The following is a 461,373-nucleotide window of genomic DNA, read 5'->3' as shown; positions in this document are numbered from 1 at the left end:
TAGAACGTAATGACCAGCGTGGGGTTCAACTCTTTAAGTAGCGACATGATGGTATCTTCCAGTAACTGTGGGTCTTCGAACTCCAGCATTTTATCGTGGAAACCCAGCATTCTCAGGTCCTGAATACCAATCGCTTCAGAAGCTTCGATGAGTTCCTGTTTACGGATGCCAGGCAACGTCACTCGGTTGGCAAATGGAGGAATCCCCATATTGCGCCCCATCTCGCCAAGTGTTAGACAAGCATAGGTTACATGGGCACCGCCATCTATGTATTTGGCTAACGTTCCCGATACAGAGAAAGCTTCATCATCTGGATGTGGATACACCACCAAGATGCGCTCATGCTCGTTGTGTGTAGTATTCATGGTTATTCAATCCTCCGCTTTCATCAGAACATCTCTCGGCTTAATTGTAACGCCACAACTAGTTTACCCTGGCTGTCGTGACCGGCGAGAATCAGTCTTTCTTGTTCCTGCTCATCAATATGTGTAAGTCCTTCGGCGTAAAGCCATCCCTGCGTTGTTTTCAGACCAACACGGTATGGACCTGTACCTGAAATGGACCCCTGCGTATATCGTATGGCCGCATTAGTAATGAATGCCGATGCTGGATGTTTTGTACTGTCCATGTGTTGTGCGTAAGCACCTGACGTAAGTTCTAGATGTACGTATAAGTCCTGATCAGCAAGATTATTGATCCGGAGCTGAATGTCTTGAGGTTTAATCGGTTGCATAGCGGCCTCCTTATCTAATGTAATTGTACGAACTTCATTTTAACATAACCACACAAGAGAATATACATGGAGTGACCCTGTCGACCTCACATAGAGCCCTCTCATGATGATTCCAGTTTGAAAACAAGAACAGATTTGCGTGGTTTTTTCTCTTTTTATTCATGGATCATATCTATATTATGAAGTGTAGGCAAAAACGCCCGTGATGAAGAACCTTAAATTTTAAATGAATCTTGCTCCAACATGTTTGGAAAGGAGTTTAACTCGACTTGAAATCTCTAATACAACTACTTCATTTTGGCTATCATCAGGCAATGAGCTGCATATTTCCCGTAGCGATCTTTGGAACACTGGCACTGTCCAGCGTAATTCCTATTCCTTTCCTTCATCGATATGATGCCATTCTGCTCGTATTGCTTGCTGTGCAGTACCTAATGTATCGAAGCGGCTTGGAAACCAAGGATGAAATCAAGGTCATCTGTGTATTTCACATTATTGGCCTGGTGCTAGAAATCTATAAAGTATGGATGGGATCATGGTCATACCCTGAGCAAGCATACAGCAAAATCCTGGGTGTCCCTCTTTATAGTGGATTCATGTATGCAAGTGTAGCCAGTTTTATGTGTCAGGTGTGGCGAAGACTGCGGATGGACATGACCGGATGGCCTGGTTTTGCACCTTCGATGCTGCTCGGAGCAGCCATCTATATTAACTTTTTCACTCATCATTTTATGCCCGATTTTCGCTGGTGGCTGACGGCGCTTGTATTTATTGTCTTCTGGAAAACCTGGATTATTTACCGGGTAAGAGCAACGACCTATCGAATGCCCTTATCGCTTGCTTTTATCATCGTTGGTTTCTTCATTTGGACTGCTGAGAACATCGCTACATTTTTCAATGCCTGGAAATACCCTGATCAGCATGATGCCTGGCAACTGGTTAGCTTTAGCAAAATTAGTTCGTGGTTCCTGCTGGTCATCATCAGTGTCATCATCGTTGCGCAGCTCAAATATGTGAAGGCCAATCGAACCGCAGATGATCCAAAGTCCAGGTAACTATTTATTCTCTAACCGTAAAACAGCAACAATCTTAGACTCGTACCTAAAGTCTTCGAATGCCGCTGTTTTTTACTGGAGTTCTATTTGAGATTATTCAATAAATAATGAGCCAAAGCCATCTGCCTCTTCAATGTCTTTGTTGATTAAGAGGCTCTCCTTTTCATCATATGCTTTGATTGTATAAGGAGGAGTAGCTGATGAAGGCAGGAATGCATACCAGATTTGTTGGTTCTCACCTGCCTCAACCAGCTTCGCATCGAAAATTTCAGGCTTTCCATTTTGCTTGATTTCAACAGTTACACGTTTGATAGTGGAGTCTATGATGTCACCAAATAACATCGGTAACGGGGCCGAGACTTTTTCTAATTTCGGTATGCTCATATAATTCAACGCAAACTTGGATTCAACTGATTCATTAATGGAATATCCTCCACCCCATACCCATTTCCATCCGAAAATGTTCTTGCGGGTATACTCCATCTGAAGATTACTGTTATTTTCCCGACCCTTTTTTTGTGTAAACAAAATCATGCCCCCGTCCACAGCCTCCTGATGAATGAATTGGGAGGTATAAGATTCACCTCTAAATTCTTGAACGGCCCCTTGAGGACTGTTCGCTATAGGAATACGTATAGGTTCATTCAATCCCCAAACTTTGGATATCCGTTGATCGGCTAGCCCACCAGCTCGTTCATTCATATACATATATGCCAAGATTGACAGGGGCGATAGTAAAATTACCATTGCAGAGATTAGCAAAATTCTCCTGTTACGCTTGATTATCTCCATGTACACTCCTTATGATAACGATGAAATATTAAATACAATCACTCTGATATTACCATAATTAGCATATGAGTTCTTGTTTGAGTATAATTCATACAATCAAAAAAGGCCGCCATTGGCGACCTTTCAAGTCATTCATCAAAGCTATTCTCCCAGAAAGATTACTTCGGTTTCCAAGTCAACTTGGAACGTATCATATACTTTCTTCTGAATAAATTGGATCAGATCCATATAATCCTGGGCAGTAGCGTGATCCACATTTACGATGAAACCTGCATGCTTCATGGAGATTTCAGCGCCTCCGATGCGAGTGCCCTGCAAGTTACAATCCTGAATCAGTTTACCGGCAAAATGTCCTTCGGGTCGTTTAAATACACTTCCACAAGAGGGGAATTCAAGCGGCTGCTTGGATTCTCTTAGGAACGTTAATTCCTTCATTTTGCTTGCAATATCTTCCTTGTTTCCTTTTTTGAGCCCGAATTCGGCCTCCAGTATGATATAGTGATCCATCTTGAAGAGACTATTTCGATAACCAAACTTCATCTCTTCTCGCGGAATCTCCAACACTGCACCGTCTTTGGTGATCACAGTCGCACGTTCCACAACATCGGCGATCTGACCGCCATAAGCACCCGCATTCATGTAAAGTGCGCCCCCCGTGCTGCCAGGAATGCCACAAGCAAACTCCAAACCGGTCAAGCTATGCTCCAAAGCAAGTCTGGATACATCAATGATATCAACGCCGCTTTGAGCAATCATGCTGTCCTCATTCACTTTAATTTGATCGAAGTGGCTAAGAGAAATCGTTACTCCCCGGATGCCCCCGTCTTTAATAATGACGTTTGAGCCTTTTCCAATGACCGTCAGAGGTAACTGATGTAAGTTGGCAATTTCCACGATTTTAGTGATTTCGTCTATCGTTGTTGGATGGATGAGAATATCTGCGTTGCCACCTATTTTAATAAACGTGTGATTTTTTAGTGGTTCATTGAATTTCACTTTTTCCAAAGGTATCTGATGCTCAAAAATATTCATGATTTTCTCTCCCTGAATTCATAAAGAAATGATTGCACCATCGCGAAAATGAGATGCTCCTTCTTTATTATATGCTAAATAGGAGATTTTGTTTGAAATTATGTTGTTTTCATAATAATTAATGGTATTCTCTTTAGATTTTGAACTTTTCTGTGAGTTCCTGAAGACGTGATGCCATGCGGGCCAGATAAGAAGAAAATGAGTTGATCTCTTGCATGGAAGCAAGCTGTTGCTCTGTTGCGGCAGATACTGTTTGCGCTCCTTCGGCCGTTTCCCGCGAGACATGAGAAATGTCCTCGATTTTCGCCACCACATGGGAGGTTTCTTGAACGATATTATCGGCCATGGTGGACACTTCGCTGGCTTTGCTGTTCACCGTATCCACGGACAAGGTGATTTCGTCAAAGAGCTGGCCCGCCGTATTCATTACGTTCATCCCTTTGGAGACTTCACCAATTGCCTCAACCATGGATTGATCTGCATGCTGGATTCCTTCGTTAATGCTGCCAATTAGTGTGGTGACTTGCTTCGCTGAATCAGCAGCTTGCTCCGCGAGTGTACCTACTTCTCTGGCTACAACAGCAAAGCCTTTACCATGCTCACCTGCCCGTGCAGCTTCAATGGACGCATTCAAAGCCAGTAAATTGGTCTGACGGGAGATGTCCGAGATCACCTTGATAATTTGCCCGATCTCCAACGAAGTCTGAACCAGATGGTTAATGCCATCCGACACACGGTTGACAGAATGGTGGATAGTTCCCATTTGCGCCACAGCGCCATTGATAGCCTGCCCACCCTCCTTTGATTTCTCTGCAACATGTTCTGTAGCTAAAGCTGTTGCTGAGGCGTTATTTGCGATACGACCAATTTGTTCCGCCACATGATGAATAGTACGCAGACTTGCTTCAACCAGCGCGACCTGTCTGTCAGCGCCTTCCGCCATCTGTTCAATCGTTTCAGCGATATGCCCTGTTGCCGTTGCACTTTGTCCCGCATTAGCGGATAACTGTTCCGAAGCAGTGACCAGTTGATTAGATGAATTCTTCACCTCGGATACAATGGAATTCAGGGAACCGACCATAAGGTTGAAGGCATCCCCCAACTGACCGAGTTCATCATTTGAATGAATGGCTGCGCTTTGGGTCAAATCTCCCCGACTGACTTCCTCAGATACATCATTTAATGTTTTGAGCGGTTTGGTGATCGAACGCACGATCAGGATTGTCATCCCTATCCCTAGCAGGGCAAACACGGAGATGACCATTAATGTATTGTTCCAAATGGGTTTGGCTGCTTGCACGATCTCGATCGGCGAGCGATCCCCTGCGATTTTCCAGCCCGTAAGCTGATTGGTAATATAGACGAGCTGACGTGTCTCTCCTTCAGGAGAGCTTTGCGCAATTTGGCCGGAGTCGCCCTCAAACATCGTTGTCCCGGGTCCTCCATCACCTTGAGCGGTGTCTTGTTCTGCATCGGAAGAAGAGTTGAGCGGTGTTGCACTACCATTTGCCGCATCCTCACCCTGAGAACCTTCAGTTCCCCATGGCGGAGTTACGATCATAGAGCCATTCGCGCCAAAAATGACGACAAAGCCGTTATCTCCAATTTTGATCTGGCCTACAATCTCTTGCAGAGTGCTTAAATCAAGGGTTACGGCGACGACTGACTTGCTGTCAATAGACGCTTTCGCTAAGGTGACTACCGTGTTACCCGACTGTTCCGAAGTGAACGGCTCTGTCAGAACAACCTGTCCTGGATCAGCCATCGCCTTTGAATAGAATTCGCTCTCCAGAGATTTATCGTTGCCCGGCTTGCTCTGACTGGAAGAAGCGTACACATGCTGTCCGTCGTTGTTAACAAAAATAGCTGATTCGACCTCCGAATGGTTATTTGTATAGGCTTTTAATGCGGCTTCAGGAGTTGTAGATGTAATGGATTCGGCTAAGAGACCCACATCTGATTGTTTAGCTTGTATGTATTGGTTGACCATGCTGCTAACGAGCGATATGTCGGTGTTGGCCATGTTGGCTAGTTGTGTATCTACTTGCTGTTTAGCGGTAAAATAGGCGAATCCTCCGATAACCAGACTGGGAAGCAACAATACGATTAAAAATGATGCTACCAGACGGTTCCTGACCGTACCGATTTTTTTCTTGAATTTCATAGGCGTTTCTCCTTATGTATGATGTATCGTAGCTTATTCTCTATTAAGCATGAAATAGATGAGGGTACGATTAATTTCAACTTAAAGATATATGAAAGTTTTTCATGAAACTAAATGTTCTCTTTCGAAAATAAATAAAAAAACGCCTTGCGGAACCAGCATCTAGGCCGGATGAACACCGCAAGGCGTTTCTCATGCAATATCGTTATCTCGTGGACAAGAAAACTACATGATTATGAGAGTTCTATGTCTGTTTGAGTCAGCTTGGCCGATAGCTCCCATAAACGAATAGCTTGCTCGGGGTCGATAGCATACTTCTTGACCCCATAGAAACCTCCATCCTCAGGAGCCATTTCACTGATGTCACAATCCTCGCAGTAGACACCGCCTTTTTCCTCAAGCTGAGGAGAGGTTGCTGCCCAGACCTGCGTCGCTGCCCCCTGCTCAGGTGTTTTGAACGCAGGGTTGGCCACTTGTCCAGATTCATCAATCCAGCCCAGAGCAATCATTTCCTCTTTTGGCATATGACGCTGTAGTGGTGTCATAATTCCGCCTGGATGAACTGAGAAAGCCCGTACGCCGTGCTCTGCACCTCGACGATCCAGCTCAACACTGAATAAAATCGTTGCTGTTTTGGACTGTCCATAGGCAGGGAATTTCTCATAGCCATGTTCAAATTGGATGTCATCCCAACGAATAGGTGAGAAATGATGTCCCGCTGATGCCAAGGAAACAACACGTGCTCCCCCCTGACTTGCGAGTGCTGGCCATAACAGATTAGTCAGGGCAAAGTGTCCCAGATGATTTGTTGCAAATTGAGCTTCCCAGCCAGGACCAACCCGCGTCTCCGGGCAAGCCATGATGCCCGCATTAAGAATCAGCATGTCAATGTTCCGATCACTCGCCAGAAACCGCTCGGCAAAAGCACGAACGCTGGATAAATCAGCAAGGTCCAATGCATCTATTTCAACACCTTCCAGACCCGAAAGTGCTTCCTTCGCAACCGCTGGACGACGCGCAGTCACCACTACACGGGCTCCCGCATTAACAAGCGCACGTGTCGTCTCCAACCCGAGGCCGGAATATCCACCCGTTACAATAGCAAGCTGTCCTGACAAGTCCATATCTCTCAATACATCCTCCGCTGTACTGTTATGATTGAAGCCAGAGTCCATTTTATGTTGTAAAGTTCTAATATTATTTTCCTGTGTCATTCTGTTCATCTCCTTGGCAATATTTCTTCTTCTTCAAAGTCTACACCCTAGAGCGTACTCTAAGTCAAATGGAAGTGAATACATCACCTCGCAATTTTCTGTGCAATCTGTAAAGGTGAAAAAAGTCGCCAGTTGGCGACTCTCGTTGAAATGATTATAGTCATCTAATTTACGCATCACCCTGAACGGTGGATAACGAAACAAGGACCGGACTGGCGAAATCAGAGGCCTCTTCTCCTTTTGGATTATGAAGACGGAATAGAAATGCGTCCCCTTCTTCTGATTTCCAGACCATATAATCGCTAATACCTTCTTCACCAGAGGCCTGAAGATAGAGCTCGGCATAACCAAGCGGGTGTTCTACCAGTTCTCCACTATAATCGGATACCTTACCGGCTTTTACTAATTCTTCTTTACCCGCTGTCTCCAGTTCTGCCAGATTATAATCCGAAGGCAGTGGTTCAATATCCACATAATAGTCAGCGTTACTAGTCAGTGACAGACGGCCTTGAGTAGCATCAAATGTGAATTTCTCGAATACGTACAAGGAAAATCCTTCTCCTTGTTGCAAGGTCGCCTCTAGTGATTGATTGCCATCTGCGGTCAACATTTCAAAACTTGCGGTCTGTGGACGCTCCGTTTCATTTGCTTCTTCTGTTCCATCTGTTTCAGATGGTTGTTCATTTTCTGTTGAAGGTGCTGGAGCAGGTTCACCTACTGGCATTGATGGTTGAGGGTTAGGCAAAGGTTCATAACTACCAGAGCAAGCTACAAGTGTTAGAACTATAACGATTAACGAGATACTCATCATAATAGAACGTGGTTGAAACATCAGGTGCATTCCTCCCTGTCTATATTCTGCGCTTACATGTTATTACCCATGGCAGAGACTCGGAACCCATAGGTCCAACCTATGAGTTTATCCATAATCAGTATTTCCCTTGATGCCTTTAAGTTTGTAAAATATGGAGAAAACCTCAAGGAGTGATGAGCACATGGAATTCTCAGTAAAGCAGCTGTTTGATAAGGTAGCCCAAGATTATGATGTGCAGCGAAAGCAGCTTATCCCTTGTTTTGATGATTTTTATGGAATGGCTCTGGATCTAATGAAAAGCCCGCTCGATTCTCCACGTATTCTTGATCTGGGTGCAGGAACGGGACTGCTCTCCGGATTGGTCCTGCAAAAGTATCCCAACGCGCGATTAACCCTGATCGATATTAGTGATCAAATGCTCGAAGGAGCACGTCGAAGATTTGCTGATGCAAACCAAGTACAGTATGTGATCGGGGATTACTCCAAGTACGATTTCACCAGTTCCTACGATATGATTATTTCCTCCCTGTCTATTCACCATCTGCCCCACGCTGACAAGAAAAAGGTGTTTGACTCTGTACACAAGTTGTTAGAACCAGGTGGATGCTTCATCAACGCAGATCAAGTTCAGGGAAGAACCCCCGATACGGACACCTATTACCGCCAGCGCTGGTTAGAAGCGATTCATCAAAGTGGTTTGTCTGAGGAAGCCATCTCGGCTTCAATAGAAAGACGCAAGGTGGATATCAATGCCACGCTGGAGGATCAATTGGTGTGGTTGGAGGAAGCGGGGTTTCGCGTGGCAGATTGCATGTACAAATACTTGGACTTTGCAGTGTTTTATGCGCAAAAATAAAAAAAGACCGGATTATGGGCAGCTATGCCGTAATCCAGTCTTCTCACATGATTTTTGTTCAGCGGCAGATGCAGGTAAATCATTTATTTCAGCGACGCTGGCAGCTTAACGCCGAGAAGTTTGCCTTCGGCTTGGATGATGATCATTCCGTTTGTCTTCAACGTCGTGTTGTGCAGATCTCCACCGGTGGAGACGCGGAAGACCGACTGACCCGACATCATGTTGAGGACAAGCAGTGTGCCGTTACGTTGTGCTCGATACATCCCTTTGCCGTAAACATCAATCTGAGAAACGGGGGCATCACCATGCCACTGGACCTCTTGACTATTAGCCAGCTTGATGCCTGTAAGTTCTCCCGTGTTTCCGTTTTTGAAGATCAACCTTTCCTGTGTAACGCCAAGCCATACCATATTTTCGCCGTAAGGACGGTGAAAAGTTCGAAGTGGCGCGGTTCCTGGATTGCTTGAGGTCAACGAATACTCCGCTATCTTATCCCCTTGTAGAATGTATAGTTTGTCTTTATTGGAAAATATCCCTCCATACCCATTCACATACGGTGGATCCCCCGGCATGGTCCACTTATACTCCTGACTTCCTTTTAACACACCGGTCTTCAGATTGTACGCATTCACTTTCCATTTGCGTTCTGGTGAAGAATCGTCATTTTCCAACATCGAAGAATAGTAGTCCGCTGAGTATACAAGACCGTCTTTGATCTGAATAGCTTCCCCCTGACCAAAATGACCCCATAGCTTCTTGCCCGTTTTCTTGTCATATGCATTAAGCTGTAAGGATGTAAGTGCCCCTTGGACAAAAAAGGTTCTCAGCACCACACCATTAGATTCTCTCAGATACTCAGTACCATTACCTTCACCTAATGGTTCATCTGCTTCCCAGCGCAGTTTGCCTGACTGGATATCCAGTGCAAACGTTGTACTCCCCTTAATCACGTAGAGGGTATCCACCGTTGGAATCAGAGCTTCCGTACGGTTATACGTATCAATCCAGGTGGATGTGCCTGACTGCCATTTTGCTTTGCCTGTCTTCGCATTCAAGGCATATGGCTTGTGATCAATGGTCAGTCCGTAGAGAATCCCGCTTTGATAGGTAATATAAGGAGTCAGTTCTTTGCCGTAAGTCCACAGCCGTTTACCTGTTGTCGCATCGAGTGCAATCAGCTTCGATCCAGCAAACGTGAATACTTTGCCTTCTTCTGCGATGGCATTAACTCCAACATACGTCTCGTTCATATTCAGATAGTTATCTACTTTCGCTGTCCAAGAAGGTTTCAGTTCAGGTACAGTGATTCGTTGATACGAATACCAGTTACGGATGGATACATCCGATGCTTCAGCATGTGCCTGCGATGGCAACACGCCGATAACGCCGTGAACCATCAGCATTCCGACAGTAATGCCTGCAATGATGGGTCTTCTTGCTCTTCTTTTCCATTCCTTATTCATTTGACGTTTATGTATATTGAACATGGTAAATGAATTCCTCCTGTTATTAAAATCCTGAGATATAACTACATAAACATAACGTGTGATAGGTCCAAATAGTTACCGGATTGTTAAATTATTCAAAGAAAATATTAAAAAAGCCGCCACCAGGCGACTTCTTGATAACTGTATTTTTTCGGTGATAAGTTGCGAACGTGACTCATTAATGAAGTTTCTGCTTTACTTTAGTTGGATCTGGAAGACATCCCCCGCATCACCACCAAAAACGATAAAACCACTTTTCGGGAGTTTCGTCGATTCCTGATTGGTTGCTACAGAGAAGTCAACCATTTCCCCTTTATCATTATACACTGCATAACCTCCGGTCTTGGGAGAATCCACCGTGATGGATTTGTTACCCGATCGGGCGTCGATCGCATACCACCGGGCTTGACCGTTTGCCGGAATAGTCGTAATTCCTTTTTTCCCACCAAAGATTGGAGTAATCGCATCCTCGGCAATGTATTCTTGCCCATCCTGGAGCAAAATCTCGGCGCCATTCTTTGTGTAAAATTGCAGATCAAACGCGTCTCTTCCGTTCATTACAGGAATCTCGGCGATATTCTCTGCGTTGTTTGCATCCATGATTTGCGTGCCATTAGCATAGCCATTTTTGGCGTCAACAGACAGGTTCTTGATCAGCATCGATGGAAGCAGATAAAAGATCGATGTTATTTTTTCATCCAATGCGTAATATTTCGAGCCGTCACGAGCTGTCCATTTCTCTTTGGTTGCTGCGTCAAGCGCATTATGATCCAGTTTTTGATAATCATACGTGTTCATTACCGTTTGACCTATGCCGGGTAACGTTATCATGCCTTGAACTTTAACATACACCTTGTCATTACTTTCCTTCACAAAACTAGCTTTTACACTGCCATCCGCACTTGTAAAATGTTCGTCCCCTGTGTACACATATTTCTGCTCTGGAATAATTCCACCCAGCAAAGCAGGCAGTTGCATCTCACCATCCTTAATCGTTATATCCAATGTCTCTCCTACCGTACCATAGAGACCGGAGTACGCGCTTAATTCTGTTGGCATCTTCACTTTGTCGGGTGACGAGAAGGTCTGATCGGGTTTAACCTTGTCAATGATGCCTTGATCCGCCAGAACTTCCAGCAGCACTTTGCTGGCAAACATCTGATTGTAGATGGAAGATCCGCCAGATGATAGAACCGCCATTGAAATATCATGTTCAGGTATAGTGATTAACACGGCATGGTACAACATGGTATCCCCGCCTTTGGCAAGCGCGGTAACCCCATAATCGCTGAAAGGTGCAAGGTCAACCGAATCCCATCCCAAGCCATAATTGATCGTATTTTGCTCATCAGATACCCATATGCCCTTACGATATTCATGAGATTGCATGGCCTTCACAGCAGATTCGGACAGAATATCCGGTCTGTTCCCCATTAAAACCTCTCCGAATTGACTCAATTCTTCTGCGGTAGAATACACTCCGCCTGTGCCGATAATGTTTGCATTTTCGGTAGGCATCTTCATCTCAAGTGTAGGCCAATAGGTTTCGGATAATTGCGCTCTGTCAAAGGAATCTAGTGGTGTCTTCGTTGATTCCAACTCCAACGGCTCGCTGATATACTTGGCGATATATTCGCTGTAGCTTAATCCGCTCACCCGTTCAACCAGGATTTCAAGCAATTGAAAACCGTCATTGGCGTAGACGGAGTATGCGCCAGGTTTGGATTTCAGTTTTTCGGACTGAAGCTTGAGCAATAACTCATCATGATTGCGGGTATCATTATCGTCAAACAACATGCTGTTTCCATAATGTGTACCGTATAGACCGGATGAATGATTCATCAACATGCGCGGTGTGATTTGAGTATAGCGCGCATCTGCCATTTTAAAGTCCTTGATATACGAAGTAAGCGGCTCATCCAGATCTATTTTACCGGAATCGACCAGCTTCATGGCGGCTGCCGTAACAACCATTTTGCTAACCGAACCTATGCCATACATGCTATCCTTGTCTATTGGCTTCTTTGATGCCTTATCGTGCAATCCGACACTATCTGATAAAATATATTCCCCTTCATCCATGATCGCATATTGCACACTGGTGACACCGTAGTTTTGCACCATCTCCTTGGCGATCTGCTCCGCCCGTGCCTCAATCGTACCGCTGTTATTCGCCTCTGCTCTGACATCTGCCAGCGGTGTAATTACAAGCACCGCTGTACATAAAAGACTAATTAGTTTCTTCATCATATGTCCTCCCTCAAATGTTCTTATGAATGAATTCATCATATCCGGGAAGAGACTGATCAAACGCAAACGGACCCTGAATGGAAAAAAACAACCCCTGAACGGCATGTTCAGGGGTTGTCGGTGTGGAACGGAAGCACGACCATGTTGTTAAATTTCCGATGCTGATGCTCAATACTCATATGTCCACCATATTTCTCGCACATTCGCGATATATTGGTTAGACCGATCCCATGGTACTCCGGATTGGGCTTGTCACTTTTCAAGTCAACGATCGGTTGCTCCACATGATTCATAATTTGGATGACCAGTGTAGATGATGTGGAGTGAATGGCAATCAGGATGTATCGATCCTCGGCCTGTCTAACTTTCTTGGAGGCCTCAATTGCGTTATCGAGCATGTTACCCAGCACCACACACAGATCGTACCGATCGATCTGGATATGCTGCGAGTGGAGCTGGATTTTGGTGTCGATTTTGATCCCGTTTGCCTGCCCCATAGCCAAGGTATTTGTAACGAGTGCATCAATGACCAGATTGCCAGAGTTCACCCGCTGATACGCACCTTCAATGGTATTTAATGTAGACTTAATATGGTCACCTGCCGCTGCCAGTTCGTTACGTTGGATACATTCATCAATATACAGAAACTGCTGATTGATATCATGGATGATGGATTTAATGTTTTTGAAACTGTGAACGGTTTTCTCATAGTTGGCATCCTGGTAGTCCATCTGACGCTGTAACTGGGTATTTTCATGCGCAAGCTGTACCTTTTCCACCATGTTATCGAATACATATACAATGAACACGTTGAGAAATAGCGAGCCTAGTACAGAAAAGACGTAGAATATGTTTTTTTCACTATATATGGAGGCCACATTGATCTGATAGATCGTAATAATGGGTACGATAAGAAACAGCAAATAATAACGATAATGCACGGCAAAACTTCTGCGTTTAGCCACTAAACGTACAATTTGAATAACAATAAACATGATACTGCAACCAACCAGCATCACCTTGGAAAGAATCCAGTGGTCTTCTCCATTGAACTGTTCCCATGAAATGAAATCTGTGGATTCCAAAACTCCGAGAATATATACAGCTATCGTATTTGCCATAGTAATTAGAACCGCATACAGGATGGTAAAAACAAGCTTGATTTTGAACTCCACTTCATAGGACTGTGCCAGACTGAAGATTAACAGCAGAGCAACAGCAGTAGAAACGATGTCCGAGAAGGAAGAAACCAAATAAAAATAACAAAGCAGGATAAAAACGATGAAATAGATCGCTCTGCGCGGCTTTCGTCTGGACTTGCCCAACACAGAATCAAAATAAAAATTCGCTTGAAATGCCATAAGTAACGTCACAAAGATGATGGAAAAGATCATATAGGTATCCATATCATTGAATCCTCATGATCATATATTTGGTGTAGGCATCCTTGATTTCTTTGACCTTGGATCGACCTATGGGCAGTTCCGTTCCATTCAACATAATGACTTGGGTACCGGAAAACTTCTGAACATGCATCAGATTGATGATAATCGAGCGATGGATCTGCAAGAAACCATGGTCTTTCAAACCACTAGCGTAGCTGGATAAAATGCCTTTGGTTTCATGTACATTTTCCTGTGTCACAAAATTCAACTTGTTCTTGATCGTTAAACTTTTGACGACCTCAATCCAGAGAATATCATCATATTTCAGCAGCAGTTCATCATAGTCTGACTTGATTAGTACATACTTTTTGTCCAATGCCTGAAAATATTGACACAGCTTAATCATCTTTTCCTCGAAAACTTGTGGCTGGATTGGCTTGATCAGATATTGAAAGGTGATGACATCAAAGCTCTCCACCATATATTCCGGGTAACTGGTCAGAAACATAATCTGTACATCCAGAAACTTCATGTTCCTGATCTCTTTAGCGGTCTGAATCCCGTTCATTCCGCCCATCTCCACATCCAAGATGAGAATATTGAATGTATCCCCAACCTCTCTGTAGTGTGAGAGCAGTTGTTCACCAGATGTGAATAGGCTAATTTGAAAATCAAAATTGGTTTTTAGAGATAAGGAGACCAGCATGGATTTCACACGTTCTCGTTGCTGCTCCTCATCATCACAGATTGCAATATTGAACATGGGGGAACATCCACCTTTCATCGACATCGACTCTGAATTTCACTCTCGAATATACTATTTTAGCATAGGTTTCGGAGTCGAATTGGGATGAAATGCATTATTCCGACCCTAAAACGCAGATCAACAAAAAAAGTCGCCACATTGGCGACTCTTGAGCTTGTAACCTTCTCCAGCATTCTATGAAAAGTCCAGTCTGTTATTTTGTTTTTTTGGGGAAAGCATGGCGGTAATATCGTATTACCTTGCGATACATCGTCTTGTCCTTTAATTGATTGAATATATATGGGTCAGGTTTGACATTTACTTCAATAATCCAGGGTTTCAGACTGTGGTCAAGGCCGATATCCACACCAATTTGCTTAAGATGCGGGTACTTTTTTTTCATATGACGAGCTATGCGCAGGCTAAGCTCATTCATCTCTTGAATCAGTTCGTTTCTGCGTTTGGTGGATGCATGTGATTTTAGCAGCTTGTGAATATCCATCGGTGTACCACCACTATGATAATTGGTTACGATTTTCTTTGGATGACCCAGTCGCCCGATGATTCCGGTAGCTTCCCAATGTTTGGTCGGGCTTAGCTGTATCATGACACGGATGTCAAAACGTCTGTTATTGTGCTTAAGCAGATGGATTCCTCTCTGAATCAGATAACTTCTTTTATTCACCAGACGAGTCAGACTGTTATAAAACGATTCAAAACTGTCAAACGTCAGACGTTTTTGCTCGATCTGATAGACAAAATGTTGATGACTTTCCATCTCGGCCTTAATAACACCCATCCCGAAAGTACCTCTCTCGGGTTTGACATAGACCATTCCATATTTGCTGATCATGGATTTCAGATTCGTCTTGTTATATTTCTGTGTGTCGGGGATAAACGGTTTAATTAATTCATTATTAATGATCAATTTTGTTTTTAACCACTTGCTTCTTAACGGCTGCAACTTATCAACTCCCATGTCGTAAACTCTCCCTTCAGCAACCGCATCAAAGCCTGCTGTTTGATCAAGATCCTGCAAGCATTATATGTAATACCGATAAAGGAACCCTCAACAAAAGCCCCTATTCGTAAAAATGTATATTTGCACATGCCCTGACCAAAACACTTTTGCACACATACCATATAATGAGTCATCACGATTTGTGCAAGGAGTTGAGAAGATGTCCGTCCAGCCTGGAATCCGGTTGAATAATGCGCCTAAGATTGATGTTCTTATACCAGCGATCGAGAAAGATTTGGCTACCCTTCCCCTCGTCATCGATAACATTCGCCGTTATGTAAAACATCCCATTGGAAGCATATATATTGTTTCTCCGGTCAGCACCAAAATCAGAAAACTCTGTTCCCTTAAAAACTGCATTTTTGTTAATGAGCGATCCGTCCTGCCTATAACCAAAAACGACATACACTACCAGTCCTCCCGATGGAATCGGTCAGGCTGGTTATATCAGCAGTTGCTCAAAATGAACGGAGATTCCATTGTGAAGGCAAAGTACTTTCTAGTCATGGATGCAGATACCGTACTGATTAAACCTCATTCATTTCTTGTAGAAGGCAAAACAGTCTTTTACTGCCGTGACTGGAGCCAGCCGGAATATTTCAATACCTACCGCAAGTTGTTAGGCATGAAAGCTCCGCGTCCCCGCTCTTTTGTCACCCATTATATGCTGTTCGACAAATCGAAACTCGCTGCCTTAAAACAGAAAATTGAAGCGGTTCATAAGCTGCCATGGTACAAAGCGATCATATCTAATATCAATAAGAAGAAACAGTTTGGTTTCTCCGAGTATGAAACGTATGCCAATTTTATGTATACGAAAAACCCAGGCAGCATGATCCTTAGAAGTTCCAAGAATAAAAGTCTGAATGTGAACGCTTCTTCGTTAAAAGAGCAACAAATCCGCAATCTGGCTCTTAAATATCGTTCTCTTTCCTTTCATAAACGGAAAATCTATAGTAAAGCTCCCTGAGCTTAAGGAGGAAGCCCATGCATATCGTACTGCTGTGCGGCGGCTCTGGCAAAAGGCTCTGGCCGTTATCCAATGAGCTTCGCTCCAAGCTGTTCATAGATATACTTCCATCACCCGCTGGAGGTAGGGAATCCATGATCAGCAGAGTATGCCGCCAGCTTGACAGTTCATCCCTAACGGATTCAACGCTCATTATTTCACATCAGGACCAAGCTAATATTACGGCACGACATACTCGAGGCAAAATACCAGTCATCGGGGAACCTTATAAACGAGGCACTTTTACTGCGGCGGCCTTAGCGACGTTATATCTGCAATCCTTCCGAATGGCCAAAGATGACGATGTGATCTGTATCGCGCCAGCTGATGTGTTCGCAGGTGAAGATTTTTTCAGCAACTTCCAATTACTGCCGGACATATTGAAACATTCTCAAGCCGATATCGCTTTAATTGGGACAAGGCCTACACATGCTTCAGAACAGTATGGATACATCCTGCCGGGTGGGGAAGAACGTAATGCTTATGCGCCCATAACACAATTTATAGAAAAACCAGAAGCCACCATTGCTGAAACTCTGCTACAACGTGGGGCACTATGGAACTGTGGTGTGTACGCGTTCACCGTCGCGTTTATGATATCCCATATTAAAAAAATGGGGCTTCCGGTTCATTATGATCAATTGTTGTCCCTGTATGAAGCGTTGCCTGAACGAAGTTTTGACAAGCATGTTGCAGAAAAGGCGCAGCGGGCCGTAGTCCTGCCTTATAAGGGAGTATGGCAGGATATCGGAAGCTGGGATACGCTGTGCGCACAGTTAGATACCCATGTAATCGGACACGGTGAAATCTCGGGTTCTTCCTCCGATTCCTATATTATTAACGAGCTTCCCTACCCCATCCAAGTCATTGGCGTGCCAGGTATTATCGCTGCCGCAAGTCCGGATGGCATTCTCATTGCCAACAAAAATAATTCAAATGAAATTAAAGCGCAATTGGGTAACTTGCCATTAAAACCGATGTATGGTGAAGCAACCTGGGGCAATTATCGTGTCATTGAAAGTACGTTAGAAGATGAGAATAGAACAGTAACCACATTAAACATAACGGTTCTACCGGGCAAACATATCGGGTTGAACTGGCATAGAACTGGGTGTAGAGCATGGACCATGCTTGCAGGCAGTGGGCAAGTGCTTGTTAACGGAAAGGTCATGCAAGTGAGTATGGGCAATCAGTTTGCGATTACCAAGGAGAGTCTCTTTTCTATTCTGGCTGAAACCAGGATGGTGATCCTTGAGGTCCGGATCGGAGTAACAGAGGATAAAGACAACATACTTTTTGAAGAAGAAGATTGGAATGTAATCCTAAAAAGTGCAGGTTCATTTAACGCTTAATGGGAAAATGAACCGATTCAATCTGCGTGTCTTATAGCCCCTTCCATTCGCGGAAGGGGCTCATTGGCATAATTAAGGGAAACCTGACACTTCTTCTCCCTATATTTTAGTTAACAACTTGCGAAGTTCCTCTACTTCCAGACATGCAACTGGCTGGTAAGCGGAACTCTGTACATAACGCTGGAAGCTGTATAACAACTGTTTGCCCTCCAATGTAGTCATCAGACGCTCCAGATTCAGAGCTCCCATCAGCACTCTCCCCTTCCCGACCCGACACTCCATCAACAGGCCGAGCTTGTGGTTTCGCTCAAAATTGTCAATGGTCTGCACGATCGGATTCAAGTCTTTATCCAACTCATCCAAGATGATCGATGACGACTCGGACACGATGCTCCACCACGGATAAGTTGAGTGCTCCTCTGTGACAAAATGTTCGAAGGCCGGATGATCCTGTTGAATTAACAAGCCCATTGTGCTCACAGGAACTTCTCTTTTCATATTCTCCGAGATGGATCGAAACATAGGGTAAGACCAGAAATCGGTGCTATAGAAACCTTTAATCGCATGTTGAATCTGGTCGGGATTTGGGAAAAGCATAATATCCTCTCCCTGCTCTAGCAACACCAGCGCCGCTTCGGAGAGTTCGGTAAAGAGATTTAATCCGGTCAATTCCACGTCCAGTTGACTCGGATAGATCCACAGGTCGTAAGACTTATGGATATCCGTGCCTGGAATGGACAGTCTAAGCTCCACTTTGGTCATATTGGAGACTTCAGGAATGCGAATGCTGAGATCCGCGATATTCACATAATGTTCTCCATGGGTCGCTGGCAGGTCTGCTTTCCCTTCCGATAGGACGCTTCCTTCGATCTGCTCGCTTTGAATTTCCCACTTCAATTGAAGTCCATCCAATGCTTGTCTCCGGAAGTAATTTAGTTCAATGCGTGCTTCGAACAATTCACCCGCTTGATAATTATATTTGGGGAATCTCGCCAACAACACAGCGTCGGAACAAAACGTTCTCCACTCCTCAGGTGTAATCATGCCTTTGGAATCCATGAATGCGTCCAGTACACCCACAAGCGCTGTTCCCTGACCACTGAAATCCTGAAGATCCAGCAGCTGGAAACCGGCTAGTTGCTGCGAACGAAAAGCAGCTTCCAGTTCTTCCTTGTAACATGCGACCGCGAGTTTACCAGAGGCTCTGAAGTATGCTTCCGCCAGATGTCCCAGTCCTTTGGCATTCAGACGCTCTCGAAACACTTCGAAATTCTTGGCTTTGAGAGAACCCGTATACTTGTTGATCTCCTCGAAATTAGGAAACGTGGCGTACTGTCCAATTTCATGCGAAATAATTGGTACGTGTGAGACAAGTTGGTCACTTCCAGCTTCGGCCTGCACTGTTTTGGAACCTGTCCCATACTGAATCTGAATCTCTTTGTCCCCAGTCTGACCAGAAGGGTCAGCATCGCTGCCTTGCTCAGGTACAATGTTTGAATCGTAATCTTTCAATGTATTTGGCAAGTCGGTCTGCACGTGTCCAAGCGGAGCATCACACATTGCATACGAACCTCTGAACAGACGCTCTTTGGAGAACCGTACCCCGCAGAAGAATTCACTTTCCTCCAGAATGTCCGGCACAAACTGAAAGTTATTCGAACCTTCGGTGTATAGATGACGAGGATCATATGCTTTGTATGCCTTCAGGATCGAATTCAATCTGTCCTTGCTTCCCCATAGTTCATTCCCCATGGACATCATGACAAACGAAGGATGATTACCAAAAGCACGTAGCATCGCAAATCCTTCGCTAATCAAGTAATCCTGCTCGGCTTGATTATGCCCATCCGAAGATTCATCCGTAATGGTTCCCCAGAACGGAAGCTCAGGCTCCATGTAGATGCCGAGCAGATCCGCTGCAATAAAAGCAGCCTCCGGAGGACAACAGGTATGGAAACGGTAGTGATTGATACCGTAGGACTTGGAGATAGCGAGAATACGAACCCATTCATCCACATCTGTTGGCGCGTATCCGGCGAGCGGAAAGATCAGCCCGTCATGTTTGCCTCGAAGAAACGTTTTGCGACCATTAATGGTGAATTTGTCTCCGGCAGCCCGGAATTCCCGTAATCCCGTCCATACTTCGGTGGAATCCAGCACTTCGCCGTCCTGATCTTGCAGATGAATATGAAGTTGGTACAGGTTAGGTTCATCATCACTCCATAACATCGCATCTTCACCAATCTTGTACGTCAGCTGGATTTCCTGCGAATCCGGGGCGAAAATCTGTTCCTCGGTCGTATACACCGGATCTGCACTGACTGCAACAGCTGAAACCACGATTCGTACTTCTTGCAGGTCACCAACAAGTGCTGCCTTGATCTCGAAAGATCGAGTCGCAAGATCGGGATAGACCTGAACATTATCCAGGAAAACACGCTCGAAAAATTGAAGTTCCAATTTCCCGGTGATGCCGTTCCAATTCGTCTGTGTGTCTTCGGATGTAAGGTGACCACCTTTAGTTGGATAATTGGTATTGTCCACTCGAATGGTAATTGTATGAGTCCCAGCGGTTAGCCCTGCCTCAATCTCGTAACGGTGAGGTGTGTTCAGACTGTTTTGTGTTCCGCATTCCACCCCATCGATCCAAACTCTGGTTACTCGTGTTCGTTCCAGATGCAAGAAGCAACATTTTCCAGCCAAGTGTTCGGGAATTTCAATCTCTCGTGAAAACCAGGCATAACCCTCAAATAAGTACTCATCCGTCAGCGCACCGATTAACACATTCTCGTTTTTCTTGCCCTTGGCCGCATGAGATGTAGTATTTGGCAATGTAATAACATCTGAGAAATTCAGACCACGTTCCACCTTATGTTCATCAAGTTGGAGTTTCCATATGCCTTCCAGATTTATTGTAGCTATCATGATAGTGTCCCCTTTTAGATTCAACTAATCGATAAATGTAATCGCTTCCAATGAACAGAAATCGTTTTCGAAAATCATACCTGTATTATAAACTCGATTGACGCCCTCGCATAGATCATTTACAAATAAAAAAGTCGCCAATGCTGGCGACATCTTATGGATACCTATCCTGTATCCTGAACAATTTTAAAATATGGTGGGAACCATACCCCCGTCCATCCGGATGGGAGAGCCTCTGAAGGCTGAAGCATATGGGCTGCATACAAATGTAGCGAGTCTGCCTATTTCACTTGGCTTGATGAATCGCTGTAATTCGGACTGTGGCAGATTACTCTTCATAAAGTCTTTCTCTTTTTCCTCAAAAGTCAGTGCCTCATTAGGGTATATGCCCTCAATGATTTCTTGTACGTTTTCGGACAGTGTTGGACCTGGCAGGATCGTATTGATCGTAACCTCGGTTCCTGCTGTCAGCTTGGACAAACTTTTGGATAATGACAGCAGCATTGACTTGGTCATGCAATACTGAGGCATCTGGCCTGAAGGCATAAGGGCTTCTTCACTTGCAATGAAAATAATACGTCCGTCATTGTTCTTCACCATTTTAGGTAAATAAAATTGAGACAAGCCATTGGCAGCAAGTACATTAGTACGGAAATATTTCTCCCACACTTCATCATTTATGTCTTCATAACTCATGATTTCATATATCCCCATGTTATTGATTAATATATCAACTTCAGGAAATTTCTCAAATAAAGCTTGGCGTTGCGCCAGATCCACAAGATCAGCCGTAGCCTTTTGCGGAGAGGTCTCCGGAAAAGTGGACTTGATTTCACGAACGGTTTGTTCCACCTCTTCATCATTACGTCCATTAATCAGAACATGAACACCTTCTCGAGCGAGTTCTATAGCAATCGCTTTACCGATCCCTTTTGTTGATCCTGTAACTAAGGCTGTTTTCTCTTTTAGTCCCATATCCATCCTGCATTTCTCCTTCATGATTACAACTATCCGGCTGCTTCTTCTGGACATTGCCAATAGCTTCATGCACCGGATAGGTATAATATTACGCAGTCTGAAGGACCTAGTAACTAGCATTTTGCGCCAGAGTTATTGCCTTACACGCCAATTTGAAGGTGTATCCCCTTCCCAGGTCTTGAAAGCACGATAGAACGAATTCTGGTCTTCATATCCAACCAGAAATGCCACTTCTTTGATATCGAGCGAAGGATCTGCAAGGTACGCTCGGGCCTGCTCACGTCTGGCCTCGGTTAATAATTGCTTGAAGTTTGTGTTCTCCTCCGTCAGTCGCCGTTGCAAGGTACGATCGCTCATGCGAAGCTCTTTGGCGACCGTCTGGATGTCAGGGCGCTTTCCTGTGAGGCTGCGTTTCATAATCCATTTGACTACTTCAGTAATGGAACGATTGCTCTCTTGTTCGTCCAGCGACCGATCCAGAGCCGGGGTCAGAATCTCAAGTAACTCCTCGTTATACGATAGAAAGGGAAGACTCAGATCTTTCCGTTCCAGCGTCAGCCGATTATAGTTGGAATTCGCATCGACTCGGCAGCCGAAGTAATCCTCAAGGGTGGCTACGTCACCCATCGGTTGGGAGAACTCAGCCCGTTTTGCAATCAAAGGCTGTCCTGTGCCCCTCCGTCCAAGTTCGATCAGAAATGCCAGCGTAATACCGACCAGTAATGGCGGACCTTGTTGCTCCTTATGTAACCATCCTAGTTCAATGATACATTCCTCCCCTGCTTCGGTAATCTGCAAACTCTCGGGAGGACACATTTGCTTGTAACGCACCATGCGATTCAACGCATCACGATAATCACGAGCATGGTACATCGCCAGAACAGGTGGAGGATACTTCGATATTTCATATCCGGTTGCAAGTTTGATGATGCCCTCGGCGGTGTCCCCATTGAGATCAGAGTAGGCCTGCCAGATTGCGAAGTATTGAGATTGGGTCACTACAGGTTTATTTATTGTCTCAAGAGATAGTTGTGCTGTACGAGCGATGTCATCAGCACCAATCCCTAATTGATGTAATCCAGCCCAAAAGCCTGGATGAACTTTAATCCGATCATTCGGTTGAGGTTGCATGTATACAGACTCCTTTAACTTGTTCCATTTTTATTCTGATTTCTAATTATAGAATGGATGTACCTATTTTTGAAACTTACCTCAGCGAGCCATTTCCGGGTAATACGAAAACACGACTAACCATGAATGGTCAGTCGTGTTCAAGTCAATCATTCAGAATATTATGAAAGAATGCACATTTTGTATGTTCAGCTACTCATTCAACGCAGTTTTGATCAGGGCATTCACCCGCGAGTTAAACAGCAGACCGATATGGGATACGAGGGAAACCGAAACGTTGTTCGCCCCGTTCAAACGGGAAAGTACCGGGGACACAATCGTGTCACTGGTGGAATAGATCGAAGTCACCTTTATTCCACTCGGAGCTGTCGTTGTGGTCAATCGATTAGCCCCGCCAAGGGTAATCAACTTATCCACTTTGGAAGCGCCTCCACGGTTAAGTATGTAATAGAGACTATTAGCTCCACCCATGCTATGAGCTATAATATTGACTTTTGTATGACCCGTTTGGCGTAGAACATCATCTACGAATCGACTAATTGCTGCGGAGTTCAACAGCTGGTTTCCTTGTTTGCTAGGAAGGTCAATCGCGAATAATTCGTCTCTTGTCCACCCTTGGCTACGCAAATAACTCTCAATTGCTGTAAAATTGCTATCTGAACCGGTCAATCCATGTACCAATACAATGGGTGTACGTGCCGTAGCTGCAGAAGCCTTTGAACTCGATCCTATTCCAGTTATTGATAAGGCAAGGATCATACTCATGAATACAACAAGTATTAATTTGGTCTTTTTCACTTCATTACCCTCCTGTAAAATGTTTTATATTCCATATATTACAATCTAACATATGGAATATAAATGAATCTTTAGTCTCATTTTTACAGGGATGTCTAAAGTATACTACAACTAACATCATTACATTTTATTAAACTCTAGTTCTCTACTTCTTATCCTTCAACGATATCTGCACGTAGATCCGTTGCAATCTCAATCATTTTGGGTACAATAGCTTCGTTCGAAATAGCTACATACAGATCCCCCATGTACAAGCGAAAAGCTATCAGTGCACCCTCAAGGTCCCACATAAAAAAGTCCCCCTCGATGGTCATGGTGCTCTCAGCTCCTACAATGTTAAGAACCGGTGAATAGGTAAAATCGGGTTGAGATTCGAAGTAGAGTTTGCACTCTTCCAGCGAGATGGATTGCTCGGCATTACTATCTTGCATGGATCGGGTAATTCGAAAACGCTGATTCATTGATTTGCCTCCAAAACTTTATTAATATATACATGTTACACAGCATTATATTTTCTCATTTCCGTCTTCCACTGTCAAAACCATACATGATCGATTCTTCAAATTCATATATACTGAATACAGTGCACAACGAATTTCTACAATCAGGAGGAGTCAAATCAATATGTTAAAAACAGAATTCATTGATGTACTATCCCTTGTCTCACATAAATTATATGATTCGGCTGCTAATGTCATGGACACGGCAAGCAGGTTAATTCCTGCAAATACGTTTTGTATTGCCCAGTTGGATCATCTATCCACCAAAGTTCTGAACGTATATAATCGTGACAAACTAATTCTGGGTGAGGGGCTGGTCGTTGATAACGCCGAGTCATACTGTGCACTTGTGACTGAACATTCCCAAGGCCCGTTAGTAATCAATAATAATCTAACACATCCATTAACCAGACATATGGACGCAACCGAATTCGTAGGTGGGTGTTCATTTGTTGGTGTGCCTATACATAATGAGAACGGAGAAATCTACGGCTCCCTTTGCTCATTTGATCAGGATTTCTATTCCTATCAACAAAAGGACGTGGATCTGCTTCTCTCCTTGTCTTCCTTTTTCACGAGTCTTCTTGAGATGGAAACAACTCTGCAACAGTTAAAACAGGCGGAAGAGACCGCTGCAAAAGCGCTTGAAGAAAAGAAAAATTTGCTGGCCGTTCTCAGCCATGAAATCCGGACGCCAATGAATGGTGTTCTTGCAATGGCCAATCTGTTGCAATCGACCAGGCTGAGTGAGGATCAATCGTTATATGTTAATGTCATTGAGTCAAGTGGCGCCAGCCTTCTGTCGATGATGGATCAAATTCTGGACTACTCCAAAGCAGAAGCTGGTGCGATCTCTCTGGAGATCAAGCCCTATAGTGTCTCTGACACAGTTGAACATGTATTACAATTATTCTCTTCTGAAGCACAGAAAAAAGGAATTAGGTTGTACGCAGAATATAATATTAATGATCATCTGATGCTTATGGGCGATCAGCACAAAGTTCGTCAGATTTTAATCAATCTCGTTGGAAATGCGCTTAAGTTTACGGAGAAAGGTGAAGTATGCATCTCTACCGAGGTATCTGCTGATACAAAAGGTACTCTCCATGCATCCTACGAAATAAAGGATACGGGCATCGGCATCCCGCAGGATCGTCAGGATCTATTGTTCAAATCCTATTCCCAGATTCATGGTAATTCAGGAAAGTATGGCGGTGCAGGGCTGGGCCTGTCCATCTGTAAACAACTCGCTGAATTAATGGGTGGCATTGTATGGCTTAAAGAGTCCAGTCCTATGGGCAGTCGGTTTGTCTTTAATATTTCCAGCGCTTCACCCAACGTCCATACGAATATCTGAATGATGAATATATTATATTCTATGGTCTGAATGGTCTGCTTAACCCTGAAGTGATTGTCTTCTCTTCCACTGACTATAACCCACCGCTTATGCCTCAATTAACCTATACCGCATTTATCAGCACAAACCTGCTCGGTACTACTCGGGTGGGACCCGAGAGTTTCGACGGATTTGTCGTTTCAGATTGAACAAACACATACAACCCCATATCTCTAATCGTTTTCCCGTAGATTAGTGGTATGGGGTTGTTTTTACGATTAACATAACTTTTTTTTAGAGAGAGCTATTAATCAGACACCACAAATCCATCAAAATTCTCGGGACCAACACGGATTGTTCCCAGCAAGTTGGAGCTTACAAAAGCAGTGTAAGTTAATTGTGGTAAAATCGGTGGATTAAAATCATTTCCAGAGAATGTAATTACTTGTGGTGCCAATACACTTAAACCAAATGTGGACGTTGCGGAGTAAATAACCGGGTCCGTTGACAAGGTACCTCTTACAACGGTAATCGTTATGCCCACAAGAGCTAAAGGTAATTGTACAGAAACCGTCCCTTTAAATTGAACTCTGGGATTCGCTCCCGCTCCGGCAGTTTGCAGACCGATTTGGCCAAAGAGCTGTGGGGTGTTCAGGAATAATATTGGAATAGCTATTGAGTTGGCCAAACTGGCATTTTGTGATGTTCTTGCATCCAGAAATGTGCTCATCAATCTACCTCCTAATGTTGGGATAGGATAGTATATTCGTAGCGTACTATTGTGTTTGGACTTCTAACTCGGAAGAATCTATTAAACAGCGAAATGGTATATATGACTCTATTCCAGACTCTTATATTGGAACGATATGAAAATTTTGTTATGATACATATGCTAGATTACTAGATTTGGTTATAAAACATGATTCTATTATTATGTACAAAGTCGGAGGAGACATACGATGCTTATTAAACGTGTAGGAAAAATCGCCGCGGTTACTGTAATTGCTCTCTCTATCCTTGGAAGTACTCCCAATATCGGTGGAGCCTATGCTGCCCCGGCCATTTCAGTACACTTGGATGATGTTCCCCTGACATTTGATGCAGCTCCACGTATTGATAGAGGTGTCACTTACGTTCCGTTTCGGACAGTCGGTGAAGCCCTAGGTATTGATATTACCTGGAACAGCAAATCACAGACTGTAAAAGCAACGAACACTGTGAAAGGACAAACTACCGAGGTACTATTACAAGTTGGCAGCACCACAGCACCGTAAATGGAAAAAAAGTTACACTCGCAGCAGCACCCGTTCAGCGGGAGGGCCGCGTACTTATTCCACTAAGTTCGTTTAGTAACCAATTCGGTGTACAAGTAAGCTGGAATCAAGCAACCAAGACGGTCTCCCTTGTCTCCCCACAACGCGAGATGCACCTGAGAGCCTTCTATGCATTGCAATCCTTTCAAGAAAAGGACCTTATTACTTCCATGAATTCCGTAGCCTTTGGCTGGAGCCGCATTGATCGTGAAGGTCAGTTTACGCTCCAAGGAGATGAGTACCGCCTCCCTGCTGCTGCGGGTGATATTACACCGCAGTCCATCGTTGCTGACGCAGCAGATCAACAGATCCAACCACAGCTCATGGTGTATGCCTTGGATGGAAACGGAGAACTGACCAAAGTTCTGAGCGACAAGAGCCTGCGGCAGAAATCGATTGAAGGTATAACTGCTGCTGTCACAGAGCATGGTTTTGGCGGAGTTGTTCTGGATTTTGAAGGACTGGGCTTTAAACTGGATGCGGTAGAACAACAGAAGCTGCTCAATGCTTACGTGAAACAACTAAAGAGTTCCTTGCCCCAGGACACAGCTTTATCTCTGGCGGTACCACCGCTAAATAGTGCTTATAAAGGTTATGATTACAAAACACTTGCCTCTATTGCAGATGATCTTATTATTATGGCCTATCAGTATAATCCGGTTGGCACCAAATCTCAGGTACCTGAGCCAAATAGTCTTGTGGATCAAGCGATTCAATTAGCCATACAGGCCGGTGTCCCAAAGAACAAGCTTCTGCTTGGTATCAGTTTAAGCAGTGAAACACCTTCCTCTGTTGATGATAAGCTGGGTCTCGCCAAACGTTATGACCTCAAAGGAGCCGCATTCTGGCGTCTGGGTCTGTTCCGTTCCTACAATACAAAGATGGAAGATGCCGTGAACGCTTCTGTGATCAAAGAATAGACATCTTTAAGTGGATACAGCTCACTTAAATAAAAGAAGGACCACACCTCTGGTACGCAGAGACTTAGTCCTTCTTTTTCCCATCATCTCACTTCATAAATTTATCCACACTTCCAAATATAAGCTTCACAAACTGGGTAGGACCAGGCAAACGGGGCTGAAAGAGAAGAATGATCCCAATTACTGCCGCCACTGCAGTAATTCCCGCGCTCACTATTCTGGCTCGCTTCTCTTTGCTACTCTTCCACTCTGCATACACTATCGCAGTCGCCAGTATCAAAATCCCAAGGATTGAGCCTAGTTTCATGCAATCACCTCTCTTCTCAGGCTTGTAACAGGAGCCAATTGTGTTCAACTTTCGTCCTCATCAGGTATCCCCTGTGGTCCTGTTGATTTTCCGGTACGTTCTACATGTGCATCTACGTTGACTTGCACGTCCATATCAGGATAGATGGTCTCCCAGTTCTTCTCCTGCGCTTTCCATTGATGCGGATAATATCTGCGGAATTCAACTGCGAATTTGAAAAAATCGGAGCGCAGCTCCTTCTGCGACATGTCTAGAGCATCATGAGCCAAAGATGTGAGCTTAGCCGACCATTCCTGTTCCAGTTTAGTTAACACGGCGGGATCAGTCAGATTGGCATCCGTCGTATTTAACACCACTTCTCCCCTGGTTTGGATTTCGACTTTCATACTCCAGTGTTGGTTCACAATTCGCGGCTTCAAGGAGGTTTTATTTTCAATGAGTCTTATCGAGAAAGAACCTTTTAACGGCTTAGACTCAACAGGCATGATAATGTTGTTCAGTTCTTTTCCGAGTAGTAATACACCTACGCTTAGTGGTTCTTTGACCGTCTTGACATAGCGATCCTTCTTATACAAGCTCAGACCTTTCACATATGGTGTCGTTGTCAGTTTATCCTGATCGGGCTCCGGGGGTAAGATTAACATGCGAGACAAAATGGCGGAACTGCTCGGACCTTCAATAGATTTAGCCAGTTCAAGCGCAGTAACACGTGTACCTAACTTCAGATTGGCCATCTCACGCAACGATTCAGCAGAACTTCGCTCCAGTGGATCAAGTAACGCAAGGATATCTTTCGCAGCCTTTTCGCTTGAAAAGACATATGCATGCTCCCTGAACTGAGGGTAACGCAGGAAGAAATCGATATACTCGCGAATACCTCGTTTGCCGGCTTGCTCACTAATGATTATGACTTCGCAGTGTCCCCAGAACATATTCCGAGGAACTTTACGTTGCAATCGATTCAATGCCTCGGCAATTGTACTTCCTTCCGCTGTTCGAATCATTGTAACCCCGCTTGGACTGCCTCCAGTCCCACTGCTATCTCCTGCACTCGCCTTTCGAGGAATGAAAATCTGTGAAGTCAGTTGTACTTTTCCATCTTCATAATCTATACCAGTAGCCAGCACAATAGCCAGGTCGTTAATCTCGATGCGATCCCAGCATCCACTTAAAAGCACACAACACAATATTGGCATTAGTAGTACTCTATATATTCGCAAGTGTTTCTCCCCCATCAATCAGGTGTTCACTCAATTCTTTCTGAAATGTGCCCACCCTTTCTTCAGCCATGCGATGCCATAGATCATAGCCGGAAGGATTAATAAAATGCTGATGGTATACAAGTTAGCTGAAGCGCTAACCAGACTGGCAATACCGGATCCGCCGGACACAACCCAATAAGCAAATACCATGCACAGGAACGAAAGTGGACCAACTACAGGTTTGTAGTCCCGCAAACCGAACCATTCCGCTGTTGAAGTAGCAAAGATATATAGAAAAACGGAAATTTTAACGAAAATACCAAATATCCAGACTGCAATAATAAGAGACTCGATATGTTGCAGGAAGTCCGCAATGGTTATATATCTTGCTGCAATCATGACCGGAAAGACAAATGTATCCGTCAAATCACCAATTAAAAACAGGCAAAACAGATTGGTAACTGTCATTGCGCTTGTTGTCAATACAAGGGAACCCAGCATGACCCGGGTTATTCGTTTTTTTTCATTCACATAAGGTAGTAGAAAAGCCAACACGATATATTCACTAAACCATGCAGCAGGTGCAGCGGCCCCCGTAATAATGGGAATTGGACCCTTCTCCATAAAAGGAAACAGCTCCGCAGGATTCAGTTCATCAATCAACAATATGAAGATCAAAGCCAGCAGCACAATCAACAGGGTAACAAACACCTGGGAGGTTCGTCCAACAACTTCAATCCCGAGTCTGACATTAATCGCACATACAACAACCATCGTACCCATCACAACAAACAAAGGTGTACGTGGAAGTGCATTATTGACAATGAATTCACCGTATTCCCGAATAATCAAGCCCGTCAGGTGGGGCAAGAAAGCGATATATATCAGGCCGAATAACTTGCCCGGAATCCGACCAATAATCAATACACTGGATTGAATGAGCGTTTTTCCTGGGTACAGACGATCAAGTCCAACTGAAATACCAATGGCAGCCAATCCAACGATTGAACCTATAATTGGAGTCATCCACATGTCATGTCCTGCATAGTGCATTGTAATTCCAGGCACAGATAAGATAGCCGTCGCGAGAATGGCGGGAAAGACCATAAATGCCAATTGAGTCACCGATATTTTCCCTTTGTCAGTTAACATATGTAATCCCGCTCCCTTGTTTGCTCGAAATGTAGATTGTTCTAGTGTGGTTTGTTCCTTGGGGATGGACGCCACCATACATCCTTAAGTTCCTTAGCCATCGTAGGTGCTACCGGTGAGAGATAAGGTGTTCCAAATGAACGAAGACTGCTCAGATGAATGACAACCAAGATGACTCCCAGCATGACACCCGTGAGTCCCAACGTTCCTGCAAGAAACATCATAGGAAAACGTAGTAGCCGGGTCGCGATGCTGGCAGCATAGCGAGGGATCATGAAAGAAGCGATACCGGTTATCGCGACAATGATAATCATGGGAGCTGAGACAATTCCGGCACTCGTCGCCGCTTGCCCAATAATTAAGGCGCCCACGATACTGACCGCTGATCCGACCTGCTTGGGCAATCGGACGCCAGCCTCACGCAATGCTTCAAAGGCGATTTCCATAATGAGTGCTTCCACCAGGGCTGGAAAAGGGATCTCTTCTCTCGCTCGAGCAATACTGAGAAGCAATACGGTAGGAATCATCTCCTGATGAAACGTCGTAATCGCTACATAAGCCGATGGAAGCAGCATGGATAAAACAAAAAAACTGTATCGCAGCCAGCGTACAAAAACACTCATGAACACATTTTGATAATAATCTTCGGGAGATTGTAACATGGAAAAAATGGTTACTGGTGCGATAAGGGTAAACGGCGTTCCGTCAACGAGAATAGCAAACCGACCTTCCAGCAAGTTGGAAACAACGACATCCGGGCGCTCCGTCGCAATCATCTGTGGAAATGGTGAATATCGCTGGTCAACAATGCCTTCTTCAATGTACTGACTCTCCAGTACGTCTCGGAGCTTTAAATCGCCAAGTCGTGTCTTCACTTCCTTAACAAGTTTGGGATCAATAATCCCCTCCATGTATACAAGTGAAATACTGGTGTTTGTACGATCTCCCATATTACGTGTATGAAGTTTCAATGCAGGTGTCTTGAGACGTTTGCGCAGTAATGACATATTCATGGTCAACGATTCTGTGAACCCATCCCGTGCACCACGCACGGTCGATTCAGCTAACGGTTCTTCCGTTGAACGATTTGCAGCTAGGTATAGGGGGTATGTAGTTCCGCCTATTGAACCGTCCAGCAGTAACAGGGCTTCTCCTTCAAATATGGCCTGTACTGCCTGAGTGGTCGTTTCAACTTGCTTAACAGAAGCTAGTGGAACTTGCGCAGCTTTGATCCCCATTTCCTGAAGGGGGGTTAGTACCTGTCGTTCCAGCCGTTCCGTATCGCATACACCAACACAATATACGCATAATGCTGAAGTAAGACACGCGGTTTGGAATGTATGAAATACAACGTCCGAGCAACCCGCAAAAACGGAGCGTAACATTTCTTGATCAACAGCAAGATGTCCGGTTAATGGCAGGTCCTGTTGTGTTATCGCTGATGTGTCCATGACGCCTCCCCTTTCCGTGAATGCTCCGTCCAGATATTCTCAGTTAAAGGTATCCTTTACTTATCAGATGGGATATATACGCAAAATATAGAATGCCAAAAAAGCCGCCCTCATGAGCGACTCTGATGATATAGAACGCTATTCATTCCTATGAATCCGTTGATCTTGCGCTTTGAAATTCCCTATTTTCTATTGATCACTATCCTTTCACAGCACCCAAAGCAACACTCCCAATAATCTGTTTGGAAAATACAGAGAATACAATAATAATAGGCAGGATTGAGATCGCTACTCCCAAATACAAGAGCCCATAATCCATCCCATAGTACCCCTGCACTAGCGCAACCAATACCGGAAGCGGATATTTATCCAGGGAGAAAAATAGCACAAGCGGTGTCAGGAAATTATTCCATGATCCGATAAACGTGAATATGCCAAGGGCGGCGATTGCCGGCCCCAGAATAGGCAGTACAATCTGATTGAACGTCCGGAACTCACCGGCACTGTCCACCCGCGCAGATTCAATAATCTCATCCGGGATGCTGCTCTCCATGAACTGTTTGATAAAAAATACATTAAATGCGTTAGCCGCAGCCGGCAAAATAATTGCGGCATAACTATCCAGAAGTCCCATCATGCTGAATAGTCGATATACGCCAATCAAAGCCAGTTGACCTGGTACCATCATGGTTGCTAACAGAAACAGGAACAATCCGTTACGTCCTTTGAATTTAAATTTGGCAAATCCATACGCAGTTAAGGCCCCAATATACAGAGATAATACGGTCGATGTTCCGGCAATAAATATGCTGTTGGCAAACCCACGCCATATGTTGATTTTGGATACCATGTTCATATAGTTATCAACCAAGAATGATCCAGGGAGAAATGTAAAGGTCGAAGCAATCGTTGCATTATTATGTGTGGAATAGATGAGCATCAGATAGAACGGAATAATACAGAGTACGGCTAGACCAATCAGCAATAGATATATGATGATCTTACCCGCCGTTAGTTGCCTTGTGTTGGCATAATGTTGAATTGCTGCATTTGGTTGTTCCATTGATTTCGCAGTTTGCATGAAGAACTCCCCTCCCTATGAACGGCTCTTGCGCTTGGTCATGATGAAGGATGCAACAGACAACAATATGATAATGATGAACAGGCAAAATGCTATGGCAGCGCCGTAACCAAAACGCGTGCTCTGAAATGCTACATTATAGAGATACATAATACTGGTCATGGCTGCCCGGTCAGGACCGCCAGTTCCATTGGTCAGTGTAAATGGCTGATCGAAAATCTGGATGCCCCCAATAATGGATGTAATCATCTGAAACAGAATAATTGGTCGGAGCATCGGCACGATAATATGAATGAAAATATGTTTCTTTTTCGCGCCATCCATCTGGGCAGCCTCCAGGAGAGAAGGGTCAATGCCCTGAAGACCGGCTAAGTAGATGACCATGGAATAGCCAAAGTATTGAAAAAACAAAATGGATGATACAATCAGACGCATAAACCAGGGATCGTTTTTCCAGTTAATTGGATCTTGTATTATGCCGGTCTGCACCAAAAAATGATTCAGTCCGCCAGACTGCCAGTCAAAAATCAAACTGACAAGCAATCCAAGTGATGCCGCTGTCACGATGTTGGGAAAAAAGTATACGGCTCTGAAAAAGTCCCGTCCTTTGAGCAGCTTATCGTTCAGGATAAAAGCCAACACAAGTGAGATTGTGAGCTGTGGAACTACAGATACGCCCCAGATGAATAACGTATTAAACAAGGTTTTGTAGAACAACGGATCTTGTAATACGGCAACGTAGTTACCGATCCCTACAAAATCAGGTGTCGTGATTCCATCAAAGTTGGTGAAACTGATGTAGAGGGAATATAAAATGGGATACAGCCCAAAAGTGGTGAAAATAATAAAAAACGGAGCAATGAAGTAGTAGCCGTAATGGTCCTTGCGAATCGTTTTGGCAAACATGTTCTATCCCCCCAGTTATCATCGGATGTGTATATTCATTCGCTCGCTTATAAGCTAATCCACTTCCAGCTCCGGAAATCTCAAGGTAACATCACGTTTGATTCGCTTTACGACTTCTTCCTTGGTCTGAATGTCCTTATTGAGATATAACTGGAGTACAATCTTGTAGATATCATTGTTAATCGTGGCATCATATTTGGTGCGTTCGTATACAGGTACCCGTTTTGCAGCCTCCGAGAAAAACTCGAAATGCTTCTGTCCTCCCAAATAGGACGATGAGAGAGACGGGGCAAGTTCATCATTTACAACCATGTTACTGGTGAAATAATCCTGCTCTTTCGCTAACTCGGACAGAAAGTCGTGGTCAAAATTATAAAACTCAATAAACTTCCAGGCCAGATCCTTTTTGTCACTTTTACTATACATCGCTATATAAGTTCCGCCTGCACTAAACGCTGACGGTCCCTGAGCCAAGCCCCACATGCCTTCGGTATCCGGGGCGTTGGCCTTGAACGTATATTGCAGTGCCCAGGTTGCCCCGGGATAAAACATGACCTCACCTTTTTGCATGGATGCAGCATAACCTGCACTTCCATCTTCATACTCGGCAAGTACATTCCGCTCACGTGCTTCACGTACAAGATCGAGCACTTCCAAGTACGTTGGATCGATGACAAGCTTGCCATCCTTCACCCAAGGTATACCATCATATGAATTCGATATAGCATTCCAATTCGCCAATGCATGTACTTTATTCCCGCTAAGTTGCTGTACCTTCTCTCCAATCTCGAAGATCTTCTCCCATGTATCGATCTGTGAACCCACCTGCTCAGGATCATCGGTGCCCAGATATTTCTTCGCCAAATCCCGACGATAGTAGATGCCCCCTGGTGTTCCCTGATAACCTATCGCTCTGACATTTCCCTCACTGTCCTGTTCATTGGCCTGAACAAAAGCATATTGTTCCTGAATAAGTTCATTGGCGTTATACGGCGAAGCTGATAGATTCTCCAGATATGGAACGTCAATCAGTTCTCGAATATTTGCATTTTCAATCATAAATACATCTGGAGCCTTCGAGGTTGTCTGTAGCGCAGATTTCAGCTTGGTGATATAGAAATTACCGGGGATGTTGACAAAGTTCACTTTGATGTCAGGATATTTCTGTTCGAATTTCTCAATGGCGTACCCTGCTTCATCCGTAAAACTCCACACGGTAATCTCCTGTTGCTTGGTTTGATTCGATGGACTGAACTGACAACCAGCTAACAACATCGCTGCACATACCAATACAACAGTTGGCTTAAACCACTTCTTCATAGGCCCCCTCCTTCAAAAAGGAAACGCTTACAATTTATTAGAGTATATTGATTTTGGAGAGGGCTTTCTCCACAAATATTGTGCATTACCCTCCATATTTTGTGATATTCGTACGATGTTTCTTACGAAATTCGGAGGGTGTACAGTCATTATATTTTTTGAAAAGACGATTATAGGAGTTAACATTGTTAAAGCCATGTCCGATCGCAATCTCCAGAATCGTATCCTGACGGAACAATAAGGCCCACTCGGATTTGATAATTCGAAAATGATTCAAGTATTCCATCAGTGTTACTCCCTTGATCTCTTTGAACAGCTTGCAGACATGGAACTTGCTGAATTTAATATGTTCCGCCACCTGTTCCAGCTTAATGGGCTCAGCATAGTGCTCCTCCAGGTATTCACAGACCGATTCAAGGAATTCAAATTTTTTGGAGGAAGTACATGCCCATCCTGAAGATGAAGATTCATCGGTGGTAACCGGTACTTTGGTACGTAATAAAAGTATGATGAGATCATACAACCTGGATACCATTAACCATCGGTATCCCGGTTTCTGATTTTTCTTCTCGGTAATGATGTCATCTATATATTGAGTCAGATTGCTCTGACTTCCCGTATTCGAGGGAATAACTGTTGTTTTGTTGAAAAGTTGTCCGAGATCCTGAATTTCGGCTTCGGTCGTGAAACTCCCCGTTAACAATTCGAGTCGGAACAAGATAATGGTCAAATGTTCGGTCCCTGGCAAAAAGCAGTGCACATCCCCTGGTTTGATCAGCAGCACATCCCCTTTTTCCAACTCACACACGTGGTCGTTCACGCCAATTCTGGCGCTCTTTCCATTGACGAGAACCAGTTCAACCTCATCATGCCAGTGTGCAGCATAATTGAACTGATTTCCTGTATGAATTACCCGAATGGGAAAACCTTCTTGCATATGGCCTGTCTCCAAAAAAGTGGGTACGCCCATCGTATCAACCTCCATTTATTTCCAACAAAAAATACTCCTCGTCTTTATATTATGCATAAATGGCTACTCTCCTTTCTTTTTAAGTATTTAAAATTCTATAGAATGCAAAAAACTCCTCAACTCAGGTTGAGGAGCCGAACAGAATCACGTTCCACGCATTGGATGTCCAGTGTATATAACGTCTCTACGATCTCTCCGTTCAGCAGTTGGAAGAGAACATGACCTGCAAGCTGGCCTGCATCCCTCTTCGGCTGACGAAATGTGGTTAGAGGTGGATTCATATACTGAGATGCAGGTATATTGTCAAAGCCAATTACGGATAACTGCTCAGGTATTGAGATATCATGCTCCCTGAAGGCTTCCAAGCCGCCGATCGCCATTTCATCATTTGCAAAAAATACAGCGGATGGCAACTCTCCTTCAAGCAGTTTCTTGGCTGCATCGTACCCATCTTGCTTCATGTATTGTCCGCCAATTTTCCATTCGGGGTTCTCTTCGATGCCTGCCTCCTTTAAGGCTTTCAAATAACCTTGATAACGATGGAGATTACATTCCGATTGTGACGGGCCACTAATATAAGCTATTGTCCGATGCCCTTTATCGATCAGATAACGGGTAGCCAAGTAACCACCTTGCGTATCTCTCATCAAAACCTTTACAATATGTTGAGCATCCAGATCCCGATCCATGACAACAATTGGAAACCCTGCTTCAGATGCTTCAATCAGCAACTGATCTTGAATATTCTGAGCAATAACAATAGCTCCGTCAATTCTTCGTTCACGAATGTAACGATGGGCTGTCGACTTCTCTCCACCCAACGAACTACATACGATCATATCGTATCCATGACTCATAACGACGGTTTCTATTCCGTTCACCAGATCCGAGAAATACGGACTGGACATGTCATGGACAATAATACCAATAGTTTGTGTACTATTTCGTTTTAATTCCGATGCAGGACCATGCCTAACGTAATTGAGTTGACTCGCTGCTTCAAGTACTCGGAGTCTTGTCGGCTCACTTACATTCCCTTTATCGTTGAGTACGCAAGATACGGTCGAACTGGCTACACCAGCCATCTTGGCTACATCTTTAATCGTTGTCATCATATATACTCCTCAAAGACAGTTTCATCTGTTTAGTCCTTCATGGTAGTAACACAGCCATACACACGGGATAGTTCACTAGCATTTTAACACGTCAGTCCAGTCATGTCTCTTAGCAAAACATCAACTACGAAAAAACATATTTAAGAAACCGAGGTGCCTTCATGAGATTTAGCGAATATGTAATAGGTCAGCGTTACGAAACCACATCCTTGGCATTATCCAAGAGTGATATTATTGAGTTTGCCACAATTTATGATCCACAGTACATGCATTTGGATGAGGAAAAAGCCAAGCAAGGCCGATTCGGCAGTTTAATTGCTTCTGGCATGCAAACGATGAATATCTCCTTTAAATTATGGATTGAGGTTGGGGTCTATGGAGAGCATGTCGTGGCGGGCACTGGAATGAATAACATTCAATTCCTGAAACCGGTCTTTCCGGATGATGAACTTCATGTCATTGCAGAAGTCATTGGACTGACTCCCAGACGAAAAGGAAATGGGATTGTTACAGTGCTGCTGAGTACTTTCAATCAGAAGAATCAAAAGGTATTTCAGGCAGAATTAAGTGCATTAATCGATAATTAAGGGCGAGAAAAAGCCCAAAAAAAGCCGCCAATTGGCGGCTTTTCGTAAATATATCACATTGAAGCATTTTTAAGCGTTATACCCTTTCAATACCTGCCCCAAAATCTCTACGCCCTTGACAATCTGTTCGTCTGACGGGGTTGAGAAATTAAGTCTGATGGCATTACAAGGGTCTTGCTCGTTCACCAGGAATGCATTTCCCGGTACAACCGCAACCCCTTGAGCTGCCGCTGTCTTGGCATAATCAAGCATGGGCACATGTACTGGCAGATCACACCAGAGGAACAGTCCACCATCCGGTTGGGTATAGGTAATGGACTCACCCATATGCTCTTGCAGCTTGTCCATCATCAATGTTGCTTTTCTCCGATAGACCTCACGAATACTGTTAATGTGCCCCGCGTAGTCATACTCTGTCATGAACTTGTACGCCAGGATCTGTGGAAGCATGGCCGTATGTACGTCTTCTCCCTGTTTGGCAACAACCATCTTCTCCACGACTTCATGGGGCGCTTGTACAAAACCAACGCGCAGTCCCGCCGATAGAATTTTGGAGAATGATCCAACATAGATGACCAGACCCTCATCATCCATAGACTTGATGGTTGGCACATCGTCTCCATTGAATCGAAGCTCTCCGTACGGGTTATCTTCCAAAATCATAACGCCATACTTCTTAGCCAGCTCGTAAATGGCCTTCCGTTTCTCCAGGCTCGTCGTTACACCGGTCGGATTCTGAAAACTCGGGATCACGTAGATCAGTTTCACATTGGGCTCGGTTTGCAGCGCCTGTTCCAGCTTCTCGATATCCATACCGTCCATCTCCATCGGAACACCGGCAAGCTTTGCACCGGATGCCCGGAAGGAGTTCAGGGAACCAATAAAGCTTGGGCTCTCACAGATGATCGTGTCCCCTTCATTACAGAACACTTTACAGGCCAGTTCAATCCCCTGCTGCGCTCCAGATACAATGAACAATTGATCGGATGGTTTACCGGTATCAAAACCTGTCTTCAAATGTTGAGTCAATGCTTCCCTAAGGGGAACATATCCTTCCGTAATCCCATATTGCAGAGCTGTGACGGGGTCATGCTCCAGAATGGATTGAGTGAATGTGCGAATCGCCTCAATAGGAAAGGTTTCCGGAGCAGGATTTCCCGCGGAGAATGGAATCACATTTTGTCCCGAAGAAGCCTTCAGTATCTCACGAATAATGGATGGTTGCAGTGCTGCGATACGATTGGAAAATGAATAGTTCATCTTAAATAGTGCCTCCCGACATTTCATCTGAATTAACTCTCTATCATTACATTAGACTCTATTATACGAGCATTTCCCGAATTTCCAAACTGTCTCCACAAAATTAATGTTTGTACGCCAAAAAAGAGGCCGCCGTTAGCAACCTCTTTGCATAAGTATTGAGCAAATTTTCAGCCTATTAGCGCGCTGCGTTCATCTCGGAAAGCCTTGTGGCCTTCACAACATAAGCGGCTAGACCGGGGATCATCCGAGCCAGACCAGGATAGAATTTATTGGTTTTGGCAAAAGCCAGCTTTTGGATTCTTCTTGCGCGTCTGAGCAATTGAGTGAATTCACGGCTTGCTTCCAGCGTGTAATTACTCTGCCAATCGGCATGTTCAATGTCACCTTGCAGGTACTTGTCAGTCCACCTTGCACACAGGAGTGAGGAGCGAAGGGCAATGGACATTCCATCTCCACATAAGGGTGGTATCATCAGCATGGCATCCCCAATATGCGGATATTGAGACCATGGTTCAGGAACGTTGGACAGATGCAGCGGCGCAATCGACACTTGCGTTCCATCTACAGGTTTTCCTTCGGCTAAACGGGCTGCCAAACTCACGTTTGTCAGGGATGCCGCCTGTAAAATATCGTTTACAGACTTGCCACTTCCCTGGACGGTATCCAGTGTCAACAATGCGGCAACATTCACAATACCATCCTCAATCGGAGAAATGCCCACGTAACCACCCTCGCAAAAATATAACTCTACGCGTGCGGGAATCTCTATCCCGCTGAAGTGGGACTTAACGCCAACGTATACGGTTTGGTCCCGCAGATCAGGTGCGGAAGCCATCCCCCGCGGCTTTTTGGTCCCATGTGCCCCGATAACGGCTTTGGCTCTGTAACTGATCCGCTCATCTCCCTGTTTCACCTGAACCTCATAACTGGCATCCTCAAGCTGCTCGATGCTCGTTATGGTCGCTTTGGTCACAATCTGGGCTCCGGCCTCCAGAGCCTTCTGATGCAAAATCTGGTCCAGCTCATATCGACTTATGCCATATGCGAATCCCGGCAGCGGTGCTTCGATCACTCCGCCTTGTGGCATAACGATTTTGGCATGATCCATGGTGCTGGGTTTCTTCGAATGGTCCAGAAGGTGAATGTCCAGAACCTCTAACATCTCCTTGGTTTCGGGTGACATAAACTCACCGCAGGTTTTGTGTCGCGGGAACTCCTGGCGATCTAACAGAAGGGTCCCATGTCCTTTCCCTGCCAGTTGCATGGCACATGTACTGCCGGCAATTCCGGCTCCGATGACAATCACATCTATCGATTTCGACACGTAAGTTCACCTGCCTTTCGTGGGAATAACAACAGAGTAACGGAACAAAGGCTTCCATTCATAAGTCATCGTATCATGATTGAGCCGTTGTTTAAGTTCCTTCCAATCCCTCCCTGTAAAACCTTTGGCTACGGAAAGAGGCCCATCATGACGAATGTACCGATTGCGAGAGATCATCCGTGTAGTAATCCAGACCGCCTTATAGGATACGGGATGGCGGTGAATATCATTAATGACGACACCGTATCTGGATGCTCGCAGCATATGAGAAACCATATCAACCAGTTGATCTCCGTCAAAATGATGTACAAACTGGGAACCTGTCACGATATCTGCTGAAGCATCCGGCAGTTGTGTAAGATCAGCACGTTGTACCCGGACTCGGGGTTCGTCACGGAATAGTTGTCTCGCTTCCTCACACGCTTCTTCCGTCAGATCAACCAGCGTAATTTCCAGCTGAACACCCTGACGATCCGCCCATTGTAGTAGTTTTTGGTTCACATCCCCTGAACCTGCGCCCACATCCAGTAGGGTCAGTTTATCTGGCCTTCCGACTGAATTCCATAACTTCTCTACACCAGCCAGAGTTGGGCCAGGTGCTGCAAATATTTTGTTAAGACGTCTCAGATGTCTAAGCGCTTCACGCAGTTCCTCCCCTCCCAGAGAGAAGTCATCCATCAGTTCATCTTCCTTGGCCCGAATGGACAATGTTCTAAAAAAGGACATGATCGTGCTCCTCCATCACTGAAGATAATGAGGGGACATAAGTGAATTTCATCAACTCTGCGGTGAGTCCCGGTCCAAATGCCATGGCTACACCATCTGTGGAGGATTGACCCTGTGCCTTCATGTCCTCACGCATCGCATTCAGTACAAACAGAATGGTATTGGAAGATAAGTTACCATACGTTCTGAGGACATCCCTGCTATACTTTGTTTGCTCGTCTCGCAGCTTCATTACATTCTGCACAGAGTCCACAATCCCACGTCCTCCCGGATGAATGGCCCACAGTTCAGGAAGCTGTTCACTTTGCAATAAGAGACGCAGTTCCTCTTCCAGGTAAACACCTAACAGCTTCGGAATACGTGGGGATAGATACAGGTCATACCCCAGATTCCCCACCTCCCAGGTCATATCTTCAGTCGAATCCGGAAAAAGCACAGAATAACCCGTTCCCAGACTCAAAACATTCTTGTGCTGAGATTCTGGTGTGCCCACTACACAAGAAGAAGCAGCGTCTCCGAAGAATGAAGCTGCAAACAGCGCTTCCCGATCTTGTACGGGCTGAAAATGAATGGTGCACAACTCTACACAGACAACAAGGACCTGTGATCCGGGAGCTCCCTGCACGACATCTCGCGCCATCTGAATGGCTTTCAACCCTGCGGCACAACCCTGAAAGATCAGCGGCAGTCGATTAACTCGGGCAGACAAACCCAAATGGCGGATGAGCATAACATCAAGACCCGGCAGATATTGACCGGTGCAGCTGACCGTGATGATATGCGTGATGCTCTTTGGAGATACGCCTGAATCTTCCAGGGCTTTCTCTGCCGCCTCAATCCCGAGCGGAAGCGCCTCCCGCTTGTATGTATTCATTCGTTCTTCGGTTGTCGGGATGTCTGATTGCTCACCAGAGGGCAGATAACGGCATTCTTCCAGTGAACCCAGATAGCTCGGTTCCACGGTATATCGTGTTTCAATACCACAGGACTTGAATATTCGTCTGGCAAAACGGGCCAAATCTGGACGATCCTGAAGAGAAGAAGCGATCAGCTCTGCAATATCTGACTGCGCAACGGGATGGGCAGGTAGAGCCGTTCCCATGCCAAGAATCGCGATATCGGATGGACTGTTAGATTGGTTCATAATAAACCTCCTGGTAATGGTCATTATTTCCTCTAATTTAACAACTCTTACCCTTAACGATATCGTTATAATCTCAATAAGGCTTCTAATCCAGTTTATTAACACATCTGCAAGCTCAGAAGCCTGGTTTCACCAAGCCATTGAAGCAATTACACCAATGAACGAAAAAAAGCCGCCATTAGGCGACTTCAAGGTAACTATATTCCTTCTAAGCGTCATTCTGATACACGTTATTTGGAAAATGCTTCTCTGATCTTGTCACTCATCAGGTACCAGGCATCCTCAGCCATCTGGAGATCGCCAAAATGCGTAAATCCATGAGCGGCTCCCTCGTACTCCTTAAGTGTCACCTTCACACCGCTTGCTTCCAGCCTTGCTGCATATGTTCTTGCTTCTTGGGCCAGTGAATCTTTCTCCGCGGTAATGATCAATGCTTCTGGAAGTCCCTCTACTGATGTTGCAAGCACAGGTGAAGCCAACGGGTCTTGCGCATCTTCTGGCGTTCCAAGGTACATGGCGTTGAACGTTCTGGCGATATCAGCTGGAATCGCTTCTTCAAAACTCGGTTTCTCGGCCGGATCTGTAGCCACATCCAACACGGCATAATCCATAACTTGCAGAACAATCGGCAGCTCGCTACCACGTTGCTGATTCAGTAAACACACTGCTGCAGCAAGATTACCACCAGCACTATGCCCCCCAATAGCGAATAGAGACGGGTTAACCGATAAGGATTGCGGATTGGCGTGGACCCACTGTACAACGTCGTAACATTCATGGACCGCCGTTGGGAACTTGTGCTCTGGTGCAAGACTGTAATCGATATTAACGACCACACAATCAGATCGATCAGCGATCAAGCGACACCATGGGTCATCCATCTCTGCTTGTCCCAAGATGAAACCACCCCCGTGCATATTGAAGAAGACTGGCAGAGGAGCGTAATGGTCCCGATCCGGTGTATACACAAGTACACGTGTATCACCTTTGGTCGTAGGAATCATGACTTCTTTTACTGTGACCGCATACGTGGAACTGGGTTGAAGAGCTGCACCTGTACCGACGACATTTTGACGCATACGTTGTACCATTGCCAGTTGTTGTTGTTGATCCATAGATATCACTCCTTTAGTGGATTGCCAATACGCCTTCTTCCGTTGTCACTTAAGTATAGATGACACTCGTCTATTCCGTCATGTGTAATTCATTTGATATGTATTGATCAACATGCTGAAACGTCGACCAAAATTAGCTTCCCCTGCTCTTGATCTTCAATGTTAGTATTCAGTGCCAGGAGATCGATTTGGATCCGAGATTGTTTCCTTTTTTTTGTGGAACATCATCCAGACCCCCATCAAACAAAATAAAACGCTGCAACCCATGCCAAACAAGCTACTGGTTTTTAATGCAAGAGGTGAGCCTTGCATGGTAAGTAATGTCGCTTGGGTCACCACGATGGATACCATCGCATCGGTGAAGTTAATCATTTTCAATGTAGATATGATCGGGTTATGGAGATGACGGTTAGCCCAGGTACCATACACGGCAAAAACCAGCTTGGTAAAAGCGACTGTAGATACGATATACACGATGTTACCCTCATATATGAAGGCATCGCCGATTAGATACATTCGCAGGCAGACCATCGAATAGGACACGCCTAGTAAACACAGGAACAGACCTCCGCGCTTATATACCGTAAGCTCTAATCTATATCTTTCTTCGGGAGAGTCCATTCTCTTGGTAACTGTATATTTATGGAGCACTTGTCCTTTTGCCACACACAGAATCAGATAATATACAGCATTTATAATGAACCATCCCGAAAGCAGATATATGCCCAGGATTAACTTGCCTATCCCGGTTACAGCATTGATAACAAGGGATGCCACATTAAACAAGGCCGTTCGATCTTGTTTATTTCCAAGGTAATGGAACCAAATAGACTTCAAATATGTCTTCATTTTCATAGGATATTCATTCTGTTAGAGAAGCAGACCATTAGCCTTTTACCTACCTCTTAAATGTCAATAACATGATGAATGAGGTGTAGAGAAAGTGGTATACGTTCTCCTCATTCGGCCAAAGATTCCCGAACGCTTTTTGGAAGGGATTTAATAACCATATCATAAGAGTGATCGATCATGACGTAGACATCCTCATCGGACAAGGAACCATCCAGCGTAATGGTATTCCAGTGTTTTTTGTTCATATGATACCCCGGTTGAACCGCTTCATGCTGCTCTCTCAGGTTCTCTGCAATAATGGGATCACATTTTAAGTTCAAGCGACAGTTCTCTTTGTTTTCAAAAATAAGCGCAAACATCTTACCCGCAACCTTAATCGCGACTGGATCAGGCCCAAATGGATAATCCTTGGTCGCACCTTTCTTCTTCAAACTGTATTCAATCATCGTATCCTTCAAGTCAGTACCTCCCTTTCACCAATGGACGATATAATGATACCGAATGTAAGTTCGTATGTAAATAAGCTCGTTGCACATAAAAGCACATAATAAAACCTCCTCCAAATGAATGGAGAAGGTTTTATCTGGATTTATTTAGATCTTAATTGGCTCTATCATTCCTAGTTTTGCTGCTGCGGCTGAATGAGCCATGGTTAGATTTACTGCTACTGCTGTTTGATCTACTGCTATTGGGTCTACCGTCGTTTGAACGACTACTGTTTGATTTACCACTCTTGGCAAACCATTCGGATTTGGGCTTGCGTGCCGGGTTAGCTTTGGACTTCGCCGGTTTGCCTGCAGCCGATTTGTTGAACGAAGGTTTACTGCCTGATGCTTTGCTGGTTTTTTCAAACACAGGTACACCTGTCATTGGATACGGATGACCTTTCACTTCAGGAATCGTCTTTTTGATTACTTTCTCGATATCCTTCAGGAATGGAAGTTCATCCTTCTCGCAGAACGATATGGCCATCCCGCTTTTGCCAGCTCGCCCTGTACGTCCAATACGGTGAACATACGTTTCCGGAATGTTAGGCAGGTTAAAGTTAATGACATGTGAAAGTTCCTCTACGTCAATTCCTCTTGCCGCGATGTCCGTCGCAACTAATACACGTGTTGCACCACTCTTGAAGTTGTTCAGTGCCCGTTGTCTCTCGTTCTGAGACTTGTTGCCATGAATAGCCTGTGCCGTAACATTCGCTTTGGCCAAATCACGTGTAACCCGGTCAGCGCCGCGCTTCGTGCGTGTGAACACCAATGCCGTGACGATGGATTTATCCTCCAAAATTTGGTTTAACATATGTTGCTTCTTGCCGTTCTCCAGCAAATATATAGATTGTTCAATGCGGTCTACCGTTGAAGATACCGGTGTGATTTCTACTTTGACTGGATCAACCAGCAGGGTTTTAACCATTTTGGTGATTTCAGGAGGCATCGTAGCTGAGAAGAACAGCGTCTGCTTTTTGTTCGGCATTTTGGCAATGATTCTTTTCACGTCATGAATGAAGCCCATGTCTAACATCCGGTCTGCTTCATCCAGAACAAGAATCTCAACCATCTTCAGATCAATACGTTTCTGGTTAATCAGATCGTTCAATCTACCAGGTGTCGCGATAATAATATCTGCACCTTGATTCAGCGCACGCTCTTGCACTTTTTGCGAAACGCCGCCAACGATTGCCGTACAACGAATGTCCGTATACCGGCTATATACCTTGATGTTATCCGCGATCTGAATAGCCAATTCTCGTGTTGGTGTCAAAATTAATGAGCGAATATGTCGTGCGGACTTCGATCCTTGCCCTTTGGATCTTTCGCTTAATAATTGAATGATCGGCACCGAAAATGCTGCCGTCTTGCCTGTTCCTGTCTGTGCACATCCCAGCAGGTCTCTGCCAGCTAATACAGCTGGAATGGCCTGTTCCTGTATAGGGGTAGGATTAGTATAGTTTGCTTTGCTTAACCCTTCCATAATAGAGGGGATAATATTTAAGTCCTTAAATGTCATGTTGTCTCCTTCATTTACGCACATCTATCAATAAGACGCATCTTTTATTTCACACGTAACGTATAAGGATACCATTAAAAACGCAATCTGTAAATCATCTTTTTACTTTCAATTTTTCAACTGACCAATTTAAGACCAACTGCCGATCCGAGCACCATAGCGATAAACAGAATTCGTAGGGCATTTCGAGGTTCTCCATAAAACACCATGCCCAGAATGGCACCACCGGAGGCTCCGATTCCCGTCCATACGGCATATGCTGTCCCCATCGGAAGAGTTTCCATTGCAATGGACAGGAACAGGAAGCTTAAACCAAACCCTCCTACCAATAGAACCAGTGAAATGAGATTACGGTCTTTGTGCAACTTGTTTATCATAAGCACTCCGATCATCTCAAATATACCTGCCAAGATAAGAAATACCCAGTTCATTATAGCTGCACCTCCTTATTCTTCTCTTTGCTCAGCATTTTAAGACCAATTACGCCGAGTAAAAGTACACCAATGAGTACCATTTTTCCGGTTTGAACAGTCGCATTAAACAGAACAATCTCTGCAAGTACCGTACCAGCGGTACCCAGGCCAACAAATACTGCATACACGGTTCCCACAGGCAGTGTCCGCGAAGCTGCAATCATTAAGGAGAAACTAATGATAATTGCAACCAACGTAAACCCCCACTCCAGCAGACCACTGGCATGTTTCAATCCAATGACCCAACCCACTTCAAACAAAGCAGCAATCACAACCGACATCCACGTTTTATTCATCCCTGTAACACTCCTTCTCTACTACATTTTTTGTACAACCCGTAAGGTTCATTAGCGTAAAAACAAAAAAAGCCCGGGAAACAAACTGCATGTAGCAGTTCATCTCCCAGGCTTTTATCCCTCCGTGGCACAACCAACTGGTTGCGGGTTTTCTCTCGGACCAGACCGACATATCCATCGCGGAACCCTAGAAAACCTGTTTTTATTCTAATGTGACTCCAATTATACACACTTCCACTATCTTGGCAACCCCATAAATGTGATCATGCCCTTTATTTGATAATCAAACCCATTAATCCTACAAATGTAGCGGCTTGATGTGGTGAAATCACACAACCGTTGAGATCTTCCATGGTCAGCACCAAGGAGTCAAATTCGCAATCGCTAAGATCCAAATCCTTCATTTTGGTCCCCGTTAAGGAAGCTTGGTCGATGTTACATTGAATGAACTCCATTTTTTGCAGTGCCAGATAGGCAAAGTCCGCACCAATCAAGGTACTTTCCGAGAAGGAGACCTGTTTCAGATGGGCAAAACGGAAATTGCTGTAGTCGCCTAGACCATGAAGGAAACTGACATTTTGCAATCGGCTATTGGAAAAATCCGTTCCGACAAACTTGCAATTATGCCATTCGATCCGATGCATGAAGGCACTAGAGAGATTGACATTGGAGAAGTCACAGTGTTCGAACCGAACATCGGTGAATTCAAATTGTTCCAAGGCAGACTCCGAGATGGTCACATGTCTAAATACAACATTTTCAAAGGAAACCTTACTCGCTTCCTGTTGATCCAATGTAATGTTCTCGATCAGTTTGTGTTTGTACTCCACTTTGGATTCCAGGAATGCAATCGTTTCTGGTTCGAGCAACTGCTCCTGTATCTTGGGTTTGTCCATTTTCATATCGTATTCCCCGATTCCTTAATAGCTACAACTCGCAGTCGGCTTCTGTCCAGATACCACTGTCCATCCCGCATCAGTAGTGGCTGTACTTTTTTCTCAACTGCTTCCATAATAACATCCTGTTCCGCAGGTGTGATACCACTGAATAAATACTCCGCGAAGCTGGTCAACCACTTTCTGGCACCTGGCTTGAACGGGGTAAATTGATCAACGTGCTGGGTCAGACTAACTCGAAATCCGTGTTGCTCCAGAAGATTAGCATATTCTCCAATGGTCGGGTGATACCACGGATTCCGTCCTTCCCATTTGTATCCACGGGCATCCAATTCTTCCTGTACCGCTGTAATTAATATAGCCGTGTTACCATTTGCAGCAAACTCAGCCACGAATCGCCCGCCCGTCTTGAGCGCTAACTGTATTGATTGTACTACATCTGGAGCATCCTTTATCCAATGCAGAACGGCATGAGAGAAAACCGCATCAAACGGTTCTTCTGCTCGATAATGACAAGCATTTGCTACTTGAATATTCATATCAGGGTATTTCTGTTTAGCTTGCCTAATCGTCTCTTCTGAAAAATCTATACCTGTTGGCAGCGCTCCTGCGGCTGCAATTTTGGCTGTCAGATCCCCATTGCCACAACCCACATCAAGAATACGTTCACCTTGGGATGGCTGGAGCAAGGATAAGATAGGTGTTTCCTGAAACGTAGTAAAAGGAGTGGAATGACCACTCCACGATTCGTTCGTTTGACCGGATGAATGTCCGTTATTCATAGATTATAATCTCCTTTTTTAATTAAGGATCTAATATATCTATAATAACTTTAATGTAAGGGAACTGTCAATTCACTCATCAGATCACTATAAAAAAAGCCGCCGAATGGCGACTTTAACATTAAGAATTCGGATCAACTGAGATTGCCTGTTACTGGATGCGGTACATACGCTTCTTCGAGGAAACCGATCTCTTCCACAGTCAGCTTTACTGTAAGGGCTGCTATTGCATCCTCCAGATGGTGAATTTTGGTCGCGCCGATAATTGGTGCGGTTACTGCCTCTTGGTGCAACAACCAGGCCAGAGCGACCTGAGCACGCGGAATCTCCCGTTGCTCAGCTACTTTCAAGACTCGCTCCACCACTTGACGATCAGCATCAACCATTGCATTCTCATAGAATGCCTTCCCGGCAGGGTCAATTCCTGAACGCGCAGTCTGTTCATTCCAATCCCTTGTCAGACGTCCTTTGGCAAGAGGACTCCACGGAATAACGCCAACGCCTTCTTCCTGACATAATGGCAGCATTTCACGCTCTTCTTCGCGATACAACAGGTTATAATGGTTCTGCATGGAGATGAATTTTGTCCATCCATGACGCTCAGCTGTATATTGGGCTTTCATGAACTGCCAGGCGTACATCGAAGAAGCACCAATGTATCTGACCTTTCCGGCCTTAACTACATCATGAAGAGCTTCCATGGTTTCCTCAATAGGAGTTGTATTATCCCATCGATGGATCTGATACAGGTCTACGTAATCTGTGCCCAAACGCATAAGACTGTTGTCGATTTCGTTCATAATGGCTTTTCTGGACAGCCCCGCCCCGTTGGGTCCTTCATTCATGCGGAAAAACAATTTGGTCGCCAGCACAATCTCATCCCGACGGGCAAAATCCTTCAATGCACGTCCAACAATTTCCTCACTGGTTCCATCCGAATAGATATTGGCAGTATCGAAGAAATTAATACCAGCATCCAATGCTTTCTGGATGAACGGTCGACTCTGCTCTTCATTCAGGGACCATGGAGCCATTCCGCGTTCCGGTACACCGTAACTCATGCAACCTAGACATAATCTGGAGACATCCAGACCGGTACGTCCTAATTTCACATATTCCATATTTCACACTCTCCTTGAATTTGTTCTGTAAACTGATGTTGTCTCGACCTCTTCGGTAACTAGCTCTAACCAGCATTTGAAGTATATCTCTCGATGTACGGAATTTTCTTCGAACTTGATCTGTGATTCGAGCCTGTCAATCAAAATTTGCCTCACATGGTTTGATAACCACTTCATCACCTTGTTCACCCAACTTTTCAAATAAACTTTAATCGCTTGGCTCTGTTAACATACTCTTAGTATGCCGAGTCATGGACTGCAAGCGGTATATCAATCGTCTTAATTGATTGCCTGATCCTCTCAGGCCCCCTTTTGGTTCTGTACGGTAAGCTTTATAATGTATGTAGGTTAAATCCGTGAGGAGGATACGTATGACCGAAGAATTATTTCAACCAAAACAGGAATTGAGTGACCTGATTAAACGCCATTCCCACCATAACGGTGCAATGGAAACAGCGATTCCTTCCTTGTTTGTCTATCACCATTCCAAGATTAGTGAACCGGCATACAGAGTATATAAACCTTCATTTTGTGTGATTGTTCAAGGGTTGAAAGAAGTATTGCTCGCACAGGAGCGTTATGAATACGGACCTTCCAATTACCTGATTGCTTCCATGAATCTCCCGGTCATCGGGCAGATTATCAAGGCATCCGCCGATGCACCCTATTTAAGTCTCAAGCTCGAATTCACACCGAACCAAATTCTCGAAGTACTTAACGAATGCAATATCAAGGTAACATTCAACGAAAACGCCAGACGAGCCATGTTTGTAGGTCAGATGGAATCGTCCATTCAGGACGCTGTAGTCCGACTTGTTCGATTGCTGGATACGCCGGGAGAGATTCCGTTTCTGGCTCCGTTGTACGTTAAAGAAATCCTGTTCCGCCTCCTTCAAGGACCTTACGGAGGAGAACTGGCGCAGATTGCGGTTGAAGGTAGCAGCACTTATCGGATCAGAGAAGCGATTGAGTACATCGTTCATCATTGGGAACAGCCATTTCGCATTGAAGATCTGGCTGAGACCGCCAGCATGAGCGTCTCTTCATTCCATCGTCACTTCAAAGAGATCACAGCTATGAGCCCATTACAATTCCAGAAACAATTAAGATTACAGGAAGCCCGGCGACTTCTGATGGCCGAATCTGCTGACGCGGCAGATGTAGCGTTCCGGGTTGGTTACGAGAGTGCTTCTCAATTTAGCCGCGAATATGCACGCATGTTCGGTGCGCCGCCAAGAGCCGATATCCGACGGCTGAAAGAGAAATATGACATGGCCTTGAGTGAGTAACCGAGTATTCACTCTCTATCTCACAACTATTACACAAAAGGCAAAGCGAAAAAGGACAACCACAATGAGTTGTCCTTTTTTCAGTATCAGAATTCTGCGTAATTGCTTTTGGAATTTTTCTAAATACTCGTATTTATGAGAAGGAAATCTGAGCTGTTCTCCTTACTTTTTGAACAAGATTAGACCAATGCTTCGACCCGTTCTGGCACGTGGATTTCTTCGTGCAATAATTGAGTGATATCACGAGTCAGTGCATCCACATTCTCTTGACGAGTTGCCCAGCTGGTGCAGAACCGTACCGCACTGTGTGTACCGTCAACCTTTTCCCAGAAGGTGAACGTATAACCGCTGCGTAATTTCTCAAGCAAACGATCCGGCAGAATCGGAAACTGCTGGTTGGTTGGTGAATCGTACAGGAAGCGTACCCCCTGCTGTTCAAGTGAGTCATGAATTCTCAAGGCCATATCTACGGCATGGCGAGAAATATCGAGGTACAGACCATCTTCGAACAACGTTTCGAATTGGATACCCAGCAATCTGCCTTTGGCAAGCAAGCCACCTTTTTGTTTGATCATATAACGAAAATCCGGTTTCAGTGTATCATTCAGGATAACAACCGCCTCTCCCATCAATGCGCCAATCTTGGTTCCCCCGATGTAAAATACATCACACAAGCGTGCAAGGTCAGCAAGTGTCATATCGCAATCTCGGGAGGCAAGTGCATATCCAAGGCGTGCTCCATCCACGAAAAATGGAAGACCACATGCTCTGCTCACTGTATGCAATGCTTGCAGTTCTGCCTTGCTGTACATCGTTCCATTCTCCGTTGGTTGGGATATGTAGACCATTCCTGGTTGAACACAGTGTTCCGGCGACGACTCATTCATGTGCGCATCGTAGACGGCTCTAACCTGCTCAGGCGTGATCTTTCCGTCCTCGCTTGGAACTGTGAGTACCTTATGTCCCGTAGCTTCAATAGCTCCCGTCTCATGAACCGCAATGTGTCCCGATGTCGCTGCAATTACACCTTGATATGGACGCAAAATAGATGCAATCACCGTTGTATTTGTCTGTGTGCCACCAACCAGGAAATGAACATCAGCTTGCTCATTGTCACAGGCCTGACGAATAAGCATTCTCGCCCGTTCACAATGCTCATCCGTGCCATACCCGCTCGTCTGTTCCATATTGGTTTCCATCAATCTTTGTAAAATTCGTTCATGCGCACCTTCGTTATAATCACATTCAAATCGTATCATCGTGTGGTCTCTCCTGCCTTCTTGTTCAACTTCTCTTGTATGTTCATCATGGAGGTGTATACCTCTTGAATCTCTTCTTCATTCAATTCTTGCATCAACTTCAGGATCTGTTGATCGGATCGATCATTCAATTGGGCATACAGTTCCTCACCCTTGGCTGTCAGACGAATCAGACTGACCCGGCTGTCGGCAGCAGAATCCACTTTCACCAACAGTCCTTCCTTGGACAGCTTGTTTACAATTCGGCTCATATAACTGCGATCAATGGTCAGTGTATCTACCAGATTGTTCGCAATGCTCTCTCCCCGAATTCCAATCTCAATAATGACCCGTACTTCTGCAAACGAGTATCCTGTTCCAAGAATATGCTTATCAAGTACACCAAGAATGTTGGTATAAAAACGGTTAAAACGTCGCATGTCAGCGAGTATATCTGGATTTATGTATCGAGAGTCGATGTCAAACCCTCCTTTTTAGTGGACATTGTCAACATTATAATAATCACGTTAGTGGACGTTGTCAACATTATATTTTGCTTAGCATTTGATAACCTCATTATTAACATCCAAACAGAAAAAAGCCACGCATATGCGCGGCAAGGTTGTTCTGTCATCGGAGTGACGAGTGTAATTATTTTTTTGTTCAATTTACATGGATTAAGAGTGACTATACTGCACCTGATGAAGACGGCTGTATATCCCTCCAGCGGCGACCAATTCCTCATGGTTGCCCTGCTCAGCGATGCCATCTGTGTTCACTACGATAATTCGATCTGCATTCTTGATAGTTGTCAGTCTGTGTGCAATCACAAGTGTAGTTCTGCCCACCGACAATTCAGCGAGTGATTGTTGGATCAGTGCTTCCGTTTCCGTATCCAGCGCAGACGTTGCCTCATCCAGAATAAGAATGGGTGGATTTTTCAAGAACATACGAGCAATAGATAACCGTTGCTTCTGTCCTCCGGATAGCTTGACTCCACGCTCGCCAATGACAGTATCCATACCATCCGGCAACGTGAGAATCAATTCCTCCAATGAGGCACGACGGGCTGCATCCCAGATTTGTTCATCCGTTGCACTCAGATCACCATAAGCAATATTCTCCTTAATGGTACCCGAAAACAAAAATACATCCTGTTGAACGATTCCGATATGCTTGCGTAAGGATTGAAGCTTAACGTTACGAATGTCGACGCCATCTACAGTGATACGTCCCTCTTCTACCTCATAGAATCGTGGCAGCAGGCTACAGATCGTCGTCTTGCCTGCACCCGACGGACCAACAAAAGCAACCGTTTCCCCTGGTCGAACAGACAGACTGATATCACTTAGAATACGCCGACTGGATTCATATCCGAACGAGACGTTCTCGAAGCGAATATCACCTTTCACACTTTCGAATTCAACGGCGTTTTTGCTATCCGCAATCTCAGGTTCTGTATCAATGATCTCCAGATAACGCTTGAAACCAGCAATGCCCTTTGGATAACTTTCTATGACGGCATTGATTTTCTCAATCGGGCGGAAGAAGATATTAGACAGGAGCAGGAAGGCCATAAAGTCACCCATATTGATTCTGCCATCAATATAAAACCAAGCCCCGCTGATCATGACAAACACCGTAACCAGTCGCATCATCATATAACTCACCGAGATACTTTTCGCCATCGTTTTGTAGGCAAGCAGTTTGGTTTTACGAAAATTCTGATTGTCCACTGCAAAAAGTTCTTTCTCATGTTCTTCGTTGGCGAACGATTGCACAACACGCATACCACCGACGTTGTCTTCAATACGCGCATTGAAATTGCCGACGTCTCCGAAAAGTCGCCGATACGTCTTTGTCATGCGACCACCAAATACGATAATGACCCAAGCCATAATTGGGATAATGATAAAGGTAAGCAGCGCTAGCTCAAGATTAATGTTAGCCATCAGCCAGAACGATCCGATTAATGTCATCACTGCGATGAATACATCTTCAGGTCCATGGTGAGCAACCTCGCCGATATCATTCAGATCATTCGTAAGATGACCAATTAAGTGGCCTGTTTTACGATTATCGAAGAAACGGAAGGAAAGCTTCTGCAAGTGAGCGAACATCTTCTCACGCATGTTGGTCTCAATGTTAATGCCCAGCATATGTCCCCAATATGTAACTACATAGTTCAATACAGTATTAAGTGCATAGATGGATAACAGCACAACACAGGCAAGCATAATGAGAGGCCAATCCTGACCTGGCAACAATTCATTAATGAATTTGCTGACGGCAAGGGGGAAAGCCAACTCCAGAAGACCTGCGAGTACAGCGCATCCAAAATCAATCAAAAACAGTTTTTTATAGGGACGATAATACGAAAAAAACCGACGAATCATACTTATTCACTCTCCAGATCCTTATTGGGGTTTACATCTTCATTTTGCAGCTCGAAAAGATGGATATACTCGTCGATGACCTGATCAATAGCTTTTAACTCCCCACTGATCACCGGGCGAATATGTTCATACTCCTCCTGTCCAAGTTGTCGGACAAGCGTTGTTCTCCGATTCTGCATTTGTTCCAGAAATACAAGAATTCGGCCGCGACGGAATGTTTGCGCACCACGGCCCCGTTTTCCCTCATGTTCACCATGACCTCTTCCACGTCTGGAACGTTCTCCACGCTGCTCATTGTCACTCATATCACGACTCGGACGCTCACCCTGACGTACACTTCCATCCATCTCTTCGATACGACGATCTCTCATTTGTGCCACCCCCATTACGTGTATACATATGTATACAACATATTCATGTATACGATTGTATACGCGACAAAAAGAAGTGTCAACCTAAATTTTCCAATAGATAACGAAGTATGTATATTCACCATCTCCTCAACAGAAAAAAGCCGCGATTTCGCGACTTCTTTTGTTGGCGACACTATTTTATCTCACTCATAAACTTTCTATATTCTTGAACCATTTCTTTGGATCGGGTGTGATGCAAATAATGTTCTCCCTCAAATGTCATCACTTTTCCATGCACAGAATCTTTGACTTGCTCTTCATGCAAGGGTATCCACCCTTCCGTTTCGGTATCATTTGCTTGTAAGAAGAAAATCACAGGAAGATCTTTGGGGAAGGACAGGTGCTCAGCTACTTTGAAATTAGGACCAAAGTTTTCACCTTCATTCAGGTTGTTCGGATTAAACGTATTTTTGAGTGAAAGTATTCTAATTTGTTCTCTGGTCTCATCATCAACATCGGGTGCAATCAGTTGATCAGGGGCCAGTTTCATTAACAATCGGTAGAATCCTGATTTTTTAAGCAGTTTGTACGTTTCGGTTGGAAATGGATCATCATTACCTCCCTGCGTTGGGACACTGCTCTCAATTCCGACAAATGAACTTACTTCGTTTGGATATTTGTTCACATAATCCAGGCCGTATATCCCTGAAATGGAGTGAGCCATGAGCGTGTAATTATGAATACCAAGTTGCTGTAACGCTTCATGAATTTCACTAACCATATTTTCCGTAGTACGCTCTTTTTCAGTAATGTCACTTAATCCATAACCAAAAGGTTCAATGACAACAACTTTGTAAAATGGAGATAGCTCATCGATAAGCGGTTTGAAATCAAGGGCTGGGGCAGGTGTTCCGTATCCAGGAAGCAATACCACCGTTTCTTTGCCTTCTCCTTGAATCAACACATTCATGTTTTTCCCGTCAACTGCTACAAACTGACCATAGGGTTTTATTTTCCCTTCTTCCGATTTGTTGCTAAATACATTAACAATAAAAACAGTGGCAAGAAATAATGCAAAAGCGATAACGATGGCTCCGAATATTTTGAGCAAAATGATTAATATTTTTTTCATCATGATGTTTTTCTCCTGTTGAGTTCGATTGTTGTACAGCCGTTTAAGACTCTATTGATTTTACTTTCTTAATGAAATTTCAAATGAAGAACCAGCCTCACCTGCAAATACAATACGACCGTTTTCTGGTAAAACAACTTCATTTTTACCGCTGACCACACTATGATTAATACAAATTCCGGTCTGATCATAGACGGCAAAGGCTCCCTTTGCAGGCAACTTCACTGTCATGACTTTCCCTTTCGCAGTGGCTGGTACCGAAAACCATTTGGCATATCCATCTGCTTGAATGGTTGTTGCGGATCGTTTACCCGAATAGATTGGTTTCACCATTTCCTCACTAGCGTATACATAACCTGAAAATGTAAGATACTCTCCTCCGTTCTTTTTGGAGAAATGAATGTCCATCGTATCACGTCCGGCAGTACCCGGAATCTGCAATTGATTGGCTGCTTCGTTGGCTCCAATAATCTTATGATTGGACATATACCCTGGATTCTCTTTATTCAACTGAATAGGCAGGATCGATGTAGCATTAAGATAGAGCATTGATGTGTATTTCTCATTCACCAGATAATATTTTTTACCATCACGCTTTGCCCATGCGGCGTTAATCTCCTTGGATAATTTATTGGCTTCAAGCTTCTCTCCGTTATATTCTGAGAAAGCCAGCTGTCCGAGTCCTGGAACGGATATATAAGATCGTGACCACAAGTAGGTTTTCCCATTTTTCTCCACAACGAATTTCAACTTGTCTGTACCTTCGTTATTAACAAAAGTACCATCTGCTGTATAGGTGTATTCTTGAGCCGGATTACTCGGAGCAGTAAGTGAAGATACGGTCATTTGTCCAGCTTTATTTGTTTTGATCTTCATAACTGAATTATTGCCACCATATATACCTGCAAACTTGGAGACTTCCTTAGGCATATTGGCCTTCACAGGGACGCCAAATGATTTTTCTGGCTTCCGTTCTGTAATGATGTCCTTTTCCTCAAGTGCGCTGAGTAATAATTCATTCGCAATGAAATTATTGGTTAAGCTTGACCCGCCTGAAGAGATAACGGCTGCAGCCATATTGTGTTCCGGGAGTACCACTAATGAGGACTGATAAGATAAAGTATCTCCACCTTTCATAACGGCCTTAATGCCGTATTCGTTGAATGGGAACAAGTTCACACTATCCCACCCCAACCCGTAAGACATCAGCGTATCGCTAACCTCTGGCCACATGCCTCTTTTATACTCTTCTTGCGCCATAGCTTCTACAGACTTACTGGAAAGAATACCATCAACTTCTCCCGTGAAGATTCTTGAAAATTTGACCAGATCTTCAGCGGTGGAATACAGACCTCCAGTACCGATGATATTATAATTCTCTTTTGGAAGTGGTCCCTCATAAAAAGGGGAATAGATTGCCGCCATGTCTGACGGATTAACCACATCCTGTGGTGTTTTGGTGTGTTTCATATCCAAAGGCTCCGTGAAATACTTGTGTATAAATGCGGTATAACCGATGCCGCTCACTCTTTCGACCAGAATCTCGGCTAACGTAAAGCCATCGTTGCTGTAGACTGAGTATTCGCCGGGATCTGCTTTCAGGTTTTGATTCGCCAATTGCTCCAGAAACGTATCATATGAATACGTGTCATTATCTCCGTACAATGTGGCATTGCTGGTTGAGGTGCCCAGAAGACCGGAGGAATGATTCAGCAACATACGGGGTGTGATCTGTTTGTATCGGTTATCTTTCATTTTAAAGTCAAGCATATAGTTCACAACAGGCGCATCCAAATCAATCTTGCCTTCGTCAACCAGCTTCATTACAGCAGCTGTAAGCATCATTTTACTGGTCGAACCAATGCCATAGACGGTGTTCGAAGTAAGAGCTACCTTGTCGTTTATATCGTTTTTGCCCGTTTGACCGGACACCAGAATCTCTCCACCATCGATCAGTGCATATTGCAGACTCGTCGTACCGTACGTCTCGGTCAGTAATTTAGCTTTTTCGATCACAGCTTTCTTTGTTGTCTCATACGTATGGTTGCTGTTATTCATGGCAGCCGGTGCGGCCATTACAGATAGCGGGGCTAACATGGTTAACAGTAGCGTTAAAGCTACAATTGAAGTTCTTTTTTTGACTGTTCTCTTGACCACGTTTATTTTCTCTTGTTGTATCATTTGCATCTTCTCCATCTGTATCTCTTTATTAGAGTATCTTTTTTGGTGCTAAAATAAGCTTAACTAATGTAAATGGACTCTTCGTGACGTCTACATGAACCGAATATGAACAGGCAAAATAATTTAAGTACATGATGATATACGATCCGCGATCAATTTAGTGCGTATCGGAAAACTTGTTTAATAGAGATAATGCTTAGATTAGCGGCGTTGTTTTTCACTCAAATAAATATGATTGACACTAAAAAGAGGCAGAATTATAATGGTCACAGCAACTATAATCATGACGATTATTTAGGAGGAAAACCTTGGAATTAGAAAAATATATCGGTGTTAATGTACAGCGCGCGGCACTTAAACTGAATAATTACTATCAAAAGGTAGTCAATCCGTTTGACATCACAGTGGATCAGTGGGAAATACTAATCGTACTATGGGAAAAAGAAGGCATTACTCAAAAAGAACTTGCCGAGAGACTTCATAAGGACCAAACGAATGTTGCACGGATGCTGTTTAAGCTCGAAAAGAAAGAATTTATTTATCGTGTGATTCATGAAACGGATAGAAGATCTTTACGTGTTTATTTAACTCCTAAAGGACGAGATATGAAAGATGAAATTCTTGCTCCTTCCATGGATGCATATAATAAAACGATCCAGGGGTTATCCAAGGAGGAGGTTGAGATGTTTAGAAGGATTCTTACTGTAATGTATAACAACGTAAAAGATCTATAGTCCAAAGAGGAGTCCTCTCCACTTTAAAGGGGGGATAACTTTTTTTGTCATATACTTGCTGCAGCAACTATGGTCGAGACTATTAAAATTTATTCTAAAGGAGATTTTAAAGATGGAAATAACAGCAAAAGAAACAGGTGTTTTCGACGCCAAGTACAGAGCATTGACCATTGGGATCATTCTTGCTGTCACTACCGTCGCGTTTGAAGGTTTAGCAGTTGTTACGATTGCTCCAAGCCTGGCTCAAAAATTAAATGGGCTCCATTTGTACGGTTGGATATTCAGCTCTTTTCTTTTGGCACAAATCCTTGGAACAATGATCATTGGAGCGCGGATCAACAAAAACGGCGTATTTGCATCGTTTGGCATATCGATACTTTTTTTTGTGATCGGCATCGTAATTGCGGCTACTTCGGTGAACATGATTACTCTAATTATAGGGAGAGTATTTCAAGGGTTTGGTGGAGGCGGTATCATTACGTGTGTATATTACAGCATTACTTTAGGTTATCCTGATAAGCTGAGAACGAAAATACTTGCTTTGTTTTCCGGCGCATACATTCTACCTGCACTAATAGGCCCTTATATTGCTGGGCTTATAGCGGAGCATATCTCCTGGAGAGTTGTTTTTTGGCTCGTGCTTCCCTTCATTGGTTTGGCTGTCATGCTGACGCTTCCCGCTTTCCGCAAATTTACAGTTAGAGTGAATAAACCTTCCAAGAATAACCAAAAAGAAGGTTTTGCAGTATTACTGACTATCGGAACGGGAATGTTGCTGGCTGGGCTAGGCTATATAACCGATTGGAAAGGAATTGTGCTTTCCGTAGCAGGATTGCTTATCATGATTCAGCCTTTGCGAAAGCTGCTGCCCGAGGGCACCTTAAGTGCCAGAAGAGGTTTACCGGCCACAATTGCTTCAAGAGGATTCTTTGTTGCTAGTTATAATGCGACCGAGAGTTATGTTGTCCTCGCTTTGACAGATGTGAAAAAGCTTCCTGCGGATATGGCGGGATTAATTGTAGCCGCTGGTGCATTAAGCTGGTCAGCGGCTGCCTGGCTTCAGTCCAGGTTTGATGCTAAAGATCATGGGATGGGCCGAAAAAAACGGGTAATCATTGGTATTGGATTTATGATCATTGGTGTTGCTGCGGTCATTCTCGCTGTTGGCCTCCCCGAAGGAGGGATCGTATTTGCAGTGATTTCACAGCTTTTCACTGGATTCGGCATCGGTTTGGCACATCCTACGACTGGAGCGATTGCACTACAGAATACAAAAACAGGTGAAGAAGGTGAGATCTCCGCCAGCCTTCAGTTTACAGATGCATTTAGCCCAGGGGTAAGCATCGGCGTCGGAGGAGCCCTTATTGCCGTTAGTCAGTCACTAAATTTGGGGTTGTTGACGGGGATTATATTGGCTCTATCTCTTCAATTAATTCTCGTTCTCTTGAGCTTTACGATTTCCTTTCGCATCAAGCAGGCAAAAGCCTCGGCGGAGAACTGATACCGTCCTGAATTCGGAAAATTAAATATTCCCTACATTGACATACCAAAACCTTCCCCACGTCATGGAGAAGGCTTTGGTATGTTTTTTAAATACATTCATTTTACTTTTTCAATGAAATTTCAAATGTGGAATCCACGTCACCTGCAAATACAATGCGGCCGTTTTCTGGTAATACAACCTCATTCTGACCGCTGACTACGGTGTGATTAATACAAATACCCTTCTGATCATATACGGCAAAGGCGCCAGTTGCAGGCATTTTAACCGTCATGACTTTTCCTTTCACCGTTGATGGTAACGAAAACCATCTGGCATATCCGTCTGCTTGAATCGTTGCTAGAGATTGTTTACCCGAATAGAGCGGTTGTACCATTTCCTCACTGGCGTATATGCTACCAACGGCTGTAATGTAATCTACTCCGTTCTTTTTAGCAAAATAAATCTCCTTTGTATCACGTCCAGCCAGGCCAGGGATTTGCAGCTCAGTGACTGCTTCGTTTGCTCCAATAATCTTATTATTGGATATATACCCTGGGGTCTCTTTGTCCAAATGAATAGGGAGAATTGGTGCCGAATTGAGATAAACCGTTGATGTATATTTCTCATTCACCAGGTAATATTTTTTACCTTCACGCTGCTCCCATGAGGCCGTAATATCCTGGGATAATTCATTGACTTCCAGCTTCTCCATTTTATATTCGGAGAAAGCCAATTGTCCAAGTCCTGGCAAGGATATATAAGATCGATACCACAGATAAGTCCTTCCATTCTTCTCCTTAACAAATTTCAACTTTTCCGTGCCTTCATCGTTAACAAAAGTACCATCTGCTGTATAGGTGTATTTTTGAGCCGGATCACTTGGAGCTGCGGGTGTGGATACAGTCATTTGTCCAGCAGTATTCATTTCGATCTTTTTAACTGAATTACTGCCGCCATATATACCTGCATTCGTGGCTATTTCTTTAGGTATATCTGCCTTCACAGGCACACCAAACGATTTTTCCGGCTTCCGTTCTGTAATGATCCCCTTTTCCTCAAGTGCGCTGAGTAATAATTCACTCGCAATGAACTGATCTTTGGCACTTGTCCCACCTGATGAGGTAACGGCTGCAGCCAGATTATATTCCGGCAGTACGACTAATGATGAGTGATACGATATGGTATCTCCACCTTTTGTTACTGCCTTGATACCGTATTCACTGAATGGGTACAGATTTACACTATCCCACCCTAAACCGTAAGATATAGACGTATCGCCATCCTCTGGCCACATGCCTTTTTTGTACTCTTCTTGCGCCATGGCTTCTACAGACTTATCGGTAAGAATGCCTTGGACCTCTCCCGTGAAGATTTGTGAAAACTTCGCAAGATCTTCAGCGGTGGAATAAATGCCTCCAGTAGCGATGACATTATAATTCTCTTGTGGAAGCTGACCCTCAACCAAAGGAGAATAGATTCCCGCCATTGCTGCCGGGTCAACCACATCCTGTGGTGTTTTGGTATGTTTCATGTCCAAAGATTCCGTAAAATATTGGTGTATAAAAGCTGTAAAACTCATGCCGCTAACACGTTCAACCATAATCTCGGATAACGTAAAACCATCGTTACTATACACGGAGAATGCACCGGGATCTGCCTTCAGGTTTTGACTCGCCAATTGGTCCAGAAACGTATCATGTGAGTACGTATCATTATCCCCGTACAATGTGGCATTGCTGCCCGTGCTGCCCAGCAGACCGGAAGAATGATTCAACAGCATGCGTGGTGTGATGTGTTTGTAGCGATGATCTTTCATCTGAAAATCAGGTATATAGTTCACAACAGGCAGATCCAAATCCACCTTGCCTTCGTCAACTAACTTCATAACAGAAGCTGTGAGGAACATTTTACTCGTTGATCCTATGCCATAGATCGTATCCGGCGTCAGAGGCACCTTGTCCTTTAGATCGTTCTTGCCTGTCTGACCGGACACCACAATCTCGCCACCATCGATAAGGGCATATTGCAGACTTGTGATTCCATGTTTCTCGGTGAGTAACTTGGCTTTCTCCGCTACTATTTTCTCTGTTGGTTCATACTTCAGGTCGCTGCTGTTACCGGCAGTTGGTGCGGCCATGACTGACATTGGAGCCAACATCGTTAACACCAGAGTTAAGGCGGTGATTGAAGTTCGTTTTCCCTTTTGTCGTCCCATTCACATCATCTCCTGAATTTTATATGTTTTGGTATTAGAGTTCTTCTGGGTCTACAAATTTCACCTCAGGATACAAGTCGCTCGGCCCCTGAATCAGATCTCCACCCGTTTCTTTCAGTTGCTTGTTAAAGAAATCGAGTACATATTGATTTACGATGTTTGATCCTCTTTTACCATTGATATCTCCTGTGATCCCGGACAGTTTAACCAGCTCCGAATAGAATTGAAGATCCGTGAAATTGAAGTGCTGGGTTCCTTCTATATAAATCACATTTCCCCCATGATTGATAACATTTTTCATAATGTGCAGCTCATCTGAAAGAGATTTAGTTACTTCGTCATCCGAATTTCTATCCTTTTCAAAATTGGCTAACCAGTCTTCAAAACTTCCCGATCGGATGAACATAAACGGCTTGTTTATATCATCTCTATTTTCCACTTCATATAGTGACCCATCCATATTAACCCCGGCCTTGATTCTCTGATCTAAGTACGTTGTATTAAACGCGGTTGCACCCCCAAAAGAATGCCCCATCGCGCCGATGTTATCTAGATCGATTTTTCCTTTAAACTGACTTTCGATTGCACCTGAATTCAGCTTTTCGATTTGATCGATTACAAACTCCACGTCTTTCGTCCATATATCCCCTGTTCTTGTACGTTCATCTAGTGTAGTCGTACTTTTTTTATAATCCGTTACACGGCCATCTGGAAAAAGGGTAGCAAAGGTGCTATACGTATGATCGATGGTGACCACGATAAACCCATGACTGGCCAGATTCTCGGCCTGTGATGCATGTAGAACTCTACTGGTTCCCATACCATGAGATAGCAGTATCACGGGATAAGGACTTGTAGAAGACAATATTTCACTATTTTCATAAGAGTTGGTTTGACTATACTTCCAATAGTCGAGCACAAATTCAGGCAGTTTTAAAGAAGTAGAGAAGCTCTGAATATACTTTTTGAACCTCTCTTTATCTTTTGGAAACAGCGTGTCACGCTTAATATTATTCCTATTTTCAGTAGGGTACCAAACTTGAACCATTAGTTCCCTCTTATCGCTTTGATCTTCAGTGAAGCTTTCGTCTCTGTTCTGGTCCGTTAAATGAAATGTTTGAGTTCCCACTTTCTCTGGACCATCCGGCTTCGGCAAATTAAAAACAGGTAAGTATACAGACAAGGCAGTAGAAGCAACCAGCAGAATGACAATCAGGGAAGATAAACTATATTTCAAGAACTTCCCTATTTTTAGATTCATCATCTTTTCGGAATGTCTGAATAAAACGATGATTATGAATAGAGCCGTCATGATATATACCAAAAGCAACTGCCATCTGTATCCCTCAACAAAAAATTGAACTACGAGTATAACGCTACTTCCTATCCCCAAACCCAATCCTGTTTTCTTTGCACTTCTTTTAATAAATAGTAGGTCTACGAGTAAAGCGAAACAGGATAGAACTAACAGTATCTCAAATAATCTCATTTGAATTCCTCTCTCTCATCACGGACTTTTACAGAATTTTTACTTCGCTTCGTTCATGAATGCTCTAACATCTTCAGCTATTTCTTTGAATAACGTATGGTGCAAGTAATGTTCGCCATCCATTGTGATTACTTTCCCATGTACTGAATCTTTGATCTGCCCTTCATGCAGCGGTATCCATCCTTCTACACCTTCATTATTGGCTTGTACAAAGAGAAGAAGTGGAAGGTTTTTAGGGAAAGTTAAACCTTGAGCACCTTTAAAATTGGAAGAAATATGGTCCATTTCATTTAACATCGTGGAACTATTTGAGTTTTTACTCGACAGCATTTTCATCTGCTCCACGGTATGTTCATCAAATGGGAGTCCCGTATAAGGATCATCACCAAATTTGACCACTAATCTTTGGAGACCTGATTTTTTGAGAAATGCGAACATTTTTGTAGGTAATTTGGCATCCATACCCGGTTGTGTTGAAACACTGCTATCAATTCCGACAAATGCCGTGACCTCATCCGGATATTTGTTCACATAATCAATGCCGTAAATGCCTGCAATGGAGTGGCCCATCAGCATGTATTTGTTAATATCAAGTTGATGTAGAGCTTCATGAACTTCACTTACGATGTTCTCTGTGGTTCGTTCTTTTTCAGTTTCATCACTCAATCCATAACCAAAAGGTTCAACTGCAACAACTTTGTAATATGGAGATAATTCGTCGATAAGTAGCTTAAAATCAAGCGCCGGTGCAGCTGTTCCATATCCCGGAAGAAGCACAATGGTTTCCTTGCCTTCACCTTGAATGAGCACATTCATATTTTTCCCGTCTACAGATACATGCTGACCGTAGGGCTCTATCTTTTTCGTCTCAGAATTGCTACTGATCACATTTGTGATATAAACAATACCTAGAAAAAGAATAATGGCGATTCCGATTGCTCCTACTATTTTCAGTATCATGTTTCTCACTTTTTTGGCCCTCGATCTATTCTTTGTTTTCTTTTCCGCTGGCTGTGTCACGCTCATCTTCTCCTGTCTTGAACTGCTTGTTCGGTTGTCTTCTTTGTCGTTAATGCAATCTTATCCAATGAAAATGTACTGCCCGTGACGTCAATATGAACTGAATATGAACAAGCAAAAAAATGTCATCTGTAACATACAAGGAAGCTGCATGTTACAGATGACATGATAATTCGGTTTAGATAATCCGATGGATATTCTATTCATTGACCCTATCCTGTGAGCCTAACTATCCGTTGGTGGATGGATAGGCAACGTGATCATAAAGGTCGTGCCTTGACCAGGTTCGCTTTCCACTCGGATGTCACCCTGATGAAGGGACACGATCTGTTTAACGATAGCAAGTCCCATACCACTCCCTTCGTATTTACGACTGTGGGAACGATCAGCCTTGAAAAAGCGGTCGAATATACGCTTCTGGTCTTCCAAGGGAATTCCAATGCCCGTGTCGGATATTCGAACAGTCACATTTTTGAAGTCCTCTTCGATACTGACTTTAATCATACCGCCATCCTCGGAAAACTTGATGCTATTTCCGATGATGTTTGTCCATACCTGATTTAACTGATCGTGATCAGCCGTTACCTTCACGTTCTCCAAATCAAGCTCGAAATGAATGTTGCGCCCAGACCATTGCGGCTGAAGCGCCACGATGACCCGCCTGATCTGTTCATCAAGGCTTAAGGTGGTGAGCCGTAGTTGCTGTGACTGCGATTCAAGCAAACTCAGCTTCAGCAGGCTATCGCTCATTTTGGACATTCTTTTTGCTTCAGAGATGATAATATCCAGGTAACGGTTTCGTTCTTGTTCTGAGAGATTTACTTGCTTCAGTGCCGAAGCGTAACCGGATATCGAGGTGAGCGGAGACTGAACCTCATGCGAAACATTGGTAACGAATTCCCTGCGCATCTGCTCCAACTGCTGAAGATCATGCATCATTTCTTCAAAGCTGCGGGCCAATGTACCAATCTCCGTCGTTTGTTTAATGTTCAGCTTGACGTTGAAATCTCCAGCTGCAATCCGTTTGGTCGCTTTGGTCAATTTTTTGATCGGTCTAACCAGATATACAGAAGCAACCACAATCAACAAACTTCCTACAATCAAGGAACAGCTTGCAAAAATCAAGCCAAACTGGACCACAAAAGAGGCTGAGGGCGGTGAGAGTGTTTCTAGAAACATCGCTCTTGTACCCGTTTCCGTCTTGATCGGTAGCCCCAAAAGAACGGTAGCGATACCTTTAGGTGTGTCCTGCACAACCCCTCCGTTTAACACCTTCTTGAGTTGATCCGTCGATACGGGTGATGATTTATGTTCGTTAAGCTTCCCATAAGACTTGAACTTGCCCGTTTCATCATAAATTCGAATATGATACGAATCAAGTTGTTTCATTCTACTAACGAATGATTCTGCTTCATCAGCAGGCAGCGTCTTATAAATCTGCACAACGTCCTGGCCAAAGTTGCGTATGTTAATTTGAGCATTTTCATTCAATTGATCTTCGAATATCCAGGTTGACATAAAAAATGAAATAATCGTGCCTGTGATGACTGACACCAGAAAGGTCAGAACAACACGAATATATAAGGATCTGATCATTCATGGACCTCAAGTCTGTACCCTAGCCCACGCACCGTTTCAATCCGAAAATCAGGTGTAGTCGAGAATCGTTCGCGCAGGCGCTTAATATGTACGTCTATTGTTCGATCATCTCCCGCGTAATCAATACCCCATATCTGATCGATTAATTGCTCACGTGTATAGACTTGTCCTGGTGTTCCAGCAAGCTTATACAGCAATTCGAACTCCTTAAGTGGTAACGTAAGCGACTCCGTGCCTCTCATCACCTTATACGTCTGACGGTCCAGAATGACGTTGCCAAACTGGATTGTGTGTGTGGAGCCGATTTTGTATCGTTTCAATAATGCTCGGACACGAGCGGTCAGCTCTAATGGATCAAACGGTTTGGTCAAATAATCATCCGTACCCAGTTCGAATCCTTTCACCTTCTCCCAAGTCTCTCCTCTCGCCGTCAGCATGAGTAACGGGAGGTCGGGATTGGCTCTTCGGAGTTCTTTGCACAGTGCCCAGCCGTCCATGACAGGCATCATAATATCAAGGACGACCAGATCCACTGGAGTTTCGCCATATATAGTGAGAGCTTCCTTACCGTCCGCAGCTTCCACTGTTGTGAATCCATCGTTTTTGAGAAATAGACAGACGAGTTCACGAATGTTCGCATCGTCGTCTGCAACGAGTATAGTAGCCATATGTTTTTTCTGTCCTCTCCGTTACGTTTATATATATAGTCCAACTTGTATAGTAAATATTAAAACATCTTGCTTATAGTATATCCACAGCAAACATCGTATGTTCTTTCAACGTTCCCTGGATTGGCACAGGCTGTGACCCCTTCTCCTTGAATCCTGCCTTTTGAAGGACACGGATGGAACCTGTATTATCGGGTACAGCGCCAGCTTCGATTCGAGTAATTGCAGTTTCGTGTTTGGCAAATTCCAGTACACATTGCAGGGCTTCGCTCATATATCCTTTTCCTTGATGCAGAGTATCCGTCACATAACCAACGATCCATTTTGGGGTAGAATCCAGTATGATCTCGAACAAAGAAATTTCACCGACGAGTTCATCCGTAGTATGTAGAAAAATACCAAAAGAATAGCGAGTTCCTTCTTCTCTCTTCTTGTTCCAGCTCTCAATGCGTGACCTTTGCCCCTCCAAGCTGTAGAAAGACTCCTCCCGATCACTTGCTGATATGTTCTCGATTTCCGCACGATTGCGAACCTGTAGATCCAGAAGCAATGAGGCATCATCCACATTCCAAAATCTCATATAGATACGTTCTGCACTATATTTCATCACATTATTCCTCCTCTATTAACGTTAGGTGCAATTGTAGCAGGACTATATCAGGTCATTATAAGAGTACGAGCGAATCAACGAGAATTGTTTCGCCAGGAAATGAGGTGAATAAGGCATATCGTTGCGCAACCAGGAGACAATGGTACCAATCAGGGCGGAAGAACCGTACCAGATTGCAATCTCCTTGTGAATGCCGGATTCTTCGAGTTCATCCTCCATCTCTACCCGTTCAATTTTGGCTTTGACCAGCGTACTCAACAATTTGAGCAGTCGTTCGGTAAAAATCGGTGTGCGCTTCGTAGCAAGTACCACCTGATAGAACGAGGCGTTCTCTGCAAAATGCTCCAGTAACTTGACCAGAACAGGCCAAGCATCTTCCGTCCTTTGTTTCTCAAAATGAGGAGCGTATTCATCCACGATCCGTTCAATATTCTCAATCATCTCGTCGGCCATCTTCTCCATCATATCCGTAATATCTCGATAGTGCAGGTAAAAGGTTACCCGATTAATCGTCGCTCGTTCGGCAATTTTGTTCACTGACAATTTTTCAATATCCATTTCCTGCAGTAACTCAACAAATGCACTTCGAATTAACTGACGTGTTCGCAATATTCTTGGGTCCACGGCTGATTTCTTCTCGTCTTTCACCTGTATCCCTCCTTCAAATTTTAAACAATACAATTTTAAACGATAAGTCGTTTATTTTTGATTTACACAACAAATTCATTTTTTTTGTAAAATAAACGACGAAAACACGTCATAACGTAAATTGTAATCTGTCCGAATATGTATATAATTCAATAAATACAATGTAAACTATACAACACGTTGTAAATTTAGTCACGCGTGGATTGAAAGGATGAAAAGGATTGAGTCAGGTTAGAGTACAAGATGAATTATCGGTAAAGAAAGGCCCCATCCTGTTTATTATGATTTTGGGAGCCTTCCTTGCAACGTTGAATCAAACGATCATGAGTGTCGCTACACCGGAACTGATGGGTGATTTTAACATCTCCGCTGCAACAGCACAATGGTTAACAACAGGTTACATGCTGGTGAACGGGGTGCTGATCCCCATTACAGCCTACTTCATGCAACGCTTTTCAACCAAGCAATTATTCCAAGCATCAATGTTTATTTTCCTGATTGGTACCATCGTATCCGCTCTTGCAACCAACTTCGGCACATTGCTGACAGGACGCATGATTCAGGCAGCGGGCGCCGGCATTATCATGCCGCTCTTGATGAACGTTATTTTGACCTTGTTTGCTCCTGAAAAACGTGGATCTGCGATGGGTATGGTTGGCTTTGCCATCATTTTCGCCCCTGCAATCGGGCCTACCCTTGCCGGTTATGTTCTGGAAAACTACTCTTGGCAAACGATGTTCTACGGCATGATTCCATTAACCCTTATTGTCATTGCCTTTGCGTTTGTATACCTGAAGAATGTATCCGAACGGGTTAGTACGAAGTTCGACACGATCAGTGTGGTGCTGTCCACGATCGGATTTGGTGCATTGCTCTATGGTTTCAGCAGAGCAGGAAGTCTGGGATGGTCAAGTGCAGAAGTTCTTATCTGCATTGCGGCTGGAATTGTTGCTCTTGCGCTGTTCACATGGCGTCAGCTCGTATCTGAAACTCCCCTGCTTGATCTGCGGGCTTTCAAGTACAACATGTTCTCCCTGACCACGGTTATTAGTATCGCGATTACAATGATCATGTATGCTGACATGATGTTGCTTCCCTTGTATCTCCAGAACGCACGTGGTTACACTGCACTGGAGTCCGGATTATTACTGCTCCCGGGTGCTCTTGTCATGGGCTTCCTGATGCCTGTAGCCGGAAAATTGTTTGACCGATTTGGAGCGAAATGGCTCGCTGTTATCGGGATGGTGATCACCATCGTGACGACAATTGGTTTCATCGACTTAACGGATTCAACCAGTTATGGTTACCTGGTATTAATGTCTACCGGCCGCCGAATTGGTATGGCTCTGCTCATGATGCCGATTCAGACTGCGGGACTTAACCAACTGCCACCAAGACTTGGTGCACACGGTACAGCTATCTCCAACACCGTCAGACAAGTGGCTGGCGCTGTAGGTACTTCATTGCTCGTAAGTGTCATGACCTCCCGTACAACGGCACACGTACAGGATATGATGGCGACTGGTGCAGCCAATGGTCTCAGTCAACAACAGCTTGCTACAGAATCCATGATCCAGGGTATCAATGATGCTTATGTTGTTATCATCGGTATCGCTGTTGTGGGATTGGTCCTTTCCTTCTTTATCAAACGCACCAAACAAGCCAAAGAGGAAGAAATCAAACAGGTGGTAAGACAAAAAGTTTCCATGAATTCAAATTAAGGTGTCAAGCCTCATACTTGCTTGGATAACAAAGCGGCAGATCAAGACGTTTACGTCTGATCTGCCGCTTTTTAGGTTGTATCCCGTATGAACCTTTCCCTCTACCCAACGATCTTCACTGGAAGATGGGTCAACGACTGCCCAGGAGCTGAAGTGGCCAGATTATTCTCCAGATCAAAGGACTCCACCGGTTCAATCCGAGCAATCTTCTCCACAAATGCTGTCAAGGCAATGCTGAGTTCCATTCTTGCCAGCGGGGCACCTAGACAAAAGTGTGGGCCATTACCAAAGGTAAGATGTCTTTTGTTATTCCGACGATGAATATTCAGCTCAAAGGGGTTTTCAAACATCTGTTCATCCATATTGGCTGCACTCATCCAGGAGATGACAACATCTCCTTTTTTCAAATCCACTCCGAGCAGTTGATTATCCTGCTTTACTGTCCGATGCCGCTTGGCATTATGGAACCGATAACGAAGCATTTCTTCCACTGCGAGCGGAACCCATTCGGGGTTCTGCCTGAGTTGCCCATACAAGCTCGGGTCATCGTAGAGGAAGGAATAGAACGTATTTGAAACCATATGACTCGTTGTCTCTATACCGGCTCCAAGCAGAAGCATGGTCGTGCGAACAACCTCATCCTCCGTGAACTTCTCCCCCTCAACATCGACGTTCAACAGATCCGTAATGATATCCTCACCCGGATGAGTCCGTTTATAAACCACAATGGGGTACAGGAATTGATAGTACTCTTTCGCGGCAGTTTGCTTTTTCAGTTCACTCTCCTCAGCCGTCTTTGGATTGGTGGGTTGAAACAGAATATCTACCCAGTTCTTGAAGCGATGGCTGTCTGTGAGAGGGATGCCGAGCAGGTCCGCCATCACCATGGAAGGCAGCGGAGCAGCTAATGCTTGTACGATATCAATGGTCGTATTTGGCTCAATATCGGCTACCAATTGCTCTGCAATGTTGCGAATTCGTGGCTCCCAGTTTTTCAGACTACGCGGTGTAAAAGCAGCCGATAACAACGAACGACTTTTTTGATGACGGGGAGGATCGATACTTGATATGTTTAATTTGTCTGGAGGTGTGCCTTCATTGTTCTTTGCTCCAACGGCAATCGTTGTCCGGGTTCCTTCGGCTGAAAAATACTCATGATTACTGAGAACCTGCTTCACATCATCGTATCTGAACACATTCCAGGTGTCTGTATCTTCGTGATAGTACACAGGATGCTCGGACAGCATTTTTCGAAACCAGTGCAGTGGGAAAAACTCTTCAGATCTGGACTGGAAGCCTGTAATGTCCTCAACACGTATCACTTCTTTATACATTTGGAATCCACCTCTCAGCATAGTTTCGTGATTGGTTACATGGGTACCTGAATTGACAGTTCAGCACCTGATTCCATTTTATACCATGTGTTCATTTATTGATATAAACCATTTGAACTAAATCAGAAAAACCCCTTAATATAAGGGGTTTTCGTTTTATACGTATCGTATATTATTTCTGTCGATGTCTCAGAGAGATAAGCCATACGAGCCGATCAATCGCCTAGTTTCGCTAATGCTTCCTGTAGTTGCTCCAGTTGTTCAGACAGGGTTTCAATCAAGTTCTTCGTTTGGCTTGCCTTCTCCATTAAGATTTGCTCTTCAGAATTGTTTTCCGATGCATTCCTGATTGGTGATGACTTCAATTCCGACAATTCGCTTTTGTATGTTTCTTGTTTCTCAAAAGCTATGCGCAGTTTTTCTTTTGTCGTACCGATCTGATGTTCCAGATATATGATGTCAGACGAGTTCGCTCCATCGGATACACGTTGTGAATATGTCATGACCCACCTCTTTCAATTTCATCCATTGCTTTGCCAACAGTGTAGGGCTCAATATCGATATCCAGTTCCATACCGAGAGCTAGTTTCGCCAGTTGACTCCCGATAAAAGGACCCATGGTCAGTCCAGAGGCTCCAAGTCCATTCGCGGTAATCAGACCTTGCCAGCCTGGGACAGCCCCCATTACTGGTAGAAAGCCAGGTGTGAACGGACGGAACCCAACTCTTACCTCCTGGAATGTGCTATTGGCGAGCCCCGGCGCCAGTTCCAGGCCTTTATTCAAAACTTCCTGTATGCCCCCTGCAGTTACTTTTGTATCATAACCCTCCACATCATTTTCATGAGTGGCACCAATCACAATCTTCTGTTGATCAAAGGCCAGCAGATATTGATCAGAAGGTGGCATGATCACAGGCCAGCGGCCTGTATCCTCCCCATCCGTGACATGTAGATGCATAATTTGTGCCTTTTGATAATGCACTTTAAAGTGTACGCCTAGTGGCTTCAGCAGTTCTTTGGCCCATGCACCTGCACAGACAACGACTTCATCTGCAAGGAAACGCTGATCATTAACACTCACACCAATGACCCGATCCGCTTCGAATTGAAGCGTGGCGTCTCCATGGATCACTTCCGCTCCATTCCGCTGTGCAGATCGGATCAAGGCATCGCGCAGCGCCCTTCCATCTATACGTGCAGCACCACTGATATGTACCGATTGATAACGTTCATCCAGCAATGGAAAACGTTCACGGGTTTCTTTGTCATCAAGAGGTGTAATGTCGCCAATCTCCGGTGCATCCTCTTTGCGAAGATGGGCCCGCTCTTCCATCTTGTTGATTTTATCCTCGTCCGTATGAATACTAAGCGCGCCCACTTGAGCATAACCGGTTTCCGTTTCTCCTTCGCCTTCAAGCTCCGCTATGATGCCAGGATAGAACCGCGCACCAGCCTTGGCGAGCTGATACCAGTCCTGATTGCGACGCTGTGACAGCCATGGACAGATGATACCGGCAGCTGCATCCGTTGCCTGTCCTATATCTTTTCGATCTACGATGATGACCTCTGCGCCATGTTTGGCTAATTGATAGGCTGTTGATGCCCCCAGAATACCCGATCCGACTACGATGACTTTCTTCATGTTTGCATCCCTTTCTTTAATCACTCATTCCTTATAGCGTATACCGTTTCGCATTCTGTTGGCAAGGCGGGCGTACTTTTAGATCCATAAATAGAGGCTGATCAGACCAAAGTTCATACTCATTTATCCAATTAATAATTGTTGAAGCATTTATATGAAAACGTTTTATATATTGCTCGTCATTCAATTAAAATTATCCCATTTATGTAATATAATTCTTTCTAGGTTTCTTTTAACGCTGTAACCACGCCACTTACGCACATGATCCTTTAACGAAAAGAGGAATAACACGACGATGCCGAAACCTAGCATGGGGAATCCGCTGGATACCGATATGCCGCTCATGATTACAGGGCAAAACCAGTTGACCGTTGATGAATTGATGAATTGGAGCGACCATTCACGGGATTACAGCATTGTACAGTGCATCGGAGGAACAGGGCGAATCGCAGCAAAGAATCATGAATTTTCGATCAAAAAAGGGACCGCTCTCATTTTGTTCCCGGAGGTAACCTACCGTTACCACAATCTGAGTGATTCATTACGATTTGATTGTCTGTCTTTCAATGGCTATTTGTTGCCACGGTTCTTGCATACCTTGCAGATCGGGGAGCTGCGCGCCTTCAAGCCGGATGGAATGCTTCATATCCTGTTGCGTGAAATTACGTTGGCGCTGCAGTCCCGGCACAAGGATCAGATCTGGCACGTCTCCGCATTACTGTACATGCTTTTGGTCAGATTAACCATTGAAGGTGAACGCTATAGTGCTTACGAACGTTCTGATGCCCGATTAAGATTGGATGAACTCATTACTTTTATCAAACAAAATTATCATCAGGATATTTCTCTCCCCTTGTTGGCTGAGCAGATGGACGTTACCGAGCAGCACCTCAATCGGATATTCAAAAAAGAATTTCAAATGACTCCACTGGAGTATCTGATGCGATATCGGTTGTTGAAAGCCAAGGAAATGCTCATCGAAAATAACGCTACGACCGCTCATGAAATAGCCAAAGCCGTTGGTTTCAACAGTGCCAGTTACTTTGGATCAGTGTTCAAAAAATACGAAGGGATCTCCCCTATCGAGCTACGCAAGCAGTATCTGGATTAGAGCGCCTCCATATTGATCTCGGCCAGCGAGGATAACCGCAGTTCATGCATGGCGAATTCCAGACCACGCGTTACCTCGTTAGGTACGATGATACACCGAATACCTGCTGCATTGGCTGCCTTCAAGCCATTAGGTGAGTCTTCGAACACAATCGCTTCGGAAGCCTCGATCCCAAGACTCTGGAGAGCAAGAAGGTACAGTTCAGGGTCCGGTTTCACTCGTTTCACATCCTCGGATGTATGAACGACTGTGAAATAATCGAAAATGCCTAATTTCTGCAAGTAACCATGCACCCAGTCCCGTGTGGAGCTGGAAGCAACCGCAAGCTGAATCCCCTTTTCCCTCGCAGACTGAAGCAATTCATACACCCCTGGAAGAATGGCAGCCTGTCCCAAATAGACTTCGTATTTCTGTTCAGAGAGCAGTTTGATATGATCATGATCTATCTTTTTTTGGAGCGCTTGCTCCAGATACAGAAATGGATGAAATTCCTCAAAGGATGTCCCCACATTTTTCGACCAAAGCTCCAGACCAAGTTCCACTCCGTGCTCTTCATAAATATCGCGAAACGCATAATACCAAGGTGTCTCTGTATCAACAATGAGTCCATCAAAATCAAATATAAATGCTTTTACCATGAACCTGTTCTCCCTCCAATGATCGGCCGGGGGAGCGGATTAGAAACGTGCGGTCAAGTCCGGATGAGTAACGTTCACGGATAAAAAGTGACACGTACAGCCCGTTCCAGTCGGCGACTGAACAACTAATCCAGCTCGAAGTTCCCCTTTTATCGGCATGCCGAAATAACGAATTAGTTTCCACTCATCCCCATCGGGTGAATAAAAGAATGATATGCAGCCCTCTACTTTGCGTATACGCAGATAGGGATCAGGTACGGAGACTTCAACCGAATTACAATCATCGGATGAACCATCACGTGTCACCACCGACACGATGGTAGGCACTTTTCCATCATACTCAAAACAAATTTTGCACCAGTTAAGATCATCCGCCATCACCATCAGACATCCGGAATCATATTGATTTTTCATATCAACGGTTAATTGAGTTGTGATTTCGAAATCGCCAGGCACAGGCATCGACAAGAAAGGAGCAGTTGCACGAATGTGCTTCCCCGCTGGATCTTGGAAAAAGTCGGTGTCCGCCTTCGCTTCCACCAGCACACCTCCCTGATCGGTATAGGACCAGCTTTCGGGCTCGTTCATCCAACTCCATTGCTTCCGTGCTTCTGTTGTCATTACGTTAGTCATTTTTAGCAGCCTCCCAAGTTAAAATATGTTCTAGAGGTAGTTCAAAAAGTCCGCTTTTGATTACGAAGGATGCCTAGTGGCATCATCAGCATCGAATATGGCATTCAGCCGAAATGTCCGTTGCTCACGTAGTTTTCCTACGCTCCGCTACTCCATTTCTAGCTTCATCCCATCTTCTTGGTACTGAAAACCGCTCTTTTTGAACATGCATTTACTAGTTTTTTCTGTACTACATATTCGCTCCAGATACAGTAAACCCCTTTTTCTACATATTTTTGTAAGGTTCCAGCACTTGGGAGTGCTTTTGTGGATCTGGCAGGAAAAACATAATGACCATGAGTACGACATATAGACCAAGAATGACGCTGAATAACAGTGTTGGATTGTGATGGTAGAGCAGGCCCGTCAGGTAACCGGATGGAATGGCTGTAAGCGTCATGACGGTCTGCACGGCCGAGAACATATCGGCTTTCTCATGCGTACCCAATCGGTTCATCAGCAGGGAATCCCGGTACGTCTGCAAAATGAAGTTACCCGCAGCGAGCACGATTAGCGTGAGAAACAACATCCCTATATTCCCCACAGGGATCAACAGAAACAGAATGGCTCCGGCCGTGCTAAGCACGATGGAAAAACCAACATACTTTTCTTCCGAACGCCGTTTCAATCGCGGAATGATGACCAGATAGAGCAGCATGACGGTTACCGCAGTCACTACTGGGATAAACGAAATAACACGGTCATCAAATTTCAACTGTTCCTTGAAGAATATGACCTGGAAGAAATTCAGCTGCAAGATCAGATTGGATAACACCGTGATCAGAATGATCGGAAAAAGTCTTCGTTTGTAGAACGATTTGCCGAACAGGCGCAGACTTGAACCCAAGCTCTGAAGCACGCGGGTTTTACTATGCAATCCCATAAGTTCCTTGCCGACCTCGGTCTCATCCGTGTATCGGTTACGAATGAAAAACATGGCGGTCATGAGGATGCCTCCAACAAAGTAAATACTGGCGAGTGTAGGCACAATACCATAATCAGCAATGACCACCCCGGCAATAGGCGTGAGTACACCAGCCCCTGTAATAATCATGTTGAGAATGGCAAATACCTTGGATCGTTTGTGTTCCTCCACATCCTCTATGATCAGACAGTTAAAGGCAACCGTTACAAACTTGGATGTAGCATTCAGTAAATAAGCGATCAGGAACAGCCAGAAGTTCTGGGAGAAGGCCCAGATGAACATGGGAACACTCCAGGCAAGCAGATCAAAGATCAGTGTTGTTCGTTTTCGTCCCAGCTTATTCGTAATGGAACCCGCAAACAATTGAAAGATAAAGGCAAAATAAAGATTCACCGAATTGATTAAACCGATTTCTATGTCCGAAAGTCCGGCTTCCTTCATATATAAAGGAGCGTAAAAGAGAACGATCGTGCCCGGAATGGCCCATACCGGTTCGAGTAAAATGGAGTAGCGTGGATTCTTCGGCAAATCTTGAAGCAATTTCAATCGATATCCCTTCCTTCTGCGGTTTTCACCGCTGCGAATTCCAACTTATCGCAGCGGCAAACCCGCTAATGTCTACATGCTTATCGTACCTCTTATAGGATAAGAGCTGTTTTGACCGAGTTCATCGGCAATTTCTCTCCAGTGTGCATGTCATAACCAATCGTTCCGTTAAAGGCCTGTTCATAATCACTCAGCAGTTCCTTGGCTGTCACCATCTGTTCCAGTTCCGGGATGCTTTGGGCAAATTTCAGTGCCGTACTGATCATCGAGTGATTAGCAACTGCACCGATGATACTAATGCCATCATTAATCACGGCTGTTGATTTGAACGTCACCTCATAACTGTCGTCATATCCCATAGGAATAATTTTTCCGCCTTTGGCAATCAGCTCAAATCCTACATGAAGCTGGTTACCAACCGCGTCCACTACAATATCAAACTTTTTGTTATTATTGATCTCGTATACTTTATCCAGTGTCAGATCCTGAGGATAGAACACATGATCCGCGATCCCTGAAGCAAACTCTTTGCGGTATGGATCAACTTCCGTGCCTACGGTAAGCCTTGCCAATCGTTTGCTAACTAGCTGACACAGGGAACCGATTGCTCCAGAACCGAGGACCAGTACAGAGTCACTTGGCTTAGTCCCTGCTTTCATGAACGTCTGAAGCACACATCCCAGTGGTTCGATCATCATGGCCGTTTCCCAACTCATGGAATCCGGGATGGCATAGATATACTTTTCGTCCCCGACAAAATATTCAGCAAAGGTTCCGTGTGTCGTCATCCCTACTTGATAGTCATCAAAATTCTCGCAGTAGATGAATAGACCCTCACGGCAGTATGAGCAGGTACCGCAAGATTGCGTGGGATCTACCAATACCCGATCACCGATCTTGAAACCACGAACGTCGTCGCCCACCTCAACCACTGTGCCTACGCCTTCATGACCAATGATCGTTCCTTTATTCGCCGGCACTTTGCCTTTGACAATATTCAGATCTGTACCGCAGATGCCGGAACCATAGATTTTAATTTTCACCTGGTTTGGCTTTTGAATGGTTGGCTCCTCAATCTCCTGGTAAGTCACCTGTTTGAGATCCTGATATACGAGTGCTTTCATTGAATAATTCCTCCTAGTCGATTGTCGATTATGATCTATGGATTAAGCTTCAAACGTTTTCGAAAATTGCATCGCATGAAGATGTTCCTGCTTCTGAATCTCTTTCCAGTCTGACAGGATCTGTAACAGCCCTTCCTCGACCCACAGTAATTCTTCCCGTGTATGGGCATCAGAGAAAATAAAGTATCCTTTGGTGAAAATACCGAAGTGAGCCATTCTCTTCACCATGAACTCGCGGAAAGGATCGGTTTGGAAGTTATCTTCAGCCAAGGATTGAATGCAGAAGCTTGCATACGTCCCTCTCACTTCCAATTGATCCGTCAATCCGAGTAACACAAGTTCAGATTCCAGACGATCCATGATCCGGGTTGCCGGATCACGCCAAGTCGGCCATACTTTCGCATTTTTCATTAATCGTTCACAGGCAATGGCTGCCGCGAGCGCTGTCGTTTCACTGGAATGGGCATTACTGAATCTGACCTGTCCTGACAAAGACATTAAGTGCTCAGGCCCCATAACCGCTGCGAGCGGTAAACCGTTGGCCATACCTTTAGAGATACAGAGCAGATCAGGCCAGATGTCATATTCTCCTGCTGTAGCCTGCTTGCCCATTCGAATACCGGAAGTTACCTCATCGAATATGATAATGATGTCCAGAGACCGACATAGGTTTACGGCTTGCTCCAGCGCGTCCTTTTTCCACTCGTTGGGGCACAGAACAATACATGCGATATCCTCGGGAGATGCGGTAATCTGGGCCTCAATTCGCTCCGTAGTAGGCTTGTTGATCCAGATCGTTGAACGCTCGATATCCACCGGGATGCCACGTTCTTTCGTCTGGCCACCATAATAACCGTAGGCAGACCAGTCGTGCCACCCATGATACGCTGTTGCAATAACCTTGCTTTTGCCACTAGCGGCACGGGCCAGACGCACGGCCCCACTCACTGCATCGGCACCACTCTTGGTGAAGCGCAGCGATGGATAACGCCCCTCGAACCGCTCCAGAATCAACTCGGCACATTCAAGCTCGATGTCGGCAGGTAAAGAAAAGCTTGTCCCTTTTTTCAACTGGTGAATGACGGTTAATTGGACTTCATGTCTGGCATGGCCCCATGGCGCCGTACCCATGGCCATTTCGCAATCCAGCCATTCATTCCCGTCGATATCTGTAAATCGGGAGTTATAAGCCTCTGCACAACATACGGGTGTATGGCCCGGAAATAAACGTTCAGGTGCTTTGGCTAAAGTGCTGCATCCGCCCGGAATTACCTTTTCGACTTGTTCCAACCACTCCAGATTACGGGTAAACCGTACGGCACGATCGAGCGTGCTCTCTTTTTCTTTCACCTTAAGTACCTCCCTGTTTATTTTCGTTGTGAGTGTATTACCGAACTTTGGTTCCAGGCCAGCATCCATCGTATATGCGATCCATTGTGATCACATTGCCATACAGATCAATGATCAGATCCTTGGCTCGATGAGCATGTCTCATCTCAATCCAGTAGCGGTTCTCCAGCAAACGGGCGAAATTGTCCACCAAAAACAGTAACCGGTTCTCACTATGAATCAATTCCTTGCCCAGTACCTGTGGCAGCCAGATGGCCCCGTTGGAATTAAAGCGGTTTGAATAGTCCCGTACTTCGGCTACATTTGCAAATTCGGCTTCCTCCAGCTTGGTCCAGAATGTATCGGCATCACTTCGAACCTCGGCAAGGTCAATGCCGACAATCGGCAGTTGCTGGTTTTCCTCTTGGCTTTCCAGTTGTGCTTTCAGATGACTGAAAACGAAGGGCCACACATCAGCCTCGATTTGACCGCCCCACTTTTTCCAGAATCGTGCCAGATTGTTCTTCCGGTTGAAGTTGCGGTGAATGCCGCTGCTGCGTTCCCAGTGATATGCTTGAATATTCGGATTAATGACTGTATCGTATCCGGCAGCTCGTGCCCGCATCTGATAATCAAAGTCCTCGTATCCGTTAAAGAATTTCTCATCGAGGTTGCCGATGGTCTCATACACCTCCCGCTTCATGCCAAACATGGCAAACACCACCAGTTGAACAGAGAAGGTTTCTTTTGGGATATCATCAGGAGATGCGTTCAGGAACAGGTGTCGGCCGATGGTGTCCGCAAAAGCAATGCCGCAATGCTGCACGCCTCCTGTTTGCGGATACAACAGAACCCCTCCAATCATGCCAATCGTAATATCGCTATCCAGTGTCTCTTTCATCATCGGTTGCCAGTTCGGTTGAAGAATGGTGTCAGAATCCAGGAAGAAAATGTACTCTCCCTTGGCAAGACTCAGTGCGCTATTAATCGACACGGCGCAACCGAGTGGAAAATCATGCTGAAGAATCTCGATGGTCACACCTTCTCTTACTTCTTGCTTCAGTTTATCCAGATGTTGAAAGACTGCTGAGCCGGAACCATCGTTGATGAAAATAATCTGAGTGGATGGACTTACCGTCCGGAGTAGCGAATCTGTGAACAGGTTCAAAATGTTATAGTCCTGGTTGACTGGCACAATAATGGTGTAAAGCATGGAATCCCTCCTGATTTGGGTTGATGGAATGAGTACATAAGCTGACTTTGAACTGCACAATTGCTGGTGCTTCTGTCCGGCCCCCTTGCTTGAATATTTTGTCTTTATTTGGTAATGATTTGAATCTACTAGAAATTTATATCATTTTTTGTAAACTGGAAATCTTAAATTCTGAACTCTGTTAATATTTGAATATGTGAGAAAATCAAGTTTTTGCAGCTTGCGCACTGAGAAACGCTGTTGTGAACGCAAAAAAACACCCTCAAAGAGTCTGTGTATCTAACGATACAGTCGACTTTTTTGGGGTGCTTTCGTATTTAAATCTATTGTTTTTCGTTGGATAGGCCCTGACCTAACGCTGCTTAAATCCATGATAAAACGTATCCACCACAAGCGCGGGGGCTGCTTTTCTCGCGATATGACCACTTACAACCTGCTGCCACGTCAGGAACATGATGGAATACAGCACATCGACAATCCAGGTTTTATCGAGATCGGAGCGGAAATAACCTTTCTGTTGTAACAGACCGACCGCATGCAATACAGGTTCTCTCAGTTTCAGATCTGCTCCCTCAATCTCGGGATTATAGTTAATGGTGGTGTCATGAGCCAAAAAATAAATTTTGTCGCCTAATGGAATCAGCGCTTCAATCAGTTCGGGTATGTACTTTTCACAATGCTCCTCATCCAGTTGGATTTCTTTCATGGTCTCACTGACCACCTCGATTGCGCGTAATCCCAGATAGACCATAAGCTGTTCACGACTTTCCACATATCGATGTAACGTAGCGATCCCGATTTTTGCAGATTCTGCAATCTCATTCATGGAAGCATTCGGTTTTTCAATCAGCAACTTGGTGGCCTCGTCCAAAATGGAATGAAGCCTGGTTTGTTTGATTGTAGTCATTTCTTTTTTCATTGTATTACACCTCTTGGCGAATTAGTCTACAATTGATCTAGTCATCCATCAAATGATTGAATGAGATTATAAAATTATAGCATACTTCCTCACGAGTAATACTAAAAGCCGCCATTTGGCGGCTCTTAACATCGTTATTTTTCCCGTTACTTACAGTTCGATGATTCTCGTTGCAATATTTGTACAAAATTCACGATCATGCTCTACAAAAAGCAGGGTTGGCGAGTATTCCAGCAATAAGTCTTCAATCTGCATACGTGAAATGACATCTACAAAGTTGAGTGGTTCATCTCAAATATGCAGATGAGCTTTCTCACTAAGACTTTTAGCAATGAGCACTTTCTTTTTTTGACCTGCGCTAAACGTTGAGATATCTTTCTCCAATTGCAGTCTGGAAAAATCCAACTTTCGAAGTATCGATTTAAACAGGCTTTCATCAATCCCCTGTGTGGCCGCATACTCAGATAAATGCCCTCCGAGATCAGACGTGTCCTGCGACACATACGAGATTTTAAGCTGATGATCCTTACGGAAAAGACCTGTATAAGGGATATCTTCACCACAGATCAGTTTAAGAATGCTTGATTTGCCAGATCCATTTTTACCGTACAGGGCAATACGATCCCCTTGTTCAACCGTGATACTGACATCCTTACACACCGTATTGGAGCCGTATGAGATCGATACATGTTCCAATTCGACAAGTTCCTGCTTGTGAAAATCCAGCTGATGAATCTGTAAACGTTCTGCACTCTCGATATTTTTGAGAAGTTTGGATTTCTCTTGAATCGCAGATTGCTGCCTTTGTTCGATATTTTTGGAACGTTTCATCATTTTGGCAGCCTTGTGCCCAATATATCCTTTATCCACCTTGGAGCCGGAATTTCTCGTACCATTTTTGGTTTTTTCAACTTCATGCGACCATCCACCGGTCCGTTTGGCTGAATCGGATAAACGCTTGATATCCTTTATTAATTTCTCATTACTCGCAAGTTCAAACTGATCTTGCCTTCTTTTATTTTCCCACCAAGCGGAGAAATTGCCTTTCTGAATCTCTATGTTACTTCTATTGATGGAAAGGATATGGTCTACACTTTGATCCAGAAAGGATCGATCATGAGACACCAAAATAAATCCACTCTTGCTGCGGAGATAATCACCTACGATTTGTCTTGCATGAAGATCAAGATGATTGGTAGGTTCATCAATGAGCAGAAACCGATTATCCTTCAGGAACAAGGCAGCCAGCATCACCTTTGTTTGTTCTCCGTTGGATAACGTATCGAAAGGCCGATACAGCACATCTTCCGACACCTTCAACAGGTTAAACTCGCGCACAACTTGCCAGTGCAGATATTCAGGGTGAATCTCGCCGATGACATCGACGGTCATGGCTCCCTTATTCTCTACCTGGTACGGAAAGTATTCAAAGCTAACATTCGCAGAGATATGTCCGCTGTATTCATATTTGCCAAGCAACAGATTGAGGAATGTCGTTTTGCCTCTGCCGTTCCTTCCGGTAAAACCCAATTTCCAATCGGAGTCCAACTGAAAACTAACATTTTCAAATATATTATCGTAACTGCCTTCATAAGCAAAGGTCAGGTTGGTAACGTTGATTAAAGACATGCATATCATCCTTTTTATGTGAAATATAAAAGTAAACTGACGGGATTTCACCATCGAACATGGCATGGATTCCCTCACTTTAATATTTGAACATAATCAGAATTTAGATTCGCTTATACAATAAAGAACCTGGCGATAAATCATTTAGCGCCGAGTAGATCTATGCATAGGAGGACAAAGTGCCGGATTCTGATTAGTCATATTGTGAACCATGCCACTGTTCATGTTCGTTGACAGGTCCACATAAACATCCACAACCTCTAATTCCGTCATGACTCCATACCCCCTTTGAAAACTCACAATTTATTACAGAAAACTTAACATGGAATACGACATGGGTCAAGACAGTGTAGCCTCGATCTCATCTTCCATCCCCGTACCGTTAAACCATTGTGTTTTCTGGCTTACACACCTCTACGTAAATTTTGATGATGTACTCATCGGGGTTACTTTCTGCAAAATAAGTGAGCAGGTCCAGTGCATACACATGTCCACAGACTTGCAGTCCCTCTTTTTCTATCTCCTCTTTCATGAGGGAATACGTCTCCGGCATGCTTTCGTATGAACCTCGATGATTCATGACGGCATACATCCCTTTTGGCTTAATCCATATCGTTTCCCCTGGAATGGGAGCTTTTATTTTGTTGCCAAAGTAATCCGGATAGTATTCTCCTGCCTCATAGTGCTCCTGACGTAAGATCGTCCATACCGGAAATTCATAGTCGATCATCTGTTCATCACAATGGGTCCTGTATTCAATGAACTTACGGAAGAATTCCTTATCCCCATCCCCTTGCTCCAGTTGAACAGCAATAAAATACTCCAGCTCACATTGTTCAATATACAGACCTTCAGGAGAAGCATCCGTGGCTTGTTTCGTCATTTCAATGGCACCACTTAGCAGCTTTTGCATACGTTTGATTCGTTGTTGCTCCAACTCAAGTGCCTTTAATTTCTGTTCAAAAAGCTCAATTAACAATGGTGTATTCTGATTTTGAATAAATGACTTAATCTCTTGGAGTGAGCTTCCTGCCTTCTTCAGCACATGTATGACATCCAGCACATACGTTTGTTGCATACCATAATAGCGGTAGCCCTTGGCATTGGTAAATTCAGGCTTTAACAGCCCAATCTCGTCATAATGAAACAAGGTATGTTTGGTCACTCCGCAGATCTTGGCAAATTCACTGGTGGTAAAGTGTTGTGCGTGATGTCCAGCCATCTTAGGGCCCTCCGTGTACATATGTGGTCTAAGTTATAAAAGTATAAATGCATTATAGTGTGTAAATAAAGGTTTGACTATAGGGTTACCCGATAGTTTAGTCTAAAATTGTAAGTTATTCATATCGCCGGAGGGAAACATGTCAAAATTCAAACGTTGGATGATTCTTGTTATTGTCTCAAGTGCACTATTACTCATTGTGATGGATATGACCATCCTGTACACCGCTTTACCCAGCTTGACCCATGATCTCGGTGCATCTGCTTCGGAGAAATTATGGATTCTGAACGGTTACTCCCTTGTCATGGCGGGTCTTCTTCCTGCAATGGGAACACTCGGGGACCGTCTTGGTCATAAAAAAATATTTAACCTGGGCTTGGTCGTCTTTTCTGCTGCTTCTCTTGCTGCTGCCTTTTCTCCAGTATCGGCTATGCTAGTCATGAGCAGAATTCTTCTTGCTGTAGGTGCATCCATGATGATGCCAGCGACATTGTCGATTATCAGAGTTACGTTTACGAATGAGCGAGAACTCGCACTGGCAATCGGCATCTGGGGTTCCATTGCATCAGGCGGTGCTGGACTGGGACCGATTGTTGGTGGACTGCTTCTTCAACATTTCTGGTGGGGCTCTGTGTTTCTGATTAACCTGCCCATAGCCATTATCGCGTTTGTATTCGCCTTGAAAATGATCCCTAAACATCAAGGGGATGCCTCGAAAAAGTGGGACTTCACCAGTTCCATTCAGATCATGATTGCCATGGTCGGAATTATCTATTCCATTAAGGAATTCACAAGACGCGAAGGATCTCTCACACTCGCTATCATTGCTGCTGTTGTCGGTGTTCTGTCCCTGATCATCTTTATTCGCCGTCAGAATAACAGTACCAACCCACTGCTGGATCTGTCCTTATTCAAAATCCCAAGATTCAGTACCGGCTTTATTACCGCACTGGTTGGCTTGTTTGCACAAATGGGTGTGCAATATATGGTCACTCAGCGGCTTCAACTGGTGGAAGGCATGTCACCGCTTCAGGCTGGACTATTCACCGTATCCATACCTGTTGCAGCACTCATCGCCGGACCTGTTACGGGGGCCATTATGCACCGTGTGGATGTTGTATATATCAAAAGCTTCACTCTCTTCATCGCTGCCCTTGGCATGGGGACGTATCTGATGTATTTCAATGCTGGGTTCACCGGGCAGATTATCGGTTTGGCACTGCTTGGTGCAGGTCTTGGATCAGGCATGACCGCTGCATCACATTCCATTATGAGTTATGCCCCACCACACAAAGCGGGTATGGCCGCTTCCATTGAGGAAGTAGGTTATGAGCTGGGCGGAGCATCCGGTATTGCGATCATCGGCAGCATGTCGACCCTTTTCTACACACTCGCTATGAAGATTCCTGTGGGAATTAGTGTGCCAGCCAATGCGAAAGACAGTTTGGATGAAGCGCTTATCGCTGCCGAAAGCTTGCCTGCTGCGTCTGCTGAATCGCTCAAAAATGCCACCTTTGCTGCATTTGACCAATCCTTCTTTGTTGTCATTGCAGGTGTGACCGTATTTCTGTTCATTGCTGCTCTGATTATGAGTTGGGTTGCTGTGCGGTTGAAACGAGCCCCAAAGCACAGCGTTAAAACGTAATGAAATTCACTTCATGAAATAAAGCGAGGTATATACGAAATATGTCAAAAGAAGAGGATTAACTGCTGACTGTCGATAACTTAAACAGCTTGTTACCATTTTTAATTAAATTAACATCAAAAACCACTACCTGAGTTGTTTCAGGTAATGGTTTTTGATATGCCTGATAACCGAAGCTTACCACCATGTGGCACCTCACGGAAGGTAGGCATCCTCTACCTCAACTTTTCGTTCATTCCCCATCGCAATGTATCTTACGTTAATGACATTTCCTTTCTGAAAATGGGGAATAAGTGTGATTGGAATATAAGTCTCTACAATTGTTGGGAAGGTGCGGCCGTCAACTTGGGTTACAGTCAAATCCAATCGCACGCCAGGCCTTCCATCCCTACTGGATGATGTCTGTACAATATCATGAATTATTGCTTCTGTTGGAATTCCGTCCATCAGAATGCTCTTGCGAAGGTGATGTTTCTCTTTATTGTTACGTAACAGTTTAAATGCCATAATCGTAGTGATCGTGCCTGTTGTAAGCCCAAAGACAATAACAGCAACAAAAATAATTAATGTGACGGACATGATAACCTCCTTTTAGTTGAAACTTATGTTAACTACTTCTTGTTTAGATCTCTTTTTCCTGCCTATTCTCTCTGAATCGGAAAACCTCAAAGTCAAAAAAGCCGCCTTAAGGGCGGCTTCCTGCTGTGTATGTTCAACTCAATCTACTTTCGCACCATATGAGCGTACAAACAGAACAGCTTGTTCGCGATCCAAACGTACGCCTTTGATATCCAGTGATTTCAGATCGATGCCTTCCAGGTTAGCCCCTCTAAGATCGGCTCCTTGCAGCTTGGCTCTGCTTAATACAACTCTGGTAAGATCACAGTCTCTCAAATCCGCTTTGGTGAAATCCGTGTCCGTAAAGTCAGCCTCAAAGAAACGAATTCCTCGCAGATCCTGTTTCCCCAAACGTGTATGTCTCAGATTGGTATAGGACCAATCGCCGTGACTTAGTGTGATGCCATCCATTTGAGCACCTGAAAAGTCTGAGCCTGTCATCTTGCAGGAGCTGAATTTGGAAGCAAAGAGATTTGCACCACCGAAGGTGCAGTTTTCAAAAGCCGATTCCGTATGAATCGAACCATTCATGGAAGCCCCTTTGAAGTCACACTCGATAAAACGACAGTTACTTGTTTCGATTTCTTCCATAGAAGCGTTCATAAATGTACACTGCTTGAAAACACAACTTATGAGTTCTCCATAGCGCAGGTCACGTCCCTCAAAATGTACTGCTTCATATTCCTGATCCTTATATTGATACACTGGTTACACCCCACATTGTATATTTCTCCGTCTTTCTTCATTAAAAGAACTTTTTATACTATACCACACCCCTGTCAAGTACCTGCTTAAACACCCACAAAAGTCAAGTTACTTTTTTATGAGAAAAATCTGAAGAACTAAAAAAGGGACGCATAAAGCGCCCCTCCAGCTCACACTTTTAACTGTTCCAATGTGGGCTTATATATGAAACTCTCCAGTTAGCTGCTTGTTCTATTCCTATCAGAAAACATTACACCAGTTTTTTGGACATCCTGTACAGGGATAACGAAGGTTTATTGATTTCTCCTACTCTCTGGTATCCCAAACGCTCGTAGAGTTTAATAGCTAGTAGGTTTTCCTTTTTAACCGTAAGTGAGGATTTGGACAGACCTTGTGTTATAGCTTGCTCCTCAGCAAAATGAATGAGCTGTGTCCCTACACCAAGTCCTCTGCTTTCAGGCAACGTAGCCAATGTTCCGATGTGGTACTCGTCGTTCTCCGCTTCTTTTAATGTCACCATGGAGTAGAACTCTTTCCAGTGTTGGAGATTATACTTAATCAGGCTCCATTTCCGAAGTTCAAACAGTTTGGAGAACGTTGGCAAAGCAAGTTTGTTCATTATAGTGGTCGGAAAACACATGATCATGCCCAGCGTTTGGTTACCCATTTTAGCTTCATAAGCATATTTGTGACTGAATCGGTTCTGATTCGAACGCCATAACTTGTTAAATGTTTTTTCTATAATGCCTTTATCCTTGGTACCTGCAAGCGAATAGGCCATATATTCAAGTGCCATCTGATTTAGTTGCCCGCCGACTAATGATTGTGGACTGGCTTTTGTTATGGAAATCTTATTCATCGCTGTCACTCCTCTAGGTAGCTGAAATTGGATTAAAGCTTGGCAGCAGGTTGGTTGAATGATAACCCCTCAACGATCACATTCACCGTATCAATGGTTAATCCGGTCAGCTGTTCCACATGTAATCTCACATTGTTTTGCAATTCCCTGCAGACTTCATGCACTTTTGTTCCATAACAAACGACAATCTTTAAGTTTATCTCCAGTCTTGATTCTACCTTGCGGATATCTATGCCATTTTGCAGACTTTTCCCGCTCCACTTTTTGGTGATGCCTTCTATAAGTCCTGTCGACATGGAGGAAATCTCACTGGTAGTATTTGCGATCTTGCCGACAATTTTGGAGATCACATCATCCGATATTTGAATTTTTCCAAAAACATTTGAAATGGACATCCTAGGTCCCCCTCTTTATACCTGCATTTTTTGATAGATAATAATATCATTTAATATAAATATAAATCATGAAGAGGCCGATTTCAACTTTTGAATTCAGTCATCCTCATTTCTACCTGTACATAGCAAAAAAACCGCGATCATCGCGGCTTCTTCTAGTCATACTATGAGAACTTCAATTGAATACGGACAGGAATGTGAGAGGATGACTCGCTCTCTGTTCTGCCTTCTTCTGCTGCCTCTACTTCTTCTACTTGCACCAGCCATTGCCTACCAATCAACGATTGTAGCAGTTCAATCTCTTCTGCGGTCAGACAAATATGCTTCAGAGACAACTCATCTTGAACGTAATCCCGATCCACCTCACGGTCAAACCGGAAATCGAGCAATCGTTTCAACCCGTTAATATGCAAAAACTTGAACTCATAACCTTGACGTATCGCCTTTTCCCAATCGTCTCCGATATCAGCTGCTGTCTGTAGTCTTTCATCAAAATCCATCGCGGATTCCTTAACCAGAGGCAACAAACGGGAATAGTCTCGACGTTGTAAACAATCAATAATCACTTCTTTTGGTTCCCCACTTGTCAGAACATTCTCTACAAGAAGCCCTACAGGAATGGACAGCTGAGTTCGATTCATTGCTCGCCCTCCTCATTCCCGAGGTACTGATTGAACCAGGCATTCACCTGTTCGAAGCTATCGATACGTAATGAAGGTTTACCGCTTTTCAGCAAACTGTGGTTGGAGCCCGGATAACGAATCAGTTTGGTCTTTTTGCCGTAACGTTTTAGCGTAGTATATAATTCCTCCGCTTGTGCAATTGGTGTCCGATAGTCCTGCTCTCCGTGCATGATCAGAAGTGGCGTCTCAATGTGATGTGCATGAGCTAGTGGTGAGCGGGACCACAGGAATTCGGCGTTTTCGGCCGGATTACCACCGATGACTCCCTCAACATAAGAAATTCCGATATCACTCGTTCCATACATGGACAACCAGTTGGAGATGCATCGCTGAGTTACAGCCGCCTTGAATCGGTGGGTATGCGCTACAATCCAGTTGGTCATCACTCCTCCATAACTGCCACCTGCCACACCCAGACGTGAAGCATCAAGGAAATCGTATGTAGCCAGGGCATAATCAACAGCTTCCATCAGATCCCGGTAATCACCTCCGGCAAAGTCACCACGACAAGCTCTGGCAAACTCCTGACCGTATCCCATACTTCCGCGAGGATTGATCCACAGCACAGCGTAACCTTGCGCAACAAGTGTCTGCATCTCATGACTATATGTTCCCGTATACATTGCGTGGGGTCCACCATGAATCTGCAAAATCAGTGGCAGTTTCCCATTGGTGTCACGTATTGCCGGTGTGGCTAACCAACCTTGAAGCGGCCATCCATCGGAAGACTTAAACTCTACACGTAGAGGCACATTAACAGCTAATTCAGCCAAGAATTCATCATTTCTGCGGGTGAGTCTGAACATTTCACCACTGTCGATATCCACGCGATATAACTCTCCAGGGTGTTCATCCGTCAACGCAGCGATAACCAGCGACGTACCATCTGACGTTAAGGTATACTGATACACATCCTTTTCACCAGCGCCCGTAACGGATTGACACGCCCCATCTTCTTGAATACGGTACACGTCCACATTCCCGTTATGTGTTCCGAGAACATATACACTGCGTTCCGGATGATGGGCATCCGAGATAGGAGAAGGTGACGCACCTGCCGACTTCATATCTCCAAGCGCCGCATTACCAATCTGCATATCTAATTGAGGTGCGATTGGCCTGGGTATACCTCGATGAACGGGAACAGCGTATAAGCTGTTGTGGCTCCCGCTTCCATACTCACGATCACTGGCGATCAGGATCAGCTGCTGCCCGTCGGACGAATAGGAGAATTGGCTAATCGCCAGACTGGAATCCGTCATTTTGAACAGATCACTCTCTCCCAATCGAACGCTGTATATATCCGTAAAGTACAGCAGATCCGCATCAAGTTCCTCATCCTCTACTTGCTTCGAAATGAAAGAAAGCTGCTGACTATCTGGCGACCACGCCGGAGCACTGATATTCCATAGCCCGGAAGTCACCTGCGTGATTTCCCCGCTTTTGATCTCATATACAAACAACTGGCTGTATTGACCGTCCCACCAGCCAGCCCCTTCCGCCTTCGGCGTTGTACGCTCGAAGACTTTACCTCGCAGCACAGGTGCTGGCTCCTGTTGGACGTCTGCTTTCTTCTGTTGGTCCTCCGGTTGTACTTTGCTGGTAAACGCAATGTACTGCCCGTTCGGTGACCAGATATAACTCAATATTTTACGTGCGGGAGATATCAGCATGACCGGCTCTTTTTGATCCGAATGGAGCGTCCATAGTCCTTTGCCACCATCCACTGAGCGAATGAATGTGAGCTGTGTGCCATCCGGCGACCAAGCAGGTGAGGAATCTTTTGTTCCATCCGAAAGTGCAATATCTTCATCACCATCGAGCGAAATCCCTCGAATTTGCGTGTTATATTCGTTTTTATCCTGATCTATGGTCTGTTCCACATAAGCCACTCGTCCGTTCGGACTGATCACCGGCTGACTAATCCAACGATATTGACTCAGATCCTCCGGCATAATTGGTCTTTGATTCATAATGATGGCTCCCTTCTCCGTTTATTTATGGGTTGTCTCCGTACGTGGATCAAGCACATCACGCAGCCAATCTCCAAGGAAAATAACACCGAGTACGGTAAATGTAATGGCTAGTCCCGGGAATGTAGCGACCCACCAGCTTGTTGCAACGTATTGTCTGCCATCACTGAGCATCCCTCCCCAGGATACATCAGGTGGTTTGATACCTAGACCCAGGAAACTGAGTGAAGCTTCCATAATAATCGTTGTGCCGACATTCATACCGCAGATGACGATAAAGGATGAAAGGATATTCGGCAGAATGTGTTTCAGAATCAATCTTCCATTCTTCGCGCCAATCGATCTGGCCGCATGAACAAAATCCCGCTGTTTAATACTAAGAACCTCACTTCTTACCACACGGGTGAATGGAACCCAGTTCGTCACCCCGATGACAAAGATCAACGTTGTAATACCCGGGCCAACAATCGCCATCACAACAAGCATGAACAGAATGGTTGGAATCGCCATGAATGCATCACCTACACGCATGATGACAGCATCCAGCCATTTCCCATAGAATCCGGATACCAGCCCCAGAATCGCGCCAATGATTCCTGATACAATCACGGCACCCATCCCCACGATTAAGGAAACTCGGGCACCATATACAATTCGACTCCACATGTCTCTACCCAGATTATCTGTACCCAGCCAGTATTCGGCCGTTCCGCCCTCAAGCCATGCTGGTGGTTTAAGTCGGTTAAGCGGATTAACCGCTGCCGGATCATGACTCGTCAATAGAGGTGCACCTATGGCAATTAACACAACCAACAATACAAGCACAGCACCAAACATTCCGGTCTTGCTGATGATCAGTTGTTGCCAGATATAACGAAATCCCGTTGGTGCACGCCCATTGTCTTGTTCCTGTTCTGTACCCGGAATTGGCATTTCATTGCTGCCTGTCATATGATTGCACCTCCTTCTAGTCGTATTTGATGCGCGGATCGAGTAGCCTGTAAGCTACATCCGTCAAGATGTTGATTACCACAACGATAAAGGCAATGACAAACACCGCTGCCTGTACAATCGCCATATCATGTGTGTTGACTGCAACGACCAGCAACTGACCCAGTCCAGGCCAGGAGAATACCGTTTCCGTAATCAAAGTGCCCCCGATCAGACTTGTAAACTGCAAACTCATAATCGTTACGACCGGAATCAGTCCATTTCGAAACGCATGTTTCACAATGACAACCATCCGGCCAAGCCCCTTGCTACGAGCTGTTCGAATATAGTCCTGGTTGAGAATCTCCAGCATGCTGGAGCGAATCAGTCGGGTCATCTGCGCAGCCAGTCCAACGCCAAGCGTGAATGCAGGCAAGATCAGATGTGACAATCCTCCCCGACCGGATACCGGCAATACGCCCAGCATGACGGAGAACAAGAGGATAAGCATAATCCCCATCCAGAAGTTTGGCATCGCCTTACCAATGACGGATATTCCTGAAATAATGAGATCGGTAAACGTATTGCGTTTGACAGCTGAAATGACTCCAAGTGGCACAGCCATAAGTACAGCAAAAAACATGGCGGCTACCGCCAGTTCAAAGCTGGCAGGCAATCTCTCCAGCACAAGCTCTAACGCAGGCTGATTGTAGCGAAAAGATTGACCAAAGTCTCCCTGTATCGCACTGCCCAGAAACTTCACGTATTGCGTATATAAAGGCTGGTCCAAACCAAGTGCCTGCGTCAAGACAGCACGATCTTCAGCGGTAGCCGTTTCAGGCAACATTAGCGCAACCGGATCACCGGTGACTCGAACCAAAATGAACACAATTAATGAAACAATGAACAGCACCGGAATGATCTGCAGTAGTGACTTAAGTACGTATTTGCCCATTCCTTGTTCACCTCCCTTTTAAAAAAGAACGGCAGGAACATGGTTATCCAGTCCCTGCCGTTCACGGCCTATCTTTTCAATGACCGGTTGTTATACCCGATGTTACTGTGCAACAGGTGTAATCTCGTCAGCATAGAACATCTCGTCACTGCGCGGCGCGAAGCTCACTTTAGCATTTGTTCCGTAGACACCTTCCATTTGGTACAGATATACGGCTGGGCGCTCTTCAGAGAAAATTTGTTGTACTTGCTGATACTCTTTCTCACGAGCTGCAGGGTCCATGTTCACCAATGCCGATTGAAGCAGTTTTTCTACTTCAGGATTGTTATAATCCGACTCGCCTTTTGCTTCTTCCAACATATAACGATTGTAGTTATTCGAAGCGTCGAACAAGGAGTTACCAATACCAATCATGAAGATTTCTTTGAATGATTTGGAGCTGTAACGTTCACTGAATGCACTTGCTTCCAGGACATCCAGGTTGATTTTGAATCCGGCTTGTTCCAGCATCGCTGCAACAACTTCAGCCTGTTCTTTGTATTGTGCGGAAACGGAGATGGTCATCTCGGCTTCACCTTCCGCATAGCCAGCTTCTTGCAGCAACTGTTTCGCTTTTTCTTGATCATAAAGTGACGTTTTGTACAATGAAGGATCAGCACCGAAGTTGCCTGGTGTTACGGATGTGCGGGTTACGATACCTGCTCCGCCAGCAATGCTGTCCACGATTCCTTGTTTGTCGATAGCCAGGTCAATGGCTTCACGTACTTTCGGATCAGCCGTGATGCTGCCTTCTGTCTGACGGAAGATCAACTGAAGTACACGTTGGATTGGTGCTTTGACAATCTTTTTGTCTGCTTCGCCTTCGATCCGGGCAATGTCAGTGGACGGAATGGAAGACGCCACATCTACACCACCAGCAAGCAATTCGGATACCCGTGTGGAGGCTTCAGGAATAACGCGGAATACCACTTCATTCCATTTTGGTTCACCGTCAAAGTAGTTCTCGTTTTTCACCAGTTCCACACGATCATCTTTGGTCCATTTACTGAACTTGTAAGGTCCTGTGCCTACCGGTTGTTTCAGGAAAGCATCGAATCCTTTATCCGCAATATATTTTGCTGGCAGAATGCCTGCTCCCATTTTGGACAGACGATTCAGGAGCAATGGATCTGGACCATCCGTGATAATATCTACGGTATAGTCATCCACCGCTTTAACTTCTACGATATTTTTGAAATAACTGTTTTGTTTAAGTGTCTCGTCCTTGGCTACACGCTCCAGCGTGTATTTTACATCTGCTGAAGTGAATGGATCGCCATTGTGGAAGGTAACACCTTCACGCAGCTTGAATCTCCATGTTGTATCATCAACCTGATCCCATGATGTCGCAAGTCCCGCAACTTTTTTCTGTTCACTGTCATTTTTGATCAGATAATCAAAAACGTTGACCAGAACCGCCTCACTGGAGGTGTTGTTGTTGTTGTGCGGATCGAAACTCTCAATATCGGTTGCCGCAGCAACGGTCAGTGTTGTACTTGCGCTTCCACTGCCCGTTCCTTCTGTTGCGGAACTATCATTTGTGCTTGTCGATTTTCCTCCGCAAGCGCTGAGTACCATTACGACTGCCAGTAACGTGATCCACAAGCCTGTCCATTGTCTTTTTTTCATTGTGATTGCTCCCCCTCAGAAGTTGTATTCCGTGCCAAAAATTCAAGTGCTACTGCAGACAACATGCCCACACCATAAGGCATCGCTGTCTCATCGAGATCAAACATGGGATGGTGGAGTGGATAGCGAGTACGTTCCTCATCATTCCCAGATCCTAGTCTGAAAAACACACCCGGAACCTGTTCACAATAAAACGCGAAATCCTCGCCCCCTGTGGAGGGTTTGATATAAGTCCATCCCTTCTCCGCATTAACCTGATCACAAGTCTCTGTTAGCAGGTCAACCATACCGAGATCATTCACGACAACAGGGTATCCATCGCCGTAGACAACTTCGCATCCTGCTCCGAATGAATCACAGACCCCTTTAACAACCTGCTCGATCAAAGCTGGCATCCGCTCACGAATGGCAGGTGAGAGTGTACGAACCGTACCAATCATCTCCACTTCGGGGGCGATGGCTGTTCCCATATAACCTCCCGTGATTTTGCCAATCGTGACTACTGCCGGTTCAAGTGGATCAACCATCCGACTGACGATATTTTGCAATGCGGTGATGACCTGAGCGGATACCGCGATTGCATCAATACCCTCATGCGGACGAGCTGCGTGGCCACCCTTGCCAAACACCTTGATAATCAAGGGATCAGCTGATGCAAACGCCACGCCTTGACTCACACCCAAGGTTCCCGTGTTCTGTCCAGGTGTCATGTGTAATCCTGCGATGGCATCAACCTTTGGATTCTCCAGAACACCGTCCTGAATCATGGCTCTTGCACCTGCAAGTCCCTCTTCTGCTGGCTGGAAAATAAATTTGATGTTGCCTGATTTCGGTCTTCCAAGACCAGTAAGCAGTTGGGCGGCTCCCATCAGGATGGAGGTGTGAGCGTCATGTCCACACAGATGCGCTTTGCCATCCACTTGCGAGCGGTATTCCACCGCTTTCTGATCCTGGATCGGCAGAGCATCCATGTCTGCGCGCAAGGCAAAGGTTGGTCCATCGGTCTCTCCGCGAAGCAGGCCTGTAACCCCGGTCTGTCCGACATTGCGTGTAACTTCCAACCCCAGGCTTTCCAGATGCTCAGCTACGATAGCGGATGTGCGATGCTCCTCATAACCGATCTCCGGATGCTGATGTAAATCTCTGCGCCAAGCGCTTAACTGGGCTTGTAGTGGCTGAGCCAGCTGTATTAGTTCTGAACGATTCATTTGCTGTCATTCCCTTCATTTTTGTCCGATTCAGAAACCAAACGGGCATAGATTGCATCCGCTGAGAATTCGATATGCCTTTTCATCGTCTCCTTAGACTTGGTGCTATCATGGGCTTTCAATGCTTCAAGAATCTCCATATGTACACCGTGGTTGACGGTACGTATCCGGTCATCATAAGGCATCAGGTCGAGAGCCGGATTAATTTTCGTCCGGATCTGTCTGACGGCTCTCTCGCAGTACGGATTCCCCGAAGCCTTGGCGATGGTTAGATGAAATTTCACATCCAGCGCCCTGAACCATTCCCTTGTGCAGTCTGGCTCTATACTTTGTTCCACGTAACCCTCAAGCAGCTCCAGTTCGCCTGCGGTGATCCGCTCAGCAGCGAGAAAAGCTCCCTCTGGCTCGATGATGGTTCGATATTCAAACACCTTCAGCATCTGTAACCAATCCCGTTTAATTTCTTCTCTGGTCCGTTTATGCGAATTGGCTGTCAGAGGCAGTACAAATGTTCCGCCTTTGGCACCCACCCTTTTCTCTATCAAGCCTTTCTCTTCCAGTGAAGAGAGTGCCTCGCGAACGGTAATCCGGCTTACGTTAAAAATCTCTGCCAGATCTCGCTCGGCTGGAAGCTGTTCTTCACTCATTAATTCTTTCAAAATAATGGCTTCTTCCAGTTGTTCCCTAATGAATTCACTAACCTTTTTGGTAGATACTTTCTCAAAACGAAATGAAAACGTACTGGACATCTAAACACTCCGATCTGTATATGGTCTAGACCTTATACCATTAATATAATTCCGACTAAACTTATATGCAATACTTTTTTTTCAAGTAAATTCATATTTTTTTCTAACCACCCCCAAATTGAAGCATTTTGGCACAAAAAAAACGCATCTACACGCAGCAGATGCATCTTCCTTCTCGTTATTTTGCCCGTACACCAAAAACCCTCTGCCCCAAATAACAGGACAAAGGGTTTTGTAATTTATTGTTTTAAGCCTTTTCTATGCTTCGCTACCGTTATTCAAGTACACAGCCTTGCCCGTGCGAGCAGATTCATAGAGTGCTTCCAAGATTTGAGATACAACTAGTGCTTGTTTCGGTGTAACGACTGGCTCCTGATCGTTCTCAATCGCTTCAATCCACTTTCTCATCTCAACATCCGGTGCGCTCTCACTCTTACCATCGTAGAAAGCTACCCCGCCTGCACTCAGTTCAATCTCATTGGTGTATAAACGGCTAAATTTCTCGCCATTGATGCGCAGTCCGTTCTTCATGTCCGCACCCGCTTCGCTACCACTCAAGCTACATTTCGCCTCATCCACATCCAGTGAGTTCAGTGCCCAACTGGATTCCAGCATGATCGTTGCTCCATTCTCCATCACAATCATGCCAAAGGCCGAGTCCTCTACGGAGAATTGTTTTGGGTCCCAAGGGCCCCAGGCATTGGCCGCATTTTCACGTTGCGAAAGCTCATGATAAGTCGTACCCAGCACAACTTTTGGTTGATAGTTATCCATCATCCAGAGCGTCAGATCAAGTGCGTGCGTACCAATGTCAATCAATGGACCGCCACCTTGCTTCTCCTCATCCAGGAAAACACCCCATGTTGGTACTGCTCTACGTCTAATTGCATGTGCTTTGGCAAAATAAATATTCCCCAGGTCACCAGCTTCGCACACCTTCTTCAAATACTGACTGTCTTCTCTGAAACGGTTGTTGTATCCGATGGTCAGTTTCTTGCCGGTACGTTCTGCCGCTTCCAGCATGAGCTGTGCTTCAGCAGATGTCTTCGCCATTGGCTTCTCACACATGACATGTTTGCCTGCCTCCAGGGCAGCAATGGAAATCTCAGCATGAGAAATATTCGGTGTAAGCACATGCACAATGTCCAAAGACTCATCCTTGAGCAATTCCTGATAATCCGTGTAGACTTCGGCTTCAGTATTGCCATATTTCTGTTTGGCTTCATCCGCACGTTCCTGAACGATATCACAGAAAGCCACCAGTTCAACATTATCCAATTTACTCAGACTCGGCAGATGTTTGCCATTCGCGATTCCACCACAGCCAATAATTCCGATACGATATACTTTACTCATATATATTCACCCTCACTTAAGTATTGGTTGTTTCATTTTGCGAAAAGCCGACGGGGTCATCCCCAGACGTTTGCGAAATACAGCATGCAAATAGTTGGCATTATTGAATCCTGAAGCAAGTGCGATCTGTTCAATGGATACGTTACTTTCCTCCAGATTGCGGCACACGGCGCGCAAACGAATATCCTCCAGTACACGGCTGAACGGCATCTCCGGCTGTACTTGGTAGAAGATTCGCTGCAATTGTCTGCTGCTAATATGAAGTTTCTCAGCTACATGCTCCAGTGTGACCACTGAAGGGTGATTCGCCTCCATATACTGCACTGCATACTCATAGCGATACACCGACATATCCCGCACAGGGGCTTCCGGTCGATTCCCCCCGGTGTCGTATGCTCGCACGGTTTTAAGTAATATGCTGATGACCAGTTGCTTGATCGATGTATAATAACCTAACAATTTCTGATCACATGCTTCATAGGCTTCCAAAAAACAATGCATTGCCCGATGATAATCATTTACCGGAGTAAGCGGAAGCGTTCTCAGCTTTTCCATCGTTTCCTCGGATTCTGCTGCTTCCCAGGGATCGACATGTTCCCTTGGCTTGTGAACGATATCCACATGAAGACATAATTCATCCATGTCCTCTTTGGCATCAGCCTCCTGATAATGAACGACACCCGGTCCAGTCAAATACAGCATACCTTCCGAGAGTGCATGTGTCTGATCATCCAGAATAACTTTACCTTTACCTCTCGGGATAAAATGAAATTCAAACTCCGCATGATTATGGAAATCCACAACTCGGCCCGCTGGAAAAGAAGTCAGATGAAATCGCATCACGCGAATCTCATAATGTCCCCAAACCATTGAAATATCCAGTCTCTCCAGGAGATCCTGCCGTTCAAGCATTTTCTCATAAGGATACAGGCTCAAGATTGCACACCTCCTTAATAAAACCTAACCCTTCAACTCTTTCAGAGTAATTCTGCGCCCTTCCTTAGCTGAAAGATTCGCTGCTTCCATCAAACGGGTCAGCTCCATAGCGATCTGCACGTTTTCAGTTGCATCCGTATCATTCTGTATATGTGCAACCCATTGATTGAATGCGCTTTCTCTTTGATCTGCCAAAGGAAGTTCAGTCCACTCTTGATACTGTCCCTGTGCTGCTTTCGTGCGAATCAATAGCTTTTCTTCGGGTGTTCCGTACAGAAGCGTACCTTCCGTACCATGAACCTCAATCGTAAATGGAGAATGGCTGTTCACAAAACCAGCTTCAACAACGCCAACTGCTCCGGAATCCGTAAACAAGGTTGCAACTGCATTATCTTCCACTTCTTTGCCTGTAATATATCCAAAGTTCGCATTAACCGCTGTTACTTCCTGACCCAGAAACAGTTTGGCGAGATACATTGGATGGCAGCCCAGATCAATCAGCGCACCACCCTGACAATCCTTCAGATCATAGAAGTGTTCAGGCAACCAGTTGGAAATTGCTCCATCATGCGATAAACGCGCTCTAACATAAGTCACTTTACCAAGTAATCCCTGGTTAAGGACATCCTGAATCGTTAACGTATACCCTGCATTCAGTCGAGGTAAGGAGACTGTCATCTTGACGTTGTTTGCCTTTACCTCATTAAGGATTCTATTGGATTCCGCCTGTGTCGATGCAATAACCTTCTCTGTGAAGATGTGTTTACCTGCTTTTGCAGCAGCGGTGATCACCTCTTCATGAATGCGGGTTGGCGCATCTACAATAACGGCATCGATGTCATCCTTGGCCAGCATATCTTCGAGTGAAGCATAGAATGGTACGTTTAAACGTTCAGCCGCTTCCTGTCCGCGCTTGGCATCTTCATCCCAAACGGCTGCAATGACTGTATCCTCATGTTCCTGTGCCTGCTTGATGTAATCCCATGCATGAACATGCCACAAGCTAATTTTTCCAATTCGAATGCCCACTGTTGTCTTACCTCCATAGGATATAAGCTGAACCTGTAAAATTCACACTCAGCCACTCCGATTGCAGTACCATCTTCCGATCACTGTTATCCCCGTATTTTTTGAATCATTTCTTAATGGAGAAAATCCGGGTATAGCGTATGCTTCCGATGTAGCTTTCTTTCAGAAAGCTTTTAGGTGAACGCTTCGCTTCTACAGATTGGTTCTGCACTCTTCGTGTGCGCGTAAATGTTACATTCATCTTATATAATATTCTGACATTTATCTATAAGTTATCACAGACTTAATCTATTTTTAATAGAAACTCACGACAATAAATGTATAAAATCACGACACGTTCATCTTCTTTTAAAATCATTCAGTTCAATCTCTTATCGTATCTTCCGACTTATATGAGCTATACTCATCTGATCATGAGCACTTCTCTTCACCTTTTTATCGAAACGCAAAAAAAGCGAAACTCCGTAAAGGAATTTCACTTTAGCTATCAGTTAAGAAAAAAATACTATAAAATTACGAGCTACGGCGTACAGTTTCACCATTTAATAAATTAACTTTTTGATCATTAATTGAAATCGTGTGGTTATCGACCCATTCCAAGTCTACCTGATCCGTCTTTCCCTCATAATAAAATACTCTTTTAAACCAAAGTGGGCCTTTTAATTCCCCTATAACGCCAAACGATCCCATGGCTCCAGCGTTAGTTTTATAGAAACTAATTGTATAGTGCTTATCTGGTGAATGCGTAGTCGTAAGTAATTGTTTGTATCCAGAAAATATCGATGTAAATGACAGAGCACCCAAAAGGATGAAGATCAATACTAAGGATAGAACCGTTGAGATCCAACTTCTTACCTTCGTAGACTTGATCGATGTATCTTTAAAACCAAGTATGGCTATAGCTAATACTAAAATAGAAAGAATTAGAATTACATAGTTGGGAGGACTAACTAGCCATTTATTATTCATATGAGAATATAGTGAGTACATCGAAATAAAGTACAAAATGGAGCTAGAATAAAAAGTGGACACCCGTTAACGGACGGAAGGATAATAAGACTAACGGAGGTGTCCACATGGGAGAACAGCGGCAACGATATAACGAAGAATTCAAAAAACAAACGGTCAAATTCATTCAAGAGCAGACGAAGACACTTGGAGATTTGGCAGAAGAACTCAACATTCCAAAAAGTACGTTGCACCAATGGATGAGTAAGTACCGCGAACTAAAACATGAGCCTGTTGCCAGCGTAGATCGAGTGAAGGAACTGGAAGCAGAGCTTCAAGAGATGCGCCGGTTGCTTCAAGAGAAAGATCACACGCTTGCGGATACACAAGAAGAACTGGCGATTGTAAAAAAAGCAGTGCACATCTTCAGCAAACCAAAGAGCTAAGATTTCAGTTTGTGGAAGATCATCGCTCCGAGTTTTCTTTGGAGAAGATGTGCAGAACCTTTCAAGTATCACGGAGCGGATATTACAAATGGCGAATGGACCGAACCAGCATGCGGCAGAACCGTAAAGACGAGGTCATGAAGCGTATTCGGTATCATTTTTACGACCACCAGATGCGGTGTGGAAGCCCTAAAATTACGTATCTGCTCCATTTAGAAGGGTTGCGAATCTCTTCCCGTACCGTCAGTATATACATGCGTCAAATGAATCTACGTTCTGTGGTCATGCCCAAATATCGCGTTCAGACTACGGATTCCAAACACGACCATCCCCTTGCGCCAAATACGCTGAATCAGCAATTTAAAACGTCCAAACCGAATACGGTATGGGTTACCGACATCACCTACATTCCTTGCCGAGGAGGTCGTCTATATCTCGCCAGCGTTCTGGATCTGTGCACACGTGAAATTGTAGGCTGGCGTCTATATAATCATATGGAAACCAGTTTGGTGATGGGTGCACTGGAGGAAGCTTACAATGCCAAACGCCCCGCTCCGGGATTACTCCATCACTCGGATCGCGGCTCTCAATACACGTCAAAAGAATACGTGGAGCAACTAAAATCATACGGAATGGAATCAAGCATGAGCCGCCGAGGAAACTGTTATGATAACGCCTGTATTGAGTCATGGCACAGTATTTTAAAGAAGGAACTCATTTACTGCAACCCTCGTTTTAAGACACCGGAAGAGGCTTATACTGCCATCTACCAGTACATTGAGTTCTATTACAACCGCAAGCGAATGCATGGCGCGCTAGGGTATCTTTCCCCTGCTCGTTTTGCAATGAAATTTACGGACAAATCGGCAGCGTAGTGTCTACTTTTTTGACATAGGTCCAAAATTAGGACTATAAATAAAATAACCCAGCTTAATTTCCTCACTAAGATGAACCCCCTCTTCCCACTTAGGTTATGTATGAACAGTCAACGGAATCAATCATTTTTCTACTGAATACTATGCTATCTGTTTTCACTTACTCATCACTTTTTTTACATACTTTTCTGCCTTGTAATCTTTTCGAACCTCATGTAGCGTATTGCTATTCGCTTCCGACCAGGATTCAAGTATCATCCTCGGTTCCGCTTCAATGAAGTCACGCGCCTCAATCATATCACCGTCTCTAAAAGCCTCAATCACATGAATTAAGTCAGTTCGATCAATCAACTTTACAAAGTTAATACCAGCTAATGTCTCACACGACTCTGTGAAGTGGGATGAAGTAATTACGATTGCTTTCTTAGCCTTGTAATATCTCATGCAAGAAAACACCTCTTGTACAGCGCTGATGCCGACTGGATACTCTATTGAGTATCGCTTTGCTTGGATGACATTTCTAACACCTTCCCGATCAGTGAAAACTACGTCAGCACCAAAATCGCGACTTCCTAAAGTTTTATAAACCCCTGAATAGCCCAACTCAATTAACAATCTGTACAAGTACATCTCGAAACCAGAGCCATCCTCCATCTTGTCTATATCAGCGATAGTAATAGCTTTTAAGTCGTAATTTTCCTTAGTGAATCCCCCTGATCTCTTGTGTTTACGTGTTAAACTCAGAATCCAAAGGCTAAGTGCAATAATCACTACTACGATGAATACAAATAAAATATAAATCATTAGGTCTACCTCCATTACAACAAACTAGCACAATAATACCACATTTTTCTATATTGGGGATAAAACGAAATAGACATCCTCATTTTTAAAGAACGTGTTTTAACCCAAACTAAAAAAACGCCACAAATTGGTAAGTGACGTTTAGCTCTAAGGAAGTGTTTAAGGAGAATTTAATTTATTTTTATGGGATTCGTTAAAAGCATAAAATTATTAATGAAGCCCTCTTTTTGAAGAAATATGGCTTCCACTTGTTGCGTTTTCAAATCATAGAAATAAATCCCTCTTTCCTGATTTTCGTTTGCTTGTGTATTTTCTCCGAGGAAATAGAAACCCTGCCCGTCTTTGGACAAAAACAATTCACTACTGGCCTTAATGGGAAGGTCAATTTCGTTTCTTTCTCCTGTTTTAATATTAACCATACTATATTTAATTGGATACTTGTTGATATGCTTTGCAGTAGCAATAAGAATTTGGTCTCCCCTTGTTGATAAGGTTAGAATTTGTTCCTCCTCTAGTTCAATAACCTTGCGCGTCTGTTTAGAGATTGGATCTATCTCAATGATCGTATGGTTTGGAGGAACCATCGGAGTTTGCGTTTTATTGGACTCCTCCATATGATTATATTGCTCCTCTTCTGAATATTGGATGGCATAGGATTTTCTTGTTTCTGGATCATAAGAAATATCCCATGTTGTTGTATCCGAATCATTGTCATTCAATATGGTCATGTCTTGAGTTTCTTTATCAAAAAACATAACTTTGACAGGTCGTTCTCCGTTCTTAACAGCAGCCATAACTAATGTATGATCAACGGTATCCGGAATAATCGAATTGATTGCAAATAAGTCGGAGCTTAATTGCTGGGTGATCTGTGTTTTTATATCATAGGAAAACAATTCGTCACCCTTATCTTTTCCAGATCCCGAATAGTAGATGGTGTCTTCTGCTAATGAAGCCACTGTTAAGGGATATTGAGAGTTATAGGGTAAATCAGCTAATTTAGTTAGATTCTTAGTGTGGATATCATATGTGTATACTCTCATTACCATTCCATCATTGGTATCTTTTCCATTAACATACTCGGTGTTTGTAATTGAAAGATATTCATGGGTTTGTGGACCAATGGTTTGCATATCAGTCGGGTTCACTTTTTCAATTGCTTGTTTTTCGGAACTACATCCCCCAATGAAGAGAAGTAGGGTAATTATGACTGAAATAAATTTTATGATTGAAAATTTTTTTTTCATGATTCATCATCCTTTTCATTAAGAAGATACGATAAGGAGGCGAATATATCGCCCCCTTTATAAAAATCTTATAAATTAGAATGTATAGAAGTATCTTCCTTTAAACGATAGGGAGGAAGACCATTTTAGGTCGAAAAGTTCTACTCCAGTTTTCCAAATATCTAATGTCGCGTCTGGAAGCGCTCCATTATCTCTCTTAGTTACATTTGCAAATATATTATTATCCAAATTTCGCGCATCCAAAACTTGCTCATATTTAGGATTATCTATGTCTCCTCTTGTTGCTGCATCACCTTTTTTCAAAGTGTTACTGTTTTCGCCAGTTGTATCAGTAAAATTAGTGAATCGTCCCTCACCAAGAACAGTGCTCGTTGTAATTGTAATTTTATTATTGTTATCTCCATAAGTATAGGTTCCGGTTGCTTTTCTAGTGCCTCTTGGTAGGGCTTTATAAGCAGCTAATGCGAAGTCGTTCCCTTGAGGGAAAACAAACTCCTTTATGTAACCCTCGCCATCGTATATAACTTTCAAACCTGGCTGTGGAAGAGGGTTCTCAACTTTATATACAGGCAAATTTTTCGCTTCTTCTTTAATTTTTTCAATGAATTCTTCTTCAATTTTTAATTTATCAAGATCTATTTTTTGTGTGACACTCTTTGTTGTTTGACCTTGATAGACGGAAGGGATATTTACTGGTTCACCCTTTTCCAAAATAACCATCTGATTAGATCCGTCATACTCTAATATTGTTCCCGCCTGCATTCTGGTAGGAATTATACTAACTGACTCTTCTGAATAAGCGAAAGAAGCGACACTACCAACAAATAAGGATGCTGTAACTAATAAAGCTGAAACCACTTTTTTCATTTTTATATCTCCCTCTCAATTTTTAAATATATTTGAAAGCTGGCCAGCTATTCAAAACTCTATATTATGGTAAATAAGTATTTATATAGAATACAATATCCTCTTTTACAAATTAAGTCAATAAATAAAATGTTAATTATTTGATTGGACAAAAGAACTTATACCGAGTTAACAAGCCACTATATTAACGACCTTTAGTGGGTGATTATTTTGACTAACAAAAACCTCCTGTCCACTCTACCGTGAACAGAAGGTTTCTATAATTATGATGTTCAAAATCAACTCAACGTAACGCATACCCTTGTGTAACAATCTTGTACCCCGATACCGTCTGGCTGTGTCCCTCCAACGTGTCCTTAACCCGTTCCAGCACATCGCTCTCATAAACGGAGGCTGTTTCGAATCCAGTTTGCACGTTCAACTCAACGGGTTCGGAGTTTAGATTATACCAGCGAGCAATCAAATCTCCGGTTTCCTCTGCGATCTTAAGTGAGGAGAATGCCAGTGTCGAACCTTGTGTATTCCACGCCAACCAATGCTTCGACAGAGGTAGTTCCACCTTCTGCCCATTAGCTTCGACGTGACCTTCCCGCTCAAACGTACGCGCTAATGACCCTAGCTGTACAGTCGTCCACGGAATCGGATACGCATATGCGGATGCACATGCACCTGACTGTGCCGCATCGCCCGCAAATGGAATAATAGCATATTCCACACTCTGAGGTCCCAGACATTGGGCTTCTGATGTTTCAAACACACCCCAATCTCCCAGTTCCGAAGAGGCACGCAGCAGCGTAACCGCAATCGTACTGCCCTCTTCATGCTGTAAAATTTCGTATTCATTCAGCCCTTTGTTCGCAATCATCAAGCCATGATCACCATCGGTCACATGTACAAACGCTTGCTGATGCTGCGCATTACTCGGATTCACCCATTCTTTGGCCGGTGTATTGGAACGTTTGGCGATTTCAAAGATGGAATCTGCATAATGATCCTCTGTCACCAGTCCTGATGGAAAGAGTGCGCGCAGTCGATGATCCTTGGCCTGATTGTTAAAGTCAGATTTTACCTTGACCATATTACTGCCCGCTTCCAACGTATACGTTGTCGTAATCACCAACGGAACAGTGTTCTTGACTCGCTGTGCCTTCCGTTCTGTAAAAGGAACCATTTGGCGCTTCTCCAGCTCAAACAATTCGTCTGCTTCAGCAGGAATATCCCAGCGTAATACACTTTCCATAACTGCCCGATACGGAGACTGCTCCACAATCCGCAGGTCCGCCTTCAGATGCTCCGTTGTCAGCGTGGTCTCTCCCTCCGGTTGACGGTAGACATATTCATTGCCGATATCACCGGTATTTTCATATGAATTCAATCCCCTGTATACAGCACCGGAGACCTTATCTTCAATTGTAGCCGTACCATTCTCTTCAACTGTCACCCGCAAATGACCGTTCTCCATCATCATTCCCTGCACCTGGATGAGTTCGCTCGTATCGGGCACTTCAACAATCTCAACAATCTCTGCTTGCTTCTCTACTGGAATGAGAGCATATGTCTTATATCCCAGCGAAGGTACATCCACCGCCTGGAAAGTCACTCTTACTTTACGAGCCATATAAGGCTGTCGGAAGCGATCCTTCGGAAGTTCATAGCCGAAATGCGCACCCAGATCCTTGATTTCTGCCGAATACGTGCGTCCATCTGAATCGACCAGCTGATACGATGGTAACGCATCCTCTTCCAACTTTTGCGCAAGGGATTGAGGATTAGGACCTTCTGGGAAAAATGCTTTGTCCACAATCAGATCCATCTCAATGATTCCATTTCGATTCCACCCACTCGTGTTGAACACGGTGAACAGCACTGCTTCCTCTCCCCAAGCCTCAGCAGGTTGCACATGAATGGACTCAGCAATCGCCTGCGCGCTCTGGGAAACCAATTTCTCTGCAAGCTGTCTGCTCTTGGCGAAGCGGGTCACCATCTCACGGTGAACCTCATCGACACTGCATCCGCAGATGCTATCATGCGGGTGGTTCTGCATCAGCATCTTCCATGCATGTGTCAACAGATGGTGCGGATAATCCTTTACCCCAGCTATATGGGCCATGGCGGCGAGTGGTTCGGCTACTTTTTCAAGCAACATCTGCCCCTGCTGATTCAACTGTTTCAGATAAACCCTGGCAGATGCCGTATTCACCAGTGTTCCCCAACCATCCGTGTGCTGACTGCGAAGCTCGCCCTCAATGGTCGCCAGATGTTCAGGCACTTCCTTCGTAACCGCCTCAATGTAATCGTCAAAATTGGAGTGGATAAATTCTACATCAGGATACAACGCAGCCGCCGTACGTAAAGCCTCGGGCAGATCCGTCTGGATCGGCTGGTGATCACAACCATTCATGAACAACAGATGTGGAGTCGAGGCAAACTTCTCGGCATCCTCCAGATTTTTATCCCAATATACTCGGGCTTTCTCCGGATCAACCGGAACTTCCATCCCATTGCAGTACCAATTCGCGAACAAAATGCCGAGCACTTCCGAACCATCCGGCGAACGCCAGATCATCTCCGAATAGGGAGATTCATAACTGTCTGCATCAACCACCGCATTATTAAATCCCGTAGGCTTTACCCCGCGCCCGAAGATCGCGTTATGAATGTCCGCCTGTTGCAGAATCTGCGGTGCCTGTCCCATATTTCCAAACGAGTCTGGGAAGTATCCCGTCTTGGATATCACACCCAAAGGTCGAGCATCCCGATGACCGATGAGCAGATTACGCAAGTTGGCCTCACTGCTGGTCAGAAACTCATCCTGTAACACATACCATGGGCCAAAATGGATGCGTCCTTCACGAATATAACGGTCAAGTCTCTCCTGTTGTTCGGGCCGAACCTGCAAATAATCTTCACGAATAATCGTCTGCCCATCCAGATGGAAATAGCGATATTCCGGGTCCTGATCAAGCGTGTCCAGCAGTTTATCCATCAGCTCAATGAGCAGTACATGATGGTGTTCATAAGGCATATACCATTCGCGGTCCCAATGGGTATGCGAGATGAGATGTGCCGTCTTTTTGGTTGTCATGTTGCGTACCTCCTGTCATTAACCTTTGGTTGCCCCGCCCATGCTGAAGCCCTTGGACATGTAACGCTGGGAGAAAATATATAGCACAACCGAAGGCATTGTATAAAGTAGTGAAAATGCAGCCAATCTTCCGTATTCAACCATACCGTGGCTGCCGAAAAATTGATAAATCGTGACCGATGCCGGAAGTTTCTCCGGTGTCTGGAGCAGGATGTATGGCACGAAGAAGTTGCCCCAACTTCCCGAAAAAGTAAATATCGCTATCGTTGCGATACCGGGCAACATCAATGGCGCCACGATTCGTCTCAAACTACTCCACACGGACGCTCCGTCAATCCATGCCGATTCTTCCAAATCAATCGGCACCGAATCCATGAAGTTTTTCATCATCCAGATGCCGTAAGGAAGTGAGGATGCGGTCAGAAACAGCATCGTGGCAATGATGCTATTTTGCATTTTGAAGAACAGAAACATTTGAAATACCGGAACCATCACGGCAGTAATCGGAAGAGCTGTCATGAACAGAATGGATAACAAGAAGCTTTTTTTGAATCTCATTTCATAACGAGATAAAGGATAAGCAGCAAGAACAGATACCAGAACAACCAATATCGCTTGCCCTCCCGACAGAATCAGGCCTACACCGAATGAACGAAGATTGCTCGAATCCCCGAGTACATCCTTGAAATTTTGAATGGTCCAGGTACTGGGCATTTTGATGCCCTGTTGCGCGTTCGGGTCAAATGAAGCCAGAATGATCCAGAGCAGCGGCAATAAAAAACAGAGCCCTAGAAAAACTAGAATCCCGTACTGAATTTTGCGTTGAAGCCCATGTTTGACCATAGGGATCGAACCTCCTTCATGGTTACACTTTCACTTTCATAGATCGCATGTAGAACAGGCTGGCGATAATACCGATGAACAACAGAACCAGAGATATGGCTGTGCCGTATCCAAATTGATAGTTCACAAAGGCCTGGTTGTACATGAAGATCGGCAAGGTTTGTGTTGAAGTACCCGGGCCACCACCGGTCATCGTATAGATCAGCGTGAACACGCCCAGTGTCTGTAGGGTAACCAACATCATGTTAGTCACGATGGACCCTTTTACCATTGGAATCGTAATGTGTCTGACAATCTGGAACCCGGTAGCGCTGTCAATAATGGCAGCTTCTTCGACTTCCTTCGGGATATCATCCAGTGCCGACTGATAGACCATCATTGAAAAGGCTGTGCCGTGCCAGATATTTGCGATAATTACACTCACCATAGGGAAACTGAACAACCAGGAGACTGGATTCGCCCCAAACCAGCCGAGGATCTGATTCAATGAACCATTGTCACTGAAAAAGGCGACCATACAGAATGCCACGACAATCTCGGGTGTCACCCAACCGGCAATGACGATGATGCCGATGACCCGGCGGAAGGTCACATTTTTCTCCTTCATTAGAAGAGCCAGAATGAACCCAAGCAATACCTGACCAATCACTGCGGAGAAGATGAGAAAGACCAGCGTGCGCCAGACACTAATCCGGAAGTCCGGATCATGGAACATATTAATGAAATTCTGGAATCCGACAAACTCCAAACTCTTGGCTGCCGCCCCAGTCAGAGCCATATTCGTAAAGGCAAAACAGATCGTCAGAATGATGGGAACAATGAAAAACACAAGTAATAACAGTACGGAAGGCATTAGAAACAGAAATGAACCTGGTGCTTTCCTTTTCATAAGTCACTCTCCATTCGAACCGGAAAAAGGGGAGATTGTGCCTCCCCCTCCGAATATATCAATATCCTTATTTCTCTTCGATGCTGTCCGCGCCAAGGGAACGGGATACGTTGTCCTTTAATTGCGTAACTCCCTCTTCCGGCGTCAGCTTGCCAGAGGCAATGCTCTCAACAATGCTTTGCAATTGTGCGGATACCGCTGCATATTGATCGTTCGCAGGACGGAAGTGGGCCACATTCAAAAGTTCCTGTGCTTCTTTGGTATATGGACGATCCGTATAACCTTCCACTTCTGTGGAATCATTACGTGGGCTGAGGCTGCCTTCCGCCACTACGCGTGCAGTCGCATTTTCCTTATTCATGAGAAACTCGATAAATTTCCATGCTTCTTCCTTGTTCTTCGCTTGTGCAGGGACCGACCAAGCCCATCCTCCAGACATTGTAGTTGCTCCAGGTTCTTCCCCATTTTGTGTCGGGAATGGTGCAAAGCCTATTTTCTCTTCAACGTTGGCAATTGGAGCAGCACCGTTCTCGGCCCATGTCGAACCTGCCCAGCTACCATCTACAGCCATCGCCAGTTTGTCTTGTGGGAACTGTTGCTGGAAGGCAATACTGCCAGCTTGTCCATTCAAGGCAACCTGCATGGTTGGACCTGTTTTATCCGTGTTAAACACTTGATCTATGAATTTGAAAGAATCCAGCAGCCCCGGGCTGTTAACGACCCATTTTTTGCTCGTGTCGTTATACAGCGTATCCGCCGTACCATAGAGCAGCATTTCCAGCGTTTGCATGGTAACTCCTTCACCGTTCGCTTTGCCCACAATCATATTAAGTGGTGTCACACCCGGCAGTTTTTGCTTGATGGTACGTGCTGCTTCGAGTACTTCTGCCCAGCTTGCAGGTTTGAATGGAACTTCAAGACCCGCCTGTTGGAACAGTTCCTTGTTGTACCAGATCCCGCGTGTATCCGAAGTAGCCGGAACGCCATACACCTTGCCGTCTTCGCCGGTAACCCCTGCCTTCAGGTTGTCGATGATGTGTTCTTCCCAATCGGACCATCCCTGAACCTGTGTATCCAACGGCTCCAGATATCCCGCAGCAGCATCGGATTTGATGATGGATGTATCTTCGGCAATAACATCTGGCGCCGTGTCAGGCGATTTCATCTGTAAAACCATTTTGGACGTATAATCACCCTCACTTGCCAATACAGGCGCAATGTTGATTTTGATATCCGGGTTTTCTTTCTCAAATTGATCCACCAAGCCTGATTGGAAAAACTTCGTAAGTGTATCTTCAGATCCTGAAGAACGGAACGATACAGTTACTTCCTTCTTGCCATCACTGGTTGTGCCTGTGCTTGAGCTTCCGCCCGAACAGGCTGTAGTAAGAATGAGCAAGGATGTCATAACTGCTGCTACCGGCATTTTCAATGATATTTTTCTCATGATTCGCTCTCCTCTTGTCGGAATTCAACGAACTCCGAACGTTATGATGTACTCGCAGGTTATCTCTTGCATCCCTATCTATTTCTGTACGCGGAATCCGCAATAATCCATAATCAGTTCACTAAAGAGCATGTTGGACCATGAAAACCATGGACGTGTATATTCATGTGGATTGTTGGCCGAAAAACCTTCATGGGTCAGTCCGGTATCCGCATCCGTCTTATGGATGAGCTGAAGCAATCGTAGTTTTTCATTGCGATCCTCTGTAGTCAGCCCCTGCATCGATAAAGCGATATGCCAGATGTACCCTTCCGGTGTATGCGGACTACCGATTCCTGCTGCTGCTGTTCCCTCATAAAAATACGGGTTGTGCGAGGAAAGAATGAAACGGCGTGTATTCTGATACACCTCGTCGTTCTCCTCCACATATCCGAGATAAGGTAAAGACAGCAGGCTCGGCACATTGGCATCATCCATCAGATTGTGATTGCCTTTCCCATCCGTTTCGTACGCATATATGGTTCCATATTCCGGATGTTCAACGGTGCCATAATCCTGAATGCCTTTGTTGATCTGTTCCTCCAACTGCTTAGCATTCGTTGCCAGCGTTTCATCCTCGAACACCGCTTCAGCAATTTCCTGAAGATATCGAAGCGCCACAACAGCGAACATATTGGATGGAATCAGATAACCATATTCACAACGATCGTCGCTGGGACGGAATCCCGACCAGGTCATGCCTGTGTAGGCTGTTTCAGTACCTCGCCCCTCTCGGCTGAGCGTATCGGTCTCGGGAGCATCCAGACGTTGGAACGTGTAGGGTGATTTCGTCTCATGATGTTGCTCCACTTGCCATAACTGCATGATGATCTCGGCTGCTTTACGGAACGTATCATTGAATTGAGTTGTTCTTCCCGTGTTCTTCCACAAGAGATAACTGAGCTGAATTGGATAAGCCAGTGAGTCGATCTCATACTTCCGTTCCCAGATCCAATCATTCATCTGCGTCAGGTCTTCCTGATGTCCTTTTCCACTCTCCGTCTCATTAAAAGCGTTTGCATAAGGGTCCAGGAGAATATAATTCAGTTGACGTTCAACCAGTCCAGCGATCATGTCAGCGATATCTTCATCCTCTGAAGCGAGAACCAGATAAGGTCTGACCTGAGCAGCAGAATCACGTAACCACATGGCAGGGATATCTCCCGTAATTACAAAAGTCGTTCCATCTTCTTTGCGCTGAATTGTGGTCGCCATCGTATTGGTAAAACAATTTTTGAACATTTGGTTAAGTTCCGGATAATCCGGCATACGTTTGTTAACCTGATCAATCATGTCGTATATCGAGGGAGAAATTTCTTGATCATCTCTGGGTGTCAGCATGTTGTCCTCCTTATGTAATCCAGTTTGTTAACCGCTTTCATCATCCTAAAACGAATATAATGTTATGTCAATATATTTATTTGTATATTAGCATGTTATTTTAATTTAACATCACCAAATAATATACCATTTTAAGAAATTCTCCCCATTTTATCCACACAAAAAAGAGACCTCGTTTACACGAAGCCCCTGATTGAACACAATGAATATTAAGTTGTTATAATTAACCCTTTTGTTTCACCATACTCGTTGATTTACCCTTCACCAAGCGGGCAGGCAAAATAACTCTGTTCACTGCCATTTCATTGTTCTGCATACTTTGAAGCACCATCTCGAATGCCTGTTTTCCCATATCAAACTGGCTTTGTCTCATATGTGTTATACGGCTTCCTTCGGCAGCGTTTGGACTGTCAAAGCAAATGATGGACATATCTTCTGGAATTCTCAGACCAAGCCGATCCGCTGCCTGTTCTGCAAGTAAAGCAATATGATACTCCGCAGCAAAGAGTGCAGTAATCTGGGGGTATTTCTGTAAATGTTCCACCAATGTCTCCACATCACGGACCTCGACTTGAGGATCAAACACACTTGGCAGTGTCGAAAGAAAAGATTCTAACCACAGTTCCCTGTTCACCAGAACTCCTTGATCATTATGAGCCTCAATGATTCCTTCAATTCGTTCTTCAATCGGTGTAGTGTTCGCCGGAGGCTGCGTCAGAAAAGCGATGTGTCGGTGACCGAGGTTGAACAGATAATTCGTCCCTTCTCGCGCCGCGCCTACATTATCCGTACTGACAGATGAAGCCGGAATTCCTTTCAAGTACCGGTCAATCAGGACAAAGGGGAATTTGTTAACGACCAGTTTAAGAATCTCATCGCTGAAATATTCACCCTGTGCCGGGAAAATAATCAATCCATCCACACCCAGTTCCAGCAGTTCCTGAATGCTCTGTTCCTCCTGCTCGGGAATCCCGAAGGAGCGTCTAAGTACGAGAAAACAATCATGCTCTCGCGAAGCTTCTTCCATCCCATATAACAGTTCTGTACCATACATATCGCTGAAGTTAGTGATGACCAGCCCAATGAGCAGCTTCTTTTCTGGATCTTTGATCGTAGCACGCGGAGCAGGTCTGTTAGATCTTTCTTGTAACATTTCTGCTGTGTCGGCAACAAAAGAACCCCGTCCCGGCTGACGAACAATTAATTGTTCACTCGCCAGCATCTCAAGTGCTTTTTTAGTGGTAATCCGGCTAACTCCGAATTCATCACATAATTCCTTCTCCGAAGGTACACGCTCACCCACTTGGTATTGATGAAGCTGTATCCGTTCGCGCAAGGATTCAAAGATCTGTTCATACATCGGCTTGGATGCCGAGTCTTTCCCCAATACAAACACCTCCATAAATACCCATACTTCTCATGTTCTACATCCTAATATATCATGTTATATCATTAATGTGAAGAAAGGAGACAACTCACCTGCTGACATGTGAGAGCAAAATAAAAAGCATTCCAATGGATGCTTCATTTCCAAAAGTTTATTATTAAATTTATTTGGTGTAAATAACCATAGCCGAGTAATCTTAGGCGTCAGATGTGAATCAAGACAACAAAAAGCCGACAAGCCCTGATACCTTGGCTTATCGGCTTCTTGCTTAGATGGTCAAAATGCAGTTATCGTCCAAGTCATACTTTGCATAATTAAGGTTGCAGACTCTCAGCGGACGGTGGACCTACTTCTGTTTCAGTCTCTTCAGGGCTCGAATCTGGTTCTGGAACGGATTGTTCTTGTGCTGCGCTGACGAACAATCGTCCAGCTGCTTCAGCCTCTACTTTGTTGCCTGCTGCATCCTGAGCGCGAATCACAATGACTCCACCATCCAGAACAAGGGATGAAGGTGTTGTGTACGTACCCGTGTAACGACCAGGTTCAGTCTCCACCAATGGAATCTCTCCTGCCCCTTGGGCATTCAGATTCAAAGGTAACTGAATACGGAAAGATGCTTGCAGACCAGGTTTACTGTCAAATGAAACGGTAACACTCTCCCCTGATGTGATTCGAACATCTTCAGCCGGAGTAATATTCGTAAGTTCTGGCAACGCCGTTTCCACATAGACGGTGCGGGTTACGGTTGTTTTGTTACCAGCGATATCGGTTGCTGTAACGGTTATTGTGTTCTCGCCTTCATTGACCAATACACGGTGACTGAAACTTCTGTCTTTACCCACTTGTACGGTTTGTCCGTTAACGGTTACCTTATCGAGGAATTGTTCCACGACATTACCCGTTACGTGAACCACTTCTGCATTGATGCGATCCCCTTGAGCTGGCGTGAGAATCGTCAATTGTGGTTTGGTCTGATCCAGAATAATGACTACGGGGAGTGAACGGTCCGTTGTTTTACCGTCTACCACTGCCTCCGCAGTAATCGCATTAATGCCAGAACGGAGCTTCACACCGTATGAGAACTTCCCATTTGCCACCGTTGTGGTGCCAGCCAGATCCTTGCCGTTGTAGATCTTGATCTGAGCTCCAGATGCCGGAGACGTTCCCGACACAGTGAAGGTCGATTGATTCGTATACGTGTTTGCAGGTACTGTGAGCACAGGTGCATTTACCGGATATCTCACGACTGCACGAATCATGTAATTGCCTTCTTCTACCGGTGAAGTACTCCATGCTCCGCTTACACGCTGCCAGCTTCGACCAGCATTCGTACCATTCTCATCGGTAGCGAGTCCCGGAGCACTTGTTCCGGCTACGCTTTGTACATACACGATATAGAAGTCACCCGTTACAATGACCGGTTCTGGGAATTCAACGGTTGTCCATTGATCGTTACGAAGTGCAGTACCGTCGAATGGTCCAGCCAGCTGTCGTCCTGGAGCTCCACCCGCACCCGATGCATCATATACGGCATATTGGAACGTTGTACCTCCAGGCACAGGCCACTCGGTGTTCCAGAATCGGAACGATGCACCTGTCAGTTGAGCGGTCTCCAGCTCTGGTGTCATTCGAACTGCCCAAGCGTTATCCGCAGCGTTAAAAGCTCGTGCGTTCTCTGCTGATCCATCATCATAAGCAATTTCCCCAGGGAAACCGATGAACGGTTTCAAAGCAACATTTGCCTCAGCCGTACCATTACCAGGTACAGTCACAGTTACGGTTTTACTGTAATAATCAGCCGCCCGGATGGATAGAGTGTAGCTTCCTTCTAATACCTGAATAACGAAGCTGCCATCTGAACCTGTGCGAACTTCACCTACATTGGCATCTTCGACCACGAGAACGGAAGCATCAGCCAGTGGTTGACCTGTCCGCTCATCCGTTACTACACCTTCAATCTGTCCATGCGGGATTGCCTCCAGATTAAAGTTGGCTTTGGCTCCATTGCCATCGGTGATCGTTACCTGCTGAGTTCGAGGATAATAGCCATACGCCTCAGCTTTTAACGTGTAATCACCTGCTACATGTGTGAAGCTGTACTTGCCTGTAGCTGAATCTGTCTTCACCGAACGTCCGGTCTCCAGTACGGTAACCGTTGCACTTGCAGGCAAGCTTTGTGGATTAACCGAACCTGTTTCTGGTTTTTCGACTTCCGGTTGTTGCTGTTTCGTTTTGTTAAATTCCGCTTTGTCTGTCCGCGAAATTTTGTACCATGGATTATCATAGGACGGTTTTGGTTTGTCATTGTTAAGCACAACCGCACTGTCCTCCGTTACCGTCTCCGCAGCAACTCCCAGTACACGGAAATCATCAATAAACCACCCTGTCTTCACAACACTGTTATCTGAGGTCAGTCGGAACCGGAATTGAACTTCGTTACCGGTAAGTGCATCCAGATCATAAAATACAGGTGTCCATTGTTTACCGTTTGTACTATGTGAGAATTTGCCCAGTTCTGACCATGTGGTTCCACCATCCTTGGTGACTTCCACATACCCGTAGTCATATCCACTCTCAATCTCGTACCAATGATTAAACGTGAGTGTTCCTTCGGACACATCCGTCAAATCAATGACCGGAGATACGAGTGAATAGTTGGAACCACTCTCGTACGTATTGTCGAGATCAGTCGCCCAGACATTCGGTGGAGAAACCGCGCTGGCAGGTCCCGTTACCGGAATACCGCGTTCCCACTCATCTTTGGTTCCTGAATGAGTCCAGCCATTGTCATCACTGCCATCGAAATGATCAATGTAGATATCCTGAGGCACTTCTACTGTAATGGAGACCTCGTTCGATTTGTCACTTTCATTGCCACTATAATCAAGTGCGGCAACGGTATAGTAATACGTCGAATCTGTCACCGTAGCCGTATCTGTAAACGTTGTTCCTGTTGCAGTTCCAATGGATTCATAACCTGCACCTGCGGTTGTGGAGCGATATACCACATAGGATTCGAGATCCTCATCGCTCGGACCCGTCCAGCTCAAGGCTACATTACCAAGAATATCGGCCGTCGCAGACAATCCGGCAGGAGCGCCCGGAGCAATCTCATCCAGTTCTTCTACAGCGAAATCATCAATGTACCAGCCAGCCTTTTGCAATGAATTATCGCTCGTCAGATTGAATTTGATGAACACCTGCTGGCCCGCGTATTCGCGAAGATCCACATATTGTGTCTTCCAATTGCCACCTGTACCCGTGAAGGTTAACAGCTCTTCGAACACATAATCGCTATCCTCGGAAGCGATGTATACCTTGCCGAAGTCGATGTTATTCTCCAGGTCATACCAGTGCTTGAAGGATAATAATGCCCCTTCTGGACTCTCGGTTAGATCAATAGGCGGCGCAAGCAGATATGCATTGCTATTCGCCACATAAGTTCCTTGCAGATTGGTTGCAATCACCTTGTCACCGGAGTATGCACTTCCAGGACCACTACTTGGTGCTCCCCATACCCAGGTACTTCCGGTTCCACCAGTCGTGAAGCCCAGCTGATCTTCTTCAAAATCCTGAAGATATCCTGGCTGAACACCATTGGAGACAGCCACTTTATATACCTGACTTTCGAATCCGTTGTTACCGTAGTCATTCACGCGGATATAATACTCCACACCTTGTGGCTCAATGAGAAAAGCCGGAATGGTCGCTGTGTACGTACCATCTTTGTTATCTCCGGTAATCCGATTCATCGGCAGATAGACGTACTGATTGGTACCTGTCGTTTTGGCAAAAGCCTCAACGGAGACTACCGCGACGTTATCTGTCACATGAGCGGTTAATGGTATATCGATGCCAGTAAAGGCAGAATTAACAGGGGTATGTGCCAGTACCGGCTCTTCCAGATCATCTCCGGCCGTAACCACTCTGCCCGATACTGTGCCGATCCCTTCGAGTACAGAACCCACAGCATCAAGGGCATTAATAATGCCGTGACCGTAGCCGTTATTAGGAGATGTCGGATACTGACTATCCGTTCTCGGCGTGGCTGTATCTGTAATGATCTGCTCCAGCTGATCCACTGTAAGGGAATGATTCGCCTGAAGCAGCAGTGCAGCAAGCGCAGTTGTATGCGGGCCTGCCATGGACGTTCCGTTCCAGCCTCCCTCATATACTCCGCCCGGAACTGATGAACGGATATTCACACCCGGGGCAGATACTTCAGGTTTGATCTCACCATACGGGGATGGGCCCAGCAGGGAGAACGAAGCCAGATTTCCGTTGATATCGGTTGCTCCTGTAGCAAAACTTTCAGGATAGTTGGCCGGGTTAGCAACAGAACCAGGTCCGCCCGGGTTACCCAGTCTCACATTTCCTGCGGAGAATTCCGGGAAAATCTGAGCATCACGCCAGGCTTGCACCATCGGTCGGAACCATTCATCCAATCCTGCGCCTCCGCCCCATGAGTTGTTGACGACATCCGGTGCCAGTTCAGGATGCAGATTGCCTTCCGCATCGACCGGAGCGATCAACCACTGACCGCCATCCAGAATAATGGCATCCGTTGTTTCAGGATTGAATATCCGTACACCAATCCATTTCGCACCGGGAGCAACCCCGATCTGGTTGGTGCCATCCGCTTCAGAGCCAACCATCGTACCCATCGTGTGTGTACCATGCCCGTCTCCATCCGCAGGAAGTGAAGCATTACTGTGCGGATCATACCAGCTCAGTTCGGGATCAACGATATTGCCCGAAGCATCCAGTCCCCGCCATTTGCTGCGAAGCGCCGGGTGGGTATAATCCACACCACTGTCCAGATTGGCAACAACAATCCCTGTTCCATCGATGCCCCGATCCCACACGGCTGGCGCATTGATGTAATCCAGGTTCCATTCCACGTTTTCTGTCGCAAGCTTGTCTTTTGCAGCAGGCTCTTTGTCTTTGACTCCGACTGAAGAGTCTTTAGTTGGCGTTTGGACAACATCTTTGCCTGATGCCGCATTCGCCGGTTCTTTACTCACTTCGGCTTTCTGTAAGTATCGTGTCTCATTCGGTAGAATCTTCTCCACCTCAGGCAGCAACGCAATCTGTTCCATGACTTCTTTGGTACTCGTCACTGCCAGTGAATTGACAATAAAATAGCTTTTATATTCTTTGACCTTACCAAGGTCAACTTCCTTTTCCAGATAAGTTTCCAATGGATATTGTGTACGCGAGGCCGTTTCTCGCAGAGAGCTGACGACCGAATTACGAACGGACAGCTTTGTGGCTGAAGCCGTTTGTTTGGCGATGGTCGCCTTTTCAAGGGCCTGTTTGGAGACTGCTGCTGTATCCACCTGTTCCTTCATTTTCACCAGATAGGTCACATATTCACTACCATCAAATTCTTTGGTTAACTTGGCGTTTACTTTGGATTCCGTAACTTTGGCAAGTCCAGATTTCATATCCAATTTGGATGATGTGGAGTTTTCAGCTGAAACCGGATGAATGATCGAAAATGCAAGGAGAAGCGAGAGCCCCATGGAGATGGGCTTGCGTAACCGATTAATCTTTATCAAACTTTTCCACTCCTTTTACCCGGTTTTTTAATTTAGTCTGGTACATATGCCCTTCTCTGCAGAATGAAACGATAAAATAACCTTTATTGCGTACGAAATAGATACCCTGGATTTCACATAAAGCCTCACCTCCTTTACAGGTCTGGTTGGGGAACAATATGAGTCAGAAGAGATAACAGATCAGTCTATGTTTTTTTACTTGGAAGTTTAGGAGATTGAATGAAACGGATTAAACCATGTGAGTGAATAGTGTGGGTGTTTGAATCATGCAATGAGAGTGAATGTCTATAAGCATTCATGTGGAAGGGTAATCTGGAGCGTTAGCAGAACGCTTGCTAAGGAGTGGTGGATATGACTTTCGATCATAATTCGAGTGAGTAGTTAAACGTTTTAATTACATATAATAGTCGATTAGGAATTTAATTGGATTTTATTGGTATAGTATAAAGTCATTATTCGATATACACAAGCACTATATTGAAAAATATAGAAAATAAGTCTATTTAATGCTTTTATGTGTCTCATGTCGCTTACGTATTTCATCTTATTTTTCGTACTCATGCATCTTTTTGATGAATAATAGTTTGTAGTAGTTCTATATAACCAAGACCTGACACTCAAAATTTCAAATCAAGAAAAAGAACGACATGAGAACTCTCATGTCGTTCATCTCAAAATTTATATCTCATCATGTAATGTTCACGCCGCCACTTGCATACCCGACAACCGTATTCACAAGTGTGAGTCCGGCTGCCGTTGCCGAGAACACCAGCAGCAGACGTGTCTGTGCAGTCACAGGTATAGTCAATCCGGTTGTTATGCCATTGGAGATACTACCCAATGCAATAATACCGGTGAGTGGAGGTGCCAATGTAACAACCGCCCCCGGAACCGCAGTAAATGCATTATCAGGAGTAGGTGAACTGAATAATTGCGCAGTGATGGTCACCGTTGAACCAACCAAGGCCAAGGCTGCTGTGGTACTGAAATAGGCAGCAATCGAAGTTATAACGCCATCCCGTGGGACAGAGAACGCAAAGTTAATGAGTGGTCCGACAATCGTCCCCGTTAAATCAATCGTGCCACCCAGAATGCTGACTCCGGTTGCCGAGCTTCCGAAACCAATGAGACTTGTGGTTCCTACCAGTCCACCAGCAATGGTTGTCAATATGGCAGGTCCGCCAGAAGCAAACGGTATAATGGCGCCAGAACCCGTAGCTCCAGTAACACCCGTGAGACCTGTAACCCCTGTCACACCCGTGAGACCTGTAGCCCCTGTCACACCCGTGAGACCTGTCGTTCCTGTCACACCCGTGAGACCTGTCGTTCCTGTCACACCCGTGAGACCTGTCGTTCCTGTCACACCTGTGAGACCTGTCGTTCCTGTCACACCAGTAGCTCCGGCCCCTGTCACACCCGTCGCTCCAGCCAAACCAGGGTCACCCGTTGCCCCGGTAGCCCCGGTGACTCCCGCAAGTCCAGCTGCACCCGTATTCCCTACGGCTCCGGTGGCTCCAGTTAAACCCGGATCGCCCGTTGCTCCTGTAACGCCCGCTGCCCCAACGGCTCCTGTGCTCCCCGTTACGCCTGTCGCTCCTGTTGCGCCAGTAACACCTGTCGCACCTGCTGGTCCCTGGGCACCAGCAGCTCCCGGTGTACCAGCTGGACCTACACCACCCTGAGAACCAGCAGCGCCAGCCGGGCCTTGTGGACCAGGTACGCCCTGAGGACCCGCTGGTCCTGCAGGTCCTGCCGGACCTTGACTCCCTATGTTTCTAAGCCCTGTTGTGATAGCCAATTCCGTCGCCCGGATCAAAATGACCAGTTGATCTTTCTCAGTCGAATCGATATTCCCCTGTAAAATGACAGATAGGAGCACATCCAGCAATTGCTGTAAATTGGTTCCCACACTGATCGGAGAAAATGGAACGGCCTCTGCAGATACAATGGTAAGCTCCAAGATCGCTTCGAGATCTGCCTTGGTTCCCTTTTTCAAATCCGAATGATGAACCAGAGCCAGTAATTTACGCAGTACCTCAATCAGAAGTGAAACATTGTGAGGCGAGGGATTCGCAAAAACCTGTACAATTGCTCCCTTCAACTCACCAATTAATTTGAGAAGCAATTCGGCTTCTTTATCAAAACACTTATGATGGTGGTTATTGTGGTGATGATTGTGGTGGTTATGATGGTGCTCGTGATGGTGTTCTTTGTGCTGCTCTTGGGGATGGTCACAGTCCTCAGCTTTTTTTTTCTTAAATCCGCTCCATCCATATCTAATGCGTTTCTTTGGTTTCATCTTTTTTGCAGATCCTCCTTAGTGAGTCTCAATCATTCCATTACAGGCGAACATCACTGGTTTGATCTAAACAGTATATTAGCCACAACGAATTTCGTGATTATTTTTTCATGTAATTGTATTCGCATTCTTACCCGAATATTTCTATTCACGAGTGGACATACATCCACTTACCTTGTGTTGTTCAGGCTATTTGACGTACTGGCAACGTCCAGGAATGTTGTTTCGATAGGAGTAAGATTTTTAGCAGACCTGTGCGAATGAACGGTCCGTCCCTTGGTCCCTTTAATATATTGGGGAGATGATATTCGATTGGTTCTCAATTCAGGGAAGGGGAGTAACGGACATGAGCAGGCAAGTCATTATTAATGCGGACGACTTCGGACTCTCGCCTGCCATTAACGAGGGGATTATAAAAGCCTATCAAGCAGGGGGAATTACGAGCACTTCGATGATGGTCAATATGCCAGGCTTCGAGCATGCAGTGTGTTCTGCCCGGTCACTACCGGAACTTGGAATCGGTTTACATTTCAATCTCACTTATGGGTACCCTGTTTCCGATCCGGGTAGCATACCTACTCTAGTGAACCCTGATGGTTCTTTTCATAACGGGAATAGTGCATTAGTACGAGATCCCGCTGATATTACCAAAGAACTTAATGCACAATGGAATCGGTTCATAGCAACCTCCCGATATCCTGCACATTTGGATTCACATCACTTGTTACATCAGAACGATCCCACGATATATCAGATTATGGTGGAGAAAGCCATTCGGGAGAACGTTCCTCTTCGTAGATCTCAGATCGTTCATTCCATCCCCAATGGGCCCACACCCCGAATGACCGGGACGATTCTGTTGGATACTTATGGAGACAACGAGGGTTTACAGCGACTGCTTCATCATTTGGTTTCTCTACCTGAGGGAATCACCGAGATTGTATGTCACCCTGGCTATGTAGACGACGTTCTGCGTGGAATTTCAGAATGGACGGATATTCGGGAACGCGAACTTTCCGTGTTCATGAATGCGGAAATTCCCCGAACAATGCAGGCGTTGAATATCTTGCCCATCAGCTACACAGCGATGAAGAACTTACCGGAGGAATTATGTGAATTGCCTACACCTCCATCAGTATCGCAACCTAATAATAAGAAAATTTCCCGTTACATCCCGCATAGTGAAGTTAAGCGCAAACGGAAGACACATCGATTAATCAAAAAACGAGGTACCAAGTCTCGCCCATCAACAGCTCGAACCCGAAAACGAGTATAATTCATTGCAGGATATAGATTATTGCTGAAAAGGTGAAGCAACCAAAAGAGCGCTATCCGATGAGTACAATACTCCTGGATGCGCCCTTTTTATATTTACAGTATTTAATTTATCTTTGTAGATTAGTCCAATTTAATTTTGAAAACAATAGGCGCATTACTTTTCACAGTTGTCGTTGTGATCGTCAGTGCGTCAGCTGTTCTCTCCCATTGCGGTTTTTCCTCGTAACCAAGTACCTGAATGTCTTGAATAACGCCTTGATAATGATGAGAATCTTTCTTCAGGGATTTAATGTGAATCACCCCGTTATCTGGATAGGCAAGAACCGTGGCATAAAGACTGCTATCTTTTAACGTAAACCGTATATCTTCACTCGTAAATATCTTCGTATCCCCATCGGTGAATTGCCCTTCCTTCACCTCTGTCGGACCCTCGCCAAACGTGCGCCAGAATGACGTGTCATAGATCGCTTCCCCATTCACTTCCAGCCACTTGCCAATGCTCAGCAAAATGTCCCGATCTTCATCCGGTATACTGCCGTCTGCTTTGGGTCCAATGTTCAGCAGCAAATTTCCGTTTTTGCTTACAATATCGACAAGATCCCGAATGATCTCCTCAGCCGTTTTATAGTTATTATTTTCCGTGTAACACCATGAGTTTTTAGCGACAGCTGTATCCGTTTGCCAAAAATAGGGCTTAAGCTCAGCGAACTGTCCCCGCTCCACATCCGGAACGGCACTACCAAACATGTAGGCCTCATGTTTATAATTGATAGCTACAGGCACGCCCCATTCTTCGCCTTTGTTATAATAATAGGCAGCAAATTTTTTAAGATAGGGTTTGAACGCAACCGTTTGAATCCACCAATCGAAATAAAAGACCTTTGGCTGGTATTGATCGACCAGTTCACAGCAGCGAATCAACCAGTCCTCCAGATACTCCTCGGTTGGAGGTGAGTCATACAAGTCGAAGTGATCCTTGGGTTCAGGCATGGCAGGCCAATAGAAATCCCCACGCTCCAGGGGTTCCTTAATATCTGAATCAAACTCCTTCCCGTGAGACATGAAGAACCAGTGCTCGGCGCGGTGAGACGACACACATAAGGTCAGCCCCTGCTTCTCGTATGCAACCTTCATCTCGCCCAGAAGATCCCGTTTGGGGCCCATTTCATATGTGTTATAGTGAGAGATAGAGCTTTTGTACATCTGAAAACCATCATGGTGCTCAGCCACAGGCATAACATATCTGGCTCCAGCCTGTTTGAATAACGTTGCCCATTCGTCTGCATCGAACTTCTCTGCACGAAACATCGGAATGAAGTCTTTATATCCAAAGTCCTTATGAGGTCCATACACCTCGAGGTGATGTTCATAAGCTTTGGTGCCTTGTATGTACATATTTCGCGAATACCATTCGCTATCATAGGCCGGTACAGAATATAGCCCCCAGTGAATGAATATGCCGAATTTCGCTTTTGGGTACCATTCAGGAACTTGGAAGGCGCTAAGCGAACTCCAGTTGTCCTTGAATTTACCACTCTCAATCGTTGCTTCAATCTGTTGCAAATATTCGTTTTTGTCCATGAGATGTTCTCATCCCTTCTGTTATTGTCTGTAGTTGTATTGTAGTGCTACGGCCGAAGGATAGACATGCAGAACACTAACTTTTAGATGGACAATAATAACCTTGTATGGAGATGAAAAGTATGAATCACCAAACTTTGCTTACGAACTACCTGTCCAATCTCCAAGTCGAATTATTCATGGTCAATTACAATCGGTGCGATACGGATTGGCGGGATCTGGACTACACGCCCGATTACAGCAAGTTTTATTTCATATGCGAAGGTGAAGGTTGGCTCAAAATTGGGGATGAGGAGTATTATCCTGCGCCTGATCAGCTTATTTTAATGCCAGAGGGGATCAAACAGTCTTACTCTGCCATTAATGACCGTCCTTTTCTCAAATATTGGTGTCACTTTAGCGCAAAGGTTGGGGGAATCAATTTGTTCCAAATCCTGAAATTCCCACACATCTGTACGATAGATCAACCTGAGTTGATTCAAGGAATCTTCAGCAGTATCCTTACATATGCAAAATCCGATGAAGTCTATGCCCATATGATGGCCAAGAGCAAACTGACCGAGTTACTATCCCACTATCTAATGAATCTGGATCTGGATCAGATCTCTTTTATTAACGTTCCTGTCATGGAGAAACTGTCCACCATTCTGGCTTATATTGATTCCAACATCGAAGAGAATATTTCGGTTCAGGATCTGGCCCAGATCGCCTACATGCATCCGAATTATTTCATTCGATTCTTCAAGCAGCAGATCGGTGTTCCTCCGATCCTCTATATTACTGGCAAAAAAATCGATAAGGCCAAGGAACTGCTGACCTGCACCCCGAACACAATAACTGCCATCGCCGAGCATCTCGGTTTTAGTGATTTGTACTATTTCTCCAGACAGTTCAAAAAGCATACAGGGCTAACGCCAACGGAATACCGCAAACAAAAAACGGTACTGACAACGAAACCTAGTCTGTAAATAAGCTCAAATCAGAGAGAGTTCCCTCATTCGGAACTCCCTCCTACAGATTTGTTTCTGGTCGATAGTTCGTGCTGAGTTACTTTCTTCATTTCTCTCAAATAAGCGTAACCATAGTTTTGATCTGGCTCAAGATATGCCCCTTCCGCCCACTCATTCCAGGCATTAACAAAAAGATATTCACTTTTGTACAGCGTCCTTGCTCTCTCCATCTGCCTTGATAGATACAGCCCAAACTTCTCTGGAGTAGAACCGAGCGTACTCTGTCCGTCAACGCCTCTCCGCGGTGTATTATCCCAATTGACAAAAGCACCTGGATAGACAATTTCTCCGTTACGGTGTGGTGTTCGTTCGAGAATTGAGGACCATACCTTGTCGTAATTCACAGCAATATGTTGCTGTCCCTTGATGTTCATTTGGATCCAGATTCCATTCATATGTCCATGTGCAAACGTATAATGCGGTTCAAATTCCATGCTTGCATCAAAGACCTGACGATTAAATGTAGGGAATCCACCAATGGTCTGCACAAAATGGATCCCTTTCAGGCCATGCTTCAAAGCCAATTCACGCCAAAACTGAATCATTTCCTCACATTGAGGAATACTGGCTGGCCGATAGATCAGAAATAACGGCTTACCTCCCACTCGAATATATCGTTTGTCCTTAAATACTTTTACCAAATAATTAAAATGTTCTTCCCAATCCTCTCGATCCCCATAATTCTGGGCCATGAGAATATCGGATTCCTGCCCATCCCATTTTCTTGTCCATGTCTCATTGGCCCAAGACAAACAAAAGGGAAAATCAGGCTCCCCACTGTTCAATATTTCATTAACCGGTTTTTCCAATAAACGTTTGCCTTTGAACCAATAATGATAATAACAAAATCCATAAATGCCATGCTGTTTAGCCGTTTCCGCTTGCCACTTTCGTACATCTGGATCGGAAAGATCATAATATTTCCCCTGAAATGGCTGCTTAGGCTGATGATGACCCGAATATAAAGGCGCGGCTTTTTTTACATTCGTCCATTCGGTAAAACCGTCCCCCCACCATCGGTCGTTCTCCTCAATCCGGTGAAATTGGGGCAGATGCAGAGCAATTACCTTCAATCAGAACTCCTCCAATGCAGCAACATGATGCAGCCTACGCTCCTGTGATTTTTGGGATGATCTATATGAAAATGATATCCAGCAGTCGCAATGTTTTTTGTAGATGGGATTGATTATATTTCATGTATGCCAACGCATGGCTTGCCGCCAGTCTCCTTGCATCAACACTCTGCCAGTAATGTTCAAACTTCTGAGTGAGTTCTTCGCAGGAGGCGTACTGTTGGAAGATACCAAGGTCTACCACGTTACTCTGATTCACAGATGGCCCTATGAGCTGAAACGTCCCGCATGTGGCAATTTCCATCAAATGTTTGATTGATTCTCCACTATGAATAACCAGTTTGCTTCCGTTATACAACATCTGGCGAGCTTCATTCGTATGAACAGGATAAAAATCCCCGATTTGTGCCCAACCCTTTCCATCCACCCGAACCTTTTTGTTATCCATAAGACCTGATTTGGCAATAGCGGTGACGATGCCATCCGGTTCTGCATCCCCGATGATATAAACATCCGATTCGTACTCCGGGGGAACAGCTTGTGGACAGAATATATGCGGATCAGGCGGCATGAACAGTTCATGACTACCAGTGCTTCCCATATGCTGCTGATCATCGCTTATTTGCGTTGAATGTTGTGTAAACACATGATCAAAAATCGGTAGGATAGTTTCACTTTGATTCCCATGTTGATCGACAGACAACCAGATGGCCTTCTTCACGGTTGATGTCCTTAATGCTGTGATATTCTCATCCGGCAAGTTTTCTTCGCTTCCGATGACCATAATCAGGTCAACTTCATAGGAAGACAAACAGGCTGACACGGATTCGATATATTTAATCTCATTCACATTTCTCACGAGATGTTTCAGACTCTGTTCAATCAGGACGCAATGTGATGACATTTCTCGGTCATTACAAGGAGTAATAAGAAGTACATTTAACTCCTTATAGATCACTTTTGGCACTTCTCGGGCAGGTATGCTTCCCACCTGCATCATGTTCAGCCATTGCTGATTCAGTTCCAATTGCTGTACTTCCATATGTTTACGCATGGATTTGAGTTTCCTGTTCAGAACCACATTCATCTGTCTCAGGAATAACCGGTTCGCATCATGAACTGAACGTTTCTTTTTCGTGGACTTAACCTGCGTTCTTGACTTCTTTCGGATAACAAACCCTCCTGTTCCATGCGAAAACATTCTCTGCCTACAATATGCACGAAATAGTGGGGTGGTTTCTTGTATTGAGCTTTTCGCTGACTCTCTTTTGCAAAAGGGGCTTTATCCCAGACATATAATGTGTGGCCACCCGGGTCATACCAGATCTTGTCCTCATAGAATATATGAATAACTGTATAGGAGATGATATCTTTGCCAACATTTGATAGTATCCTTGTCACCGGCAATCAGACGATAAATCAAAATCTGCAAGTTAACGGTAATCAAACCGTCGGTGTCGATCTACAGGTCAATGGCAGTCAGACCATAGCAGGCAGCCTGCAAATCAACGCCAGCTCCTCTATTGTTAATAATTTGGGTGTAGGCGGTGTTATTGAAGCTGGAGACAGCGTCAAGGCCACTACACAATTAATGGCACTTAATCAGCCAACTCTTCCAGTATCTCTACCGATTGTACAACAGCTCAGGTATTACAATCCTGGTGTTGCAGGTCAACCCGGACTGGTCTTAACAGGGACCGCTGGCAACCAATATATTCTGTTCGTTGATGAGAGTAGTGGCACACCTAACCTTGCCATTCAACCTTTATAATGTGATCCATCCACAAACATTTGTCAGCAAAAGAAGCGATATCCGTATACACTCCGGATATCGCTTCTCTTTTGGTTTCTTGATTTTGATGAAGCCTAGTATAACTCAATTCATTTATACATCTGTGATCAATACGGACAAGACACTCTTGCTTTCCAGCTGGAACTGCATCAATACATCGTCCCGCAGCTTAACCTGTACGTTGCCCGTCTGCTCCCCATCATTGAAGAGGATTAAAGCTACGGAACCATCGGCATTTTTAAAAGCCACAGAACAAATTCCATCATCACTGGATGTTGATTCGATCCGAACAGCCTTCGGACGAATCACAGCACTGAAATGTGCCAGAGCATAATAATCAAGTGTATACGTAAGTTCTTTTGTTTGCTGATTCACCTGTACGATCCCACGACATGTACTGCGGCCAAATCCAGGAACCGTAGGCCCATTATTCTCATCTAATGCCATATTCCAAAGTACAAAAGACTTGCTGTAATTGCGAAGAATCTGAATTCCCGTTCGCATCACATTAGAGAAGGCTTGCTCAAATGGCGGAATCCACTCTCCACCCGAACCTTCAGTGAAATGCACTTCTTTCCCAGCAAATGCTTCATAAACCTTCGTTTGAGCAGAAGCATCGCCCCCGTACCAGTGCCAGGCCACTCCGTCAACTTCCTTTCCCGCTTGTTCCAGTACCGTCAAAGGATAGTCTGGTTGGTCCCAGTTGTGATCGTAACAGAGAATTTTGGTTTGAATATCGTTTTGCACAAAGGCTGGTTTAAGATGGTTTTTGATAAAATCTGCTTGGGCCTCGGCTGGCATCAACATACCAGGATAGTGCCCGGGTTCATAGAGCGCCTCATTCTGTGGTGTGATGGCATGTATCGGTAATCCATGCTCTGTATAAGCTTGAATGTATTTCACAAAATATTCAGCATAAACGGGATACCATTCAGCCTTCAACTGTCCGGTGATCATTGAGCCGCTCGTTTTCATCCATCCCGGTGCACTCCATGGTGAAGCAAACAGCTTCAGTTCAGGATTCAATGCCAACGCCTTTTGCGTTAAAGGAATAACGTCCCCTTCATCATGTGCAATGCTGAATTGGGTTAATTCCGGGTCTGTCTGCTGTTCTGGCATATCGTTGTAACTGTATATCGTTCTCGCATAGTCCGAAGCGCCCATCGGATTACGGATGACCGACAGCCCAATCCCTTTCTCCGGATGGAAAAGCCGGGTCATGACCTCATCACGCTGCTCCTCACTCAAGATTTGGTTGATCAAATAGGCAGATGAATCGGTAAAAGAAGCGCCAAATCCGTCCATCTCCTGATACGTTAGCTGATCATCCAGATGGATCGTCGTTGTCTCCTTATCAGTATCCAGTGGTTTCAATTGCTCCTGGGATAGAGATACGAATAACTCTTCTTCACCCGTGGATTTGTACATTTTGAATGTAGTCATAGGATTCTCCTTTGTATTTCTATTATTGAGTGCCTAGTTTCTCTTTGTTCAGTTTCATCTTTTCACTGCGTACCTTCACAATCTCTTCCCAACGGTTCTCACCTAAAAATGACTTGTAAGAAGCCAGTGCATTGTCATACGAGGCATCATCCTTGGAACGTACCATACTGACCAATGTTGTATTCCACTTCGTATTGATTGCTGACAACGCACGAGCTTCAGGTGTACCTTGATCCGGGCTAATATTCTCCAGAATGAAGTGTGGTTTTAGCTTGCCTTTACCCCACTCCTGCATCTGTTTAATCGCTTCCGGAAAAGCATCTGCACTGAGTGCTTTGTGACGGTCATGACCGAAGAACATAAATTCACCCATCCGATAATCCTTTTTGAATTGATCCGCGTTATTGAGTTGCAGGTCTTTCACTGCTGGCAGCAATTCTACACTACCGTCAGCTTTGGTTTGGTAGGTTTCCCCCTCGATCCCGTAATTCATAAGCGTCTGTCCTTCTTCACTCAGCAAGTATGTGAATATCTGAATGGCCTTGGCCGGATCTTTACAGTCCTTGGAAATGAAATTGATCATCCACCCGGTTATTCCGGATTGATTCAATGTTGGTGCATTGCCTTTGGTGCTCTGCGGTCCATCGATAGCAACATATTCTTTGCCTGGATTGGCACTCATGTAGATTTGCAGGTTTCCTCCTTGTTGAGGTGTACCGTCGAGCAGCATCGTTGCATATTTACCCGATTTCACTTTCTCTTCAAAAGCCGTACCATCATCCGCAAAACTGTCATCACTGATATTGCCTTCTCTATACACGGTGTTCAATGTTTTCAACCACGTGAGGTAATCTTCATCCAGATTACGATCATAGAATTCTCCATTCTCGTTCTCAAGCGGAACACCAATGAAGTCTTGCAACGTATCTCCGAGTGAACCCGTTCCTTCTCCTACGGCATTAAAGCCGAATGGAATCAGCGCAGGGAACTCTTGCTTAATTCGTTTCATCACATTCTGGAATTCTTCTGGCGTTCCAATGACCGGACTACCCAAAGCTTCGTACACATCTTTACGAATGATAAATGCCGTTTTGGCAGGAATGTTACCGCTATCATAATCCTCCTGTGTATTAGAATAGTTTGGGTAACCATAGGTTTTGCCATCCGCCAATTGGAACCAGTTCAATGTATCGGCAGCCGCAACTTTATTGAAGTAAGGATCATATTTTTCTGCCAGATCGTTTAGCGGCATTGCCCAGGTTGCAGCTTTTTGTACCACAGGAGAATTGGAATCAAATACGGTCAGCAAGTCAGGCATATCTCCACCGGCGAAAAAGGTGTTTAACTTGGTATCATCACCCGTGATGAATTTAATATTGATGTTCAGATCCTCTTTGATTTTCTTGGTAACAATGTCCTTGCCAAAATCAGTGTTCCACCAGTCCGCATTGACGTACCATGTCAGGTCGGTAGCCTCTTCCTTTTTATCCAACTGCCAAGCTGGCTTTTCCGGGTCGACCGTATAACGATCTTCAATGGATACCCAGTTTCCTTCACTGGAGCCCCCAGATCCACCGCTGCAACCTGTAATCATAAGTACGGCTGTAAGCAGTGTTGCGAGCAATTTAATCCCTTTTTTGCCTGATGCCTTGTTCAACTTCAACATATTTTTGTTCCTCCTCAAAATGGGGTGTTTGTTGCTCTTATTCCTTGACCGCACCCAGCATCATTCCCGAGATAAAGTATCTCTGAACGATGGGATAGATCAGCACAATAGGGAGTGTTGTAATGACAATGGTGGCCAACTGCACGCCTTTGGTCGTTGTTTCAATGACAGCCGAACCCCCGACATTTTGCATGGATTGGGTCTGGGACTGAACGATAATCTCATACAACATCATCTGAAGTGGATACAGTGACTGATCGGTAATGTATAACTTGGTTGTCATGAAGTCGTTCCATTGCCCCACCCCATTAAATAGCGCAATTGTAGCCATGGCAGGCATGGAGAGTGGAATGAAGATTTTCAGGAAAATATGCCAATCCCCTGCGCCATCAATCTTGGCCGATTCTTCCAGAGAATCCGGGACATTCCGGAAGAAATTCATCAGAATCACGACATCATAGAAACTGAATAACGCCGGAATAATGTACACCCAGAAGCTGTTAAGCAAGCCAAGTGATTTAATTAACAGATATGTCGGGATCATACCGCCCGAGAAGAACATTGTAATAACACCCATGGCAACGTATAATTTACGGCCTCTTATGTACTTTTTGCTCAGACCGTAACCAACCATGGCGCAGAAGAACACATGTGTAACAACGCCAATCGTTGTTTTGGAAACCGATATGAAGAAGGCCTGCCAGATGCCCTGATCATTGAATACAGCTCTGTAATTCTCCAGCGAGAATTCCGGTGACCAGAAGATGAATCCACCTTCCGCCAGTGCCTTGCCTGAACTAAAGGAAGAGATGATGACATTCCAGAGCGGAACCAGAATAACGATCGTACAGATGATTAGCAAAATCATATTTAACGTATCAAAGATCCGACTATCGAGATCTTCTTTTGCCACCTTTCCATTCATGCAGGGTGCCTCCTTCTACAACACAGATTGATTATCGTTTAATTTGCTTGTGATTTTGTTTGCCGTGACGAGTAAAATGACAGAGATGATTGAGACACCCAAGCCAACTGCCGTTGCATATGAAAAGTCACCCTGAGACATCCCCATACGATAGACGTACGAATTGATAACTTCCGCTTTGTCACGGTTCTGGGAGTTCATGAGAACCAGCGTTTGATCCAGATTCGATCCCAATAAACCGCTTACAGTTAGAATCAGATTTAAGCTGATGATTGATTTCATGTTAGGCAATGTGATATTCCAGATCTGTCTGAGACGGCTTGCACCATCGATTTTGGCAGCTTCATAATACGTTGGGTCAATCTTTGCCATGATTGCCAGATACAGAATTGTTCCCCAACCTGCTTCTTTCCAAATATCCGATAACGTAGCAATCCACCAATACTTGCCTGCATCCAGCAAGATATTCTGCGGTTGCGAGATCACTCCCAGGCTAAGTAACAACTGATTAAATAAGCCCGTTGTTGAAAACCAGGTGATCAGCATTCCCCCAAGTACAATCCAGGACAAAAAGTGAGGTAAATATGAAACCGTTTGCACAAACTTCTTGAAGCGTCCGCTGTTTAACTCGTAAATCATGATCGCGAGAATGATCGGAATGACAAACCCGATACCTAATTTCAAAAAACTGATCCCCAGCGTATTCACGACTGCATCCCAGAAGTATTTGTCTGACAAAATGATTCTGAAATTATCCAGCCCCACCCAAGGAGCGGTAGCCAGCGTATCAATGACCGTGTAATTTTTGAAGGCAATTGTCAAACCGTAAATCGGAATATAACAGAAAATAATCATAAAGATAATGCCAGGGATAATCATCGATTGAATCTCCCATTGTCTCCGATAATCGACTATGAATTCTTTAATCCGTTGTCCGATGGGTTTCTTCCCATTGGGACTGATCGCATTTTTACCGGTTGATGTCTCTACGGCTAATTTATCCACGTTCTTTTACTCCCCTCCATCATGCATGTTTATAAAAACGTTTTTATTTTTCGACATAAAAAACCCCTTTGTTTATATTTATGTAAAAAAAGACCGGAGAAGAAGCTGAGTCAACTTATGTACGGTAGTCTTTCCGGTCGATCTTCACATGGCTTGAACCTCTAACCACCAGCTCACCCGCCAATTTTTGCGCAGCCCCTTGTTCTTTCTCCTTAATCATACCCACCAGTTGATTGATGGCCAGGATACCCTGTCTTGCAATTTGATTTCTTACCGTTGTGAGTGGTGGGGAAAAATACTGTGCGATATCAATATCATCGAAACCCACGACACTAACATCTTTAGGCACTTCAAAGCCCTCAGACTTCAACGCATGCATACAGCCAATTGCACTCAAGTCATTCCCTGCAAGAAATGCATCAGGCCGCTTGCCGGGGTGTAAATGAAGAAAAGATTTTATCGCACTATACGTGCTCTCCTCCTCAAAATACCCTTGAATAATGTAATCTTCATCGATTGGAAGCTGGTATTCACGCAAGGCAGCCAGATAGCCATCTCTACGCTGCACACTGTCAAACATTGTGTCCACGCCAGAAATATAAGCAATTTTCTTGTGCCCCAGCCCAATTAAATACTTGGTAGCTTCATAAGCCGCCACGTAGGAGTCAAAAATGACACTTCCCATCATATCACTCTGATAGACCCGATCCAGAAAAACCGCCTTGATCTTGTCTTTCTCCATGGCGATAATATCTTGCTCATCGATCCGAAGCTCTTCGTAGATAATGACACCATCCACCCGCCGACCCAGAATATTACTCATAATAACGTGTTTATCCTTGGTCACAAATACATTCAAACCATACCCAAGACGATCACATTCACGAGACATTGACTCAACCAGCTTATAGAAATACGGACCCGATACACTTGTAGTGAAAAAACCAAGCATTTTGGTTTGACCGGACTTCAACAGCTTGCCATTCAGATTGGGCACATAGTTTAAACGTTCTGCCACCTTAAGAACATGTGATTTTGTCTCCGGGTTCAAGACATCCACACCATTCAAAGCGTTGGAGACCGTAGATATGGATACGCCCGCTTCCCTTGCTACATCTTTAATCGTTATCTTTGCCATAAGTTTTGTTCCTTTACTATAAAAACGTTTTTATAATGTTTAAATTATCATAAAACCGTTTTCATGGCAACACTTTAATTTGTGAGTTCAGGCATCATGTACTTTATTCATAGCTATATGCCACTGCGGGCGCAAAAAAACGGCTCATATATGAGCCGCCGTTCATGAAGCTTTAGCTCTCTATTCCTCATCTTGGATATACATGGAGTGAATCTGTTGCAACTGCTCTTCCAGACGTTCCAAGCGAACAAAACGATCCGCTCGAATATATTCCTTCTGCTCCACAAGCATGATCATTGTTGGAACGGTAAAAATAAGAAACTTGGATGCAACCTCTTCCACGTCGTTAGCATTAATGTGACCGAGGTATATTGATGGATAAGGTTCAAGCAACGCCCTGATCTTGGGGAGTAAAGCGTGACATACACTGCACTCTGGACGAGATACATACAAAAAAAACAATTCATGTTGTTGAATAGTTTCTTCAACCATTTCTATGGATGTTAACTCATGAATATCTTTCATAGAAGCTCCACCCTTTCAGTCATTCAATAGCTTGCTCATTTAAACTTTTTCTTTTCAAGTATAGCCTATGTGCGTTAGAATCAAATGGAATATATCCCCATATGAAAGAGGTTATTGTATGAAAAAATCATTTATTTTTCTGTTCACTGCCCTGGTTGTTGTTACTTCCTTCTCGGCGTATACGCCTGTGTCGAATGCCTCTGGCGATATTGGAGTCAGCTTATTGTCCGATCGTCAGCAAGGCACTGTAAAGTAGTACTTGTACAGAAAGTAACAGGCGACAATTCGGATAACATCTGAATTAGTCGCCTGCTTTCATTTATTCTTATTGATTTTTATTTCCAATCTCTCTTCCGAAGATAAGATTCGAATACAAAAGTACCAAACGGCAGTAGACCGGCGAGTCCACCCATTAACCAGCGTGTTATCTTCCACTTTTTGACCAGAGCCAAATGCACTAGGGCAATAAGGTACAAAGGAAATAAAATACCATGAATCATGCCCATTACGGCTACAGCGGAAGAGATATCTGCAAAATATTTCAGAGGCATAGCAATAAAAATCAACAGAAGTAAGGATACGCCCTCCCATATGCCCGCAATTCTGAATCGGCCTGTCACTGTCTTCATAAAGTCCATTCTCACCTTTCCTGCTAATCGTTTGTGAAATATGTAACTTGTAACATGATACAAAAATCTCACGCCACATCTCCGTACAGATATGTCGTTCTGAAGCTCATATTCAGTATAACGTATGTGTCCGATTTGAAGATGCTTCAAATTTGAATAATTATTGAATCCGTAAAACCAGATTCCCACATCAGGTCTTATGGATTCCAGTCGTCTCACGCTCAATCAGCTGGTATGTCAGCTGTTCGGTCTGCAACTCCATTTTACCCAATACAGCCCACAATTGATGGAAAGCCTGGGTGGCTTGCTCCGCAATCGGATTGTGTATGGTCGTGATTCCAAGAACACGGGAAAGCTCGATATCATCAAACCCCACAATGGCGAGTTGTTCCGGTACCTGAATATTCCGTCTGCGTGCTTCACTAAGAATGCCGATGGCTGCATAATCATTGGAACATAATACGGCCTGTGGAAGTTCTGGCCCCTCAGCCATTCTTCGCATCGCTTCTTCGCCATCGGAGGAGCTGAATACGGAATATTGATACGCTTCAGTCCACACATGCAACCCTCTGCTCTTCATGAAAGATTCATAGGCTTCACGTCGGCTCTGGGTATTCAAACTCTCAGCCCTGCCAAATGCATTCGCAATTCGGGTGTATCCTCTTGATACCAGATGCTCCAGAGCTAACTTATACCCCTCTGCCTGATCCATCGCAACAGATGGAATCTCGTCATTCCCCATTCGCTGCCAAGAGACAATGGGCCCATACTCCATATAAGCTTTTAATTTCCGAGGATCATTAACACAAGCAATAATAACTAGCCCATCGACTCGTTTACTACGCAGATCTTCGAAAGCCTGCAATTCAATCTCCGGATCTCCACGGGATGTATAGATAATCGTCTGAAACCCAAAATCCATGGCTGTATCAATGAATTGATTCATGAATGTAAGAATGATCTCACCTGTGGTAGAGGTCACAATTCCAATCTGCTTTGTTTGCCCTGTAGATAACGAGACCGCATTCCGGTTGGGAATATAATTCAACTGTTTCATAATATCCGTTATGATCTGTCTTGCTTCATCACTAACATGCGGAGAATGATTAATCACTCGTGACACTGTCGCTTTTGAGTAACCGGACCGCTTCATAATTTCATCAAACTTGGACATCGGAGACTCCCTTCTTGCTAACGAACTATATAAGTTCAGCTAATATTATTTACACTGGCACTTCGATGACAGAACAACCTTCCGATCGCTGTTATCCCCAGATTTTTTGATTCCCATATCTAAACGGGAAAATCCGGGGATAAAGGCGACCGCTTCGCTTCTTCTGGTTATTTCTGTCCTCTCCGTTTTCGTGTAAATTTTAGTTGAACTTATTTAGAATAATAGTATGCATCAAATCTGGGTCAAAAGTAAAACTTGACGTGTAACCCGTTACAACGTTTAAGCTTTTTTATGTAATATAATTGTTAATCTGGCAACAATCAATTTTGGATGAATGGAGCGATACACATGAGCAACTCTCAAAATCATACTTATCAATTCCCGGAAAATTTCCTGTGGGGTGGTGCAATTGCAGCCAACCAGGCTGAAGGTGCATACAATCAAGGCGGCAAAGGATTATCTACACAGGATGTAGCTCCCAAAGGCATCATGGGTCCAATCACGGAAGAACCAAACGAAGATAACATGAAACTGATTGGTATCGATCTGTATCATCGCTACAAGGAAGATGTGAAACTGTTTGCCGAGATGGGCTTCAAGGTATTCCGTACTTCCATCGCCTGGTCCCGGATTTTCCCAAAAGGGGACGAGCTGGAACCAAATGAAGAAGGATTGCAATTCTACGACGATCTGTTTGACGAGTGTCACAAATACGGGATCGAACCACTGGTTACGCTATCCCACTATGAGACTCCTCTTCACTTGTCCAAAGAATACGACGGCTGGGTTAACCGAAAAATGGTTGGATTCTATGAGCGTTATGTAACTGCCGTATTTAAACGTTATAAAAACAAAGTAAAATACTGGCTTACTTTTAACGAAATCAATTCGATTCTTGAAGCACCCTTTATGAGTGGTGGCATCTATACGCCGAAGGAGAAGCTTAGCAAGCAAGATCTCTATCAAGCGATCCATCATGAGTTTGTGGCCAGTGCTTCCGCTGTGAAGCTCTGTCATGAGATCATTCCTACGGCACAGATTGGTTGTATGATGCTCAGTATGCCTACCTATCCGCTGACACCAAATCCAGACGATATGATCAAAGTCATGGAATTCGAACATAGCAACTATTTCTTCGGCGATGTACACGTAAGAGGTCGCTACCCTGGTTATATGAAACGTTACTTCCGTGAAAATGGAATCGAGATTCAGATGGAAGCTGGCGACGAGGAAATGTTGCTGAATACGGTAGACTTTATCTCTTTCAGTTATTACATGAGTATCTGTCAGACAGCAGACCCGGAGAAACAAATCGCAGGTGAAGGTAATCTGCTTGGGGGTGTACCTAACCCTTATCTGCCAGCAAGTGAATGGGGATGGCAGATTGACCCGCAAGGATTGCGTTATGTGCTTAACATGTTCTATGACCGTTATCAAAAACCACTGTTTATTGTAGAGAACGGTCTTGGCGCTGTCGATGAGTTGATTACGGGTGCGGACGGCGAGAAAACAGTCGAAGACGATTACCGAATCCAGTATCTGAATGATCATCTGGTTCAGGTTGGCGAAGCCATTGAAGATGGCGTTGAAATTATGGGTTATACATCATGGGGTTGTATTGATGTGGTCAGTGCGTCTTCTGCCCAGTTGAAAAAACGTTATGGTTATATCTATGTGGATCGTCATGACGATGGATCAGGAACACTCGAACGTTATCGCAAGAAATCCTTCCATTGGTACAAAGAAGTGATCAGCAGTAACGGGAAAAGTTTGCAGCGTTAAGGATCTTTAAGCAAATGTAACAGATACATTCTTCTATCCCTCAGACATTTCACATGAAAAAGTGTCGGTCATACGATACCTAGCATGTTTTCTGTCTGGGGGATTTTATTTTTATTTTCAAAAAGAAACACCGATGATACACATCGGGCATTCTCATTAGCGACTATCACGTTGTTCACTATTTATTCTTCACTAGATGTTCTTCACTACATCCCTGCTGTACTTTGTTTTGTCTTCTTCTGTTATCTTGCGAATGACCCTGCAAGGATTACCCGCAGCAATCACACCAGACGGTATACTCTTGGTCACTACGCTCCCTGCGCCGATGATCGTATTATCTCCAATCGTCACACCGGCAAGAACGGTCACACCGCCACCGATCCACACATTATTGCCCACCGTGATGGGCCCAACGATCTCCAGACCTTCATTGCGCTGCTCAACATCATAAGGGTGGCCTGCTGTATAAAATCCACAATTGGGAGCAACAAAAACATTATCTCCAAAACTGATTTTTCCTCCATCCAGCATGACAATATTATGATTGCTATAGAAGTTCTCACCAATTTCAATATTATAGCCGTAATCACATACAAATGGCTGTTCAATCAGGAAACGATCCGTCGTTTTCCCCAGCAGTTTCTTAATTAACGCTTCTCTTTCATTGATCTTGGCTGGATGGAGCTGGTTATAATCGTAACAAAGCCCTTTGGCATGTAAACGCTCTTCAATTAACTCTTGATCATAATTGGCATTATACAAGAGCCCTAATTGAGATTTTTCTTTTTCAGTCATCATTTCGTAAGCACTTCCCATCTTCTATCTAAAATAAATTAAAGCTCAATCTCTCTAAAAATACTTTTTAAAACTCTTTTAATTATATAGATTAGTATGAATAAAGCAAGTTTTGCTCGATATGAAAATAGTTCATTCTACTGACGCATACTCTAGCGTATCAACAATAAAAAACCTCTACACCCATTAGACTATGGGAATGCAGAGGTTCAAGCTTTTGTCTAATTTTTTTATTCTAAGCAACCGCCTGAACGGTTTTTTCCTTAACGCTAATGGCATAGATGGCAGACACCAAACCAAGCAGAATCAGAACAGAACCAACCCATCCAGTATTCAGAATCGATGAGTGATCGATCACCATGCCGCCGATATAGGTACCCAGTGCAATACCTGCATGGGCAATACCTGAATTCGTGCTGATTAGCGTTTCGGCTGTTTCCGGCGAAGTTTTGATAATGAGACTATTCTGTACAGGCGTAACGGTCCAGCTCAGCGCACTCCAGATGCTTAACAACAGCAAGAAGGCGATCAAAGGCAATCCCACACTGAACGGAATGACAGCCATACTCACGATAAAGGGAATCAGCACAATGATAATGGCTTTAGCAGGATGCAGACGATCGGACAACATGCCTCCGATGCCTCCACCTGCAACAGCGGCGATCCCAAACATCATATAGATAAAGGTAACCATCGTGGCGCTGGCACCCAGCGTTTCTTGCAGAAATGGTGTGAAATACGCATATAAAGTCAAATGACCTGCAAGCACAAGCAAAGTCGTAGCATGGATTGCCAACATTTTTGGATTCCACAGAGCCGTAAGCTGTTTCTTCAGGGATACAGCAGGAATAGGCTGCACACGATCCATCGCAATCCAGATGGCTACCATGACCACTGCTGTGAGAATAGCGATCAACATAAACACCTCACGCCAGCCTGCCAGGTTACCTACAAAGATTCCAAGAGGTACACCCAGGATAAGTGATGCACTACCTCCCATGGTAATGATCCCCACGGCGCGTCCTTTATACTGTGGTTCCACAATGCGAGCTGCAAGGGTCAGGGAGAGCACAAAAATAAGTGATCCCGTGGCGGCTCCGAGTGCTCTGCCCGCCATCAGCATATAAAAGCTGGAACTAAATGCGGAGATCAGATTACTAATCAGAAATACAAACAGCGTACACATATATACCTTTTTTCGCTCGAATCTGGCCGTCATATTTAATAAAATCGGCGCTGACAACGCATAGACAAGTGAGAAAATAGAGATTAAATACCCGGCTTTCGCCAGGGAAAGATGAAGATCCGTAGCAATCAGGTCCAGAATTCCGCCCAAAATCAGTTCAACGGTTCCGACCACAAATGCTGCGATAGCAAGCACATATACTTTCTTGTTCATTTTTGAATCCTCCTCAAAAGTTACAACTACGATAGTAACCTATAAGAATGAAAGTTTCAATAGTTATTTTCATGATTTTTTTCAAACAAAGATATCACAAAAAAACTATCCTCCAAGAGAATAGTTTTAATAGATTAATCTGGTGAGCAGTTTCTCGATTTCAGCATCCTGTAACAGTTGATCACCGTATTTTTTGGTAATTTGAGTAAGGGCAACATCATGGTAGAAATAATCAGTCATCGCTTTGACAATCGGTTTGGACATCGTCTTGATCGCTCGCCATGAATCATGCTCCACACCGGCAAACAACAGATATGCATGATCCACAATAAGCAGCTGTGAAGGTTCCGGCGCATCAAGCAATGGAATCAACGAGTATATCCGGTTTAAGGATGTCTCCATTCCCCCAACGGCAAGCACTTCAACGTACACGCCCTGCTTTTCCTTCTGCTCCAGCAGTTCACGATATTTCTCCATTCGCTCATTCCAGGCCAGAAAAAGAATTGATGAATCTGCTTCTTCGATAAGCTGTTCTATATTCGACGCGATGGACGACTCATCTTTTAACGTCCAGATATGTTCATCGGTGAATGTACGTTTGATTTTGTATCTCTTCAATTCCTCAATATCTTTCTCAAAATCAGCCTTGATCTTATGAATAATAGACTGAAGATCCACAGCCATATATAGTTTTTTCTTCCCATCCATCGTTGTCAGCACTGTTCCCTTGTCGATCAGGCGATTAAGTACTTCATAGATCTTGGCTTTGGGAACGTTGGAGTAATTTACAATCGATGTGGCATCAAGCGGTTCATCCTGCGCGAATATAGCCTCGTATACCTGACTTTCATATTGTGTAAACCCGAATTTCTGCAACATGGTTTGGATCGGCGCATCCCTTCTTAGTGTGTCTGGTCTATCTAGTTTAGACGCATGAACTTCCCATGTCCAGTTTATCCCACGTGGCTATGTCCGATCCCAAAAGCGCTGCTGGGTCATCGCTTGAATAAATTGCTCTGCAAACGCCGCAGGCTGCTGTTCCACAATGACGCCAGGTTTGCCTATAATGCCGACAGGCTGGATCACTGCTGCACCCGTCGGTGTAGCACCGATTGGTTTGAAATGATTGTACGTTTCGATCGCATAGGATCGGGTGTATTTCTGAACATAATCGTTCTCCTGCTGTCCTGCAACAATGAACAGACCATCATATACCAAGGGCGAGCCGGTCAAAAAGCTGTCGTCCACCTTGAGTTCCACATTCCCTGTTCCACGCACCACACCCTGTCTTTCATGTACAATGACCGGTTGAAGTCCCGCTCCCTTAAACTCTTCCAAAATGTATTGTGTGCTCGGGCCATCGAATCCTTCCCCAACAATCACTCCGACACGCAATGTCTTGGGAGAAAACACCGTATTTGCCATGCTGAGCGCAGGTGACGACTTTGTCACTGGAGATTCAGGGACGTTAGGTACATTGACTCCGAGTTCCACGGCCAGAATGGTCGCCAGCTCTGTGCTGATATGACCTAACATATTGACAACCTGCTGACGAATGGAAACATCCTTTACCTTCCCAAGTTCAAACGTGAGTGCTTGAATAATATGGCTTCTCTCCAAGCCTGACATGCTGTTCCAGAAGAGACGTGCTTGCGAGAAATGATCCAGGAAGCTGGGTGCCGTTTTCCGTTCTTTAAGACCTTGCACTGGGGAAGGATATGTCACAAATCCCCCTTTTGTTCCCGGCACAGTATAAGGTGAGTTATTGGCAAGCGAATTGTCATGATAGGCGACTCTCCCCTGATCAATGGTATAGCGAGAGGCTCCATCTCTCTGGTTGTTATGTACAGGGCATATCGGACGATTGATCGGCAGTTCCTGATAATTCGTGCCCACCCTCGCCAATTGAGTATCCGTGTACGAAAACAGTCGCCCTTGAAGCAACGGATCATTGCTAAAGTCAATGCCACGTACGATGTTCCCTGGATGGAAAGCAACCTGTTCCGTTTCAGCAAATACATTTTCGACATTGCGGTTAATCGTCATTTTGCCAATGATTCGCACTGGAATGTCTTCTTCAGGCCATAATTTTGTTGCATCCAAAATATCAAAATCAAACTTGAATTCATCTGCTTCCTCCAAAACTTGTATTCCGAGTTCAAACTCCGCAAAATTGCCCGCATTGATGTTCTCCCACAGATCTCTGCGATGAAAGTCCGGATCTGCATCTCCCAGCTTTTGAGCTTCATCCCACACAAAAGAATGCATACCAAGTATGGGTCTCCAATGAAATTTCACGAACCTGGATTTGCCTTCTTTGTTCACCAGTCGGAAGGTATGTACTCCAAATCCCTGCATCATTCGAAAACTTCGTGGTATCGTGCGATCCGACATAATCCACATGACCATAGCAGCCGACTCTTGGTTATTCGCAATGAAATCCCAGAATGTGTCGTGTGCAGTAGAGCCCTGTGGAATTTCATTGTTAGGTTCCGGCTTCACCGCATGAATCAAATCCGGGAACTTAACCCCGTCCTGAATGAAAAAAACAGGTATATTGTTGCCAACCAAGTCAAAATTGCCTTCCTCGGTATAAAACTTCACGGCGAACCCACGTACATCCCGATTCGTCTCGTTAACCCCTTTGGAACCGGCAACTTCGGAAAAACGAACAAACAGCGGTGTTTTCACATCTGGATTCTGAAGAAAATGAGCCATCGTTAACTCTTCAAGTGATTCATATAACTCAAATTCACCGTAAGCTCCATATCCGCGGGCATGCACAACTCTCTCCGGGATGCGTTCCCGATCAAAGTGAGACAGTTTCTCACGCATCAGAAAATCTTCAAGCAGCGTGGGTCCGCGATCCCCCGCTTTTAGCGAGTTGCTGTCATCTGATATTTTAACCCCTTCGTTGGAAGACATCTCTTTGCCGTTATTATCCCGTAGAAAGGTATTTCTTTGCTCAATCTTTTTGTTCTCATCCATAGGTTCCTTGCTCATCCCAATCACCTCCAGAATATATGTATGGGATTGAAAATGCATTTATGAGTATCTGTTATACCTATGAATTGATGTGAATTCCACAGGCACTAGATATAAATGGAAGGTGTTAACCCCATTTATTGCTCATGACGTCTTTTGTCTAGCACCTTCTACATCACATTGTCATTTACTATAAAGAATCTAATAGAAAAGAGATGATTAGTATGGCTCGTGTCAATGCTGTTCCGCAACCGGATCTGGTATTAATCTATTGGTCAAGAAATCCGCTCGTCCCTGGTTCTGCGCGCAGAATCCAAAGTGTACGTGTGATTGGCAATACGTCTCCATGTACATTCACACTGGTTCCCGGTGCACGGCTAATCAATGCACTGAACTGTTTGCTGGACAATGATATTGGATTCAAAGTGGTCTACCGCCATAAAACGTCAGCAATCAGTGGCGTTCTGTTATTAAAACGCAGATAATCAGACCCAAAGAAATGGTGCCTTCCTTTAGGAGAGCACCATTTTTTCGTTCTTTGATCATCAATGGACAGATTTCGAACGCCAAAAAACCGCGATATCCGCGGTCTCTTGTTCACGATATGAATTTAATTCAGAATATCCATAACTAATACATTCACTGAATGAGCCGTTAAGTTAACCACCACCGATGTATCGGACAGTGTAATCTCCTGTTCTTGGGGAACCACTTTCTCATCATTCTTCTGATTCACATTTGGAATATGCACCAAATGATCTTCTCCAGTAAGCGTGATCAGTCTGGCTGTAGTATCAACCTTTAGATCCTGAAGGCAAATCCGGGTTGATTTATCCACACCATCTGCATTCACCAGTTTCACAAACACATGCCGTGCGTCCTTCGTAACGGAGTGGAATACTTCCCGGTTGTAAGCTTCCAGCTTGTAATCCAGAACCTTGCTGGTGTTGCAACCGTCTGTATAAGAGCAGATCAGATTCTTTCCTGTATCCCCACCATAGTTAACCGTGATCGTATAATCGGTCCCATTCTCGAGTGGTTCATAGTTGGCCGCTCTCAGGTTGCCTGCTGCGGAACTGGATGAATAGTCTCCCAAGGTGTAACCCTCAATCCCTTGTTTGTACACCTTCACCGCTGTGGCACTTCCCCCGTAACTAATTGCGTACTCAATGACATCCTTGTTCTCGGGCGAGATATCTGTCAGTCCCACACCGATGTAAAAACCATCTTCACCTGAAATTCTTTCAGCCTCAACGTGAACTTTGTAGTTGGTCCATTCGTCATTCAGCAGATACAATCCATTCAATCCACTTGATTGTGCCTTCAAAATGAGTCCTTTCCCTTTGATTAACGTATATCCTTCCGACCCAGGAATCTGTCTCCATGCGTCACTAGGCTCTGTACGTTCCCTGAAATCTTCATCTAGCAGTATCGTTCCATCCACATTGGACGTCACCGTGACTCGTTTCACCACGATATCTGCATGACCTGTTGCAATCTCGATGCCTCCACGAGGAATGAGATTCAGCGGTTTGCCTTTGCTAAAGGTGGAGAATGAAGTTTCAAGCACCTGATCCCCTACATATTTTGCAAAAAGTTGCTGTACATAATAATTCGGTGTATACCACACGGTTTCATCATCAAACCAGATGCAGTCTGGCGTCCAGCGGTAAGTACCGTCCGTTAGTACTTTGTTGAACAATGGCGCATAGGCAGCCAAACGAACAACGTCTGCATTATTTTCAAATCCAGTCATGATCGCAGCTTCTGCGACCGCTCCTGCCAGCGTGTTTTTGTCCGTGGAAGCATATTCTCCAACAAATACTTTGGATGTTTCTTTCCAATCGATACTTCCGTCTTCAAGATAAGCCCGGTCATAGTAGTTGTATCGATCCGCGTTATTCAGCAAATATTCATTGGAGCGGTAGTAGTGCTCATCTGCAATGGTGTCCATATAATTGTCCTGGTTTTCATACCAGGTTACCGTCTCCTCAATCACCTCAGCACCATCTGCAAAAGCAACCTGAGCTGACCCGGAGAGGTTCCCGCTGAGGAATTTCCATCCTTCCTGGTACGCATCATCATCTGCCTGAGCACCAACCGTCGAGATAATGTGCAGCTCATGATTAGGATAGTTCTGTTTCATGTACTCATCTATTGAACGTTTGAATACTTCGAAGTTGGCAAAAAATTCAGTGCCCCAGTTCTCATTGCCTACGCCGAGATAACGAAGATCAAACGGTTCAGGGTGTCCCATCCGGCTTCGTACCGCCGCCCATTCGTTGTGTTCAAAGTCTGTACTGAGCGCAAAGTCAATCAGATCTGTAAAGTTGCGGATATAATAATCCCTTAAAGCACCGCCCGCAGGGTGAGCATAATCCGATCGTGCCTGACATAACACACCGCAAGCCATGACTGGAACTGGAGAAGCATTCAGATCTTCCGCCAGTTGGAAGTACTCCATATAACCAAGCCCCATCGTCATCATGTAACCCCAAACATTATAATTTTCTTTGCGGAGCTCAACCGGACCCACAGAATCCTTCCAGTCATATACGTTATCCCAGATAAAAGATCCCTCCGAGATACATCCTCCCGGAAAACGCAAGAACTTCGGATGCAGATCTGCGAGTGCCTGGATTAGATCTTTTCTCAATCGATAGTTCGGATTACCTGTGTAGTTGGCATGTGCTGTAGCCGATATTCCCTCTTCTGTCGGATCAGCTCCCCACACATTCTGAGGGACTAAGGACACCATATCGATAGAGATGTCACCTGCAAACGTAAGTGCCAGTTGACCAAGTACAGTCTCCGTTCCGGTTAGAGACAAACCGTATTTCTTCCATGTGTTCCCACCTTCAACATGCAGTGTTACCGAATCACTGATGGATGTGTCACTTCCATCCTGCAATTGAACAGTGATCGTTCCTGTCAATTCTGCTTTTGCCCATACGGTAAAGTCATATGATTCACCCTGCTTGATGGACATGGCACAATGCTGGTTGGAGTCTGAGAATCCACGATTTCGAATCGTTGCCCCATCCTGAACCGTGACATAATAAGCATTTACTTCAGGGTCTTCCACATTAAAGTGAACGTTCAGTCCATCCGTATGCTGCACGAGCATTTTCTCGGTGTCGCCTGACCAGGCAAACAAAGGTTCACGATTTCGACCTGTCGAACAACCACATTCTCCAGAGTCATGCGAGTACGTATCGAATGCAAAAGACTCAAATGATCGATTCTGAACAAGCTCTGCATAGATTCCGCCATCTGCCGCGTTGTTAATATCCTCGTAGAAAAGCCCATACATGACTTCACTGATGTCCGCCACCTTCTGATCTCCATGGATGGTGACCGTATAAGGCGGGAGATGGGCTGGCACAACAGACACGTCAAAGCTTTGGCTCAGCTTACGGTCACCTCTGTTCAGAAGCGCACGGAGCGTAACCTCCTGTGCCGATGTGATTGCCTGAACTTCTCCGTTCTCAGACAGAACTTCTGGAGCACTGGAACTCCATTCAACAGACACTTTACCACCCAGCAAGTCTGCGGGTAATGATACATCCTTGGTGATGATTCGGTTGGGGAAGGACAAGTACTTGTCCGCCGCAAGCTTCACAATCGCTTCATCTGTCAGTGACTCACACATCACTTCAATGACTTCATCCATGGTGAGCGCTGCCCCATAGATCCGAAAGTCGGATAACGAACCTGCAAAATCCACATCCGCTGCATACTGGGAACGTCCAATATAATTCTGGCTATAATTCTCAGGATCGGTGAACGAATCAAACCATTCGCGCAATTTGGCATAATTGCCACTCGACGTCTGACTGATTGAACCGTCTGCGGCCTTCTCCCCATTCACATACACAATCGGACCCGCACTGCTCAACGTTCCCCCTTGGCTGCCTGCCACGGAGAGTGCAATATGCAACCATTCTCCACTTGAAACTCCTCGACTTGGGTGTACAACCAGATTATCGCCGGCATATAACGTACCCAGAAGCTGACGCGTCAGAAACATATACGGCCCCTTCTCGCCTTTGCCAAAGTCAAAAATACGTTCCCACACATTGGACCCTTTGCCGAGAAATACCCAAGTGGCAATAGTAACTCCAGTGTTATCGCTTACATTCTGAAGCAAATTCGACGGTAATTGTAGATAAGAAGTTCCATTCGCTCCCCCGTTGAAAGTCACCGCCGTTCTGCCTTTCAACTCGAATATCGCAGGCGGGATCTCGCCTTTGGCTATACCATCATGTCCCTTACCGGAGCTGTCCTTCCCGATTTGAACGGCATCTTCGAACGTGTATAGTGCGATTAATTGATTTTGATATGTGCTCATGTTCTTACCTCCTATGTAGTTGGGAATTGTCAGTTCACGCTTTTGATTCGCATTAATATAAAATGATTGATAAATAGTTAAACACATTTCTTAAACGTAATAATATCGCATCATCGATCCCCATTTCAATCCTAAATTTGAGAAAGACAACTGGTTTATTTGAATGTAATGACCTTTATCGGCTCTTTCCGTCTCTTATTTATTTTTCATTTTACTGTTATAAACATTACATTTATGGTTTACAAACATATAAATCAATTGATAATATAACAAATGAAAGCGCTTGATATAATGAAATACTCAAAGGAGGTCTGCCGAACCTTTTATCGTGTGTTGCCAAGTATCGGTTGATTTTTCATTCCGGGAATAGGAAAGGGGAAACGTATGAAACGTTATTGGGTTCGCGTACTTAACATTTCTGTACTAAGCACCACTTTACTTACTGCAACAACTTTGGCACCGGTCTCGGTGTTCGCAAATGGTTCAGGGGCAACCGTGGGTAACTCGCAGAGTTCCACCAAACCTATCGCTAATTCTGCTCCAACATTTAAAAATGTTTCCGTTCATGACCCTTCTGTCATTAAGGTGGATGATACGTTTTATATTTTTGGTTCACACCTGCAAGTAGCTAAGTCCAAAGACTTTTTGAACTGGGATCTGGTCGCCTCCGGCGTTACAGATAACAATCCTGTTGTCCCCAATGTAACCAAGGAATTCGCTGAAGCGTTAGAGTGGGCGCAGACGGATACGTTATGGGCGGCAGATGTCATTCAATTGGCGGATGGCAAATTTTATATGTACTACAATGCTTGTAAAGGGGACTCTCCGCGATCAGCGCTCGGCATTGCTGTCGCAGACAATATCGAAGGCCCTTATAAGGATCAAGGCATTCTGTTGAAATCCGGCATGTGGGATCAGATTAGTGAGGATGGTACCATTTACGATGCAACGATTCATCCCAATGTGGTCGATCCGGATGTCTTTTATGATAAAAACGGCAAGTTATGGATGGTGTATGGCTCGTATTCCGGAGGGATTTTCATTCTGGAGATGGATGCAACGACAGGTAAACCACTACCAAATCAAGGTTATGGCAAAAAGCTGACCGGAGGCAATCATAGTCGTATTGAAGCACCTTATATGCTCTACAGTCCCGAAACCGATTATTATTATCTGTACCTGTCTTACGGTGGACTAGGTGCTGATGGAGGATACAACATTCGTGTTGCTCGCTCCCAAACACCGGATGGACCTTTCCTCGATGCGGAAGGAAACGATATGATCAACGTTAAAGCGGACAAGGATAAACCGTTATTTGACGATCGTTCTATCGAGCCTTTTGGAGTCAAATTAATGGGGAACTTCCTGTTTGAGAGACAGATCGGTGATCCGGGCACAGGCCTAGGTAGCGGGTATGTATCGCCAGGACACAACTCTGCTTATGTTGATCCGGAGACTGGCAAACAATTTCTCATCTTCCATACTCGCTTTCCAGGGCGTGGCGAAGAGCATGAAGTTCGCGTACACGAGATGCATATGAATGCAGATGGTTGGCCCGTTGTTTCTCCGTATCGCTATGCGGCCTTGGGAGAAGATACAACGCAACTGACAACTCAGGAGATCGCTGGTCAGTACCAATGGGTGAATCATGGTAAGGACATCACGGCGGACATCAAGCCATCCCAGACCGCACAGTTCACAGCAGATGGGCAGATTCATGGTGCCGTGACAGGAACATGGAGTCTTGGTGCAGACAACAAGGTTCAGATCACTTCGAATAACGTTGTGTACAAAGGCGTTTTCACACATGAATGGAATTCGGAATCTCAAAGTACGGTTCTGACCTTTAGCGCCCTCTCCTCCTCCGGGATAGCCATCTGGGGAAGTCAAGGTGTTGAACGAAGTGATCAAGACATTGTAGATGCGGTGAAAAAGGATCTGAGCATTAGCAATACGGATCACGTGTTCTTTAATCTGTCTCTGCCTACCAAGGGAACAAGTGATGCAGACATTACGTGGAAAAGCTCCAATGCTTCGGTTCTATCCACTACAGGTGTAGTACAGCGACCACGCGCTGGTAAGGGCGATGCCAAAGTGAAATTAATCGCAACGATTCGTAAAGGAACTGCGGTAAGCTCCAAAACGTTTAACGTTATCATTCCACAGCAAGCGGTAAGCCCATTGCTCGGGGAGTATACTTTTGAACACAAGAAACTTGGCAAAGTCGCACAGGATTACAGCAAAAACGAATATCACGGACAAGCCTTTAAAGTGGTAAGTTCTGCTGCAAGTGGCAAAAATCAGGCTGCCACATTTAATGGAACCGACAGTTATATTCAGTTACCTGGACTCGTTACAGATACAACGGATTTCACATTTAGTGCTTGGGTCAATTGGGACGGCGGCGGGTCCTGGCAACGTATTTTCGACTTTGGAAATGGCTTGACGAGGCATATGTTCCTTACTCCCTCCCAGCATAATGGAGCGCTACAATTCACCATTCATAATGAGGGACGGGATCAGAGCCTGATTGCAGCAAATCCACTGCCTTCCAAAGAGTGGGTTCATGTCGCTGTAACCCTTCAGGGTGATGTAGGCACTCTGTATGTGAATGGTACATCGGTTGCAAGCAGCTCTGAGATTACTTTTAACCCGAAAAATCTGCAGGTAACGGAAGCTTATGTGGGCAAGAGTCGTTATACGGCTGATCCGTTCTACAAAGGCAGCTTGGATAATGTAAAAGTGTATGATAAAGCATTAACAGCCAAGGAAATACAGCGTCAGGCCAAAGAAAAACCATAAGTTAGAGTCCTATCATAGGCGTTGGACTCCATAGCGAACAAACCTATAAAGCAGCCAACGTAATAAACTGCACCCATCTGTTAGAGACGACTAACAGCGGTGTTGCAGTTTGTTACATCAGGCTGCTTTATTTTCACTTCAAATAATGTATGACCATGCTTAACTTGATAGCCGAAGCTCCATGATTAATATAGGCATGGGGCCTGTCTGCTCGGAAACGGATTGACTCCCCTTGGTTCACTGCATATTCCTCCGTCCCTACCCGAATCGTAACTTCCCCTTCAAAGACCGTAATAAATTCTTCCGTACCTTCGATATGCGGTTCAGCATTCAACTCAGACTTAGGGTCCATTTCCATCATGTACATTTCAAAGCGGCGTCCTTCTTCAAAAGGAAAATGCGGATAAATCCGAACCCTTCCCTCATCCTCCATCAATACTTGAATATCATCCCCCGTTACAACGGTTGTATCTGACTTCGGCTCGTGAATTAAAGCAGTAAAGGAAGTTTTCAGGCCATTAGCAATCTTCCATACGGTTGCAATGGATGGATTGGATTCACCACGTTCAATCTGACCAAGCATGGTCTTGCTAATACCAGACATTTCGGCGACCTTGTCCAGACTGAGTTTTCTTTGTTCCCTAAGCTGTTTCAGGTTCTGAGCAAGAATACTATTAATGTTTTTCAAAAATCCATCCTCCTCATTTCATAATTTTGTTGTGCTATATAACGTACATGTTGTACAATGATAAAGACCGTACGTTATAACGTACATTTGAGGTCATTATATCACACAACTAAGAAAACGTGGAGGAACCATGAACATTATACCTTTAGTGACCTATGCAATCATCGCTTCATTTACACCCGGACCCAACAACATCATTTCCATGACGCATGCCAGAAATCAGGGGTTCCGCAAGACCCTTCCGTTTATTAGTGGAGTTGCAGCCGGCTGCCTGCTAATTATGTTTCTGTCCAGTTATTTCAACCTTATTCTTCATCAATATATTCCTAGGATCAAACCCGTCTTAAACGTGTTAGGGTGTGTGTACATGCTCTATCTGGCTCTCAAAATTATGCGAAGTAAACCTGCAGATTCGCAAGAAAACAAGGTCAATCATTATTCATTTCTATTTGGGTTCACCCTGCAATTCATCAATCCCAAAGTCATTCTGTATGGGCTTACTGCCATATCCGTGTTTGTTCTGCCTCTTGGGCAGTCCCATGTTCATTTAATTGTATTTTCCTTGCTGCTCACCTTCATCGGCATTAGTGCCAATATGACCTGGGCGTTCGGTGGCATGTTATTCCAGAGCTTTCTATTAAAATACGAGCGTCCTGTTAATATCGTTATGGGTATGTTGTTAATTTACAGTGCACTATCAATACTGATGTAAAATGTAATAGAAAAAGCGTCCGCTCATTCGATGAGCTGAACGCTTTTATTTTTTCATCCCAATTCCGGTCTCCACCATGGATGTGTAGGGTAATCCTCCGTATGAAGAACAACCTTCTCGCCGATTTTGGGTGTTGCAATCTTAACTTGCAAGGCATGTGCAGCCTTCGTAATTCGTTCAACCGGTTCATTCCAGGCATGATAGGCCAGCGTAAATGCGGCCCAATGAATCGGGATAAGCAACTTCCCCCCTACATCCAAGTGTGCTTGCACCGTTTCTTCCGGCATCATGTGAATGTTGGACCACCGCTCGTCATATTGCCCGCATTCCATCAACGTCAGGTCAAATGGACCATATTTACTGCCAATCTCCTTAAAATGAGGACCATATCCGCTATCGCCACTAAAGAACACCTTCGTATGTTGTCCAGCGATAACCCACGAACACCATAAGGTAGAATTACGGTCGAATAATCCTCTGCCCGAAAAATGTCTTGCTGGCGTACAAGCAAATGTTAGACCTTTGAACGATAACTCTTCCCACCAGTTATGCTCGGTAATCTGTTCCGAAGGCACACCCAGTTGAATTAGCCGTCGACGTACCCCAAGCGGTACGATAAATCGCTTTGTTTTATCCTTCAATCTGTGGATGGAGTTATAATCCAGATGATCATAATGGTCATGCGATATAATGATTGCATCCAGAGCCGGGAAATCCTCCGGTTGTATCGGTAGATTCGTGCTGTAACGTTTGGTACCCACCCAGGATACAGGGGATGGACGATTGCCCAGCATCGGATCAAAGAGCAACCTGTGCCCTTCAATTTCAAGCAAAAAAGCCGAATGTCCGAACCATGTAACCTGTGGATTATCGGATGCACTGAATGATTCAGCAGGTTCACATATCTCCATGGGCATCGTGCCAGTTGGCCTCCGTTCTACATTGCCACGCATGGAATCTCTCAATATACTGATTAGGGACTTGAAGTTCATACCGGCTGATGTCGGGAGCTGATTTTCGTATTTTGTCATTATACATACCTTCTGTTCTATATAATCAATCTAGGTTCAATATTTGGATGAGATATATTCAACTATATCAGTTGAACTATACATTGACACTAGAACGTAGAGGACAGAAATAGCCTAAAGAAGCGGAGCGTTCGCCTTTATCACCAGATTTTCACCGTTATAAAAGTGAATCAAAAAAATCTGGGGATAACAGCGATCGGAAGGTTATTCTGTCATCGGAGTGAGCAGTGTAAATATTCTTTAGTTCAACTTATATCGTAGCTATATATTAATTCATTGGCCGTTGATATACAATTTTCACTAGAACACGCTCATCTCCCTTGATCGGAAATAAACTCAATTAAGATAGAATTAAGACTCTGTTTTCTCTCCTATAAGATTGGGCATATATGATAGAGAAAATACATGGAGAGTATGTGAGAGAACATGAAGAAATGGCGTAAAAGATTAGTTAAGTTTTTGATATTTGACCTGGCGATAGTTCTGTTGCTTCTGGGTACTGGCGTGATCTACCAACAAGTGGGTTTAAGGCAGGATGCCAAAACACTCGTCCCCCCTGGTAAGCTGTACGAAGTCCATGGAGACAATATGCATCTATATACTGGTGGAGAAGGCGATGTAACAGTCGTACTCGCCTCTGGCTGGGGAACCGCTAATCCCTATGTAGATTATTATCCATTATATGAAAAGCTTGCTCCAAACACAAAATTCGCTGTATATGACCGATTTGGCTATGGATATAGCGATCAGACCGATAAAAAACGTGATGTCGATACCGTAGCTGAAGAATTACACGAGTTGTTGCAGGTATCTGGACAGAAGCCACCTTATGTATTAGTTGGACATTCGCTCGGCTCGCTGGAAACCATCCGTTTCGCACAAAAATACCCGGATCTCGTCAAGGGTATCGTCATGATTGATGGCGGAAGCCCCGAATATTATTCGAATGACGATGACTCTTTGGCAGACACAATTGGTGGTTTTGCGAATAAATTCCGTATCCAAACCGGACTATTCCGCCTCTCCATGCAATCTGACTTGGTTGTCGAAACTTCCAATGCCAATCGTAATGAACTGAAACTTGTACCCGAAGATCTGAAAAAACTGGATACAACTGCGCTGTTGCACAACTATGGTAATGTTAATACGTTGGATGAATTACGTGAAATAGCTGCCAATGCCAAAGTGGTCGTAGATCACAAGCAAACCTTACCGTTTCCACTCACCATACTGACAGCTGACTACCTTGGTGCAAGTGAACCCGAATGGGATAAATCACAATTAGAATTCAAATCTTGGTCAGATGATTCAAAACAGGTAACCATTAAAGATACCGATCATTACATCCATCAATATCGCCCTGACCTCGTTGCGGATGAAATATTGGCCCTGGTGAAGAAGTAACGTACACTCTGCTAAAGTAAGGCTATGTTATATCATGAAAGAAACCCCAAAGGTATCTCTAATATCTTTGGGGTTTTAAGTATGTGATTTACTGTGCTATCGCCAACCTTGGCCGTTGGGACCTGAAATCGCTGAAAGCTTGTTCGATCTCTAATGAAGTCAACTGGTGACGATAAAAGTACTGTTTCATCGCCTCCATTTCGGTTCGATCGCCATTGTAGATGTTCTCAATTCTTCGAATGACCTGGTTATACAAGCTCTCACGTCTGGAGTTTACAGGCTCACACAACCAAAAGTTCGTTCTTTTCACATCACCTGTCTTGGTCCAGAGCAAATTCTCATATCGGATGACATCCCAGTCCCAATATCCAGCATGAATCTGCTGAAGTTCCGTTGTAAACATATCGTATATCAAGTTGGGAGGAATGTGTCCATATATCACACGGTACTCTTTCAGTTTGAATGCATCAACCCACTCTGTCAGAGTGTACTCACCCGGTGAATACGCATACAATTTAGGTGCATAAGAATTACTCTCCAATGCCCTAAGTGCTTCACTTTCTATCTCCCCATCCAATCTTGCACGTGAAGCATATACCTTTAGACAATAATCTTGCAATCTATATACAACCGAGCTATTACTAATAAGCGAAGCCTGTAGAGTGAGATGGCCGTTTTTTTCGTAGTGCAACAGCATCTTTTCAATGTTATTGCCAATGGGATTGATGATGATCATAATGAAGTCTCCTTGAGTAAAAATAAAATATAAACCGTTTTCGAATTGGTTAAAAATTGTACTATTACATTCTATATTACCCTTTTATATTAGTATGAACATATACAATTTTGCCGGAACATGAAGTATTTGCTCTGAAATTCATTCTTTGAACCGCCGTATTTCGGCTACATTTTTAGTCTAAAGGCTGTAACCCGTTTCACGTCAACACCAAAAAAGATAGAATAAATACAAAAAAAGCGATGCGTCCTTAAAGTTAAGGAACACATCGCTCTTATACAATATCAAATTATTATTGTTAGTTAATGGATTAATGCATAGGACCTTGTTGTCCCGGCGTTGATCCTACTTTGACCCGTTTCACGAAGAGTGAAGTAATCAGACCGATAATCGACAGAACTAATGCGAATACAAACGCATTCTGTACACCTGACGTGAAACCTGCCAGTTGATTTTCTGGACTTTCCGGGTTCGCCACTCCGCTCAAAAAGCGGGATTGTCCTGCGCTCAGTATACTTACCGCAACAGCCGTACCGATCGCTCCGGATACCTGTTGCAACGTATTCATGATGGCAGTACCGTGAGGATAATACTCACGTGGCAATTGGTTCAGACCATTCGTCTGTGCAGGCATCATAATCATCGAGATTCCGACCATCATGAACACATGCAGCGTAATGATTTTTGCCAGTGTTGTTGTAGGTGTAATTCCAGTGTACATGAAGAGTACAACCGTCACGACAGCCAGACCAATAATCACAAGCCACTTCGGACCAAACTTGTCAAACAGTCGGCCCATGACCGGAGACAGTAAACCATTCAGCAAACTACCCGGCAATAGAACCAGTCCGGCAGTTAACGCGGTAACGGCCATACCTTGTTGCAGATACATTGGCAGGATCAGCATGGATGACAGCATCATCATCATACAGATGAATATCAGGATCAAGCCAATCGTAAACATCGGATATTTGAACGCTCGCAAATCCATCATTGGCTGTTTCATTCTCAACTGACGGATACTGAATAACAGCAAGGACAACACACCAATAACGAGAGTGGCAACAACGACCGGACTCGTCCAGCCTCCACCAGTTTCTCCATGTCCCCCTGCACTACTGAAGCCGTATACGATACCACCAAAACCAAGGGTAGAAAGGATAATGGACAGTACGTCAATTTTGGGCTTGGTCAATTTCGAAATATTTGGCAAGAACAACAAGCCGCATACCAGTGAGATAATGAAGAACGGCAAGGAGATCCAGAAGATCCAATGCCAGCTCAGATTAGCCAGAATCAGACCGGAGATACTCGGACCGCTTGCTGGTGCAAACATGATAACCAAACCAATCAATCCCATGGCAGCACCACGTTTTTCAATCGGGAAAATAACCAATATGGTGTTAAACATCAGTGGCAACAATAGCGCTGTACCTATCGCCTGCAGTACCCGTGCCACCAACAGAATTTCGAAGCTAGGTGCAAGTGCAGCAACAAATGTTCCTGCAATCGAGAAAATCAAAGATGTTGTAAACAACTGTCTAGTGGTAAACCACTGCAACAGCATACCGGATACCGGTACCAGGATTCCCAACACAAGCAAGTAACCTGTAGTTAACCATTGAATCGTTGTAGGACCTACTTCCAGTAGAGCCATAAGTGGCGTCAATGCCACGTTTAATGCCGTTTCTCCAAACAGACCAATAAAGCCGCTCAGCAGCATCGCGAACAAAATCGGAAATACCTTGTATTGCTTTGTTTCTTGTTGATTCTGTGCAGAACCAGCCTTCATGGAAACCTCCACGATCCCATCCTCCTCAAACGTATCGAACTTTCTTTTTCTCTGTCTCTTGGTATAAATTATTGAATCTGTTTGGCGTTCTTCGTCACAACCGACAAATACTCAGCAGCCGTCAGCAGAGGCTGTTTATCCTGATTCGTCAGGCTGATAATCAGTGCTCCCTCCATCAAAGAAATGATCAGAAGTGCCGTCTCCCGCGCCTTCTCTTCACCAACGCCATCCAGAATCAGATGTTTCTTAATGACATCCTGCCAATCTGCAAATACACCCTGACATGCAATACGCAACTGCTGACTAATACACGATGTCTCCACAGCTGCCCAGAAGCTGAATGGCAGAAATCCGGTAAACCCGGCTGCTTCTGTTTCATGAGCCAAATCATGAATAAATCTCTGAATGGCATCCCCCGTATTGTCGTGGGCTGCAAATGTTTTCTCAAATGTCTGCAAGATTTGTTCATTGGCTTTTTGAATACACTCGTGCGCGAGCTCTTCCTTGCCTTGCGGGAAATAATGATACAACGACCCTTTCGGCGTACTACTCTCTTTGATGATCTGATTCAGACCGGTCGCATGATATCCTTGTGAAAAAAACAGTCTCGCTGCTGTGCTGACAATAGACTCTCTAGCATTAGACTTTTCACTCAACGAAAGCCACTTCCTTCAAATAATTATAACAATCGGTCTATATAATTAAACTCGTTCAGATAAGGACTGTCAATCATTTTTATTTCAAATTTAATGTAAACGCTAACAGTTCAGGAGTGAGAAAATGAACCGAGCGACGGCTCATGGTCAGATCATGATAACAGCCGCTATTTTGGAGACAAAGCTCCAGATTAAGCGGCTGTTTGTTAGCTTGAGTATATTAAGGACTGTATATTAGTAGATATTGGAGTCATCTCCGTCTTAATGTACCTCCTCATGCACAGTTTTAGGAGTTTCACCTGTTCGTTTATTACCTGCCCACACGTCTTGCACGTAGCGTCCTCCGGCCTGAAGCTGAATGAGCCAGTCCTTCGCTTGCTGCATCGTTGCTCCCTGCACCTCCTGATATGCTTGCCGCAAAGTCTCTTCTACCGCAGGTGCCATCTGGCTTCCATCCCCGCATACGTAGAGTTTTCCTTTGCTCATCAGCATGTGAATTAACTGTTTGGAATTCTCTTTCATTAGATGCTGTACATACGTTTTGGGCTTGCCATCCGCACGAGAAAAAGCAGTGTGTAGCTTAACGATCCCTTCCCTTTCGTATTGCTCAAGCTCCTGACGATATATGAAATCTGAATCATTCCTGCACCCAAAGAATAAATGCGCTTCACTCAGTTGCAAACCTCTCTGTTTCATGACCGCTCTCGCCTGGAGGAAACCTCTGAATGGTGCAACACCCGTCCCCGGTCCCACCATGATCATTGGAACATCAACCTCTTCGGACAGATGAAATTCGGATTCAGGTGTACGTACAAACATCAGAATATCTTCTCCGGATGAACAACCAGCGAGGTACGATGAAGCAACTCCCAGATATTCGCCCTTACCACTCCATGCAGGCTCTCTTACTACCGATACGGTTATGCTTGCTTGCTCGGAATTCAGGCTTGGCGAGCTGGATATTGAATAATATCTGGGCTTGAGTGGAGGCAATAGTTCAAGGAACCTTTCGAATGGCAGTTCACACGCCTCATACTTTTCTAGCAGGTCCAACATGGTGATTCGATTGGCAAGAATATCATCCTTGTAGCTATTTTCGTCCAACATGCCTTCCAGTTCACGCTTATGAGGTGGACATACCGTATGATTAGCTAACTCCTGCAACTGTGTTCTGGAGACTGGTGTCTGCAATTCCACACAATAAGCGAGCAACTCATGAATCTTGACGGGTCTGTTCAGTGGTAGGTGTGTAAGATGGCTGACGTCCGAAGTTAATTGGATCGGAGTATCCCCACGTAGTCCGAACCGACTGAGTATCCGATCTACATTCTGCTTCTGATTGCTAGGCAACACGCCGAGATGGTCGCCTTCTCTATAACTCATGCCTTCAGGCAGTAACACTTCGATGTGACGCGTGCTTCTTCCACTTCCCAGCGCCTGAAGCTCTTTATTAACTACAACCGTGACATAGCTGGCATCATAAGTTCGTGCAAGTGGCATATCCGTCTTCTCGCGGACAAACTCCATTTGAAGTCTGCTGGCGCTTGGCTTGGAGGATTTGATTGCTTCCTCGCTAATCCCTAAGACACTCAACACCTGTGGCCACAACATATGCTGCCACGCCTCGACTTGTTTCTCCATATCACCTCCGGCATCGGCTTCACCGCGGGATAACAGTCTTTTACCTCCCAATTCTTCAAGCCTCTCATCTATCCATCGAGGAATGCTCTGGTACGTCCCGGACCAACTCCGATCTCCACAACCCAGAACGGCATAGTTTACATCCTTTGCTTCCTCTGACTCTGTTCCCTTTAACCAGTCTACAAATGCCGTAGCATTTTGCGGAGGTTTACCGTTATACGAAGCTGTGACGATGAGAACGACACCTTGGCGGGGAATGCGGCCAACCCACTCATTCAGAGTGGCTGCTTCACTTGGGATTCCATACGAACGCCCTTTTTCCACAAGCTCTCGGGCAATGCCTTCTGCCGTTCCCAGATTGGAACCATATAACACCAGGAGCGAAGGCTTACCATCTGCTTCAACGGCCAGGATTTCTTCCCTCTGGCTTTCACTTGCTATATTTTTATGAACAACAGGAGCAGGTTTCTCTTTCGCAGATACGGTCGACTTATTCATCTTTTGTGACACTTCGCGCGCTTTCACCTGGATCCGGAAGTCTCCCGGCTTCAATGTCAGTGTCTGTTTAACATCCAACTCATAGTTGCTATAATCGATCAGCTCAAAATGTTTGAGGACCATGCCAAGCACAAGTGTTGCTTCATATAAAGCAAACTGCATGCCTATACATGCTCTCTCCCCATTACCAAAAGGTTTATACGCATGATGAGGCACTTTCGCCGTATCTTCAAATCGCTCCGGACGGAAAAGCTCCGCATCCTCTCCCCATGCCTCTCTGTCACGGTGAAGCTGGGGCAAAAGAATACTGCAACTCTCCCCTTTCTTCAAGGGATATTTGCCACCTATGACGGTGTCTTCTTTGGCATATACATCAAATCCCGGGGCTGTTGGCCACAGACGTAGTGATTCACTGAGAATCATGCGAATATAGGAAAGCTGAAGAATTTCCTCGTACTGTGGTGAGTCACTGACCAATATCTGATCCACCTCGTCATACGCCTTTTGAAGCGATTCCGGATTTTTCAGTAGAAAGTAAAGAGCAAAAGATAACAAACCACTCGTTGTTTCATGTCCGGCAATGAGAAACGTAATAATCTGATAACGGATGTTCTCATCATCCAGCATTTCTCCAGTCTCCGGATCTTTGCCATTCAGCATACGTGCGAGCAAGTCAACCTCTTCGGGTGCTGAACTCGCTTTACGTTCCTCTATAATCTGATCTACCAGAGAGAACATCGTCTGAATATCCTCGTGGAACTGTCGTTTGGTTTTCACCATAAGCAGATTCTGAATTTTCAAACGTGAACTCTTCTGCATTGCTTCATTTAATGCCCGAACCATGCTTTCAATAAAAGGACTGTGGTCCTGTCTATAAAAACTGTTAAACCGATAATTGAATCCACATAGTCCAATGGTATCCAACGTAAGGCGTGTCATATCGTCCGCAACATCAATCGTATCATTGGAATTGAGGCGTGCCCACTTGTTGATCAATTGATCGGCAATATCAATCATCATGGAATGATAACCTTTCATGGCCTGCTTGCTGAAGGTGGGAAGCAGAATGTTATGGGCCTTTTTCCAATTGGGCTCCGATGTTCTGCTTGTAAATAAACCATCGCCTCCAAAGGCACGTACGTTTTCGAGTTCATTATATACAAACTTATCAAAACGGGAGACATCGCATAACTCCGCGACAAGATCTGGCCCAGATATGATTAAACCGGAATAACCGGGAACCGTAAGTCGATATATCGGTCCATGCTGTTCAGCTAGAACGCCTAGCGACAACGTGGGTTTATCTTTATCAATTAAGGGCAGATTGCCAAGTGGTCCATACATTTTGGGCTGTGGAATGGAAGTTGCATCACTCATGATGATCACCTCTTAACTGTACGCCGTGGAGCAAGGTATTCGTTAGCCATATGATAGCCGTTTTGCTTTCATTCATAAGTGATCTCTCCTTTGATGATTATATAAATGATAGCAATATGTATCATTTGATAATACAATAAACCATAATTAAATTAATATCAAATTTTCTTCCGGCTGTATTACTTTCATTTGAATTGTTCAACGTTTAGGTTGAATAACAACAAATAGAGGATTGCATATGCAATCCCCTACTGTATGAACCAATGACGCTATGATTCTATGACGCTTATTAATTTAATCTAACGATGACTTGGCTCATCCCACTTCTCGAAATTCAATTCATTATTAATGCTTACAGCAGACAATGCCCCCAGAGACGCAGCCGTGATTGCCTGATACATCTCGGATGCTGCATCACCAGCACTGTATACACCCGCTACAGATGTTTTGCCGGAAGCATCAACGATAACCGTCCCCGACTCTGTAATTTCACAACCGATGGCCTTTGGCAGTTCTGATCCGGTAAACAGTTTCGGTTGGAAGAAAACTCCTGTGCATGGAATCGCTGTACCGTCATTTAGCACAACTTGATGTACCATTCCTTCTTCAGAGTTAATGGATTGAATCGGTGCATCGAATACAGTAACATTATGCCGCTTCAGCTCTTCACGCTGCTCATCGGTTAAGTAATTTGATCCATTCGTACAGATCGTATATTGTGCTGTCCAACCGGATATGACTTTTGCCATATGTAATGCCTTATCTCCACTAACGATGATGACCAGCGCTTGGTCTCTTAACTCCCATCCATCACAATATGGACACACAAACGCACTTTTACCGTAAACTTCTGTTAATCCGTTAATATCTAGAGGCAGATCTTTCTTACCTACTGCAAACAAAATCTTTTTCGTGCGATAGTTTACCCCTTGAGTAGTCTTAACTACAAAATCACCGTCGCTACCTGTTATCGCTGTTGCCGTATCGGATGCAAATTGGACTGAGGGATACGCTTCAATCTGTTCTTTGGCAGCTTTCCGGAATTCACGTGGACTTGCCCCATCTCTTGTCACAAACCCATGAGTCTCCCTTGTAACCCAGTTACGCGGTGTCTCATCATCAATGACCACGACGTTCTTGCGGGCCCTGCCAAGCACTAGGGCTGCATTAAGCCCCGCTGGTCCTCCACCAATAATAAGTACATCCAAGAGTTGATTCATATTACTCATACTATTCACCCTTTCCAGACATTTAATATCTCTAATTAAACTTTAAAAATAACCTCCGCTTTCTCTTAAGAAAGTAATATCGGAGAATTACAGGAACACATTTTAAACAAGACTATTAAAGATATCTTATATCTACAATAAACAAAACCTAACCATTTTGCAACATATATCTTTAACCACTTTCTTCAATCCAGCCTGTGGAAGTTGAATAAAAGATTATTTAAACTTACACTACAATGACAGAACAAACTTTAAATCACTGTTATACCCGGATTTTTGGATTCTCTCCTGTAACACAGAAATAATTATTTAACAATTAAAAACAACCTTGTTTTTAAATTGTTCACAATCAAATGACATTATTTTAAATACTAAAACGTTAATTAAATCACATAGTGGATTGAATGGTATAATAGCGACATAATATATAAGTATAGATATAGGAAGTGAGTTCTTGAAAACATTGAACAATGGTTCACAGACCAATATCAGCCTGGAGTATAGCTCGATTCCGAAAGTATTCTTCGATACGATCAAAATCGGAATCATCAAGTCCAACCTGATCGCCATGTTTGCGGGTTTAAGTTTGGCTTTATATGTATTTGATGCTTCAATCTTAGCTAATATTGTACCAATCATCCTGTCCTTTATTGGGTCTTCTCTCATTATTGGAGCTGCAGGGGTGTTTAACAACTTGTATGATCGTGATATTGATGCGATCATGGAACGTACGAAGAAACGTCCTACGGTTACGGGACGCGTAGATACCAAGTCGGGTCTGATTCTCGGTATTGCAATCACCATCATCGGGGGCATCATGTTGTACATCGCTTCCCCATCCGCTGCTGTATTTGGTATTTTGGGTCTGTTGCTTTACGTGTTCCCTTACACGATGTGGACCAAACGTACAACGATCTACAACACGGAAGTGGGAAGTCTTTCGGGTGCTGTGCCTCCACTCATCGGTTGGGCAGCCATTTCACCGGAACTGGGTCATTTCGAGATCTGGGCATTGGTCGTTACGATGCTCTTATGGCAAATGCCTCACTTCTACGGGATTGCGATTCGTCGTTTTGACGAATACAAAGCTGCTGGTGTTCCCATGCTACCCGTTGTTAAAGGAATCAGACGGACATACATTCAGACAAATGTGTATCTGGTACTGTTACTGATCTCCAGCTTTTTATTCTGGCCGATGAGTCCATTTGTCGCTATTGTGGCATTTCTGGTTAGCTTGGCTTGGCTCATTCTTAGTGTGGCTACCTTTGATAAGAAAGAAACAGAGAAATGGTCCAAACGGATGTTTATCTTCTCCATTAACCATATCACTATTATCTTCCTGGTCATCATTGCGTATTCCTTGATCGCTCAAATGATGAGATAAAAATATTCCATCTTTCCACTCGTTATAACGATAATAAGCCTTACAGACATTACTCTTCCAGGAGTCGTCTGTAAGGCTTTTTTGTTTTCTTATTATCTTTTCTAAATTTTTAAAGCTAACCAACTTTGGCGGGAGTTTGCTCCCCTTGCCACAGCAACTGCATCTCTTCATTGGTGGCAAGCAATTCGGCCAAGCTTCCCTCAGCTTCAATGCGTCCATCTTTCATCACGATAATATGATCTGCTTTGGAAAGTGCTGCCCTGCGGTGAGAAACTGCGATGCAGGTGACATCCGGCTCTTGGAACATCCCTTCCCATACTTGTTGTTCTGTCTCCACATCCAGTGCACTGGACAGATCGTCAAAGATAAACAGGTCCGCTTCCGTCATTAACATGCGTCCTGTGGCCGCGCGCTGAATCTGCCCGCCTGACAGCATCACCCCTCTTGGACCAACCGGGGTCTCAAGCCCCTGATCCAGATGTTTGATATCCTTCTCCATCACAGCCAGACGAATGGCTTTTTCAAGCGCTTGCTCGGTGTTCCCCTGTTTGCCTTGGACGATATTTTCTTTCAACGTATCACTGAACAGTCTTGGCACTTGCGGGGTATATGCGGCTCTAGGCGGCATCAGGAACGTGGCTGGATCAACAGCTTCTCCATTCCAGTGAATGTCCCCTTTTTGCTTGGGTAACAGTCCAAGAAGTGTTCGTACCAGCGTTGATTTACCTGATCCAATCCGTCCTGTAATAACAAGAAATTGTCCACGTTCCAGTCGGAAACTGATCTCTTCTATGCCATTTGCAGAATTCGGATATTGATAAGTCAGCTTATTCACCTCAAGAGATTGCAGCTTCTCCTTAGGGTCCCTCTGTTCACTTACAAGCTCCGGCGGATCTTTATACAGATAGATTTCTCTCGAATCCATGATCTGGTCTTCTTCCCCCGGGCGGAATAGCTTACGCATACGATCATACGATACCTTGAGCCTTTTGTGCTGAAACACCATATAACCAAACAGTGAAATGCTAAATCCGATATTGGCCAGATAACTGGTGAATAAGGCAAAATCACCTACGGTAAAGTTACCTGCTTTCATCTCAGCTGCACACATCAGTAGAATCAATCCGGTACAGATACTTAGAACATGCTGATTCATCGATCTCATCCACTGCTTGAACAGATTGTCTCGAAGTGCAGCCTGGCGACGATCTTCATTCAACTGGTTGAAACGTGAAGAGACATTCTCTTCGGCCTGACCCAGTTTCAGGGCTTGCACTGCTCCAAACGTTTCCGCAATAAAACTGGTAATTCGCCCAGTCGATTCACGATTAACCTGTGCATACTTCCGAGCCCGATTTCCGGACAGATTGTTAAGTAAAGTCACAACCACCAATGGTAACACGGCAACCAATGTGATCTGCCAATTAATGTTTGCCATAATGACGATAGACACAACAGCAAATACGAGTCGTCCCCAGAAGTCCACCCATGATTCTACATACTCGACGACTTCATCGACATCATCCCGAAAGCGACTCATCGCCTCCCCTGGTGAAGCCGGAAGATTACGCCCAGGCCAGCGCATGATTGCTGCGAGCATGTTGGTTCGCAAAATCGCCTGAACATGATACAGATACGTGACCCATGCATAAAAGGCTACAAAAAATGTGCCTACCCGTGCCATTCGGACTAAAGCAATAAAGATAAGCGGCACAGCAAGCCACATGTAGTCAGTAGAACCCGCTGTTGTCCGATCAAAAAACCACTGCATCCCAATACCAATAGCTAACGGCAAGGAATGAAATATACACCATAACAATCCGTTGATTATAAACAACAAAGGCCTGAATCGAAACAAACGGCCTATAAATCCTGCTACAGTCATGCCAGTTCCTCCTCTCGGCCTGTAATGAGCAGTCTGGCATAGTGAGATGCCGGGTTACTGGCAAGTTCTTCTCTCGCTCCAAATTCCAGTACCTTCCCATCACCGAGCACCATAATCCGATCCACTTTCTCCAGTGTAGCCAGTCGGTGAGCAATAATGACTCCAGTGGATTGTTTCATTAACTGGTCAATTGCAGATTGAAGCATTCCCTCGGTCGCAGCATCCAGACGTGACGACGGCTCATCCAGAATAACCAAACTCGGTTCGGTCAGAAATACGCGGGTTAAGGCAAATAACTGTGCTTCCCCTGCCGACAATGAAGCCCCACCTGCTGCCAGATACGTATCAAGTCCTTCTGGTTGTGAATTAATCCATTGGCTAAGTCCAAGGCGATCCGTCGTTTCCTTGATCATCTGATCCGATACATCCTCATTGAACAGGGTCAGATTGTCACGCAGTGTGCCATCAAACAATTGCACATCCTGTGTCACCATGCCAACGCGGCGATAGAGCGCTTGTAATGAAAGCTTTGTGATATCCGTTCCACCTACACGGATCGTACCCCGATCCAGATTGTACAGCCGGAGAAGAACACGACTAAGACTCGATTTACCGCTACCTGTGCGACCGATGATTCCCAGGCGTTCACCAGGTTTAATAGCAAAAGTAATGTCGTGTAATACCGGTTTATCCTGGTTATAACTGAAGTGCACTTGACTGAATTCCAGACCAAGAGGTCCTTCCGGCAATTGCTCCTCTGTGCCCTCTTCAATCACACTTTGCATGGACAACAGCTCTCTGGAGCGCAGCATGCCTGATTTTGCTTTTTGAAACTCCTGAACCTGATCTCCAAGCATCTCAATCGGATCATTCAGCATCTGCGTATATTGGTAGATCAGAAATAATGTTCCGATACTAATTAGACCTTCCATATAATAATGCACACCCAGCAAAAGCACCGCAGTGACCGCCAGAGCGAATAGGACTACTGTGGTATTCCACGGAATAACCCGTAACAGCCAGGCTTTTCTCCCCTTACGGAATACCGTGCGCATCGTGCGGTAAAAGCGGTTCATCACATAAGGCACATGACCATTCGCTTGCACATCTTCAATCCCGGCAATGCGTTCTTCAATTAATCCGAACAGAGAGGCACTTGCAGCCCGTTCATTTTTGGAAGAGTCCACGCCAAGATTTCGGATGAAGACCATGAACAGGATCGATAATAATGTGAACACGGTCATGACCAAAGCAATGGGTACATTAACGCTGAACATGAATCCGAGAATTCCGGCCAGCAGTACAAAACTCCCGATCACCTGCACAATGAACATCGCGAAAAAATTGGAGATGCTCGTTACGTCACCATCCACACGTTCAATCATCTCACCAGGTGTTTTCTCATTATGAAAACGCATATCGAGACGCAGACAGTGCTTCAGCAAATCTCCGCGCAGTTGATTCGTGGCCCGCCAGGCCACATCATTCCCCAAATAACTTACCGCTACCGTGATGAGTTGATTAAACACGGCAACAACCAGAAATATTCCTGCGAGTTGAACAAGATTGGTGAGGACTCCCCCACTTGCTGCTGTATCGATAAATCGTTTGATGATCTGTGGGTTCAAGAGCTGAAGCCCCGTTGATGTGAGCAACATGATTAAAAGTAAGGCCAGCCGTCCTTTGACTGTTTTTAGATAGCGCAGCAGCCATGCCATGGAACTTTTCTCTGTTTTGGGCACAGGTCCCACCTCTTTATTGGTTTATTTAATTGTTCTTGCCTATTCATATTTGTTGATGATCTTAACGACAGCAAATTTGCGATCACTAGGATGAGTCATACATAATGACATTAAAATCGGGATTTCCCGCCCATAATTGATATGTAGAACGTAAGTTGACCATTGTACATTCTCCTTTTAATAAGTTAGTTTTTTATAAAATAACGCTCCAAACGCTCCTTTCCATGTGAACAAATTGGGTGGAATGCATGCAAAAAAGCCATAGATGAACTAATGTTCATCTACAGCTTGTAGCCAAAAGAGATCGAATGAAATGCAAAGCATTTCCCGTATCTCCTCTGCATCGCAATAATGATGAGCGTCCACGACAGAGGTGCACAAACATGACTGTCCCAACGCGATCATTGCAAAAAAATTGGATTAATGTCACTATGCTCATGCGTATTCAGTTATCGATTCGAAATCTGTATAGGCATAAACATAATCATCATCCCACCCGTTTCACATATTTGTTGTTTATTGTATTCGCTGGACTAACATCCGTCAAGATAATTTTAACTGAATTGTTATTTAATTCATGCCATTAAAATTTTCAATTCTCGCTACATACTTAATGATGTAGGCTCTGTTTGCTTCTCTCTAACAACAAGACGTCTATGTGCGATCAGAAGAAAAGGTACTCCCAGGGCAGTCGTCAGTGCAATCGGTAGAAAAACAGCGAGCCCATTCTCCGCTCCAAATTGACTTAATAACACCCCGCCCATGACAGGAGCAATGACACTACCGATATTATTGAATCCGATAGTCCCGAAATACGTCCCTTTCCATTCCGGCTTTGCAATCCGGTCAATGAGCATATCCATCATGGTGAACAACAACACTTCCCCAATGGTAAATAGTATGACACTCATCATCATCATGAGTACACCTTCAGCGATTCCAACCATCATCAGACTGGTTGCAACCAGCAGGTTACCCACAATCAGAGGAACAAGCGGTGGGAAGTTTCGGAAGGTTCTCACAAGAGGATACTGAATAATCAGTACCGTCACAGCATTCAGGGACAGCATGTACGAGAACATCTGACTTCCATTCTCAAAGATCGGGCTTCTCGCCAAGTACTGTGCCAACGTAGAACTAAAGTGCCCGTAACCCAGAACACAGAATGTGGTACCGATTAATACCGGCAGAAATACCCGGTCGCGACCAGTGGTCATGAGTGCTTCACGCAAACGTGGTGCGGTTGCCTGATGACGCTCTGGCAGATTGGCATGCTGTAACTTGAATTGCAGAAATAATACAAGTCCATAGGCTATGTATACCAAGCCGGAAATCACAAACGGAAACGTCGATTCAGATGATCCCAGCTGAAATCCGATAATTGGCCCAAATACCACACCTAGATTAATCGCAGCATATCTAAGGTTGAACACCAGCAATTTGTTCTCCGGAGAAGTAATATCCGATAACAGCGCTCTGGAAGTGGGTTCAAATACTGCGCGGCATAATCCGTTTAACGTATTGGCAACAAAGAACACCCATAGATGCTCTGCTGCTGAAAAGATGAAAAACACACCTGCCCAGCTAAATACCGAGATTAACATCACGATTTTGCGACCGATCCGGTCCGAAATGTAACCTCCATAAAAGCTGACCATAACACCTGCCAGCGAGCTAACGGCCACAGTAATACCGGTCTGGGTCGGTGTAGCATCTAACACACGTGTCAGATAGATGGATAGAAACGGGATACTCATTGACGTGACAAGACGTCCAAACATGGTTCCGATAATAATCGTCCATGCCAAGGGGTGAATCTGCCTTAAATATTGCCTCATGCGAACTTCTCCTATTCTTTCTAAGTGCTTCAAAAGCGGACTTTTTGAACTGCCTCTTCTAATGTATAATTGTAAGGATAAAAGGGGGAAGTAAAAGTGTAAACATATGTTCACACTTTTCACCTTTAATAGAGGAGTCATGACCATGGATACCCTACATACACACTTTATAAGGCTCGCCGGGGCCGAACAGCTTTCATTCAAACTTCATGAACCTGTAGCGGTAACCATCGATAGCTTGTCCGCTGCCCTGTGCTGCACCCCTCGTAATGTGAAATTCATTCTCAGAAAATTGGAAGAACTGGGCTTCATCCATTGGCAACCGGGACGTGGTCGTGGACATCATTCGAAGCTAACGATGCTGCGCAGCATGAATGAAGCGTTGGAAGCGAGTTTTACCGAACTTTTAGGTAAAGGCAAAATGAAAGACGCCATTGAACTCATCGGAACCGTCCAGATGGATGATACATTGCGAGAACAGCTCATGCTCTCCCTTCATCAACAGATGGGATTTCACGGCCACGATGAAACTGCCTCTGGTCAGGATATACTGCGCATCATGAGGTCACGCCAGTTAGGTGATTTGGACCCAGCCTTTGTTTATACTGCATTTGAAACCTACCTGCTAAGCCAGGTCTGTAATACATTGATCACTTATGATGCCAAGACAGAATCATTCCTGCCAGCACTGGCGCACATGTGGGAGTGCAGCGAGGACCATCGCTTATGGACCTTCTATCTCCAGAAAGGTGTACGTTTCCACAACGGACGTATCATGACGTCCCGGGATGTGCAAGCGACGTTGCAACGATTGATTGATGTGCATAGTCCGTCCATCTGGTTGTATCGGGATATTGAACGAGCGGAAGTAGCTGGCGATTACTGCATCAAGTTTGTTCTACATCGTCCTAATCGGTTTTTCTTGCATCTGTTCAGTTGTATTCGGATGACAATCCTGCCCTACGATTACAATGTAGACAATACATTGGTAGGTACCGGTCCTTTTCAGATCTCTGAGCTGAATGAAGATGTGCTGGAGCTTACCGCTTTTGATGCGTACTACGGCATCCGGCCACATCTGGATCAAGTGCATTTCTGGTTTGTGCCTGACCTGAGTCCAAATGATCGCTATTATGAGCTACCCGGTACAGATCGATTGAGTCTGACAACAGGCTGTGATCAGACGAACAGTATCAATTATCCGGCGCTTGGTTGTCAGTATATGCTGTTCAATTTTCACAAGGAAGGCATCCATCATCATCCCCTATTTCGGCAAGCCCTGCGTATTGTCTATGATTCGGTCGCACTTGTCAGAGATCTCGGTGGAAATCGGATTACACCAGCCAGCAGCTTCCTTCCCTGGAGAAGTGCAGACCAGGACTGGTCAGCTGGCTCTCTTGAGCAGGCTCGTGAATTGCTACATAACTGCGGGTACCAGGGGGAGACCATAACTTTATCGTATAAGCATAATAAGGATGCAGACGTTGCCGAGTGGTTCCGGTGTAGGGCAGCGTCCATCGGTCTGAACATCAGCATGCATGCCGTTGTGGATTATTTCAATTCAGAGGAAACCACAAACGCACAATTGATCCTCGCTGAAGAGATACTGGAGGAAGATTGGCAGTACGGCATGATTCATTTTTTCAAAAACCTGTCCAACCATTTTCATATGTGTATGTCTCCTGCATTCCAGTCTCTATTGGATGACAAACTGGATCATTTTGCAAAGCTTCATCGGCCAGACCGTACTGCGCTTCTGGATGAAGCTGAATCCTTGCTACGTGATCACTGCTGGATCTTGCATGGCTGTCACATGAACAAGCAGGCGGAACTGGATCAGAGCATCTTCGGTATGCAGACAGCGGAATTCGGATATATGGACATCTCGAAATTGTGGATCAAAAATCCTTAGGGATTTGTGCACAGTCGTATATGCGGCATACAGGAGTGGACCAAATCATGGAACAGCAAAAAAGCCGGTAGCCTATTGACGATAAGCTAGCGGCTCTATTGCCGATCCATTTTTAGTGCAATCAGAGATTAATATTTAGAGATTATTTTTAATGTAATAGGTCTCCAATGCTTGCATAATGGACTCGATTTTGATCGGTTTGCTGACATACGCATCCATACCTGCCTTCAAGCAGTTTTCCATGTCTCCTCTTACGGCATTTGCAGTTACCGCAATAATGAATGGACAACTCTCGGGGTGCAAAGCATTTTTAATCACTTTTGTCGCTTCGAACCCATTAAGCCTTGGCATATGCACATCCATGAAGACAATATCATATGAAGTGTGTTTGACCGCCTCGACTGCCTCAACACCATCCGCCACATGATCCACAAAGTGCCCTTTTTTCTCAACGATTCTGCTAAGGACGAGCTGATTCACCTCATTGTCTTCTGCGATTAAAATTCGCAAGGCTGATGTTCTGCTCTTCTTCTGCTGTTGATCCAACCTGTTGCTCTCTTCACCGTTATTTAATTTAAATTGGGCGGTAAATATAAATATTGTACCCGGTTCATCCGATTCCTCGATCCAGATCTCACCCTGCATAAGCTCCACCAGTTTCTTGCTAATGGCAAGGCCAAGACCGGTACCTTGAGGTTTGCGGGTCATAAAATTGTCCAGTTGGTAGAAAGGTTCAAATAACTGTTGTTTCCTCTCAGCCGGAATGCCAATGCCCGAATCTTTTACCTGAAAATAAAGCTGCACGGTATTGCCGCACTGCTCCTTAACTCCCACTTTAACTTCCACGCCGCCTTCTGAAGTGAATTTGACTGCGTTGCCGATGATATTGGTAAGTACCTGTTTAAGACGATAAGCATCACCATACACCGGAGTTGGAATGACATCTTCTACGCACATGCGAACATCCAGCTTCTTTTCACGAGCCAGCGGTTTTACGATTTGCACCGTCTCGGTCACGATCTCTACGAGATCAAAAGGATCTTCCACCAGATCGGTTTTGCCTGATTCGATTTTGGAAAAATCAAGAATATCATTAATGATAGCAAGCAAGGAATCTCCACTCTTCTGGATGATTTCGATATATTCCTTTTGTTCCCCGCTAAGTCCAGGAGTATCCAGGAGCAAATCGGTCATCCCAATTACACCGTTCATGGGTGTGCGGATTTCATGACTCATCATCGCCAAAAATTTACTTTTGGCCTTATTCATTCTCTCCGCTGTCTCTTTGGCTACCAGCAGTTTTTTCTGCTCCGTAATATCCTTGGCAATCAGGTAAAACCCGACATTGGATTGGTTAACAATGATTGGAGCAAGCGTAGCCAAGACTTCTGTCTCAGATCCATCCGTGTGCCGAACAGCGTTGATTTCCTTTTCAGCCATCTCATAATTACTGCCCAGAATCAGACCCAGATTACTGGCTCCGATAAATCTGCTTATGCTTGTGTCGATCATTTCAGCCACGGGACAGCCCGTCATTTTCACCGCCACTGGATTTGCATTCATAATATTACCATCCATGTTAAACGAGATAATGGCGTCATGATTGTATTTCTTAAGCGAAGTGTATCGCTCCACAGATTCCTGCAATTTAAATTCGATGCGTTTGCGTTCAGTGATATCCTGTAGTGTTCCGTTCAGCTGGACTGGCTGACGATTCTCATCGAGTGTAATCAATCCGCGCAAGTGAAGATACTTCTCATTTCCATCAGAACTGATGTGTTTGTATTCGAAATCGAGCGGTTCACCTTGTTTTACCCCTGTAATATGTTTTTGTATAGAGGCTATATCTTCGGAATTCATAACATCAAAAACATCACTTATCCGATATGGTTTGCAGGTGCGTTCAAGTTCAAAAATCTCAAAGATCTGATCTGAAAATGTAATATGGTCTAAGACCATATCCCATTCCCAACTACCAATCAAGGCGATACGTTCAGCCTCTGCACTGATATCCTTTTGTTTTTTTCGCTCTGATATATCTCGTCCAATTGTAAAAATCTGCTGTTCATGCTCCGCATCACCAAAGACCTTGTATGTGGTTTCAAACCAAAGATAATGCCCGTCTTTATGGCGGACTCTAATATTCAACAGATTACCTTTAGTCAAATCCATCTGTGAGATCCGTTCCAGATCTTGTGGGTGAAAGGAAGCATTATTGTTTTGGCCAATGACTTCTTCCGGGGAATAACCTAATATTTGTTGGACTGACGGTGAGCAGAACCGACAAACTCCCTCTGAATCGGCAATATAGATGATCTCCTGAGCATGATCCGTAATAAGTTTGAACATTTCTTCACTATGGAGAAGTTTTTGTTCAGACAGTTTACGATTGGAAATATCAACAATATGGCAAACGGAATAAAGAGGTTCATCCGTAATTTCATTTCGAACCAAGGAAACATGTATCGAACACCATAAGATGTCACCATTTTTATTAATATAACGCTTTTCGTATTGATTTTCTTTTGATTTACCTTCAAATAGCTCATAACTACAGATCATATCTTGTGAGGAATCATCCGGATGTGTAATATCCTGATACGTGAGATCCATTAATTCATCACTTGTATAACCTAGCATACAGCAAAAGGCAGGGTTCACTTTCATCCATTGCCCTGTTGGAGCAACTAGTGCAATCCCAATAGGCGCTTGGTTATAGATCTGCTCGAACAATTCGTGATGATCGACCTTTTGAACCTGCATTGTAAGTTCTCCTTTTGGCATAGACTCCATGTAAAGTTTGTCGAAATCTAAAATTTTTACTGATATAAGATGTTCTATAAGAATTAGTCAGTTTTAAAACAACAGTACCTGCTTATTACCCAAAAATACAGGAGTTGAAACAAATCTTTTTAAGAAATTTGTGTCTACAAAGTCAAACAAGGCCTGGAATCCATTCATATGGAATCCTGACCTTTGTCGTTATATATCATAATAAGTCATACGCAACACGGAATCGTTAGTTAAATGAATTAGCGCTCGCGACCAACAAGATAATCCAATAGATGTCTCAGGAAGGGGATAGGTTTTGGCATCTCGTTCAATGCATCTGTAGCAAGACAATAATGCTCCCACATCGCTTTCTTCGCGCCTTCATCACCCAGAATAGACACAAAGGTTGAATTGTTGTTCCGCTCATCCTGACCTGCTGGTTTCCCAAGAATGAGGTGATTTCCCTCGAAATCCAGCAAGTCGTCCTTGATCTGGAAGGCGATCCCCGCATGATAAGCGAACTTTTTCAGCGTAGCCATCTCCGGTTCCTTCACTTGGGCAAGTATCGCTGGCATAACCAGGGCAGCTTCGAAGGCAATGCCTGTTTTGTAAAAACAGATCATGTTCAACTGCTCCAGCGTCAATGCCTTGCCTTTGGAGTTCAGATCCATCGCCTGCCCCATACACATATCCTCTGCTTTTTCAGCCGAATACTGAATGAGTTTGAGCACGGTCGCCGCATCAAAACGATCTAATGAGGATTGCTCTCCAATCGCCTTCTGGATAAGAAATAGACCGGTAAGCTCTGCTGTGGCACTATTGTGCACCTGGTGCAGCGTGGAACGTCCACGCCTTGTCGAAGCATTATCCTGCGTAGGCAGATCATCAAAGATCAGGGAAGCGGTATGCATGTACTCCAATGATCTTAGCAGCGGAACGATGGATGATTCAGGTAGACCATACTCGCGCACACCCATAACCCAAGTTAATATCGGACGTAGCCTCTTTCCGTCTCCCTGCAAGCTGTAATTGGCGGCATCGATCAGCGTCTCTTTCATCTCGTGAAGGCCACCGGGCTTCGCAATCTGTAACTCCACATTAATCTGTTCGCGAACCGTTCGAATGGTCTGTTTGAACTCCTCTTTCTCCTGCTTGTCATTTTTCAATTGAAGCACAACCTGATCCCGTAACAATTTATCAAGGAAATCAACGTCATCTGCTTTTCGCACCATCTGTTGAACCAGTTGATTGAATTCAGGCTGCCCAGAGGCAAAGATCGTCATCACTTCATCATATTTTTGCTGCCCCAACCGTTCTTTACAACGCTTCAGCCCGTTGATCGCACGATCCAGTATGACCTCGCGGGTCTTGGCATCCGAGTTATATACATCATGGATTAGATGAGAGATGACTGCCCAATACAATTCATATGGATTAATCAAGTCGGGACGCAGGTCACGGTACTTCAAATAGTACGTATACGGAGTTACTGCCCCTTCTTCCATATCGTCAAACATATCGGCAAAATCATCAGCCAACTGATTATATATCCCGTAGTAGAACGTCCGCAGATCAAATCCTTCATCCACCGGTGCACTGAGAACAGACCGGACGATTAATCGGGAAGAAGAAGATTTGATAATAATCGGAATGTACAATTCTTCATTGCTGTAATTCGCATTGGCTAATTTCTTGTTGCGATCGATCTCCTGAGACTGAAAGAACACATAGGATTGCTCTAAGAACGTGCGCTGTTTCTCTGGATGCTGGTAGTTCTTGATGTACTCAAATGCTTCCCGAAGCTCGGAATGTACATATTCAATTACTTCAAGATTGCTGCCTTTCCACTCCCCCAGATCAGGGACGACCCCGGTAAGAAGTGCATCACGTATCATCAGGGAATATTGTTCTTTTTCCTGAACAGTCAAAGCTTGAGAATCCAGCAGATCATCCACAAATGGATATGTCAAACCGTACGAATAACCAAGTCGAATCGCCGCATCAAATCTCCGGGCACGCTCTTCAGGTGGTGTCTGCTCATTCATCTCATCGTCCACATGAAGGACCACGCCAAGAATGATCTTGATGAGCTTCCGTTGCGCCTGCTCTGCATCCAGCTCCTTCGGGATGTTGGATGCTACATTCTTTAATTTGTTCATCACCCAGATGACAGCCGTTTCAATGTTCTCCTTCTGTCCCCACCGGTACAACGCAGCCAGACTGATATAATCAGGCTGTCCTTTGCGCCCAGTGGCAGAGCCCATAAAGTATTTTTTAGTATTCTGGACAACATTCTGAATTCGGGCCTGCGTACCCGGAGAATCAAGGGCTTGCCCCAGATCCCGCATATAAATATAGGAGATACTCCGATCCAGGTAATCATCCAGCTTTCCTGTCGTATTCAGCCAGTGGATATATCTATGAACATCCCGGGGATCCGGTTTTCTTTTGCTAGGTGATAAAAGAGAAAGCCAGGCAAAACGATGAATATGTTTCTTTTGCCATACATGAATATCTTGGGTAAGTGCTGTTGTATACGTATTATCCATAAGTTGCTGCCTAAGAGAAGTGAAATACTGAGATGCTTTCTGCTCAGCTAGCCGATATCCTGCATCAGCCTGTTCTGTAAGTACGTTATTCATAGGGTGGATACCTCAAATTCTATTAATGTTAAACATGTATCCATGAAAGGAGATGAGGTGCTCCATGGACGAAAACTGAACTCATTTGATCGTGTATCCAACGCTTCAGCTCATGTTCATAACCTTTATACGGCGATCCTACCGTTTGGTTACGAAATCGTCACTGCTCATTCCCATATACGTGATTTTACAGAATAGATGACCAGACTTTGACCGCTGTGATGGCGATAAGTACGATTAATGCATATCGAAGTACCCTCACATTGATCATTGAACTAACCCGTGAACCAAGGGATGCCCCGAGCAGACTGCCGATCACCGTATAGATAATGGGTTCCATCGTAATGTCTCCACCCGTAATTTTACCTATAACGCCGCCAATTGCGGAGATAAATACAATCGCCAGTGAAGAAGCAATCGTCGTTCGTACGGGGATGTTGAGAATCGTCAGCATGATAGGAATAAGGATAAAGGCACCACCCGCACCAACAATTCCTGATACAATGCCTACTGCAAAAGCAGTGCCTGCTGCAATCCACCGGTTAAACACCAGTGGAGCTGAGGTATCAAGCTTTCCCTTTCCGGGAATCAGCATAAGCACAATCGCCATGATCGCCAGAATGCCATAGATCAGATTAATAACCCTTCCGTCCAGATGACCGGATATGAACCCGCCAATCAGACTGCCAGCCAGAATGCTGGAGCCCATGTATAGCACCAAACCGCGGTGAACGATCGCCCCACCACTTCTACCCGTTTTTACTTTTCTGCGGAATGCAATTACACCGGCAAGTGAAGCGAAAAACACTTGAAACATACTAATCGACGATACCTGATGTGCTGAGAACGGCTCCAGTCCCATCCAGGATGGAACATATAACAACAGCGGATAATTGATAATGGCCCCACCAATACCCAACAAACCGGAGAAGAATGAACCGACCAGACCCAGTATAAACATGATGACAATAAGCAGAAGATCCATCGGTTATGCGCTTCCTTTCGTGCAATATAAATCTCATTTCGATACCACTCAAAAGTGCTATACAAGGTGAATATAATCCGTTATAATAAAAACCAAGTAAATTAATCCGAAATGAGTGATTAAGCATGTTTAACGTGTTGAAGACTCTTTTTGAAAATAAATGTCCACAGTGCAACGAAAAATTACAAGTTCATAACGATGCGTTATGTTCGACCAAAACCTGTTCTCAATGTCATTACAAAGAAGAGAGTTATGGCTCTCTTGGAGTTCGAATTGTATATGACACCACAGAATGATAAAAAGCTATAACCTTGTTAATTGTATCACGATCTCTGAAATTTCGGGATGATTCGACAAACTTATTTCCATCTCATATGCCACGATTACTTTATAATGAAAATACAAAAACGGTGCAAAACGAATAAATCGTTCTGCACCGTTTTTTTCTGTTTTTTTGAGATGAGTTCTCTTAATTTTAGAAGGTTATTTATTTGGTTTTGAAGCTGAGGAATCCATCATCTACGGCTACAGTTGTACCATTAACTGCACTGGCTGCATCACTGAACAGGAATGTAACCACACTGGCTACTTTCTCTGGTTGAATGAGTTCTCCACGCATATGTTGAGTAGCAAGCGCATCCTTCATGGCTTGGTCATCACCCAGAATCGGTGTTTCGATAAAGCCAGGTGCTACACCAACTACACGAATTCCATGCTCAGCAAGTTCCAATGCACCGGATTTGGACATCATAACAACAGCAGCCTTGGCTGCGTTGTAGTTGAAGCTACCTACTGCAGCAACACTTCCATAGATCGAAGCTGTATTTACAATGGTACCTTGTACATTCAATTCAACCATTTTTTTCGCGCCATAATACATACCATAATATACACTGTGCTGATCTACATCAATGACTCTGTGATAGGATTCCGGGTCCATCTCCAGAAATGGCTTCACAAGTCCAATACCTGCGTTATTGAAAATACCGCTTAACGTACCATATTGCTCTACGGTCCAGTCGATCAGGGCTTTGATCTCGTCCCCTTTGGATACATCCACTTTGTACGCGCCCGCTGTTCCGCCTGCTGCTTCAATCTCTGCCGCAAGCTTCTTCGCTCCGTCTTCATTATAGTCAGCGACAACAATAGTCGCACCTTGATCCGAAAGTTGAAGTGCTGTCTCTTTACCAATACCACTTGCTCCACCTGTAATAATGATTACTTTTCCATTGTGTTGAGTCATGACTCAGCTCTCCTTTGGCAAAATATATTTAAGGGCAGTTCTAAACTTATAGTAAGTAACTATATTTTATTAACTTATATACTTATAATACGCCTCTGTCCCAACCTTGTCAAACCATAGATCATCTTCACATAAATATGAGATAAATGTCATATACATCTCCTATTTACACGATATAGTCTAGCTCCTGTGATATTAAATATGCATCCGGTTTCGGAAAATAAAAAAGCGAGCATAACGGGAATTCAATCATTCCGATATCTCGCCCTTCTCAAGTATTCGATTCCAAACTGGATTGTCTTAATGCGGTAAGATCAATTTAACTTATTCACCCTGAAGTCCGCTAAGCGGATCTTTCAAATTATTGATATTGGTGATCAGTTCAGGAATGCCTGTCTTCTCCCAATTTTCTGCCGTAAAACCTTGCTCTGCAATTGTATTCTCGAAATTGTCCACGACTTCTGTTAATTGCGTATTATAACTGACCAGATTTTCATGAATGCTCTCTCCTATTGCAGGAGCAGTCAACTGAGAAAATTCGCTTGCCTCTGCTTGGATCAGATCGATTTTCTCCTGAATCTGCGTTGTAATCTCCGGATTATTCACCGCACCCGATGCAAGCTCTTGCAGATCAGCCCCGGCGTTTGATACCTGTTCTATATAATCAGTAGCCCCACTTACATAATTTAAACTTTGATTAGCTTGTTCCACGACAGAACAGGCCGAAATCAAAAGAATACTTGATGCAATAAGGCCTGTCATCAATAATGTGTGCTTTCTTTTTCTTATAAACATGATCATCTCCCTTTCTCCTAATCGGAATCCTTGTTCCAAGTCCATGATACCTGTTCAGACTGCTTCATTGCAAATGGGTCTGCAGCCAACGTTATTAAGATGTATAATAGTAAAATCACACGGTAAAGGGATGTCATGATTATGCTTCAAGCCTTGAACCAACGCTTGAACCGCATCATGCCACTGATTACCCCAATCAGCATTATTATTGGCGTGTTATGCGGGAGTTTTCTTTCTTCTTATACCTTTTTATCCCCTTGGCTTTTTGCGTTCATGACGTTCGCTGGAAGTATCAGTCTTGGGATACGGGATTTTGTGAATGTGCTGAAAAAGCCGTTCCCCCTGTTTGTATGTCTGTTTATTTTGCATTTGGCGATGCCTCTAATTGCTCTCGGTATGGGTCATCTGGTTTTCCCTACAGATGCGTATACCATAACGGGCCTGGTTCTGGCAGCCGTGATTCCGACAGGAATAAGCAGCTTCATTTGGGTCAGTATATATCGGGGCAATATCGCACTTACGCTATCCATCATCCTGATTGATACCATGCTTGCTCCTTTTGTAGTGCCCGGGGTGTTATCCCTGTTAATCGGAACCAGTGTCACACTGGACACAGCAGCCATGATGAGCAGTCTGTTCTGGATGATTGTGGTACCATCCCTGCTCGGTATGCTGCTGAATGAGTGGACCAAAGGCGCCATTGTCCCGGTCTGGGGACCAAGGTTGAATCCGTTGTCCAAATTGTTCATGGCATCAGTCGTTGCAATTAACGGATCTGTCGTTGCACCCTACTTGGCCGATTTCAACTGGAAGTTGGCTGGTCTTGCGGTCATCATCATTTTCCTGGCATCATTCGGTTATGCACTAAGTTACTTCATCGCCCGATTGCTAGGCTGGAACGAGGCTGATCAGGTCGCTCTGGTGTTCAATGGAGGTATGCGTAATATCAGCGCTGGCGCAGTACTGGCTGTTTCTTATTTTCCGCCACCTGTTGCTGTCCCGGTTGTGCTTGGCATGGTATTCCAACAGATGCTCGCTTCCCTGACAGGTTATCTGCTCGGTCGTCGCTCTCAGCTTCTGCAAAAGTCGGATAAGACATCCGCTGCCTAACAAAATATTGGAATGTTAAGAAACGCCGACAAAATTGTCGGCGTTTTGCATTGAGTTGCTATTGTTACTATTATTGCTATGATACTGCTACGTTTAATAAACCTAGTAATCGGTTCCTGGCTTACAAATCCACTTTCATATTGCCCAGCATCTTGGCAACTTCAGGGTCGTCAATCTTCATGAATAGACTCTCCTTGGTATCCAGTGTGGAAATGGTTGCAATCTCTTCCGGGCTTAGTACAAAGTCGAAAATATCGAAGTTCTCGATAAGCCGCTCTTTGCGTACTGATTTTGGAATAACAACAACATCCCGCTGCACAAGCCAGCGCAGTACAACCTGGGCGACGGATTTGTTATGTTTCTCGGCAATGGAAACCAAGACTTCGTTGCTGAACAAATTGTTGCGACCTTCGGCGAACGGGGACCATGACTGGTGCTGTATCCCCTGTTCTTTCATGAAAACAGCGCTGTCGACCTGCTGTTGAAACGGATGCGTTTCGATCTGATTGATGACAGGCACAACTTCGTTGTGGACGATGAGGTCCATCAGGCGGTCAGGTAGGAAGTTACTGACACCGATAGCCCTGATCTTGCCCTCACGGTATAGTTCTTCCATCGCACGCCATGCGCCGTAGTAATCACCAAACGGCATGTGAATAAGGTACATATCCAGATAATCGAGCTGCAGCTTACTTAACGATTTGGCAAACGCCCGCTTGGCACTTTCGTATCCTGCATCCTGAATCCAAAGCTTTGTCGTGATGAAAAGTTCTTCCCGCGCTATGCCACTGCGTTTAATTGCACGTCCAACCGCTTCTTCGTTTAGGTAACCGGCAGCGGTATCAATTAGGCGGTAACCGGCCTTCAGCGCCTCATATACCGTGTTCTCACATTCATCAGCATCGGGAACCTGATAGACACCAAAGCCAATAATCGGCATTTTCACTCCATTGTTCAAGGTTACAGTTTGCATATTCAATTCCTCCTATGGTTCAATTGTGAATCGCAAGTGGTCACGTATTCCTGAAATTCAGCAACGAAGCGAGGATTCCACTTCCGGCCGACTTGCGTTACAATAACCCTAGCTCCTTCGTCTTACACGAAGTCAAGCGGTCTCCAATATTTTTTTGAAGGAGGAGTACATATGTATACTGTCCAGGATGCTGCCCAGCTTACGGGACTCACAGAGCACGCTGTTCGCTTTTACACGGATAAAGGCTTGGTTCCGAGCATTCAACGCAATAAAAATAATATTCGGGTGTTTGATGAAGAATCCATCAATTGGCTACATGGCGTCAAATGCCTCAAGCAGACAGGTTTACCGATTGAAAATATTAAAACATACGTCGATCTCTGCCTCGAAGGTGATTCAACCGTTTCGCAGCGATTCGCACTTATGATGGAGTATAAGGAAGCGGCGCTGATTCAGCTTGAGGAGGCCAAGAGCCGCGTAGCCCATTTGGAAGAGAAAGCACGTCAATATCAGGCCATTTTGGAGCAGCGCATCCCGGATATGACCAACCCGATCAATTGGGAAACCAAGCGTGACGAAGAAGGGAGTTGTCCTGCATCCCGTTTAAAAAGTCGCAGTCTTCCTGAAGCCGAGGTTTCGGCTCAGTGCCCAGCAGCTGCTATGAAGCAGCAAACTAGCATAGTATCTTAAACTTCACATGATATAGCTCACGTATGTTCTAAACATATAGGCTATTTCTTACATTATGTATAAATCAGCCTGAGTAAAAAACGCCGACAACATTGTCGGCGTTTTTCACTACAACCCTCTGCTGGAACAAAAAAACCATCAACAAGTGATGGTTTTTCATGAAATATCCTGTTCAGAAATCTGCTGCTCATGATGCCTTTATGCTTATTTCGGCTGAATATATCCTTCAGCTTTAAGCAATTCTGCGATCAGAACTGCACCGCCTGCTGCTCCGCGGAGCGTGTTGTGGGACAATCCAACGAATTTGTAATCATAGAGTGAATCTTCGCGCAGTCGGCCTGTGGAGACACCCATTCCGCGTTCTATGTCACGATCCAGTTTTGTCTGTGGTCTGTTCTCTTCTTCGAAATACGTAATGAATTGTTTTGGTGCACTTGGCAGAGCCAGTTCCTGCGGACGACCTTTGAACTGCAACCAACGCTCCAGAATTTCGTCTTTGCTTGGTTTTTTCTCGAAGTTTACAAACACGGTCGCAAGATGTCCATCCGTTACCGGTACACGAATACATTGGGTTGTAATTAATGGAGCCGATGCTTTGACGATCTGATTGTTCTCGATACTACCCCAGATCCGCAGTGGTTCCTGCTCACTCTTCTCTTCTTCGCCACCGATGTATGGAATGACATTATCGAGCATATCTGGCCAGTCCGTAAAGTTTTTACCAGCTCCCGAGATTGCTTGATATGTGGAAGCGACGACCTGAGTCGGGTTGAATTCACGCAAGGCGTGCAGTGCAGGCACATAGCTCTGAATCGAGCAGTTTGGTTTTACAGCAATGAATCCGGTTTTTGTGCCCAGACGTTTGCGTTGAGCTTCAATCACATCCAGATGTCCCGGGTTAATCTCAGGGATTACCATGGGTACATCTGCTGTCCAGCGGTGAGCGGAGTTGTTGGACACTACAGGTGTTCCTGTTTTGGCATAAGCTTCTTCGAGCGCTTGAATCTCATTCTTTTTCATATCAACCGCGCAGAAAATAAAATCAACCTGGCTGGCAAAAGCTTCGACCTGGGAAGCATCCTGAACAACGATTTTCTTCACAGCTTCCGGAATAGGAACTGCGAGTTTCCATCTGCCTTGTACGGATTCTTCATATGTTTTACCTGCAGAATTGGCGCTTGCAGAAATAGCTGTTACTTCAAACCATGGATGTTGATCGAGCAGGTCCACAAAACGCTGACCCACCATTCCCGTTCCTCCGACGATACCAACTTTCAATTTTGCTGACATTCAATCATCATTTCCTTTCGGTTTAAGTGATTCTTCTCTTTGATCAATTTCATAACTCACTAAAAACGTATTATGAAATTTGACTTCCTAATTAACACTATTCAGGCAATTCCAAAGCGTGTAGTCACAGCCCTGGAAAAACCAAAAAATCCCATCCCCAAGACAATAGTCTCAGGGACGAGATTGAACTCTCGTGGTACCACCCAGATTCGCCAATATGTCACCATATCCGCCTCTTCAAGTAAAGGTTTACAACCATGTTGCTAGCTGTAGACCGTTCATACTCTAGCTCTGTAACAGGAGCTCCTGTCACACCATCCCTTAACGCTAAGTTCCGATGTGCTGCTCTGAGTCTTTATTCAATAAAAAGTTCTTTACTCCTTTTCAGCTGCCGGAGCTCTCTTTGAAAGAATGATTTTTATCTACTCGTCTCTTCGTCGCATTTGATATTGCGATTATAATATCAAAATTACTGTGATGAAGTAAACACATTTTTTTAGATCATGGAATTTATATGTTTCCAGCGGAGCTGAACCATTCAATTATCGCAAGAAAAATTCCAGCTAAATGCGGTCTGTCTTCTGTGAAAAGTACGTCATAGACGTTTTTATTATAATATACTGCAATAGCTATTTCCTTACTGTTTTTTGGCAACCATCGCATACGTTCCCAGTGGACTCCCAGGCCCCGAGACATGATGTGTCTTAAGTAATTTCAGTTCGGAAAGAAGAAGTGTTTTCACTTTGTCCGGGATCGGAAGCATTTGCAGTTCCACAGGCGCTTCTGCCAGTGTCATTTCGGTTTCCCAGCGACCGTCCTGCAACTCAGGAGAATGGATCGAAGCCTCTTCCTTAATCGTCCAGCCTGCCGCAGACACAAGCTCTTGGATATCCTCCGGTGTAAAAAGCGTGCGCACATTGGAGAAGCTGTTCTCCTTGTAACATTCAACCTGAGACTGAATCAGAACGGATAACCAATGTGAGAGCTGGCTCACATCTGTAACTCGCGCATCCCATTCTGCGAAACATAACTGATGTCCCCACGTCCTAACCTTGCTAAGAATCTGGGCGAGTTCGTCAAACGATTTCAGGTACCAAGAACAATGGGATAGCACAATCACATCAAACTCATTCTCGGAGAATTGGGCTTGATCACTTAAAATGTCGTAATCATAATCCATTCGAATTCGATCACCCAGCGGAGATCTCCGCAGCTTGGCTGCCGCTTCGCCTACGGTCAGCGGTGCACCATAATCCTCTGGTGCAATATCTACACCATGAACGTACCCGTGCTCCCCCACCAGATGTGCAAGTACGGCCGTTGTATCTCCCTGACCACACCCGATTTCCAGAACGCGGCTGCCTTCCTGTATCCCCCAAAAGAGGCCCAGTTTCATCCGATGCTCAGTCTGAATATACTGAATGGCGGCGTTGTCCTCTACGTCCATATACTTAATAAGGTCTCTGATGATAGATTCATTCATGATTCCTCACCCCTCAAAGAGCAACTTAAACTTCTTGCTCATTGTAGCGTTACAGGAAGCAATGTACAATGCTGGAGTCTAGACAGAACCATGGTACGTGGAGACCCCGTCCTACAGCAGATCTAAACCTCTGCTACATATCAATCCCTAGGCCCACTGGGTTGCAAGCTTCTGAAGATAAGGGGTCAGCATGGGCTGTAATTCCTTGCGCATTAGTCCGATCTCCAAGATCGCCTGAATATATCCGAATTGATCACCAATATCGTAGCGGCGCCCCTGCAGTTCAAGGGCCAACAGTTCCTCCACCTGACTCACTTCTTTCAAGGCATCCGTTAACTGATATTCCCCTCCAGCCCCTCTCTCGATCTGATCCAGAATAGGAAAGATGGAAGGTTTCAGAATGTATCGTCCCATTACGGCTGTCCGGGATGGTGCTTCTGCAAGGGATGGTTTTTCGACCAGATTGGTGACTCGGTGAACCCGGTCCTCTGCACCATTCGAATCAATGATGCCATATTTGCTCACATTTGCCGCGTCTACTTGACGGACACCGATGATCTGGTTGCCTGTCTTTTCATAAAGATGGACCATTTGTGCAAGTGCAGGCGGTTCAGACACCATAATATCATCTCCGAGCAGTACAGCGAAGGCGTCATCGCCTACAAATTGCCGTGCACACCCAATGGCATGCCCCAGTCCCAGCGGTTCTTTTTGACGAATAAAATGAATATTTGCCATCTCGCTGATCGCCTGCACCTCTTCCAGTAAAGACTGTTTGCCCTTGGCATACAAAGAGTGTTCAAGTTCAACCGATTTATCAAAATGGTCCTCTATGGATTTTTTGTTGCGTCCGGTCACAATGAGGATATTCTCAATGCCTGATTGTACTGCTTCTTCAACAATGTATTGGATAGCTGGTTTGTCTACAATCGGTAACATCTCTTTAGGCTGTGCTTTAGTCGCTGGCAGAAAACGGGTTCCGAGACCCGCTGCCGGAATAACTGCTTTTTTTATTCGCATTTCATCATACACTCCTTTCATTTGCTTCCTATAACCAATATTGCACGCTGTGGGCAGCTAAGTAGCGATACGAAACACCCAATATCTGCTGGCCATATAGTTCAGAACCGTCCCCATCAAGGTCACCAGGATCTTACTCATCACGAGACTCCAACCCAGCACATCGTGTAATGTCATCAGAATGAGGGCGGATAACGCGAGAACGATGAGATTGGTGATTAGAAAACGAATAAGTTTTGTTCTATCGCCACCTCCTCGTGCCGTATCTCGAAAAGTCCACCTGCCGTTCAACCAATAACTGTTCGCAACGCCGCAGCTGTACGAGATCACTTGAGCCATCAGAACCGGCACACCGACCACTGCGAGCAACGCAAACACCACTGCATCCACTGCCGTATTCGCAACACCCACAATACCGAACTTGAAGAGTGTCACCAGACGCTTAGTCATGATGAGCAACTCGGACTGTCAATTGGGATTTTGCTTGCTGGCCCTCGGCCTGCACCACATCTCTCACAATGTATAGCGGACGCGCCTTGGTCTCATCATAGATGCGGCCCACGTACTCGCCCAGAATGCCCAGCATGATCAGGATGAATCCGTTAAACATCAGCATGATACTTACAATGGATGGCCATCCCTTAATCGTTGAATCCGTAAAGATGGCCGAAACAATAACCGTTAACATATAGATGAATCCACCAACCGACAGGATCGCACCTACATAACCTGCGAGCTTGAGCGGTTTATGCGAAAATGAAGTAATGCCATCCAGGCTTAGCTTCAGCATGCGTTTCAGCGGATATTTTGTTTCGCCTGCGAGACGTTCATCACGTTCATATTCAATCGCAGTCTGACGAAATCCGACCCAACTGACCAACCCGCGCACAAACCGATTTTTCTCCGGAAGACGTTTCATCTCATCACATACTTTGCGGTCAATCAGGCGAAAATCTCCGGTGTCTACCGGGATATCCGTATCCGTTGAGGCACGAAGTACACGATAGAACAGACTTGCCGACCATTTTTTGAAGCGAGTTTCCCCGCTTCTTCTGGTGCGACGGGCATATACGACTTCGTAACCCTCTTTCCATTTGGCGATCATATCCAGTATCAGTTCGGGAGGGTCCTGCAGATCCGCATCAATAATAACCACCGCATCCCCCACTGCATAATCCATACCCGCTGTTATCGCAATCTGATGTCCGAAGTTACGGGCAAAATCGATCAGCTTCACACTCTCGTCCCAACGGGCGTAATCACGGATCATCTGTGCACTTCGATCCACGCTTCCATCATTGACAAACAACAGTTCATAGCTCTCTCCCGTGCTGCCCATGACCTTCTTCAGACGCCGATAAGTCTCCTCGATCACCGCTTCCTCGTTATACATGGGAATAATAATGCTGTATCGGTACGCGTGAGCCATGTTTGTCCCCTCCCTTTTCCCATAGATTTCGTTCGAGATTTTCATTTCAGTTTATAATTTCACTTCGTACAAGGTGGACTGTCCGCCGAATCCGAACCCGAATCCAAATCCAAGTCCAGCTTCATTCTCCGTGTCACCGTTATCCATGGATCCGCTGTCCGTACCTGTCTTCCACTCTGACGTTGGAATCTCGGTTCCGTGCTCTTTGATCCAATCGCTAATATCCGAGTTCCCTCCGCGGCCACCCATGCCACCAACCATGAAGTATTTCACTTGCCCGCTCTTGACGAGTTGCTCAAGTTCCTCTGTTGTGTACACCGGGTCTGAGCCGGAGAAGCCTCCAAGTGTAATGACCGCTGCTCTTTCATCAATGATATAAGGTGCTGCCTGATTATAGTCCGTAGTGGCAAAGAGATACGTTTCGCCTGTATTGTGCTCTTTCAGATAATTCAGTGTGGCTGTATCCACTTCTTCGTTACGGTTACCCATTCCGCCACGGCCACCCATTGTAGGCATTTCTGTGTCTCCTGCACCGTTACCCATTGGCATGCCCATTCCTGCTCGACCAAACATACCATTGGAACCGGTGGGCCCTGCTGCCGGGATCATGCTGTTGCCGCCATAAGTAATTGGGGTGAATGCCCAGTAGATTGGACCGATCAGCATCACCATGAATCCCGCGATAATGAAGCCCTGTTTCCATTGATGTGTGCGATGAAGCATAACGATTAGGATGACCGTAACCAGAATGCCTGCGATCAATTCACTAATGGACCAGCCTGCACCAATCGTCTCGTTATACACCTGCATGATATACCAGCCAAACAGAGTCGTCAGCAGCACGGACACCGGAAGCAACCATGCCTGCCATCCAACGCGATCACGATATGACTTCCACATCGCTACAAATCCTGCACCAGTCAGCGCCGCTATTGGAGGTGCAAGCATAATCAGATAATATTGATGGAAGAAACCTGCCACACTGAAAAAAGCAGCAACAGGAAGCAGCCATGCCAGCCAGAACAAGGCCTCCTTGTGCTTGTTGGTTATATTTCTCCGTCTTAATCCTGCAAATATAGCAATGCATCCAAGCAGCACAACTGGCAACAGCCAGCTAGCTTGACCTGACAGTTCCGTCTGGAACAGACGCAGAGGACCTTTCTCCCCCGTACCAAACATTCCGCCCATGCCTCCGCCGAAATTTCTTCCGTTTGGCATTTCCATATCATTCGGCATCTGCCCGTTCGGGAAATTGCCATTCGACCCATTCATGTCACCCATGGCGTTTGTGCCATTCGAACCATTCATATTATCGTTATCCGGTGCATTGACATCTTGCCCAGCACCAGGAATACCACTATCTGTCTGATTAGGGCCTGAAGACAAGTCTCCTCGATTGCCCCGATTATTTCCCTGTCCCATACCATTTGGCATACCTGCGTTACCTGCAGTATTCTGCTGACCCGTTAGGCGAGCCAGTCCATTGTATCCAAAGGCGAGTTCCATGACCGAGTTTGTCTCACTGCTGCCGATATAAGGCCGCTCGTCTTCGGGGATAGAATCCACAGTGACCGCCCAGGATAAGGAAACCACCGCCAGAACTGCTGTGCTGCCGATCAGCAGGATGATCTTCCTTCTCCATTTCGCCTGAAATGCAAGCAGATAAAACAAGTAAAAAGCCGGGAGAATCATGTAGGCTTGAAGCATTTTCATATTAAAGGCTACGCCTATTAACCCAAAGGCAACCAGAATGCGCCAAGTACTGCCTTGTTTGCTGCCTTTGAACAAAAACCATGAACCCAGCAGTAGTGTAAACACCAGCATGCTGTCAATATTGTTGGTCCGGCTGACTGCCGCCACAACAGGCACAGTCGCCATCGCAAGTGCCGAGATTCGTGCTGCTGCAAGACCATATGTAGGTTTCACCATGAAATAGATCAGGAGCACCGAACCGATACCCGCTAATACCTGCGGCAAAATAACACTCCATCCGTGCAATCCGAAGACATAGGCAAAGGCCGTCTGGATCCAGAAGACAACAGGTGGTTTATCTACAGTGACCGAGCCTGCCGAGTCTAGTGAAGCATAGAAAAAGTTATGGAAGTTGCTGAGCATACTCCCAACGGCAGTCGTATAATAGGAATTGGCATATTGATCGTTCCAGATACCGTACCCATTCAGAAATGCCGCCAGTAATACAATCGGCAGAAGGACAAAATCCATCCTTCTTTTGGTGTTATTCAATGTTGATCACTCCTTCAAAGTTCTTCATGTCTAGTATTGTGACATGCCAAAATAAAACTGGGATGAGTGCCCGCTGAATGTTGTCTGAGGATAATTCACAATCCTTTCAGCTAAATTTCAGTTTGGCAAGCGATAATACTACATACAGTCTCTCCGAAGTGAGGGAGAAGTCTAGATGGATCAAGCAAGGAGAGAACGCAGATTATGAAGCTTAGCAGCGGAATTAGAATACTATTGGCTGATGATGAACCGCATATTTTGCAATTTCTGGAGCTTGGATTAAGTAATGAAGGCTTCGATGTGCGCACGGCACCAGATGGAGCGGCTGCGCTTGAGTTGGCGCTTGAATTCAAGCCACATATGGCTATTCTGGATGTCATGATGCCAGAGATGGATGGATTCGAAGTGGTCGAGCGTCTACGTAAGAACGGTGCCGAGGTTGGCGTAATTATGCTGACAGCGAAGGATGAAGTCGAGAATCGGGTTAAGGGCCTTTGGCTAGGTGCTGACGATTACATGATCAAACCCTTTGCCTTTGACGAGCTGCTCGCCCGGATTCAGGCCAGACTGCGGAATCAATTTCCTTTATTAATAGGAGCCGTCACCCACGGTCCCTTCCGAATTGATGATCAGCGCAAAGAAATCACCTATCAGAATCAGGTCCTGGAGCTATCTCCTACCGAATACGAACTGTTAAAATTCATTGTGCTTAATCATGGAATTGTACTGAGCAAAGCGACCATTCTAAGCCGGGTGTGGGGGTATGATTTCGGCGGGGAAGAAAATATTGTGGAGGTATACGTTCGCTCCTTGCGCGACAAACTCGGGGATAAAGAGCATAAACTCATTCGCACGCTTCGGGGTGTCGGTTACAGGGTGGATCTCTGATGAACTCGCTGCCTAAGAAAAATAAACTTCGTTTAAGACGTCTGCACCAATGGATCTGGCCTCGTTCATTACGATCTCAATTGCTCTCACGTTCTCTGTTCGTGCTTGCTGGGCTGTTATTGTTAATCGGTATCCTGCAATTCTGGATCATGGAAAGCTTTCTCTACCGGAATCAGGCAAAAACCATGGAAGAACAGCTCATGTCCATGCCCCCGGTTTGGCTTGGAATTCAGTCACGTAACGGCTCTTCCAACAATCCTTTTAGTGGACAGGCAGGAAACGGGTCTGGTAATCGGGTGCTGTTTATTCCTGACCGTTCATTGGCTCTGTTTGATAACCAGGGTACGTTCGAGGATGTTTTTGGGGAAGATGGTCTGAAAGCCCCTCAACTATCAACCGCTGAATATCAGGACATAACAGATGAGTTGAAAGAACAAAAACACATTCCCTACCGGATTGTCACGGATAGCCAAGGGAATGAGCAATTGATTGTATTCGCTTCACCCGGTCCACGCAATCGCGGTTTACCGATGGTCCAGATGGGAACGGCTACGAAGCCACTTAGAGACTTGATTATTAAACAGCTTCTGATTTTCCTCATGTTATCGCTGTTGGCCATGGTAGCCGGTCTTGTTCTATACACTAAGGTATTACGCCGGACGCTGGTTCCCCTGTCCAATATGGTGAATAAAGTACAGCAGATCGACGCAGGCAGCCTCGCAGAACGCCTTCCCGTCGTTCAGGGACAAGAGGAAGTGGATCAGCTCGCAGTTTCATTCAATGGTATGCTTGAAAGACTGGAGAACTCGTTTGAAGCGGAGCGGGAATCGAAAGAGCAGATGCAGCGTTTCTTGTCTGATGCTTCCCATGAGCTTCGTACCCCGCTCACCTCCATTCACGGCTTCATTGAAGTTCTACAGCGGGGTGCAGCGACCAATCAAGATCAATTGTATAAAGCACTGGACAGTATGCACGGCGAATCCGTACGCATTAACAAGCTGGTTGAAGATTTGCTGTTACTAACCAAACTGGATCAGGCTCCAAAGCAGGAGCGGGAGGTCATTCAGCTAGACAGTCTGCTGCTCGAAATGCAACCACAACTCGCCATGATGGCTCAGCAAAGATCCATTCACCTTGACCTGACGGCTGAAGTGTATGTACTGGCTGACCCTTACAAGCTGAAACAGGTTGTGCTGAATCTGTTCCATAATGCGGTGCAGCACACCGATTCTGAGCATGGAGCCATCTCCATAACATTATATGCCACGCACCATAAGGCTGAATTGTCAGTGAAGGATAACGGTACAGGCATTGAACCTGAACATCTGCCGCATATCTTTGAGCGATTTTACCGTACAAGCAGTTCTCGTTCGCGCAAACAAGGTGGCGCAGGTCTCGGTCTCGCCATTACCCGCTCGATTGTGGAGTCGCATGGTGGGAAAATTACCGTACAAAGTCAGGTAGGTTTGGGAACTGACTTTATGATTTTGATGCCGCTGCATAAGGCTGATGTCTAGACTGAGCTTCGGCTGCAAGTAGGTTATTATAAGTTGGCTATACGCAGCTTTACGTAAGATCTACTTGATCATTACTCATGCTCTAGTCAAGCTCTCCAAACGATGCTCATCTTCCATTTTAATTCCGGCTTTTCATTGTATGACGAATTCCCCCTCTCATTTCGGTTAAGAAATGAAAGGGGGATTCGTTTTTGTATCCCATTGATAGAGTGTAAAGTAGTAGCTCAATTGGGTTCAGGCTTTCAGGCTAACGAATCTGAGACGTCTTATTCAAGGATTTGAAGCTTATATATGCTTTTCATAAAATACCATTGTCATTTTGTCGTTAATTGCTTTTGTTGCACTCGTTTTTTTGTAGCCTATCTTTTCATACAAATAACAGTTTCCTTGCTCTTGTAAGATGGTGCCTAATTTCCATGACTTTGCATCATCATATATCTGCTCAACCATTGTAAAAACTTTTTGTGCAATTCCTTTTCCTTGATGTTCTGGCAGTATAAAAATTGGGCTAATACTATAGATTTGATTATCTTTTTTCACGACTCTAATTCCACCAACAGCAACCTCAAGATGATGAATTATGAAATAATCTGTGAAAGATTGATTGATTTGAGTAATAATTCTTTCTACGGTCTCATTGGCGGGGCTTGTTGCAAAATCCTGATATTTTTCCAACAAGGGCATAAATGCTTTGACTTTCATTTCATGAATAGTCACTGCATCTTTTAAATCTGCTTTATATAGTGAAACCTCCATTAAATATATACCTCCGATTGATACGCTTGTTAGAGACAGGATTTATAGTACATGCTCTGTTAACTTAGTACAAAAAAGATGTTCGTCTACGTTTGGTGTTTGTTTCATTTACAGCATACAAACAAGATAAACTATCATTTTTTTATTCGACGTTGTATTCTCATATTCCTTGATATCTAAGTAACGGAACCACGCCAATACTTCATCTAACTTTCCGATATCATCCGGGGGACAAGATCATCCAGTACGAACGTTGGATTACCAAGGGTATACGCCATTTTCATCTAGGAATTCTCCGTTATGGCGTTTGCCATCCGTCGCATAGCACACAATAATCGCAGCGCCGGCTTCTTTTGATTTACCACCTTCGGCATTACCATTAAGATCTGTTGATGTGAATCCGGGCGTTACTGCAAAGACTTGCGCCCTGCTGTTTTTGACTTCATAAGCCATCGAAAGTGTCATGGCACTGTTGGCCGTTTTGGATGAATTATAGTCGAAGGCATTTAAAGTAAATTCCGCATTTTGCATATGGTCCAGAGAAGCCATGTCAGTTGATACATTAATGATTGTGCCTTCATTATCTTTGATTAATGGGAACAATCGCTGATTGAAACGGAAGGTGCCGAAAAAGTTCACTTCAAAGGCGTTCCGCAGATCTTCCTCTTTTGTATCCGTAAAGGAATGAGAGAAAGCACCCGGCATACCCGCGTTATTGATCAGAAGATTTATTGCAGGATAACTCTTGTGAATCGTATCGGCTGCCTGCTCAATGCTCTTCAAGTCGCACATGTCGATCTGTACAAATTCTACATCTAACCCCTTGGAAGTTAATTCTGAAACAGCTCTTTCACCCCGTTCAACACTACGTGCGCCGAGGATAACTTTCCAACCTGCTTCACCCAACTTCTTTACGATTTCATATCCAATTCCTTTATTTGCTCCGGTTACAAAGACAGTCTTTTTCATGCGAATCCTTCTTTCCATAATTTGATTTATATTTAACAATGTATAAGTTACTATGCTACACTTAGTGTAGGTCAAATTATTTTTATAAAAAGGGGGATTAACATGTTAACGATTGGAGAAGTAGCAAAAAAAGTTGAAATCTCCATTGGAGCGATCCGCTTTTATGAAAGAAAGGGACTGCTGAAACCTGTTGCACGAAATGAGCAGAATAACCGTCTTTATTTGGAGGATGATCTGAACTGGCTGGTTTTTATCAAATGCCTTCGCGAAACCGGGATGAGTGTGGAAGACATCAAAAAGTATTATGATCAGGTCAATGAAGGAACCTCCACGCTGAAGGAAAGAACCAAGCTGATTGAGGATCAAAAGCAAAAGTTGCTGAATGATATTGAGGAGAAAAAAGCGCAGCTTGTTCATTTGGACAACAAACTGGAGCGCTATTATCGCGGAGAAAATTATTAATATATGCCTTGTCCTATAAATTAAATGACAGAAAAAGATCAGGCAGCCAGCAATAACTGTCTAACCTGATCCGAAATGTTGAAACTTATAGTGATTTTTCAATGAGGTTAAAAGTTCAATCCAAAATGACCCTCGCGCTTACACAGTTGATAATGGTTATAGGGTTCATTCTCGATTTCGATCAAATTTAACCGTTCAAAATTACATTTCTGTATCACCTTATTAGATGCTGGATTGGTAGTCAAAGCGATGGCATTTAACACTTCCACGTTTGTATGTTCAAACAAATACTCCGTCATTCCTTTGAGCGCCTGCGTGGTGTAACCACGATTTCTGAAGTGTTTCGAAATACCGTACATAATCTCCCGATTGGGTGCTGGCAGTTCGTCCTTAATCCCTGAGCAACACCATCCTATAAACTCATCATTTTCTTTGAGTACGATAGCCATACGTAAGCATAAATCTCCGATGTCTCCTCCCGCCACCACAGCTTGTTTAAAACGCTGATTCTCAGGAATTTCATATTCGGTGAGCCACAGGCTCCTATCTTCAATCGTAGCGTTCCATCCCGGTAAGAATTCATACACCTCGGGTTGCCACGTAATTTCTTGCAGTTTCTTCAAATCCTCGAGTCGATACTCACGTAAATAAATATCCTTGCAATCGATGATTAATTCATCAGTTTGTATAGGTTGGTTCATAAGGTTGCCTCCACATTTTAATTTACATTACATCATTATAGAGCCGTGTACCATTCCCTTAAAGGCAATGCCTTGATATGTATAGCGTCAGGGTCTTGGGTTTTTTCGAGTTGGGGAAAATACTCTGGATATTGAGCCAAATATTCGCTAACACACCATCGAACCGACCAGTTAATATCTGTTGACCATTTTATCCAATTGTGTATTTCCTCCTTTGGAGCATTTTGCAATAATCCATGCATATACCATCCACGCACTCCTCCTTCTGTTTCATGCTTTAAATGCACCCAATACAACTTTCGCTCTTGTTCATTCATCGGTTCGCCGAGGGTCGATACTGCAATTTTACGAACAATAGCGGATGAATCTTTCGTGAAACTCCATAACTCTTCACGTGATAATTCGTCCCTCTCAACTAAAACTGTTAAAGAGAGCGCTCTTTCGGTATCATCGATTGAATGAATTGCGCTATAGAGATTTTGATTTTTTATACTTATCATGGGTAAAGTTTTTTTTATGTACCTTGGCTTATCTGCCCTGTTCATATAACGAATTGTATTCTCAACATTAATTCGAGGAGCCAGGTTATCATTACCCTCAAGTGGTTCTCCATGCTCGACTAACAAGTGTCTTAGCATCTCCGCACTTAGACTCGGAAATTGGGAGAACAAATGGGCCGCAACACCAGCCACAAGCGCAGCCGATCCAGAGGTGCCCCCATAAAAAGATACGCGCTGACCAGAATCTTCAGTTTCATAAGAGGGGATTGTAAGGTGTAGTCTAGGCGCTAATATATCTGGCCTAAAGTGGCCATCTCCATTTCTACCATAAGGTTCATCAGGGAAAGGAACGTGTAATGAACGATCGGCCTTTCCACGATCAACGTAGCCTCCTACTGCTAGATATTGTATTGGAGGCATGATGTTATTTAAACGTGTATTTCCATTCGAACAAATAACCAAAATGCCCTGTTGCACAGCTGTCGCCAATGCTTTAACCGTTGAGTTTTCACTCGTATTTTTAAGATAAACTTCATTATCTAATGCCTGCCAACCAGTACTTAAAATAATTTTAATATTCCATTCGACCCCATGTTCAAGAATCCATTCCATTCCTTTTTTCAGACGTTCTCCTTCTCCAGTTGTAAATGCGCCATGATCTAAAACGATTAATGTTGCTGCTGGTGCAATCCCGACGTGAATTTGTTCCTCTAACAGAATAGGTTCATGAGCTAAAGCCAGTACACTCATAAGGCCATGTTCACCTTTCCGATTATCCTCCTCCCTGTTCATAGATGAAATGTCTCGCACAGAGACAGTCATATTTTCATGTACGGCAACACATTTGATTCGTGTATTTAAGTGATTTACGAGATGATGTTGTTTAATTGAATCGATAATTACAATTCCCACACCCAGACCAGAAGTATGAAAATCAGGTTGTTCAGCAAAACCTAACCTTTTCCATGTCGGATCGGGTATTGCTCTATCCACACGATCACCTCAGATTTGATATCATTAGAATACTCTCTCGCCTTCCGCTTAAAGTACATTATCATTCATCCAACTAAAATCGGCAGATTTCGAGCTCTCTGGCGATCTTATTTATACTAGAATCATACAAGGCCCTCTTTTTCCATAAACTCATCTTTGGTTAATCCAAAGAGGATCATATCCTGGTATTTTCCATCGGTGTAGATCACCTGGCGACGCACACCTTCCTGAATACATCCAAGTTTTCTCATCATGGCTGCAGAAGGTTCATTTCCTTCGAGTACAGAATCATTGAATTTGTTGAGCCTACGCTCGAAGAAGGCATACTTCAGTAAGATTCGTACGGCTCTGGTCCCGTATCCTTTTCCTCGATGATCCCTGTCAATTTGAATGCCAATGCTAAAGGTACCGTTCCTTTCATCAATGCTGTTCAGATTCACACCTCCGACATTTTCACCATCCATATTTACAATTGTAAACATGATCCGTCCTTTGGCTAAAGAAAAATCAGTGAAGTTTTCCGTGAAACTCTTCGCTTCAACATGGGTTGGCGGCAACTCTACTGCACACTCTAATAACCGACGGGCGGGTGTATCAAAGCGGTTATAATAATGATCTTCCCAATCTTCCTCACGCAAAGCACGCAATCTAACCTTGTCATCCTGCCAGAAATATTGACTATAATCGATCTCTCTCAATTCGCCGCCCCCTAGATTATTTTATCTCCAACTTTAAGATCCATCTTTATGGCTTTTCAGATCTTCTATAATTTGCTTATGCGTAGACAAGAAATGTTCTGGTATAGAATGTATATCAAAAAATCTTGTTTCTATGGATTCTTCACTTTCTATTATAGTTCCAGAAAAATCTTTGCTTTTAAACATCACTTGCACTAATGCAACTTCATCTCCATTACCATAAACCACTTCGTACTGGGGCCCAGAATATATCGAGAATAAATCCATGGAGTTCAGTATTAGACCAGTTTCTTCGTAGACTTCTCTCTTGGCTGTCTCCTGGACACTTTCTCCCATCTCCATAAAACCACCGGGAAATCCCCAGAATCCATTATCCGACCGTTTCTGCAATAGAATTCTTCCAGCCTTATCGAACACGATTGCTCCTGAAACCACCATGATCACTTTGGAATTACCAACAAATGACCTCACATACTTAATATAGTCTTGCTCCATGGACCGTCTCCTTAGCTTGTTTTATATAGAATATAATAACCCATAATGTGGAATTGGAGGAGATTTGTTTTCATTAAACACAACGAAAATAACCCCCGAACAGGATAAAACCTGTCGGAGGCTACGCTCTAATTTATATCAAAATCCCTTTACGATTCTTCCGTATATTGAGGCTTGGACACGTTATCCGGAACCGTTTCGTCAAAAACATCCTGACCTGGATAATCCCTTACGTCTCCCTCGTGAAGCTCATGATTTTCATAGTCAAAACGATGTGCAGACCGCTGGTCCACTCGCCACGGAGAACTTTTCCCGAGAGACTCGGATAACAGAGATGAACCGTAAGGACCCTCCGGGAATTCTTCGAGTGTGATATCGTTTCGCTGCGACTCCACCGTAGACACATCGGTATATTCTTGCCGTTCTTCACGCAAAAACTTATCTTTCATCGTTTATCCCTCCTGATCCACTTCAGATGACCAACGTCCACTTATTGTGAGCGAGGACAAACGCATTTATGCATGATCTTTGGAAAACACTGCGTTTATTGTTCTAATCCATCGTCTTATTCATCACCGGATTAATCACGTTAATCATCGCCATCACAATTAGCGAATCCATATTAATAGTACAAAAACAATGAGGCCAGCCATGCTAATCCAGGTATCGCGTCTGGACCATACCAATAACGATGAACGTCCTCCGAGCGTAGAGTGCTCTCTAACTTTACGCATTTCCATCGCAATGGTCATATCCTCTGCACGTTGGAACAGTGCCATCAACAAGGGAATCACCATCGGACCCAGGTCACGAATTCGAACGGTATTTGGTCTTAAAGCTGCCTTTCCACGTGCCCGCACGATCAGTGAGAATCGCTGCCACTCACTCCAGATCATCGGGATAAACCGAAAGATTAACGATACAGCAAGAGCAAACGAAGCTACGGGCAACCTGATCTTTTTACCGATACCGAGTACCCAGTCAAGCCCTTCTACCATTCGCCCATAAGGTGTCGTCAACGAAAACCAAAGGCTTGCCAATGTGACGATAAACAAACGATACACATTCAGCAAAGTGCCCTCCGCCTGCATCAGGGAAAAGCCAAAGTGCAGACCTCCTCCCTCTGTTGAAAGAGTTGTCCCAGATAACGCCGTTGAGATGATGAAAAAGAATAATAATGGTTTCATTAACTTCATACATCCAGCCAAAGTCTGACGCGGAAGCACGGCAAGTGCTGCTAATACCGGCACCAGTGTTAACGTCAATCCCAGCCATCGCTGTTGAAGCATAGCTGCGGTGACCAGCAAAATATACAAAATCCATTTCAGACGCGGGTCCATGACGCCATATAATTCCCCTGAATGAGTCAATGTGTTCGGAAGAAGCTTTAGATCATCTTCCGGTTTAATGGACGACAGCATCCGTGCTTCTTTTTCATACTTCATTACATCGCTCTTGACTTCCATCGTTACTGTCTCTGATGCTTCTTTCGATCCGTTCTGAATCCCCACCTCAACTGACGTGGACTGAACAATACTTTCAGCCATCTCCTCTGGCGTCATCGCGGTCAAAGGCAGCTCAAGACCCGCTGCTCTAAACTGCTGTACCAGTCTCATCGATGGTGGCAGTCCAATCCCTGTTTGCTCCAGCAGTTCAGGTCTTTTGTGAAGTTCTCTCGGCGTAAGATCGGCAATTAGACGGCCTTCCTGCAACAACAATACTCGATCCGCACAAGGCAAAAATGTATCCAGATCATGGGTCGCTACCACCCCCCCACCACCTGCCAGACGATGTTGCTCCAGTACATCCAGCAAAAGCCCGACACTTTGCGCTTCCAACCCGGCGCTCGGCTCATCCAGCAGAAGCCAGTGTGGGTTGGTCACACTTCCGAGAGCAAGTCCAAGCCTGCGCTTCTCTCCCCCACTTAGAGCAAATGGCGACCTGTCCAGATGAAAACGCCGGTCCAACTCCGAGGATACTGGCGGGTCCCATTGGTTCAGTGCTTTTGTGATCTGCTCTTGTTGCTGTTTCTCTGAAAGTCGATAGGGACGCAGAGAATATGAGAATTCACGCTGAATACTTCGGGCAAACAGTTGTTGTTCCGGAAATTGAAACAATAGTCCCGTTTGCAATAAAATCGACTGCGGCACTTTTCCTTCTTTCCAGAAAGGAGTGTCATCCAATGTGATACTTCCTGCATCGGGCGGTCTTAGACCAGCCAACGTCTGTAATAAAGTCGTTTTTCCTGAACCGGTGCAGCCCAGCAGCAAGGTGATTTCCCCACTGTTCAACTGTACACTCACATCTTCAAGCAGTGCACGTTTGCCCGATTCCGATGCTTCTATACGTATATTGGTTAGCTTGATCTCCAACGTGCGACCTCCTTGGCCAGTTGCTCAGTTCGCAGTGGCATGGCTTCTGGCATCATACCTTTTTGCTTGAGCAATAACGCAGTTTTTACAGTAAAAGGAGGGTCCAACCCTAACCGTTCACAGGGAGATAGCTGTACATTTTCCCGAGTAGCCTTCTCATTCGTCTCTTTTTCATAGTAAAAGGTCTCCGGCTCCCCGTTGTAAACACAACGTCCCCTCTCCATAGCAATGATTCGATCACACAGGGTTGCTTCCTCCAGATGGTGTGTAATCCAGATCACCGTTGTACCCCGCTGGGTAATCTTCTGAACGATGGCCTCGATACGGTCTCTTGCTCCCGGATCAAGCATGGCTGTTGGCTCATCCAGAATTAATATATCCGGTTTGGCAGCGAGCGCTACAGCAATATTAAGCAGTTGTTTCTGTCCACCGGATAATTGTGAGACAGCCTTCTCCGGGGGATATTGAAGTCCTACGGTATGTAATGCATCCTGCCGGCGCTCCAATTGCTCTCCTACAGAATCCATCAATGGTGACAGCGCAAAATGAAACTCCTCTTCAATCGTATCGCCAAGTACCTGTGCATCCGGTTGCTGCAATACACCCCGAACGGTAAGTTCATCCGAGATATCCCGTACCCCTCCAGATAGTGGAATGAATCCAATCAGTAGTCCAGCGAGTGTGCTTTTTCCACTGCCATTCGCCCCTACAATACCAATCCATTCTCCTTGGTGCAGCGTAAGTGAGACCCCATCCAGTGCTTTTCTCACCTGACTATCTTCGGAAGCATAATGCACTCGAACATCTTCTAATGTAATTATAGGCAGGTTGCCTTGCATCGTAAATTAGTCCTTTCCCTTTCTATTGTTATGTGGTACGATCCTAATCGTTAACCACATTTATATAATTGGTTAACAATCATATTACCAAAATGGAGAGGATTGTTCAAACATGAAATTATCTTTGCGAGGCATTGTATTCAGCGCACTTATGGCCGCAATTTTAGTACTTTTTGGTTACATAAGCATTCCCATTGGCTTCTCCCCAGTACCGATAACATTACAAACTTTGGCTGTCATGCTGGCCGGAGGATTACTTGGTCCACTCTATGGTTTTCTAAGTGTCACGATGGTTGTTCTGCTCACCGCTCTTGGATTCCCCTTGCTACACGGGACCGGAGGACTTGCAGTACTTCTTGGACCTACCGGAGGATATGTGATGATGTGGCCGTTCTCCGCTTTATTGATTGGATTGTTGCTTGCACGAATCAACATCAAAGGTGTAACAGGATTTATTCTCGCTTTTGTTGTATTTGAACTATTTGGTTCATTGCTTGTTTATGTATCCGGGGTCCCTTGGCTTGCTTATGCTTTCAAAATGGACTTACCTGAGGCCATGATTCAAGGGTTCTATCCTTACATAATTGGCGATCTGATCAAAGCTGTATTTGCTGCCATCATCATTGCGCCAGTGCGAATGGTTTTCCCACCTCAACGTCTCACAGGTAACATGCATTCCACGGTTATAAAGGCGGATTCTTAATAGAAGCTACATATCCTATTAGATCACGAGCCTCCATATTCTAAAAAAAAACAGCCAAAATCACTTTGGCTGTTTTTGTTACTTCTCTTCCTCTAAGATTGTTCTGCCATCGGAGTGATCCGTGTAAATATTCTTTAGTTCAACTTATATATTCACCTGAATTAATTGACGCTCTGTAATCTGAAATTGTTGATCCGCTGTATTTTCAATAAACCTCTGATCATGAGTATACATACAGAATTGTTCCTTCATACGCCTTAATAAAACGCTCCAACGCTTCCAATGCATGCATATCAAGAAAGTTCGTCGGCTCATCCAACAATAGAATGTTATATTGTCCAAGAAACAAGTGACATAATTGAAGACGAATCGCTTCTCCTCCGCTTAATGTCCCAACATTCTTCAGCAAGTCATTACCTGTAAACTGCATCGCATGCAACGCACTTCTGAGCTCTGATTCCTCATATTCCGAACGATTTTTCAGGAATTGTAATACGGTCTCTTTTGTCGTGAAACGATAGCTCATTTGCTGAAAATAACCGAGCTTTGCTTTTGGAGACATTGTGATCTGATCTCCCACATGGAAAACATGGTTAAGCAATGTGCTTTTCCCACTGCCATTGGCTCCGGTTATCGCTATTTTTTGTTTTAATGGAATTTGAAAACTTACATCCTCCAACAATATGTTTCCATCCACCTCAAGTGTAAGGCGATCTGCCATAATCGGAAATCGATTGTGCAGCTCCAGTGTCTTTGGCTGACGGAAGATCATAGGCCGATCCTCTTGCACCGCTTTTACCTCGTGAAGTTGTTGCATCCGCTGTTCAATCGCTTTGGCTGCGCGGTGCACCGCTTTTTGGCTGGTGCCTTTGGATTTGGTTTCAACCATACGGTTTGTTTTTGCCTTGGATTCTTTTTTGGACATGCTTCCGGCCTGCGTTATTTTCTCGGCTTTCTTCATCTTTTCCCGAGCGGCCAGCTCCAATCGTCTTTTCTCCTTGGAAAACTGCTCATGGGCCTGGTTTTGTTGTTCACGCTCCAGCCTCTTCTGTGCCTGATAATCACTATAGTTGCCGGAATATACGCGAACCTCACCTTGATGGATTTCCCAGATCGTGGTCACCAGTTCATCCAGAACCGCACGATCATGACTGATCAGCACAAGCGCCCCATAATAATAACGCAATTCATCCAGCAAAAATGTAATGCCCTCTTGATCCAGGTGTGTCGTTGGTTCATCCAGTAACAGTACTTCATGATAATGAGTGAACATTTGAGCCAGTTTTAGACGGGTCTGTTCTCCACCACTCCATGGCTGATCGTGTTGAGGTATCGCTAATTTACTGAGTAAAGCCCCGTCAACTTCGATACTTTCGTTAGACTGGGGCGGTTCAACTTGTTCCAAATACCCGAACTCTGCGTAACGTTTTACCTTTCCAACTGTGGGCTGGATCTGTCCTGCAATGAGTTTCAACAATGTACTTTTACCCTGACCATTACCACCCACTACACCAATGCGATCCAGTTGATGCACAGCCAGTCGCTCAATGTTCAGTATTACTTTATCCATATAGGTCATCTCAACCTGTTCTAATTCAAAACATATCTTTTCCATATTCGCTACCTCCGAAATAAGAATTATTTCGTATCGATAGCGAAGCACGCTTCTATCGATACGAGCTTATCGTGCCAGCTCGTATCAATAGAACAGTAACGTCATCATAGCGGTTACCTCCAGTAGTCTGTATTGAGCGCCTTTACCTAATTATTTACCTGAGTAAGATAATCAGAAGAAAAAAAACAAAGAATCACAGGCCACGGCCTGTGATTCAACGTAAACGGGTAAGCGAGTATAACACTTATCTTAAGGTCAGGATGATTGAAAACGACAGACTGATCCCGTTTACTCTGAACCAATAGTCAGAGCCTTTGAACGTATTCAATTACCGATTCAAAGGAAGGAAGCGCAGTCTCATTGCATGTGTCATATTCAATAATCCACCTTTCATTATCATGTATAGATGTACAATTCTAATTATAATTTTCCAATTCCACCATGTCAACGGAACGATGAAAACACTACACCATCAGATTAGTACATCAAACTACTTTTGTTCCTGGTCATTACCGCTACTTAATTTCAATAGAAGTTCCTGGCTATGAACCTGACCTGTAGCCTGTGGAATTACTTCCTCGTAGTTGGCGGAATTCGTTACGATAATCGGCGTTACCGTGTGATAACCAGCAGCCTTAATCTGTGCAATATCGAACTCAAGCAACAGATCTCCCGCTTGGACCCTGTCCCCTTCCTTGATATGGGACACAAAATGCTGTCCGTCCAATTTAACGGTATCAACTCCCACGTGAACCAATATCTCAGCACCGGTGTCTGATACTACAGCCAAGGCATGTTTTTTCTTGAATGCAACGGTAACTGTGCCGTCAAAAGGCGCTACAACTCTGCCCACAGTTGGCTCAATCGCGATCCCTTTACCCATTGCTCCCGATGCAAAGGCCGGATCCGGAACTTCCGACAATTCAACAATCGTTCCTTCAATTGGGCTAAATACAATTTCGTCCGAAGCATTCGTTGCACGAACAGATTGCTGATCGGATGTCGTAGATTCGGTTTTTATTTCTTCTTCAACCGGATCTTTGAAGCCCATGATGTACGTTAGTACAGCCGAAACAACAAAGGATACTACGATACCCAGAATCAATCCTGGGAAACCTTGTCCACCTGGTCCGTAGAAGATTGGCAGGGTCAGCAACCCTGGTGCACCGGATGCAAATGCCAATGTACCTGCTTGACCAATGATAGCTCCACCAACTGCACCACCGATTACGCCTGCAATGAATGGACGTTTCAGTGGTAATGTTACCCCATAGATGGCCGGTTCCGTAATACCGAACAAAGCCGTCAACGTGGATGATCCAGCCAGCGTTTTCAGTTTTTTGTTCTTTGTTTTCAACATAACCCCAAAAGCAGCACCCGTTTGAGCAAAGATCGAAGCTGTCGCAGCGGGTTTAACACCATCCTGTCCATACACTGCAACGTTGTTGATAAATACCGGAATCAGACCCCAGTGTATTCCGAAGATAACGAGCAGCTGCCAGCTTGCACCCATAACGGCTCCTGCGAGCAATGGACTGAATCCAAATGCGGCAACCAGTCCAGCTGCAATTCCATTACCAACGTATACGCCAAATGGTCCAAATACAAGCAATGTCAGAGGTACCATAATCACTAGCAAAAACAATGGCGTAACAAAGTTTTTCACACTATCGTGAAGTGTTTTATTAAAGAACTTTTCCAACTTGCTCATGACAATGACAGCTAAAATGATAGGAATAACTGTAGATGAATAGTTCATCAAGATGACAGGGATACCGAAGAAATCCGTTGGTGTTCCCTCTGATTTCAACGTGACGATGGACGGATAGATCAGTGCTCCTGCAATCGTCATCGCGACAAACATATTTCCCTGGAATTTACGTGCTGTTGTAACCGCTAACAACAGAGGCAGGAAGTAGAAGAGACTATCTGCTGCTGCATACAAGATCGTATATGTTGTTTCTGTCGTTTCCAGCCATCCAATATTGCTTGCAATCAACAATAACCCTTTTAGAATACCGGCTCCCGCCATAACACCCAGAAGTGGTGCAAAGATGCTGGATATGATATCGATAATCCCCCCGAGCCCTTTGGCTGCTTTGCGAGGTTTTTCTTTATCTGACGAATCGTCCAGAATGTTACTGATCTGTCCAATGGCACTATAGACTTCAGGCACCTTGTTACCAACAACAACCTGGAACTGTCCTCCATTTTCTTTGACTGCAATAATGCCCTCTGTTTTCTCCAGTTTGGCTTTGTCTGCCTTGGCATCGTCCTTCAATACAAACCGTAATCGTGTTGCACAATGAACCAGCGATTCCACATTTTTCTCACCGCCAACCAGTTCTACAATCTCTTTGGCCAGTTTCTCTTGACTCATACTCTGCACCCCCACTTTTTCTCAAACAGGCCTCTTACCGATTTTTTTGCACGCAAAAAACCTAAGCCTTGAGCAAGGGGACACAATGGTCCTGACCTTCTCATGACTTAGGTTTTGCCTGCATAACCAGTAACAATCCCAGTTAAATCGTATTCAATTCCTGTTAATCACATATTATTATAATAAAACCATTTTTGTCAACATTTAAATATTATCGATTAACCACTCGTTCGATATGAACCGTCAGATACAACTTTTCTTCATTGGTCAGCTCATGGTTGTACTCTTTTTTGACAAACAACTCAATTTTCTCCATGCACGCTGCGGCATCCGGATGTTTCTCCTTAATCATGTCATAGAAATGATCATAGTTGTTGTCGTAATGCGTACCACTGAGCACACGCTGGGAGAAGAACTTCAGATGTGTGATAAAGCGAAAATAACTGAGAGAGTCCTCATCAAATTCCATTTTGAAATGATATTTCGCTATATTAATAATCTGCTGGATAAACTTCGTAATATTCATCGTTGTAATAACTTCTTCGTTCATCTCTGCGTTAACAATATGAAGAGCAATAAAAGCGGCTTCATCGGGTGGAAGCTCAATATTCATTCGGGTGTTGATCTGTTCCAGCGTCCTCAGGCCCAGTTCGAATTCGGACTTGTACAACTGTTTGATCTCCCACATTAATGCGTTCTTGATCTCCACGCCTTCCCGATAACGTTCGATGGCGAAGTTAATATGGTCTGTAAGAGATACATAGATGTTCTCATTCAGCTTTCGACCCAGATTCTCACGCGCATACGTGATAATCTCTTCCACAATTTCAATCAGTTCCATCGGAACTTCCCGCAGCAGCATTTTGAAATTATCGGATGTTTGTTTGTTTTTCAATGCAAATACTTTCTGGATGCGGGTCTCGTCTACTTTATCCCCCGGCTTTTTCTTAAAGGCAATCCCACGTCCCATCACCACAAGCTCTGCTCCATCCGCCTGATAGATGCTAATGACGTTATTGTTGATAACCTTTGCTATTTTCAATTCAATCCCCCCGTCACGTTCCACTCTCTTGGCAGTTATACATCGTCTTTTGGGCATACAAAAAAAACCTGAAGCATCACAAAATAAACAAGACATGGTGGTCTGCTTTTTTTGGTGCTTAGGTTTTGCCTACTTCGAGTAGTAACAATCCCAGAAACGATATAATTGCGTCAAGTATAGCGCGAACCTGACTATATGTCAACGCTTTCAATGTGAGGACAAACGGAAGTCCCATGGTTATATAAATTGAACTAGATAATATTTACACTAGCTACTCCGATGACAGAACAAGCTTCCGATCGCTGTTATCCCCAGATTTTTTCTGTCCTCTCCGCTTTGTGTAAATGTTTAGTTCAATTTATATAGATGAAACTTCCGATGTTTTATTGCCGTACAAGACCATTTTAATTCAGAAAAATATAAATTACGCGTCACCCAGGTTTGTTCCGTTGGATTCGATCACATTTTTGTACCACTCAAAACTCTTCTTCTTCAGTCGTGTCAGCTCACCTTGACCTTCATTATTACGATCCACGTAAATGTAGCCATAACGTTTTCTCATCTCACCTGAGGAGGCACTTACAATATCAATAGGTCCCCAGCTGGTGTAACCAATGATGTTAACGCCATCCTGAATGGCCTCACCCATTTCAGCTACATGTCGTTTCAAGTAGTCAATCCGGTACGCATCATCCACTTCACCTTCCGGTGTAACCTCGTCATTGGCACCAAATCCATTCTCAACAACAAACAGCGGCTTCTGATAACGATCATGTAGTTGATTGGCGGTAATACGGAATCCTTTGGGATCAATCGTCCAGCCCCACTCGGACTTCGCCAGATATGGATTGGCTACCGAGCCAAATACATTACCACTGGTCATATTTTTGATAACTTCCGGATCGGTACTGGTTGTACGACTTGAATAATAACTGAATCCGATATAATCTACGGTATGATTCTTCAAGATTTCCGCATCACCCGGCTGCATAACAATGTTCAACTCGTGATCTTTGAAGAAACGTTTGGCATAACCCGGATATTCACCACGTGACTGCACATCGATGAAGAAATAGGACTCTCTATCTTTTTCCATGCCCTGGAACACATCTTCCGGATTACAAGTATACGGATAGAAGCTTCCTGCGGCGAGCATACACCCAATCATTGCACCAGGAATAATCTCATGACATGCCTTGACTGCCAGTGCACTTGCAACCAGTTGGTGGTGAGCAGCCTGATATTGAATTTCCTTGATGTTATCCCCTTCATTAAACGCCAGCCCCGCCCCAAGGAACGGAAGATGTAACAGCATGTTGATCTCATTAAATGTCATCCAGTATTTCACCTTGTCTTTGTACCGAGTGAATACCGTTGTAGCGTATGTCTCGAAAAGAGTTACCAGTTCACGACTTCTCCAGCTGCCATACTTCTCGATCAGATGCACAGGCACATCAAAGTGAGCCAATGTAACCACAGGTTCAATGCCGTTTTTCAACAATTCATCAAACAGGTTATCGTAAAATTGTAATCCGGCTTCATTTGGCTGTGCATCTTCTCCTGTCGGGAAAATCCGTGCCCAAGCAATGGAGACACGCAGTGCTTTGAATCCCATTTCGGCAAATAAAGCAATGTCTTCAGGGTAACGGTGATAAAAATCGATTGCTTCATGCGAAGGATAGAACTCGGTAGCGAGCGGCGTAAAAGCCGGAACATTGCCTTTCATAATACTTCTGCGGTTCTCACCTGTTGGCAGCAAGTCAACAATACTCAGCCCTTTGCCATCTTCCAGATACGCGCCCTCCGCCTGATTGGCAGCAATGGCTCCACCCCACAGAAAGTCTTTAGGAAATTTAAAATTCGTCATCATCATTCTCCTTCCAAATATGTAATTCAGCTATCCGCTCAAATCCTGAAAAATATTAAAAAGACAAAATATTTAAGTTGAACTACACAATTACACATAAACGGAGAGGACAGAAAAAATCTGGAGAAGCGGAGCTAAAAGCTTTCAATGGAAAGCTACTTCGTAAGCATAAACTCGCCTTTATCACCGGATTTCCCCTTTTAAAAGGGATTCAAAAAATCTGGGGATAACAGCGATTGGAAGATTGTTCTGGCCGCGCAGTCGTCTCGTGTAAAATCGGTTGTTCAACTTAAATAGAAAAAACCCGAACCAGCCTGGGTACACGATTACGTGTAAACAAGCCAGCTCAGGTTATGCCCATATCGGTAACATTCCCAGATCATGATTATGCGGATTGGATAAAACTTTAGCAAGAATCAGAACAGTTGTCAACTTCTTGAAACCGGTTTAGCTTCGGATTGCCCACTACGATATTTGATAGAACGCAGCACATGTGCCGCCAAGAATCATCTGTTGATCTAGTATAGGTAAGGCATTAATGTGAGAATTAATAAGACCATATACTTCAGAATACGTAGCTGAAACGTTGCTCACAGGCCAATCGGACCCAAACATTAACCGTTCTGCACCAAAGGCTTCTATGGCGATATTCAGATAGGCTGTAAAATCCTTTGGATTCCAATTTACCCAGTCTGCTTCCGTCACCATCCCTGAAAGTTTACAGTACGCATTTGGTTGTGCGGCCAATGACTCAAGCGCTTCTTTCCAGGGTGAGAGTATACCTGATTTTATGTCGGGTTTGGCTAGATGATCAAGTACAAATCGCTGTTCAGGAAACGTCTTAACCAGTTCAACGGCATAAGGCAGTTGCTCCTTGGATACCAACAGATCATAGGCCAAACCATACTCCTTTAGCAATGAGATTCCGCGCTGAAAGTCTTCTCTCAATACATACTTCAGATCAGGTTCATCCTGTATGACATGTCGTACGCCCTTCAGATACGGATTGGACGCGAACAATTCAAGCTGATTCCGAACTTCATCCGAACAAAGGTCCACCCATCCGACAACACCTTTGATACATTCATGCCGATCTGCCAACTGCAGAAGCCACTCGGTTTCTGTCAGTGATTGTCTGGCTTGTACCGCAATACATCCATCCAGTCCGGATTGGACCAATAAAGGTTCAAGATCTTCAGGAAGAAAAGATTGACGAATGGTTTTCATCTCTTCCCCAATCCATCCGTACTCGGCGACATTGTATTCCCAGAAATGTTGATGTGCATCCAGTTTCATATTAGATCCCTCCCAGGGTATTTAAATCTAATTATCATCAAAAAGCAATCACTGATTTTCACATGATTTTTATTCCAATTGTGCAGGTATTGTCCAATATTAAATCATGATATAGTAAATTACGAAAACGCTTTCAGTGCATAAATCGGTGGTGATTCCAGCATTAAACAAGTGAATTTTTGTTTGTGTTGAGCCTCTATTTACACCCTGCTTAACCGCTATTCACGTTCAACCATTCTCTATTCGAAGGAGACTATATTAATGAAAAAAAACCGCAAATCAGTCCTATCTCTTACGCTTGTGACTGCCATGATTCTATCTCTATTCTCCTCCGCTATGGCTTCAGCTGCAACTGACAACAGCGAACAGGCCAGTGCATCACCCGCTCCAAGCAAAATGCAGACCTATGTAAACGCCATGGAGCCTGGCTGGAATCTGGGTAACTCTCTGGACGCCGTTGGTGAAGATGAGACAGCCTGGGGCAATCCGCGCATCACAAAGGAACTAATTCAATCGATCGCAGCTGAGGGCTACAACAGTATCCGTATCCCTGTGACCTGGGAAGCCCATATCGGTGACGCACCCGACTACATAATTGATTCCGCTTACATAAATCGGGTTCAAGAAGTGGTAAACTGGGCCCTCGATGCGGATCTCTACGTCATGATCAATCTTCACCATGATTCCTGGCGCTGGATCAGTTACATGGAGAAAGACCATGACAACGTGCTTGCACGTTATAACTCTGCTTGGACTCAGATTGCGGACAAATTCAAAGATGCATCCGATAAGCTCATGTTTGAAAGTGTTAACGAACCACGCTTTTCCGAAGGTGGCACAACGGATGCAGCGATTGGGTATCGCATGCTGGACGAATTGAATACTTCTTTTCACAAGATCGTAAGAACTTCGGGTGGAAACAACGAGACACGTCCACTTGTGCTTCCAACGATGCATACCTCTTCCGCTCAGCCTGATCTGGATGAACTGAATAAGACCATTCAAAAATTGAATGACAGCAATATTATTGCAACCGTTCACTACTACGGGTTCTGGCCATTCAGTGTGAACATCGCAGGTTACACCAAGTATAACGAGGAAGTACAGAAGGACGTTACAGACACATTTGATCGAGTATACAATGCTTTTACAGCGAAAGGCATTCCGGTTATCGTCGGTGAGTATGGCTTGCTTGGGTTTGACCAGCACACAGGTGTCATTGAGCAAGGCGAAAAACTGAAATTCTTCGAATTTGTTGGACAATATCTGCGTCAAAAACAGATGACAACGATGTTGTGGGATAACGGACAACACTTCGGTCGCACAAGTTTTACCTGGTCTGATCAGGAATTATTTGATACCATGAAAGCCAGCTGGACAGGTCGCTCATCCACAGCCGAAACGGACCTCGTATATCTTAAACAAAATGAAGCTATTCAAGATAAGAAGGTAAAGCTCAATCTGAATGGGAACAAATTCAATTCGTTGAAAAATGGCACCACCCCTCTTGTCAGAGGTAAAGACTATACAATCAAAAAAGATGTGCTTACGTTAAAATCCAATCTGTTAACCAAATTGACAACCTCTGGTGATTTGGGCGTAAATGCCACACTCACGGCTGGATTCAATGAAGGTGCTGACTGGAACTTCAATATCATTAAATATGACACACCTAAGTTGAACGATGCAACTGGTACAACCAGTGCATTTGCCATTCCGACTACGTTTAACGGGAACCAACTGGCCACGATGGAAGCAACATATGCAAACGGAGAAAACGCCGGTCCACAGAACTGGACTTCGTTCAAAGAATTCTCCTACACATTTAGCCCAGATTACGAACGTAATGTGATTGAGCTGAAACCTAACTTCTTCAATGAAACCAATGATGGCGAAGTCACGCTTAAGTTCCATTTCTGGAACGGAGATGTGCTGACGTACAAAATCACGAAAAATGGAACCAGCGTTGTTGGCGTAGCTTCATAATAGTTATAAGGATTCCCCACTTGATCTATACCTGTGGGAATCACGAAACGTTCTGTCCAGAGCCATCGGTTCGAACAGAACGTTTTTCCTTTTAATCAGATATTCCTTCCACATCCTTTATGAATGACCGTTCACAATAAAAACGAAACATTCCCACTCTGGCTATGAATGACATACGTCGCACCAAGCCCTTTATATACAAGACCAACTGGAGCCTTGTTACTGGAAACGACATAGAGATGTTGCGGATACCAGCTGTGACACAACTGGATATCCTGGCAACATTGAGGCAGATTATTCTCGAACACAAATGCATTTGTGACCATATATTCGGGACGAGTCTGTTGCATCCCTTCCGTTTCTTGAATATATCGCACAGGAAATGCTCCAAGGGTTTGAAGTTGTTCCCGTTCCTCTTCACTGTGTACAAGCACAACGAAGGCTAATCCCTTTTTCAGTAATAAATCTACAAAATTCATCCCCGCTGCACTGTGTCCTGCTGATACAACAATCATTGCTTCATCCATTGCTGTCTACCTCGCCTTCACATCAGATCCTGCATATATCATCTCAAGTATCTTATGTGCGAATCATAGTCCTCTGTCTGCCTTTCCGCAATTGAACCGTATCCGATTCTGCACCTTCCTGGTTGATTCTAGACCGTAATCCTGTTCATATCTTGTATAATGCACTCTTTACTCTGTTATTCTCCATATTTCTCGGTCAATCATAAGTGATTCAAGAAATCTGATTAACCGAGCCATAATCGAAGATATATCTCTTTTTAATCGCTTACATGCACAGATTCAAAGCAAGATGTCTTAATACCTTGGCTGAAAGTAATGCAAAAATGCAAAGGAAACCTGATGATACATACCAGTTCCCTTTGCCTTTTATGATTTGTATTTTTCAACATCCATGTTCCAGTACATTTCTATTTCAATCGGTCACTTATTGAGGTTCTTTGAATTTTACTACAAGTACTGCTTCTCCATTGGCTTGAACATGGCCCGATGACGTTGCTGTAACAGTTGCTATCGTTTCGTTTCCACTTGGGATCAACACAGGTGTAATCAAAGGCAGACCCGCAGCCTGAATGACATCCATGTCAAATTCAATCAACAATTGACCTGCAGTTACACGATCTCCGCTATTCACATGTGCGGTAAAACCGGTTCCTTTTAGTCCAACCGTATTTATTCCGATATGAACCAGCATCTGTACACCGGTCTCATGCTCCAGAATCACCGCATGTTTACTCTTGTTCATGACATGTGCGATGACTCCATCAAACGGTGCGTACACTTTTCCTTCTGATGGCTCAATGGCAATGCCTTCACCCATGTGTTTTTCAGAGAACGCCGGGTCAGGAACCTGCTCCAGAGAAACGACGGTACCGTTCATTGGCGAAGCGATTTCGAGAAAATCTACCTTAGGACGATTGCTTGTAACGGCATCGGTAACTGAATTAATACGCGGATTAGATTCCACTGCTTTAACTTCAGTTGATGTTACTCCACTGTTGTCATTGCTTGCGGATTCCTCTGCAACTAGTTGATCCTTATAGCCAAAGAACCAGGTGAGTGTAAAAGCAATGGCCATGGCAACCACGTTGGACAAGATATACAACGGCAGTTGACTGTTCAGATAAAGCAGTGTACCGGGAATAACCGTTACAGCCATGCCCGTACCTTGCAGATGGAACAGGGAAGCGATGAAACCACCCACACCACCACCAACCAGTCCCATAATAAATGGTTTCATATAACGCAAGTTAACACCGAAGATCGCTGGTTCGGTAATCCCTAGAAATGCGGACAAAGACGAAGGCAACGCGAGTGCTTTGAGTTTCATATTTTTGGTCTTCAGACCGACTGCGAGACAAGCTGCTCCTTGTGCTGCCATAGCACAGGTAATGATTGCGTTGAACGGATTGAATCCCGTTTTCTCCAGTAGTTGAATCTCCAAGAAATTAAAAATGTGATGTACACCGGTAACGACAATAATCTGATGGAAGAATCCAATGATAATACCAGCGATTCCAAACGGCAGATCCAATACGGCAGTTGTTCCATGCAGCACCCACTCTTCTAGGGAATGGAATACGGGACCAATCGCGAATAATCCAAGTGTGATCATAACCGTTAACGTAATAAAAGGAGTCAGAATTAAGTCCAGTGCCTCAGGCACCCGTCTTCTTAATACCTTTTCAAACTTGGCTCCAATCAAACCTACAAAGAACGCAGGCAGAACCGATCCCTGATAACCCACGACAGGTATGAAACCGAACATATGCAGCGGCTGTGCTGATCCATCAGCCACCGCGTAAGCATTGGGTAATGCGGGATTAACCAGCATTAGCCCCAGTACGATACCAAGTACCGGACTTCCGCCAAACACGCGGAATGCAGACCACGCTACAAGTGCAGGCAGAAATGCAAAGGCCGTATCCGTCAGGATCTGAGTGAACAACAGGAAATTGGCCGAGATATCATCCGGTGTTGCACCGAACAACGCCAAAATTTCATTCTGGGTAAGTAATCCGCGCAATCCCATGAACAGTCCTGTAGCTACCAAAACGGGAATGATGGGTACAAATACGTCACCAAACGTGCGGATAGCCCGTTGAAAAGCATTTCCTTCTTTTTTCCCCTGGCTCTTTACATCATCCTTGGACGTTCCTTCGATGCCCAGCTTCTCAACCTCTTCAAAGATTCGATTCACTGTTCCCGTACCAAAGATAATCTGATATTGACCTGAGTTGAAAAAAGCGCCTTTCACCTTCTCGATGTTCTCGACCGTTTTCTGATCAATTTTTTCTTTATCTTTCACCATGATGCGAAGACGTGTTGCACAATGTGCAAATGATGCGATATTCTCTTTGCCCCCGATGGCATGAATGACTTCCTGGGCAATCCGTTGATTCTCCGACATGTTATCTCATTCCTCTCACGTAATACTTAATAATTCCATTGAGTTGCTTCAAAATCAGCTTTGCCTCCGCGTGTAAAGAAACGAATGTCCAGGCTGTCCCGGCTTGGGAAAATCCGGCTGGTAAAGACCTCTTCCCCTTCGTTCACAAAGATCTCGACCGAGGAGGAATCTACGAACAGATGGAACTTAATCACGTCCGCAGTAAGTGTGCACTGTCTTACAACGCCATTCTGCTCTGCCAATTCGGCACCAGACATCGTCCGATCCAAGACAACTTTCTGCTGAATCCGATCATACAGAAGAACCGTTTTCTCAGTTTCACTTGCTCGGAATTCGATGCCTACAACCTCTGCATCATCTAAATGGCCTATCTCACATACCAGCTCATAGGCAATCCCCTTAAAACCAGCGAAGGATCGACTCTCATTGTCAATTGTTGCGCAAATATGTGCGCCTTTATCCTGCTGACGTAATTGGACCATCTCTGCAACCGGTTGTTGGATTAACTTCCCGTCTCGGAGTGACAACTGTCGAGGAATGGTCAGGCAATGAGCCCAGCCACTATCGTCTGTCGGATATCCCAGATCGGGAAGTCCCATCCACCCAACCAGAATACGTCTTCCGTCCGGGCCCTGCATCGTCTGCGGCGCATAGAAGTCGAATCCACGATCCAACTCCTGAAATTCATCATGATTGAACTCTCTCGTCTGGAGATTGAGCGGCTCACCGATCAGATAACCGGATTGAAAAATATTCTGATAATGATCTCCCGCTGCATCTAAGCCTTGCGGGGAAAAGACAAGTACACCTTTCCCGTCCATCTCCATATAATCCGGGCACTCCCACATGTAACCAAAGGAGGTTAATTGCGTACGAATTTCACCAAGGAACTCCCAGTTGTTCAGATCAATGGAGCGATACAGCACTGTACATCCCGTCTCGTCTGTTCGCTGCGCACCAATTACACAATAATACCTGTCTCCTTGTTGCCACACCTTGGGATCTCTAAAGTGTTCCGTGTATCCGGCTGGCACAGACGAGATCACGGGATGATTCAGTTTGGTTACTGAACCGCTTTCATCCATAACTGCCAAGCATTGATACGGATGTCTGACCCAAGCCTCATCCCTCGTATTTCCTGTGTACAGCAAGTACAGCTTGCCGTCTTTTTCAATTGCGCTACCGGAATAAGCTCCGTGTGAGTCATACCTGCCACCCGGTTCAATTCCAATCCCGACATTTTCCCAGTTCACCAGATTCTTCGAGCGGGTATGATACCAGTATTTCATGCCATGTTCTGTCCCAAGTGGAAACCACTGATAAAACAGATGATAATAGCCTTGATAATATGCAAAGCCGTTAGGATCATTAAGCAGACCTGTTATCGGCTGAATGTGATAACTTTGTCGCCAAGGACATACGGATATCTGTGCTTCAAGCTTCGCAATCTCTCCAGGCTCCGCTTGCTCAATTCGTCTGTAGCGTTGCTCTCTAGTCATTTTCATAGCTGTTCTCCATTCTTGCTTATATAAGTTAGACCAAGAAATTTCACACTGGGACTACGATGGCAGAACAATCCTCCGATCGCTGTTATCCCCAGATTTCCTGATCCCTTTTCTAAAGGGTGAAATCCTGTGCTAGCCTATGCTTCCGAAGTAGCTTTCTTACAGAAAGCTTTAAGCGAACACTACGTTTCTTCAGATTTTTTCTGCCCTCTCCGTAAATGCTTATTTCTTATTTAACTTATACGAAAATCAATTATAGGAACCGGTTCCATTCGACGCAAAAAAATAATTCCATGGCATTAATGCCTGCCCGTATTCGCATATCCGTATTGGATATTCATAATGGAACCGGTTCGATGGAATTATCATAAAGGATGTTTTTATAATTTGTCAACGCTTTCTCGAGGAATTAGTTCTACGTCCAGTGTTGTTCGTTCCTCCACCGACTCGCCTTTGACCAGACGAATAATGTGATTTGCCGCTACTTTGCCTGCCTGCAAATAATGATATTTCACAGTAGTCAGCGTGGGGTGAATCATCTCCGTAATATCATATCCGCCAAATCCGGTAACAGACAAATCTTGCGGTATGCGAATTTTATTGGAGAACGCAATTTTCATCACACCCAGTGCAATATTATCCGTGGCCCCTACGATGATCGTTGGTGTGACTTCTTTCAGAATGGCTTCAGCGGTAACGATGGCTTCCGACATCTTAAAGCTTGTCTCATAATACTTCACTTCACATCCACCACACTCAGCGATTGCTCGCTGGAACCCTTGTTTACGATAGATCCCTACCGCCCGATCCTTCTCGCTAACTCCCATATACACGATCTTGCGGTGACCCTGTTCGACGACATATCTGCCCATCTCATAACCTGCCTGATCATCATTGTGAACTAGACTGTGCAGTTGCTCATGCTGCTGTCCCACCAATAACACCGGAATCCGTATATCCTCAACGGCCTTCAGATGTGCTTCGGTCACTTCAGCAGCCAGCAGAATAATACCCGATACCTTCTGTCGTGCAAAATCATAGATGGCATCAATCTCGCGCTGCATGTCCTGACTCGTATTTGCGATCAGCATCTGATACTGATTACTCCGCAGTTCTTCATCAATTCCGATCAATGTCTGGGATGTTGCAAAAGAATCAAGACGTGGCACAACCGTACCTATAATACTGGTCTTCTTAGCCTTCAGACTCTGTGCAAATGTGTTGGGAACATAATTGTATTGTTTGATAATACGCTCAATCTTCTGGCGTGTATCTTCACTAACCGATCCGCCATTCAGGAAGCGAGAGACCGTGCTTTTTGCCACACCTGCCATCTGAGCGATATCAGAAATCGTTTTATTCATAAAGACTCCTCTTGTTTCTATTAGCTATATAAATTGAGCTCAAGAATATTCACACTTACCACTCCGATGACAGAACAACCTTCCGATCGCTGTTATCCCCAGAGGTTTTGATTTACTTTTTCAAAGGTGAACATCCGGAGATAAAGGCGAACGCTCCGCTTCTTCAGGTTCTTTCTGTCCTCTACGTTCTCGTGTGAATGTTTAGTTCAATTCATATAGTTTACCTTATATTATACTTCGAATCGCAAACCTATGGCGAATTTGATTCATACTCAATTTAATGCACATCACGGTTGTACAACTCCGAATAAACAGCAAAAGCCCGATGGCAATGTGACGTTCATACAGAAGTATGATCCGACATTCATCAGGCTGTTAAATTTCAATATACACGTTTGCTCAGACCATCCGCACAAAAACGTTCCCTTTTCCTTACGGTCTCAGACTTCAATAATAATAGGCAAGATCATAGGTCTTCTCTTTGTTTGAGCGTAAATATAGTGACCGATCTCGTCTTTTAGCTTTCTTTTGATCACATTCCACTGATTCACACCAGCGCCGGTCAACTCCCCCATTCGGTTTAGAACAAGCTCGTGGATCTCATGCATGAATTCTTCCGAATCCTTAACAAATACAAACCCTCTGGAGATAATTTCGGGTGACGTGACCATCTGTTTTTCCGTTTTGCTCAGTGTAGTCACAATCACCAGCATGCCATCGGAGGACAGTTGCCTGCGGTCACGCAGTACAATATTGCCTACATCACCCATGATCAGACCGTCTACGAGACTATTTCCCGACGCAATTTTGGGACCCAGCGAAGCAATGCCGTCTTTGTACTGGACCATGTCCCCATTATTCACGATGAACACATGATCACGCTCTACACCTACGGACTCCGCAAGCAGTCTGTGCTGATACAACATGCGAAACTCACCGTGGATCGGAATCAGATAATCTGGTTTCATCAGAGTAAGCATCAATTTAAGTTCTTCCTGACTGCCATGTCCGGATACATGCATCCCGGCGGCACCACTTGAACCATATATCACACGTGCTCCGAGAACATACAGGTTATCAATTACATGTGCAAGATTTCGTTCATTGCCCGGAATGGCTCCGGCCGCAATAATGACCGTGTCCCCGGCGTTAATTCTTACGTGAGGATGCTTACCGGAAGCCAAACGTGACAATGCTGCCATCGCTTCTCCCTGGCTACCGGTGCATAATACAACAACTTGTTCAGGTGGAAACTGATCCGAATCGATAGCTTCAATCAACAATCCGTCAGGAACTTGCAAATACCCCAATTCACTGGCCACCGATACCACATTCACCATACTTCTGCCCAACAGTGCCAGTTTGCGCCCCGTCTCGAATGCTGCATTCACAATCTGCTGTACCCTGCTGACATTCGACGCAAAGGTAGAGATGAATACTTTTTGTTTTGCACGGATAAAGGCATCCAGAATGTGATCCCCCACAACACGCTCGGAAGGTGTAAATCCGGGTCTTTCTGCATTGGTACTCTCGGAGAGCAAAATATGGACACCCTGTTTGCCAATCTCGGCCATACGGTGCAGATCTGGGAAGGGTCCATGTACAGGCGACATATCAAATTTGAAATCTCCGGTATGCACAACATTCCCTGCTGGGGTCTGAAAAAAGATACCAAGACAATCCGGTATACTATGGCTGGTTGCAAAAAAAGAAACCTCGATCCCTCCCAGCGTAATGCTGGAATGAGCATCGATCGTATGCAAGTCGGCTTTGCGCAGCAACCCATGTTCTTTCAGTTTAAGTTCGATCAGCCCACGAGTGAGCCTGGATGCATACACCGGGATGTTCATTTGTTTTAACAAATAGGGAATGCCACCAATGTGATCTTCATGTCCATGGGTAACCACAAGACCCCTTACTTTATCCAGATTCTCCAGCAAATACGTTACATCCGGAATGATCAGATCAATACCAGGCAATGTTTCATCGGGAAACTTCGAACCAGAGTCAATCACGATGATGTCCTGATGGTACTGGATGAAATACATATTCTTCCCTATTTCATTCACGCCGCCAAGTGCAGCGATATACAGTTTGTTGTGGGCTAGATTCAACTCTGTTATTCCTCCTCTGCGTGGCAATCGTATACGATACGGATCTATATTCCTAGTATGGAAGCAATCGCCTCAGTTATGCATTTCAGCGTGATTATGCCAAAAAAACCACCATGGAATTTTCATTCCATAGTGGTTTATACGAAAAATAAATGCGGTTACACCAATGATTTATCACGCTGTAGTAATACGTCTTGTTCATAGGTTTTGATATCAGTGATCCACTTTTCACGAACTGGTACGCCTTGCTGAGCACAATAGTAGTCCCAGATTGCACCAAACGGATAGGATTTGAATTCTTCCGTTAATGCAAGGCGTAACGTGTAATCCCCTTCCAATTCGGCTTGTTTCAAGGCATCCACTGGTTCGAGCATCGCACGCAGTAGAGCTTTGATCGTGTTGCGTGTCCCCACAACCCATGCAGCTACACGGTTAATACTTGCATCAAAGAAATCCAGTCCAATATGTGTGGTCGCAAGCAGATCATGTCGAACCAGTTCACGGGCAATTTCCAGCAACTCATCGTCCATAATTACCACATGGTCACTGTCCCAGCGCATCGGGCGGCTTACGTGAAGCAGAATGCCACTTGTAAACAGTGACAAGGACGACAGTTTATTGGAAATAACCTCTGTTGGATGGAAATGACCCGCATCAAGACAGATCAACGTATCATTTTGCAAACCGTAACCCATATAGAATTCATGAGAACCCACCACATACGCTTCCGAACCGAGACCAAACAGCTTACTCTCTACCGCGTCCAGGTTGTGCTCCGGGTTAAGTGGTTCGCCGAATACTTCATCCAGCGATTCTTTGAGACGTTTGCGTGGTGTCAACCGGTCAACCGGATTATCTTTGAATCCGTCCGGTACCCATACATTGGTTACACAAGTCTGACCAAGCTGTTCCCCGAAATATGCACCAATCCGGCGGGATGCCTTGCAGTGATCAATCCAGAACTTGCGAATTTCAGGGTCTGGATGACTGAGCGTGAATCCGTCACTTGATTTTTCATGGGAAAAACATGTTGGGTTGAAGTCCAGACCGAGTCCTTGTTCTTTGGCCCATTTTACCCAGTTCTCATAATGCTTTGGCTCAATCTGATCCAGTTCAACCTGCTCGTCTGTATCCGTGTAAATCGCGTGCAGATTGACCTTATGTTTGCCGGGAATCAGAGCAAAAGCTTGCTCCAGATCGTTACGAAGCTCTACAGGTGTGGTCGCAGCGCCCGGATATTGACCTGTAACCGAAATACCACCTGTTAACTCCCCATCTTTATTCAGAAAACCTTTGACATCGTCGCCTTGCCAGCAGTGTACGGAAACTTTGATCTCCGCGAGTTTGTTCAGTACCTCGTCCGTATCAATTCCGTGCTGGGCATACAATGCCTTGGCTGCTTCATACGCTTGCTTGACTTGGTTATCCATCCGCAAGAACCCTCCTATTTTAACGTGTAAATGCTGCCGGTACTCCGCCATCAATGGTCATCATACAACCGGTTGTTTTTTCGGATTTCGAAGAAGCAAAGAATGCGATTCCTTCCGCAATATCTCTTGGATAGATATTCACGAGCAATGTCGTCCGTTTGCGATAATACTCTTCCAATTGATTCGGTTCAATTCCATATGCCGCTGCACGTTCGTTTCTCCAGGAACCGTTCCAAATCGCTGAACCCTGTAGAATGGCATCTGGAAGAATCGTGTTGACACGAATACCATACTCTCCACCTTCTGCTGCAATACAACGTGCCAGATGTGCTTCCAGCGCTTTCGCTGAGCTGTAAGCCGAGGCACTTTTACCTGCATACACCGAGTTCTTGGACCCGATAAATACCATGCTTCCACCAATACCCTGTTGTTTCATCAGCTTGAACGCTTCACGAGCCACAAGGAAATACCCTGTACCCAGTACATTCATATTCAGGTTCCATTCTTTCAGGGATGTTTCGTCAAATGGGCTGGATGTGGCCAATCCGGCATTGTTCACGATGATATCCACTCCGCCATATTGCACCGCAACATCAGCATAAGCAGATTGAACGGCTTCCTCATCGGTTACGTCCATTTTCAGCGCATAAGCACGATTCGCACCGTACTGATCATTAATTTCCTGTGCTACTTTCTGTGCGCCCTCCAAGTTGAGATCAGCAAGCACCACATGGGCGCCTTCAGATACCAATCTGCGTGCTGTTTCACTTCCGATACCGCCTGCGCCGCCTGTAATAAATGCCACTTTACGGGAGAACTCGGTTTCTGCCGGAGCCAGAGACAATTTGTACAATTCCAGCGGCCAGTATTCCACATTGTAAGATTCATTTGCACTGAGTGATACGAATTGGCCCAAGCTAGTAGCCCCACGCATAACGGCAATCGCTCTGTGATACAACGCTCCGCTTACTTGGGAAAGCGCCCAGCTCTTGCCTGTGTTGATCATGCCCACACCTGGAATGAGGATAACGCGTGGTGCCGCTTCGAACATGACATCACCTTCGTTTTTGTTGCTCTCAAAATACTGTTGATATTGCTCTTTGTAGGCAGCCACACCTTCTACCAGCTTGGCTTTTAAACCTTCAATATCTTCCGCATCCGGTGTCCAATCAATGAACAGAGGTACCACTTTGGTATGTACCAGATGATCCGGGCAAGCTGCACCCACCTGTGACAATTCCGGGGAATCTGCTCCGCCCACAAAAGCAAGTACGTCCTCTTGATCGTCAAAGGACAAAATCATTTTTTTGCTATCCGATACCGCTCCACGAATTGTTGGCATTACACGTGATACGATCTGACGACGAACATCAGCGGCGAGTGCCGGGTGTTTCACACCACCGAACAAACTTCCTTCGTTCACCCGTGCTTCGATGAAAGCTTCTGCTTCATTGATGATCTTGATGGTCTGAGCATAACATTCCTCTGATGTTTCTCCCCAGGTCACAAGTCCGTGTTTTTCCATCAGTACGAGTTCCGCATTGGGATTCGAGAATACGCTTTCAGCAATCATTTTAGATAACGTAAATCCTGGACGTACGTAAGGTACCCATACAAAACGATCACCGTAGATCTCTCTCGCCAATTCCTTGCCGTTATGTGCACAGCACAAGCTGATAATGGCATCCGGGTGCGTATGATCAACATGTTTATATGGAAGAAACGCATGCAGCAGAGTCTCGATAGATGCACGTGGGTGCTTGGCATCAATCATGCAATGTCCCAGATATTCAACCATCTCTTCATCCGACATGGATTCACGTTCAATTAATGGTCGAATGTCTTCGAGCCCAAGTCCGGTAAAATGTTTCGCTTCCATGGAACCCAGATCAGAGCCGCTTCCCTTCACATACATTACTTCTACATCACGACCACGAAAATCCTTCACTGTCGTTTTGGTAGACGTATTACCACCGTAGATGTTACATACACTGCGATCAGTCCCAATCAGATTGGATCGGTAAACCAACTGCTCAAGTCCTGTTGTTTTCTCAGATGCCTGCGATGCATTCCATAAACTCTGTACCATTTGTTTCCCTCCGATAATGTTTGTTTTATTCCTAATCCGAGTTTAACATCTTTGTTTTATTTTGAAAACAAAATATTTTAAAACCAAACGGAAATATTCAAAAGTCATTATAGATTGAACTATTTTATTAAAAAAACACCCTGACGTGAACGTCAGAGTGTTCCTGTTTCATCGGCGGATTAGAAAATCCCCGCTTTTTGGGAAGTGTTTTTAATACCATAGGTATCATTAACTACGGTGTTGCCAAAGCTCGTTAAGCTTCCATTCGGGCCTGTTGCCATGTCCAAATAGTTCAGACCGGAGCTGTTTCCGTACCAAGACCAGGCAAGCCAGCCTACCCCTTTTTCCTGACCATATCTCATGATGGCATACTCGTCCACATCACCGTTTGTGTGATATCCCCCGAATTCACCAATGATCAGAGCCAATCCTTTGTTCAGCACATTCTCCATATTGGCTTTGACCGTTGCAGCATCTTTGCCAGCATACTCATACATATGAATGGAGAAGACCGTATTTTTTTGAGAATCGGCTGCAAATACACTTTGTCCGTAATCCACGATGGATTGAGGGAACTGTCCCCATCCGGCTGCATCCACAATGAGCGTATTTTTAATTCCCGCATTTCGGAGTTTCGGAATGGCTTTTTTGTAACCATCAGCCCACGCACTTCCATTCCACGTTCCATACCATTCATTGGCGATGTTGACAATTACCCGATCTTCTTTGCCAATCAAAGCTTCCTTAATACTAATCCAGTAGTTCACCGCCGCATCCAACGAATTATAGTCATCTTTCCCTGTGGCGTCATGCACCTCGAGTACAGCTATCATTTTATTTTGGTTAACCACATTAATAATATTTTTAACAGCGTTCAGATCATCTTTGGTGTACAGGCTACCATTCGAAAGAACAATGCGTACCGTATTGGCACCTGTTTTGGCGATGGCAGGGATAGCGGTATTCAAATCATTCTTGAACCAGGAATGTCCGTGATTAACACCTCTCATGACAAAAGCCTTGCCTGTGGAATCGTACAACTTGTTACCGCTTACATAAAAACCTGTAGCAGCAGATGCTTTGGGTGCTGCACTCCCTAATACCATGAACATGAGAGCAGCAATAACCGTGAAGATTGTACACTTTTTCAGATTAACCATTCTTTTGGAACCTCCTGTATTTGTTTTTTTATTTCAATTAACCCTGCTCTAGGCAAGAAGTTAACTAAAATCGTTGGTAATAGAAGTTTTTTGGTTATTAAATAAATAACAAATAACTTTATATAAGTTACGTTATTTAGTTTAAATAAACTTTATCGTTAAGGTTATGAAGTTATAATAAATTGAAAACGCTTACCAGTCAAGATCTTTTTACCATGATTAGGAATCATTTGTTTTTACATAACACAGCAAAAAAGGCTCTCTCCCCTCACAATCGTTCGGAGAAAGAACCCTCTGTATTATTAACGAAAGTTAACTCTTGTTTAAGTCTTGTTTATCTGTTGTTTAATCCCTAATTTAGACTAAGTGTCTTCTCTAACACCCGTCAATACCAACCCAACCCGGTACTGTGGTCTCACCCGAATCTCATTAAACTTTCCAATCTCCACACCCTCAAACCGCTCCACATAAGCCTGATTAACATAACTCTCAGTCGTCCCTTTTCGAATTGGGGTTATAGACAGACGAAGCGCGTGATCGGCCAGTAAATGACGGGATTGCTTCAAACCAAGCATCCAGCTGTGCCCATAGTGAATATGATCTGTTAACATCTGATGATGAATATGTGCTGCAGCAACATCTCCTTCATAATCAATCTCAATCCACACGTCATCTACTTGTTCCGGCCACGCTGTGTCCAATCTCAGTGTTGCTGCATACTCTTTGGCATAATCAACCTCTACAGCAGGCTCGTAAGGCGAAACTTGGAATGTATACGTACCGAATATTCCCCGCTTCGACCGGGATGACACAGCATATTTAGAAGCTGAAACATGCTCTGGAGCCGGATAAAAGGATACCTCCATCTCTGGTTGCTCCACGGATGTACATAGGAGCATCTCATTCTGTACATACAGATGACTACTGCTAATTACAAGCCTTTCTTCTCCGCCCACACGGAAACGGTAGGCTTGTAAGGCCTCTTCACGGGTCAATGTAATGATTCGTATGATTATACCGTCCGATGTTGTGAATCGCAGATGATGGTCCTTGCCGGCAATCGGATGTATCACAACTTCATTCCCCTGCTCTGATATTGTACCTTCGGGCATCTCCACATTTGTAACAGATGATGCATCAATAACATACTCAGGCATCATGCCATCATGGGCATAAAAGACAGCTGTAAGCTCCTGATTTACCATAAATCGGGTCAGTGGCTGAACGGTAGCACTAATGATCTTCATTCCACTCAGATTCATATGGAAAGGCAGAATGGCTGCCATGCCGGATTTCAGTTGCATCGTTCCTTCTCTTGGATAAAAAGCAGTCCCTTTGCTGGTATGCAGCTCCAATTGTATATCACGATCAGGCATCGCCACATGATCCTGATAATTATTCATGAACAGAAATCCCGAGCCATCTTGTTGGCGAACAGACCAGCGCATATCCATCGTGTTCTCCGGTGTTATCGCATGTTGACCATCCGGTACAACACAGCCCATTGGTGCAAGTAACTCACCGTATGCTTCCAGGAACATGGACAAGGTACGAATGCGGTCATACGATTCACCAACACGCCCAAATTCCCCGAGTGGCGATTGGTAATCATACGTCATTTTCGGCAATGCCTGCTCGTTCATATATGAATTTTTGCCTATCGGATTGGTCCCCCCGTGATACATATAATACCCAACCAGATTGCTGCCGTTCGCAAGTTTCACAATGGTCATCGCCTCGACACTGTCCGCATCAACAACCGGACGAGCGTGATAACTGACCTGCATGCCACCTGCAAGCTCGCAGTACGCAGCGGGGTACTCCAGACTGTCATAATCCACTTCTTCCACAGGATTCATATGCAGATCCCGGAACAAATACTCCCGGCTTGGAGGCTGATTGGGAATCCATGGTGTGTACGCATACCCCGCTAGCATAGGCAATGTTCCTTCTTCAGGCACCGCAGCATTGCCCCAGGCCGTGGCAGTATAGAACATCGGCTTCATACCGACTTCTTCGGCAATATGGCGAAGCATCTTCAGATGTTCTCGCCCGTCCCGGCCGGAGGAAATGTATTTTTCGCGGGTATATCCCCAGGCATCCATGGGTGCGCCAGCGTGCATATACTCATTTTCCAACTGTACCCCGATAACAGGGCCACCCTCCTGATAAAAACAGCCGTTGAGCTGACGGGCAATCTCCCGATATAATCGCTTGGCGTAATACAGATACCCTTCATCGTTCGACCTGACTTCGAATGGATAACTGAATAACCAATCCGGCATTCCACCATTACGCACTTCCCCATGACAGAATGGACCAATTCGTACGATCAGAGGCAGCTCATGTTTGCCACACAGATCCACAAAGTGCCGCAAATTCAGATTTCCTGACCAATTAAATTCGCCTTCCTGCTCCTCGTGAAAATTCCAGAAAACATAGGAAGCGACAATGCTCACCCCGCCTGCCTTCATCTTCAGTAATTCTTCTTCCCACTGCAAGTAAGCGAATCTGGAGAAATGAAACTCACCTACCACGGGAATATGGGGTTTAGCATTACGAGTCATATAATAGTTTGTAAAATCATACGATTCCCCTCGTGGGCTTTTGCCGCCACTGCCAGTCATGCGACCCGCACGAATCTCTTTATCTTCCGCATCCAATATGAAACGAATCTGGCTACCTGCTATAGTATCATTCATGGATTATATAACTCCTTCGATATAAATGGGATGTGTTGAAACGATTATCAATTATCGATGGATGATTGCCCCTTGATGATTCGGGTTTTTCTCCAATATCCGCTCCAACTCAAGTTTGGCTTCACTTGTCCGCCCCAGCCCCAGAAGACCCAATGCCCGCATATACCTGCAATGTTCTTCATTTCGCTGATTGAGATCGTCGTCAAACACTAGGAAATCGGGCAGAGATACCGCAAAATAATCCATTCGGATGTGATCATGCATATGTCTTTCCGCATAGTCTATGAGTTTGTTAAAGCGTCGGTTTGCTTCCTTCACATTGCCAAGTTTCTGCCAGGCCAGACCCTGATAATAGATGGATTCCGGCGGTTGATCATTATAAAACATCGCGCTTGCCGGTTCATTCAGACCGATTGATGCTCTGTGGAAATTCTCCTCTGCAGCGTGATTATTCTTCAGTTGCTGGTAGGCACAACCAAGATAAAAGTAAACGGGGTTATCTCCGGCTCCCTCCAATTTACCTTCACCTAAGTTCTCCGGGTAAACCAAAGCCTTCTTCAACAGCTCCAATGCTAGTTCAGGTTGTTGTTTCTCCAGATTTCGCTTTGCCAGTTCCGTCAGTGCCGTAACATATTGTCCTGTTACCTTACCTTCTCCACCCTCCCATGGATGAAACCGCCGGGTCTGAAGGGCATTCCATGCTTCTTGATGACTACCTTGCATATTCAATAAAGTCACCCACTCGATATACAGATCATCACGGTGGTGAATCAACTCCATATTTTGTTCCAGCAATTTGATTCGATGCTCGCAGGAATACCCTATCTTCTTGTGCAATTGATCCAACTCGTAGAAGATTCGGGCATCCTGTGAATCCAACCGGAAAGCTTCCTCTAATGATGCCAGTGCAAGATCAGGGCGATTCAGCTTGTTATAATAAGCCAGTCCCAGATTCCGATGTACAGTCGAATATGCAGCATTCACCTCGCGTGAAGTTTCCCAATGGGTGATTGCTTCCTCGTAGCGTTTATGATCATATAACCAATTTCCCAGGTAATAGTGAGCACGCGCATCATTCGAATCCACTGCCAATGCATCCTGAAGCATCATGAATTCAAATAACGTATTAGGAAAACAATAATCTGTTGGAGCAGCTTCCCCCTGCTTTTGACATTCCCGGGCATGCTCCACATCCCCCAGTTGACGATACAAGTAGGCCTGAGCATAACCAACCATAGGATACGGCTGTAAATTTTCGGATTCAATATAAGAGAGTACCTTCAATGCTTCCTCCCACAACCCGCAATCCGCGTAATCTGCGGCTAGGTTTAGATAATTATGAACGTCTCCTCGCAGCAGACGATGGAAATGCTCACGTGCTTGCTCCGCTTGTTCTCTCTCTGAAGGTGCAGTTGCACTGTAGATCAGGGCTAATTCATGTGCAGCTCCAAATTCAACCGGGTCCAGTTCCAACGTTTCACGCGCATATTGAATGGCCCTTTCATGCTGACCCAATCTACGCAGCAAAGCCACCTTCAGATGTCGAGCCTTATAATTTCTGGTGTTACGAATCAGCGAACGTTCGATGTGATCGAATGCTTCGAGGTCTCGATGTAACGCCGTATCGATCTGAGCAAGCATGTAATACCCCGTATCCTGATACTGTGCAGACCATACGGCTTTATACAGTGCTGCGTAGGCTTCTTCCTGTTTCCCCTGTAATTTCAAACTCAGACCGAGTTGGTAAAAAGCTTCACTATCATATGGATTCGTATTTTTCCACGTTAGCGATTGTACGGCCTGTCTGAAATGCTTCTCAGCATCTTGTAACAATCCTCTTCGCAGCAGCAAAGTGCCATACGCTATGTTTAGACGAATATCCGTCGCATCACGCTTCAAACCTTCCAGATAATAAGGTTCCGGTTCATACGTGGCATGCCGATATTGCTCCAAATGAAGACCAGCTAGATATAGTTGTTCATTCGTACGAATCTCGGATGGTAGCGGGAGTGGTGTGGCCGGGTCTGGAACTTCGTGAATCTCAGTACGTTCAGGCTGATAGGCTACAAGTACTTTTCCTTCCGCAGTTCGAACACTTAACTTCACCTGATGCCATTCATCTTGTCCGCTCCACGGGAATGAAGATTTATATAGTTCCGTAGGTGAGATATTACATCTCTCATGGAGATATACCATGGTTGGTCCTATCACTTCAACGGTCACTTGTTCAAAAACCGACGTCGCATATACCATCACGGTTACCATTCCGGTCGTTTCGTCCATTTCCAGATTAACCGCTGCATCAATCGTTGCATTTTTGACCATACCAATTCCTTTATACGGCATAAAATACTGCGAGAATGATTTCGCTTCATAGGGCTGTAACCATGTAAAATCAGGCTGATTATCGGTGTAGATCCCGGTCATTAATTCAATATAAGGTCCACCCTCGTCTGTTAACTGACGATCCCAGGCTTGCCCGAATTCCCCGTTCCCCCAGGTCCATTGCTTCTTGCCCGGAGAAATATGATGATTGGCTACATGCAACAAACCTGCCTGAATCCCATGGTCATAACCCCCTACAAAATTATAATCCGACTTATACGCCATATAGGATGTTGGAACCGGTATGTTTTTGTATCGGGAGATATCCACACCTTCGGAATAGTCCATCTTGTAATAGGTGCCGGTTGCGATGGGAAAGCGGGATACGTCCCGTTTTCCATGGTCCAGCACAGCCGTTACATCAGGTGGAAACACAGATTGCGTATGATCGTTGACAGCTACAGCCGGGTTGGCCCACCATAGAAAAGTTTGAGGTGCGCTGGTGCGATTGTATACCTCGGCATGGATTTCAAGATAGGCTTTGCCGGGATGTAATGTGAAGCCAGCGGTCATTTTGGTACCATACATGCGGTCAATCTCACCCACCCACACAGTAGCGCTTCCATCTTGATTACTGCCAAATGTATAATCGACTGGACCAAACGTGTTGGGCCGATGATGCTGTGGCCAGTTGAATTCAATTCCTCCGGAAATCCATGGCCCTGCCAGACCCACGAGAGCAGGTTTAATCACCCGGTTATAATATACAAAATCGTAGTTGTTGGTCCGATCCAGCGCACGATAGATCCGTCCACCCAGTTCGGGCATCATCTCGATACGTACATATTCATTTTCGAGAATAACTAATCGATACGACTTCATTTTGGCCTCATCTTCAATGCTGTCGATCACGGGATGCGGGTACACCTTACCCGAACTCCCCTGGTAGATTCTCTTTTCAAGAAACATCGGATTTTTGTCCGGTTTACCTGTACCATAGGTTGGGATATCTCTGGTTTCTTCCCATATGCGAACATTTGATTTCGCTGTCACATGATTCAATTCCCTCACTCCTCGGCCTCTTATATATTGTGATCATACGCTCCGACATGCAGGAAGAACATTGACATTAAGCGGTTCTTGATGGACGATCTTCGGATTCCCCCATAACCAAAGAGAGTACCGATCCACTGAATAATGCAGTGATAGGTACTCTCTGATCGATCTTCATTAACTTATCTACGACGTGCAAAATCCACAAATCTGAACTTGTCCGGTCGATGCCTCGACTCCGTATACTGAAATTGACTGGCATCCTCCAGGTACACTTGACTCCTCACCACAACCACATTATGGAACCCTTCAAGGTCAAGTAGTTCCCTGTCCTCAGCGGTTGGTTCTTCGACCAAAATCTCTTTTTTGGCAAACGAAATGGAAAGCCCCAACTCTTGTTCAATGTACTCATAGATGGAATCATTACAGATCTCTTTGCTGAGCCCAGGAACAAGCCGCTGGCTGATGTAATCTTTGTCCAGTATGACATGCTCTCCATCCACTTTGCGCACACGTCTGATTTCCCAGACCTGTTCATTCAGACCAAAGTTAATTTTTTTGTGCAACGCCTGATCAACCTGTTTCTCCTCGAAAACCTTCACATACGTTTGAGCACGATGTCCCATTTTTTTGGCCAATTCCTTGAAGCTAACCAGACCTGAGATGGGAAAATCGATCTTGCGTATGTCCAGTACAATCGAACCCTTGCCTTGAATCTTCTGAATATAACCTTCTTCATACAACATTTTTAATGCTTTGCGAATAGTCTCTCGAGACGTTTGATAACTTTCCGATAGATCCAGTTCCGATTGAAGCAGCGTCCCTGCCTCAATCTCTCCGGTCCGAATACGATTTGCAATATCTTCATATATCCGGATAAATTTATTATTCATTATTCATCACCATTGTTCATTACCCTTTTTTTATCATATTGGCAACCATTATAGCATTAAAAACCAATCAAGCGGTAATGTCGTTACTAGCGATGCTTGCATTCTCACATGTAAGAATCAATTCAATTTAGATATGACGATCGAACGCTGACGCTTTCTTCACTTGATCTGTACGGTTCTCATCCATGACTTGAATCAGCTTATTTAAGCGGAAGATCAGCGCTGCAGCTTCGGATCTGCTCAAATGCTGCATGGGACGGAAGCTGCCATCTTCATATCCGGTAATCATGTACAAACCTGCAAGTTCCTGCACTTCTTCTTTGGCCCAATATGATACATCAGTCTGGTCGGTAAACGCTCTTGGGGAAGTCAGCGGTTCCGGTCTGATTTTACGAACAACATTTGCTATAATCTTGGATGCCTGTTCACGTGTTACCAGTGCATACGGAGCGAATTTGCCGTTCCCCATCCCTTGAACCATCTCATGATGAACGGCTGCCTTAATCTCAGGAGCGAACCAATCCTCATCGTTCACATCCTGGAATCCATGCTGTTGATTGACCATTGTGTCCACACCCATCAAACGCACGATTAATGCGGTAAACTCTGCACGTGTGATCGGGCGGCGTGGTTCGAAGCGAGTTTCACTAACACCTTGAATGATATTTTGTTCCGCCAGCCAGGTGATCTGGTCTTTATTGAATGTTTGGCTGATATCAATAAATTTGATATTTTTTTTCGCAGGTACATCAGGTTGCTCAGACGGTTCTGGTTGTGAGCTCACCTCATCGGCTTGTTCCGATGTAACATTTGGACTCGGGGTTGCACCGCCACCGCTCCAGGCGGATGGTGGATACGGAAAAGTCATGGCTGCGGCCCGTTTTCTTTCACTTTTTTCACCTGCTGAATTCTCCGTCCATACTTCCACCTCATAATGCTGCTCGGCATTCAGTCCTGTCCATACATGACTGCGCTGCGTGCCACGATAGATCTCACGATCTTTATGGGTGATCACAATCACCTCATTCATTGAATCCAGTTCCCAAGTTAGCTTAATAGTATTCGTACCTTGCGCTATGGCTGCTACTGTCAGTTCCTCGGAAGGCAACGTCTCGAATTCCGGAACCTGGAGCGCCTCACCCTCCCCTGCCTCATTAAATGGAATGATTGCAAAGTCAGTATAACGCTCTGCACTGTTCAAATCAGACACATGTATAGATGTCTCCGTTGTCGTTCCGATAAGCTCTTCATTTCGATAAACTCGATAACCCGCAGCACCAGGAATCAGTTCCCATACGATGTCTGCACCATTCATTGAACGTCCCTCTACTACAGGTGATGAAGCAGCACTACCGGGCAAAGTCATTGCATGAAGGTAATAACCCCCATTACTACTGCCCGAGGCATTCATGGTCTTCACTGTATAGATATAGTTCACGCCCGGTTCGAGTTCCTTGTCGTCATAGAACAGTTCGTCTGCAGGAATACGAGCAACCTCCACACCATCACGTTCAATGATAAACTGCTCGGCACCTTCGACCCGGCTCTGTTCCAATATAAGACGAATGTGGTCCTTCGACGAATGATACTCCACTTTGACCGGAGCTGCAGGCTTGGTCAGGACAAAATACGCCAGCTTCTCCGATGCATCTCCCTGATCATTCTCTGTGTAGATTTCAATCGTATACTGTTTGCCTGCATCCAGTTGATCAACAATAAACTCTTTTGTTTTGCCTCGGTATACTTCTGTACCATCCAGTAATATAACGAAAGTTTCGTTCCCATAAGGGAAGTCCCATTCCAGTTTGGCGTGATCTGTCTCCGGATATATCTTCATTTCCAGTGAATCAACATGAGGTAAGGTGTAAAAAGGAATCACGGTCATTGGGCTTCCTGAACCAGCCGTATTATAAGGAATAACCTGCACCTGATCATATCGGGTTGCACTTTCCAGATGAGTTAACCTCACATCTGTGATATCCCCTTCATCAATCGTGGTGAACATCTGATCTCCGATACGTATGGTATATCCCTCCGCACCTTGTACCTTTGGCCAAGAGATCCATCCCTCCTTTTCCCCAATCTTGCTTGCATGTAAAGGTTCATGAATGGTCGCAGGCAACGTTCGCAAGTGAACTTCGAAACCGGAATCACTCTCTCCCGTTGCATTGGATGTTTTGATGGTATACGTGTAATGCTCTCCTGGTGTCAGTCCATCATCTTCAAATGAAGCTTGATCTGCTGGAACCTTAGCGACTTCAACACCATCCCGCATAATAATGAATTGCTCTGCTCCCCGTGTTGAGCTTCCAGTCAGGTCCAATACCGCAGTCTGATCTGTGATGTGTGTTATGCCTGCCGTCTGAGGTGATATGGGTTTCGTTAAAACCTGAATCTGAATAGGCTCTGACCGATGACCATCTTCATTAATCGCAACAAGTTCGAATTCATACGCTGTGCCATCCAGCATGCTATTGAGATGTACAGACGGTTCAGACACGCTCTGTACATCTCCCGTTACCTGATTACGAATCTCATATGCAGCCGCTCCCTGAACAACATCCCAAGCCAGATCCACCACATGTGTTCCGGCTTTCACTGTTATACTTTCTGCAACCAATGGCAACGTTTGAGTCATTACACTGAAAGTAAGCGGCGCACTCGTTCCACTCGTATTGACTGCCCGAATCACATAAGTGTATTTCGTTCCTGGCAACAGATCCTTGTCTACGAAATGGGTTTCACTTGAATTCATCTGAGCGATCTCTCTTCCATCCCGTTCAATGACATAATGATCTGCCCCTTGGACACCAGTGTTACTGAAATCCAGACCCAGGCTGTTTTTTGCCACATCATATACTGGAACCTTATCGGGTTTCTGAGGCAAAGTCAGCAGAGATACATCCGTCGCTTCAGAACGAGTTCCCTGTCTGTTGACCGCCCATAGTTGATAGCGATGCCACGTTCCATCCTGGAGCCCTGTAATCGTTGCTTCATTCTCCATTCCTCTATAGATCTCCTTACCATTCTGCTCAATCACATATTCAGCGGCACCTTCCACGATAGACCAGGAAACTTTTGCATGATGTACTCCTGGATCAACAAGTACTTCGGCAGGAGAAACAGGTTTGGACAATCGGATGAGCTGCGCTGTCTCACCTGGACCAGAAGCATTCGTAGCCTGAACTTGCAAAGCGTACTCTGTACCTGGCAATAATCCCTCAACCTTGTAGGCCTGTTCTGATGTTCTGCCCACTTCTGTTCCATTGATTTTCACAATATAGAGATTCGCCGTATCTACAGCTTGCCATGCAAGTCCCATACTTGTCTCATCAGTCGATGTGACATTTAGTCCTTCCGGCCTGCTAGGTAGCGTAAGAATTGTACTACTAGTGGATGCACCGTACCCGGCAGCATTGCCCGCCTGTACTTCATAGGTATACTCACGACTGTTTGACAGATGGCGAACCGCGAGTTGTGTATCTGATATCTCATGGCTCTGTCCATCGATGACCACCCGATATTTCGTTGCCCCAGCTACAGGCACCCAGCTCAAGATTGCTCCCTGTTCAGTTACTTGAACAACGTGAAGTCCCGACGGGCTCTCCGGTAGTGTTGTTCCTGATACCGAACTGCGTATCCCCTGTCCACTTCCGTTCACTGCTTGTACATCCAGTTGATAAGATGTTCCTGAACTCAGTCCCGCAAAGACCCATTCTTGGGTTCCAGCAGAAACCGTTCCCGACTTCTCTCCATTCAACCATAACTCATAACGATCGGCTCCTCGTACTGCTTCCCAATTCAGACGAAGGCTCGCTGTGGAAGCATCGGATACCTGTAAGCCGGACACTTGCCCAGGTAAAGTCTTGAGCAAAGGTAATCCTGCCAACGGCCCTGGTCCTGTCTCATTTCCGGCAATTAACGTATAGCTGTACTCCGTTCCGCTATCCAGACCCGAGTCCAGATACTCCGTCTGCTCTCCTTCATATATGGCTGTTCCATCACGTGAAAGACCATAATACGTTGCAGAAGTCACTGTCTGCCATTCTAATGAAATATCATGCTCCTGAATTTGAACGGCCATAAATTCTCCGGGCATTGCCGGCAGTGTGAGGAATCCGGTTCTACTGCTACCACCTGCTCCACTTTCATTCATTGCCGTTACCGAAATGTTATGAATGGTACCTGGAACGAGGTTGCTGACATAGGGAAGGCTACTCGGATCAGATACCGTCTGGTCAAACACGGTGACACCGTCCGCAGTTGCAGCAATGATGCGGTAAGCATCTGCTCCCTGTACTGAATCAAATTGAATTTCGGCCAAATGCGGCTGGGAATCTACTTTTCGAACGTGCAACGTTCTGGGAGCTGCCGGGGTAGTTAATACTTGAGCGCTTACTGCATCACTTACACCGGTATGGTTCCTCACTCTAACTTCATATTCATAGACCTGACCACCGCTTAGAGAGTGATCGATTATACTGTGGTTAGGGTAGTCCAGTGTCCATGACTGTCCTGTCGTTTTATTCGTTATCTCATACTGATATCCATTGGTATACCTTTCCCCTGTTGGCAAATCCACTGTAAGTTCAGCTGATGTCTCAGCGATCTGTGTCATTCTCACATGACTCGGTTGCTCGGGCTTGCGTTGAATATGGTAAGGTGATGATGTTGTCTCATATGTATTCCCTGCTCTGTCCATGGTTTTCGCATGGATGTACCATATGCCTTCCGATTCGATGGATATTTTATGCTCGTCAGAGCGAGCTTCAAGCCAATGCTCCGGTGATTCTGCACTGTTCGTAACTTGATAGAATCGTTCCAGTTCTTGAATGCCTGAGTGGGCGTCGGCATACTGAATGGTAGTGGATATGTCCATGTCCGTCCAGCCATGCCCGTTCGGTGCAAATGTAATCGTTGGAGCCATCTGATCCACATAGGCGATTCGACTCACTTCCTTGCTCACATTGCCAACGGTATCTCTTGCTCGGGCTCGAATGGTGGTAGCGCCGTTTGTACTAACTGTACCGCTATTTCCTGTCATATACGGGGCATCATTCATGCTGTATTCATAGAAAATCGCTTTTTCATCCACACTTCCAGCGATAGTGAATTGCACATGTTCTTTACTCCATCCAGAAGGACTTAAACTAATCACCGGCTCGGTCGGAGCTGTCGTGTCAATTCGAACTGTAGCCTGAGCGGACGTGCTTATATTGCCTACACGGTCAATTGAGCGTGCATATACGATCGTTTCTCCCTCATCGGTAACCGTCACTTCGCCCGTGTAATCGATCCAGGGACCTTCTTTGTTAAGTCGATATTGACTCTTGGCAAGCCCACTGCCCGTATCTTCACCACTGTTTATTGCAAAAGTTACATCCTGATTCGTCCAATTCTCTTCACTTAGCGTAATCGTTGGTTGCTTAGGCCCAGTCTTGTCGATTCTGGCTGTTGCCGAAGTGGAAGCACTGACATTGGACGCCCGATCTACACTTCGTGCATAAATCTCCGTTATTCCTTCTTTACTGAGTGTAAAAGGGGTGCTGTAGTCGATCCATTCTCCCTCGCTTCCCAGCTTATACTGTGTCAGACCAATGCCACTTGCTTCGTCCATACCCTCCGTTAATGTCACAATTACTGCCGCTTTTGTCCATTCGGGCGGATTCAACGAGATAACAGGTGGCGTTGGTGCCGTTCGATCTACCCTGGCTGTCACAGCCGTTTCCTGTCCTGTATTACCAAACGCATCAATACTGCGTGCCATAACAGTTGTGTTGCCTTCGCTGCTTACGGTAAACGGAGCACTGTATTCACGCCATTCTCCTGCCGGACCGACTTTAACTTCAGTCTTTTGAGTTCCGCTCAAGGCATCTTTTCCCTCTTCAACCGTAACGAGAACATCTTCCTTGGTCCATGAGGATGGAGTGACTGTAACAGACGGAGCAGTTGGACCCGTTGTATCTTTAATCATCTCTCCAGCGGATATAAACGGGGTCTGTATCCCTTCTCCATTCAGTGCCGCCACAAATACTTCATATTTTCCGTCCGCGAGTCCGGTCAGGGCAAACGCTGTACGTGTGAAAGTTGTTGTTCCCGTTGCGAGGACTTGCCCACCTGGACTGCGTATTTCCGTTTTATAATGGGTGCCCGTAGGGTTACTATTATTATTCCAGCTCGCTGTAACAGAGTTGCCTGATTGTGTCACAGCCGCAGCAGCGGGTGGATTGGCCAATGTATATTTGGTGGACGGACTGGAATACCCCGTGAAGGAACCACTTGAATTTTTGGCACGTACAGCAAAAGAATAACTGGTATTCGGAGTGAGCCCAGTCACCTGCCGACTGTTTGATATACCTGTATCCACGATCTGATTCGTCGTCATATTCTTCAGTTCATACGTAACGGATGCATCATTCGCCTTCTTTTCCCAATTTACCGTCAAGTTATTAGAATTAACCAATGTATATGTCGGCGTTCCGGGCACAACAAAACTTCTTACTGTAAAGTTAACGGTTCCTGCTGAGGACACCCCACCTTTGTCATCCATGACCCATACTTGCAATGTGTGTGTGCCATCTGGCAGGGTGTCAGGCAATGTGTAATTCGTGTTGAAAGACTGATTTGAACCCGTCGCGGTCATCTGGGTAAGAATGTTCTCGGACCCACCATCAATGGACCATTTGACGGTCAACAGGTCGCCTATATCCGTATCTCGCGTTGTACCAGAGATCTGAAGTTGCTCGCCTTTGTAATACGTTTGCCCCGAAGAAGGAGCCGTTAGTGTAAATGAAGGCGGAACGTTCTGAGGGCCGATTCCCACGATCGTTGAAAATTTGCGTGAAGACTGATTCGCTGTTGCTTTGGCATTCCACCAGAATTGTGCAGCTGTATCACTAGCCGTAACGGTCTGGCCTGGAGTGAATGACGAAGGTGAAGAGCCCCCTGTTAGCTGCGCATTGTCCGGACCGCTGTACTGTCCCATGTATATGCGATCTGCATTCACAACATTGTACGTATTCGCATAAAAAGCCGTGACCTGAACGCCGCCGCTGTAATTGCGCCATCCATTTTCGATGACTTCAAATGGAGATGCATCATTGCCATTCACCATCGTATCCCAATAAAATGTTCCACCCAAATTCAGTGCCGTTCCACTACGGTTGATAGCTTCCAGTTCAACCTTCATGTACCCACCTTGTGAGGTAGCATTAACGATAGATACACGCAAAATATATTCCACATTATCTTTTTGCCGGGACATTTCAATCACATTATTGTTAATTCGGTAATAATTCAGCGGCAATGTTTTGAAGTTCACGGGAGATCCATTATGGTCGATAATGGTGGATACATTCCCTGTATCACCACCGTAAAATACATTTGTGTTTGGTAGTAATACAATTCTGTATTTACCGTCACTGTTCATCTCCACTTTCACCTTGGAGGACTGTACAGCCTTCATGCTGGACGTGTCGGATACAATCCCGATTGTTTCAACCGTTTCAGCCATTACCGTCGTTGCGCCCCATTCAAGCAAAAGGGCTTGTGGTGATAATAACGCAAATGCCAGTACCACTTTGGTTAACTGTTCCGCTTGTTTTTTCACACGTTTTCCTGATTTCTTCAACGTCTACTCTCCTTTTTGGCACACAAAAAAAGGAGGCACCCCAACAAAGGAACGATGTCCTAAGTTGGGGTGCCTCCCCTAACAAGTGTCATTTTTTCTTGATTATAACGATTAAGCGCATGAATGTAAACACTTGATCATGAACGCCTTACTTGTCATTTCTCATCTCTGATCTTTAATAACGCTTCGTCCAATGCGCCAACGACCTTGTCACACCATACATCAAATTCCGGATCTTCGGTCTGTAACTCAGGATGCTCCAGAATGTGCTCAATCGTACGTCGAATGCCCTGATCAGCTCTTGTCGTTGCTACAAATTCCGGAACAAGCCGCTTCAGCTTGCTGTTATCAAACACAACGGTATTGGCTTTGTCACCCAGCAATCCGCCGCGAAGATCCTGATCACTGCATGCTGCCAAGAACTCAGAGGGGACATGTACCGCATGAAGCTTAACTCCCAACACGCCAGCTATAATCTCATGAATTTGATTCCAGGTAACGGATTCATCCGAGGTGATATGTACCGATTCACCAATGGCATGGATATTTCCCATAAGCCCGATAAACCCTTTGGCAAAATCAGTATTGTGCGTGATGGTCCACAGTGAGGTGCCATCTCCGTGGATGATAACGGGTTTGCCTTCATGGATACGCTTGAGAACCTGCCAGCTGCCTTGAGCACCATGAACACCGAGAGGTACCGATTTGTCGCCATACGTATGGCTCGGACGCACGATGGTCACAGGGAATCCATGCTCGCGATATTGTTTCATCAGATAGTCTTCACAGGCAATCTTGTTGCGAGAATACTCCCAGTATGGATTTGATAAAGGCGTACCTTCCGTGATCCGGTAATCAGCCAGAGGAGTCTGATACGCTGATGCTGAACTTATAAATATAAATTGCTTTGTTTTATCCTTGAACAAACGGTAATCTCTCTCCAGTTGAGACGGTACAAAAGCGATAAAATCTGCCACAACATCAAATTCCAGATCAGCTATCAGTTCCGCTACACGTGGCTCGTCATTAATATCCGCTTGAAGTACGTTGACTTCCTTAGGTAAGTCATGGTTATGATTGCCTCGATTAATCAGATACAGTTCACAGCCTTGCCGTGCAAGCATCTCCGTAATGGCCGTACTGATGGTGCCTGTCCCTCCAATAAATAGCGCTTTCATTTTCGCCACCTCCTGATCGATTTTACCCACTTTCTCATGATATCACGCACCAAAAAAAGGAGCAAAGCTCGGCGACCCGAAACCTTGCTCCTTCTGTTTATACGACCTTAATCGTTGCATATATCATGTACATGCCGCAATGGATCTCATATTCTCCCTTGGGCAGATCTTTGTCGACCGTATAATAATTGGGTCCCTTTTGCATGTATAGATCCATGCCAAGCTTTTGTGATCCCACTGATTTCACATGTGTCACCGACCGGGTCAGAATAAAGTTGATTTTGGTCGGTACGCCAGCTTTCACCTCGATAACGTCTGGTCCAAAACCATCGTTGCTTACGTCCACATCAATGACTTCATATCCCTTCAAATCCTCCGCTGTCTCGGCTTGTGCAGTTACAGCACTTCCTGATCCCGGGGATACGTCTTTGCCCATAAAATAAACCAAAAATGATCCAAGCAGTACAACAACGGTCAGGCCCAGCGTTAACCAAGGCCATGTTTTTCCAAACCAGCTTTTCATATAAACACTCCTCATTCGATGTCCCATCAATATTCAATCAACAGACGGATGTATTCTTTAAGCATACCTGATTCGCATGACAATGAAAATGACCCCTCTGGGCTATTGCGGTTGAGCCGTATTCCTTCAATAAAAAAAAGCCTGATTTCTCAGGCTTTACTACGGTTATTCCCGTTAAGGCTTCCCAATATCCCTTTTTGTATAACTCAGGAATAGATCGGTGTATTCCGACTTCGTCTCATGCGTAATTTATACAACTCTGGCAGGGCTACACCAATGAGCACAATAATAACTCCGAACCATTGCAATCCGCTGACATGCTCATGGAGCACGATTGAGGATAACAATACTGCAATTGGAAGCTCAACTGCACCCAGGATTCCGGCCATGTCACCACCAATATGCGGAACGCCGATAGCGAACAATACTGGTGGAATGAATGCCCCGAAGAATCCGAGCAGCAATCCAAATACAAGCAACTGGCTCCAGATCAATCCGTTAAAGAGGAATGTCGGCGGGAACAAAATGCACAGTAGGATCAATCCGCCTGTAACCATCCACGCACTACGGAAGGCTGGATGCGCTGAAGGAACCGCTTTACCGCTGAACAAGACAAACAGGGAATAACTTACGGCTGCCATTAGTCCAAGAGCAATACCCAGACCGTTGAACTCACCCAATCCTTGTTCCAGGAAACCCGCTGCCAGCAAGGTTCCACCAAACAGAATGATCAACGTCAGGAACGTGACTTTGTCTGGACGTTGACGTTTGCTAATCGCCTGAATCAATACGCTAATCCAAGTGAACTGGAACAACAGGATAATGGCAAGTGAAGCCGGAATGTAACGCAAAGACTGATAATACACGAGACCTGTAATTACCGTTGGTGTTCCAGCAGCCATCAATATCAGACGTTGTTTCCACGTCAACCGCTTGAATACCTGTGCCACGGCTCCTGATGCTTTGCCATTTGCCTGTGACTTACGTTTTGTTCTAAATTTTGTGTATAGCGCGAGCATCCAGGATAGAAGAAAACCCGTGATCAGCTGTGCTCCCACAACCTCTCCAAGTTTGTATCCTTCGCCGTACGCCAGAACCACAATCGTGGATAATATGCCATAGCTCATCGCTCCCGCGAGAACGGACAGATAATATTTCATTGTGAATAAACCTCCTGATGATAAGAAAAATACGCCTGCATGTTGGTTCATGCCAAGGTCACAGACACCATCTAAATGCAAAAAATCCTAACTACGAGCAAGGAATACATTGGTTCCTTGGCATCGTAGTTAGGAAGTATAGGCTTCCCGTAGAGACCCTCGCCCTGTGTACACTTTCGGCCTGCGAGGTTATACGAAATGATATATGCAATTTGATGTAATTCGTGTGTGACGACTTTTCATATATTACATGGGAGGTGAGATGGTGTCAACCCTATTCCGTATAAAAAGTTGAACTAAATTATTACACAGAGTCGCTTCGATCTCTGACCATTCTTCGAGTATTCTAATTACGTAAAAACGTCATGTCTGATTGAAGCTTGAGGAGTCCCACTCCAATGTTTGTTGTAAACCTGCCTTCAATCCATCTACATCTAGCCCATCCACAGCAAAAGCCTCACGGATCAAAGGCGGCGCGACAAATTCATCATACTTGCCCAGATAAGGTGCTTCATCTTCAGCCAGTAACGCAGATGCGTCTTCAGCCGTCCGACACTCACTCATGATCTCGGCTAACAATGTTCGTTCGTCGACCTTGCCGGATACTACAAAATAATATGGCTCCATGGGCACAACCGAACGCAAGGCAAGTTTCTTGGACAGATTATGCTTCATCAGCCGCTCCAATGTACGGAATGATTTACTTCCCACCCAAGGAAGAACGTACATCGAATCTCCCCCTGCCGGAATCACGACCTGCTTCAACAGTCCGCTTTCACGAGCTAGGCGGCGCGCCCGTTCAAGTCGATTGACGGCTTGTGGTGACAGATAGGGATAGATGGTCGAGTCGGACAACACTTCACGCATTTTCTGTACTACCGACGTATGAATATCTCCTCCCGCGCCAAGCCATAATGTATCTACCTTACCTTTTGCAGACTTCACATACACAGCCTTGTGCTTGTGATCGACCTCTTCCACTTTCCACAGTTTGCCTGCGAGCGAGAAGCAATAGCCAGGTGGGGGCACTGTTGTAATCGAACCAATCTCTTCCGAGCCGTTTAGTACTTTATGTTCCTCATCGTCTTTAAACACGGCGTAGAAGCGATAATTATTCACAATTTTCTCACCTGTCAGACCGATGATCAATGTTCGATCCTCTGTCCATTGCAGATGATCTGTATCGATGAGGTAATTCAGGAATACCTGATATTGATCAGGTTTAATCAACGCAAATGGAGCCAGCGAAAGGATAGCTTCTGCAAGATCTCTCGGCTCCGCCTCCCCCATACTTTTCAACATGCTCATCGTCTGATGATAGAGCACACCTATGGGCATTTTGCGGGCTTCAAGCGGCTCGACCCATTTGGTTTTTACATATAGTTCGATAACAGCAATCGCACGCATCAACGTCCACGGCATACGTGCTGGCAATTGCGCTTCCTCATCCTCTTCCTCCGGACATACAAAAAGCATCTCTGATGCCATGTCCTCTCGTCTCCCTGAACGTCCCAGACGCTGTACAAAGCTAGACGCACTATACGGTGCACCGAGCTGAACCACACGTTCCAGTTCGCCCAGATCGATGCCCAGTTCAAGCGTGACCGTTGCCGCAGCAACCGCAGGCCCCGATCCAGTGCGTAGGGCAGCTTCCGTCTCTTCCCTCAGCATAGCCGAGATACTTCCATGATGCACATGGAACACATCACGCTCTTGCCTGCGAGCCGCGACTCGCCGCATCTCAAGAATGGTGACTTCTGCATCCGTTCGGCTGTTGGTGAAGATCAGCGCTTTTTTACGATGTGTGCTCTCATAGATGAAGTCGTAGTACGCTTTGCGTGCGTTATGAAGCTGCTCCGCCTGCTCCTCGTCCTGTGCATCTGGAAAAGAGAAATGTTCCACCCGCAGTCGCAGCTTGCGACCGCCCGGGGAAGAGACCACATCCACTCCCTGCTGCGTTCCCGCAGCAAGCCAAGATGTAGCCGCATCATAGTCACTAAGTGTGGCGGACAAGCCCACTCTTCGCGGTGCACAGCCAGCCATACGCTCGATTCTGGCAAGTTCGCTGAGTACTTGAATGCCCCGATCCGCTCCCATGAAAGCATGCACCTCATCGATGATGACATATCGCAAGTCATGAAACAGCGCCGGGATTGCATTCGGTCGATTCATGAGCAGACCTTCCAGCGATTCTGGCGTTATCTGGAGCACACCGGACGGATTTTTCATCAGTTTTGTTTTCTCCGCCTGAGGTACGTCCCCGTGCCAATGCCAAACCGGAATATTTCCTTCGGATAACAGATCCTTAAGACGTTCGAATTGATCATTAATCAGGGCTTTCAGAGGTCCAATGTACAAAATACCAACCGACTTGGAAGGCCGTTCATACAGCTCGGTCAATGCAGGAAAAAAAGCCGCCTCCGTTTTGCCGGAGGCCGTTCCCGCCGCAATCAGCATATGATGCGGGGTATGAAAACAGATATTGCAGGCCTCAATCTGAGCAGGACGAAGCGATTCCCATCTTTTTTTATATATAAATTCCTGAACAAACGGAGCCAGCCGATAGAACGGATTATCACTCATAATTCAAACTCCGCCAGAAAGTCGTCCAGATCATCTGTATTCGCGGAAGCATCTGCCCCTTTACCCGTTTCCTGAGGTTTGGCAACCCGCTCGCCAAGTAATTGAGTATAAGTCACTTCAGGATTCTGGTGTAACGTATGCAGAACATCCATAAAGTCTCGTACCACTTCACGCGTGGTCAGCAATTCATCCGCACCCAGCCGGTTCACCGCCGTTTGCATAAAATCAACCAATTGTTCATCCGTCAGACTTGCGCTGTATCCAAAATGCAGGGCATGAATCTGCCGCAGCTTCTGAAGTAAAATCAGAATCTCTTCATGCGATAACATCGCCAGCTTCAGGATCGGACCTGTGTAATTCGCATACGCTTTGGCTGCATAACGACCATCAATAAGCCTGGAGCGAAGCGCTTCATAGCTGTATAATCCGCGCCGTTCATCCTCCACAAATTGCGGCGTACCACCTACAAATATGCCCAGGTGCTCTGCCTTACCCTGCATCGTATCATTGAACATGGTCAGCAATTTCTCATAGTTGCTTTGACGGGAGACACTGTTTGTAATTTTGTACAGATTCACCGCTTCATCAATGAACAACAGCAATCCTTTGTAACCAATGCGCGCTGTGAATTCAGACCACAATTTGAAGTAGTCATACCAGTTATCATCGTCAATAATGACCCCAACAGCGAGTTCTTTTTTCGCTTCCGTTTTGGTTGCAAATTCTCCTCGAAGCCAGCGAAGCGCCGCCTGTTTGCGATCATCATCAGCCAGTTTGTACCCGTTCCAGTAGGAAGCTAGTACCTTGGCAAAATCAAAGCCGTGAACCAGGTTCTGCATCTCCCCCGTCACCGCATAGATCTGCTTCTCTACTTCCAGCGGCAGAGCGGGATCATCCGGGCGCAGGTTCTGACTCTGCATCGTGGACTGTTGCAGCCCTGCGATCCATTTTTGCAAAATCGGCTCCAACGCTCCCCCATCCGGGCGTGTGCGTGTAGACAGACGAGTCATCAGTTCGCGATATGTCGCAAGCCCCTGGCCTTTGGTTCCCACCAGTCGTCGCTCAGGTGACAGATCCGCATCCGCCACAACGAAATCACGATCCATCGCATAGTTACGAATCATTTGCAAAAGAAAGCTTTTACCGCTGCCGTAACGACCCGTAATGAGTTTAAAAGCTGCGCCGCCCTCAGCGATATTGTCCATATCCCGCAAAATGGCTTCCACTTCCGGTTTCCGACCGACAGCAATCTGCTCCAGCCCAATTCGTGGGACAACACCCGCTGTCAATGAATTTACAAGTGCGGTGGTCAGCCGCTTTGGTATTTTAAGTTCTGTCACTGCGTATCACCTCTTCACATGTTCGAACACATCTATATAATCAGGAACAATCCGATCAGCATCAATCAGAAGATCACCGATCGTTTCCATAGCCACATCATTAATTTCATCCAACAGAAGCGTAGGCATCGTTCCATATTGCTCAGCCAGACGCATCAGCTCCGTATCTGGACTTGCGCCAAGTAGAACATGAATTGTTTGCACCTGCTGAGGGGAGAGTTCCTTGGCAAAAAGCAGCCATTCTTCATCCAGATCAGCCTCAGCAGACTCGTCCCACTGCAACCTAATCGATTCTACTTGCGCTCCTGTTGTAATCTCTACTGCAGATGGCTCCGACTCCATGGAACCTTCAGTTGGAGTGATCTCATTCCTGGCTTCTAGCGCATCTACTGGATTACTTGCAACATTTGCGTTGTTATCCTCTTCATCCTTCACTTCAGAAGGGTGATCATCCTCAATTGTAAGCGCCAATCGCACGTACTCACTTTCCTGCTGTAACGATGCCAATTTCTCTGTGTCAATACGAATCATCGGTTGTTCCACAGACTCCGCCTGTTCGATCGCATATGATTTGTCCAGGTAACGCTCAATCAGATTCGCAAGTTCGGGTTCAAGAGTCTGTCCTCGTAATCGGCCTCTGAATCCGAGCAGTTCACGAAGTTTATTTTCAGTACATCGATAGATCCGCGTAACCATCTGCACAAATTCAGCCTGTTCACCTATGGGCATATATCTGAACGCTACCGATCTTCCATAGATCGAATCATCATAGACTGCTTTGCGAAACAGAATGCGCTCCATCCTGCGTTCACCGTTGGGATCACACTCGGGCAACAGTCCAACTTGTCGCGTACGTTCCAGGTACGAATCAACCAGGGCCATGACCCGCGGGATGTACTGCTCCATCACTTCTTTGCCGCCATCTCTGTAGAATTTACTGAGTGTAATATCGTAATCATAATATCTATGCAGCATATTCAGCGATATATCCGATACATTATCCTGTAAAATACGTTGCAGCTCCCTATCCAGCATCTCTGCTGGCAGGTATCCACCTGAAAGGCCCATGACCTCGGATAAGGACATCTCCATCTGATGGACCAGCACATAATCGACCATCCATTCTTGCATATATATATTTAATTGAGGCAGCCGTTCACGGTAGTTCACCCATAGCTGCTTCAATTGATCATAACCATCCTGAGGATTCTGCCAGCCAATGCCGTTAATTAACTCGTAGATATGAACAAATAGATAGGACAGATCGGTATCCGGGTATCTCCCCTGACGTACTTCCTTCCTCCAAAACATATACCACTTGCGCTGGGCTTCATTCATCACGCCATACGTTGGCCAGTAACTCATAAAGGGAACCCACGGGGATACATCCCCCTCCATCTCTGCCCACTGCTTTGCTTCCTCTACAAAACGTTTCTCTGAGGACAATATGCCTCCACGATGCTGCATCGTATCATGTGCAGACTGCACAATGGTTGAACGATCAGGAACCGGAACCGCTGCTGTTTCAGGTTCTTCACTCAGATCTATCTCCATAAATTCCAATTGTCTTGAGTTGTCTTTCATAGAACGTTATCTCACCCTCCTCCAAGACAGAATACGAACAAGTGTATCCATAGGGATCATTATATCACTTGTGCTGTGTCTGCGGTGACGAAATTTAGACATTCCTGGACACAAAAAAGAAGGCATTTCTGCCCTCTTTTCATCATGTCTATTTAACTTTTTTCTGTCCTCTCCGTTAGGTGTAAATGTATTAGTTCAACTTATATAGATACCTTTTAAAATATGAAAAAAGTCCGCCCTACGTATTAATCCATTGATCTAACAGTCGGAATGTCTCTGATGCACTGTGTACCATGTTGTCATGATCTTCTGGAGTGCTGATGGACTGCTGCAGCAAACCCGTAAACTCGCTCCATCTTGTTCTTGTCTCTGAGCCGTAGGCATTGAAATATTCCAATCCACGATCAGCTTCAATGGGCAGGAACTGCGACAAACGTTTGGTCATAATCTGTCCACCGTTCGTGGACCCCTCAATTACATACAGGTATCCGAACAAACGGGCAGGTGTTGAATATCCGGCAGTTCTTCACAGAGTGGAAGTTGAGTGATCTCTTCTTCACTGGCACCCAGATTTCGTAAATCTTTTTCCAACAGTCCAGCCTTGCCTCTAATCTCAATATCCAGTCCCGTACTTTCCCAGAAAGGCTGTTGTACAGCCTGATCCTCCAGCGGTTTCAGGAATCCATAAAACTTCTCTAAATATGTTCTATATTCTTCTATAGTCACAGTTTGATTCATAATGGCTTTTGCATAAGGGTTCTGTTCTACTTGTCTGTGATAATGAGCTGTCTCGCTCTTCAGACGTTCCATAATATTTGTTGATGTCATCGTAGTTATCCCCTTTCACAATCTATTTATTGTTGCAAATGAATGCTGATCCTCAACTGATTCTCAGTATATTAAAATAGAAACTGCTTTTCTTGCACTCAGCTCCATTTAATACAAACAAAGACTCTATGTAAGTATACTTATTCTTGTTTGAGAAAACTATATGAATCCGTCATTGTTTCACGCTAGATTATTTCCAGCATTGTTATGATAACTTAGTTACAATTCATAGGATCAAAAAAATAAAAAACGACCCCTGACGTCATGTTTGTCAGGAATCGCTTGATATAAAGATGATTTATTTATTTGTTTATGGGATCGGACCCCGAACCCCAGTTTTTTAACTTGTGTAATAGACTGATTAGAGCCGGAAGCAAGATTGGAAGCATGACAAAACTTAGCAGAACCAATCCGATGATGACAGAAATAGCTACTTCAATCAGCGTAACAACACCGGAAGGAATTAGTGCGGCGAAAGTACCTCCCAAGATCACTGCCGCCGAGATCACGACCCCTCCTATATTACGGGAAGCTTCCGTAATTTTATGAATTGGATCTCCTTCAATCTCACGATATTTCATCATGAGGAAGATACTGTAGTCCACACCAAGTGTAACAATCATGATCAGACTGAAGAAAGGAACGTTCCAGCTCAGATAGTCAACGCCAAGCGGGCCAACCATCAGCAATTCATTCAGACCAAGGGCCACATAATACGTCAGGAATAACGCACCTATAATGATTACAGTCTGCCAAAACGAACGAATAATGAACAAAAGTATCAATCCAATTCCAATCAGCATGATCATGGACGTCCGATTCAGATCACCTCCGGATAATTCTTTCATATCCAGGTTCTGTGACGGTATGCCGCCCAGTGCCACTTTCGCCTCACTCAAATCCGTGCCAACCAAAGCCGTTTCCAACTGCTTGTTAAGATTTTGAACAACATCCATCGCTTCTTTCGAATATGGATTATCGGTCAAAATAATGGAGATTTCCGCTGTCTTCCGATCCGAAGACATATACATGTCGAGCGAACTTAGAAACTCTTCTCCTTTTAATACCTCTTCTGGAATGTAGAAGCTTTTCGCAGCATCAGACTGGCCAAGATGGCCCAAATAATCTTCGGCATCACCAAGACCCTTCGACACATCTGAGAGTCCTTTTGTACTTTCGGTCAATCCGGATTTCAACTCACCCATTTTGTCCTGCAAATCGTTCAGACCGCTTAACAATTGACTCTGTCCTTCATTAATCTGACCCAGCCCATCCTTCACTTCCAATGTTTTACCCGCTATCTGCTGGGTTCCATTGGCTCCAGTCGCCAAACCTTTGGATAGCTCGCCAGCACCGTATTCAAGCTGACCGACACCTACAGCAACCTGAGTCAGACCGCCACTAATTTGAGCCATTGACTCGTTGGCTTCCTTGAAAGAATCCATAGCCCCATTGTACTGCTGCATCAACCGGTCCAACTGTGTGTATAACGCGTTCAGTTCAGTTTGAGCCGCTTGAGAAATACTAATCACTTGTACAGCATCTTCTTCTTGTTGTAACTCAGGATGATTCGCAATTAGACGGGTCATGCTGCTTTCAATCTGAGCATAGGCATCAAGCGCTCCCTTAATAGCTGTCTTGATGCTTGTGAAAGTACCACTGAAGGAACCAAGTCCCTGCTCAAGTTGCGTATACCCTTTTTGCAGATCACTGGCACCTTTAGACAGGACTCCAACCTTTTCTTTAAGGGTAGTAAGTCCGTTTTTCAACGTCTCTGCCCCTTCTTCCCCATTATTCAGCCCATCAGATACCTGATTCATGGCGTCTCCCAATGCATTTACTCCAACTTGCAACCGACTTGTCCCATCAATCAACAGTTGTACGTTACTTAAATCATTTGAAGATTGAAGCTGTCCAGCTGCAGAGGACAAACCTTCCTTAATTTCGCCTACACCATCGTTTGCTTTACCAATCCCCTGATTAAGCTCCTCTGCTTGATCGTTAATATACAACTCTTTAATTTGGACTCCAGTTGGTCGAGTGACACTGTAAACCTCAGAGACACCTTCCACCTTGGACATCTTATCCGTCAGATCATCCAGTGCCTTCAGCAATGTCTGATTGTCCATTGCGTGCTCGGATTGCACAACCAATGTTGTTGGCGCTGAGAATCCTGGTGCATAATGCTCCATAATCAGATTAATCCCCTGTTTGGAATTGTAGTCATTATTGACTTCAAACAGGTCATTATAACTTAGTCGATTACTGTAACTGAATAATAAAGGAACACTAATCACCGCAACCAGAATGATTGCCAGGAAAGGTCTTCGTACCGATTGGCGGGATAAAAATCCCCACAGTCGGCTGTCCGCATGGCCTTCGAATTTTTTCGATGGCCAGAACATTTTTTTGCCCATGACAACCATGAAGAACGGGTTCAACGTATTGAGGACGATAATGAGAACCGCTACTGCGATCGCCACCGCAGAGGTTGCCTGATATAACTGAAACTTGGCAAGCAGAAGTGAAAGAAACCCGATGAATACAGCGATGCCGCTATACAATACGGTTCTGCCTGCTGTTTTAAATGTCGTTTTGGTCGCAAGAATCACATCGCCATCTTGTCTACTTAGTTCCTCCTTGAATCTGGTATATAACAGGATATTATAATCCGTACCAATACCAAAGAGGATAACGACCATAAATATCTGAGTAAAGTTCGAGAACGGAAAGTTAAACCAATCTACAAGATATCCCACAATAGCTAATGAAACAACGTAAGATATACCTACCGTGAGCAGTGAAATAACAGGTATGATCGGCGATCTAAAAATAATAATCAGGATAACGAGGATGAAAATGATCGCGATAATTTCTGTTTTCTGCACACCGTCTTCAATCGATTTACCAAAATCATCATCGATCAGGTCAGCTCCCGTCAGATATGTATCCACATCAGGGATGGCTGTAGATTCTTTTAACAGACTAATCACTTCCGAAAGAGGAATATTCTCATCTTTAGTGACGGTGATTTGAGTCAGGATCGTGGTTTGGTCCTCGGATATAAGCCGATCGGCTTGCTCTTCACCATCCAGATGGCTTGTGATCGTCTCAATATTCAGTTGCTTTTTCTGATTTTTCAGGTTGGATAAAACGGATTCGATCGCCGTCTTTTGCTGGTTCGTTAATGCTTGTGTATCTTCTCCACTATTAAATACAGCAATGATGGAATAAGTATTCCCGCTATCCTTATCCATATCTCTCAACATAGTCGCAGCAACCTGGCTTTGTGCCGTTTCAGGAATTGAAATCTGTCCTTTTTCTTTTACCAGTTGACCAAAATCAGGCATCGCCACTACAGAAACGAGAGTAATGAGTATCCAAAAAATCAGGGAAATCGTTCTGGGATTCCTAAGTTTATTCATGATTTATCTTCACACACCTTATGTCTAGTATAGGAATGAATATTCATTCCGTTTATGTTGTAAAAAAAGGCCAATAGAATCAATGGACTCTAATGGCATTCCACAGGCACTCCTCAAGCTGGTTCATTAGCTCCGGCGTCGCTTCCAGGAGACCTTTGTTAAAGTGTTCAAACAAATGTATGAAAGCACCGTAAACTATATTCATTAAAGCTTCTGTAGGCAGTATAAGAATGGCTCCTTGCTGCTGCCCCTTATGTATGCATTCATTCAGAAACCCCATAAATTCATTGACACTTTCCTTGCTTTCATCGTGAAAATGCAATGCATTACCCGTAGAATTAATAAACTTTAGGCGATCCGGGTCGGACTCTGCGAACTTGAACAATCCACGAAAAATATGATGAAACTGGTCACGTACAGGTATCGGCTCATTCGGAAATCCCTGTTTTAAGGCATCAAGAAACTCCCTGATACTTTTCTGAAAAAGTTCATTCAACAATACTTCCTTGTTCGTAAAATAACGGTAAATAGTTCCTGCTCCCACCTGAGCCGAATCGGCAATCATCGGCATGGTTGTTGCATCGAATCCCCGCTGTGCAAAAAGCGTTAAAGCAGCTGCAAAAATATCATCTTTTTTGCTGCTTTTAGCCATGTGGCTATCCCTCCTTTATACAGGAATGAACGTTCATTCCGTTATGTTTGATTAGTATAACTCCTTTTGTCACTTCAAGCAAGACCTTTCTATCCTACTGTTTATTCTTCAAAATGATACAATAACTATAAAATCTATTATTTTGGAGGACTTATGTCCATGAATATAACCATTCAAGACATTATACAGTATCTCACAGCCCATGTAGAGTTACCGGAGAACACGGTAGATCGGCTGATTACTGGCTCGTCCGACCAAACGGTCACAGGTGTGTTTGTTACTTTTATGCCCACTCAACATGTCATTGAACATGCCGTACAACGTGGGGCCAATCTAATTATCGCTCATGAATCCCCCTTCTACAACCATCACAGTCATACCGATTGGTTAGCCAATGATCCAGTTTATGAAACTAAAAAAAGCTTGATCACCGAAGCAGGCATTTCCATCTATCGATGTCATGATATCATCCACCGCTTCCAACCGGATGGCATTACCGAAGGACTGATTCAGGCCTTGGGGTGGTCCTCTTATGTGGAGCAACAACTAGCGGAAGCAGACATCCTTTCTTTTCCGGAAGGACGCACCGCCCAAGCTATTGCTCACCATGTGAAAAGTTCCCTGGGCATCGATTATGTACGCGTTGCAGGCAATGCGGAAATAGTCTGTAGACGTGCAGCGGTACTGGTAGGTTTTCGTGGTAATGGACATGTGACGATTCCTTTGATTCAGAATGAGCAATTGGATCTCATCATTGCTGGAGAAGGATTCGAATGGGAGACACCGGAATATATCCGTGATGCCGTGCAACAAGGCAAGTCCAAGGCACTGATCATGATGGGGCATGCAGAGAGCGAGGCTCCGGGAATGAAGCTATTAGCAGACAGGTTGGCAGAACGTTTTCCCGAATTGTCTGTTCGTTTTGTAGGCGAGAAGCCCGTGTACACTGTGATCTAATAGGATCATTGGATTTGTACGGAGAGGATCTTCTAGCTGATTGCTTCTAATCTCATTGCCTGTCCTACCCTGGAGCTTTGGATACTTTCTATGCTCCGGGGTACGCTCGGCAGACTCTCGTTTCATTTCTTGGATAGCTGACGAACCTGACACACTCTATTGAGCGAATATTTGCCGATTCTCAATAGTAACGAATCGCAGACACCCTATGCCTCCATTCCCCCTGTTTTACCGCCTATTTCTACCCAGCATAGCCCATTTAACGTCGCTGAGATTCGTTAGATTTCTCAATTCAATCGAATCAGTACAATAAGGTGTCACTGGTTCGTTCGATTATGATGAAAAATGAGTACTGAGCACATATGCCACGCCTCTCTTCATGCCCCATCTGGATTTCCCGAGTTCTTTATTGTACTCTAGATGCTGTGACTTCAAAGCTCAGGACATTTGTCCTTGGCGTTCAGAGTCAATTTATCATTTAATAATAGAAGTCGAAGTGATTGAATAAGGAGCGTACATATGAGAGGAATTATTTTTGCATTACTGGGCGGCGCGTGTATCACGCTCCAAGGGGTTGCCAATACTCGGATTAGCACCGACATGGGCACATGGCAGGCCGCTACGATTACACAACTGACAGGATTCATCTTAGCGGCGCTGATCCTAATGTTTGTTAGAGACACCAACCTTCAAGGACTCAAACAAGTAAAACCTATGTACCTAGCGGGAGGTGCTTTTGGCGCCGTCATTATTTTCAGCGAAGTGACGGCCATTCAGCAAATTGGGGTTACATTCACGATCTCGGCTCTGCTCATTGCTCAGCTGTTCCTGACTTTTCTAGTGGATAGTAACGGATGGTTCGGCGTGGTGAAACAAAAGATGAAACTGCCGCAATTTCTAGGCATTGCCTTAATGGTGACTGGTGTCATTATTATGAAACTATAGTTTTTAGAAAAAGGATTGAAACATATCGTCGGGGGTGAATAACAGCGTGCAAGAGATCCATAACGAGCAACAATTAATACAATATCTGAAGCAATATCAACTCGAAACTGTATTTCACGAGCCCCTGCGTACACATATGACGTTATGCCACTTTGAGAAGTGTGAACTGATCTGTCGTGAAGGGGAAACTTCCGAATATTTATACGTACTGGTTGAAGGTAAAATCAAGATTTTCACCACCTCCGCACAGGACAAAACGCTGGTGCTTTGTTTCAAAACACCGCTTGAAGTCGTCGGTGACATAGAATATGTCCGTGAAAGCGATATTGTTAATACGGTTCAGGCAGTCTCACCTGTGGTGATGCTTCGCATTCATTATCAATGGCTTGCTGAGCTTGCCAGCGATTATGCACCTTTACTTAAATTTTTGCTTAAAATCATCTCTCACAAATTCTACATTGACTCGAACTTTTCCAATTTCAACCTGATGTATCCCGTTGAGGTTCGTCTAGTCAGCTACCTGCTCTCCATCTCAACAGAAGAAGCGGGCAACGTCGTTCATGAAGAGCTGGACGCGTTCAATCTGACCGACATCGCGAATCTGATCGGCACCAGTTACCGACACCTGAACCGGGTCATCCAGAAGCTCTGTGCAGACGGGTTAATTGAACGACATCAGGGATTGATTATGATCAAGGATCGAGCGGGTCTAAGGGAAATAGCAGGTCACAATATTTATGAATAAGGAGTTCGACAACCATGTTAATCACAGGTATTTCGCTTGCACTACTGGCAGGTGCACTTGTCAGTCTGCAAACGATTTTTAATAGCAAAGTCAATGAACGCACCGGTTCATGGTCCACAACAACGATGGTGCTTTTCACCGGATTCATTGCTTCTTTCCTCATCTCCCTGCTAGTGGAGGGCAAGAATACATTCAGCTTCCAGCATATGCAACCTTGGTACTGGCTCAGTGGAGCCATCGGCGTTGGCGTGGTCTTCTGTCTCGTGCAAGGGATGAAGCTACTTGGTCCCACATATGCCATCTCGATCGTGCTAACATCCCAACTGAGCTTTGCTCTATTGTTTGATTCCATGGGGTGGCTCGGTCTGGAGCAAATTCCTTTTTCATGGAATCAGCTGCTTGGTGTACTTGTCATTGTTGGCGGAATTGTGTTGTTCAAGTTCGGTGGAAGTAAATCGGAAAAATCAGATCAGTCCCCTGGAACGTTGCAGTCTGACTCATAAACAAACAAAAAAAGAGTGTCCGTCCAATCCCGCAGATTGGTCAGACACTCTTTTTATGCAATCAAACCACGTATCGCCTCGTTCTTTTACACGAACTCTACGTTATGGTAGACCTGCTGAACATCTTCAAGGTCTTCAAGCGCATCGATCAGTTTCTCAAACTGAGCTTGTGCATCCTCTGGAAGTTCAATATGGTTTTGCGCAAGCATGGTTAGCTCGGCTACTGTGAACTCAGTAATACCAGCAGCTTTGAATGCTTCTTGTACAGCGTGGAATTGATCCGGTTCTGCATATACAATTACAGCTTCGTCTTCGTCCACGATATCACGTACATCCACATCTGCTTCAAGCAAAAGTTCCAGTACTTCCTCGGAGTTTTTGCCTTCTATACCGATAACCGCTGTTGGATCAAACATGTATGCAACTGAACCACTGACACCCATGTTACCAGCGTTTTTGTTAAACGCAGAGCGCACTTCCGGCGCTGTACGATTCACATTGTTGGTGAGTGCATCAACGATGACCATCGCACCATTCGGTCCGAAGCCTTCATAACGCAACTCTTCATAGTTCTCATCCCCGCTGCCTTTTGCTTTTTCCATCGCACGATCAATGATGGCTTTGGGTACATTATACGTTTTGGCACGTTCCAGCACGACTTTCAGTGCACGGTTCGCTTCCGGGTCCGGTTCGCCCTTCTTGGCAGCTACATAGATCTCAACGCCGAATTTAGCGTAGACCCGGCTCGTGTTTGCATCTTTTGAAGCTTTCTTTTCCTTGATATTATTCCACTTACGACCCATATCGTTTCCGCTCACTTTCAACATTTAATCTGCTTTCTACTATGCCATTATATCTTGTTGAGCGTACTTCAACAAGTTAATACACACGAAATAATGGGAATAACTGCGGCGATTATCCATCTCCATTTGAAGGTTAGCCTCAGTTTATCCTCTCATAAATCTCTCAGCAGCAACTAACGTTACCTCTATTCACTCCATATATAGCAGACAAGAAGCACCCCATAAAGAAATGCTTCCGCCCTAAATCAGTCCTAATTTCAGTTATCTTACTCGGTCAATTAAGCGTGAAATTGTCGACCATCCAACACTTCAGGAACATAACCCACACGAATGACAAAGTCTCCGAAATGTTCACCTTCATTGCGCTCTTTAGCATACTGGTTCACCATTGGAGTTAATGTGTCCAGAATCTCGGTTTCGCCAATGTTTTCTTTGTACAGCTTATTCAAGCGATGTCCGGTGAAGCTGCCACCGAGATACATGTTGTATTTACCCGGCGCTTTACCGATAAATGAAATCTCCGCCAGCATCGGTCTTGCGCATCCGTTCGGGCAACCCGTCATCCGAATGACAATCTCTTTGTCTCTCAGCCCGGCTTCGTCCAGTACAGGCTCCAGTTTGTCGATCAGGGACGGCAAGTAACGTTCGGACTCAGCCATCGCAAGGCCGCAGGTCGGAAACGCAACACAAGCCATGGAACTTCTGCGCAACGCTGAGTAATGCGCACCATCGGTCAGATTATACTGCTGAATCAGCGCTTCGATCTTTTTCTTCTTCTGGCTGCTAATATTACCGATGATCAGATTCTGGTTCGCAGTCAGACGGAAATCACCCGTATGCACTTTGGCAATTTCACGTAAACCCGTCATGAGAGGATATCCATCAACATCCTTTACACGACCATTCTGAATGAACAGCGTGTAGTGCCATCTGCCATTATTACCTTTTACCCAACCATATCGATCTCCGTTAGTCTCAAAATGATACGGGCGTGCCGCATCCAGTTTCCATCCCAGACGGCTGGTCAGCTCTTCGACAAACCACTCCACACCACGATCATCCAGCGTATATTTGAAACGAGCATGTTTACGAACTGCACGATCTCCATAATCACGCTGAATCATAACTGTTTTCTCTGCAACATCAATCATTTGCTCCGGCGTACAGAAACCAATGACTTTGGACACCTGAGGATAGGTTTTGGCGTCACCATGAGACATCCCCATGCCGCCTCCTACGGAAACGTTGAAGCCTTGCAACTTGCCGTTCTCCACAATAGCAATAAAGCCAAGATCCTGTGAATAGACGTCCACATCATTGGATGGTGGTACAGCAATACCGATTTTGAACTTCCGTGGCAAATACACTTTGCCATAGATTGGTTCAACTTCTTCGTCGGAGTCCTGAGAATCAATCACTTTCTCGCCGTCCAGCCATAGCTCATGATAAGCCCGCGTACGAGGGTCCAGATGATTGCTCACCTGACATGCCCACTCATACACTTCAGCATGCACATCAGATTGATTCGGATTCGGGTTACACATCACGTTACGGTTTACGTCACCACATGCAGCCAGTGTGCTTAGCAACGAATCGTTCACTTCGCGAATGGTGTTCTTAAGATCCCACTTCAGTACACCATGCAGTTGGAAAGACTGACGTGTGGTCAGACGAATCGTCTCATTTGCATATTTATGTGCCACTCTGTCCATCATCAACCACTGCTCTGGAGTTACAATCCCACCGGAAGCACGCACACGCAACATGAATTGGTATGCAGGCTCCAGCTTGGATTTGTGACGCTCATTGCGCAGGTCACGGTCATCCTGCATATAACTGCCGTGGTGTTTCATCAGACGGTTGTCGTCCTCTGGAATAGCCCCCGTGATACGATCGGCTAACGTTTCGGTCAGACTTCCGCGCAAGTAATCACTTTTGATCTTTATATCTTCCACATCACTATTCGTGCGCTGTGGGTTAAGTAAGTTATTATAAACCATGCTGCTTTCTCCTCTCGTCTCTGCGGGATGGTGCAATCCGGCTGGGCCGGTAATTAATAGACGTCCCGCTGATAACGTTTCTCCTGCTGTAACCGTGTCAGATATTCCGATGCCTGCTCAGGCGATAAACCGCCTTCTTGTTCAAGAATCGTGGTGAGCGCAGCATGCACATCATGTGCCATTTTTTTCTCGTCACCACAGATATATACGCTTGCACCTTCCTGAAGCCACTGGTACAGTTCTTTGCTGTGTTCCAGCATGCGATGTTGTACATACACTTTCTGTTCCGTATCACGTGAGAAGGCTACATCCATCTTTGTGAGCACACCATCTTTGAGCCAACGCTGCCACTCCGTCTGGTACAAGAAGTCCGTGGCGAAATGCTGATCCCCGTAGAACAGCCATGTCTTGCCCTCTGCTCCTGTTTCTTCACGCTCACCAAGGAAAGATCTGAACGGCGCTACACCTGTACCTGGGCCAACCATGATGATTGGTGTATCCGGGTTCTCAGGCAGCTTGAAATTCGGGTTATGCTGTATATATACAGGCAGGGTGTCGCCAGCTTCGATTCGTTCAGCCAGATGTACCGAGCATACACCGTAACGTTCTCTGCCACGCGCTTCATAACGTACCGTACGAACGGTAAGATGAACTTCATCCGGGAAAGACTTCGAACTACTCGCTATCGAATACAGACGTGCCGGAATTTTGCGAAGAACAGCTACGAATTCTGCAGCAGGAATACCTTTCAGATTATAATCCTGAACCAGATCCAGCAGATCACAGCTATTCATGACTGTACGGAATTCGGAATCATCTGCCAGTAACGCCGTCAGTCCACTCCCAGGATTCAGTTTCGCAAGTTGTTCCACCACCGGTTTCGTCACCGCTGTAATGTCAAAATAACGCAGCAACGCTTCATGCACAGATGCCTGATCTCCGTTTTTATTCACGGTCACACGCTCATCGGCATTCCATCCCATGGCTGCAATCAATTCATCAACAAGGCGCGGGTGATTCTCAGGGAATACCCCAAGGCTGTCACCTGGCTCGTAGTCCAGACTGGAGCCTTCCAAAGACAACTCAATGTGGCGTGTTTCACGATCTGATCCTCTGCCATTCAGATTGAGATTTTCCAACACTTCAGCCTTGAATGGATTCGTGCGATCATATTCGGATTCCCCGCCGCTCACCGCTGCTGTGACAGCCTCAGTGGTTACCGTACTCGCACCAGCAGATGTACTACTTAAGGATGCCAGTACTTCATTCATCCACTCTGCAGCTGCTTCATCAAAATCAACATCACAGTCCACACGCGGTACAAGCGCTGTACCACCCAACTCCTGCAATCGTTTATCGAAGTCCTTACCTGTCTGACAGAAGAACTCATAGGAGGTATCTCCCAGAGCCAACACCGAGTAACGAAGTCCTTCAAGCTTCGGAGCCCGTTTGCTGTTCAGGAATTCATGCAGCGGAATCGCATTATCTGGTGGTTCGCCTTCGCCATGCGTACTGACGATGATGAGAAGATTTTCAATTTTCTTGAGTCCGTTCGGTTTGAAATCTCCCATCGATGACAACGTTACCTGAAGACCTTGCTCTTCAAGTTTCTTGGCCAGCTTTTTCGATAGGCTACTGGAATTCCCGGTTTGTGAACCGAAGAGTACGGTAACTTCCCGGGATACTGGCGGAGCACTGACAGGTGCAATACCTGTAGTTGGTGCAGCCTGTACCAGGTTAGCTGGAGCCGCTATTGTCGCGCTTGCCTGAATTGCTGCAATATATCCGCTCAACCAAGTACGTTGTCCATCGGTCAATGTAGGAATAAGACGATTAAGCAGTTCAACTTGTTCTTGATTAAAAGGGCTGTTTGTCACTTGAAGTTCCACTGTTTGCCACCTCGCGCATTGCTTCGATTTTAATTCCGACTAAAATCATCACATTAATTTAATTTCTTCTCTCTAAAACCTAACACACCAGGTGTTAAGGGTCAATTTCGATGATTTTATAGCATTTATCAGTTTCGCTGATAAAGGACAAAAAACAACAAAAACCCTCCTTTTGGTATTATCCCCTTTAAGTAGACACTAAAAAAAAACTTCATGTTATCATGGAGGTTCAAGTGATACTTGGAGGGGATATTTTTATGGCGAAAAAAGGGCAAACATTTCAGACATATACGGAAGAATTCAAATTGAATGCAGTTAGATCCTATGTCGAAGGTTCTTCAAGTTACAAGGTGGTTGCTGAGCGCGAGGGGATTCGAAACTGTTCACAACTGAAGGTGTGGGTGAAAAAGTGGAAAAACGGGGAAGCGTTCGATGAGCGAAAAAACAGTGTGCCCAATCCACTGAAGGGACGTCCCCGTAAAGCCTTTGGCAGCGTGGAGGAAGAACGAGACTATCTTCAAGCACAGGTGGATTATTTAAAAAAGCGGTATCCAAATCTAGTAAAGGAGAAGCGCTGAGCCAACGGGAGAACTACGATATCATAGATGAATTGCGCTGCTCGCATGACATTACACGCCTATTATCGATTACAGGAATACCCCGTTCCAGTTACTACAAATGGCGAGCAACACAGCCGCAGCGAGATGCAAGACAAGACCGTGACCGTGAGATCAAAGAACACATGATGGCTATTCATTTTGAAAACCGAGAGTTTGGTTATCCTCGTATGACAACGGCGCTCTGGGAGTCTGGCCTGAACGTGAATCACAAGAAAGTATATCGAATCATGCGGGAACTATCGATCCAATCAGTGATTCGCAAGAAGCGGAAGAAGTCCAGCTATACGCCATCTGTGATCTATCCGAATCGCCTAAAGCGCCAATTTCATGCTACAGCACCCCAGCAAAAAATGGTGACGGATATTACCTATATTTCGGATGGGAATTCATTCGTTTACCTGTCCGTGATTCAAGACTTGTTCAACAACGAGATTGTAGCTTGGCAGTTATCTAAACGGAACGATGTTCAGCTCGTATTGGATACGGTGGAACAATGGACACAAAAAAGAGACGTTTCAGAAGCCGTGCTCCATTCGGATCAGGGCTTCCAATATACGTCTCAGGCGTACAACACACGATTAGAAGCATTCGGCATTAAGGGCAGCCACTCTCGCAAAGCAACCTGCCTGGATAACGCATGCATCGAATCCTTCTTTTCGCATCTCAAGACAGAGAAGCTGTACCTTAATCAGTGTAATTCAGAAGTAGAGATTCGACAAGCCGTGGAAGATTATATGTACAATTACAATTACCGACGTTTTCAAGCCAAACTCAAACAGCGCGCACCGATTGAATATCGATGCGCGCTGGCAGCATAGCTTTTTTCATCTGTCTACTTGACAGGGGTATGACCACTTTTCAAATCAAGGACGGTTTTTGTTTTAATTTTAATTTGGCGGCCAGCTCAAGTTGAAGTTGAAAGTGGAATATAGTCACTAAAATGATCTCCAAGCACTCTGCTTTTATCTCCGTATACTCTGTCCAAGTGATTCTCTCCCCACAGACATATGCGGTCAATGATGTCCTGTAGTGTCAAGCCGTACTCTGTCAGCTCATACTCTACCTTGGGCGGAATCTGAGGATGAATGATCCGATGGATGATTTCATTCTTTTCCAGTTCACGCAGCTGCTGGGTTAAGACTTTCTGGGTAATGCCAGGAATGGCTCTGCGAAGTTCGCTTGTTCGTTTTTTACCTGATATCAACTGATGCAGAATAAGAATCCTCCATTTTCCACCGACCAGTTCCAGCATCGCCTGAACACCACTCTCATATTTTTTCATTTCTTGTTCCACTTGTACTCCCCCATAATTCACATATATGTATATCCGTTATTAAAAGTAACCGAAGAACCCCAAAGTATCTACAGCACTCTCAGGTGCGTACTTCTCAAGAAGATGTCATGAAACTTATAATAACATTGGTCAGAATGTTTAACCAAAATAAAAAGAAAAAAGGATGGTTACTCCTACATGAAAGTTAAACTGGTCGTTACTCACCCAAGACAGGATTCCCTAACATTTGCCGTGATGAATCGTTTTATAGAAGGTATGCAGGAGAATTCCCATGAAATCGATATACTCGATCTATATCATGACGGATTCGATCCCCTATATCGTGTAGAAGATGAGCGAGACTGGCAAAATCCCGATAAACAGCATGCCCCTGTGATTCGCAAAGAGCTGGATCGTGTGCTTGCGGCTGATGCCATTGTATTTGTTTTCCCGATCTGGTGGTACAACGTCCCCTCCATGCTCAAAGCTTATCTGGACAAGGTATGGAACATGGGTCTGCTGAACAAGGCAAACTCCAAAAAGGCACTGTGGATTGCACTAGCTGGGGGGACGGAGGCTTCATTCCATAAATACGACTATTACAACATGATTTCCAACTATCTAAATAATGGGATCGCAGGCTATGCGAGAATGCAGGAATCCCGAGTCGAATTCCTCTATGAAACCATTTCAGAATCCAAAGAACATATCGAAAGCTTGCTGGAGCAAGCATATCAAATCGGCAAACATTACAATTAACAATTCGCAGACATTACAGATAATAATTCGTATAATCTACAGATAACAACTGTAAAACGACATTAAACTACTCGTTCGGTGAGTAAATTACTTATCGCCCATGGCTGGCGTACAATTAAGAAGGCTTACTCCAACCTGGGTTCCAGGTCAAAGTAAGCCTTCTTTTTCAAACGCTACGGTTCTGGTGTATCATCATTTCTTCCATACCAGTTTGCTCATCATCGCATATAACAACGTAGCCGATTCGGCTCGGGTTGCTTCGGCAAGTGGTTTCACCTCACCGTTGTACCCGTGGGCGATGCCCAGATCTACAAGTAATGCCACACTATCCCGGGCATAAGAGCGAATCTCGGAAGCGTCACGGAAACGAGTAAGGTTATCTGTTCCAGCCTTCTCGGAGTCAACCAGTCCAGCCGCCGCAAGTGCTCTCACTGTCAATGTCATCATCTCCTGACGAGTGATCGTGGACTCTGGTAAGAAGCGCCCGTCACCTGTACCACTGGTGATACCTAGCGAACGCGCAGCTGTAACGGCTTGGTAATATGGAGCCTTTTCGTTTACATCAGAGAACGCATTCCCGGAAGAAGCATTCAAGCCCAGCGCAGTCATCAACCACTGCATGTATTGGCCGCGGGTCATCTCCTGTTTTGGATGTAACTGCGTGGAATCACCACTTGCCTCAGCATCAATTACACCTCTAACAGCCAAAGCCTCCATTGCTTTCTTGGCCCACTGCACTTCTGCAAGATCTGCGAATGTCTGCTCAACAGGCACAACAGCATAATTTCCTGTGAGTGATGTTACGGAAAATACAAGTTGCCCGCTGTTTGGATCGTAGTAACTTTGCGGTAATGGAGTTGCCACACCGTTCGCGCCGATAGCAAATGCTACAATCCGATCCTGCTGAGCATTTTGTGAGGATTGGAAAGGCAGACGAAGTATCAATTCGCTTTCCGATGGCCATGGTTGACCATCCAGTTGAAGTTCGAGTTGGACTCCATATTGCGTGCCAAGCTGATCTGCGACTGTTTTTGGCAGCTCCGTTCTGACCAGTCGGATTGATGCAATCCCATCACCAACTATATCCTTTGTTAACAGTGTCGCAGGAAGCTCCAACGTTCCCAGCTCTGTAACAATGTTGAACACATGTGACTCTCCCTGATCTATTAACGCAGAGGCAGGCAGAGATACTTCATATACCGTTGCTCCCGAAACCGGCTTCAGCCGAAGTTCGACCAAGCGCTGACCCGCATCCGTTGAAGGGGCAACTTGAAAAGCCTCTTTAATCGTTGAAGCATCCACATTGGACTGCACTACACCCTTCTGGTCAGACTGTCCCTGCAACTCCAGAACTGAACGGTCTTTCTCAGGTTTAGGCTGTGGTGCAGCATTCTCTGTACTTGGACTTCCACTTCCTGATTGTCCGCCATTGTTGCCTGAACCAGAACCATTTCCTGAATTCCCACCGGAATTGCCGCCTGTATTACCGCCCGAACCAGGGTCCGTACCTCCAGGGGAAGGAACAGATGCGAGCACCTTCACCGTCAACGGTACAGTCAGGGCTCTGCTGTCGTCAGAAGCTCGAGTAATTTCCAACTCCAATGTTACCGTTGTTTCCTTAGATGGTGGGATAATCGTTCCATCGGTTTGAATGACGGACGGTACCGAACTGGAAGCGATCTTCAGCGTGAACCCTTGTGGCACGGATGGTAACTTCAGTTTTTTTGCACCTGCGGAAGGCTGTTCCAGTGCCGTAATCCCTGTTGCTACATCGGCAGCGCTCTGCTGAGCCGTGTGCACCTGATAAGCGGAAGATACACCTCTCAAGGATTGTCCCGTCGCATCAAAAGCTTCCACTTTGTAATAATATTCCGTGCCGGGGTTCAGTTCACTGTCCGTGTAATCCCGTCCATTGCCGCTGTAGACCACCTTATACTCTCCTTGCTCACGATCTGAGCGGTAGAGCTTGTAGCTTGCTGCACCAAGATGAGCATCCCAGCGAAGCGTTGCGCTCGTTGAATCTAACGCATCAGCATTAAGGCCAGCACTATCATTTGCAGGTGGCGCGGCGTCAGGTTTAACGATCATAATCCAGCTAATCATCGGGTCCTGCGATGCCGTATTGCTCACGGTCAACTCCAGTTTGTTGTCCGACACGCTGATGCCTTTGTGGGCTCTAACGCTGGCAGGCGTAAAAGTAACTGCACCGGTATTGTTGCCATTGATGATGAAATTCGCTCTGCGCGATGTATTGCTCCACGGATCGTTGAATCCGGCGTAGACATCGTATGTCCCGTTTGGCACATCAAATCTATAAGTTAAGTCCGTGCCTTTAGGAGAATTGCTGACATTTCCACCGTTCAGGTAACGTACGGTCGAGAATATATCCCCGCCATTCGAACCGGATGCCAGTGCATCTGCGCTGACATAACCCCAATTACGTCCCTCAGCTGGAGCGTACATCTGGTCCGCCGTTCCCGGGTTCGCAAGCGTTCCTTTCATATAGGCCCCCATGAGATTGTAATCAGCCGTTTCGTAACCTCCGCTATTCACAAAATATAGTGCATTCTCTGGAATGACGTTTACACGAACCGCCTGCTTTTTGTTGTTATATTCCGGTGTCGTTACCTGCAACGTAAGCGGTCCTGGCTTAGAAAAATCTTCTGCCGTCATGGCCCGGTTATCAATTGTCCATACCGCTGGCGTTGACACCAGTTCCCCACCGTCGCGTACATTCAATGTCGTTGGCAAGGATGGTACTTTGCCAAGCGCCACGGCTTCTGGCAAGGGATCAGCGATATCAACCTTGCCCATCGAATTCAGCAGATCAGGTGTCCAGCTGTTATACCACTTGATCGCGATGTCGGAGCCTATTCCAAACTCAATTGGCAAGAACACGTATTTTGCAGCATCATTCGAGAAATTGCCACCATTCCACGTATCCCCCACGTAAATGAACTTGCCCTTTTCCGGATCGACCGGAATGACGGAAGTGGTCTGTGTGCCAAATGCCTTGCCTGGTTCAGGATCGGTTGGCAACGTACGCACGAACGGATTGGTCTGCGTTGACCACGGGCCAAAAATGTTATCCGCCACCGTCACTTTGTTTTCGTTAGGGGCCCAACCGGAAGCTCCGGAAGTCAAAATATAATATTTCCCCTGATACTTGAACATCGCCGGTGCTTCGCGTTGCCCTCCCGGGAATACACGCACGTAATCTACGCCGTATTCCGCCTGATAGGTGGAATCTCGTACCGGATTGCCTTTGTCATCCGTTCGTCCTTCCTTATGCCACCCTGTTACGTCGCTGTAGTCTTCATTCAGTTTGGAGATATAGAGCGTCAGGTTTTCCTCACTGGAGTAGATCAGATAGCCAGTGCCGTCATCGTCCTTGAACAACGTCATGTCACGTGCCATACCCTTATCACTTGGAAAGTAATCTTTCTCCCCTTCCGGGGCTCTGTCCATCCGGTAACTCTTCTGATAAACAAAAGGTCCAGTTGGAGAGTCACTGATCGCATAACCGGCTTTCGCCTTACCGTAGTTCGCATTATCGTTATAGGGGTCCTTGTCGCCATCCATGTGGGCCCACATTACGTATTTCTTCGTTTTGTCGTTGTAAATGACCTTTGGTCGTTCAATAATCCGTCCTTTGCGGATATCTGCCCAGATATCCACGCGGTCTTCACGCCCCGCATACAATTTGGAGATCAACGGGTCATTGTCAAAATCATCCATGGATTGAAGTGTTGTTAGCGCCATGCCTTCATCCGTCCAATTCATCAGGTCCTTGGATGAATACACACGCACACCAACAGCTGGCCAGCCGCCCTTATGATATTCGCCATACCAGTAATAGGTCTCCGTCTGTTCATCATAGAAAAAGCCAGCCCCATGCGCATCAATCGGCTTCCCGTCCAGATCTGGCCACAATTGCCCCGGTGTGATGCTTGTGCGAAGTGTGGCAACACCCAACGGTGCGGATGCTGGAGAAGTTACGCCGTCCACGGTCGCCTGAATGATGTAAAAATATCCTGTGCCCATCGTCAACCCACTATCGTTAAACGTGTTTTCATTCCCGCTATAGACCTGTTGATACGTACCCGTAGCACTGGTAGACCTGGAGAGCGTATACGTTACATCAGATCCAGTAAGGGCATTCCACCCCAGAGAGATTGATGTATCTGTCACAGCTGTGGCAACGAATTCTGCTGGAGAGTCAATGGAGTATGTCGTGCCTTCTGCAACAGTGGGCGCTGACTCACCAGCTGCATTAAAGGCCGTCACACGATAGCTGTAGCTGGTGCCCGGCTCAAGTGCATTATCCGTGAATGTGAGCCCTTTACCTTCATAGATTTGCTCGTATTGCTCACTTCCAGCTTCGGCCCGAACCACGCGATAACCAGTTGACTTGTCCACGGCGGCCCAAGATAACTTCACGCTCGTTGCGTTGAGTGCTTCGGCCTTCAGTTCGCTCGGAGCTTGAGGGGCCGTCGCTGTAGTTCGTACTTCCAGCGGCGCAGACCACAAGGATTCAGTTAATCCTCCGTATTCATAGGCAAGCTTGTAATAATACACCGTATCCCCACTTAATCCTTCATCCGTGTGTTCCAAAGTTCCGGTACTGGTTACCAGAGAATAACCTCCTTCAGGCGTAGAGGAACGGTACAGGCGATAGGCTGATGCACCTACGATTTCAGACCATTGTAGGGAAACCGAAGATGCCGTCTGCTCTGCAATGGTGAGCAAAGCATCGTTCACTGGTGGCTTCTCGGCAATAATAACGTCATCCATATGTACCGACTGCCACTTATTTCGAATGCCAACAACACCTGACCCAATGGAAGAATCGTTTAAATCAAATACCAACCGATCGGAGCTATTTTCGGCGATATATCCTCGAATGGTGGCACCCGACAGCACTATTTTGAGTGTGTACCACGTATCTTTGGCAAACGCATAGTCCACCGTTTTCAACGTTGTGTCGCCGTTATTCACCTTTTTGCTGAAGACCAATTTGTTGTTAGGTACCTGCATTTGAAAATAATAATAGTTGCTCTTATCCTGAAACCGCGGCAATATTCCCGGATACCCCTGACCGGCTCCCGTGTAAAAGCGCATGGACACGGTCATGTCCGACATGGAGTCTCCAGTAGAGATGATGCCTTCATTGGTATCGCTCTGGAAAAGCGTAAAGTTGGACGCATCTGTCGGGTCAGCGAACACTTCCCAGTTGCCTGAGCTTACGTTCCACGCGGGTGATTCCGTGTAATTCCCATCCGAAAAATCGTCCTGCAACAATGTGGCGGGTATACTGCTCAGATCGGCATACGCCTTACTCGGCAGCATCAACGGTCCGGAAGACAGCGCAAGTGTTGCAGATAACATAAATATCATGGGTTTCCTGAGTTTATCCAATGTTCATTCTCTCCTTTGGCGTGAAAGATGAAAGCATGGTTCTTGTATGCGCGGTGTTGTTGTTCAGCCTTTCCTCAGCAACCAGTGATTAGTAACGAGCTCTTGTCCACCTCCTTATTTCAATGAAACCGGTTTCATTGGAGTGCAAAAAAAGGCCCGTCTTCTCTTCTAAGTGCAATGATAACCATACGGAATACCGTGTTTTCTTTGCCCCTATACAGTGAAACAGGTTTTTAATATATAAATGTAATCGCTTTCCTGAATTATATTATTGCCTTATTCAAGCTGTCAACTGTGAATTCGGCTCAAACATTTTTCGTTAAAACCACGCAAAAAAGGCGCGAGTTCTGCCTGTTTTGCAAGCAAAATTCGCGCCTTTTCTCACGCTTCGAGCTTGTTCGCAAGCTCGCACGTGATTCGTAATCAAAAGCGGACTTTTTGAACAACCTCTATTTAGAATACTTTTGTTGTCCACGACTCACAGTTCCACGTCTCCGTAACGACATCACGGTAGAATTCCGGTTCGTGGGAGATTAGAAGAATACTGCCTTTGTAAGCCTTGAGCGCACGTTTCAACTCTTCCTTGGCATCAACGTCCAGATGGTTCGTCGGCTCATCGAGCACAAGCAGGTTGGTTTCATTATTGATCAGCTTACAGAGACGCACTTTAGCTTTCTCGCCACCACTCAGTACAGCTACCTTGCTCTCAATGTGTTTTGTAGTCAAACCACATTTTGCAAGTGCAGCACGCACCTCGAATTGGGTATAGGAAGGGAACTCCTGCCAGATCTCTTCAATACATGTATTGTAGTTGGCATCCTTCATCTCTTGCTGGAAGTAACCAATCTCCAGATGTTCACCACGTTGAACGGTTCCTTCCAGAGCTTGAATTTCACCCAAAATACTGCGCATCAGGGTTGTTTTACCGATTCCGTTCGCACCAACAAGGGCGATCTTCTGTCCGCGCTCCATGCGCAGATCCAGTGGTCTGGACAACGGTTCGTTGTAACCAATCACAAGTCCTTTGGTTTCGAAAATGAGCTTGCCGGATGTTCTTGCATCACGGAAGTTGAACTGAGGTTTCGGTTTCTCCTTGGCGATCTCAATGACATCCATCTTGTCGAGTTTCTTCTGTCTGGACATCGCCATATTACGTGTAGCTACACTTGCTTTGTTACGCGCTACAAAATCCTTGAGGTCAGCAATTTCTTGTTGTTGGCGCTTGTACGCCGACTCCAGCTGCTGTTTTCTCATCTCATGCACTTCCTGGAAGTGATCATAATCGCCCACATAGCGAGTTAGATTCTGGTTCTCCATGTGATAGATCAAGTTGATAACACTGTTCAGGAACGGAATATCGTGAGAGATCAGAATAAATGCATTCTCATATTCCTGCAAATAGCGTTTTAGCCATTCGATATGCAATTCATCCAAGTAGTTCGTAGGCTCATCCAGGAGCAAAATATCGGGTTTTTCCAGCAGCAGCTTGGCAAGCAGTACTTTGGTACGCTGTCCACCACTTAGGTCATTGACGTCTTTATCCAGACCGATATCCGTCAGACCCAGACCCCACGTGCGGTTTCATCCACTTTGGCATCGATCATGTAGAAATCCTGGTTTGTCAGCGTATCCTGAATCGTACCTACGTCTTCAAGCAGTTGTTCAAGCTCCTCCGGTGTAACATCGCCCATTTTGCCATACATATCATTCATTTCCTGTTCCATGTCAAACAAATACTGGAACGCGCCGCGAAGTACGTCACGGATCGATTGGCCTTTATTCAATACAGCGTGCTGGTCCAGATAACCAACGCGCATCCGTTTGGACCACTCCACCTTGCCTTCATCCGGCTGAAGTTTTCCTGTAATAATGTTCATGAAGGTGGATTTACCTTCACCATTGGCCCCGATCAGACCAATATGTTCGCCCTTCAAGAGGCGGAATGAAACGTCGTTAAAGATAGCACGGTCACCAAAACCGTGACTTAATTTTTCTACATTTAATATGCTCATTCATGACACCTTTTCTATATAGACTTAATTCTTTGTATATTATAAGCGTTATATCCTGCACAACTCAACGCCATATTCAAAAATATTGCACCTTTTTGTCTGAAATTTGCCTTATATGAAAGTATGGGTTAAAATTTTGCCTTAACGAATTACTATTATATAGAACGGAGCTCCCACAGGAGCATCAGGTGAAGATTATGATTGAAGTGAAACAATCCAAGTTGGGTGATGGTAGTGAGTTTAACCGCGGGGTATTTGCTACCGTTGATATTGCCAAAGGAACGCTTATCCATCAGGCACCCGTTGTGCCTTACCCAAATGAAGATCATGAACATGTCGAAAAAACGATTTTGGAAGATTACGTGTTCGAATATGGGGCGAATCATACGGCCATTCTGCTCGGCTACGGCAGTCTGATCAACCACTCCTATGAACCTAACGCTACTTATGATATCAATTTTGATAACCACACCTTTGACTTCTACGCTTATACAGACATCAAGGCTGGCGACGAAATCGTAATCAATTACAACGGTGAGGAAGACAGTATGGACCCGTTATGGTTCCTGGACGATTACGAGGAGCGTATGCTTGAGTTCAATAAGTCCAATGATGATGAGGTTGAAAAAGAGAACGAGAACGAGTCCGTGGATACGGACACGAGTAAATAAACGTTAAACTCAAGTAAAGTTCGCAAGCACTCTATTGTATGTGCGAAAAGAACTCACTGACCCCGTTGAATGATGAAATGAGTAACTGGAGACTCTTCAGAGTCCAAGTTTAAACACAAAAATAAGCAAGTCCTCCGTTAATGGAAGATTTGCTTATTCGTGTTGTCTTGCTTTCTAAGCCAGATACACCTGTTCATGTTTCATTGTTTATCGTACCTCTTAACTTGTCTTAATCCGTAATCGGTGGATCTGTGTGTAAGTCTTCATCCGGTGTCGTGGATTTCCACTTGGTAAAGGCTACCTCGAACCCTGCCCGCTTCGGTGAACACAGAAATGGACCTGCGTGTTTGTTCGTTGGATAGGCAAACCGCGCAACCCGAATCGTACGCCAAGGATGCTCATCTGTGCGAGCACGAATGACAACAGCCTCATTACTGTAGGAGGCTCTGATTGTTACGATTCGTCCACCCCACTCTGGCACAGGAGAGAGTGACCAATCGGAATACGTATCCGTCACGACGGCTCCAACATGGGCCACGCCATCATTGACCTCAACTCCGGCCTTGATCCATTGGTCTTCTCCATACCATAACATCAATCCCGCCTGATCATATAATTCGGTGAATGAGCTTAGATCAAACGATACCTCAATCGCTTCCGTTCCGTCCCATGGAGCAAGCATGGCATGTCCATCCCGATGACAGAACCCGTAGAATGTGTTCTCCCAGAAGTCACTGCCTTCCCGAGCTTCCACAACGAAACGATTCCCATCCATCCGTGCAGCAACGGGTTCCTTAGTCCACTTGCCTTCATGAAGCCCAATAAAATCCGATGACATCGTTATTTTCATCCTTCCTTCCATCCCAAAGGGGAGTTCATCATCACTTCTAAATTAAAGAACCCAGGTCCGATGCAGCAGTAGGATATGCAAAATTCATGGTGTTTAACTGATCGATGGTCAGATCGAACTGAATCGCCATTGCAAAAAGGTTAATCAATTCTTCTGTTTTGCTCCCGAGCACATGTGCACCCAGAATACGTCCGGTTGATTTGTCGATCACCACTTTGGCCATGGCAAATTTTTCATGAGTTCGCTTGTAAGTATACCATTTCGACATATCATTTACCTGCACCTCGTAGCCATCCTTCTTGGCTTGTTCCGTGCTCATACCTACAGCTCCAAGGGTAGGGACAGTAAACACAATGGAAGGCATCACTTTATAATTAGGTTTGTGTTGATTTCCCTCCAACAAATTGAACGATACAGCCCGGGATTCCTGACCTGCTAACGGGGTTAAAGGCAACCCTTTTGTATCGGTCACATCGCCAGCAGCATACACTCTCGGATTACTTTCACTTTGCAAGTACTCGTTCACCGTAATCCCCTTTTTGCTGTAGCTGACGTTGGCTTTCTCCAATTCCAGCCCATCCACATTAGGAACACGCCCGGCTCCATGAACGACAAGTCCACACTGCCACTGGTGATCTGCACCATTACGTGTGCCATGAACAACATAGGCGTTCCCCTCTTGCCGTATGGACTTCACCTCCGCATTCAAGTGAACATGAATGCCGATCTCTTTCGATTTTTGTAACAGAGATTCCACCAGCTCCGCATCAAACGACTTCAGAGGCTGTTCACTCCGATGCAGGATATGGACTTCCGTCCCGGCTCTGGCCGCAATATGCGCAAACTCAAATGCAATGTATCCACCGCCTACCAGAACTAAACGATCCGGCAACTGTTCCAGATCCAGAAAGTCATCACTATATATAAGATGCTCTGAGCCCTCAATCTCAAGTGGCGCAGGTCTTGCACCGGTAGCAATCAGGATGTGTTTGCCATGGAGCACTTCTTCTCCAACTTGAATATGATTTTCATCGACAAATGTAGCTTTACCATGGAACGTATCCATTCCGGCCTGTTTGAATTGATCTTCACTTGCTCTAGGTATGCTTTCGGTAAAGGTGCGTTTAAAGGCCATAAGTTCAGACCAGTTGATGGTCGCCTGTCCCTGAATTCCTTTCCCTTGCATCCGTTCATTCCAGTCAATCAGCTCCGCCGCTCCGGCCAGTACTTTCTTGGGATCACAGCCACGCAGTGCACACGTTCCGCCGAACTCACGTTCATCAATTACAGCGATTTTCCATCCAGCTTCAGCGCAACGGGTGATAACAGAGCTTGCCGCGCTTCCTGTTCCAATTGCAATCAAGTCATACGTTTCTTGTGTCATCATGGTTCCTCCTCATCCTTTTGGTGCATCTATTGCAGGGATGCCTGAAGTTACAGCAATCCAGCCTGTTTAAGGTACTCTGTTGCAACCTGTTCAGGATTCGCTCCCTCTACGTTCACGTCATAGTTCATCTGACGCATCTCGTCATCCGTAATTTTTCCAGCAAGCTGATTCAGCACCTCAACCAGTTGTGGATATTGATCTGCCGTTTCTTGACGAAGCATCGGCGCGCCTTGATACGGTGGGAACAATTCCTGATCATCCTCCAGCACAACGAGTTCATATTGTCTCAACTCACTATCTGTGGAGTAGGCATCTACCAGATTGATATCGCCACGTTGAACAGCACCATAGCGAAGCTTCGGTTCCATGGTTGCCACGTTCGGGAATTCAATCCCATACTTCTTCTGAATGCCAAGGTAACCGTCTTCCCGATCCGAGAATTCAAGCGTGAATCCTGCCTTCATCTGCTGTTCCACCGGTTTGAGATCCGAAATGGTCTTGAGATTGTATTGATCTGCGATGCTCTTTGGAACGGCCAAAGTATACGTATTGTTGTAATCCATTGGGTTCAGCAGCACCATGTTGAACTGGCTTAACATTCCGTCTCTGGCTTGTTCGTAGACCTCTGTTCGATCCGTACTCACAGCCGTTTCCTTCATAAATTCGGAGATCGCTGTCCCCGTGAATTCGGGATAGATGTCAATATCACCCGACTTGAGTGCATTGAAAAGGAATGGCGTTTTGCCTAACCCGGGTTTTAGTTCAACGGTCAGGTCTGTGTCTTTTTCGATTAACAATTTGTACATATTAATGAGAATTTCGGGTTCCGCCCCCAATTTCCCGGAAATGACGAGATCCTTCTGTCCACCACGTGCCACGAAGGGAATGGTAATCACAAGTATCGCGATTATTGCCAGCGAACCAAGGGTAACCAATGTTTTCTTGAAGGATAACCGCTGGAACTGACGTAATAGTACATCAAACAAAATCGCCAGCAATGCGGCCGGAATGGCTCCAAGGATGATCAATGCCGTATCGTTCCGATCAATGCCCAGCAAAATTAATGCACCCAAACCTCCTGCGCCGATCAAAGCAGCAAGTGTCGCCGTTCCTACAATAAGCACCATCGCGGTCCGAATTCCGGCCATAATGACAGGCATCGCCAGTGGCAGTTCCACTTTGATTAGACGTTGCCAACTATTCATGCCCATCGCATTCGCCGCTTCCACCATGGAAGGATCAACTTCGGATATGCCTGTGTACGTGTTGCGAAGTACGGGGAGCAGTGCATACACCACCAATGCAATAATTGCAGGAAGTGTGCCTATGCCGAATAACGGGATGAGCAATCCGAGAAGCGCCAAGGAAGGTATCGTCTGCAACACAGCCGTAACCCCGATAATTGGTTCAGCCACTCTTGGTTTGCGTGTAAGGTATATACCAAGCGGAATAGCGATGAGGACAGCAAAGAACAATGCGATAAATGAGATCTGAATATGTTCCAGCAGAGCAGACAACAACTGACCTTTGCGCTCACTGAACACCTCCGTGAATCTACTCATGTTCTTCACCTCGTTCCTGTAACTGACCAGACCAGTATTTCATCAGATCAACTCGACTGATCTCGCCAATAATCTGGCGGTTACGTTCAACCAGCAGATGGTCATGGGAAGCCATGATATCAACTAATTCCGTTAACGTAATGGATGCAGGAACGGCGGTTTTGGCTGATTTTGGCACATGACCCGGTGAGAGTGGTGACATGATGGATTCGAGATCAAAATCAGATTGTGAACTCGTATCGGTGTTAGGACTTCCGACAAATTCACGTACGAAATCATTAGCTGGCTGTCGGATCAGTTCTTCCGGAGTGCCTACCTGCAAAACCTGTCCATCCTTCATAATGCAGATGCGATCCCCGAGCTTCATCGCTTCCTGAATATCATGGGTGACAAACACAATTGTTTTTTTCATCTGACGCTGGATATCCAGAATATCGTCCTGCAATTTCTCCCGACTCATTGGATCGAGTGCACTGAACGGTTCATCCATCAAAACTATCTCGGGATCGGCAGCGAGTGCACGCAACACACCAATTCTCTGCTGTTGTCCTCCGGATAACTCGGACGGTTTACGCTCACTGTACGTATCTCCGTGCAAACCCACCATGTCCAGTAACGTATGTACACGCTCCTTAATTTGATCTGACTTCCACTTTCGCAGTTCAGGAACAACTGCAATATTTTCGGCAATTGTCATATGCGGGAATAGTGCAATCTGTTGCAGCACATATCCTATATTCCATCGCAACTCATGAATGTTGTATTCATCGATGGGGCGTTCATTAATACGCACTGTTCCATCTGTTCGCTCAATAAGGCGATTGATCATTTTGAGCATGGTGGTTTTGCCACATCCACTCGGACCAATCATGACAAACAGTTCTCCCTTGTTAATGTTGAGGTTAACCTGACGCAAAGCCGTTGTTCCATCAGGATATTGTTTCGATACATTTTCGAACTGAATCATTCGCTCTCTTCGCCCCTTTATCTAGGGCGTGTCTCAGACACGCCCTAACATTCATCTTCATCTATTTCCCCAAAAGTGTGTTCGTATAATCACTGCTTTCCTTAGTGTCCCTTGTTAGGGAGAGATCCATATTCGAATCAACGATGTCAACATGCTGGTAGACATGCAAAAAAGACGGGCACTAGGCACCGTCTTCTCATAATATGAAAATGTTTCTTCCATTATTTCCATACTTCCATATGATTCTGAATAAATTGCTCGAATGAAATCGGGTTATTCCCCCGGATAGGCACATCCAGTCCTGCGAGGGCAGCAGCGTATTCTTCTGACATTCCTGCGCGAATCAGTCAAGAAAATAAATGCTTTGATTTTTGCCAAAGTGGTATAATGGGAATAGAAGCTGAATCAATTCTTTTACCATTTACCAACCATGACCACATATAAAGGAGTGTACCTATATGTATATTCAAATTACAGATTTGGCTGCAAAACGATTGACGGAAAGCCTGAATGACCAACCTGGATATTTCAAAGTGATCTATGACTTGGAAGGTTGCGGATGTAATGGAGTTATCGCTATTATCATTGTTGATGAACTTGCGGCTCTCGACGCTCAGATTGAAACCAATCTGGTTCCGTTCTATGTTGATCCGAAGCAGCAACTAAACCTCGAACAACACATGAAGCTGGATACAGAAGAGAATTATCCTTCTTTCAAATTAAGCAGTGATTCTGGTGTGCTCAGCGCCAACGTTCGCGTTCGTGACACCCGTGCTGTAACTGCGGGAAGCTCCGGTGGATCTAACGCCTGCATGTTGTAATACAGTCTCCAGCTTACTTGAAGTAATCTAGCATTATCTCTCTTCACATCAAAAGCCGTTGCATCTAATGCAACGGCTTTTTTAACGTGCTTTTCTTTATATGCCTCTATCAGAGTTGCAAATAAGACTCTATAAAAGATGAACTAAACATTTACACGAAACGGAGAGGACAGAAAAAACCTGAAGAAACGAAGTGTTCGCCTAAAAGCTTTCTGAAAGAAAGCTGCATCGGAAGCATACGCTATCCCAAGATTTTCACCATTATAAAATTGAATCAAAAAAATCAGGGGATAACAGCGATCGGAAGGTTGTTCTGTCATCGTAGTGTCCAGTGTAAATATCCTCTAGTTCGATCTTTATAGCAAACTTTGTTTACAACTCGGAAACAATTGGAGAACCTATGGATATAATCCTCTAGTATACTCGGTATATAGATTCATATATTCCGAGGAGGAACACACATCATGAAATCTTTTACTCGTAAATCCATCATATCTACAATTCTCATAGGTTCTGTTGTAGCAGGTTCTGCCTTTACTACGTTTCCCATCACTTCTAACCTGAATCCCGTGGCATCTGCCGCAAGCTCTAGCTTCACTCAATTTCTGCATGATAATGCACCTGGTCGTACGATCAAAACGATTAAAAATGTGGCAACTGTGACCAATGTGTCCAGTACAGTTGTGCTTGTCAATAAAAAGAGAAATCTGCCTTCAACTTATGCACCTCAAGATTTGGTTGTACCTAATATTCCTTTTAGCTTCTCAGGTTCCAGTCCGAAGAAACAAATGCGTAAAGTAGCTGCAACAGCGCTAGAGAAACTATTTGCGGCTGCCAAAAAAGACGGCATCGATATCAAAGCGGTGTCTGGCTATCGCTCGTATGCGACTCAGAAATCGATCTTTGACCGTAATGCCAGCATCAAAGGCGAAGCTGTTGCCAATAAAACAAGTGCTCGGCCAGGACAAAGCGAACATCAGACCGGTCTAGCTATGGATATCTCCAGCGCTTCGGCTGGTTACGATCTTCAGCAAAGCTTTGGCAACACCAAAGAAGGCAAATGGCTGAAAGCCAATGCCCACAAGTACGGCTTCATCATCCGTTATGGCAAAGATCAGGAGAAATTGACTGGTTACTCCTATGAGCCATGGCATGTACGTTATGTCGGAGTATATATTGCTGGTGAGATTACCAACCAGAAACTTACGCTGGAGCAGTATTTGGAACGTGCCAAATAAGGCAAGTTTGAACCCAAAGCGTAGAAAGTTATTAGATCAGATAAAAGAAGCGTGACTATAGATAACATGACTGAAGGAGAAGATGGGGCCGCAACTGGCCCTCTTCTGCTTCAATTTTTCATTTACAATTCATCATGTCCCAACGATTTTTCTAAAAACCAGTGGCAGTCTCTTCAGACCTTCTGTTCCAGCCCAAGAGCCTACTCCAGCAAGTATTACATTATGGCACAAATAAAGTGCGACATTGTACACGATAGGGCCTAGAATAATCTCCACTACTACAAAACGTTTTAACGTCGAAGATTGGATCACATATACCCGAAATTCATGAGGGTCATGTCCTCCCATATACCTTGCGATCAATGCTTTCATGAATCACCTCTAGTGTTTTATTTTAGCGTATGGCAGACAATCCTTGTCTTATTCTAAAATAATACTTACATAAAGTAACTAAGTGTGTTATAGTCAGTTTATAAATTATACATAAGCGAGGGAAACCACCATGAGTGAGTTGGAGAATCTAGTCAAAAACCGTAGATCGGCCGTTATTTTTGAAGAAGGAATTGAAATTTCAGATTCGGAATTACAAGAGATTTTTGCCCTGAACAAATTTGCACCATCTGCCTTTAACCTGCAACACACGCACTATCTTGTGATTAAAGATGAGGAACAGAAAGAGAAAGTCTATGAAGCTTCCCAGCAATATAAAGTAAAAACAGCTTCTGCGGTCATCGTGGTTTTGGGCGATGTTAACGCACATCATCATATCCGCACCATTAACGAAGGCTTGCTGAACCTGGGCGCTCTTACTCCGTTCCAATACGAGCAGGAATCCCAAAGTGTGACCGAGTTTTACGAATCTCGGGGCAGATTCTTCCAACGTGAGGATGCGATTCGCAATGCCAGCCTGTCTGCCATGCAATTGATGCTGATCGCTCAGGATCGCGGTTGGGACACTTGTCCAATGATTGGCTTTGACTCCGAAGAACTGCAAAAGAGTTTGGAAATCCCTAACCATTATGTACCAGTTATGCTGATCACCATCGGCAAAAAGTCGGAAGCCAAACAGCGCCCACGCGGTTACCGTAAACCGATTAACGAATATGTTAGCTTTAACAAAATGCACGCTGAATAACATATAATATAACCAATTATATAAGTTGAACTAACATTTACACGATAACGGAGAGGACAGAAAAAAACTGAAAAAGCGAAGCGTGCGCCTTTATCCCCGGATTTCCCCTTTAGAAAAGGAATGGAAATAAAATCTGGGGATAACAGCGATTGGAAGGTTGTTCTGTCATCGTAGTGTCAGTGTAAATAATCTTTAGTTCAACAAAGCAAAAAAGCCACGATCTCGTGGCTTTAATACGTTTCATAGATCAACGTATCCAACATGTGAAATTCATCGTCAAACTCCGCATATATGTACAGTCGACCAGCAGGTGTATCCCCCGCATCATAACCCAATCGGAAATATTGATCTCCCTGAAATTCTGCATCAGCCAAAATCAATGCATTGATATCTTCGTCCGGATGAGCCTCGACAATGGTTTTAAGTGCCTGCTCACCTAGCATGTCCCACCGTTTCCACGTCTCTTCCATATATGGGGACAATATTTCCATCTCTGTCTTGGTTGAAACCTGTGCAGTGACTACCAGTTCTTTATCCTGAATAAGTAAGCTCATCTGATAGTTGGACATCGAGACGTCATACTGAAACAACCCCATACCCGGAACTTCATGATTGGATTCAAACATTAGATTATCTGCATACTGCAGTCTTTCCAGCTTGGGATTAGCGCTATAATCCAACTCGGTTAATTTGTTCTCGGAACAGTACAACTCTTTTAGTTGTACGTTATGGTGAATATCCAGCTTGCTAATATGGTTGTTAAAACAACGGACACTCTCTAAAACCATATTTGAACGAAAATCCAACTGTTTGATATGATTGTGGTTACAACGAAGTTCAATCAAGTTTGGACAACCTGTTACATCAAGTTCCAACATGTAATTATTGGCGCAATCAAGTCGCCGCAGTTGCTTATTGTGTTCAAGTTCAAGTGAGAAAAGAGCGTTATAACTGCAACTAAGTTCCTCCAACTGCTCAAGGGGCTCCGAAGCCAGCTCCGACAACATATTCCAGTGACACTCCACCGTTATAAGTTTGGAATTATGAGAAAGATCCAATTTGCGAAGTCGATTAAAACTGCAATCCAGCACCTGCAATTCCGAATTGGAACGGAGGTCCAGTGTAAGAAGCTGATTCTCTCTGCAACGTAATATCCTCAGCTTGTGATTCTGAGTAAGATCCAGACCGCTCAATTGATTATAGGCACAATCCAGCTCTTGAAGACCCCTGAAATACTCGATTCCATCAAGATTGCTAATATTGTGATTTGAGAGTTCTAATATCTCAACCTCACAAACGTCACTCTCCTGAATGAAATCCCGCTGCTCACAAAAACGATCCAACACAACTTGCCTGAAACGTTCATCCGTGAAGGCATAAGTAATATCCATGTCTAACGCCTCCCCCTCTCGTTTTGCTCTATTGGAACAGTCTTCCAACATATTATCCCTATTCTATGAGTTTCGTCGCCGGGATTCAACAATTACCTAAGCAAATTCTTTTTTACCATGTTAGCATCCAACATGTAAGAGAAATCGTACAGAGAGGAAGATTTTCATGGAAATGGTTATCGAAAACCTCCCGTCATATCGTATCGCCTATGTGCGACAAGTTGGTCCGTATGGGCCTGCCAATGTTCAAGCGATGAATACGCTGAAACAATGGGCAGACAAAAACCAACTGCTTCATGAATCAGCAATTTTATTCGGTATTCCTCAGGATGACCCGGCGAGCACACCTCCTCAGAACTGCAGATATGATGCTTGTATTGTTATCACTGAATCTGAACGTCTGGAAGATGAGTTTGTTGAGATTGGCGAGTTATCAGGCGGAGATTATCTCATCTGTAAGGTGAGACATACGGCAGAAGCTATTCAGCAGGCTTGGAATGTGATCATCCCTCATTTACAAACAAGTGGTTATCGGATGGACAACAAGCCGGTTATAGAACGATATCGTTGGGAGCTGCTCAATCAGCATTATTGCGAGATATGTGTACCTGTAAGACCAGTGTAATCCATGTTACGAGGAAAAAAAGTGACTTCAAATTGAAGTCACTTTTTCGTTCAGTAATATTACTGCTACTATTTATGTTGAACTAATCATTTACACGATAACGGAGAGGACAGAAAAAAACTGAAAAAGCGAAGCGTTCGCCTAAAAGCTTTCTGAAAGAAAGCTGCATCGGAAGCATACGCTATCCCCGGATTTTCCCCTTCGGAAAAGGGAATCAAAAAAATTCTGGGGATAACAGCGATTGGAAGGTTATTCTGTCATCGGAGTGTCCAGTGTAAATATTCTTTAGTTCAACTTATATAACTAAATTAGAAATTAAAATGCCCAGTTGCCTTTACGGAATACCGGCTCGATTGTACCATCCTGTAACTCACCATCGATATCCAGCTCAGCGGAACCAATCATGAAATCAACGTGAGTCAAGCTCACATTGCACTCATGCTTCAGTAACTCTTCATTCGACATGGTTGTGCCATCTTTCATGTTGAATGGATACGCACTTCCCACAGCCAAGTGGCAGGATGCATTTTCATCAATACCCGTGTTGTAGAAAATACGATTCAGGTTGGAGATTGGGGAGTCATGTGGTACTAGTGCGACCTCACCCAGATAACGTGCACCTTCATCGGTGGCAAACAGGTTCTTCAAATGCTCTTCACCGGATGCTGCCGTAAACGCTACAACCTGTCCATCCTTGAATGTGATTCTCATCTGGTCTACCAGTTGCCCGTTCAAGTTCAAAGGCATGGTACTGCTGACATATCCATTCACTCCACTGCGCTTAGGCATGGTGAATACTTCTTCAGTCGGCATATTGGCAACCGTATAAATCCCCTGTTGGTTCTCACCACCGCCACCGCCCCAGATGTGATTGTTCACCAGTTCAATTTTCAAGTCGGTACCTGGTGCGCGGTAGTGTAGGCTTTTATAATTTTTCTGATTCAGTCGATCACTCATTGCATTCAATGTGTCCAGATGTTCTCTCCAATTTTGTACGGCGTCTCCGCCATCTACACGGTTCATTTTGAAGATGGTTTCCCACATCACGTTGATTCGGTCTTCTTCCGGGATGTCGGCAAATACTTTGTTCGCCCAAGCCTTGGTTGGGGCCTTGATCAGACACCAGCTAATTTCATGGTTGCGTGTGTATTTGGCATATCCGCGACGTGCGTGTGCAGCTGCCTTAGTAGCACGGGAAACGCTGTCGGAGTCAATTCCGTTATACAGTTCAGGATCTGGAACTTTGATCGTCAGGGTAGCGCCGCCTGCTTCTGCAAACTTTTCCATCATATCCGCTTTCCAGGCTGGATAGTAGTCAAAGCTGTCATTGGAGCCATGTTCAAAACGACTGCGGGTAATGTTGTCGTCATCGAAGTCGACCTGTACATAGTTTGCACCAGCCGCATAGGCTTTTTGCACAATGAGACGTGTGAATTCAAGCGTTTCGATCGGTGCAGTAACGAGCAGATCCTGTCCTTTTTGAATATTCACGCCAACTTTAACAACTAGTTCTGCGTATTGTTCCAATGACTTTTCAAAGGTTTGTTCAAATTGACTCATGGTTGTGTTCACTCCTGTTTCAAATTTTAAGATGACTCAGAATCTGCTGAGTGGCCGTTACAGCGAAGGATCGTTCTTTAGATCGTCGTTGTCTCCAAATTTTCTTCATCGTATTTTCAAAGGTTAAAATTAGGAGACAAATACGAACGCTATCGCTTCTTCAGAATCGATTCCTTCTCTTTCACTACTTATGCTATTATTTTTCAATCATTCGTTACCTAATCTCATTTATACATTACGTTTTTCTTGTTCGCGTAACTCAATCCGGCGGATTTTACCAGAGTTGGTCTTTGGCAGATCCGTAACAAATTCGATCTTGCGTGGATATTTATAAGGTGCTGTAATTTCCTTGACGTGGTGTTGCAGTTCACGCATCAGTTCCGGTGAAGCCAGTGAATCGTCTCTCAACACGACAAAAGCTTTGACAATATTGCCACGGATCTCATCCGGACTTGCAACCACCGCGCATTCCTTCACACTGGCATGTTTCATGAGTGCTTCTTCCACTTCGAATGGTCCAATCGTGTAACCCGAACTGATGATGATATCGTCACTGCGACCTTCAAACCAGAAGTATCCTTCTTCGTCTTTACGTGCACGGTCCCCTGTTACAAAATAATCGCCACGCTGACTCGCTTCCTTCCGTCCCTCATCCTGATAATAGGACCGGAACAAAGCTGGCATCTCTTTGTGTACCGCGATATCTCCAACTTCACCCGCAGGCACAGGTTGTCCCTCTTCATCGATGATTTCAATCAACCCAGGTGTAATCGATTGACCCATCGAGCCAATACGTACAGGCGCATCTTTGAGACTGCCGATTAATAACGTGCTCTCGGTCTGTCCATAGCCGTCTCGAATAGTCAGGTCAAAGTGACGCTGGAAGATTTCAATGACTTCCTGATTGAGCGGTTCACCCGCTGAAACAGCACTGCGCAGATGAGACAGGTCATAATGTCCAAGATCATCGGCTTTGGCCATCAACCGATATTCCGTTGGTGTACAGCAAAGGACATTAATCTGATGTTCTTGCATCAGTTCCAGATAACGCTTGGGCTGGAATGATCCATTGTAGACCAGTCCAGTCGCGCCTCTTCCGAGTACCGACAGGAACGGACTCCAGATCCATTTTTGCCAGCCAGGTGCAGCCGTTGCCCATACGGTATCTGAAGGTTGAATATCCAGCCATAATGAAGAAGCGATCCGCAGGTGGGCATATCCCCAACCGTGGCTATGTACAACTCCTTTGGGATTACCAGTTGTGCCCGAAGTATAAGCAAGGATAGCCGTATCATCACGGTGAGTTTGCACCGCAGCCATCTCTTCGGGTTGATTTTGCATTAACTGATGCACATTGACCCAACCTTCAGCAGGTACGCTAACTTCTTCATTCGGTGATGCCACGATGCGATGTGCCAGTGACGGCAGATCCGCGTCCATCTTTTCCACTTCCGAGGTTGTCTCGGACCATACAATAACAGCCCGCGCCTCAGAGTGACGCAGACGATATTCCAGATCTTTTGCCCGTAACATCTCGGAGGAAGGAATAACAGCAATCCCCAATTTCAGACAAGCAATGTAAATAACATAGGCAATAATACGGCGTGGTACCATGACCAACACCCGATCACCCTTCTCGAGTCCAAGTTCACGCAGACCTCCAGCAAGACGATTCGCCTGCTTGAACAAATCACCATACGTGATCTCTTCCAATTCTCGTTGATCGCTGAGCCATCTAAGTGCAATCCGGTCTGATGGATGATTCTCCATCTCGGATGTCAGGTTATAGCTTTCAGGCGAAATCCACTGTTCAAAGTTCAAATGGAGCCTCTCCTTCGTAGTTCAATTGTAAAGCTTCTATATATTATACCCTAAATCCTAGGACCAGGTGCTATGAACTAGCTTCATTCTGAAAAAAATAAACATAGGTCAATTAATGAACTATTATAATAGATCTTATCCTATAATGAAAATGACATATACAAAATGGCGCCTTCCTGATTGATCAGGTAGGCGCCATTTTCATTCTTCATTTATATTACATTAGTTTTACCTAACTATAATTTTCACACAGCTATACTGTGTATGTTACCACGGATAATTACCCATTCCGTCCAAAATGCTTTCGATCTCATTCAACTCTTCCGTTGTCAGATCAGGTGCGCTTAGCGCAGCCACGTTTTCTTCAATCTGGGACACACGGCTTGCACCAATCAGTGCGGAGGTTACACGGTTACCGCGCAAGATCCAGTTCAAAGCCAGTTGAGAGATCGTCTGCCCTCTTCGCTCCGCAACCGCCTGAAGTGCATCGAACTTGGCAATCCGTTCGTCCGTATATGCTTCTTTTTTCAAATTGCCTGTTGGATTGGCTCGTTCTTCCTTGATCTTGTCGACATATTTATTCGTCAACTGACCGCGGCCGAGTGGACAGAACGCAATGGAACCTACGCCCTGCTCATCCAGTACGTCTTGCAGACCGTCTTCAATCCAGCGATTCAGCATCGAGTAGTTTGGCTGATGAACCAGACATGGCGTACCCAGACGACGAAGAATGGTTACCGCTTCTTGCGTCTGTTCTGCATTATAATTGGACAAGCCCACATACAGAGCTTTACCTTGCCGCACGATATGATCCAGCGCCGTCATCGTTTCTTCCAATGGCGTGTCCGGATCTGGACGGTGATGATAGAAAATGTCCACATAGTCCAGCCCCATCCGACCAAGACTTTGATCCAGACTGGCAATCAGGTTTTTGCGGGAGCCCCACTCGCCGTAAGGTCCATTCCACATATGGTAACCTGCCTTCGAGGAGATGAGCAGTTCATCCCGGTAAGGACGCAGATGTTTTTTATAAATCACGCCAAAGTTCTCTTCTGCTGATCCTGGAGGTGGACCATAGTTATTCGCCAGATCGAAATGGTTAATTCCGAGGTCAAAGGCACGCAAAATCATTTCTTCCTGAATATCCAATGTACGGTTGCCACCAAAGTTCTGCCATAAACCCAGCGCAATTTGCGGCAGTCTGATTCCGGATTTGCCGGAACGTACATATTTCATCTCATCATATCGTTGTTCACTCGCAGTATAGGGCATCGTTATTCTCACTTTCCTGTAAGGTTTGTTGAATTCCTTTTCATCTTAGACATTTTTCTGTCAAAACGATATGGCATTTCACTTTGAACATATGTAATAATGATTGTTATCTATATAAACTAGTCTTAAATTATTCATCTTTCACACTAATTAATATGTTAAAATGCAAGATGAGACGAAATCGTACAGGAGTGAATACCCTTGATTACGTATATGTTCAAAAACAATCATTTTCAGGAGCTTCAGCTCCTTCATTACGGCACGGAAGCTTGTACACCAGGTCACCACTTTGGCCCTGCCATGCGAGACTATTACAAAATTCATTATATTTTGAATGGCAAAGGCACCTTCGAAGTCGGTGGCAAAACGTATAGCCTGCACAAAGGTCAAGGATTTCTCATCGTTCCGCATTCTGTTGTTCATTACGAAGCAGATCAGGATGACCCTTGGGAATACAGCTGGGTTGCTTTCCAAGGCAACAATAGCCAATCCTTTTTACAGCAAGCCTGTCTGTCCGAACATCACCCGATTTTTGAGCTGGGTAATGAAGATGACGAGATGCGATCCTGCCTGCACCGAATGATTAATTCCCGCAATACGCATAAAGGCTGGGAGATTAGCATGACTGGTTTGCTGTATCAGTTCTTCTCCATTTTGATTGATCAGGCCAATTCAGAGCACCTTCAACCCATTCAGGATTATTCGAAGGAAACGTACGTGACGCAGGTAATGGACTTCATTGAAATGAACTATGCCAATGCCATTACCGTGCAATCCATCGCGGCCCATGTCGGTTTGCAGCGCAGTTATCTGTGCTCACTCTTCAAGGATCAGATGGGAAGTAGCATCCAATCGTATCTGGTTCATTACCGGATGCGTAGGGCAGCCGAATTGACGCTTGATCCGGGTCTGACCATTGGTGATATCGCCCGTTCTGTGGGCTACACCGATCAATTGCTTTTCTCCAAAATGTTCAAAAAAGTGATGGGGGAAGCCCCCACCTACTACCGTAAACATAAAACAGCACCCTCCCAGTTAAGTTGTTAATCGGGAAGGTGCTGTTTTTGTTAATCGTTTATCCTTACAAACGTTATTCCTTAAATTCTTTTTAATTGTTTATACCGTCTCCGGCATGGATATGCCAACAACTTGCACTTTGATTTCATTGACCATAACGCCAGCTAATTGTTCTACAGCCTGTTGAACATTATGTTGAAGTTCACGGCAGACTTCGTGCATCTTGTTGCCATATTGAATGTTGATGCGCAGCTGGATGGTTGCCTGATCGTCTTTGACATGTACGTCAATCCCTTTTTGCAGACTCTTGCCGCTGATACTCTTGGCAATCCCTTCAGTCAGTCCAACGGACATGGAGGATACACCAGCCGTTGATTGAGCGGCCATCCCCACGATCTTGGACAGCACATCATTCGAGATGTGAATGGTACCCATTTGAACAGATTGAGGTGCGATATATTCAGGTTCATTGTATTGTTTTTCGATAATTTCAGACATGTGCTCCACTCCTTCGAATAATTAAATTCTATGCATTCTGCCATTTGTCCTTAAAGAACATGTTATAGATTCGAACCAAAAGAATTTTAACAATCATATAAACCGGGATAATAATCAGAATGGCAATAATTCCACCCAGGTCGCCTGCACCCAACACCAGAATGATGGTCGTGAGCGGGTGAATATCGAGCTTTTTGCCGAATACGTACGGTGCAACCAGGTTGTCCTGAATCTGCTGAGCGACAAGAATAATAATCAGAGACCAGATGGCAACAGATGGTGATACCACGAGACCCATGATCACAATAGGTACGGACGACACAATCGCTCCGATAAACGGAACAAAGTTCATGATGACCGCAATTACCGTGAGCAGTAATGCGTACGGCAGTCCAATGATCAAGAAACCGATATACATCAGTACACCCAGTGCCAGATTCACCAAAACTCTTCCCACAATAAAACCACTCAACGCCTGATCAATCTCAATTACGACTTCACGGCTGTCATTTTGGAAACGTTTGGGTGCGATATGTGCCAATTTACGACCAAATTTCTCGCCTTGTAACAGCATATAGAACAAAAGGATCGGTAGTGTAAACAAGATGATCGCAAAACTGGAAACGAGTGAGAAGAATCCACTTACATAGTTAGTTACAAAGTTAAATCCTTTGTTGATATACTCCGTGATCTGGGAGAAAGGTGTCGAGCCCTCAGGGAACAAGGCCTGAATGGCACCATTTTGCTCCAGCTCTCTCAGCTGTTCACTTAATGAATTGATTAAACTTGGTGCGTTATCAACCAGATTGAACAGTTGCTCACGTAACGATGGCCATAAACCAATGATGAAGAACACTCCCAGAATAGCAATAACCAGATAGATTAGCAAAATACTTAGCGTGCGATTTATTTTCTTTTTCTCCATATAATTCACAAGCGGCCTTAGCAGATAATAAAAGAACACCGACAACATCATCGGCACGGTAATGACCGTGATCATGGTGACGAGCGGCTGAAAGATGAAGCTCACACGTGATAATAAATAGATATTAACCAATATCAGCGCCAGTGCAATACTGAACCGGACAAACGTATTTACTTTGAACAAAATAATTTCCCTCCACATGGACATTTCTTCTCTTATTTAATTTGGAATCTCAATGGTAAACACGGTGGTCTCTCGCCCACGCCGGGAAAGGATCAGCCGTCCGCCCATTTTCTCCGTATTACGTCGTGCGATGGACAATCCCAGACCGGTGCCTCCGGTCGCTGTCCGCGCCTCATCCCCTCGTACAAACGGGTCAAAGATTGTTGACCATAGTTCTTGAGGTATGCCCACTCCGTTATCTGCCACCTCTATCACCACATGGGTATGAAGCGGAATGAGTTCAACGCGCAGTTCGGTCCCGATTGGATTATAAGACAGTGCATTGGTAATCAGATTTTGGATGACTCTGGATAACAGCTCTGGATCATACCTCGCGTAGATCACCTCATCAGGAACAAGTACATGAAGGACAAACTGTTTCTGTTCAATCTCCCCATAGGTATCTGCCATAATCTCGCGCAAGAATTCTCCAATCTCTCTTCTCTGAATATGCATGCGAAAATCGGGCGAATCCACCTTGAGCAGCTCCAGCATATTCTGTATCATGCGTGCAACTTGAACGGACTTGTTATAGATGTATCCCAGGTATCTTTGCTGCCTGTCCTTGTCCTCTCCACGTCCTTCCACCAATGCCTGCGCATATCCCTGTATAGATGTTATCGGTGTCTTCAGATCATGTGATAAATCTACAATCAGTCGCTGTTTGCTCTCTTCGGCGTAACGTTTCTCCGCAGAGGTGTTCTCAATGACGTCCGCCATGTAGTTGAAAGTCTCACCTATCTGGACAAATTCCCTCTCGGCCGAGATCGACATCCGTGTACTATAATTTCCCTGTATCATCTGCGTAAGACCCGAGGAGAGGATGCTGAGTGGTTTTTTGATTCTCCGTGCGACCCAGTAGCTGTATACAAAGATCAACAATAAAACCAAACCGATGCCAATCATAATGTAAAAGGATAATGGATGTTTCAGATTGGTAATCAACTGATTATCATTAATTCGCACGCTGACCAGATCACGCGGGATTTTGAGCAATACATACGCTGCCGCTCCTTCTGTCGAGAGAGGAGTGATCGAATAATAGTATTCCTGATCACTCCGATTTTCCAGTCCATCATACAGATCGGCTTCACTGTATTGGGTGAACGCATCTTGCTTGTCTCCCACATGATGAATGACGTTGCGATTTGCATCCAATATTTCAATCCAGCCGCCGCTATCCTTGAGACGTTGAATCTCTGTGTCTTTGCCTTTCGACACCGAACCTCCACCGGAATAAAATTCGTTCTCCAGCTCTTCCACATATACGTGGGCTTCAACATTCAGATCCGGATCAACCACCTGATCCGAAATGCGAAAATCCACGACATCCAGTGAAACCATAAGGTACACAATCAATACCAGTAACAGCAAAAAGAAGTTGAACAGCAAGAAGTCCAAAGTCAGTGATGTCTGTAACAGTCGCTTTTCTCTAGCTTTCCATGGGCGCTTCAATTTTGTATCCCAGTCCCCTTATCGTTTTGAGATATTCCGGTTGTCTGGAGTCACGCTCGATCTTCTCCCGAATGTTGCTGATATGTACCATAATCGTGCTGTCCTCGTGCGCATAATAATCGCCCCAGACCGCTTCGTATATTTTTTTACGGGTGAACACTCGGCCAGGTTGATCAAGCAACAATTCCATAATTTTATACTCTGTAGAGGTCAATGTTACAGGATTCCCTGAACGAAAAAGGATACATTGGGATCGATCCAGCGTCAGATCACCTAATACCAGATTCTGTTCTTTTGCTTCGGGGATCTCCGCTGCATCAAATTGATTAACTCTTCTGAGCAACGCCTCTACTCTGGCGACAATCTCAAGCGGGTTGAACGGCTTCGCTATATAATCGTCTGCCCCAAGTCCAAGTCCAAGGATTTTATCGTGATCCTGACTTTTGGCGGATAGGAACAGTACAGGCATGTGATATGTGGCTCTGATCTGTTTGATCAACTGCAATCCATCCATTACAGGCATCATGATGTCCAGTATGACCAGATCGATCTGTGTTGAACGTATGCATTGTAATGCCTCGGCTCCATTCACCGCAGTTTTAATGGTATAGTCCTTCTCCAGATAGAGTTGAAGCAGTTCAACAATCTCTGGTTCGTCATCTGCAATTAATACGGTGTATCTCATGTTATTCCTCTCATTTCCTATACTCTATGCCTATCTCTACATTATTACTATATACTACGTCTCTTAATTCAACCTAAATCATTTCTAAAGATAATCTAAATAAATAGAAATAGAGCCCTGGCTCAGGCCAAGGCATTAACTAAAATAGGGCTGTTTTCAGCCTACATTTAAGCTTTTCGTTCTTCATTCAGGCTTTTCAATCTTCATTCGGACCATTTGTATTAGATCATCAGATCAGTCCTTAAGCGAACGAAGCCACGGCTCAACTTTCTCCAATAAACGTTCCTTGTCATACTGCACATATTGGTTCGCCCGATTGCGCACGGGATCACCCGCGTAGAAACGTTCATATAGATCATGCCTTGCTCCGAGTGGACTTCCGGTCAGCTCCCATGCGAGTTGAAAGAGTCGAATCTTCTCCGGGGCTTGCATCGTTACTCCACCAAGATATTTGCCTATCATGGAACCCATCTTTTCATTCATCTCAAACGTACCTGAAGGAATCTGAATCAGACCACCCGCAGCAATCATCTTCAATATCTCCACCGCGCGGGGGTAATAGCGATTGCCCAGATTACGTGCGGTTTCAATATATTTGAATTCCGGCAGCCAGTTGCCAAATGCGTCCGGCTTGGACTGTGCTTCAGCAGCAATAATCAGTCCCTCGATGGTTTGCATCTGACTGATCAGCTCTCCGAGTTGTTCCTGCACATTCAGGAAAGAGTCCACCCCAATCTCCTTGGCAATGGCTGAGGTCACGGCTGTAATAAACTCCAGTTTCGAGTGTAAACGAATGACACTCTGATGGTAGGCCAGACTGGCCGAAGCTGTATTGCAGCGAATCTGCCATACGGCTTCAGGGTTATTGTGCAGTAATACACGTTCCCAGGGCACAAATACATCGTCAAAAAATAATACAGCATCCATCTCATCATACTGCGCACTGAGTGGATGTAATTTATCTGTATCTTTTGTGGCAAAAGATTCACGACACATCATGTGCAAGCCCGGACTGCCCGCGGCTACAATTACCATATGGGCCAGCTCTGGCAGGTGGCCTGGAATTCGTTGAACGGGATAAGCAATGATATCATCGGCATAAGGCGCTGCTGTTGCCACCATCTTGGCCCCGCGGATCACTACGCCTTCCGCATTACTTTTGACAATTCGCAGCATGGCATCCTCATCTTCTCCAACAGGCAAGGAACGATTAATCTGCGGGTCACGCTGGACAATTGTTAGGAATGCATCGTTTCGCTTGGCTTGTTCAAAATATGCGGATATTTTACCTGCAAATGCCGGGTCATTCGCTGTCATCTCATGTCGTGTTGCGTACCAACCTGTCAGCCTGGATCGGGCATAATCAGACAAACGGCTCATAACCCCATACGTCCGATCGGCCCATAGCCGAAAAGCATCCGCCCTGCTGTTTACATCAGGAAGTGAACGAGGCACTAGAAAGGAGCGATGCACGTAACTTCCTGTCTGTTCGTCCCAGTAGGCCACGGTTTCCCTTGTCTCCGGGTCATCCACCAGATTGAACAATCCTTCTATGGTTTGAAGTGTTCCCTGAAAGGCCTGATGCCCAGTTACCTGGATACGCTCTCCGTCCAGCCATACATTCCGCTCATCATTCAAACGTTGAACGTAAGCTTGTCCACGAGACATCGTGATACTCATGATATGTCCTCCCTCTCAGGCACCTGCCTGACATTTCTGTAACTCCATCCTTCTAACTGCTTGAGAAACTATGTAATGATACATTCTGTATCTAATGAAATAGTACTGTGCCTTAGCTAGAAAAGTCAACAGACACCGAGCGATGAGTCCGGTGTCTGTTGGGCCATGCTATTTTAGACTAATTTGGAATACATGTGACGCAGATACCGCCAGCGCACGAGTGCAAAATACAAAATCTGCATGGAAGCAAACACCAAGAAAATGCGCAGGCTGTATCCAAAGACCGAGAAATCAACCAGTTGCTGCAACGCTACAAAGGCAACCGAACTGTGGATGACCGCCACCAGAATCGGCAGGAAGAACATAAGCAATAGCTGCCTTGTTACGATCTTACGGAGTTCGGGACGACTCAGTCCCATTTTGCCAATCATGCGATACTGCGCTTCATCCCGTTCTAGATCTGCGTAAAGTCTGAAATACGTGAAACTTGCTGCAAAGGTGAAGAAAACAATGCCGATCAGGCCGCTCAAAATTAGAATGATGCCATTGGTCTGCTTGGAATTAAGCCAGTCCACCACAAGCGCGCTGACCTCGTAATAACCTTTTTCGGAATGATCATCTTGAATGGATTTGATCAATTCAGGAGCAAAGCTGCGTGTACCCATCCAATCTTTCACGATAAATTGTATCGTTCGACTCGAATAGAAACCTTCAGGCATGCCAACTTCCTCGTTGTACGCAGGTCTCATCTTATTAAACAATTCGTCGGTTACGACGTAGAGATAAATTTCATATTGAAAAGGAATCACAATATCGGTACCAGGTGTCGATAGCTGGACAGGTATGTGCTGATTATCAACCTCCAGATTGATCTTTCCTCCCGAGGCTCCTTTTTCAACCTGTTCACGGTACTCCTTGCGCATCGCCAAATTGCTTGGAGTCATAAATGACTCATCGATTTGTTTCAACGTACGTTCTTCATACCCCAGTGCCTTCGCAAGACGGTTATAATCACTCAGTTTGATAATATTCCCATTATTATTTTCACCTATAGGAGCATAACTGCCCTTCACGTAGGGAACTTGATTATCAATCAACGTTTCTTCAATCTGCCGAATATGTCGCTCGGAGTTTGGAGTATACCAGTTATTCATATAACTGAATGCGTACGGATTCGACATGGACGACAACCCCGGGTCAGCAATAGCAAGCATGGTACCAATTCCCGTAAATGAAGAAGCCGAGATGATACTTACCATGAAAAACATGATGGCGTTATCTTTCATTCGATAGGTAAGTTCAGATAGGAAGAGCAGATTGGTTTTACGGAAAAACAATCTTGGATTTCTCTTCAGTGCCCGAATGATATATACACTGAGCTGCGTGAACAGGAAGTACGTACCTGCAATAACGACCACGACACTTGCGAGTAATAACGGAAACGAGAAGCTTACCCATACAAAAGTGAATACTCCTGCATAACCCCCGCCAATGAACAATACCGATAACAAGGCGAGTAGACGTGAGGCTTTGGGTTCCGGTTTCGGTTTTTCCTCTGATTTCACAAGGTCAATGAGAGTTCCTTTGCGAATGAGCAAGGATGAGGACATCGCGATCACAACAAACAGCAGCAGAAATGCACCTGCCGTCAGGGCAATGCTTTTTAGCGGAAAATAGAATCGAAGACTGTTCTCAACAGCCAGCATGGAGCCACAGATCAGCAGGATCAATTTGCCGAAAATAATTCCGAGTCCAATCCCGGTAATGATGGAAGCTAATCCGATACACATGTTCTCCATAAACAGAAGTCTGTTCATCTGTTTACGTGTCATGCCTATGATCAGGAAAATACCAAATTCCTTCTTGCGCGTCTTCAGAAATGAACCAACGGAGTAGAGCAGGAACAGGAATGAAAAGATGAATATAATGATCTCTGCAATCACAAACCCCTGATTCGCAAGCAACGTAACCGTCCCACTTGATCCCTTTAACCCCGCTTTCAAATCAGGATGGAACAGGAGCAATGCGTAAGTAAAAAAGATCATAACGGAAAATGTACTGCTCAGAAAATGAGCCAGATAAATTCGTTTGTTACGAACAACGTTATTAATGGCGAACTGGCGAAAATTCATGTCCTGAACCTCCCATTAGGGATAATACATTAATAATCTTCTGGTAAAAGGCTGCGCGATTATCGCCGTAGTGAATTTCATTATACAGTTTGCCATCCTTGATAAAGACAACCCGACTGCAATAACTTGCAGCTACTGCATCATGAGTGACCAGCAGCATCGTAGCCTGATCCTCCTGATTGCGCGTTTCGAGAATCTCCATGACATCTCTTGCCGCCTTTGAATCCAGGTTGCCTGTTGGCTCATCGGCCAGAATCAGCTTCGGGGAATGGATAAGCGCTCTGGCAATGGCCGTACGCTGTGCCTGTCCTCCTGATATCTCATATGTCCGTTTGTTCAGAATACCCTCGATCCCCAACTTGCTTGCCAGCTGTTCGACACGTCTGTTCATCTCTGCTAGCGAAACACCGTCAAGAGTCAGTGGCAGCACAATGTTTTCCTTGACTGTCAGTGTATTTAACAGATTGAACGATTGAAAAACAAATCCAAGCTCTTTGCGCCGGAACAGCGCGAGTTCGTCCTGATTCAATTCAAACGGGTTCTTTCCTGCAATCCGCAGTTCGCCTGATGTTGGGTGATCAATGGTTGAGATCATGTTCAGCAGCGTTGTTTTGCCACTACCCGATGGTCCCATGATGCCAACAAACTCACCTTCCTGAATACTGAGGTCAATACCTGATAACGCTTCATAAGATACGATGCCTTTGTAGATTTTACTGATCTGTTTCACAGAACAAATCTCCATGGTTACAACTCCTTAGTGATATATGAATTCAAAATCAAGTTACATTCATGCTATGTGCATGTGTATTGTGCGTGGCCTTTCCTGTACTCTTATGACTACAGTCTATCGAAGTTTCGGCCATTCTCCTATGGTTTAACCTTTCATCAACATGACAATGTTGTAAGGTTGCATCATAAAAATCAAAAAGACGCCTTCGCCCCGATCAGGCAATAGACGTCTATACATACACTCACACTGTAATTCATACTCCACTCACACTTCTTCAACAAAAATACACACCTCACGGCCCAATCTTACCTCAATCTGTCACTTCAGGAGTTGAATGTGATTCGTACAGTCGTTCCTTCGCTGTACACGGATTCAAGATCAATCCGATGATTCATCCGTGTTAACACTTCTTTGGCAATATACAGCCCCATGCCTGTGGACTCTTTGAAATGCCGCCCGTTCTCCCCGGTGAAGAAAGGTTGGAATACCCGGTTTAGATCAGACTTCGGAATTCCGATGCCCTGATCCTGCACTTCCAATATGATGGAGCGTTCGGCTTCATACGCACGCACATAGATCTTTTGCCCGCTGCCCGCGGAATATTTGATTGCATTGGACAGTAACTGTACCAAGACAAAACGAATCCACTTGGCATCGGATTGCACAACCAGCGCAGGATCTATATGTATCTCTGGATAGACGTGATTGCGGATGAAGAACCGTTTCAGCTCATGGATCGCCTCTTCCCCAGCGGTCCTCAGTATCACAGGTTCCACACTGAAATCCTGTTCGAAGGTATCCAACCTGGCCACATACAGCACAGTCTCCAAACCTCGCCTCATCTGGTCCGCTTCCTCCCGAATGCTTACGAGCCGAGGATCATCATCTTCCTGACCTTCCACGGTCAACTCAATAACGGATAACGGTGTCTTCATCTGATGGACCCACTGGTTCATGAATGTCAGATATTCTTGCTGCCGTTGTTCCAGCCGATGAAGATGAGCATGATACTGGCCGTATTGTGAATCGAGCAGCTTCTCCAGCGCCAGTGATAAAGGACTTGTTTCGTTCAATGGTACAAATTCCTTCAGCGAATCCATCGACCGTGACATCCGGGTATAAAAGGAGCGATGTGAATAATAACGATACACCAAATATCCGATGTATAAAAATAATCCCAACGCTACGGCATAAGCAGCCGTGACCCAATCGTTGTAACCGTCATACCAGAACACTGCAACAACGGTGAACAAGATGGCAACAACCCAGCACGTTAAAGCGAGATGTTCTCGTATAAACAATCTCATGATGGTGAATAAGCCTTCCAGGTATTGTTCAATCGGTAACCCGAACCTCTGACCGTTTCCAGTGCGTCCGTAATACCAAGTTCGGCTAATCGTTTACGCACCCGAGTAACGTTAACGCTGAGTGTATTATCATCCACAAAAGAGTCATCCCACAGCTTCTCCAAGATTGTCTCTCTGCTCACAAGCTTTGGACTGCGGCGCAGTAACGTTTCCAGCAGAATCGTTTCCTTCTTCGTCAGCTGCACTTTGCGATCACCAAGCTGAATCTCCAGTCTTTCCAAGTATACGACCAAGCCGTCCAGTTCCACCTTGCGTTCTTCATCACGTGCAGCATAGTCCCCATATACCCGGCGCAGCTGACTTCGAATTTTCGCTATAACAATCTCATGCTCAAATGGCTTCGTGATATAATCATCCGCCCCGTTCTCCAGTGCCATGACCTGATCCATCTTCCCACTTCGCGCGGAGATAAACAAAATGGGGCATGTGGACAGCGTACGAATCTGGCGGCACCAATAGAAACCATCGTAACTGGGCAAGTTGATATCCAGAAGTACCACATGTGGCTGTACCTGCTCAAACTGTTGTACAATCATCTCAAAATCCTCGACCAGTACGGCCCGGTCCCCGTAGCGTTCAATATGTGATTTCAATAATCCCGCAATCTTGGGATCGTCCTCTATTATCATAATGGTATACATTATTGGATCTCACCTCTGGCAAAATCATAACACAGGATTTATTATCTAGCATCGATTTGCTTACGCCAATCCACAATATCTGCATTCAATTGCTTCAGGTCTCCGGAAGCTTTCTGATCATCCGATAACTTGTATTGTTGCTTCAATGTCAGGATACGATATACACTTTCATCAATTCGGGATTCGGTGATTTTGCCTGACTTCACTGCACTTATTAGCGTTTCAAAAATCGTCTTGGCACTCTCATAACTGTGAGCTACCAACAGAATGTCACTTCCTGCTTTAACAGTTGCCAGGGCTGCCTGGTCCAACTTGAAGTTCTTCGCGATTGCTCCCATACTCAGGTCATCTGTGATGACCACACCATCATACTTGAACTTCCCGCGCAAATGTTCACCTATAATGACATCCGATAAGGAAGCCGGATGATCCGGGTCCAGCTTCGGGAACAAAATGTGTGCAACCATGACCGCCTCTACCTGCTCCTTCACTGCGGCCTGGAATGGAATCCATTCCAGCTCGGCCAGTTGCTTTTCCGTTTTATTCACAACAGGCAGATCGAGATGGGAGTCCACGGACGTATCACCATGACCCGGAAAATGTTTCACTACCGGAATAATGCCTTCACTACGTAGTCCCTTCATCTCTGCAATCCCCATACGTGACACCAGTTCTGCCGAGCTGCCGAATGAACGATCTCCAATCACCGGGTTCTTCGGATTACTGTTCACATCCAGCACAGGAGCAAAGTCCACATTAAAACCCACAAGTTGGACTTGTCTGGCCAGCAATTCGCCCATCGTTTCAGCAAGCGCGCTGTCTTTCGTCTCGCCTACTTTTCTACTGGAAGGAATGGATTCCACCGTCTCCGGCATACGACTCACTTTGCCGCCCTCCTGATCCACACTCATGAAGATCGGTACCGGGTTGGACTGATTCGCTTCCTTGATGGACTTCACAAACTTGGCTGTTCCCTCGAGTGTTGATACATTGTTGGCATAGAAAATAATGCCCCCTACCTTTTGATTCGTAATCATCTGTTTGGCTTGATCATCCAACGTTGTCCCTTGAACACCGGCCAGTATCATCTGTCCAATCTTCTCTTCTAACGTTAATGAACTGAGCTGCTCCTGCACTGGATCGACTTCTTCTGGTACTTCTTCCTGCGGTGGAGCGGTATTCTGCTCCGGCGATGAGGAAGATTGCCCTGAGTTGGAGCCAGCGTTGGAGCCGGTATTCGAGTCCGTTGCGGAGGAAGGTTTCTGTGCTTGGCCACATGCGGATAAAAGCAGGACTACTCCCAGCAGAAGACACAGCATCTGCAGTGGTTTTCTCCATTTATTGTTCGAGGTGTACCTATAGTTGTGCAAGGATATTCATCCTCCTTATGTAATGTCATCTTGGCAACCCTTGGGTTCAGGCCTAACCTTATCACAAGGTGGTGGATTTTCAAAATAAGTCGTACTGAAGATTGAATCGTTGTTCAGACACTTAAGCGGTAAAAAAAGTGGTTGCACTGGAACCTGAGATGTGGAACTTAATGGTGTTGTGACTAGGCGCGTGTGCGATGTATGTGGAGAATAAAAAGGAGTAACGGTGCAGAAAACGATTTTCTATTGTGAATTTTTCATATGTTGAAATTATTAGTATAGGCAGATCAAAAAGCCGCCCAAAGGCGGCCTATTTGTTCGTTTTTGTTTTTCTTTTCGTTGTAAATCGTTGCCGTTCAGTGTTAATTCACCTTCACCAAACGTTCTTAGGCTTCTATTAATGGAGTGTTTGCAACACTTCCGTTGTAAATGGAATGATTTCGGATATGCGATCTTCACGAACTTTGGCAGGCCATTCGGGATCACTAAGCAGAACACGACCCAAGGCGATCAAGTCAAATTCATTGTTCTCCAACTTCTCATTTAATAGATCCAAATGGGCATCCCCTGTTCCCTGGTTTTCGGTTGCTCTGTCTACAAATTCAGCTTCAAGACCTACCGATCCAACTGAAATAGCTGGTTTACCCGTTATTTTTTGCGTCCAACCCGCAAGATTCAGCTCAGATCCTTCGAATTCCGGTAACCAGAACCGGCGTGTAGAGCAATGGAATATATCCACGCCAGCAGCACTAAGTGGGGCCAGGAATTGCTCCAATTGTTCTGGCGTCTCCACCAGACGTGCCTCATAATTCCCCATCTTCCATTGGGAGAACCGGAGCACAATTGGGAAATCAGGACCAACCACCGCACGACAAGCTTCAATCACTTCAACCGCAAATTGAGTTCGACGTACCAAGTCACCACCATAATTGTCGGTCCGTCGATTCGTCTGCTCCCAGAAGAATTGGTCAATCAGGTATCCATGGGCTCCGTGCAGTTCAATGCCGTCAAATCCGATTCGCTGTGCATCCGCTGCCGCTTGGGCAAATGCCTGTACAAGACCTTGAATCTCCTCTTCCGTTAATGGTTCACGGGATGGTTCACCTGCCATGCTAACCCCTGACGGACTTACAGGCTCAGCTTCTGCGTTAGGCAAGTCACCGGAACGACGTGCTGTACCCACATGCCACAATTGTGGCATGATTTTGCCACCCGCTTCATGTACTGCTTTCACTACATTAGCCCATCCCTGCAACGAATCCTCACCATGGAATAATGGAATACTAGCTCCACTAACCGAAGATGGATGATTAATGCCTGTACCTTCTGTTATGATGAGCCCCACTCCACCCGCTGCTCTGCGACGATAGTATTCAGCAACTTCTGGTCCAGGTACACCCTCTGGTGAGAATCCGCGAGTCATGGGTGCCATAACGATTCGATTAGACAATGTTAGCTTGTCCGAGGTGAAAGGTTTGAATAATGCTGAAGGTACGTTCATAGTACATTGCTCCTTTGCAATTGGAAGTGTGGAACTCCGCATCCACATGAAATGCGACATGCTTTTGTATATTGTAACACGTGTAATCCAGTTGACTGGTTTAGAATTATTTCTCTATCCATTTTATAGTTTCTTAATTTTATTTTCAAATTTTCGAAGTTGGGCGTTCAAACTACTCTTATAGAAAAAAAAGAAAGCTACCTTACGGCAGCCTCTGTTGAATCACACTACCGAAGCAGTCTGACATGCACTCTACTACATCTTAAAGTATTTTCCCGGTCACCAATAATGTGGATGTAGCATAGTATATAATCCATAATCTTCCTTCCGATTTAATTAGCATTCACGGGGATATCACTGCGATTCACTCGAAGCAATTTCCCTGATGAAGTCGATAACACATCCGGATCGGTACCCAGACCAAAGTAGAAGTCACCCTCGTTCTCCTCAAAAGACTTGGCATACGTGTCCTGGTTAAAACGTAAAATCTCATTCCATGTGGTCAGATCCGTGGATTGGTAGACCCGATTGATATACAGATTGGCACTTTGGCGAGTGTACGTAAGCACATACACCTTGCCATCACGCAACAGTACATCGGTTGGAAGCGCCTTGGCATCTGGCAGATTAACTCGTCTTGCCTGATTAATATCGGTCATGACATTCAAAGATTTGGGCAGCAGCTGCCCATCATTAAACACACCACCTGCTATATAGAGCAACTTGTTATTGAAGTTAACATTTTTGCCTATTTTATTATAAGGAATCGTGCCCGTTTGATAGGTTAGTCCAGGCAGCATTTTGCTACCATAGATGACAACATCCCGTTTCTCAAGCTTTTCATTAATCTCCAAAATATTAGTTTTGTCATTCCATATTTTATTGGCAGGATACATCATGCCAGATGCATATAACTTGCCATTAAGATGGAACATAGTATAAGCCCGGAAACCAAACGTATTAATGGTTGCATATTTCTGCCAAGTTTCACCTTCATTATGAGAGATTAGTATGGTTGGTTTGGACTCCGTACCCAGCGCGGCAAACATCTTGCCCTGATAAGATGCCAAATCGTATACGTGTACACCCAGCGGCAGATTGCGATATTTGGTCCACACCTCTCCATCCAGACGATAGAAGTTACCCAGTTCCCACTGTTCACTATCAGAATCATTGCCAGGAATATATAACTTGTCGTTTAGTACTCTGTAGATATCAATCTGTTCCTCATCCACATACATCTTCGTAGATGGCAAGATGCCCGGGTTGCTGTTCGTCACCGACTGGGTCTTAAATTTTGCATTCGCTGTATCATAATAAATGACTGGAATAGGGCCTGAATTTGGAGCTACGCCCAGATTGCTGCTATTTCCGTGGCCCAAATATATTTTGCCGTTGTACAGTTGCATGTCCCAGACGTTATTAGCATATGGTGTTTTGGTAAAAGGTCTGCCTAGCAGTTCGATCTTCGATGTTACATCCGCTGAACTGATCGGTGCATTCGACACCTTGGCAAGCCCACGTTCCGTCGCAGGGGGTTGACTCGTTGACGTGGTGTTTTTCGGCTTGGAGTTCCCCATAAGCATCCAGCTCATTCCTGCGACAATGGTCAAAATTACGGCTGTCCATTTTGTATGTCTCTGCATGTCCGCTTCCTCCTTCATTTTTTCATCATCATTACCTTCACACCAAGATGATACAATTTGTATCTTTTTATACTATGTAAAACCACCCGCACATGCAACAAATTCCGCCCTATTTATACAAAAAAAGTAGACAATCACATCTGTTGATGTGCTGTCTACTTGTTCTTACTGTCTGTGATTTCTATTCAGCTTTTACCAATATCTTAACCTGATTTTTCTCTTTCAACAGTGCTTCAAATCCATGCTCTACCACTTCATCCAACGAAATTCGTTTGGTCACCAGCTTGTCAGCCGGGAAGAAACCTTTATCCATCAGACTGATAACCGCCGGGAACACATCGCGATAACCAATAATGCCATTAACTGTACGTTCTTTCATGACAATTGAGTTCGGGTGAATCGGCGCTTCCTGTTCAAAAATACTGACGATCATCAACTCTCCACCAATCCGTGTCGAATCGATGGCTTGTTGCAGTACACGCGGAACACCAGTTACTTCATAGGCTACGTTAACGCCGCCTTGTGTACGTTGATGGATCTCTTCCACCACATTAAACTGCGTTGGGTCTATCACAATGGCACCCAGCTCTTCGGCTTTTGCTTTCCGTTCATCCGATAGCTCCACCACATAAATATCCGACGCTCCCGAAGCTTTAAGCGCTTCGATGACCAGTAGTCCGATTGGGCCTGCGCCAAACACAGCTGCCGTATCTCCCACTTTCAGTTTGCTCTGGCGCACAGCGTGAAGTGCTACAGCAGAAGGTTCAACCAATGCACCTTGCTCATACGAGATTGAATCCGGAATGGCATGTACCATGTTTTCTGCAGCAGTTACATACTCGGAGAATCCTCCTCCGCCTCCAGCGAGTCCAAGGAAACCCATCTGATCGCACAGATTGTATCTACCCTGTTTACAAGCTTCGCAGTGTCCACATGCATAGATGGGTTCTACCACAACACGATCGCCTGCCTTGAAACGTGTAACACCTTCCCCTACTTCAACAACCTGTCCTGAGAATTCATGCCCCATAACTATAGGCGCTTGTTCCCCTGTTAGCGGATGCGGTGCTTGAGCGGGAATGAAGATTGGTCCTGCTGTGTACTCGTGCAAATCACTGCCGCAGATACCGCACCATTCCACTTTTATTTTGACCTTTCCTTCTTCCGGGTGAGGTTCATTAATATTTTCGAGACGTAAATCTTTGACTCCATGCCAACGTAATGCTTTCATTCATTTCATCTCCCAGATCATAATTTGTGATATAATCGGAAACGTTTCCGTAAATTAAATATGTCACATTTTAGATACGCTGTCAAACATATTTCTCCATTAATATGGCTATTTCATGATCATATCGAGTTCACTTTAGAATGCTTATACTTTAATTCAAGTGATCTTAACGGTATTACAAACGATGTAATCCTTGTTATTAACATATATTATGACAAATATTATTGTAGTCCCATTGAAATTTAATCAGGCCTTGCCATAAATCTGGCCCATTCACGGGATACTTCATTGTTCAAATGTTATAATCAAGTTATATAACTATCGTGAAGTTCATACATATTCCTAATAATTCGGAATCGTTTCCGATAAAGTGAGGTAACCGTACATTGAGGAAAGAACAGAAACTTACAATCAAGGACGTGGCAGAGCGTGCCGGCGTGGGCATCGCTACCGTATCCCGGGCCATCAACAATTCAGAAGGCATCAGCAGTAAGACACGGGATAAGGTGATGCAGGCCATTGAAGAACTGGGGTTTGTACCCAACACCTCGGCACAGAGTCTAAAAATTCGGCAAACGCACCAGATCGCGCTTGTGGTCCCCGACATACGTAACGCCATCATTCCGGAAATCTCCTGGTCTGTAGAGCAAACGGCGAAGCAGCATGGGTACCATGTTGTGCAGATCAATACGGCAGGCAATGCCAGAACGGAGCTTGAAACCATTCGTAATGTCAAAAAATTGCATGTGGACGGACTGATCTTCATGCCTCTGGCGTACCCCAAAACGTTACCCGGACTGATTGATAAAGCGCCGCTCCCTATCTCCATGATTAATTACGGCAAAAAACTGGAACCGGGTATGAAGGCAGATATCGTCTCACTTTCTCAACCCGAAGGCAAACTGGTGATGGAACATTTGTTCAAAATCGGTCGGACTCGAATCGCATATGCCGGTGCACCGAAGGACATTATCGAAGAACGCTTTCGTGCGTATGAGCAAGCTGTAGGCCATGTGGACATTTCTCTCGTATACTTTGGTGAGGACTTTTCATTAAATACAGGTGCCAATGCTGCAGATTATTTCTATGGACTTACGCATATGCCAGATGCCGTCTATGCCATTAATGATATGGTTGCCATAGGATTGGTTAATCGGTTCAAGGAGTTAGGGGTTCGTGTACCTGAAGATGTGGCTGTTGTGGGTGTGGATAACAATCAATGGACAACCGTCACGTCTCCTCAGATTAGTTCCGTCTCCATAATGGGCGAAGAAGTCGCCAGACTTGCTACTGAGCTGTTGTTAAAACGAATTCGGGAGATGAGCACGACCGATTACGAACACATCCAGTTTGAACCGCGCTTAATCGTTCGTGAATCAAGCGTAGCCATGATTCATTCTTCCCAGCGAGGGCCACACAGTTAAATTTGGTGAGGGGGATGGGTCACCGGGATAGAATGTATTTTACATCCGTCCCTTCATTTGTTTTCTACACAGATATACTAAAAAGGTGTTGCTCAGATCTAACTCTTTCCTGGCAGCACCTTATTTGTCGTTGATTCTATATAACTATAGCAGAGTCATACTCCGCATACGTTCATTCTAAGAATGCAGTTGCCTGATCGGTGTTCCCTTCAGGAACATCGCTATATTCTCTACGGTATGATTATAATAGATCTCATAATTGCCACGAGTCACATAACCCAGATGCGGTGTGGCCAGAACGTTGGGCAATGTTCGCATCACATGGTTAACGGGTAGCGGTTCCTGCTCATATACATCCAGACCTGCACCAGCAATCACACCACGCTGCAATGCCTCCACCATAGCTTCCTGATCGACAATGCCCGCTCGCGACGTATTTATTAATAGCGCACTCGATTTCATTTGTTGAAATTCGGCTTGTCCGATCAGATTCCGCGTACGATCACTCAATACCAGATGAATGGATACAATGTCGCTCTGTGCAAGCAGTTGCTCCTTGGTCTCGGAACAGATGACACCATGTTTTTCGGCTTTCTCTTGTGTTAGATTCTCGCTCCAGGCCATCACATTCATGCCAAATGCTTGTGCGATCTCAGCCATGCGAGTGCCTATTTTGCCCAAACCAAGCAATCCAAGTGTTCTCCCATGCAAATCCAACCCGACCGTGCTCTGCCAGTTTCGATTGGAGCGAAGTGCATTATTTTCCGTAACCAGTTGTCTGGACAGCCCCAGAATCAGTGCCCATGTAAGCTCCGTCGGCGGATTAGAGCTTCCCTCGGTTCCACACACAATGATGCCGTTCTTCTCTGCAGCCTTGAGATCTATCGATGCGTTGCGCATACCACTTGTAATCAGAAGTTTGAGCTTAGGGAGCCGCGAAATGACCTTCTCTGGAAACGGTGTACGTTCCCGCATCAGAACCACAATATCAAAATCCTGCAATTCCTGAATGACTTTTTCTTCCGAGCCCATATAGTTGTTGAATGTCTGAATCTCCACCTGATCCATCAACGGACCCCAGTCCGCCGACGTCAGCGCAACGTTCTGATAGTCATCCAAAACAGCACAGCGCAACTTCGTATTCATGTCTGATCTCCTCCTATATCTGCTCAATTCTTAAATATATTGTAGCAACTCCGCATCACTTTAAACAGAATAATCCCTATTACTGCAGCAAAGACAATGTAACCTGGATGCTCTGCTCTACAAACAAGCGGTCCGGTCCTGATTTCATCAGTACGGTCAGTCCAATCATGGATACAACCAGAGACTGTGCGACCGCACTCGCGTTCATGTCAGTAGACAACTCCCCGCTCTGTTGCCCTCGTTCTATCGTTTCTTTGAAAAGAACACCCAGGTACATCTGATGCTCCCGTGTAAGGACAGCGAATTTGGGATCATGTGGAGCCAGCTCAACCATCGTATTAATGCAAAAACAGCCGTGACTAGGCTCGGTCACACTCCCCTCTGCTCCAATATGTTCAAACAATCCACGAAAGGCTTCCCGCACGGAGGAGCCCTGTTGAAGTCTGGCTCTGACTTGGGCCGCATGCTGAGTGGTATACCTGCGAAGTGCTGTTTCAAATAATTCCTTTTTATCGCCAAAAGCCGCGTACAGACTGGGACGTTGTATGCCCATTGCGGTCGTCAAGTCATTTAAAGATGCCGCTTCGAACCCTTTGTCCCAAAACGTATGCATCGCTGCATCGAGTGCTTTATCCGTATCAAATTCCCGTTGTCTAACCATACAACTCACCTCTTTATATATCGATCAGTATGTTTATATATTTTAACCTCATAACAATGGATAAGTCAAAGATCACTCATTTAAAATTATTAAAATTAAGTAAACTCCTCCATAAAGCCTTTTTAACCAAATTGAAAATCTCACCCAATTCTCTGTTGACAGAATTCACGCAAATAAAGTATGGTTATCCCGAAACATAACATACCGATCAGTACATAATAGAAAGGTGACATCCATTTATGCAAACTTCTTCTCCAGATGCACAATTATCCAATAAGGATCGTCCTGCCATGTCACGGTTAGTTGCTCTTCTTTTTGCCGTGTGCAGCGGACTTGCGGTCGCCAATATCTATTATGCTCAGCCTTTGCTGGACTCCATCGCTCAAGAATTCAGCCTCTCTCCATCATCCATAGGGATTGTCATCACAGTGACTCAAATATGTTATGCCTTGGGGCTGTTCCTTCTTGTTCCGCTTGGTGACCTCTTAAATCGCCGCAAGTTGATCATCATTCAAATGCTCTTATCCGTGCTTGCACTGGTTCTCGTAGGAACCGCACAATCCAGCTCACTTTTATTCACGGGCATGGCTGTCGTAGGTCTACTCGCGGTCATTACGCAAACGCTCGTTGCCTTTGCTGCACACTTGGCAGCCCCGTCCGAACGTGGTCGCATTGTCGGGCAGGTAACCAGCGGAATCGTCATTGGCATTTTACTTGCACGAACGGTTGCAGGTACGCTGAACGATTGGTTCGGGTGGAGATCGGTATATCTCTTCTCTGCCAGCCTTACATTACTCGGAATTGTCGCCTTATATCTTGTTCTCCCAAAGCAGCAGTCCCCGCAAGTAAAACAAAGCTACTTCCAATTACTCGGTTCCGTCTTGCAACTGTACCGTGAGTTGCGTGTGTTACGAGTACGAGGTGTGCTGGCCATGCTGATTTTTACAGCCTTCAGCATCTTATGGACTTCTATGGTACTGCCACTAAGTAGCCCTCCACTGTCCCTGTCTCATAAAGTCATAGGTGCATTCGGTCTCGCAGGAGCGGCGGGAGCATTAGCTGCTGCCCGGGCAGGTAAACTTGCCGACCGGGGCCTTGGGCAGAAAACAACCGGTGTCGCCCTTGTCATTCTGCTCTTGTCCTGGCTACCCATCGGTTATGTCCATCATTCTCTCTGGTTTCTGATCCTGGGTGTTATACTGCTCGATCTCGCCGTGCAGGCCGTACATGTTACCAACCAGAGCCTGATCTACGAAGTTCATCCCGAAGCACAGAGTCGCCTGACGGCAGCTTATATGATCTTTTATTCCATCGGCAGTGCAACCGGCTCCATCGTTTCTACCCAAGTGTATGCATGGGCTGGCTGGACAGCAGTTTGCTGGTTAGGCGCGGGTGTTAGTGCAGCCGCACTTCTGTTCTGGATGATCGATCATCATATGCATCGGAATCTCGATCGTTGAATTAGTCCAGTTTATTCCACACCACAATAAAGAGGGTTGCTAACGGACCAAATAACAGGGAAATCAGAAACCAGTTCCGACCACTTCTGTTTTTTCCCTGTGCCAGTCCGGCATTAATCAATGCAAGGGTGCCCCAACCTACAAAATATTCATTATCCATCAAACGTCTTCTCTCCTCTATCCCTTCAATTATGACTACTGCTCAAGCATATCTTTGAGCTTACGATTACGATCCTCTAGAAATGCCTGCATGTATCTCTTCAGTACAAGTCGTTCGGTTGCCCATCCCAGCAATCCAAGTGGAGCTTCGAATCGAAGTGTGTCTCTCATACAAGTCATCTGATCCCCAATTTCGCTGAAATGATGTTCATGTCGCATGCTCTTAAAAGCCCCCTTCTCCATCTGATCCACAAATAGAAGCGGTCGTTCAAACTGCACGATCCGGGATTTCAACTTCTGTCTGACCCCAAAATGAGTAGCCTGAAATGTAACGGTATCCCCTGCTCCAATTCTTCCTGTGGTTACTCCTGCAACTGCTCGCTCTCTTGTATGTTGCCAGACGGTCTGAGTATGTACATGAATATCCCGGGCATAGTCAAAGCATCGTTCAATTGAGGCATGTATTGTAATCTCGGTTGTCACTTCAATCATGGCGATCGCTCCTTGGCAGGAAAAATAAGGTCTTTGCAAAGTATACGCTTGCTTCCTTGGTCGAACAACACATCTAGGATGATATAACAAAAACGGGTCCCCTGTCTTAGTACAGGAGGCCCGTTCTCAATATAAGTAAGGAATACAGATAATACTTAGATTAAATAAGCAATTCATCAATGGCAAGCGTACGCTCTTTGGAGAGATCGCGATATTCTTCAGACTCCACTTTGATGAGTGGTTTGAAAATATCAGACGTATTGTTCATGACAATAACACCTTTTTCTCCATTGCTGAGCAGTACCTGTTTCCCGATGAAATTAGGAAGCAAATGTTGCATCAATGCCTGAACCGGTTTTTCATTCAGTTTACCAAATCCCATACCATAGATATCTCTAAGGTTGTTGATCAGGTTCGGATTGCTGCCTCCGTGATTCCCCGATCTCATACCTATATAGATATCCGCTACAGATACAATCTGGGTATAGGGATGAATTTCACTTTTCTCAAGCTGCATCGGATAACCAGACCCATCTTCCCGCTCATGATGCTGCAGAGCAACCAGTGCTGTCGCTTCATCCGTCATCGAATTTTTGATGATTTCATGACCATATATGGTGTGACGCTGCATTTCAAGCTGCTCGTCCGCTGTCAACGGTTCTGTTTTGTTCCGAATCCGGTGGGATACTTTGCACTTTCCAATGTCATGCAGATAACCACCGCGACTAATCTGATAACTCTCCTTCTGAGAATATCCAAGCCAATTCGCAAGGTAGAAGGACAACAATCCTACCTGGATTGAATGTGTATAGTTATTGACGTCATCCCGCTCCAGCATCATCAGGAGATGAACGACATCTTTCTGCTCATCCAGCCCCTCAACCATCGGTTGCAGTGCATCATCCACCATGGTGGCGTTGAACTTGCCAACAGTCAGAGCTTCGAGAAAAGCATTTTGATAATTATGTACAGTCTGAATAAATTGGGACTTCAGCTCTTCTTCAGGCGGTTCTTCCTTCGTAGTTATCCCCGAAGCATGCTTTGCGGCTGCTGCAAAAAATTCTGCTTCAGTGATTTCCTCTTCGCGTGATTCAATATCTACATAATCTACACGGTGCTGCATAAGCAAGGTGATATCCTCACCTTTGATCACAGTTCCCTTCCCGAGAACGTGTAATCCTGCATCGCTGAATGTATCCGCAGTTAGACGGTCTCCGTCTTGCAGGTTCATAATATGGATTCTCAAATCGGTATTCCCCCTGAACAATTCATTATAGTAACAGCACCCAACGGAACGGGGCCACAAAAATACCTATACTTCTTTATATCGTTATAATTCTTCATTTCATACATAGTTCAAACGACCTTAATCACAATGGTAAATACGAACGCCTAAGACTTTATCCTCACTCCAATATCCAAATTAGTCCCGGTTTTAAACTTTTACACACTTTTGTGCCTCATTGCCGTATCAGAGTAAGCCAAAGAAGTTCAAACGCTCCGTTTGAACTTCTTCAAGACATCTCAGATTAGATTTTGATCGAACCCAGACTTGCCCCTTTAACAAATAAACGTTCAATGCTTTTCTCCACCGATGCATCGGGAATCAGCGGCGGTGCCTGGTGAGGTTTGGTACGTGCATCAATAATCACCTGATCACAGCCCCAATGCTTGTGGTCATATCCGCTATTAACCCCGTACATGTCATGTGAAGGGTTGCTGCGAGTAAAGGTGGCCCATAAGAAGTTGCTGAGGTTAGCACTCAGGAACGAACTGTCGTCACATAGAATGATCATCGGACACGAGTCCAGACCTCCCTGTTCTTTCAGTAGAGACGTGAATGCTTGCATCTCCTGTGCTGTATCCGCATAACTCGTGAAGGCCGATGTCTGGATCGAAACGATACCCGGCATGATGAGCTGTGGATTCTCATAACCACGAATGTTTTTCAAAGACTCTGGCACTTCCGTGCACAGATCCCGAATCTTGTCGCCATACGCTGCAAAAACGACCTTGCTGCCGCTGTTCAGTCCTGTACCCGAATAATCGAGTGTATCAATGGTTGTATGGGTATGGAAATGAATATCCCTCTGCATATCCATCCTCTCCAAGATATAGGTCAGGAATTCAACTTCCTTATGGGTGTCCAAAGGTTGCTGATCTTCTGCGGTAATGAAGAGGTACTTTGCCAGACTGAGCTGACCCGTACCCAAAATACGGTTGGCAATCGTGAGCAACTCTGTCGGCTGCTTCACCGCCTGATACGGCGTGTAACGTTCACTGCCGATTGCAAATAGCAATGGATGGACCCCTGCCGCATCGACCGCATGCACTTCTTTGACACCTGGAATCTCCTGTTTGATCGCGTCTCCAGTAATCTCATGAATCAAATCCCCAAAAGCCGTATCCTCTTGCGGTGGACGACCAACAACCGTAAACGGCCAGATAGCATTAGGTTTGGCATAGACTTTATGCACACGCATTAGCGGGAATTCATGCGTCAGACTGTAGTAGCCCAGATGATCCCCGAACGGACCTTCGGGTTTTGTCTCGCCTGGGTAGATATCACCCGTGATGACAAAATCGGCATCATTACTAATGCAATACCCATCTTTGTAACTGTACCGGAAACGACGTCCAGCGAGCAAACCGGCAAATGTCATCTCACTAAGTCCTTCAGGCAAAGGCATAACCGCTGAAAGTGTATGTGCAGGTGGACCACCAATGAAAATACTCACTTTCAGTGGTTCTCCCTTTTTGACAGCTTTGGCTTGATGTATACCAATTCCGCGATGAATCTGATAGTGTAACCCTATTTCCTTGTTCATTTCAAAATCATTGCCATCCAGTTGAACCCGGTACATCCCCAAGTTTGAATTCATGATTCCTGGTTTGTCCGGATCTTCCGAATAAACCTGTGGTAACGTCACAAATGCCCCACCGTCCATAGGCCAGTGTTTGATGAGTGGCAAGTCCGAGATTTGAATCTCTTGCGCGGACACGGGTAGGCTTATAGACTTCTGTTTTGGCAGCGCCTGCCACGCAGCAAGACCTGTACGGACATGCTGAAATGGCGTCTTAAGCGCCTTCATGGGATCGTCACGAACTGCCATGACCCGTTGTACGCCTTCCAGCGTACCGCGGAACATGAACTTGCTTCGTTCCACCGTACCGAACAGATTGGATACGGCCTGGAACTTTGAGCCTTTTACATTTTCGAATAACAAAGCAGGGCCTTTAGCCTCGTGCACTTTCATGTGGATCGCTGCCATCTCCAGATGCGGATCAACCTCTTCTTTGACCCGAATCAAATGCCCGTGCTGCTCCAGATCGTTAATACAATCTTCCATATTGCGATATTTCATTGGATGGCTCCATTCTCTGTATGATTAAATTAATTAAGTTCATAGATTCACATAACGTCTCTTCTATTTTATCAAATGATCCACTGCTAAACAAAACTATATGTGAAATTTTGTCGCGAATACAGATATAAAAAAAGCAATATGGCAGCAATCTGAATCCTGAACGCACAGGAACCGATTGTTACCATATTGCTGCTCTCTCTGTTCTGGCTTGCCTTAAGGTGTAATGGTCGATCTGGGGATCGTGACAATAAACTGTGTGCCTTTACCCATTTCGCTCTCCACATCAATTGTACATTGATGCAATTTCAATATTTTAATCACAATGGACAACCCTAATCCATTGCCTCGAAGCGAGCTGCTCCGAGCTTTATCCACCATGTAGAATCGATCAAAAATATACGGGAGTGCTTCCTCAGGTATTCCTTGTCCAGAATCTCTAATCAATACCTTCACAAATGAAGATGACGTCTCAATTTCGACATGAATGGTACCCTTAGGACCGGTGTATTTGATCGCATTGTTTATTAAATTCTGCCAGACCTGATCAAACAAATCTTTGTCCACTGTGATCTCACAGGGCAACAAGTCCAGTTCGATCTGTATATCCTTCTGCGCCCACTGCGGCTCCGCCAGTAAGATCGCCCTTCTTAATTGTTCATCCAACTGGAACGTGGTGAAATGAACCGGATGATGCTCTGAATCCAGCGAGGCTAGCCGAAGCAGATTATCACTGAGCCTCGATAAGCGCAGCGTTTCCTCATAGATAATATCCAAATGCTCTTTCTGCTCTTCTAATGGAATAACACCATCTTGTAGTGCTCTGGTAAATCCCCTGATTGAAGTGAGCGGAGACTGCATTTCATGAGAGACGTTGCTGACAAAGTCATCACGAACCGAATCGATTTTCTGCAACTCACTAGCCATATGATTAAAGCTCTCCATCAGTTCGCCAAACTCATCCTGATTATTATGTTTTAAGCGGACCGACAGGTCACCTGACGACATCTCTTTCGCTGCAACCGTTAATCTCTTAATCGGTTTCACAATGTAACCGGACATGAACAGGATTAATAAGCTGCCAATCACCAGAACCGTTAACAGTGAGGTTAAGAGCGTGTTTCGCAATGTATGAAAAAGAGAGGAGAAATCGCTTTGAATCAGAAATGTGCCAATCCCCTCGTTTGTTCCAGGAACACCTATGGTCGCGATTTCATCTTTACTTGACAAAAAAATGGCATCCGTTGCACCCGTTTCAAATAACGAATGAACTTTGTCCTCTGGTAAGGAAGATAACACTTCACTTTGTTCATTCACGGGAGTGATATTTAAGCCGTAGCGAGCAAAAATCTCCAAGCTTGATTTCACTTTTTCCGGATCATCTATCAGGTTAATCAGTGTAGTGAGATCTTCAGCAAAGGTAACCATAAAACGATTTGGTGTCTTTTCCTGGGACCCGTTATTTATCATAAAGGAGAGAATTAAACTCACCAGAACAATCCCGATAAACGTAGCTACGATGCGAAGTCGCAGGCTTTTCCTAAACATTTTCATGCCCGCTCCAGGCGATAACCGAGTCCTCTTATCGTTGAGATCACTAACTCAGGAACATGTTCAAGACGTTCCCTTAACCGTTTGATATGTACATCAACTGTACGCTCATCTCCTTCGTAATCGATACCCCATAGATCATCTATAAGCTGTGTACGTGTGAATATTTTCCCTGGCGAACTCGCCAGAGAAAATAACAATTCACATTCCTTCTTTTTCAATTCAATGGTTTGACCATCCGCAATGACCAGCAGATTGCCCAAATCAATCGTTACACCGCTGATCTGAATCATGTTTGATGAACTTTTGTTATATCGTTTCAGTAACGATTTTACACGCAGGATTAACTCTACCGGATCAAAAGGTTTAACCAGATAATCGTCTGATCCGGCATTAAATCCTCTGACTTTGTCCTTGGATTCTCCCTTGGCAGTCACCATCAGGATGGGAATATCCAGATAAGACCGAATATCTTCCGTCAGTTCAATGCCGTCTATTCGCGGCATCATCACATCCACAATCGCCAGATCAACTTTCGTATGCGAGAGGATATCTAACGCCTCTTGACCGTCTGGTGCTTCCAGCACGGAGAATTGATTTTTTTCAAGATAGATTCGGATTAATTTGCGGATATGGGAATCATCGTCCACCACCAGAATTGTGTTCATGTAGCCATTATCCTTTCCAAAATTGATATTTATTCGTATCGTAAGGATTCCATCGGGTCCAGCTTCGCCGCTTTTGATGATGGCATCAAACCGGCCACGATACTAATTCCTGTACTTACCACGATACCAAACAAGATATAATATCCCGAGAGATTAATGAGTTTTGCTCCAAACGCATTGTCCAGGAGAATATTTAATACATAACTAATGATCACTGCAAAGACCACCGCAATAATACCACTAAATACGCCTAATAAGGCAGATTCGGAGAAGAATATTCGCTTGATATCTTTCTTTCTTGCTCCAATGGCCCGAAGAATGCCGATCTCTTTTGTCCGTTCCACGACACTAATATAGAGTACAACCAATATCATAATACCAGATACGATCAACGAAATGCCTGCAATACCCGCGAGTACAATAGAAGCCATACTTACATATGTCGTGATATTCTCCATAACTTTGGCCATCTGGGAGCCTGCGAAGCCAGCATCCACAGCAGCTTCATTGATATCATTTACATATTTCATATCGGTTGCATAGGCGTTAACCTGAATTGGCCCGATTGTTATTCCTTTGTCTGTATACATTTGCTCCAGCGTTTCTGATGAAATGTATCCCGGCGATTGTTGCATTGGAGATCGTGGATCTGCCGCTTCGTATATCCCTGAGATCGTTACTTCTTTCTCCAAAGTTACTGGTTTATTATTACTATCCATCTCATTGATATATAAAAACACGGACTTGCCGATCATGGTTTCAGCTTGATCATTTCCGCTTAATTGTTTCGCTGTATCGAGAGGTAACAGCATCTGATTTTCTACCGGCAGAACACCAGTTGTCATCAATGCTGGATCAAAAGCATCCGTTAACGTTGTTAACTGTGTGAGTCCTACACTTTGTTTTTCATTCACCATAGTCGATTTGCCTGTAATAGTTGTGATTGTCTCTACATGATCCACATTAGGAAAATTGCGAATCGTCTCAACATCAGCTTCGGTGAACGGTTCACCTGGTGCCATCAAGGCCTCGGGACCTTGCATGTCCTTGGCTTCTTCACTCGGCTTTGTTATATCCACGAGCAAAGGGTCCATACTCGAATTGATTTCGTCATTCATATACGTCGTTATACCATTCCCCAAGGAGAGCATCAGGAGTACACTTAATATGCCTATAGATCCACCCAATGCTACCAGTACATTACGCTTGCCGTTGAGTTTCATATTTTTAAGTGCCATCTTGAATGAAGCAAGCAAGCTCAGGCTCCGGGAAGAATCCTGACCACTCTCGTAAACAGCCGTAGAAGGATCTTTCAGGTAAATATCGTCACTAATGCGCCCCTCTTCAACCTTCACAATACGTGTACCGGAGTCAGCGACTTTCTGCGAGTGAGTTACGGCAATCACCAGCATTCCCTTTTTGGCTATACTGTCGAGCAAAGCGAGGATTTGATCTCCGTTTTCCCTATCCAGAGCACCCGTCGGTTCATCTGCAAGAATAATATCAGGATTGTTGGATAACGCCCGTGCGATGGAAACCCGTTGCTTCTGACCGCCAGATAACTGGTTGGGACGTTTGTTCAGATGATCCTTCAGTCCGACCTCTGTCAAAATATCAACAGCACGTTGGTTGCGATCCTTCTCATTGGTATCCGTCATTTGCATCGCAATCGTCACATTTTCGAGGACAGACAGATGCGGGATCAGATTGAAATTTTGAAAGACAAAACCGATATTATTCTTCCGATAATCATCCATTTCCTTCTCTGTCATGGCACTTAAGTTCTTGCCACGAACAACGACATCCCCTTCATAGTCGGAGTCCATACCACCAATGATATTCATCAGTGTCGACTTACCACAGCCAGATTCGCCGAGGATGGAGACAAACTCTCCCGTCTCAAAACTCAGATTCAAACCGTGGAGTACCGGAACTCTTTCTTTCCCATATAACGTGTATGATTTCTTCACATTTTTAACTTCTAGTATTTTCATATGGATCTCTTCCTCTCCTGATCATGCACAATATCTATCTATTTGATGTTCATATCGTAACAAATCAGTATGAACTGATAATGAACTGGACCATTGCACCTATAAGAGGTTGTTCAAAAGAACTATATGCAAAAAAACCGAATCCTTAGATATAAGGACTCGGGTTGTCTTATTTCGTTATTGCATTTGATAATATAAGTTAAACTAATCATTTACACGATAACGGAGAAGACAGAAAAAACCTGAAAAAGCGAAGCGTTCGCCTTTATCCCCGGATTTTCACCTTTGGAAAAGGGATTCAAAAAATCTGGGGATAACAGCGATTGGAAGGTTATTCTGTCGTCGTAGTGTCAGTGTAAATACTCTTTAGTTCAACTTATAAAGTTTAGATTAATCCCGCTTTTGCCAGCAGCCTTTTCACAATCGCGGCTGACTGTGCACGACTAATGTCTGCATCTGACATCAGTTTACCATCAGCACCTTGTACCAGCTCTTGTTTAATCGCCGATGCAACTGGCTCTGCTGCCCAAGCCTGTACTTTAGCGCTATCGCTGTATGTGCTCAGCAGACTTGTTGTCTCTGATGCGTCGGCCTGTGCCAGACCAACCAGTTTCATCGCACGTGACACAATAGTCAGCGCTTCAGCACGAGAAATTTCGCTATTCGGACGGAAGCTGTCATCAGCATAACCTGAGATCAGGCCGTAAGACACAGCCGTCTGAACCTCATCCTCATACCAGCTGCCAGTCTTCACATCTGTGAACGATGCCGCTTCTGTGCTGCGCGGGGAGTGCAGCCCCAAACCTCTTAACAGAACAGCCGTAAACTCTGCCCGTGTAATACTCCGGTCTGGCGCAAACACGTTCTCACCGGTACCTTGTACGATCAGACGGGATGCCAGATCCTGTACGTCATCACGACTCCAGTGACTTGATACATCGCTGAATGTTGCCGGATGATAGATCAGAGCGTAAGTGCTGTTCGTCAAGCTGTTAATAATAGCAGAATCTTGCACGTTACCTTTGATAACCTTTGTCGGTACATGCAGAAGGCTGCCATCTGGCTGAAGCACAACTCCTGTCGTGATCTTTGAACCATCGACACCCTCTGGCAAAGTAATGGAGCGCTCTACATAAGAGTTGAAACGATCTACATTAACTTGCTGCCCATTCCAGATCGCTTTTACTTCAAAATCAACCGGAGTTGCAACCACCGTAGTGTTCTCCAGCTTGTCCGCTGCGGCCTGAATTGCTGTTTGCTTGGATGTAGCACTAGGCACAATAGCGATTTGAATAGTGATATCTTCCAATGGAATCGTGTTTCCGAATTGATTGAGAATCTGATCTAGCCGAATCTGATTAGCTGGAAGTGTGTACGTACCGCTATCAGTCTGAATGACAACTTCGGCATTACTTCCTTCCATCGTTTTGACCAGCTTGCCGTTCAGTTCACCAACGACTGCGCCTTTACCAGTACCTGTAATAGGCAGCAGAAGCGTTCTTAATCCACTACCAATCTGATTGATGACTTTGTCATTATCCACATGAACCGTGGTGGTAACCTGATTGTTTACCGTTGATGTGGTGGCCGTTGCAGATTGTTCCTGTTTCTGACCGTTCACATAGATGTCTACACCTTTCGTTACCGCCGGAGTCGATGGAACAGGGGTAACAACAGGGGAGGTTGGTGATACACTACCTCCTCCTCCACCCGAAGAGTTACCAGGATTCGGTGTAGGTGTCGAACCAGAATTGTCACCACCTGAATTTGCTGCTGTAATTGTGATTGTTCCACCAGACAACTGAGCACCACTATTGTGTTCTACATTTGTAAAATGCCAATGTTCTGAATCAGTTTGATCTACGGATAGCTGTTTCGTTCCAGGCGCCGCATTGCTTTTGGCTTTGATTTCCATATCAAATAATTGGGTTTCATCTACAATTGAGTGGTCACCCCCAGTAAAATCAACCCATATGATTCGTACCCAGCCTTCCGCACTGTTAATTTCGTACTGGAAGTCTGCTACACCCTCTTCATTTGGGGATGTGCTCATGACGTTGACAGATTTAGGCGTGATCCGAACAATTTCCAATGCAGACGTATCATAATCAATCTGCATATTATAAGCTTTCACCCCGAAATGGGATTTTTTCAATGCAACAGGAACATGAACCGTCTGCCCCGCCTGTACACTAACATTTGCAAACTGCACCTGTGATGGTTCCACTGGCTCTGCTCCTGCTACACTAGGGAATACGAGTGACGAGAGTAACGTCAGTGCGATAAGACCTGACATTGTTCTTCTGATTCTTGGACGTTTCTTTTTCGGTTGAAACATGTATTAGCCTCCATGTCTGTATCAATTGATAGAATGTATGGTAACGATAGAACAAATATTGTTATTCATTATCTAAATTAAAATATGAATTAATCAGGGCGTTGTATTTTTTCTTTTCCAACAATGTATGTTCGTCTAGGCTCCGTATTTGCGTTCGAAGTGGACTGAGTAATAACTTCGAGCACAAGATAATAACCTTCGTCCTCATCTTTAACGGTATACTGTTCTGCTATTTCTCCTTCTATCAGCACTCTATCTTCTCCTGAAGGGTCTGTTGCGCGGTACCACTGATAAGAAGGAGTATTAATATAATCCCCATCAACATCCATTAAATCATAATCTGTGGCAATTGAGTTCCCCATGTAATCCTTCAATTGACCATTCAGCACATAAGGCGCATCGTCCACTTGTTGGAAGGTCAATACATAGTCATTATTTTCCCCGCCTAGTGTTTTGCCTTTATATCCTTGTAATAAAACATTCATGTCGCCTAACGCAGGTTCCGCATTACGATCCACGTCCATTCGATTCATCTCTACATAGCTAAATCCGCGGCGACTTACCATGTTGCGAAGATAATCTAAAAGGTCAGCTGCATCCAGAGAATTCACTTTTCCGTCTGCATTTACATCCCCTTTTTTACTAATGTAAAGTTCAAAGTTATCCGTAACCGTTTCCGGCACATCAGATACAGTATATTTTGCTTTCAATTCGATGTTGATTTTGCCGCTCTTGTAAGGAATAACCACCAATGTACTCGTAGGCGTTGGCATATTTTCATCTTGTCTCGTTTCTACATACACCTCAGCTATACTGCTATCATCTGAACTGGCTGTGAGCGTATTAAACTCATCGGATCGAAAATGTGTACTTAAATTGATTCTGACTGTATTGTTGCTGGTTACCTCGATGGGCACATCGGGTACAAAAGAAGGATCATTTTGTTCCGATGAATAGCTCAACCATTTAATACCATCATTAAGTACAGGTCGTGAAATGTTTATTACCGGACCAATGGCTCCTGCGTTAGCCTGCGGGAGCGTTCCACCTATAGGCAATGCAATGCCCAATCCGAGTGCAGTCAACATGCTTTTTTTCAATATCGGCTTAAGCCGTTTTTTGTTTTGTTTCCCCTTCAATTCATGTTCCTCCTCGTATACATTTCAAATTTGAACAACTACATGCTCAGTATAACGACCCATTCTGAACCGATTCTGAACAGGACCATGGAACTACTTCCAGTTTCAATTCGACAAAAAACGCCATGGAGTAAGCCTCCATAGCGTTTTGAACACAAATCTTTTTCCAGTTCGGATCATATTCACCTAAAATTAAATTCCCTCAACAATCCGTTTGGCTCTAACCTTCACCTCACGGTAAAGTTCATCCTCATCAATCGTGAGCAGCTTTCTGCCTCTCATGAGGATCTGACCATTCACGATCGTGGTGTCCACGTCCGCCCCATTTACGCTGTAAGCCAGTAACGATTCTACCTCATGTACCGGTTGAAGATGTGGTTTCGCCAGATCGATCAGGATCAGATCAGCTTTGCCCCCCACCTCAAGCATACCCACTTCATCCTGTAGACCAAGCAGACTAGCACTTCCACGTGTAGCCATGCTTAGTACGTCCTTGGCTGGCAAGCGAGTGGGATCGCCATAGTCCAGCTTTTGCAACCAGGTCGCGGCTTTGATCTCCTCGAACATATCCACGGTTGTGGCACTTCCCGCTCCATCCGTTCCGATTCCCACGTTAATTCCCTGAGCCAACATCTCGGTAATTGGAGCAATTCCACACCCCAGCTTCAGATTGCTGACTGGGTTATGTGCTACACCGCCGCGCATGCCCTTCAATCTGCCGATGTCCCTGCGATTGAGGTGTACACCATGCGCAAGCAACACATGTGCCTGTTCGAACATACCCGCCTCTTCCAAATACTCCGTCGGTGTCATGCCATAGCGCTCACGAATCTTCACAACTTCTTCCTTTGTCTCAGCCAGATGAATATGTAGCGGGATATCCTCTGTGACAGCCATAGCAATGACTTCACGAAGCGGCTCCATGGGACAAGTGTAGGGTGAGTGGGGCCCATACATGGTTGTTATCCGTCCCTCGGCCGCTCCAGACCAGCGTTGCACAAGATCAATCGCCTCCTGCAACCTGCGTCCCCCATCCTCCTCCATGAATACCATCCCACGTGTAAGCGATGCCCGCATACCCGTTTGTTTAACCGCTTCTGCAATTTCGTTCATATGGATATACATATCCGCAAAAGCAGTGGTACCCGAACGGATCATCTCCGCGATGGATAACTTGGCACCCCAATAGATATCTTCCGGGTTCATCCGTGCTTCGGCGGGCAGCATTTTGCGTTCGAGCCAGTCCATCAGCTTCAGATCATCCGAAAATCCCCGGAGCAGACTCATCGGTGTATGTTGGTGGGCATTAATCAGTCCTGGCATGGCAACCTTATTACGTCCATCGATAATCTCATCTTGCGGGTGAGGCAGAATGTGATCAGCAATATGAGTAATGCGATCACCCTCAACACGAATATCCCCCGTAAAGGGGGCATCGGCATCTTTCATCGTTAGGATCGTAGCTTGCTGAATCAGTATACTCATTACATTCACGGCTCCTCTAAATTGGTTATGGTTCTTTCCATATCCGAGGGTAAGCCTTCACGTAACGGCAAGGTCAAGTCATTTCAATTTTTGAATCGTCATCTTTCTGAAAGTTTGTATAAAAGGTTTGGGGTCGATTTCGACCATATATGGATATACTCCTGTGCTTGTGTGCAGATAGAAAAATCCACCTTCATCACCCATACGGCGAAATGACATATCAAACACTTCCGTGATGTTGAACTCGCGGTATTTGGTCACAATTTTATCTGAATACAGAATCATGGAGCGGGCATTCATCTCAATCTCTTGGGCGAGACCCGTCACTTCTCTCTGTACTTTGTAATAAGGTAATACAGCAACGCAGTTCATGATCTCCCTCCATTCATGCCATGATTATTGTTCCATCATAGCAGATCGGAGGTTCCCAGCAAAAGAACATGAAACTAGGTGATCTTGGTCGTCACCTTTAGTGGCGTATGAAGTGCATCCTGAATGTCCTGCAAAGAGAGACACTGTTCAATATGAAATACACCATGTGGCAACTCAGTTTTATACACACGTTCTGCCACGGCTGCAGCTACCGCTGCTGTTGCATCGGCTTCCTTTGCGCCGATCAGTAGTTGTTCGACGCGGATTTGCTCACCATTTTCCCACCCTACGGCATCGACCTTGACTGCATACATCGGCTCTCCCCCAGGAATAAGACCAAATGCCCTAACCGTTCCACTCCGAATAGAAGGGATGCGAAGCAAAGAAAACACCCCTATACGTTTGGAAAGCGCCATGGATCCTGTGATCCAGCGGGAGTCCAGACAGAGTCTGGTAGATACGGTTGGTATACGTAACGTCCGAGCAACCACATGCTGATCCGAAAAGTTAAATCGATAGGCCTTCCGGTTCCCCAGTCCCGCTCCAAAATCAATACATTTGCCATCTCCGAAACTTTGTACCTCAGCAAGTTTGCCCTTTTGCATCACTTGGTAAGTGGCATTCATCTGATCAACGGTCCACTCCACGGCAGCTTTCCCGTGTTTCTCGCCAAGTCCCAGCATCACGGTAATATCCGCTTCCTCCACCTGATCCATATGCATGGTCGCTTCGCGCACAAGCAAATTAGTCACTCCGGGTGATAATCCAACGCTGAGGATCGCGGTCGATTTGGAACGTTGCATTTTGGTGTGCAGCTGTTCAACCTGAGCTAGAAAATCATATTTTGCAGAAATATCAATATAGTCGGTTCCGGCTTGTGCGCAGGCTTCAACGAATCGGGTATCGCTCTGGTCAACACACATGATAACCAGCTTCACAGGCCTTAACATGGATGGCTCTACAGGTCGTGTTACATCCAGTTGAAGTGGTAGCACAGCACCACCTGTAGACCTGCTGAACTCTTCCGCACGGTTCATGCGTGTACCCGCAGCCCATACTTTACCCGGGAACAATTTCCCCAGTTGAGTACATATCATCTGCCCCACTTGACCATAACCACCAACCACCCAGATCTGATCTTTAATAGGTTTCACGTTAGTTTCGAATTGCATAATACCCCTCCACCCAGAACGCCCCGAAGTAACGTGTAATATGTGAGAAACCGCATTCGGTCAGTAGCTGGGTCATCTCTTCAGAGGATATGGGATCGGATTCACGGCCCAGGGAAGCAGCAAAACGCCCCCACTCTTCAGGAAGGACGCCCACACTCAACATGTGATCCTTCCAAGCTTGCATCATGATTGGATGTGCAGGTGAACGAAGATCTGCATTTACAGCCGCAATGATCAGTGGTGCACCCGGTTTAAGTCTAGCTGCGAGGCTGGTCAGAAACGTTCTCTTGGCCTCCATCCCCTGAAGGAAATGTAACATGAGCATGCTTGTCGCCCCATCATATACAATATCCTCCGGCAATTCTTCAACCGTGACAGATTGCAACTTCACTCTGGAACCGATGCCTGCTTCCGCGACTCGTTTCTCAGCAAGTTGCAGCATCGGCTGTGATGGATCTACTCCAGTCAATGTCCAACCGGCATGACGTGATCCGAGCAGAGCAATCTCTTTTCCCCCTCCCGCTCCGGCAACAAGGATATGAATATCGTTGTTATTTGCAAAAGATGCTGCAAGCAGCCGTTCCATTAAATCATGCATATGAGAATAACCCGGAATTTTCAGGGCTATCGATTGTTCGTAACGATGAACATCTGCTGTTTCCCAGCTCATCGGTGATGGATTGTGATTCATAGACACCGCACTCCTCTTGAATTGAAGTTAGACTTGACTCGTTGTTCGTCTAATTTCATTATAGAAGGATACGGCGAGCCTACAATCCCAGAACATTGGGATATGCGCACAGAGAGAGGAGTAATCTTGTTGACATCACGTATTGATCGGAACCACAGACTTATCACTTCTCTTGAAAAAGGAACCTGGACCTCACGTACCTATCGGGAAGCTGTTCTCAAGCAGATCCATACGGTTATACCTTACGATGCATACTGTTTCACTACCGTTGATCCTCTGACTCTTCTCTCCACAGGAGCCGTGACAGAAGATGGCATTGAGGCCATTCATGATCGGTTATTCATCAATGAATACATGGAAGAAGATATACATAAATACGCTGAATTAATTCGTAGCGGTGAGCATACAGCTACACTTCATACGTCCAACTTACAGCTTGAACAAAGCCCTCGATATATCAACATTCTTCAGCCAGCGGGGTTCGGTGATGAACTACGTGCTGTATTGGTCAGTGGAGACGCTTGCTGGGGATATCTGACCCTATATCGTAAGACAGAAAGTGCTGTCTTTACAGAGGAGGAGCGGTGGATGATTCAGTCCTGGACCGCTTCTATTGCATCGATGCTGCGGTCCACGAGCTTGACACTGATCGATGAGATCACGAGTGAAAGTCCCGAGGAACCCGGAATTTTGATCACCTCAGACACGTTCCAGCTCTTATCCCTGAACGCCTCCGCTCAATATTGGCTGTCCCAATTGCGCATGCTGGAACATGTAGGGCCTGATGTTCTGCCCCGTCCGGTACGTGCAGTGAGTTCCCACCTGCAGCGCAAGAATCGGGCAGAACTGGTCGTGGATACTCAGATCGCTCCCGAATCACCCTCCAAAGTTTGCATTCAACTTCCGGATGGGCGTTACCTCATACTTCATGCCAGTCTCATGCAACAGCTTACAGGACCGGATCAGATTGCTATCCGTTTGGAGCAGGCGATGCCACAGGATTTGCTGCCCTTGCTCGCCGAAAGCCACGGATTATCCAGTCGAGAGCGGGAACTGCTCGGATATGTGCTGCGCAGCTATTCTTCCAAAGAGATTGCTGCCGCGATGCATATTTCTGTATACACGGTTCAGGATCATTTAAAATCCATTTTCGCCAAAACCAAGGTATCCTCACGTCGCGAGCTCATCTGGTATTTCGTTTCCCGTTTCCAGCTGTCGGATGAACCTGCAATATAAATCCTGATATAATTTTCTAGAAATCAACTTTAATATCAAATAATGAGAAAAATCAAAAGATGCCAATACGATATCTTCGTAATGGCATCCTTTTTTATATGCTATTGATTAAGAAGCATAACGGTAATACAGGGTAACTTCGATGTTTAAACTTTTGATATCGTGCATTCTGCTTTAAAATGCAGCGCACAGTCCTGCCAAGCCGTTTTCCACAAAAAAATTCCGACTATATCATTGATTGTGTTATTTGGCTTTTGCTAGTAAATAAAGAAAATATGGAACACTAATAACTGTAATAACGGTTCCTGTCGGCACATCTCCTACGAGGCTAACCGTGCGCGTAATCGTGTCAGCCAGCACCACGACTAGTCCCCCGGCCAAGCTGGCAGCCGGAATGAGCAATTTGTGATCGGGACCGACCAGTTTTCTCGCCATATGCGGAGCGATCAATCCAACGAAAAAGAAGCTGCCTCCCACAGCTACACTGCCAGAGGATAAAGCAACAGCAGCGATTGACAACCCCAAGAACTGTCGCTTCACGGAAACACCAAGCCCCTGTGCTGTCTGATTGCCCAGATGGAGGGCATTCAGTATGCGAGCCTTGTAAAAAATATAGCCGAGTAAGATCAAGACCCATGGTGTCAGTATGGAAATATAGCCCCAATCATCGCCCCATAGGCTCCCCGCCAGCCAATACAGTATGAAGTTCATCTGCGAATCATCCAGTTTGAGTGTCAAGAATGTCGTCAGCGCCCCATATCCGCTTCCTAGCGCGACCCCGGTCAAGATCAAACCGATTGGCGAGATGTCTCGTCCGCGGCGATACGATAATAAGAAGATCAACCCCGCCGCCAATAGTCCGCCAACAAAAGCCAACAGAGGCAGAGCAATAAAGGAACTCTTTCCTGTGGATGCAATGAATACAACGAAGAACAGGACAAACAAACCCGATCCCGAACTAATTCCCAGTGTTCCCGGACTAGCCATGTCATTACGCAGCAAACTCTGCATCACGACCCCCGCCGCTCCCATTCCCAGACCTACCAAGATCGAAAGTACAATTCGTGGCAAACGAAAATCAAACACAATCAGATTTTGCTTATCGGTACCGTTTCCTGTGAGAACGTTCAGCACTTCTAGCGGTGAAAGATTCATTTTGCCAGAATTCATGCTAATGATCGCAAACACAAGGATGAGCACCATAAGCACTACATTGATGATAATGCCTCGTTTCATCGTATAATGCCGCTTGATCATTCATATTCCCTCCTTTGTCTTCGAGCCAAGAAGAGAAAATACGGCACACCAATGATAGAAAATATAATGGCAATCGGTGTTTCGAACGGTTTATTGATCAAACGTCCAGCCAAATCGGCCGATACGGTCAGCAACGCACCATATAACGCCGCTGCCGGAATAATGTATCGATAGTCGACACCTACCATATATCGCACAATATGCGGGGTGATCAGACCCACAAAACCAACCGGGCCAACTACAACAACAGCCAATCCAGTCAGCACAAGTACAATAATTGTCGACAAAATCTTGACCAGTCCGCTACGAATGCCGAGTCCACTTGCCACATCATCTCCCAAACTGAGCAATGTAACGGAAGGGGATAAGGCCAGTGCCAGCAGTATACCACCAACAAAGAGCGGTGAGATAATCAGCAATTCTCCCCATTTGACACCCGCTGTACTACCCGCCGTCCAGAATGTCAATGCTCTGCCCAGGTTATAATTGATCGCCAAATACTGACTGAGTGCGCCAAACAACATTGAAATAGATAGACCTGCCAGTACAAGCCGCTGTGGAGTCATTCCGCGATTGCCCAGTGACGCGGTAAAGTAAGTCATACCGGTGGCGATCGCTGCTCCCAGACAAGCGAACAACATCATCTGCCAATACGAATAACCCGGCAGAAAGGCCAGGCAAAGTGCAATTGCAAATGCTGCGCCAGAGCTAATCCCCATGAGCCCGGAGTCGGCCAGCGGATTGCGCGTTGTCCCCTGCATGATAGCGCCACATACCGCAAGGCTGCACCCAACGATCAGATCGGCTACGGTACGCGGAAGACGCATGGTTTGGATAATTTGATGTTCAGTGAGCATTGGATCAAATCGGAAAATAGCCTCCCATACCGTTGCTAACCTCATATCAGCAGCACCAAACATAATTGATGCCGCCGACATGAGAACCGTTAATCCAAGCCCCACTACCATGTACATGGTGAAGTTCATCGCCCCACGGCGTTTTTGTTCAGGCTTGCTTTTCATCTCGTTTCCCTTTCATCACCTATTGACAATCCAATCGAATATGGATATTAACGTCCATAAATTCGATTGGTCATGTTTGAAAAATTGGAGTGTTCAATTAAAATTTCGTTCTAACTCTTATTTAGCTAATGCTAGCAATTGACTAACAATATAATCAATCAATGCACTGGAAGTCATTACGTCGGTGGACCAAGATAGCGAAGAATCCACCTTTACGATCCGATCATGTTGCACAGCAGGTATGGCATTCCACACAGCATTATCAGAAGCAACGTTTCCATCTCCTAAGAAGATCATATAATCCCCAGAGTAAGCGGGTAATACTTCCATGGAGACATCGCCCCAATATTTATCTGCGTCGATAATATCCGTTTGGACTTTTGAAGGTGCCTGCAATTGAAGTTCATCGTAAACAAGCTCGCCAACGGCATGCTTGGCTCCAGCTATGTAATTATTTTTATCACTGAATTCTCCAACCGTAATCGTTACATCGGATAGGCCCGCATTCTGAAAGGCTAACTTTGCTTCTTCGATTTTTCCGGTATAAGCATTCATAACATCCTTAGCTTCTTCCTGTTTGTTCAAAACATCGCTAATAAATTGTATCCGCTCTTCTGTAGTCATATCACCATAGGGAACATAAATGGTCGGGGCAATTTTGGATAAATCATCATACGACTCATCGCTCCATGCCAAAATGATCAGATCAGGCTCAAGCGTCATGATATCTTCCGGCTCCATGGCTACTTTTATGGAGTCTGTAATCTGGTTAGCATAAACAGGCTCTGTCTCTCCCCGTGCAGCTCTAGCCACACCTAAAGGAGTTACACCTAGGGCTACCACATCACCAACCAAATAATCGACTACAACTCGCTGAGGATTGTTAGGCACCTCAACATCACCCTTAACTGTGGTTATCGTTCTGGTCTGCGAGACTGCTTCCGAAGCTTTTGTCTCCGACCCTTCCTGTTGTGTCGTCTGCTGTGTCTGTGCAGGTGTTGTATTCGCCGTTCCCCCATTATTCGCTGGCGTCCCTGACGTACATGCCGTCAATAACAGCATCATGCTTATCGCCGCCGCCAAAATCATTTCTTTACTTCTTAATGATCCAAACATCGTTGATTCCCCATCTCTATAAGACTTGACTAGACTCGCTAGTTCCCTCTCATCGTAAGGGAGATGAGAATCATTATCAATACCATCAACCTGCATGGATAGTGCGTTTATTTTCCGATAATCACTTGGTGTCATCTTATAATGCTTCTTAAACATTCGGAACAGGTTTTTCTCATCTGCGAAGCCAGCTCCTGTTGCGATTTCTTTAACCGTCGCTTCTGTATGTTTCAAGTCATGACAGGCAGCTTCAATCCTCCTCTGAATGAGATACTCCTGTAAGTTCATCCCTTCCCTTTTTTTGAACAACCGCGTCAATTGTCCACCGCTGATCCCAAACATATCGGCAATTTGTTGAAACATAATCGGCTCCCTGTAATGTTTATCGAGATATATCTTGGCAGAACAGGCTGGATCTGGCTGGAGATACCGAATCCCACCACCCTCCAAATCCCTGTACACTTCATGAATCAATTGATATAGAAAACTTTTGGCCTGTAGCTGATCCATCGCCTTGCCACGTTTCCAGCCATTCATCATCCGTTGGAACCAATCGCGTAGCAAGATGGGATTACTTGGCGTATAACCAAACTGTTGAACAAATGGATTTACTTGCTCCAGTAATTGCTGCAGGTGTTTCTTGAAAAAGAGAGGTGATTCTGCTCTATAAAACACCATAAAGGTCTTCACCATCTCCGCTTTAGGCGTAATACTGAGCAGGCTCCCCTTCCCGCCGTGAACTAAACCGAAGCGTTCCATTCCAAATGTGGTCTCATTCAGTTGGATTTGCGCTTCTCCCCCATATGCATAGATAAACATGCTACTAGGCATTTTATATTGCTCCAACGGGTATTGTGACGCTATATTCTGAAAGCGTACATCTATTAATGTAATGATCGAACGTGTCCAGATACTGGCCATCATATCAATCATCTCCGGTGTAAATCCCTGTCTTGCTTCTTCCTCTTGCATCTACCCGCACTCCTCGTTTCACTTTTTCCAATGTATACATCACTCAATAATTGATATTGATTATCAATATCACATTTAATCAGGTAAGTATATATCATTAAGTGATATTGGGGAACAGGCAGTGGACGTTATGCTTCACATCCGCTTTCGTAAAAAACTAAAAAGGAACACCTGGGAGTACAAAAAAAGCCTGATCCATATGGATCAGGCTTCTTCATTATGTTTTTCGTGTTCAACACTGTTCCGTAATCACCATGTTTCCGCAACCAACTGGGACCAAGTTTATTAGGACTTTGCAGGTTTCCGAGAAGGTTTGGCGGAGCTGGATTTTTTATTCTTTTTCTTACTTACTTCCACAACCACAGGCTCCTGTGGGTGTTCTACCGGGTACATTTTACGGAACAATAATGTCTGTAGTACCAGGAACGAACCCCCAACGGTCCAGTAGAGCGGCATCGCTGCCGGAGCTGTAAGAGAAAAGAATGCCATCATCAATGGGGAGAGATAACCCATAATGGCGAACTGTTTTCGCTGCTCAGGCGCCATATTGGCTTGTGATACCTTGGCTTGAATCAGATATATGACCGCGACCACCACAGCGAGTACGTAGTCCGGCGCTCCCAGTTTGAACCACAGGAACGAATGAGAAGACAGTTCCGGTGTAAGTCGGATAGCCGTGTAGATACCTGACAGGATAGGCAACTGAATGAGCATCGGCAAGCAACCAATGTTCAGCGGATTGAACTTATGTTTCTTGTATAGCTCCATCGTTTCCTGAGACAGCTTTTGCTTATCAGCAGGATCATTTTTGCCTTCATATTTTTTCTTGAGCGCATCCATTTCGGGTTTCATGGCGTTCATGATGACTCGTGTTCCCTGCTGGGACTTGGCTTGACGCATCATCAATGGCAACAGTGCCAGACGAATGACAAGTGTAATCACGATAATCGCGATCCCGTAGCTTCCACTAAATATGGTCGCAATGTGCTGAATCAGATACGACAGTGGAAATACAATGTAGTGATTAAAAAATCCCGGTGTCGATGAAGTAATCTCCGACACGTTGTTGCTGCATCCGGCAAGCAGCATGACTGCAAACAAAATGGCAATCAGGCCATAGATCCGTCCCTTGCCCGAAGTAAAAGTGAATCCCTTGTTGGTCTTATGTTCCATATATATCCTCCTCGTTGATTTGTTGACCAATCGTTCAACGAGGAATGACAATCTGGTTCATCTTCATCGGGCGCTTCTCTTCGTCTAATCATGCGGCTCCAGTCTTCCTGTCTGTGCTGTCTGTCCAAACACAGGGCGGGAAGTACAGGTTCAAGTCCACCACCGGCGCCACCTTCCATCCAGTACTCTGTCATGCCACAGTGAAGATGGGCAATATAGGCATAACTGACGGTGAAGATGAGTCCAATCGAGAATAAATATGGTAATAACTCCTGCAGTTCAAACAAGGAATTCACCCCCTTTATAGGTTAGTTTTTATATTATAACACTTACATATTGTTTTTGCATAAATCCGTACGTGAAAACAACTACTATTCAGCTATTCCGTTCTCAATTTGGACAACTCTTGCTCAGCTCGGTGTCTTACCACGTTATAAGAAGGCCAGGAACGATCTGATGAATCCTCGTCCAAGTAGGCTTGACGTTCCAACATTTCCCTTTTGAGATCCGGGTACTCCTCCTGAGCAAACTCACGAAGTAACGGAACTGCATCTGCCGACAGACTTGCCAGATAGGTTGCATCAATATTGCCAGTCTGATGATAACGTTCAATATTCAGCTCGGCAATCCGTTTATCCATGCCCACATAGTTGACAGCAACATAAGCAGTTAGCGCAAGCACAATATACCAGCGGATCAGCGGTATTGATGTGTACCGTATACGAAGGCCAGCAATCAGCAACAGGAGTGCGAGGAAGATCATGAATGCGTGTACCAGGAAGCGGATGTACGTATATCCATATGCCTGCTCATACAGATTTAGGCGCATAAACGCGGAATACAACATAATTGCTGAACAACTGACCAGAATCAGGAGAAGTACCTGATGCACGATGGAACCCGCTTTGCCACTCGAACGGGTATACTGCAAAGCAACAATAAGAATAAAGAAGTTAATACCTGTGACGAGAATTAACTCTGCGAATCCACTTCTCGCATAGTCTGCGTAAGACAGATCTACCGGAAGATGCCCCTCTCCTGCACCAAACAGATACGAAAACTGTACAAGTACAAATAAAACGTACACACAGTTAATGACAATCAGCATCGTCCCCACAATGATAGGGTCCAATCTGAATGGTTCCCGATGAACCGGAGTGCGTTCGGGCTCGGGTGTAATCTTATTGGTAACCTTACCTTCAGTGGCCGGGTCCACAGGAGAGATTATATAGGTGTGATCACGCTTATCAACCGTGGATGCTACTCCATTTTTCCAATGTGCGTTCGCTCTCTTCTCTGCCTCATATTGCATTGGCTGTACAAATCCCCATACATAACCGAACAGCAATACACCTGCGATGACAATCCAGATGATTCTCGGTATCCCTGGAGTAAAAGCCAATTGATTCAGCCACTCCGGAAAACCGGCTAAATACTGATCAAAGACCCCGTCAGCGGAGGACAGTAATGCGACGACAACAATGAGGATAGGCAAGGACGCCACAAGACCAATAAGCACTTTGAAAACAACTGTTTTTTGGGATTTGCCCATGCCACGCCCGCCTGCTCTCACAGCAATGGCCGCAACAGTCCCCCAATGACGTATGGCTTGAGGCAACAAGTGGTCAATAGCCGTACCAATCAAACCAATCTCCCACCACTGCTTCTGTTTTCTGCCCATCAGATATGTCATATGTAAGATAACTACGCCAGGTATGACCAGAAAATTAAGAACATACAGCAGTTCATTGTCGTATAACAGGAACGTTAGCGACAACAATAGCACTACAGCCGCTACAAAAGCATCAATGAACCTGAAAGACCTCATGCGGTCCCGTGCAAACAGATACATGAACACATAGAAGAGAATTACAAAGATAGGATACGATACGCCAATCTCATTACCATAGAATAAATACTGGTGAATGATCGCCAGCATCCATGCAGACAGTAGCGTGATTAGAGCGCGTTTCGGTGAAGCCATTATTTTATCAATCATGGGAAAAACCTCCATTAACCTTTCTATGCTATATTCTAGATGATAAAATAGGAATATAAATAGAAATTAAAATCGACAAAACTTCTTATTTTAGAGGAATACGTCAGAGTTCACCTCCAGGAGGGAATCAACACTTGAAATTACATCAGCAATATCTGCTGTTGCATCGCCATTACGGCCACCACACAGAACATGAACTTACACTCGCCGATCTCGCTGATTTGCTAAGTTGTACACACCGCAATACGTTAACGATTGTCAAAAAGATGGTTGCCCATGATTGGATTCGTTGGGTTTCCCAGCGTGGCCGGGGTCGGCGTTCTTCACTGACTTTGCTTGTTCCGGCTGATCAAATCGCCGCAGAATATATGATGCAGGCCATGAATCGCCGGGAGTTACAGGAAGCTGCCGAGCAGGTGAGCGCATTCTCCAGTTCAACAATCATGCAGGATCATCTAAACCAGTGGTTGCTTGGGTATTCAGGACATCATACGGAAGCCGGCACCAATAATGAGCAGATTGATACGCTTCGGTTGCCCCTGCGCCAACAGCTTCATGCCCTTGATCCGCTGTACATTAATCTATTAGCTGAATCCTTTGTTACTAGCCATGTCTTTGACGGGTTGGTTCAGCGGGGTGAACAAGGAGAGATTCTTCCCTGTCTGGCTCATACTTGGGATGTCAGTGCAGACCGAAAGACCTGGATCTTTTATTTGCGAAAAGGTATTACATTTCACGATGGTCAGTTCTTGACAGCCCATGATATAGTGCATACGTTTGAACGGCTGCAATCTACAGATCGCCGGACACTGTACCGTGATGTAAGTAAACAGATTCTATCTATTGAAGCGGTCGATTCCTTAACCGTGTGTTTCCAGCTTAAAGATCCTCATGAATTGTTTTTGTCCTTCCTGACAACAAGTCGTGCGGCGATTGTACCCTCACCAGGAACAAACGAACATAAGATGAAGCATTCGAGTGAGGTGCATGGGATGCAAAAACCTGTTGGGACGGGACCGTTCAAGGTCACCGCCTGGGATGATCACTTGTGCAGACTTGAAGCCTTTTCATCATATTTTCAAGGTAGAGCACATATGGACCGGGTAGATATCCTGCAGATTCCGTGGAGTGCCTCGGCAAAAATGGACGATAGCCAAGATATCGAAACTCCGTTCTTTCATCTTGTTCATAATCCGTCCTCGTCTGCGGGTGCAGACTGGACACAGATTAGTGCAGGTGTAATGGTTCATAAATTACTCACGTGTAATACACAAAAAACCGGACCGTTAAACGATCCGGAAGTAAGAGCACACCTTCAGTCATGCCTTGCTGGAATGTATAGAGATGACGGACATGCAGATAACTCTGAGGTCGTGGAGACTGATTTTAGTGCGGTGAGCACCAAGAAGGTCCAGGTCCACTTGGAGGGATTTAGCGATATATCGATAAGATCCGCTTCCACTAGTCCCATCTCCCTGCACATTGCAACCATTCCACAATATCGCAGGGATGCCCAACATCTGGCGTCCATACTGGAGCAGTGCGGTTTCTCTTGTACCGTCCGTACTGCTACGATGGAGCAGTTCAAAGGAGATCTGCGACTGGAATCTGATCTGATTCTCTTCTCTCTCATTCGGGACAGGGACGAAGAACTGCGAAGGTATGATCTCTACTCTACGTTATCTGAGCATCAGGAAGATTCTGCTCGTATAACGATCCATGAGATCTTGCAAACCATCGTCGCCTCTCCCATCGCTGCGGATCGAACTCGTGAATTAGACCGTATTGAACAATTCTTGGTAAGCCAGAACCTACTGTTCCATTTATCTGAAAAACCGGTAGAGACCGCTTATCTGCCTTCTGTGCGTGGTCTATCTTTCAACAGCCAGGGCTGGGTGAACCTGCGTCATATCTGGTTTCCGTGAATGCTCGTTAAACAAGCAAGACAATCCCTTCATTTCATGATGCGGTAATGATTTTGGATACCTATGAACTGGTCATTGGGTCGCCATCCACCTTCTGCTGTATTCTTTCATTTATCGTCGAAATGGTATCCTTCCGACGATAAATACCGAGAAGTAAACCGACCATGGCATATTCGAAAAGCAGGTGATTTCCATATCCTATTAAAGGAAAAACTATGCTAAGAATTGGAGCCTTGCCGGTAGTCATCGCCAATGAATAGATGATTTGCAACGCAAACATGGATGTGATACTGATAATTATCATTCGACCGAAATCATCCCGAATGCGAGGAAGCATCTTCACCATACTTGCAACAAACCAGATGATACCCACCAATAATAGTATCCCGGCTGACCAGCCAAACACATCAATGAGCAGAACACCTGGGTAATCTAAATAACTCATTTTAAACATGTCGAACGTTGTATCAATCCCATTACCCCACCAGCCGGCTGATTGAATAATTTCAATAATGGAATTGTTACTATAGCCACCGTAAGGGTCATCCTGAAGATTCAAAACGACGGAAAGCCTCTCTAGGCGGCCGTACTTATCTGCAAAAAACAATAACAATACAAAAACACTTCCTGTTACAACAGCACCTAAGGCTGTATAAAGCCATTTTCGCGTGAGCCAACCAAATAAAATAATGGACATTGTGCCAAACAGAAACATGCGAACCCAGTCCGACATTTGAAACAATAGCACTACAGGTAACGCTACCATAGCAATATAGGTCAATATGGATTGCATATTGCAGTTTGAATGAAACTTCTCCTGCACAATTGCCCCTATGGCAAGTGGCAAAATCCATACTGAAGCAGTCGTAAGGTCTATTACAAATCCAAGTGGTGCAATCAGGAATCTGCTCATACCATAAAAATCCGTAGATATCATTGGATTAATCCACAAAAGGGCATTAAGTAGAATATAGATCCACCAAGCAGCTTTTTTCAACTTACGATAATCAAAATAAATAAAGAACAACATCAATATTACACCTATAATGGTGTACACCACATGCCCCCGATATAAGGACTGATACTTTTCATCTGCAACATTCATCGTAAAGATCCATATCAGTAACAGGCTAGTTATAGACAAACCAATTAGTCCAACTAACAGCCCCCAATGCATGCGATGACGATGCAATCGGTGCATGCTTTTGCCTACCACTGCAGGATCACCCATCTGTTCAATGGCATATGCAATTGCTTCTTCCTCTGTATAACCTTCTTGTTCTTTATCCAAAATCATTTCTTCCATGTGGTTTCCCAACTCATCACGCAAGTCGTTATGTACTTCGCGAGCTTTAACCTGAACACACATGTGATCCAGATAATGCTGAATTCGTTCATGTCGATTTGTCATGTCAGGCCTCCTTCACCAAGCACTCGATCCACAGCTCTACGGAACATATTCCATTCTGCTTTTTTACTTTGTAAGGCCTCCATGCCCTTGTCACGAATCGAATAATATTTACGTTTACGGCCTTCAACCTCCATCCAGTACGACTCTACCCAACCTTCAATCTCCATAGCATGCAAAATAGGATATAACGTGCCCTCTTTCAGATTAAACACACCCTCGGATTGACGATGTAGTTCCTTGATTAATTCATATCCGTACAACGGTCGTTCCTGAAGCAGGGTCAGAATCAATGTTTCGGTACTGCCTTTAATCATTTGTTTGTTAACCTGCAACGCACTCACTCCTTCCTTTTCAATTCATTTAGCAAGAATTTTTAGATTTTGAAAAATAACACTTTCAAATCTCTTCTTTTCATATACATCGGAAACCTATGCATAGAACAACTAGGTATGATATTACCTTATCCTTCCTTTTCTGTCTAGCCAACAAGCTTCTTTATTTATGTTAAAATAAACAAGTCCTTTCATTCATGAACTCTAATGATGAATCTATATATTCGTGTATTTTTTAATTACATATACTATTTTTTCAATACAATTAAGGAGGCATTACATTCATGAGCAAACTAATTTTCTTTCTCGGCGGGGCCGGAAGTGGCAAGACCACACTAGCCAAAGCCCTTTCCCGTAAACATAAAGCTGCTTTCTTCGATATGGATATTCTGCTTCGTCCCGCGGCTGAGGCGATCATGACCCTTCAGGGACTTGATCCATCCGACCGAGATTCGCCTGAATACAAAAGGTTGTGCCGTGATCTTGGGTACCGCATTACGATGGACGCCGCTCTGGATGACGTTCAGTTGGATATCGATACGATCGTTGTGGGGCCATTTACCAAGGAAATCGGTACCTCTGACTGGATCGAGCAGGAACTCGCACGGATTGGACGTTCTCTGAAAGATACGGATGTGCGTGTGGCCTATATTTATTTAGAGAATGAAGCATTGTATCACAAGCGGATCTCAGCAAGAAAATCCCCACTAGATGAATGGAAGTTAGCCAACTGGGATGCCTTCACAGCTTCTCTCGTCCGTAAAGAGATAGCCTGGCCGCTCCCTGCTTCATCCGTCGCTTATATTGATAATTCCAGTGATGATCCTGCCATTGCCTATGCTGAACTTGAACGACGGATGTACGAGTAAAAAGAATCACAGGCTCAATCTTGCTTTGGTGATAGGTAGAATAAACACTTCTCTCGCCAACTTCTGACTCACTTCTAACACGCTAACGAATCTCAGGCACCTTATTACCTGGTTTGGACTAACATGAAAATTCTAACGAACCTCACTAACGCTAAACTGGAGCAGACAAGTGAAAATGGGCAAAAACGGGCTATACACGAAGTGATAAGGTGTCTCAGATTCCTTACGATTTCAATCTAACTCATATGCTTGGAATAGGGTGCGTCAGGTTCGTTAACTTTCCAAAGAGTGCCCAGCTATGAAGCCAATTGTGTGCCAAAATGCTTCTGAATGCTATTCAAATGTGATCTGAATGAAAGCTGTACACCGATCACATATACACATATCTAACAAAATCAAAAAAGGGATCCGTCTCACCAAGCCTAGCAGGCTGATGAAACCGATCCTTTTTTCCACTAAATATCTCCTCATAACACATGGAATAGACGAAATCCGCTACCCCAATTAGACGTCAGACATCAGCTGAGAAAAATGCTTTACATTCCCCCATTGCCCTACCATTTACCCATCTAAGCGCTTAGCACAAAATATACTCTTTTCCCTATCCGCGCTGACGCGCCGCATGACGTTCAGCAATACGAGACGTAATTAATCCGTGACTCTCATCGATTTCTTCCGGTGTACACGCGGCTTTCAGCTCATATACTTTCACCGGAGAACGGTCGATAACATCCAAAAACGAATCAAAAAATGTCATGTCTTTACTATGGATGTATGGACACCAATGATCTGCCAACCCTACGGTTTCATGAATATGCACGCCAACCACGTGATCAATCAACGCGTTAGCCTCACGTACATTATCGTACAGCCCCATTCGATCCATCATCATACCGTGACCAATATCGTACCAAAGACCAAGCGGCGCGCCCTTCATTTGTCCAATAATCGTTCCCGCTTCGTTCAAAGTCGGCATCTGATAACAGCGTGAACGGGTCTCAATACCGAAATTCACCCCGTATCCTCGCTGCTCAGACAAGTCACATACCTTTTCCAGACTCTCCTGAATCCGGCTCAGGTAATGTGCGCTGCCATCTTCCCGCTTCTCCAGCATCTCTTGCCATAAAGACTGATATGCCGGTGAATCCGGCCCCTGATCGTGGTATATCTTTTTCAACGCTTCATCTATATTGTATTCAAAAGGAACCTCACCCGGATGTACAACAACAGCCTTGGCCCCATAACGATGTGCGAACTCGGCTGAGCGAAGTAACAGTTCTATCGCCCGTTTGCGGCGCGGCTCATCATCGAACCCAAGCAAGACGGAATCCGTCCCGTAATCCGGATGAGCCACATGCGGGAATGTATTATGCACACTGGATACACCGATCTCGCCCCGTTCAATCATCGGTTCTATCGTCTGCAGCATCTCTTCCGTTACGTTGTAATTCAGTTCCACCTGTTTGAATCCAAGAGACTTGATCTCCTCGATCATACCTTGTCCAGTCGTATGACGTTTGATATTCCAACATGTTGAGAACGAATATTCCTGTTTGTCCGTATACATACTTGGTCCTCCTGTCTCTCATTCTATCTCCCATTCATATTCCATTTATCTCTATCTATATAAGTTGAACCAATAAACTTTACACTAGATCACTCCAATTGCAGTACCATCTTCCGATCGCTGTTATCCCCTGATTTTTTTGATCCCCTTCTCCAAAGGGAAAAATCCGGTGATAGCTTATGCTTCCGATGCAGCTTTCTTGCAGAAAGCTTTCAGGCGAACGCTCCGCTTCTTCAGATCGGTTCTGCACTCTTCGTTCTCGTGTAAATGTTCAGTTCATCTTATATACCTATTCATTCCTCTAATCGTTGTCTTCACGGAAGGTCAGTTCAAATCTCATCTTGTTTGCAGTCTTCCCAGGCACATAACGATAGATGATCTCCGCATGATTCACGTACATTAACACGGATGGTTCAGGTGCTTCAGCCTTCACGGTACACGCAAGTCCAGGGAACTGCCATAACACTGGTGTAATATCCTGCTGACGAAGGAATGGCCCTCTGATTTCAAAATAAACGTCGATCCCTTCCGCCGTATCCAGCTCCACATCAATGGTTAACGAATCTGGCGTGAGATCCGCATCAAACGTTATTCCGCGCAGATGGCTGTTCCACCCCTCGCCTACCTCACGGCGGATCAAGCGAAGATAATAACGTTCCCCCGTCTCCGTCTGCCAGTGGATCGTAGCTGGATGCATCTGTCCATTCGTATTCACACTTCCCGACATGGCCCCGATCATCCGGTCCTCACCAATCCAGGCTTTGGCTGTACACAAATTCCGATTGGACGTTGGATCATTGCGCTCACACAGTTCCATAAATTGTTTCTGCACAAGCCGATCTTCTTGATGAGCCTTGAAATACGGCACGGCTTCAGCGGGCACATCCACCCCAAGGAGCGCAATCAATGGATCATGGCCTGACTCACAGTTGATTCCTGCCAGATATTCATACCCTCCTCCAAGCAAGAGATAGATAAATACACCGATCGAACTATGCTCTCGCATCTCCATGTCGTACGCCCGGGAGAACGGGCCGGAGAGATTCTCCAAGTTGGCATTATAATATAGCGCAATGTTATTCCACAGCCCATGTTCAATCCGGTGTCCAATTTCGATCAAACGTTCCGTGAGTCCATACTTTCGATACATGCCAAGCACGGACAGATCCACTCCGTAATACGTTGTCGTATTGAACTCGGCGAATGTACCGTCGTATTGTTCGAACTCCTTCATCAATCCCTCCGCCTGTTCATCCGAATGCCGAATCCATTCTGTCCGGTTCAAGCGATGGCCGTAGTAGTGGGTAATGAAAATATGCATTAACTCAATATTCGTATTCATGGGAATTACGTCGGATAACCTGCGTTCTATTGACCCTTGGACAGCCAACTCCATTGCATGGTCCATACGTTTCATGAGTGTCTCCGGCATAAGTTCGGCGAATTCGGCAGTTACGACCACACAGACACAAGCGATAAACTCGCGCCAGTTGGGATCATAGCTGATCCAGATCGGTGGCAGAACCTGATTCACTGCCGAATAAAAAAGGTGTTTCAGTTGTTTGGGGTCTGCTGCCTCTGTTAGCAGAGAACCCTCTTCCTGTAGTTTATGGATAAACTGCGCAGACACCTTCTCAAAGGTGCGTTCCAGGAAATAGGCCGTGCCTGGCGCAAAAGATTTCCAAGCATAGTGACCCGCTGGTGGATGCACATCAGTTGGTCGGGTCGCGAAGGTTCCGTGATAGATCTCATCCGGAGCGTCATATTGAACATCGAGCACCTTGTGGAACACTTGTATCGCGCGTTCCACATCACCAGGCTCATTTCGAATCAACAACCCGAGCGCATAATGTGCACTGGCTCGTGTGCTGTGCTGCGATGAATCCTCTTCTTCGAAACTCCGAAGCAGATCCAGTTCCTTATCATAGAAGCTATCCATCATCGTCATGGACTGATTTACAAGATACTGCTGCTCTTTCGACATCTTTTCTACCATTCGTTGTGTCATTTCATGCAACCTCCCGAGACTATAGGTGCGTGTTCAAAAAGATCAGTTTTCAGTACCAAGAAGATGGAATTAAGCTAGAAATGGAGTAGCGGAGCGTAGGACAACTACGTGAGCAACTACAATGTTTCCGAAGGAAACATACTTCGTAAGCCTCCCGCTTATTTCGGCTAAATTTCATATTCGATGCTGATGATGCCACTAGGCATCATTCGTAATCAAAAGTGAACTTTTTGAACAACCTCTATTAACCTTTTACAGCACCTACCATTACGCCACTGATAAAGTACCGCTGCAACCACGGATACACAAGCAGGATCGGTAACGTGGAGAATATAACACTGGCTGCTTTCAGACTCTCAGGCAGGACCTGAACGGCGCCAATGCCTTCGTTCTGCATCAGTTCTGTAATCTGGTTTTGCTGAATCATCTGATACAATTTCAATTGCAAAGGGTACAGCTCAGGCTTCGTAATATACATGAGTGCATCCTGGAAACCATTCCACCGTCCTACCGCGTAGAATAGGCTAAGTGTTGCCATAACCGGAAGGGATAGCGGCAAGATGATGCGCATAAGTGTTCCAAAGTGGCTGCTTCCATCAATGCCTGCTGCTTCTTCCAGACTTTCGGGAATACCTCTGAAGAAGGTAATGAGGATAATCATATAAAAAGGACTAATCAACCCAGGCAGAATAAGTCCCCATGTGCTATCGAGTAAATGCAGATTTTTGATCAGAATGTACTCTGGGATAATGCCGCCACTGAAGAACATCGTCACCACAATAACAAGCATGAACCATTTGCGCCCTTTCAGATTACTCTTCGCCAGTGGATAAGCTGCTGCAATGGTCATCACCATGCTTAGTACCGTACTCAGGACGGTAAGCCAAATCGTATAGATGAGGGAACGAATCATCGATCCATCTGCAAATACTTTGGTATACGCCTCAAAGGACAATTCTCTGGGGAAAAAGGAAACTTCTCCTGAACCGATCGCCCGGTTTGAGCTGAGCGAGATCGCAATAATATGAATGAATGGTGCAAGACACAGCACCATCGTAATGACAATAAGAATGACGTTTACCGTGTTGAATATTCGATTCGCCGTGTTTTCAGACATCTCACTCACTCCTTACAGATCATATGTGAATCAATCCACTACATAATGCTCTCATCGGTCAATTTCTTGGACGTATAGTTCGCTCCGAGTATGAAGACAAGTCCAACTAAAGCCTGGAACAAACCTACAGCCGTTGCTAGCGTGACCTGACCGGATTGTAAACCGACACGATAGACAAACGTGCTTAGCACATCCGAGTATTCACGTACAGCCACGTTACCGATAATAAATGGTCGGTCGAAGCCGATAGAGATCATGTTGCCGACATTGATGATCAATAAGGTAACAATCGTTGTTTTGATGCCTGGCAAGGAGATGTGCCAGATTCTGCGTAGCCGACTTGCTCCATCCACTTCTGCCGCTTCATACAGCTCACGGTTAATCCCTGTCAGAGATGCCAGATACAGAATCGTACCCCAGCCTGCACTCTGCCACACACCTACCGCAAGATACGTAAAGAGCCAATAGTTTTTGTCTGAAAGGAAAGGTAATGGATCAAATCCCATGCTCATCAAGATATTGTTAATGAAACCGGATTGCGTACCGAATACCTGAAGTACGATCCCTCCAATAATGACCCACGAAATAAAGTGAGGAATGTACAGTAAGGTCTGTGCCAACTTTTTGAACCAGGCCTTCTTCAGCTCAAACAATAAGATGGCCAGTATTAGTGGCGCCGGGAAAGAAACCAGTAGATCCAGCATGTTTAGCACTAACGTGTTGCGTAATGCAGTGTAAAACCCCTGATTTTGAAACACTTCTCTGAATGCATCCAAGCCAATCCACTCACTACCAGAGATCCCTTGAAAGAAGTTAAAATCCTTGAACGCAATCTGCACGCCATACATTGGCCCATACTTGAAAATAATGAAGTAGATCATGGGCAGTAGGAGCAACGCATATAGTTGCCAATTTCTGCGGAAATAGATGCTTGTTTTCATAAACCTTCCCCCCATGTCATTCAGGACTCTTCATCAAGGCGATGTTGCCATCGCCCTAATGAAACCCCTGTTCTTTGTTGTCATACACATTAGATGTGATCTCTACTCTACTTATTTCATCGCTTTGTAAGCTTCTGTACGTTCATCCAGGATTGCTTGGCCACCGCTCGCCATGTAATCCTTCATCATGCTGTCATACGTGGCTTCAAAATCAGCGGGTTTGGAAATGGTTGTTTTCACGAAAAACTCCATAAACTTGTCTTTCAAGCCGTTACCGTAACGTGCTTCCGCATCAATCGGTTTAGAGAAACGTACCGGTTGAATGGTGTCCGTGTTAGAGATCGCTACCGACTTGCGCATATCATCCCGATACTTCGACTCTACCTGAACGACGTAGGCCTCTTCATTTTTCTTGTCATCCCCAACGTATTTACCGTTCACGATAATGGCAATGTCACCGGAATTATAGATACGGCCTGCAATTTCAGGAGAAGCATCATCTTTGATCAGTGGTACCCCATCCACAAGTTCGTAGTTCTCGTTTTCAACACCGAATTGCAGATCGAACAGGTTGTTGCCCGAAGCCATCCAATCAAGATACTTCATCGCGGCTTCCGCATTTTTGCTCGATTTCGGGATCATGACATACATCGCATTGGGTGCATATGCCGGTTTGGCGAATTTGCCTTCGGAGTTTTTGAATGCATCAATTGGTGTCATCACTGCACCCGGTTGATTGGTTTGCAGGTTTTTGTACGTACCGGAGATATAAATCTCTCCCGCATCCTCGGTGTAGAATCCAACTTTTCCGTTAGATACATCTTCCCATAGCTTTTTCTTGTCTTTGTCGAGTCCAAAATCCTTGCTCATTAATCCTTCATTATAAAGTGTGTTCATATATTTCAGGGCGTCCTTGAAACCAGGCAACAACGTTGGATAGTCATTGGAACCCAGTTGCTGCGTTAATGTATATTTCTGTTCTTCCGTCAGCGGTTCAATGAATGACCAGATCAGTGGTTCATATTGAGCCGAGGCAATGGACATTCCCATCGGAATAAGTCCTGTACCGACTTTACCCGGATCTTTTTCCTTAAAGGCCTTCAGTGTTGTATGCAGCTCCTCAGCTGTCTCAGGTGAAGGTAATCCGAGTGCGTCCAGCCAGTCCTGACGAACATAGGATGCGTACTTGCCAAGTACAAGACGTTTACCTGGAACCGCAAACTGTTGTCCATCGTATTGACCGTAGGCCAGCGTTTCATCTCCCAGGAACTTCTTCAGGTTAGGACCACTTTGATTGATCAGATCCGTAAGTTCGGTCAGACCTCCTTGCTCTGCATACCGGTTGAATGTTCCCGAATCGTAGGTAAAGACGATATCAGGTACTTCAGAGCCACTCGCCATCAGAACGTTAAGTTTCTGTACTTCCTCCGAGCGTGGTACCGGAACAAACTGAACATCGATGTTGTTTGGATCACCAAACTTCTCTTGAATGAAGCGAGTCAGATAACTGTCCGAAATGGTGTAGCCCGCCGGAGTGTTTCCCCGATCGAAGATTTCTACTTTCAAAGTTGTTTTTTCCCCCGAACCCGAATCTCCAGATGAAGATGTTGATTCGCTTCCTGACGAACATGCAGATAATAATAGAGTGAATGCTGTTACCACTGCGAGGATTGAACTTGCCTTGCCTGCCTTACGTCTTTGAAATAATCTCATTTGACCTTTCCCCTTTCGCACACTCTCTGATATGGATTCACATGATTGCCACTCCACTTTGTTCATCCCATTTTGTTGCATCTGTGAATGTCACTAATCATTACATACGATCTGGTATTTAGACAATAAACTATTTTCAAAATGTGAAATTCACGTTTTTTAAGTTAAATACCGCGATATATAAACATATTTCCTGACAATATGCAATTTTCACACCTTTAATGTTAACTTTAATAACATATTGTGTTGTATTCATTTTGGTTTCTCATAGACAATCTGGCATCACCCAGCTTGCAATAATCTTTTTTCCATTAAATCTCCCTTCAAAAAATGAAAAAGAGACCACATCTTATGTGATCTCCTTGTTTAGCAACACGTGTGAACGATTCCACGCACTAATTCCTCGGCGGAAGATTAAACTTCACTTGACCAAACAACGTATCGATGGCATTTCCCGCAAATTGATCGATAACATGTTCGTTGCTTGAGTCCGTATGTTCCAAAATCAACACATTATACTTCTCATCATAATGCATTCCGCCCAAAATAAATCGTACAGGAATGTTCTGAGCCACCCCTGCTTTCGAAATGGCCTGAATAAGTTCGGATTCATGCCTTTGTTGACTTGTCTTGTAGGTACCAACAGGTATAGTTATCGTATATGACGAGTCATCTACATGAAATGTAAATGTGTTGTTGTTTGCTGTAATGGTAACCCCTTTACTGATATCTACTGACCCCCATACTTGCTGTCCGTGTTTGTACATCATCTTCACTCCTGCCCTATTAATCTATGAATTGTCATAATGCTAGTATAGGACATTCGTAAAATTCCTTAACAACATACCAGCTAACTGGCCTAAGATCGTGGTTGAACATCCAAAAAAAAATCTCCTGCAAAGGACAATAAGGGACAAAACCTTATTGCCTCATACAGGAGATTTCATAGATATCTCTAGGATTATTGGATTTCACCCGATACTCGGATGTTCTAACACATGCAATTCCGTTATTGATCCCCTTGTTTTCCACTCTGCTTGCGGTAGTCCCCTGGTGTCACGCCCATAATCCGTTTAAATACTCTGCCAAAGGAGATGGCATTGGCATAACCCACTTGCAGAGCAATATCCTGAACAGCCATATCGGATGCAGACAACAGACGGCAGGCCTTTTCGACCCTCAGTTTCACCAGAAAATCAACAAACTTCATCTCAAACTCTTCCTTGAACAGATAACTCGCATATTTGCCCGAGATTTGGAACCGATCACTCAGATGTTTCAGCGACAGATCCGGATCATCAAAATGCTCTTCAATATATATCCGCAGCTCGTTGATCATCGCGCGATGACTTTTCGTTTCATTCACAGATACATAATTGCGATAAACCTCTTTAAGCCACTTCTGCAAAATCTCTTGAATCCCCTCCAGTGTCTCCACCTGCTGGATATCACTGCGAAGACGAGTCAGGATTTCCTCGGCAAATTGGCTTTGCAAACGCTCAGACAGTTCCCCGAATTCACGGGACAACATCTGGATTAATGCCTGCAGCAACATGCGAATATCGTTATCTGTAATCTGATCTTCGCTGAACGCAACAAACATCTGATCCAGCTGCGTTCGCCAACCATCGCCGGTTAGTCTGAATTCACGGACAAAGTCTGCGAGCATCTGCAAATACTTGTACGATTGCAGCTCAATACGATCCGGCAGTTGCTCACTGAGAACGATGGCATCTTTACCAAGGGTAAGTCTATGCCGCAAACCCATATCTGCACTCGCATAGGATCGAGTAATCTCCTCCCAGCCCGATACGGTTCGTCCAATCCCGAACGTAAACCGTAGGCGGAAGTTTTCCGCAATCCACATATGCATCTGCTTAGCCAGATCCATAAGCAATTCACGATCCAGTCCTTCCTGCTCATCCGACGCAATCACCACAATAAGCCTGCGGTTCCCAAACCATTCAGCCCAACCGCCGAACTGGGTCTCATTCTGCACAAGTTCTTCCACTACGTTCATGAGCGCAATCTTCAGAATATTCTGATTGGTCGAGAGATCGTCACCATTCATCTCCGCAATGAGGACAGCAACACTCTTCGGTTCCATGAATCGTTCCTCTAGCGGTTGCAGATGGCGAAGTCGCTGACGGAACGAATCCATTCGCTCTCCTTCCATCAGATCAACAAGCAACTGTCTGCGATGAATCAGCAAGTTTTCATGATGTTGTTTCTCATAGTCAACCGTCTGAGCAATCAGATGTTCCAGCGCACGGTCGATGAGTGCCAGTTCATCCTTGACGGATGGTGCTGCTTCATCCTCCTCGGCACGTGGCTGTAACGCCTGAATTCGATTCATGATGAGCTGGATGGGCCGCGTATTTCTGCGCGTAATGTAGATTAGTCCCGCCACTGCACCAACAATCGTTAATAATCCAATACCGATCCACACATAAGAGACGAGTGATACCCATGAATACAGCTGTCCGGATTGAATGCCGCTCTCAAAGACCAGACCAAGCTTGTCCGCAGTCACACGATTAAGGATTTCACCTGCAGAAGGGTCCATTTGATGCGCGGTATAGATCAGATTGTCGCTCTTATCCCGAACCTGAAGAACAGATAACTTTTCATTGGTCATGTTATCAATCTGCCGTTCCACTGCATACATGCGGATGGTAATGACGAGCAGACCTTCCCCGCCCCACGGCAAAGGAAGCCACTTATTCATGCTAATCACCTGTGAAGGTACGTCGAAGGAACGTTCCTTATAATCACGTGGCAAGTTCCAACCAAGATTCTCCCGATCTTTCAAGGCTTGCTCAATATAGGCGCGATCTTCAAAATCTTCCAAACGCATCATGCCTCTGGGCGTAAGAATCTGGGAATCGGACATGCGATAGAGATAAATGGATTGAATCATATCCTGCTGATCCAGCATACGTCCCAGCCCACTTGCTGCATCATAGATGAATTGACTCGATAATTGTCCCTGTCCAGCTTCCAGAAAGCGACTATATGTTTTGTTCGCACCAATGTCTTCAAGCAAGCGAAGTTCAATGTCGCTTAGCGATCGCTCCAGTGTATCCAGGATATAGCGGGTGGAGATCATGTCGGCTTTTTGCGTTTCGTTACGTGAGAGTTCGTTGACAATCAGGAAGGAGAGAAAGATCAGAATGGAAATCGTAAGCAGAAAAATAGGAAAATACGAATACATCAACTTGGTGTGCCAATTCCGCTTCAGATTTACTTTCATAGGCTCCAACTCCTTCCATCTCTATTCTAATGAGTATGCTCTTCTCTGTTCTTTGGCCTGCCTGCTGACGATATACAGAATCACTGATCCTAGTGCCGCACTGATCGTGCAAGCCAGATACATCAGTGATGGACCGCCGGAATCGAGTAAATATCCGTTAAGCATATTACCAACAATTCCGCCCAGGCCAGCAAACACCATGTTAAATAAACTTTGTCCTGTGGCTTGCATCTCCCGTCCCGTAACGGAAGCCACATATTCCACTGCTGCGATATAGAAGAATCCGAAGGATAACCCATGCAGCACCTGAACGCCAATCATGACCTCAGGTGTCGGCCATAGCCATTGTATCCCCCAACGTAACATATACGCCCCGGCTGCAAGCAGCATCGTCCGTTCATGTCCCCATTTTCGGAGTATGAATGCTGCTGCCAACATGGATGGAACATTGGTAATCGACGCCAGCAACAGTGCTGTACCCGTCATGGTCACAGAACCGCCAGCCATCTGAAATGAAATAACAAAAAAGGAGTTAAACGCAGTGAGCGTTTGGTTAACCAGGAAACAACCTGTTAGAAATAGAAGGAATGTCCGGTTTCGGAGCAATCTTGCCAAACCTACGGAGAAGGTTACCGAGGACGAGGAGATACTCGTCTGCCGGGGAAGTGTACTTGCCAGTATAGCGCTCAGAATGTTAAACAGGAGAAATGGCAGCCATAACATGTGAATGGAAAACTGGGAGAGATACATCCCTGCGGCAAATCCACCAACTCCCGTTCCTATGCTGCCGAAGAGTCGGATCATGCCATATGAGGTATTGGCTGCTCTCGCGGCGGTAACCGCATAGGAGTCAGCCACGGGTATTTGAGTCACTTGGAATATAGTGCATAAAGTATAAATCAATATTAATATAAAGTACACTTGAATATTGTAGAAATACGCTAACGATGCAGGAACAAGCAGGCTTATCACCAGTACGAAACGTGTCTTTTTAAACTTATCTACCAGAATTCCCCATATTGGTTGAAGAATAATGGATACGAGTGTGCCAAACGCCATAATAAATCCGGTTTCTTTACTTGAAAAACCTTGTGCAACCAATATGGGATTAATGTACGGGTTAAACATCCCCCCGGCAAGCCCCATAAACAGATATAGGCCCTGTAATTGGAGTAAAACACGTTTTGCATCATTGGAATCGGCTTTTGTTTTCTCTGTGTAAGCCTTCATATGTCTACTTCTCATCCGGATCTCCATCCTTTATTTCTGTAGTTGCTTCGCCTATTCTCTATTTTTATGTGCGTGTCAGATTCGATTTGATTGCAGCCAATGCCCCGATTGCTCCTGCTTTGTTCCCCAGTTCAGCTACAGCTAAAAGTGTAGGCAGAACGGTGTAACGTTGGAGGCGTGTGCGCACTTCATTTAGATAATAGGATGGGTTGGATGCAGCTACGCCACCACCGATCACTATAATGGAAGGATTGAGTAAAGTCGTAATATTCGCCAGACCTCTAGCCATATAACGCATAGGCAGTTCCAGAATCTCAAGTGCAGCAACATCACCTGATTCGGCTGCTCTGAATACATGTCTGGCTTCAATCTGTTCCACTTCCCCTCCTGCCAGACTCATAATCAGGGATAAGGAACTCCCCTTTCCAGCAGCAAAATAACGCCTCGCCTGTTCGGTAATTCCCGTACCTGAAGTCACTTGCTCAAATACGCCAAAGGAATCTGCATCAGCAACATAACCGGTATGAAGCCCTTCGTCTCCTGCAATGAAATGCCCAATCTCACCTGCTGCTCCATTCTGGCCGCTATAGAGCTGTCCATTCAGGATAAGAGCAGATCCAATGCCTGTTCCAACCGTGACCATTACACAGTGTTGATGTCCCTGTGCTGCCCCTTGATCATATTCTCCCATTGCGGCCATATTCACATCATTATCCAACATGATATTCCCGCTGTAATACTTCGCAATAACAGGGCGAATATCTAGCTCAGGCCACTGAAAAGCTGGAGCATTTCGCAGTATTCCCTCCTCCTGCAAAATCACACCAGGGAATCCCAAGCCTGCACCGTTAAGTTGATCCAGACTGCATCCAACTTCGCGGCAGAATGTTTCCAATTCAGCGAATAACCATCGGAAGAACTCATCCGGCTGATCACTGGCAAGCGTAGGCAAGATTCGTTCATGAACTTCATTTCCAGCCTGTTGTGATGACAAGAGCATTAATGTTTTGGTGCCTCCAATGTCAATACCTGCAATCCAGCCGGATGGATCACCTCCAACCGTACCATCCTGATTGGACTGATAATTATTACTTACGTTTTTCACTGATTCTGTCATCCCTTTTCCCTCCTCACATGTTGTATATCCAATCTCTTATTCCATGGCTTCCTGCTGAAGGTTCAGCATCGTTTGTTGTATGGCTACCTGTACCGCACCAGTGACAACAGCCTGCTCACCAAGTTTGGAACAGATTAACTGTGGTTGCACAGGGAATTGCTCAGAGATGATCTGCCTCAGTAAAGGCAATAACACATCACCGTTCCCTCCTACACCTCCGCCAAGCACAATGAGATCCGGAGCAAGCACAACGCTAATCTGACGCAGAGCGGAAGCAATCTTCTGGCTGTATTGTTGTAGAATGTCTAACGCCTCTACTTCTCCACTGCGCGCAGCTTCAAATAACTTCTCGGGAGTCAGGTGTCTGTGAAGATCATCTGCAACTACATCTGCACCCGAATCTGCAGCCTCCAATAATAGTTCATCATGCTGATCTAGATAATCTTTCGCCAGTTGCATCAGACCATCAGCGGACAGCACTTCCTCCAGACGTCGGCCATCGTCCACCAGCATCTCCGCGATCTCTCCAGTTAAGCCACCTAAACCTCGAAGCAGTTGGCCATGTACCATGATGCCAGCGCCAGTCCCTGTACCGATGGAGAAAAAAACAAACAAGGGATATCCTGCTGCTGCACCACTCCGATACTCCCCAAGCGCTGCAAGGTTCACATCATTTTCCAGAATTACTTCACAGGGAAAAGCTCCTGACAACGACTCTAAAGAGAAAGCTTCTTCCAGACCCACTAAAGGGTCCACAATACGATGGATACGCCCTGAATCAGGCAGCACTACGCCTGGTATACCGAACCCGATGCACTGAATCTGATCCCAGTTCAGATGATTCTCTTCAAGCAGTTCGTTCATATGGCTTCGAAGAAGCTCCAACATCGTCGCTTCTGCTCGCTCATAAGCTTCTTGAACAACCATGGGATATGTTCGATAGGCAATGATCTCTCCATTCAGATCGGATAATGCAATCCGAATACGTGTTGCGCCGATATCTATACCACAGACATAATAAGCCGTTTCGTTGAAACGAATGAGGGTTGCTTTTCGACCTTGAGCGTTGTCAGCTGGCCCCATTTCCCTCACCAGATTACGGTCAATCAGATGTTCGACTGCCAAAGATACTGTTGGTTTACTAAGTCCGGTCTGACGGCTGATTTCCGCTCTCGACATGGTTCCCTGAGTTATGAGGGCATCCATAATGAGATTTTCATTCAGATTGCGGATATACTGCGGTGTGCCAGCCATGTTATCGCCTCCTTTTATAGTCAGCATTTTTCATAATTCGATTAAAGTCGCTCTCGGGTACAAAATATAGACGAATAACACCGTTTCGATCTATATCTTGCTGATTGTAAAACGCTCTTGGAAATTATGCTAAATACTTAGTTAGTTAAGTTTATTAACAAATTGATTAAATTCAATATATCATCGTGTTTGGTAGGTGTACAGCTTTTTGTCATTGCACTCTTTTAGTAGAAAGTTTTACTAGAAAGAACCAACCTTCACCTGTAACACAAAAGCCTAATAAAGGAATTATTATACAATAATAGACGTTTATACATTTCCGAAACAGTGACACGCTCATAGAATACCTTATCACGATCAGGGAGGTTTTAATATGTATAGAAAACATCATAAATGTCATCATCCAAGACCAAAGTGTTTTTACAAAAAAATTACGAAAACTTGTGTTACCAAAGTGAAATATGTCCCTACAAAGTGTAAAAAACACTGTCATGTCACTGTTGAATATTGTGGAGTCAAAAAAAGAAGACATTACTAATCCTCTTTTGCCCTTCTCTTCGGAGAAGGGTTCTTTCTTATTGAACTAGATTAATAACGGATACCATTAACCTATCAAAAAAGTTGCGGTGATATTCACCGCAACTTTTTTCTTCCTTATATACATATATTCATCAAGTTTTGGAGAGTTCAATAAATCCTTCACCGAATACATCACGCACGTCATGAATGGTGATAAAAGCAATCTCATCTTCTGCTCGTACAATCTTCTTCAGCATAGAAACTTCCTGCTTGCTAATCACAATGTATAGAATTTCTTTCTTATTTTTCGTGTAATAGCCATGACCGGACAGAACGGTTACTCCGCGATCCATCTTCTCAATGACTTGCTTCGCGATTTCATCCTGTTTGGAAGAGATAATCATGACTGCTTTTTTCGGATTGAGCCCTTCAATAATGAACTCCATTGTTTTGGTTCCAACAAATAGCAAGACAATTGTACACATTAATCCTTGTGGTCCAATGATGAAGTATGAGGAGAAAGCCACAATCAGATCGAAGAACAGAAGTCCGTAACTGATATTCCAATCCAGATATTTGTTGGCAAGTCGGGCCAGGATCACTGTCCCCGCCGTTGTGCCTCCCACTCTAACAATCAAGCCAATACCAAGACCGGCAAATAATCCGGCAAAAATGGTATTAATCCAGAGTTCATCCGATGCAATCGTCCAACTCTCCGTCAGATGCAGGAACAACGAGTTGAATACCACTGCAATAATCGTATATACCGTAGTCGTTTTATCAAGAAACCGATATCCCACAATTAACAAAATACCGTTCAGGATCAAGTTCATCAGTCCAGGGGACCATTCAAACAGGTAATACAAAATAATCGTGATACCCGTGACGCCGCCTTCAGCCAAATCGTTCGGGATGACAAACAGGTTCACCGCCAGTGCAAACAGAAATGCACCTGCCATAATAAATAGGATATCCGTAATTCGTTTCTTCATTATGCATTCCATCCAATCCATCAGAAATCAACCTAATCGACCCGTCTCATAAGTTGTCATAACCACTCAAAGATAGATTTTACCATGCTCTCAACAAAATTTGTATACATAATACAAATTGTTGCGTAATTTGTGCAAAGGAATTAGTAAAACCTGCTCTTCTGTCTTCTGCAGAGCTATTGAGTATCATACACCCATGACAAATGTCATGGTCCATCATTGATATTCATCATTACAGAAGGCTGACGTTTATGACTTACTGTCATGTTCGGATTGTTTTACAATGATAAAAACGCTTCCTACAGGAAAGTCTAGCGGGAAACGCCAAGTTGTAGCTGATTACAGTTATAACGATTGAAGGAGGACACAATTTTATGAACAGATCAAAAGAAATGGCCTTAAAAAAAGAAGTTACCCCTTACGAAAAAAATGATCTCAGACTAAGTATACGCCAGTTAATCAATACATTGCTCCCGCTTTTCTTGTTATGGGCTGCAGCTTACTTTAGCTTATCGGTTTCCTACTGGCTGACCTTCCCGATTGCCTTGGTGGCATCCGGATTTGTACTACGGACCTTTATTATTTTCCATGACTGCTGTCATGGTTCATTCTTCAAGAGCAAACGCGCCAATGATATTCTCGGTACCATTACTGGTGTATTAACAGTTACACCTTATCAGCAGTGGAAAAACGAGCATTCTATCCATCACGCAACAAGCAGTAATCTTGACAAACGTGGTGTAGGTGATATCTGGGTTATGACGGTTGACGAATATAAAGCAGCTTCTACTTGGGGACGTCTCTTCTATCGGATTTATCGTAACCCGTTTGTATTGTTTTGTATCGGACCCATTTACGTGTTTCTGTTGGCTTACCGTTTTAACCGCAAAGGTGCTAGACGTAAAGAACGTATCAATACACACCTGACTACCGTATTGATCGTAGTGCTCTATGCATTCATGTCCTGGTTAGTCGGATGGCAGGCTTTTGTAATGGTGCAGGCACCTATCTTCTTCTTCTCCGGTTTCTTTGGTATCTGGTTGTTCTACGTCCAACATCAGTTCGAAGAGACGTATTTTGAACATGAAGATGAGTGGAGTTATGTAAAAGCAGCTGTTGAAGGCAGTTCTTATTACAAATTGCCAAAATTATTGCAATGGATCAGTGGTAATATCGGGTTTCACCATGTGCATCACTTGAGCCCACGTGTACCTAACTATTTCTTGGAAGAAGCACATAACGCAACACCACCTTTGCAAAAAGCAACGACTATTACACTACGTTCCAGTCTGGTTGCCCTGCGCTTCCGTCTGTGGGATGAAGATTCTAAACAGTTTATTAGCTTCAGACAGCTCAAAAAGCTATCCCGCAAGCCGTATGTTCAACCGCCTATCCGAGTAACCAATCCAGCGGGTCTGACAGAGAAGCCTTAACTCTGTCGGATTCGTTTTCTTGTGTTCAAGCCATAGTCATGCTACAGTCATGCTAAAGTTGAGTACAAGTTTGAGGAGGAGAATTCCATTCAAAAGTGGATGCAAAATTTTTATAAAAAAACAGGGTTGAACCTTTATGTATGGCTCGCCTTTTTCATCCTGCCATTCTATTTTATATCGCAATATTCTAAATTATGGACGATGGTAACCGGCATTATTATCATTCTCGTTTTCTTCGTCTGTTACCTGCTCGCCTTCATCACCAAGGGCTGGCAGGTGTACATGTGGATTGGCATGCTTATTGCCATATCCATTACGATGACGATCGCCTATGATTATGCGTATTTCTCATTGTTTCTTGCTTTCTTTATTGGGAATATTAAAAATAAAGCCGGTTTCTTCACCCTCTACTCGGTGAACCTGGGAGCCAGTTTCGTAACCATTAATTACGGTTTCATTAATCAGAGTTCTCTGTTGGTGAGCCAACTCCCGTTTGTATTCATCAGCTTAATGGCCTCCATCCTGCTCCCAATCAGTACGTATAACAAAAACAAAACTGAACATTTGGAAGGCCAATTGGAGAATGCGAACAAGCGACTTGATGATCTCGTAAAAATGGAAGAACGCCAGCGTATCGCTCGCGACCTGCACGATACACTTGGACAGAAGCTCTCTCTGATCGGTCTGAAAACCGATCTGGCGAGACGGCTGCTCCGCAATAATCCCGATCAGGCCGAGATTGAATTGAACGACCTCAGACAAACGGCAAGTACAGCTCTGAAGGAAGTCCGGGAAATGGTCACCACCATGCGTGGTACACAATTGGTCGATGAACTGTTCCGGGCGGAGCAGATTCTGAAGGCCGCTTCGATTGAATTTGTGCTGGAAGGTAATCCGAAGTTACAGGATACGTCACAATTGAATGAAAATGTGCTCGGTATGTGCTTGAAAGAAGCTGTCACGAATGTCGTCAAACACAGTCAGGCAACAACCTGTACTATCATCATTAAAGAAACACTAGCGGATAATGTATTAACCGTTCAAGATAACGGTATTGGAATAGAACGAACTCGCAAACAGGATCGGCGCGGAACAGGAATTTTGGGCATGAAGGAACGACTTGAATTTGTGAACGGTTGTCTGGATATTCGCTCTGCGACAGACCTCCCGGGTACAGCGATCATTATTCATGTTCCGAAACTCGTTCGCAAACCGATAAAGGAGGCAGAATCATGATTAGAATTGTAATCGCGGAAGATCAGCGCATGATGCTCGGCGCCTTGTCCTCCCTCCTCAATCTGGAGGAAGATATGGAAGTCGTCGGACGTGCCAGCAACGGCCAGGAAGCCCTTGCCCTTGTCCAGGAGCTTGCACCAGACATCTGTCTGATGGATATAGAAATGCCCGTGAAAAGCGGCCTTGAAGCCGCAGAAGAACTCAAAGGAATGAGCTGTAAGGTCATTATCCTGACCACTTTTGCCCGGACCGGATATTTCGAACGTGCCCTAAAGGGCGGTGTCCGTGGTTACCTGCTCAAAGACAGTCCAATTGAAGAACTTGCCGAGTCGATCCGCCAAGTTATGAATGGCAGACGCATCTTCGCTCCCGACTTGGTAGATGAAGCTTATGTAGAAGAAAACCCCCTGACAGAACGGGAGAATGCCGTACTGGGCCTCATGGCAGATGGGAAAAACACCAAGGAAATCGCCGGGCATCTGTTCATCACAACGGGCACGGTGCGTAACTACATCTCCATTATTCTCAACAAGTTAAATGCCAGTAACCGCATTGAGGCCATCACTCGCTCCAAGGAAAAAGGGTGGTTCAAATGAAAGTACCGCTTTAACCCATTGAAACAAAAATAAGCATGTACCCCGGCTGCATAAGCTGCGATAACATGCTCAAATATAAAAAGCTTGGCCCAGCAATTTCTTCCTGGGCCAAGCTTTTTTATGTGTATCGTAACAATCCTACACTCATCTCTTCTACATTATAGAATATCCGTAAAGCACTCAAGATTTCACAGATACAACCATGCCAAGAGCCTCTAGTGGCACTTGATCGGTCTGAAGCTGATGAATTTGGTTACCGTCCTGCCATGAGATCGTTACATGAACAGACTTTCCACCACTTGGATATTCAACCTTGATATACCCTTTATCTTTGGGTACAGGCAACGTATGTGTCTCCAGGTACTCCACCATTTTCTTCGCTATTCCCGGATTATTCATTTCATCTTCAGAAACCGAACGAATTTCCAGCGTCCATCTACCTTCTTGCCAAGTCAGATATTGACTGCCTGCGGCACCTTCACTCATGCCTTTGATGCCATGACCCAGATCCACAGCCATATCTGCTGGAATATCTTTCAGGTCCGTCTCAGAGAATATTTCTGGCTGATTCGGGTCCTTATAGGTCTTCACTTCATAGGAAGCCAGTACAGGTATCTTACTGTCGGATGCAGTTAGAGATTGATCATTAATGGCAACAGACGGAGTGGTAGCGTAGAAGTTTACCTTAAATGCATCCGCAGTATTGGACAGTATTGCCGCACCCAAAGATGTACCCTTGTCCAATGTGAATGAAGTGGGTAACGCTGCATCCTTCATCTTCAACTGGTTGCGAACTTGCTTGATCACATCATTCACACCTGAATGACCAGTGGCAACTTGGTTGTCATTTGCCTTCGATCCTGATGTGTCTACATTATCTGTTGTGCCCGTATTCTCTTTGGTTCCTGTTTCATTTTCATTAGAGAAATCAGCACCACCGCTGCCGGTCTCGGTCTGCTCCCCCACTGTTGTTGTTGGTGAAGAGCTATTCTCTGATGATGCTGCATTTGAATCCGGTCCGCCACATCCTGCCAGAGCAAGTAAAACGGCCGTCGTTACTGGAATCGTGATCCATAATGGTTGTTTCTTCATGATGTGTGCCTCCTTCGTTGTAGCCAATCTAAAAATTCAAAAGATTAACGCTTGTCGTTCCAGAAGTTAACCGGCTGCACTTTTTTGCTTAATACTTCAAAACGATACCCTTCTGCCTTCAATGTTTTTAACACTTGCGGTAATACTTTCAGCGTTGCTTCCTGGTCGTGCATAAGCACAACAGGTGTTGTTCCGCTCTTTTGCACATTGTGGATCTGCTTCATTACACTGTTATAGACTTTCTGGTGATCCTTCTTGTATTTCCAGTCTTCCGAATCGACATTCCAATCCCATAGATGGAATCCACCCTGACCAAGCAGTACATTACGGAACGCCGGCTTGAGGTATGGTTTACTGCCGTATGGCGTCCGAACAAGACTTGTTTTAACTCCGGCAACCTTGTTCAGACTTGCATTGGCCTGTTGCATCTCTTTCAATCCGCTATATGCAGATTTATAGAATTTGCCTGGAACGTGAGTCACACCATGCAGACCCAATCCATGTCCGTCAGCTACAATTCGTTTGGTAGCCTTCTGAAATTGCTCCATTTGAGGACCCAGCATGAAAAACGTTGCCTTCGCATGATATTGATCCAGAATATCCAGTAACTGACCCGTATGAGCGGTTGGCCCATCATCAAACGTCAGGTATATGATTTTCGAATTTGCTTTGCTTGCTCCATCCTTGGATGCAGCAGATTTGGCAGATACCGACTGCGGCAATAATAGTGGAATGATTAGTAAAATAGCAAGTGTGACCATGATAGATTTACGAATATGTAGCATAATTAAAAGTCTCCCTTATGTGTTATATTTCCCCGGGTGTCCATGTTTTTCTACCTTCATCCCTTGGCGATTTATCCTAATACTATCAAAGATAATGGCTCCTGTTCTCGCTCCAAAGGCTACGGTAGAGTTACACTTTTGTCAGATAAACCTAAAATTTAATACGAATTTGATAGATTTGCGCAAAATAAGATCCCGTCAGGATAGATCAATTGTGACATATCCTCTATTACCCACATTCAGAATTTTGATAGACCTTTACTCCAATTCAAGCAAATCAATACAATCATTAAATATCGTTGCATGCAAAAAAACCTGCACAAGTGCAGGCTTCCTCGTTTTCAATCAGCATAAGGCATCAAACCATCATCCCTTGCAAGGAGATTGCCCCCATTGCTTTCAGGATCATTACCTCATGCTGTATGTACATGGTGTTTTGTCGCTGGAATCTTATCTACTCCCAACGTACAAGTTATTCAGCAGGAGCAGTGAACGAACGTTTGCCAAACTCGGCATCCAGCATGTAGAAGGCATTGCTGTCTTTTTCAATGCGGCGCAGCTTCTGAATAATATTGTCAAACAAAGCTTCCTCTTCAACCTGCTCATCAATGAACCATTTCAGGAAATACATCGTTGCATGTTCACGTTCATTCAGAGCGATGTCAGCCAGATTGTAGAATTTTTTCGTGTTTTGCTGTTCATGAGCATAACCATGCTCAAATACATCCAGCATCGAAGCATATTCATTCTTCGGTTCTGGCAAAGCCGCAAGTGTGGCACGTTGTCCACGATCATTCAGGAATTTGTATATTTTCATGCCATGGAATCGCTCTTCTTCCGCTTGCACGATGAAGAAGTTCGCAAATCCATCCAGACTTTTGCTGGAACAATAGGCTGCCATAGCCAGATATACATGAGCGGAATAAAACTCAAAATTCATCTGTTCGTTTAAAGATTCTGTTAACGCTTGGCTCATAATCAAAACACCTCTTTCTTTCTCTAGGGATGGTTACATTCTAACATAACGTAAGCAGGACTTACACCGATATTCTACAAAATTCGCCAATGACTGAACGAACAAAAAAGCTCTGCCGCGATGGCAGAGCTTCTTTCATTCTTTAGAGATATGCAATTATACCAAGAACGCTTTGGAGATGATAACCAACAGGATGAACAGAACCAGAATGGCACCTACAGAAGTGAAACCTCCGTATCCGTAGCCTCTTGTTTCTCCACCTAATACTTCGCTCATTGACCGTACCTCCTCTGCAACAGGTATGGGTTATCTTATGCAGGAAGAACGACTTTGACAGGGCGGATGCCCTAATTATTCAGATTGCTGTTTTTTCGTTCAGTACCGGGGAGATTGCACACGCATGATATCCAGAAAAGGCACCTTCGCTGTGAACTCTTCTTCGGTATACTCCACATGCACAAGTCGTGTACGGGAGTCCATTTTGACGATGACTCCTTGCACCTGATCTTCTTTGCCCCATACCGTCAACAGTACTTCCGAACGTTCCCGAAAGGCTTCAACCAGCTGGTTTCCCAACTCTTCAAGTTCAAACTCATCCCGTGTAGGTCTTTTTGCTACTTTTGCTTTTGCCAATGTGGCTGCCTCCTCTACTCCGACGTCCCGATTCCACGGGTTGATTGCCGAGTTCATATTCAATTAGTATACCATTCATTTACGTTCGTGTAATCTCATGGCAACCAGAATGAGCAAATTCCTGAGGCAAGTTACCGTTAACCGTGATACCTCCTATTCTTCTCCATACTCCACAATGATGCTGTACTCATTTGATCGGGTTTCGCCAGCCCGTTTTTGTCCATTCCATTCATACGTGTACCTAGCAATCAAGTCTCCTTGCAGCGTCCCCGCTTTCTCAGAAGCTAACTTCGCTACATACGAGATGTTCTTTTCCGTTCCCGGCTCAATCACGCCCACATGCAGAACCCGTGGTGTGGAATACTCTGATATGCTCAATTGGAGCTCACCCGTAGCTTGCCCAAGCCATCTGGCACCCTCAGGTAAAATGCTCCCAAGTTGTACACGTGCCGGCAAATTACCCGTATTCCCCACACGTACCTGAAAAGTGACGGTACCTCCCTGCTCGACCAATGTGGGTGTCACTTGAACGTAAGCCTGAATTATCGGCGCTTTCAATTCGACCACAGCTTCATTGGATGTAATCATCCGCTGCACTGACCGTGAATCTGGCAATCGAAATGTATACATCAGGCTAGCATGATTCACATACCTGTAGTCATCAGGCATCGATTCATCTCGATCTGGAAGTTTCGCTTCGAACTGAATATTCAGAACCGACCGGGCTGTCAACGTCCCCAGATTAAGTCCTTTAGCCAGATTGGTTCCGGGACGTTTAACCCCATTCCAGCGCAGACTACCTTCAACAAATGTCACACCTGTGGGCAGTACATCCAGGAGAGTTCCATCCACCGCATAACTGCTTGCATTGGAGACGGTAATATTATATTGGACGGCATCACCCAATGTGGCCGTTACCGGGAGCACACTTTTTACCACAGTGACCTGGGGCTGTATCACTTCCAGGGTAACCTGATTGGAGTAGACCGTCTCCTGCTGTCCTGCCGAGATATACGCCAGTACAGCTACACTTGATATTCCGTTTGCATCACTTCCCCCAATAACCTGAACCCGATATTGTATCCTAATTGAGCTTCCGGGCAAAATCTCTCCAAGTTGTATGCCCGTATCAGGCGTTACTTGTGGCGCAAACATTTCATCTACGATGACACTCGCAGGTATAAAAACAATACCTTGTGGCAAAGAAATCGTTACTTGGGCATTCGTGGCTGTAATAAAACCCGGATTGCTCACGATGACGGTGTACATGACAATATCCCCTGAGAAGGTATAGATGTGATCCGCCTGAAAGGAGATCTCCAGTCGGGATGAGACCAGATTGACCTCCACGATATTAGATTGTTCCATACCCGTAACCAATCTGCCTTCCGGTGTCAAAAACTCATAGTTAACCTGTGCCTGATTCAGCAGCTTCAGTGCCTCAGGTAAACGCAAGATTACAACTTGGAAGTGGTATCGCAACGTGGCTCCGGGCGCGATTTCAGCTGGAGGCAATCCTCTCTCCGGTGATGCTCCCGGTAACGGAATGCCATCACGCAATACACTGTTGGGAAGCAGTGCCGTCTCTGCAGATAGCTGATCCAATAGGTACACTAGGGCCGTAAGATTTCCGGAGTTAACAATTTCAACATGGTAGATAAGAGACTGCCCCAAGGCAGCCTCTGTGACATTGCACACTTTTCTGACTTCAAGCCTGGGGCCGATCCACGGTGTTACAACCGTATTCGAATAGGATACCTGTTCCAGTTCAGTCGCACCCGAGCTGAATCGAACCAGGGACTGATTCTTTAGCCAGTGGGACAACGGACCGGAAGATTGGCTCATATCACCACAACCTCTACTCTGAATGTAACCGTAACGGAAGCACCCGCAGCAATCGAACCAAGCGTGATGCCTGTATTCGGATTCCCTGTTGGTCTTGGCACACCATCCACCGTAACACTTCCTGGCACAAATACTGTACCGACAGGTACCGGGTCAACCATGACCACATTATTCACCACTTCAATGCCGCTATTGGTTACTACAACCGTATAGGTGATTACATCACCAACAACAGCATCAATGGCACTTGTGCTTTTGGCAACAACAACATTTGGTGCAGATACCGGGATAACCAGAACATTCGAAGATACGGTCCCCGTCAACAGACGGCCATCGGGTGGACTAAATGTATAGTTGGCCACCGCCTGGTTAACCAGTTGCTGATCCTGCGGCAACGTATCTACAGTCACTTCGAGGGTAACCGTTACAATAACCGTACCTCCGGACGGTATGGTACCCACAGCGATACCCGTCTCCGGATTGGCACCTGGCTGTGGAACACCATCAATCAGAACACTGTTGGGAAGCAGTACGGCTCCATTCGGTATATTGTCCGTTAATGTCAAAATTGCATCAAGATTCCCGCTATTGTTAATGGCAAAAGAATAGGTGATGGTGTCACCAATCGTTGCATTGGAAGTGCTCCCTGTTTTGGTTACGGCAATAATCGGCTGATAGATTGGCGTTACAACTGTATTGGAATACGCTGCTCCCGAGAAAACACCCGATGTGAAACTTACGGAAGACTGACTGCTCACTTGTGGTGGTGTTGGCAGTGTATTGACCCGAACTGCATACGATACCGCTATCGATGCTCCAGGCGCCAAACTACCAAGAGCTATGCCCAGCGCAGGGTTGGCCAAGGCACGTGGGACGCCGTCCACCAGAACACTGCCTGTAACAAATGTGGTGGCTGGGTTAATCGGATCGGTGATCACAATGTTGTTTACCGGGTCAATTCCTTCATTGGTCACAACCATCTCATATACAATCGTATCGCCCACCACAGCATCAATCACCGGAGTGGTCTTCACAACGCTGACATTCGGAGCAGATACTTGAATGTTGAGTGCGTTGGACGTAATCGTGCCTCCAAGTGTTCTTCCATCAGGTAATGTGTACGAAAATGTAGCAGAAGCCTGATTGGTGATGGACTGGCTCAAAGGTAACGTCACAATCACAACGGAGAAGGTAACTAGAGTTGTTGTGGAAACGACACCAAGCGGAATACCCGAAGCTGGATCTGCACCTGGTGCAGAAGCCCCGTTAATAATAACGCTATTTGGAACAAGCTCTGTTCCAGCTGGAATGGTATCGGTCAACGTGACGGATGCCCCATAGTTCCCGGCATTGGAGATGGCGATGCTGTACACAACGGTATCCCCTACCGTTGCTATCGTCTGATCTCCCGTTTTGACTGCCGACAGAATAGGTTGATAGACCGGAGTTGTAACCGTATTGGAGAATGTGGTCGCTGAGAAAACACCTGATGTAAAGCTGACCGTGGACTGATTGTTTAACACTGCACTTGCCGGGAGCGCCGTAACCTGCACACTAAATACAACGGTTACCGTAACGCCAGGTGCGATGGAACCAAGCGTTATTCCCGTAGAAGGATTGGCACCAGGGCGCAGAACACCATCGACAAACACGCCGGTTGGCGCAAGAACGGTACTTGTCGGCACTGCATCCGTGAAAACCACATTGTTCACCGTTGCAATTCCGTTATTGGTTACAGCGATGCTATACGTTACGACATCACCAACAGATACCGCCGTCGAAGTTGTGGATTTGACGACATCGACATCCGGTGCCGATACGGTAATGGTCAGCACATTGGATAGAACAGACCCCGTGATGTTCCGCCCATCCGGCAATGTATATGATAGAGCTACCGTAGCCTGATTCACCAGTTGTTGCGGACTTGGCAGCGTATCAACAACTACTGAAAAGGTAATGGTGGTCGTAGCTCCGGGAGCCACATTGCCTGCGGGGATGCCGGTTGCCGGACTTCCTGCTGGCAGCGGTTGACCGTTCACAATAACGCTATTTGGAACAAGGATGGTTCCGGCTGGAAGGTTATCTGTCAGGTTAATCTGGGCTCCATAGTTTCCCTGATTGCTCACGGTGATCGTGTAACTGACCGTATCCCCAACGGTAGCGTTTTGTGTACTGGCTGTTTTTTGTGCTGAAAGAATAGGCTGGTACACCGGAGTGACCACGGTATTTGAAAAGGTTGTGCTTGAGAATGTACCTGAGGTAAAACTGACCGTAGAGCGATTGCTCAACTGATTGCTTGGCGGGATCGCGTCGACACGGATACTGAACGTGACCGTTGCGGACGTTCCGGGCCCCAATGTCCCAAGGGATATCCCACCTGCCGGATTGGCTCCAGGTTGCGCAACCCCATTCACTGTGACACTACCTGTAACAAAGGAGGCTCCAGCTGGAATCGGGTCCGAAAACTGAATATTGTTCACTGGTGCAATTCCACTGTTAGTCACCAGAATGGAATAGGTCACTGTATCGCCTACCGTAGCCGCAGTGGAAGCTGTGCTTTTGACAACAGCGACGTTTGGTGACGAGACCGGGAACGTGAGCGTATTCGAAGTGGCTGAGCCAGTCAACGTCCGCCCATCTGGAGGTGTAAATGTAAAGGATGATGTAGCAAAATTGCTAAGCTGCTGCGGAGATGGAAGGGAATCCACAACAACGGCAAAGGTGACAACAGCCGTTGCCCCCGCTGCTACAATGCCTACCGGAATGCCAGCTGCTGGCGTCGCTCCAGGTTGGGGTACACCAGATACCACAACACTGTTAGCTACTAAAGTAGTCGCAGCTGGAATGGTATCTGTCGCTGTAACATTTGCCTCCAGATTACCTGCATTGCTCACCGTCACCGTATATACAACCGTATCACCTACAGTTGCATTAACTGTATTCGCCGTTTTGACAAGTGAGATCTGTGGCTGTATGACTGGAGTCTGAGTCGTATTGGACGATGATGACCCTGAAAATGAACCGGATGTGAAGCTGACCGTCGACTGATTGTTAATCTGTGAAGGAATCGGCATGGTAATCGTCACCTCAAAAGTTACGGTAACCTCGGCTCCTGGAGCCAACGTACCGATTGGAATGCCGGCTGTCGGATTGGAGAGCGGGAACGAAGTCCCGTTCACAATGACACTTCCGGGTACAAATGGGGTATTTGAAGGAAGAGGATTGACATATACCACATTATTAACGGCTACTGTGCCGTTATTACGAATAACAGATGTGTATCGAATGACATCTCCGACTACGCCGTACTCTACATTGTCACTGTTGACAATCGTAACATTGGGCAGAGACACTGGAATAGTGATGGTGTTCGATGACGAGAGACCGGCAATCGTTCTCCCACTTGGAAGCGTGTAGGCAAACGAAGCAACCGCCTGATTAATTAACTGCCTTGCATCTGGCAAACTGGTAACCGTCGCAACAAAGGTGACCGTTGCACCTGAGCCCGCAGCGATCGTCCCCAAATTAATTCCTGCTACGGGGCTAACGCCTGGTGTAGGCACGCCATTAATAATGACACTATTTGTGCTGAATACTGCTCCTGCTGGAATAGGATCTGTCAAGGTAACCGTTGCAGCTATATTACCTGTATTGTTAATTTGAATGGTGTAATTAAACGTATCGCCTACCGTCAAACTTGTTGTACTTGCTGACTTCACCACTTGGATCACTGGCAGAAATATGGGGGTATTTACTGATATAGAAGAAGAAACACCATTAAAACTGCCTGATGTAAATGCTGCATTGGCCCGGTTACTAACCAAACCCGTAGATGGAACGGAATTCACTCTTGTCTGATAGGTCACAGTTACACTGCTTGAGCTATTCAATGTACCCACTGCAATTCCCGCAACGGGGCTTGCGCTGGTAACAGCAGATCCATTAATCGTGACACTACCCGGGACAAATTCAGAGCCGGATGGTGCATCCGAAATCACCAGATTTTGTACTGCACTAATTCCTGCGTTTGTTGCAACAACGGTATACGTAAGCACATCTCCAACTGTCGCATCCGGTGTGTTTACTGTTTTACTAAGAGAAATATTGGGAGCCGATGCAGATATACGAACGATATTGGATAAGCTGCTGCCTGAGAGATTCCGTCCACTTGGAAGCTGGTACGTATAACTTGCAGTCCCTTGATTCTCCAGTGTCGGCGGAGTCGGAAGTGTGGTGAGTGTAGCGCGAAACACCACCGTAGCCGTAGCTCCCGGCAAGAGGGTGCCCAGTGTTATTCCGGTTAATGGGCTTGTTCCAGGACGCGCAGTACCATTCACGGTTACCGAATTCGGGACAAACGTCAGCCCCGCTGGAATCGTATCGGTCACATTCACTTGAGTCGCTATGTTTCCACTGTTCGTGACCACAAGTGTGTATGCAAGCTGATCCCCCAGTGTCGCATTGGTTTGGCTCGCCGACTTGTTGATACCGATAACCGCTTGGTATACAGGAGTTGTAATGGTATTGGAGTTGGAAATGCCCGTGAACGAACCAGAGCTATAAGACACTACCGCTCGATTGATTAACGAACCTGAAGCAGGCAAAGACTGCACGTTCACCTGAAACGTCACCGTCGCAGAACTTCCTACTGTCAACGTTCCAACCGAAACGCCGCTAATTGGATTCGCCGAAGGTACGACTGTACCTCTGACGGTCACACTGCCGGGGACAAAGCTCGTACCGACAGGCAGCAAATCCGTGAGGATCACATTATTAATCGCCTCAATACCGAGGTTGCTTGTAACTACGGTGTACGTGAAGGTCTCTCCGACAGCAACATCGGTAACGGATGCTGATTTTACCGTGGTCACATTGGGCAATGTTACCGGGATTGTTAAGGTATTCGAGGCGATGTTTCCCGTGATCGTCCGACCATCAGGTGAATTAAAGGAATAAGAAGCTGTCGCCTGATCCACAAGAGTTGGCGGTGTCGGCAAGCTTGTTACAAGTACCTGAAAGGTTACGGTATTTGCACTTCCTGCCGGGATGCTCCCCAAATTAACGCCCGTCGCCGGATTAGCGCCTGCAATTACAGTACCATTCAGTCGGAAGCTACCTGCCACATATGAGCTGCCACTCGGGATGTTATCCGTCAATATAACGTTGGCAGCAACATTTCCCCCGTTGTTCACCTGAAGCGTATAAGTGACTTGACTTCCTACACTGACATTGGTGGTACTCGCCGATTTCACAATGGACAGGTTTGGCGAATAAACCGTAAGGGTGGAGTTATTGGACGGAATAACTCCGGTAATGACCGGACCCCCTGCTACACTTTGAAATGTAAAGGCTGCATTGGCCGAATTCACCAGTTGCAGGATGCTTGCATCCTGACCGATGAGTGCTCGATAGGTTACAACAACACTGCTGGATAAAGTTAACGAACCCAGCGGAATGCCTGCCGTCACATCAAGTGTTGGACGGGATACACCTGCAACCGTGACACTGCCTGGAATAAAGGTAAGACCTGCAGGAAGTGAATCGGATAAAACAACACTGGCCGCACTCGCAGTGCCTGCATTGGTAACGGTAACCGAATATAGAATACTATCCCCGGCAACTGCACCGGAGGCGACCGTTGCCTTAGCCAATGTGATCTTGGGCGCATTAATATCAACTTGAATTGCATTGGCGTTGACAATGTAGGCATCCCCCGAGGTCGTTAATGTCAACACCGCAGATGACTGGTTATTGATCAGTCTTGCTGACACATCCACATTGGTAATATCCCAGCCTTGACGTCCACCGATAATATTGGTGCCTGGAGCCCCGTTGATCTGATTTCGTGTCCCAAACGTTCCTGTTGTATTAAGCGCTCCGGTATCTCCGTTAATCTGAGAAGCAAAAAAGTTCGCAGCTAGATTATTGGGCCCGGACAAAGCAACCGATGTAGCTGAGGTTGGCCCGAATAATGCCTGGTCACCGGTCCGGTTCGCGTCGCCCTCCTGAGCACTGAACAGTATTCTTCCTCCCAGTACACCGGAAAGGGGCGTTGCAAATCCAGTCAATGTGGTAACGACAGGTGGTGAAGTGGATTGAACGAGTACGCCTCCTGCACGTAAAGACATGTTGCGAAAAGGCAGATTGGGATTCTGATAGATAACCCCAAGTGTCCATCCCGCATGATTGGCCGTGGAATCATTCGTAATTACAATAGTCCCTACCACTGCTCCGGTGATATATGTACCGGCTCCCCCGCTTTGTACAAGTGTAGTCACATTGGCGGAACGTACATAGCCAGCAGCACCGCCTCCCAGATCGAATTGATTGTAGGTAAGTGGGTCAGGGGTTACACTGGAAGTCCCTGCGGGTGTAATAAACGTAACCGGATTGTTGATGGCAGCACTCAGATTGACTGTACCATTGATGTAACTGCCGCCCCAGATCAATTCTGCATACAGAACGGTACTTCCAGCGGGCAGTGTAAGAATGGCTGCTGAACTGTTGCTCTGATACAAGCTTGTCGTTCCCAGTGGATAGGTGCCGTACTGGAGGCTGGTGTTGGTTGTGGTAAAACCTCCAATACTGTCCTGTGTTCCGGGTACCCCTGCTGTTTCCGAACGACTCAGTCCAAGCGTATTTCCTGTAAATGTAATTGCTCCCGTAGCATTAACGGTTGAACGAACGACAAGAGGAATGAAAATCACCTCCCCTTCATCAATGATTTCCTACATATGGAACGGAGCCATGTATATAGTCTATGAGTGTATTGTTGAGTTTTGTTTGTCCTCCATAAAAAGTTTGTGACAACTCGAAACTTATGTGAGTCTTGTTCTCACATAACAGTTAAATACATTTGCGTTTTGTTCATTGTGATTTATAATTATCATATACGAGAGTAATTCTGTCGTACCATTATGATGCAGTCAGCGGTGATATATGAAAGGTTTCAATACGCAAAATAGCCACATTCCAACAGAGTACGAGTTCAAACATTCCAAATGGATTCAAAAAATGCTCCATGCCTACTGGGTTGTTATCATTGCACATTTCGCTATTCAGATTGGCTGTTTCCTGTTTCTGGAGTATGATCGCACACCTACAGATTTCTTGATGAATGTCCTCTTCTGGCCTACGGCCGTCAGCAGTTCATGCATTTTGTTCGCAAGTTGGGTTGATCGACGCTTCAGTTCATATTCCTTTTACACCATGTCTATAGCCAGCACGGTTATCGCGTGGACGATTATTCATGTCAATTATGACATTCGGATTATATTAGCAATCTGTCTGTTGCCCATCTTTGCTTCGGTGCTGTTCTTCAGTAAAAAAAGAGTCTGGATTGTCTTTCTGATGCAGATGACTGGTTACTTTCTGGTTTTGTTCGATCCGGCCTACCGGTTGTACTTGTCTTCATTTGACATGGTATCCATTCCTGCTTTTCTAATCCTAGGTACATATGTAGCACAGGTTATCGTAACCAGCGGCGTTGAGGTGCTCGATGATCTTCAGGCCAGCATGCTTGCCAAGCAGGACCTTATTGTGCGAAATGCCATTATGACCAAACAGTCCAAAACAGACGGTTTAACCAACCTTTATAATCAAAGCTCATTCAAGGATTATTATGAAAAAGCATTTGAGTATGCCAACAGTGGCATGAGTCTGCATCTGGCCCTGATCGATATTGATGACTTCAAATCCATTAATGATACGTATGGTCATCGGGTGGGAGACATCATTCTGGAGAAAGTGTCCCTGATCATTCAGGAAACCATTACCTCAAGTGATATTGCAGCACGGTACGGGGGCGAAGAGTTCGCCTTATTGATGTTTGAGCAATCTTTCAAGCAAGCCTATGCCTTGGTGGAACAGATTCGCCAGAAGATTGCCTTGATGGGCCATCTGGAACTTGAAGGAGCTTCCATCACCGTGAGTATCGGTCTCAAAAGCTACAGCCCTAATCTAACCAAAGACAAATTGTTCGAGGAAGTGGATGCCTGTCTGTATGCGGCCAAACGAACAGGTAAAAATAAAACCGCAACATCACTTGATCTGACTTCGTCCTTGACAGAGAAAATATAAATAAAAAAGTTGTGCTGTACACCGGAATTCCGGTTTGTACAACACAACTTTTTTTGGGTCTGAATATGATCAGCAGGCCGATCTTTTTCATACATCTATGTTTTCATTCCGCCCATTCCCAGCGATGGCGATTTTGCTCCAGCATCGGATGCAGGTATTCGGACGATCCATCAATGATGAGACGCAGCTCTTTGATCCAATCCTTGAAGGAATCAAATGAAGCAAACATATTCGCCATCTCTATCGTCAAATAAAGAAAGTGAGGGGCTGGATATTCCGCAGTGATATGGCGCAGCGCGCTATCCACAGGCGTATATTTTTTTCTCTTGCCCTCCAGTCCTTCCACGCGTATACGGGAGGTTGGATGTTCCCGCCGCCAATCATGCAGGCGATCTTCTCTTTTGTAATAGGCTTGTATTGTACCTTTGCTCATTCGTTTAAACGTGCTCTCGTGTAAAGGATACAGCACAAGCTGTATGAATGAACGGGTATCTACCGTTGCAGCGGCGCGCTCGAGTTGCTCATCAGTCACATGTTCAAACGAGTCATAAAAAGTCAGTGTGCCTTTGCGGCTGGCCGCAGGTGGCTCATAACCAAAAGGTACAGATGTATATTTTCCAGACATTTCACCCCTCCTTTTTTATACGCACATTCGCACAAAGGTGATTGGGATAACCCAGCTAATGTTATTATACGCTAACGATCTTGCTTCAACTCGGAATAAAATGTCATTCTGTTCTTGCCTGCACGTTTAGACTCATACAAAGCTTCGTCCGCCATCCGAATAATCTCACTTGGGTTGTCGCTGTTGGTTGGATATTCAGCACCTCCGATGCTACATCCAATTCGAATTCGCTCGTATTCAATAATAAACGGCTTGTTCAGGCTTTGAATGATGGCTTCTGCATAAGCCATGGCTTCTTCCCTTGGATGACTTCCAACAGACTGAAGTACAATCAGGAATTCATCTCCGCCCAATCGGACTGTTATCCCCTTCACCTGACCAAGAGCAGACAGTCGCTGGGCCACTTTCTGTAACAACACATCTCCAGTCTGATGTCCAAGTGTATCGTTGACCCGTTTGAATCCATCGAGATCCAGATAGAGAAAAGTCAGCGTGTGATTTTCACTTTCGGTCTCCAGAGACTCCTCCAGATACACTTCAAGGGCAGTGCGATTTGGCAGTCTAGTTAACTGATCAAAATGCGCCAGATTCTGCATCACGACCAGCTCTGAGTTTTTATTCATAAGAGAGGTCAGCATATCCCGAAGCGAACGGGACAACACTTCAATCTCCTTAATCCCCTTAATCGCAGGAATCTCAAGCTCTTCCCCTGCACGCAGTCGATTGGCTACTCTGGTAAGACGCACAAGCGGGGCAGAGATCAGACGTGAGACAACCCAGCCAATCAGTGCAAACAGCACGGTAACGGCGAGTCCAGACCACACATTAAACCACATCAGGTCAAACACAGATGCAAAAGCAGATGACTTGACTTGACGAATGACTACGGTCCAGCCTAATCCGGGATAATCCAGATGACCCTGGCTGTAGGCAAACCCTGTCACATATTCATTACCGTCAGGCCACTTTTCAATGGACCAACTGCTTTTGTTGAGCTGGGCCTCTTCGATGCCAGGCAATACCAACGGTTTACCGATCCATTCCTTCGGCCCGAGCAGCACTGTATGTTCCTTTTTGCTCACGATAAAAAACTCAATGTCTTTTTCTTCCCTTTTCAATGGGGCAAGAACGGATTCCTCGACTTCCTTCGCCCATTCCCAGCTTAAATGTGCAGCGAGCACACCTTGAATATGTCCTTTGCTATCCTTCAGCGGAAAACTGATATCGACAAATTGCAACGGCTCTCCCGTTGGATTCGGAAGCAGCTTGGCAAGAAGTACTGCATTATGCACATCTCCAATGAATTTACCCTTGATTCCCTCCTGATACACAGGTCGCTCTGATAAATTTCCCCCAAGCAAGATACCATCCGTGGCAGCTAACACTTTTCCTTTCGGGTTCATGAATCCAACCCATGAGAATGAGGGAAAGCTATCTTGTAACTGATCCAGCAGCATCTGAATCTCATCAGGTTGGAATCCATCTTTCAACGAAACCATCCGGCCCAGCAGGTCCAGTTCACCCGCACGAGCGGACATGAATCGATCCAGCTTGTCCGAAGCCTGTGAGGCCGTGCCTGTAAGCGAGTGACCAATCTCAGTCTCTACAGCAACAAATGACTTTTGACTAAAAATAGACCCAATCGTCAGGGTAACCAGCAAGGATAACACAGCAAAGATGACTGTAAGCACAGTTCTAATTTTGAATGACATTACTTCCTCCATTACACGGTGAAACCATCTTGCTTCTCAACATAACTATGCTGTAAAGAGTACACGGAATGTCACCTCGGACGTGTCTCAAAACTCGCTGAAGTGCATCTTTTACCGCCTTTTCGCCCCCTGCTGCGTCACTTTCCCTTGACGTGCCCCGGCACGCCTGCGGAAAACTTCCTGGCTTGGAACGAAAATTCGGCAAAATCTGCTTCTTCGGAGTTTCAGACACGCCCTAATCGTTTTCATATTTATCGGAACTTGTGTGTTTATTTATTATACATGCCCATACAATATTATACTGAAATTTTCACCGTGTTTCTTCCATTCAAAGAATAGACACGATTCTGTATATACATACTTGGGTTATGAATATAGAGAGCAAGCATATCCTACAAAGGATCATGCGCCTGTATGTCACAGAGAGAGTAATCGAAATACTAAACATTGGGGGTGTAATGTTGAGCCTGCTTCATGTTGCTGTTATTCTGCCTTTTGCCGCTGGCATTCTTCTTGCCATGCTGCATCGTTTCTTCCGTAAATTACATTTGGGATGGCCGGTTCTCCTTGTTCCGGCACTATTATTTGTATACTTTGCGAGTCTCATACCCGCTGTGTCACAGCGCAATACCGTATCTGGAAATATCCCATGGATTCCTTCACTGGACATTGGATTTAACCTGTATCTGGACGGTCTGAGCCTCATGCTGACACTGCTAATCACCGGAATCGGTGTCCTCGTTGTTCTCTACTCCATCTTCTACATGGATATGAAAGAAGCGCTGAACCGTTTCTACCTGTATCTGTTGATGTTCATGGGAGCCATGTTGGGCGTGGTGCTATCTGATAATATGATCGTGCTCTACGGATTCTGGGAATTGACCAGTATTACGTCATTCCTGTTGATTGCATTCCATTACAAACGTAAAGCCTCGACTTCAGGAGCACAAAAATCATTCCTGATTACGGTATTTGGCGGTTTCGCCATGCTTACCGGATTCATGATGATGTATCTCATTACCGGAACGTTCAGTATTCGTGCAACTATTGCAGGATTGGGTCAGTTTCAGGAAAGCGCACTATTTCTACCCGCACTTATCTTGATCCTGATTGGAGCTTTCACCAAGTCAGCTCAGTTCCCGTTCCATATCTGGTTGCCGGATGCCATGGAAGCTCCGACACCTGTTAGTGCCTATCTTCACTCAGCCACCATGGTCAAGGCCGGACTGTACGTTGTCGCCCGGTTTACGCCGATCTTCGGTGGACAGGGACTCTGGTTCTGGCTCGTTACCGGCGTTGGTCTTCTGACTTTGTGTTATGGATCATTCCTGGCGGTGAAAAAAAACGATCTCAAAGCGATTCTTGCCTATTCGACCATCTCTCAACTTGGTCTGATCATGTCCCTCTTAGGGGTTGGATCTGCTGCTCTCTACTTCGGATATGGCGAATCCTCTGCGATGTACACTGTGGCAATAACCGCTGCGCTGCTTCACCTGTTTAATCATGCGACCTTCAAGGCCGCTCTGTTCATGGTCGTAGGGATTGTTGATCATGAAACGGGTACACGTGACATACGGAAGCTCGGTGGACTTGCTTCATTCATGCCAATTACATTCACCGTGGCATTAATCGGTTCACTTGCCATGGCGGGTATTCCGCCGTTCAACGGATTCCTGAGCAAGGAGTTATTCTTCCAGGCGATGGTGGAAGTCACGCATCTACGAATCTTTGGACTTGGGTCCTGGAGTGTTCTATTGCCGGTATTCGCTTGGCTTGCAAGTGTGTTTACCCTGATCTATGCGCTTATTATCGTGTTCAAAACATTCCTCGGTCGTAGCCAAAGCGAGATCCCTGCCGAGAAGCTACACGAAGCGCCCGCTGGCATGCTCATTCCGCCTGTTGTTCTAGGTGTTCTTGTCGTTGTATTCGGACTCTTCCCGAATCTGCTGGCCGGATCACTGATTGAACCGGCCATGGCCGCTGTGCTTCCATCCCTCTTGAATGGGAATGAGCGCTTCGATGTACATTTCTCTCTGTGGCATGGATGGACTCCGGAACTGATTATGACGATCGGAGTTGTGATTCTCGGAATCACTCTTTACAAGCTGTTGCCACGATGGAGGAATATTTATGAGCATTATCCACAAGGACTAACAATTAACAATATGTACCATGTCGTGCTGGATAATCTTCAGCATTATGCACGCAAATGGACGGAAGCCTATATGAATGGCTCGGTTCGTAATTATCTCGTTTACATTTTCTCATTCACGGTCGCGTTGCTGGTCTATGCCTTCTTCCGTTCAGGAGAAAATATTACCTGGAATCTGCAGGGCAATGCACCATACTCATTCTATGAGGTGGTACTGCTAGTCACGCTCATCGGTGCTGCAGTTTCAATTCCTTTTGCCAAGAACAGACTGTCGGCAGTCATTATGACCGGAGCGGTTGGTTACCTCGTAACCCTGCTGTTTGTACTCTTCCGGGCGCCGGATCTGGCGTTGACACAGATGATTGTTGAGACGGTGTCCGTTGCATTGTTCCTGCTCTGTTTCTACCATCTGCCTGAGCTTCAACGTGGCAAATCAAGCCGCAGTTATCTCACGGTGAATATGATTGTAGCGATAGCAGTCGGGATCGTGATGACTTTTGTGGCACTGGCTGCAAGCGGAACAGCATCACTCGACAGCATTTCTACTTTCTTCCTTCAGGAAGCCTATGATTCGGCCGGTGGTAAAAATGTCGTGAACGTGTTATTGGTGGATTTCCGAGGCTTCGATACGTTATTGGAGATTATGGTGCTTGGGGTTGCTTCATTGTCCATCTACTCCATGATTAATCTGAACCTCGAAGCGAAGGATCTCGGAGCCCGCTTGAAGTTCCGTAAGAAAGACGAAACTAAGGATTCCGAGCCCGATCTGGATGATGAAACAGACAATACGAAAAAGTATGGTAACCGGGAACGCAGCTCATCCTCGTGGGATACTGTCCCCTTGCAGAGTAATGATGTATTGCTGCAAACGACCACCAAGGTCGTTGTGTTCATCATTCTGACGTTTGCCATGCATCTCTTCTTTGCAGGTCACCATAATCCGGGCGGAGGTTTCATCGGCGGCTTGGTCACAGCGGCAGCGCTCGTATTGATTGCCCTGGCATTCAGTACTGATACAATACGCAAAGCGTTACCCGTTGACTTCCGTGTTCTCACAGGGATCGGATTGGGTATAGCCTTACTTACGGGTGCGGGTTCATTTATATTCGGAGTCCCGTTCCTAAGTCAAACCTTCGGTTATTTCGAACTTCCTTTGCTGGGAGAAACAGAACTCGCCACGGCCATGCTGTTTGATCTTGGCGTGTATCTCGCTGTCCTGGGTGTCACCATGACCATCATTCTACAGATCGGGGAGGATCGCTGATATGGAAATATTGATGTGTGTAGCCGTTGGCATTCTGTTTGCGGTTGCCGTCTTTTTAATCTTGTCGCGGAGCCTGCTCCGCATCGTACTTGGCATGTCCATACTAACCCATGGCGTGCATCTGCTCTTGATCACCATGTCACGTCTCAAAACTGGGGCACCACCACTGCTTGGGGAGATGGCTGAACGTTATGTCGATCCACTTCCTCAGGCTTTGATACTAACTTCAATTGTTATTAATTTTGGCCTCACTGCGTTCTTCTTTGTTCTCTCCTATCGTTCTTATCTGAAGTTAAAAACAGACGATATGGAAGAAGTAAGGGGGCGCCCATATGAATAATCTCGTCGTTCTGCCGATTCTGTTGCCTTTGATTACAGGTGTTCTGGCTCTGCTATTTTTCCGAAAAACAAATATCCAGCGGATCATTAGTGTCATTGGACTTTTGTTTACAGCAGCGGTGTCAACGATACTCATTACGCGGGTAGCACAGACTGGAGTTCTAACGCTTAATATGGGTGGGTGGGCACCTCCCTATGGTATTGTGCTTGTTGCGGATATGGTGTCGGCGCTACTTGTCGTAGCCGCTTCCATCATTGCACTGGCGTGTCTACTGTATGCTTTCCGCAGTGTGAACAAGGAGCGGGAAGAGCACCACTTCTATCCGTTCTTTCATTTCCTGATTGCGGGAGTTAACGGTTCATTTCTAACTGGAGATTTGTTCAATTTGTTTGTCAGCTTTGAACTGATGCTCATCTCTTCCTATGCACTGATCGTATTGGGAGGTACGGAAAGACAATTGCGTGAAACGATTAAATATGTCTTGATTAACATCGTTTCTTCAGCACTGTTTGTCGCTTCCATCGGCTTCCTCTACTCTATTACTGGCACATTGAACATGGCAGACTTGTCCGTAAAAATTGCTGAAGTGGGACAGAGCGGGGTTATTACCTTAATTGCCGTACTCTTCCTAATCGTATTTAGCATCAAAGCCGGACTGTTCCTGTTCTTCTGGCTGTCGGGCTCTTATGCTGCACCACCTGCTGTCGTCACTGCATTGTTCGCAGGATTGCTCACCAAAGTTGGCTTGTACGCAATTGTGCGAACATTCACACTAATCTTCTATCATGATCCTGATTTCTTCCATACACTGATCGGATGGATGGCTGGTGCAACGATGGTCCTTGGTGTCATCGGTGCGATCTCATACCGCGATGTGAACAAAATTCTCATTTACAACGTAGTCGCAGGTGTAGGTTTTGTCGCTTTTGGTATGGCTTCGGCCAGTCGCCCTGCACTGGAGGGGCTGCTCTTCTATATGCTGCATGATATGTTGATCAAAACATTGCTCTTCCTGCTCGGCGGTGCTTTGATCGCTGTTGCCGGAACATCCAAACTCGACAACATGGGCGGGCTGATCCATCGCTATCCGCTGCTCGGCTGGATGTTCTTCATTAGCGCACTTGCCTTGGCAGGTTTGCCGCCATTTAGTGGATTTCCAGGGAAGTTGCTTCTCTTTGAAGGAGGCTTGCAGGCAGGCTTATATGGTCTTACCGGCATTGCGGTGCTTTCGAGCTTGTTGATGTTATATTCGGTACTACGCATCTTCATACAAGCGTTCTGGGGCGAACCGCCTGCCGGGGTTACAAGACGCCCTTACGCGGTGAACGGCCTGCTGATTCCTGCCGGAATTCTGTTTGTATTCATCATCGTAATGGGTGTGGGGGCTGAAGGTATGTTCCAATTAACCTCCCGCGCAGGCGATATTCTACTGCATCCCAATATTTATATTGATGCCGTATTGAAGGAGTAGATGTCTATGGCCTTTCAGATTGTACTGAATCTTATCATTGCCTTTGTATGGATGTTTCTGAACAATGCCTGGAATGGTGTTGGTTTTCTCATAGGTTACCTGCTTGGACTGCTTCTCATCGGGGGGATGCGCAGATTCTTCCCCCAGCGCTTCTATATTGTGCGGGTCTGGGCCATCTTCAAACTGATTACACTGCTTTTCAAGGAACTGGTGCGAGCCAGCATTGAGGTTATACGCCAGATTATCAAGCCAAAGCTCGATATAAGGCCCGGTATTTTTACGTATAAAACTCAATTGTCCTCGGATTGGGAGGTTACTCTGCTCTGCTTACTCATCTCATTGACACCAGGTTCTCTGCCGCTTGAGATCTCGGGTAATCAACGCAAACTGTTTATTCACGCACTGGATATCAAGGATGAACAGAAAATGAGAGATGATATCCAAAATACATTCGAAAAAGCAATTATGGAGGTGACGCGTTAATGTTATCCTCACTGTTGTTCATCTCATTGCTCATTCTCTCCTTAGCCATTCTGGGTTGCTTGTACAGGGTGCTTAGGGGACCATCCATGGCTGACCGGATCACGGCACTGGATACCATCGGTATCAATGTAATCGCCATCGTTGCCGTTCTGTCGATGATGCTGCAAACCCAAGCCTATCTGGATATCATCTTGCTGATTGGTATTCTGGCCTTTCTAAGTACAGTGGCATTTGCACGTTATATCGAACGGGGGGCGGTATTCAAAAATGATGGAGATCGTTAAAGTAACCACTGAAACCGCTATAGGTCTACTCGTACTGCTCGGTGCACTACTCAGTGCGCTCAGTGCATTCGGACTTATTCGTCTGCCTGATGTATATCTGAGAGCCCATGCCGCAACCAAAAGTATGACACTTGGAGTATTCTGTGTATTAAGCGCTACGTTTTTCTACTTCTGGTACTTCGATAACTATATCAGTGCCCGCTTGTTGCTTGGTATCCTGTTTGTATTCATCACGGCTCCGGTGGCCGGACATCTGAACGGACGGGCCGCCTATCGCACAGATGTACCGCTGTGGGAGCAGAGCGTTCAAGATGAACTGGAACCTTTGTTAAAAGGGAAAAAGGTGAACCATGAGGCCAAGGATATGATGGAATAATCCCAAGCCTAGGCATAACGAATACCCCCAAGGGATCAACCGCTCGTTTTGCGGCATATTCCCGGGGGTATTTTTTTATTTTGCATACACGGATCATATCAAGCACTGATTATGCAGACAGATTAAGTAGCATAGCATAGTCAGAATCCACTCAGTCCCTGTCTTCTCATATCCGCAGCCACAATACGTGCAAGCTCCGCAGCCCCTTGACGATTCGGATGCAGACTATCCCCTGTCATATATAGAGCAAGTGTTGCCGCAGGACCAATAGACGTGAAATAGGCAGAACTCAGCTTGTTCAGTTCAACAAGGGTAACTCCCTCTTCCTGAGCGAGTGCACGTGTGGATTGATTGTACCAGCGGTTCTCCGCTTGATGTACATTGGCTGTATTAAAGTCTGTTGCCCGGCCCTGAGGCGTGGAGAGGATCACCGTTGCTCCTTTGTTCTTCGCCTTACGTACCATATCCCGCATAATCTCCTTGAACTGCGCCTCCGTTGTATTATTCTTGGCATTGGTATCGTTAATTCCGAATTGCAAAATAAAATAATCTCCCGGCTTGATATACTTCAGAATCGCTTCCATCTGACCATCATCGCGGAAGCCTCTCGCAAATTGACCACTTGACGCCATATTTCGAACCTGGAAGGTGGAATTGTTCACATAGGACGGAAACAGCTGTCCCCAACCTCCTTGTACACTGCTACCCAGCGGATAGTAATTGCAAACTGTTGAGTCACCACCAATGTAGATTGTGCGGTTGGTAACGGTCTGATTGGATAACTTCCGGATTTCGAGTGCACTAAGTGTGAAGGCCGTTCCTGTCTTTCCTTCTGTAACCAGCAGATTTAATTGCCCGTCAGTCACCGGAATTTGAAACTGGTCCGTTGCCCCGTTGCCCGTCATATTAATGATCTGGTAGACACCTTCTGCAGCCACACTCGCTCTGGCTGTATTGCCCAGAACCACTTTGACCTCATAGAGACCATTGGACAGATTCACATTGAAGGTATTGGTACTCTTGGTGCCGTAAGTCAGAAACTGCACAGCGTCACTCTTAACCCCGCTTCCTGAGGCAGACACATTCCTCATCTGTGCAGGTGTGTTGAAGCCATAACCTTTCATAGGCGTATAAGCATCTCCTGCGGACACGCCTGTGTAACCGCTCTCAACACCACCCGAACCAAAATCAAATCTGTAATTGTCTGTTGCCGCTTCGGCGACTCGCCCTCCACCGCTTCCCAAACCGATGCCCATTGTACTCGCAAACAGAACAAGACAGAGCAGAAGCTTTACCGATATTGACCATTTCATCACTGAATTCTCCTCTCGAATCAGAATTATATTAGGGTGTGTCTTCAAACTTAGGCATGCAATACGTTGAAGGATGTCAGGGTCCAACAGCTTGAAGTCAAGAATTGCTGATCCTGGCGAATTGTCCAGAAGTTTTTCTAAGGAACCGAGGAAGTCTTATTTAGCCTTCGAGTCCTCCTTTTATTTTGTAAGGAACCTGAGACACGTTATTAACCAAATTCACCTAATAAACAAGCTGTAAACGACTGCTTATTCCAATATAGCGTGTTTCAGATTCCTTAGATTGCTGCGGGCGCTTCAAATCGCTGAATAAGACGTCACAGGGTCGTTAGCGCTCCCGCTCCGTGCCCTGCTCCAGACACGTTCAATTTGAAGACACGCTCTAGTTGAACTAAAAATTATTTACACAGACTCTACGAAGACAGAATAACCTTCCAATCGCTGTTATCCCCAGATTTTTCGATTCCCTTTTCTCAAGGGAAAATCCGGTGATAGCGTATGCTTCCGATGTAGCTTTCTTTAAGAAAGCTTTTAGGCGAAGTGTATGCTTTCGAAGTAGCTTTCTTGCAGAAAGCTTGTAGCTTCGCTTTTTCAGGTTTTTTCTATCTTCTCCGTTATCGTGTAAATGATTAGTTCAACTTATATAGATGGTAATAAGCCTCAGCTTCACAGAACTTGGTCAAGCCAGTCATAGGCTTTCGCTCCGCTAATCTCATGTCCACCTATAAAGAAATCCGCATCCAGCGATTTTTCTGCTCCCGCCTGCTCATATATGTGTGTCAAACGCTCATACGCCTCTCTCGCTGCATGGATGGGGAACACCTGATCATCACTTCCAGCTTCAATAAAAAGTGGCCTAGGCACAATCAGGCCGATGAGATCCGGCAACTCCGCTTCACGCAGGATACCTGGCACATAGTTGTCCAGACAATGGTTCCGATCCAGTATGCTGCCCTGGAATGTATTTGCATAACCGCTTACCACAGTTGCCCTGAACCGTTCATCCAACGCGGCTGTAAATGCAGTCACCAGCCCACCGCCCGAGATACCCATGCTTCCAATTCGCTCCGAATCCACTTCTGGCCGAGTCGATATATAATCCAATACACGTGTTGTTTCATACACCCTATGACCGGCGAGGGTCTTCCCCACCATAAGCAGATGCGCAGCAATCTTCGTACAGGAGCTTACCCCTGGTGGCGCATCGCGGTCCTCTTCCAGTCTTCGATCACCAAATCCGAGCAGCTCTGGAGCCGCAACCACATAACCACGCTTCACAAGAGCTACTGCAAAGTCCTTGTGTAATCCGGGCTCTCCTGTCCGTAGTGACCCATCCGGTTCCATACCCGATATCTCTCGGCTACCGTAGCCATGCCCATGACAAGCAACGATAGCAGGTCTCTTGTTCTCGATAATGCTTCCATCACCCGGAATTAATAAATACACTGGCATGCGAAGTCCTGCATAGGTCGTGATTTCAATCCGCTCCCGAATATATCCGTCACATGTAATGCGCTCCAGTAAGACAGGATTCAGTGCTGCCGCCATCGTAGGGAAACCGCCCAGCCGTTCTTTCACGCGAGTACGTAACTGACTGTGCCATAACTCCAGGGGTTGATCTGCATGATACGCGGAACGACCACGAAGATTCGTTTGTTGTTGTAGATAGGCTTCAATATCAGACATGGGCCTGTGTCCCTCCTGTTTTTCATAGGATAACGTAGATAAAAGACTGTTATATGGAATTAATTCCATCCATTATAGAACATCTATGTCACCCATGAATTGAACATGTTTGCCTGTTTTGAATGGAATCACACGATTTCTAGCCAAAAAAAGGATATCTCCAACCTGAAGACAGGTTACGGAAATACCCTTCATTTCATCTGACCTGGCAGCCACCAGTTCCACCTACCCATTAATTTCATCAATGCAGGTACCAGTATTAGACGGATTAATGTAACGTCAATCAACACCGCTGCCGTGATTCCGATCCCTAACTGCCTCACACCTGCGACTTCAGCAAAGGCAAACGGTATGGTCACCGCAAGCAGAATTGCCGCTGCTGAGGTAACCAAACGACCTGTAGAAGCCAATCCCTGCTGTACAGCCACATCACTGTCTCCGGTTCGTCTATACACTTCCTGAATACGGCTCAGCATAAACACGCCATAATCCATGGATATGCCAAACACCAATCCTGCAATGAATACAGGAATCATAATGGCAATCGCTGACGGCTCCATCCCCAGATGTCCTTCATTGAACACCCACACCAATATGCCAAATGAAGCGGCTAAGCTGAGCAGATTCATCAGAATTGCCTTGGTTGGAATGAGCATCGATCGGAATGCCGCCAGTAACACAAGATAATTGGTGACCACTACAAATACCAGCACTTTGGGCAGTTGACTTGTGACTTCCTGCATTATTTCATGCTGCTTGGCAGCTTCCCCGCCATAACGTAGTTTTACGTTGTTGAAACCTGGTGCATAATCGCTATTCCTTATTCGTTCAAGCCAGTCTGCAACCTGTTCCGACCCAGGCTCCCCGTGCACGGTGGCTATCAATCGTATGGAATGGTCAGAGACCGTTGAACGCAGCCATGCCGTCCTTGTTGACTCCTTGCCTTCTATGGAAGGAGTGAGCGCCGACGGTGGAATTTGAAAAAGGCTCCGCGAGTCATTTTGATTCGGCTGTAATAGGCCCCATGGTGAAACAATGCTCAATACGTCTGAGTCCTGCAGTAGTTGACGGGCTTTGTTGTAGGCCAACTGCCAGTGAGAGGCAGTCAACAGTTCCTGCTGTCCGCCAATCACGATCTCGATGGCGGAGGTATTCTTTTGCCCCAGATCATGTTGCAACTGCTCTGCTGCCTGGCGGGACTCCATTCTCTCTGGGAGTGAAGAAGCATCCGGGACGGACAGTTCCAGCCGGGTCACTGGATAAACACACAGGAGCAGCACAACCGTACCTCCAATGGCCATACTGACTGGTCGTTTCATGACCAATGCTGACCATCGATGCCAGACCGAGCGTCTGGGCAACGAATGGACTAACTTTCGCTTGAAGACCCGATCCGCAGACAGTGACAGTAGAGCTGGCAGCAGCGTAACATTTAACAATAGCGATAGGAGCAGAACAATAATGGCCCCCAAGGAGACACTCAGAAACATTGGCAGTCTGATCCAGAGCAAACCCAGCAGCCCAAGGAGCACGCAAGCTGCCGAGAACAACACTGCTCTGCCTGCTGTACGTAATGTTCGCTGAAGTATCTCGCTTTGCATATCCAGACTTCTACCCAGAACATTAGCTTCGCCTTCATCTTCATAGGCCCGCTGAACTTCTTCCCTGTACCTGCTCAGGATGATCAGGGCAAAATCTATACTCAGTGCCATGCCCACCATGGGAATCACATTAATGATAAAGTTGGACAATTCCAGATGATAACCAAGGAGTGTCGTGACTCCCATCGCAGTAATCACAGCACTGATCCCCATCATGACAGCAATCAATGCAGCATATAGCCCCCTGAATGCAAAACACAAAACGATCAGGGCAATCGGCAGGCCCACCATCTCTGCCCGTTCCAGATCACGAAAGCTCAGATTATTGACATCCTGCTGCACGACTGCCTTCCCCGTCAATTGCACCGTACCTGGACCGTCTGTTTCCAGCACGGCGCGCAACTGCTCCAGTGGGGGACCCATCTGATGCGCGGGCACATCCATTTTCACAAGGGAATATGCCCTATGGTCTTTAAGCGTCACCCTTTCGCTAGCATCCAAAGGGGACGTGATAGAGGTTACCGCAGGCAACACTTGAACCTGTGTCAAACGATCCTTGATCCACTGCCTGAACTGTAACGGCGAGGTATTTTCCTTTTTCTCAAAAACCAGAATAACCGGATCAGCAGGAGAACCGAATTCGTCCTCCAGAACAGCATCAACTGCTTGCGCATCCCCGTGAACCCGTTTTAATCCGTGATCCTGAACTATGTCAGGTAACTTCCACGCCCAGACCGCTGACATCCCGATGATAAATACCCAGCAGAGAATAATGAACCTCGGATATCGGCTGATGAAGGCAGCAAGTCTGCGATAACCCATACCTAAGCTCCTCTGCGATCAGATTAGTCATTCGATTATGTTCATCGGTAAGATCTAAGCACATTCATACACTTGCGGTGTATATCTCCTTCACTCGGGTTCGTGAACTATTGAATGCCATGATTCACAGGTGTTCTGTTCGCAATGGGGGCAGGGATGTATGTAAAAGGAAGTAACTCTGCCGTCAGTCCCGGGCCAAAGGCCAGCGCTATCCCACTGGAATGCTTTTCCTTCTGTCTGTAATCCTCGCGGATGGCTTGAAGAACAAAAAGAATCGTCACGGACGACAGATTGCCATAATCCCGCAGGATGTTTCGGCTGTAGGAGACCTGCTCATCTGTCAACTGATACAGCTTCTGAACGGCATCCACGATGCCTCTGCCTCCCGGATGGATTGCCCATATTTCCGGTAAACCGCTCCCCTCCAGCAACCGTTCTACCTCTGGACCGAGATGCAAACCAAGCAGCTTCGGAATCTGTGGTGACAGGTAGAGATCAAAGCCTGTATTGCCCACTTCCCAGATCATTTCTTCTGCACAATCCGGGAGCAGCGTTGAGTGCCCTCGGCCCAGTCGAAAACATTCATTGCGGTCTGTTCCGGACGCACCAATAACACAGGCAGAGGCACCGTCTCCGAAGAAAGATGCAGCATACAGGTCATCCCGTTTGGCAGATGGCTGAAAGTGAAGTGTACATAGTTCCACACACACGATGAGAACCGTAGCCTTCTGATCTGTCGTTACAATGGAATTCGCCAGTTGGATCGCCTTCAGACCCGCTGCACATCCTTGAAACACCAGTGGAATCCGGTTGATCTGCGGTGACAGTTCAAGCTGTTGGATCAGCCGAACATCAAGTCCGGGCAGGAATTGCCCCGTGCAACTCACCGTAATGAGATGTGTAAGTTCCGAGGAGGTTACGTCTGCATCCTGAAGGGCCTGTCCGGCCGCCTCGAGACCAAGTGGAACAGCAGCAGCTTTGTATTTGCCCATACGCTCGGATGTAGTCGGAACCTCGTCCGCATTGGTAAAGGGTAAATATCGGCAAGAATCAACAGGCTCAAGCAGATTCGGTTCACACGTATACCGAGTCTCCACACCGCACTGATTAAAGATTCGTTTGGCCCATCTTCTCGCATCTGGCTCATGTTCCAGCGCTTGCGCGAGACGGGCAGACACATCCTTTTGCTCAATACGGTGGGTAGGCCACGCCGTTCCTATTCCCATAATACTTGCCCCAGTAGTTGCCTCAAGCTGGTTCATCGGCTTAACCTCCTTATAGTACGTGTTCAAAAGTAGGCTTTTTAAACAACCTATATATAAAATAGGTTCATATGACATGTGTGCAGGATATAGTACAAGTCTATTCACTACCTGTCCTGTTTATGTTCATATTAACAAGCAAAAGCGGACAACATATGCGAGTTTCGCACGTGCTGTCCGCCTTTGCTACCGGATTAAACCCGTTCCTATATTACATATTACATATTCGATCTGTCAGAACTACTCAGGCCGAACTATAGTAAATCTCTCCCCAAGTTTGGCATAATCATTACCCGCCAGTCTACTGACTGGTTTCAAATGATCCATCAGGATATAGCCCTTGTCCGGATTGTAGACTTGTTCGCTGAAATGATACTGCACAATGCGTACCAGCAGCAGGTCACTCACCGGTTTGCCCTCATCATTCGTGATCGGGATGTGCTGATACAGCTCACACTCCATCCGAATGAGTGCTTCCTGAATTCCTGGCACAGTAACCTTGATACTTGGCACTGTAGTGAGTTTTGTCCGATCAAGCTCACTTTCGTGGGGTTCCAGTATGGCTGCTGTCTCATTCACTTCTGCTATGATTGCTTCATCACAGATATGCACGACCAGTTCTTGATGAGCAAGCACATTACGAGCAGTATCTTTCATGATACCGTCTTTACGTGCAATGGATATGGATAACAGCGGTGGGTCCGAACTAACCACATTAAAGAAACTGAAAGGCGCTGCATTAATTACACCATTCTCATCTGAAAGTGTCGTCACAAAAGCAATTGGACGTGGTACCACCGAACCACTCATCAGTTTATAGTTGTCTCTTCCCGTTATTTCACGTGGATCCAATGTATACATATGTAAATATCCCCTTCCCTGCTCATGTTACGTTAAACGTGGTTCACTTACATTGCTTCCTCGTTATTATATATCCATATCTGTTCAAAAAACAAAAAACGCCTTAATGCTCATGGCATCAAAGCGTTTAAACGACTGCTTCGTATATATTTTGGTGTTATTTCACAATACTACTTTGAATATCTTGCAGAATTTGCGTATTTGCTTGAACACCACTGTACAACCAACTGCTTGTGCTTTCAAATTCGAACACATTACCTGTCTTCACAGCAGGGATGCTCTGCCATACGGCATCTTGCAGCGCTTCTGAGCCTGCTCCCCTATCACTGTTTACCAGGAACAGATAGTCTGCATCCATTTCCGCGATCTTTTCCAATGAAATCTCAGACCAGTTACCCGTTGCCTTCGCGGATGCTTCCTTCACGACATTAGGCTCTGCAAATCCAAGTTCATTGTACATCACTTCACCACTGGAAACATTGTTGCTTACAACATAAAACTTGTTATTAAATAACCACAACGCGGCGGCCGATTTTGTTCCTCCTGTAACAGCAGTTACTTTTTCTTTAATTTCCTTTGCTTTGGCATCATAATTGTCTAACGCCTTCTGTGCTACATCCGATTTGTTCAGAATTTCACCAATCTTGAGCAGAGCTTGGCGCCAATCCTTATTAACCTCATCTCCGAGAACATAAGTAGGAGCAATTTTGTTGTACTGTTCGTATTTCTCTCCTTCAACAGTACTTTCAGAGCCCATAATAATCAGGTCTGGGGAGAAACTGGCCATCGCTTCAAAAGGTTGATCACTTGCAATGCCGGGTATGCCGTTCAGATCGTTTTGCAGATAATCCTGCAAACCACTGCCGTTGTTGATGGACCACTGTGCTGCTGGCTTAACACCGAGTGTAACGAGGTGGTCTTCCAGGTAAGACGCGATGACACGCTCCGGATTAGCTGGGATGGTTACTTCATGTCCCATAGCATCTGTTAATGTGCGCTCTGTAGCGGCTTCTGTTTGCGTCTCTGTCTCCGTTGTTGTGTCGTTCTCTCCTGCTGCTCCGTTCTCTGCAGGCTTCGCTCCACACGCGGCCAACCAGATGGACATGACCATCACCGTAATCAGAAGCATGATCATCTTTCTATTTCTCTTAAACACTGTATTAACCCCTTTCAATATGAACACCTCATTAGGCGTTATTATGACAGATATCTACGTTCAAAAATATTGATACTATTATTGATACATATAATATCCGTATGTACATTTGTCCGATTCCATTGACAATGATAATTGTTATCAGTTCAGTTGTCAATTCGATTATGGGCGAGGCAATCATATAAAATCTTCTTGACGGCACTCACATATAGGCGGATGCCGCCATATGCTGAATGCAGAATACGACGACAGGAAGGATGTTCTGTACATGTATTACGAATATAACCCTTATCTAAGTTATGGAGAAGACCGTTCCTTTCAACTGCCTCCACTGTTCCCAGGTGGTGGCAGTGGCGGCATACCGGGTGGTCAGACGTTTCCAGGTACACCTGGCGGTCAAGGCTCCTATCCTCCATACATTCCAGGCGGAGGACCTGGTCCCTATATCCCCGGAGGCATTCCGGGTACATTCCCGGGTACAGCATCGGGCGTACCTGCGCAACTGGCGCAAGGCAATCTGCCCACCCTGCTTAGTGCCTATCCTCGTCCGGTAGGTCAGCCTCCGGCAGAAATGCTTTTTCTGTATAACCTGATCAAAAGCAGCCCGGGTCTGCTTCCGCTCTTCCTCCAGCAACAGCCGCAAAGTCTCACTCAAGCTGTGCAATTTGCACAGACTGGTGCAGCGGCACCACGAGATAACGAAGAACGTGCGCTGCCCAACTTTTGTTACAACCGATGGTCCCTTGTCTTCACATACAATGATGTCTACCTGATGTGGCCTGCGATTAATCTGTTTGGTTTTGTGGTGGGGTACTTCTATCCATTCCTCACGCCAGGTATACTGTCCAATACACAGATTTTGTTTGCGCTCTGCTAAACCTGTCCTTACCTACAGCAAGAGCCCCACTTGGAAGCAAGATTCCTTCCAAGTGAGGCTCTTTTTCGTCCTTTTATCCAGATGCACCTTTACATTACTAAGACTCCATAAACGCAAGGTGTACATAATCAGTACATTTAACTCAACACTTGATCGTTCTGGCGCTTCCTGCCTTTACTGACCATTAGGAAGTAAATCACCAAGGCACCGAGATCCGCACACGCAATAACGATTCCCATTGGCACAGCTGTGCCTTCTCCCCCGAGACCTACGAGGGGAGCGACAATACCTCCGAACAGGAACGTCATCACACCAATAAGCGCAGAAGCACTGCCTGCCGACTTCTCCTGATTGGCCATCGCCAAGGCGAAGGACGCGGTATTGACCAACCCAACACTGGATACCACCAGAAATAACGGAATCAGTACAGAGATTAGATTACCTCCAGCCAGAATGGCGATAAGCAATGAAGTTCCTCCGAGCGCCGCGGTTAGCAGCCCCGCGATTAACAGGCGATTCTCTGATACCTTTCCTGCAAGTCTACCGGCAATCTGACTGGCCAGAATAATGCCTAACCCGTTAATGGCGAAGCATACACTGAACATTTGCGGGGATACCCCGTATATTTTCTGAAGCACAAACGGTGAACCTGATATGTACGCAAACATGCCAGCAGCTACAAATCCTTGGGTTAACGCATAACCCATAAACTGACGATCCCCCGCGATTTGGCGAAACGTAAGTAATGTCTGCTTCAATCCTCCGCTTGATCTGCGGTTGGAAGGCAAGGTCTCTCCAAGACCGAAAATGACAGCCAACAGCGTCAGTATTCCGATGAGGCTAAGCAAAATAAATACGCCGCGCCACGACGTATACGTCAACAATTGTCCACCAATGATTGGTGCAGCAATCGGGGCTACGCCGTTAATCAGCATTAACAGAGAGAAGAACCGTGTCAGTTCCGGGCCCGAATATACGTCTCTGACGATTGCGCGTGAGATGACAATCCCTGCTGCTCCAGCTACACCTTGAATGAACCGCAGCACAACAAAAGAGCCCATCGTCGGGCTGACCAGGCAAAGTATGGAGGCGATAGTATAGAGCACAAGCCCTGCAATAAGCGGTGTTCGCCGACCACGTATATCACTTAGAGGTCCGGCAAGCAACTGTCCAACCGCAAGTCCAATCATACACGCCGTCAGACTGAGTTGAGCATACGAAGTAGATGAACCAAACTCATCAGCCAGCGTGGGCAATGCGGGTAAATACATATCCAGGGACAACGGCCCAAAGGCCGACAGTGTCCCCAGAATTAAAGCCATCCGTACACGAGATGTGGAGTTTGTGTTCAATGAAGCTGTTGTACTTTTCATCAAATACTACTCCCTGCTACCCAACAGCTTGAGCAAGTTGGACGGCAGTGTGAACTGTTGATTGTTAATAATAATACGGCGCAGTTCTTCTTCATCCCGCTCGTTATCGGCGTCCTTAATCTCCTGAATTTCCCGGTGAAGTCGCTCCATCTGTTGATCCAGCGCATTTGCCGAATCTGCCGCACTCTTTAACTCTCTCGTCAAATGCTCGGGAACATCCTTATTGTATTTATAAAAAATCTTATGCTCCAGACTCGCCCAGAAATCCATCGCGATTGTTCGGATCTGGATCTCCACACATGCTCGTTCCTCACCATTGGACATGTACACAGGCACTTCCACCAGAAGGTGAAGGCTTTGGTAGCCGTTTGGCTTCGGATTCTCGATGTAGTCTTTGACCTCCAGTACACGCAGATCACTCTGGTTGCACAGCATATCCTTAATGCGATAGATATCGGAGATAAAGGAACATGTAATCCGTACCCCGGCAATATCCTTGATATTTTGCTTGATGCTCTCAAACGTTAACTCATGATTTTTGCGGAACATCTTGTTCATAATGCTCTCAGGTGATTTCAGTCTGGACTTTGTATGCTCAATTGGACTGTAATCATGCAGAGACTGGAATTCTTCCTTCAGGACTTCAATCTTGGTCTCCATTTGATCCAGAGCAAATTTATAGATCATCATAAATCTGGTAATTTCATATTTGAATTTCTTGAATTGATCGATTGGATGTGGAGCGTTCATCATGGCTTTCTCCCTTTCTTTCTGCACACTAAAATTAGTTTTATGAATATGAGAACAAGCGGTCAATCCACATGTCTCCTGAACCATTATAAATCATATGGAGCCAATAAACGAATTTCTCACATTTGGGCTGGCGATTCAGCCTGGAAGGTATGGGAACTTATTTTACGCGCATCCTATAGAAGCATCCCTGTCATTTGGCCTGTTATTACCGATGAAAGAGGTTGATTTTCCTGCTCTATCAAGTGACGTATTCATCCGACACACTTCGAGTTAAAGCTTATTTATACCTGCCACAAGGTTGTTCATTACCTGATATCACGACATATGAAACTTCTCATCCCGGCTCTGTCTCCTCTTCCTTCCCAGGCTTCGCTTCCATACATAAGTCTCTACATCTGCAACCACTCGCCAGCCACTACCCTGCTGCAAACATGCATGATATCACTCCCACACAAGAACAGTGGCCGGTGCTGATCTATTGTCGCGGTGGACTTGGCAGCTATGGCGGGGTAAATACCGTTTGGCTTGAGCAATTTGTACATAAAGGTTATATCGTGTTCGCCCCATCCTATCGTGGCAACGAAGGCGGTGAGGGGCGTGACGAGTATGGCGGAAGAGATGCCGAAGATGTGCATGCCGGTTACCGGTTGATACAGCGTTTACCTTTTGTCGACCCAACTCGGATATCGTTAATGGGGTTCTCCCGTGGAGCCATTAATGCTGTACATACCGCAACTGCCTACAATGAGGGACCGGACAAAGTACATAAGTTAGTTCTTTGGAGCGGTGTCTCCGATGTGGAACGCACTTACCATGAGCGAACCGACCTGAGGCGCACATTGAAACGTGTGCTGGGAGGTTCCCCACGCGCAGTTCCGGAAGCTTATCTCGCCCGCTCTCCCTTGTCAAAAGCGAACAAACTATCTTGTCCCGTGCTAATCATGCATGGTACATCAGATACACAGGTGAATTATAGTCACGGAACCCGAATGTATCACTGGCTTAAGCGCCGAGGTGCGGATGTCACATTTCACGCCTACGGCGGGCAGGATCATCATTTTCACGAGAAAATACATCAGTCAGCGGTGAACAATATGTTTGATTGGCTCGCTGCACCTTAAGTCTTGCGCGATGAATTTCATTTTGAAGATGCATGGGTTATGGCTGTATACTGGAGGGGCTACGTTTTTTGAAAGGACGGATAGGATGAATCAAAGCACCCTCCAAAAATACGCCATGTTGCTACTCTGCATGTCTGCCGGAATGGTGGACCTGATCGGATATCTGGGACTGGGGCATGTGCTCACAGCCAATATGACGGGAAATATTGTACTGCTCGGTATTGCCATTGCCCGTGCTCAGGAATTTGTCGTGCTGCGGTCATTGCTTGCTCTCATCGGTTTTATTGCCGGCAATGCCATTGCAGCACATATGGTTGGACCTGTGCAGACCAAAAATGGCTGGTCTTCTAAGGTCACAGCTGTATTTACTGTTGAAAGCATATTGCTCCTGCTGTTCGCGATCGCCATGATTAGTCCATTTTCAGAACAACTGTCCTATCTGTTAATTGTCATCCTAGCCGTTGCAATGGGGATGCAAACAACTGCGGCACGCCGCATTGGCATTGCTGGCATCTCAACAACCGTGCTCACCAATAATTTGGCCGCTGTGGTTGAGGATACCGTAAACATCCTCAAAAAGCTGCGACATGCCAATATTCGATCGTTAACCAAAGCCTTGTCTACAGACTCCTACCTTCGTGCAGGTGCTGTTGTCATCTATTTGATCGGCGTCATTGCAGCCGCATTGTTATTCCACCGTGTGCCCATGATTGCAGTCTGGATTCCTGTCCTGATCATTGGCGGCGTAACCCTATACGCCCGATTACATGCATGGGGAACTTCACAACAAAGTGAAGGTTAATAAAAGTTAATAATAGAAGAAGTAACCTGTCCATGTTCAAGTGGCTGTTCAAAAGTCCGCTTTAGGATACTGAAAACTGGTCTTTTTGAACACGTACTTTAAGTTGTTTTAAGTACAATCACGCTATTTATTTCATCAAAGTAGCTTCTTGGCGGATAAGCTTGACCAGATGCTGTGCAGCAGGTGATAATACCTCCCCGGCTCGTGTACATACGGCAACCGTATTTCTCAGCTGTACACCTCGAACAAACACACGTGCCAGCCTGCCTTGCTGCACATCTTCGTTCACAACCAAAGAAGATATAAAGTTGGCCCCATAACCTGCCTTCACCGCACTAATCGTTTCGTTCAGCCCGTTGAACTGAAGCGCAATGCGGGGAGCGGCCAGGTTATTTGTTGTGCAAAGGGAGACGAGTCGCTCACGCGTGGCACTGCCTTCTTCACGCATGATGAACGGTTCTGCCATCATCTCATGTAGCTCGATTTCTTTTCCCGCATACGGATGGTCAGGGTGCACAACAAACCACATCTCATCGTCAAACAATTCATCCCATTGGACACCTGCATGTGTAATGCCACTTCCACCATACACTGCAATCTCTGCCTCATAACGAAGTAATTGGTCAAAAGCCATCCTGGTGTTGGTTGTGCTCACAACAATCTCCACATCCTCGTGCATTTGCTTAAACCGCGCAATCCAGCCCGGCAACAGAAAATTCGAAGGCAAGTAGGTTGCCGTAAGACGGATCAGTCCTTTCTTGCCCTCCCGAAAATCCTGTACAAAATTCTCGACATCCTGCTCCAGCATGAACAGACGTTCCGCATAACCTGTCAACTGTATCCCCGCATCCGTAAGCACCAGTCTTCTTCCCTCCGAAACAAAAAGCTGGATTCCCAATTCACGTTCAAACTTCTTCACCTGAGAAGATACCGCAGGTTGACTAATATTTAGTTCCTCTGCGGCACGAGTGACCCCGCCATATCTCACGATGGCATGAAATAATCGTAATCCATGCAGATTCATGTTTACACCTCTTCCACGTCAAATACATAACCTGAAGTTATATTAACATACATAATATATATTTTATTTATACATCTACTCCATTTATAGTTGAAATATGAAATCCAATACAAGGAACAAGGAAAGGAACATGTAAACATGAAAAATATAAATACGACCAACCTACAGCATACCTGGACTCAAGTTGACGACTACATGAACGATCTGCTGATTCCATCAGATTCCCTGCTGGAACATACACTGCAAAGCAATGCCGAAGCTGGGCTCCCTGCTCATGACGTAACACCAAATCAAGGAAAGTTACTTCAACTCCTGCTGCAAATCCAAGGTGCATCCCGTGTACTTGAAATCGGCACATTGGGTGGATACAGTACCATCTGGATGGCAAGAGCGCTGCCTGAACACGGACGCATCGTCTCACTGGAATCGGAATCACACCATGCAGACTTGGCCCGAGCCAATCTCACACGAGCAGGACTGATGCACAAGGTTGACCTGAGAGTTGGTCCTGCCCTAACCACCCTTCCCGATGTTCAGGAAGAATACAGGGAACCGTTTGATATGATCTTCATCGATGCTGACAAACCGAGTAATCCCGATTATTTGAGATGGGCCCTGCGACTGACTCGGCCGGGAAGTCTTATTATTGGTGATAATATCATCAGGGAAGGTGAAGTGATCCGCACAAACAGTACAGACCCCAGAGTTCAAGGCGTTCGATCATTCCTGCAGTTGATCGCGGATCACCCTCGACTTGAAGCTACAGCACTGCAAACGGTCGGTAGCAAAGGTTACGATGGATTCGTCATTGCTCGTGTGATTGATGCCCCTGAACCAAAATAAACAGTGGTCAATTCTTCCGCAAATTCCCCTTTCCTGTTAAACTGGAATCACTGCACAGGCAGACTGGGGGGAACCACTTGAGAGTTTTACAACATATTCATGATGAAATTCGCGGCTGGTCCCGCAATATTCAACTGTTTTTCCTGGCTAGCATTCTGTATCAGATCGGAAATGGCATGTTCTCTGTCTTGTACAATCTGTACATTCAGGGTCTGGGCTATAATGATACAATGAACGGCCAGATTGTAAGTATTCAATCACTCGCAACAGCCATTATGTTTGTTCCTATCGGTCTATGCGGTGATCTGTTCAGCCGCAAGCGATTACTCATTACCGGGGCGTTATTCAGCGGAATCTTTCTGATCGGACGCTCCTTCGATTATTCGGCTACAGGACTGATCTGGTTCGCGGTATTCTCTGGCCTTTTCGCTGGGGTGTTCCAAGTACTGGCCATTCCTTATCTGGCGGAAAACGTCAAGAAAAGCCAGCGGCTGAAAATGTTCAGTTATTATTCATCCCTTGTGCTCGCTTCCCAGGTGCTTGGTAGCCTGGGTGGCGGCGTAATCGCAGATTTGTTACATACGGCAGGACTCGCCAAGGTGACCGGATTGCAGACGGTTTTATTTGTCGGTGGTGCAGCAACACTAGCTGCATTTATTCCACTGTTATTTGTAACCGAAGGCAAGGCTGCTCCGCAGACCACGATTCCGGCGCAACCCGTTCTTCAACCCAATGCGGATCTAAAAGAAAGTTCAACAAATACCCCAAGCACGGACGATTCGATCACGAAGAAAAAAGATTCCCGACTGATTGGTCAGTTTATAGTGACTCAGTTGTTAATTGGATTAGGTTCCGGACTGGTTGTACCGTATCTGAATCTGTATTTCACCAATCGATTCTCGGTTTCTCTGAGCGGCATGAGCTTACTAATTGCACTTGGTCAGATTATGACGATTGTATCCATGCTGATTGGTCCTACCTTGGCGGCAAAGGTCGGAAGCGTAAGAGCCGTTGTCATTTTCCAGGTCATGTCGCTACCCTTCCTTCTATTAACAGGCTTCACCAATCTGTTGTTCATCGCTTCGCTCAGTTTCTTATTCAGACAAGCATTGATGAACGCAGCCAATCCCATTCATTCAGCGATACTGGTGGATCGGATCTCGGACAAACGCCGCGGCATTGCCAATTCACTGATGCAGACCTCGTTCATGATTGGATGGGCGACCATGGGACCCGTTCAATCCTATCTGGTCACCACGTACGGAACGTATTGGGGTTACGCGATCACTTTCAGCATCACAGGCTGTCTATATGTTATTTCATCACTGATGTACTTTGTAATGTTCAGAGAACCCAAACCTTCCGCTACGGCTCTCGCAGGATCTTAATGAGTTGAACAGTAGCAGTCCGGTTGTTCCGCAGATAACGCAACGTATCTCATCATCAGGAGTGATCACACATGAACATGAATCCTTCATTAAACCTGAATGCATACCTGAATCTCATACCACCTCATTCAACCGGTAGGCTAAACGGATGGAACTGATGCGCAAGCTTGGTTCCCACGTTGTCTTTCGGTTTTTTCTTAGTCTGGGTGTCTCTGTTCTTGGCGGATTGCTGTTCACAGCCATTCATACACCAATCCCGTGGTTGCTCGGGCCAATGGTATTTATGCTGCTTGGCTCCCAAGTCGCCAAATGGCCCCTCATGTGGCCTGCCTCCATTCGGGACTATGGCATTCTGATTGTTGGTTATTCGATTGGACTCACCTTAACAAAAGAGGCACTTCACGGCATTTTGCAACAACTTCCCATGATGCTTTTGATGACCTTGCTGTTAATCGGATTGTGTGTAATTACGGCCTACATCGCTTCAAAGGTAACCGACTTTGATTTCCCCTCCCTACTGGTGGGCAGCATTCCAGGAGGACTATCCCAGATGGTGTCCCTTGCAGAAGAGATGAAATCCATCAATCTGACGCTAGTTACCTTTTTGCAGGTGACCCGGCTGATCATGATTGTCTTCTGTGTTCCGTTCCTGCTGTTCAGTCCGTGGATTGGAGGTACCGCAGGTGGAGGTTTGGATCATCCGTTCATTGACGTAGCGACGTGGGGTTCCCTTTTTCCGGAGATTCTTGTCTATGCTCCGCTCTGTGTAGCGGGTGCATGGGTTGCACGCAAACTCCGATTTCCGACGGCCTTTATGCTGGGTCCCATGATTGTCATGTGTGTCGTTCAATTAAGTACATCGATGCACACACCCAGTCTGCCAACCTCCCTCTTAAACGTATCGCAATTGATGATTGGCAGTCACGTTGGATTGATGCTCAAGCCGGAACAGTTGCAACGCAAGACACAGACAGTCACGCTAGCGGTGATGAGTAGTGTACTGCTCATTGTTGGTGCGCTTGGATTGAGTTATCTGTTAATGAATGTGTTCTCCCTCTCCGCGGCAACCTCACTACTCAGTATGGCCCCTGGCGGGATGGATCAGATGAGTATCATGGCACATGAAGTGAATGCCGATCTTTCGGTTGTATCCGGGTATCAATTGTTCCGCATCCTGTTTATCTTTTTCATCGTCTCTTCCGTACTGAAGATGATTCTTGTACATATGTTAAAAGAAAAGAAAGCAGATCCCTCACTTCAATGATCATATTTCGCCCCGATCCCATGCCAAAGAGAGTATCCATTTGATGCCACATCCTGCGGATACTCTCTTTATTTGTACAGACTTAACTTCAACATTTGGCTTCATTCAATTTTAAGCATAATGACTACTTATGAATAAATTCGGTTGTACATCCAGCCTACAATGCCCACCGTAACCACTGTTGCCCCAATAATAAATGCATAATAGCCAATCTTACTTTTGGACTCCGAAGTCTGATGGTCATAATAATCCGAGTTACGTCGGTAAAACCCCATCCATAACTCTCCGATCATATTCACTACAACCAATACAAAACGTTTAACAAGCCCCATGGATTCGCGTCTCCTCTCCCTAATCAACCTTCTTCCCTATTAAGTATAATTATCCCAATTCATTAAAACAACCTACTCATATTACCTTTGGTGCAGTTTCTTGCTCCAACCAAGTTAGAATATCAAATGCTTCCTGATCGGTGCTACCACACATCTCTTCCTCAGCTTGCAATCCACTGCATACCGCAGGACGATCTTTTTGGCCAAAAATTCCGCAGCGATTATCATCGGTAAGCTGCACACAACGTACACCTGCCGGCTTGCCATGAACCATGCCCGGTATCGGTGATGATATGGAAATCGCGATACAACATGCGGCACAGCCTGTCCTGCATTCCATACATATTCCCTCCTGATTAAAACTTATAGTACTTACAATACGTGTTCAAAAAGACCGGTTTTCAGTACCAAGAAGATGGGATGAAGATAGAACCTCTTAATTATGAACGATTTATCCAAGTCCAGGTTCGAGCGAGCCCCTGAGCCATTCTCCGATTCATACTTCGATTGGAAAAATACCCTCCATGACTTAGCGGGTTCCAACTCATAGCCACGCCGCCAGAGTTCACTTCAATGTCTTCTTTGACCGCTTTCTCATAAGCGGGATCAATGGGGCGTAATGGATAACCCAGAATATCATCCCGATCGTAGAAGTTCACCCACTCCCCTTCCAGCCCAGCATAGTACTGATTCACATGGGAAGAGGGCACCTGAATTGGACAACTAAAGTCATGGTAACGCAAACTCCATAAGGGCAGGGTTGTACCAAACGAGTAAAAATGGGTCAGCGTGTCCCCCCGCTCCAGGGCCGAGTTCACATCCACAACCTCAGGAATACGACTGGACGGATATTGCAGATCGTAGAAGAAGTTACTGGCGATTACGGCGCCCAAACTATGGGCAACTACACAGAGCGGAGCTTCCGGTCCATTACGCTGTGCAAGGGTATGCATCGCCTGATTCAACGTTCGATGTACGGCATCGTAGTTATGGCCTTGATTTTCCACCGGTTGATAAGCAACCGCATCAGCCAGGTAGTGGATGACAAATCGGCGCAACGCCTGAAAGTTCAATCCCGGAGAGCTGACGAGCTGTTGAAAGAGCGCCTCTTCCCGCTCCTCAAATACATCCGCCCAATATACAGGTTCGATATCCAGCATCTGTTTGGAGGCTCCAGGCAAGACCATTACCTTGTCCAATTCCTTATGCAAACAAGCAATCAGCTTGTCCGCGTACCCATCCTTCCGCATACCCAGCCCGTGAATGACCATCACCGCAATACGTGTCATGGCTCTCCTCCTCATCGATCTAGGAACTCTTTCTCCACCATATGAACGCCACGACTCGAACATGCCTGCAGCTTGCTTTGTCAGAAGAACCTTTCCAACCACCATTATTTTAAAAATGTGATTCTTCCATTTTATATACAGTTTACCATGATCGTCATGAAAATAACGATCAAACAGCAAAAAGGAGCTGCACATCTCGCAGCCCCCTCTTGTTGTTGTATTCAATTAACCTTTCAAATGAACCTTCAACACACCATTTTGATTAGCTGTAACATCACCTGTCGTGACTTCCACCCGCTCAACCATATCTTGACCATCTGGAATGATAATCGGTGTAATCAGCGGGTATCCCGCATCTTCAATTACCTTACGATCAAACTCCAACAGCTTTTGTCCAGCTTTTACATGCTCGCCAGCTTCCACATGCATGTTGAAACCTTCACCTTTGAGGGATACTGTATTAATCCCTACATGGATCAGGACTTGTAATCCACTTGCGTGTTCAAGAATCACCGCATGTTTGCTTTTAATCACATGAGCTACCTGAGCATCAAACGGGGCAACAACAACGTTGCCGGAAGGTTCAATCGCTACACCTTCACCCATCTGTTTCTCAGCAAAAGCCGGATCAGGTACTTGCTCCAGTGACACAGCCTGGCCTGTTAATGGCGCCATGATTTCCAGCGTATTCACTGCTTCGTCCCCTACTTGAGCTGCACTACGTGTGCGCTGGTTTGGATCTGTTTTTGCAGTTGAAGAGGTAACACCTGAATCAGACTGCGATGTAGCCGCTTTAGGCTCATTAACGGTTTCATTGCTTGCACTACGATCTTCTTTTCTCAGTTTGGCTCTGCCAAAAAGGACGGTCAGTACAAATGGTACAACCAGGACAATCGCCATGCCGATGAAGAAGACACCCCATTTGTCAGGGAAAATCGACAGGAATCCCGGTACGCCACCTACACCGATGGAGGTTGCCTGAACATTATTCATCGTCAGCAGCACACCACCAATCGCAGAACCGACCATACCAAAGATAAACGGATAACGGTAACGGATATTCACTCCGAAGATCGCCGGCTCAGTTACCCCGAGGAAGGCCGATACCGAGGACGTTGCCGCAAGTCCTCTCATTTTCTTCTCACGCAGGACAAGCATCATCGCAAGTGCCGCTGAACCCTGTGCGATATTGGACAATGCCAGCATCGGCCACAGGAACGTTCCGCCCTGACTACCGATGAGCTGAACATCTACCGCAAGGAACGTGTGATGCATACCGGTGATAACAAGCAAAGCGTATAGACCACCGTAGATCAGACCACCCAGCGCCGCGTATGAATCGTAAACATAGATCAAGCCGGAAGTAATTGCATTCGCAATGGCGAATGTAACCGGTCCAATAATTGTAAATGCCAGGAATCCGGTAATCAGCAACGTAACTGGTGCAACGACCAGCAGTTTGATCGAATCATGTACCCTTTTGTTCAGGAAAATTTCCATCTTCGCAAGTAGATAGGCCGATACCAGTACTGGCAGAACCTGCCCTTGATAACCGATCTTCTCAATCTCCCAACCGAACAGATTCCATGTTGGCACCGTGCCATTATTCACAGCATCAGCGTAACCATAGGCACTCAGCAGATCGGGATGTACCAGAATGAGACCCAGCACGATCCCGAGCAGCGGACTGCCGCCGAACCTTTTTACAGCTGCCCAACCAATTAGCGCTGGCAGGAACGTGAAGGCTGTACTTGCAATCGTATTAATAATGGACGCAAGATCCTTCCAGGCTGGATAAACATCCACCAGTGATTTTCCATCAAAGAAAATGCCTGGACCTGTCAGAATATTGTTAATCCCGAGCAAAAGACCTGCCGTAATGATTGCAGGCAAGATCGGAATGAAAATATCCGAGAGTGTTTTGATCGCTCGCTGGATTGGATTTTGCTTTTTACCAGCAACCGCCTTCACATCATCCTTGGAAGAACGATCTCCCCCGGTAATCTGAATCATCTCATCATAGACTTTATCCACCAGACCAGGCCCAATAACGACCTGGAATTGTCCTTGGGAAGAGAACTGACCTTTAACCAGATCATTCTGATCCAGACTTTCAGTATCCACTTTACTCTCATCGTACAAGGCAAACCGGAGTCGTGTAACACAGTGTGTAGCAGCTTCAATATTCTCTTTGCCACCGACTGCCCGGACGATCTCCTCAACCTGTTTTTTATCGATTGCCATAGTGTCACTTCCTATTTATAAAATGTGATTAGTCCTGTTGTGGCACAAGCCACATATAGGATGCATACGGACTGAGAGAGATTTCCTGCGTCAGCGCAGGGGCTGCCTCCGTATTTCCTATGAGTAACTCTGCTGATTTGCCTGCAATGTGATCATTCCAGACCGCTTCCGGAAGCGAGAACGTGACGTCTCGTTTACTGAAGTTGGATACAACAATCAGAGTTTCACTTCCATTGGTCCGTGCGTACGCGAATACATTCGGGTGTGCATCGTCCAATCGTCCATATAGACCGTCGATCAACACGTTAACCTGTTTACGCAGGGCAATCAATTTGCGGTAGTGATAGTAGATCGAATCTGGATCAGCCAGCTGCTGTTCCACGTGAATGGAAGGATACCGCTCATCCACCTTAAGCCAAGGTGTTCCGCTAGTAAATCCGGCGTTCTTACTTCCATTCCATTGCATCGGTGTCCGAGAGTTGTCCCGGGAACGCTCTTTTACAATGTTGAATGCTTCTTCAGCAGATTTGCCCCGTTCTTCCTGAAGCAGGCGGTACATGTTCGTTGATTCGATATCGCGGAACTCACTAACGTCATTCCAGACCGGATTCGGCATGCCGATCTCTTCTCCCTGGTAGACATAAGGCGTACCTTGCATGCCGTGTATCGTTGTTGCAAGCATCTTCGCACTCTCGGCACGATAGTCACCATCATCGGCGAATCTGGACAGTGCCCGAGGCTGATCATGGTTATTAAGGAACAGCGCGTTCCAGCCACCACCAGCTTGCATGCCTGTCTGCCACTCACTAAAGAGCTGCTTCATCGCTTCGAAATCATACGGCATCAGTTCCCACTTCTGACCATTCGGATAATCCACTTTCAGGTGATGGAAGTTAAACGTCATCGAAAACTCCCGGGAAGCCGGGTTCGAATATTGGATACAATGTTCCAGTGTTGTGGAGGACATTTCCCCTACGGTCACCATGTTGTAAGGCCCGAATACTTCATCGTACATCTCGGTGATGTACTCATGCACACGCGGTCCATCCGTGTAATATTTGCGTCCATCACCCGGTGACACGCTACCATCATCATCAGGGAACCGCTGGTCTTTGGAGATCAGGTTGATCACGTCCATACGGAAACCATCCACACCTTTTTCGGCCCAGAACTTGATCATATCCCGTACAGCTTTGCGTACTTCTTCATTCTCCCAATTGAGATCTGCCTGCGTTTTATCAAATAAAGTCAGGAAATATTGTCCCGTCTGTTCATCGAACTGCCAAGCAGGCCCACCGAACTTGGATTGCCAGTTGTTTGGCACACCGCCATCCGGAGCAGGATCTTTCCAAATATAATAATCCCGATACGGATTATCCTTGGAAGAACGGGATTGCTGGAACCACTCATGATCGGTCGAGGAGTGATTCACCACGATATCAATCATCAGTTTCATATCACGAGCCTTCAGACCTTTCAGCAATTCGTCAAAATCCTCCATCGTTCCATAATCCGGATTAATCCGATAATAGTCCGCTACGTCATACCCATTATCATGCTGCGGAGATACATATACCGGCTGCAACCACACAATATCGATACCCAGATGCTGCAAATAATCAAGCTTCTCGGTTAATCCACGAATATCTCCAGTACCCGATCCGGTTGTATCATTAAAACTCTTCGGATATACCTGATACACCGCTGATGTCTTCCACCAAGATGACGGGGTGGTGTTATTAGAACTCATGTTAACGCCTCCAATAAATTGTAATGCTCTCATGTGATGTTCTCGGTTAACTTCATATCTATATTACATAAGTAAACATGTATATACAAGTTGAAACTATACTATGTATATTCTTCGCCTCTTCTACACATTCCCCATAAATCTTTCCTCTGTAACATTTATTTTGGAACCTGCGTTCGTGAACCCAATGATATCTGTATTGGGACAACAAGAAACCGTCTGTTCTCCCCAACATTGATGCGGGCAACAGACGGTCTAATTTGGTTGAACTTGGTTGAACTTTTTAAATGTATTCTACTGTTTTTTACTGTTGCAATGGATTGTTATTATAGGGCTGCTGTCACTTGACTTCATCACCACAGCGGAGCCACGCCTCTTACGACATCTCCGGTGAAACAACGGCTTTCCCTTGTTTTTCCTGCATATTCAACTTCAATAGAGATAGTGCAGCTTGCTCTTCCCTTTCCAATTCAGCAGCACTGATCTCACCAGAGAGTACAGCACGCATTCGCTTTTGATCCAGCAGACCTTCCCATTTTGCAACCACAAATGCTGCGACACAGTTGCCCATCAGGTTGGTGAATACACGCATTGTATCCATGAATCGATCTGCACCAAGCAACAGAGCAACCGCTGCTACCGGAAAAGCATTGACAGCCACTGCCGTTGCGGACAGGGCCAAGAATGCGGATCCAGGTACTCCTGCCATGCCTTTGGAGCTTAACATCAGCACCAGTAAAATCGTAATCTGCTGCATCAATGTCAGTTCAATCCCTACGGCCTGAGCAACAAAAACCGTTGCCAAGGATAAATAGATCGAAGCGCCATCCAGATTAAACGAGTACCCCGTCGGCACCACAAGACCCACAACCGCACGATCACAACCCGCCTTGGTTAGTTTGTCCATCATGCGTGGCATCACCACTTCTGATGACCCGGTTCCAATCGCCAGCATCACTTCAGAACGGGTATACTTCACAAATTGCAGGAAATTTAGCCCGGTAATCCACCAGGCAGCCAATGCCAGCATGACCAGAAACAGCAGTGCTGCGCCGTAACAGGCCAGAATTAGCAGACCAAAGGATGATAAAGTGGAAGCCCCATAGGCACCTACCGTGTAAGCCATGGCTCCAAATGCACCAATTGGCGCGAGTTTCATGATATAACCGATGATGCGGAACACAATGCCGAGCAAGTTCTCAATCAGCGTAAGTACATTCTCTTTTGCCTTACTCTCCGTTGCTGCCAGCGCAACCCCGAACAGGCAGGCCACGAGCAGTACTTGCAGAAGTGCATTTTGTGCAAAGGCATCCACAACACTTGTCGGAATAATATTCATGATAAAGTCTACCGTATGCGGTAACTCGGAACCATTGGTTTTTGCTTCAATGCCGCTTGCGTCTATGGTTGAAGGGTCCACGTTCATTCCGGCACCTGGGCGAAGCAGATTAGCTGTTCCCAATCCAAGTACCAGCGCAACTGTAGTTGCAATCTCGAACCACACGATGGCTTTCAGTCCGATGCGACCTACCGACTTCAGATCACCGATCTTGGCAATACCTGTCACAATCACCATGAAAATCAGTGGTGCGATGATCATCTTGATCAATTTGATGAAACCTGTTCCGAGCGGTTGCAGCAAGCTACCCAGATCCGGCCACAGAATGCCAACGCCAATCCCGATGATTACCGCTACAATAATTTGAAAAAATAATGATTTCATAAATGACATGAACGCTCCCCCTGTTTGCGGTCAATTCGGATTTCCGTTTGGTTTCCGTGTAACTTTTTATATCATTCTAAACAGGAGTTCAACAATGGAATTTCAATGTTTTTGTCATTTGTACCAACTCTATTGGTGAAAATTGAACCTGAAACCGAAAAAAGACGAATATCGCGTCAGTTATCTTGACGTGATATTCGTCTTTATCCATAAATCCATTTATTATTGAACAGGGGTTAAATGTGCATCACAGGGTAATCGATTCTCCTGGGGCCAGCACACGGCCTTCCAACCCTTTTGCAGCAAGTTGTTGCACGAAGTGTTCCGCATCCTGACGAATTACCGGGAACGTATCATAATGAACCGGAATCGTCAGTTTGGCATTAAACCATTCGGCCGCTTGGAGCGCATCCTCAGGTCCCATGGTGAAATGTCCACCAATCGGCAAGAAAGCTACATCAATATCATGACGATCACCGATCATTTTCATATCCCCGAAGAGACTTGTGTCTCCGGCATGCAAAATCGTTTTACCACCAATATTAATGATATATCCAGCAGGCAAACCTGCATACATGATCCGTTGTTCTTCTTCGAGCACAATCCCGGAAGTATGGAACGCCTGAATCATTTTGGCTTGAGCAAAATCAAGATCTACCGTTCCGCCCATGTTCATGCCGAGTGTATCCAGACCTTTCCAAGACATATATGTAGCCAATTCCACAATAGCCACAACTTTGGCGTTATTTGCTTTGGCAATAGGTTCAGCATCGAGGATGTGATCCATATGTGCATGTGTCAGCAACACAACATCGGTCTTAATATCTTCAGGCTTCGTGACGGCAAGCTCGTTGCCACGCAGGAAGGGATCAATGATCAGAGACTTTTCTTCTGTGCCCAGCTGTACACTGGAGTGACCGTGGAACGTAATATTCAACAACTTGGATTCCTCCCGACTTATGTTTTGATTATTTTGAAAACCACTATATATTATAAATCATAGCTCTTCACCAACGCAAAATTACGCTAGCCTCCGTGTCACCGCTGCTTACGATATATCCTTGCCTCATACGGCTGAAGCTGAATGGCACCTTCATCGGTAGAATAACGTCTGCTTACGTTGCTGATGATCAGCTTGGCATGCTCGGAATCCCAGCCTTCCGGCCAGTGCATCTCAGGTTCATGACCACGGAAATTCAGAATGACCAACATCTGCTCATCATCCAGCGTTCGGGTATAGGCATAGATATCCGGATCATCCGGCAGCAGCAGTTCATACGCGCCATAGATAAGCACTTTATGCTGTTTGCGAAGCGCAATTAACTTACGGTAATAATGCAGAATGGATTGCGGATCACTTTCGGCATCAGCAACATTAATCTCAGGATAATTATCATTCACCTGAATCCACGGCTGACCCTGGGTAAACCCTGCGTGTTCCGTCTCATCCCATTGCATCGGCGTGCGGGCATTATCGCGACTCTTCAGCCAGATTGCCTGCATAACTTCATGCTTCGACTTACCTTGACCAATGTAATGATTGAAATAATTTTTGGTCTCGATGTCCCGGTATTGTTCGATATTCGGGAAAGCGACATTGGTCATGCCGATCTCTTCTCCTTGGTAGATGTAGGGGGTCCCTTCGAGTGTAAGCATCCATGTCGCCAGCATCTGAGCAGAACGCACCCGATATTTACCATCATCACCAAAACGGGAAACCGGACGTGGCTGATCATGGTTCCCCATATAATTGGCGTTCCAGCCTCTACCATGCAAAACCGTTTGCCACCGGCTCATGATTTCTTTGAGATCTGTCAATTTCCATTCTTTATAGTTCCATTTACCAATTCCAGAGGATTTGGCATCGATAAACATATGCTCAAACTGGAATACCATATTAAGTTCATCACGATCCGTCCCCACATAAGCCAAGGCCTGCTCAGGCCCAAGTCCGGAAGTCTCGCCAACCGTCATGGGTCCGTAAGGTTTCAGGATCATGTTATTCAGTTTCTTCAGGATGGAGTGTACCTGTTCCAGGTTGGAAAAGAGCTGATAAGCTGGAACCACCGGCAGATTATCCGGATTGTGGGCACTTGGCAGACCCTCTGCCTTGGCGATATGCGCTACTGCATCAAAACGGAATCCGTCGACCCCTTTTTCCAGCCACCAATGCACCATCTCATACATCTCTTCTGCCATCTGTGCATTGTTCCAGTTGAGATCCGGTTGCTGTTCCGAATACAGATGCAGATAATATTCATTTGTCTCGGGATCATGCTTCCACACCGAACCCCCAAAATAGGACTCCCAATTATTCGGCACTTGCCCATTTTTGCCTGAACGCCAAATATAATAATCCCGCTTCGGATTCATCTTTGAAGAACGCGATTCAGCAAACCAAGCATGTTCATCTGACGTATGATTCAGCACCAGGTCCATCATGATCTTGAGACCACGTTTGTGTGCCTCTGCCAATAATCGATCAAAATCCTCCATCGTGCCATACTTGCGTAAAATGCCGTAGTAATCCCGGATATCATATCCGTTATCATGTCCTGGTGAATCGTAAATGGGACAGAGCCAGATCACATCTACGCCTAAATTCTCCAAATAATCGAGCTTCTCATAGATTCCCTGCAAGTCGCCATATCCATCCCCGTCCGAATCCTTAAAGCTGCTCGGGTAAATCTGGTATACCACACTCTCTTTCCACCAAACGATATCGCCCACCTCGCTCTCATCATTGTCCACTATAAAAATTGAACTAAAGAATATTTACACTGGACACTCCGATGACAGAACAACCTTCCGATCGCTGTTATCCCCAGATTTTATGAATTCCCCTTATAAGGGGAAAATCCGGTGATAAAGGCGAACGCTTTCGCTTCTTCAGGTTATTTCTGTCCTCTCCGTTTCGTGTAAATGTTTAGTTCAATTTATATATATAATCTCTGCTCACGATATAAATAAGCCGTTAATATGTTTTATCCGAAATGATTCCCTTGTAAACATTTGAAAGGTATCTTATGCAAAAAGACCCGGTCATGGACCGCGATCTGCGGCTCAATTCCGAGTCCTTCTTCCTGAACATAAGATTAACTTAAATCCGGCGTAACCGATCCAGGCACCGATCGTGTTCAGAATAATGTCATCCACATCGAACGAACCTACACGTGTAATCAATTGTGTGACTTCAACACCAAGCAGAAGCAAAACCACTGTGGATGTAAAAGTCAGGAACAAACGGCACCTCCGAAACAACCACGGAATCCAGATGCCCAGTGGAATGAACAATACAATATTGCCGAACAAATTCTTGACCCAGGCCTCTGTATGGTACCTCTCCCTTTCCAATAGAAGTGGTCGAATGGTCTCAAAGGGCACGAGATTATATTGATAATGCATGCGTGGCGTTCGTCCACTGACAAACAGTAAATTGCCCATAATGAGTATGTATAGCACTGCCATGCAACCAACAATTACGAGCATAAACTTGGAGTGGAGCCATGACTTTTCGTTCATTCCTTCTATCCTCCGACCTTGTTTTCCGCAAAGCGGTAGGTCTATTTTAACGGGATATAGATCTTCATGTCCAATTGTTCAGGGGTCGATTTCCATACATCCGTCACTTCAAAGTCTGGTCCTTCCCTCCGCTCATAGTTGGACTGCGGCAGCCAGCTGCCATTGGGTGCGAACTTGTATGATGAAAAATACGCGAGTTGCGGTTCTCTTCAAGTTGAATGACATTATGATACACTGTATGCCAAAATCCCCTTGTTCTACAAGGAGATGCTCTCTACACTGGTTAATTTACCAGCAGAGATAGCTCTTGTGAACAAGGGGACTTGTTTGTTTAACAATTTATTCTTAACCTTTCCAGTTCCCGGACACCGGATGAATACCCCAGATATCTGTCGCATACTCACTAATGGTACGATCACTGGAGAATATGCCGGAATGTGCCGTGTTTAATATCGCTTTCCGAGTCCAGCCGGGAATATCCCGATATGCCTGGTCAATCGCTGCATGCGCGTCTGCATAAGCAGCAAAATCACGCAATACAAAGTATTCATCACCATGGGCCAGCAAGGAGTCATAAATATCCCAGAACTCCCCGTCACGATAACAGAATGCACCTGGATGCACCAGTTGCTCCACGACCTCGCGAATGCGTTCATCGTGCTGCACAATCTCATTTGGACGATAGCTGCCGGAACGATAATACTCAAGTACTTCGTCTGCACGCAGACCATAGATGAACATATTTTCTTCCCCAACCTGCTCCGCCATCTCCACGTTGGCTCCATCCATCGTGCCAATGGTTAAAGCACCGTTCATCATAAATTTCATGTTGCCCGTACCGGAAGCTTCCTTACCTGCGGTTGAGATCTGTTCACTAACATCCGCAGCGGGAATGATCTTCTCTGCAAGAGAGACGGAATAATTTTCGAGGAAAAATACCTTCAAGCGGTCATTCACGGCCGCATCCCGATTCACCGTGTCAGCCACGTTGTTGATCAGCTTGATAATTTTCTTGGCAAAATAATAACTCGGCGCTGCCTTGGCACCAAAGATGAACGTACGTGGTACCATATCAAACGAAGCATCATGCTTAAGTCGGTTATACAGATGCATAACATGCAGAATGTTCAACAGTTGACGTTTGTACCCGTGTAGTCTCTTCACCTGTACATCAAAGATGGAATCCGGATTCACTGCTGTCCCGGTATGATCCAGAATATACGCAGCAAGCCGCTCTTTGTTATCCCGCTTAATTGAACGGAACTGCTCCTGGAATGATGTATTATCCGCAAAACCAGCCAACTGGTCCAGCTTGCCCTGCTCTGTTATCCATTCGTTACCGATTGTATCCGTGATGAGATCCGACAGTTTCGGATTGGCATGCATCAACCAGCGACGATGGGTGATACCATTCGTTTTGTTATTGAAACGCTCTGGATACAGTTCATAGAACGGAGCCATCTCGCGCTCTTTCAAAATCTCGGTGTGCAGAGCAGCAACACCATTCACGCTATGAGTGCCTACAATCGCCAGATGTGCCATCCGTACCTGATCGTTTGCAACAATAGCCAAATGCCCTATGCGATCCTGATCTCCCGGATACCGGTCCAGCAGCATGCCACAGAAGCGTTTGTTGATCTCTTCAATGATCATGTAGATTCGTGGCAGCAGCTTGCTGATCATGGATACAGGCCACTTCTCAAGAGCCTCACTAAGCGTTGTATGATTGGTATACGATACAGTTCGGGTTGTGATATCCCATGCTTCATCCCAGCCATACCCCTTCACATCAATCAGGATGCGCATCAGTTCTGGAATAACCAAGGTTGGATGCGTGTCATTAATGTGGAAGGCCACTTTATCAGGCAACCGATCATACGGTAGCTCCAGCTTGTTGAACGTACGCAAGGCGCTCTGTACACCTGCTGAGCACATGAAGTATTGCTGCTTCAATCGCAGCAGCTTTCCTTCATACTGAGAGTCGTCCGGATACAGGAATTCCGAGATTGATTCAACCGATCGGCTATAATCCAGATAGCCGTAGTAATTCGAAGGGGTGTCGAGTGAAGTCTCGCGCTTTGGCTCGGCACTCCATAGACGCAATGTATTCACATGAGTTTGACCATAACCGATGACAGGCACGTCATAGGGAATGGCGACAACCGATTCGGCATCTTTTGTAACAAACTGATATTCTCCATCCTGCTCATGAGCTTCTACTCGGCCCCAGAACTGTACTTCCACCTTTTTGTCTGGACGGCGGACTTCCCATTCATTGCCCTTATCCAGCCAATTGTCGGGTAACTCTACCTGATTACCATTGATGATTTTTTGCTCAAACAACCCGTATTTATATCGAATCCCGCAACCATGTCCTGCATATCGTAGTGATGCGAGTGAATCCAGGAAACAGGCAGCGAGTCGTCCCAGACCTCCGTTACCGAGTCCTGCATCCGCCTCCTGTTCTTCTATCTCTTCCAAGGAGAAGCCCAGCTCAGTTAAACTGTCACGCACCAATTCCAATTCATTCACATTCAACAGATTGTTGCCGAGCAGACGTCCAATCAGGAATTCCAGCGAGAAGTAATAGACCTGTTTATCCTGGCGCTGCTTGAACCCCTGATTCGACGCTGCCCAATCCTGGCCTGCATATTCACGGATCATGCTTCCCAGTACATGGTACACGTCTTCCTGTGTTGCTTCTTCAATCGGTTTGCCCAATTTGCTGACCAGATTCCGTGTAAAGATACTCTTGAACGTTTCCTTGTTGTCAAACAAAAGTAGGTTCCTCCCGGGGAAATCCTGCAGGATGGTGGCGGTTCATACACTCAGTTGCTCAGCACTCTGCAAAGTGGCCGTTACAGTTACGAATCGTTCTTATGATCGCTGTTACCCCTGTATTTTCTTGAATTTATTATTTAGATGTGAAAATACAGTGATAAAGACGACCGCTACGCTTCTTCAGAATCGATTTCGTCCCCTCCACTACGTTTGCATGCTGGTGAGAACTTTCGAAGATGCAATTCATGCGTGGAAAGAGTATGAACCTTAAATCCATCCTACAGGATTTTTATTTTATATATATTTATAGAAGATATCGGTTACGTGTGGGCATTAGATAATAGTACTTTTTGCTAAAATGTATGGATTCGACGGGTCACCGATCAGCGTCTGTCCTCCGGTCAGCCTCACGTCTTTATCGAGAATAACATTCTCAAGTACAGTCCCCTCACCAATGTAACATTTCTGCATGATGATAGAACCTTTTATTTTAGCACCCTTGGCCACCTGTACACCACGGAACAGAATGCTGTCCTCCACCTCTCCACCTACGATGCAGCCATTCGCGAGAAGTGAATGTTTAACATCGGCGGTATCCAGGTATTTGGCAGGCGCTTCGTATTTAATTTTCGTCTGGATCGGATCTTCCTTGAACAGTTGTTCATATTGCCCTGTGTTCAGCAGATCCATACTGTTGCGATAATAACTGTCAATGGAATTGATGACTGCGTGATAGCCATCATATGCATACGCAGCGATATTCAATCCATCCGGATTTTTTTGAATCACATCCCGGAAGAAATGGCTCTCGCCATGATCAATGCAGCGTTGCACCTGGCGCAGGAACAATTCTTTTTCCATGATGAAAATTTCTGTATATATATTCGGGTGATTAGCGCTTTGGTGAATGTCCACCACGTTACCGTCCCCGTCATGGTCAACTTTGACACAGGCATCATGCTCAGGCAGCAGCTGATCTACTTTTTTGCAGACCAGTGTAACGTCCGCTCCTTTACTGATGTGATACCTGTAGACATCCTGGAGGTCTGCTTTGGTCACATGGCGACTGCCCGCATGCACAACATATTGTCCTGCTCCTCTGTGGAAAAAGTCTAAATTGTTATGGAAATGCTGCAAGTCCCCTTGTGATGTATCTGTTGGATCGTTCCAGTCTGGTGGCAAAATAAACATACCCCCATGCTTGCGATCCAAATCCCAAGGTTTACCGTCACCAAGATGGTCCATCAGCGAGCGATATTTTCGCCGTACAAATACACCAATACTCTCAATGCCTGCATTCATCATATTGGATAGAACAAAATCGATCAGACGGTAACGCCCGGCATAAGGCACCGCGGCTCCGCAGCGAAAATACGTCAATTCCTTCAATTCTTCAAGTTCATGGTCAAGGTTAATAACTCCGATCAATTGTTTCATCGCATGCACCGTCCTTTTGACTTCAATTAGGCCTTGCTGGTTATTCCTTGGCGAAGCTGACGTTCCAGTTCTTCCTGATCCACGAGCAATATATCACTCTCATCTCCCGGTGCAGGCGAAATCTGTGTTCCATCAGGAATAACCAATCCTTCTGCGATAATAGCTCGGTAAATGCGCACATTTTGCCCGATTTTCACTCTTGGCATGATGACCGAATCGATAACAGCACTGTTCTCGCCAACTTCAATTCCATAGAACAGAACAGAATGATTGACCTCACCATGCACTACAGTACCTTCACTAATAATACAATTCCGCACCTTGCCCGAAGGTGAGATATATTGTGCAGGTTGGTTCGGATTACGTGTGAAAATACGCCAGTCCGGATCATTCAGATTAAATGGTGTATCTTCGTCCAACAGGTCCATATTGGATTCCCACAGACTGCGAATGGTACCAACGTCTTTCCAATACCCTTCGAATGGATACGCATATAAGGATTTTTCATTTTCAAGCAATAAAGGAATAATATCTTTACCAAAATCATAGGAGGTGGATGCCTGTTGTTCATCCTGGATCAGGAAACGTTTCAGTACATCCCACTTGAAGAGATAGATACCCATGGAAGCGAGTGTGCTCTTGGGCTCAGGAGGTTTTTCTTCAAATTCATAAATGCTATAGTCATCGTTGGTGTTCAGCACCCCGAATCGGCTGGCTTCTTCCAATGAGACATCAATGACCGATATGGTGCAATCCGCATCTTTTTCTTTGTGATACTGGAGCATTTTTTCGTAGTCCATCTTATAGATATGATCCCCTGACAGAATGAGCACATGCTCAGGATCGAATTGTTCAATAAAGTTCAGGTTACGGAAGATGGCATCTGCTGTACCCCGGTACCAGCTGCTTCCGTCTTCACGTTCATGTGGAGGAAGTACATATACCCCGCCGTTTTTCCGATCCAGATCCCAGTCACTGCCAATGCCAATATAGGAATGTAAGACAAGTGGTTCATATTGAGTCAATACACCCACTGTATCAATACCAGAATTAGAGCAGTTACTCAGCGGAAAATCAATGATTCGGTACGTGCCGCCAAAATATACAGCCGGCTTAGCCAGTGATTTGGTCAATCCTTTTAACCTCTTACCTTGCCCTCCGGCAAGTAGCATCGCTACAACTTCTTTTTTCGCCATCATTACAGCCTCCTCCACGTGCATTCGTTCTGATTCATTTCAGAGCCCATAATCAATATTCTGTTGTGTGGACACTGTTGTCTTGATTAGGAGCTTGCTGTACAGATGTGTAACCGGATGAATCTTATTGCAGTTGAACTTCTTGGATTGTAAAGCCTGAGATAGAGATGATGCTGGTGTAGAATTGCTTGACTGTCTTACAGAGGTGAATGTTAGATGCAGAACTTAAGGTGTAGCTCGTGAACAATGAAATAGACTACTCCTATTTAACATTAAACACGAAACGGACTGGGGAATCTTACTGGAAAACATCGACAACAATTTACGGATGAGATTACCCTTTTTTGTGCCGCTGTTATTCATATTGTATTCGATAAAAGGGAATCAAACTCCTTTTGGAAAATTCATGGTAAAAGTGTGACACTCTAGACCCATAAACCTATAAAATCAAAAATGCAGGGCTTATGAATCAGAAAATGGCAATCAATTTGTAAATTTTTAGAGGAATATATAGAAATGTGTCGAATAGCTATAGATGTAATATGAAAGTAGTGTTTGAATTTGCTTAAGCATGCAGTCTATCAAGGAGTTACATACTAATAACTATAAATTATTTGGAGGTCTCTATGAGTGGTATTATTAAGTATACAGGTTTACTGATAACGGAAGTTTGTCACGTGAAAAGGAAGATCTAACATATACATTGTTTGAAAAGTTAGATTTTATTAATGAACTGCCTAAAATCTCATTTTTCAGAAGTGATTTTAGAGGATCAAGATTTGTAAATGTATCTTTTTATGAGAATAATTTTGATCGTGCAGATTTTATTTCAGCGATATTTGAAAAATGTTTATTCACTGAGGTTGATATTGCAGCCTCTGAAATTAAAAATTGTTACTTTAATGAATGTAATTTCACTCTAAATAATTATGCAAACACGTCGATACAAGAATGTACTTTTGAAAACTGCACTTTTGAAGATGAAAAATTTTTAGTAAACATGAAAAATTGTAAGTTTATAAATTGCACTATGAGAAATTGTGATTTTGAACGTTCTACAACTGAAAAATTGGAGTTTAATGGATGCGAAATCTATAATACCGATTTGGCCACAATGCATGCTGAAAATTTTATTTTTAAATCATGTGTTTTAGAAAATGTGAGTTTAGGAAAAAGTTATATTTTCGGTTATTTATTTTATAAGACAGATATTTCGAGACTCGATGTGCTTTACAGAGGAAACACCGTGAAAATAAATGTTGATAACTTCTCAGAATATATCGTTTCATTATTAACGCAACAAAGATTTTCTGAATTTATAAATGCAAATATATTCTTGTTTAGAAATTTTGAAGGAGTCCCTGATCAAATCAATAATGCATTAAGTGAATTATCAAAAATAAATAATACAACTCGCAAATTAGAAATGACCAATTTATTTGACATGTTTACATTCTATATCTTAAATAATCAATTACCCTATAAGCTTGTCTCCAAGGTATTAAATATTTTAGATGATTTTGATTGGACAGCATTCCCGTTTGAAGAGCAGCTTGTGTATATTTCCATGCATAAAAAAATCGAAATGATAATGAATACTTTTCATTATGATGACAGTTTCATTGAGAGTGCTGCAGGAGAAACTCTTTTTGTAACGTTCAGATGCAAAACAGATGATTATCAGGAAGCTCTAAAATTAACCAGTGACCTATTGGATGACCTTCATTTGAAATTGGGATTAGATAAAAATTATAAATTAATACAAAAAGAAAAAGGCTCATGGATTTTAACTTTTGCAGTTGTTGGTGTAGTAGCGTTAATGATGCCAAAAATGTTAAATGACTACTCCAAAACTTTCTTTGATTTTTCCTTAAAACGAAAAAAATTAAAAATTTTAGGAGTGTTGCTTGACAATATTCGTATAGACCCTGAAAACATACCCAAATCTTTAGAGCAATTCAACTTAATTTTAGACACCTCTGAAAAATCAGGTCTGACAAATCCATCATTTGATAATATTATTGTGACTGAAGCTTTCAAAGAAATAGTTAATCAAATAGATATTGGTGCATAAGGAGTTTTAGATCTACTATAGAACTCTACAATTTTTCTTAAAGCAGGTATTAGTATAGACTGTTCAATCGAAAGATTGACTCTGAAATAATAATGGGTTTGACTTTCAAAGAGATATCTATCATGGGGTATTGTTAGTATGTTAATATTCTCTATTAACTTGCTAGCAATATCCATGTTGTTTTTATTACCTATTTCGCTATAAGGTACCCCTATTAAACAGAAGTATCCACTTTCACAATCACTAATAACATATTCCGTGTCCATTAATAATGTTTTAATCAACTCAAAATTATTCATTGCAAATAAAATATTACTTTTAATTGTATTTAATACTGTGGATCTATTGTTGCTATCATAAAGTTGTTTAAATAGCGTGACCTGTGAGTAGACTAAAGAACCAAGGGAATGAACGGAAACTCTTTCAAATAGGCTTATATTTTCTTTACTACCATAAACTAAACAATTCTTGATTCCATTTAAGAACAGTCTCTTAGATATGGATTCAATGATAATAATTTCTGGATATATATCGAATAAACTAAGTAAAAATTCATCTATAACATTTAAATTTCTCAAATTCCACTCCATACCGCCATACATAAAATCAATGAACAATGTAACATCATGCTTTTTGCAAATGTTAACAATATCAATATACATTTCTTTTGTAATTTTAATACCGCTTCCCAATAAAGGATCATTCATTATTAGTAAATTAATTCCATATTCAATAATGATGTCTTCTAATTTATGCAAATTTATGGTTACTTTTCCTTCCTCCAAAACCTCAATATAATATGTATCAACTTTTAAATCTTGCAAAACTTTTATATAAGTAAAATATATTGGTGTAATTAACAATGCCTTCATTTTCTTTTTCATATGAAATAGATTAATTAATAAATATGCACTCGAAGTTCCATTTGAAGATATTGAGAAGTCGAAATTATTTGAATTAACATTGGTATTGTCTAAAGCCTCGTGGATAAACCATTTCTTTGCTTCCTGTAACTCATCTAAAAAAAAGTAATTATTTTGACTTTGATCAAGACTGCTGTTCACAGCATTTTTAATGATTTCAGGGGGAAAGTTTAGACTATTGTTTTCTTTATTCCAATTGGATAAGAAACATGTTTCACTATTAATTTTATGTAAAAGTGGTTCTATATTTGTATCATGATATAACGGCAATTTCATTACAAGACCTCCAAATAATTTATAGTTATTTGGAGGTTTTTCTCTACACTTTTAGATTATTCCTCGGATTAAACCGTGAAAGCACATCCTTCTTCCGTTCAACAGACACTTCTGTGTATATTTGGGTCGTGCTGACATTGGTATGTCCGAGAATTTCTTGGACTGATCGTAAATCTGCACCATTGTTCAGAAGATGTGTAGCAAAGCTGTGCCTGAGATAATGCGGTGTTGATTTTTTGCTAACTTTAGATAAGTCCCTGTATTTAGAGTAAATATCCTCAATGGAGTAAATGGAGAGTCGATCACCATATTTGTTGAGGAACAGAGCATCAGATTGGGGGTCGAAATGTTCGCGGGCATGCAACCATGTTTTAATTTTATGGATGACTTCGCTGCTTGAAATGTAGAGCAATCGCTCCTTACGACCTTTTCCAAAAATCAACACGGTTTTTTCTTCGAGATCGATGTGCTCCATATCAATATTCACTAGTTCTCCAATACGAATTCCAATAACATAGAGCAGTTCAATGATAGCATCGTTGCGAAGGTTGATTCTTCTTCTAAAACTCGTGTGTAATTGTTTCATGTGCTCTTGTGGTGCATTTAATAACTTTTCAACCTCATTGACAGAAAGTGTCTTTGGAATACGTCTTGCCGTTTTGAATTTTTTTCCGAAACCAATAATTGGGGACTCGATTATATCACCGCTTTGAACCAAATAATTAAAAAATGCTTTGAAGCATATGTACTTTCTTTTAATGGTCGAGTCTTTAAGTGTGTGTTCACTGTTTAGTTGTTCCAGATACATTCGTAAATTTTCTCTGGTTACATCATGAATATGTTTAGTATCAAGCCATTCTACAAGTCTGTTGAGATCAGACAGATAGGCTTTAATGGATTTAAGGGATAGATTACGCTCCACGCTTAAATAAGTCTCATATTGCTTAATATAGGTGTTTAGGTTACTTGTACTAAGTCTCATGATGCCTCCTGATGTCGATGTCATATGTTGCCAATGGCCCGACCTACATTATTACGCATTGAACTCCATTTGTGAAGATGCCCAAAGGCATATATACAATATCCGAGATTTGAAAAACAAAAAAGAGCCGGATCCCCTCCGACTCGATACGTTCTCACTTATATAATTTTGCGGAACAGCTCCATCACTTCATCCTTGGATGGTTGATAGGGGTTGCCTGGTGCACAGGCATCTTTCATCGCGTTATCGGCAAGCAGTTCCACATCGGGATCTTTTACACCCAGTTCAGACAGCTTGTCAGGGATCCCGACTTCCTTCGATAGCTGACGTATGGCCTCAATAACGTAATCGGAACACTCCTCATCACTTCTACCTTTCACATCCATACCAATTGCCTTAGCAATATGACGGAATTTGCCGGGTACATGCTTCGCGTTCAACTCTTCCACATAGGGGAGTAACATTGCGTTACAGACACCATGCGGCAGATCATATACGCCACCCAGTTGATGCGCCATCGCATGGACATAACCTAAGCCTGCATTATTAAAAGCAATCCCGCCAAGGAAACACGCATACGTCATATGTTCCCGCGCTTCCAGATCACTGCCGTCTCTCACGGCTCTAGGCAAATATTCAAAGATCAGTTCAACAGCCGCTGCAGCTGTCGCACTTGTCACTGTAAATCCCCCCGGTGTAACCATCGCTTCTACGGCATGTGTCAACGCATCCATTCCTGTTGCTGCTGTGAGACTTGCAGGTTTGCTGAGCATCAGCTCAGGATCATTAACCGACAGGGAGACCAGACTGTTGCGGTCCACCATCACCATCTTCACTTTACGTTCCTCATCTGTAATCACGTAGTTAATTGTCACCTCACTCGATGTGCCAGCCGTTGTGTTAACCGCCACAAGTGGCACGGACTTATGTTTTGATTGATGAAATCCTTCATATTCGCGGATATGCCCACCGTTCGTAGCCACAATACCAATGCCTTTGGCAGCATCCTGCGGTGAACCTCCGCCTATCGATATAATGGCGTCACAGCCATGATCCTGGAATACTTGAAGTCCATCATGTACATTCTGACATGTTGGATTAGGCTGAACCTCATCATATACTACATAGTCTAACCCTGATTTTCTTAGTATAGACAGTACCTGTTCAGCAACGCCTGAAGTAATCAATTGACGATCACTTACAACCAGCGCCTTGCGGATACCCATCTGTTCGATCATCTGACCTGCTTCCTGTAAACAGCCTCTACCCATCAAGTTCACGGGCGGAACATAATATGCATGTGTTGCCATTTGAACCAGCCTCCTGTAACCCCTGATTTACTATCTCCATTGTAACTGAATCCGTTTTCAGATATAGTGAAATAAATCACAATGAAACCGATAAATGTTACACTTGCGGTTGATTTTTCCCCGTAATGAAAAAGACGACCCAGACACCCGAAGGTCTCCAAGCCGTCTTACTTATCTATCTTAAAGCTTTATCCACTACTTATACCTTACCGAAGGTACTTACACTAAAAGCATCCTTACGAAGGCTTACAGCGCCTTATCGTTCACGCCGTCAAGCCATGCCTCAATATCGCCAATTACGGAGGATACACAACCGTCCTCGAATGGTGAGTTCAATCCAGCCAGTTCAACCAATCCAGTGAAGGACAGGCTTCCTCCCGCTTTACACAATGTCAGATAGTCGGCCCATGCGGACTTCATGTCCTCATTGCTGCGTTTCCAGAACTGGAATGCACAGATTTGTGCCAACGTGTAGTCAATGTAATAGAATGGCGATGAGAAAATGTGACCCTGTTTATGCCAGAAACCACCTTGCTCCAAATACGCATTATCTTTGTAATTGATGTGTGGCAGATAGGTCTTCTCAATGTTGCGCCATGCCTGCTTACGCTCCGTTGGAGTTGCATCCGGGTTCGCATACACAAAATGCTGGAATTCATCCACAGCTACACCATACGGAATGAACAACAGACCGGAAGACAGGTGATCAAACTTGTACTTGTCCGTATCTTCCTTGAAGAACAACTGCATCCACGGCCATGTGAAGAACTCCATACTCATGGAATGGATCTCAGCCGATTCATATGTCGGCCAGTTGTATTCAGGCACTGCAAAATCACGGCTTTCATACACCTGGAAAGCATGACCTGCTTCATGCGTTAATACATCAATATCACCGGATGTACCGTTGAAGTTGGAGAAGATAAACGGCACTTTGTAATCGTTCAGGAACGTACAATATCCGCCGCCCTGTTTACCTTTTTTGCTTACCAGATCCATAAGCTCGTTTTCGGTCATCATCTGGAAAAATGCATCCGTCTCTGGTGATAATTCAGCGTACATTTTTTTACCATTATCGATAATCCAATCCGCGTCACCTTTAGGTGTCGGGTTACCCGTCTTGAAGCTGAAGCCCTGATCGTAATAATACAATGTCTCCACATCAATCCGATTACGCTGGCGCTCTCTGAGCTTGGTCGCTACAGGTACAATGTAATCACGAACTTGTGCCCGGAAGTTGGCAACCATCTCGGCGTTGTAATCCGTACGGTTCATACGATCATAACCGAGTTCTACATAGCTTGGATAACCCAGTTTCTTCGCGATTTGTGTACGCACTTTAACCAGTTCATCGTAAATGCGATCGAACTCAGCTTCATGTTCAGCCATGAAAGTGTATCTGGCTTCCGAAGCACGCTCCCGCATGGAGCGGTCCGTGGACAGTTCAAATGGATGAAGCTGTGGCAACGTACGCTCTTCACCTTCGAAAGGAATTTTGGCCGAAGCGATCAATTGATTGTATTCTGTGGAAAGTTTGTTCTCCTTCTGGAGTTCTTCAATAATTTCCGGGCTGAATGTTTTCAGTGAAAGATCCGCCAGCTGGAACAGCTGTGAACCCCATTTTTGTTCCAATTCATTGCGGAATTTGGAGTTAACCAGTGCACGGTAAAAATCTGTAATATATTCCTGCACAATTGGTGCATTCTCATCCAGAAATTCGTTCTCCGCCTTGTAAAACTCATCATTGGTATCAATGGAATGACGGATGTAGACCAATTGGGCTTGCGTCTCGAAATCACTGCGCAGCGCGTTAATCTGATCCATGAACCCACTTTGTTCTTCAACCGTTTCCGCAGCTTCAAAACCGCTCAGCAGCTCACGGAAAGATGTCTTGATGTGTTCCAGATTCGGACGTGTATACGTATACTCACTAAATTTCATTTATGTACACCCTTTCCTGTTTGGCAGAATTTCGGGAGTATCCCGAGTTAAACTACCCCCTATTATACAAAAGAGCAGCTAAAAAATCCCATAATTACGAAAAATATTTGTCCATCGGTCAAATTGTTCAACATGAATAGTTACATATATTACGTACTTATGTAAGGTCAGTGCCTCAAAAATATTCCCCACACAAATAAGCCCGCCTCGCGTTAGCGAAGCCAGCTTATAGGTTGTCTCTCTTCTTTTCACATTTAAACAATACTAGCTTTGGTCTTTATCCATAATCTGATAGAACCAGCCCATTCCGACCATGCCCACGACCATAATAACGGCCATAATAATGATATATGTCATGAATGTAACCTCCCTGCTTCCGTATATTCATCACACTACTACTAGTGTACACGGTGAAGCGCCGTTTGAATTGACCGAACATTGACAAAAATACGAAATCTTTAATTTTAATAAATGGATTATTTCACCGATCACACTAAATCATACGTACCTCGCTGCACGGTGCAAAGTTTCATCCGCCATGCTTACGGTGTATACTATACTTCTATGAAATGGAATTTGGATTTTTAAGCAGAAAGGTTGAAAGACATGTCAACTCGCATTCCCTTACGTCAGCTATTTCTTACTGTTTTATTAACCCTTATGTTATCTGTTTTGACCGCCTGTGCTGATGGAGAAGCCCATCTAACGGTGAATATGGATGGATCAACGGATCTGGATCTCAATCTCAACGTAAAGAACTCCGCTCTTGGAAAAATTGGACAAGACAATCTCATGCCTCTGATCGCAGATGCATTGAATCGAAATAACTTCCAGGCAGAGGTTTCGGAACAGGGAGATCAGAAGCAGCTCACAGCGACCACCCATTATGAAAGAAGCAATAAAACCAGCTTTGATACGTCCAAGTTGCCACAAGGGATCAAGGTTGAACAATCAACTTCCCCCGGCTTCTTCACTTCCAAGATGCACATTACAGCAGAAGCCGATCTCATGGAGTCCATGCCCGATGGTGAGATCAAAAATCAAATTAACAAGGTGCCTAGCTTTCTTAAAAACCTCTTGTTAAAAGATGTTAACTTTGACTTCAAGTTGTCTTTGCCCATCAAAGCAGCCGATTCGAATGCGGATCAGGTGGAGGATGGCGGAAAAACGCTCATTTGGCACGTTTCACCCCTCCAGATGAATAAACTGGATCTGACTGTACAGGTTCCCAATATCCGGAATATCATCATCATTGCAGTCATTGGCCTATTATTAATCGCTGCTCTGCTCATTTGGTTTTTTGTTCGTCGCAGACGGGCCAGACAGCGTCATAGTGCAAGATCACATCGCGGAAAAAATTAATTCCTTCACACCAATTTTATTTGTGACTTGCCAAACGGTGTTATGGATAGTAGAATACATCCGTACTGTGTGAACGGTTAATTTTTTATTAAGCAAAGCTAAAGAGGTGACAGGTTTCATGAATATCCGCGAATGCCCACTACCTGGTATCGGAGTTAAGTACCAGTTTGATACTAAGGGCGGCCATCAGTTAGTCATTATTGTGCATGAGGACGGACGCCGTGAATTATTCTCCGTTGATCCACAAGACAACGAAGAACTCACTCTGATTGCAGATTTGGAAGATGACGAATGTGTGACTCTCTCCGGTTTAATCGGAGGCTGGTCGTAAATGACAGAATAACCTGTACCTTGAATTTCAAGGCACAGGTTATTTTTCTGTTACGTTACCCTTTGAGAGCGAATATATGGAACCCATGTATTCAATACGCGGCTAATCTCCGTGGAATGAAACGGTTTGCTGATAAAATCCTGCATCCCGCATTTCAGACACTCCTCACGGTCACCGGCGCCTGCAAAAGCTGTAATCGCTGCAATAACCGGTATTTCTGGGTGGCTCTGTCTGATGTGGCAGGTCGCTTCAATCCCATCCATAACTGGCATTTGAATATCCATAAACACCAGGTCATATTGAACCTTGTTCAATGAGTCGACGGCCTGTGCACCATTCTCAACGATATCACATACTCCGCCAAACTTGCGCAGCATCTCCTCCAACAGGTGACTGTTGACCGCTTGATCCTCAGCAATCAAAATTTTGATGTCATGGGCAAGACTAGCTCGATCCAATTGCAGTTCATCATTCGTGGTGATTTCAATCGGGTCATTACTCTCCTCTAACCACCGCTCCACTACGAGGGTGAACTGGAATTCTGCCCCCTCACCGCTCTCACTCTGTACGCCAATCGCTCCGCCCATTAACTCCACCAGTTTTTTGCTGATCGCAAGGCCTAGACCTGTCCCGCCAAACTTACGATTAATGGCCGGATCAAGCTGTGAGAAGGATTGGAATAACTGATGCTGCTTTTCTATTGGAATGCCAATCCCCGTATCTCTCACCTTAAAGGTCAACATCAGGTTATCCTGACCATGCTCATCTGAGAAATCAGCACCTACGCTCACCATAATGCAGCCCTGCTCTGTGAATTTAACGGCATTACCCACCAAATTAATCAAAATCTGCCGGATTCGTGTCTCATCCCCTCGAATGCGTTCAGGAATGTGATCCGACATTTCACAATAGAGTTCAATATTTTTCTCTGATGCCTTCAGTGCAAACAGCTCGATCACCCCACCCAGCATCGCCTTAATATCTACAGGTGCGCGCTCAAGATCCATTTTGCCTGCTTCGATTTTGCTGAAATCCAAAATTTCGTTCAAAATGTACAAAAGGGATTCGCCGCTATCAATCATGATTTCCGCAAAACCTTTCTGTTCATTATCCAGCTCGGTTTCCATTAACAGATGTGCCATGCCCATGATGCCGTTCAATGGCGTACGAAGCTCATGACTCATGATGGCGAGAAACTCGGACTTTGCCCGGTCTGCATGCTCTGCTGCTTCCTTGGCACGTATGATGTCCTTAACAGATGTCATATCACGGAAAACCAACACTGCTCCGCGGGTTCTACCCTGATCCATAATCGGCTTCAATTGGAACTCCGCCAGGAAACTGGACCCATCCTGTCTCCAGAATACGGATTCGGTACGTGGCAGACCTCGTCCCTCACGAACAGCCTGTAGAATTGGTGTATCCTTGGATGGGTAGGGGATGCCTTCGCTCTGCATTTGGATCATCAATTGTTCTAATGGTTTGCCATTCAATTCACTTGGACAGAAGTTCATGATCTCCGCAGCGGCCGGATTGGCAAAGTTCAGATTCCCTTCCAGGTCCAGTCCAATAACACCCTCAGACATGCCATTCAAAATCAATGCCCGTTCATAACTAAGATTCTCGATTTCCTCGACGTAACGTTTGGACTCTGTAATGTCACTCGTAATCCCGTAGACCCCAACAACTTTGTCCTCAAGTATAATAGGAACATTAATCACATTTGTTTCAATCCGCTGCCCATTTTTGTGAATTAAACCTATCTCGTAGCTCTGTGCATTGCCCTTCACCGTTTCCTCAAAATGATATCGAGTCTTCTCCAGATCCACAGGATCAATGAGGTGATCAAAAGGCCGACTCAGCAGCTCCTCCTTGGTGTGTCCTGTCAACTGTTCCTGACCCATATTGGCTTTCAGCAGATTGCCTTCCAGATCAAGAGAAGCCACACCTAGGGGATTACAGTCAAATAACGATCTGTACTCCTGCATGCTTAACTGTTGTTGCTGGCTGGCTGTGATATCCCGGGTTACGGCGACCATCTCCATTAATTCACCTGAATCGTCATATACATAGTGCGTAATCGTATCTGCCCATACCGTAGATCCATCCTTATGTAACAGGCGATAATTGAGCCGTTTGGGAGCCAGACCCTTTCTCTGCTCTTCTACATACGCTTCAACCAAAGGCACATCCTCCGGATAGATCACAAATGTTCCCGGCTTACCTATAACTTCTTCCAACTCATAGCCCAACATGCTCTTACATGCATTCGATACATATTTAAATGTACGACTTGAATCGGCATCATGTATTGCAATCAGGTCTAGTGAAGACTCTGCCAGCAGTCGAGAGATGCGACTGCTCTCTTCCAATTGCTTACGTTGCACAATGAGGATTTCCTCTGCATCTTTTTGTTTCGTAATATCAGCAGCTTGTACCAGCAAATACAAGGGCTCACCATTCGTTTCATCCCTAACAATGCAAGCTCTAATGGTTGCCCATAATAACGAACCGTCCTTTCGTTTCAGACGAACCTCCGTCTCGTACATCGGACTTGTTTCATGAGTCATTTCCCAGAACTTGCTGCGGAATTCCTCCATATGCAGATCTTCTTCGTAGATCATATGTATGACCGAAGTATCGACCAGTTCATCTTCACTGTATGCAAGCATCTCGCAAAATGCAGGATTAAGCTGCAACCATCGTCCGTTTACATGCGATGCGACAGCAATGCCGATTGGTGCGTGCGTATACAATTGTTCGAACAGAGATCGGCTCTCTGTAATGGATTTCGACATTACATGTCCTCCTTTATGAGAATCTGAATGTATTCCGTATGAATAGATCGACCTGAACATAACTTCATCTATAGAGTACTACCCCAAATGCCATGATTAATAAACGAGATCGGACAAAATCCCTGCATGAATTGACATTTTTAATTTTGGATGCTGACAACTTTCATTGTGTACATACCAATTCGAACACATCACGTCATATACTACACAATACCCGTGCTCTCCCGATTATACAATGTTGAATATTCGAATAGGAACGGAGGTTATGGATCATGATCATTGTTGCTAATCAACCCGTCCAGCTGAACCGCTCGGAATGGTCTGATTTTGAATGGTATTGGTTACAGCAACTCCAGAATAGTCCAACGAGGTATGTGTACCAATCCATGGATCATCTTCGATTTGAATGGGACTTGAGGGGCTCTCTCGTGGAAGCCGCGGAAGGACTGGATCGAAGCGGTGTGAGTTTTGCATCCTTTGAAAAATCCAGATGTAATCCTGCCTACTGGAATCGTAATTCGGAAGGTGGGTTCGAGCTAAGATCAAACGTGACCCCCGCCGACGGTATCCGGGATATCTGGAGGAATGGACACTTATATGCCTTTGAATGTGCAACAGCTACCGTTATTGTGCTGTATGGTGGCGTGCTGGGAAGCATTCGCGAAGACGCCTTTAATTCCCTGTTTCGAAATCTGTTACTCTTTGACTGGCATTATGACAGTGACCTGCGATTAACCGAAAAAAACGGTAGCGAAACCGCTCTGCCAGGAGATGTGCTGTATTTCAAAAATCCGGATGTTTCTCCGGAAACCCCCGAGTGGCAGGGAGAGAATACGTTCATGCTGCGTGAGAACTGGTATTATGGTCATGGCATTGGTATTGCAAGTGGTGAAGAGATTATACGTACCCTGAATCAGTTCCGCGTTCCAGGTAGCCGAGTCTCCGCCTACTTAATGGATATGGTGATCTATCCGGACTTCTTTTATTTATCCCGATTCGCCAAAAACAGCCAGAATAATATTGCAGCTGGCTCTACGCCTGTATTACCCGGACAGTTATATGTACGACTTGGTGGCAGCCGTTATTTACGCAGTTGAACTACTGAAACGGAAACGGCTTTTGCATTCAATTGCGAACAATACCTCAATCTAAGTGATGACAAACAAGCCCAATACAGCAGCAGTTAATCTGCCACCTCATTGGGCTTTCTTTACATCCAAAGAATCATTACTGTACCGACATTCCTTACCTTTGTGTTACATCGAGGAACGCTCCTGGCGGTTTACACATTCGGGTCCAGTTGCACAACAACCTGTTTACCACTTACCTGAACACCTGTCGTTTTGCTACCGAATTCAGCCAGCGATTTGCTCAGCTGCTCAGCCCACTCCTTGCCTGCAACTCCTTCTTTGGCTCCATGCACCTGGATGACGAGTTTTACCGAATCGCCCTTCTTCAGAATGCGCTCCGCCTGAGACTGCTTCGTCTCCCGGTCATGATCTTCCATCGCAAGGTTTAATCGAATTTCCTTTACTTTACGTTTATCGGGAGATTTACTCGCTTTTTTCTTCGCCTGCTGCGCTTCTGCTTTGGCCGCTCCAGCTCCAATCAGCTTGCATGGCGGTGGACTCGTCATCAAGGACAAGCACACCAGATCTACTTTATGCTGCTTCGCAAGTAAAAGTGCTTCCTGCGTGGACATGACACCCAGATCTTCACCATTCAGGCCGGTCAACTGCACTTCGGCTGCTTTGATCTTTTCATTTTTGATCATGATTCTTCCTCCTCTACATCAAAAGCCTGTCCTGACCATTTACGGATCAGAGCAGGCTAGGATGGTGTTGCCACTTATTTGTAATACATATCAGCGTACGAATACGCTAATGCGTCTGATTTACAGGGTGTTGAATGCTTCCGTCAGAACCGGTACAATTTGTGATTTGCGTGATACTACGCCTTTCAAGATAGCTCTGCTATCAGACAGCGTCACATTGTAGGCTTTCTCCACAGCTTTAGTGGATGTACCATATGCCAGAGCTACGGAATCGTTGTTCAGAATGTCAGTTACGACAAATACAAACAGGTCAAGACCTTTACTGGAAATGATCGCATCAATAGCTGCTTCAAGCTCAGGTTGCTTCACGAGAACATCATTCACGTCAACGGCATTAACCTGTGCAATTTCTACTTTGGATTGACCCATTACGAATTCTTTGGCATCCAGAGAAATCAGTTCAGCAATAGTTTTTTGGCTCAGATCCGCGCCGGCTTTCAGCATGTCCAGACCATAGCTGTCTGCATCTACACCAGCGATGGCAGCCAGTTCACGCGCAGCGGCTACGTCCTGCTCTGTGCAAGTCGGGGATTTGAACAACAGGGAATCGGAGATAATGGCAGACAACATCAGGCCAGCAATTGGTGCACTCACTTCGATGCCATTTTCTTTGTACATTTTATTCAAAATAGTTGCAGTACAACCTACAGGCTCTGCACGGAAATACAGAGGTCCGCTTGTCTCAAAGTTAGCAATACGGTGATGGTCGATAACTTCAACAACAGTCACTTCCTCAATATCGCTTACACTTTGCTGACGCTCGTTGTGGTCAACCAGAATAACTTTGTTTACTTCATTTGCAGCTGTTTTAATCAGACGTGGTGCAGCAATTTTGAATTGATCCAGTGCAAACTGGGTTTCACCATTGACTTCGCCGAGACGAACAGCTTCAACGTCCTGACCCAATTTTGTTTTGAGATCCGCATAGGCGATTGCCGAACAGATCGTATCCGTATCGGGATTTTTGTGACCGAAGATTAACGCTTTTTCCATATTCATAGCCCTCCGTCAATTCTGATTTAGAATAATACATGTCATATTTAATCATACCCTACTGATTATAGCGCTAATAAGGCTTAATTCCAATCCCTTTACAGCGAATTAATTGCAAATCATTCTCAGGCAAGTCATTTTGGAAAAAAGCCAAACTTGGTTCATTACCCTCAAGTCGATATGGTATGTATCCTATTTATTCCATCGTACAACCTTATAAATTAGCATACGACACTCTGATATGCAACGAAAACATTAAATCTCAGGCTCTTCCGCGCTCTGCCCTTGCCGTACAAAAAAGGTCTGTAGACTGCCGTCCTCGCTTATCTCCAGCAGGTTCAATTGCGCTCCGTAGGCACAACCACCGTCAATGCCAATTTTGTCTCCGCTCGGGTCAAACCAGATGCCTGTCTCATCATGCAAATGCTTCACGGGGGTGTGGCCAAATACGACCGTCTCTCTAATCGTCGTTGGTCTGGAATAGAATGATTCACGAATCCAAATGAAGTCCCGCTCGGACTGGCTTCTCCAATCCTCGATATCCGGGTTGATCCCGGCATGTACAAAAATATAACCCGGAATTTCGTACACCAGCGGAAGCTGTTCCAGAAAACGAAGATGGTGTTCATAGTGTGTAAGTATCCACTTTTTGGCTTCAGCATAAGCTTCCCAATCTATCTGTTGCTCATCATAAGTAAGCTCCAGATCCAGATAACTTGCCATCGTCTGTAGTCCACCATTGCGGATCCAGTGTTGATCATATTGCTCAACATCCTGGGTTAACGCCTTGACCATCATGGCATCGTGATTGCCTTTAATCACAATAATATGGTGCTGTTGCTGAAGCTGCATAATCTTTTCGATGACCTGTTTGCTGCTTGGACCGCGATCCACATAATCACCGAGTAAAATCAATTCATCCTGCTGCGGATTATAATCTGCAAGCTTAAGCAATGCATTAAATTCATCGTAACAGCCATGAATATCACTAATGACACATCTGCGCATGTGAATCTCTCCTCTCCCTGATCACGCAAGAGTATAACCGGAACCTTGCAAGCGCAAGATTCCAGTCTGTTCAGAGTAGTTATTCCCGCTTGCTCACCATTAGTCCTGCTTGAGTCCAAAGGCTTCTGCAATCAAGCCGAATGAGCGCAGACGTGCTTCAAACGAATGGACCGCTGACGCGATAATGACTTCATCTGCTTCATGGCGTTCAGCCATTGCGGTAATTTTATCTTTCACCTGATCCGGTGTTCCCACGATGGAAAAAGAACGACGTTGACGGATCTGTTCCATCTCCATCGCTGTATATGGATAGTTGTTCACCGTCTCCAGAGATGGGAATGAACTTTGTTCAAGACCTCGTCCAAGGCGTAAGAAGAAAAGTTCATTGCTGCGTGCAAGTTCAGCAGCTTCTTCCTCTGTCTCCGCGCAGAATGCCGAAACAGCAATCATTGAATGTGGTTTGTCATTCAGGATGGACGGCTTGAAATGTCTGCGGTAATGTTTCATCGCTTCTTCGCCGCCTGGTGTTCCGAAGAATTGGGCAAACGCATACGATGTCCCTTGCGCCGCAGCAATTCTTGCACCTTCGGAGCTGGAACCCAGCAACCACACTTCTGGTACCGTGGGAACCGATGGTCCGGCTACCAGAGATGCAAACCGATGATCCTCGGGCAATTGCTCATGGAAGTATCCACCCAGATCCGCAATCTGTTGCGGAAAGAATTGTACATTCGATGATTTCCCCTCATTCAGAGCTCTGCTGGCAATTGGCATGCCACCTGGTGCTCTGCCAATCCCAAGGTCAATTCGCCCGGGATGCAAAGCTTCCAGCAGGCGGAAATTCTCCGCAACTTTATAGGCACTATAATGAGGTAGCATAACGCCACCGGAACCTACGCGAATCCGATCCGTATGTGCAGCCACATGTGCAATCATAACTTCAGGACTGGAGAAAGACAGCGCACCACTACCGTGATGCTCCGACATCCAGAAACGGGAGTACCCCAATTGATCCGCATGTTGTGCGAGTTTCACCGTTTCCTGCAACGTATCCTGTACACTTCGTCCTTCATTGATATGTCCATGTTCGAGTACACTCAGTTTCATATATATTCAATCCTCTCGTCTGTTAGGTTCATAAGTACTGTGAATATGAGATCTGCGAATATTACGCGCTTTTGCTCACTTCATTCTTGCTCATTCCATTGTAACATTAATTATTACAGTTTCAAACTTTAGTTATTCTCTTTATTACCACACTTGTGCAAGAAACATGCAAAAAAACGCCACCAGTTTTTGAACTGGTGACGTTTTTAGATCTGACCTATTGCAGAAAACATTGATTTATGGTGCACGTTTCGGTAACAATTTCACATACTCGTCAGACAGTTTCATCAGGCTGAGCACATGTTCATAATCGGCACGATACGGTTCCAAATCCGTTACCGGCTCGTATGTCTTCAACGAATAGGCTGTTCCATCGTCAAAGCCCGCACCCGGGATAAACATGATGTCATTGTTGACAAATGAACCCGTCGGTAAGTAATACCGGATACCAAAGGCATTGTGGTCCATGTTGAGCAGATCATGTCCGAAGGCAGTGAACTTCTCATCTTGAAGGGAAACACCCATCAGGTTCATGATCGTTGGCAACATATCCAATTGACCGCCTGGCTGCTCAATCACTTGCCCTTTGGTCTGCTTGGGCGTATGAATCATGAACGGGATGTTAAATCGACTTACTTTACCGTCATACGGGACGCCCAGATTGGCCTGAATCTGCTGTGTAATCTCTTCGTCAGCAGGCAGACCGAAGTGGTCTCCGTAGAGCACTAAAGTAGTATTATCCCATAATCCATCCGCCTTCAACTCATTAATGAGTTGACCGATGGCATAATCCGTATAGTTGATCGCTTGCAGATAATCGTGAAGCAGTTTGTTCGTAATGGTCGCAGGAATCGTGATCCGTGCACGATCAGCGGGAACCGTAAACGGCGAGTGGCTCGATGCCGTAATGAACTGAGCATAGAACGGCTGATTCGCAGCCTGATGCGCAGTCATTTTTTCCATACCTACACGGTACAGCTCTTCATCCGATGGTCCAAAGTCATTGAATCTGTCATTCTCGAAGCTGGGCTTGTCGAAGTAACGAGTGAATCCGAGTGCCGGATACATTTTATTCCGGTTCCAGAAGGTGACGTCATTGACGTGGTACGTCTCGGACTCATATCCCTCTTTTCCTAATAACTTGGGAAGACTCGGCAGTTCGCGGTCACTGTACCCTGCTGACATGGGAACAACTCCGGTTGGATAGATAGACGTGTTCGACATGAACTCCGCGTCTGATGTGTTTCCCTGTCCGATCTGTTGGAAAAAATGAGAGAAATAATAGCTTTCTTTGGCCAGATCATTCAGTACCGGTGTTAACTCCTGACCGTCTAGAGAAGCATTAATCGGAAAATTCTGAAAGGACTCCAGTTGCAGTACGATCAGATTGCTGCCTTTGGCCTGACCAAAATATTTGGCTTTCACAGCTGTGCCGTCACTTGGTGTATCCTGATACGGATACTGGCTAACCAGCTCATTAATCTTGGCAATGGTTTCGTTAATGTTGCCATTCGCAATGGCCTCATTTTCTTTGCTCGTCAGAATGGCTGACGATACCTGATAGTTCAGGAAACCGAGATTCTCGGCCCGCACCAGCTCGTTATCAATCGTTTCACCTTTGACAATAATACTGCCTGACAGCACGATGCAGAATGCAGCCGTAAGCGCAACGCCGAGTTTGCCCCAGTAACGTCTGCGAATTCTGCCAAATGTCAACCCGCTATCGCGGTAACTGTTGCGATTACGATCGCCGATACGTCTGCGCATAATCAACCATATTGGCAATGCCAGTACGATGTCTGCAAAAAACAGAAAGTGCTCCGGTCGTACCAGTGGTCCGATACTTCCCCGTACTTGGGCAACCTGACCCAACTCACTTAGCACGGTATACGTAGGCACCGAACTGAAATGAACGTTGTACAGCGTTGCCGCGAACAGAAGTAGAGAAAACAAAATATTGAATCCTCCGTATACTGCTCGCTTCCAGCCTTTGGGCACAATCAGATCCAGCAGGCATACCACAGTTAGTGCGCCTAATGCATCAGTTAACAGACCGATGCCGGACAGACCCTGGAAAAAGAAATACCGCAACAGTGACAGCTTCAGCAGCATAAGAATGAATAACACGGCGAATAAGGTCCGTGATGAAGTTCGTTCATTTTTGGAATTATACATGGTCGCTTTCAACCCTTACCCTGAAATTTTACGTTCATTTTACAAAACGCATATTTCAGTATAACAGTTTTCTGGTTGCTATTCCATGGAAGTTCCGTGTAGGACAGGGTGAGCGTTACGCAATTGTAGAGATATCCGTGTTCTGCGTGTCCGCTCCCTCTCTCTGTGCCTTAATGGCTGCTTGTGCAGCAGCAATTCGTGCATAAGGGATCTGTTCAGGCAAACAGCTTACGTAATCCAGACCAATGCGGTGGCAGAACGTAATGGACTCCAGATCAACTACATTCGCTCCGCAGATCCCTGTCTTCAGATGAGGTTTTCGAATTCGACCCTGAACTACCGCCATCTCAATCAGTTGTCCGACTCCCTCCGTGTCCAGCACATGGAATGGATTATTCGTTACCGTGCGAGAGTCCGTATCCAGTTGAATGAATCGCTTCTCGGCTTCATGGCGACTATATCCAAATGTCATCTCTGTCAGCTCATCCGTGCCAAACGAGAAAAAGTCAGCCTGGCGAGCAATGTGAGTCGCCGTCAGCGCCGCTCTCGGAGCTTCGATCATCGCCCCCACTCTATACAGACAATGCCGCTTCTCCTCACCAAGCACTTGGTCAGCCACATGATCCACCAGATCTCTCATCACCTGAAGTTCATGCACATGACCGATCTGCGGGATCATAATCTCGGGACGTACCCACCAGCCTTGCCGGATACCTTTCACCGCTGCGCGGAATATCGCTTCCAGCTGCATATCAACGATCTCCGGGAACACCGTACTCAGCCGACAAGCCTGTTGCCCCAATGTCGGATTATGTTCATGCAATTCACAGACTCTGCGAATTACACGCTCCAGTTCCTCGAGTTCAATCTGATGGTCTTTTTGCTCCTGCCACTCCTCTGCTCGTAACCACTCACGTCGTTTCTCCAACACTCCCAGATCCGGTAGCAGTTCATGCAACGGCGAATCGAGCAAACGTATCGTTACCGGGTATCCATCCATCGCTTCAAATATCTGTTCAAAATCAGACTGCTGCATCGGTAACAGACGCTCCAACCCACGCCTGCGCTCAGATTCACTGTCTGCCAGAATCATTTTTTGTACAAAAGGAAGCCTTGAAGCAGACATGAGCATATGTTCTGTACGGCACAAACCAATACCTTCCGAGCCGAGTGCCCTAGCTGTAATCGCGTCTTGTGGATGATCTACATTGGACAGTATCGTTATTGCCTTTAATTCATCTGCCCATTCGAGCAGAAGCTGTAGCTCTGGTGTATAACTTGAGAACCCTCTCAACATCTCTGTCACATGCCACGGCTTGATACGCAATAGCGCATCTGCTTTGGTGATTACCCCTTCATGCACAAAATCAAAAGTACTCCGCAAGGCGGCCTTAGCACTCAAGCACGCTGGACTGACATGCAAAAGATACAGCTCCCCTGAATCAATAATGAATTGGATTTTTTGAACTTCTCCCATACCATTCTCCAGATAGCTGCAGGCTTCCAATAGAAGATCATATAATTCAGGTTCTTCTCTCCGCAACTGATTCAGTCCTTCATCCTGAAATTGGGAAACAGCAGATGCAGAATACTCGCCTGTCATGCCTCTTTCCCCCGTAGCCGGATGACGGGAATATACCGTGCCGCTGCCACTGCGTTCACCTTGCTCACCATTGACCATCACCTGAATAAGAGCCGCAGCTCCTTGATGATCCCCTGAGCGTGGAGTGGTTTGGAGAACAGCTTCTTGTTGGGAATTGAGTCGAGGTACACACTGTGTATGAGAAACCGCACGAATCGCTTCTTTTAATTGTAATTGAACATCTTGAGGGAATGGATGAAGCCCTATATCTTCTATTAATTGCTTATATTCTGCAATGGCGAATTCCAGCTTCGCTTCATCGAGGATCGAGAGGTCACCCAATTTCTCTTCAAATAGGGAATACGAGATGCCATGTACTAGCTGACCATAATCCTGCAATAAAATCCGATAACAGTTAAGCGCATACCGTCGATCATTGGTCTGCCTGGCGAGCCCCTCAACCGTCACATCATTCAATCCCACATGAAGCAAAGCAAGGGATTCCGTATCATGGGAACTCGCTTCACTTGACCTCACGGCAAGCAGCAGCGGTGCTAAAGAATCACCGAAAAATTTTCCTGTTTGCTCCTCCAAGTGCCGAACTGCGCTGCCAATCTCTTGAACTTCTTCTGTGGAAAGATGTCCAAGACGGGTACAGAACGCGCGACAGCCTTCCCTTGTTACAATGAACCCGGCCGGAACGGGCCAACCTGCCTGAAGCAACACTGCAAGTTCAGCCCCTTTACTACCCATCAGCCCTTTCATCTCTGCCGTACCTTCTTTCAACAGAACTACCCGTTTCGTCATTACAGCGCTCCCATCTGCCATTACATGGCTATGCTTAAAAGGCAACCCAACCCTTCGAATTGTCCTTTAGTTAATGGTATGTTGCAATGAGGCAGTCAAGGACATTTGCTTCAGCAATTTGTGTTCGGAATGTAAAACGTATTTTTTTATCTCAACGTATACGTTTGCCCTTTTTGAATACCGCCGCGCGCGCGGGTACAGAAGTTAGGGCGTGCTGGGCGTTTAATGCCCGAACTAACATGAAGTCAGCCGAATCACCAACGCTCGGGGTTAACTTGCCATTACTCACCCACGCATAGGTGCCCAGCAACCTGTCATCACTGACCCAATTTTCACGTTCAGCCATTCGGGAAGCTCGCTGTAACATATCCCCGTTGCCGAATGGAGACCAGGCATCACGGATGTTATCGGAGCCAAGCATGAAGTTAACACCTGTTTTGAGGATTTGGCTTCCTCGCGGCATTGGACGATCAATAGGCACACTAGATACGAGTGTTACTCCAGCATGTTTTAATACATCAAGGGTAGGCTGTACGTCGGATTCCGTTTGCTGCCCCAAGCAATAGGCATGACTAACCGCTGTTCGATGTTGAAGTCCTGCCTCCATTGTCAATTCAGCAAATCGCCGTAAGGTAGCTAAACCGGGTTCACCTCCATCATGCAGATGAAGGTCGATCCCCTTATCTGTAGCCGTAGCCAAATCGAACATCATCTGTAAACTGCGTTCCATATCCTGATCCAGACCTGCCGGGTCGACACCACCAACCAGATCGGCACCTAGTGCCAGCGCCTCCTTCACGATCTGTTCAGATGATGAACGAATGAGCCCTTGCTGTGGAAATGCCACAATCTCAATGTCCATATCATCACGAAGCTCATCTCGTACGCGTAGGATTGCCTCCAGATTTCGGAGCCCCACCTCAGAGTCCACATCCACATGTGTACGAATGCGCGTTGTACCGTAATCAATCATTTGTTCCGCAAGAACTTTCGCCCGTTGTCCCACCGTTTGGGTCAATCCACCCAGCAGCTTTTTTTCATAAGCAAGATGGGACTCCAGTGTCTGGAACGGCTCTAGGGGAATCCAGCGTTCACCGATATGATGTTTGTCCAGATGGCAATGCATGTCTGCAAGTGTGGGAAGGTACACAAGCCCGGCAGCGTTCCATGATTCGGAAGCGCTCTGGCGAGCATGTATTATTTGATCCTGATCCGTGGATTCTGCTATGACCTGTGTAATCTTCCCCTCTTCAATAACCAAAGTGTGTGTTCCAGTAGGCAAAAGTACATTATCGATAACTAATTTCATGACATTCTCCATCCTCCACTCTCGTAGTCAGAAGGCGACCATTCTTCCATACTCCAACAGGTCGCGGTCGTTCAATAATCAGTTCACGCCTTGACTGCACTGGAAATATGACCAGATCGGCCTGTGCTCCAGCTCGAAGACCATAATTTTCTATCCCCATCGCCCGTGCTGCACCAAGTGTTGCCATCTCCACCAAAGTATCGGCATCCGCTTCACTCCCCATGTAGGCCGCATGGGCAAGCAACCAAGCGATATCAAACGGATTGCCATTACCAAAAGGTGTAAAGGCATTTTGAATATTGTTAGCGCCGTAAATCACGTTGACCCCTTCGTCCCGCAACAAACTAACCGGCGTTATGCCTCTGCGGGTGTTATCGTTATCCGCTCGACCATTCAGGTACAGATCTGTTGCAGGAAGGGTCATGAGATGGATATCCGCTTCTGCAATCTTTCTAGCGTATAACTTCACCTTTTCCCGAGGCATAGCCGCAAGCGAAGTTACATGACCAGCCGAAACTCTACCCTGGAACCCATAATCCAAGGTCTTATTCGCAATGTGAAGTATAGCTTCATCTTCAGCATTTAATGAGAAATCAGCATGGAAATCAAGGGGGCGATTGTACCGCGCAGCCAGTTCAAACGCAAAATTCAGATGATCATCCAGTATGGGATCAACATAAGTAATTCCACCAATTACGTCGGCTCCCATCCTTACTGCCTCTTCCATAAGATCTGCGGTACCTGGGGTACTAAAAATTCCTTCTTGCGGAAAGACCACAATCTGGATCCCCATCATGTCCTCCATTTTTTCTTTCACAGTCAACGCACTGTTCATAGCCCGTAGTTCCAGCATGGGGTCCACTTCAACATGACAACGGAGTCTGGTTACGCCGTAACGGGACAGTTTTCGGATGACTTCTATGGATCTTTGGATCATATCGGACTCCGTAAACCCGGCCTTAAGCGCAGCTGTCATCGAGATCGCTTCCTGCAATGAGGCAGCATCACCAGGCATGCAATCAAGCAAAAGCGCCTTTTCCAGATGGACGTGGGGCTCAATTAAACCTGGCAGTACGAGACCACCCTTAGCATCAAATATAAATCCATACTGCCCATGATTTTCTTCAAGTTCTCCATGGATCATACCTGTCATGTCACTTATGGATGAACCCCCACCGTCCGAAGACGGCAGGATCTGCTCAATGGTTGTACCATGCAATACGATATCATGTAGTCCATGACTCCCGGGAATCCGGCAATTTTGAATGAGTTGGCGGATCATGTTGACCACTCCTCCGTCCGTTATTTCAGAAAGCTTGCGCTGTTGATCTCAACAAAACCGGATGGACTAATCCATACCCCATCCACATCTTTGGAGAGGGCTGCCAGATTCTCCCCATTACGGAACGGTAGAATGGGAACATCATTCAGCTCAAGTTGAATCGCTTTTTCATAAATGGCAGTGCGTTTATCCGGGTCCGTTTCTTTCCGGGCATCTTCAATGAACTGATCCACATCCGGATTATTATAGAAGGAATGATTACCAGGGACTCCTTTGGAGGTGCTGTGAAACAGGTTGAACTGGTTATAATCCGCATCGCCTGTTGCATTCCCCCATCCACTCAGGAACATTTCGGTTTCCCCTTTGGCTGCTGCATCAATGTAAGCTCCAAACTCCAGCACTTTCACCTCAAGGTTAATTCCAATACCTTTCAACTGAGACTGTAATACTTCCGCTACGTTCACCCTTGTTTTATTATCACTGGTATATAACGTGGCCGAGAACCCCTCTGGATAGCCAGCCTCAGCAAGCAAGGACTTCGCTTTGTTCAGATCATAACTGTACCCCTTCACATTGGAACTGTATCCGATCATCGTGGTTCCAAGTGTGGAGTCCGTTACCTTGCCAATATTGTTGTACACGCCGCTGACGATAGATTCCTTGTCCACCGCGTACGCTACAGCCTGGCGAACCAACGGGTTGTTAAATGGCTCTTTGCTTGTATTAAACCCTATATGGTCCGTAGAAAAAGCCTCGTAACGCCCCAGTTTCATGGTTGAAGATGCTTCAATCCGCGCAATCTCCGTGGAGGGAACCTGTTCTGCTACCTGAGCCTCTCCTGTCTCAACCATCGCTAAGCGAGTCGTATCTTCCGGGACGGTTTTAAACTCCACTTTATCAATGTTTGGTTTGTCGCCCCAATAATTTTCATTTTTAGCAAGTACAATTTTGTCTCCTGGCGTCCATGATTCAAATACAAACGGTCCTGTTCCGACAGGTTCCTTCACCATATCTGTTCCCGCCGATTCTATGGAAGCCGGGCTAAGTATATTTCCTTCCGCACTGGCAAGCAGCGACATGATTGGAGCGTAAGGATAATTCAGGATAAACTGAATCGTATGCTCGTCCACCGCCTTCACTTCCTTGATCATGGAGAACATGCCTGCTTTGGGTGTAGCCGGAATACGTTCAAACGTTTTTTGAACAGCCTCTGCATTAAAAGGTGTCCCATCATGGAAAGACACTCCCTCACGCAATTTGAACTCCCATGTTGTATCATTCAGTTGCGTCCACTCCGTAGCCAGCAATGGTTGGTACTTGCTGTTCTTGTCCATCAAGACAAGCCCTTCTGTTATTTTATGATGGTATACCGCCATCGAATTAATCTGGGAACTGTACTGAGGGTCCAGATTATTTGCATCACTCTGTCTCGCTATGACCAGTGTACCGCCCGATTGGCGTTCTCCCGGAGAGACCGCTTCACCACCTGCAGTAGATGTTCCTCCCGATGAACAAGCACTGATTACAAGTGTCATGGACAATGCCAGCATGCTTCCGACAAACCCTCTTTTTTTCATAATAATCTCCTACTTCCGTTGTGGATTGAATGATGCAATATGTCTGAATGTTACACGTTAACCAGATTCCCCTGATATATGAATGCACCTCGCGCTGAACGCCTTGCGATCGCTTCAGCCGAGCAGGAAGCCTGCACAAGAACCGCTGTCGCTGGATCACCAATGAGAGGCCATTGAACATTACCCTGTACATCTAACGGGGTGATTCCCCCTGTAATATATCCCAGTGTCTCGGCTAATCCCCGTTCTGAACTCCATCTCTCACGCTCAGCCAACCGTCCGGCTCGTTCCAATATGTCTCCACGGCCGAAAGGTCCCCAGTGATCCGTAATGGTATCTTCACCCAATTCAACTCGAACTCCGTATTTCTTCAGAAGAGAATAGGGCATCCAGCGGTTAAGCGGCACAGTTGACGTTATCGAGATATCCAGTTCCGCAAACCGTTCGGCCAGTTGCACCTGCATCGTTTCTGTAACGTCTGCAAAACCCAATGCATGACTCACATTCACACGTCCCTGCCAACCGGCCTGCTCCGTCATCGCTGCAAGACGATTCATCGTAAATGTGCCCAAATGACCCGGATCATGAATGTGAATATCCACTCCTGCATTGGCTTCCACCGCCAGGTCCATGATGTTAAAGAGTGATTTTTCAATATCATTATCCACCGTTGCCGGGTCCACCCCGCCTACCCAGCGTGCACCGCGTCGCAGTGCCTCTTTCATTTCTGCAACGACGCCACTGCGTAGAAGACCATGTTGTGGAAACGCCACGATCTCACATGTGAGACTCTGGCTAAACTGAGCTGCGGCTGACACCGTTGCTTCAAGGTTGGCAAGCCCGATCTGGGGATCAATATTGCAGTGGGTTTGCACATGCGTAACCCCGCTGGATTGCAGAAGAGACAATACTTTCACAGCCCTCTCCTGCGCATGCGGCAATTGCCGCGGCAGCAGTTCACGCTCCTCTGCAATTCTTTTGAAAATTCCTTCAGGTGGCGTCGGCGCGATCCAAGGTCCACCGTAATACGTTTTATCAATGTGAATATGCATTTCTCGGAAGCCTGGTAAAAGCAGCATACCTCCGGCATCCCGATCTGAGCTTGGCATGGCCAACTCCGCTTCTCCTTCATTCATTAATTCTGTAGTAATCGTCGTTAACGAACCTGAACTATTACGATCTTCCGTTTTAACGATTCGCATGATTTTTCCATGTTCGATCCATAGATCAAACAATTCACTTATGGTCCCGGTTATATGATCATTCTCATAACGATACCCTTGTTCCAGACGGACATTACGTAACCAATACGGTGTATGCTGATGCTGTAAAATGCTCCTCATCCCCTTTTTAGTCAAATGATCTGAATCCAATGAACATCCGTAGGTTTGTCCAAAGGGTTACTCATGCACCTTTCGGTGTCCCTTCTGATCATCCCAGATGAGATGTCCTTTGGAGAAAACCGCTTTTCTTGGTGCTCTGCGGGCGACAGCTTCCGCTGCACAACTCGCATCCACCAATACCAAATCTGCCGAATCACCCGGAACAGGCCACACCCGTTCACCTTGAGCATCCATTGTTTCTCTGCCTCCCGTGATTAGTCTCAGCGACCGGGCTAACGAACGCTCATCAATCCAGGCAAACCGTTCTGCGAGTCTCGAAGCACGTTCCAGAATGTCCCCGTTTCCGAAGGGTTGCCACGTATCATAAATGTTGTCACACCCCGCTTCCACGTTCACTCCATGCTCCCACAGCAGAGGCACAGGTGGCAGTGTTCGACCATGAGGCGCACTGGTTATGATGGTTATTCCCGCCTCTGCCAACAGATCTGCTGTAGATCGCGCTTCTGCCTCACTGACTTCACCAAGTGCAAATGCATGACTGATCGATACATTTCCCTGCAGTCCTGCTTCCACAGTCAACCTTGCCAATCTCTTCATTGTATAGGTGCCCAAATAATCCGGATCATGGAGATGCAGGTCAATACCTGCACCCGCTTCAACTGCAAGCTCCACCATCAGCTGCAAACTCGCCTCCAGATCTGTGTCCATTGTTGCAGGATCAACCCCGCCGACCAGATGAGCCCCTTGCTGAAGCGCCTCACGAACCAATGCTTTACTGCCCGAGCGCAATAAACCATGCTGGGGGAACGCCACAACCTCATGTGTAATCTGATGACGATAAGAATGGAACAAGTTCAATACGGGTTCCAGTTGTTTCGTTCCTGCTTCAGGATACACATCGATATGGGTCCGTATATGAGTAGAACCTGCTTCAATCAGACGTTTAAGCAGAAGTTCAGCCCTTTGCAACGGCGGTGTGACAAGCTGCGGAAGAAGCCTTTTTTCGATTTCACATCTGCCGGCCACCCCGCTGGCGGGTATAACCGCTTGCCAAGGTTCGCCCAGCAACGTTTTATCCAGATGAACATGCTTCTCAGTAAATGAAGGTAACATCAACATTCCTCTGCCATCATACGCAGGCTCCGCCAGAATCTGTTCTCCGTCCATGTTGACCGAATTCATCCTGTCAGCCGCAATGACTTGCACAATCACCCCTTCTCTAATCTGTACATGACTAAGTTCTGTTTCCGTACCCCGTACAGCATCCCCGTCATAGACATAGCGGCGTTCAATCTGAACATTAAGCAGCCAGTAGTCTGTTGAATTCATGTAGTCCAATTCGCATCTCCCCCTTCTTAATTCTTTGTTTTGGAGTTGGAGGCTATCAATCCTGCCTTGAATTCCATTCTAGCGATTAATTGTCATGTTTATTTACATGATCTTTACTTAAATTTTCGTTATTTTTACTTCATGTGTAAAAATCCTTTATTTTTCACTATTGTGTGTTAGTTTTATTAACATATCAAGCGATAAGGGAGGCTCCTATGAATCAATCTGCGATCACACCTGCTGCTCCACACACGGTAATAAGACCTGGTCAACTACGTAAGTTTCTTACCCGTATGGCAGCAAACAAACTAGCCTCTGCCGGAGGCCTCATTGTTCTCTTCTATATTATTGTTGCTCTTTTTGCCCCGTGGATTGCTCCATACGATCCTTATAACATCCATCTGCCTGACAAATTACTTCTCCCCTCCTGGGATCACTGGATGGGTACGGATGATAAGGGTCGCGACCTGCTTAGCCGCATCATCTACGGAACACGTTTATCCCTATTAATCGGTATTGCTGCTGTAAGTATTGGTGCAATCTTCGGTGTGCTCCTGGGACTGATAGCTGGTTACTACGGCGGTTGGATGGATGCCATTATTATGAGAATCATGGATATCCTTCTGGCCTTCCCGGGTATTTTGCTCGCTTTGGCTATCGTCAGTGCACTGGGAGCAAGCCTGATCAATGTCATGATTGCTGTTGGTGTCTTCTCCATTCCCATGTTTGCACGAATTGTAAGAGGCTCAACACTGACGGTCCGGAAGCTCGAATACATTGATTCCATACGCACGCTTGGCGGAAGTGATCTGCGAATCATTCTCGTGCACATATTGCCCAATATTATGTCGCCTATAATCGTGCAGATTACGTTGCGCCTCGCAACTGCCATTCTGTCCGCAGCAGGTCTTTCCTTTCTAGGTCTGGGTGCTCAGCCTCCTTCCGCAGAATGGGGCGCCCTGTTAAGCAGTGGACGTGATTACATGTTCAGTGCCCCATACTTGGCTCTTTTCCCCGGCCTCGCCATCTCCACACTTGTAATTGGCTTCAATCTGTTTGGTGATGGTCTACGTGATGCACTTGACCCCAAATTAAAATAACTTTGCTCATGAAAGGAAGAGAACATCCTATATGCTGACTTACATTGTGCGACGCCTCATTCAGACCGTTCCCGTTATATTTGGCGTCATTCTGGTTGTCTTTCTCATTATGCAAATGGTCCCCGGAGACCCTGCCGTTCTCATCGCCGGAGACGGGGCATCTGAAGAAACGGTACAAGCCATCCGCCATGATCTGGGACTTGATCGACCTCTTCCGCTGCAATACATCCAGTATGTGTTCGATGTGTTTCGCGGAGATCTGGGAACTTCGTATCGCTCAGACCATCCGGTAATGGACGAAATTATGCTTCGCCTGCCCACCACCATTCAATTGGCACTGGCCAGTATTGTCATCACGATTGTACTTGGTATGATAGCGGGAATTGTATCCGCCACCCGTCAGCATAGTACAGCCGATCGCCTGATTATGCTGGTTGCCCTGATGGGCATCTCGCTCCCCAGCTTCTGGCTGGGCATGATGTTAATCTCCTTTTTCTCCGTCAAATTTCATCTCTTACCCGTTACCGGCTGGGGAAGCCTGGAACACGTCATCTTACCTGCTATCACGCTTGGTGCTTCGGGAGCCGCCATCGTTGCCCGAATGACCCGTTCGAGTATGCTAGATGTCATTCATCAGGACTACATCCGTACCGCACGGGCAAAAGGTCTGAAAAATAGACTCATTGTATACAAACACGCCCTCAAAAACGCGCTTATTCCCGTAATCACTGTCATCGGATTGCAATTTGGAACACTGCTTGGCGGGACGGTTCTGGTTGAATCTGTTTTTGCTATCAATGGTCTGGGCCGATTGATCGTTGATGCCATTCGTATGAGGGACCTCCCTGTCGTACAAGGAGGCGTACTTGTTGCTTCTGTCATTTTTGTTTTCGTGAATCTGGGTGTGGATCTGTTATACCGGTACTTCAACAAAAGAATTGAGATGGATTAAGGAGGAGAAAATCGCATGGCTATGGTAACGCAGGAGAAGTTGCTGGAAGTACAAGGACTGCAAACATACTTTTTTACGGACGAAGGAATTAGCAAAGCCGTTGATGGCATTGATTTCAGTGTACATCGCGGAGAAACACTAGGTCTGGTTGGAGAATCCGGTTGTGGAAAAAGCATGACATCTCTCTCCATCATGCAGCTTCTAAGTCGGCCGGGCCGAACGGTCGGAGGTCAGATTTTGTTCAAGAATGAGGATCTGCTGACCAAGTCTGAAGAACAGATGCGGTGCATTCGCGGCAAAGAGATATCCATGATTTTTCAAGAACCAATGACCTCGCTGAACCCTGTTTATACAGTCGGAGAACAAGTTGCTGAGGTGTTCAGGCTGCATGAGAACCTGGGACGGAAGGAAGCTTGGGCAAAGGCTGTTGAACTGTTGCGCATGGTAGGAATACCTTCCCCTGAAGAACGCGCGCATCAGGAACCCTTCCGACTTAGTGGCGGCATGCGTCAACGCGTCATGATTGCAATGGCTATGGCTTGTCAACCTGATCTGTTAATCGCAGACGAACCCACGACAGCGCTCGATGTAACTGTACAATCTCAGATTCTTGATCTGATGAAGCAACTCCAGCAGCGTATGGGCATGTCCATCATCCTGATCACACATGATTTGGGTGTTGTTGCAGAAACCTGTGACCGCGTGGCTGTTCTATATGCAGGACAGATTGTTGAATACGCCTCTGTGGATTCCATATTTGATAACCCCAAACATCCATACACCCAGGGACTGCTTCAGTCACTGCCAAGGATCGATGAGGACCAGGACGAGTTGTTAGCCATCCCGGGAACTGTTCCGAGTCCTTATGATCTGCCTTCAGGGTGCCGATTCGCCCCCAGATGTGCTTTCCGCAAAGATATCTGTTCTATGGCGCAGCCTGAGCTGTTGAAAAGTTCTGATGAAGAATCGGTACGCTGTTGGATGTATGACGATCAATGGAGTGACTGTTATGTAAGCGGCCAACCGCACATCTCGAATCAGGAAGGGAGCAAAGTGATATGAAAAGCATCCACATGAACCGCCAATTATCCGCAACGGACATGGAATCTTCGGCACTTTCGAGTTCTGATGTCCTTGCTGATATCAGGCATTTGAAACAATACTTTCCGATTCGAGGAGGCCTGCTTGGCAGAGTGGTTCACCATGTCAAAGCTGTGGATGACATCAGCTTTCAGATTCATGCAGGTGAAACGCTCAGCATTGTAGGGGAGTCGGGTTGTGGCAAATCAACGACGGGCCGTTCCATCCTGCGACTCGATGATCCAACGAGTGGAGAGATATATTTTCAGGGTAAGAACATTCTAGAGTTAAATAAAGCTGAGTTAAAGCGAATGCGCAAGGATATGCAGATTATTTTTCAAGACCCCTTCGCCTCTTTAAACCCACGCCAGACCGTACGACAGATTTTGAAGGAAGCACTGGAGATCCAGAAAGTAGTCCCTCGCGGCAAACAGGATGAACGCATCCGTGAACTGATGGACAATGTTGGTTTGCGTCCGGAGCATATTGATCGTTTGCCTCATGAATTTAGTGGTGGGCAGCGCCAACGGATTGGTATCGCTCGAGCACTTGCCCTGGAGCCCCGATTGATTATCTGTGACGAAGCCGTCTCTGCACTGGATGTATCCATCCAGGCTCAGATTATTAATTTGCTCAAAAAACTTCAGAAACAACATCAACTGACCTACCTGTTTATTTCCCATGATCTTGGTGTGGTCCGTCACATCTCTGATCGTGTGATCGTGATGTACTTGGGCACAATCGTCGAGATCGCTGATAAAAAATCGCTGTTTGATCGCCCGCAACATCCGTATACACGCGCACTGCTGAGTTCCATTCCATCGACGAAACGTAATCAGCCCAAAGAACGTGTTCAGTTAACCGGTGATATCCCTTCTCCCATCCACCCACCTAGTGGATGCCGGTTTCATACACGTTGTCCATTTGCAGTTGATCGCTGCTCTTCTGAAGTTCCCGAACTGCGCACCATTCATGAGGGACATCAGGCTGCCTGCCATCTTATTTCCTAAAATCATGAAGCTTTTTTGGGCACCATTTACAAACTGCTTGCCCTCTATTGAATCACTTACCAAAATAAATTAAGATGACAATACATTTCCCTTTCAACTTCATATTTTAATAAGTTTTATGATTTACGGATGGCTCTATCAGATTCAATAGACACCCAATGTTAGCATTTAGCATGGAGGACCATCATGATTAATCTTGATCAATTTACCCTCATCGTCCTAATATTCATAATCGCTCCCATTGTGGGGGCGATTGCTCTATTGATTTTGTTTTTTTTCGAGAAACAGCTGGACTTGCTTCGGATGCAAAAAAAACAGATCGAGTTGGAGAAAGAGTTCCAAAAATCACTGTATGTACAGCTCAGTCAACAGATCCAGCCTCACTTTATGTTTAACACCCTCAACGTCATTCTCAGTCTCGCCAGACTACGTCGTACCGAACAGGTTGTCGGTGCACTTGAGGTTTTCTCCAAATTCCTCAAATTCAAGTACAATACCGATGAGCCCATGATTCGTCTGGAAGAAGAGATTCGTTATACCGGTCATTATCTGGAGATTCAGCATCTGCGGTTTGGTGAACGCTTGCGACTTGTCACGGAATACGATGAGAATGTGCTTGATGCTTATATCCCTCCCTTTGTGCTTCAAACCATTGTAGAAAATGCGTTCAAACATGGACTTGAACCAAAAATGGGCCCTGTCGAGTTAACCATCCGTTGTCTTCGAAGTCGACAGCAAGTGTTGCTAACCGTAATCGATAATGGTGTGGGTCTCAAACCAATATCCTCAGCTGAAATGATTCAAGGACATGGGCTGGAAAATATCAGAAAGCGACTTCATATTTTTTTTGGTGAGGAGAGTTCTCTAAGCTTATCAGCGGGACCACAAGAAGGAGCTGTCGTTGAGGTCCGTTGGCCCTATACCCAAGAAGAGATATTGAAAGCTCATTAATTATGGAGAACGATACATCACGAATAGGGGGACTTCATCATGAATGTATTGCTGGTTGATGACGAGCCTCTGGAACTGGAGCAGCTGGAATTTCTAATTCAGCCTCAATTTCCTTTCTGGCGTCTCTACAAAGCTGCCGATGGAACACAAGCCACATCGATTGGACAAGAAGTACAGATTCAACTCGCCCTGCTCGATATCAATCTCCCTGGCAAATCCGGTCTGCTCGTTGCCGAGGACCTGCGCCGTCTTCACCCCGAAATTCATATTATCATGATCTCTGCACACCACAACTTTCAATACGCTCGTCAATCAATCAAGCTGAAAGTTATGGATTACATCACCAAGCCCGTCATTGAACAGGAATTGCTCGAAGTACTGCATGAGTTTGATCATAATGCCTCGCCAGCCGTGCAGTCCAAAGTCATTCAGGAAGCACTCCAGATTATGCAAAAACAGTTTTCAGGAAAAATCAATCTCTCCGGGCTCGCCTCAGCTGTTCACATGAATCCAACCTATCTGAGCCGACTCTTCCATGAAGAAGTAGGCATCTCTTTCTCTGAATATCTGAATCAATTGCGAATGGAGTACGCCAAACAGCTCCTTCACCGTCATTCAGATTTGAATATTGCTGACGTTGCTGAGCGGTGTGGCTTTAACAGCCAGCACTACTTCTGCACACAATTCCATAAACATGTGGGGATGCCACCCAAAAAGTTCCGTGAGAAGAGGAATTAAGATGCGTTACAATCATTTCCGCGACAATTTGGCGGCGCCTGTCAAACTGGGTATTGGACTTGGAACTATTGCGTTGCTTGGAAGATGGCTCACCGGCCTCAACATTGTAGATTCGCCTGAAGCATTGATGCGTTATGGCTTGTACGGCACTTTGGGGTACTCTCTCGCTACAGCCCTCGCGCTGATGTTATTTGGATGGCTGGGTAAATATGTGCGAAGCCACTCCGGTGATGCGGCAACAATGAGTCAATGGCTGACAGCCAAACTGACACCTTCAGGTGCTCGTTTGATGACAGGATTGTTTGCGATACTGCTTCTGGAAACGGTGCTCCTGCAAGGAATGGTATCCGGATTCTTCTTTCATCAATTATTCGGTCTTCCCGAAGTTGCTGGGCGAACGGCTTTTATCGTCATCTGCTCTTTACTTGCAGGTTTTATTGGATTACAGACACTCTATACATTGGCTATTCCCCAAGTCATTCTGACTTTCAGCGTTGCCATCATGTTTCCTTTGTTTTATTTTATCCGACAAGGTGTTGACCCAGTTTACTCTGGAATTCGCCTGTATCATCCTTATATGCTGGTGATCGACAACCATTCTGCACTGCTTTTTATCTTAACTGGTGTATTGGTTGGTCTGGGACAGGTTATTGCTGATCCGGCTACCTGGCAGCGTCTATTTCACATCGAACGATCCAAAATTGTGCCAGTATTTATGATGTCAGGCATGATGTATGCTACGGTGCTAATGGCTTTTCTACTGCTCGTGATGGTCTCCATTCATTCTGGTGGGCTGGCAAATATACCGTCTCTGATCTATCCGCTATTGTCCATAACCCATTCACCCGTTTTGTTTGGAATGTTGATTATATGTCTAATCCTGATGTTCACGGTGTCCTATATGAGCCGGTTTCAAGCCGTTCTGAAATTATGTATGGAACAATTCAACCTTGCCAACTCCGGTGAAAAACGTACCCGGAACATCATCATTTGCATGGCCATGTTTATAGCAACCATCATTTCCCTTTCCGTGTCGATGACGCCAATTCAAATCCTGTATTTGTTCGGATCATTGCATGCTTGCATGCTTGGTCCCATGCTGCTACTGACTTTAATTCACAAGCGTACACACGGCATTGCACTTCCTCTTATCACACTGGGGGGATGGATCGCTCAATTTTTGTTGCAGATGCTTTCATCTTTTTCGGGGCTTGAACGAATCTGGATCAGCAGTGCTGTATCGGCTGTCCTGACCTGTATTTATCTACTCGTAACGCTAGGTCTTCGTCGCCACACTCAACACATGTCAATGGATTTAGATCGCTAATTCATGATTCGAATCAAGTTCCAGGCAATTGAGGGCATACAAACGATTCAGCAGCTACACTAAAATAAGATGAAACAAGTCTTTCGAGTAGTTGCATTGGCTCATTCATCGTCAAAGTAAGCAAAAAAAGAAGCTCATCCAGCCTAAGCTGAAGGAGATTCTCATTTTTTTAGTATTCACTTACCTCAAACGTCAGAGAAAAAGCCCAAGAAGAATAAAACTCTCCTTGCGCTCCATATTATAAATCTATTGCATGGGCTATTCCCATTCACCTTTTTTGACGTAAGTTGCATCATAAGCAACAATTACATTCGTTTTATCTGTTACCTTTTGTACATCATCGAACACAACTTCTTCTTCGCCGTAATCTACTAAACTCGAATCAACTTTCTCGAAGACCCCGCAATCCTTCACATAAATTATATCTGGATGATTAGAGTCATATCTTAAGCTTTCAGGAAGATCTTCACCCGAAATTTCATGCGATTTCGCAACCGTAGTCGTCGATATTACTGTAACAGGAATCATCCCAATAACAGCTACTACTAAAAGTACGGGCAAGATTTTTTTACGCATAGGAAGTTCCTTTCTCCAATTCTATTTTTCCTATATTATACATTAAAATGGAATGTTATAATATTTTCCTTTTCTCCGATGTTGAATCCAGCCTGTTTGTTATTCAAAACCCATCCATCAAGCAATAAACCGCTGTATATCCTCAATCTTGGGAATAATATGCGCGTCCCTAATTTCTTGAAAGGTCCAGACAACGTTGAACAATACGCGCTAGTAATAGATTTCGTTCAGCGCACACGGCTGGTCAATATTTTTTAGCAGATGGCGAACAGAAATTTCACTCCATCAACTGGCACTCGATCTGTTCCGACTGTTCCACACACAAGATATTTTTGTCATTTGTCGCTCATTATGATTCCTTCATTGTTCTAATCTCTGAAACTAAAAAGACTGGTCATACCCCTGTCAAGTAGACAGATGAAAAAAGCTATGCTGCCAGCGCGCATCGATATTCAATCGGTGCGCGCTGTTTGAGTTTGGCTTGAAAACGTCGGTAATTGTAATTGTACATATAATCTTCCACGGCTTGTCGAATCTCTACTTCTGAATTACACTGATTAAGGTACAGCTTCTCTGTCTTGAGATGCGAAAAGAAGGATTCGATGCATGCGTTATCCAGGCAGGTTGCTTTGCGAGAGTGGCTGCCCTTAATGCCGAATGCTTCTAATCGTGTGTTGTACGCCTGAGACGTATATTGGAAGCCCTGATCCGAATGGAGCACGGCTTCTGAAACGTCTCTTTTTTGTGTCCATTGTTCCACCGTATCCAATACGAGCTGAACATCGTTCCGTTTAGATAACTGCCAAGCTACAATCTCGTTGTTGAACAAGTCTTGAATCACGGACAGGTAAACGAATGAATTCCCATCCGAAATATAGGTAATATCCGTCACCATTTTTTGCTGGGGTGCTGTAGCATGAAATTGGCGCTTTAGGCGATTCGGATAGATCACAGATGGCGTATAGCTGGACTTCTTCCGCTTCTTGCGAATCACTGATTGGATCGATAGTTCCCGCATGATTCGATATACTTTCTTGTGATTCACGTTCAGGCCAGACTCCCAGAGCGCCGTTGTCATACGAGGATAACCAAACTCTCGGTTTTCAAAATGAATAGCCATCATGTGTTCTTTGATCTCACGGTCACGGTCTTGTCTTGCATCTCGCTGCGGCTGTGTTGCTCGCCATTTGTAGTAACTGGAACGGGGTATTCCTGTAATCGATAATAGGCGTGTAATGTCATGCGAGCAGCGCAATTCATCTATGATATCGTAGTTCTCCCGTTGGCTCAGCGCTTCTCCTTTACTAGATTTGGATACCGCTTTTTTAAATAATCCACCTGTGCTTGAAGATAGTCTCGTTCTTCCTCCACGCTGCCAAAGGCTTTACGGGGACGTCCCTTCAGTGGATTGGGCACACTGTTTTTTCGCTCATCGAACGCTTCCCCGTTTTTCCACTTTTTCACCCACACCTTCAGTTGTGAACAGTTTCGAATCCCCTCGCGCTCAGCAACCACCTTGTAACTTGAAGAACCTTCGACATAGGATCTAACTGCATTCAATTTGAATTCTTCCGTATATGTCTGAAATGTTTGCCCTTTTTTCGCCATAAAAATATCCCCTCCAAGTATCACTTGAACCTCCATGATAACATGAAGTTTTTTTTTAGTGTCTACTTAAAGGGGATAATACCACATATAGATGACGGTCAGGCTTCAATATGATTATTGATATAGATATTTGAAAAATAAAACTGCACAAAGAACACCTATTATCAAAAATATAATTGCTGAGTTCCGATATTTCTTCCACATCCGAATGGCATTAGCAATATTTAGAATGCCTAGTGCAAGCATGTTAATACGAGAATCTACTTGAAACAAGTTATATACTAGCATAATGACAACTACTACCGAGGTACACCAGAACCAAATTGGAATTTTATCCTTGATCATTAATCTGCTCCTTTAGGTTATATCCTATCTGTTATAAGATATTCCTCAATCTAATTGAAATTCCTTTATTTAGTCTATTAAACAAACAGATTATTGATTAAAAAAGGATAATACCAGTAGATTCATAGAGTGCCTGTGAATTACATTACAAAATTTTGATAGCTTTGAAAGTTATATGGTTTTCTTTTTCTTGATTTTTTCAAAAAACATCTCACAGACCATTCATTATCAAGCCATAAACCGCAATATATCCTCAATTTTCTTCCCATGAGAGATCACACCGTAGTTCATCCATGACATGAAATCCACCTCATACACATTGCCGCTCTTCACCGCAGGCAGACGTTTCCATTCATTCCTTTCGAGTAGTTCGCGCTCATCTCCAGGTTTGGCAGAATTTCCAGTGTCAAATGTAATCAACAAGTGATCCGCATTAAGCTGACTTAACTGGTCCAATCCAATGAAAATCCTCCGCTCGTATCTTGTCCATTGCTGTACACGGGAGTGCGGAGTCAGTCCAAGATCCTGATAAATTACAGGCCCAACGTAACCCTGCTGATCCCCATAGAGAGTAATATCCGAAGCAGATATACGCAAAAAAGCTACCGTCTGACCACGCATATAACGTGCTAACCGACTCTTAGCTTCCATTGCCTTGTCCTCATACGCACCAATTACATCTTGAACCCGATTCACTTTTCCCAATACATCGGCGGTCGATCTCAAAATAGAGCGCCAATCCTCCCCCAGATGATCTACGTAAAATGTAGGTGCTACCTGCTCAAAGCGGTCCAGATTCCATCGATCATATCCCTTATCCAGCATGATAAAATCAGGTACATTGCCTAGATTAAACTGCGCATCCATCTGGCTCACATCAAATTCAGGTACGTCATCCAACCCCAAATATTGCTGTCTGCCCCAGGAATGATGCGAACATTGCAATACGGGTTTTACGCCAAGAGCCAACACAAAGTCCTCCAGATACGGAGCAAAGACTCGAACCTCTTGACGGTGATGACGGCGGTATAACCCAGGTGAAATACCAGCGTATTGCTTAAATCGGCGACCAAAATAATACTCGCTGCTAAATCCCACATTCTGTGCAATTTCATGGATGCGATCATCCGTCAGCTGCAATAGTTGTTTCGAGCGTTCAAGCCGAACCGTATTCACATAATCAAGCGGAAGCTTGCCCGTAATTTTTTTGAATTGCCGAGTATAGCTGGCTCTTGTTAGACCAATATCTGCTGCGAGCTCATCCACGGTTATGGTCTGATCATAATGGTCGACAATATAACGAATTGAACTTTGAAGACGGGCACGATCATCGGGTGCTTCTGTTTTGGGATCACTCTGGCGAAGCAAGGCTCGGAACCACTCCTGAAAACGAAGCTGTACCTCCCATTGCTCCATCCAATCGCTAGTGATCTGTTGACGCAGTATTTGTTCCAAGGCTTCCAGACAGGAACTCCACGGACTGTAGCTGAGTTGCATAAGAGGTAATAATGTCGGAGAATCTGGACTTTGGGAAAGTTCCTGCTGCTGCTCCGTGTTTCTTCTAGACAAAGCGTTCGAAGTCTCTTCTTTAAACTCAGCCACCATCAGATCAAGCTTATAGTACTGCAATTCACTTTCTGTCCAAGGCGAACCTTCTATTTTAACGGATGTTCCAGACGGAACAAACATAATCATTCCTTTTTCCAGATGAGATTCCCGATCTGAGCAAACTATTGAACCCTTCCCAGACGTTACAACGAATATAGAGTGTGAAGATGATATTTTATATAGCAAACGTTTATCGATATGAGATTGATGGTGATCTACGTATTCCATATGCTGAAGTGAGCATAGCCAGGGCTTGGGGATCAGTTGTATTATGGTGTGGCACATGTTCATCGTCCTTAACTGAGAATTATTATCATTTAAAATAGTGTATACGAAAAAAGAAAGCTCTTCAACCCTGACTGAAGAACTTTCTTATGGGATCATACTCGAATCAATTTCATGACTCACTAAAAATGGATTAAGGTCTTATGAAATTGATTCACTTATGGAGTCATTTTTTTCAAGAGATCATCAATTTTCATGGAATTCGCTGTAATCGCACCTGATTGCCAATGTGCTCTTTCCATGATATACACCTGATTGTTCTTAACCGCCGGAAGCGACTGCCACAACTTGCTGTCAAGTACCTTCAAAGCTTCCTTGTTCTCAGGGGATGACCATTCTCCATTGGAAGGGAAAATAATAAGATGATCCGCATCAAGTTGCGGGATGGCCTCCTCAGACAAGATTTCCTGATATTCTTCCATCTTGCTAACCAGAGGATGAGGTGTTAGACCAAGCTCAGAATAAATAAATCCGGTAAATCGATTCTTCACACCGAACAACGCCAGTGTATCATCGTTAACATTCAGCCGGACAACTGCGACGGTCTCGTCTCCAACCGCTTCCTGCAACTTCGCCTTAGCATCTGCAACCTTGGCTCCGAATGCCGTAGCAACTTCTTCACCCTTTTCCGGTTTACCCACAACATCGGCAATGGTTTTCAAAATTTGATTCGAATCCTGCAACACGCTCTCAGGCAAGCGATACGTCGGTGCCACCTTGGAATACATCTCATATTTCTCCATATCCACTCCACCATCTACAATGATGAGATCCGGATCATATTCCAACAAAGCTTCAATGCTCCCTGTGGTATCAAATTGCGGAACATCCAGTCCTAAATAATCCTGTACACCCCACAAAGGATGATACCACTGTACTACAGGTGTAATATCGAGCGCCTTCAGATAATCTTCTACATATATTCCAGCAATCCGCTGTGGTTGAACCGGAATCGTCACATCTCCAAATTCATCCTGTACAACCCGTGTCGCAGGCTCTGTCTCAGATCCAGAAGTATTTTCTCCAGAAGCTGCACTTTCAGTTGCAGGAGTCTGTTCCGCATTCGTAGCGGTATTTGTACTACATCCTGAAATCACTAAACCCATGAGCAGTAATGTGATCGTCCACCCTTTGAAACCTTTAATAAAACCTACCATGTTACCCTTCACCCCTATGTGATCTGTTGATGTAACCGTGAGAATGTTATACATACAATGATTATCATTCTCATCTATTGCCTAGGTGAATTGTAACTCATGCTTCATCCCACTCACAATGTACATTTGATGCTATTTTTTTATACAAACGAAAACAATCATATTGGTCGCTCCCCGCTTATCGCAGGGGCAACCGACCTTGACGATAACTCTCCAATAGCTGATTCACAAAGGAATCTTGCATCACATCCTGTAACAGTGCAGCGCCAATTAAACCCATATCATCACTTACATACCCCGCTAACTCAGGTTCGCAGTTGAGAGCTAATGTCTGTTTGAACGCCTGTTCCCTGCATGCACGCAGCACCTCTTCTTCAGCCACAGCGGAAGCTTGAGCCCATCGTTCAAAGGATTGCATCCACTCGTCAGCAAATGCATAGGTATCTCTTTCATCAAGGTAAACTTCCACATCCAATCCTTCGAATGTCTGCTGGGTCATAATCCGTCCCTCGTTAAGATCCAACAGTAGCTTCTCCACATCCATTTTGCTCATTGATCTCCCCTCCAGTTCCTCGTCAAGTCATATACATCTCTGGTATAACGAAACGTTTCATCATCTGCTTTGGATCGGCTGTAAAATGATCCAATTGAAGTTCCTCATATTCGCTAAGGATACTTTCAAAGATACGAGCAATCACATCACAATCTGCCAAAGCATTGTGCCTGTGAATTCCATCTGTATTCAGATCGTAATACCGAATCAAAAAATCCGTAGAGACGACCTCGGTAATCTCAGGATGAATGTAGGTGAACATCGCTTTTGTATCGAGCACCGGGTTGGTCAACATCGGAAGCCCATACTAATCACAATGCCGCTTCAAGATGGGTAGGTCATACTCATATCCAGCTTGTGTCACAAGAACGTTATCACCAATAAATTTCTGAAATTCCTGAAATGCTTCTACGAACGACGGAGCCTCCAACATTTCCTCATTCGAAATTCCTGTTAATTTCGCCACAGGTTCTGGTATTGGTTTGTTCGCGCGTGTAAGTGAAGAAAATGTTGTCTTGCATTGTTGACCTCTTTGGTAATGCATCGCACCAAATTGAGTCACACTCTCCACCACAGGATTAATGCCTGTACCTTCGAGATCAAATATGCAGTACATTCTATCCTGTAATGAAGATACGCTTAGATTTTCAATAAAGTATGTATCAGGCAACAGCGTAATTTTCATCCGTCCAACACACTCCTCTCCACTATCATTCTGGTTAATACATTTCTCATATATAACTCTGTCACTCCCACAATCGGGTGACCTGGACCAACTTTTGCGTTCCATCAAACACCAATTTATAGATATCCGGCATCGTCGTCTTCTCCCAGAAATCATACCCGTAGGAAGAATCATAATATTGTAAAATAAGCGTCATTACATCTCCATGGGTTCCGATGACTACCTTGTGATCCGCATGCCTATCCAAAATTTTCTCGATTATCGCTACTGCCCTTGAGCGAGCCTGTTCACCAGACTCCCCACCTGAATACGCATACGTAGGATCACGGTACAACTGCTGCTTGGCTTCACGAAAATTATGATGCTTCACATCCGAACTCGACAACTGGCGTTCACGCAGATCTTCCTCCGTCACCACAACTCCACCTGACTGATCTGCCAGAATCTGAATCGTATCCACCGCTCGTCTATAAGGGCTAGAATAGAACAGTTGAATCTGCTCCCCATGGAGCAGACTGGCAACCGTTCCTGCATCTTGATGACCTTGCTCTGTCAGTCCACGCTCGCGTTCCTGTCCTTCAACATATCGAGACTCCGCATGTCTGACAAAATACAAAAACGTACTGGCCTCACTCATCATCCATCCGCCAACCCTTTTTTCTTCTCAATGACAATCAGGCAGGTACTGTCTGGCAAAGGCGCAGGTTCACCATTTTCCTTCATGAAGATCATTCGTTCTCCAAGTGCTTCCGTATAACCCTCTTGGAGAAAATGTCGGAAAGTAATCATCTCGGCTTGTTCACCCAGTGCTTCTCGAATACAGTTCTCATAGGCTGTCGGCGTGAATATACCGAACTGCTCCTGAATTTCATGCACGTATGCCTCTTCACCCCACGTATACGTGTAAAGAAATTCCATCGCATCGTTAATCGGCATCTCTACTTCGTTGTCTGAGATCCGCTCATATTTAATTGCACGTCCCTGAAAATCCTCTGCATACCGCTCCAGCCAGCGCATCCCATCCGCTTCCAGGAAACGAATCCGGCGCTTCTGTGTCTCCGGTTCACTCATGATGCCATCCCGAATCAGAATTCTTCCTCCAGGTGACAGCACACGGAATGAACTTCTCAGCGCTGCCACAACCGTATCGGAATTAAATCTTCGACCGTCCAGTTCAATATATGAATATAATTCATGCAGAATGGATGAAAAAATAACCGTATCCACTGTGCCTGGCTGCACATATTGCTCCAGTTGCAGGGCATCGCCCTTCATCACTTGCCAGCGATGTCCCTCACGCTGTTTTTTGCGTTCCAGCGCTTCAATGACATTGGCTGAGATATCGATACCAATCGGCTCCACTTCCGGTTTTTCCTGCTCAATCAGATCCAGCAGAATTCCTCCACCTGGACCGATATCAAGTACCCGTTTACCTACGATATAGTCGAGCAGCACTTTTTTATAATCACCGGAGCTGTTCATATCGGACAAATACGTCTCTTCGTTGTGGAATCTGTCATAGGCATCCCGGCGTAATCCGAACAGGTCAAATAACAGCAGTACAGCCTTCTCGTATAACGGCGACTTTTCCGCTTCAATACAGAATGCAATCAGCTTCTCAGCCGCTGGAGAAAATTCAAAGGTCACGAACAGTGTATCCGGCAGATCTGCATGACGCTCAATCCGATGGGTTAGATGGGGATAGACGATCTGCTCCCCTGACACAATCTGTTCCCATGCATACTGTTCCAAATACTTTTCAATCATTCGTTTTTTGTAAATATTGAGCTTCTTCACACCTTTGTAGTCGTAATACATCGTATTCATCAATGGTTCAAAGCTGATATGGCGAACGATTTCAGATCGACTCTCCAAAAATGTTGGATTCATACTTTCGCTGCGAAGCGTCAGAAGGAACACTTTCACCATCTCCTGCAACGAAAAATCCTGCATGGCCGACTCCACATACCACAGAGTACGATGAGCCAGCGGAGCCAGAATTAGCTCCACATCCAGTTCCGTTTGAAGTTTGGCATAAGCCTCGTCCATAGCTTCTCCTTGCCGTATGGATGAACTTCTTAAGCGGGATAACCGTTCCTTCACGCTCCAGTCCTCATGATCCGGTCCAGCGATAATCCAGCCTACAATTCGTTCTACCTCAGCCTGTACCTGATTCCATAGCGCTGGATCAACGCCTGCAATAATGCACTCATTTAATGCCATCAGTATGGTGTGCAGTTCATCTGTAGTTAGCCACCCTTTGACGATCAAGCCGTGGAGCGAAGCATTCTCGGCAAATGGAATCTCGCCGCGTATGTATTGACCAATAAGTCCATGCGTAGCAATTAGAGTACGAATAATCTCATGTCTTGGCGTGTGTGAAGGCGGCGCAGTATGCTCGCTTAAATCCTCATTCTTACTTAGGGCATCGCTCTCAGATCCAGGTTGATTGATACTCGTCACCCTGCTCTTACCGATGTCGTTATCCAGGTGGCCTGCCCCTGCGTATAGATCATATAACTGAGCGGACCCCACATTGTGTACAAACAGGTTAACGCCTTGCTTTTGCCATACCCGCCGCTGCTCCCGTGATCCGGCCTTCGCCGTCTCTGACCAGATTAATACGTCCTCCAGAATTTCTCGCACCCAAAAAGAAACCTGAAGTTTCTCCAGCACGTGCAGTGTAAGCTCAGTGTAATCCAACACTGGATTCGTGCCCTCAAGTTCGGCAATGGAATGAATGCGTTCGAGGTTAATATGGGGCTTCTCCGCCGCTGCCAGCAGTTGCAGCCATTGCTGCTGGGCTTCCGGCGTGTTACCTGACTTGTATGATTGTATGGCCTTTAATGAATGCAGCATGAATTCGTCCCCTCTCTTTCTCTACCCTTTTATATAAAATGATCAGATTCGTCTAACCGACGAATTCGTTCCTGAACAAACTTTAGCAGTTGTTCCACCTCTTGAGCAGGCAGGTCCTCATCCAGACGTGCTGCAGCAACGGGCAGCATCCAAGATTCAACCGTTTCCCGGGAAATACCGGAAAGCTGTATATAGTGATTAACGTAATATTCGACCAGTGATTCACGAGCCATTTCAAAACCCATTCGTATCGCAGGCTCCGTATCTTCCGGCAAAGTGCCGCTCATTAATATTACCCAGCTTCGAGCCACATCACCCGCAGGATCACCGGACATTCCAGTCATCCAATCAATGACCCAGTATTGATCGCCAACCTCACTGAGCATAACATTATCAGGGTGAAAATCGCCATGACAGATCTGCTGCCGATCAGGCAATGTTGTTAAGTAAGAAAGGACTTGCGCTTGATCGTCCTCCGACAATAATCGAACATTGCGAATCGCTCCCGATAAAATCTGCTTCTGTAAGGGGAGTGTCCCTTCAGCATCTCGCTCGCAATGAAGTCTGTAATGGCAGTCAGCCATTTTAAACGCCAGCTGCTCTAGTAACTCCGGTTGCTGAATGATAAGTGATAACAGGGTAATCCCCTGGATTCGCTCAAAAACGATGCCTGCTCTCGATGTAGTATGTTCTATCAAGGATACTGCCTGTGGGACGGGGAGTCCTTTTTTGAATGCAAACTCACTTATTCTAAATTCATTCTGTACTGCTTCGAGCGGAAAATTCATTCGATATAACTTCATAATGTGCTCGTTCGAATACGCATAGATTTCCGCAGTTCTTCCCTGACCAATTCGCTCCATACCTACCCTCCATTTACTCAAACTCACTGCCTCTGACTTTGGAGAAAACCATACAATCGACCAGCGTACCTGTACTGTCCCTTCCAGCGTATACCCCGCTCGTTCAGCTACTTTGGCGCTTCGTAGATTCCTGGCATCACAGCGAATCTCCAGCCGATTAGCCTCCAGATGAGTAATGGCGAATTGCTCAATGCCTCTCACCGCTTCCGTCATCAAACCCTCACCAGCTCGCGATGTTCGAATCCAGTAACCGATCTCGAAACAGCGTGCATTCCAGTCAATACGATGTAACCCGCTGCTGCCTACGAATTCATCCGTATGTCTATCACGCAAATGTAACATCATGTCGGTACGTTCCAGATATTGCAGCCTTGCTTTGCGAACAGTCACTTCAGACTCTTCCAATGAAGGGATTTTCTCGGCAAAAGGTAACCACAACCGCAGCTGCTCCGCACTCTCACGGACCGCTTCATTAACGGCTGCGCCATCCCCCCACTGTGGTGCTCGAATTGTGAGGCGTTCCGTATGGAAGCTCTCGGGTATCGTTAACATGATCGGATTAGATGAAGACGATTCTGTCATCGTTATACCTACTCCTCCACTTGAAAAATAGAATCAATGATCAGCGGCAAATTATCCCTTACGGACACTGCACCGAATACTGAACGAGCATGTGCCCCCTGATCCCCAAATACCTCCATCATCAGATCCGAGAATCCATTCAGCACTTTATGATGCTCCTGATACGAAACGGTCGCATTGATAAAGCCCTGCACTTTAACCACTCTCTTCACCCGATCCAGAGAACCCAGCACATCTCGAACGACAGCAAGCACCTCCAGTCCAGCATTCCGGGCAAAATCATACCCCTGCTCTGTTGTGAAGTCTGATCCCAGTTTGCCGCGTTCGGAGGTATCCGGTCCTTTCCCGGATACATACATAATTCCATTCACAATAACGGCATTGGCATATTTCGCTGCGGGCGCACTGGCCTGTGGCAAAATGATCCCCAGTTCATTTAATCTCGCTTCAATCATCGTCCATTCTCTCCCTCTTTTACGGTCCTCACGGAACCCAATTCCTTGTATTCCTGCCTATAAACTCTTGGTGATACCTGAACGGTACGTTTGAACATCTTGCCAAAATGAGAGAAGTTACTGAATCCCGCAAGCCAGGCGATATCTGTAATGGATTCTTCACTTTCTCGCAGTAAACGCTGTGCTTCCTTCACCCGTAACAGATTCAGATAATCGCTGAAGGTAAATCCCGTTGTTTGTTTGAACAATCGACTCAGATAATGCGGACTAATGCGAAACATGCCCGCCACCTCCGGTAATGTCAGTGGTTTCTGATAGTTCTCATTCAGGTAACGTACAACTGCCTGTGTCTTGGGATGAAGAACCGGCTCACGATCATCGGAGCTTAACCTGCCCAAGTGTTGATTCCGATAGGCATGCAGCAACAATTCAATAGCCCGGTGACGGAGCAACAGGTTGCTTCCAGGTTGAGGACGAAGCATTTCATCCACCATTTCGCTAACCATCCGTTCTAGAACCTCCGTGACCTGTGAAGGAAACCTTATAATAGGAATCTCCCAGCAGAAGGGTTCCTTCAAGCCTTCAACTAACTCCGCTGAAATAGCTATGGCTGCAAAAAGTTCAGGCTTCAAATACAGCACCATCCGTTCATGGTCGGGCATGCCACTCTCCAATGTCTTGTGAACCGTATTGCGGTCAACAAATACCAGGTCGCCAGCCTTTACCCGATAAGTCCGGTCCTTGATGAAATAAATACGCTCACCAGACAACAGATAATACAACTCATAATGATCATGCAGATGGTCATCCGTCATCGAGAAATATCCAATGCGACGATCATATTCGATGTGCAGCAAATCCGTGGGATCATGAAAATCTGCACTGAAAGGTTCTGTCATGGCGCCCTCTCTCCTTTCCATAAATTATAGCAAAATATGCGGCATTTGAAAGCGGTTACGCATAAAATGCGGCGAAAGAAGTACTCCCTTGTTATAGTCTAGAGCTATATTCAAGGAGGCGATAGACATGAGTAACAAGAAACGTTATGTATTAGTCGGAACCGGCGGCCGCGCCGAATTTTTTTATGGTGCTTTGACCCGGGATTACAGGGATACATCCGAGCTTGTCGGCTTTTGTGATATAAATCAAGTCCGCATG

At 45.2% G+C, this 461,373-nt stretch carries 361 protein-coding genes, 5 pseudogenes, 2 riboswitches and 1 other annotated feature (2 of these 369 only partly in view); of the genes and pseudogenes, 80 read left to right on the top strand and 286 right to left on the bottom strand.

Annotated elements, in window-relative coordinates; all coding sequences use genetic code 11:
- Positions 1-365, bottom strand: partial view of a bacillithiol biosynthesis deacetylase BshB2 gene (gene bshB2 / locus BS614_RS18190; RefSeq protein WP_074095002.1) — the 5' portion only. Its footprint begins 310 nt before the window's first position; the window shows 365 of its 675 coding nt (coding positions 1-365); the start codon lies at positions 363-365; the stop codon falls past the left edge of the window.
- A gap of 23 nt (positions 366-388) precedes the next feature.
- On the bottom strand, positions 389-733 hold the full coding sequence (locus tag BS614_RS18185; RefSeq protein WP_017688572.1) for a YojF family protein: 345 nt from the start codon (positions 731-733) through the stop codon (positions 389-391).
- Positions 734-1,002: 269 nt separating this feature from the next.
- Here BS614_RS18185 and BS614_RS18180 point away from each other — a divergent pair, with 269 nt between their 5' ends.
- Entirely contained in the window at positions 1,003-1,788 is a 786-nt protein-coding gene (locus BS614_RS18180) for a DUF817 domain-containing protein (protein WP_036608089.1), read from the top strand.
- A gap of 93 nt (positions 1,789-1,881) precedes the next feature.
- Here the strand turns inward: BS614_RS18180 and BS614_RS18175 are convergent, their stop codons facing one another.
- The 5 genes from BS614_RS18175 to BS614_RS18155 all read right to left on the bottom strand — a co-directional run bounded on the left by BS614_RS18175 (position 1,882) and on the right by BS614_RS18155 (position 7,822).
- Positions 1,882-2,580 (bottom strand): hypothetical protein, encoded by a 699-nt coding sequence (locus BS614_RS18175; RefSeq protein WP_074095001.1) that lies wholly within the window; start codon positions 2,578-2,580, stop codon positions 1,882-1,884.
- A gap of 141 nt (positions 2,581-2,721) precedes the next feature.
- Complete coding sequence (murB, locus tag BS614_RS18170) at positions 2,722-3,630, bottom strand: UDP-N-acetylmuramate dehydrogenase (protein WP_425320280.1); 909 nt, start codon at positions 3,628-3,630, stop codon at positions 2,722-2,724.
- A gap of 115 nt (positions 3,631-3,745) precedes the next feature.
- Entirely contained in the window at positions 3,746-5,776 is a 2,031-nt protein-coding gene (locus BS614_RS18165; RefSeq protein ID WP_074094999.1) for a methyl-accepting chemotaxis protein, read from the bottom strand.
- A 233-nt stretch (positions 5,777-6,009) separates the two neighbouring features.
- Positions 6,010-6,990 carry an SDR family NAD(P)-dependent oxidoreductase gene (locus tag BS614_RS18160; RefSeq protein ID WP_074094998.1) on the bottom strand — a complete coding sequence of 327 codons (981 nt, stop codon included), beginning with the start codon at positions 6,988-6,990 and terminating at the stop codon, positions 6,010-6,012.
- 169 nt (positions 6,991-7,159) lie between these two features.
- Entirely contained in the window at positions 7,160-7,822 is a 663-nt protein-coding gene (locus BS614_RS18155) for a hypothetical protein (protein WP_074094997.1), read from the bottom strand.
- Positions 7,823-7,985: 163 nt separating this feature from the next.
- Here BS614_RS18155 and BS614_RS18150 point away from each other — a divergent pair, with 163 nt between their 5' ends.
- Positions 7,986-8,660: a class I SAM-dependent methyltransferase gene (locus BS614_RS18150; RefSeq protein ID WP_074094996.1), complete on the top strand. Its 675-nt coding sequence runs from the start codon at positions 7,986-7,988 to the stop codon at positions 8,658-8,660.
- A gap of 83 nt (positions 8,661-8,743) precedes the next feature.
- On the opposite strand, the gene BS614_RS18145 is transcribed toward BS614_RS18150, so the two are convergent.
- The 5 genes from BS614_RS18145 to BS614_RS18125 form a co-directional block, all read right to left on the bottom strand.
- Positions 8,744-10,147, bottom strand: a complete 1,404-nt coding sequence (locus tag BS614_RS18145) for an outer membrane protein assembly factor BamB family protein (protein ID WP_074094995.1) — start codon at positions 10,145-10,147, stop codon at positions 8,744-8,746.
- A gap of 195 nt (positions 10,148-10,342) precedes the next feature.
- Positions 10,343-12,394, bottom strand: a complete 2,052-nt coding sequence (locus BS614_RS18140) for a serine hydrolase domain-containing protein (RefSeq protein ID WP_074094994.1) — start codon at positions 12,392-12,394, stop codon at positions 10,343-10,345.
- Between the two features lie 110 nt (positions 12,395-12,504).
- Positions 12,505-13,803: a GHKL domain-containing protein gene (locus tag BS614_RS18135; protein ID WP_074094993.1), complete on the bottom strand. Its 1,299-nt coding sequence runs from the start codon at positions 13,801-13,803 to the stop codon at positions 12,505-12,507.
- 1 nt (position 13,804) lies between these two features.
- Complete coding sequence (locus BS614_RS18130; protein WP_074094992.1) at positions 13,805-14,545, bottom strand: LytR/AlgR family response regulator transcription factor; 741 nt, start codon at positions 14,543-14,545, stop codon at positions 13,805-13,807.
- 196 nt (positions 14,546-14,741) lie between these two features.
- The gene (locus tag BS614_RS18125) at positions 14,742-15,506 is read right to left on the bottom strand and encodes a YheC/YheD family protein (protein ID WP_074094991.1); all 765 of its coding nucleotides are present in this window, start codon (positions 15,504-15,506) and stop codon (positions 14,742-14,744) included.
- Positions 15,507-15,708: 202 nt separating this feature from the next.
- Here BS614_RS18125 and BS614_RS18120 point away from each other — a divergent pair, with 202 nt between their 5' ends.
- Positions 15,709-16,518 (top strand): DUF6492 family protein, encoded by an 810-nt coding sequence (locus BS614_RS18120; RefSeq protein ID WP_074094990.1) that lies wholly within the window; start codon positions 15,709-15,711, stop codon positions 16,516-16,518.
- 17 nt (positions 16,519-16,535) lie between these two features.
- Entirely contained in the window at positions 16,536-17,909 is a 1,374-nt protein-coding gene (locus tag BS614_RS18115; protein WP_074094989.1) for a sugar phosphate nucleotidyltransferase, read from the top strand.
- 99 nt (positions 17,910-18,008) lie between these two features.
- Here the strand turns inward: BS614_RS18115 and BS614_RS18110 are convergent, their stop codons facing one another.
- From BS614_RS18110 to BS614_RS18090, 5 genes are all read right to left on the bottom strand, one after another.
- A complete protein-coding gene (locus tag BS614_RS18110; RefSeq protein ID WP_074094988.1) occupies positions 18,009-20,834 on the bottom strand; it encodes a glycoside hydrolase family 2 TIM barrel-domain containing protein in 2,826 nt (941 codons plus the stop codon).
- A gap of 186 nt (positions 20,835-21,020) precedes the next feature.
- Positions 21,021-21,815: an SDR family NAD(P)-dependent oxidoreductase gene (locus BS614_RS18105; RefSeq protein WP_074094987.1), complete on the bottom strand. Its 795-nt coding sequence runs from the start codon at positions 21,813-21,815 to the stop codon at positions 21,021-21,023.
- 129 nt (positions 21,816-21,944) lie between these two features.
- Positions 21,945-22,943, bottom strand: a complete 999-nt coding sequence (locus tag BS614_RS18100; RefSeq protein ID WP_074094986.1) for a helix-turn-helix domain-containing protein — start codon at positions 22,941-22,943, stop codon at positions 21,945-21,947.
- Between the two features lie 192 nt (positions 22,944-23,135).
- Positions 23,136-23,708 carry an esterase/lipase family protein gene (locus BS614_RS18095; protein WP_051449755.1) on the bottom strand — a complete coding sequence of 191 codons (573 nt, stop codon included), beginning with the start codon at positions 23,706-23,708 and terminating at the stop codon, positions 23,136-23,138.
- Between the two features lie 185 nt (positions 23,709-23,893).
- Positions 23,894-24,202, bottom strand: coding sequence for a hypothetical protein (locus BS614_RS18090; protein ID WP_074094985.1), 309 nt, complete (start codon positions 24,200-24,202; stop codon positions 23,894-23,896).
- 163 nt (positions 24,203-24,365) lie between these two features.
- Here BS614_RS18090 and BS614_RS18085 point away from each other — a divergent pair, with 163 nt between their 5' ends.
- Positions 24,366-25,598, top strand: coding sequence for a GAF domain-containing sensor histidine kinase (locus BS614_RS18085; RefSeq protein ID WP_074094984.1), 1,233 nt, complete (start codon positions 24,366-24,368; stop codon positions 25,596-25,598).
- Between the two features lie 286 nt (positions 25,599-25,884).
- On the opposite strand, the gene BS614_RS18080 is transcribed toward BS614_RS18085, so the two are convergent.
- Complete coding sequence (locus BS614_RS18080; protein ID WP_017688591.1) at positions 25,885-26,307, bottom strand: hypothetical protein; 423 nt, start codon at positions 26,305-26,307, stop codon at positions 25,885-25,887.
- A 229-nt stretch (positions 26,308-26,536) separates the two neighbouring features.
- Between BS614_RS18080 and BS614_RS32165 the strand changes: the two are divergent.
- A pseudogene (locus tag BS614_RS32165) lies at positions 26,537-26,919 on the top strand (copper amine oxidase N-terminal domain-containing protein); the annotation flags it as partial.
- A gap of 141 nt (positions 26,920-27,060) precedes the next feature.
- Positions 27,061-27,810, top strand: a complete 750-nt coding sequence (locus BS614_RS32155; protein WP_244898154.1) for a glycosyl hydrolase family 18 protein — start codon at positions 27,061-27,063, stop codon at positions 27,808-27,810.
- A gap of 351 nt (positions 27,811-28,161) precedes the next feature.
- Here BS614_RS32155 and BS614_RS18065 read toward each other — a convergent pair whose 3' ends face one another.
- The 8 genes from BS614_RS18065 to BS614_RS18030 all read right to left on the bottom strand — a co-directional run bounded on the left by BS614_RS18065 (position 28,162) and on the right by BS614_RS18030 (position 37,314).
- On the bottom strand, positions 28,162-29,337 hold the full coding sequence (locus tag BS614_RS18065; protein WP_167544406.1) for a Ger(x)C family spore germination protein: 1,176 nt from the start codon (positions 29,335-29,337) through the stop codon (positions 28,162-28,164).
- A gap of 30 nt (positions 29,338-29,367) precedes the next feature.
- The gene (locus tag BS614_RS18060; RefSeq protein WP_074094981.1) at positions 29,368-30,471 is read right to left on the bottom strand and encodes a GerAB/ArcD/ProY family transporter; all 1,104 of its coding nucleotides are present in this window, start codon (positions 30,469-30,471) and stop codon (positions 29,368-29,370) included.
- A gap of 41 nt (positions 30,472-30,512) precedes the next feature.
- Positions 30,513-31,922 (bottom strand): spore germination protein, encoded by a 1,410-nt coding sequence (locus BS614_RS18055; protein ID WP_074094980.1) that lies wholly within the window; start codon positions 31,920-31,922, stop codon positions 30,513-30,515.
- A gap of 199 nt (positions 31,923-32,121) precedes the next feature.
- Complete coding sequence (locus BS614_RS18050; RefSeq protein WP_084174585.1) at positions 32,122-33,003, bottom strand: carbohydrate ABC transporter permease; 882 nt, start codon at positions 33,001-33,003, stop codon at positions 32,122-32,124.
- 15 nt (positions 33,004-33,018) lie between these two features.
- Entirely contained in the window at positions 33,019-33,909 is an 891-nt protein-coding gene (locus BS614_RS18045) for a carbohydrate ABC transporter permease (RefSeq protein ID WP_074094979.1), read from the bottom strand.
- Between the two features lie 54 nt (positions 33,910-33,963).
- A complete protein-coding gene (locus BS614_RS18040; protein ID WP_074094978.1) occupies positions 33,964-35,229 on the bottom strand; it encodes an ABC transporter substrate-binding protein in 1,266 nt (421 codons plus the stop codon).
- An 85-nt stretch (positions 35,230-35,314) separates the two neighbouring features.
- Complete coding sequence (locus BS614_RS18035) at positions 35,315-36,199, bottom strand: AraC family transcriptional regulator (RefSeq protein WP_017688600.1); 885 nt, start codon at positions 36,197-36,199, stop codon at positions 35,315-35,317.
- A 116-nt stretch (positions 36,200-36,315) separates the two neighbouring features.
- Entirely contained in the window at positions 36,316-37,314 is a 999-nt protein-coding gene (locus tag BS614_RS18030; protein ID WP_342351871.1) for a LacI family DNA-binding transcriptional regulator, read from the bottom strand.
- Positions 37,315-37,475: 161 nt separating this feature from the next.
- Between BS614_RS18030 and BS614_RS18025 the strand changes: the two genes are divergently transcribed.
- Entirely contained in the window at positions 37,476-37,901 is a 426-nt protein-coding gene (locus BS614_RS18025; protein ID WP_074094976.1) for a MaoC family dehydratase, read from the top strand.
- 69 nt (positions 37,902-37,970) lie between these two features.
- On the opposite strand, the gene BS614_RS18020 is transcribed toward BS614_RS18025, so the two are convergent.
- The 13 genes from BS614_RS18020 to BS614_RS17960 form a co-directional block, all read right to left on the bottom strand.
- The gene (locus BS614_RS18020; protein WP_074094975.1) at positions 37,971-39,161 is read right to left on the bottom strand and encodes an aminotransferase-like domain-containing protein; all 1,191 of its coding nucleotides are present in this window, start codon (positions 39,159-39,161) and stop codon (positions 37,971-37,973) included.
- Between the two features lie 178 nt (positions 39,162-39,339).
- Positions 39,340-40,488: an NAD(P)/FAD-dependent oxidoreductase gene (locus BS614_RS18015; RefSeq protein WP_074094974.1), complete on the bottom strand. Its 1,149-nt coding sequence runs from the start codon at positions 40,486-40,488 to the stop codon at positions 39,340-39,342.
- A gap of 6 nt (positions 40,489-40,494) precedes the next feature.
- Positions 40,495-41,214 carry a methyltransferase domain-containing protein gene (locus BS614_RS18010; RefSeq protein WP_047842870.1) on the bottom strand — a complete coding sequence of 240 codons (720 nt, stop codon included), beginning with the start codon at positions 41,212-41,214 and terminating at the stop codon, positions 40,495-40,497.
- Positions 41,201-42,358 (bottom strand): type III polyketide synthase, encoded by a 1,158-nt coding sequence (locus BS614_RS18005; RefSeq protein WP_074094973.1) that lies wholly within the window; start codon positions 42,356-42,358, stop codon positions 41,201-41,203. Before BS614_RS18005 ends, BS614_RS18010 begins: the two co-directional genes overlap by 14 nt.
- Positions 42,359-42,588: 230 nt before the next feature.
- Positions 42,589-43,473, bottom strand: coding sequence for an alpha/beta hydrolase (locus tag BS614_RS18000; protein ID WP_074094972.1), 885 nt, complete (start codon positions 43,471-43,473; stop codon positions 42,589-42,591).
- A 162-nt stretch (positions 43,474-43,635) separates the two neighbouring features.
- On the bottom strand, positions 43,636-44,328 hold the full coding sequence (locus tag BS614_RS17995; RefSeq protein ID WP_074094971.1) for a hypothetical protein: 693 nt from the start codon (positions 44,326-44,328) through the stop codon (positions 43,636-43,638).
- Positions 44,329-44,432: 104 nt separating this feature from the next.
- The gene (locus BS614_RS17990) at positions 44,433-44,783 is read right to left on the bottom strand and encodes an MmcQ/YjbR family DNA-binding protein (protein WP_074094970.1); all 351 of its coding nucleotides are present in this window, start codon (positions 44,781-44,783) and stop codon (positions 44,433-44,435) included.
- A gap of 142 nt (positions 44,784-44,925) precedes the next feature.
- Positions 44,926-46,332, bottom strand: coding sequence for a DEAD/DEAH box helicase (locus BS614_RS17985; protein ID WP_036670815.1), 1,407 nt, complete (start codon positions 46,330-46,332; stop codon positions 44,926-44,928).
- Between the two features lie 116 nt (positions 46,333-46,448).
- Entirely contained in the window at positions 46,449-46,763 is a 315-nt protein-coding gene (locus BS614_RS17980; protein WP_036670814.1) for a DMT family transporter, read from the bottom strand.
- Positions 46,763-47,101 carry a DMT family transporter gene (locus BS614_RS17975; RefSeq protein ID WP_036608190.1) on the bottom strand — a complete coding sequence of 113 codons (339 nt, stop codon included), beginning with the start codon at positions 47,099-47,101 and terminating at the stop codon, positions 46,763-46,765. The genes BS614_RS17980 and BS614_RS17975 overlap by 1 nt, the downstream gene beginning before the upstream one ends.
- A 101-nt stretch (positions 47,102-47,202) precedes the next feature.
- A riboswitch (guanidine-I (ykkC/yxkD leader) is annotated at positions 47,203-47,303 on the bottom strand.
- 70 nt (positions 47,304-47,373) lie between these two features.
- A complete protein-coding gene (locus tag BS614_RS17970) occupies positions 47,374-48,003 on the bottom strand; it encodes a pentapeptide repeat-containing protein (protein WP_074094969.1) in 630 nt (209 codons plus the stop codon).
- Positions 48,000-48,779 carry a class I SAM-dependent methyltransferase gene (locus tag BS614_RS17965; protein ID WP_074094968.1) on the bottom strand — a complete coding sequence of 260 codons (780 nt, stop codon included), beginning with the start codon at positions 48,777-48,779 and terminating at the stop codon, positions 48,000-48,002. Before BS614_RS17965 ends, BS614_RS17970 begins: the two co-directional genes overlap by 4 nt.
- 134 nt (positions 48,780-48,913) lie before the next feature.
- The gene (locus BS614_RS17960) at positions 48,914-49,900 is read right to left on the bottom strand and encodes an aldo/keto reductase (protein ID WP_074094967.1); all 987 of its coding nucleotides are present in this window, start codon (positions 49,898-49,900) and stop codon (positions 48,914-48,916) included.
- A gap of 371 nt (positions 49,901-50,271) precedes the next feature.
- Here BS614_RS17960 and BS614_RS17955 point away from each other — a divergent pair, with 371 nt between their 5' ends.
- The gene (locus BS614_RS17955) at positions 50,272-51,189 is read left to right on the top strand and encodes an AraC family transcriptional regulator (RefSeq protein ID WP_074094966.1); all 918 of its coding nucleotides are present in this window, start codon (positions 50,272-50,274) and stop codon (positions 51,187-51,189) included.
- Between the two features lie 179 nt (positions 51,190-51,368).
- Here BS614_RS17955 and BS614_RS17950 read toward each other — a convergent pair whose 3' ends face one another.
- The 6 genes from BS614_RS17950 to BS614_RS17925 form a co-directional block, all read right to left on the bottom strand.
- The gene (locus BS614_RS17950; RefSeq protein ID WP_074094965.1) at positions 51,369-52,448 is read right to left on the bottom strand and encodes a threonine aldolase family protein; all 1,080 of its coding nucleotides are present in this window, start codon (positions 52,446-52,448) and stop codon (positions 51,369-51,371) included.
- The gene (locus tag BS614_RS17945; RefSeq protein WP_036670809.1) at positions 52,445-52,867 is read right to left on the bottom strand and encodes a MarR family winged helix-turn-helix transcriptional regulator; all 423 of its coding nucleotides are present in this window, start codon (positions 52,865-52,867) and stop codon (positions 52,445-52,447) included. The genes BS614_RS17950 and BS614_RS17945 overlap by 4 nt, the downstream gene beginning before the upstream one ends.
- A gap of 237 nt (positions 52,868-53,104) precedes the next feature.
- Positions 53,105-54,823, bottom strand: coding sequence for an ABC transporter ATP-binding protein (locus tag BS614_RS17940; RefSeq protein WP_036670808.1), 1,719 nt, complete (start codon positions 54,821-54,823; stop codon positions 53,105-53,107).
- A gap of 2 nt (positions 54,824-54,825) precedes the next feature.
- Positions 54,826-55,194, bottom strand: a complete 369-nt coding sequence (locus BS614_RS17935) for a hypothetical protein (RefSeq protein WP_244898153.1) — start codon at positions 55,192-55,194, stop codon at positions 54,826-54,828.
- Positions 55,195-55,369: 175 nt separating this feature from the next.
- A complete protein-coding gene (locus tag BS614_RS17930) occupies positions 55,370-56,311 on the bottom strand; it encodes an alpha/beta hydrolase (protein WP_074094964.1) in 942 nt (313 codons plus the stop codon).
- 57 nt (positions 56,312-56,368) lie between these two features.
- Positions 56,369-58,489 carry a serine hydrolase domain-containing protein gene (locus BS614_RS17925; protein ID WP_074094963.1) on the bottom strand — a complete coding sequence of 707 codons (2,121 nt, stop codon included), beginning with the start codon at positions 58,487-58,489 and terminating at the stop codon, positions 56,369-56,371.
- A 308-nt stretch (positions 58,490-58,797) separates the two neighbouring features.
- Here BS614_RS17925 and BS614_RS17920 point away from each other — a divergent pair, with 308 nt between their 5' ends.
- On the top strand, positions 58,798-59,223 hold the full coding sequence (locus BS614_RS17920) for a MarR family winged helix-turn-helix transcriptional regulator (protein ID WP_074094962.1): 426 nt from the start codon (positions 58,798-58,800) through the stop codon (positions 59,221-59,223).
- A 112-nt stretch (positions 59,224-59,335) separates the two neighbouring features.
- The gene (locus BS614_RS17915; protein WP_074094961.1) at positions 59,336-60,724 is read left to right on the top strand and encodes an MFS transporter; all 1,389 of its coding nucleotides are present in this window, start codon (positions 59,336-59,338) and stop codon (positions 60,722-60,724) included.
- A gap of 103 nt (positions 60,725-60,827) precedes the next feature.
- On the opposite strand, the gene BS614_RS17910 is transcribed toward BS614_RS17915, so the two are convergent.
- From BS614_RS17910 to BS614_RS17880, 7 genes are all read right to left on the bottom strand, one after another.
- Complete coding sequence (locus BS614_RS17910; RefSeq protein ID WP_074094960.1) at positions 60,828-62,921, bottom strand: serine hydrolase domain-containing protein; 2,094 nt, start codon at positions 62,919-62,921, stop codon at positions 60,828-60,830.
- 34 nt (positions 62,922-62,955) lie between these two features.
- Entirely contained in the window at positions 62,956-64,410 is a 1,455-nt protein-coding gene (locus BS614_RS17905) for an alpha/beta hydrolase family protein (RefSeq protein ID WP_074094959.1), read from the bottom strand.
- Positions 64,411-64,449: 39 nt separating this feature from the next.
- Complete coding sequence (locus BS614_RS17900) at positions 64,450-65,430, bottom strand: alpha/beta fold hydrolase (protein ID WP_074094958.1); 981 nt, start codon at positions 65,428-65,430, stop codon at positions 64,450-64,452.
- A 225-nt stretch (positions 65,431-65,655) separates the two neighbouring features.
- Positions 65,656-67,026, bottom strand: a complete 1,371-nt coding sequence (locus BS614_RS17895; protein ID WP_074094957.1) for a sensor histidine kinase — start codon at positions 67,024-67,026, stop codon at positions 65,656-65,658.
- Positions 67,023-67,697 carry a response regulator transcription factor gene (locus BS614_RS17890; protein WP_074094956.1) on the bottom strand — a complete coding sequence of 225 codons (675 nt, stop codon included), beginning with the start codon at positions 67,695-67,697 and terminating at the stop codon, positions 67,023-67,025. The genes BS614_RS17895 and BS614_RS17890 overlap by 4 nt, the downstream gene beginning before the upstream one ends.
- A gap of 73 nt (positions 67,698-67,770) precedes the next feature.
- Positions 67,771-68,304 carry a GNAT family N-acetyltransferase gene (locus tag BS614_RS17885; protein WP_074094955.1) on the bottom strand — a complete coding sequence of 178 codons (534 nt, stop codon included), beginning with the start codon at positions 68,302-68,304 and terminating at the stop codon, positions 67,771-67,773.
- A 45-nt stretch (positions 68,305-68,349) separates the two neighbouring features.
- Positions 68,350-68,955 carry a TetR/AcrR family transcriptional regulator gene (locus BS614_RS17880; RefSeq protein WP_074094954.1) on the bottom strand — a complete coding sequence of 202 codons (606 nt, stop codon included), beginning with the start codon at positions 68,953-68,955 and terminating at the stop codon, positions 68,350-68,352.
- Positions 68,956-69,236: 281 nt separating this feature from the next.
- Between BS614_RS17880 and BS614_RS17875 the strand changes: the two genes are divergently transcribed.
- Positions 69,237-70,676, top strand: a complete 1,440-nt coding sequence (locus tag BS614_RS17875) for a DHA2 family efflux MFS transporter permease subunit (protein WP_074096892.1) — start codon at positions 69,237-69,239, stop codon at positions 70,674-70,676.
- A 101-nt stretch (positions 70,677-70,777) separates the two neighbouring features.
- On the opposite strand, the gene BS614_RS17870 is transcribed toward BS614_RS17875, so the two are convergent.
- The 3 genes from BS614_RS17870 to BS614_RS17860 all read right to left on the bottom strand — a co-directional run bounded on the left by BS614_RS17870 (position 70,778) and on the right by BS614_RS17860 (position 73,652).
- Positions 70,778-72,010 carry a cytochrome P450 gene (locus BS614_RS17870; RefSeq protein WP_074094953.1) on the bottom strand — a complete coding sequence of 411 codons (1,233 nt, stop codon included), beginning with the start codon at positions 72,008-72,010 and terminating at the stop codon, positions 70,778-70,780.
- A gap of 215 nt (positions 72,011-72,225) precedes the next feature.
- Positions 72,226-72,513 carry a hypothetical protein gene (locus tag BS614_RS17865; RefSeq protein ID WP_074094952.1) on the bottom strand — a complete coding sequence of 96 codons (288 nt, stop codon included), beginning with the start codon at positions 72,511-72,513 and terminating at the stop codon, positions 72,226-72,228.
- A complete protein-coding gene (locus tag BS614_RS17860; RefSeq protein ID WP_074094951.1) occupies positions 72,510-73,652 on the bottom strand; it encodes an NAD(P)/FAD-dependent oxidoreductase in 1,143 nt (380 codons plus the stop codon). Before BS614_RS17860 ends, BS614_RS17865 begins: the two co-directional genes overlap by 4 nt.
- A gap of 295 nt (positions 73,653-73,947) precedes the next feature.
- Between BS614_RS17860 and BS614_RS17855 the strand changes: the two genes are divergently transcribed.
- Entirely contained in the window at positions 73,948-74,763 is an 816-nt protein-coding gene (locus tag BS614_RS17855) for an AraC family transcriptional regulator (protein WP_051447072.1), read from the top strand.
- Here the strand turns inward: BS614_RS17855 and BS614_RS17850 are convergent.
- The 10 genes and pseudogenes from BS614_RS17850 to BS614_RS17810 all read right to left on the bottom strand — a co-directional run bounded on the left by BS614_RS17850 (position 74,760) and on the right by BS614_RS17810 (position 84,980).
- Positions 74,760-75,401 carry an HAD family hydrolase gene (locus BS614_RS17850; RefSeq protein ID WP_074094950.1) on the bottom strand — a complete coding sequence of 214 codons (642 nt, stop codon included), beginning with the start codon at positions 75,399-75,401 and terminating at the stop codon, positions 74,760-74,762. The two genes, BS614_RS17855 and BS614_RS17850, sit on opposite strands and share 4 nt — an antisense overlap.
- Positions 75,402-75,440: 39 nt before the next feature.
- Positions 75,441-76,034 carry a DUF1349 domain-containing protein gene (locus BS614_RS17845; protein ID WP_074094949.1) on the bottom strand — a complete coding sequence of 198 codons (594 nt, stop codon included), beginning with the start codon at positions 76,032-76,034 and terminating at the stop codon, positions 75,441-75,443.
- Between the two features lie 265 nt (positions 76,035-76,299).
- The gene (locus BS614_RS17840; RefSeq protein WP_051449724.1) at positions 76,300-77,544 is read right to left on the bottom strand and encodes an MFS transporter; all 1,245 of its coding nucleotides are present in this window, start codon (positions 77,542-77,544) and stop codon (positions 76,300-76,302) included.
- 92 nt (positions 77,545-77,636) lie between these two features.
- Positions 77,637-78,668 (bottom strand): zinc-dependent alcohol dehydrogenase, encoded by a 1,032-nt coding sequence (locus BS614_RS17835; RefSeq protein ID WP_036608226.1) that lies wholly within the window; start codon positions 78,666-78,668, stop codon positions 77,637-77,639.
- 42 nt (positions 78,669-78,710) lie between these two features.
- Complete coding sequence (locus BS614_RS17830) at positions 78,711-80,018, bottom strand: aminotransferase class III-fold pyridoxal phosphate-dependent enzyme (protein WP_074094948.1); 1,308 nt, start codon at positions 80,016-80,018, stop codon at positions 78,711-78,713.
- A 37-nt stretch (positions 80,019-80,055) separates the two neighbouring features.
- Positions 80,056-81,210 (bottom strand): glycosyltransferase family 2 protein, encoded by a 1,155-nt coding sequence (locus BS614_RS17825; protein ID WP_074094947.1) that lies wholly within the window; start codon positions 81,208-81,210, stop codon positions 80,056-80,058.
- 352 nt (positions 81,211-81,562) lie between these two features.
- Positions 81,563-82,129, bottom strand: a complete 567-nt coding sequence (locus tag BS614_RS17820) for a TetR/AcrR family transcriptional regulator (RefSeq protein ID WP_036608234.1) — start codon at positions 82,127-82,129, stop codon at positions 81,563-81,565.
- A 150-nt stretch (positions 82,130-82,279) separates the two neighbouring features.
- Positions 82,280-83,758 (bottom strand): annotated as a pseudogene (gene abc-f, locus BS614_RS17815) (ribosomal protection-like ABC-F family protein).
- Positions 83,759-83,902: 144 nt separating this feature from the next.
- Positions 83,903-84,031 carry a hypothetical protein gene (locus BS614_RS32400; RefSeq protein ID WP_280523074.1) on the bottom strand — a complete coding sequence of 43 codons (129 nt, stop codon included), beginning with the start codon at positions 84,029-84,031 and terminating at the stop codon, positions 83,903-83,905.
- Positions 84,032-84,140: 109 nt separating this feature from the next.
- Complete coding sequence (locus tag BS614_RS17810) at positions 84,141-84,980, bottom strand: MerR family transcriptional regulator (protein ID WP_074094946.1); 840 nt, start codon at positions 84,978-84,980, stop codon at positions 84,141-84,143.
- Between the two features lie 139 nt (positions 84,981-85,119).
- Here BS614_RS17810 and BS614_RS17805 point away from each other — a divergent pair, with 139 nt between their 5' ends.
- Positions 85,120-86,625 (top strand): MFS transporter, encoded by a 1,506-nt coding sequence (locus tag BS614_RS17805; protein WP_074094945.1) that lies wholly within the window; start codon positions 85,120-85,122, stop codon positions 86,623-86,625.
- Positions 86,626-86,820: 195 nt separating this feature from the next.
- Here BS614_RS17805 and BS614_RS17800 read toward each other — a convergent pair whose 3' ends face one another.
- The 15 genes from BS614_RS17800 to BS614_RS32575 all read right to left on the bottom strand — a co-directional run bounded on the left by BS614_RS17800 (position 86,821) and on the right by BS614_RS32575 (position 101,658).
- Complete coding sequence (locus BS614_RS17800) at positions 86,821-87,204, bottom strand: hypothetical protein (RefSeq protein ID WP_074094944.1); 384 nt, start codon at positions 87,202-87,204, stop codon at positions 86,821-86,823.
- Between the two features lie 138 nt (positions 87,205-87,342).
- Complete coding sequence (locus BS614_RS17795) at positions 87,343-87,948, bottom strand: pentapeptide repeat-containing protein (RefSeq protein WP_036608249.1); 606 nt, start codon at positions 87,946-87,948, stop codon at positions 87,343-87,345.
- A 250-nt stretch (positions 87,949-88,198) separates the two neighbouring features.
- Positions 88,199-88,807 (bottom strand): GNAT family N-acetyltransferase, encoded by a 609-nt coding sequence (locus BS614_RS17790; protein ID WP_074094943.1) that lies wholly within the window; start codon positions 88,805-88,807, stop codon positions 88,199-88,201.
- A 32-nt stretch (positions 88,808-88,839) separates the two neighbouring features.
- Positions 88,840-89,202, bottom strand: a complete 363-nt coding sequence (locus BS614_RS17785) for an Asp23/Gls24 family envelope stress response protein (RefSeq protein WP_074094942.1) — start codon at positions 89,200-89,202, stop codon at positions 88,840-88,842.
- A gap of 164 nt (positions 89,203-89,366) precedes the next feature.
- Positions 89,367-89,843, bottom strand: coding sequence for a hypothetical protein (locus BS614_RS17780; protein WP_074094941.1), 477 nt, complete (start codon positions 89,841-89,843; stop codon positions 89,367-89,369).
- A complete protein-coding gene (locus BS614_RS17775) occupies positions 89,840-91,858 on the bottom strand; it encodes a S9 family peptidase (RefSeq protein WP_074094940.1) in 2,019 nt (672 codons plus the stop codon). Before BS614_RS17775 ends, BS614_RS17780 begins: the two co-directional genes overlap by 4 nt.
- Positions 91,859-91,879: 21 nt before the next feature.
- Positions 91,880-92,809, bottom strand: a complete 930-nt coding sequence (locus BS614_RS17770) for an ABC transporter permease (RefSeq protein WP_157116116.1) — start codon at positions 92,807-92,809, stop codon at positions 91,880-91,882.
- 16 nt (positions 92,810-92,825) lie between these two features.
- Positions 92,826-93,743 (bottom strand): ABC transporter permease, encoded by a 918-nt coding sequence (locus BS614_RS17765; RefSeq protein WP_017688654.1) that lies wholly within the window; start codon positions 93,741-93,743, stop codon positions 92,826-92,828.
- Positions 93,744-93,845: 102 nt separating this feature from the next.
- Positions 93,846-95,411, bottom strand: a complete 1,566-nt coding sequence (locus BS614_RS17760; protein ID WP_074094939.1) for an ABC transporter substrate-binding protein — start codon at positions 95,409-95,411, stop codon at positions 93,846-93,848.
- Positions 95,408-96,619 (bottom strand): M20 metallopeptidase family protein, encoded by a 1,212-nt coding sequence (locus tag BS614_RS17755; protein ID WP_074094938.1) that lies wholly within the window; start codon positions 96,617-96,619, stop codon positions 95,408-95,410. The genes BS614_RS17760 and BS614_RS17755 overlap by 4 nt, the downstream gene beginning before the upstream one ends.
- On the bottom strand, positions 96,616-97,368 hold the full coding sequence (locus tag BS614_RS17750; protein ID WP_074094937.1) for a FadR/GntR family transcriptional regulator: 753 nt from the start codon (positions 97,366-97,368) through the stop codon (positions 96,616-96,618). The genes BS614_RS17755 and BS614_RS17750 overlap by 4 nt, the downstream gene beginning before the upstream one ends.
- Before the next feature lie 258 nt (positions 97,369-97,626).
- Positions 97,627-98,724, bottom strand: coding sequence for a Gfo/Idh/MocA family protein (locus BS614_RS17745; protein WP_074094936.1), 1,098 nt, complete (start codon positions 98,722-98,724; stop codon positions 97,627-97,629).
- A gap of 12 nt (positions 98,725-98,736) precedes the next feature.
- Complete coding sequence (locus BS614_RS17740; protein WP_244898152.1) at positions 98,737-99,660, bottom strand: helix-turn-helix domain-containing protein; 924 nt, start codon at positions 99,658-99,660, stop codon at positions 98,737-98,739.
- A 24-nt stretch (positions 99,661-99,684) separates the two neighbouring features.
- On the bottom strand, positions 99,685-100,689 hold the full coding sequence (locus tag BS614_RS17735) for a Gfo/Idh/MocA family protein (protein ID WP_074094934.1): 1,005 nt from the start codon (positions 100,687-100,689) through the stop codon (positions 99,685-99,687).
- Between the two features lie 513 nt (positions 100,690-101,202).
- The gene (locus tag BS614_RS32575; protein WP_167544405.1) at positions 101,203-101,658 is read right to left on the bottom strand and encodes a DUF5412 family protein; all 456 of its coding nucleotides are present in this window, start codon (positions 101,656-101,658) and stop codon (positions 101,203-101,205) included.
- Positions 101,659-101,765: 107 nt separating this feature from the next.
- Here BS614_RS32575 and BS614_RS17725 point away from each other — a divergent pair, with 107 nt between their 5' ends.
- Both BS614_RS17725 and BS614_RS17720 read left to right on the top strand, forming a co-directional pair.
- Complete coding sequence (locus BS614_RS17725) at positions 101,766-102,083, top strand: transposase (RefSeq protein ID WP_074094933.1); 318 nt, start codon at positions 101,766-101,768, stop codon at positions 102,081-102,083.
- 11 nt (positions 102,084-102,094) lie between these two features.
- Entirely contained in the window at positions 102,095-102,958 is an 864-nt protein-coding gene (locus BS614_RS17720; protein WP_084174583.1) for an IS3 family transposase, read from the top strand.
- 156 nt (positions 102,959-103,114) lie between these two features.
- Here BS614_RS17720 and BS614_RS17715 read toward each other — a convergent pair whose 3' ends face one another.
- From BS614_RS17715 to BS614_RS31150, 11 genes are all read right to left on the bottom strand, one after another.
- Complete coding sequence (locus tag BS614_RS17715) at positions 103,115-103,762, bottom strand: restriction endonuclease (protein ID WP_157116112.1); 648 nt, start codon at positions 103,760-103,762, stop codon at positions 103,115-103,117.
- A gap of 170 nt (positions 103,763-103,932) precedes the next feature.
- On the bottom strand, positions 103,933-105,009 hold the full coding sequence (locus BS614_RS31520; protein ID WP_157116110.1) for a hypothetical protein: 1,077 nt from the start codon (positions 105,007-105,009) through the stop codon (positions 103,933-103,935).
- A 75-nt stretch (positions 105,010-105,084) separates the two neighbouring features.
- Positions 105,085-105,876, bottom strand: a complete 792-nt coding sequence (locus BS614_RS17705) for a hypothetical protein (protein WP_074094931.1) — start codon at positions 105,874-105,876, stop codon at positions 105,085-105,087.
- A gap of 283 nt (positions 105,877-106,159) precedes the next feature.
- Complete coding sequence (locus BS614_RS17700) at positions 106,160-108,961, bottom strand: alpha-mannosidase (protein ID WP_074094930.1); 2,802 nt, start codon at positions 108,959-108,961, stop codon at positions 106,160-106,162.
- A gap of 18 nt (positions 108,962-108,979) precedes the next feature.
- The gene (locus BS614_RS17695) at positions 108,980-109,804 is read right to left on the bottom strand and encodes a carbohydrate ABC transporter permease (protein ID WP_036608291.1); all 825 of its coding nucleotides are present in this window, start codon (positions 109,802-109,804) and stop codon (positions 108,980-108,982) included.
- Between the two features lie 22 nt (positions 109,805-109,826).
- A complete protein-coding gene (locus BS614_RS17690) occupies positions 109,827-110,693 on the bottom strand; it encodes a carbohydrate ABC transporter permease (protein ID WP_036608294.1) in 867 nt (288 codons plus the stop codon).
- Positions 110,694-110,760: 67 nt separating this feature from the next.
- Positions 110,761-112,140 (bottom strand): extracellular solute-binding protein, encoded by a 1,380-nt coding sequence (locus BS614_RS17685; RefSeq protein ID WP_036608296.1) that lies wholly within the window; start codon positions 112,138-112,140, stop codon positions 110,761-110,763.
- 78 nt (positions 112,141-112,218) lie between these two features.
- Complete coding sequence (locus BS614_RS17680) at positions 112,219-113,520, bottom strand: glycoside hydrolase family 125 protein (RefSeq protein ID WP_074094929.1); 1,302 nt, start codon at positions 113,518-113,520, stop codon at positions 112,219-112,221.
- Between the two features lie 223 nt (positions 113,521-113,743).
- Positions 113,744-114,916, bottom strand: coding sequence for a GntR family transcriptional regulator (locus tag BS614_RS17675; protein WP_342351895.1), 1,173 nt, complete (start codon positions 114,914-114,916; stop codon positions 113,744-113,746).
- A gap of 305 nt (positions 114,917-115,221) precedes the next feature.
- Positions 115,222-120,468: a S8 family peptidase gene (locus tag BS614_RS17670; RefSeq protein ID WP_074094927.1), complete on the bottom strand. Its 5,247-nt coding sequence runs from the start codon at positions 120,466-120,468 to the stop codon at positions 115,222-115,224.
- 688 nt (positions 120,469-121,156) lie between these two features.
- Entirely contained in the window at positions 121,157-122,767 is a 1,611-nt protein-coding gene (locus BS614_RS31150) for an exosporium glycoprotein BclB-related protein (RefSeq protein WP_084174582.1), read from the bottom strand.
- A 346-nt stretch (positions 122,768-123,113) separates the two neighbouring features.
- Between BS614_RS31150 and BS614_RS17660 the strand changes: the two genes are divergently transcribed.
- Positions 123,114-124,043 (top strand): carbohydrate deacetylase, encoded by a 930-nt coding sequence (locus BS614_RS17660; RefSeq protein WP_074094926.1) that lies wholly within the window; start codon positions 123,114-123,116, stop codon positions 124,041-124,043.
- A 122-nt stretch (positions 124,044-124,165) separates the two neighbouring features.
- Here BS614_RS17660 and BS614_RS17655 read toward each other — a convergent pair whose 3' ends face one another.
- Positions 124,166-125,626 (bottom strand): alpha-L-fucosidase, encoded by a 1,461-nt coding sequence (locus tag BS614_RS17655; protein WP_074094925.1) that lies wholly within the window; start codon positions 125,624-125,626, stop codon positions 124,166-124,168.
- A gap of 122 nt (positions 125,627-125,748) precedes the next feature.
- Between BS614_RS17655 and BS614_RS17650 the strand changes: the two genes are divergently transcribed.
- The gene (locus BS614_RS17650) at positions 125,749-126,594 is read left to right on the top strand and encodes an AraC family transcriptional regulator (RefSeq protein ID WP_074094924.1); all 846 of its coding nucleotides are present in this window, start codon (positions 125,749-125,751) and stop codon (positions 126,592-126,594) included.
- Between the two features lie 26 nt (positions 126,595-126,620).
- Here the strand turns inward: BS614_RS17650 and BS614_RS17645 are convergent, their stop codons facing one another.
- Both BS614_RS17645 and BS614_RS17640 read right to left on the bottom strand, forming a co-directional pair.
- A complete protein-coding gene (locus tag BS614_RS17645; RefSeq protein WP_074094923.1) occupies positions 126,621-127,709 on the bottom strand; it encodes a glycosyltransferase WbsX family protein in 1,089 nt (362 codons plus the stop codon).
- 61 nt (positions 127,710-127,770) lie between these two features.
- The gene (locus BS614_RS17640; RefSeq protein ID WP_157116108.1) at positions 127,771-128,763 is read right to left on the bottom strand and encodes a CgeB family protein; all 993 of its coding nucleotides are present in this window, start codon (positions 128,761-128,763) and stop codon (positions 127,771-127,773) included.
- A gap of 309 nt (positions 128,764-129,072) precedes the next feature.
- On the opposite strand from BS614_RS17640, the gene BS614_RS17635 reads away from it, so the two are divergent.
- Positions 129,073-129,480, top strand: coding sequence for a hypothetical protein (locus BS614_RS17635; RefSeq protein ID WP_244898151.1), 408 nt, complete (start codon positions 129,073-129,075; stop codon positions 129,478-129,480).
- A gap of 114 nt (positions 129,481-129,594) precedes the next feature.
- Here BS614_RS17635 and BS614_RS17630 read toward each other — a convergent pair whose 3' ends face one another.
- The 6 genes from BS614_RS17630 to BS614_RS17605 all read right to left on the bottom strand — a co-directional run bounded on the left by BS614_RS17630 (position 129,595) and on the right by BS614_RS17605 (position 136,203).
- Positions 129,595-130,944: a glycoside hydrolase family 30 protein gene (locus BS614_RS17630; protein ID WP_074094920.1), complete on the bottom strand. Its 1,350-nt coding sequence runs from the start codon at positions 130,942-130,944 to the stop codon at positions 129,595-129,597.
- A 22-nt stretch (positions 130,945-130,966) separates the two neighbouring features.
- On the bottom strand, positions 130,967-132,610 hold the full coding sequence (locus BS614_RS17625; RefSeq protein ID WP_074094919.1) for a type 2 periplasmic-binding domain-containing protein: 1,644 nt from the start codon (positions 132,608-132,610) through the stop codon (positions 130,967-130,969).
- Between the two features lie 37 nt (positions 132,611-132,647).
- Positions 132,648-133,535, bottom strand: coding sequence for a carbohydrate ABC transporter permease (locus BS614_RS17620; RefSeq protein ID WP_017688674.1), 888 nt, complete (start codon positions 133,533-133,535; stop codon positions 132,648-132,650).
- A 15-nt stretch (positions 133,536-133,550) separates the two neighbouring features.
- Positions 133,551-134,540: an ABC transporter permease gene (locus BS614_RS17615; RefSeq protein ID WP_200868492.1), complete on the bottom strand. Its 990-nt coding sequence runs from the start codon at positions 134,538-134,540 to the stop codon at positions 133,551-133,553.
- 115 nt (positions 134,541-134,655) lie between these two features.
- Positions 134,656-135,678, bottom strand: a complete 1,023-nt coding sequence (locus tag BS614_RS17610; RefSeq protein ID WP_074094918.1) for a LacI family DNA-binding transcriptional regulator — start codon at positions 135,676-135,678, stop codon at positions 134,656-134,658.
- Positions 135,679-135,858: 180 nt separating this feature from the next.
- A complete protein-coding gene (locus BS614_RS17605; protein ID WP_074094917.1) occupies positions 135,859-136,203 on the bottom strand; it encodes a thioredoxin family protein in 345 nt (114 codons plus the stop codon).
- A gap of 118 nt (positions 136,204-136,321) precedes the next feature.
- Between BS614_RS17605 and BS614_RS31515 the strand changes: the two genes are divergently transcribed.
- Positions 136,322-136,459 carry a hypothetical protein gene (locus tag BS614_RS31515; RefSeq protein ID WP_157116106.1) on the top strand — a complete coding sequence of 46 codons (138 nt, stop codon included), beginning with the start codon at positions 136,322-136,324 and terminating at the stop codon, positions 136,457-136,459.
- Positions 136,460-136,538: 79 nt separating this feature from the next.
- Here the strand turns inward: BS614_RS31515 and BS614_RS17600 are convergent, their stop codons facing one another.
- Entirely contained in the window at positions 136,539-136,841 is a 303-nt protein-coding gene (locus BS614_RS17600) for a DUF3817 domain-containing protein (RefSeq protein WP_306068467.1), read from the bottom strand.
- 181 nt (positions 136,842-137,022) lie between these two features.
- Entirely contained in the window at positions 137,023-138,006 is a 984-nt protein-coding gene (locus BS614_RS17595) for a LacI family DNA-binding transcriptional regulator (protein WP_074094916.1), read from the bottom strand.
- A 348-nt stretch (positions 138,007-138,354) separates the two neighbouring features.
- Here BS614_RS17595 and BS614_RS17590 point away from each other — a divergent pair, with 348 nt between their 5' ends.
- Entirely contained in the window at positions 138,355-139,788 is a 1,434-nt protein-coding gene (locus BS614_RS17590; RefSeq protein WP_074094915.1) for a glycoside hydrolase family 1 protein, read from the top strand.
- Positions 139,789-139,980: 192 nt separating this feature from the next.
- On the opposite strand, the gene BS614_RS17585 is transcribed toward BS614_RS17590, so the two are convergent.
- From BS614_RS17585 to BS614_RS17570, 4 genes are all read right to left on the bottom strand, one after another.
- Complete coding sequence (locus BS614_RS17585) at positions 139,981-140,583, bottom strand: sugar O-acetyltransferase (RefSeq protein WP_157116311.1); 603 nt, start codon at positions 140,581-140,583, stop codon at positions 139,981-139,983.
- 235 nt (positions 140,584-140,818) lie between these two features.
- Entirely contained in the window at positions 140,819-141,982 is a 1,164-nt protein-coding gene (locus tag BS614_RS17580) for an MFS transporter (RefSeq protein WP_036608348.1), read from the bottom strand.
- Positions 141,983-142,108: 126 nt separating this feature from the next.
- Positions 142,109-142,861, bottom strand: a complete 753-nt coding sequence (locus BS614_RS17575; RefSeq protein WP_074094913.1) for a TrmB family transcriptional regulator — start codon at positions 142,859-142,861, stop codon at positions 142,109-142,111.
- A gap of 87 nt (positions 142,862-142,948) precedes the next feature.
- Entirely contained in the window at positions 142,949-144,985 is a 2,037-nt protein-coding gene (locus tag BS614_RS17570; RefSeq protein ID WP_425320257.1) for a catalase, read from the bottom strand.
- A gap of 206 nt (positions 144,986-145,191) precedes the next feature.
- On the opposite strand from BS614_RS17570, the gene BS614_RS17565 reads away from it, so the two are divergent.
- Positions 145,192-145,452, top strand: coding sequence for a hypothetical protein (locus BS614_RS17565; protein ID WP_074094912.1), 261 nt, complete (start codon positions 145,192-145,194; stop codon positions 145,450-145,452).
- Between the two features lie 125 nt (positions 145,453-145,577).
- On the opposite strand, the gene BS614_RS17560 is transcribed toward BS614_RS17565, so the two are convergent.
- Complete coding sequence (locus BS614_RS17560; protein ID WP_074094911.1) at positions 145,578-149,318, bottom strand: alpha-L-arabinofuranosidase C-terminal domain-containing protein; 3,741 nt, start codon at positions 149,316-149,318, stop codon at positions 145,578-145,580.
- A gap of 384 nt (positions 149,319-149,702) precedes the next feature.
- On the opposite strand from BS614_RS17560, the gene abnB reads away from it, so the two are divergent.
- Positions 149,703-152,120: an arabinan endo-1,5-alpha-L-arabinosidase AbnB gene (gene abnB, locus BS614_RS17555; protein ID WP_074094910.1), complete on the top strand. Its 2,418-nt coding sequence runs from the start codon at positions 149,703-149,705 to the stop codon at positions 152,118-152,120.
- Positions 152,121-152,253: 133 nt separating this feature from the next.
- Here abnB and BS614_RS17550 read toward each other — a convergent pair whose 3' ends face one another.
- Positions 152,254-152,808, bottom strand: a complete 555-nt coding sequence (locus BS614_RS17550; protein WP_074094909.1) for a helix-turn-helix domain-containing protein — start codon at positions 152,806-152,808, stop codon at positions 152,254-152,256.
- 130 nt (positions 152,809-152,938) lie between these two features.
- Between BS614_RS17550 and BS614_RS17545 the strand changes: the two genes are divergently transcribed.
- Complete coding sequence (locus tag BS614_RS17545) at positions 152,939-153,520, top strand: LysE family transporter (RefSeq protein ID WP_074094908.1); 582 nt, start codon at positions 152,939-152,941, stop codon at positions 153,518-153,520.
- Between the two features lie 53 nt (positions 153,521-153,573).
- Here BS614_RS17545 and BS614_RS17540 read toward each other — a convergent pair whose 3' ends face one another.
- Positions 153,574-154,551 (bottom strand): MBL fold metallo-hydrolase, encoded by a 978-nt coding sequence (locus BS614_RS17540; RefSeq protein ID WP_074094907.1) that lies wholly within the window; start codon positions 154,549-154,551, stop codon positions 153,574-153,576.
- A 426-nt stretch (positions 154,552-154,977) separates the two neighbouring features.
- On the opposite strand from BS614_RS17540, the gene BS614_RS17535 reads away from it, so the two are divergent.
- Entirely contained in the window at positions 154,978-155,955 is a 978-nt protein-coding gene (locus BS614_RS17535) for an alpha/beta fold hydrolase (protein ID WP_074094906.1), read from the top strand.
- An 88-nt stretch (positions 155,956-156,043) separates the two neighbouring features.
- Here the strand turns inward: BS614_RS17535 and BS614_RS17530 are convergent, their stop codons facing one another.
- The 5 genes from BS614_RS17530 to BS614_RS17510 all read right to left on the bottom strand — a co-directional run bounded on the left by BS614_RS17530 (position 156,044) and on the right by BS614_RS17510 (position 163,875).
- Complete coding sequence (locus BS614_RS17530) at positions 156,044-156,691, bottom strand: protein kinase family protein (RefSeq protein ID WP_074094905.1); 648 nt, start codon at positions 156,689-156,691, stop codon at positions 156,044-156,046.
- A 310-nt stretch (positions 156,692-157,001) separates the two neighbouring features.
- Positions 157,002-158,483 carry a DHA2 family efflux MFS transporter permease subunit gene (locus tag BS614_RS17525; protein ID WP_074096886.1) on the bottom strand — a complete coding sequence of 494 codons (1,482 nt, stop codon included), beginning with the start codon at positions 158,481-158,483 and terminating at the stop codon, positions 157,002-157,004.
- Positions 158,484-158,551: 68 nt separating this feature from the next.
- Complete coding sequence (locus BS614_RS17520) at positions 158,552-159,139, bottom strand: TetR/AcrR family transcriptional regulator (protein ID WP_074094904.1); 588 nt, start codon at positions 159,137-159,139, stop codon at positions 158,552-158,554.
- A gap of 261 nt (positions 159,140-159,400) precedes the next feature.
- Positions 159,401-162,655 (bottom strand): bifunctional cytochrome P450/NADPH--P450 reductase, encoded by a 3,255-nt coding sequence (locus tag BS614_RS17515; RefSeq protein WP_074094903.1) that lies wholly within the window; start codon positions 162,653-162,655, stop codon positions 159,401-159,403.
- Positions 162,656-162,954: 299 nt separating this feature from the next.
- Positions 162,955-163,875, bottom strand: coding sequence for an NAD(P)/FAD-dependent oxidoreductase (locus tag BS614_RS17510; RefSeq protein ID WP_074096885.1), 921 nt, complete (start codon positions 163,873-163,875; stop codon positions 162,955-162,957).
- Positions 163,876-164,338: 463 nt separating this feature from the next.
- Here BS614_RS17510 and cyoE point away from each other — a divergent pair, with 463 nt between their 5' ends.
- On the top strand, positions 164,339-165,268 hold the full coding sequence (gene cyoE / locus BS614_RS17505) for a heme o synthase (protein WP_036608378.1): 930 nt from the start codon (positions 164,339-164,341) through the stop codon (positions 165,266-165,268).
- A gap of 115 nt (positions 165,269-165,383) precedes the next feature.
- Here the strand turns inward: cyoE and BS614_RS17500 are convergent, their stop codons facing one another.
- The 3 genes from BS614_RS17500 to BS614_RS17490 all read right to left on the bottom strand — a co-directional run bounded on the left by BS614_RS17500 (position 165,384) and on the right by BS614_RS17490 (position 170,733).
- Entirely contained in the window at positions 165,384-167,153 is a 1,770-nt protein-coding gene (locus BS614_RS17500; protein ID WP_074094902.1) for an ABC transporter ATP-binding protein, read from the bottom strand.
- Positions 167,150-168,895, bottom strand: coding sequence for an ABC transporter ATP-binding protein (locus BS614_RS17495; protein ID WP_074094901.1), 1,746 nt, complete (start codon positions 168,893-168,895; stop codon positions 167,150-167,152). The genes BS614_RS17500 and BS614_RS17495 overlap by 4 nt, the downstream gene beginning before the upstream one ends.
- A 602-nt stretch (positions 168,896-169,497) precedes the next feature.
- Positions 169,498-170,733 carry an MDR family MFS transporter gene (locus BS614_RS17490; protein ID WP_074094900.1) on the bottom strand — a complete coding sequence of 412 codons (1,236 nt, stop codon included), beginning with the start codon at positions 170,731-170,733 and terminating at the stop codon, positions 169,498-169,500.
- 145 nt (positions 170,734-170,878) lie between these two features.
- Here BS614_RS17490 and BS614_RS17485 point away from each other — a divergent pair, with 145 nt between their 5' ends.
- Positions 170,879-172,645 carry an ABC transporter substrate-binding protein gene (locus tag BS614_RS17485; RefSeq protein ID WP_074094899.1) on the top strand — a complete coding sequence of 589 codons (1,767 nt, stop codon included), beginning with the start codon at positions 170,879-170,881 and terminating at the stop codon, positions 172,643-172,645.
- Positions 172,646-172,780: 135 nt separating this feature from the next.
- Here BS614_RS17485 and BS614_RS17480 read toward each other — a convergent pair whose 3' ends face one another.
- The 5 genes from BS614_RS17480 to BS614_RS17460 form a co-directional block, all read right to left on the bottom strand.
- Positions 172,781-175,408 carry a PAS domain S-box protein gene (locus BS614_RS17480; protein WP_074094898.1) on the bottom strand — a complete coding sequence of 876 codons (2,628 nt, stop codon included), beginning with the start codon at positions 175,406-175,408 and terminating at the stop codon, positions 172,781-172,783.
- Between the two features lie 269 nt (positions 175,409-175,677).
- Complete coding sequence (locus BS614_RS17475; protein WP_074094897.1) at positions 175,678-178,059, bottom strand: polyprenyl synthetase family protein; 2,382 nt, start codon at positions 178,057-178,059, stop codon at positions 175,678-175,680.
- Between the two features lie 187 nt (positions 178,060-178,246).
- Positions 178,247-179,044: a sulfite exporter TauE/SafE family protein gene (locus tag BS614_RS17470; RefSeq protein ID WP_074094896.1), complete on the bottom strand. Its 798-nt coding sequence runs from the start codon at positions 179,042-179,044 to the stop codon at positions 178,247-178,249.
- Positions 179,045-179,531: 487 nt separating this feature from the next.
- Positions 179,532-180,287 (bottom strand): SDR family NAD(P)-dependent oxidoreductase, encoded by a 756-nt coding sequence (locus BS614_RS17465; protein ID WP_047842788.1) that lies wholly within the window; start codon positions 180,285-180,287, stop codon positions 179,532-179,534.
- A 324-nt stretch (positions 180,288-180,611) separates the two neighbouring features.
- Positions 180,612-181,088, bottom strand: a complete 477-nt coding sequence (locus tag BS614_RS17460; RefSeq protein ID WP_074094895.1) for a DUF6376 family protein — start codon at positions 181,086-181,088, stop codon at positions 180,612-180,614.
- Positions 181,089-181,223: 135 nt separating this feature from the next.
- On the opposite strand from BS614_RS17460, the gene BS614_RS17455 reads away from it, so the two are divergent.
- Entirely contained in the window at positions 181,224-182,192 is a 969-nt protein-coding gene (locus tag BS614_RS17455; RefSeq protein ID WP_074094894.1) for a bile acid:sodium symporter family protein, read from the top strand.
- Between the two features lie 121 nt (positions 182,193-182,313).
- Here the strand turns inward: BS614_RS17455 and BS614_RS17450 are convergent, their stop codons facing one another.
- Positions 182,314-183,165, bottom strand: coding sequence for an aldo/keto reductase (locus tag BS614_RS17450; protein WP_074094893.1), 852 nt, complete (start codon positions 183,163-183,165; stop codon positions 182,314-182,316).
- A 171-nt stretch (positions 183,166-183,336) separates the two neighbouring features.
- Here BS614_RS17450 and BS614_RS17445 point away from each other — a divergent pair, with 171 nt between their 5' ends.
- Positions 183,337-183,855, top strand: coding sequence for a MerR family transcriptional regulator (locus BS614_RS17445; RefSeq protein ID WP_036608404.1), 519 nt, complete (start codon positions 183,337-183,339; stop codon positions 183,853-183,855).
- Positions 183,856-184,059: 204 nt separating this feature from the next.
- Here BS614_RS17445 and asd read toward each other — a convergent pair whose 3' ends face one another.
- The 6 genes from asd to BS614_RS17415 all read right to left on the bottom strand — a co-directional run bounded on the left by asd (position 184,060) and on the right by BS614_RS17415 (position 191,300).
- Positions 184,060-185,145, bottom strand: coding sequence for an aspartate-semialdehyde dehydrogenase (gene asd / locus BS614_RS17440; protein WP_074094892.1), 1,086 nt, complete (start codon positions 185,143-185,145; stop codon positions 184,060-184,062).
- A gap of 170 nt (positions 185,146-185,315) precedes the next feature.
- Positions 185,316-185,592: a binding site (T-box leader), on the bottom strand.
- A 190-nt stretch (positions 185,593-185,782) separates the two neighbouring features.
- Complete coding sequence (locus tag BS614_RS17435; RefSeq protein ID WP_074094891.1) at positions 185,783-186,628, bottom strand: class I SAM-dependent methyltransferase; 846 nt, start codon at positions 186,626-186,628, stop codon at positions 185,783-185,785.
- Positions 186,629-186,775: 147 nt separating this feature from the next.
- On the bottom strand, positions 186,776-187,648 hold the full coding sequence (gene galU, locus BS614_RS17430; RefSeq protein WP_036608409.1) for a UTP--glucose-1-phosphate uridylyltransferase GalU: 873 nt from the start codon (positions 187,646-187,648) through the stop codon (positions 186,776-186,778).
- Between the two features lie 57 nt (positions 187,649-187,705).
- Positions 187,706-188,098: a GtrA family protein gene (locus tag BS614_RS17425; protein ID WP_074094890.1), complete on the bottom strand. Its 393-nt coding sequence runs from the start codon at positions 188,096-188,098 to the stop codon at positions 187,706-187,708.
- Positions 188,091-189,077 carry a glycosyltransferase family 2 protein gene (locus tag BS614_RS17420; protein WP_074094889.1) on the bottom strand — a complete coding sequence of 329 codons (987 nt, stop codon included), beginning with the start codon at positions 189,075-189,077 and terminating at the stop codon, positions 188,091-188,093. Before BS614_RS17420 ends, BS614_RS17425 begins: the two co-directional genes overlap by 8 nt.
- Positions 189,078-189,128: 51 nt before the next feature.
- A complete protein-coding gene (locus tag BS614_RS17415) occupies positions 189,129-191,300 on the bottom strand; it encodes a glycosyltransferase family 39 protein (protein WP_074096884.1) in 2,172 nt (723 codons plus the stop codon).
- Between the two features lie 225 nt (positions 191,301-191,525).
- On the opposite strand from BS614_RS17415, the gene BS614_RS17410 reads away from it, so the two are divergent.
- Positions 191,526-192,209: a response regulator transcription factor gene (locus BS614_RS17410; RefSeq protein ID WP_074094888.1), complete on the top strand. Its 684-nt coding sequence runs from the start codon at positions 191,526-191,528 to the stop codon at positions 192,207-192,209.
- The gene (locus BS614_RS17405) at positions 192,209-193,726 is read left to right on the top strand and encodes a sensor histidine kinase (protein ID WP_074094887.1); all 1,518 of its coding nucleotides are present in this window, start codon (positions 192,209-192,211) and stop codon (positions 193,724-193,726) included. The genes BS614_RS17410 and BS614_RS17405 overlap by 1 nt, the downstream gene beginning before the upstream one ends.
- 285 nt (positions 193,727-194,011) lie before the next feature.
- On the opposite strand, the gene BS614_RS17400 is transcribed toward BS614_RS17405, so the two are convergent.
- Both BS614_RS17400 and BS614_RS17395 read right to left on the bottom strand, forming a co-directional pair.
- Entirely contained in the window at positions 194,012-194,482 is a 471-nt protein-coding gene (locus BS614_RS17400) for a GNAT family N-acetyltransferase (RefSeq protein ID WP_074094886.1), read from the bottom strand.
- 258 nt (positions 194,483-194,740) lie between these two features.
- Positions 194,741-195,451 (bottom strand): SDR family NAD(P)-dependent oxidoreductase, encoded by a 711-nt coding sequence (locus tag BS614_RS17395; RefSeq protein WP_074094885.1) that lies wholly within the window; start codon positions 195,449-195,451, stop codon positions 194,741-194,743.
- 102 nt (positions 195,452-195,553) lie between these two features.
- On the opposite strand from BS614_RS17395, the gene BS614_RS17390 reads away from it, so the two are divergent.
- Complete coding sequence (locus tag BS614_RS17390) at positions 195,554-195,913, top strand: MerR family transcriptional regulator (protein ID WP_074094884.1); 360 nt, start codon at positions 195,554-195,556, stop codon at positions 195,911-195,913.
- Between the two features lie 107 nt (positions 195,914-196,020).
- Here the strand turns inward: BS614_RS17390 and BS614_RS17385 are convergent, their stop codons facing one another.
- The 7 genes from BS614_RS17385 to BS614_RS17355 form a co-directional block, all read right to left on the bottom strand.
- On the bottom strand, positions 196,021-196,614 hold the full coding sequence (locus BS614_RS17385) for a GNAT family N-acetyltransferase (protein WP_074094883.1): 594 nt from the start codon (positions 196,612-196,614) through the stop codon (positions 196,021-196,023).
- 35 nt (positions 196,615-196,649) lie between these two features.
- Positions 196,650-198,107 carry a S8 family serine peptidase gene (locus tag BS614_RS17380; protein ID WP_074094882.1) on the bottom strand — a complete coding sequence of 486 codons (1,458 nt, stop codon included), beginning with the start codon at positions 198,105-198,107 and terminating at the stop codon, positions 196,650-196,652.
- A 122-nt stretch (positions 198,108-198,229) separates the two neighbouring features.
- The gene (locus tag BS614_RS17375; protein ID WP_074094881.1) at positions 198,230-198,805 is read right to left on the bottom strand and encodes a GNAT family N-acetyltransferase; all 576 of its coding nucleotides are present in this window, start codon (positions 198,803-198,805) and stop codon (positions 198,230-198,232) included.
- A gap of 33 nt (positions 198,806-198,838) precedes the next feature.
- A complete protein-coding gene (locus BS614_RS17370) occupies positions 198,839-199,300 on the bottom strand; it encodes an NUDIX hydrolase (protein WP_074094880.1) in 462 nt (153 codons plus the stop codon).
- 149 nt (positions 199,301-199,449) lie between these two features.
- Positions 199,450-199,749 carry a hypothetical protein gene (locus tag BS614_RS17365; RefSeq protein WP_036608432.1) on the bottom strand — a complete coding sequence of 100 codons (300 nt, stop codon included), beginning with the start codon at positions 199,747-199,749 and terminating at the stop codon, positions 199,450-199,452.
- Between the two features lie 159 nt (positions 199,750-199,908).
- Complete coding sequence (locus tag BS614_RS17360; protein WP_074094879.1) at positions 199,909-201,672, bottom strand: ATP-binding cassette domain-containing protein; 1,764 nt, start codon at positions 201,670-201,672, stop codon at positions 199,909-199,911.
- Positions 201,657-202,511 (bottom strand): energy-coupling factor ABC transporter ATP-binding protein, encoded by an 855-nt coding sequence (locus BS614_RS17355; RefSeq protein ID WP_074094878.1) that lies wholly within the window; start codon positions 202,509-202,511, stop codon positions 201,657-201,659. Before BS614_RS17355 ends, BS614_RS17360 begins: the two co-directional genes overlap by 16 nt.
- Before the next feature lie 112 nt (positions 202,512-202,623).
- Here BS614_RS17355 and BS614_RS17350 point away from each other — a divergent pair, with 112 nt between their 5' ends.
- Positions 202,624-203,214 carry a biotin transporter BioY gene (locus BS614_RS17350; RefSeq protein ID WP_074094877.1) on the top strand — a complete coding sequence of 197 codons (591 nt, stop codon included), beginning with the start codon at positions 202,624-202,626 and terminating at the stop codon, positions 203,212-203,214.
- A 144-nt stretch (positions 203,215-203,358) separates the two neighbouring features.
- Here the strand turns inward: BS614_RS17350 and BS614_RS17345 are convergent.
- The 5 genes and pseudogenes from BS614_RS17345 to BS614_RS17325 all read right to left on the bottom strand — a co-directional run bounded on the left by BS614_RS17345 (position 203,359) and on the right by BS614_RS17325 (position 211,414).
- Positions 203,359-204,829: pseudogene (locus tag BS614_RS17345) on the bottom strand (Msr family ABC-F type ribosomal protection protein).
- A gap of 490 nt (positions 204,830-205,319) precedes the next feature.
- Entirely contained in the window at positions 205,320-207,209 is a 1,890-nt protein-coding gene (locus BS614_RS17340) for a beta-glucoside-specific PTS transporter subunit IIABC (RefSeq protein WP_074094876.1), read from the bottom strand.
- 211 nt (positions 207,210-207,420) lie between these two features.
- A complete protein-coding gene (gene licT / locus BS614_RS17335) occupies positions 207,421-208,251 on the bottom strand; it encodes a BglG family transcription antiterminator LicT (protein ID WP_074094875.1) in 831 nt (276 codons plus the stop codon).
- A gap of 424 nt (positions 208,252-208,675) precedes the next feature.
- Positions 208,676-210,118 carry a 6-phospho-beta-glucosidase gene (locus BS614_RS17330; RefSeq protein ID WP_036670717.1) on the bottom strand — a complete coding sequence of 481 codons (1,443 nt, stop codon included), beginning with the start codon at positions 210,116-210,118 and terminating at the stop codon, positions 208,676-208,678.
- Between the two features lie 465 nt (positions 210,119-210,583).
- On the bottom strand, positions 210,584-211,414 hold the full coding sequence (locus BS614_RS17325) for an amidohydrolase family protein (RefSeq protein WP_074094874.1): 831 nt from the start codon (positions 211,412-211,414) through the stop codon (positions 210,584-210,586).
- A 261-nt stretch (positions 211,415-211,675) separates the two neighbouring features.
- Between BS614_RS17325 and BS614_RS17320 the strand changes: the two genes are divergently transcribed.
- Entirely contained in the window at positions 211,676-213,400 is a 1,725-nt protein-coding gene (locus tag BS614_RS17320; RefSeq protein ID WP_074094873.1) for a cellulase family glycosylhydrolase, read from the top strand.
- 131 nt (positions 213,401-213,531) lie between these two features.
- On the opposite strand, the gene BS614_RS17315 is transcribed toward BS614_RS17320, so the two are convergent.
- From BS614_RS17315 to BS614_RS17215, 22 genes are all read right to left on the bottom strand, one after another.
- Positions 213,532-213,927 carry a hypothetical protein gene (locus BS614_RS17315; protein ID WP_074094872.1) on the bottom strand — a complete coding sequence of 132 codons (396 nt, stop codon included), beginning with the start codon at positions 213,925-213,927 and terminating at the stop codon, positions 213,532-213,534.
- A gap of 424 nt (positions 213,928-214,351) precedes the next feature.
- Positions 214,352-216,334, bottom strand: a complete 1,983-nt coding sequence (locus tag BS614_RS17310; protein WP_074094871.1) for a sucrose-specific PTS transporter subunit IIBC — start codon at positions 216,332-216,334, stop codon at positions 214,352-214,354.
- Between the two features lie 26 nt (positions 216,335-216,360).
- Positions 216,361-217,839 carry a glycoside hydrolase family 32 protein gene (locus BS614_RS17305; RefSeq protein WP_074094870.1) on the bottom strand — a complete coding sequence of 493 codons (1,479 nt, stop codon included), beginning with the start codon at positions 217,837-217,839 and terminating at the stop codon, positions 216,361-216,363.
- Positions 217,840-218,219: 380 nt separating this feature from the next.
- The gene (locus BS614_RS17300; protein ID WP_074094869.1) at positions 218,220-219,203 is read right to left on the bottom strand and encodes a LacI family DNA-binding transcriptional regulator; all 984 of its coding nucleotides are present in this window, start codon (positions 219,201-219,203) and stop codon (positions 218,220-218,222) included.
- A gap of 440 nt (positions 219,204-219,643) precedes the next feature.
- A complete protein-coding gene (locus tag BS614_RS17295; protein ID WP_074094868.1) occupies positions 219,644-221,317 on the bottom strand; it encodes a ribonuclease J in 1,674 nt (557 codons plus the stop codon).
- A 158-nt stretch (positions 221,318-221,475) separates the two neighbouring features.
- Positions 221,476-222,747 (bottom strand): L-rhamnose isomerase, encoded by a 1,272-nt coding sequence (gene rhaA, locus BS614_RS17290; protein WP_074094867.1) that lies wholly within the window; start codon positions 222,745-222,747, stop codon positions 221,476-221,478.
- Positions 222,748-222,766: 19 nt separating this feature from the next.
- The gene (locus BS614_RS17285; RefSeq protein ID WP_074094866.1) at positions 222,767-224,836 is read right to left on the bottom strand and encodes a bifunctional aldolase/short-chain dehydrogenase; all 2,070 of its coding nucleotides are present in this window, start codon (positions 224,834-224,836) and stop codon (positions 222,767-222,769) included.
- Between the two features lie 179 nt (positions 224,837-225,015).
- Complete coding sequence (locus BS614_RS17280; protein ID WP_370739085.1) at positions 225,016-225,948, bottom strand: glycoside hydrolase family 5 protein; 933 nt, start codon at positions 225,946-225,948, stop codon at positions 225,016-225,018.
- 410 nt (positions 225,949-226,358) lie between these two features.
- Positions 226,359-228,698: a beta-galactosidase gene (locus tag BS614_RS17275; RefSeq protein ID WP_074094865.1), complete on the bottom strand. Its 2,340-nt coding sequence runs from the start codon at positions 228,696-228,698 to the stop codon at positions 226,359-226,361.
- A 51-nt stretch (positions 228,699-228,749) separates the two neighbouring features.
- Entirely contained in the window at positions 228,750-232,085 is a 3,336-nt protein-coding gene (locus tag BS614_RS17270) for a DUF5107 domain-containing protein (RefSeq protein ID WP_074094864.1), read from the bottom strand.
- A gap of 173 nt (positions 232,086-232,258) precedes the next feature.
- Entirely contained in the window at positions 232,259-232,969 is a 711-nt protein-coding gene (gene treR / locus BS614_RS17265) for a trehalose operon repressor (protein ID WP_074094863.1), read from the bottom strand.
- A 127-nt stretch (positions 232,970-233,096) separates the two neighbouring features.
- The gene (locus tag BS614_RS17260; protein ID WP_074094862.1) at positions 233,097-240,599 is read right to left on the bottom strand and encodes a fibronectin type III domain-containing protein; all 7,503 of its coding nucleotides are present in this window, start codon (positions 240,597-240,599) and stop codon (positions 233,097-233,099) included.
- Positions 240,600-240,754: 155 nt separating this feature from the next.
- Complete coding sequence (locus BS614_RS17255) at positions 240,755-241,777, bottom strand: SDR family oxidoreductase (protein ID WP_074094861.1); 1,023 nt, start codon at positions 241,775-241,777, stop codon at positions 240,755-240,757.
- A 97-nt stretch (positions 241,778-241,874) separates the two neighbouring features.
- Positions 241,875-242,300, bottom strand: coding sequence for a cupredoxin domain-containing protein (locus BS614_RS17250; protein WP_074094860.1), 426 nt, complete (start codon positions 242,298-242,300; stop codon positions 241,875-241,877).
- A gap of 206 nt (positions 242,301-242,506) precedes the next feature.
- Entirely contained in the window at positions 242,507-243,460 is a 954-nt protein-coding gene (locus tag BS614_RS17245) for an EamA family transporter (RefSeq protein WP_017688752.1), read from the bottom strand.
- Between the two features lie 106 nt (positions 243,461-243,566).
- A riboswitch (purine riboswitch) is annotated at positions 243,567-243,677 on the bottom strand.
- A 146-nt stretch (positions 243,678-243,823) separates the two neighbouring features.
- Positions 243,824-246,043, bottom strand: coding sequence for a DEAD/DEAH box helicase (locus tag BS614_RS17240; protein WP_074094859.1), 2,220 nt, complete (start codon positions 246,041-246,043; stop codon positions 243,824-243,826).
- Positions 246,040-247,383, bottom strand: coding sequence for an ATP-binding protein (locus BS614_RS17235; RefSeq protein WP_036670698.1), 1,344 nt, complete (start codon positions 247,381-247,383; stop codon positions 246,040-246,042). The genes BS614_RS17240 and BS614_RS17235 overlap by 4 nt, the downstream gene beginning before the upstream one ends.
- A gap of 6 nt (positions 247,384-247,389) precedes the next feature.
- Positions 247,390-248,967, bottom strand: a complete 1,578-nt coding sequence (locus tag BS614_RS17230; protein WP_074094858.1) for a TerB N-terminal domain-containing protein — start codon at positions 248,965-248,967, stop codon at positions 247,390-247,392.
- Between the two features lie 238 nt (positions 248,968-249,205).
- Complete coding sequence (locus BS614_RS32395; protein WP_280523073.1) at positions 249,206-249,463, bottom strand: biliverdin-producing heme oxygenase; 258 nt, start codon at positions 249,461-249,463, stop codon at positions 249,206-249,208.
- Positions 249,442-249,795: a biliverdin-producing heme oxygenase gene (locus BS614_RS32390; protein WP_280523072.1), complete on the bottom strand. Its 354-nt coding sequence runs from the start codon at positions 249,793-249,795 to the stop codon at positions 249,442-249,444. Before BS614_RS32390 ends, BS614_RS32395 begins: the two co-directional genes overlap by 22 nt.
- Before the next feature lie 302 nt (positions 249,796-250,097).
- A complete protein-coding gene (locus BS614_RS17220) occupies positions 250,098-253,220 on the bottom strand; it encodes an MMPL family transporter (protein ID WP_074094857.1) in 3,123 nt (1,040 codons plus the stop codon).
- 79 nt (positions 253,221-253,299) lie between these two features.
- Positions 253,300-253,872 carry a TetR/AcrR family transcriptional regulator gene (locus tag BS614_RS17215; protein WP_017688759.1) on the bottom strand — a complete coding sequence of 191 codons (573 nt, stop codon included), beginning with the start codon at positions 253,870-253,872 and terminating at the stop codon, positions 253,300-253,302.
- Positions 253,873-254,031: 159 nt separating this feature from the next.
- Between BS614_RS17215 and BS614_RS17210 the strand changes: the two genes are divergently transcribed.
- From BS614_RS17210 to BS614_RS17195, 4 genes are all read left to right on the top strand, one after another.
- The gene (locus BS614_RS17210) at positions 254,032-254,829 is read left to right on the top strand and encodes a Nif3-like dinuclear metal center hexameric protein (protein WP_074094856.1); all 798 of its coding nucleotides are present in this window, start codon (positions 254,032-254,034) and stop codon (positions 254,827-254,829) included.
- 519 nt (positions 254,830-255,348) lie between these two features.
- Entirely contained in the window at positions 255,349-255,774 is a 426-nt protein-coding gene (locus BS614_RS17205) for a DMT family transporter (protein ID WP_036608521.1), read from the top strand.
- 46 nt (positions 255,775-255,820) lie between these two features.
- A complete protein-coding gene (locus tag BS614_RS17200) occupies positions 255,821-256,519 on the top strand; it encodes a Crp/Fnr family transcriptional regulator (protein WP_047842749.1) in 699 nt (232 codons plus the stop codon).
- 14 nt (positions 256,520-256,533) lie between these two features.
- Positions 256,534-257,022, top strand: coding sequence for a DMT family transporter (locus BS614_RS17195; RefSeq protein WP_074094855.1), 489 nt, complete (start codon positions 256,534-256,536; stop codon positions 257,020-257,022).
- Between the two features lie 86 nt (positions 257,023-257,108).
- On the opposite strand, the gene BS614_RS17190 is transcribed toward BS614_RS17195, so the two are convergent.
- The 3 genes from BS614_RS17190 to BS614_RS17180 form a co-directional block, all read right to left on the bottom strand.
- Positions 257,109-257,825 carry a YebC/PmpR family DNA-binding transcriptional regulator gene (locus tag BS614_RS17190; protein WP_074096883.1) on the bottom strand — a complete coding sequence of 239 codons (717 nt, stop codon included), beginning with the start codon at positions 257,823-257,825 and terminating at the stop codon, positions 257,109-257,111.
- A 278-nt stretch (positions 257,826-258,103) separates the two neighbouring features.
- The gene (cysI, locus tag BS614_RS17185; protein WP_074094854.1) at positions 258,104-259,825 is read right to left on the bottom strand and encodes an assimilatory sulfite reductase (NADPH) hemoprotein subunit; all 1,722 of its coding nucleotides are present in this window, start codon (positions 259,823-259,825) and stop codon (positions 258,104-258,106) included.
- Between the two features lie 53 nt (positions 259,826-259,878).
- On the bottom strand, positions 259,879-261,714 hold the full coding sequence (locus BS614_RS17180; RefSeq protein ID WP_074094853.1) for an assimilatory sulfite reductase (NADPH) flavoprotein subunit: 1,836 nt from the start codon (positions 261,712-261,714) through the stop codon (positions 259,879-259,881).
- A 257-nt stretch (positions 261,715-261,971) separates the two neighbouring features.
- Here BS614_RS17180 and BS614_RS32570 point away from each other — a divergent pair, with 257 nt between their 5' ends.
- The gene (locus BS614_RS32570) at positions 261,972-262,292 is read left to right on the top strand and encodes a transposase (protein WP_074094027.1); all 321 of its coding nucleotides are present in this window, start codon (positions 261,972-261,974) and stop codon (positions 262,290-262,292) included.
- Entirely contained in the window at positions 262,289-263,152 is an 864-nt protein-coding gene (locus BS614_RS17170) for an IS3 family transposase (RefSeq protein WP_074094028.1), read from the top strand. The genes BS614_RS32570 and BS614_RS17170 overlap by 4 nt, the downstream gene beginning before the upstream one ends.
- Before the next feature lie 86 nt (positions 263,153-263,238).
- Here BS614_RS17170 and BS614_RS17165 read toward each other — a convergent pair whose 3' ends face one another.
- The gene (locus BS614_RS17165; protein WP_280523071.1) at positions 263,239-263,628 is read right to left on the bottom strand and encodes a winged helix-turn-helix transcriptional regulator; all 390 of its coding nucleotides are present in this window, start codon (positions 263,626-263,628) and stop codon (positions 263,239-263,241) included.
- Between the two features lie 177 nt (positions 263,629-263,805).
- On the opposite strand from BS614_RS17165, the gene BS614_RS17160 reads away from it, so the two are divergent.
- Entirely contained in the window at positions 263,806-264,366 is a 561-nt protein-coding gene (locus tag BS614_RS17160; protein WP_036670680.1) for an NAD(P)H oxidoreductase, read from the top strand.
- A 192-nt stretch (positions 264,367-264,558) separates the two neighbouring features.
- Here BS614_RS17160 and BS614_RS17155 read toward each other — a convergent pair whose 3' ends face one another.
- Positions 264,559-269,784, bottom strand: coding sequence for an S-layer homology domain-containing protein (locus BS614_RS17155; protein ID WP_074094852.1), 5,226 nt, complete (start codon positions 269,782-269,784; stop codon positions 264,559-264,561).
- A 453-nt stretch (positions 269,785-270,237) separates the two neighbouring features.
- Positions 270,238-271,796: pseudogene (locus BS614_RS17150) on the bottom strand (ABC-F family ATP-binding cassette domain-containing protein).
- A 197-nt stretch (positions 271,797-271,993) separates the two neighbouring features.
- Here BS614_RS17150 and BS614_RS17145 point away from each other — a divergent pair.
- Positions 271,994-272,467, top strand: coding sequence for an SET domain-containing protein (locus tag BS614_RS17145; protein WP_074096882.1), 474 nt, complete (start codon positions 271,994-271,996; stop codon positions 272,465-272,467).
- Positions 272,468-272,696: 229 nt separating this feature from the next.
- Here the strand turns inward: BS614_RS17145 and BS614_RS17140 are convergent, their stop codons facing one another.
- From BS614_RS17140 to BS614_RS17125, 4 genes are read right to left on the bottom strand one after another with little or no spacing between them, the layout of a single operon-like run.
- Complete coding sequence (locus tag BS614_RS17140; protein WP_244898150.1) at positions 272,697-273,317, bottom strand: DUF1349 domain-containing protein; 621 nt, start codon at positions 273,315-273,317, stop codon at positions 272,697-272,699.
- A 37-nt stretch (positions 273,318-273,354) separates the two neighbouring features.
- Entirely contained in the window at positions 273,355-274,701 is a 1,347-nt protein-coding gene (locus BS614_RS17135) for a dihydrolipoyl dehydrogenase family protein (RefSeq protein ID WP_074094850.1), read from the bottom strand.
- 50 nt (positions 274,702-274,751) lie between these two features.
- On the bottom strand, positions 274,752-276,266 hold the full coding sequence (gene opuFB / locus BS614_RS17130; RefSeq protein ID WP_074094849.1) for an osmoprotectant update ABC transporter permease/substrate-binding subunit OpuFB: 1,515 nt from the start codon (positions 276,264-276,266) through the stop codon (positions 274,752-274,754).
- Positions 276,259-277,233: an ABC transporter ATP-binding protein gene (locus BS614_RS17125; protein WP_074094848.1), complete on the bottom strand. Its 975-nt coding sequence runs from the start codon at positions 277,231-277,233 to the stop codon at positions 276,259-276,261. Before BS614_RS17125 ends, opuFB begins: the two co-directional genes overlap by 8 nt.
- 458 nt (positions 277,234-277,691) lie before the next feature.
- On the opposite strand from BS614_RS17125, the gene BS614_RS17120 reads away from it, so the two are divergent.
- From BS614_RS17120 to BS614_RS17105, 3 genes are all read left to right on the top strand, one after another.
- Positions 277,692-278,054, top strand: coding sequence for an iron-sulfur cluster biosynthesis family protein (locus BS614_RS17120; protein ID WP_074094847.1), 363 nt, complete (start codon positions 277,692-277,694; stop codon positions 278,052-278,054).
- A 464-nt stretch (positions 278,055-278,518) separates the two neighbouring features.
- Positions 278,519-279,292, top strand: coding sequence for a M15 family metallopeptidase (locus tag BS614_RS17115; RefSeq protein ID WP_074094846.1), 774 nt, complete (start codon positions 278,519-278,521; stop codon positions 279,290-279,292).
- A 502-nt stretch (positions 279,293-279,794) separates the two neighbouring features.
- Positions 279,795-280,427 (top strand): nitroreductase family protein, encoded by a 633-nt coding sequence (locus BS614_RS17105; protein WP_074094845.1) that lies wholly within the window; start codon positions 279,795-279,797, stop codon positions 280,425-280,427.
- 230 nt (positions 280,428-280,657) lie between these two features.
- Here the strand turns inward: BS614_RS17105 and BS614_RS17100 are convergent, their stop codons facing one another.
- Complete coding sequence (locus tag BS614_RS17100; protein ID WP_074094844.1) at positions 280,658-281,818, bottom strand: leucine-rich repeat domain-containing protein; 1,161 nt, start codon at positions 281,816-281,818, stop codon at positions 280,658-280,660.
- 166 nt (positions 281,819-281,984) lie between these two features.
- Between BS614_RS17100 and BS614_RS17095 the strand changes: the two genes are divergently transcribed.
- Positions 281,985-282,443 carry an AraC family transcriptional regulator gene (locus BS614_RS17095; RefSeq protein WP_074094843.1) on the top strand — a complete coding sequence of 153 codons (459 nt, stop codon included), beginning with the start codon at positions 281,985-281,987 and terminating at the stop codon, positions 282,441-282,443.
- Positions 282,444-282,758: 315 nt separating this feature from the next.
- Here BS614_RS17095 and BS614_RS17090 read toward each other — a convergent pair whose 3' ends face one another.
- The 3 genes from BS614_RS17090 to BS614_RS17080 all read right to left on the bottom strand — a co-directional run bounded on the left by BS614_RS17090 (position 282,759) and on the right by BS614_RS17080 (position 287,096).
- Positions 282,759-284,003 carry an aminopeptidase gene (locus tag BS614_RS17090; RefSeq protein ID WP_074094842.1) on the bottom strand — a complete coding sequence of 415 codons (1,245 nt, stop codon included), beginning with the start codon at positions 284,001-284,003 and terminating at the stop codon, positions 282,759-282,761.
- Between the two features lie 228 nt (positions 284,004-284,231).
- A complete protein-coding gene (locus BS614_RS17085) occupies positions 284,232-285,773 on the bottom strand; it encodes an acetate--CoA ligase (protein WP_074096881.1) in 1,542 nt (513 codons plus the stop codon).
- Between the two features lie 318 nt (positions 285,774-286,091).
- On the bottom strand, positions 286,092-287,096 hold the full coding sequence (locus tag BS614_RS17080) for an aldo/keto reductase (RefSeq protein WP_074094841.1): 1,005 nt from the start codon (positions 287,094-287,096) through the stop codon (positions 286,092-286,094).
- A gap of 201 nt (positions 287,097-287,297) precedes the next feature.
- Between BS614_RS17080 and BS614_RS17075 the strand changes: the two genes are divergently transcribed.
- The gene (locus tag BS614_RS17075; protein ID WP_074094840.1) at positions 287,298-288,143 is read left to right on the top strand and encodes an AraC family transcriptional regulator; all 846 of its coding nucleotides are present in this window, start codon (positions 287,298-287,300) and stop codon (positions 288,141-288,143) included.
- A gap of 69 nt (positions 288,144-288,212) precedes the next feature.
- Here BS614_RS17075 and BS614_RS17070 read toward each other — a convergent pair whose 3' ends face one another.
- From BS614_RS17070 to BS614_RS17010, 13 genes are all read right to left on the bottom strand, one after another.
- Positions 288,213-288,611 carry an Asp23/Gls24 family envelope stress response protein gene (locus BS614_RS17070; protein ID WP_074094839.1) on the bottom strand — a complete coding sequence of 133 codons (399 nt, stop codon included), beginning with the start codon at positions 288,609-288,611 and terminating at the stop codon, positions 288,213-288,215.
- 28 nt (positions 288,612-288,639) lie between these two features.
- Positions 288,640-289,719 carry an AI-2E family transporter gene (locus BS614_RS17065; RefSeq protein ID WP_074094838.1) on the bottom strand — a complete coding sequence of 360 codons (1,080 nt, stop codon included), beginning with the start codon at positions 289,717-289,719 and terminating at the stop codon, positions 288,640-288,642.
- A gap of 36 nt (positions 289,720-289,755) precedes the next feature.
- The gene (locus tag BS614_RS17060) at positions 289,756-291,213 is read right to left on the bottom strand and encodes a sensor histidine kinase (RefSeq protein ID WP_074094837.1); all 1,458 of its coding nucleotides are present in this window, start codon (positions 291,211-291,213) and stop codon (positions 289,756-289,758) included.
- The gene (locus BS614_RS17055; protein WP_074094836.1) at positions 291,191-291,898 is read right to left on the bottom strand and encodes a response regulator transcription factor; all 708 of its coding nucleotides are present in this window, start codon (positions 291,896-291,898) and stop codon (positions 291,191-291,193) included. Before BS614_RS17055 ends, BS614_RS17060 begins: the two co-directional genes overlap by 23 nt.
- Positions 291,899-292,132: 234 nt before the next feature.
- Positions 292,133-293,578, bottom strand: a complete 1,446-nt coding sequence (locus tag BS614_RS17050; RefSeq protein ID WP_084174577.1) for a 4-hydroxyphenylacetate 3-hydroxylase family protein — start codon at positions 293,576-293,578, stop codon at positions 292,133-292,135.
- Positions 293,579-293,751: 173 nt separating this feature from the next.
- Positions 293,752-295,710: an ABC transporter permease gene (locus tag BS614_RS17045; protein ID WP_074094835.1), complete on the bottom strand. Its 1,959-nt coding sequence runs from the start codon at positions 295,708-295,710 to the stop codon at positions 293,752-293,754.
- Entirely contained in the window at positions 295,685-296,455 is a 771-nt protein-coding gene (locus BS614_RS17040) for an ABC transporter ATP-binding protein (RefSeq protein WP_074094834.1), read from the bottom strand. Before BS614_RS17040 ends, BS614_RS17045 begins: the two co-directional genes overlap by 26 nt.
- Positions 296,456-296,766: 311 nt before the next feature.
- On the bottom strand, positions 296,767-297,750 hold the full coding sequence (locus BS614_RS17035) for a sensor histidine kinase (RefSeq protein WP_084174576.1): 984 nt from the start codon (positions 297,748-297,750) through the stop codon (positions 296,767-296,769).
- On the bottom strand, positions 297,747-298,451 hold the full coding sequence (locus tag BS614_RS17030) for a response regulator transcription factor (protein ID WP_074094832.1): 705 nt from the start codon (positions 298,449-298,451) through the stop codon (positions 297,747-297,749). Before BS614_RS17030 ends, BS614_RS17035 begins: the two co-directional genes overlap by 4 nt.
- A gap of 41 nt (positions 298,452-298,492) precedes the next feature.
- Positions 298,493-299,821, bottom strand: a complete 1,329-nt coding sequence (gene nagZ / locus BS614_RS17025; protein ID WP_244898149.1) for a beta-N-acetylhexosaminidase — start codon at positions 299,819-299,821, stop codon at positions 298,493-298,495.
- 397 nt (positions 299,822-300,218) lie between these two features.
- On the bottom strand, positions 300,219-301,322 hold the full coding sequence (locus tag BS614_RS17020) for an NADH:flavin oxidoreductase (RefSeq protein WP_074094831.1): 1,104 nt from the start codon (positions 301,320-301,322) through the stop codon (positions 300,219-300,221).
- 332 nt (positions 301,323-301,654) lie between these two features.
- Complete coding sequence (locus tag BS614_RS17015) at positions 301,655-302,968, bottom strand: hypothetical protein (protein WP_074094830.1); 1,314 nt, start codon at positions 302,966-302,968, stop codon at positions 301,655-301,657.
- 181 nt (positions 302,969-303,149) lie between these two features.
- Positions 303,150-304,199 carry a 2,3-butanediol dehydrogenase gene (locus BS614_RS17010; RefSeq protein ID WP_074094829.1) on the bottom strand — a complete coding sequence of 350 codons (1,050 nt, stop codon included), beginning with the start codon at positions 304,197-304,199 and terminating at the stop codon, positions 303,150-303,152.
- 386 nt (positions 304,200-304,585) lie between these two features.
- Between BS614_RS17010 and BS614_RS17005 the strand changes: the two genes are divergently transcribed.
- Positions 304,586-305,623, top strand: a complete 1,038-nt coding sequence (locus BS614_RS17005; protein WP_036608611.1) for a LacI family DNA-binding transcriptional regulator — start codon at positions 304,586-304,588, stop codon at positions 305,621-305,623.
- Between the two features lie 177 nt (positions 305,624-305,800).
- On the opposite strand, the gene BS614_RS17000 is transcribed toward BS614_RS17005, so the two are convergent.
- Together BS614_RS17000 and BS614_RS16995 are read right to left on the bottom strand one after the other, a co-directional pair.
- Positions 305,801-306,769: a D-2-hydroxyacid dehydrogenase family protein gene (locus BS614_RS17000; RefSeq protein WP_074094828.1), complete on the bottom strand. Its 969-nt coding sequence runs from the start codon at positions 306,767-306,769 to the stop codon at positions 305,801-305,803.
- A 79-nt stretch (positions 306,770-306,848) separates the two neighbouring features.
- Positions 306,849-307,430 carry a TetR/AcrR family transcriptional regulator gene (locus BS614_RS16995; RefSeq protein WP_017688803.1) on the bottom strand — a complete coding sequence of 194 codons (582 nt, stop codon included), beginning with the start codon at positions 307,428-307,430 and terminating at the stop codon, positions 306,849-306,851.
- Positions 307,431-307,669: 239 nt separating this feature from the next.
- Between BS614_RS16995 and BS614_RS16990 the strand changes: the two genes are divergently transcribed.
- Positions 307,670-308,890 carry an MFS transporter gene (locus BS614_RS16990; protein WP_074094827.1) on the top strand — a complete coding sequence of 407 codons (1,221 nt, stop codon included), beginning with the start codon at positions 307,670-307,672 and terminating at the stop codon, positions 308,888-308,890.
- A 1-nt stretch (position 308,891) separates the two neighbouring features.
- On the opposite strand, the gene BS614_RS31510 is transcribed toward BS614_RS16990, so the two are convergent.
- From BS614_RS31510 to BS614_RS16930, 13 genes are all read right to left on the bottom strand, one after another.
- On the bottom strand, positions 308,892-309,053 hold the full coding sequence (locus tag BS614_RS31510; RefSeq protein WP_155985038.1) for a hypothetical protein: 162 nt from the start codon (positions 309,051-309,053) through the stop codon (positions 308,892-308,894).
- A 32-nt stretch (positions 309,054-309,085) separates the two neighbouring features.
- Entirely contained in the window at positions 309,086-309,541 is a 456-nt protein-coding gene (locus tag BS614_RS16985) for an SRPBCC family protein (protein WP_074094826.1), read from the bottom strand.
- Positions 309,542-309,701: 160 nt separating this feature from the next.
- A complete protein-coding gene (locus tag BS614_RS16980; RefSeq protein ID WP_047842713.1) occupies positions 309,702-310,787 on the bottom strand; it encodes an HD-GYP domain-containing protein in 1,086 nt (361 codons plus the stop codon).
- A gap of 283 nt (positions 310,788-311,070) precedes the next feature.
- Positions 311,071-312,906, bottom strand: coding sequence for a UbiD family decarboxylase (locus BS614_RS16975; protein WP_074094825.1), 1,836 nt, complete (start codon positions 312,904-312,906; stop codon positions 311,071-311,073).
- Positions 312,907-313,122: 216 nt separating this feature from the next.
- Positions 313,123-314,454, bottom strand: a complete 1,332-nt coding sequence (locus BS614_RS16970) for a sensor histidine kinase (protein WP_074094824.1) — start codon at positions 314,452-314,454, stop codon at positions 313,123-313,125.
- A gap of 2 nt (positions 314,455-314,456) precedes the next feature.
- Positions 314,457-315,125, bottom strand: coding sequence for a response regulator transcription factor (locus BS614_RS16965; protein WP_074094823.1), 669 nt, complete (start codon positions 315,123-315,125; stop codon positions 314,457-314,459).
- 29 nt (positions 315,126-315,154) lie between these two features.
- Positions 315,155-317,119, bottom strand: coding sequence for an ABC transporter ATP-binding protein/permease (locus BS614_RS16960; protein ID WP_074094822.1), 1,965 nt, complete (start codon positions 317,117-317,119; stop codon positions 315,155-315,157).
- A 385-nt stretch (positions 317,120-317,504) separates the two neighbouring features.
- Positions 317,505-319,457 (bottom strand): S-layer homology domain-containing protein, encoded by a 1,953-nt coding sequence (locus BS614_RS16955; protein WP_074094821.1) that lies wholly within the window; start codon positions 319,455-319,457, stop codon positions 317,505-317,507.
- Between the two features lie 89 nt (positions 319,458-319,546).
- A complete protein-coding gene (locus tag BS614_RS16950; RefSeq protein WP_074094820.1) occupies positions 319,547-320,596 on the bottom strand; it encodes a hypothetical protein in 1,050 nt (349 codons plus the stop codon).
- Between the two features lie 192 nt (positions 320,597-320,788).
- The gene (locus BS614_RS16945) at positions 320,789-322,081 is read right to left on the bottom strand and encodes an amidohydrolase (protein ID WP_074094819.1); all 1,293 of its coding nucleotides are present in this window, start codon (positions 322,079-322,081) and stop codon (positions 320,789-320,791) included.
- 78 nt (positions 322,082-322,159) lie between these two features.
- Positions 322,160-322,453, bottom strand: coding sequence for a hypothetical protein (locus BS614_RS16940; protein ID WP_074094818.1), 294 nt, complete (start codon positions 322,451-322,453; stop codon positions 322,160-322,162).
- A 74-nt stretch (positions 322,454-322,527) separates the two neighbouring features.
- Entirely contained in the window at positions 322,528-323,625 is a 1,098-nt protein-coding gene (locus BS614_RS16935; RefSeq protein ID WP_074094817.1) for a saccharopine dehydrogenase family protein, read from the bottom strand.
- Positions 323,609-324,316, bottom strand: coding sequence for a class I SAM-dependent methyltransferase (locus BS614_RS16930; protein WP_074094816.1), 708 nt, complete (start codon positions 324,314-324,316; stop codon positions 323,609-323,611). The genes BS614_RS16935 and BS614_RS16930 overlap by 17 nt, the downstream gene beginning before the upstream one ends.
- Before the next feature lie 129 nt (positions 324,317-324,445).
- Here BS614_RS16930 and BS614_RS16925 point away from each other — a divergent pair, with 129 nt between their 5' ends.
- Positions 324,446-325,552, top strand: coding sequence for a helix-turn-helix transcriptional regulator (locus tag BS614_RS16925; protein ID WP_244898148.1), 1,107 nt, complete (start codon positions 324,446-324,448; stop codon positions 325,550-325,552).
- 243 nt (positions 325,553-325,795) lie between these two features.
- Here the strand turns inward: BS614_RS16925 and BS614_RS16920 are convergent, their stop codons facing one another.
- The 6 genes from BS614_RS16920 to BS614_RS16900 form a co-directional block, all read right to left on the bottom strand.
- The gene (locus BS614_RS16920) at positions 325,796-326,809 is read right to left on the bottom strand and encodes a FecCD family ABC transporter permease (RefSeq protein WP_074094814.1); all 1,014 of its coding nucleotides are present in this window, start codon (positions 326,807-326,809) and stop codon (positions 325,796-325,798) included.
- The gene (locus BS614_RS16915; RefSeq protein WP_074094813.1) at positions 326,806-327,831 is read right to left on the bottom strand and encodes a FecCD family ABC transporter permease; all 1,026 of its coding nucleotides are present in this window, start codon (positions 327,829-327,831) and stop codon (positions 326,806-326,808) included. Before BS614_RS16915 ends, BS614_RS16920 begins: the two co-directional genes overlap by 4 nt.
- A 117-nt stretch (positions 327,832-327,948) precedes the next feature.
- Positions 327,949-329,916, bottom strand: coding sequence for an AraC family transcriptional regulator (locus BS614_RS16910; protein ID WP_074094812.1), 1,968 nt, complete (start codon positions 329,914-329,916; stop codon positions 327,949-327,951).
- A gap of 285 nt (positions 329,917-330,201) precedes the next feature.
- Positions 330,202-331,089 (bottom strand): membrane protein insertase YidC, encoded by an 888-nt coding sequence (gene yidC, locus BS614_RS16905; protein WP_074094811.1) that lies wholly within the window; start codon positions 331,087-331,089, stop codon positions 330,202-330,204.
- Complete coding sequence (locus BS614_RS31145; RefSeq protein WP_235193801.1) at positions 331,026-331,376, bottom strand: hypothetical protein; 351 nt, start codon at positions 331,374-331,376, stop codon at positions 331,026-331,028. Before BS614_RS31145 ends, yidC begins: the two co-directional genes overlap by 64 nt.
- A gap of 92 nt (positions 331,377-331,468) precedes the next feature.
- The gene (locus tag BS614_RS16900) at positions 331,469-333,088 is read right to left on the bottom strand and encodes a DUF4153 domain-containing protein (protein ID WP_074094810.1); all 1,620 of its coding nucleotides are present in this window, start codon (positions 333,086-333,088) and stop codon (positions 331,469-331,471) included.
- Positions 333,089-333,222: 134 nt separating this feature from the next.
- On the opposite strand from BS614_RS16900, the gene BS614_RS16895 reads away from it, so the two are divergent.
- Complete coding sequence (locus BS614_RS16895) at positions 333,223-335,013, top strand: ABC transporter substrate-binding protein (protein ID WP_074094809.1); 1,791 nt, start codon at positions 333,223-333,225, stop codon at positions 335,011-335,013.
- Between the two features lie 61 nt (positions 335,014-335,074).
- Here BS614_RS16895 and BS614_RS16890 read toward each other — a convergent pair whose 3' ends face one another.
- Positions 335,075-336,424 carry an FtsW/RodA/SpoVE family cell cycle protein gene (locus tag BS614_RS16890; RefSeq protein ID WP_074094808.1) on the bottom strand — a complete coding sequence of 450 codons (1,350 nt, stop codon included), beginning with the start codon at positions 336,422-336,424 and terminating at the stop codon, positions 335,075-335,077.
- Positions 336,421-336,756 (bottom strand): PadR family transcriptional regulator, encoded by a 336-nt coding sequence (locus tag BS614_RS16885; RefSeq protein WP_074094807.1) that lies wholly within the window; start codon positions 336,754-336,756, stop codon positions 336,421-336,423. Before BS614_RS16885 ends, BS614_RS16890 begins: the two co-directional genes overlap by 4 nt.
- A 284-nt stretch (positions 336,757-337,040) precedes the next feature.
- On the opposite strand from BS614_RS16885, the gene BS614_RS16880 reads away from it, so the two are divergent.
- Entirely contained in the window at positions 337,041-337,625 is a 585-nt protein-coding gene (locus tag BS614_RS16880) for a P-loop nucleotide/nucleoside kinase family protein (protein WP_074094806.1), read from the top strand.
- Between the two features lie 601 nt (positions 337,626-338,226).
- Here the strand turns inward: BS614_RS16880 and BS614_RS16875 are convergent.
- The 11 genes from BS614_RS16875 to BS614_RS16825 form a co-directional block, all read right to left on the bottom strand.
- On the bottom strand, positions 338,227-339,192 hold the full coding sequence (locus tag BS614_RS16875; protein ID WP_074094805.1) for a sugar phosphate isomerase/epimerase family protein: 966 nt from the start codon (positions 339,190-339,192) through the stop codon (positions 338,227-338,229).
- Between the two features lie 301 nt (positions 339,193-339,493).
- Positions 339,494-341,200, bottom strand: coding sequence for a hypothetical protein (locus BS614_RS16870; RefSeq protein WP_074094804.1), 1,707 nt, complete (start codon positions 341,198-341,200; stop codon positions 339,494-339,496).
- A gap of 244 nt (positions 341,201-341,444) precedes the next feature.
- Entirely contained in the window at positions 341,445-342,317 is an 873-nt protein-coding gene (locus BS614_RS16865) for a carbohydrate ABC transporter permease (protein ID WP_074094803.1), read from the bottom strand.
- Positions 342,318-342,355: 38 nt separating this feature from the next.
- Positions 342,356-343,258 carry an ABC transporter permease gene (locus BS614_RS16860; RefSeq protein ID WP_062834078.1) on the bottom strand — a complete coding sequence of 301 codons (903 nt, stop codon included), beginning with the start codon at positions 343,256-343,258 and terminating at the stop codon, positions 342,356-342,358.
- 111 nt (positions 343,259-343,369) lie between these two features.
- Positions 343,370-344,971, bottom strand: coding sequence for an extracellular solute-binding protein (locus BS614_RS16855; protein ID WP_074094802.1), 1,602 nt, complete (start codon positions 344,969-344,971; stop codon positions 343,370-343,372).
- 395 nt (positions 344,972-345,366) lie between these two features.
- On the bottom strand, positions 345,367-345,741 hold the full coding sequence (locus tag BS614_RS16850; RefSeq protein ID WP_157116103.1) for a hypothetical protein: 375 nt from the start codon (positions 345,739-345,741) through the stop codon (positions 345,367-345,369).
- Positions 345,742-345,980: 239 nt separating this feature from the next.
- Entirely contained in the window at positions 345,981-348,224 is a 2,244-nt protein-coding gene (locus BS614_RS16845; protein ID WP_084174571.1) for a helix-turn-helix domain-containing protein, read from the bottom strand.
- Between the two features lie 21 nt (positions 348,225-348,245).
- Positions 348,246-349,469, bottom strand: coding sequence for an MFS transporter (locus tag BS614_RS16840; RefSeq protein WP_240661826.1), 1,224 nt, complete (start codon positions 349,467-349,469; stop codon positions 348,246-348,248).
- A 49-nt stretch (positions 349,470-349,518) separates the two neighbouring features.
- Positions 349,519-350,571 carry an ROK family protein gene (locus BS614_RS16835; protein ID WP_074094799.1) on the bottom strand — a complete coding sequence of 351 codons (1,053 nt, stop codon included), beginning with the start codon at positions 350,569-350,571 and terminating at the stop codon, positions 349,519-349,521.
- A gap of 36 nt (positions 350,572-350,607) precedes the next feature.
- Positions 350,608-351,825, bottom strand: coding sequence for an ROK family transcriptional regulator (locus BS614_RS16830; protein ID WP_074094798.1), 1,218 nt, complete (start codon positions 351,823-351,825; stop codon positions 350,608-350,610).
- Between the two features lie 671 nt (positions 351,826-352,496).
- Positions 352,497-353,336: a YitT family protein gene (locus BS614_RS16825; RefSeq protein WP_017688839.1), complete on the bottom strand. Its 840-nt coding sequence runs from the start codon at positions 353,334-353,336 to the stop codon at positions 352,497-352,499.
- Positions 353,337-353,710: 374 nt separating this feature from the next.
- Here BS614_RS16825 and desA point away from each other — a divergent pair, with 374 nt between their 5' ends.
- From desA to BS614_RS16810, 3 genes are all read left to right on the top strand, one after another.
- Positions 353,711-354,769 (top strand): Delta(5) desaturase DesA, encoded by a 1,059-nt coding sequence (desA, locus tag BS614_RS16820; RefSeq protein WP_047842686.1) that lies wholly within the window; start codon positions 353,711-353,713, stop codon positions 354,767-354,769.
- An 87-nt stretch (positions 354,770-354,856) separates the two neighbouring features.
- On the top strand, positions 354,857-356,005 hold the full coding sequence (locus tag BS614_RS16815) for a sensor histidine kinase (protein ID WP_074094797.1): 1,149 nt from the start codon (positions 354,857-354,859) through the stop codon (positions 356,003-356,005).
- The gene (locus BS614_RS16810; protein WP_036608692.1) at positions 356,002-356,601 is read left to right on the top strand and encodes a response regulator transcription factor; all 600 of its coding nucleotides are present in this window, start codon (positions 356,002-356,004) and stop codon (positions 356,599-356,601) included. The genes BS614_RS16815 and BS614_RS16810 overlap by 4 nt, the downstream gene beginning before the upstream one ends.
- Positions 356,602-356,781: 180 nt before the next feature.
- Here the strand turns inward: BS614_RS16810 and BS614_RS16805 are convergent, their stop codons facing one another.
- The 7 genes from BS614_RS16805 to BS614_RS16775 form a co-directional block, all read right to left on the bottom strand.
- Positions 356,782-357,693, bottom strand: a complete 912-nt coding sequence (locus BS614_RS16805) for a hypothetical protein (protein ID WP_074094796.1) — start codon at positions 357,691-357,693, stop codon at positions 356,782-356,784.
- A gap of 44 nt (positions 357,694-357,737) precedes the next feature.
- Positions 357,738-358,478, bottom strand: a complete 741-nt coding sequence (locus BS614_RS16800; protein ID WP_074094795.1) for a polysaccharide deacetylase family protein — start codon at positions 358,476-358,478, stop codon at positions 357,738-357,740.
- Between the two features lie 472 nt (positions 358,479-358,950).
- Complete coding sequence (locus tag BS614_RS16795) at positions 358,951-359,454, bottom strand: ferritin (RefSeq protein ID WP_017688845.1); 504 nt, start codon at positions 359,452-359,454, stop codon at positions 358,951-358,953.
- Between the two features lie 156 nt (positions 359,455-359,610).
- Entirely contained in the window at positions 359,611-359,730 is a 120-nt protein-coding gene (locus BS614_RS16790; RefSeq protein WP_017688846.1) for a hypothetical protein, read from the bottom strand.
- A gap of 99 nt (positions 359,731-359,829) precedes the next feature.
- Positions 359,830-360,087 carry a YolD-like family protein gene (locus tag BS614_RS16785; protein WP_036608707.1) on the bottom strand — a complete coding sequence of 86 codons (258 nt, stop codon included), beginning with the start codon at positions 360,085-360,087 and terminating at the stop codon, positions 359,830-359,832.
- A 153-nt stretch (positions 360,088-360,240) separates the two neighbouring features.
- Positions 360,241-361,932: a DUF11 domain-containing protein gene (locus tag BS614_RS16780; RefSeq protein ID WP_074094794.1), complete on the bottom strand. Its 1,692-nt coding sequence runs from the start codon at positions 361,930-361,932 to the stop codon at positions 360,241-360,243.
- Complete coding sequence (locus tag BS614_RS16775) at positions 361,929-368,639, bottom strand: DUF7507 domain-containing protein (RefSeq protein ID WP_074094793.1); 6,711 nt, start codon at positions 368,637-368,639, stop codon at positions 361,929-361,931. The genes BS614_RS16780 and BS614_RS16775 overlap by 4 nt, the downstream gene beginning before the upstream one ends.
- A 232-nt stretch (positions 368,640-368,871) precedes the next feature.
- Here BS614_RS16775 and BS614_RS16770 point away from each other — a divergent pair, with 232 nt between their 5' ends.
- Positions 368,872-370,011, top strand: coding sequence for a GGDEF domain-containing protein (locus BS614_RS16770; RefSeq protein WP_074094792.1), 1,140 nt, complete (start codon positions 368,872-368,874; stop codon positions 370,009-370,011).
- A gap of 103 nt (positions 370,012-370,114) precedes the next feature.
- Here the strand turns inward: BS614_RS16770 and BS614_RS16765 are convergent, their stop codons facing one another.
- Both BS614_RS16765 and BS614_RS16760 read right to left on the bottom strand, forming a co-directional pair.
- Positions 370,115-370,636, bottom strand: coding sequence for a hypothetical protein (locus tag BS614_RS16765; RefSeq protein WP_074094791.1), 522 nt, complete (start codon positions 370,634-370,636; stop codon positions 370,115-370,117).
- Positions 370,637-370,707: 71 nt separating this feature from the next.
- A complete protein-coding gene (locus BS614_RS16760) occupies positions 370,708-372,348 on the bottom strand; it encodes a sensor domain-containing diguanylate cyclase (RefSeq protein WP_074094790.1) in 1,641 nt (546 codons plus the stop codon).
- 461 nt (positions 372,349-372,809) lie between these two features.
- Here BS614_RS16760 and BS614_RS16755 point away from each other — a divergent pair, with 461 nt between their 5' ends.
- From BS614_RS16755 to mnhG, 6 genes are read left to right on the top strand one after another with little or no spacing between them, the layout of a single operon-like run.
- Entirely contained in the window at positions 372,810-375,764 is a 2,955-nt protein-coding gene (locus BS614_RS16755) for a Na+/H+ antiporter subunit A (protein ID WP_074096877.1), read from the top strand.
- 1 nt (position 375,765) lies between these two features.
- A complete protein-coding gene (locus BS614_RS16750) occupies positions 375,766-376,104 on the top strand; it encodes a Na(+)/H(+) antiporter subunit C (RefSeq protein ID WP_036670645.1) in 339 nt (112 codons plus the stop codon).
- A complete protein-coding gene (locus BS614_RS16745) occupies positions 376,097-377,575 on the top strand; it encodes a Na+/H+ antiporter subunit D (RefSeq protein ID WP_074094789.1) in 1,479 nt (492 codons plus the stop codon). Before BS614_RS16750 ends, BS614_RS16745 begins: the two co-directional genes overlap by 8 nt.
- Before the next feature lie 6 nt (positions 377,576-377,581).
- On the top strand, positions 377,582-378,058 hold the full coding sequence (locus BS614_RS16740; RefSeq protein ID WP_036608718.1) for a Na+/H+ antiporter subunit E: 477 nt from the start codon (positions 377,582-377,584) through the stop codon (positions 378,056-378,058).
- Positions 378,058-378,342: a Na(+)/H(+) antiporter subunit F1 gene (locus BS614_RS16735; RefSeq protein ID WP_017688855.1), complete on the top strand. Its 285-nt coding sequence runs from the start codon at positions 378,058-378,060 to the stop codon at positions 378,340-378,342. The genes BS614_RS16740 and BS614_RS16735 overlap by 1 nt, the downstream gene beginning before the upstream one ends.
- Positions 378,326-378,718 (top strand): monovalent cation/H(+) antiporter subunit G, encoded by a 393-nt coding sequence (gene mnhG, locus BS614_RS16730; protein WP_074094788.1) that lies wholly within the window; start codon positions 378,326-378,328, stop codon positions 378,716-378,718. Before BS614_RS16735 ends, mnhG begins: the two co-directional genes overlap by 17 nt.
- Positions 378,719-378,858: 140 nt before the next feature.
- Here the strand turns inward: mnhG and BS614_RS16725 are convergent, their stop codons facing one another.
- From BS614_RS16725 to BS614_RS16700, 6 genes are all read right to left on the bottom strand, one after another.
- On the bottom strand, positions 378,859-379,974 hold the full coding sequence (locus BS614_RS16725) for a rhamnogalacturonan acetylesterase (RefSeq protein ID WP_074096876.1): 1,116 nt from the start codon (positions 379,972-379,974) through the stop codon (positions 378,859-378,861).
- A gap of 723 nt (positions 379,975-380,697) precedes the next feature.
- Positions 380,698-381,717: a dienelactone hydrolase family protein gene (locus BS614_RS16720; protein WP_074094787.1), complete on the bottom strand. Its 1,020-nt coding sequence runs from the start codon at positions 381,715-381,717 to the stop codon at positions 380,698-380,700.
- A gap of 191 nt (positions 381,718-381,908) precedes the next feature.
- Positions 381,909-384,140 carry an MMPL family transporter gene (locus BS614_RS16715; RefSeq protein WP_074094786.1) on the bottom strand — a complete coding sequence of 744 codons (2,232 nt, stop codon included), beginning with the start codon at positions 384,138-384,140 and terminating at the stop codon, positions 381,909-381,911.
- Between the two features lie 107 nt (positions 384,141-384,247).
- A complete protein-coding gene (locus BS614_RS16710) occupies positions 384,248-385,402 on the bottom strand; it encodes a type III polyketide synthase (RefSeq protein WP_074094785.1) in 1,155 nt (384 codons plus the stop codon).
- A 240-nt stretch (positions 385,403-385,642) separates the two neighbouring features.
- Complete coding sequence (locus BS614_RS16705; protein WP_074094784.1) at positions 385,643-386,263, bottom strand: flavin reductase family protein; 621 nt, start codon at positions 386,261-386,263, stop codon at positions 385,643-385,645.
- A 157-nt stretch (positions 386,264-386,420) separates the two neighbouring features.
- Positions 386,421-387,419, bottom strand: a complete 999-nt coding sequence (locus BS614_RS16700; RefSeq protein WP_210436938.1) for an ABC transporter substrate-binding protein — start codon at positions 387,417-387,419, stop codon at positions 386,421-386,423.
- Positions 387,420-387,645: 226 nt separating this feature from the next.
- Here BS614_RS16700 and BS614_RS16695 point away from each other — a divergent pair, with 226 nt between their 5' ends.
- Entirely contained in the window at positions 387,646-388,296 is a 651-nt protein-coding gene (locus tag BS614_RS16695; RefSeq protein ID WP_074094782.1) for a hypothetical protein, read from the top strand.
- A gap of 137 nt (positions 388,297-388,433) precedes the next feature.
- Here BS614_RS16695 and BS614_RS16690 read toward each other — a convergent pair whose 3' ends face one another.
- Positions 388,434-389,669, bottom strand: a complete 1,236-nt coding sequence (locus BS614_RS16690) for a multidrug effflux MFS transporter (RefSeq protein ID WP_074094781.1) — start codon at positions 389,667-389,669, stop codon at positions 388,434-388,436.
- 6 nt (positions 389,670-389,675) lie between these two features.
- A complete protein-coding gene (locus tag BS614_RS16685; protein WP_074096875.1) occupies positions 389,676-390,419 on the bottom strand; it encodes a GTP pyrophosphokinase in 744 nt (247 codons plus the stop codon).
- Positions 390,420-390,643: 224 nt separating this feature from the next.
- Here BS614_RS16685 and BS614_RS16680 point away from each other — a divergent pair, with 224 nt between their 5' ends.
- Together BS614_RS16680 and BS614_RS16675 are read left to right on the top strand one after the other, a co-directional pair.
- Positions 390,644-391,543: an alpha/beta hydrolase family protein gene (locus BS614_RS16680; protein ID WP_244898147.1), complete on the top strand. Its 900-nt coding sequence runs from the start codon at positions 390,644-390,646 to the stop codon at positions 391,541-391,543.
- 85 nt (positions 391,544-391,628) lie between these two features.
- Positions 391,629-392,345 carry a YoaK family protein gene (locus tag BS614_RS16675; protein ID WP_074094780.1) on the top strand — a complete coding sequence of 239 codons (717 nt, stop codon included), beginning with the start codon at positions 391,629-391,631 and terminating at the stop codon, positions 392,343-392,345.
- A 127-nt stretch (positions 392,346-392,472) separates the two neighbouring features.
- Here BS614_RS16675 and BS614_RS16670 read toward each other — a convergent pair whose 3' ends face one another.
- Positions 392,473-393,369, bottom strand: a complete 897-nt coding sequence (locus tag BS614_RS16670; RefSeq protein WP_047842668.1) for a LysR family transcriptional regulator — start codon at positions 393,367-393,369, stop codon at positions 392,473-392,475.
- Positions 393,370-393,507: 138 nt separating this feature from the next.
- Here BS614_RS16670 and BS614_RS16665 point away from each other — a divergent pair, with 138 nt between their 5' ends.
- The 3 genes from BS614_RS16665 to BS614_RS16655 all read left to right on the top strand — a co-directional run bounded on the left by BS614_RS16665 (position 393,508) and on the right by BS614_RS16655 (position 396,864).
- Positions 393,508-394,212 (top strand): O-methyltransferase, encoded by a 705-nt coding sequence (locus BS614_RS16665; protein ID WP_074094779.1) that lies wholly within the window; start codon positions 393,508-393,510, stop codon positions 394,210-394,212.
- Positions 394,213-394,289: 77 nt separating this feature from the next.
- The gene (locus BS614_RS16660; RefSeq protein ID WP_074094778.1) at positions 394,290-395,600 is read left to right on the top strand and encodes an MFS transporter; all 1,311 of its coding nucleotides are present in this window, start codon (positions 394,290-394,292) and stop codon (positions 395,598-395,600) included.
- 148 nt (positions 395,601-395,748) lie between these two features.
- Entirely contained in the window at positions 395,749-396,864 is a 1,116-nt protein-coding gene (locus tag BS614_RS16655; protein ID WP_244898146.1) for an AbrB family transcriptional regulator, read from the top strand.
- A 128-nt stretch (positions 396,865-396,992) separates the two neighbouring features.
- On the opposite strand, the gene BS614_RS16650 is transcribed toward BS614_RS16655, so the two are convergent.
- The 13 genes and pseudogenes from BS614_RS16650 to BS614_RS16590 all read right to left on the bottom strand — a co-directional run bounded on the left by BS614_RS16650 (position 396,993) and on the right by BS614_RS16590 (position 413,138).
- Positions 396,993-397,196, bottom strand: coding sequence for a hypothetical protein (locus tag BS614_RS16650; protein WP_017688872.1), 204 nt, complete (start codon positions 397,194-397,196; stop codon positions 396,993-396,995).
- A 76-nt stretch (positions 397,197-397,272) separates the two neighbouring features.
- The gene (locus tag BS614_RS16645) at positions 397,273-397,536 is read right to left on the bottom strand and encodes a YkgJ family cysteine cluster protein (RefSeq protein WP_074094777.1); all 264 of its coding nucleotides are present in this window, start codon (positions 397,534-397,536) and stop codon (positions 397,273-397,275) included.
- A 100-nt stretch (positions 397,537-397,636) separates the two neighbouring features.
- The gene (locus BS614_RS16640) at positions 397,637-398,485 is read right to left on the bottom strand and encodes a chemotaxis protein (RefSeq protein ID WP_074096872.1); all 849 of its coding nucleotides are present in this window, start codon (positions 398,483-398,485) and stop codon (positions 397,637-397,639) included.
- Between the two features lie 225 nt (positions 398,486-398,710).
- A complete protein-coding gene (gene treP / locus BS614_RS16635) occupies positions 398,711-400,729 on the bottom strand; it encodes a PTS system trehalose-specific EIIBC component (RefSeq protein WP_074094776.1) in 2,019 nt (672 codons plus the stop codon).
- A gap of 28 nt (positions 400,730-400,757) precedes the next feature.
- Positions 400,758-402,479: an alpha,alpha-phosphotrehalase gene (treC, locus tag BS614_RS16630; RefSeq protein WP_074094775.1), complete on the bottom strand. Its 1,722-nt coding sequence runs from the start codon at positions 402,477-402,479 to the stop codon at positions 400,758-400,760.
- 376 nt (positions 402,480-402,855) lie between these two features.
- Positions 402,856-404,211, bottom strand: a complete 1,356-nt coding sequence (dctA, locus tag BS614_RS16625; protein ID WP_036670619.1) for a C4-dicarboxylate transporter DctA — start codon at positions 404,209-404,211, stop codon at positions 402,856-402,858.
- Positions 404,212-404,449: 238 nt separating this feature from the next.
- On the bottom strand, positions 404,450-405,142 hold the full coding sequence (locus BS614_RS16620) for a metal-dependent hydrolase (RefSeq protein WP_017688878.1): 693 nt from the start codon (positions 405,140-405,142) through the stop codon (positions 404,450-404,452).
- A 98-nt stretch (positions 405,143-405,240) separates the two neighbouring features.
- Positions 405,241-406,932, bottom strand: a complete 1,692-nt coding sequence (locus BS614_RS16615; RefSeq protein ID WP_157116309.1) for a glycoside hydrolase family 13 protein — start codon at positions 406,930-406,932, stop codon at positions 405,241-405,243.
- A 333-nt stretch (positions 406,933-407,265) separates the two neighbouring features.
- Entirely contained in the window at positions 407,266-407,724 is a 459-nt protein-coding gene (locus BS614_RS16610; RefSeq protein WP_074094774.1) for a VanZ family protein, read from the bottom strand.
- A 41-nt stretch (positions 407,725-407,765) separates the two neighbouring features.
- Positions 407,766-407,885 (bottom strand): annotated as a pseudogene (locus BS614_RS16605) (GyrI-like domain-containing protein); the annotation flags it as partial.
- Positions 407,886-408,069: 184 nt separating this feature from the next.
- Positions 408,070-410,502, bottom strand: a complete 2,433-nt coding sequence (locus tag BS614_RS16600) for a glycogen/starch/alpha-glucan phosphorylase (protein ID WP_074094773.1) — start codon at positions 410,500-410,502, stop codon at positions 408,070-408,072.
- Between the two features lie 336 nt (positions 410,503-410,838).
- Positions 410,839-411,942 (bottom strand): glucose-1-phosphate adenylyltransferase subunit GlgD, encoded by a 1,104-nt coding sequence (gene glgD, locus BS614_RS16595; protein WP_074094772.1) that lies wholly within the window; start codon positions 411,940-411,942, stop codon positions 410,839-410,841.
- Positions 411,943-411,968: 26 nt separating this feature from the next.
- Positions 411,969-413,138, bottom strand: coding sequence for a glucose-1-phosphate adenylyltransferase (locus BS614_RS16590; RefSeq protein WP_074094771.1), 1,170 nt, complete (start codon positions 413,136-413,138; stop codon positions 411,969-411,971).
- 703 nt (positions 413,139-413,841) lie between these two features.
- On the opposite strand from BS614_RS16590, the gene BS614_RS16585 reads away from it, so the two are divergent.
- Positions 413,842-415,212 carry a pentapeptide repeat-containing protein gene (locus tag BS614_RS16585; RefSeq protein WP_074094770.1) on the top strand — a complete coding sequence of 457 codons (1,371 nt, stop codon included), beginning with the start codon at positions 413,842-413,844 and terminating at the stop codon, positions 415,210-415,212.
- Here the strand turns inward: BS614_RS16585 and BS614_RS16580 are convergent.
- The 4 genes from BS614_RS16580 to BS614_RS16565 all read right to left on the bottom strand — a co-directional run bounded on the left by BS614_RS16580 (position 415,191) and on the right by BS614_RS16565 (position 420,644).
- Positions 415,191-416,411 carry an aminotransferase class I/II-fold pyridoxal phosphate-dependent enzyme gene (locus BS614_RS16580; RefSeq protein ID WP_074094769.1) on the bottom strand — a complete coding sequence of 407 codons (1,221 nt, stop codon included), beginning with the start codon at positions 416,409-416,411 and terminating at the stop codon, positions 415,191-415,193. The genes BS614_RS16585 and BS614_RS16580 overlap by 22 nt on opposite strands.
- 43 nt (positions 416,412-416,454) lie before the next feature.
- Positions 416,455-417,393: a tyrosine-type recombinase/integrase gene (locus tag BS614_RS16575; protein ID WP_101313923.1), complete on the bottom strand. Its 939-nt coding sequence runs from the start codon at positions 417,391-417,393 to the stop codon at positions 416,455-416,457.
- Between the two features lie 158 nt (positions 417,394-417,551).
- On the bottom strand, positions 417,552-418,703 hold the full coding sequence (locus BS614_RS16570; RefSeq protein WP_074094768.1) for an iron-containing alcohol dehydrogenase: 1,152 nt from the start codon (positions 418,701-418,703) through the stop codon (positions 417,552-417,554).
- A gap of 246 nt (positions 418,704-418,949) precedes the next feature.
- Positions 418,950-420,644, bottom strand: coding sequence for a M3 family oligoendopeptidase (locus tag BS614_RS16565; RefSeq protein ID WP_074094767.1), 1,695 nt, complete (start codon positions 420,642-420,644; stop codon positions 418,950-418,952).
- A gap of 606 nt (positions 420,645-421,250) precedes the next feature.
- Between BS614_RS16565 and BS614_RS16560 the strand changes: the two genes are divergently transcribed.
- Positions 421,251-422,006, top strand: a complete 756-nt coding sequence (locus BS614_RS16560) for a DUF3153 domain-containing protein (RefSeq protein WP_157116099.1) — start codon at positions 421,251-421,253, stop codon at positions 422,004-422,006.
- 118 nt (positions 422,007-422,124) lie between these two features.
- Complete coding sequence (locus BS614_RS16555; protein ID WP_017688899.1) at positions 422,125-422,337, top strand: cation:proton antiporter regulatory subunit; 213 nt, start codon at positions 422,125-422,127, stop codon at positions 422,335-422,337.
- Between the two features lie 50 nt (positions 422,338-422,387).
- On the opposite strand, the gene BS614_RS16550 is transcribed toward BS614_RS16555, so the two are convergent.
- Positions 422,388-425,135 carry a PAS domain-containing hybrid sensor histidine kinase/response regulator gene (locus BS614_RS16550; RefSeq protein ID WP_074094765.1) on the bottom strand — a complete coding sequence of 916 codons (2,748 nt, stop codon included), beginning with the start codon at positions 425,133-425,135 and terminating at the stop codon, positions 422,388-422,390.
- 272 nt (positions 425,136-425,407) lie between these two features.
- On the opposite strand from BS614_RS16550, the gene BS614_RS16545 reads away from it, so the two are divergent.
- Entirely contained in the window at positions 425,408-426,232 is an 825-nt protein-coding gene (locus tag BS614_RS16545) for a protein-glutamine gamma-glutamyltransferase (RefSeq protein WP_074094764.1), read from the top strand.
- A gap of 185 nt (positions 426,233-426,417) precedes the next feature.
- On the opposite strand, the gene infC is transcribed toward BS614_RS16545, so the two are convergent.
- The 11 genes from infC to BS614_RS16490 form a co-directional block, all read right to left on the bottom strand.
- Positions 426,418-426,909, bottom strand: a complete 492-nt coding sequence (infC, locus tag BS614_RS16540) for a translation initiation factor IF-3 (protein ID WP_074094763.1) — start codon at positions 426,907-426,909, stop codon at positions 426,418-426,420.
- A gap of 120 nt (positions 426,910-427,029) precedes the next feature.
- Positions 427,030-427,962 carry a manganese-dependent inorganic pyrophosphatase gene (locus BS614_RS16535; protein ID WP_017688903.1) on the bottom strand — a complete coding sequence of 311 codons (933 nt, stop codon included), beginning with the start codon at positions 427,960-427,962 and terminating at the stop codon, positions 427,030-427,032.
- Between the two features lie 255 nt (positions 427,963-428,217).
- The gene (locus BS614_RS16530; RefSeq protein ID WP_074094762.1) at positions 428,218-428,970 is read right to left on the bottom strand and encodes a metallophosphoesterase family protein; all 753 of its coding nucleotides are present in this window, start codon (positions 428,968-428,970) and stop codon (positions 428,218-428,220) included.
- A 99-nt stretch (positions 428,971-429,069) separates the two neighbouring features.
- The gene (locus tag BS614_RS16525; RefSeq protein WP_036670607.1) at positions 429,070-430,077 is read right to left on the bottom strand and encodes an LLM class flavin-dependent oxidoreductase; all 1,008 of its coding nucleotides are present in this window, start codon (positions 430,075-430,077) and stop codon (positions 429,070-429,072) included.
- A gap of 237 nt (positions 430,078-430,314) precedes the next feature.
- On the bottom strand, positions 430,315-432,252 hold the full coding sequence (locus BS614_RS16520; protein ID WP_074094761.1) for an LTA synthase family protein: 1,938 nt from the start codon (positions 432,250-432,252) through the stop codon (positions 430,315-430,317).
- A gap of 115 nt (positions 432,253-432,367) precedes the next feature.
- Positions 432,368-434,641, bottom strand: a complete 2,274-nt coding sequence (locus BS614_RS16515; RefSeq protein ID WP_074094760.1) for a putative PEP-binding protein — start codon at positions 434,639-434,641, stop codon at positions 432,368-432,370.
- Positions 434,642-434,792: 151 nt separating this feature from the next.
- Positions 434,793-435,950 (bottom strand): amidohydrolase family protein, encoded by a 1,158-nt coding sequence (locus BS614_RS16510; protein WP_074094759.1) that lies wholly within the window; start codon positions 435,948-435,950, stop codon positions 434,793-434,795.
- On the bottom strand, positions 435,931-437,232 hold the full coding sequence (locus BS614_RS16505; protein WP_074094758.1) for an amidohydrolase family protein: 1,302 nt from the start codon (positions 437,230-437,232) through the stop codon (positions 435,931-435,933). The genes BS614_RS16510 and BS614_RS16505 overlap by 20 nt, the downstream gene beginning before the upstream one ends.
- 20 nt (positions 437,233-437,252) lie before the next feature.
- Positions 437,253-438,809, bottom strand: a complete 1,557-nt coding sequence (locus BS614_RS16500; protein ID WP_074094757.1) for a glutathione ABC transporter substrate-binding protein — start codon at positions 438,807-438,809, stop codon at positions 437,253-437,255.
- Between the two features lie 50 nt (positions 438,810-438,859).
- On the bottom strand, positions 438,860-440,152 hold the full coding sequence (locus BS614_RS16495; RefSeq protein ID WP_074094756.1) for an amidohydrolase: 1,293 nt from the start codon (positions 440,150-440,152) through the stop codon (positions 438,860-438,862).
- Between the two features lie 57 nt (positions 440,153-440,209).
- Positions 440,210-441,481: an amidohydrolase gene (locus BS614_RS16490; RefSeq protein WP_074096870.1), complete on the bottom strand. Its 1,272-nt coding sequence runs from the start codon at positions 441,479-441,481 to the stop codon at positions 440,210-440,212.
- Between the two features lie 215 nt (positions 441,482-441,696).
- Here BS614_RS16490 and BS614_RS16485 point away from each other — a divergent pair, with 215 nt between their 5' ends.
- The 7 genes from BS614_RS16485 to BS614_RS16455 all read left to right on the top strand — a co-directional run bounded on the left by BS614_RS16485 (position 441,697) and on the right by BS614_RS16455 (position 448,639).
- Entirely contained in the window at positions 441,697-442,581 is an 885-nt protein-coding gene (locus BS614_RS16485; RefSeq protein WP_074094755.1) for an ABC transporter permease, read from the top strand.
- A gap of 31 nt (positions 442,582-442,612) precedes the next feature.
- A complete protein-coding gene (gene nikB / locus BS614_RS16480) occupies positions 442,613-443,533 on the top strand; it encodes a nickel ABC transporter permease (RefSeq protein WP_074094754.1) in 921 nt (306 codons plus the stop codon).
- Between the two features lie 21 nt (positions 443,534-443,554).
- Complete coding sequence (locus BS614_RS16475; RefSeq protein WP_084174901.1) at positions 443,555-444,595, top strand: ABC transporter ATP-binding protein; 1,041 nt, start codon at positions 443,555-443,557, stop codon at positions 444,593-444,595.
- 38 nt (positions 444,596-444,633) lie between these two features.
- Positions 444,634-445,623: an ABC transporter ATP-binding protein gene (locus tag BS614_RS16470; protein WP_074096869.1), complete on the top strand. Its 990-nt coding sequence runs from the start codon at positions 444,634-444,636 to the stop codon at positions 445,621-445,623.
- 186 nt (positions 445,624-445,809) lie between these two features.
- Positions 445,810-446,574, top strand: coding sequence for a sensor histidine kinase (locus BS614_RS16465; RefSeq protein ID WP_074094752.1), 765 nt, complete (start codon positions 445,810-445,812; stop codon positions 446,572-446,574).
- 39 nt (positions 446,575-446,613) lie between these two features.
- Positions 446,614-447,312 carry a response regulator transcription factor gene (locus tag BS614_RS16460; protein WP_074094751.1) on the top strand — a complete coding sequence of 233 codons (699 nt, stop codon included), beginning with the start codon at positions 446,614-446,616 and terminating at the stop codon, positions 447,310-447,312.
- A gap of 1 nt (position 447,313) precedes the next feature.
- Complete coding sequence (locus BS614_RS16455) at positions 447,314-448,639, top strand: SLC5/6 family protein (protein ID WP_074094750.1); 1,326 nt, start codon at positions 447,314-447,316, stop codon at positions 448,637-448,639.
- 258 nt (positions 448,640-448,897) lie between these two features.
- Here BS614_RS16455 and BS614_RS16450 read toward each other — a convergent pair whose 3' ends face one another.
- The 13 genes from BS614_RS16450 to BS614_RS16380 form a co-directional block, all read right to left on the bottom strand.
- Positions 448,898-449,215 (bottom strand): hypothetical protein, encoded by a 318-nt coding sequence (locus tag BS614_RS16450; RefSeq protein WP_074094749.1) that lies wholly within the window; start codon positions 449,213-449,215, stop codon positions 448,898-448,900.
- 427 nt (positions 449,216-449,642) lie between these two features.
- On the bottom strand, positions 449,643-450,479 hold the full coding sequence (locus tag BS614_RS16445) for an IS3 family transposase (protein WP_425320279.1): 837 nt from the start codon (positions 450,477-450,479) through the stop codon (positions 449,643-449,645).
- 23 nt (positions 450,480-450,502) lie between these two features.
- On the bottom strand, positions 450,503-450,823 hold the full coding sequence (locus tag BS614_RS32565) for a transposase (protein ID WP_074094027.1): 321 nt from the start codon (positions 450,821-450,823) through the stop codon (positions 450,503-450,505).
- A 573-nt stretch (positions 450,824-451,396) separates the two neighbouring features.
- A complete protein-coding gene (locus BS614_RS16430) occupies positions 451,397-453,004 on the bottom strand; it encodes a helix-turn-helix domain-containing protein (protein WP_074096868.1) in 1,608 nt (535 codons plus the stop codon).
- 215 nt (positions 453,005-453,219) lie between these two features.
- Positions 453,220-454,218, bottom strand: coding sequence for an ABC transporter substrate-binding protein (locus BS614_RS16425; RefSeq protein ID WP_074094747.1), 999 nt, complete (start codon positions 454,216-454,218; stop codon positions 453,220-453,222).
- A gap of 178 nt (positions 454,219-454,396) precedes the next feature.
- A complete protein-coding gene (locus BS614_RS16420) occupies positions 454,397-454,771 on the bottom strand; it encodes a hypothetical protein (RefSeq protein WP_074094746.1) in 375 nt (124 codons plus the stop codon).
- 22 nt (positions 454,772-454,793) lie between these two features.
- Positions 454,794-455,066 carry a 3'-5' exonuclease family protein gene (locus BS614_RS32465; protein WP_074094745.1) on the bottom strand — a complete coding sequence of 91 codons (273 nt, stop codon included), beginning with the start codon at positions 455,064-455,066 and terminating at the stop codon, positions 454,794-454,796.
- A 12-nt stretch (positions 455,067-455,078) separates the two neighbouring features.
- Positions 455,079-455,456, bottom strand: a complete 378-nt coding sequence (locus BS614_RS32460) for a 3'-5' exonuclease (RefSeq protein ID WP_074094744.1) — start codon at positions 455,454-455,456, stop codon at positions 455,079-455,081.
- Between the two features lie 61 nt (positions 455,457-455,517).
- Complete coding sequence (locus tag BS614_RS16405; protein ID WP_244898144.1) at positions 455,518-456,096, bottom strand: histidine phosphatase family protein; 579 nt, start codon at positions 456,094-456,096, stop codon at positions 455,518-455,520.
- The gene (locus tag BS614_RS16400; RefSeq protein ID WP_074094742.1) at positions 456,093-458,315 is read right to left on the bottom strand and encodes a class I SAM-dependent methyltransferase; all 2,223 of its coding nucleotides are present in this window, start codon (positions 458,313-458,315) and stop codon (positions 456,093-456,095) included. The genes BS614_RS16405 and BS614_RS16400 overlap by 4 nt, the downstream gene beginning before the upstream one ends.
- 29 nt (positions 458,316-458,344) lie before the next feature.
- Complete coding sequence (locus BS614_RS32560) at positions 458,345-459,760, bottom strand: GNAT family N-acetyltransferase (RefSeq protein ID WP_425320256.1); 1,416 nt, start codon at positions 459,758-459,760, stop codon at positions 458,345-458,347.
- Positions 459,761-459,768: 8 nt separating this feature from the next.
- Positions 459,769-460,215, bottom strand: coding sequence for a RidA family protein (locus tag BS614_RS16385; RefSeq protein ID WP_074094740.1), 447 nt, complete (start codon positions 460,213-460,215; stop codon positions 459,769-459,771).
- A complete protein-coding gene (locus tag BS614_RS16380) occupies positions 460,212-461,114 on the bottom strand; it encodes an AraC family transcriptional regulator (RefSeq protein WP_074094739.1) in 903 nt (300 codons plus the stop codon). The genes BS614_RS16385 and BS614_RS16380 overlap by 4 nt, the downstream gene beginning before the upstream one ends.
- Positions 461,115-461,241: 127 nt before the next feature.
- On the opposite strand from BS614_RS16380, the gene BS614_RS16375 reads away from it, so the two are divergent.
- A protein-coding gene (locus BS614_RS16375) for a Gfo/Idh/MocA family oxidoreductase (RefSeq protein WP_036670584.1) crosses the window boundary here: on the top strand, positions 461,242-461,373 show its 5' end (the start). It continues 1,158 nt past the right edge of the window; only the first 132 of its 1,290 coding nucleotides appear in the window; the start codon lies at positions 461,242-461,244; the stop codon falls past the right edge of the window.

It is taken from the genome of Paenibacillus xylanexedens (genome assembly GCF_001908275.1).
Lineage (GTDB): Bacteria > Bacillota > Bacilli > Paenibacillales > Paenibacillaceae > Paenibacillus > Paenibacillus xylanexedens_A.
This window is presented reverse-complemented; position numbering and strand designations above follow the sequence as displayed.

Coding starts and splice junctions, on each gene's coding strand:
- BS614_RS16735 (WP_017688855.1), top strand. CDS start 378,058: ATGTTATCCTCACTGTTGTTCATCTCATTGCTCATTCTCTCCTTAGCC.
- BS614_RS17970 (WP_074094969.1), bottom strand. CDS start 48,003: ATGAAAATGGACAAACCCAAGATACAGGAGCAGTTGCTCGAACCAGAA.
- BS614_RS16430 (WP_074096868.1), bottom strand. CDS start 453,004: ATGGAATACGTAGATCACCATCAATCTCATATCGATAAACGTTTGCTA.
- BS614_RS16485 (WP_074094755.1), top strand. CDS start 441,697: ATGAATCAATCTGCGATCACACCTGCTGCTCCACACACGGTAATAAGA.
- BS614_RS17605 (WP_074094917.1), bottom strand. CDS start 136,203: ATGAAAGATATTCATGAGTTAACATCCATAGAAATGGTTGAAGAAACT.
- BS614_RS16475 (WP_084174901.1), top strand. CDS start 443,555: ATGGTAACGCAGGAGAAGTTGCTGGAAGTACAAGGACTGCAAACATAC.
- BS614_RS17540 (WP_074094907.1), bottom strand. CDS start 154,551: ATGACAAAATACGAAAATCAGCTCCCGACATCAGCCGGTATGAACTTC.
- BS614_RS17635 (WP_244898151.1), top strand. CDS start 129,073: ATGATATCTTTGCCAACATTTGATAGTATCCTTGTCACCGGCAATCAG.
- BS614_RS18150 (WP_074094996.1), top strand. CDS start 7,986: ATGGAATTCTCAGTAAAGCAGCTGTTTGATAAGGTAGCCCAAGATTAT.
- BS614_RS17370 (WP_074094880.1), bottom strand. CDS start 199,300: ATGGAGCAAGACTATATTAAGTATGTGAGGTCATTTGTTGGTAATTCC.
- BS614_RS17435 (WP_074094891.1), bottom strand. CDS start 186,628: ATGAATGAATCTATCATCAGAGACCTTATTAAGTATATGGACGTAGAG.
- BS614_RS17715 (WP_157116112.1), bottom strand. CDS start 103,762: ATGATTTATATTTTATTTGTATTCATCGTAGTAGTGATTATTGCACTT.
- BS614_RS16865 (WP_074094803.1), bottom strand. CDS start 342,317: ATGTCTGAAAACACGGCGAATCGAATATTCAACACGGTAAACGTCATT.
- abnB (WP_074094910.1), top strand. CDS start 149,703: ATGAAACGTTATTGGGTTCGCGTACTTAACATTTCTGTACTAAGCACC.
- BS614_RS17140 (WP_244898150.1), bottom strand. CDS start 273,317: ATGAAAATAACGATGTCATCGGATTTTATTGGGCTTCATGAAGGCAAG.
- BS614_RS17530 (WP_074094905.1), bottom strand. CDS start 156,691: ATGATCATCATCAATCCCATTGGCAATAACATTGAAAAGATGCTGTTG.
- BS614_RS16710 (WP_074094785.1), bottom strand. CDS start 385,402: ATGAACCAGCTTGAGGCAACTACTGGGGCAAGTATTATGGGAATAGGA.
- BS614_RS18120 (WP_074094990.1), top strand. CDS start 15,709: ATGTCCGTCCAGCCTGGAATCCGGTTGAATAATGCGCCTAAGATTGAT.
- BS614_RS17275 (WP_074094865.1), bottom strand. CDS start 228,698: ATGAATGATACTATAGCAGGTAGCCAGATTCGTTTCATATTGGATGCG.
- BS614_RS17385 (WP_074094883.1), bottom strand. CDS start 196,614: ATGAACCAACCTATACAAACTGATGAATTAATCATCGATTGCAAGGAT.
- BS614_RS17190 (WP_074096883.1), bottom strand. CDS start 257,825: ATGGGTCGTAAGTGGAATAATATCAAGGAAAAGAAAGCTTCAAAAGAT.
- BS614_RS18000 (WP_074094972.1), bottom strand. CDS start 43,473: ATGGATCAACAACAACAACTGGCAATGGTACAACGTATGCGTCAAAAT.
- BS614_RS16965 (WP_074094823.1), bottom strand. CDS start 315,125: ATGAACACAATTCTGGTGGTGGACGATGATTCCCATATCCGCAAATTA.
- BS614_RS17620 (WP_017688674.1), bottom strand. CDS start 133,535: ATGAATGGAAAGGTGGCAAAAGAAGATCTCGATAGTCGGATCTTTGAT.
- BS614_RS17480 (WP_074094898.1), bottom strand. CDS start 175,408: ATGCAGGTTCAAAAGGTCGATCATCACGAATTGTTCGAGCAGATCTAT.
- BS614_RS17145 (WP_074096882.1), top strand. CDS start 271,994: ATGATTGAAGTGAAACAATCCAAGTTGGGTGATGGTAGTGAGTTTAAC.
- asd (WP_074094892.1), bottom strand. CDS start 185,145: ATGTCAGCAAAATTGAAAGTTGGTATCGTCGGAGGAACGGGAATGGTG.
- BS614_RS17965 (WP_074094968.1), bottom strand. CDS start 48,779: ATGAATAACGGACATTCATCCGGTCAAACGAACGAATCGTGGAGTGGT.
- BS614_RS16745 (WP_074094789.1), top strand. CDS start 376,097: ATGAATAATCTCGTCGTTCTGCCGATTCTGTTGCCTTTGATTACAGGT.
- BS614_RS17960 (WP_074094967.1), bottom strand. CDS start 49,900: ATGGAATATGTGAAATTAGGACGTACCGGTCTGGATGTCTCCAGATTA.
- BS614_RS17120 (WP_074094847.1), top strand. CDS start 277,692: ATGTATATTCAAATTACAGATTTGGCTGCAAAACGATTGACGGAAAGC.
- BS614_RS17570 (WP_425320257.1), bottom strand. CDS start 144,985: ATGAGCAAGGAACCTATGGATGAGAACAAAAAGATTGAGCAAAGAAAT.
- BS614_RS18080 (WP_017688591.1), bottom strand. CDS start 26,307: ATGAGCACATTTCTGGATGCAAGAACATCACAAAATGCCAGTTTGGCC.
- BS614_RS17790 (WP_074094943.1), bottom strand. CDS start 88,807: ATGAATAAGATTTCCATAACAAAAGCCAGTCCACAATCATTAGTCGGC.
- BS614_RS17125 (WP_074094848.1), bottom strand. CDS start 277,233: ATGATTCAGTTCGAAAATGTATCGAAACAATATCCTGATGGAACAACG.
- BS614_RS16530 (WP_074094762.1), bottom strand. CDS start 428,970: ATGCGCAGATGTGTCATTAGTGATATTCATGGCTGTTACGATGAATTT.
- BS614_RS18110 (WP_074094988.1), bottom strand. CDS start 20,834: ATGATAGCTACAATAAATCTGGAAGGCATATGGAAACTCCAACTTGAT.
- BS614_RS18050 (WP_084174585.1), bottom strand. CDS start 33,003: ATGCAAACTGCGAAATCAATGGAACAACCAAATGCAGCAATTCAACAT.
- dctA (WP_036670619.1), bottom strand. CDS start 404,211: ATGTCATTTATGAAATCATTATTTTTTCAAATTATTGTAGCGGTAATC.
- BS614_RS17445 (WP_036608404.1), top strand. CDS start 183,337: ATGTATACTGTCCAGGATGCTGCCCAGCTTACGGGACTCACAGAGCAC.
- BS614_RS17655 (WP_074094925.1), bottom strand. CDS start 125,626: ATGGACAAAAACGAATATTTGCAACAGATTGAAGCAACGATTGAGAGT.
- BS614_RS16890 (WP_074094808.1), bottom strand. CDS start 336,424: ATGACAAATCGACATGAACGAATTCAGCATTATCTGGATCACATGTGT.
- BS614_RS18100 (WP_074094986.1), bottom strand. CDS start 22,943: ATGCAACCTCAACCGAATGATCGGATTAAAGTTCATCCAGGCTTTTGG.
- BS614_RS17820 (WP_036608234.1), bottom strand. CDS start 82,129: ATGAAAAAAGAAATGACTACAATCAAACAAACCAGGCTTCATTCCATT.
- BS614_RS17705 (WP_074094931.1), bottom strand. CDS start 105,876: ATGAAAAAAGTGGTTTCAGCTTTATTAGTTACAGCATCCTTATTTGTT.
- yidC (WP_074094811.1), bottom strand. CDS start 331,089: ATGGAACATAAGACCAACAAGGGATTCACTTTTACTTCGGGCAAGGGA.
- BS614_RS17610 (WP_074094918.1), bottom strand. CDS start 135,678: ATGGCAAAGATAACGATTAAAGATGTAGCAAGGGAAGCGGGCGTATCC.
- BS614_RS17660 (WP_074094926.1), top strand. CDS start 123,114: ATGAGCAGGCAAGTCATTATTAATGCGGACGACTTCGGACTCTCGCCT.
- BS614_RS17410 (WP_074094888.1), top strand. CDS start 191,526: ATGAAGCTTAGCAGCGGAATTAGAATACTATTGGCTGATGATGAACCG.
- BS614_RS18125 (WP_074094991.1), bottom strand. CDS start 15,506: ATGGGAGTTGATAAGTTGCAGCCGTTAAGAAGCAAGTGGTTAAAAACA.
- BS614_RS16840 (WP_240661826.1), bottom strand. CDS start 349,469: ATGAGAAGTAGACATATGAAGGCTTACACAGAGAAAACAAAAGCCGAT.
- BS614_RS16825 (WP_017688839.1), bottom strand. CDS start 353,336: ATGAAGAAACGAATTACGGATATCCTATTTATTATGGCAGGTGCATTT.
- BS614_RS32155 (WP_244898154.1), top strand. CDS start 27,061: ATGAATTCCGTAGCCTTTGGCTGGAGCCGCATTGATCGTGAAGGTCAG.
- BS614_RS16565 (WP_074094767.1), bottom strand. CDS start 420,644: ATGAAATTTAGTGAGTATACGTATACACGTCCGAATCTGGAACACATC.
- BS614_RS32465 (WP_074094745.1), bottom strand. CDS start 455,066: ATGTTGACCAACCCGGTGCTCGATACAAAAGCGATGTTCACCTACATT.
- BS614_RS17885 (WP_074094955.1), bottom strand. CDS start 68,304: ATGAAATATAGTGCAGAACGTATCTATATGAGATTTTGGAATGTGGAT.
- BS614_RS16670 (WP_047842668.1), bottom strand. CDS start 393,369: ATGAATCTGCATGGATTACGATTATTTCATGCCATCGTGAGATATGGC.
- BS614_RS16780 (WP_074094794.1), bottom strand. CDS start 361,932: ATGAGCCAATCTTCCGGTCCGTTGTCCCACTGGCTAAAGAATCAGTCC.
- BS614_RS16575 (WP_101313923.1), bottom strand. CDS start 417,393: ATGAGACTTAGTACAAGTAACCTAAACACCTATATTAAGCAATATGAG.
- BS614_RS17340 (WP_074094876.1), bottom strand. CDS start 207,209: ATGAGTCAAGAGAAACTGGCCAAAGAGATTGTAGAACTGGTTGGCGGT.
- BS614_RS16845 (WP_084174571.1), bottom strand. CDS start 348,224: ATGAAAGTAAATCTGAAGCGGAATTGGCACACCAAGTTGATGTATTCG.
- BS614_RS17850 (WP_074094950.1), bottom strand. CDS start 75,401: ATGGTAAAAGCATTTATATTTGATTTTGATGGACTCATTGTTGATACA.
- BS614_RS17935 (WP_244898153.1), bottom strand. CDS start 55,194: ATGAGAGATCGTCGTATCGAAGAGATGGATGGAAGTGTACGTCAGGGT.
- BS614_RS17980 (WP_036670814.1), bottom strand. CDS start 46,763: ATGAACTGGGTATTTCTTATCTTGGCAGGTATATTTGAGATGATCGGA.
- BS614_RS17020 (WP_074094831.1), bottom strand. CDS start 301,322: ATGAACGTACCTTCAGCATTATTCAAACCTTTCACCTCGGACAAGCTA.
- BS614_RS16665 (WP_074094779.1), top strand. CDS start 393,508: ATGAAAAATATAAATACGACCAACCTACAGCATACCTGGACTCAAGTT.
- BS614_RS16750 (WP_036670645.1), top strand. CDS start 375,766: ATGGAAATATTGATGTGTGTAGCCGTTGGCATTCTGTTTGCGGTTGCC.
- BS614_RS18005 (WP_074094973.1), bottom strand. CDS start 42,358: ATGAACCAATCTAACAGTCCATCCGATATCGCGATTCTTGGCATGGGA.
- BS614_RS17255 (WP_074094861.1), bottom strand. CDS start 241,777: ATGAAAGCGCTATTTATTGGAGGGACAGGCACCATCAGTACGGCCATT.
- mnhG (WP_074094788.1), top strand. CDS start 378,326: ATGATGGAGATCGTTAAAGTAACCACTGAAACCGCTATAGGTCTACTC.
- BS614_RS17095 (WP_074094843.1), top strand. CDS start 281,985: ATGGAAATGGTTATCGAAAACCTCCCGTCATATCGTATCGCCTATGTG.
- BS614_RS17765 (WP_017688654.1), bottom strand. CDS start 93,743: ATGGGCAAATACGTACTTAAGTCACTACTGCAGATCATTCCGGTGCTG.
- BS614_RS16855 (WP_074094802.1), bottom strand. CDS start 344,971: ATGAGATTATTTCAAAGACGTAAGGCAGGCAAGGCAAGTTCAATCCTC.
- BS614_RS16650 (WP_017688872.1), bottom strand. CDS start 397,196: ATGGGGCTTGTTAAACGTTTTGTATTGGTTGTAGTGAATATGATCGGA.
- BS614_RS17205 (WP_036608521.1), top strand. CDS start 255,349: ATGAGAGGAATTATTTTTGCATTACTGGGCGGCGCGTGTATCACGCTC.
- BS614_RS17415 (WP_074096884.1), bottom strand. CDS start 191,300: ATGGATTTTGTCCTTCTGCCGATTGTATTACTGGCGGCATTTCTGAAT.
- BS614_RS17985 (WP_036670815.1), bottom strand. CDS start 46,332: ATGACATTTAAGGACTTAAATATTATCCCCTCTATTATGGAAGGGTTA.
- BS614_RS16460 (WP_074094751.1), top strand. CDS start 446,614: ATGAATGTATTGCTGGTTGATGACGAGCCTCTGGAACTGGAGCAGCTG.
- BS614_RS16880 (WP_074094806.1), top strand. CDS start 337,041: ATGAGCAAACTAATTTTCTTTCTCGGCGGGGCCGGAAGTGGCAAGACC.
- BS614_RS17760 (WP_074094939.1), bottom strand. CDS start 95,411: ATGAAAAAAAGACAATGGACAGGCTTGTGGATCACGTTACTGGCAGTC.
- BS614_RS18045 (WP_074094979.1), bottom strand. CDS start 33,909: ATGTTTGCCAAAACGATTCGCAAGGACCATTACGGCTACTACTTCATT.
- BS614_RS17040 (WP_074094834.1), bottom strand. CDS start 296,455: ATGGAGATTTGTTCTGTGAAACAGATCAGTAAAATCTACAAAGGCATC.
- BS614_RS16645 (WP_074094777.1), bottom strand. CDS start 397,536: ATGGAATGCAGGACAGGCTGTGCCGCATGTTGTATCGCGATTTCCATA.
- BS614_RS16400 (WP_074094742.1), bottom strand. CDS start 458,315: ATGCTGCATTCATTAAAGGCCATACAATCATACAAGTCAGGTAACACG.
- BS614_RS17215 (WP_017688759.1), bottom strand. CDS start 253,872: ATGGCTAAAAGCAGCAAAAAAGATGATATTTTTGCAGCTGCTTTAACG.
- BS614_RS16850 (WP_157116103.1), bottom strand. CDS start 345,741: ATGATGTACAAACACGGACAGCAAGTATGGGGGTCAGTAGATATCAGT.
- BS614_RS17050 (WP_084174577.1), bottom strand. CDS start 293,578: ATGAGTATCACGATGTCTCGTGGACAAGCTTACGTTCAACGTTTGAAT.
- BS614_RS17845 (WP_074094949.1), bottom strand. CDS start 76,034: ATGACTAACGTAATGACAACAGAAGCACGGAAGCAATGGAGTTGGATG.
- BS614_RS17625 (WP_074094919.1), bottom strand. CDS start 132,610: ATGTTGAAGTTGAACAAGGCATCAGGCAAAAAAGGGATTAAATTGCTC.
- BS614_RS17695 (WP_036608291.1), bottom strand. CDS start 109,804: ATGGTCAAACATGGGCTTCAACGCAAAATTCAGTACGGGATTCTAGTT.
- BS614_RS17780 (WP_074094941.1), bottom strand. CDS start 89,843: ATGAATCGAACTCAGCTGTCCATTCCTGTAGGGCTTCTTGTAGAGAAT.
- BS614_RS17240 (WP_074094859.1), bottom strand. CDS start 246,043: ATGAGTGATAATCCGTTCTATCGGCTGGCTCCGTTTGTTCAGGAATTT.
- BS614_RS18115 (WP_074094989.1), top strand. CDS start 16,536: ATGCATATCGTACTGCTGTGCGGCGGCTCTGGCAAAAGGCTCTGGCCG.
- BS614_RS16765 (WP_074094791.1), bottom strand. CDS start 370,636: ATGTCTGGAAAATATACATCTGTACCTTTTGGTTATGAGCCACCTGCG.
- treR (WP_074094863.1), bottom strand. CDS start 232,969: ATGAATAATAAATTTATCCGGATATATGAAGATATTGCAAATCGTATT.
- BS614_RS17650 (WP_074094924.1), top strand. CDS start 125,749: ATGAATCACCAAACTTTGCTTACGAACTACCTGTCCAATCTCCAAGTC.
- BS614_RS16720 (WP_074094787.1), bottom strand. CDS start 381,717: ATGTCTGATATTGAAGCCTATCTACAACAACAAACGAATCTTCGTGGT.
- BS614_RS17805 (WP_074094945.1), top strand. CDS start 85,120: ATGTCAAAATTCAAACGTTGGATGATTCTTGTTATTGTCTCAAGTGCA.
- BS614_RS16450 (WP_074094749.1), bottom strand. CDS start 449,215: ATGCGTAAAAAAATCTTGCCCGTACTTTTAGTAGTAGCTGTTATTGGG.
- BS614_RS31515 (WP_157116106.1), top strand. CDS start 136,322: ATGAAAAAATCATTTATTTTTCTGTTCACTGCCCTGGTTGTTGTTACT.
- BS614_RS17860 (WP_074094951.1), bottom strand. CDS start 73,652: ATGAAGAAAGTCATCGTAGTCGGATCGGGTATTCTGGGGGCATCAACA.
- BS614_RS17330 (WP_036670717.1), bottom strand. CDS start 210,118: ATGACGAATTTTAAATTTCCTAAAGACTTTCTGTGGGGTGGAGCCATT.
- BS614_RS17945 (WP_036670809.1), bottom strand. CDS start 52,867: ATGCGACGTTTTAACCGTTTTTATACCAACATTCTTGGTGTACTTGAT.
- BS614_RS17855 (WP_051447072.1), top strand. CDS start 73,948: ATGCCGAAACCTAGCATGGGGAATCCGCTGGATACCGATATGCCGCTC.
- BS614_RS17595 (WP_074094916.1), bottom strand. CDS start 138,006: ATGTCCAAGTTTGATGAAATTATGAAGCGGTCCGGTTACTCAAAAGCG.
- BS614_RS18085 (WP_074094984.1), top strand. CDS start 24,366: ATGTTAAAAACAGAATTCATTGATGTACTATCCCTTGTCTCACATAAA.
- BS614_RS17000 (WP_074094828.1), bottom strand. CDS start 306,769: ATGAATACGAAGTTGCGCTGTGCTGTTTTGGATGACTATCAGAACGTT.
- BS614_RS17085 (WP_074096881.1), bottom strand. CDS start 285,773: ATGGAGAATCATCCATCAGACCGGATTGCACTTAGATGGCTCAGCGAT.
- BS614_RS17470 (WP_074094896.1), bottom strand. CDS start 179,044: ATGGATCTTCTGCTTATTGTCATCATGTTTATACTGGGTCTGGTCGGT.
- BS614_RS16675 (WP_074094780.1), top strand. CDS start 391,629: ATGAATCAAAGCACCCTCCAAAAATACGCCATGTTGCTACTCTGCATG.
- BS614_RS17080 (WP_074094841.1), bottom strand. CDS start 287,096: ATGCCCTATACTGCGAGTGAACAACGATATGATGAGATGAAATATGTA.
- BS614_RS16705 (WP_074094784.1), bottom strand. CDS start 386,263: ATGTATACATTGGATCCACGTGAAATAACGGGAAGAGACAACTATAAA.
- BS614_RS16875 (WP_074094805.1), bottom strand. CDS start 339,192: ATGTATACGGACAAACAGGAATATTCGTTCTCAACATGTTGGAATATC.
- BS614_RS16860 (WP_062834078.1), bottom strand. CDS start 343,258: ATGAAAACAAGCATCTATTTCCGCAGAAATTGGCAACTATATGCGTTG.
- BS614_RS16930 (WP_074094816.1), bottom strand. CDS start 324,316: ATGAATCACAATCCATCACCGATGAGCTGGGAAACAGCAGATGTTCAT.
- BS614_RS17680 (WP_074094929.1), bottom strand. CDS start 113,520: ATGCTGACACCCAGAGATGATCAAGAAATTTCTCCCTCGATATACGAC.
- rhaA (WP_074094867.1), bottom strand. CDS start 222,747: ATGGATAACCAAGTCAAGCAAGCGTATGAAGCAGCCAAGGCATTGTAT.
- BS614_RS18140 (WP_074094994.1), bottom strand. CDS start 12,394: ATGAAGAAACTAATTAGTCTTTTATGTACAGCGGTGCTTGTAATTACA.
- BS614_RS17510 (WP_074096885.1), bottom strand. CDS start 163,875: ATGAATCAACTCTTGGATGTACTTATTATTGGTGGAGGACCAGCGGGG.
- BS614_RS31520 (WP_157116110.1), bottom strand. CDS start 105,009: ATGAAAAAAAAATTTTCAATCATAAAATTTATTTCAGTCATAATTACC.
- BS614_RS17690 (WP_036608294.1), bottom strand. CDS start 110,693: ATGAAAAGGAAAGCACCAGGTTCATTTCTGTTTCTAATGCCTTCCGTA.
- BS614_RS32565 (WP_074094027.1), bottom strand. CDS start 450,823: ATGGCGAAAAAAGGGCAAACATTTCAGACATATACGGAAGAATTCAAA.
- BS614_RS17465 (WP_047842788.1), bottom strand. CDS start 180,287: ATGACTCAACACAATGGAAAAGTAATCATTATTACAGGTGGAGCAAGT.
- BS614_RS17925 (WP_074094963.1), bottom strand. CDS start 58,489: ATGATACAACAAGAGAAAATAAACGTGGTCAAGAGAACAGTCAAAAAA.
- BS614_RS18165 (WP_074094999.1), bottom strand. CDS start 5,776: ATGAAATTCAAGAAAAAAATCGGTACGGTCAGGAACCGTCTGGTAGCA.
- BS614_RS17135 (WP_074094850.1), bottom strand. CDS start 274,701: ATGACACAAGAAACGTATGACTTGATTGCAATTGGAACAGGAAGCGCG.
- BS614_RS16550 (WP_074094765.1), bottom strand. CDS start 425,135: ATGTCGAAATCCATTACAGAGAGCCGATCTCTGTTCGAACAATTGTAT.
- BS614_RS32575 (WP_167544405.1), bottom strand. CDS start 101,658: ATGAATAATAAATGGCTAGTTAGTCCTCCCAACTATGTAATTCTAATT.
- BS614_RS18025 (WP_074094976.1), top strand. CDS start 37,476: ATGAGATTTAGCGAATATGTAATAGGTCAGCGTTACGAAACCACATCC.
- infC (WP_074094763.1), bottom strand. CDS start 426,909: ATGATCAAAAATGAAAAGATCAAAGCAGCCGAAGTGCAGTTGACCGGC.
- galU (WP_036608409.1), bottom strand. CDS start 187,648: ATGCGAATAAAAAAAGCAGTTATTCCGGCAGCGGGTCTCGGAACCCGT.
- BS614_RS17810 (WP_074094946.1), bottom strand. CDS start 84,980: ATGGCTGGACATCACGCACAACACTTTACCACCAGTGAATTTGCCAAG.
- BS614_RS17565 (WP_074094912.1), top strand. CDS start 145,192: ATGGCTCGTGTCAATGCTGTTCCGCAACCGGATCTGGTATTAATCTAT.
- BS614_RS17250 (WP_074094860.1), bottom strand. CDS start 242,300: ATGAAAAGCTGGTTTGGAAAAACATGGCCTTGGTTAACGCTGGGCCTG.
- BS614_RS18010 (WP_047842870.1), bottom strand. CDS start 41,214: ATGTCCTTTTTTAGAACATTGTCCATTCGGGCCAAGGAAGATGAACTG.
- BS614_RS16795 (WP_017688845.1), bottom strand. CDS start 359,454: ATGAGCCAAGCGTTAACAGAATCTTTAAACGAACAGATGAATTTTGAG.
- BS614_RS31150 (WP_084174582.1), bottom strand. CDS start 122,767: ATGAAACCAAAGAAACGCATTAGATATGGATGGAGCGGATTTAAGAAA.
- BS614_RS18160 (WP_074094998.1), bottom strand. CDS start 6,990: ATGACACAGGAAAATAATATTAGAACTTTACAACATAAAATGGACTCT.
- BS614_RS32400 (WP_280523074.1), bottom strand. CDS start 84,031: ATGACGGAATTAGAGGTTGTGGATGTTTATGTGGACCTGTCAACGAAC.
- BS614_RS18145 (WP_074094995.1), bottom strand. CDS start 10,147: ATGTTCAATATACATAAACGTCAAATGAATAAGGAATGGAAAAGAAGA.
- BS614_RS17115 (WP_074094846.1), top strand. CDS start 278,519: ATGAAATCTTTTACTCGTAAATCCATCATATCTACAATTCTCATAGGT.
- BS614_RS16760 (WP_074094790.1), bottom strand. CDS start 372,348: ATGTCATTCAAAATTAGAACTGTGCTTACAGTCATCTTTGCTGTGTTA.
- opuFB (WP_074094849.1), bottom strand. CDS start 276,266: ATGAGTAGATTCACGGAGGTGTTCAGTGAGCGCAAAGGTCAGTTGTTG.
- glgD (WP_074094772.1), bottom strand. CDS start 411,942: ATGAAACAATTGATCGGAGTTATTAACCTTGACCATGAACTTGAAGAA.
- BS614_RS17055 (WP_074094836.1), bottom strand. CDS start 291,898: ATGAGATACACCGTATTAATTGCAGATGACGAACCAGAGATTGTTGAA.
- BS614_RS17800 (WP_074094944.1), bottom strand. CDS start 87,204: ATGTCCGTCACATTAATTATTTTTGTTGCTGTTATTGTCTTTGGGCTT.
- BS614_RS16970 (WP_074094824.1), bottom strand. CDS start 314,454: ATGTTTAGGAAAAGCCTGCGACTTCGCATCGTAGCTACGTTTATCGGG.
- BS614_RS16525 (WP_036670607.1), bottom strand. CDS start 430,077: ATGAAACTGAGTGTACTCGAACATGGACATATCAATGAAGGACGAAGT.
- BS614_RS16555 (WP_017688899.1), top strand. CDS start 422,125: ATGAATATCCGCGAATGCCCACTACCTGGTATCGGAGTTAAGTACCAG.
- BS614_RS17825 (WP_074094947.1), bottom strand. CDS start 81,210: ATGCTTTACACCATTATTGTGCCAGTCAACCAGGACTATAACATTTTG.
- BS614_RS32390 (WP_280523072.1), bottom strand. CDS start 249,795: ATGACATCAACAAATATTATGGAACGTCTGAAGAGCGAGACAGCTCAT.
- BS614_RS17100 (WP_074094844.1), bottom strand. CDS start 281,818: ATGGATATTACTTATGCCTTCACGGATGAACGTTTCAGGCAAGTTGTG.
- BS614_RS17490 (WP_074094900.1), bottom strand. CDS start 170,733: ATGAGGCAATATTTAAGGCAGATTCACCCCTTGGCATGGACGATTATT.
- BS614_RS18055 (WP_074094980.1), bottom strand. CDS start 31,922: ATGGACACATCAGCGATAACACAACAGGACCTGCCATTAACCGGACAT.
- BS614_RS17245 (WP_017688752.1), bottom strand. CDS start 243,460: ATGAAATATTATCTGTCCGTTCTCGCGGGAGCGATGAGCTATGGCATA.
- BS614_RS16985 (WP_074094826.1), bottom strand. CDS start 309,541: ATGATTGAAGTGACAACCGAGATTACAATACATGCCTCAATTGAACGA.
- BS614_RS16995 (WP_017688803.1), bottom strand. CDS start 307,430: ATGGTTAGACAACGGGAATTTGATACGGATAAAGCACTCGATGCAGCG.
- BS614_RS17285 (WP_074094866.1), bottom strand. CDS start 224,836: ATGGTACAGAGTTTATGGAATGCATCGCAGGCATCTGAGAAAACAACA.
- BS614_RS17600 (WP_306068467.1), bottom strand. CDS start 136,841: ATGGACTTTATGAAGACAGTGACAGGCCGATTCAGAATTGCGGGCATA.
- BS614_RS17320 (WP_074094873.1), top strand. CDS start 211,676: ATGAAAAAAAACCGCAAATCAGTCCTATCTCTTACGCTTGTGACTGCC.
- treC (WP_074094775.1), bottom strand. CDS start 402,479: ATGAGTTCTAATAACACCACCCCGTCATCTTGGTGGAAGACATCAGCG.
- BS614_RS16420 (WP_074094746.1), bottom strand. CDS start 454,771: ATGAGCAAAATGGATGTGGAGAAGCTACTGTTGGATCTTAACGAGGGA.
- BS614_RS16685 (WP_074096875.1), bottom strand. CDS start 390,419: ATGAACGCTCCACATCCAATCGATCAATTCAAGAAATTCAAATATGAA.
- BS614_RS16570 (WP_074094768.1), bottom strand. CDS start 418,703: ATGGCAACACATGCATATTATGTTCCGCCCGTGAACTTGATGGGTAGA.
- BS614_RS17585 (WP_157116311.1), bottom strand. CDS start 140,583: ATGACTGAAAAAGAAAAATCTCAATTAGGGCTCTTGTATAATGCCAAT.
- BS614_RS17865 (WP_074094952.1), bottom strand. CDS start 72,513: ATGACATATTCACAACGTGTATCCGATGGAGCGAACTCGTCTGACATC.
- BS614_RS17070 (WP_074094839.1), bottom strand. CDS start 288,611: ATGTCTGAAATTATCGAAAAACAATACAATGAACCTGAATATATCGCA.
- BS614_RS16580 (WP_074094769.1), bottom strand. CDS start 416,411: ATGAAATTGCCGTTATATCATGATACAAATATAGAACCACTTTTACAT.
- BS614_RS17425 (WP_074094890.1), bottom strand. CDS start 188,098: ATGACTAAGCGTCTGGTGACACTCTTCAAGTTCGGTATTGTGGGTGTT.
- BS614_RS17010 (WP_074094829.1), bottom strand. CDS start 304,199: ATGAAAGCATTACGTTGGCATGGAGTCAAAGATTTACGTCTCGAAAAT.
- BS614_RS17685 (WP_036608296.1), bottom strand. CDS start 112,140: ATGAGAAAAATATCATTGAAAATGCCGGTAGCAGCAGTTATGACATCC.
- BS614_RS17770 (WP_157116116.1), bottom strand. CDS start 92,809: ATGACAGGCAGCAATGAAATGCCAATTCCGGGTACAGAACAGGAACAA.
- BS614_RS16655 (WP_244898146.1), top strand. CDS start 395,749: ATGGAACTGATGCGCAAGCTTGGTTCCCACGTTGTCTTTCGGTTTTTT.
- cysI (WP_074094854.1), bottom strand. CDS start 259,825: ATGGTTTATAATAACTTACTTAACCCACAGCGCACGAATAGTGATGTG.
- BS614_RS17915 (WP_074094961.1), top strand. CDS start 59,336: ATGGAAATAACAGCAAAAGAAACAGGTGTTTTCGACGCCAAGTACAGA.
- BS614_RS17460 (WP_074094895.1), bottom strand. CDS start 181,088: ATGATCATGTTTATAAGAAAAAGAAAGCACACATTATTGATGACAGGC.
- BS614_RS17575 (WP_074094913.1), bottom strand. CDS start 142,861: ATGTTGCAGAAATTCGGGTTTACACAATATGAAAGTCAGGTATACGAG.
- BS614_RS17090 (WP_074094842.1), bottom strand. CDS start 284,003: ATGAGTCAATTTGAACAAACCTTTGAAAAGTCATTGGAACAATACGCA.
- BS614_RS16945 (WP_074094819.1), bottom strand. CDS start 322,081: ATGAGTATACTGATTCAGCAAGCTACGATCCTAACGATGAAAGATGCC.
- BS614_RS16715 (WP_074094786.1), bottom strand. CDS start 384,140: ATGGGTTATCGCAGACTTGCTGCCTTCATCAGCCGATATCCGAGGTTC.
- BS614_RS16975 (WP_074094825.1), bottom strand. CDS start 312,906: ATGAAATATCGCAATATGGAAGATTGTATTAACGATCTGGAGCAGCAC.
- BS614_RS17590 (WP_074094915.1), top strand. CDS start 138,355: ATGAGCAACTCTCAAAATCATACTTATCAATTCCCGGAAAATTTCCTG.
- BS614_RS16695 (WP_074094782.1), top strand. CDS start 387,646: ATGCTGAATGCAGAATACGACGACAGGAAGGATGTTCTGTACATGTAT.
- BS614_RS16910 (WP_074094812.1), bottom strand. CDS start 329,916: ATGCAAGAGGAAGAAGCAAGACAGGGATTTACACCGGAGATGATTGAT.
- BS614_RS16725 (WP_074096876.1), bottom strand. CDS start 379,974: ATGGGCATCGGTTTGGGAAGCGGTGGAGGGCGAGTCGCCGAAGCGGCA.
- BS614_RS17230 (WP_074094858.1), bottom strand. CDS start 248,967: ATGAAAGACAACTCAAGACAATTGGAATTTATGGAGATAGATCTGAGT.
- BS614_RS16495 (WP_074094756.1), bottom strand. CDS start 440,152: ATGAGGAGCATTTTACAGCATCAGCATACACCGTATTGGTTACGTAAT.
- BS614_RS16455 (WP_074094750.1), top strand. CDS start 447,314: ATGCGTTACAATCATTTCCGCGACAATTTGGCGGCGCCTGTCAAACTG.
- BS614_RS17365 (WP_036608432.1), bottom strand. CDS start 199,749: ATGAAAGATAAGTTTTTGCGTGAAGAACGGCAAGAATATACCGATGTG.
- BS614_RS17750 (WP_074094937.1), bottom strand. CDS start 97,368: ATGTCCAGTACGTTTTCATTTCGTTTTGAGAAAGTATCTACCAAAAAG.
- BS614_RS17995 (WP_074094971.1), bottom strand. CDS start 44,328: ATGAAAATGAAGACATATTTGAAGTCTATTTGGTTCCATTACCTTGGA.
- BS614_RS17890 (WP_074094956.1), bottom strand. CDS start 67,697: ATGGCTACTATACTCGTTGCAGACGACGATGCGAACATTCGTGAACTC.
- BS614_RS17395 (WP_074094885.1), bottom strand. CDS start 195,451: ATGAAAAAGACTGTCTTTGTAACCGGAGCAAATAAAGGAATTGGATAT.
- BS614_RS16740 (WP_036608718.1), top strand. CDS start 377,582: ATGGCCTTTCAGATTGTACTGAATCTTATCATTGCCTTTGTATGGATG.
- BS614_RS17405 (WP_074094887.1), top strand. CDS start 192,209: ATGAACTCGCTGCCTAAGAAAAATAAACTTCGTTTAAGACGTCTGCAC.
- BS614_RS17400 (WP_074094886.1), bottom strand. CDS start 194,482: ATGGAGGTTTCACTATATAAAGCAGATTTAAAAGATGCAGTGACTATT.
- BS614_RS18020 (WP_074094975.1), bottom strand. CDS start 39,161: ATGAACTATTCATTTTCCAATCGTATCGCAGCACTGCAACCATCCATT.
- BS614_RS18155 (WP_074094997.1), bottom strand. CDS start 7,822: ATGTTTCAACCACGTTCTATTATGATGAGTATCTCGTTAATCGTTATA.
- BS614_RS16640 (WP_074096872.1), bottom strand. CDS start 398,485: ATGACACGTATTGCGGTGATGGTCATTCACGGGCTGGGTATGCGGAAG.
- BS614_RS16510 (WP_074094759.1), bottom strand. CDS start 435,950: ATGAAATTAGTTATCGATAATGTACTTTTGCCTACTGGAACACACACT.
- BS614_RS16690 (WP_074094781.1), bottom strand. CDS start 389,669: ATGAAAAGTACAACAGCTTCATTGAACACAAACTCCACATCTCGTGTA.
- BS614_RS17305 (WP_074094870.1), bottom strand. CDS start 217,839: ATGAAAATGACTAGAGAGCAACGCTACAGACGAATTGAGCAAGCGGAG.
- BS614_RS17485 (WP_074094899.1), top strand. CDS start 170,879: ATGGATACCCTACATACACACTTTATAAGGCTCGCCGGGGCCGAACAG.
- BS614_RS16920 (WP_074094814.1), bottom strand. CDS start 326,809: ATGATCAAGCGGCATTATACGATGAAACGAGGCATTATCATCAATGTA.
- BS614_RS18135 (WP_074094993.1), bottom strand. CDS start 13,803: ATGGATACCTATATGATCTTTTCCATCATCTTTGTGACGTTACTTATG.
- BS614_RS17870 (WP_074094953.1), bottom strand. CDS start 72,010: ATGTATAAAGAAGTGATACGTGTTGAGGACATTACAGGCTTCCAGTCC.
- BS614_RS17160 (WP_036670680.1), top strand. CDS start 263,806: ATGAAAGTTAAACTGGTCGTTACTCACCCAAGACAGGATTCCCTAACA.
- BS614_RS17910 (WP_074094960.1), bottom strand. CDS start 62,921: ATGGGACGACAAAAGGGAAAACGAACTTCAATCACCGCCTTAACTCTG.
- BS614_RS16425 (WP_074094747.1), bottom strand. CDS start 454,218: ATGGTAGGTTTTATTAAAGGTTTCAAAGGGTGGACGATCACATTACTG.
- BS614_RS17015 (WP_074094830.1), bottom strand. CDS start 302,968: ATGCAGAGACATACAAAATGGACAGCCGTAATTTTGACCATTGTCGCA.
- BS614_RS16915 (WP_074094813.1), bottom strand. CDS start 327,831: ATGAAAAGCAAGCCTGAACAAAAACGCCGTGGGGCGATGAACTTCACC.
- BS614_RS16515 (WP_074094760.1), bottom strand. CDS start 434,641: ATGACGAAACGGGTAGTTCTGTTGAAAGAAGGTACGGCAGAGATGAAA.
- BS614_RS18040 (WP_074094978.1), bottom strand. CDS start 35,229: ATGAAGAAGTGGTTTAAGCCAACTGTTGTATTGGTATGTGCAGCGATG.
- BS614_RS17475 (WP_074094897.1), bottom strand. CDS start 178,059: ATGAATAACGTACTTACAGAACAGGCTGATGCAGGATATCGGCTAGCT.
- BS614_RS18185 (WP_017688572.1), bottom strand. CDS start 733: ATGCAACCGATTAAACCTCAAGACATTCAGCTCCGGATCAATAATCTT.
- BS614_RS16465 (WP_074094752.1), top strand. CDS start 445,810: ATGATTAATCTTGATCAATTTACCCTCATCGTCCTAATATTCATAATC.
- BS614_RS16500 (WP_074094757.1), bottom strand. CDS start 438,809: ATGAAAAAAAGAGGGTTTGTCGGAAGCATGCTGGCATTGTCCATGACA.
- BS614_RS18030 (WP_342351871.1), bottom strand. CDS start 37,314: ATGATGACAACGATTAAAGATGTAGCCAAGATGGCTGGTGTAGCCAGT.
- BS614_RS18095 (WP_051449755.1), bottom strand. CDS start 23,708: ATGAGTATGATCCTTGCCTTATCAATAACTGGAATAGGATCGAGTTCA.
- BS614_RS17195 (WP_074094855.1), top strand. CDS start 256,534: ATGTTAATCACAGGTATTTCGCTTGCACTACTGGCAGGTGCACTTGTC.
- BS614_RS17280 (WP_370739085.1), bottom strand. CDS start 225,948: ATGTTCATGGTATTAGGGAGTGCAGCACCCAAAGCATCTGCTGCTACA.
- BS614_RS17355 (WP_074094878.1), bottom strand. CDS start 202,511: ATGCAAGGCAACCTGCCTATAATTACATTAGAAGATGTTCGAGTGCAT.
- BS614_RS17105 (WP_074094845.1), top strand. CDS start 279,795: ATGAGTGAGTTGGAGAATCTAGTCAAAAACCGTAGATCGGCCGTTATT.
- BS614_RS16935 (WP_074094817.1), bottom strand. CDS start 323,625: ATGCAATTCGAAACTAACGTGAAACCTATTAAAGATCAGATCTGGGTG.
- BS614_RS17030 (WP_074094832.1), bottom strand. CDS start 298,451: ATGTATACCATTATGATAATAGAGGACGATCCCAAGATTGCGGGATTA.
- BS614_RS16770 (WP_074094792.1), top strand. CDS start 368,872: ATGAAAGGTTTCAATACGCAAAATAGCCACATTCCAACAGAGTACGAG.
- BS614_RS17390 (WP_074094884.1), top strand. CDS start 195,554: ATGTTAACGATTGGAGAAGTAGCAAAAAAAGTTGAAATCTCCATTGGA.
- BS614_RS17725 (WP_074094933.1), top strand. CDS start 101,766: ATGGGAGAACAGCGGCAACGATATAACGAAGAATTCAAAAAACAAACG.
- BS614_RS17560 (WP_074094911.1), bottom strand. CDS start 149,318: ATGAGCACATATCAAAATCAATTAATCGCACTATACACGTTCGAAGAT.
- BS614_RS17350 (WP_074094877.1), top strand. CDS start 202,624: ATGAAATTATCTTTGCGAGGCATTGTATTCAGCGCACTTATGGCCGCA.
- BS614_RS17500 (WP_074094902.1), bottom strand. CDS start 167,153: ATGACTGTAGCAGGATTTATAGGCCGTTTGTTTCGATTCAGGCCTTTG.
- BS614_RS17450 (WP_074094893.1), bottom strand. CDS start 183,165: ATGCAAACTGTAACCTTGAACAATGGAGTGAAAATGCCGATTATTGGC.
- BS614_RS18060 (WP_074094981.1), bottom strand. CDS start 30,471: ATGTTAACTGACAAAGGGAAAATATCGGTGACTCAATTGGCATTTATG.
- BS614_RS17220 (WP_074094857.1), bottom strand. CDS start 253,220: ATGAATAAACTTAGGAATCCCAGAACGATTTCCCTGATTTTTTGGATA.
- BS614_RS17875 (WP_074096892.1), top strand. CDS start 69,237: ATGATTTTGGGAGCCTTCCTTGCAACGTTGAATCAAACGATCATGAGT.
- BS614_RS16940 (WP_074094818.1), bottom strand. CDS start 322,453: ATGAACTGCGTTGCTGTATTACCTTATTACAAAGTACAGAGAGAAGTG.
- BS614_RS16830 (WP_074094798.1), bottom strand. CDS start 351,825: ATGGCTGGCACACCGCAGTATATCCGCAATCTGAATGAAAATCTCATT.
- BS614_RS17895 (WP_074094957.1), bottom strand. CDS start 67,026: ATGATCAGATCCTTATATATTCGTGTTGTTCTGACCTTTCTGGTGTCA.
- BS614_RS16490 (WP_074096870.1), bottom strand. CDS start 441,481: ATGAATTCAACAGACTACTGGCTGCTTAATGTTCAGATTGAACGCCGC.
- BS614_RS16990 (WP_074094827.1), top strand. CDS start 307,670: ATGCAAACTTCTTCTCCAGATGCACAATTATCCAATAAGGATCGTCCT.
- BS614_RS17525 (WP_074096886.1), bottom strand. CDS start 158,483: ATGAAGGCTGGTTCTGCACAGAATCAACAAGAAACAAAGCAATACAAG.
- BS614_RS16610 (WP_074094774.1), bottom strand. CDS start 407,724: ATGAACGAAAAGTCATGGCTCCACTCCAAGTTTATGCTCGTAATTGTT.
- BS614_RS16560 (WP_157116099.1), top strand. CDS start 421,251: ATGTCAACTCGCATTCCCTTACGTCAGCTATTTCTTACTGTTTTATTA.
- BS614_RS16960 (WP_074094822.1), bottom strand. CDS start 317,119: ATGAAAATACTAGAAGTTAAAAATGTGAAGAAATCATACACGTTATAT.
- BS614_RS16590 (WP_074094771.1), bottom strand. CDS start 413,138: ATGGCGAAAAAAGAAGTTGTAGCGATGCTACTTGCCGGAGGGCAAGGT.
- desA (WP_047842686.1), top strand. CDS start 353,711: ATGAACAGATCAAAAGAAATGGCCTTAAAAAAAGAAGTTACCCCTTAC.
- BS614_RS16835 (WP_074094799.1), bottom strand. CDS start 350,571: ATGACAGAATCAGTGAAAAACGTAAGTAATAATTATCAGTCCAATCAG.
- BS614_RS32570 (WP_074094027.1), top strand. CDS start 261,972: ATGGCGAAAAAAGGGCAAACATTTCAGACATATACGGAAGAATTCAAA.
- BS614_RS17535 (WP_074094906.1), top strand. CDS start 154,978: ATGAAGAAATGGCGTAAAAGATTAGTTAAGTTTTTGATATTTGACCTG.
- BS614_RS17755 (WP_074094938.1), bottom strand. CDS start 96,619: ATGAATCGTTCAGAACTAATACAGCTGGCTCAGCCACTACAAGCCCAG.
- BS614_RS32560 (WP_425320256.1), bottom strand. CDS start 459,760: ATGACAGAATCGTCTTCATCTAATCCGATCATGTTAACGATACCCGAG.
- BS614_RS17035 (WP_084174576.1), bottom strand. CDS start 297,750: ATGAGATTGTTTATACGAGAACATCTCGCTTTAACGTGCTGGGTTGTT.
- BS614_RS16520 (WP_074094761.1), bottom strand. CDS start 432,252: ATGTATAATTCCAAAAATGAACGAACTTCATCACGGACCTTATTCGCC.
- BS614_RS17930 (WP_074094964.1), bottom strand. CDS start 56,311: ATGATGAAAAAAATATTAATCATTTTGCTCAAAATATTCGGAGCCATC.
- BS614_RS17455 (WP_074094894.1), top strand. CDS start 181,224: ATGCTTCAAGCCTTGAACCAACGCTTGAACCGCATCATGCCACTGATT.
- BS614_RS17325 (WP_074094874.1), bottom strand. CDS start 211,414: ATGAAACTGGATGCACATCAACATTTCTGGGAATACAATGTCGCCGAG.
- BS614_RS16470 (WP_074096869.1), top strand. CDS start 444,634: ATGGAATCTTCGGCACTTTCGAGTTCTGATGTCCTTGCTGATATCAGG.
- BS614_RS16405 (WP_244898144.1), bottom strand. CDS start 456,096: ATGATGAGTGAGGCCAGTACGTTTTTGTATTTTGTCAGACATGCGGAG.
- BS614_RS18175 (WP_074095001.1), bottom strand. CDS start 2,580: ATGGAGATAATCAAGCGTAACAGGAGAATTTTGCTAATCTCTGCAATG.
- BS614_RS16900 (WP_074094810.1), bottom strand. CDS start 333,088: ATGATTGATAAAATAATGGCTTCACCGAAACGCGCTCTAATCACGCTA.
- BS614_RS17975 (WP_036608190.1), bottom strand. CDS start 47,101: ATGAATAAAACGTGGATGTCGGTTGTGATTGCTGCTTTGTTTGAAGTG.
- BS614_RS17955 (WP_074094966.1), top strand. CDS start 50,272: ATGACCGAAGAATTATTTCAACCAAAACAGGAATTGAGTGACCTGATT.
- BS614_RS18035 (WP_017688600.1), bottom strand. CDS start 36,199: ATGGGCGTACCCACTTTTTTGGAGACAGGCCATATGCAAGAAGGTTTT.
- BS614_RS16505 (WP_074094758.1), bottom strand. CDS start 437,232: ATGATCCGCCAACTCATTCAAAATTGCCGGATTCCCGGGAGTCATGGA.
- BS614_RS16790 (WP_017688846.1), bottom strand. CDS start 359,730: ATGAGCGAAGTATTAGGTGGAGAAACAAGAGGCTACGGATACGGAGGT.
- nikB (WP_074094754.1), top strand. CDS start 442,613: ATGCTGACTTACATTGTGCGACGCCTCATTCAGACCGTTCCCGTTATA.
- BS614_RS17580 (WP_036608348.1), bottom strand. CDS start 141,982: ATGAACAAGAAAGTATATGTGCTTGCTATCGCAGCATTTGTGGTCGGA.
- BS614_RS16535 (WP_017688903.1), bottom strand. CDS start 427,962: ATGGAAAAAGCGTTAATCTTCGGTCACAAAAATCCCGATACGGATACG.
- treP (WP_074094776.1), bottom strand. CDS start 400,729: ATGGCAATCGATAAAAAACAGGTTGAGGAGATCGTCCGGGCAGTCGGT.
- BS614_RS16545 (WP_074094764.1), top strand. CDS start 425,408: ATGATCATTGTTGCTAATCAACCCGTCCAGCTGAACCGCTCGGAATGG.
- BS614_RS16385 (WP_074094740.1), bottom strand. CDS start 460,215: ATGATTGAAGCGAGATTAAATGAACTGGGGATCATTTTGCCACAGGCC.
- BS614_RS17940 (WP_036670808.1), bottom strand. CDS start 54,823: ATGATTCGTCGGTTTTTTTCGTATTATCGTCCCTATAAAAAACTGTTT.
- BS614_RS17545 (WP_074094908.1), top strand. CDS start 152,939: ATGAACATTATACCTTTAGTGACCTATGCAATCATCGCTTCATTTACA.
- BS614_RS16380 (WP_074094739.1), bottom strand. CDS start 461,114: ATGACAGAACCTTTCAGTGCAGATTTTCATGATCCCACGGATTTGCTG.
- BS614_RS16870 (WP_074094804.1), bottom strand. CDS start 341,200: ATGACACAACGAATGGTAGAAAAGATGTCGAAAGAGCAGCAGTATCTT.
- BS614_RS17905 (WP_074094959.1), bottom strand. CDS start 64,410: ATGAGATTATTTGAGATACTGTTAGTTCTATCCTGTTTCGCTTTACTC.
- BS614_RS17700 (WP_074094930.1), bottom strand. CDS start 108,961: ATGACAACCAAAAAGACGGCACATCTCATCTCGCATACCCATTGGGAC.
- BS614_RS17640 (WP_157116108.1), bottom strand. CDS start 128,763: ATGCGTAAACATATGGAAGTACAGCAATTGGAACTGAATCAGCAATGG.
- BS614_RS17950 (WP_074094965.1), bottom strand. CDS start 52,448: ATGATACGATTTGAATGTGATTATAACGAAGGTGCGCATGAACGAATT.
- BS614_RS18105 (WP_074094987.1), bottom strand. CDS start 21,815: ATGGATATGGGACTAAAAGAGAAAACAGCCTTAGTTACAGGATCAACA.
- BS614_RS17745 (WP_074094936.1), bottom strand. CDS start 98,724: ATGAGTAAAGTATATCGTATCGGAATTATTGGCTGTGGTGGAATCGCG.
- BS614_RS17835 (WP_036608226.1), bottom strand. CDS start 78,668: ATGAAAGCACTCGTATATCAGGATCTCAAACAGGTGACTTACCAGGAG.
- BS614_RS32460 (WP_074094744.1), bottom strand. CDS start 455,456: ATGAAAATTACGCTGTTGCCTGATACATACTTTATTGAAAATCTAAGC.
- BS614_RS17300 (WP_074094869.1), bottom strand. CDS start 219,203: ATGAATAAAACGATTTCTGATATCGCTCAGATGGCAGGTGTGGCAAAA.
- BS614_RS17310 (WP_074094871.1), bottom strand. CDS start 216,334: ATGTCGGAGAATCAACGGATTGCCCAGGAAGTCATTCATGCCATCGGG.
- BS614_RS17775 (WP_074094940.1), bottom strand. CDS start 91,858: ATGAATCAAAGACCAATTATGCCGGAGGATCTGAGTCAATATCGTTGG.
- BS614_RS18090 (WP_074094985.1), bottom strand. CDS start 24,202: ATGAATCAGCGTTTTCGAATTACCCGATCCATGCAAGATAGTAATGCC.
- BS614_RS16800 (WP_074094795.1), bottom strand. CDS start 358,478: ATGCTACATATTCGTAAATCTATCATGGTCACACTTGCTATTTTACTA.
- BS614_RS17785 (WP_074094942.1), bottom strand. CDS start 89,202: ATGTCCATTTCAAATGTTTTTGGAAAAATTCAAATATCGGATGATGTG.
- BS614_RS17210 (WP_074094856.1), top strand. CDS start 254,032: ATGAATATAACCATTCAAGACATTATACAGTATCTCACAGCCCATGTA.
- BS614_RS17420 (WP_074094889.1), bottom strand. CDS start 189,077: ATGGCTCACGCGTACCGATACAGCATTATTATTCCCATGTATAACGAG.
- BS614_RS18130 (WP_074094992.1), bottom strand. CDS start 14,545: ATGTTCAATATTGCAATCTGTGATGATGAGGAGCAGCAACGAGAACGT.
- BS614_RS17315 (WP_074094872.1), bottom strand. CDS start 213,927: ATGGATGAAGCAATGATTGTTGTATCAGCAGGACACAGTGCAGCGGGG.
- BS614_RS17515 (WP_074094903.1), bottom strand. CDS start 162,655: ATGAGTGATGCAACTTCCATTCCACAGCCCAAAATGTATGGACCACTT.
- BS614_RS17630 (WP_074094920.1), bottom strand. CDS start 130,944: ATGACTACATTCAAAATGTACAAATCCACGGGTGAAGAAGAGTTATTC.
- BS614_RS16805 (WP_074094796.1), bottom strand. CDS start 357,693: ATGAAGAAACAACCATTATGGATCACGATTCCAGTAACGACGGCCGTT.
- BS614_RS16955 (WP_074094821.1), bottom strand. CDS start 319,457: ATGTTTCAACCGAAAAAGAAACGTCCAAGAATCAGAAGAACAATGTCA.
- BS614_RS16810 (WP_036608692.1), top strand. CDS start 356,002: ATGATTAGAATTGTAATCGCGGAAGATCAGCGCATGATGCTCGGCGCC.
- BS614_RS17045 (WP_074094835.1), bottom strand. CDS start 295,710: ATGAATTTTCGCCAGTTCGCCATTAATAACGTTGTTCGTAACAAACGA.